Genomic DNA, 458,764 nt, shown 5'->3' on the forward strand with positions numbered 1-458,764 from the left:
GAAAGAGCTGTTATGATCAGCGCGGTGGAACACGGCAAGATCGGTAATGATCATATCAACGACATTGGCGCCGGTTAACGGCAGTGTGCATTCCGGGATGAACTTGGGACTGCCATCCTTGGCGCAATGATCCATTACCACGATGATTTTCTTCACACCTGCGACAAGATCCATCGCACCGCCCATGCCCTTGATCATTTTTCCCGGGATCATCCAGTTAGCGATATCGCCATTTTGGGCAACTTCCATGGCACCCAATACGGTCAGGTCAATATGCCCTCCACGGATCATCGCAAAGCTGTCGGCGCTCCCGAAATAGCTGGAGGAGGGAAGCTCGCTAATGGTTTGTTTGCCGGCGTTGATCAAGTCGGCATCAACTCCATCCTCATAAGGAAACGGACCAATACCAAGCATCCCGTTCTCGGATTGTAGTGTGACCTCGACATCATCAGGAATATGATTGGCTACCAGCGTGGGGATGCCGATACCCAAATTGACATAATAGCCGTCTTTCAGCTCTTGCGCCGCACGCGCGGCCATCTGATTGCGGTCCCAGCTCATGATGCTGTCTCCCGTTCGCGGGTCATGCGAAACTCGATTTTCTTGTCATATGGCGAGCCGTCTATCAGGCGTTTGACATAGATGCTCGGCAAATGGATGGCGTCTGGATCGAGTTCACCAACCTCGACAATTTCCTCGACCTCTGCGACGCAAATCTTTCCGGCGGTCGCCATTGGCGCGTTGAAATTGCGGGCGGTTTTGCGAAAGACCAGATTACCTGCCTTGTCCGCTTTCCACCCTTTGATCAGGCACAAGTCGGCGTAAATGCCGCGTTCGAGGATATAGTCTTCGCCATCGAAGCTTTTCACTTCCTTGCCTTTCGCGACCTGCGTGCCGACGCCGGTTTTCGTATAGAATCCCGGTATTCCCGCCCCGCCAGCGCGGCAACGTTCGGCCAAGGTTCCTTGCGGGCAGAATTCCACCTCCAACTCGCCTGACAAAAATTGCCGCTCAAATTCCTTATTCTCCCCGACATAGGAAGAGATCATTTTTTTTACCTGTTTGGAGCGCAGAAGCTTGCCGAGGCCTTCATTGTCAATCCCGGCATTATTCGATGCAATGGTGAGATTCTTCACCCCGTCTGCTTGAAGCGCATCAATCAGGCGCTCGGGAATTCCACATAGACCAAACCCGCCAACGCACAAGTGCATGCCATCAAACAACAACCCGTCGAGTGCTGCGGCTGCATCGGAATAGATTTTCTTCATAGAAGCGCCTTTGTCCTGTTCTTTCGGCCTACTAGCCCAAGTTTCGATCTATCGTCCAGATTAGAATATATTTGCGTTCACAGATCGGTTATGGGCGCGATTGTGATCCGAATAGTCGCCTGTATCTCGTTGCTCTTTTTCCTTGTCCCAGTGACCTATGTTCACGGGCCGGTGCCGGACAAGAATGACAGTCAATTCATTGAGTTGGAGCCAATCAGTTTTGACTCGGAAGATGCGACGCGAACCAAGTCGGGCAGACTTGAGTTTTTGCGTGGTTGGAAGTTATCGAGTGACAATGCAGATTTCGGCGGTGTTTCATCAATGTTGGCACTAGCTGACGATCGCTTTTTCATGTTGAGTGATGCGGGCGTCCTGATCGGCTTTACACTTGATGAGCATAAGGGGCAGGTCAAGCGGCCGTTTATCGCGCCACTGCCTGATGGGCCGCCGGCGGAAAATGAATTTGCCAAAAAAAACTGGGACGCTGAGTCAATGGTTCATGATCCGGAGACGGGCCAGTATTGGGTCGGCTATGAACGCTATCATGGCGTGTGGCGCTATGGCCCGTCCTTTGCGCGAAAAGAGGCGGAGCATCAGGTCAAGGCGATGCAAAAATGGCCCAAGAACGGAGGCGCAGAAGCTATGTTGCGCTTGCCGGGCAATGATGACGATCCTGATCGCTTTCTGGTTTTCTCGGAATCCGCCGCTTATGGCAAAGGCGGTTATCAGGCGCTGATTTTTGACGGCGACCCGGCTGAAGCGGATCTAAAGCCCAAGCTGTTTGGATATCGCCCTCCAAGAGGATATGAGATCACGGATGCGACGTTGTTGCCTGATGGCCGCGCGCTATTGCTGCATCGTCGTTTCACACCACTGGAGGGCGTGTCAGCGATTGTGTCAATTGGCGATTTATCTGAGATCGCTGCTGGCGAGGTGTGGACATCGCAGCGGATTGCGTCGCTTAAACCGCCAATGAAAGTGGACAACATGGAGGCGTTGGCGGTCACCGTAGAGGATGATGAAACAATTATATGGATCGCATCGGATGATAATTTCAATGCTTTTCAGGAAACCCTGTTGATGAAGTTCCGGTTGCTGCCGGGTAAGCGCAAAAGGACAAGGGGCAAGGCCAATAGGCCTGCATCCGGAGCCCAAAACGAAAAAGCCGAGGCAAGCCCCGGCTTTTCATCAATTACCAATTAAATACGGTAGAACAGTATTTTAAGCAGCAGCCTGCTTTTTGGCGATTTCTTTTTTGAGGCGGCGTACGCGCAGGCTCAACTTATCGTCGGATGTTTTCAGTAGCCAGTTATCCAAACCGCCAACATGCTCAACCGAGCGAAGGCCGTGGGTTGATACACGCAGCTTCACGCCTTTGCCGAGCGCATCGGACAACAGGGTCACATTTTGCAGGTTCGGCAAAAAGGTTTTCTTGGTACGGTTTTTGGCGTGCGATACGTTATTGCCTACCAGCCGAGTCTTACCTGTCAGTTCGCAAATCCGCGACATCTTACTTGTCCAATTTCTTGTTAATGAGTGATTCCCGTGGGAAAGACAGCGCACCTAACCGCAAAAGCCCCATCCGTCAAGCATCGGCCGAGGATTATATGGCGTTGGGCGCAAAACCGGACTAACGTCTGGAGCCATGGCGATAGATAAAGCCCGTACATATATGCGCCAAGCGCTCTCACTGGCCCACGAAGCCGCTGCGGCCGGTGAGGTCCCGGTTGGCGCAGTCGTCGTTCACAATAGCCAGATTATAGCCGAAGCGCATAATCAGCCACGTGCAACCGGTGATCCTACGGCCCATGCAGAAATAGTCGCTTTACGTGCTGCCACTGCGAAACTGGGAACAGAAAAGTTGATGCAGTGCGACCTTTGGGTGACTCTGGAGCCATGCACCATGTGCGCTGGGGCTATTTCCCACGCGCGGATCAAACGGCTTTATTACGGGGCCACCGATCCAAAGGGCGGAGCGGTAGACAGCGGCGTGAATTTCTTCGCCGCTGCCACCTGTCATCACGCTCCGGAAGTCTATGCCGGCTTCGACGAGGTCGAATCGGCCAACTTGCTCAGGGATTTCTTCAAAAACCGCCGTTATTGATGGGCCATGTGGTTAATGCACGAACCGCGCTACGACATCGCGATAGCTGCGACTCACCTTGACCTGCGCGCCTGATCCCAGGATCAGGAAGCATTCGCCGTTGGTGTGCGGTTTGACCTCGCGAACCTGGCCCAGATTGACAATGGTAGACCGGTGCACCCGCTGAAAATTCCGCGGATCGAGACGCTTTTCCAGATCTTTCATCGTTTCGCGCAGGATCAGGGAATTGTCCGCAGTATAAATGCACATATAGTCGCCAGCAGCGTCAATCCGTTCAATTGTATCGACATCAACCCGGAAAATCTGACCACGATCTTTCACATTGATGAGTTTTTCATAGCGACTGGCGGCTGCTGGTTCTTCGGCATTTTCCAGATCGGCCATAGCGTTAGGTGCGACTTCGCTGAGCACGTTTTTAAGCTTCTCAATCTCTTCCGCACCGCGTTTCTCGGTGAGGCGGTTGCGAACGCGTTCCAGGGCATCGGCAAGCCTGTCGGGTTCTACCGGCTTCACCAGGTAATCGACAGCCTCCGCCTCAAAGGCACGGACCGCATGGTCAGCAAAGGCGGTTACAAAAATGAACAAAGGTGGTTCGATCTCCATGATACCCTGAACGACCGAAAAGCCATCGAAACCAGGCATCTGGATGTCGAGGAATACCAGATCAGGCTTCAGTGTCTTGATCTTGCGAATAGCTTCGCGTCCATTGCTGCAGGTATCGATAATTTCGATATCTTCAAATTTTTCGAGACGAATCTGAAGGCCCTGAATGGCCAGTTTTTCGTCATCGACTAATATCGTTTTTATCGTCATGGGTTTATATCCTTTTGGTGCGATGAAGCCACGGCGGGGGCGGTGACGAGACCCCCATGGCTTGTATCGGATGCATGCTCCCCAAATATGGCTTCGTTCCTGATTTGACCGCTCGTTATGTTATCCCGTGCGGCCTCTTTTTCAATCTGTTCCCTGGTCTCAAATGGCAGTGTGATGATCACAGAGAATCCGCCTCCTGCTGAAGATTTAATCTCGAACTGGTGTGCTTCTCCATAAGCTTGGTTTAATCGCTCCTGAATATTTCCCAAACCGACCCCGGTGGAATCTGTATTTTTGTCGATTGGTCCATTTTTTCCTGGTCCGGTGTCCGACACGATTATCCGCACTTTGTCATTCTCAAGTCGGGCAGATACAGCAATGTCCGCGCCTTCTTCCATTGGTGTTACGGCATATTTAATCGCATTTTCGACCAATGGTTGTAGCAATAGGGAGGGCAGCAAGGCATCGCGAACCGCCGGATCAATGTCGAAGTTGGGGCGCAATCGTTCCTCAAAGCGCATCTTTTCAATATCAAGATAGAGATGCAGCGTCTCGACTTCTTGTGCTAAGGTTACGCGGCTATGGACTTCATTCACCAGCGTATGGCGCAGAAACGAAGACAGGCGGGATAGCATAGCATTGGCGGGTTCGGTCTGCTTTAGCAGTACCAAGGTTGAAATGCTGTTCAATGTGTTGAACAGGAAGTGCGGATTCAGTTGATACCGCAACATGGTCAGCTGAGCGCGGGTTGCCTGGGCTTCCAACCGCAAAAGTTGGTCATTTTGCTCTTCGACCCGCAAGAAGAAATTGATCGCAAAATAGAGCGCTGACCATGCGCCGAGCAGGGTAAAGTCAACAAAGACATAGCCGACAAACAGGCTGGCAAAACCACTTTCGATCGTTGGGTTCTGGATAAGAAATACCCAGGCGTCGATAAAAGCGAACAAGGCCGCTGCCACAGACAGAACAATAATAGTTGTGACCCACGTTATGATCGGTTTTTGGTGAATCAGATTCTTGTAGATGACCGACAGAAGCAGCGAAATCGAATAGCCGGTAATCGTCGAAATGATGATCGGCAACAAAAAGCTGAGCGGCTGCCCATTGGCGATACCGGAAATCCCGCGCAGCGCCAGTGCACCGGCCCATCCTGCAGATTGCAAGTTCCAGAAAGCTCGGTTTTTATTGCCAAAAAAGGGCTGGGGGCGGATTTCCATGACGGCCATATTTCCTATCTATAGCGTGCCATTGCCGTTTGGGAAAGAATCGCATAACATCTGACCGTCAAGCGCACAGACCAAATAGGTAAAAGACAAGCGCAAGAGGAGAGCGATATGGGCGGCCCCAATGAAGTCAGAGCAAAATTCCCTTCGATGGAAGAGGGAACCAAGGAAGACTGGGACATTATTGGTGGTCATTACATGCCCTTTGCCAGCAAGGTTGCCGACCGGGTGCTCGATCATTTGCGCCTGCTGGATGGCGATTATGGCGGTTTTCCTGTCGATCGGCTGGAACACAGCCTGCAAACGGCGACCCTTGCGCATCGCGATGGGCGGCCCGATGATTATGTGGTGATGGCATTGCTGCATGATATTGGGGATACACTCGGCACTTTCAATCACCCCGATGTTGCAGCGGCGATACTGAAGCCTTTTGTCAGCGAAAAACTGCACTGGATCACCGAGAAACACGGGATTTTCCAGGGCTATTATTTTTTCCATCATCTCGGCCAGGACCGTGACATGCGCGAGGCATTTCGCGGGCATGAGCATTTTGAAGATTGCGCTGAATTTTGTGAAAAATATGATCAGTCGGCTTTTGATGCCAATTACGAAAGCGCGCCGCTGGAATTTTTTGAACCGATCGTGAAGCGCGTTATGGCGCGGCCGATTAACAGCATTTATGTGAACGAATAGGCGTCGAACCGAAAAAACATCATTTTGACGGATCGGGCCCGAAGTCACGGTTTACAATCATCCATGATCCGACAACGAGAGCACATAATTTTTCGGTTTGTCGGTTGATAAATCTGGTTTCAACAACTCCAAGTCGGCGTGAGCGATTGACGACGTGGCTCTTAACATCAATTATTTCATCTGCCTTCATGGGCCGGAAAAAGCGCGTAGCAAAATCTACAGTTGAAAATGTTTCGGGTTCTTGGCTCGTTGTCGAATAGGCAAAAGACTGACCGGTATCTGCAATAACGTTTACAATACCGCCCTGAACCATTCCGTCATAATGCGTAAGATGCTGTCCAATGGTCCATTCCATGTCAAACTCTCCGGCCGAAACACGTTTGAACTTTAGTCCGCTCAAATTCATACCTCTGACAAACGGAGGAGCCATAGACATATCTGGCTCCTGTTCGTCATTTTCAGGAGCGCTATCCATCATCATTTGAATGTTCGCGATTGGGTCAAATACTTGTTCGGTCATCACAAGGCCCTCCGTGGACTAACCTAGGCCACTCTATTCATCTCGTGCAAGAGAGTCGATTTTGGGCTAAAATGGCTCATCCGCTGAGCATGACGAGCAATCACAACTAACAGAACCAAGCCGAGGTTCCCACTATTGGTGATTTGAACTGTTGCTGATTTACTGCCGGAAATCGGAAATTTTGCCCTCAGGCGGCCGAGGGTTCGCCAATTTCCTTAAGATGGCGAACAACCATATCGCCTCTGTCGTTATCGCTGGTTGAAGCACCGGACGCATGATTGCGTAATTCTTCTTCATCAATCCAGCAAAGGTCTTCGAGACCCAATACCCGGTCATCATGGGCGCGGATAGAAATTTGGCTAATCGGTTGACGATCTTTAGCATCGGCCAATATCGGGTTTGACGGTACGCCGGTTTCCCATTTTTCGCCCCATTGGCGAATCGCTACAATGACAGACAATAGATCGGTGCCTTTGTCGGTCAGCCGATATTCAACCTTGCGCTTGTCATGATCGCAGGGCCGCCGGGACATGATGCCTGCATCAACCAGCCGGGTCAGACGGTTTGCCAATATATTCCGGGCAATACCAATCTCGCTGAGAAAATCCTCAAAATGGCGCACGCCGTTAAATGAGGCGCGCAAGATCATGAAGCACCAACGCTCGCCAATTACCTCCAGAGAAATGGGTAGCGAACAGCCTGTTCCGAGTTCCGAGAGATTTTCCGTCAATTTATCCATAAGCCAACCCTAGACCAGTTTCTGATAATCCCAAAAAAAAATATAAGTTTTTAGTTGCAACTTAAAACCTAATAAACTAGGTACTGATTCGCAACCTAAATTGCAAGCTGATTTTCCCTCACTTTTTCTCCCCGGGAATATCGGCGCAGATCAAGGGTTGAATTGATTTGAAAGGAAATAAAAATGCTTCTCTCCCAAAGCCCATTGCGCAACATTTTCATGCTGTTCGTCGCCATGCTCGTGACCACAGTGATCTTTACCGCCAGCGCCGCAGATGCGCGCAGCAAGCCGGTAGCCTATACCGCAGAGCTGCAACAACCGGTTGAGGCGTCGCGCCACATCATAAAAGGCACGGTGATGCACTGTGCAGGTACCGAATGCAAAGGAGCTAAAAGCGGTTCATCAGTGAAAACTGTCTGTGCCCGCTTGTCCCGCAAGGTCGGCCCCTTGGCCTCTTTCACCTATAAAGGGGAAGCTGTTGATGCCGAAGCCCTGGCCCAGTGCAACGGTGACAAAAAAGGTTCGAAGCAACGGATCGCGAACCGCAAGTAAAACAGTAAGTAATCACGTCTTCACGACCGGTCACTCAATCCCGTTATGGCCATGCAAATGGCTGGCCGGTCCAACTAAAGCGTTGAAGCGAATGCCTTTCACCCTCGAAGGCTTTGCTTCAGCGCTATTTTTTTGTTGCTCCTGCGCGCAAAGACAGACAGTTTACGAGGGTGTTGAGGCAATATGAACTTGTAGAGCGGGTGCGCAGCTATGACCCGGAGGCGGATGAGGATCTGATCAACCGCGCCTATGTGTTCTCCGTGCAAAAGCATGGCAGCCAAAAGCGCGCAAGCGGCGACCCATATTTCAGCCATCCGATCGAGGTGGCTGGTCTGATGACCGACCTCAAGCTTGATCAGCAGACCATTGTTACCGCCCTGCTGCATGATACGGTTGAAGACACGCTAACCACGACCGAAGAAATCCAGAAACTGTTCGGGGTCGATATTGCCCGGTTGGTCGACGGGGTGACGAAATTATCGAAGATAGAAGCGCAAACCGACAATGAACGCGCCGCTGAAAATCTGCGGAAATTCCTGCTCGCGATGTCGGACGATATCCGGGTGCTCCTGGTCAAACTGGCAGACCGGCTGCACAATATGCGCACCCTGCATTTCATCAAGAGTGAAGAGAAGCGTCGGCGTATTGCCCATGAGACCATGGATATATATGCGCCCTTGGCGGAACGCATCGGCATGTACGAATATATGCGTGAGATGCAGCTGCTTGCCTTCAGCCATCTGGAGCCAGAAGCCTATGAAACGATCACAGGGCGGCTCAATGCAATCAAGAAAGGTGATGAGGGGCAGGTCCACAAAATCGCCCGATCGCTGGAAAAGACCCTGGCGGCTGGTGGGCTGGCGGCCGAGATTAGCGGACGGGAGAAGCATCCCTATTCAATCTGGCGCAAGATGCAGGAGCGCCATGTCAGCTTCGAACAGCTGACGGATATCATGGCCTTTCGCGTGATTACCGATAACAGCGCAGAATGTTATCGCGCGTTGGGTATCATGCACCAGAAATGGAAAATGGTTCCGGGGCGGTTCAAGGATTATATCTCCACACCGAAGCGCAATGGTTACCAGTCGCTGCACACCACGATCATGCACGGCAATAATATGCGCGTGGAGATACAGATCCGCTCGGAACGGATGCACCGCGACAATGAATATGGGCTGGCGGCGCACTGGGCCTATAAACAGGGTGATGGGCCGGACGGCCAAGCGGGCTGGATTCGTGATCTTATCGAAATTCTTGACCATGCCGGTGATGCTGAAGAGTTGCTCGAAAATACCAAGCTCGCCATGTATCAGGATCGGATATTTGCTTTCACGCCCAAGGGCGCGTTGCTGCAAATGCCGCGCGGATCAACCACTGTTGATTTTGCTTATGCGGTGCATACTGACCTGGGGAATCAGGCAGTGGGGGCCAAGGTTAATGGCCGTCACGTTCCGCTGCGGACACAGCTGACAAATGGCGATGTTGTGGAAATCCTGAAATCGGATGGTCAGGAACCGCAACCTGGCTGGTTGTCCTTTGTCATTACCGGCAAAGCGCGCGCCGCCATTCGCCGGTTCGTCCGCCACAAGGAACGAGACGAGATTGTCGAGATTGGGACCAAACTTTATGACGAGATTGTCCAGCGCCTGCCCGGGAAAATTGGCAAGAAAGCAATGAAAGCCGCGCTAAAGCGGCTTGATCTCGATAGCGATGACGACTTGATGATCGCGATTGGCACGCGGGAGCTCAGCGATCGTGAAGTCATGGAAGCGTTAATGCCCGGCAGTGTCAATGACAATGACGATGATCGCGAATGGCCGGAGCAGGACCGCGCGATCTCGATTAAAGGGCTTACGCCCGGTGTTGCCTTTGATTTGGCCGAATGCTGTCATCCCGTCCCCGGTGACCGGATTGTCGGCCTGCGCCGCAGCGGCGCCAATGTGGAGGTGCACACGATTGACTGTCTGCAGCTGGCAGACGGTGTCGATGCGGACTGGGTGGATCTTAGCTGGGGTATGGAAACTGATGGTGCGGCGGCGCGGTTGATGGTCGTGCTACACAACAAGCCAGGTACTTTGGCGGAGATGGCAGGCATTTTTGGTTTCCACAATGCCAATATTCTGCGACTCAGAATGACCAATCGTGACGCGCCGTTTCACACGTTCGAAGTTGATCTGGAGGTTCACAACGTCCATCATCTGATGCGGATATTATCCGCTCTCAGGGCCTCGGAAGCAGTGGCGCAGGCAGAGCGGCTCTAGTGCAGTCCGCGCTACCCCGCCCTGACTTTTCTGCGCGACCATTGCAGATGACTTGCGAGTATGCGTTAAACGCGAAGCCGGATGAGGTTTACGCTGCCTGGACTGTCGGGCTAGACACCTGGTTTGCTCAGGCCGGTACGCTGTTTTTGGTGCCGGAGCCAGGGCGACCATATTTCTTCTACAACCGAGACGAATGGGGCAGGCATCCCCATTATGGCCGGTTCCTTGACCTGATGGAAAACCAGCTTATCGAGATGACGTGGATGACGGGTAACGGGACAGCTGAGGGAACAGAGGGGGCCGAGACTATCCTTCGCATCGAACTCGTTCCCGAAAGAGCGGCCACGAAAATCCGTTTGACCCATTCCGGTTTTGTCAATGAAAAGTCCCTTGCCGGGCACCAGGAGAACTGGCCTCTGGCCTTAAAAATATTAGACGAAGCACTCGGCGGTGGCGTCAAAGCCAACTAGTGGCAGCTTATTGGCCGGGTATGCCGGGAGGCGGGCCGCCGGGGATGCCTTGTTGCTGCATTTGTTGCTGCAGTGCCTGCATCTGTTCGGCCGAGATAAAGTCGAGCAGGGACACGTCGAAAATCAGGACCGAGTTGGCAGGAAGCTCAGGGCCGGGGGACTGTTCGCCATAGCCGAGCTCTGACGGGATCCAGATGCGATACTCGCCGCCTTTTTGCATGAGTTGCAGTGCTTCGGAGAAACCGGGAACCACGCCGCCAACGGGCATCGGAGTTTGTTCATTGGCATCAAAGACGCTGCCGTCGCGCAGCCGGCCTTCATATTTGACCAGCGCCGTGTCGGTCGCGGTTGGTGACGGACCTTCGCCAGGCTTCAACACTTTATACTGGAGGCCCGTATCGGTGGTTACAACGCCGTCCTCTTCACCATTATTGGCGAGAAATTGTTCATTGGTAGCGCCGGTTTCCACCGCATTTTGCGTGCCGGCGTAAGCCAGTACCGCAGCCACCACCAGAACCACAGCCAGTCCGATCCACAATTTGGTCAGCGACCCTTTTTTGATCGGCCGGATGGGAACAGTGGTTACGGACATATCGGACTACCTGTTGTGTGAAAGTCTGTATCGAAAGGAAACGGCTTTAGATCGTGCCGTCACGTTCCATCCGCTTGCGCTCCATTTTGCGGGCGCGTCGAACAGCGGCTGCTTTTTCGCGTGCACGCTTTTCAGAAGGCTTCTCGTAATGCCGGCGCAGTTTCATTTCGCGATAGACGCCCTCACGCTGCAATTTCTTTTTGAGCGCCCGAAGGGCCTGATCAACATTATTGTCGCGAACCATGATTTGCATAAGACTGAGTAACTCCGTTCAATATCGTCTTTGGACCGGGTATATTCATAACCGGCCGAAAATTTATTTAAGCCATAAAAAAGGGTTTGCAGATGATTCGTTCAGCTGCAGTTGGAGCGCGCCTAACAGGCTAATCCTCCGATTTCAAGCATTTCCGACTCTATATTGTGGCATTTTTGCCCCGGTTAGCCCTTGATTATCCGCCGAATTTCGCTCCTGAAAGCCTTTTGATTATCAACTGGGCCTGTGTCATATCCGTTTCAAAGCGCAATTTAAGCGAATCAGGAGACGAAAAATGGCCACCGCAATCAATGTCCAGTCAAGTTGCAGCGAAGAGGAATGGAAAGCGCGTCAGCGGCTGGCCGCCTGTTACCGGATATTTGCGCATTTCGGCTGGGATGAGCTGATTTTCAACCATGTCACGCTGAAAGTACCCGGCGAGGATGATGCATTTCTGATCAATCCCTATGGCCTGCATTTCAGTGAGGTGACAGCCTCGACATTGGTCAAGATCGATATTGACGGCAATACGCTGGATGGTTCGACTTATCCGGTCAACAAAGCCGGTTTCACGCAGCACAGCCTGTTTCACCGCGAACTGCCGGATGTTCACGCGATTATCCATACCCACACAACCGCAACCATGGCGGTGGCGTCGCTGGAGGGTGGATTGCAACCTTTGAATTTTTATGCTGCGGCTATTGTTCCGCGCCTTGCCTATCACAAGTTTGAAGGTGTTACTGTGCATGCCGACGAAGGCCCACGTTTCCTGGCGAGCCTTGGCAAAAAACGCATGATGCTGCTGGAAAATCATGGTCCTGTAGTGATGGGTAAGACGCTGGAAGAAGCTTTCCTCAACCACTGGGTCCTGCAGCGTGCCTGTGAGATCCAGATGCAGACATTGGCCATGGGCAAGCCGTTGGTGATTGGTGAAGAGGTGATCAGGAAGCATCTCGCCAACCTGTCACAGGCATCGATTGATCCCGCCATTCAGGGCGTTCCCGAATTTGATGCGATGGTGCGTTTGATCGACCGCGAAGACAAAAGCTGGCGGGAATAGAAAAAGCCGGTTAGTCAGGGAATGGTAGGAACATATCTCCCGATGGCTAATATCAAATGACCAAATTTACCGTCAATAACCGGCCCGTCGAATATCGGATGGACGAGCAAACTCCCTTATTGTGGGCTTTGCGCGATGCATCTAACCTGACCGGCACCAAATATGGTTGCGGCACCGGCGATTGTGGCGCGTGCATGGTGGAGATTGATGGGGAAGCCATTCGCAGCTGCCTTGTCACCATCGGCGAGCTGGAAGGGCGGTTCATCACCACCATCGAGGCATTGTCGCGCGACCGCAGTCATCCGGTGCAACAGGCATGGGCCGCGGAAAACGTGCCCCAATGCGGGTTTTGCCAGTCCGGCATGATCATGTCCGCGGCGGTCTTGCTCAAGAAAAATGATAACCCGTCCAATGATGATATTGACGAGGCTATTACCAATATCTGTCGCTGCGGGACCTATCCGCGCATCCGCGAAGCGATCCAGCGTGCCGCCCGTGTGGCACGGGGGGAAGATGTGCTAAGCGCTGCACCGCCGCCCGGCATTGATCCGTCGGATGCGGCAAAGGCTGTTCCCGCACTAACCCCCAAGAAATAGGAAGGCAGGCCATGGGCGCCTGGGTCTATCTCATCGCGGCGATAGCTCTCGAAATACTCGCGACAACATTTCTGAAGCTTTCAGACGGTTTTGCCAAATGGCATTGGGGTATCCTGTCGATCCTGCTCTATTCCGCCTGTTTCTGGGTACTGGCCCCGGCGCTCAAGACGCTGCCTGTGGGTGTGGTCTATGCGATATGGTCGGGTGCCGGCATTGTCGCCATCACTCTGATCGGCGTATTTTTCTTCGATGAGCGACTTGCTTTTCTGCAATTTCTTTTCATTGCGATGATATTGATCGGTGCAGTCGGATTGCAGCTTACAACACAGGCCTGAATAGGCCCTGGTTATCACGGTTCATGCTGGGCCCATCGAAGGGGTTGGGGTGGGGGTTTCGACAGGCCCAACATGATCGTCTTTGCGTCATTTTCGGAAACTGAATATGGTAACTAGGCAGCTAAAATAGGCGCAGCCATCATCATAACATGGATATTCTGTACGGACCCCAAACAGGATTCGTCAAACAGATTTTCTGTACTTGAACGGGAACCTGAGTCACCAGTCAGGTTCCCGTCCGGGGGGTTCGCCAGATCAGAATCGACCAGTGATCGAGAAACGCGCGTTCAGAGGCGCGCCCACGGTCGCCTGATGCGTGCTGTGTGAGCTCGGGAAATAGACGGTATCTGTCAGATTCTCGATATTGACCTGCAGCCGCAGATTGTCGGTGACATCGAAATGTGCCGCCGCATCAATACGGGTATAGGCCGGCAGAACGGCAGTATTGCCGTTGTTGATAAAGCTCTCGTCCTGATGGGTCAGTCCAAGTCCGAAACCAATCCGGTCTGATATCTGAATAGAATTCCAGATTGAGAACATATTTTCGGGAAGTTCACGTAGACGTAAGCCCGTAGTTGATCCGGTAGCATCGACTTGCTCGCCATCAAGAAAACTATAGCCGGCCGAAACAAACCAATTATCGGTTACCTGACCCCGAAGCTGCAGTTCGAAACCGCGAATTTTCGAGTCGATAATATCCAGTGTCGATGGATCATTGTCGTTTGGCTGTGGAGAGCTTTGCTCAATCTCGAAAACAGCTGCGGTGAAGCTAAGGCCCTGTTCGAAATCCCATTTGATTCCAGCCTCCAGATTGGTGAAGGTATTTGGATCAAGAGCATTGTTAGCGCCATTGATATTGGCAAACTGTTCTCCGCTACGCGGCAGGAAACTCTCGCTATAGCTGGCATAGAAAGAGACATTTTCCCGAGGCTTGATGATCAGGCCGGCACGCGGTGAGAATTCCTCATCCTTGCGGGTTCGGATATCGGCATTCGGAACATTGTTTACCGTGATGTCAAAGCTGTCAAAGCGACCGCCGAGCACAACATTCAGCCAGTCGGTTAGCTTAATTTCGTCTTGAATATAAAGCGAAAAGACATCGATATCGACTTGAGTGAAATCGTTGAGATCGGCAGTGAAGTCATTGGCCGTGGCAATACCAGCGGCATTCACACCAATGCCACCACGCAAGTTCAGGGGGCGTTCGATCGCGAAAACCTCATTGTCGTCCATTGTCGTGTCCCAGAACGCATTGAAACGATCCTGATCGGACGAAGTATTGATATACTCGCCACCAAAGATCAGTGTGTGGCTGAGGCCGCCGGTTTCAAACTCTCCAACCAAATTACCGGACAGGATCAGATTCTGACGCTCGGTTGTGTCGATATAGCCATCAAGAGTTACGACATTGGGCGTGTTTGCCTGATCATAGCCAGACGCGTAGAAGTTTGAGTAAACCTTGTCATAATCGCCATAAAAAGCGCTGACATTGGCTTTGAAATTGTCGGAGAATGCATGTTGCAGATTGGCACGTAGCAGATGTGCCTCCAATTCGGTAAAGTTAAGCTCCGGATCTCCGAAAACAACGTTTCTGAGGGCAGAAACCGGACGGCCGTCAGTGCCAGTTGGAATGCCGCGATCGATGAACCGCTCATGGTCGGCATATTCGTAAGACAGATCAAGTGTCGTGTCCGGGCTGATCTGGAACCGCACGGTCGGATTGAAACCGATCCGGTCACCATCATAAAAGTCGCGATGATTGTTCAGGCTCTCATAGGCCGCATTGACGCGAACGCCGATATTTTCGCCTGCTGCTATGTTGATATCGCCCTGGACGCTGAATTCGCCAAATGTGTCGATAGCAATCTGACCGCCGCCAAAGGTTTCACCGATCGTCCCTTTTTTGGTCACGCGGTTCAATATGCCGCCGGTGCCGCCCCGTCCAAACAGAAGCGCGTTTGGTCCGCGCAGGATTTCGACCTGCTCCAGGTTATAAAGGCTGCGATAATATTGCACATCGTCCCGGATACCATCGATATAGAAATCGGCAGTTGAACGGACCCCGCGGAACACAACGGCGTCACGATGGCCTTCGCCCTGCGTATTGTTCACGCCGGGTGTATAGTCCACTATCTGACCAATGCTGGTGAAGCCGCGTTGCTTGATCTCGTCGGCAGTCACGATGGAAAGGCTTTGTGGAACATCAATAATCGGCGTCGGCGTTTTAACCGCATTTATCTGGTTTGAGTAAAGCACATCACCGAGAACGACGATATCGCCGCTTGCGTCATCTGATTCTGCACTCGCTGCATGTGCCGCGGCAGGAACCATGATTGTGGTGGCCAAAAAGGCCGTGATGGCTTTCTTCTTCAACATTTGTTTTCCCGTATCCGTGGGTTTTGAGATTGATTCTCAATCCGGAGGGCGTGTTAGTGATAATGATTATCACAAGCAATGGAAAATCTGAAAAATGAAGATTTTTCTTGCAGATGGAAAATGATGATGTTTTTTGGCAACAATAGATATTTATGGAGAATGCAATGAAAGCGACAATCTGGCACAACCCCAAATGTGGAACGTCCCGCAAAACCCTTGCTCTGTTGGAAGAGGCGCCGGGTGTTGACGTTACGGTCGTTGAATATCTTAAAAATCCGCCAAGCCGTGCCAAGCTGGAACAGCTCTACAGCGATGCTGGCATCACGCCGCGAGAGGGCTTAAGGACCCGGGGTTCGCCCGCCGAAGAGATGGGGCTGACAGATGACAAGGCCACGGCTGACGAGATACTGGATGCCATGGCGACTGAGCCGATTCTTATCGAGCGACCGCTGGTAGAGACCGACAAGGGTGTCCGGCTGTGCCGACCGCAGGAACGGGTGCAGGAGATTATCTGAAGGCTTCGACTGTTCGGCGATACCGTCATGTTATCAAATCCGGATCACATTTATGGCCGTTATCGCAATCTACAGCATGAAAGGCGGTGTCGGTAAAAGCTGTGCCGCCGTTAGTCTTGCGTGGAACAGCGCCGTGAACTCGTCTCGCAAGACCCTGGTCTGGGATCTTGATCCGCAAGCAGCGGCTTCGTTCATCCTAAATGGGGACCGGCACAAAAAGGACCGTGCACAGGCGATGATCGCCGGAGATATCAAGCCATCCAAGCTAATCAAGCCGACCAGGATAGAAAATATCGACCTGTTGGCTGCGGATGTGTCGCTTCGCGGTCTCGACCGGTTCTTTTTCGATCTGAACAAGAAAAAGCATATGGGCAAAATCCTGCGAGAGCTGAAGAAAGACTATGACCGGATCATCCTGGATTGCCCGCCGGGCCTCACCGAAACCAGCGAGCAGATATTGCGCAACGCCGATCTGGTAATCGTGCCTGTCATTCCCTCGCCTTTGTCGCAGCGTGCGCTGACGGACGTACAGACGTTTCTCGATTCCCGGCGGCGTAAACACGCCCCCTTGCTGCCCGTGTTCAACATGGTTGACCGGCGCCGAACGATTCACAAGGAAACGTTGGCCAAAAAGCCCAAGTGGCCGGTTATTCCGATGTCCAGCGATGTTGAACGGATGACAAGGCTGAAAAAGCCATTGGGAGAATTTTCTCCGCGCAGTCCCGCTGCGCTGGCTTATGCCAAAATCTGGCGGGGTATTGAAAAAAAGCTGACCAAGTTATGACGGACCGATATCAGGTCCATCGTTGAACTAGGCGGCGCGGCCGCCCAATTGCGCACTGTCCGCGTTAAAGTCAGTGAACAGATCCATCGCATCATGCGGCGCCATGGGCCGACCGAAATAATAGCCCTGAATTTTACTGCAACCGAGCTTCTGGATCATCTTGACCTCTTCTTCGGTTTCCGCGCCTTCGGCTGTCGTCGCCATGCCAAGGCTGTCAGCCATTGCCACCACCGCGCGGATAATTGCCAGGCTTTCAGGTACGTTCTTCGCAGCCCCCTGCACAAAACTGCGATCAACCTTGATGGTTGAGAAACGGGTTTTGCGCAAATAGCCAAGCGAAGAATAGCCGGTGCCAAAATCGTCCAGCGAAAGATTGATACCCAAGCCGATAATCTGGTCGAGGACTTGTGTAGCGCCGGTGCCTTCGCGCATGAAGATGCTTTCGGTGACTTCTATTTCCAGCCTCTGGGCTGGCAGATCGCTGTCACTCAGGGCCGAAACCACCATATCGAGGAAATTGGGATCCGTCAGCTGATCAGCCGATACGTTCACGGCCACCTTGACGGCGGCAGGCCATTTCATTGCTTCTTTACAGGCAGTGCGCATCACCCACTCGCCAATCGGCACAATGAGCCGCGCATCTTCGGCCAACGGGACAAATTTGGCTGGTGACACGACGCCAAATTCCGGATTGGTCCAGCGCAACAATGCTTCAAAGCCGAGTACGCCTCCGGTATCTGCGCTCACCACCGGCTGATAGTTGAGAGAAAATTCGTTATTGTCCAACGCCTTGCGCAAGGCAATTTCCATCACCCGGCGTTCTTCGGCATGGACGTGCAGTTTCGGCTCATATTGATTATGCGCGCCGCCGCCCTGGTCCTTGGACCGATAGAGTGCGAGGTCGGCACTGCGCATCAGCATTTCGACAGTACGGCCATCGCGCGGTCCGATCGCGGTCCCGACACTGGCGCCAATATAGAGCGTGTGTTGATCGACTTCATAGGGGCGCGACAATGTATCAATGATCTTTTTGCCCAACATATCCATATATTGGGAATCACTGGCATCCTTGATAACAATCGCGAATTCGTCGCCACCCAGGCGTCCGCATAACTCATTGTCGGTCATGATCGAGCGCAGTCGCTCCGACACGCGGGCAAGCAAGCGGTCGCCAACCGGATGGCCCAATGTATCGTTGACCGCCTTGAACCGGTCGAGATCGATCATCATGAAGCCGCAACGGCCGTTCCACTTGTCGGAATCCTGTTGAGCTTTGCCGAGCGCTTCGGTCAGTTGCAACCGGTTGGGCAGGCCGGTGAGTGTATCAAAGCGCGCCATGTGAGATATTTTGTCAGCGGACTCGCGTTGCTCCGTTACGTCAGATCCAACGCCGCGGAAGCCGTGAAAAATCCCATTTTCATCGAGCTTAGGCGAGGCAGAGATTTCCCACCAGCGGGTCACATCGTTGATCAGCACCGGAACCAGCATATTGCTGAAACTGTCGCGGCGTTTCAGCTTTTCGGCCAGTTCGTGCAGGGCGGGCGAAAATTTTCCTGAATCCCAGGCTTGGCCGGCAACCAGTTGCAGGAAAGGGCGCCCTTCAATATCTTCCGGCGTTCGCCCCACGGCATGGGCAAAGCGGGGAGATACGTGAGTCAGGCGGCGCGAAGTGTCGGTCTGCCATAGCCAGTCGGCTCCGGTATCTTCAAATTCACGCAGAAGCAGGCTGACCACCTCCTTTTTCTCGTTCAGATTCGCTTCGGCGATTTTCCGGTTTATGAATGATCTTCCATTCATCAGGCACGACGCAATCAAAAGCATGGCAATAGCGGCCGATGCCGTTGCCATTTGATACCCGTTTATCAAATACCAGCCGACAGCCGATGACAGGCCGCAAAGCCCGATAAAGACAATGCTGGCCAATGGAACGGCGGACATCAGCATGGCCGATCCGACCATCAGGCATAGAACAAGAGCCCATATCCCGACCATAGTGCTCAGGTCGCTTGAGGGACCAAACAGGATCATGGCTGTGGACCACAACAGGCCGCCAGCTGCTGATACCAAAAGAGTGTTCATGTTTTCGCGCCGGGAAATGCTCTTGCGTTCCCAGACGGCATCCTTACGCGCCTTTATGTAGGTGTAAATGTACAAACCGAACAGGGCGAGGGTCCATGCGCCCAGCAGCCATCCGTTGACCTGGCCGATACTGAATTGAACAGCCAAGATGCCGCACGTAATCGACCCGATCATCTTCAGGAAACCATTCTGATGCATGCCTTCATACTGGAGTACGCGAATGCGTCCCCAATCTATGCCTTCAGGGTCAGCAATCCCTAGCAATACGCTCAGCGGGATTTCTTGCGGCAGGCCGGATGATGATGCTAGCTTCTTTTCCACGCTTTCCCCTTAAGAGGAAAACCTTATCGAATGGTAAGCATCCGTCTTTTTTTTCGGTTTATGGTTAACCGATTTTAACGCTTTAACCCGTTGGTTTCAGGCCGCGATGTCATAAGGCTGAATATCACCCGAGAGATAAAGGTTGCGCGCCTTTGCCCGGCTGAGTTTACCAGAACTGGTGCGCGGCAAAGTGCGCGGCGGAACCAGTTCGATAACACAGTTCATACCCGTGATCGCACGGACTTTTTCACGTATTTCGTCGCGCAGGCGTAGCCGTTCGATCTCATCAGACGTTCTGCACTGGACGAGAACTGCCGGCGTTTCATCACCGCCCGGCGTCGTGATTGCAAAGGCAGCAATATCGCCCGCCTTGAATCCGGGCAATTGTTCCACCGCCCATTCGATATCCTGTGGCCAGTGGTTCTTACCATTGATGATGATCATGTCCTTGGCACGGCCGACAATGTAAAGATAACCATCCGATAAATAACCCATATCGCCGGTATCAAGCCAGCCATCTACCAGACAGGCATCGGTCGCTTCCTGATCTCGATAATAGCAGTCCATGACTGACGGGCTTTGCATCCAGACCTTGCCGACAGCTTTTTCCGGGAGCAGGCTGCCATCTTCCTCACGGATTTGCAGAAGTGTATCGCGCACCGGCTTGCCGCAATTGACGATCGCGCGATAGCGTTTGGGACGGCTGCCATCGGCCTGTTTCTCGCCGGCCAATTCAGTTTCTTCAACCAACTCTACTTCCATGCCTTCGCCTGGCGGCATGATCGTTACAGCCAAAGTTGCCTCGGCAAGACCATAGCTTGGCAAAAAGGCCTTGGCATCAAATTTTGCCGGTGCAAAGGCGTCGGTAAAGCGCTGCATCACATCGGGCCGGATCATATCGGCACCATTGCCTGCCAAACGCCAGCGCGACAGGTCAAATCGCTCGGCTACGTTTGACTGGCTACCGATACGGCGTGCGCAGATTTCGTATCCGAACGTCGGGGAGAAACTGCATGATGTGCCTTTGTTGCGGGAAATCAGGTCCAGCCATGACAGCGGCCTGCGCGCAAAATCCGATGTTTTCAGATAATCGGTGGATACCTGATTGCAGACCATCGAAATGAAACAGCCAACCAGACCCATATCATGATAAAAAGGTAGCCAGGATACACAGCGGTCATCTTCGCCCACGTTCATGCCATAAGAATGGGATCCGACATTGTGGAGCAGTGCTTTGTGCGACACGGCAACGCCATGCGGGAAACGGGTCGATCCACTCGAATATTGCAAATAGGCAATATCGCTGCTTTGGGCTTGTGGCAGTTCACAGTCCGGTACATCGTTCTCGGCAAACTTGTCCCAGCCAAAGACAGGGATTTCCCGAGATTGGCCGGCAGCAGCGGCCAGTTCTTCAATTTCATCGGGATAAAGCAATATCGCAGGATCGCAGCTATCCAGCTGCACACCTATTTGATCAATATAACTGTCCTTGCCACCAAAAGAGGTCGGCAGCGGCAGCGGCACCGGCCAGGCGCCAGCATAGATCGCACCAAAGAATAACGCACAAAATTGCGGTTCGGTGTCGGCGATGAGAGCGATCCGGTCACCAGGCTTTACGCCAAATCCGATCAGGCGGCGCGCGGCGGCAATGGCATCATCCCGCAATTCCGTGAAGGGATAGACGCGTACCAGCGAAGCGCGTGCATCGTGAAAATTAAAACCTCTTTGCCCCTGCGCTGCATAGTCAAGCGCTTCACCTACCGTTTCGAAATCGGCGAAACGGCGTGGAAGATCATCAGCGGTTGGGGTTGGTGTCAGCTCAGTCATACAAAATCCATTTTCCAGAAGGTCCAGCCTTCTTACAAATCGTCATTTTCTTTGGGTATTCAGCCAAATTTTGAAAATTATTCAGCTGTTCGAACCCTTAACAAGCTTTAGTGATTGCAACTGTCGTTTAAATTTCGGCTCTACTGTGGCACAAAAAGGGCAGTGGTTCCGAATGAGAGACGAAGCGTTGAAAAATAGCGGTAAAGCGTTGGATGAAAATAGCTTGCAGGAGCTGGCCCTGCGCTATGTTAGCCGATATGCAACCACGCGCCACAAGCTAAAATCCTATCTTTTCCGTAAATTACGCGAACGGCACTGGTCGGGTGACCGGTCAGGATCGGTTGAGGAAATAGTCGAAACAATGGTCGAGCGCTTTTCGGAGCTTGGTTATATTGATGACGCGTTGTTTGCCAAGAACCGGGCGGCCGCGTTGACCAATAGGGGCTATGGGAAAAGACGGGTTACGCAGGCCCTCTATCAGGCGGGTATAGAAGAAGGAGACGACCGGCAGGCGCTTGATCTCAGCGATGCCAGGCAATGGGACGCCGCCAGGACTTATGCGCGCAAGAAGTCCATTGGTCCTTTTGCACAAGAACCGGCCGATCAGGACAGATGCCGGAAACAATTACAGGCGTTTTTAAGAGCCGGTCATAGTTTTGATATTGCCTCTCGGTTTGTCTTTGCGAAGCCTGGCGAAGAAATTGACGCAGACGTTTAAACGGACTCTTTTGTTGTTCTAAAACACCTTATGACAAGAAGAATCGCCAGTTTACAATATATATGCTATGCTGTTCGCATCCGATTCTTTTGGTTAAATTACCTCCATTTCGGATGATGTGTTCGGAGATTTGTTGTGGCAAGTTTATATGCGGAACCTGCGAGAAGCGAAGAGGGTACGGCTAGCGATCATTCGATCAGCGACCGACCAAATGCTCAAGGAACCGATAGGTCTGCAAATGACGGGATATTGGGAAAAGAAGACGAACAGTCCGCGAAGGTTTTGAAAACGACGGGCTATGTCAAATGGTTCGACTCTCATCGCGGTTTCGGATTCATTATTCCTGACAAGGAAGCAAACGGCAATGATGTGCTGGAGCGTGGTCAGGACATTCTGGTTCACTGGACAGTATTGGAACCCCTGAACCGCAGGGATTTGCCCGAAATGGCGCTGGTTACATGTGAATATGTTGACGCTGCCAAAGGTTTGCAGGCGACAAAAATTCTCGATATTGATGAGTCCAATTGTGAACAGATGGTTCACCAGCCCACCCCTGAAGTAAAACGCAAGGCCATCCATGTCGTGGAAGATGAGTCGGCTTTTGTCGAAGCGGAAGTCAAATGGTTTAACCGTGCCAAGGGCTACGGTTTTCTGATCGTTAATGGCTTTGAAGGCGACATTTTTATCCACATGGAAACGCTGCGCAATGCAGGCATCGGTGAAATTATGCCGGGCCAGCATGTTCTGGCACGTATAGATACCGGTGATCGCGGATATATGGCGGTACAGGTCAGTGTCTTGCCGGTTTCCCAGTAACGGGTTTTCTAACATGAACGGATTTTTCAGGCAGGCGATACTGCCCGTCGTGCTGTTGTCGTGCACTGGCATGGTCGGAGGATGTTCCGCTCAGGCGGGACAAGCCGAGAGCAAGCAAAAGCAACTAGAGCCACAGCAAAATGATAAACTTTCCGAAGCCGGCCTACGTTTGATCCCGCTGACTATCTCGACTGATGGCGAGCGCCATGATTTTACGGTCGAGCTTGCTGGTACCGCGGCGGAACAGGCGCGCGGTCTGATGTTCCGCACGGAACTGGGGCCAGACAAGGGGATGCTCTTCCCCTTCGACCGGGTGCGCATGGCCAGTTTCTGGATGAAAAACACGGTGATCCCCCTCGACATTATTTTTGTCCGCAGTGACGGAACGATCGAATCCATTGCCGCCAACACAATTCCCTATTCCCTTGATCCGGTAGAATCTGGTGAACCGGTTGCAGCCGTGCTGGAATTGGCCGGCGGACGGGCAGCGGAATTGAAAATCGGTCCCGGTGATAAGGTAGAATGGCAGCAATAAACGCACGTTCAGGCCGAAAGCTGTGCTTTCCACGCATTTTTTAATTGCGAACCCCCACCTCGTGGCGCTAAGCGGACGGGCATGGGAATATTAGGCAAAATCTTTACCTGGTGGGACGGTGCAACCATTGGCACTGCATTGTTCAGCGCGCGCAAAGGCAAAGCCGTTGGCGAGGATATTTTCGGTAACAAATATTATCAGTCCAGGAATATCGCCAAAGACGGCGATCAACGCTGGGTTATCTATTCCGGAGCCAATGACGCTAGCCGGGTACCGCCGGAATGGCATGGCTGGTTGCATAAAAGTTATGATGAAGTCCCTGAAAGCCATTTGCCGCAGCCGCGTATCTGGGAAAAAGAGCCGACCGGTAACCTGACAGGTACAGCCAATGCCTATCGCCCGGCCGGTGCGCTGGAATCCGGCGGCGTGAGAGCCGCAGCCACCGGGGACTATGAACCATGGAATCCGGCCGAAGCCGAATGATTTCTGTCTGCGGTATCTCTGCGTCTAATAGAAATCGGCTGTTACCTCTATTTGCTGGTGCATTGCTGTTGTCTGGCTGCGGTCTGTTCGGTGATGACATCGGCGACGAGAATACGGGTCAACCTGCAGAAAAGGCGGAATTGGAAGCGACCGATGATGACGAGTTGGTCCAGCCTGTTAGCGAGCAAATTGGCACACCAATGGCGGAGCGAGTCGCAACTCTTGGATTTCTGAACAAACGCAATGGTTTAACTCGTGATTTGGAGTTGAAGCCAGGGCAGTCGATCCGTATTGGCCGCGCGATGGTTCGTCTACGTGCTTGCGAACGCACCGCGCCGTGGGAACTGACCCCGGAACAGGGCGCTTTTGTGCAGCTGTTCGTTAATGACCGGCCGGCCACGCGTCAGGGCGACGACCAGTGGCAAAAGGTTTTTTCCGGTTGGTTGTTTCGCGAATCACCGTCACTGAATGTGGTGGAGCATCCCATCTACGATGTCTGGGTCAAAAGCTGTGCGATGAACTTTCCCGGCGAAGAAAACCCGCCAGAGGATTCGGCGAACCCGACCGCGCCGCGCTCATCCTCATCCAATCTTGCCAACAGCCCATCGAGCGCCGCAAATGACGGCGCCGAAACCGAAGCCGATGTTGTCGCGCCCGTGCCAACAACGCCGTCAGTGCCTGTGCCTGAGCCAGTGGAACCTGTTCCGGAGAGTGCGCCACAGCCCGTACCTGAGTCAGCTGACCCCATTGGCGATTTAATTGCCGAAAATGCTGGTGAGCAATAATCCTGCGCCGCGCGCAGCTGCTCAAGATAATCCGCCTGACTAATCTCAATTGCGCCGAATGACGCCAGGTGATCGGTCATGAACTGGCAATCGAGCAGCGTGAACCGTCCGACAATCAACCGTGCCACCAGCCAGGCGAGAGCCACTTTGGATGCATCGCGGGAGCGGGAGAACATGCTCTCCCCGCAAAAAGCACCGCCGATGACCAAGCCATATAGGCCGCCGACCAGCGAGCGATCACCATTCTCACCAACCAGCCAGCATTCCACGCTGTGGGCCTGACCGCGTCGATGCAGCGTGCAAAAGGCTTCTTCAATATCTGCGTTTATCCATGTTTCAAGTCGGTCATTTGCTGACTCGGCACAGATCGAAATCACATCTGCAAATGCCTCGTCACTGGTGATCTGAAAACGGTCAGACCGGATCGTTTTGCGCAGCGAACGCGACATGTGAAAACCATCAAGCGGCAGAACCGCACGCGTTTTCGGCTCTACCCAAAATGTCTCTGGATCATCGCGTGCATCGGCCATCGGGAAAATGCCGGACGCATAAGCCTTCAGTAACAAGTCTATGTCGATCGCCATTAATGCTCCTGAGGGACCATCTTGTTTAGCAGGATTTTTGCTTCGTCGGCAATGCGGCCCGCGACTGATAGATATTCATCGGCAAAGCCGGCGCCGCTGCGCCAGGCAATACCGATGCTGCGTGATGCTTTCCACCCGTCGACCTGAAGCAGTGCTATATCATCTCCATGTGTGATTTCAGACTGGACATAGAGTGCGGGCAATATGCCGAGGCCCAGGCCCGATGCAACCATCTGGCGGACACTGTCGAGGCTGGTGCCTTCATAATCCTGCAAAAGATGCATGCCGTGCGCATGGCATTGTTCGGTAACGTCGCGGTGCATATGGTGTCTTCGATCGATGCTGAGCACGGGCGCATTATATAGGTCCGCTTTATCGACTTTTTTCTGTCCAGCGAGCGGATGATCCGGCGGCGCGACCAGCAACAGCGGCTCGCGAAACAGCGGCTCGATGGTCAGGTTCTCGCCTTCAATCGGTAACGGGCCAAGCAACATGTCTATTGCACCTTTGACCAGTTCCATCGCCTGTAAATCTGGGATCCCCTCACGCATGTAAAAGCGCAGATCAGGCTGCGCGCGGTGTAGGGCAGCGATGACAGGCGGCATTAAATAGGGGCCGAGAGTAGGCGATACGCCGAACCGCAACGTTCCGGCCAGGCTCTCGCTCGCGCGCTCCGCCAAATCACGAATATCCTTCACCTCTACAAGTACCCGTCTGGCACGTTCGGCAATTTCACGGCCAATCGGCGATAATTCTGCGCCATGGGTACGGCGTTCTACCAGCGTGACACCAAGGCGTGATTCCAGAGCGCGTAACTGATGGCTTAAAGTCGGTTGTGAAGCACCGGCAGCTTGTGCAGCGCGGCCGAAATGTCGATGATCGGCGACAGCAACGAGATATTGGAACTGGCGTAAAGTTGGCATTTGGGGGAACCTTTTCTATGATAGATGATATCTATTGATTATCCAATTTTCATTCGATTGGAAATATCACCAACCTTTTGCAATATCAAGGTCAACCGAAGCAAAGATGATAAAAACAAGGGAAGACATGAGGCAATATTTAAACAGTCTGATCCGAAAGCATCGCAAGCTCGATAAACAAATTTCAAAAGCGAAGTGGGATGGGAATCAACTTCGTGCCATGAAAAAGCTGCGACTGACCTTAAAGGATCGCATATCGCAACTACGACAAGGTGTAATGCACCCCTCAGCTTAGGCAGCTAAACTCTTTACCCCCCCCGACCTGGGGCAGTAGCTTTCCCTCTTTCCGCTACTGCCCCGATTTTTTTGGGGCTTTTCTATAATTTCACGAAAGCATGTTTATGACTGGAAAAATGCGGACGGCATTAGCGGATTTTCTCGCGCGCGAGACCAGTGCCGGTATTGTTCTGTTTGTCGCGGCTCTGCTGGCTATGATTGCCGTGAATAGTGCGTTTAATCCGTATTATCTGGCATTTCTCAATATTCCGGTTGTGGCGCAATTCGGTGCGCTGGAAATAGCCAAGCCGCTATCTCTGTGGATCAACGATGGCCTAATGGCGATATTCTTTTTCCTTGTCGGTTTAGAGGTGAAGCGTGAGATACTCGAAGGAGAGCTGTCCAGCTTCAACAAGGCTGCCTTGCCGGCCATTGCTGCGGTTGGCGGCATGGCAATTCCGGCATTGGTATTTCTCTATTTTAACTGGAGCGTACCGGAGAATATCAACGGTTGGGCGATCCCGGCAGCGACGGACATTGCATTTGCTCTGGGCGTATTGGCCCTGCTTGGCAAACATGCGCCATTGTCACTCAAGATATTGTTACTCGCCGTTGCGATTATCGACGATATCGGTGCGATCATCATTATCGCGCTATTTTACACCGCCGATGTATCAAGCTTTTCGCTGATGCTGTCTGCGGTGGGAATTGCTGTCCTGATCCTGATGAACCGTTTGGGTGTGGTGCGCGTTGCGCCCTATATTCTGGTCGGTACATTCCTTTGGATATGCGTGCTTAAATCAGGTGTCCACGCGACACTGGCCGGCGTTATCGCTGCACTGTCCATTCCGCTCAATGCCAAAGATGGTAGTTCGCCTCTCAAACATCTGGAGCATATATTGCACCCTTGGACGGCATTCATGGTCTTGCCGATTTTTGCCTTTGCCAATGCCGGAGTCTCTCTGGCGGGCCTGCAAATCAGTGACCTTTTCGCCCCGCTTGCGCTTGGCATTGCTGCCGGTCTTGTCATCGGCAAACAGGTCGGTGTTTTCGGTTTCATGTTTATCGCGACCAAACTCGGCCTCGTCCGGCGTCCGGTGGGGGTTTCGTGGATGCAGCTTTACGGTCTCGCCTGCCTCACCGGCATTGGGTTCACGATGAGTCTGTTTATCGGCAATCTTGCCTTTGTCGATCCGGCTCAGATTGAAACGGTGAAGCTTGGGGTGATCAGCGGGTCTCTGGTTTCCGGACTTCTGGGATATTTGATCTTGCGCTTTGCCCGCCCCGCCAGACTTGAGGGGCAATGAATCACCAGATTTAACCCACGGCGGGAAATAGATTGCCGAGCGCCGCGCGATATACGATACCGCTTGCTATGACACGGCATCTCTATCTGGCTGGTGGCTTCACGGCGCTGGCACTGGGCAGCATCGGAATCGTACTGCCGCTTTTGCCGACAGTGCCTTTCGTTATTCTTGCTGCCTTTTGTTTTGCGCGCAGCAGCCCTCGGCTGGAAGCGTGGTTGCTAGACCATCATGTATTTGGCCCGCATATTCGCAATTGGCGGGACAGGCGAGCCATTACCAAGCGCGGCAAGCGGGCTGCGATTGCTGCCTTTGCTGTAAGCATAGTGATCGCGCTAATATTCCTGAAAATGCCCTGGAATCTTATTCCCGTCGCGGCCGCACTGATATGCGGTACATGGATATGGACGCGCAATGAGCCAGATCCTGCTCCGGAAATCGCCCCCGATCCGGTGGCCGAAAAAGAGTCTCAGCATAAAGAATAGTTTTTCCTGTGCCGGATGGTGATAAAAGACCGGCAAATAGGCGACAGTCCTCGCACGCGACGTGGATCGTCCGGAGGAGAGCATTATGTCACGGCAAAAATTACTCGAAATGACCCGTTCGCTGGTGAAACATGGCGAAGCGGACACGATGGAACTGGTCGATGATGTGGTTGCAGTACCTGCTTCCGATTACACGGATGAAGATCGGTTTGAGCAGGAAAAAGAACGTATTTTCAAACGCCTGCCGTTGATGGTCGCGCCGTCTTGTGAGTTGCCGGAACCGGGCTCTTACAAGGCAATGGAAATTGCCGGCATACCGGTTCTCGTAACCCGTCAGAAAGATGGCACGGCCCAAGCCTTTCTCAACAGCTGCACCCATCGCGGCAATCCGGTGGCACAGGGCAGCGGCAAGGCGTCGCGCTTTACCTGCGGCTATCATGGCTGGACGTTCAAAAATAATGGTGACCTGCTGGCAGTGGCGTCGCCCAAAGACTTTGGTACTGTCGACAAAGCGGCCTTCTGTTTGAAGAAATTCCCCACACTGGAGCGCGCGGGCCTGATCTGGGCGACGCTCGATTTGGAAAGCACTCTCGATATTGCCTCCTATCTATGCGGCTATGATGAGCTGCTGGAGCATTTCGGTTTCAAGACCTGGCACCTTTTTGAACAGCGCACGATTCCGGGGCCAAACTGGAAAACTGCCTATGATGGCTATCTCGACTTCTATCACCTGCCTGTGCTCCACAAGGACACATTCGGGGCTGATTTCTTCAACCGGGCCAATTATTTCGCCTGGGGTCCGCACCAGCGTCTCTCCTCGCCGTCAAAATTCATCCAGAAGACGGGCAGTGATGAACAGCTCGACCTTACCCAGATGGATGAAAAAGACTGGCCGATCGATGCTTTGCTTCAGGGTGTATGGACGATCTTCCCGCATATCTCGATTGCGAGTTTTTATGGCGGTGGCGGCCGCGGGGCTATGATATCGCAACTCTTCCCAGGCAAAACTGTCGGCGAAAGCTTTACGACCCAGTTTTATGTGATGGAGCATGAACCGACGGATGACGAAGTCAGGCAGGGCGCGCACGATCAATTTGCTTTTCTTGAAACCGTGGTGGCTGAGGAAGACTATAAGACCGGCAAACGGCAGCATGAAGCGTTGCAATCCGGAATGCTCGACAAGGTCTGGTTTGGCCGCAATGAAGGCGGTGGACAGGCTTTCCATCAATGGGTGGACAGACTGATCAAGGCTGACGATGGCGAGCTGGATGCCATTTTCGTACCGCAGCTGGAGGCTGCTGAATAGCTAAGCGTTGCGGAAATCCCGGCTTGGCGGCAGGGCTTCTTCCCACTTGGGACGCTCGTTGTGCAGCTTCTCGAGCATTTTTTCCCAATAAGCCTCGGTTTGGCCCTTAAACTGGATGTTGAAATCCTCCGCTGTACGAAATTCGAGTATTTCGACGCCTTTTTCACCAATTGTGTAGGTGTAAGGCGTTTCCGCAGGCAGGAAGAAACCGTCGCCCGGGCCCATTTCTTCGGTACCCATCCGGATGTCTCCAGCGATGATGTAGTAAAGGCAATCGCTGTCATGGCTGTGAAGCGGCAGTGGATAGCCGGGCTTGAACCAGAAATGATGAAGAGAGAAACCAAAGCCGCTGAACAGGCAGGTGCCTTTATAGCCATCGGCGACGCCGGCTTCGCCCATCTTGGTCAGTCCATCAAGGATGACCGGCGCATCATCGACATAGGACATGTGCCCGGCATCGCCAAAGTCCTGCGCATCTTCTTTTCGAAAGATACGCAGGACTTTTAGCGGCTCGGGTTTTACGCCTGCCTGGTTGCCTGTTTTCGTGGGGGAGGCATCTGCCATATCATTCTCCGGACCAGTTTGGAGACAGGATATAGCATCACAGGCGTGCCGTGGGAACGGGTTAGACCGGGATCGATGCGCGTGGCGGGTAGCTGGAAATATAACGGTCAAGCACAGCCGGGTTCAGCATGTCGCGAAACGCACAGCCGAGGCCGAGGTTGCTACGGTGAATAACTTCTGCTTCCAATGGAGCAAGGCCGGGCAAAGCCAACCAGCATCTGGTGCCAGGATGTGCCTGTAACAAGGCATCGCAGGCAAAGCCGGCCAGTGATATATTCGCGACTTCCGTGTCAAAACTGCTCGAACCGGAAAAGCGCATTTTTGCAGGGATCGCGACCTTGTGACGCGGCGCGCAACGGTCTTCCGTCGCTGCGAATGTATAGGGCGTCATAGCGGGCTGATTTTTTACATTTTGAGTTTGTACATGAGTCATAGGAAACTCCTTCGTAGTTACGATGGCGTATCGATACTTGGGTGTGAATCGACAGATTGCTTTTCCCATGGCCGGGTAAACCACCTCTTCTTTCGCTCGGTAAACAGGATTCGAAAAAAATTAACTATGTTTGCGATTCCGAAGGCTGCAGGGCTGCCGTTTGCAAAGGCCGCAGAATGACGCTTGCTCTTGGCGGCACATATCGCTAATGCGCGGCCATTGGTTGATTCAGACTGGGATTGACCGGCCTGTGTAGGGGTGTAGCTCAGATGGTAGAGCGTCGGTCTCCAAAACCGAAGGCCCACGGTTCGATCCCGTGCGCCCCTGCCACTTTTTTCCGATCAATTGGCGGTCCAACACTATGACGCAGTTTATTTCCGCTATTTCACTGGTGGTGCCGGATTACGATCAGGCCATTGCCTTTTATGTTGGCCTATTGGGCTTTGATCTGATTGAGGATACTGAGCTGTCCGAGGACAAGCGCTGGGTTCTGGTGGCGCCTCCGGGCAGCACGGAAACGCGGCTATTATTGGCCAAAGCCAGCAATGAAGCGCAAGAAGAAGTCATTGGCGAGCAAGCTGGTAACCGGGTATTCCTGTTTTTGGAAACCTATGATTTTGACGCGGATTTCGCTCTGATGGAGCGTGCCGGCGTCGATATTATCGAGGAACCGCGAGTCGAAAGCTATGGCAAGGTGGTCGTCTTTCGCGATCCGTTTGGCAACAAATGGGACCTGATCGAGCGGCATTAAAGGCTATCGCTCAATGTCGAGAGCGCCCGCAATCAAGCCCCAAATCTGATGCGTTAATATGGCTGGATCGGGCCGCGGTTTCATTCCCATTGCATGTATGATGCCGCTGCGCATGGCGCCGGTGATAGCCGCCCCGGCGATAGCAGGATCGATATGGCTGCCGATATCGCCGCGCTTGATGCCGGAGCCGATATTCCGCGTTGCCATTTCGATCATTTCTTCGTGGCGTGCCGATTCAACAGCTGCAACCTGATTGGTATGGGCCATTTTGCCAAGAATGATCGGAGCCATAGGATCATTGTAGAGAAATTCCACAGCCGCCATCAGCCGGTCTTTTTCCCGCACGCCCCAGTTTATATCGGGATCGATATACTGGTTCACAACGGCATTATAGCGATCATAGAAAGCATCGATAATCGCCCCCAGCATGCCGGATTTTGAACCGAAATAATGATAGGCGAGACCGACAGAAACATCAGCCTTTTCCGCCACCTGACCCATTTCCAGATCGCCTTCGCCTGCACGAAGGATCGTTTCGGCAGCGGTCAATATCTTCGCCGCGCGCATGACCTTGCGATCAGGTTTTTCTATTGCTTTTGCCTGATCTGACATTTGTTTGCGATCCTTCACCGGCCTACATGCCTAATCTACAGCATCGAATCTAAAGTAGTTTTGAATTGAATTCAATTCAATAATTCTTTATCTGCTAAAGTGAAGTTGATTCGCTGAGGAGGCCATGATGAATGTCGCGAGTACGATCGAGACGAACAATGTCGACCTGACACCCTATTTGAACGGGCGCAGCTTTGAAGACGCGTGGCAGCAGTTTCAGGAAGAAGGCTATGTCATCTTTGAAAATGTGCTGACGCCCGAAGAGTTGGAAACACAGCGGGCTGCGCTCAAACCTTGGATTGATGCAGATATTCGCGGCCGTAACAATTTCGAGGGATCACAGTCCAACCGCATCTATGGCATGCTTGCCAAAGATCCGGTTTTTGGCGATCTGATCTCCCATCCCTTGCAACTGGCCTTTGCTGAGCGGGAATTGGGCGCCAGTGTCTTGCTCTACGCCTGCCTTGCGATCAATCTGCATCCGGGTGAAACCCCGCAGCCTTGGCATTTTGATGACAGCCATTGTGGCCTCGCCCGTCCGCGTGATCCACTTTCTATGTCGACATTCTGGTCGATCACGGACACGACGGAAGATAATGGAGCCACCGAAATTATTCCCGGCAGCCACAAATGGGGCGACGAACAGCCAGATGGCGCCAATCAGGCGCACGACTTTATCACCGGCCGGATCGATGGCGGTGATGCCGGTAGCGGTGACCATTTCCAGGCGATCAAGGCAACCATGCCGGCCGGATCACTGATGATTGCCAAGGGAACGCTTTGGCATCGTGGTGGCGGCAATGATGCTGATGCGCCTCGCCTAATCGTAACACCGCAATTCTGTAAAGGTTGGTGTCGTCCGCTGGAGCAACAAACACTCGCTGTATCGCCGGAGAAAGTGGCCAAACTGCCAAAACGCGTGCAGGAACTGCTCGGTTATAATATCCATCTGCCCTTCATGGGTTATGTTGATGGCATGCATCCGTCGAAGTTGTTACAGGCTGACCGACATGCCAAGTGACCATGAACTAATCCAGAATCTCTATGCCGCTTATTGCTTTGCTGTCGATCGGGGATCGGCTGAAGATATAGCCGCCCATTTTTGGGATGATTGCTATCTGAATTTTGGTGGTAACATCCATGAAGGGGTAGGGGAAGCGCGTATCGGCTTTGCCAAATGGATTGCCAGGATGCGTGAACCGGTCGAAGGTTTGCGTCACTGTCTTTACACGCCGCTCATCGAAGTGAATGGCGACCTTGCCGAAGCCGAAGCTTATTATGATGCCGACGGACATGCTGGCCGTAAGGGCAAGCCCATACAGCTGCGCGGTCTTTATCGCAGCACTCTGAAGAAGCGCGCGAGCACCAACGGCAAATCCGAATGGCGGTTCCTGAAACATGAAGTGCAAATATGGAATTCCATCCGCGACCATGCTGCACCCGCCGAGCAGGAGGCGCAGGTTTGAACGCGCTGGAAAGTGATGCGCCGATGATTGTCTATGTCGACATCAAGAGCCCTTATGCCTTTGCTGCCATCCGGCCAACTCTCGCGCTGGAAAAATCTCTGGGCATGCGTTTCGACTGGCGCCCGTTGACGCTCGATATTCCAAGCTATCTTGGTTCCGCGCGTAAGAAAAAGGGCAAAGTCATCAAAAGCACACGCAGCGCCAACCAATGGAGCTGGGTCAAATATGCCTATCGCGATGCGCGCCGCTATGCCGAGCGGCAGGGATATATGCTGAAGGGCACCGAGAAGATCTGGGATTCATCCATTCCTAATATCGGGATTTTGTGGGTCATGCAGACGTCACGGGACCGGCTCGGCGATTATTTCGAAGCCGTCTATCCACCCTTTTGGCGGCGAGAACTGGATATTGAAGATATGGCGGTGGTCGAAGCTTGTCTGGAAAAGGCTGGAATCGAATCCAGCGGATTCTCAGAATTTGCGAAAGGCGAAGGCCGCATTCAACATGACCAACTTCAACCACAGCTGCACCCCAGCGGTATTTATGGTGTGCCGACTTATGTGATTGACGGCACCATCCTGTTCGGCCGTGAACACCTGCCTTATGTACGCTGGCACTTGCAGGGACGGGAAGGGCCTGCGCCCGATATTGCCTATGAGATTGATGACCTGGAGGTGCACTCATGCTGACTCTCTATATCGATTTCAAATCGGCTGCATCCTATCTGGCGCTTGAGCCGACATTGGAACTGGCACGCGAAACCGGCATCACCATTGATTGGCGTCCATTCTCGGTGCGCCCTTTTGTTGTTCCGGCGGAGCAGGATGAGGAAACGGTCGGTGAGCGTCATCGGCGCGTTCGCGCGGCGGCCCAGCGGGATGTTCATGTGCACTATGCGGCGGTGCAAGGGCGGGATATGCATTTTGCCGATAGGCCGAGCGGCTCTGACGCTGCGTTGGCGGCATTGGCGGTTATGGAAGGTGATCCGGTGCCCTTCATTCGTGCTGCCTTTGCAGCCTATTGGACCGAGCAGGCGGATTTGGCTGATGAAACAGTGGTTGAAACGCTGCTGCAATCCGTCGGTATGGACTGTGCGGATTGGGAATTGGCGTCCGTGAAACTGGACTCCATTCGTTCCAGAGCGGAAGAATCAGGAATTTTTGAAGCGCCCTCTTATCTGATTGCCGACCAGCTTTTTCTGGGCCGCGAACATCTGCCCTGGATACGGTCGCTTATCCCGGCCGGGCAGAGGGTGTAATTTCCCACTCTTTCCTTGCGGAATCGGGAATCACGAGCTAAAGGGCTGGTGCTTTCCAAAATCATGCATATATCCGAACCCAGTCGACAGACTGACACCCGGAGTTTATGCCGGGTTTGGGGAAATAGAAATTTAGGAATCGAACCATGGCGAAAGTCAATCCCGGCGAATTTATGCGGCAAGTCCGTGCCGAAAATAGCAAGGTGGTCTGGCCGACATGGCCCGACACGGTCCGCACCGCGATCATGGTGTTGATCATGACCACGATTTTGGCGCTGTTTTTCCTCGCCATTGATTCGGTTTTTAACGGTGTTGTTGGCTGGTTACTTGGTTTGGCCAAGGGCGGCTAAGCGGTCCGAAACACAATTTAGAACAGGTTATTTATAGATGGCACGCTGGTATATCATTCACGCTTATTCGGGCTTCGAGCACAAGGTCAAGGAAGCCATTGAGGCGGATGCCAAGCGTTTGGGCCTGACCCAGCTGGTTGAGGAAATTGAAGTCCCGACTGAAACGGTGACCGAAGTGCGCCGCGGTAAGAAAGTCCAGTCGGAGCGGAAATTCTTCCCCGGCTATGTCCTCGCGAAACTGCAGATGACCGATGATGTTTATCACCTGGTCAAGGATCAGCCAAAAGTCACCGGCTTCCTGGGCACCACTAAGCCGCAGGCGATTAGTGAAGCGGAAGCCGCGCGCATCCTCAACACCAAAGAGGAAGCGGCTAACGCACCGAAACAGCGGATCACCGTCAACTACGAAATTGGCGACCAGATCAAGGTGCTGGACGGACCGTTCGCCAGCTTCAACGGCATTGTCGAAGAACTGGATTTCGAGAAAAACCGCGTCAAGGTATCGGTATCGATCTTTGGCCGCGCGACCCCTGTCGAACTTGATTTTGAACAGGTAGAAGTCGCGAAATAAGAGATTTGGTGGTTTGCGCCACCGGATAAACCCCAGCGGCTTTGAGCCACTGGATCACCAATGCGGGAGGCTGGTCTTCGGACCTGCTGTTTGACCGCTTAATTTGATCCTCCTTCGCTCCTGACGGAGCTTTGGCGGAGATAGAATGAAAGGACAGCCAAATGGCTAAAAAAATTGATGGCTACATCAATTTGCAAGTACCTGCCGGTATTGCAAATCCATCCCCGCCAATCGGCCCAGCACTGGGTCAGCGCGGCGTTAACATCATGGAATTCTGTAAGGCGTTTAACGCGGCTACAGACAAGATGGAAAAAGGCGCCCCGATCCCGACCAAGATCACGGTCTATGCGGATCGCAGCTTCACCTTTGAAACCAAGACACCACCTGCCAGCTACATGATCAAGAAATTGACCAAGCTGAAAAAAGGTTCTCAGGAGCCTGGCAAGGAAGTGGCTGGCACGATCAAAACGTCGCAGCTGAAAGAAATTGCAGAAGCGAAAATGGCCGATCTCAATGCCAATGACATTGACCAAGCCATGAAGATCATTGCCGGTAGCGCCCGTTCGATGGGCATCGAAGTGGTGGAGGGATAAGACATGGCCAAACTCACCAAACGTGCAAAAGCTGCAAACGAAGCTGTTGATCGCGAAAAGCTCTATGGCATTGATGAAGCGATCAAGGCCATCAAGGCTTTGGCATCGAAATCAAAATTTGACGAAACGCTCGACATTGCGATCAACCTTGGTGTTGATCCGCGTCATGCTGACCAGATGGTCCGCGGCGTGATTTCTCTTCCTGCTGGTACCGGTAAAGACAGCCGGGTTGCTGTGTTCGCCAAGGACGCCAAAGCAGACGAAGCGAAAGAAGCTGGCGCAGATGTTGTTGGCGCAGAAGACCTGATGGAAGCCATGCAAGGCGGCGATCTCAACTTCGACCGTGTCATTGCAACCCCTGACATGATGGGCGTTGTTGGCCGTCTCGGTAAGGTTCTGGGTCCTAAAGGCTTGATGCCTAACCCGAAGCTCGGCACGGTCACCCCTAATGTTGCGCAAGCGGTCAAGGACGCCAAGGGCGGCCAGATCGAATATCGCGTCGAAAAAGCGGGTATCATCCATAATGGCATTGGTAAGACGAGCTTCAAGGAAGCAGATCTGCGTAAGAATTTCGATGCTCTGGTGAATGCGGTTGTCAAAGCCAAGCCAACCGGCGCGAAAGGCAAATATGTCAAGAAAATCGGTCTGAGCTCGACCATGGGCCCCGGCCTGAAGATCGATCTCAGCGAGATTGAAGGCGCGTAATTCAGCGTTTCTCTCGATGATTAAAAAAGGGCCGGGATCGCTCCCGGCCTTTTTTATTTCTGCTCTCTATTCAGAAGGCCGTATTTTCAAAATTTGGCGCGAACACCAAGACCGACACCGAAAGACTCTGTGTCATCCCGTAAATTGGCGTTGAAGCCCTCACCGCCGCCCGCCACAAAGCTGCGCGTAAAGTCGCGGCGATAGACTTTGGTATAGCGACCTTCTGCAAATATATCGAAGCGTTTGCTGGCTTTCACGGTTGCGCCAATGGCGCTGAAGGTCACCAGGCCAGTTGGGTTTCCGTCCACTTCAAAAGTCGGCGCGGTCGCGACGCCATTGTTGGGGAAATAGTTAATGTCCGCGTCAACCACGCCGATGCCAATACCGCTGCCGAAATAGGGAATAACCTTCTGATTGGGCGACCAGACAATGTCATTATAGAGCGCCGCCGTTGCCGTGAAACGGTTGACGCTGCCGCCAAATGTCTGATTGCCGCCGTTAAACGCACCGTCATCCACATCTGCTTCAGCATAGCTCGCTTCCACTTCGACGCGAGGTTTCAGAAACGGGATCAGGCCGTTTTTAAACTGATAACCGATCGCGCCTCTCAAAGCGAAGCCTGTGTCATATTCCACATTCACATTGGCGGGAGCGCCCGCGACGCCGGGAACACCGGCATCGGGGTTTTGGGTGCCCACAAAGTCACTATCGTTCAAAAATTCTGCGGCTGCGGATGCAGACAGATAAAAGCCTTCTTTTCTGTCATCTTCAGATTGGGCGTGGGCCTGAACCGAAAAAAGCAAACCGCTGGCCAGACCGGCGAAAGCGACAGAGTTGCGAAGGTTTCCATTATAATTCATGTAAATTATCTTTCTCGGTGCAATCACGCGCACCATTAGAGTTGGGGGACAGAAAGCCTTTCGCGGTGAACCGGTGTCCGGTTACACACGCGTCAAATTTTATGGAGTGAACATGCAAGACACGATATATAGAGGTTCCTGCCTCTGCGGTGCGGTGACAATTGCAGTCAAAGGAGATCTGCCCGGACCGAACGTTTGCCACTGCTCGCAATGCCGCAAGCAATCCGGTCACTATTGGGCATCCACTGACGTGCCGCGCGACAGGTTGACTGTCGAAGGCGACGAGAATCTGCGTTGGTATCAATCTTCCGAAAAAGTTCGGCGGGGTTTCTGTGAAACCTGTGGTTCCTTCCTTTTCTGGGACCCGGTGGGGCGTGAAACAATCGCCGTTTCTATGGGTACGTTTGACGGACCGACACAGACGAAGCTTTCGGGTCATATTTTTGTAGCGGACAAAGGCGACTATTACACGATTGCTGACGGTTTGCCGCAGGAAGATCAGTGAGGTGAAATAGCGGGTGCGTTTGTAAATTCTTCCAGTACTGACCACGCCAAATGAACTATATTGCACTGCAACATTGAACATCTGGCCAGAAGCTCTATGAGGCTGGCTATGTATGATTTGGCGATAATTGGTGGCGGCATAAACGGTGTTGGCATTGCGCGCGATGCAGTGGGCCGGGGATTGAAAGTCCTGCTGGTTGAGCGCGACGATCTGGCGGCGCACACATCGTCGGCGAGCACCAAACTGGTGCATGGCGGCCTGCGCTATCTGGAACATTATGAATTCAGTCTGGTGCGCAAAGCGTTGCAGGAGCGCGAAGTGCTGCTGCGCAATGCGCCGCACATCATTTGGCCGATGCGGTTTGTGTTGCCAGTGGATGAAGGCATGCGCCCGGCGTGGTTCCTGCGCCTTGGCCTGTTTCTCTATGATCATCTTGGGACGCGGTCTTTGTTGCCGGGGACAAAGAGCCTCAACTTGCTCAGGGATTTTCGTGGGGCACCGCTGCAAAAGCGATTGAAAAAGGGTTTTGCCTATTCCGATTGCTGGGTGGAGGACGCGCGGCTGGTGTCATTGACGGCCCGCGATGCCAAGGAGCGCGGCGCCGAGATTCGCATCCAGACGGAATGTGTTGGCATAGAACGAAGCACAGAGCATTGGAGCTTGCAGCTCAACGGGCAAGATGGCGAAACTACGGAGCAAGCCAAAGTGCTCATCAATGCCGCCGGGCCTTGGGTTGATCCGGTAACGGCGCTTTATGACCAGAGCACCAACGCCGCAAAACTGCGCCTCGTCAAAGGTAGTCACATCGTCATTGCGCGCAAATTTGAAGGCGATCACAGCTATATCTTCCAGAATAAGGATGGCCGGATCATCTTCGCCATTCCCTATGAAGGCGACCACACCCTGATCGGGACGACCGACCAGCCGTGGAGTTATGACGAAGGTCCGGCGAAGATCAGCGACAATGAAATCGACTATCTCTGCTCTGTGGCAAGCGAATATTTTGCCGAACCAGTGACCCGCGACGATGTACAATGGACTTATTCCGGGGTGCGGCCGTTGTTTGATGACCACAGCCAGTCCGCCTCGACCGTGACCCGCGATTATGTGTTTGACTATAATGACGACGGCGGCGCGCCTGTGCTGTCAGTCTTTGGCGGCAAGATAACCACTTACCGGGTGCTTGCGCGGCAGGCGATGAAGACGCTGAAGGCGGCCTTGCACGTTGAAACCGATGACTGGACCCGGGATGCACCACTGCCGGGCGGCGATTTCCCGGCCGATGGTTTTGACGCCCTGGTCGAGAAATACAGTCAGCGCTGGGCCTTTGTCGGCAAAGATGTGATGACCCGGCTGGTACGTGCCTATGGGACCGATGTCGCGATCATGCTGGGCGATGCCGGAGAAGAGGCTGCCCTCGGACGCCATTTCGGCGCCGGTCTCTATGAGATTGAGCTGCGCTGGCTGATGGCCCATGAATTTGCAACCACCGCGGAAGACGTGCTGTGGCGCCGGTCCAAACTTGGTTTGCATATGAACGAAGCAGAGAAAGCATCGGTAACCGAATGGTTTGCCGCACGGGCCTTGAAAACAAAAACGGCCAGAACAAAAGCCACGGGCACCGTTTCCTGATTGACGCGCCGCCATCGCGATGGCAATAGGCGCGCTTGGAAACAGGCGGGTGTAGCTCAATGGTAGAGCAGAAGCCTTCCAAGCTTACGACGAGGGTTCGATTCCCTTCACCCGCTCCAGTTGAAAAATCCGCAAAACCCGTCTCCCATCAGCATGTCTGCCTGCGCTAGACATGCCTCTCGTCTGCAGTTAGCCTGAAACAAAAATCAGGAGGCTGCCACATGTATGACATTGCGCTAACCGAATCCTATTTTCCAGCGCAGGGTGGGCCGGAGCCGTCTCCGATGACCGTTGGCGACATGCTCCGCCAGTCGGCGGCGCAGGCGCCCGATCAGCCGGCGCTCAAAGAGCTGACTTATGAGGGCGCGATTGACCGCTGCTGGACCTATGCCGAACTGTTGAATGATGCGGAGCGGCTGGGCCGGGCGCTCGCCAGCCGCCATGCGGAGGGCGCGCGGGTGGCGGTCTATGCCAATAATGTGCCCGAATGGGTGCTTCTGGAGCTGGCTTGCGGACTGGCTGGCGTGACACTGGTGACGGTTAATCCGGCCTATCAGAAGCGTGAACTGAAATATGTGCTCGAACAATCTCGTTCCGAGGCAATCTACTATGTCGCCGACTTTCGCGGGAACCCGATGCAGGAGATTGCCGACGCGGTTTGCGATGACATTCCGGCGATCAAGCACCGGATATTGCTGACTGATCATGATGCGCTTTATGCAGGGGAAGATAGCGGCACGCTGCGCGATCCGAAGCCGCAGGATGCGGTGCAGCTGCAATATACATCCGGCACGACCGGTTTCCCGAAAGGCGCAGTGCTTCATCATAACGGCCTCGTCCGCAATGGCGTTGATACGATGGCCCGGGGCGGGATGGAACAAGGCGATATCTTTGTGCACACCATGCCGCTTTTCCATACAACCGGCTGCGCTATACTGGTGCTGGGCGGGTTTGGCCGATGCGGCACCATGCTGCTTGCCCCGATGTTTGATCCTGTGATGATTGCGAATGTCATTGAAAGCGAGCAGGCCAAGTTCATCCTTGGCGTACCGACCATGCTGGTGGCCCTGATCGACGAAGTGCGCCGATCGGGCCAGGACGTTTCCTCGACACGGCGGATCATGTCCGGTGGAGCGATGGTCGCCCCGCAACTGTGCCGCGATGCCAAGGATGTGTTCGGCGCGCCGATCCAGATTGTCTACGGCCAGACCGAAACCTCGCCAGTACTGACACAGGCCTGGTATGAGGATTCGGACGAAGACCTGACCCAGACGATTGGCCAGCCCGCGGCACATACGGAAATTTCCATCCGTGATCCGCAAACCAACACCGTCCTGCCGGTCGGTGAGCAGGGCGAGATTTGCGCGCGCGCCTATAGCGTGATGCTGGGCTATAATGACAATCCCGAGGCCACGGCTGCTGCGATCGATAGCGAAGGCTGGCTACACACCGGCGATCTGGGGCGCATGGATGCGCGCGGCTATGTCAGGATTACCGGCCGGGTCAAGGAGATGATCATTCGCGGCGGCGAGAATCTGTTCCCGGCGGAAATTGAAAACGCGATGCTGGAGCATGACGCGATTGACGAGGTTGCCGTTGTCGGCATTCCGGACGACAAATGGGGTGAACAGGTTGCCTGTTTCTTCCGCAGCGGTTCCGGCCAGACATTGCACGCGGACGATCTGAAAGCCTTCATCCGTGATCGCCTGTCGCCGCAAAAGACGCCAGCCTATTGGATCAGTGTATCGGAATGGCCGCTCACCGGCTCGGGCAAGATTCAGAAATTCAAACTGGTCGAGGCGTTTGAAGCGGGTGCGTTTGATCTACTGAGCTAGCGTGGCCGTTCGCTTTGGATGACAAAACGGTCGGCTGATCGTAACCGGGCAAGCCACCCGGGTGGACTCGCATTGCGGAGCAATTAAGATGCCCTCCGTCATTCTTACCTGAAAGGAAAAGCCGATGTCTGTGAATGTAATCTACAAAACCAGCGCCACCGCCACGGGTGGGCGAGATGGATCGGCAAAGTCTGATGACGGATCCGTCGATGTGAAGTTGATCGTGCCGAAAGAAATGGGCGGACCTGGCGGTGTCGGCGCGAATCCGGAAAAGCTTTTCGCCGCCGGTTATTCGGCCTGCTTTCTTGGTGCGATGAAAGCCGTTTCGGGCAAGGAATCTGTTCAAGTCCCGGATGAAGCAACGGTAACAGCAACAATTGGCTTTGGTCCGCGTGAGGAAGGCGGTTACGGGATTACGGCCGATCTGCAGATCGCACTACCGGGTGTGGATCGGGCCGATGCCGAACGTTTGGTTCACGCAGCGCATGAGGTTTGCCCCTACTCAAACGCTACGCGCGGCAATGTCGATGTCGGTCTCACTGTCGTTTGACGCAGTGCCTGGATGGTCGCGGGAATAGCTGATCTGTGTGTCATTCCGCCTGACGAGCGGAATACCAGACTGCGCAGCCGGCAAAAAATGTCGCAATGGCTCCGCTTGCTCCGGCCAGTGGCACGGCGCCCAGTCCCATACGTACGGCAGCAATATTCAGCACAATCGCGACCAGTCCGGTAATCAGACTGACCAGACCGAGGGCCCGGCCGACGGTATCTACACCACGGAACAGCGATAGCCCGAACAATATAGCCGCGAGTCCCAGAACGACCTTGGCCAGATAGTAAAACAGAAATGATCCTGCGAGCACAGTACCCATAAGGGGTGCAAATTCTTCACCCGCCTGGCTGGCCGGTAGAAACATGGACAGTCCGATGCCCGACTGGATCATGTTCATCAATCCGGCCACCACCAGCGCCGCCCAGCCCAACTGCAGGTTTGGGGACCGGACAAGGCCAACAAGAGAGGCAATCGCTATGGCGGTGAATATGAGAAGTTCTGCGGTCCAGATTGTGGAACGGAGCGGCCAACCTTCGACAATTCCGACGCCGCTGAGCGTCGCCGTATAAACCAGCTGTGAAATAACGGTGAGTATCAGCAGGGCTGATATAAATATTGCGATAGGACGCGTCGTCTGTGGCATGATTCCTCCTTGGTCTCCCGGATATCAAATCTATTCGATCCGGCGGCGCAATTGGTTACAGCTAAGATAAAATAGATATTGGACCAGTCATGAGCTTTGAACAAGGCGCGGCCGTGAAGCACTTGGCGAGGCGTTTTTCTGCGATGCCAATGTCCGCTATGGGCGCAAAAGGAGATGGAACAAATTGGAAGCAAGTCGTTTCACTTGCGTCTACGGCCGTTCTGAGGGTTGCCACAATTCCATCTGATTACCTTCAGGGTCACGAAACCACGCAAAAGTTCCTACCCCCTCAAGCAAAAAATCTGTCCTGAGCACCTCTCCACCGTGTTTTCGTATCCTATCGATCACTCCGGCGATGTCATCTACGATAAAGTTGAACATGAATTTCCCCGGATAATGGATCGTGTCGTTCGACGATATGGACCATTGAACATACGAACCAAGCGGATACTTGCCTGGATCAAAGGAAATACCAAACGAGCCAGTGTTTGAATCACCAAAGTCATCAAGTCCAAGGGCTGCTTGATACCAGATTGCAAGCTCCTCCGGATTTGCCGACTTCATAAAAGTGCCACCAATCCCAATTGCTTGAGCCATGGTCTTTCCTCCAATAGCCATTGTCAATAACATGCCATCCCATTGAGTTACAGTAAAGGAAGCAGAAGGAGCTTTTGGGAAGTGATGTCGTTGTGTTCCGGTGGTTCATAACGAACCAAACGACAATTGTCCGCTAACGGGATAAAACAGACAGAAATCTGCTAAACTGACGCACTATTTTCTACCCTAAAAACGCCCGGACCCCGCTATTGCCAGAAAATCTAATCTACCACCTCGATAATAATGATTCCTACGCAAATCATTCAGGCTCGAGTATCTAAATCTGAACGAGATTATACAACTTCTACACAGAATCGATAAAAAATGTACAATTTGCTGCAGGCAAAGGCCTTTTGATATTGAGGGGAGAGAAAGAGCAAGCCGGAGAATCTCAAAGCGACAAGCTTTTAGGAAAGCGTCAAAAGCGGGAGCAAAGGGTGATGATAGTCCAGCCATCTCCGCAAACTTTCAGCGAAATGAACGGTTTGCCTGTCCTGATACAATTTGCGACAATTTTGTCCTGTTCTGACAAATTTACGGGACATATCACCCTTAGAAACATGTTCATGGCGGCCACCAAGAACCGCCTGCCTGAATGAGCAGATAAGGAAGAACAACATGAAAAAGACAATTTTGATTTCGAGTGCGACGGCTCTTTTGATTGCCAGCGGCGTAGCCATTGCGGCTCCCGGTGGCGGTGGAGGAAAAGGCTGGATGCGGGCTGATGCCAATAATGACAATCAGGTCACCCGTGCCGAAATGACTGCTTCTCTGGAAGAGCGCTGGGCGAAGATGGACGCCAATCAGGACGGCCAGATTTCATCGGCTGATCGTGATGCACGGAAGGCCCAGCGCTTTGCTGAAATGGACACAAATGGCGACGGCGGTGTTTCGCAGGCAGAGATGGAAGCGCATCGCGCCAACCGGAAGGCTGAACGGTTTGCCCGCGCCGATGTAGATGGCGACGGCAAATTGAGCCAAGAAGAAATGCAGAATATGCGCGGCAATCGTGGTGGCAAAGGCTGGGGCAAACGTGGCGGCAAAGGCAAGCGCGGCGGCATGATGAAGCGCGCCGACACCAATGGCGATCAGATGATCAGTAAAGCCGAGTTTCAAGCAGCAGCGATGGCACGCTTTAACAAAGCAGATGCCAATGGTGACGGCATAGTGACCGCTGAAGAACGGCAAGCGGCTCGTGAAGCGCGCCGCGGCGCAAGGAATAAAAGAGGCGGTTAATCCCTGAACCACTCTTTTATGTGAACGGGTCACCGGCATACCCTCCCGTAACAGCGCCGGTGATCCGTTCCTTTTTTATAAACCTGTGTTAGGTGAGCCAGATGTCGGGACAAACGCATATTTTATTGGTCGATGATGAGGCCACGTTGCGTGAACCGTTGGCCGAATATCTGGTAAAGCAGGGTTTTCGCGTTCAGCAGGCCGGTGATGCCAGTCAAGCGCGTTCGGTAATGAACGCATTTAACTTTGACATTGTCTTGCTTGATATCATGATGCCGGGAGAAGATGGTCTCAGCTTCTGCCGCCATGTTCGCGAAACGACGGGAACGCCGGTTATTTTCATCAGCGCGAAAGGCGAAGAACTGGAACGGATTATCGGCCTGGAACTCGGCGCCGATGATTATGTAACGAAACCCTTTAGTCCGAGAGAGTTGGTAGCGCGGATCAAAGTTGTGTTGCGGCGAACCAACGGGGGCAATGGGGTGAAGTCCGGCAGCGGCGCGATTTACCAGTTTTCCGGTTGGACGCTCAAAACCGATCAGCGCAGCCTGGTCGACAGCGAAGGCGTTGCGGTGCCGCTGTCCAGCGGTGAATATCAAATGCTTCTCGCCTTGCTTTCGCGCGCAGGCCAAGTACTCAACCGCGATCAGTTGCTCGACATTACCCAGGGCCGCGAAGCGCATGCCTTTGACCGTGCTGTTGACAATCAGATCAGCCGATTGCGCCGAAAAATAGAGGCGGACCCGAAAAAACCGGAAATTGTCAAAACCGTCTGGGGCGGCGGCTATGTTCTGGCCGGGGACGTTCGGACATTATGAAGCGATTGCTGCCCAATAGTTTGATCGGCCAGCTTTTGGCACTTGTGGCGGTCACCCTGCTGATAGCGCAGGGGATCAATGTCTTTCTATTATATCAGGGTGCGCAAAATCAGAAAATGGTTGAGGCGTCTGCTTCGGCCGTTGCGCGGATCGCCTGGGAAGCGGAAAGAATCAATGAACGCGGCTTTCGCGAGCGGCGATATCGCCGCGATGGCAGCCTGCGCATCCGGCGGAACCGTCCCAGCACTACCTCGCAAAGCGCGATTGAAGACGGGCAAACCCGATTGCCAAGTGTCGAAGAACGTGCCGCCCGTGCGTTCGACAATCTGGGAATTGCTTTATTGTCTGTTCAGGCCGTACGCGTTGATAGCCTCCCAGCCAATATGAGAAATAGCGTGATCGGATTGGGCCGCGAACGTCAAAGGATGCGGGCGATCGCCTATCGCAAAAGGCCTCACAAGATTGATGGCTTCATAATCATGTCGGCGCAAGTTGGCGAAGGACGATGGCTCAATATTGCATCGGTCATCCGAGACCGTAATCCGCGACTCATACGTACGCTGTTGTTCCAGACTGCGGTGATATATCTGATCTTGCTGATCCCGCTTATCTGGTTGGGACGCTATATATCACGCCCACTGAAAGCACTGACCAAAGGAGCGGAAGATTTCCGCCCGGGGGCAAGTGCTCCGATAGCGGAAAGCGGTCCGCCTGATACGAAGCAACTGATCGCCGCGTTTAATGAAATGAATGACCGTGTCGGCGCGATGCTCGATGAAAAAAATGTCATGCTGGGCGCGATCGGCCACGATTTGCGCACACCCCTGGCCGCTCTGCGCGTGCGGGTTGAGAGCGTGGAGGATGAGGAAGAACGCGACCGGATGATTGCCGGGATTGATGATATGGACCGGACGCTGGATGACATATTGTCACTGGCACGGCTCGGGCGGTCAAAAGAAGCGGCAGAGCCAACCGATATCAGTGCGCTGATCGAGACGGTAGCGGATGAGTTTACCGACATGGGCGCAGCGGTTTCCTTCACGCGCAGTGGGCGGACAATCGCCAATATCCGGGCGACCCTGATCCGCCGGGCACTCAGGAACCTGATCGGCAATGCCGTGAAATATGGCAAAGAAGCCGCCATCTCTGTGGACAAAGACGGGGACAAGCTGGTGATTCATGTGGATGATAATGGCCCGGGCATAGCGGAAGATCAGATCGAGGCCATGTTCGAACCCTTTGCCCGTGCCGAGATTTCCCGCAACCGGGCGACCGGCGGGTCGGGTCTTGGCCTGACACTCGCCCGCGCAATCATGCGTGATCATGGCGGTGATGTAACCTTGCAAAACCGGGCAGAAGGCGGCCTTCGGGCGTCACTCATCCTCAGTCTGGATTAGCGACCTTCTGCCACCCAAGGGTGATCGAGATCCTGCGGTTGCGGGGATCATATATATCATGCGGTGTATAAGGTTCCCGGTCCGCGACGCCCTCAATTTTGAAAAACGCGTCAGGGCCTATGCCATTTTGTTGCAGGGTTTGGCGTGTCGCCTCTGCCCTTGCGGTGGACAGCATCCAGTTGTTCATCGTGCGCCCGGATGAAAAGGGCAGGGCATCGGTATGTCCCCGCACCATTAGCGGGTTGGGTGCCGGTTTGATCGCGGCCGCGACCTCGGCCAGCAATTTGCGCGCGGGCGCGCGCAGTGTGTCGGTGGCGAGTGCAAACATCGAAAAGTCGGCCTCGTCGATCAGCTCGATCCGCAGGCCCTCCCGTGTTTCGGTAAAGCGAATGTTGTTGTCGAACCTTTTCAACTCTTCGCTACGTTCAAGCCGCTCCGTGATCCGCTGCCTGACCGCGGCAAATTCCTCACGGTCTTTCTGGTTGTGCACTGCGTTGGCGGCGGTGCTGTCTTTCGGAATGGCCAGCGATCGTTCCCCGACCTGGGCGGCGCGGCTGCGGTAATCCTCTTCGGACAGGATGGAATCACCGCCGAAGAAGCTGTCTGCCCCCGCATTATTCTCCCGCATTTCAACCAATGTCGGCGTAAAATATTCGGCCAGCGCCTTGCGTTCCTGTTCATCGGTGGAACTGAGCAGCCAAACCAGCCGGCGCAAAGCGGCCCTGCGCGTCGCGGCCGGCGCCGTTGGTGTCATGCTGATAGAGCAGGCGCAGCAGGTCATTGGCATATCTGGTCCGCTGACCCACGACCTTGCCATGATACCAGACATCCTCCTCCACGCCCTCGACGGCGCGCTGCCACGTGACTTCGCCGATGGTCGTCTCTGACCGGCGCAGCGCGAGGGCCCAGCGCTCGGCAAAGGCCGGGCTGCGCTTGCGATGGCGATAGGCGCTGTTCCAGCTGATCCCCGCCATGCGGCTGGCGTCCCTAACGCAGCGCGTCTTGGCCAGCGATTCAATAAAAATATTCTGCCGCTCCGCCGTCCAGCCATCATGGCGGACGCGATAGGGTTTTTCGCGCGGCGTTTCCGGAGGCTCCGCCTGCTCGGCGGGGACGGGCAGGTTGGCGGGAGAAGGCGTGTCATCAGACGGATTATTTGCCATGGGGGAGCGGCCCTTTCGTTCCTGATTTGTTCTTTTGATTCGGGCCGGTGTATCAAAAGCTGGGGGTTGTAGGAAAGGGGGTGATCGGACGAATTTCGCTATGCTGAGTCTGGCTCAACGCGTTTTTGGTGCATCTACGTATCGGTTATGGAGAGTAGATTGGCAGAGTTGGGTGCCTAGAGGAAGTATGATCATCAAAATTTGTCTTTTCTATACATAGACAACAGAGCTTGGGCTTTTAGAAACAATTGAGATTCTGAATTGTCAATGATTGATCTCAATCGATCGAGGGTTGGGTCTAGTTCTAAGAATGCTTCAATATTCTCTCGATTAAGGTTAGTCTGAATTTTTCCATTCACTTCTGATTCCGTGGTCAGAAGACTGAGAAACTGCAGAAATTGACTATCATCATTTCCGACCAGTTTTTCTACTTCCAACTTTTTCTCAACATTCGCTTGTTTCCATGCATATAGAATACTTATTGGTTCGGGGGTTCTCGAGAGATCATCAAGCGACATCTTTTGATATCGTTGTACCAGCAATTCGGCGACCAACGTGTATTCGTCCTCATCTAGAGTCCACTCATCCCTCGGTTTTCCGTCATCACCAAACACGCCATGAGAGAAAGTTTCTCTCCTAAAAATTCTAGTCAACCAACCAATGGCTCGCCCTCCCTCGAACATTTGTTTCAAGGTCGATAGTCTTTGGGTATTATCGATCTTTTTCAGCAAGTCCGCGAGAATGTTGCTAACTATTCTCCACCCGGGATAGCTGAACATAAACTGTTCTCGCCCCCTAAGACCGTCATCATCCATTACGTTTGAAAAGGTTACAGCAAGAGTGACGGCATGTCCGGGATTCCAGCTATCGGGATAGGAGTTTTCTAATCTGTCCAAAATTCGCACGGCTTTACTATCGCCTAAGCTATCTTTTTGTTTTCCCCAATTAAGTAACAATGCTTCTGCCGCATCATTGTTTTTTGTTAGCGCTATCTTGAGATTTACAAAGTCGCTTTCCAAAGGCGCCGCCTCGGGCTCCGTAAGTGCAAAAAACAGACGGTAGTGATCCACAGAAGCCAATCGTCGATCTTTTATCCGCTCTTGGATGACTTCATTGTGATCAGACGTAAAAATTGGCGGTTTACTGTCTGATATTGAGCCTCCGTCGAAACCAGGCAAGATATTTTGCCATTCTATAAGGGTTCTTGACAGGTTGCGGTTGTCGTCACTGATTATTTCTTTTAGTTCTTGAAAAGACTGTTTTATACCGTGTTCTGAGACTGCTACTCGACCGCTATATTTAGCGGCCATTGTATTCAGATATACTTCTATCCATTGATAGAGTTCACGATTTCCTAGCTTTATCATTTGCAACCAAACAAAGTCAGCTATATCAATCTTGTTTTTAAGAACGGGCAAGTAAGCTGATATCATATCCAAGCAACGGTTAACCGCCCTAGGTGAGTTTAGTCGCCGCCCACCTTCGCTATCGATTACGTATTCTAGTCGACCTTGTTCTTCCGAATTCAAGTCCAGTTTGAAGTCGCTAAACTTCTCTCTAAACATTCGGCGCAAGCTAAATGATTCTGGCGCTGGAACAGAAATTGGTAATTGGATGATCTTCTCAAGATATTGTGATCCATTTTGGATGCCGGTTACAGTTTCAACAGCTTGTGAAACTGCATCATGATCATAGCATATCGCATAAACGACATTTGGAAAATTAGCTACGGACTTCAATAGTCTCAATATCTCAACGATTTCGTCTGGGTCTAGCCGATCAAGATCATCGATCGTTACAACAATTCTTGTTTCAAGTTGCCAGAGCTTTTTTGAAATTGCACCTTTTTGAACAATCAATGCTTTTTCATCCTTGGGTTGCATCGCTCTTTTCAACCCAATTGAAACATACGCTCCAGAGCCGGGCACCACTAACTCGCTGAGAGCACCTGTTTCCGAAGGAACTTTCAAGTTTCTCCCAAATTCTTGGATGTCTTGCGCGAGTTCCTTGGCGATCAAAAATTGCTTTTCGACAATATTCCCTTTTTGAAACTTTAAGCCGGCTATCGTCGTCGATAGAACAGTGAAGAGTTCGGATATTAGTGACTCACGGCTTCCAACAAGCCAAGGACTGAATTCTGCCCAAGCAAGTTGGCCGTTGAGAATTTTGTCTTTGAGAGATCTTCGTGAGAAACCCAAAATGGTGCTTTTTCCCATGCCCCATTGCCCATCCAAACCTAGTACGGCACCTTTAGAAAGAGAAGGGTTTGTTAGTATTTCTCCAATTCTATTCGATAGAGAATTATAACCAAGAAAGTCTTCGCTTGTTTCTACCAAAACTTGATCATTGTGGTATTTTTCTAATTTTTTATCGCCATCATCCATGTTTTCTTTAAAGGTCATATCTGACAAGTTGTCTAGTCAAACAGTTCTAGATAATAATCATCAGCACTCCAAACTAAACTGCGCTTATTCAAATGTTGCCAATAGCGATGAATTAGTACGAGGCTTAAAAATCGGTTTCTGCCGATAGTCTGCTCCCTTGGACAACCCACTAAAGTAGATTGTCCACATTGCGGGATGATCATCCATCCGCTAAAGCGCTCCCGAACATCGATTCATTCGCTGGAATTCCTGCTCCCCTCCGCCTTCGCTGAAGCTACGGCGGACAGGTCCGCCCGGCGTAAAAATTAAAATAAGGGACGAATTATGACGACCACCGGACAAGACTCACTCGGCACGCGCGCGACGCTTAATGTTAATGGCACCAGCTATGCCTATTATTCGCTCGCCAAGGCGGCGGCGAAGCTCGGGGATATAGAGCGCTTGCCCTATACGCTGAAAGTCCTGCTCGAAAATATGCTGCGCTTTGAAGATGGCGGCCATACGGTGGCGGCTGGGGATGCGCAGGCGGTGGTCGACTGGCAGAAAGAGGCCAAAAGCAGCGCTGAAATTCAATATCGCCCCGCGCGCGTTTTGATGCAGGATTTTACCGGCGTTCCGGCGGTTGTTGACCTCGCGGCGATGCGCGACGGGATTAAGTCGCTGGACGGCGATGCGCAGAAGATCAACCCGCAGGTGCCGGTGCATCTGGTGATTGACCACTCGGTCATGGTTGACGAGTTTGGTACACCGCAAGCGTTCGAGAATAATGTGGCGCTGGAATATCAGCGCAATATGGAGCGCTATGAATTTCTGAAATGGGGATCGAAGGCGTTTGATAATTTCTCCGTTGTGCCTCCCGGAACCGGCATTTGCCACCAGGTGAATCTGGAGAATATTGCGAAGGCCGTCTGGTCGTCCCAGGATCAGAATGGCGATATGGTGGCCTATCCCGATACCTGTGTCGGCACCGACAGCCATACGACGATGATCAACGGTCTGGGCGTGCTCGGCTGGGGCGTGGGCGGGATTGAGGCGGAGGCCGCGATGCTCGGCCAGCCGGTATCGATGCTGATCCCCGAAGTGGTCGGGTTCAAGCTGACCGGCGAGCTGGCCGAGGGTATTACCGCGACCGATCTGGTGCTGACCTGTGTGCAGATGCTTCGCGAAGTGGGCGTGGTCGGGCGCTTTGTCGAATTTTATGGTCCGGGTGTTGCGGCTCTGTCGCTGGCGGATCGCGCGACGATTGCCAATATGGCGCCGGAATATGGCGCGACCTGCGGTTACTTCCCGATTGATGACAAGACGCTGGATTATCTGCGCCTGACGGGTCGCAGCGAAGCGGATATCGATCTGTGTGAAGCCTATGCCAAGGAACAGGGTTTCTGGCGCCATGATGACGAGGTTGAGGCGATCTATACCAAGACGCTGGAGCTTGACATGACCAGTGTTGTGCCATCGCTGTCGGGGCCGAAGCTGCCGCAACAGCGCGTGTCGATGGCCGATCTCGACGAGAGCTTTAACAAGGATATTACGGATGTGTTCAATTCATCCGATCCCGACAAGCGGGTGGCTGTCGATGGTGTGGACCATGATCTGGGCCATGGCGATGTGACCATTGCGGCGATTACGTCCTGCACCAACACGTCCAACCCCAGCGTGCTGATCGCCGCCGGTCTGGTCGCGCGCAAGGCGCGGGAGCGGGGCCTGCAGCGCAAGCCATGGGTGAAGAGTTCGCTGGCGCCGGGATCGCAGGTGGTGACGGATTATCTCGACAAGGCGGGGCTGAGCGAGGATCTCAACTATCTGGGCTTTAACCTGGTCGGCTATGGCTGCACGACCTGTATTGGTAACTCGGGGCCATTGCCGGCACCGATTTCCAAGGCGATTAATGACAATGATCTGGTTGCGGCGTCCGTATTGTCGGGCAACCGGAACTTTGAAGGCCGTGTGTCTCAGGATGTGCGGGCCAACTATCTCGCGTCGCCGCCGCTGGTTGTCGCCTATGCGCTGAAAGGCACGGTGTGTGAGGATATGTACGAGACGCCGATCGGGCAGGGCAGCGATGGTGCGGATGTGTACCTGCGCGATATCTGGCCGACCAATGATGAGGTCAACGCCGCGATGGGCGGGGCTGTGTCGCGCGAGATGTTCGAGAGCCGCTATGCCGATGTCTATAAAGGGGACGCGGCGTGGCAGGATATTGATGTGACCGGCGGCGATACCTATCAGTGGCGTGCGGGGTCCACTTATGTGGCCAATCCGCCCTACTTTGATGGCATGACCATGACGCCGGAGCCTGTGGGCGATATTGTCGACGCCAAGACACTGGCATTATTGGGGGATTCGATCACGACCGACCATATCTCGCCGGCCGGTGCGATCAAGGAAGACTCGCCCGCCGGAGAATATCTGCGCGACCATCAGGTGGCAAAGCAGGACTTCAACAGCTACGGCAGCCGCCGCGGAAATCACGATGTCATGATGCGCGGAACCTTCGCCAACATCCGCATCAAGAACGAAATGGCCGACGGCAAGGAAGGCGGTTACACCAAATATAATGGTGAGATCATGCCCATCTACGACGCCGCAATGCGCCACAAAGCGGACGGCAATGACCTGGTTGTTATTGGCGGAGAGCAATATGGTACCGGCTCTTCCCGCGACTGGGCCGCGAAAGGCACGAACCTGCTGGGCGTGCGGGCTGTGATCGTGGAAAGCTATGAGCGTATTCACCGCAGCAACCTGGTTGGCATGGGTGTGTTACCGCTCCAATTTGCCGAGGGTGTTGATCGCAATAGCCTGAACCTTGATGGCAGTGAGAGCTTTACCATCAAGGGTGTCGCAACGCTGGATCCGCGCCAGACGGTTGAGGTTGAAATGACCCGCGCTGATGGTTCGACAGAAACATTCGAAACGCTCTGCCGGATCGATACCGCCAACGAGATGGAATATTTCCTCAACGGCGGTATTCTGCATTACGTGCTGCGCAATCTGGCGGGCTAGCACCTTTCGTAAATATATGCATAGTCGGGGCATAGGAGAAACCCATGCCCCGACTGCGCGAAATCCCGCTTTCCGAAGTCACCGACGAATATGTGTTGGCGCTTTATAAAACGCTGTTCGGAGATCGTGATCCGGTAGCGGAGCCCGGCACTGCCACAGGGACGCCCGGCAATTGGTGGACCGTTTTTGCGCAGGTTCCCGATGCTTTCAAGCATACGACCGAGGGTTTCGGTTTTTATCGTTCGCCCCATCGCAAGCTGGATCCGAAGCTTCGTGAGCTCGGTCAAATTCGCGCGGGCTATGCCGTGGGATCGCAATTTGTCTATTCCCAACACAGCAAGGCGATGCGCTTTGAGGGCTATTCGAAGGAGCAGGTAAAGGCGATACCGAATTGGTCGGTGGCTGACTGTTTCAACGAAGTAGAACGCGCTGTACTGGCTTATACAGATTGCCTGGTATTGGAGCGAGGCCGTGTTTCGGATGGTGTTTTCGAAGCGCTGAAAAAGCATCTCGGCGAAGTCGAAATCATAGAACTGACTTATATTGCCTGCACCTACATGATGCACGCGGTGATGAGCCGGGCGCTACGGCTCGAATTTGACGATGTCGATGAGCGGGTTGTCGAAGTGCCCGCACCGGAAGGCGCTACGGCGGATGTCATGGGCATGGTCGACAAACGGAAGGACGCGAATAAATGAGCTATCACCATCTTGCTTTGGCCGCAAAAGACATGACCGCCATTCATGAATTTTATGAAGGAATTATGGGCTTTGAACTGGTGAAAGTCGAGATTGCACCGGTGATGGGCGGCGGCTGGGGCAAGCATTTTTTCTACCGAATGGACGGCGATGACAGCAGGTTTATCGCTTTCTGGGAACTCAACGATACACCGGGTCAGGACGACTATGCCTATGACCTCAACGAAGCGGCAAAAACCCCGCAAGGCACCAATCATTACAGTTTTTCGGTAGACACACCTGAAGAGCTGGCGAGTTGGCGCAAAAAATGGAACGCGGCAGGGCTCGATGTTTTGGAGATTGATCACAATTGGTGCCATTCAGTTTATACTCGCGATCCCAATGGCAACATGGTTGAATTCTGCCTGACAACAGGAAGCTTTACCGAAGCGGATCGCGAGCGGGCTCTGGCTGCACTGGACGAGCGTGAGATGAAGGCATCGCCGCCGCCAGCCAAAATGCAACAATGGCTGGCGAAAGATGCCTGACGGCCGCCTTAGAACAACTTGAACAAAGCAAAGCCCGCCGCGACACCGAGCAGCAGGATCACAAAACCACGCCATATCGGTTCCGATACACTACCGAAAAATTTCGCACCCAAATGATTGCCGCCGATCATCAACGGACAGGCCAGCGCGCTGAGTATCAGAACCTGTCCATCGATCATTCCGCGCCAGAACGCGATCACAGTTGCCATGGTGGCGGCAGCAAAGAATATTGTGATCATTGATCCCCTTGCGACAATGGGAGGCACCCCTTTTCGAACGAAATGGAGAATGACGGGAGGCCCCGGCATCGCGGCAAAGCCGTTAAGCAAGCCCGACATGCTGCCGACCAGCAGGATATGCAGCGGTGCTTCGTTGAGCTGTGGCGGACGTTTCATCATGAATGCAAGGAAACTGCCAATCGCAATGGTTGTGATCACCAGCCTGGCGATATCTGTACTTACAATATCGAGCATCCAAAGGCCGGCGGGGGTGAACAGACAGGACAGGGCTGCGATTTTTGCCACCATCGGAATATTGATGACTTTTACGGCCGGACGGATGCCGAAAGGTCCGATGACCAATTGCATCAATATCGCCATGACTACCGCGGTGACAGGTGGTGCGACCAGACTGACCAAGGGAACAGCAAGTATCGCATAGCCAAATCCGGTCAAACCCCGGAAAAAGGCTGCTCCAAAGACGATGAAGCAGACTGTTGAAAAGGACAAAAGGGATAGACCGATATGGGCGTTCAACCAGATATTGACCCAATCATTGGCAGTATCAAACATGCAGGCTCTTTGCCGATTTCACAGAATAGCGCAACAGGACATTTTTGCAGGGCGGTTTAACGCCCGGTTCCTCAGCTGGCGATATGCAATGCCGCTTTTTTGGGCGCACCTTCGGCGCGGGCTTTGAGGCCGGTCAGGATTGTATCAATCACCTGCCGTAACCGCACTTCATCGGCAAGATGGGTCATATCCATCATCAACTTGGGATTGCAAAAGGGCTGCACCATCGTGTTAACCAACGAAACAATCTCGTCCAGTTCCAGCCCTTCAAAATAGCCCTCTTCCATCGCTTCGGCGAGGATCATCGCCATATAATGGTCGGTCAGGTCAACATAGCCGCGGATAACCTCGAAATGCTGGTCGCCCAGCTCCATATAGGAGCGGAACAGGTCGGGATCTTCTTCAAAGCGCGCACGTTTTATCGCCAGTCGCCGGGCAAAAAACTCGTAAAGCTTTTGCTGTGCCGGCATGTCAGCCTCAATTAGCCCTTCGATAATAGTAATCAGTTCTGCAAACCAGCGACCGGCCATGGCCTCGGCCAATTCGTCCTTGTTCTCAAAGAAACGATATACGTTGGACTGGGACATACCGGCTTCAGCGGCCAGATCGGTGATGGTGAAATTAATCGCGCCGCGTTCGCGGATAATCACTTCCGCTGTTTGGATCAATTTTTCTCGGCCAGCTTCAATATCGGTTTCGGGGCGGGGCATCGGAAGTCTCCTGCTTGGCTTCACGTGTCTGTAATATATAGATGAGACGGTTTTATGATAAAAGGTATTTTTTTTTATTTTTCAATTACCCGCGACGTAATGAGCCTCATATCATTTCTATATTGTCGTCGCTGCTGCGGAGGGACTATAGAAAACCATGACTGAAAATTCGCAAGCAGAGGCGAACTCGCCCGCATCTGAACCGGAAAAAGAGCCCGGCCCTTTCCAACCGGTAACCGGAAGCATCCTGCTATTCCGTCGCTGGTGGAAAGTTGTTGTATGTTCCGGCGTGGATCAGCCGGCCGTTATCGCTAAGGTCAAAGAAGATAGCTATTTCAACCCGCGCTATACATTTATGACCTGTATGTCGGCCGGGATCGCGATATTGGGTCTGCTGCTGTCTTCTCCAGCAGTTGTTATCGGCGCCATGCTGCTGTCCCCGCTTATGGGACCGATTATGGGCGCTGGGTTCGCGCTGGCCATTGGTGACTATGCCTGGCTGAAGGGAAGTGCGAAGGCATTGATTCTTGGCACTTTGGTGGCAGTGCTGTTTGCTGCCCTGGTGGTCGCGCTATCACCGCTGCAGACGGTGACTACTGAAATCGCGTCTCGCACACGGCCTAACTTGTTTGACCTTGCGGTCGCATTATTTTCTGCACTGGCTGGTGCCTATGCGATGATCCGCGGGCGTATGGGCACGATTGTGGGTGTGGCGATCGCAACCGCTTTAATGCCGCCTTTGGCTGTGGTTGGCTTTGGTTTGGCGACGCTCAACATGTCGGTATTCGGTGGTTCGCTATTGCTGTTTTTCACCAACTTGATGACGATAGCCCTAACCGCTGCCGGGATGGCGCGGCTCTATGGGTTCCGTTCCAGCCTGTCCGAGCGCCAATCGCAGTTTCAGATCGGTGCTATGGTGGTCATATTTGTAGGGCTGGCTATCCCGCTTGGCTATTCGGTACAACAGATTGCATGGGAGGCGAATGTTTCGCGTCAGGCCAATGGCTATATCAAGGATCAGTTTGGCAGTCGTGCAAGAGTTTCACAGATTGATATTGACTGGGATGCCGAGCCGATTCTGGTGAGTGCATCTGTTTTTACGCCAAAAATTGTCGGTGATGCCGAGCAGCAAAGCGCCCGTGTGTTAAGCCGCACCTTCAATCGTCCGATTGACGTGGCGATTGAGCAATATCGGGTGGAAACGGGCAGCGATGCCGTAACGGCCGAGCTCACTGCTGCACGTGCCCAACAACAGGCACAGGAGGCCGAAATTCGGGTGGTCAAACTGCGCGAGAATCTGGCGTTGGTCGCTGGAGTATCGGCCGATGACGTAACAATTGACACGACAAAGCGCCGAGCCATCGTATCGGCGAAACCGCTGCAAGGGGCCACACTTGATACCTATTACGCTTTGGAAAAGCGCATCGCAGATCAGGCCAAGGATTGGGCAATCGAAATCAAGCCTCCGGCGGTGACGCTACCATCTCTGCAGGTGACAGACGGCGCAATTACCGAAAAATCAACTGCGCAGCTTCCCCTGATTGGTTGGGCCGCTGCGCGTGTCCAGTTGCCGATGGGGGCCTATGGATCATCCAATGATATCGAGGTTGCGCGAAAAACACTCTTTGATGCCCATGCAACGACCATCAGTGCCGCCGGACCAGGCGATGCGGCTGGAACCGTGCGTCTTCGCTGGTTGTCGCCTGAAGAGATGGCACAAGGCTCAGAGTAGCGTCATGCCTGCGGTTTCCGGCCGGGACATCTCGACCCGGCCTTCGGCGTGACGGTGCGGTGCGTGATTATCCTGGCTGTACAATGGCCGGAGATGTGCTGGCGTCGGTAACGCTAAAATAGGGGATTGTAATTGCGTACCCACCAAGTCCGAGCATGACAAGCAAGGTCAGGATTGTACCGACCGTCCGGCCTTTGCCAAGCTTGCCGCCATCCATGCCAAGGCCATGAGCAACGCGCCCAAGCATATATAATCCGCCGACAATCCAGAGCCAGGTAGGAGAACCGCTAGCCAGCTCTATGATAGCGATGAGGATCAATACAATGGGCAGGCTTTCACCATAGTTGGCGTGCGCACGCATGCGGCGAATGACCTTTTCATTGCCGCCGTCACCAACGCTGACTTTTTCTGACGTGCGGACCTGTCCGACCCGAATCATCAACCAGATGTTGACCAGCGCGGCCGCGCCAGCAATCGTGAGAGTTATTGGTAAAATCATGGTTTCTCCCAAGAGCTTTTCGAATTTATCCGCTGCCTATAGAAGCACAATGCTTGCAACGCACAGGAAAATCGTTATAGCCGCCCCTTCGCGTGCAATTGGCTATCGCATGAGTCGGGTGATTCTCTTTGTTTTGCAGAGGTTCGCTTGCTCAAAACGGGTATTTGGCTTATTGTACACATATAAGAAATTTGAAATTTAACGAACAGGCTTAGCAATGGCTGTCCCTAAACGAAAAACTACGCCGTCCAAGCGCGGAATGCGCCGTTCCCATGATGCTTTGAAGGTCGAAGCCTATCAGGAATGTTCCAATTGCGGCGAATTGAAGCGCCCTCACCATATGTGTGGGGCTTGCGGTCATTATAATGGCCGTGAAGTAATGGCTGTCGATCTATAGTCTTTTGAACTGTAGTCGACTAACGTCACGCCATCACACAGCTAATCAAGGGGAATAACCGGTGGGGATGAGGCCGCGAATCGCAATTGACGCGATGGGCGGCGATATCGGCGCGCGTGTTATGGTCGCCGGCGCTGCTTTGGCCCGGCATCGGCATGAAGGTTTTCAATTCCTGTTTGTCGGTGATGAAGCACAAATCAAAGAAGCGCTGAAAAGCCACCCCAATCTTAGTGCCGCTTCCGAAATATTGCATGCCGAAGATATTGTTTCCGGTGATGCAAAACCCAGCCAGGCGTTGCGTGGCTCCAAGAAAACATCAATGGGCATGGCCGTCGGTGCCGTGAAATCTGGCGAAGTAAGTGCGGCGGTCAGCGCCGGCAATACCGGCGCGCTAATGGCGATCTCGAAACTGGCGCTGCGAACTATGTCCGGCATTGATCGACCCGCTTTAGCGGCTTTGCTGCCGACTATGAAGGACAGCGATGTTGTGATGCTGGACCTCGGCGCCAATGCCGAATGCGATAGCCGCAATCTGGTGCAATTCTCCGTAATGGGCGCGGCCTATAGCCGGATCATGCACGGTTTTGAAAAACCTACTGTGAAGCTGCTCAATATCGGTACCGAAGATGGCAAGGGTACCGGAACCCTGCAAAATGCCGCAGATGCGCTGAAAAATGCCGATGGGCTGGCGATGAATTTTCAAGGCTTTACCGAGGCCGATAAAATATCGACCGGCGATGTCGATGTGATTGTTACGGACGGATTCTCTGGCAATATCGCCCTGAAGGCTCTGGAAGGGACTGCACGTTTTGTGACGGATCTTTTAAAGCGCAGCTTTTTAAGTTCCTTACGATCCAAAATCGGATTTCTGATCTCCCGGCCAGCAACAGAATTGCTGAGAGAACATCTCGACCCCAATAATCACAACGGTGCGGTTTTTCTGGGTCTGAACGGTGTGGTCGTAAAAAGCCATGGCAGTGCCGATGAAAAAGGCGTAGCCAATGCTGTGGAAGTCGCTGCCCGGCTCGTAGAGGATAGTATCTTGGAACGCATTAGCGAAGACTTGGAAAAAATCAGCACATCAGCCCCACTGGAGGCAACAGCCAAATGAGTGTTGCGACCGCCCGCCGTGCGGTCATCAAAGGGACCGGTTCCGCCTTGCCGCGGACCAGAGTGTCGAACGCGGACCTTGCAGAGAAGGTAGACACAACCGACGAATGGATCGTTGAGCGGACAGGTATAAAATTTCGTCATATTGCAGAGGACGATGAAACGACATCCAGTCTGGCGACGGAAGCTGCAAAAAAGGCCCTCGACGCGTCCGGACTATCGGCACAGGATATTGATCTTATCGTATTGGCAACAGCGACGCCGGATCAAACCTTTCCTGCAACGGCCACTATTGTGCAGCATGAACTGGGGTGCAACGGATGCGTTGCTTTTGATGTCGCGGCGGTCTGTTCCGGCTTTCTATATGCCCTGTCAGTGGCGGAAAGCATGATTCGTGCCGGCAGTGCGCAAAATGCTATCGTAATCGGCGCAGAGACTTTCAGCCGCATTCTGGATTGGGAAGACCGGGCAACATGTGTGCTTTTCGGTGATGGCGCCGGGGCGATTATCTTGTCTGGCGAAGAAACCGAAAAAGGTGTTCTGGCCACTCGGTTGCATGCGGATGGCGAACATAACCAGCTGCTTTATGTTGATGGTGGCGCCGGTACGACGGGCACGGTTGGCAAACTGCGGATGAAAGGACGTGAAGTCTTCCGCCACGCGGTCGTCAACCTGTCATCCGTCTTGAATGAAGCCTTGGATGAAGCGGGTGAAAAAATTGAGAATATCGATTGGGTTGTACCGCATCAGGCCAATGCCCGGATATTGGACGCAACAGCGAAGAAGCTGAGTCTGGCTCCTGAAAAAGTGATCAAGACCGTTGATCAGCATGCCAATACATCGGCGGCCTCTGTGCCTCTGGCGCTTGACAAGGCGGTTCGGGATGGCCGGATTAAAGTCGATGACCTGTTGGTCCTCGAAGCAATGGGCGGCGGTTTTACCTGGGGGGCAAGCGTCATTCGCTTTTGAAGCCGTCCAATTGGACCTATCTGAAGGCATCTGCTTTGCTGCATAACCGCATAGGCGATACTGAACATCACTGACATGTTCGTCGCCAATTTTACTTCTTCGTCGAAAGTGCGTTGAGCTTCGGAATACTGCAGTCCTAGCTAGCTCGATGGGGCGCTTGAATACAGATAATACCAGTGTTTCGTCACAACTGCTATTTCAGGTTTTTCGTGGCTGCCAGGAGCTGGGCGCTAGAAAGCCGGTGCTTCTGTCCGCTCTTGATTTGACTGATGCTCAGTTACGCGATCCGCGGGCGAGGTTTTCTGCGCGGGCAATTACGATCCTTTCTGAGGCAGCCGCGCGGGAGCTTGGGCGGGATGATATTTTCGCGGATATTGGCGGAGCCATGACGCCTACCGGATTTTCGGATGTTTGCTACACGGCCCTGTTTGAAGAAACAGTAGGGGATGTATTGCAAGCTGCTGCGGCAGCGATGTTAGCTGGTACCGACAAGCCGCTTCTGAGATGGGAGCAATCGAATTCGGTTTGCCGGTTGGTAGCCGATTCGAATTCCTGTGTGACCAATGAATTGATTTTCATTATTTTTTCGACCCTTTCGTACATCAGTCAAATCGTGACCGATGACGATGTTCAACCGGTCAAATCAGCCAGTTTCACGTACAGAACATCCTTTGACCGTAGCGCTTCAATGACACTGGTGAAGGAAGATGGCCCCCCGGTTCCGTGTCTCTTTAATCAGCCGGACACATATCTGGAACTCCATAAGCAAGTTCTCGACCTTCCCAATCCGTTTGCGAATCGCAATCTGGTGAATATGGGCCAACAGCAGTTGAACCGGTTTCAGGTCAACGGAGCGAAATCCGTCACTTTGGCCAGCCTTAGCTATAATTACCTGTTTTATCTGCTCGATAAATCAGGGTTAAGCCTTGATGCTGCTGCCGAAACCTTTGGTATAGCAGAACGGACCCTGCGGCGGAAACTGGTGGCGGAGGGAGCATCTTTTCGCCAGATATTGGAGCAGGTTCGTCGAGACATCTGCCAGCTATATTTTTTGGAGGGCACGCGGTCCCTGTCAGACATTGCTACAAAACTGGGTTATAGTGAATTGAGTGCTTTTACCCGCGCATACACGGCTTGGCATGGCCGCTCGCCGAGCCGTGATATGGCCGCTCAAATCGCGGTCAATTCTTCACAAAAACCAAAGTTTGCTGGAAAAATGGTGGGCGTAGAGAGAGTTGAACTCCCGACCCCTTCGATGTCAACGAAGTGCTCTACCACTGAGCTATACGCCCACGCTGCAGGCCGTCTAGCCAGCCACTTGGCGGGGTGCAAGACTTAATTGAGTTCGCCGATACTATCGGGTTCAAATAGCCGTTGCACTTCCAGAACGAGATCCTTCAGGTGGAAAGGCTTAGACAGAATCTTGGCCTTTGGAACGGACTCCCCCGCACGCAGGGTAACGCCGGAAAAACCGGTAATAAACATCACCTGCGTGTCAGGCGATACCTTGGCGCAGTGTTGAGCAAGCTCGATCCCGTCCATTTCCGGCATGACGATATCGGTCAACAGAAGATCGAATTTTTCCGATTCAAGATGGGGAAGTGCCGCGGTCCCGCGGTCCACTGCAACTACCTCGTAGTTTGATTTCTGCAGCGCACGCGTAAGGTGATCACGCATTGCCTGTTCATCTTCCGCAAGGAGAATTTTAATCATGTGCCGGGCTATTCCCTGTGTATATCGTCCAAATATAAGGCGGCTTATATGCCGGGATTCGATTATAGGCGCAAATCCCTTAACATTTTGGTTCTGTTGACCCTATTTTTGGGATATTCGATATGGAACGAATGGAATCCTATGACAGATGGCATCACTGAAAGTTTGACAGACCCGCGCCTCCATGAGTTCCATGAGGAGCCTTTTTCGTCATATAATGTTGATGATATACAATTTCCGCTGCTGATCAGCGTTCCACATGCCGGACGTGTCTACCCAAAGGAAATATTGGATAACCTGGCGGTTCCCGCCTCCCATTTGCTGCGTCTGGAAGACCGTTACGCGGATCGCCTTGCCAGCGCGGCGATAACCCGGGGATTTGCAGCCATTATCGCTCACAAACCACGAGCATGGGTCGATTTGAACCGAGGACGGTCGGAAATTGATGCTGATATTGTCGACGGTCTATCACGCTCTCAATTGCCTATGCCGAGTCGAAAGGTGCGCGGCGGACTAGGCGTCGTCCCGAGTCGCTTGCATGGGATTGGTGGCTTGTGGCGGCGAAAATGGCAGTGGGATGACATTAATGGCCGGATGGACAGCTACCACGAGCCGTATCATCGCAGCATTACCGAGATATTGGACCGTATGCGTTTAAAATTTGGTGGAGCCATCTTGCTGGATTTACACAGTATGCCGCCGTTGGATGAAGAACAGGGTCGTGTTGATGTGGTCATTGGCGACCTTTTCGGTCGCAGTGCGGGCTCTCGCTACTCAGAGCTGTCCATGTCTTTCTTGCAACAATCAGGTATTAACGCTCGGCTTAACCACCCATATTCAGGCGGATATATCCTGGATCGGCACAGTGAGGTCGAAAGGGATGTGCATGCTCTTCAACTGGAAGTTGATCGTCAATGTTACCTGGATGAAGCTCTGCGGGAACCCGGTTCACAATTGCCGATGCTGAGCGAACATGTTGCGAACCTGGCTGCAAAGCTGGCTGACCAGATAGGGAGCCAGTTTTTGCTCGCTGCTGAGTAGGTGGTAGGTTTTTCGAAAAAAACCACCTCGCCGTTATGGCGAGGTGGCCAAGGTTCAGGGAGGTGGCATTCAAAGAATGCCTGTGCTGATCCAATCGGGGGATGTGGATCTGCACTATTGTTAATGTGGTCTCTTGTGTAACGAGTTGCAAGACCCAATCGCGAAATTATTGGTCCGATTCTGATCTATTGACAGACAGGGTTATCAAAAATGCCTGTTGGTACTCCGCCAGGCAGCATCCGGCAGAAAAACCAAATTGATCCAAAAATCATGCGTTGGAAGGGAGTCTAAGTGAAATGCGGCCGGACCGATATCCGCAATCATTAGGTCTCGGTGGCCCAGTGAAGCAATATTTCTGCGTTGATATATGCTTCACTGGGCCATGATGTCTGATGTTATTTGATTGATAATTTATACAGTGGGAGCCTCTGTCACCTGAGGTACTTTGCCGGCTTCTACTTGTTTTGCGAATACTTCCCGCATGATTTGCAACGAAAATAGATGTGCATATATCAGAGGTAGCATACCATTTTGGTTGATTTTTCTTAACTCATCGCCGCGCAATTCGCGCAACTTTTCTTCGTTGACCATCTGGAATCCACGATAAACGAACGGTTTTTCGACGCCTGTTTGTTGAATGGTAACTTCGCCGTCCATCAGCAGGTCCATTTTTTTCAGTTCGTCGACAAACTGCCCCGTACGTTGACCAGCCTGTTCAAACTGCTCGCAAAATTCCAAAATGCTTTTGGTTTTTTCGGTCGGCTGGTCTTTCTCAAATAGTGGGTCGCCGTCTTTATAGTCGCCAATTGCACCAGTCGTAGGATCGAAGCAGAGTGAAAGTTCATCAACATCTGGTTGCAGCTTGGCAAGCATGAATGGATAGCGCCTCACATAAGCCGGTACATAGGCAGTTTGATTAAAATGACCATCTTCACCCATGAACGTGTTTACGCCTTCATTAAGGCCCATCAGGATTAGGGGAACAGCATTATCGCCCACCGAGAAAACAATTGGATAATTGCGGCCTGCATTGGGAAATTCATCAACCGTCAGCGGTATCGCATGCTGTTCTTGCATGAATGACGCATCGTCCAGGCCTTTGACTTTCCAGTTGGAATGTTCTTTGGAGTTCAGTGGGACAAGGTCCTTGTAGAACATGGGAAGAGCTTGAGCTTGAGGCGCACTGGCCATAGGGAATTCTCCGAAATAAAATTTTCTAAATAATAATCTGCTGCGACGGCTTTAAGAGGCTGATGTGCCGGACGCAAGAGGAACTAGCTTGCCCGGATTCATTATGTTTTTGGGATCAATCGCGCTTTTAATCGCTCGCAGCACCAATATGCGGGCATCGCCGGACAATCGCTCAAGCTCATCACGTTTGGTCTGACCAATACCATGCTCAGCAGAAATCGAACCGCCCTCCGCTACAACAAGGTCATGTACCATCCGTGATATTGTTTGAGAGGATCGTTCCATCCATTGTGATCCATCCCGTCCGGCTTTGATTTCGGTTGGCGCTTTGACATGAAAATGCACGTTACCGTCGCCCATATGGCCAAAGGCAGCCACTTTTGTACCGGTATACGCTTCTTCAATCTGCGTACCCGCGGTGGTTATGAAGTCCGCCATCCGCGCGACGGGAACGCTGATATCATGTTGCAAAGCCGGACCGCTGGCGCGTTCTGCTTCTGAAATCGAATCGCGGATCTTCCAAAAGGCCTCGGCTTGGCTTTCGTTTGAGGCAATGGCTGCATCCTGGATCAGGCCTTGTTCCAAGGCTTCAGCCAGAAGTTTCTCCACCAGTTCGCGCGGATCGGTCGCCAGTTCCTGATCGCGGACAAATTCTATGAGCACATTCCATGATGCACTATCATTTAGTGGTGGGCGGGTATCCGGTATATGTTCAAGGACTGCATCCAGGCAGGTTTTCGGGACGATTTCAAATCCTTCCAGCGACTGGCCTTCTCGAGCGTTGAGAAATTTGAACAATGCATAGGCGGCTTGGGGAGAGGCAACGCCAGCCCATGCGACACAGCGATCGATCAGGGCTGGCACGGTCTTGAGGGTTGCAGCTGTTACAATGCCAAGCGTTCCTTCTCCGCCAATCAGGAGCTGTTTCAGATCATAACCACGATTGTCCTTTTTCAGGGGCGACAAGCCGTTATAAATGCTGCCATCGGGAAGCACCGCTTCCAAACCAGCCACCAGCGAACGCATCGCGCCATGACGCAAAACCTGAGTACCCCCGGCATTGGTTGAAACCAGGCCGCCGATGGTCGCCGACCCTTTGCCACCGAGTGTCAACGGGAAGCGTTGACCATGATCGTTCAAGGCTTCGTGTAAATTTTCCAGTATCAAACCGGCGTCACAGACTGTCAGTTGACCACCAGCATCAATATCACGGATCTTGTTCATCCGGCGCAGTGAAAGCAATATGGACTGTCCTGTCTTATCCGGCGTTGCACCGCCAACCATTCCACTATTGCCCCCCTGCGGAACAAGGGCAATCGCGTGAGCATTGGCGATTTTGGCAATTGCGGAAACTTCTTCGGTTGAGGCCGGGGAGATCAATGCCAACGCCTTGCCGGTATAGCGTCCTCGCCAATCGGTTAGCCAAGGCGCCATATCATCGGAAGCGCTCGTAAAACCCTTCGACCCGACAATTTCGGCCATACTATTTAACCAATCGGGTATTTCCGACATGATGCGCTCCAAGATGATGAGAAGGGATTTCTCGGCTATAGATGCTTTGCACTCAAACACCAATATGGCAGTAGAAAAGACAGTTCATCAATTGTTCAATCGCCGTTGTTATAGCCATGGTGATGATAACTAGGGGTTTCGGGTGAGTCTTTCACTTTTTGCATCACTGCTGCTGGCGACGCCGACCGCTTCAGAGCTGCCGATTACCGATACTCCGGGGACAGCCGAGGGCGTTTTTATTGGCCCGGCCGAATACAAATTGGCGCAGGTCCGTATCGAAAAGCGGGTAATCATCCGGGTACCGCGACGACGTGCACGTAGGTCTAACCCAGTGGCAGATTTTTCGCGAAGATCTGCCCCCGTGACCTATAAGGAGCAGAAAATCGGGAAATGTCTGCCGATGGACAATATCCTTGGAGTTCAGCGGTTTGGTGAGCGTTATCTGGATCTAGTTACAAAGGACCGTCAGCAGATACGGGCCCGGCTAAAGAAAAAATGCCAGGCACGCAGTTTTTACTCGGGTTTCTACATGGAAAAATCCGGTGACGGAAAAATCTGTGTTGACCGTGACATTTTGCATTCGCGAACCGGCACGAAATGCGAGATTGATAAGTTTCGATTGCTAGTACGCGAATGATCACCATTGCTGAGCATCGTCTGACCAATTGAAAACGCTAGACAGCTTGACAAAAGCAGCGTTTCGCACCATCCCCCCGAACAGCTTTGACAGGCTTGTTGATCGTGCGTCTATGCACTGTAATTTTCCGGAAACACTATGAAATTTGCCGACCTCGGCCTCTCTGATGAATTGTTAAAAGCTGTAGCTGATGCAGGCTATGATGAGCCGACGCCCATTCAGGCACAGGCCATTCCGCCCGTCCTGATGATGAAGGACATTATCGGGATTGCACAGACCGGTACCGGTAAAACAGCAAGTTTCGTGCTTCCGATGATCGATATCTTGGCCCACGGTCGTTCCCGGGCGCGAATGCCGAGGTCGCTGATCCTCGAGCCAACCCGAGAATTGGCGGCGCAGGTTGCGGAGAATTTTGAGAAATATGGCAAGAACCACAATCTTAGCATGGCGCTGCTCATCGGCGGAGTCTCGATGGGCGATCAGGTCAAGGCTTTGGAAAAAGGTGTGGACGTCCTGATCGCCACTCCTGGTCGATTGATGGATTTGTTTGAACGCGGACGGATTTTGATGTCCGGTTGTGAATTGCTGGTCATTGATGAAGCGGACCGCATGCTCGACATGGGTTTCATTCCGGATATCGAACAAATTTGTTCGAAATTGCCATCCACGCGGCAGACAATGCTCTTTTCTGCCACGATGCCGCCACCGATCAAGAAATTGTCCGATCAGTTTCTCAATAATCCCAAGTCTGTTGAAGTGTCACGGCCTGCAACAGCCAACACGTCGATTGATCAATCGATTATCAATGTCGCGCCAAAGGCAAAGCGCAAGCTGCTCTATGGTATATTGGACAATGAAGGTGTCGATACTGCGATAATCTTTTGTAATCGCAAAACCGAAGTTCGCGATCTTTGTCAGCAGATGCGCAAAGATGGATTTGATGCCGGTCAGATACACGGCGACATGGATCAAAGTTCACGCCTTGCCGAACTGGAACGCTTCAAGTCCGGTGAAATCAACATATTATGTGCATCCGATGTTGCCGCGCGCGGCTTGGATATAAAGGGTGTCAGCCATGTAGTGAACTACGACATCCCTTGGCATCCCGATGATTATGTTCACCGGATCGGCCGAACTGGACGAGCTGGAGCCACTGGCATCGCAATCACATTTGTTACCAAGCGCGACGATGAGCATGTCGATAGCATAGAGAAGTTGACTGGAATTAAAATACCCGTGCGGGACAGTAAGTCGGTCAAGCCGGAAAAAAAGCAGAGCAGCAAGACATCATCGCCGGATAAACCAAAAGGCGACAAGCCCAAAAAACAGCATGCGGATGATAAGGCTGGAGAAGCCAAAAAGCGTCCGTCCAAATCGTCCGAAAAGTCGGCGAAACCGGCAAAAGAGCAGCCAAAGCCTGAGGCGATCGATGAGGAAGAAGATGGCTGGAACGGACCGGTTCCAGGGTTTCTGGACGCTAAGCTGAATCGTTAAACCAGCCTAAACGGCTTTTGAAAAATTCGGCTGGTTATATATCCGCTATTGCAGCGCTAGGCTGTCCAATATCTGTGTGGCAAGTGGATCAAGAGTTTCGGCACTATCAACCGGATAGCTGACGGCAGCTTGGATCATGGTACCATCAGGTTTGCGCAGGATACGCTGAGCCGTTTTGCTGCCTTCCTCGATAATGCCGGATGCGCGATATTCATTTTCATTGACATAGTCACCGGTCACGCTTTCACCGGCGTCTTCCAGCACCTTAACAGCGGCGGCCAAATCGGCATCTTCGCGATTTTCTATCCAGCCGGCGGTTACCGTCGCATTGGATGCGCTGTCCACAAACACTTGCCCATTGTCGTCACTGGCTTCTTCATCAACGGTCCAGTTTTTCGGAACCATGATGGAAAAACCGCGCAGCGCATTGGAATAGCTTGTCATTTCAGCACTATCTACAACAGGAGCGGCGCCATCTGCGTTGGCAGCGGCCTCTTCATCGCGAATGGCTTTGCTAGCCGCATCAGCCTGCTGCGCCAGTTCCTCACTGGATGGCACGTCACCGACGGCCTCCTGTTTTCCACAAGAGGACAGAAGCAAGGCCGCTGATATGGCCGCACTGATCGGAGCTAAGATTCGGTCGTTTGTCATGTTCGCTAGACTTAGGGAGTGCGGCGTTAAACATCAACTGGGAAGATCAAGTGGTTGGATCAAACAGTCAGATCAGGCCGCGTTGTCGATTCCCAGATCCGCCAGTTTGCGGTAGAGAGTAGAGCGGCCAATGCCGAGACGGCGTGCGACCTCGGTCATGCGTCCACGATAGTGACCGATAGCCAGACGAATGACATCGGCTTCGATTTCTTCCAGCGGGCGTAAATTGCCGTCTTCAGAATATAATGTAACCCCAATGCCTTCCGGGCTGCTCGGCATCGGCGGATGTGTATCACCGGAATCGGCAACAAAAGATGCAATCTGCGGAAACTCGTCGCAGGTGAGCGCATCACGATCGCACATGACGGCGGCCCGAAACAAAACACTTTGCAATTGGCGAACATTACCCGGCCATTGATAGCTGCGCAGCAAATTCAATGCTTCATCGGTAATGCCGAGGCTGCGAAGCCCGGGCTGCAGCGCCAGCCGAGTCAGAAAATGCCGTGCAAGAGCCGGGATATCCCCGGTCCGGTCCCGCAAAGGCGGGATGGTAAGCTGTACCACATTCAGTCGGTAATAGAGGTCCTCGCGGAAGCGCTCTTTCTTAACTTCCTGGTCCAGTGAACGATTGGTGGCGGCGATGACGCGAACATCAATCTGGAAACTGTTCGGGCTCCCCAGGGGCTGAATCTCGGAAGATTTGAGAAAGCGTAGAAGGCGAACCTGCGTTTCCGGAGGCAGCCGGTCAACCTCATCAAGGAAAATCGTGCCGCCTTCTCCCTGTTGCAGAAGGCCGATTTTGCGGTCAAAGGCCCCGGTAAAGGCGCCTTTTTCATGACCGAACAGAATCGAATCGAGCAGATTGCCGATGATTGCGCCGCAATTGACTTTCAAAAATGGCTGCTTGGAGCGCGGGCTTGCGGCGTGAATGGCGTCGGCAATGACTTCCTTGCCTACGCCGCCTTCGCCTTCAATCAGCACAGGTACCCGGGCACGGGCCGCTTTTGCCGCTATCGCAAGGGCCGCGCGGAAGGCCGGTGCCGCTCCGACAATTTCTTCAAATTCCAGCGGTGCCGTGATTTTTTCACTAAGCGGCTGCAACTCACCGGCTTCCTTTGAGCTTTCCACAGCGGTGGTCAAAGCCTGCAACATCTGTTCCGGAGCAACCGGCTTGATCAGATAGTCGGTCGCGCCGGCGCGAACGGCATCAACGGCTTCTGTCACCGAGCCAACGGCGGTCAGCATTAATATGGGCAGCGCAGGGCGGCGCGATTTCAGTTCGGTAATCAGCTCGGTAGCCTCTGATCCCGGTGCCCAATGGTCCAGGATAATGGCGTCCAGCATCATGCCATCTTGTGTTCCCAGTGTAGCAATTGCGGTTTCGGCGTCGCGCGCAAAGATCGTGCGATAACCCGCGCGCGATGCAAGAGCCGAAATTAGCCGGCATTGCGCCGGTTCATCATCAATTAGCATCAGCAATTTCGTGCCGTTTTGAGCCATTTTTACCCTATATGTGCCAGAATGGATCACTTCTGTAGCAACGAGGGGTAAAGACCGGATTAAGACCTGCTGATATTTTCTATCACTCTTATTAGGATAAATCGGCTTACGGGGCCTTGAGCCATACGATATATATGGTTAGAGCAGCGACAATCTTTATTCGAATATTTGGAGGAACCATGGCTTCTGATAACAATATGAAATCGGCGGAAGAAACATATGGCCGCTTTCTCTCATGGCTAAAGATCGGAACGATCATCACGACCTTGGTGACGATATTGGTCATCATTCTCATTGTCAGCTGATTGGAATAATCCTTGAAAATTGCGGTATTGAAAGAACTCGCCGACGGTGAGCAGCGGGTTAGTGCTTCCCCGGAAACGGTAAAGAAGTTTACGGGACTGGGCGCCACTATGGCGGTCGAAAAAGGGGCCGGTGTTTCCGCCTCGATTGCGGATTCGGATTATGAAGCTGCCGGTGCCAGCGTCGGCACCCGGGCAGCAGTGCTGAAAGATGCCGACATTGTTCTGGGCGTGCAGGGGCCGGATCCCAAATCGCTCAAGGGAATGAAAAAGGGCGCATGGCTGGTTGCCAGCCTCAATCCCTTTGGAGAGCGCAAACGGGTCGATGAATATGCAGGGCTGGGCATTGATGCCCTGGCAATGGAGTTCATGCCGCGGATTACCCGTGCGCAGTCGATGGATATCCTCTCTTCGCAATCAAACTTGTCTGGCTACAAGGCTGTGATTGAAGCTGCGTCCCACTATGGCCGTGCCTTTCCGATGATGATGACGGCAGCGGGCACGGTGTCTGCTGCGAAATGTTTTGTCATGGGTGTCGGCGTTGCCGGCCTGCAGGCTATTGCGACAGCGCGGCGTCTTGGCGCTCAGGTATCGGCAACGGATGTTCGGGCTGCGACCAAAGAGCAGATTCAATCACTCGGCGCTAAACCCATTTTTGTCGAAGATGTCGCCGGTATCGAAGGCGAAGGCACTGGCGGTTATGCGACCGAAATGAGCGAGGAATATCAAAAGGCGCAAGCTGAACTGGTGTCCAAGCATATCGCCAAGCAGGATATTGTAATTACCACCGCACTCATCCCCGGTCGTCCGGCACCGCGGCTGATCAGCGATGCGCAGATTGCGACGATGCGTACAGGCAGCGTGATCGTCGATCTGGCCGCTGAGCAAGGCGGCAATGTCGAAGGCGCTGTCGCGGGCAAAGTTGTAGAGAAGCATGGCGTCAAGATTTACGGCGCGAACAACATGCCATCGACTATGGCGGCGGATAGCTCCGCATTGTTTGCCCGTAACCTCTATAATTTCCTCAGTGCCTATTGGGATGAAGAGGCCAAACGGCCTGTGCTGCCCGATGATGATGAAGTGACGGTGGGCATCCGGCTGACCAAAGACGGCAAAGTTGTGAACGAGCGCCTTCTGGCGAGCTAAGGGCAGAAAAATGGACTTTATATCAATTCTCTCAATCTTCGTATTGGCCTGTTTTGTGGGCTATTATGTCGTCTGGTCGGTGACGCCGGCGCTGCATACGCCGCTGATGGCGGTGACCAATGCGATTAGCTCGGTGATCATTGTCGGCGCCCTTATTGCGGCAGCTGCGGGCTCGCAGGCTGATGGCGGTCAGACAGCGAAATGGCTTGGCCTTGTCGGTGTTGTTCTGGCCAGCGTGAACATATTTGGCGGCTTTGCCGTGACCGAGCGCATGCTCGCAATGTACAAGAAAAAGGAGCGCAAATAATGCGCGGATTATTGGGGCCAACTATCGGGGGCGCAGCGGCGCTATTCTTTGCCACGCCAGCAATGGCGGCATCCGGCGAAGCGGTTAATCCATGGGTCGCGGTGGCCTACCTTATCTCCGGTGTTTTGTTCATTCTGGCTCTGCGCGGGCTCTCATCGCCCGAATCCAGTCGGCGCGGCAATCGTTTCGGCATGATTGGTATGCTGATCGCTGTGGTCACGACTTTGGTCACGCATGATATAGCCAGCTTGCCGGAAATCGGCGTTGCCATTGCCATTGGTGGCGCGATCGGTTTCGTGATCGCCCGGCGCATTCCGATGACCGATATGCCGCAGCTTGTTGCGGCCTTTCACAGCCTTGTCGGTATGGCTGCGGTGCTGGTCGGTATTGCCGCTTATCTCAACCCGGGCGCCTTTGACATATTGGACGCGGCTGGTGAGATACTGGTCGTCAGTCGGGTCGAACTCGGTCTGGGCGTTGCCATTGGTGCGATTACCTTCTCCGGTTCGGTTATCGCTTTCCTGAAATTGAACGGGAATATGTCCGGTGCGCCAATCATGCTGCCCGGCCGCCATGTGATCAATCTCGGTGTGCTGGCCGGCATTATCGGTTTGACCGCCTATTTCGCGGTTCTGCCCACTGCCGAAACAGCTATGATCTTCTGGACTATTGTGGCGCTGGCCTTTGTCATCGGTTTCCTCCTGATCATCCCGATTGGCGGCGCGGATATGCCGGTCGTCGTGTCGATGCTCAACAGCTATTCCGGCTGGGCCGCAGCAGCCATGGGCTTTACGCTGGGCAACACCGCAATGATCATCACTGGCGCGCTCGTGGGCTCGTCCGGTGCGATCCTGTCCTACATCATGTGCAAGGCGATGAACCGCAGCTTCATAAGCGTGATAGCTGGCGGCTTTGGTGCCGACAGCGGGCCATCCGAAGGGGCCGAGAAGATTGATCGTCCGTGGAAACGCGGCAGCGCCGAAGATGCGGCGTACATGATGAAGCAGGCGGAAAATGTCATCATCGTGCCCGGTTATGGCATGGCGGTGGCGCAGGCGCAGCATGCGCTTCGCGAAATGGGTGACATGCTCAAAGAAGAGGGCGTCAGCGTCAAATATGCCATTCACCCGGTCGCAGGCCGGATGCCCGGGCATATGAACGTGCTGCTTGCCGAAGCCAACGTGCCTTATGACGAGGTGTTTGAGCTGGAAGATATTAACAGCGAATTTGCGCAGGCCGATGTCGCCTTTGTCATTGGTGCCAATGACGTGGTGAACCCGGCGGCGAAGACCGACAAGGGCTCGCCCATTTATGGCATGCCGGTTTTCGATGTTGATAAGGCGAAGACAATCTTCTTCATCAAGCGCTCCATGGGCGGGGTCGGCTATGCCGGCGTGGACAATGAGGTATTTTACATGGATCAGACCATGATGCTGTTGTCCGATGCCAAGAAAATGTGCGAAGATATCGTCAAATCGCTTTAGCAGGATATGATTCCGGCAAAGCGGACAACTTTGTCAGGGAAGATATTGATGCGTAAAATTGGTCTGATAGGCGGTATGTCCTGGGTTTCGACCGAGAGCTATTATCGCCGAATCAACAGCGAAGTGCAGCGCAAGCTGGGCGGCTTTGCCAGTGCGCATTTGTTGATTGAGAGCGTGAACTTTAATGACTATGCGCGTCTTCAGTCGGATGATGACTGGGATGCGGCCGCCGGCTTGATGACACGCTCCGCCAAGCGGCTGGAGCAATCCGGTGCGACGGCCATCCTGATCTGTTCCAACGCCATGCACAAGATATACGAACAGGTTGCGCCAGAAGTGGGCGTGCCGATCCTGCATATCGCCGATTGCGTCGGTGACCAGATGGTTGCAGATGGAGTGAAGACGGCCACTCTGCTTGGCACCCGCAACGTGATGACCGAAGGTTTTTACCGCAAACGATTGGTCGGAAAGGGCATCACCCTGACCCCGCCGGACGAGGACCGGGTCGAGGAGATTGAGCGGATCATTTACGAGGAGCTGATGTTCAGCAAGGTGAAGCGCGATTCCGAGCGGACATTGAAAACCTTCATCACCAATATCGCCAAACAGGAAGTGGAAGCGATTGTAATCGGCTGTACTGAACTGGACCTGATCATCGATACCAAGGCGAATATCCTGCCGATTTACGACAGCACCGAAATCCATGCGGATGCCGCAGTGGACTGGATTTTAGCGGAGCAATAGCGGTTCGATATTGAAAGAAAAGCTCATGTCATTAACGAAGCTCCTCGTCCCGACCTATATGCAAATGCTCAAATCACTCTCGGGCTGGTTGACGAAAGCGCAGGCACAAATGCCGGAGGCTGATGCGGAGGCCTTGCTGTCCGCGCGTCTGGCACCAGACATGTTTCCGCTTTCGACTCAGGTTCGCTTTGTCTGCGTGCAGGCGCAGGAAGGAATATACCGGCTTCGGGGAGAGGCTTTCCCGGACTCTCTTGATGATCTTGTGAACGAGGGCCGGAATGGTGTTGAACAGCCCGGCTCACTTTCGGATGCGCAGGCCCGGATTGATGAAACGCTTGCCTTGCTGGACGGCCTTTCTTCTGACGCGCTGGATGGAGACCCGGGCAGACCCGTCGCTCATGAATTGCCCAACGGTATGATCTTCGACTTGACTGCAGAGCAATATGCTCGCGACTGGGCGCTGGTTCAGTTTTATTTCCACCTGATGACCGCATATGCCATATTGCGCAGCGAGAAAGTCGAACTCGGCAAGGTGGACTACATACCGCATATGTTTGCTTATCTGCGTCCCGGGACGATGCCTGAAGGTTGATCGTTAGGCAGCTAGAGAAAAGAAAACAGCTTAGAACGGACGAGCTCTATTACTAACAGTCTTGTCAATGCTATTGGCAAGGGAATAAAATTGCGTCATTATCCCCCTTAAATGGGAGAGAAAATGATGATCCGGACGTTACTAGCCGCCACAGCTTTGTGCTGCACTATGCCAGCGCTGGCCAAAACCATTACAGTTGAGGCGGGCGCCGATGCGCAGGAACGGCTTCAGGAAGCGCTTATTCTCGCACAGCCAGGCGATGTAGTTGAGCTGGGCGCGGGGACATTTGAACTGACCGATGGTCTATCGCTCGATGTCAACAAAGTCACCGTTCGCGGTGCCGGAATGGACAAGAGTATTCTCAATTTCGCGGGGCAGCTTGGAGCGGGCGAGGGCCTGCTGGTCACTTCCGATGATGTCGTTTTGCGCGATTTCGCGGTTGAGGACAGCAAGGGTGATGGCATCAAATCCAAAGGGGCGGACCGGATCGTCTATCACGCGGTTCGCGTGGAATGGACCGGCGGTCCGAAAGCCAGCAACGGTGCTTATGGAATCTATCCGGTGGAGGCGAGTGATATCCTCGTGCAGGACAGTGTCGTGCGCGGTGCTTCTGATGCCGGCATCTATGTCGGACAATCGAAAAACATCATCGTCCGCCGCAACACCGCGATTGAAAATGTCGCCGGTATCGAGATTGAGAATAGCTTTGACGCCGAAGTCACCGAAAATCTGGTGACCGAAAATACCGGCGGTATATTGGTGTTTGACTTGCCGAATTTACCTCAAATGGGCGGGCACAATGTGCTGGTCGCGCGCAATGCAATCATCAATAACAACACCGACAATTTTGCACCCGAAGGTAATATCGTTGCCAGTGTTCCGGCCGGTACCGGCGTGATGGTAATGGCTAATCGAAATGTGCAAGTTGTTGAAAATGCCATGATTAACAATGGCACCAGCAACGTGATGGTGGTGGCCTACACGCAGGGCTTTGATGACCCCAATTATGATCCGACCCCGCGAGATGTCTATATCGCGGACAATGTCTACGGCCGGGCGGGGTTTGCGCCTGATTTCGATGGCGGTCAGCAGCTGGCGGCGGCATTTGGCGGTGCATTGCCAGGGGTTTTTTACGATGGACTCGGGAAGGGGCTTGTCGTCAATGATCCGGTGCCGGTGCTTAATCTTGGCCTGACGAAAGTTGGGCAATCGCCAACCGAGGCCAAGCCATCGCTCCACAACCAAAAAGGCGCGAGTGAAGCCGTGGCCCTGTCACCAATCGTCTTGCCGGCTTCGATGGAGGCGGCGCTCAAATAATGCGCACTTTTCTCGCTGCCACTGCTCTTTGTGTTGCCGGTTTCGCGGTCAGCGCCGCGCCGACTGCACCGGTCGCGCCAGTGGATGATGCGGTGATCACATCGGCGGGCATGCCCAAGAAACTGTCAGACTTTGGCTTTTTCAAAGATGCGGCGGGATGGCAGCCGAACAATGGCGTAGAGCTTTATCTGCTCAACAGCCCCTTGTTCACTGACTATGCCGAGAAATATCGCTATATTTATATCCCTGCAGGTGAAAAGGCAGTTGCTAGCGATGATGGTGTCGTTAAGTTTCCCGTCGGTTCCGCTTTGATCAAAAGTTTCGGCTATAAAATTGATGGCAAGGACAGGTTGCTTGAAACCCGTCTGCTGCTTCACCGTGCCGATGGCTGGATTGCTTTGCCCTATGTCTGGAATGCAGAACAGACTGAGGCTACGCTGAAAGTGGCAGGCAAGCGCATACCGGTAAGCTTCACAGACCCTTCCGGGAATAAGCGCGATATTAGCTATGCTGTACCGAACAAAAACCAGTGCAAGGAATGTCATTCTTTGTCAGGAGCGGTCGTTCCGATCGGGCCGAAAATGCGCAACTTGCCGCATGATACGTTGGACATGTTGCTCAGTAATGCGATGCTCGAAAAAACCGCTGGCGATCATCCGCCCATACCGGATTATGCCGATGACGGCATGCCATTGGAAAGTCGGGCGCGGGCCTATCTCGATATTAACTGTGCGCATTGCCACAACCGCGAGGGATCGGCGAGCAATTCGGGTTTGTTCCTGACCTATGAAGAGGAAGCACAGGTCCATCTGGGTGTTGGCAAGCGCCCGGTTGCCGCAGGGCGCGGCAGCGGTGGATTTGAATTCGCGATTGCACCGGGCGAGCCGGATCAGAGTATCATGATGCACCGGCTCAAAAGTCTGGAGCCCGGTGTGGCGATGCCGGAAGTTGGCCGGTCTTTGGTGCATGAAGAAGGCGCGGCCTTGCTTGGCGAGTGGATCGCGGCGATGGAAGAATGACGTTCGGTTTGGTTCTTTAATAACCTCAAGCGCCGGGCGCGGGCATCCGCTCGCTTGGCTACGCGCCACAAGGCGCGGCGGCCAGTCGGCCTTGCCTCGCTGCGCTCGGACGATGCTCTGAAAGTGGCACCAGCCCGACGCATAGCGTCGGCAAGCGCGACCGCGCGCCCGAGCTTATGCGAGGAAAGCCAAGGGCACGGATGTGCCCGCCCGGCGCCTGAGGTCAAAAAAAGAATCCCTATTTCGCCCGGGTCCAGTTCTGTCCCTGGCAGAAAAAGGCGATACAGCCCTTCACTTTCAGCTTTGACGGGGACCGCAGGCTCACTTCGGAGCGATAGCTTTTCCCGGTTTTGGGATCATAAATCCGCCCACGCCAGACTTTGCCGTCCAGTTTGAAACCGGATAGCACCGCTATACCCAGCAATTTACGGCTGCGCAGTTTCTTATTCGGATTGTTGATATCTTTCTGGTCCACGCCATTGGGCGGTGTGACGAGATATTTATGTAACCGTCCACAGACCGTGTTACCGCATTTACCGATCTTGACGATTGCATCGCCGTCTTGCGTTACCCAATTGCCATTTATCGAGCCAGAGGCCAGTGCTGGTGTTGTCATCAACAGTCCACCAATCAACATAGCGGCCTTTGCAATCTGAGACTGTTTCATGTGGTCCTGCCCTATATGTTTCTAAGATATCTATTCTTTCGGCGATAGTGGCTCTTTGGTTACAACTGCCTGAACACGCCGGAATAACTGCCCTTTTTCTGCCCATAAGACAAACAGAAATGAAGCGCAGCCGCAAAGGAAAAATCCGATGACCAAAGGCAATGTGGATCCGTCAAATTGAAGTCCAATGGCCGCACCAATTGCGGCCGATATCAGGGACCGTGTGAAATTCTGGAAGGACGACGCCACGCCAGCACTTTTGCCGAAGGGTTGCATCGCAATGGCACTGAAATTCGCGCCGGTAAAGCCAACCATACCCATAGAAGCGGCCAACAGAGCAACAAACAGCGGCAGGGTAAGCCATCCCGACAGCGTGACAGCCAAATGGATGATCGCCACGAAGATGAAGAACAGAAGCGCCGCTTGCGATACGCGGCGCGCGCCAAATCGCATCACGATCCGGCTATTTATGAAATTGCCGAAAGCCATGGCAATGGCGTTGATGGCAAAGATAAAAACGAAAATATCGGCTGCATCAAATGTATCGGAAAATATCTGCTGGGCTGATGCGATAAAGGCGAATAGCGGAGCCATCATAAGGCCGCTGGCCAGAACGTGACCAACAGCGTTGCGATGCAGGATCACGCTCTTCCAGGCGCTTGTTACCGACGCCATGTTGATCAGCGTTTTGTCCTCGGGTCTAAGCGTTTCTGGCAAGCGGATCAGCACCCATATCAATGCCAATGCGCCAAAGGATGACAGGACAATGAAAATCACCTGCCAGGGCGCGAAAACCAGCACGAGCTGGCCCAACATGGGCGCCATGACCGGTACCACCATGAATACCATCATGATTGTCGACATGGTTCGGGCCATTGCATCGCCCTCATAACGATCGCGAATGATGCTGTTTGCGAGAACCCCCATGGCAGAGGCGGCCAGACCCTGAACAAAGCGCGCACCAAGCAAGAGGTTATAATTCTCACTGAATGCACAGAGAATACCGAAGCCGACATAAATGGTGATAGTCCCCAAAAGTACCGGTTTTCGCCCGTAGCGATCAGCCAGTGAGCCGTAGAGGATCGATCCGATCGCCATGCCATAAATATAGGACGTGACAATCCATTGCCGGTCATTCGCGCCGGTCAGGCCAAAATCGTCCGAAATCAGGCCGAGTGCCGGCAGCATGATGTCGATAGCCAAGGCATTGAGCGACATCAGGCTGGCCATCATGATGACCAGCTCAAGGCGCCCCATTGGAAAAGGAAGAGATTTGTTACTCACTGGCGGGCTATGGCAACTATTATTCATCGTGGCTATAGGTGAAAATGCTATAGTGATTGGCCGATACGCGAACAGGGAGTTTTGGGGATCGTGAAGTACATGAAGATGTGGCTTTGGGGCATGATGATGGCTCTGCCGTTCATGACCAACCCCGCCGCCGCGCAATTGCCAATACCACCGATTCCCGGCTGCCAATATGCCTATGGCAATATCTACGGCAGCGCCGATGGCAAAGCCGCAGGCGAAGCGATGAAAACCTATGACGGCACGACAATCACTTCGCCGGAGCAGCTGGCGGACTATTCCGAGGCTGCGGGCGACAAAACCATCCTGATCGAAGGAGGCAATTTTTCGGGCTGGGATTTTACCGGTGTTGAATTGTCCAACATCTGTTTTGTGGAGAGTGACCTGCGCCGCACGGACTGGACCGGGGTGAAGGCGCCCGGCGTTGGTTTCATCAAATCAAATTTGGACGCCGCCGGAATGATCGGCGCAAATATGCAGGATATCCTGATCCGCAGCAGTATTTTTTCTCGGGTCGATGCCAAAGCGGTTGATTGGAGCAGCGGTAAACTGGATGGCGGTTGGGACGGCGATGTCGAGGGGCTCAATCTGGACGGCGCCAACCTGACCGGGTTCAAATTTGATTGCGGGATTACAGTTATCGATGGCTGCCCGATAGGACGCAACGGTATTAGTGCGCAGGTCACAAATCTCGCCTTTTCCGACTGGAGCAGCTTTGGCTTTTATGATGCTAATCTGACTGGCGTGGTATTGAACCAGACAATCATCAGCCCCCGCCAGTTCACCCAATTTCAGGATGCCCGCCTGATGGGACCAGTTTTCATATCCGGCGGCGATGAGAAGGTCATGGTGCTGCCCGAAACCTGGGCGGTGCTAATGGCTTCGGCATTGGCAGCACAGGAAAATGACGCGCCATCTTTCGATTGCCGCAGGGCAAGGACTGATGTTGAGAAGGAAATCTGCGGCGAATATAACAGCACCATGCGCTTCTATGACCGGCAAGTTGCGGCACTTTACAAAGAAGTGCTCAAACGGGATCGCAGCGTGAAAGTCAGTCAGAAAGCCTGGCTGAAACAGCGGGATGCTTGCGGACTGGAACAATATCCAACCGACTGTCTGCGCCGCACCTATGATCAGCGTGTCGGCCATTTGATCGGGCTTATGGGAGAGCAGGATTGGCTTAAGCTTGGTGAAGCAGCCTTGTTTTTGGAAGATGTTCTTCCGCTCACCGACGATATCAAACAGTCACCAAGCTACCCACAACTGACGCCGATATTGGTCGGCGAAGCACGTGCGAGCCTGTTGGTTAAACGCAGCATGGACGGCAGTCTGGAAGCTTATGGCGATGCCATTGGTGCCAATGCCCATATTTGCGGGCTCAGGGTAAAGGATCTGCGCTTTGATCCGGCGACCGGCTGGTACAGCATAAAGCAGGAAAAAGACGGTGTGACGCGCAACTTTCCGGTAATGCGCTATCATGACGGGCGCATGGAAATCTACAGAAACGGGCAGCTGCGCGGTGATGAGGATGGTCCGATGATGGACTATGTCAGCTGCGGCGCGCGGGCGAGCTTTCCGCCCATGGTCCGGATGGCAGTGCCCGCCGCGGTTATGGAGCGATACCGCGAGGCCGCCGAAACCGAACGATGACGCAACAGATCGGCATCCGGAAAATCATCCATATCGATATGGATGCGTTTTTTGCCAGCGTCGAACAGCGCGATCATCCCGAATTGCGCGGCAAACCGGTTGCGGTCGGTGGATCGGCCGCGCGCGGCGTCGTTGCGGCTGCGAGCTATGAAGCGCGGCAATTTGGTGTGCGCTCGGCCATGCCGTCCGTGACCGCGAAACGGCGCTGCCCCGACTTGATTTTCGTCAAGCATCGCTTTGATGTCTATCGCGAGGTGTCGCGGCAGATCCGCGAGATATTCCGCATGCATAGTGATCTGGTGGAGCCGCTATCGCTCGACGAGGCCTATATCGATGTGACGCAAGACAAGATGGGGATCGGCAACGCCACCCGCATCGCCGAGATGATCCGCGCCGAGATCAAGAAACAGACGCAGTTGACTGCGAGCGCGGGCGTAAGCTACAATAAGTTCATCGCCAAAATCGCGTCCGACCAGAACAAACCCGATGGTATGTGTGTCATCAAGCCGCATCAGGGCGCAGATTTCGTCGCGCAATTGCCGGTGCGGAGGTTTTTTGGCGTGGGCCCCAAAACTGCGGAACGCATGTCCAAGCTGGGCATCCTTACGGGCGCAGATTTGCGCGCCCAGTCGGAGGATTTTCTGCGCCAGCATTTTGGTAAGTCGGCCGGTTATCTGTTCCGTGCCTCTCGCGGCGTCGACCACCGTGAGGTTAAACCTAACCGCATCCGTAAATCGGTTGGCGGCGAACGCACCTATGGCAGCGATCTGGTGAGCGACACCGATCTGGAAGAAGCGATGGAGAAGATTATCGACATTGTCTGGAACAGTATCGAGAAATCCGGATCGCGCGGCCGGACGGTGACGCTAAAGGCGAAATATGCCGATTTCCGGCAGATTACCCGGTCCAAATCGCTCGACCGCAATGTCGAAGGCAAGGCGGAGTTTGCCGATATTGGCCGCGAATTGCTGGCCAGCATCATGCCGGTGGAAAATGGCGTGCGGCTATTGGGCCTAACGCTCGCGAATCTGGAAGGGGTTGATGAAGCGGAAGGCGAGCCCGCTGAGGAGGAGGGGCAGGCCGCCTTTGAGTTTTAGAGAAGAGCATGTAGCCCCATGCCCGTCATCCTGGCCGGTTCTGGCCAGCCAAGATGACGGGGCAATTGGAAGCCTGCTTAGAACTTCGTGCCTATCTCAAGACCATATATACGCGGCTGATTTACAAATGTGGTTAGATTGTTGAAATCGATGCCGCCCACAGCTGACTCATCACCGGTTATGTTCCGTACAAATCCGGCAATGTCTATCTTGCCGTTTCCTGTGCGATAGCCAACGCGCAGCCCTCCTTCGAGCAGACTGTCATCGCTAAACTCAACGGATTCGTACAGGAAGAAGTTGATCTTCGAACGGTAATACCAATCAGTAAAGGCATAAAGCTCGCCGCTGCCAAGCGGGATATTATAGCCAGCGGTCCAGTTAACCGTCCAGCGAGGCGATTGCGGCAAAGTGTTACCATCTATCGAGAAAATGCCAGGGCTGCCCGCAACGGCAGGATCCAGAACCGTACAAGGCGCGCCGCAGCCAGCTACCGCCAGATCATCGTCCTTGATCTCATTTTCATTATAGCCAACACCAACGGTGAAAGTCAGATTTTCCACCGGGCGCGCTTCCAATTCGGCTTCAAAGCCATAGCCTTCGACGTCATCAGCGTTCAGCAGAGTGGTAAAGTTTGAACCACCACCAACAGCCGTTAGCTGCAGATCTTCGGTATTGTAATAATAGCCGGTCAGGTTGAACCGGGCGCGGCCATCCAGGAAGGTCGTTTTGATGCCTGCTTCATAAGACATGGTGCGCTCGTCCGTGGCGGTCGACAGTGTGCGGCCAAAGGCCAGACGACCCTGGATTGCAGGTGCACGATAGCCGCGGGCTGCGCGGGCAAAAATATTGATGTCCGGGCTGACTTCATAGAGTGCGCTCAAATCCCAGGTCAGCAAGTTTGCATCCACGCTGGTACGCTGGAACGGAACAGGTCCGCCAAAACCAAGGAAGCCAGGCCGCGTATCCAGCGTCCGCCCAGCTACAAAATCGCGCTGATCATCGTTATAACGCAGGCCGCCTTGCAGTTTCAGACCATTGTCGAACGCGTAAAATACCGATCCGAAGATGCCGAAGGCTTCGCTGACCTGTCGCTGGCGGGCAATCGCTGCGGGAGTAACGTCCTGCGGGGCTCCGAAATCGAGCGTCGTAATGTCGAGGCGCTCGTTGAAATAAAAGCCACCAAACTGATAACCAAGACCTTCGTCATTGTTTGAAGCAACGCGGATTTCTTGTGTATATTGGTTGAGGCTGGGAACATCATCCTGCGTCTGGGCCGAGAAGGGTATGGAACCTGGCCCGCCTGGGGGGGTGAATGGCAAATCGTTGCTAAAGCCGCCATCAATATCGCCGCGGCTCTGCAAATCACCTTCCCAATAAGACGTAACCGAGGTCAGCGTAACCGGTCCGAAATCATATTCGACTGTCAGCCCGAGGTTGTAGTTATTCAGCTTCTGAAAGTTTATACCGTCCGAACGGGTTAAATCGCGTTCGAATTCTGTTCCGGGTCCACCGAGACCGATCAGGTCGTTGCTGCCAGTTGCGACGCTGTTGGCACGAAAAACGATAGCGGAACCGTCCATTGTGCGGACTTGCCCAACCAATCTTGCGGTGAGCGGGCCATCTTCATATTGCAGCTGCAGACGGGCAGCAACGTCGTCATATCCGCCCAGATCATTGCCAGGACCATTGTCGACATTGTCGATCCAGTCATCGCGATGCTGATAAAGCGCCGATAGCCGGACGGAGAAGCCATTGTCGTCAGCAACACCGGCCGCGCCCTCAACCTGATATGTACCCAAACGCGCTATACTGACCTTAGCATAGCCACCAGTTTCGCCGGGTTTCACCGTATCGAATTTCACAATGCCAGCGGGCGTATTACGACCAAATAATGTGCCTTGCGGACCACGCAATACTTCAATCCGGTCCAGATCGAATACCGGGAAACCTTTGAGGATTGGGTTTTCCAGCACGACGTCATCATAGACGAGGCTAACCGGCTGTGACGCGTTGAGATCAAAATCGGTGTTGCCGAGGCCGCGAATGAAAAAACGCGGGAAGGTCCGGCCGAAAGAGCTTTCGATGTTAAGGTTTGGAACGCGGCCAGCCAGGCTGCGAATATCGTTGCCACCAGATTGCACGGCGTTCAGGGCATCGTTGCTCAATGTAGAAACAGACAGCGGTACATCCTGAATATTCTCTTCGCGCCGCTGTGCGGTCACGACGATTGTACCGAGCTGATCATCGTCAACGCCAGCTTCATCCTGAGCAAGAACAGGTTGCGATAGACCGCCTGCGAGCAGGGCTCCAGCAAGGGCGAAACGAGAAATAGCTGATACAGATATGCGGCGCATGACGATTATCTCCGGCAATGGCGTTGGTAATGGACTCGGAGAGCTTCCCTGTTCTCCGCGCCGCAACCCCTGACCATCATGGCCGTAACGGTCAAGTTTATGGCTGTGTTAATGGACGGAATCGTAAGGAATCCAGCGCAACTGTTGCAATTGCGTTACAAAAGCGTTGTTGGAACGGGTGTTTCGACCGGCTTTAGAAACTCATCTCGTCATAAATGTGCGACAAATCGCCATTCCACTCGCCATGATAGCGATCAAGCAGTTGAGCAGCTGGTGATTTGCCCTTGGCGACCACATCGCGCAGCGGATCGAGAAAACCGCTTTCATTGTCACCGCTGGTATTCAGGCGGCCCCGTGCGGTAAGGCCGGCGGAAGCAATATCGAGAATTTCCCCGGCCAGATCGAGCAGCTTGCCGCCATTGGGCAGCGGGGCGCTCAACCCCTGTTTTGGAACCGCGTTGCGCAAGGCTTCACGTTCTTCCATGCTCCAGCCCTTGACCCGGTCCCAGGCCGCATCAAGCGCAGTCTGGTCATAGAGCAGACCGACCCAGAAAGCGGGCAGGGCACAGATACGGTTCCATGGTCCGCCATCGGCGCCGCGCATTTCGAGGAAGCTTTTCAGGCGCACTTCGGGGAAGGCCGTGGACAGATGGTCATTCCAATCAGCCATGGTCGGTTTCTCACCGGGCAGGACGGACAATTCGCCCTTCAGGAAATCGCGGAAACTGAGCCCCGCCGCATTGATATATTTGCCGTCGCGAAAGACGAAATACATCGGCACGTCGAGCATATATTCGGCATAGCGTTCATAGCCAAAGCCCTCTTCAAATACGAAGGGCAGCATGCCGGTGCGGTGCGGATCGGTGTCCGACCAGATATGGCTGCGGAAGCTTTCAAAACCATTGGGCTTGTTTTCGGTGAACGGCGAATTGGCGAACAGCGCGGTGGCGAGCGGTTGCAGGGCCAGACCGACACGGAATTTCTGCGCCATGTCGGCTTCGCTGGCATAGTCAAGATTGACCTGGATCGTGCAGGTGCGCAGCATCATGTCGAGGCCGAGATTGCCGACGGTCGGCATATGGTTCAGCATGATGCCGTAACGCCCCTTGGGCATGATCGGCAGCTCGGCGCGGGTCTTGTCCGGCCACATGCCCATGCCAAGGAAACCCTTGCCGGTTTTTTCGCCTATGGCTTTGACTTGCTGCAAATGGCGCCCGGTTTCGTTGCAGGTCTCGTGCAGATTTTCAAGCGGTGCACCGGAAAGTTCTAGCTGCCCGGCTGGCTCCAGGCTGACCGTTCCGTCGTCCCCGGCCATGGCAATGACCTTTCCGTTTTCCTCAACCGGCTTCCAGCCAAATTCCTGCAGAGCGAGCAGCAGGTCCTTGATCCCGCCAGGCTCGTCATAGCTGGGCGCGTGATGGTCGTTGGTACAATAGACGAATTTCTCATGCTCGGTACCAATGCGCCACTGGTCTTTTGGCTTCTCGCCGCCTTGCATCGGTTCGATAAGCTGGCTGAAATCCTCGATCACAGGATCGTTGCTATTTGAAACTTGTCTCGTGCTCATCATTTGCGTTTAGGCAAGTGTCCGAAATATCGCTAGAAATATTTTATTCGGGCGGGAGGAGTCTTTATTTAACCTCAGGCGCCGGGCGCGGGCATCCGCCCGCTTGGCTACGCGCCATAAGGCGCGGCGGCCGGTCGGCCTTGCCTCGCTACACTCGGACGATGCTCTTTAGGTTTAACCAGTTAAATCTGTCACCAGTCCGACGCATAGCGTCGGCAAGCGCGACCGCGCGCCCGAGCTTATGCGAGGAAAGCCAAGCGGGCGGATGCCCGCGCCCGGCGCCTGAGGCTCAAAAAAATTACAGCAGCCACTTGACCGCAACAAAGCCGCCAACGAACAATATCCCGCCGAGCGTTGTCGCCAGCGCAAAATTCTTGTCGATCCATTCTTTCATCGGTGCGCCAAACTGGGCAAGCAGAACAGCAACAAGGAAGAAGCGAGCGGATCGCGCAATAATGGCTGCAAAGATAAGGATATAGAGCGGCATGGAAGTGCTGCCCGCAGCTATAGTGATCACCTTGAACGGCAATGGCGTAAACCCGGCGAGCAGGACGACAATCCAGCCTTGCTCGTTAAAATTCTGGGCAAACAGGTCGAATTTGTCAGTCACGCCGTAAAATTCAAGGATTGCAATACCAACAGTTTCGAACAGGAAAAAGCCGATCGCATAGCCAAGCAAAGCGCCCAACACCGACGAAACGGTACAGATGAAAGCATACCAATAGGCGCGTTTCGGCTTGGCCAAACACATCGGCGCAAGCATGACATCGGGCGGAATGGGGAAGAAGCTCGACTCTGCAAAGCTGATCCCCGCAAGCCACTTGGTCGCTTGTGGATGACCGGCCTTGTCGAGCATCCATTCGTAAAGGCGTTTGAGCATTCTTATTGGCCCTCAAGCGCCGGGCGCGGGCATCCGCCCGCTTGGCTTTCCTCGCATAAGCTCGGGCGCGCAGTCGCGCTTGCCGACGCGATGCGTTGGTCCGGTGCCGAACTTAAGGTTATCCTAATCGGGTCTACCCTAGAGAGCATCGTCCGAGCATAGCGAGGCAAGGCCGACCGGCCGCCGCGCCTTGTTGGCGCGATAGCCAAGCGGGCGGATGCCCGCGCCCGGCGCTTGAGGGCCAAAAAAGAATCTCGGCGCCCGGCGCTTGAGGGAATCAAAAACCTAATGCCCCGCTGCCCCCGACACTTCCTCTTGCAGTTCCTTCGGCGTCTCGCGGCCGTGGTCGGTGCCCGCTGTCCGGTTGCCCTTGGCGAGGGCAAAGACCACGCCGGACAAGGCAAGCAGGGCTACAATATTCGGCAGCGTCATAACGGCGTTCGAAATATCGCCCAGGCGCCAGACCAGTTGCAGGGGTGCGAAGGAACCGAAGAAGATCACCACGCACCACAAGACGCGCCAGATAAAGTGCAGTTTTTTCTCACCGCTCAGGCTCGCACCGGGCAGCAGGTCGTAAAGATAGGTGATCGCGCGCTCGCCATAATAGCTCCAGGTGAGCAGGGTGGTGAACACGAACAGGATCAGCGCGACCGAGACAATCAACGTGCCGATGGGAATGCTGAACACTTCAAACGGGAAGGCTGCACCATAAGCGCCCGATGTCATGGCAAAGCCATTGAGGTCGGATTGCCAGGCATGTTCGACCACGGTTTTGACGCCATTGGCATCAGTCACGGTGAAGTCGCCGGCGACCGTCAGCATGACCAAGGCGGTCATGGTGCAAATCACGATGGTGTCGATAAACGTGCCCATCATCGCAAAACGGCCCTGTGCCGCTGGATCATTGGTCTGTGCAACAGCATGGGCAATCGGGGTGGAACCCTGACCCGCCTCGTTGGAGAACAGCCCGCGCGCAACACCGGCGCGAATGGCAATCATAATCATCGCGCCAAGGAAACCACCGGCCGCGGCGTCATAGCCAAATGCGCCTGCAAAGATGCGGGAGAAGGTTTCCGGCAGATAAGGCAGGTTGATCATCAAGGCGATGAAAGCCATCACCAGATAAGCGGCCGCCATCCAAGGAACGATCGTTTCAGCGACTTTACCGATGGATTTGATACCGCCAATAATGACCGCGAAAACCGCAACAGCAGCAACTGCACCACCAATCCATTCCTCGACACCGAACAGTTCATTGGCGCTATCCCCCAGACTATTCGCCTGAATACCATTGCCGGTAACCAGCGCGGAAAATAGCGCGCCGATACAGAAAAGCACCGCCAGCCAGGTCCATTTCGGGCCAAGACCAAGGGTAATATAGGTCATGGGTCCGCCGCGATAAGTGCCATCTTCGGCTTGTTCGCGGAAGCGGATGGCCAGCGACCCTTCGGCAAAGGCGAGCGCCATGCCGAACAGAGCGGTGATCCACATCCAGAAAATTGCACCCGGCCCGCCGAGTGTAATGGCCGTCGCAACGCCCGCGAGATTGCCGGTACCCACTTGCCCGGAAAGGGCCGTCGACAGGGCTGCGAAGGGAGAAATCTCACCCGCGCCTTTACTGTCGGATTTCTTGAAAAGGCCAGCGAGGGCCGGGAACAGGCGGCGCAGCGGATAGCCGCGCAGACCGATCATGAAATAGATACCGGCGCCCAGCAGGATGATTACCATCGGCGGAATTGGCTGACCAGCAATGGCTATAACCGCTTCGCCATTCCAGGTCCCGCCCCAGATAAAGTCCGATACATTGGTGACCGGCTGAATAGCCGCTTCAAACCCCGAAACTGGCGCTGTACTCACTCAAATTCTCCCCGTATCGCGCATTTTGGCGCTGAAAACTCCACCCTGTTCGGGCTGTAATTTAATTACAATCGCAACAGGATTAGCAGTCCCGCCGTTTTTGGCAAATGCTTTTGCCAATCGCGCGTGAAAGCCTATGATAAAGTTAGAAAATCAAAACCAATATGATGATTCTTTGACAGATGGAGCAGCCAAATGAGTGACCAGACAAGCAGCCTATGGGTGAAAAAGGCGGATCTTCCGCAAAGCGAGTGGCACGCGGGACTTTCGCCGGAGCTTGGCGAAGGTCAGGTTTTGCTGGAGATCCAGAAATATGCGCTGACTGCCAACAACATCACCTATGCAGCGGTTGGTGACGGCTTTGGTTACTGGAATTTCTTCCCGACCGGGGATGCGGACTGGGGTATTGTGCCGGTCTGGGGCTTTGCCAAAGTGGCGGCTTCGCAAAATGCCGATATTGCGATTGGCGAGCGGGTTTACGGCTATCTGCCAATGGCCAGCCACTTGGTTGTATCCCCGGGCAATGTTACCGAGGCGGGATTTGTTGATCATGCCGAACATCGTCAAGGGCTGGCGATCATCTACAATCAATATCACCGTCTCGGCATGGATGTAGGGGAGATGGAAGAGGAGCGTGCGCTCTATCAGCCGCTGTTCACGACCAGCTTTTTGATCGAAGACATGATGCGCAAAGCCGATTGGCATGGCGCGGATGCGGTGCTGCTCACCAGTGCATCTTCCAAAACGGCGCTGGGTCTTGCGGTGGTTGCCAAGAATCTCAGCCCCGATATCAAGCGCATCGGTCTGACTTCGGCCGGCAACAAGGCGTTTGTTGAAGGAACCGGGCTTTATGATGAGGTGCTGACCTATGATGATCTGTCCAGCGCCGATGCATCGCAGAATATCGTATCGGTTGACTTTGCCGGCAACAGCGCGCTGCTTACCGCGATCCACGCGCATTGGGATGCCAATCTGAAGTTCAGCTCCATGGTGGGGGCCACTCATTTTGAGGAACGCAAGGGTACAGGCGATCTGAAGGGCCCTGCGCCGGTGCTGTTTTTCGCGCCAACAGTGGCTGAAACGCTGATGAAAGAAGTTGGCCCTGCAACGTTTCGCGCGATGGTGGATGAACAATTTGCCGCTTTTGTTGCGAGTGTGGCGAACCATCTCTCGGTTGAACATCTCTCAGGGCAGGATGCCTTGCAAAGCGCCTATCTCGAAATGCTGGCCAACAAGGTTGCACCCAGTCGCGGTTTGATCTGCGCGCTGGGTTGAGAATGAATAAGCGTTGATTATCAACACAGAAGGGCAGATAACAGCCTGAACGGGGTCGCGCCTAGGGGACGACATGACTGAAACACCGGTTTCCGGACCAAATCTGGCCCGCCACGCGCTATTTGATGGCGTGTCGGAGGCGGCGCTCGATGCACTGGAATCGGTGTCCACGCTGAAGCCCGTATCAGGTGGCGAAAATCTCGTCGTGCAGGGCGATGACGCCGACGCGCTCTATTTTGTCGAATCCGGCCGGTTCCGCGTGGTGGTCAACAAGGTCCATATTGTCGCACATATCGAAGCCGGAGAAGCGGTCGGCGAGCTGGCTTTTTTCGCAGGCGGCAAGCGCACCGCCGATGTGATTGCGATGCGCGATTCGGTTGTGCTGGAAGTGTCGCGCCAAGCGTTTGACAATATCGCCCTTGATCATCCGGAACTGACCCAGGCGATGCTGAAACTGGTATCGGAGCGCCTTGCCGTCGCCACGGCGCGCACGGTATCGGTATCAACCGGAACGCCGCGTGTAATTGCCTTGCTACCAGCCGGAACCAGCCAATTGCCCGACGGTTTACTGTCGCGGTTAGCGGCTGCCTTTGAAGCGGTGTTGAAAGACGATACTCCAATCATCGCAGTGGATCAGGGGACAAATGAAGCCTCCGGCGGTGCGGCCTATCAGGCTTGGCTGGCGGAGCAGGAAGCCAAGGGTGCATATGTTCTGATTGACGGTAGCGGGTCGGAGGAATGGGGCGGTCAGGTCTGCCGCAATGCCGATGCTCTGGTCATGGTCGGCTGTCCGGGGCGGGCCGAACCCGAGCCCAATGCTATGGAACAGACGGCAATGCGCTGGATTGCTCCGCCGCAGCGGTCCCTGTTGCTGGTGCGGGAAAAGGCCGAAAAAACAATCACCAAAAGCGCCCAATGGATCGGCCCTCGCGAACCGAAACTACACCATCATGCCGCTCTTGATAGCGATGCCGATTTCACCAAGGTTGCCCGCTTCTTGACGGGTCGTGCAGTCGGCCTTGTCCTTGCTGGCGGTGGGGCGCTGGGCTGCGCGCATCTGGGTGTCGTGCAGGCGCTGAGACAGGCCGATATTCCGATCGACTTTATCGGCGGAGCCAGTGCTGGCGCGGCGATGGGCGGCGCGATTGCCCGCGGGATGACGGTCGAGGAAACGCTCGACCAGATGGAAGCGATGTTCATCAAGGCCAAGGCGATGCGGCGGTTGACGCTGCCGCTCTACTCATTGCTCGATCCCACGGTGTTCGATGCCGAGCTGCGTCAACGATACGGGACCAAGGACATTGCCGATCAACCGATTAATTTCTTTGGCGTTTCTACCAATCTGTCGACCAATGGCCTGCACGTCCACCGGCGCGGTCCGCTGTGGGAATGCGTCCGTGCTTCGGGATCGCTGCCGACCATATTGCCGCCCTTTATCGATAGCGATGGCAATATTCTTGTCGACGGCGGGGTGCTCGACAATGTGCCGGTCAAGGTGATGCATGGCCTGAAAACCGGTCCCAATATCGTGGTGTCGCTGGGCGATCCTGACGAGATCTGGCGCACCGATGTAGAATATGAAGATATCCGCGGGCGCTGGACATTGATGAAGGACGTGCTGCTACGCAAAAAACGCGAGGCGGAGTTCCCCTCGATAGTCGAGATCATGTCCCGGTCGATGGTGGTGGCCAGCCGGATGGCATCGAAAGAAATGCTCGGCGATCAGGACCTGCTGGTGAACCCCCCAATCATCCCCGACATGCAGATTCTCGATTGGCATCTGGGGCGCGAGCTGGCCGAAATGGCAGAAGAATATATCACCAGCCAGGTCATCGAAAGCGCAGGCCTGAAACATTTGTAATTGCTTGCCGCGCGCGGCAAGCTTGGTACGGGCAATCGAATAGACGCATCATGTACCTGCAAAAAAGGGGAGGATTTTGCACGGTGTCTGCATTAAACAGCGATTCCCCCGATATCAGGATGACTTATGACCCCCACCACCAATCCCCCACAAGCTCTTGAGTTTCAATGTGAATGCGGTGCCATTCATGGTGTTGTGCGCGAGTCCTTTCCGCCAAACGGCCGCCGTCTGGTTTGCCATTGCAATGATTGTCAGGCCTTTGCCCATTATCTGGACAGGGAAAAACAGATATTGGACGACCATGCCGGGACGCATGTCTACCAGATGGATTCATCGAAATTCACCATCAGCAAAGGACAGGACAAGCTTGCCTGTGTGACCGTTACCGGCGGGCCGCTGCTGCGCTGGTATTGCGCGACATGCAAAACACCGATTGCCAATACGCTTAGCTCCACGCGCTTTCCGTTTCTCTCGTTGATCCTGTCGGCCTTTGATCAGGGAAAAACCGATGCAATGCTGGGATCGGCTGTCGAACATGTTGCGATACCATCCGGTGCCGGCGATCCCGGCAAGGTCAAGACCGCTGGAATGGCGGGCATGTTGTGGCAGTTGCTGGTCCGCGTGATCAAGGCACGGTTCAACCCGGAGCTGAAAAAATCGCCGCTATTTGATGACGCCACGGGTAAACCGCTGGCTGAGCCAATCAAGCTGGAGCGTTCAGAACGGTTGGCGATTGACGAAAAGGCAGATATTTACCGCGAGGTTTTGGCAGAGGCTCAATAGGCGATTGTGTCGTCCAGCTTCAACGTCCGCTATGGATGCTAAAACGGACATTAGGAGTGCAGAACCTGCCATTCAGCAAACGACCCGATGTCCGGCATTGAACCTTCCAGTCTTAAGCTTCCGAACACGGACATATTCTGTTGACGAAGTCGGTAGATGGGAGGGTTGTCGGCTGCTCCGGATTTGTCCGCAACCAGATGTCTTCAGTATCTGAAAGTTGATCAACTTGGCCTAAGTCGTTCAATTCACTGTCATAAAACACTACTGACACAATGTTGTCAGGAGGGGTTCTGTATATCGAATTCACCGGAGGCGAATTGAACCACGCTTTGGTTGTATATGAAAGGAAAATGATATGAGTACTCTAGCTGCTTTAGTGCCCGTCGCAATCATATGGGAACTTACGGTGAATCCATCCCGGACCAAAGAGTTTACCGACATGATGGCAGACAATATTATCGCTAGCCGAACATATGACGGCAATTTGCAGTTTGATGTGTTCACCGATCCCACCCGTCTGGACAAAGTCATTCTTATCGAAAAGTGGGAGTCCGAAGAGAAGCGTCAAATATATATGCAATGGCGCATGAAAACAGGTGGTATGGACCAAATCCAACCCTATTTTCTTAAATCCCCTGTTCTCGTAAAACTTAATCAGGCTGTTGAGTGAGCTGCCCAACGGAACACCCCGTTCAAAAGTCATTCGTCCCTACAATCTCTGACTTCCGCTTTCGAGATACATTGGACGGGAAGGACAGTCTCAACTTGACTATAAAATGTTCAATCTGATCACAATTAATGTAAGCTTGCTCGATGCACCAGCTACTTACGAACTTTGTATCCATGCCTGAGTTGTTTTCTACTTACACAACTCGAAAACTTTGGAGCGACACACATATATCTACGCAAATGCTGAAGGCTCATATTGATCCATCCAGTGATCGTGCATCGAGACAAGCTGAAACCATCGCTGATTCAGTGACTTGGCTGGATGATCGCTTGAAGCTTGCGGGAAAAAAGCTCTGTGATCTTGGGTGCGGTCCGGGGCTATATGCCCGGCAGTTCCATGAACGGGGCGCTCAAACAATCGGAGTTGATATCTCTTCGAACTCCATTGAGTACGCACGCAGAAACGCTAGTGGATCGGCGCATGGGATCAAATATGAGATTTTGGACTATACTCAGGATCCGTTGCCGTCCGGTATGGATATCTTCACTTTGATATATTGCGACTTTTGTGTTCTTTCTGGCGACCAGCGCCACCATTTGCTCCGGCAGATACACAAGTATCTCAACGATGACGGTCAACTTGCATTGGATGTGTATTCACTAACCGCGTTTTCAAAGTTTCGTGAAGGCGTTTCGTTTGAACACAATTTCATGGATGGCTTTTGGTCACCAGAAGACTATGTCGGTCTGCACAAGTCGTTCAGATACGAACGCGAAAAAGCTAGCCTTGATCGATATCTAATTATCCAACCAGATAAACACTGGGAAGTCTACAACTGGCTTCAGTACTTCTCCGTAGAAAGCATCGGAATGGAACTGGAAGCCGCAGGTTTTCAGATTGATCACCTGGCCTCCTCAATGACCGGTGAAATCTATACCGATACAAGTGAGCAGATTGCTATCATCGCCTCTGCCATCTAAACTGAGTTTGTTTCTATCTTCGTCTCCCTGCTGTCCGCTTTCGAGATAAACTAGCCGCCGCTCCCCTAACTTCCAAATTCCTTTTATAACCAAATAGGTGCAAACACTTGACATCGTCACGCTGTTTTGGTACATATCAGGAACATCGAGAAATTGTGATTCGGGCCGAGCGGCTCTGAACACCGGTTTGGCCCCAACACGGGGCTGCCGGGGTTTTTCAGCGCTGGCCCTTTTTAATGCCCGCGATCCCACGCGATCCGGGCGTGAGGATAGATATGGCTGACACTCATGAAAACCACCGGCCCGGCGCCATCGCTCCGGAGCCCGGTACTGACCCGCGCGCCGACCACAAAGCGGCCAAGCAACGCGCCTTTCTGGAACATCTGGCGATCACGTCCAGCATCAAGAAATCGGCGGCGGTCGCAGGTATTGCCAATGGCACATTATATTTCTGGCGAGAGCGCGATCCCGATTTTGCCGCCGCCTGGTTAAAGGCGCTGGCCGAGGGTTATGCGCTGCTCGAAATGGAAATGCTCGAACGTGCTCGAAAAGGGGTGGAGCGCAAGATTTACTATCATGGCAAGCATATCGGCACGGTGCGCGACTATGATCACAAAACCGCCTTGCAACTGCTGCGCCTGCACAAGGAAACCGTGGCTCTGGTGCGCGCGGCGCAGGCCGAGCAGGCGGTGGAGGAGGAACCGGAAGATAGGCTGGAGGATAAGCTGAAAAAGATCAACGTGCGTTTGCGCGCCTTTCGGAAGGAGAAGCAGCGAAAACAGGCAGCGGGACAGAAACCTGATCGCGGTGAAAGGAACGGTGCTTTGCATGGAAGGTGAGGTGAGAACAGCGACCGAGATTGGCGCGCTGAAAGACGCTGAGCGTGCGTTTGTCCTTAGCGAGATGGATCGCAAAACCCGTTTGCAATATGAAGCCAGTTGGCACCACTGGGCGCGAGACGAACAATTGGCGCCCGCCGGTAACTGGATCACATGGCTGATCATGGCTGGGCGCGGTTTTGGCAAGACCCGGGCCGGGGCTGAATGGGTTCGCGAAATTGCCGAGGCCGACGGCAGCGCGCGCCTTGCTCTGGTTGGTGCGAATTTTTCCGAGACGCGGATGGTGATGGTGGAGGGTGAAAGCGGGCTATTGTCGATCGCTCCGCTAAAGAACCGCCCGCTGTGGGAGCCGTCGTTAAAGCGTCTGCGCTGTGGATTGTGATGTCCCCACCGGCTATTCCATCCGGAGCGGGTCTGCCGAGCAAATTTCGGAGGTGATGACGCGCGCGGGATTTACAGCCATGCAGCCACGCGAGCCGCTGAGGGAGGGGGATATCGCACTGGCCCGGCCCAGTCCGGTGCAATGGCATCTGATGATCAGAACCGGCGGCGGTTTCGTCCATGCCCATGCCGGCATCGGTCAGGTGGTTTTCACACCGGGTGAAGCCCCATGGCCGATCAAAACAATTTTCAGAATTTTGGAGGGTTGAATGGCAACCTTGGTTTTGACAGCCGTCGGTACTGCTGTCGGCGGTCCGGTAGGGGGAGCTCTTGGCGCGTTTCTGGGCCAGCAAGTTGACCAGAATATCCTGTTCAAACCCAAGGGACGGGAAGGTCCCCGGTTGCAGGAACTGGCCGTGCAAACCTCCAGCTATGGCACGCAGATCCCGCGTATATACGGCAAGATGCGGGTGGCCGGGACGGTGATCTGGGCCACTGATCTGAAGGAAGCAAGCGAATCAAATGGCGGCGGCAAGGGGCGCCCAAGCAGCACCACTTACAGTTATTCGGCTTGCTTGGCTGTGGCGCTGTCCAGCCGAGAAATCAAGGATATAGGTCGTATCTGGGCGGATGGTAAAATTTTCCGCGGTAGTGCGGGTGATTTTAAAACCGAAACCGGATTCCGTTTTGTCCAAGGTCATGAAGATCAAGTTGTTGATGGTTTGATTGCCAGCGCCGAAGCTGCCGGCGGAACGCCAGCCTATCGCGGCATGGCGCTGGCGGTTTTTGAAGATATGGATCTCACGGAATATGGCAACCGCATTCCCTCTCTGACCTTTGAGGTCATCGCGGATGATGGGACCGTCAGTCTTGGTACCATTATCAATGATGTTTCGGGTGACAGAGTTGATGCTTCTATAGATGAAAGCCTTCATGGTTTCGCAGCTGCCGGTCAGGATCGCCGAGAGGTACTGGCAGCGATCAGCGAGAGTTTTTCGCTATCGTTTCCAGCTGTTTCGGACACTTTGTCTGCAAAGCGGCGACAGTATGAACCGGGCGCAGAGATACACACTCAAAGGAAAGAGAATGACAATATTGGAAACACCGAGATTCGCATTGCCTTTATTGGCCGTCGGTCAAGCACATAAAGAGCTATTTCATAATGATGCGCTGCTATTACTTGATTTTCTGGCTCACCCGGTGGTGCAGGCGGTAGTTGATGATCCAACGCCCCTGTCGCCCGCAGAAGGTGACTGCTGGCTTGTCGGCTCTGCTGCGCTCGCTGAGTGGAGTGGAAGGGAAGACCATATTGCCGGTTGGTCCGCCGGCGGATGGTGCTTCGTTAAACCGCAGGAATCTATGAAAATTATCGTAGAAAGCGATCATAGTTCGGCCGTTTATGTTGATGGAGTGTGGCAATTTCTGCAACACATCAATGCACCGATTGGTGGAGTCAATATTGATTTGGAGGCGCGGACAGCGATTGATTCGATTCTTGCCCTGCTAAGAACTGCGCAAATTTTACCTCAAATCAACTAGTTTGATTATGATTTGGGTAGCAATTCGGCTTGATTGCAGCACCTTAGAGGTGATTTTTTAAGCTAAATCACGAAAATGGCGACATTTTCGCAACAGTTCTACCATTTGTCCGCTTGCACTGTTTCTGGTGAGAGGTTACAAAGCGCCGTGAATTCAGAACCTAAATGAGAAGGGGAATATAAATGCGGAAGCTTGCCATAGGATTGGCGCTTGCCTCCACGGCGCTCGCTTCACCTGCCCTGGCCCGTGATGGCCAATGGTATGTGGGCGTAGAAGGCGGCGCGATGCTTGTCGAAGATATTACATCAGATGTCGGCGGCGTTAGCAATACATCAGAAGTCGACCACGACACCGGCTATGATTTCGATGGTATCGTCGGGTATGATTTTGGCGGATTTCGTTTGGAATCAGAAGTAGCCTATAAATCTGCATCGGCTGACCGGCTGCAAATTGGTGCGCCAGGTATTCCACAGACCGCCAGCGGTGCTGGCCTGCCATTTTCAGGCACAACTGACATCAACGGTGAAGTTAACGCTCTGAGCTTTATGCTCAACGGCATGGTAGACTTTGGTGAAGATGATGGCGTCCAAGCCTTTATTGGCGGTGGTGTTGGTGTAGCTCGTACCGAGGTTACCAATATTTTCGCTGGCCCTTATCTTGATGATTCAGACACCGGGTTCGCTTGGCAGGCTATTGCGGGTATCCGCGCGCCACTGAGCGACAGCTGGGATGTTGGCGTGAAATACCGTTTCTTCAATGCTGACAGGATCGACCTTGTTGACCAAGTTGGTAACGATGTAAGCACCCGTCTGCGTACGCATTCGATTTTGGGTAGCTTGATCTACAACTTTGGCGGTGAGCCAGAGGCACCACCACCGCCTCCTCCTCCACCACCACCACCGCCTCCACCACCACCACCGCCGCCTCCACCGGCTGCTGTGTGTGCGCCTGGACCTTACATTGTATTCTTTGACTGGGATCAGTCAGACATTACACCAGAAGCTGCTACAGTTCTGGACAATGCGGTTACGGCATATGGTGATTGTGGAAATGCTCAGGTTATGTTGGCTGGTAATGCCGATAAATCTGGCTCCGCGAGCTACAATGTTGGTTTGTCCCAGCGTCGTAACGATTCTGTTCGGGCTTACCTCGAATCACGTGGCATTAGCGGCGGCGTGATCTCCAGCGAAGCCTTCGGTGAAACGCGTCCTCGCGTCGAAACCGCAGACGGCGTTCGTGAGCCACAGAACCGGAACGTGACCATTCAATATGGTCCTGGTTCAGGTAACTAAGAGCATCTAATCTTGATTTAGCGAAAAGGGCTGGTCTTCGGATCGGCCCTTTTTTATTGGGGCAGCCCCTTGAACAAAAGTAAACTGGTTGAAACCATTGTTCAAACTCACGTATCAGTATAGCATGTTCCTTTCCGACGACGGTGCGTCCAAGATGCAGCCGACTGGAGGAGGTAATGACGCGTTTTTCGATGGTAAACCGGAAAGGCGAAAATAATCACAATCCCCATTATCAACGCCATCACCTGATACCCCTGCAAGCTGCCACCATATCCGATCTTCGTGGCCCGCTGAACGAGATGACCAGTGGTGGTTTTGATTTTGATGATTTCGAGAGAAATGGGGTTTTGCTACCCTCTGATGAAAAACTAGCGCTTCAAACGGGACGTCCCTTACACAGAGGCCCTCATCCGCATTACAACGAACTTGTTATTGAGCGGCTATTTCTCATAAAACAGCTTGGCAGCCGTATTGAAAACACCGGCAAGCGCAGGGTTTTCTTCCATCTTAGAATGAGCCTTTTGCAGGCGGCATTGCGAAGGGCGCTGGTGGGTTCCGCACTGCCTGTATTTCGTCTTAATAAAAAGGATCCGGGCCTATCTTCTGCGGCATTTGCGGATTTGGATAGCTGTGTTGATCTTCTCTTCGTCGCGACCCAGTGGTCACCTCAGCAGAAATAGCTCTGTCAGGAATTGCGGTTAAGCCAGCAGGCTTTCGAAAAGTTTAAGTCCGTCTGATCCACCGTGCTTATTGTCAATAGCGCGCTCGGGATGCGGCATCATGCCGAGCACGTTACCTTTGTCATTCAGAACGCCCGCAATATTTCGCGCCGATCCGTTGACATTGGTCACATAGCGAAAGGCCACCCGGTCATCATCTTCCAATCGATCCAAAGTCTCATCATCTGCAAAATAGTTGCCGTCATGATGGGCGACCGGAATAGTGATGGCTTCGCTGTCTTTATATGCAGATGTGAATGCCGAGCGAGACTGTCCCACGGTTAATGGCACATCCTTGCAAATAAACTCGATATTCTGGTTGCGCATCAAAACGCCCGGCAACAAGCCGATTTCGGTTAATATTTGAAAGCCATTACATACGCCCAGAATTTTGATGCCTTTATCCGCGGCTTCGATCACGGAGTCGATAATATGGGACCGTGCCGCCATCGCTCCTGAACGCAGGTAGTCGCCGTAGGAAAAACCGCCCGGTATCGCGATTACATCCAGACTGTCTGGCAAGCTGTTGTGACCGTGCCAAACCATATGCGGCTTTGTACCGGTCACCGTTTCCAGCGCGACGGCCATGTCGCGATCACAATTGGAACCGGGGAAGACGAGGACGGCAGAGTTCATGTTCAGACTTCTTCTGCTGTTTGGCCGGACAGTTTCTGAATTTCAAAATTCTCGATCACTGTATTGGCGAGCAGTTTTTCGCACATTTTTTCAAGGTCGCTGTCTGTCATGCGGTCATCAACATCAAGTTCGATGAGCTTGCCAGCGCGCACGTCATTTACACCCTTGAAGTCCAGATTTTCCAGGGCGTGATGTATGGCTTTCCCCTGGGGGTCGAGGACACCGTTTTTCAGTGTCACAAAAATTCTTATCTTCATGAATCTCGCTTCTTGGTTGGCCGACATGCTGCGCTAATTCCTATAGCGCTGTCGTCAAAAGGAGCAAGAGATGGTTGTCATCCGATATGTCGGGTCATGGCAGTAGATTGATTGAAATCAGAAAAACTTCGCAAATTTGAAATTCACCCGGTGGCGGTTCATCTGGTACAGGTCATAATTGCTGTCGACGCGGGAATAATTATAGTCGATCGAGGGTGAGAAGCCGAGTACCTTGATCTGCCGGCTACCGATATAGGCTCGGGCAAAAGTTCGCCAGTCCCGGCGTTTTTCGGTTGAGTAGAAAGTGTTGGCCTCGTCAAAGGTCGACCGGCTGATGCTGGCCGAAATGCCTGCGTTCAACCCGAATGGCATTTCGCCACCAACACCCAGATTCATGCCGTAATTGAGACTAGAAAACTGATCGGAATCGAGTAGATCGCGCCGTGCAAATATGCTGGCTGATGCGATCAATGACTTACCGATCAAGTGTTCGTAAGTCGCATTGGCGCCCAGCTGCCAACCACTAAAACTGTCACTCAGTTTCGAATCAACCCGCCGGCCGTCCAGCTCGATACCGGCTCTTTGCCCCCGGCTGAGCGCTGTTTGAAAGCCCAATCGTGCTCCATACTCGCGGGTCGCCAGACGGCCACCGAACCAGCGTTGCTGACCCACAGCCTGCACGGAAACACTCGCATAGCGCGCAATCCGGAATTCCGGACCAGCTGCAATCTGCCCGACAATGTCGTCCGCTGCTTTACCCTTATAGTTGATGATTTTGCTATCAGCGTCGAACAGGAACGCGAGCTTGTCACTGGCTTTTAAACGAATCCCGCCGGAAAATCCCGCAATCTGACCAACGCCTGATCGTTGTCTGGCATTTTCATCAAGCTGCAACTCGCCTTGGGCATCGCCCAGTACAGGGAAAATGGCACCAAAATTGACATCAATCGTTTCCGCGTTTGTCGCACCATTGATGTTGGTGTCGGGCGCGAAGCCGAAATCGAAACTGAAACGCCAGACCCGCTGATCCCTTAAAATACTGCGCGTATTGCGAATCGTCCGAGCGATCTCATCCGGCAGGTTCTCGTCATTTTGCGCGAGACGAAAATGATAGTCGGCACTGGCTTCTTTGCCGCTCATCAGATAGGTGCGCGCGAGTTCCAGCCGCACGCGCGTTTGACCTGGATCCTCATCAAGGATCGAGCGAAAGGTTTTGATAGCCTTTTTTAGATCACCTGTTTCGACAGCGATGTAGCCCGCCAAAAATTGCTGCTGTATTCGAAGGTCAGGAACCTGTCCGAGAACCTCGACAAGTGGCAGTGCCCGGTCATATTGTTTTGCCTGAATGAAGGCTTCGGCCTTGGCAAGCAATTGCGCTGGAGTAACTTGAAAGCGACAGATACCAGACTCGTCGCATTTCGGCGTCGCCGCTGTAATTGCGGTTTCTGCCGCTGCTTCATCTGCAGCGATTTCTGCCGCTGCAGGAGTGATATGCAAGGATGCTGCAAGCCCTCCTGTAATCAGGAGGGCTGTTTTGGCAGTGACCGGCATTTTCATGACCGGCCCCTAGTTTCCTCTGCCGACGAAGGTCCCCAATATGTCAATCCGTTCATCCGGCGTGCCGCCAACGATACGATAACCGCCGCCAACTTCTTCGCCATTCGGTCCGTAGAAAGCTCCATCAACGCTGGAGCCGGCAATGTTCACGTCCAAGCGGGCGCCGCCGGGATTGACGAACCAGGCTTCGTTGAACTGACCGAGAAAGCCGCCCGCCGCAACCAGATCGATCTGACCCGCAGCATTGGCGCGGAATTGTGCGTTTTCTTGTACGCTAAAGCTCCCGCTGGTGCCGTCAAACAGTGGCGCGCTGACGGTGCCGTCCAAGGAGAGGGCAAAGGTATTTGCGCTGAAATCAACGGTCGTGTTTGCACGGCCGGCGATCCATTGAAAATAAGTGTCGGTGTTACCCAATGTATCAGGCTGGTCATTGAAGACCATCGAGGCCAACATTGTACCTTCGAAAGAACCCGAACCGCTCGTTGGGACCTGATTGTTTGCGCTAAGCTCGCCATAGGCCAGCGCGCCCCGTTCGAAGGTGTTTGTCTGGGTCAAGATCGTGCTGGTGCTACCATCGGGATTGTCGATATCCGACTGCACGACACCAGCGGTGTTCCGCAGGTAACCGGCAAAGGTAACATATTGTGTTTCTGTTCCCGGAGTCTGATAGAAAAAGGTCGTTACATCGTAACTACCAGCTTCTGCTGTGTTTATGAGGTCAAAAATAAACTCGCCACCAGGCCTGCGAGAGACGTTGCTGGCAGATCCTGACTCGAGATAGTTAATTCCCTGCAGTCCAAAAGCGGTCGACTCAAGATCGGGTGTACCAAATTGGGGTTCAAGCGCTCCGCCGAAGTCGGTGCGGTGAAGTGGATCCTGAAAACGGCTTGTAGCACTTGTACCAGCCAGACCATTGGAAAAGCTTACGTTAAAAATTGCATCGCGTGGACTATAATCAATGGTCAGGTTTGAATTTCTGACGGTTTTGGCGTCACCTTGGTAAAGCTGGGCACTCTGACCGGCACCGGGCGTACCGGCGTCTTGTACGGAATATTGATAGCTGTGTGTGCTACCTACAGCAGTGTAGGACTTTGGTTCGGTCGGATTGACAAATGTATGGGTTTCTCCGCTGCCGTTGGTTCCACCGGTACCCGTGCCTCCTCCTGGTGCGGCACTGCCTGCAGACTGGGGGCCGGCTCCGCCACATGCGGCAAGCATTGTTGTACTGGCTAACAAGATCAAAAGGCGCATCGGAAAAATTCCTCACATGAGTTCCACATGAGGGCGGTGCTATCAGTCCAATGGTTAAATTCGCGTAAACCATCATGGCTATTTAAGTGTGATTTGCCCGCCCCTTGATGGACAAATGCATCGAATCACCTAACAACAAGCCGAAAGACTATGGTTACTTTCCGCGCTTTTTCCGTTCACTATCCAGGTCAAGTACTTCACTTAGGCCGCCTTCTGGGAACAATCCCATACGCCGTGCAACTTCCTGATATGCCTCGGCTTCTCCCCCTAAATCACGGCGAAAACGATCCTTGTCGAGTTTTTCATTGGTCTCGATATCCCACAAACGACAGCCATCAGGACTAATTTCGTCTGCCAGAATAATCCGGGAGAAATCTCCATCAAAAAGTCGGCCAAATTCTAGTTTGAAATCGACCAATTTTATCCCGATTCCAGCAAACATTCCTGCCATGAAGTCGTTGATCCGGATCGCCATTGCAGAAATGTCCTGCATTTCCTCCTGCGTTGCCCAGCCAAAACAGGCAATATGCTCCTCCGCAACCAGCGGATCTCCCAAAGCATCATCCTTATAACAATATTCCAGCAACGTATGTGGCAACGGCGTGCCTTCCTCGATGCCCAGACGCTTGCTCAACGAACCGGCGGCTACATTGCGAACAATAACTTCGATAGGAACAATTTCGACCTGTTTTACCAGTTGCTCACGCATGTTCAGGCGGCGGATGAAGTGGCTGGGTATTCCAATATGGCTGAGCAATGTGAAAATATGCTCGCTAACACGGTTATTGATCACGCCCTTGCCGTTGATTGTGCCCTTTTTTTCCGCGTTGAAAGCAGTGGCATCATCCTTAAAATATTGAATGATCGTACCAGGCTCCGGTCCTTCATAAAGGATTTTGGCCTTGCCTTCATATATTTGGCGACGACGGGACATATCGGATTCCTACTCACAGGAAGAAGTATCAAAAACCAAGCCCCGATTGTGCGAATCAATCAGACTCGAAGCAATCGGGGCGTTGATTTCTTTCTATAAGCCAAAGGCTATGGCGGTGCAATCAATCCTCTGCCGGCACAGTTGACTCGATTTTCCGGCCCCAGAATGTACGGTCCGCGCCTTTAAAGCGTCGCCGCAAATATATTGCCAGAGCCAAGAGCAATATCCACGGCAGCAGGATGGCAACAAAAGAGATTACTGCGCCCACCGAATATCCCAGAGTTGAGGCGATATCGCCAAAAGCTTCGCGGATTGGCCGGGTGAAACCTCCGGAACCCGGAGCGCCAGACCGATAGTTTACCAGCACAGTGCTGTAAGCCACGCGCCCACGCATTTCTTTGAGCCAGCTGCGTGCCTGATCGATTTCTTCATTAACCTCGGTTACGGCGCGTTCTGCTTCCACGAGTTCGGCCACTGTGCCTTTACGGGCCCGTAGCAACTCTGTCAGGCGCTCGGACAGCAAGACACGACTGCGTAAACGCGCCTCGGTATCCACAATTTTCTTCGAAAGGTCTTCACCTGTGATCGAGGCTGCGACCTGGCTGCCGCCGCTTTCGTCAACTGCTTCGGCTAGCCTTTCGCCAAAGGCGCGGGCTTTGGGGGCGGCCACTTCGAGGTGCAGACGGCCCGTCGCATAATCACCTTCGCCACCGCTGTTGGACATATTGAGTACACGGCAACCATTGTCGGGCATCTCGTTGCACAAGGCGATATGCGCTTGTTGTGCTTTGGGAATTTCGGATGAAGGCAAGCGAAAGCCGTAGTCATAGCTATAGGCAATTTGGGGTTGGCTTACCGGGATTTCCGTAGTGTTGGTTTCGCCCTCTGCCACGCGATTTGACGGTGACGCCAAAGCAGACGGTTCCGCTTCAGCCTCTGCGACATCCGCTTCTGCCATGTCAAAAGATGTCATGTTTTCAGGCCCCTCGGCGCAGGCGGCAAGGCTGAAAATCGTGATGGTGGCGATTAAGGTATTGCGCATTCGCATGTATCTTCTCCAATGTGAGGGGCGCAGGCTTCATTTGATACAATGAACATAATCAAGGGAAAAGTACTTATTTTTAACGCTGAAACTCTGGAAGGAGCAGGTTGTGACCAAATATGCCACCATAGATGAAGTGATGGAAACGCTTTATGATTGCATATCCGGACCGCCGGGTGGGCAAGATTGGGAGCGCGATCGAGAAATCTATCATCCCAAAGCGCTGATCAATCGTACACGTATTGTTGATGGCAAGCCGGTTATCTTTTCCTTTTCCTATGATGAGTTTGTCGAGGCCACCATTCCGCTGCTGGAAGGACGGTCTTTTTACGAGATTGAAATTGGCCGCAAGACGGATCTGTTTGGCCAGATTGCCCATGTCTATTCGACCTATGAAGCCCGGGAGACCCCTGACCATCCTGAAATCCAGTTTCGTGGCGTGAATATGGTACATTTATGGAATGATGGAGCCCGCTGGTGGATCATGGCGATGATCTGGGACAATGAACGGGAAGGGGTAAACTTGCCGAAAGAATGGCTCGTCAAATAATCCCTCTCCACAAGCGGAATCGACCCTGCTATCGCATCCAGCATGAGTGATGTAACCGATGCGCCCGGCGCTGAGCCCGAAGATGAATTTGATGCCATAGTGGACGCACCGTTTGATGCGGCGCTGTCCGAGCGTTACCTGATTTACGCCATGTCGACAATCACCGCGCGGTCGCTGCCCGATCTGCGTGACGGCCTGAAACCTGTGCACCGGCGACTTCTGTGGGCGATGCGGTTGCTGAAACTGGATCCGGCACAGGGTTATAAAAAATGTGCCCGCGTCGTCGGCGATGTCATCGGTAAATATCACCCGCATGGTGACCAGTCTGTCTATGACGCGATGGTCCGTCTCGCGCAGAGTTTTGCGATGCGCTATCCACTCGTCGACGGGCAGGGAAATTTCGGCAATATCGACGGAGATAATGCGGCTGCCTATCGATATACCGAAGCGCGCCTGACCCGCACGGCGATTGAGCTGATGCATGGTCTTGACGAAGGTACCGTTGATTTTAAGCCTACCTATAATGGCGAAGATGAAGAGCCTGAGATCATGCCCGGCCTGTTCCCCAATCTGCTCGCCAATGGCGCGAGCGGCATTGCGGTCGGCATGGCGACCAGCATTCCTTCGCATAATGTGGCCGAGATTATCGATGCCGCAACATTGCTGATCGAAAGGCCGAAGGCCGAGCACGCTGAAATAATGGAGATTATCAAGGGCCCTGATCTTCCCACTGGCGGCACGCTTGTCGATCCGAAGTCGGTTATTGATGCTGCTTATGAAAGCGGCCGCGGCGCGATGCGCGTGCGGGCGAAGTGGGAGAAGGAAGACGCCGAAGGTCGAGGTGCCTGGCAGATAGTCGTAACCGAAATTCCTTATCAGGTGCAAAAGGGCAAGCTGATCGAGCAGATTGCCCAGATTATTGCCGACAAGAAGCTTCCCATTCTCGCGGACATTCGCGATGAGTCAGACGAAGACGTTCGCATCGTGCTGGAGCCAAAAAGTCGCGCCGTCGATCCTGATGATCTGATGAACGCCTTGTTCCGGATGAGCGATCTGGAGAACCGCTTTTCGCTCAACATGAATGTGCTCGACAAGGACCGCACGCCGAAGGTCATGGGTATCACCGAAGTCCTGCAACATTGGATTGTCCATCAGATCGAGGTGCTGGTGCGCCGTTCGCAGCATCGCATAGACAAAATCGATTCCCGGCTGGAGCTGCTCGAAGGCTATATTATCGCCTATCTCAATCTCGATCGCGTGATTGAGATTATCCGCAATAATGATGAGCCGAAGCCACTTCTGATGGAAGAATTCAAGCTGAACGACCGACAGGCGGAGGCGATCCTCAACATGCGGTTGCGGTCTTTGCGCAAGCTGGAGGAAATGGAGTTGCGGACCGAGCGGGACAAGCTGCTCGAAGAACGCGAGGGGCTGGCAAAATTGATCGAAAGTCCGGCACGGCAGAAGACACGTCTGAAAAAAGACCTCGCGGCGATGCGCAAACTTTATGCAGAGGATACCGAGTTGGGCGCGCGCCGGACGATGCTGGAAGAAGCGGCGCCCGCGCGTGAAATTTCGCTCGAAGCTTTTATCGAGAAAGAACCGGTTACCGTGATCATGTCCAAGCGCGGCTGGATCAAGGCGATGAAGGGTCATGCCGATCTGTCCAAGCCAGAGTCCTTCAAGTTCAAGGAAGGCGATGGTCCGAGATACGCCTTTCATGCACAAACGACGGACAAGCTGTTAATGTGCTGCGATAACGGACGATTCTACACGATAGGTGCGGACAAGCTACCCGGCGCGCGGGGTTTCGGTGAACCAGTGGCGTCGATGGTCGACATGGAGCCCGGAACCGAGCCAATTGCCATGATGGTGGCTGATCCCAAGGGCAAGCTTCTGATCGCGTCGACATGGGGGCGCGGCTTTGTCACCAACATCTCTGATGTGGTTGCCGAGACCAAAAAGGGCCGTCAGGTCGTCAACCTGAAAGGCGATGCAAAATTACTGGTTGTGCGGCCGGTTACTACGGATGCGGACCATGTTGCGGCCATTGGTGAAAACCGCAAACTGGTGGTCTTCGCACTGTCCGAAATGCCGGAAATGGCGAAGGGGCAGGGCGTCATGTTGCAACGCTATAAAGATGGCGGATTGTCAGACGCGACAGTGTTCAAACTGGAAGAAGGCCTGAGCTGGGCGATGGGCGGTGAGTCCGGCCGCACGCGGACCGAGCATGATCTGACCATGTGGCGGGTTGCCCGCGGGGCGGCGGGAAGACTGCCGCCGACAGGTTTCCCAAAGAGCAGGAAATTTGATTGAACCCGGCACCTTAAGATACCCGCTTTGGGCGAAAGAGCGGACATAAAACTGCTCTCGAATTGGCTACAGCAGATCTGATTTATTCAGCGTGACCATTCATTGTGCTAGCCGTTCGGGCCGTATTTCCAATCAAATCAAGATCAGGTGATCCCTTGGGGACGAGCCAACTACCTCCAACGCAAAGCACGTTTTTCAAGGCCAGCCAATCCACCGCATTCTTTGCGTTAATCCCACCGGTGGGACAAAACAGGCACTGGCCAAACGGTCCGCTTAGCGCTTTTAATGATGGAATCCCGCCGGACGCTTCTGCCGGAAAGAATTTGAAATGACGGAAGCCCATGTCCATGCCACGCATGATGTCACTAGCGCTGGCTATTCCGGGAAGAAATGGAATTTTTGCTGAGAGGACTGCCTTACCCAAATCTTCGGTTAATCCCGGGGATACAATAAATTCCGCGCCGGCCAAAAGTGCTGCATCGAGATTGTCGGGATTGGTGATCGTACCAGCCCCCACGATTGCACCATCTACCTTTCGCATTTCTCGAATAATGTCGAGCGCGGCTTCGGTTCTCAAAACCACTTCAAGAACTCTCAATCCATTGGCCACGAGCGTTTGTGCTATGGGTCGCGCGTCCGCGATATCATCAATGACCAATACCGGGATGACCGGCGCGGTCCGCATAAGCTTCTCAATCGGCTGCATATCACCACTCATCTCTGGCTCCATATGATTATTCAAGCAGCTTTCCTGCTTGCGGAAGTCGATGTGGCAGGCTTCCCATCGTCCGCGATGAAGAACTTGCCCAATCGGTCGACTACAGTTGTCCCCTCGGGAAAGGGGTTCGTTGCTTTTTCGGCACGGCCCAAGAAGTCCATATCGCAAGCCAAGGCGCAGTTATAATCCGTCATTGCGTCACCTACAAAAAGGCATTGATCGACAGTCAAACCGTTCGCGCGCATAATATCGTGCGCAATCACATCCTTTTTTTCCGGTGAACCTCGGGCGGTTTTGAAGAATGGGTTCAGGCCTTTGCGTTCAACAATGATCTGTAGTTCATCATGCGGGGTTCCCGATACAATATGGGCCTGAATATTGCGCCGTACCAACATTGCAAGAATATCGGCGACGTCAGGCAGCAAGGGGCTCGCCACGACCTCATCCAGCACAATCGAAGACAATTTGTTGCACCATTGCAGAACTTCATCTTCTGACAATGTTATGCCGAGCAAATCGCGATGAAAGCGCGGAATTTTGTCATATCGGGTTTCGCCGGGAACGGCGCGTTGATAATCCTCCACCGCCTGTCGGACATCTGGTCCGAACTCATCATATAGCGCTCCGAAAGCGGTTATTTTGGCATCAACGGAATCGGCGATCACTCCGTCAAAATCAAAGAGGATACAGTCATATGGCGACAGGGAAGTCGGGGTCATGGGCACTCCAGTTCACTATTGTTGAGGGATTGACGGCGTCCAGCCCGTCTTCAGCATAGACCGCGTAGAGGGCCCGGGCGATGCGATAATCCTCGATATAGTCGATATCGACACCAGCCAGCTTGGACAGCGGCTGAAGTACCGGATTATCGCCAACGAAATATTCGCGCGCCAATATTTGCTGGCGCGGTGCCATGTAGATGCTGTTGGTCACTTTGAACCAATCGGGCAATTCCTGTGAAATTGTATGATTGCGACTGGCTTCATAATTGAGGGCACCTTCGCGCGACCAGAAATATTCCTTCATCAAATTGACGCCTAGCAAGGAGTCATTCTCGCCTTGGATGACCTGATCAAGATAGGCGCGAAAAGCATCCGAATATTCCTGCGGTGCCATTAACGGACAAACCACGGTGGACCATGCGATATGGGTGTGGGGTATGTCCCGCACGATTCCGGTTATGACGTCGCGAAATGGCGCAATATGGTCCACTGCCAAATGGCGCGCACGGTGATGGCGAGAGACGCCGAAACGGTCGCCTAATTCCAAAAACGCTTCGTCTTCGCTCGACAGATAAATACGCCGTGGGTCGATTATTTTGGTCAGCTGCGCCAACTTCCATTCGATCAGCGTTTCCTGATCCCCAAAGGGAAGCAAGCATTTTTCCGCAATGCGTGAACTTCCACGTCGAACCGGCACGATTACTCCCAGATCATACATGAACAGTTTCCTTTTTGATTGCTCTCATGCAGCTTTCTCCAATGGCTGATCGAGATAGCGGGTTATGGCATGGCCCCAGCGATCTGGATCAACCGGCTGGATCATGCGAGAAACAATATCACTGGCATCAAGGGTAGGATCGGTGGGATCAAACACGCTATTGGCAAGATGGAAGGCAAACCAGCGGCGTGCCAAAGCAGGGTCTGCCCGCCTAGCCGTACCGCTAGCAATATCGGCAAGAAATGTGGGTAAATCTTTGTAAGCCTGAAGCCAGTCACCCGTCGCAAAATCGGACAGTCGCAAAATTGGTGTTCCAAGTGCGGCGCATGCAGACCAGCTTTTGGAATTACCAACAATCATACCGTCACAATGTTGACTCAAAGCCAATGTGGTATGACCGGCCTCCTCGTTACTGCGGAGCATTACGACCTGACCATGTCTGGCCGATATGGCGGCATCAACCGCACGGTTGTCGCCATATAGTTCATTTAAAGGATGGTTGGTTACGGCGAGGATAACATCATCGCCCAATACCGATGCGAGTTCCAAGATCATCTCAGCATTGTTTGAATAGCGATGGTGTTGCCCGAAGAAATTCTCTTCGTGCTCATATTCCAGTGGCAAGCCGATAATGATTTTGTCGTTTGGCAAACCCGTTTTTGTCAGAAACTCTGCACGAGTCGAAAGCGCCATATCTGCAAGCATTTGTTCCCACAAAGGTTCAGCAAGCCGGTCAAGCTCGTCGGCCTGTTCAGATGAAAAAGAGGGCATCAGGCCATGATCGAACAGCGACGGGGGCAAAGATATCCAGTTGCTTCCTGTCCGGAAAGGCGGTGCAGCGCCTTCCATAATATAGCGCACAATGCCTGGAAATCGCCTGGGTGTACCAATATCGGCGCTGCGACACAAAACAAGATCTGGATCAATGTCATCAACCAACGCAAAAAGATCATCTTCTCCGTTGGCGTCGGTGCGTAACAGGGGATGATCCGGGCCATCCAGAACATACCAGCGGACATGATCTAGATCGCCAATCAAATGGATTTGTTCTTCACCGATGCCAGTATTCTGCCATAGTGGCGACACCAGCACATGAACGTCATGATCCCGGGCAATGGCTCTGATCAAATGGACAACAATATTTTCGAACCACCATGGGGTTACGACGGGCAGGTAAAATAATATGACTTTCCTTTCCTTTGTCACCACATGTTCCAACATCGCTTTCCCTTCTCTTGAACGCTCCTGCCGAAGCAATCAGACCCAACGACCCGCCGTCTTTGTTCCGAAGGCACGCACATCGCTTGTGAAAGCAGAGCAAACTATATGCCAACCGCTTTGCAATTCTGCTTAAGTGACTGTATTTTGGGAATATCGGGATATTCGAATGTTCGCGGGTGTTGGGTCAACTTCCGAAAACGGCAAAAATTAGTTCAACCCGGCAAGATTTTGCCGGACCCAGATTGTTTTAGGGGATTACCAGGCAACCAACGTCCGCTTTCGGGATAATGCGGATACCATAAATACGCACTGTACCGTCCGGTGGAGCCGCGCCGTAATCCAACCCGCCCAATCGAGCGTCATTCCACCTTCGGCTTGCGCGCTCGCAATGCGACCAGCAGTCCGGCCATGGCAAGCAGTGCGCCGGCGGCTGGCAAAAAGGTCCAGACATAACCTTCGAACAGCGTTGAAAGGATCATCGCGACGACTGGCACCAGCACGCTGGAATAGGCCGCTTTTCCGGCTCCGATTTCGCGCAGGAGCACAAAATAGAGCGGAAAGGTGATTACCGAACCGACAATGGCGAGATAGACGATACCGCCAAGATAGGCGGCGCGCATTTCGATCACGGGCGGGCCGACAGTGATCCATGACAGTAATATATTGATCGCCGCACCCCAGAACATCGCCCATGCCAAAAGCGTCAGGATCGGATAGCTTTTCAGCCGCGGCAAGGCCTGCATCACATTGGCGACCGACGCAGATAAAATACCCCCCACAGTCAACGCTACTCCCAATATCACATCAGCCAGTGTCGCCGGCGAGCTTTTATATTCGTGCCAGAAAAGCAGCGCGATGCCGACGGCTGCGATGGCGGAGCCGGCCAAAAAAGCAGCGTTTATCCGTTGGCCCAGAAAGATCCGGCCCAATATCGCATTGGGTACCATCAACAGAGCAAACAAGACTGCAACCAGGCCGGAGGTAATGTATAGCTCGGCATTATAGACGAAGTTGAAGTTGAACGAGAATTGGGCAATGCCGATCAAGACGGCCCAGAACTGCCCCTTCATGCCCAAACGGAATGGCAAGCGTTTGAAGCCAACCAGCACGAACATCGCAGCGGCTGCGATCATGAACCGGTAGCTGACCGACCAGCTTGGCGGGACGTCGGAAATCTGGTCCTTGATCACCAGCCAGGTCGAGCCCCAGATCAGGGAAACCAGTAAAAACGGGACCAATATGCGCGGCGTAAGTAAACTGGTTTCGCCGTTATCCGACGGTGTCATAGGGCCTGGATCGCCTCGGCCAACGGGCGGATGTCCTCCGTGCTCTGGTTCCAGCTCGTGACCAGCCGGGCCTGGCCTTCGCCCCAGTCATAGAAATCAAATCCGGCGGCGCGCAGGCTTTCCGCTTCGCTGGCGGATAATCTGATGAATATCTCGTTTGCTTCGACGGGATGAATTAACCGGTTGCTGGCCGCCTCGGCAATGATCTGCGCCCCGGTATTGGCTGCGCGCGAATTATCCAGCCACAGGTCATCATTCAGCATCGCCAGTATCTGGGCGGCAAGATAACGTCCCTTGGACTGTAGATGCCCACCACGCTTGCGGCGGTAATGGGTTTCGCGGGCCAGTTCCGTGTCGAAAAAGACGAGCGCCTCTGCGCCCATGCCGCCATTTTTGACAAAGCCGAAGCTAAGCGCATCAACGCCGGCTTTCCATGTGATATCGGCCGGGTGACAGCCGAGAGTTGCAATCGCATTGGCAAAGCGCGCGCCATCCATATGCAAACCAAGTTTCCGCTGTTTGCAAACTTCCGCAACAGCTGAAACTTCGTCCGGCCTGTAAACCAGACCATATTCCGAGGCATTGGTCAGCGATACCGCGGCGGGCTGCACCTGGTGTACATCGTCGCGGATTGCGGCGCAGTGCTGATCTATGGTTTGCGCGGCAACTTTGGCACCTTCGCCATCCACCAGCATCAGCTTCGCCCCGCCAGTATAGAAACCGGGCGCCCCCGCTTCATCCTGTTCGATATGCGCTTCGCGGTGGCAGATTACCCCCTGATGGGGTTGGCACAGTGCCGCCAAAGCCAGCGAGTTGGCGGCTGTTCCCGTTGCCACCCACAAAACCTCGACGTTGGTTTCAAACAGCTTGGAAAAGGCGCCATTCAACTGCGCGCTCAAAGCATCGCCATCATAGGCGGTATCCTGATGGTTGGCTTCCGCCAAAGCTTCCATCACCTTGGGGTGAACGGAAGCAGCATTATCGGAGAAAAATCGCATAAGATGGCCATGCTGCCAACCAGCCGCCGCGTCAAGATTGTGATTGCGGGGAGCGCTAAGAATGTAACAGGCTTTACGTGGTCCCACCTACTTCAAGGGCAGATCAACCAAGCCCAGCAGATACCTTATTCGATACTGTCATATCATTGTCTGCGATGCCCCTCAAACCCACTGGCTTATCCATTCCTACTCGAATATATTCAAACAGTTGAGCTATCTTCGTCATGGCTTTGTCGGTCAGCAATATGTACGGCTCATCACCTATATGCTGTTCGTGATATAAAAACCCATCCGCGGACAGGAGATCGATGTAACGAAGCACCAGTTTTTCTGATATTTTTGCTTTTTCCGAAATTTCGGACAGTCGCAGCTTCGCGCCAGATCGCTTGGCTTCGTAGAGCTCAAGCAAAACATCCCAGATATTGCCTGTACAATATTCATCAGGAAAAACGCCAACTCGTGCTCTTCTAAGATCGATGGCAAATTGGCCAAGATCAATCTTTCCGATCGCCTGCTCCCATTGTTGGTTTTCCAGCCGCTCCAGTCTTTGCTGGATGTCTTCCAGTAACAAGATTTGATCGCGCGTTTGATCCATCACGTATCTCCGATAATGCAGGGGGGACTTTAACTTTTACCAAGTCACGTCAGCGAAAGGCCAAATAGAGACAAGGCCAAGTGATGTTGTCACGCAAACAGGGGACAAGTTGAAAAATTTTGTAAATTGGCCTAGGCTTGATGCCGAAAAGCCACAACGCAAGTAGCAGGGGCCATGGCTACGGAGAACCAGAACTTACATATCGGCGAACTTTTTCAGAGGATCGCTTCGCTATCCTCTCTCGCAGATATACTGGAGCTTGTTCGAATAGCCGTTGTAAATCTTGGTGCCAACCGGACCAGCTATCATTTTACCCCAAAATTAAAATCGCAAACAGATCATATGGTTCAACTGGCAACCTATGGCTTTTCGAGAGAATGGCTTGGGTTATATGAAGAACCAGGTTTTCGAAAACATGACCCGATTCCGGACATAGTCATGCAGCATGGCGGACCCATGTTGTGGAACGATGCCCTTGCCTTGCGGCGACTGAATGAAAATGAGGAAAGGTTCGTCAATCTACTTAAGGCACATGACCTGGATCAGGGGATAGGTATTCCCTTATATGGCCCAAAAGGGCGTCATGCTTATTCGGCGTTTACGTTTGATCCTGTTCAACTTACGTATGATGAAGCTACTATAGCGACGGTAGCTGCGATCGCCAGCGCTGCGCATGTCAGAATATGCAATATTCTGGACAAGCAATATGAACCGCAGGTGCACTTGTCACAAAGAGAAACGCAAGTCATCCGGCTGATCGCACATGGTCATTCGAATAAAGCGATAGCAGCGGACTTGGATATAGGAGGATCAACCGCTGATACATATGTCCGCCGGGTCTTTGCAAAACTGGATGCCAGCGACAGAATCAGTGCCTCCATCCGCGCCCTGGAACTTGGTATATTGCGGTTGTAGCGCTTGGATATCAGGCTTTTTTACGCTTTTGGCCCGCTGGTATCGGCGCATCAGTTGCTGGCAAATAGATTGTTTCCACATTGGGAACAAACTGATCGGTAAGACGCAGATCGGTGCATTCTTCCAAGGCTTCGGCTTTTCCGTATAAAAAGCCCTGCACCTGATCACAGCCTTCCAGTCGCAATTCCTCGACCTGATCTTCGCGCTCCACACCTTCGGCCGTGGTTGTCATGCCGAGATTCTGCGCAAGGTTGATAACGGACCGGATAATTGCCCTGCAATCTTCGCGTGTATCGATTTCACTGACAAAACAACGATCAATCTTGATCTTGTCGAACGGGAAACTGCGCAGATAATTCAGCGAGCTATATCCCGTCCCGAAGTCATCCAACGATATCCGGATGCCCAGATCACGAAGCGTATGCAAGGTACGGATATTGGCATCGCTATCTTGCATCAATATGCTCTCGGTTATCTCCAGTTCCAGCCGGCGGGGGTCGACTCCGGAATGCGCGAGGGCATTGACAATCGTTGATACCAGGTTGGCACTGCGCATTTGGGTGGGAGAGAGGTTTATTGCGATCGTCAGGTGGTCATCCCAGGCCGCAGCATCATCTAGCGCTTTGCGAATGACCCATTCCCCCAACTGCACGATCATGCCAGTTTCTTCGGCCACGGTGATGAAATCATCCGGCATGACAACGCCGCGCTCCGGATGTTCCCATCGCAGCAGCGCTTCATAGCCGGTCCTCTTTTGCGTCTTTAACTCCACCAGCGGCTGGTAGTGCAAGCGCATTTCATCACGGCCCAGTGATGCCCGCAAATCGAGCTCCAGGTTACGTCGTGCCTGAGCGGCAACATCCATACCCTCTTCAAAACTAGCAACCCGGTTTCTGCCGGCCCCTTTTGCCGAGTAAAGTGCAAGATCGGCATATTTCAAAAGCTGGTTTGCATCGTCCATATCAGAATGCCATTCGGCCACGCCGACGCTGACTCCCGATATTACATTATGGTCATCGACCATGAACGGGCACCCAATTTGCTCGACAATCTGATCCGCGACACCCCGTGCATCCTTGGCTCTTTCACCTTTCAACAGAAGAGCAAACTCGTCGCCGCCAATTCGGGCAAGCAGATCTCCTGGTCTCGACAGCTTTTCGAGCCGCCGTGAAATCATTTGCAGCAACCTGTCGCCAATCGGATGCCCCAGGGTATCATTGATCGTTTTGAAATGGTCCAAATCAAAGAAGATCAAAGCCACGTCATCGCCAGACTTGGCTCGATGGATCGTGCGATTGAGCGTTTCGGTAAACAAACGCCGGTTGGGTAAATCGGTCAGGCCGTCGAAATGCGCCATGTAACTGACTTTGGCTTCTGCATTTTTTTGGGCTGTAATGTCTTCAATAACACCTCTCATCGCGATGTTTTCAGAATCAGGAACGCCTTCGTTAGCCCGCGCACTGACGGTCCACCATTGCAGTTCACCTTCCACTTCAACCGGGACGGTCAAGTCCCGAAAGGACCGCCCATTGGCGATATGATCAGCAAGCAGTTCGCGATGCTCTTCATCGTCCAGCAGGGAAACAAGCTTCATCCCGTTCATTACCTGTTTGGGCCGACGAAAAGCCTCGGCGAAGCGGTCGCAGACGTCAACAAGCTGACCCTCTTTGTCCAGGGAGAATAACCAGTTGGAAGCCTGTTCTTCAAAGTCGTTTAGCAGCAATTTTACTGTTTCAGCCGATTGCCGGATTTCCTGACCGGCCAAAAGCTGTTTGGCAAAATTGTCGAATATATTGCCGCAATTTACATATAATACCGCTGCAAACATCGTCAGCAAAGCGATGGCAAGATAGCTCTCTATCCCACCGAGATAAAGCAGTCCGGCCGTCAGTCCAACATAGATGATCAGGGTCCATGCACGTGAGGCCTCCGGAATATGTCGATATGACACAACTGCAGTGCTCATTTTGCCAGCACCGATAATTGCCAGAAGCATCAGTTGAGCAGGTGTCGCCACCGGTAGAAGACAAGCAACCCCTGCACCCCACATATGGGCATAGCCAGCTGCGTTAAATATGATGTGCTTTTTGAGTTTCAGCATTTCACCGCGAGGCAAATCCTGAGCTTTGGCCCGCTCAGCCAGTTGCAAGCGCCTGACGGAAAGATAGGCAAACATGCCATACCACAGCAGATGCATGGCCATGGGGGCCTGATCAAAGAACAGGAACGATAAAATCGCGGCGTTTATGATGTTGGCAAACACTGTCACACGAATGGACTTGCCATGTTCGGCAAGCTGCTCGCGCAATATCAAATCCTGATCGGAATCCCCCAGGTCGCTTGTCTTGTTTTTCGTCGTCATTAAATCCCCACGTCACGCGGGGTAGCGGAAAACTGTAAATATTTTACTATTTTGCCTATTTTACATAGATTTACAGATTGTCGACTGAGCGACTAACGCTTCTTCGCTATCTTGAGCTTATCGGCTTTCGCGCGCTTTTTGATTGATTCTTCGCTGCGGGTGAGCGCCTTGGAGATTGCTTTCAGGGTCATGCCCTTTTTGGCAAAAGCATGGAGCTTTTGAATTTCTTCGCTGTTCCAAGGCTGTTTGTGACGTTCGAAACGCTCTTTCATATTGATCATTCCTATATGAATGGCGACTATGCCTGCCAGCAATCCGCCATATGATCATCAACCATCCCGATTGCCTGCATATAGGCATAAATGATTGTGCTGCCAACGAAACTCATTCCACGCTTTTTGAGATATTTGGAGATGATATCGCTAATCGGGGACGTCGCCAGCATTTCCGACATATCGACAGGCCGGTTGGTGATGGGCGAGCCATCCACATGGGCCCAAAGCCAATTGTCAAAGCTACCAAACTCCTTCTGCATATCGAGAAAGACCCGCGCATTTTTGCGGGTGGAGTAGATTTTCAGCTTGTTACGGATGATCCCTTCATCCTCTCGCAACGCCTCCAGTTCGCCGTCGGTCATGGCCGCCACACGTGCGATATCAAAGCCGTGAAAGGCGCGGCGATAACCTTCCCGTTTCCGGAGTACCGTTTCCCAGCTTAGCCCTGCTTGCGCGCCCTCCAGTATCAGGTTCTCGAACAGTTTTTGGTCATCATGCTCTGGAACGCCCCATTCCTCGTCATGATAAACCCCGTAAAATTCTTTACCTGCCTGTCCGCCAAAGCAGCGGCGTTTTCCATCGGTACCAATCACTGTCATCCGGCCAGTTTATGTCCGTATTCGGGCTTTTGAAAGCCCCAATGGTTTTTCTATTCAGCAGGCTGAATTTCCGGTTCCGGTTTGTCAGCTGATGGCCACCAGCCGACTTTCACCTTGGCCCAGTTAATAGCGCGCGGGATCGGGGCGTTGCGGTCCATCCATTCTGCATATGCCTTATAGGCGGGATCGCTGAGCAGGTGTTTTTCTTCTGTCTTCGCTCGCCAGTAATATACGCCGCTGACCACCGCAATGATGGCGGTGTTGCGCACCATATCGATGAAGCTGCCCGACGTCACCAGAAACGGCATGGTCGCCAGCCACCAATACAGGTTTTTCGCCACATAGGCGGGATGCTTGGTAAAGCGATACGGTCCATGGGTCAGTATGCCCCGATGCGTAAGGTTCGAAAAGCGCAGACCAAAGGCAACAGTCGCCCAAGCGTAGATTGCAGTCAATAGGACCAGAATTCCACCCCAGATTGCCAAAATCGTCTGATGCCCTTGCAGCCAATAAGCCCAATCCGCCGTGTTGACATGATAGTTTAGCGGACCATCCATCAATATGAACGGCGGATAGCAAATCAACGCTGCCACCCAACCGGCAAGATAGGGGTTGGCCGTCCGGATATGCGCATCCAGCGGCTTCATGGTCAGCAAATAACCGACGGTCGCAAACTGCACGTCGACGACAAACATGGCAATAATCAACCAATGGGCGATAGCGACAGGGTCATTGATAATCTGTGATAGGTCGAGGCGGACAATATCGCCAAATCCGCCTGGCACGATGGAGATCATAAAGGCCAGGAAAAAGCCTTTGACCGCCCAAGCTCGTAGATGATGATCGATCTGCTCACGGTCATATTCGCCCCGTGCCCCCATCAGAAATTGACCGAAATGCCAGGCACCATCACGGGGTTCGACAAACCTGCGGTCCATCCACATGACATAAGGAATGGACAGGCCAAGCAAAAAGGGAGCTGCCGTCTCCATCATTTCCATCGAAAACTGATACTGCCCGGTCCAATACCAGCGTCCCACGCAGTAGATAAAAGCTATAATGGCCCATGTCGCCCACAGACCGGCCAGCTTGGCGACGCTAATATCAAATGTCTGTTTGAGCGGTTTGGGGTTTTTCCAATCAATGCCGGTTGACGCGCGCAGATGTACTTTGTCGTAGAGCAACGACCAGATTACCATGGGCACGGCACAGGCTAGGCAGGCAACAAGCGCGGAATATGGGCCATCCATGCCATATTGTCGCGCTATCATAACCCACGAGAATAATCCGATCAGTCCGGCAATACCCACACCGCTGGATACCGCAGATGGCGGGCGCGGATCAGGCCTGTCTGATTTTCGTGCGAACATGGCTCAGTGCTTTAACCGGAAATGGTAAGTAACGAGTGAACGTCGGCTTTTGACGCCCGATTATTCTAGGAATTGCTATTGTAATCCGCTATATTTTCACAAAATCAGCCATAGGCAACTTACTGGATCCACATAGAAAATGATCATGGGAACAAAAATGAGAAATCTTACACTTGCAACCGGATTATCTATCGTTCTTATCGCCTGCAGCAACGGCGACGATGCACAGGCTAGTCAGGGTGGTTCAGAAGAGGCTCAAGCTTCAACTGACATCTCTCCGGTGGACCGCAAGCCTTTTGAAAAAAACGAGATCGCCAGTTTTGACGAGCCTTGGGCAATGACCTTCCTGCCCGATGGCCGGATGCTGATCACGGAGAAGAAGGGCAAGCTTTTGCTCGTAGACCAGAAGGGCGCAAAAACCGAAATCGCAAATGTGCCCGAGGTTGATTATGGCGGTCAGGGCGGTTTTGGCGATGTCATTCTCGCACCTGATTTTGAGACCAGCGGACGGGTTTATCTCAGCTGGGTTGAAGCCGGAGACGATGACACGCGCGGCGCGGTTATCGCGCACGCCCAACTTGATCTTCAGGGCACTCAACCGGATTTGAAAGAACTGAAAACAATCTGGACCCAAAACCCGAAAACCACGGGGCGAGGCCATTATTCTCACCGCATGGTGTTTTCACCCGATGGCAAATATCTGTTTATCGGGTCCGGTGAGCGGCAGAAATTTGATCCGTCGCAGGATATGACCGGCAATCTGGGCAAGATCATCCGGCTTTACCCGGATGGCAGTGTGCCAGAAGACAATCCATTTGTTGGTCAGGACGGCGCGCTGCCAGAAATCTGGTCCCTGGGTCACCGCAACATTCTCGGCATGGCTTTTGATAGTGAGGGCAGGCTGTGGAACCAGGAAATGGGGCCGAAAGATGGTGATGAGCTGAATCTGGTCCAGCCAAAAGCCAATTATGGTTATCCGATTGTTTCGGAGGGCGATCATTATGATGGGAAAAAAATCCCAAACCATGATACACGCCCCGAATTCGCTGCACCAAAAGTGGCCTGGGTCCCGACCATCGCGCCATCTGGAATGATATTCTATTCAGATGACCTTTTCCCTGCATGGAAAGGCAGTGCTTTTATCGGCGGTCTGGCAAGCGAAGCGATTATTCGCGTATCCTTTGATGGCGAAACGGCGCAGGAAGCGGAACGCTATGCCATGGACACACGTATCCGTGAAGTTGAACAGGGACCCGAAGGCGCTCTATGGGTACTGGAAGATGGCGAAGACGGGCGGTTGTTAAAGCTCACGCCGCCCCAATAGCATCGTTTCAAGAAGCAGTGGTCGTTGTGCCCGATAAATCGCTCAGGAACTGACGCACCCGTTTGGCATTGGCGCCAAGGTCATGAATGCCGACCCGTGATACCGACCGCATGTCGATAATGCTGGCCTGGCCGTTTTCTGCTGCGCGAGCACGGATGACCACGTCATCTTTGAAACGGAACAGGGAAATCGTGGCTGTCGCTTCCAAATGACCGGATGCAGGGTCGACATTGGCGACATCCCATCCACGATCTTCCGCCAAACGCTTAGCTTTTTCAATAACTTCAGCGACTGGTTGGTCGATGCGAACAGAGCGAATATCCGGATAAGCACCCTGATGCAGGGTCGCCCAGCGTTGACGGGGGTTCATCCCGCGCATGGCGCTATCATCGGCACCCGGGATATTGTCCCAATTGTCGGCGCGTAGGGTTAAGGCGGAGAATTGTGGCGGGTCCGCCAGATCGGTGGTGATGTCATGGATCGCCGGAAGAGACGCCAATGTCATCGCATAGCTGGCCAAATAGCCGATAAATCCCAGTGAAACCAAAGTTCCAATGCCGAGCAAAGGCCAGCGCGTCTTACGATCTTTCCGGCGATCAAGAATAATCCCGACGATGGCAACAAGCAGAGCAATCAAAGCCAACAGACCGGTCCATGGCAAAATTCCCAGCCCGGCTTGCCAACCCCATAGTCCAATGCCCGATCCGAACGCCGAACCAAAGAACATGATTACGGCAGCTACCGCCAATATGAACACAATCCAGCCTTTCGGATCGCTACGCAATTGTGCCAGCTTCCCGGTCGCGGCTCCACTGGTATCGACGGCCGGTTGATCGGTCTGTGGTTGCTGATCCTGTTGACTATTCACGGGCATAACTCCTTTGATTACGGTCTTTTAGACGCGGTAAAGCGATAGTGCAATCAACACTGCACAACCAGTTTGGTTTAGACCAATCTCTTGCTCGACAGCGGTGTTCAATAGCGTTAGAGGCGCATTTCTCTAAGTTTCTTCCGAAAATTGGACCGGTGATTTGACGACTATAATGCCTCTCGCTGAAATTGACCCCGCGCTGGTTGAGGATCTGCTCGATGCTGCTTTCGGCCAAAAACGCACGCAGCGAACCGCCTATAAAGTTCGGGAAGGCATGGATATGCTCGATGGGCTTAGCGTCGCTGCGGTTGATATGGCGGAGAACGAACTGCTCGGCTCGCTGCAATGCTGGCCTGTTGGACTAACCGACCCGCAAGGTAAAAAGCATCCCATGATCATGGTGGGGCCAGTAGCGGTTTATCCTGATTGCCAGCAACAGGGCGTGGGTCAGGCCCTAATGAAAGGCATGTTGAAAGAATTACAGGACAACGAGGGCCTGCCGCTCGTGATGATCGGTGACCCTGCCTATTATGACCGCTTCTTCGGTTTCTCGCCAGAGCGGACCGGCGGCTGGACATTACCTGGTCCATGGGAGCCGGAACGCTTGCTGGTGCGCGCACCCAAAGATGCCGTTTTGCCCGAGAAGGGCAAGCTAGGTCCCTGGACAAGCTGAAAATTCATAGGCGTAACGATTCTAAACGCCTTTGATTATTAGCGATACTTTACACGTCCGCTTATTCCCAATAGGCACAGCGCATGCCCTATGCACCGCCGCCTGAACTCGCCTCTCTATCGCTTAGTGACATTGCAGAGTTGGTAGAAGCGCAGAAATTGCCGCCGGTCGACCAATGGGAGCCGAAGGAAACCGGCGATAGCGAAATGCGTATTGCAGTTGATGGCACCTGGTTTCATCAAGGGTCACCGATTAATCGCCCGGCCATGGTCCGCGCCTTTTCCACCCTCTTGCGACAGGAAAAGGATGGTAGCTACGCTTTGGTCACGCCCTACCAGAAACTCCATATTCAAATAGATGACGCGCCGTTCGTTGCAGTAGAAGTTGAAAGTCAGGGGGAAGGCGTCGACCGCAAACTCGCCTTCCGGTTGAATACTGATCATCTGGTAATGGCTGATGAAATGCACAAACTCAGCTTTCCGAAAATTGCAGCAGCGGATAATTGTGCGTCTGCAGACGAGCAGGCGAGACCCTATTTGCATGTCCGCGGCGGGCTCGAGGCCGTACTGGCACGGCCCGTCTACTATGAGCTGGCTGAATATGCACTAGCCGACGATCTCGACCCTTTCGGCCTGTGGAGCAATGGTGCCTTTTCCCCGATCGACAAACCAGAATGACCGGCATCAGCGACCTCAGAACAAAGCTTTCGCAGGCCTTGCGCAGTGGTCATGCCAATGATCTAGATTATGCATTGTCCGATGAACGCGATTTCATCAAAGATTTGAATAGCCTGCGAAGCGCTGCTGTGCTGATTGCGATTACCGATCGCCCCGATCCAGGCGTCATATTGGTCCAACGTCCTGATCATATGCGTAACCATCCGGGGCAGGTCGCCTTTCCCGGCGGTAAGATTGATCCAGAAGACAAAGACGCGGTCCACGCAGCCCTTCGGGAAGCAGAAGAGGAAGTGCAGCTTGATCCCGCCAAGGTTGATATTATCGGGCCGACCGACCGCTATCATTCGGGCAGCGGCTATAACATCCAACCCATTATCGGGGTGATCCCACCGGATCTGCCACTCGTTCCCTGCCCGGATGAAGTGGATGATTGGTTCGAAGCGCCGCTCGACTTTGTCCTCGATCCGCGAAACCAGAACACCCATGTCGGAGAATGGCGCGGGGATCGCCGTCAATATTACCAAATTAACTGGCAAAACCGCCGTATATGGGGAATTACCGCGGGCATATTGGTGAACTTGTCAAAGCGGTTGGATTGGCTGTCATGAAGTTACCGGAAACCCCTTGGCATCAACGTCAGTCGCTCAAAGACCTGATTGCGGTGTTGGATGGTCATCAAGGTGCCACGCGCTATGTCGGTGGTGCGGTGCGGGACACATTGCTGTCGATCCCGGCAAAGGACATTGATCTTGCAACGACATTAAGACCCGATGCCGTAATCGCCCGGCTGAAAGACGCGGACATCACTGCTGTCCCTACCGGTATCGAACATGGTACTGTCACGGCCGTCACCGAAGACGGCCCGGTTGAAATTACCACTTTGCGCTGCGATGTATCGACCGACGGACGTAGAGCGACAGTCGCATTTAGTGATGACTGGAAAGAGGATGCCGCGCGCCGGGATTTTACTATAAATGCGCTGTTTGCCGATCCGGAAACACTGGAAGTTTATGACTATTTCGGCGGGCTCGCCGACCTCGAAAAGCGCCATATCCGCTTCATCGGCTCGGCTGAGCAAAGGATCGCTGAAGACCATCTTCGTATCATGCGTTATTTCCGCTTTCTCGCCCGGTTCGGCCAACATGATGTCGACAAGGAGACGTTTGACGCGTGCCGTAAAGCCGCGCGGGAATTGTCGAAACTATCGCGCGAGCGCGTTGCAGACGAGTTGATGAAATTGCTCGGTGCGGTCGACCCCGTCTATGCTGTACAGGAAATGATCGAGGCGGATGTTTTTGCCAATATTGTTGACGAAATCGATCCCGGAGCAGGGCCCTTGCTGGCCGTGCTCATTCTGCGCGAGGAAGCTTATGATATCCCGCCGGACCCAGTGCGGCGTTTGGTCGCCTTGCTTCCCAAAGATGCCGACAAGACAGCGGAAATTGTCACTAGCCTTCGATTTTCAAAGAAATTGCGCCGCGCTGTGGCCGATCGGTTGAGAACCTTGAAACCGGCAGTTTCAAATATCCCGGCTATCGCCTACCATTATGGTAAGGATGCGGCGCGAGACATAGCGCTTTTGTTCGTTGCAGATGGTGATCTCGATACCAGCCTTGCGAAGCTGAAAAAATGGTCAAAACCGGTCTTCCCGATTACCGGTGGTGATTTGATCGCTATGGGTCTCAAGCCCGGGCCGATTGTGGCCGAGAGCCTGAGGGCTGTCGAGACCGCATGGATTGAAGAACAATTTCCCGATGAAAACCGGGTGCGCACACTTGCCAGAGATATTGTCAAAGGCCGCTAGCCCCAACGCCGATTGCAAAAGGATAGAAATATGAAAATCGACAAAGACATGGTTAGTTTTATCACGGGTGGAGCGGCCGGCATTGGCCTTGCCATTGCGCATGCGTTTGCCGCCCGGGGCGTCAAGATCATGTTAGCGGATATTGATGAGGAGAAGCTCAATCAGGCGGCTGCTGAGCTCAGCGCGAACGGCGCTGATGTTGATACGGTCCTGTGCGATGTCGCGGATGAGGCGCAGGTTCGTGCGGCTGCTCAGGCGACAGTTGATCGGTTTGGCAAAGTCCATATCGTGGTCAACAACGCCGGCGTTGCCTTGGGTGGTGCTCCCGGCGAAATCGATATGAAAGACTGGCGCTGGATTGTGGACATCAACCTGATCGGTGTTGCGCATGGTGTGGAAATTTTCACACCACTGATCCAAAGTCATGGCGAGGGCGGTTATTTCATCAACACGGCATCCATGGCGGGTCATGGAGCGGCCCCGGGAATGGCACCCTATAACGCCACCAAATTTGCTGTTGTCGGCTATTCGGAAGCATTGAAGCAGGAGTTGGCTCCCAGCAATATCGGCGTCAGCATCCTGTGTCCGGCATGGGTCAAAACCAATATTCACCGCAGCGCCTTTGACAAGCCCACTGGTGGAGGTGACGAGAGTGATCCGCAATTCCAGGCCATGGCCGCAGTGATTGATGGCGGGCTGAATCCCGCCGATGTCGCGGAATGGACCGCGCAATGTGTCGAAGCTGATCGCCTGTATATATTCACACACCCTGAATTTGCTGGAGCGATTGACCAGCGTTATGCCATGGTCAAGGCCGACTATGACGCTTGCTCAGAATTTCCGGCGTTTCAAAAGAAAGCGTAGATATGAGACCGTGAACGCGGTTTCAGAAGGAAGGTCAGATCATGGACGTCATCCCGATTATCGCCGCAGCTACAGCTGCAAGTCAGCCGAACGTGGCAGATGTGGCAACGCTCGCTGCTATCGAGGCGACCTGTCACGACTATGTTGACGGCCAACTACAAGGAGATCCCGAGCGCGTGGCACGCTCACTGCACCCCGATCTCGCCAAGCGCGCTGTGATTGGGAAGCAGCCCTATGAAAGCTTTGGGTTGAGGCGGATGACCAAAGAGGAACTGGTTTCTCTGACCAAGCGCGGCGCTCTTAAAACACCCATCGAAAAATGGAACCGCACCTGCAAAATTCTCGATGTGACGGGCAATGCCGCTTCGGTTCGTCTCGAAACACCTTGGTTTGTCGACTATTTTCATATGGGTAATTTCGATGGGAAATGGCTGATAGTGAATGCTTTGTGGTATATGAAAAAATAGCTGAAGTGGCACAGTCTTGTAGTCGTTTGATCGCGGACCATGAAGGCCGCAGATCCAAACAGCAGTTGAACCCCATCTTCTAAATGCCGGCAAATGCGGGAAAGACGGGGTTCTGGTTGGTAGCTCGGTCCGAATTCCAAGCGTGAGCGTCGATACTAAGTGTTACCAGGTGGGTTCTGTCGTTGTCTGGTCTGCCAGTTTTCGTCGATCCAGCTCGGCGCCGACGATGGTGGGAGCAGCGGCTGTCTGAGGATAATATCTGAAGCCCTTTCGGCCACCATGATGGTCGGGGCATTGATATTTCCGTTGGTGACGGTCGGGAAAACGGATGCATCAACAACGCGCAGGCTGTCCAAGCCTATGACCCTGCAGTCGGTATCTACAACTGCCAAGGGATCATCCGGTGATCCCATTTTGCAGGTTCCACACGGGTGATAAGCACTCTCCACATTGTCTTTCACCCATGCATCTATTTGCTCGTCCGAATCTATGTCTGTGCCGGGCTGTAGCTCATCTCCGCGATAGGCATCCATGGCCGGTTGCGAGATGATTTCCCGGGTGAGGCGGATGCACTGGCGCCAGACCGACACGTCATCGGGATGCTGCATATAATTATAGAGGATGCTCGGCGCTTCTGATGGGTCGGCGGACTTTATCCGCACGCGGCCTCTGCTCTTCGGCTTGTTGGGGCCGACATGAACCTGGAATCCATGTCCTTTCAAGGACGGCGTGCCATCATATCGCATGGCGGCTGGCAGGAAATGATATTGGATGTCCGGTGATTTTCGCCCGGCGTCGGATCGGATGAACGCACAGGATTCAAAATGATTTGTTGCGCCGAGACCGGATTTGAACAGAACCCACTGGATGCCGATCATCAACTTGCTGAACCAACCCAGCTTATTGTTGAGGCTGACCGGCTCTTTGCAATGAAACTGGAAATAGACCTCCAGATGGTCCTGCAGATTTTCGCCCACGCCGGGCAGGTCGTGCACCTGCTTCACCCCGGCATCTTGAAGCACCGATTTGGCGCCGATACCAGAACGCTGGAGCAATGCTGGCGAAGCGATAGAGCCTGCGGCGAGTATGATCTCTTTCGCGGCAAAGACGGTCGTTGTGACGCCGCTGCGTTCCAGCGCCACACCGGCGGCGTGCTTGCCTTCCATGATCAGGCGATCGACGAGCGCGCCTGTCCAGACCGTCAGATTGGGTCTTTTCTTCACAGGGTCCAGATAAGCGCGCGCGGTAGATTCCCGGATGCCGCCCCGCACCGTCATATGCATCGCGCCAAAACCCTCTTGCCGGTAGCCATTATAGTCTTCGGTTTTTGGGTATCCGGCTTGAACACCAGCATCGATAAAACTCTGGTATAGCGGATTGCCGGACATATTGTTGCCACCGCCGACGCCCAACGGCCCGCTGCCGCCGCGATAGTCGTCAGCGCCACCTTGCCAGGTTTCGGAACGCTGGAAATAGGGCAGACAATCGGCATAGCCCCATCCCTTGGCACCCGATTGTTCCCATTCGTCAAAATCGCAGCTGTGTCCGCGGACATATACCATGCCGTTGATAGACGATGTCCCGCCCAACCCCTTGCCGCGCGGACAACTTATCTGCCTGCCATCCAGTGCTGGTTCGGGGTCGCTATGATAGCCCCAGTTATAGGTTTTGGACGCCATCGGATAGGACAGGGCGGTCGGCATCTGGACCAGGATATTCTTGTCGCTTCCGCCAGCCTCTAGCAGCAGCACCCTGTTTCTGCTGTCGGCGGTCAAACGGTTCGCCAGAACGCAGCCTGCCGAACCGGCGCCGATGATGATATAGTCCCAGTCAGCCTGTTTATTGTTGGACATGAATCGGTTGCCCCGTTTGCGATAATTTTTGCAGCACTTCTCGGCGCCGGTAGATCAGAAAGTAGATACAGCCGTAAAGGGCAATCACCACCATGCCGATCCATTCGATTTTCAGCGGTGTAAACTGGTAAAGCATGATCAGCCCGAAAAGCAGCCCCCAATGACCCACAATATAGAGCGGCATGCCCAGACGCGTGACGGTCAGGTTGAGGTTTTCCGAATAAAGCCGGGTCAGGGAATCCAGTGAATTCAACACGAAAATAATGCCGACAACGACCATCGAAATTTGAAGATATTCTGCCAGGACAATCTCTTCGGTATGATAGTGGAACAGAACCGAGAACCAGATGGCAATGGGAATGGACGGCAAGATCAAAAGTGCCAACAATAGCTGCAGCGGCCTAATCCCGCCGAGGAACCGTGCGACAAATTGCCCGATCATGATGCTCCAGGCAAACCACCAGAACAGGTAGAATGCGTGATAGTCGGTAAGCGGGCTTACAAATTTGTCGATATTGATGAAATAGCCACCAAGGTTTTGGCCGCTCGCAAGAAGATCGTCGGCCCCCATTCCATTCGCCGCCATGAGGCCGAGGATCAACAGCGCGAATAGCGCGAAAGACCCATAGCTCAGCCATTTGACATACCGGATATCGGTGCTGGATAACACTGCGCCGAGCACCACTGCTGCAACCAAAGAGTAGCGCGCAACCGGCGAAATATCAGCGATATAATCAGGCAGGTAACTCAGGAAAAGAAACCCCGTAAAGGCGCAGGTTGCGACGATGACAATATTGTTGGCCAGCGCCACCCACCACAGTTCAAACAGTTTGAGACGTGGCTCGATTACGCAGAAATAGAAGGTTGTGAGAAAATAAAATCCCCAGACCAGAAATGCCCAGAATCCGAATTCGATCGCCAGCGGATTGGTAAAACCGTAGGGTGTTTCGGTTGCATAAACTGGAAACTCGGTAAGCGGAAACATGATCAATCCGACGTCCAGACCTGACGTAAACAGGATCGCGGTAAAGGCCAGCAGATTGCTCGGTTCCGTGCCGTAAAGTTGGATATTCCGGTAACGCAGCGCCAGAAAAGCCGATGTTGCCAGCGTAATAAGGATAGCGGTGGTCAAGATGATATGGGCGATGGGCAACAATGCTTCCTGACGAGGGCGTAAGCGCGAAGGCTTAAAGCGGGATTCCCACAAAGTCGAACATTGAATATATATTGGCGGTCTTTTTGCAGGATCAGAAAAACTGCCCCCAAGTCATCACTAGCTTTTTTGCAACTTGCTCGCCAAACCATTGTAGCGCATCGATATTTTCAGATGGGGTCGGTTGGGTGACGAATGATCTATGGATTTTGACTTTAACACAGCGCTGCTAATTCACTTTGGCGCACTTTTTTACATCATTGCTTTTCTCATCCGGGACGAACTGAAGCTTCGTCTTATGGTGCTAGCGGGCTCGGCATTTTATCTGCTCTATTATTATTTATTCCCGGAAATTCCGTTGTGGGATGCCATCGTCACAACTTGCATATTGGTTGCCGCAAATTTGATCATTCTTTTCCGCATATTGATGGAACGCACCGTTTTTGCGCTTAAATCGGAAGAGAAAGAGTTGTTCGAGGCCTTTGACGGTTTCAGTCCCGGCCAATTTCGCCAGCTGCTCAAAATCGCGCATTGGGAGACGGCTGGATCACCTGCCATTCTGGCCGCTGCAAACGAGCCCTTGTCGGAGCTATATTTTATATTCGACGGGACCGTGGTGATCAAAAAGGGTGACAATGAATTTCAACTCACCCCGGGTAATTTTATCGGAGAAATAGCCTTTGTACTAGGCCGTCTACCAACGGCTGACGTTACTGCAGAACCGGGGGCACGTCTGATAAAGTGGGATGCATCTCAAATCATGCGGTTGATGGAAAAATCACCCGCTTTCCAAAACGCTATCATGGCGCTGCTCAGTCGTGATTTGGCTGAAAAACTCGCAAAGAGTGTTAAAGTGGAAGGTCAGATGGACGACATACCCACAATTTAACAAAGTGCATATTGGAGCATCGTCTAAAAAAAATAAGCGTAACAGCCGCCGCTATCTTACATCTGTTCCAGCGGCCCATTGCGGGAGGCCAGTCTGTAAATTCCCCGGACTCCGGCTTCGTTGACCCTCAATAGCCCTGCCTTGACGGCACATGCGACCATATGGGTCCTGTTTCTTGCGCGCAGTTTCAGCCTGACATTTTCGACATGTCGTTCAACTGTCCGGGGTGATATGTTGATTTCCAGTGCGACTTCCTTGGCGGACAGCCCGAGCGTGATATATTCCAGTATTTCCGTTTCCCGGCGAGTAAGTACCGGGTCATTGATCAATGCGAGTGGTTCCAACATTATAAACTACCTTGTTCGACAAACCCGCGCATTTGTACGCGGCTGGTTGGGGATAAAATGGGGGCTGCACTTGCGCGCAGCCCCAGGTGGCAGGAGAAAACAGCCAGGCCATTTTATCCTGCATTGAGGTCGTCAGGGTCGTGCAAAATCAAATTCAATTTTGCGGCTGTATGGCCGCGGTCAATATCGCCGTTTTTTTCTCAAGATCGCGCAATGTTTCTGTCTTGGTCGTCGCTCGAATAGATATCGCTGGGAGAACATTATTAATTCCTTCTATCTGTTTGTGAGTTGAATATTCATTCAACAAGCGTGCCTCCAATGTTACCTTTGCGTGTTAGGCAGCATGTTCATGAGCATGTCATTTCCGTTGTTTTTTGTTGCGGCGGCCTTAAATTGCGGCGTTGATCTTATTGGTCCTAGGTTTTCTAGCATTCGCCCGATGTGTCGATGATCACCACTGGCCATGAGCTTGTCGCTAGAATGACGAATTCCAACTCGGGGGCGAGTAATCGGAGTAGCCATGCCAAATCTGGAAATCGAAGTGCTTGGCGGCTTGTCCGTGCGCCGCGGAGGTCAGCCGGTAAAATTGCCAGCATCGCGCAAGGCCCGCGCAATGCTGGCGTTCCTTTTGCTTACCGGAAAGCCGCAGCATCGCGAAAGGCTGTGCGATCTGTTCTGGGAGGGGCCGGATGATCCGAGAGGTGCTCTCAGATCCGCCATCTGGAAACTGCGCCGATTGCTGAATGAACCCGAAGCAGAACGGATTGTAGCCGACCGGGAAAAGGTTCATTTTGAACCGGTGGCAGCGACAATCGACTATAAGAATTTGATTGAACGCGCGCAGCGCGATGAGGAGCTGGCCGGGCAGGATTTTGCGGATGTGCGTGCAGCGTTAGACCAACCCCTGCTTGCTGGTCTCGATCTGCCGGACCACTCCCACTATCAAGCGTGGTTGACTGCGATGCGGGAAGAGGCGGAAGCATTGCGTACACGGTTACTGCCCGATCTTGGTGCAAGAGCTGGAACGCCGCTCGACAGGCCGAGCCAGTTGCATCTGGCGCGGCAAAAAATCGGCTTTGCGGGCGCCAAAGACGGTACCCGTATTGCATGGGCCCGGATAGGATCAGGGCCGCCACTGCTGAAAGCGGCCAACTGGCTCAATCATCTTGAACTGGACTGGGACAGCGAAGTCTGGTCACCATTATTTCAAGAGCTGGCGCGCGACTACAGTCTGGTCCGCTATGACGAACGAGGCAATGGCATGTCCGATTGGGATGCAGCAGATCTTGGGTTTGACGCCTTTGTTACAGATCTGGAAACAGTGGTTGCCCAAAGCAGTGTGGAGCGTTTTCCTCTACTCGGCATATCGCAGGGCGCGGCCGTCGCTATTGAGTATGCTGCAAAAAATCCCGATCGGGTCAGTCATCTGATCCTTTGGGGCGGTTATGCGGCGGGCTGGCGCGCCGATGGCGACACCGAATCGGTTGCCGAGAGAGAAGCTTTGATCACTCTGGTTGCCAAGGGTTGGAGCCGTGATGATTCCAGCTATCGCAATCTGTTTTCCCGGGCGCTGATCCCCGGTGCGACGGAATCCGAAAGGGCGGCGTTTGACGAATTCCAGAGGAAAACCGTTTCGGCTGCCAATGCCGCCCGTTTTCTGGAAACCTTTGCGGATATCGACGTGCGGCACCGACTGGAGGCAATACAGTGCCCCACACTGGTCATGCATGCGCGCGGTGATCAGCGCGTTCCGGTCGCCAAGGGCGCGGAGCTTGCCAGTGGGATCAGCGGGGCGGAGTTCGTTACACTGCCGACCGACAACCATCTCTTGCTCGGCCGCGAGCATAGTTCTGAGCTTTTTGTTGCCCATGTGCGACAGTTTTTGTCAGACAAGGTAGACGACAGGTTCAAAACTGTCCGATAGGTCCGGTTATACGAAACCGGCCATGCCTGCCTTGTAGTCAAGATATTGCGGCTGCCAGTCCAACAGCCGCTTCGCCTTACCATTGGCGACCCGGCGGTTTTCTTCATAGAAACCCAAGGCTGATTTCGAAAGACCGGCATCTTCCAGAGAGAGCAAAGGCGGCGGCTCCATACCAATGAGCCTTGCGGCATGGGCGATAACCTCATGCTGCGGCGCGGGCAGGTCGTCGGCAATATTGTAAACCCCGGCAGGGCCATCAAAAGATGCAACCACAGCGGCCACGATATCATCGACATGGATACGGCTGAACACCTGTCCGGGAACATCGACCCTTTTTGCTTTACCTTGCTCAACCCTGGTGATCGGGTTGCGGCCCGGCCCGTAAATACCAGGCAGGCGCAGTACGCGGACATCGTCGCGCATGCCCTGCCAGCGCTGGTCAGCATCGCTACGGGACTTGCGCCGTCCAGAGCCAATCGGCGCGCTTTCATCGACCCAGGCACCTTTCGCATCGCCGTAGACTCCGGTAGAGGAGAGGTAGCCTGTCCATTCCAGCGATGCGGCTTTTATCGCTTCTCCGTAACGATCCAGCACAGGTTCAATGCCGTCGCGGGTAGGCGGAACAGAAGAGATTATGTGGGTTGCGGTTTCAATTGCCGCCAAGACTGATGTTTCGTCACCAAACGCCATTGCTTCATCCGATGCCTCTCGCCGGGTACCGGTTACTTGCCATCCCTCGCCGCGCAATCGTTCGGTCAGCCGCTTTGCCGTGTAACCCAGTCCAAAGATGAGCATATGAGGCATGGCTTGAGTTTCCCTATAGAATAGATCGGATGGGCCCGATGATAGAAGCATAAACGCAATTGCACGAGGTGCAAATGGCTCTTATGGCGGGAGTCATGCTAGATATCCAAAAGACCGATGCAGCGATGCCTGCGACCGAGCCTGCCATTATTCGCCGCGAAGATTATCGTCCGCCGGCGTGGTTCGTCCCGGCCATTGCGCTCGATTTTCAGCTGGGCCTGGATCACACGGTTGTCCGATCGACACTGGATGTGCGGCGGTCCAAATCGGCTAAATATCAGGAAGCTTTGATCTTGGATGGCGATGGTCTCATTCCGACGTCGGTCAAGGTGGACGGCGCTACGTGGACGGATTGGCAGTTGATTGACGGCAATTTGCAACTGCCGCTCACTGGCACGGCACATGAAGTAGAGATTACCGTTGAAATTGATCCCTCTACCAACACGCAGTTGATGGGGCTTTATGCTTCTCAAGGGATGCTCTGCACCCAATGTGAGGCCGAAGGTTTTCGCCGGATCACATTCTTCCCCGACAGGCCCGATATATTGAGCCGTTATTCGGTACGGATGGAGGGTGATAAAAAGACCTTCCCGATCTTGCTTTGCAATGGTGACAAGGTTGGGGAAGGCGATGGGGATAACGGTCGTCATTGGGCACAGTGGAATGATCCCTGGCCCAAGCCGAGCTATCTCTTCGCGCTGGTCGCGGGCGATCTGGTTGCAAACAGTGATAGCTTTACCACGCGGTCGGGCAAACCGGTCGAGCTGAACATCTGGGTCCGTGATGGCGATTTGCCGCGCACCGGCCACGCCATGCAGGCATTGAAGGATTCCATGCGCTGGGATGAGGACGTGTACGGGCGCGAGTATGATTTGGGGCTGTTCAACATCGTTGCTGTGAGTGATTTCAACATGGGTGCGATGGAGAATAAAGGGCTGAATATCTTCAACTCGCGCTACATATTGGCGGACCCGAAAGTCGCCACCGACGCTGATTATGATGGAATTGAGGGTGTGGTAGCCCATGAATATTTCCACAACTGGTCGGGTAACCGGGTCACCTGTCGCGACTGGTTTCAACTCAGTCTGAAAGAAGGTTTCACGGTCTATCGCGACCAGAGCTTCTCGGCGGATATGGGATCAACAGCGCTTAAGCGGATTGAAGATGTGCGCATCCTGCGTGCGGCTCAGTTCCCCGAAGACGCCGGACCGCTGGCGCATCCGATCCGCCCGGAAAGCTATCAGGAGATTTCCAACTTCTATACAGCCACTGTATATAATAAAGGCGCAGAAATTATCAGGATGATGGCGACCTTGCTGGGCGGAGAGCGCTTTCGCAAAGGCACGGACTTGTATTTTGACCGTCATGATGGTGAAGCCGCGACATGTGAGGATTTTGTTGTGGCGATGGAAGAGGGTGGCGATATCGACCTGACCCAGTTCCGCGGCTGGTACCGGACGCCCGGAACGCCCTGCGTGTCGGCGAGGCTAAGCCATGATCCGCAAACAGGCACTGCGACACTGGACCTGCAACAGATATTGGGCGCGAGCGGCGCTGCTCCGCAGCCATCGGAAATGGTCATCCCGCTCAAAATCGCGTTGCTTGATCCTGAAACCGGCAAGCATGACGGCGAACAGCTTATCACGCTTGATCAGGCGGAGCAGAGCTTCATTTTCGAAGGGCAAAAAGAGCATCCGATCCTTTCGATCAACCGCAGCTTCTCCGCGCCGATCATTTTGGAAAGCAGCCGTACGGCAGAAGAACTGGCCTTTCTATCCTCACATGATGACGATCCGTTTGCCCGGTTTGAGGCGATGCAACAGCTTATGACCAGCTATCTGGTTGCCCGGGTAACCGGGACGCCGGCGGATCGCGATATCATTCTGCAGGCCGTAGGCGCGGTGCTGGCGGATGAGAATATTGACAAGGCATTTTTGGCGGAATTGATACAGCTGCCGAGCGAAGCGTTTCTCGGGGATCAGATGGTTCAAGTCGATCCGCAGGCTATTCATGATGCGCGCGAAAAGTTGCGCGGCAAAATCGGCGTACAATTTGAACGCAAGTTCCGCCGTCTCTACAATCAATGCGTGCCGGGCGAGTTTTCGCTGGAGGCAGAAGCCCGGGCAGACCGGAAACTGCGCAACGTCACCCTTGATTACATCGCAGCATCGCAGGTTGAGGATGCAGCGGAGCTGGCATTCGACCAATATCGGGATGCCAATAACATGACGGCAATGCAGGGCGCGCTTGGTGTCCTGTCGCATATGGATGCAGATGAACGGACCTGGGTGTTTGAGGATTTCTTCAAGCGGTTTAAAGACAATGCGCTGGTGCTCGACAAATGGTTCACCATGCAGGCGCTGTCACAGCGCAGCGACACAGTGAAGCGGGTCGAGCGCCTTGCCAAGCATCCCGAATTTACCCTGTCCAATCCCAATCGGGTACGGGCACTTTATGCCGGATTTACCAGTAATGCGGTGCGGTTTCATGATCCGTCCGGTAAAGGCTATCAGATGCTTGCCGACATGGTGATCGCGCTGGATGGGCAAAATCCGCAAACAGCCGCACGCTTCATTCCGCCGCTGGGTCGTTGGCGTCGTTTCGAGCGCGGCCGATCCGACCTGATGCGGCAAGCGCTGGAAAAAATCGCGGCGACACCCGACCTTTCAAAAGATGTGTCGGAGCAAGTGAGCAAGAGTCTTGCCTGAGCAAGGTTCATCGCCAGTGGATGTTACGACGTCGCCGCTTTTGGAAGACGTAGCGCACGGTTTCCTCGGTCGTGCGGGTGGTTTGTCTAAGGGCATCTACGCAGGGTTGAATGTCGGATTGGGCAGCGATGATGACCGCGAGGCCATTCTCGAAAACCGCCAGCGGGCCAAGGCAGTGGTGCTGTCAGGCAGTCAGCTGGTTACACTGCATCAGGTCCATAGCGCCGACGTGGTCACAGTCACCGAGCCTTTCGCCCTTGATGCGCGCCCGCATGCTGATGCGATGGTAACAGGCAGCCCCGGCTTGCTCCTCGGCATATTGACCGCAGATTGTGTGCCCGTGCTGTTCCATGATCCGGTGGCACAGATCGTGGGTGCGGCGCATGCGGGATGGAAAGGCGCCATAGGCGGCGTCACGGACAATACCATCACAGCGATGGAAAAGCTCGGTGCTTCACGAGACGATATTGCATGCGCTATCGGTCCTTGTATCGCCCAGCATAGCTATGAAGTCGATGCAGGTTTCCAAAAACGCTTCGTCGGGGATGATCCTGAAAATTTTCAATATTTCGCAGCCGGACAACCGAACCACTTTCAATTCGATATCGAATCCTATGTGGCGGACCGCTTGGCTAGGGTCGGCATTGTCAAAATCGATAAACTCGGTCTGGACACCTATGCCTATGAGGATCGTTACTTCAGCTATCGGCGCAGTTGCCATCGCGGCGAAGCTGGCTATGGTCGGCAGATATCGTTGATCGGCTTGAAGGCATAATTTTACCCTTGCGCAGACAGGGGCACGAGGGGAAGAGGAAATGAATGCCCAGCGCGTTGGATTGTTTGCTGGCTTGACGGTATTTGTCGTGATGCTCCTATCTCCAGCGCCAGCGGCAATGAGTCCGGCGGCCTGGCATGTCGCTGCGCTCACAATTCTTATGGCGACCTGGTGGATGACCCAAGCGGTACCTCTCACCGCGACCGCCTTGTTGCCCTTTCTTGCCCTGCCGGTGATGGACGTTATGGATGTACGGGAAACCGCCGGCCAATATTATTCACCGATATTATTCCTTATCCTCGGCGGTGCTTTTCTTGCACTGGCGATTGAGCGGGTCGGTCTGCACCGGCGTCTCGCGCTGGCAATTGTCAGCCTGTCGGGAAAGAGTGCTTGGGGCATATTAATCGCCTTCATGCTCGCCACAGCGCTGCTCAGTATGCTCATTTCCAACACCTCATCCACCCTGATCATGATACCCATTGCCGTTGCCGTCCTGGTTGCTGGTGGGGTGAAGGATGGCGAGACAGAGGGATTTGCCGGTGCCTTGATCATGGGGGTGGCTTTTGCCGCTTCAATCGGAGGCCTTGGCACATTGGTAGGCAGTCCGACCAATGCTATTGCTGCTGGTCTGATCAATAAGACTCTGGGCATGGACATTGATTTTTTAAGCTGGCTGTTCTTCGGCCTGCCTATAGTGATCCTGGGCCTGCCGGTCTGTGCAGCCATCCTAATAACGGTCCAGAAAGTGGGCAAAGACAGTTTTGACGGTGCTGGTGCACGGGCAGCGATCGGGTCAGCTGGTCCTTGGAGCCTTCCAGAAAAACGGGTCGTGCCGGTAGTTGCCCTTGTCGTACTCGGCTGGCTGCTCTTGCCCCAGATCAAGGCGGTGCTTCCGGCTGGCGCGGTGCATGATGGCAGCATCGCGATACTGGGCGGCTTACTGTTGTTCATCCTGCCCGACGGTACCGGTCGGAAATTGCTCAACTGGGACGAAGCGGATCGTGCGCCATGGGGGGTGATCATGATGTTTGGCGGTGGCCTCGCGCTGGCGGCGGGCATTATTGAATCCGGCCTGGCCGACTGGCTTGGGCTGGCGCTGGAGCCGCTTAAAAACGTGCCGGTTATTATCATTGCTATAGCGCTGGTTGCACTGGTCATTCTGGTCACCGAATTTGCGTCCAATGTCGCCACGGCCAGCGGGATCATGCCGGTGGTGGCCAGCCTGATCCTCGCCACCGGTGTCGACCCGGTCTTGCTTGCCATGCCGGCGGCGATGGCGGCCAGCTGGGGCTTCATGCTGCCTTCCGGTACGGGGCCGAACGCGATTGCATGGTCAACCAATCATATTGAATTGCCAAAAATGCTGAAGTCAGGACTGATGCTGGACATAGCCGGGATACCGATAATCATCGGGTGCATTTGGATGGTTTCATTTGTAATCAGTTGAGTTTTGCGGCATGGGCCTTTCCAGATGATTTCCGCTGGAGAGAGAGAAAATGTCCGATCAAAATGATGATGCTGTTCCGGTAACACCGCGCCGTATGCCCAAAGCGCCGATAGAGAAAATTGGCGGACGCAAGCTCAAGCCGTCGACGCTTATGATGGGCCATGGCTATGACCCGGTCCTCTCGGAAGGTTCGCTCAAGCCACCTATTTTCCTGACCTCTACCTTTGCTTTTGAAGATGCTGCCGCGGGCAAGCGTCATTTCGAAGGTATTACCGGAAAGCGCCCTGGCGGCGCGGATGGTCTCGTTTATTCGCGCTTCAACGGTCCAAATCAGGAAATTCTTGAAGACCGGCTTAGCATTTGGGACGAAGCTGAAGATGCGCTGGTCTTTTCCAGTGGCATGTCGGCTATCGCGACGGTGCTTCTTGCCAATGTCAATCAGGGTGATGTGGTGGTGCATAGTGGACCGCTTTATGCGGCCACCGAAACGCTGATTAACAAGATACTGGGCCGTTTTGGCGTAACGTTCCTTGATTTCCCGGCTGGTGCGAGTCCTTCCAAGGTCGCGGCTCTACTAGAGCAGGCCAAGGCGCAAGCAGCACAGAATGGCGGTAAAGTAGCGATTGTCTATCTCGAAAGTCCGGCCAATCCCACCAATGCGTTGGTGGATATTGAGGGTGTGGCCGAGGCCCGCAAACAGGTTTTTGGTGATGAGGGCGCGCCGCCCATTGCCATTGACAATACTTTCCTTGGTCCCTTGTGGCAGCAGCCGCTGAAACATGGTGCGGATATCGTGATATACAGCCTGACCAAATATGTCGGTGGACATAGTGATCTGGTTGCCGGAGGCGTTCTTGGCTCGAAAGGCCATATGGACCCGATCCGCGCGATCCGGAATACTATTGGGACAATATGCGATCCCAATACGGCGTGGATGCTGATGCGTAGCCTTGAAACATTGGAATTGCGTATGACTCGTGCTGGCGAAAATGCCGAGAAAGTTTGCGCTTTTCTTCGGGACCATCCCAAAGTGGACGGGCTTGGCTATCTCGGGTTTATTTCCGATGCCTCGCAGCAGGATATTTATGATCGCCATTGCAGTGGTGCGGGGTCCACCTTCTCGGTATTCATCAAGGGCGGCGAAGCCGAAGCTTTTGCTTTCCTAGATGCCCTCAAGATTGCGAAATTGGCCGTGAGTCTTGGCGGAACCGAGACATTAGCAAGCTTGCCAGCGGCAATGACTCATTTGTCAGTGCCGGATGATCGCCGGGCCGCGCTTGGCATAACCGACAATCTGGTTCGAATTTCAATTGGTGTAGAAGATCCTGATGACCTGATCGCCGACTTTGAGCAAGCATTGGGTGTGGTTTAGGCCCAGTCCAGGATTCTCCAACCGCGTTTCTTAGCAAGATGACGTAGCTGTGCACTCGGTGTTGTCGCCACCGCCTCATCGGCAAAGTCGAGCATCGGTGCATCGCTTACATGATCGGAATAGGCCCTGATGTGGATGCTTTCGCGTTCAAGTCCTTGTTCGCCGAGAAAGGTCTTGATCCGGTCAAGTTTCGCGACATCATAGCAATTTTCGCCGATAATTTCAGGCAGTACCTGGCCCTGCTCATCGATTTTCAGCCGGGTTGCGATCACTTCATCAAAGCCCAGCCGTTTGGCTATCGCATTGACGTATAATTCGTAGGAAGCGGTGGCGAGTACCAATCTTCGGCCTTCGGCCCGATCAGCTTCGACCTGGGCAAGGGCTTTGGCGTAACTGTTCCCCTGCATGACTTTATCAGCATAGCGCTCAATATGCGGCTCCAGCTTCGCTATATTCGGTTTACCGCCTAATAACAGGCGCTGATTATAGGTTTTCAAACCCTTTCGACTGATCAGTTTCAAGCCATAACCAATGAATCCAAAGGGCAGCAGTGGCAGAAAGACCAGCCGCCAAGGTGCGCGTGCAAAAACCATGTGAAACAGGAACGGGGTATAGGTGCCTCGCACCGTAATCGTCCGATCCATATCGTAAATAGACAGCTTGGTCATCACGCCTCTTTTCCCAATAGCGACGCCATATTAGCAGCGCCGATAAAATGCACCCATTAAATGACTTGTTATAATGGCTTGAGGTTTCAATGATTTTCGGTCACCAATAGCGGCGATGACAGTGCCTGGCGATTTTGTCGAAGAAATTACCGAGGACGGAGTAACTGTACTTCGTTTTTCCGGTGATTTGTCGATCGCCGCTATCGGAGACTTGCCCGAACGATTGCGAGAATATGAAGGACAGGCAAAACAACTGAACCTTTCCAACATTGGCTATTTTGATACCGTTGGTGCTTGGCTCATCCATCGCACAGCCCGCGATATCGAAGCGGAAATTGTTGGTATGGACAATGAAGCGGAGCGGCTTATCGCTGCCATAGGCGGAGTAGCTGAGCCTGCTGAAGTGCGTCCTGATCCACCCAACCCAATCATTCGCGTGCTGGATGAAGTGGGTGAAGCAACAATGATCGCCTTGACGACCTTGGCGGGTTTGATCGGCTTTTTTGGTTCGGTGATGGTCTCTGCTGCTTCGTTGATGCGGCATCCCGGCCGGATAAGATGGAATGCGGTGATCCAGCGCTTCGACGTAGTGGGCGTGCGGGCTCTTGGTATTATTGGACTTATGAGTTTTCTCATCGGTTTGGTGATCGCGCAGCAAGGCGCGGTGCAGCTTCGGCAATTTGGTGCAGAGGTGTTCACGGTCAATCTTGTCGGACGGCTGACTTTGCGTGAGTTGGGTGTCTTGATGACGGCGATCATGGTTGCTGGTCGTTCTGGTTCGGCCTTTGCCGCACAAATTGGGACCATGAAGCTGACCGAGGAAATTGACGCGATGCGTACGATTGGCGTGTCGCCTGTAGAAGCCTTGGTCCTGCCGCGTTTTCTCGCCGCTGTCTTTATGTTGCCGCTGCTGGGATTCTACGCGTCGATTGTTGCGATTATCGGCGGCGGGTTGCTGAGCTGGGTAGAGCTGGATATTCCTCCCGCCACGTTTTTTGCGAGAATCAGGGAAGTGGTGCCGCTGACGGACGTCTATGTCGGTCTCGTCAAGGCACCGGTGTTTGGCGCGATCATCGCGATTTGTGGATGCTATCAAGGCATGCAGGTTAAAGGGAATGCCGAAGAAGTCGGCAAACGGACAACAGCCGCTGTGGTGCAAGCGATATTCCTGGTGATCGTGCTGGATGCTTTTTTTGCGGTATTCTTTACCTGGATCGGGTGGGACTGATGGTTGACGAAGATCCTATCGTTGTCGATCGCGACTTTTCCGGCCCGATAATCTGCGTCAAGGGGCTGCGCAACAGCTTCGGGGAACAAGTAGTTCACGAAGGCCTCGATCTGGATGTCCACAAGGGCGAAATTATCGGCGTGGTCGGCGGTTCCGGTACCGGAAAATCCGTCCTGATGCGTTCGATCATCGGCCTGCAGCAACCCGATGAGGGCTCGATCGAAGTTTTCGGTGAGTCGCTTTTGGGTCGATCGGACGCGGAAACCATTGACGTTCGCAAACGCTGGGGCGTGTTGTTTCAGGGCGGTGCGCTTTTTTCCACGCTGACGGTGGCAGAAAATGTAATGGTTCCGATCCGCGAGTTCTTTCCCGAGATGGACCGCGATTTCCGCCGCGAGGTTGCGAAATATAAGGTGTGCCTGTCAGGACTACCGCCGGAAGCCGCACCCAAATATCCCGCCGAGCTGTCTGGCGGTATGAAAAAGCGGGCTGGCATTGCAAGAGCGCTCGCGCTCGACCCGGAACTGTTGTTTCTCGATGAACCGACGGCGGGGCTTGATCCGATCGGGGCTGCCGCTTTTGACAATTTGACGCGCGAATTGCAGCAGACTTTGGGGCTTACCGTGTTCCTGATCACCCATGATCTCGATACGCTTCATGCGATTTGTGATCGGGTGGCCGTGCTGGCTGATCAACGGGTGATCGCCGTGGGCACGATACCGGAACTGCTTGCGATGGACCACCCTTGGATACAGGAATATTTCAACGGTCCACGCGGGCGGATGGCATCAACACAGAATGCGGCTGGAAGTTGAAAATGCGGTCTAATTACAGAGATTTGTTGCAGGTGCCGAAACGGCTGGCCATAAAGGTGAAATAATGGAGACACGGTCCAATCATATTCTTGTGGGTGTTATCACCCTGACCTTGCTCGCTTTAGTGGCTGCCTTTCTGGTCTGGATTGTCCGCTTTGGTGACGGTGCGACGAAGGAATATGATATATTTTTCGCCCAATCCGTGGGTGGTTTGGCAAAGGGAACCGGCGTGACTTTTGCGGGTGTTCCTTCTGGACAGGTGCTCGACGTGGAGCTTTGGGAAAAGGATCCCGATTTTGTGCGCGTTCGCATTGCAGTGAGCGAAGAAACTCCAATTTTGCAGGGAACAACTGCGACTATCCAGAGTATCAGCTTTACCGCCCCGCCGAATATTCAACTGGATGGCGCGGTAAAGGATGCGCCGCCGATTGAAGAATTGGGTCCGGAAGGCGTACCTGTTATTCCTACCAAACCCGGTGCTTTGGGCGAACTGCTCAACAGTGCGCCGCTGGTTGTCGAACGACTGGCGACGCTTACCGATCGGCTGACATTGCTGTTATCGGACAAGAACCAGGAATCGATCGAAGGCATTTTGAACAATACCGAGCAGCTGACTGGCAGTCTGGCGAAGCAAGCACCTAATCTTGAAGCGTTGATGGCAGAATCGGCCATCGCGATCCGCAATGCCGGGGAAACTGCGGAAAAACTCTCTGCGGTTGCAGACAATACGAACCAATTGTTGACTAACAATGGTGAACCGCTGGCGAAAAACCTCACCAAGACACTGGCCGCAGCAGAAAAGAGCATGGCAGCGTTGGGTGAGGTGCTTGAAGATGCGCGCCCCGGTGTTCGGCAGCTGGGAACCAAAACAATACCGGAAGTCGATCAACTGGTTAAGGACATGCAGGCGCTGACCAAATCTCTCACTTCTGTGACTGAACGGTTGGATCAGGGTGGCGCGGGATCGTTGCTGTCCGCGCCAACGCTGCCAGACTATGAACCAGGTAAATAAAAGAACGCCAATGGGAAAGCAGGGATCTATGACCATATTGCAAAAGACAAAATCCTTGGGCTTGTTGGCAGGTCTTAGTGTTTTGAGCGCTTGTGTCAGTTTCGGTGGTGCCGAACCGCCGCCATTTCTCTTGTCTCTGACATCAGATATGCAAGTGGACCCCGGCGCGGTTCGCGCTGGGCCACAAGCCGGTGCTTTAGTGGTTCAGTTGCCTTCTACGCCGCAAAAACTTAACAACGTGCGCGTGCCAGTCCAAACCAGCGCGACGGGTATCGCATATCTAAAAGAAGCCACGTGGATTGATAAGCCCGCACGGCTTTTTCAGGGGCTACTTACAGAAACCATTGCAGCGAAAAATAATCGGCTGGTGCTAACAGCAGTTCAGGCGCAGGGCAAAGCAGACACATATCTGTCCGGTGAGCTGGTGAATTTCGGGCTGGATGGTCCCAGCCTGACCGTCACGGTGACCTATGATGCAGTAAAAATGCGTGAAGGCGAACCGGTTGAGAAGCGGCGCTTCGAGGCCAGTGAGACCGTATTTGCCGCAGAGGCCGGTCCGGTGGGTGAGGCTTTGAACAGCGCTGCGAACAAAGTGGTATTGGAAGTCGCCGACTGGGTCGGTTGATCACAAGATCGATGAGCAGCACTCAACTTTCGCCGTAAACAAAGCCTTCTGGTTCAGGCCAGTCCATCGATGTTGCAGCCATCACCCGAAACAACCGGCCCATTTCATCAACATGAGTTAGTCTGCGATGCGCGGCGCGTATATCTTCCGCTTTGCCCGGACTGTTCTCAGCCAGTTTTCCCGCCCGTTGATCAATGCCAAGTGCCTTGAGCCATTGACCTTGTTCCACTGGTCCATGAACCGACAAAAGACGCGTTTTCGCTATATTGGCTAGGCTGTGAAAATCGACATGCGCTGTGAGGTCTGAGGTTCCCGGGCTGTCAAACGGGCTGATGGGGAGGTGATTTTTTACCGCTTGCAGAGTGCTGCCAGTACCCGGTTGATCATAGCCATAGTCGATGATTAATATAGCGCCGCCCTGCTGAGCAATGCGATGCGAAAGCTCACCTAAAATCTGCACGCTGGCAGGAGAGCTCTCCAATATAGTTCCGGCCGGCAGGCCAGCGGAGGATCTCGACATCTGCTTCTCAATGACTTGAGTGCCGGGGACAGCTATGAACTTATTGCGCTCCCGGTCGACCATTTGACGGAGCCATCCGTCGGCGGTCGACACAAATTGCTCCACTGGCAGAGCGTCGAAAAATTCATTGGCAACAATCAGTAACGGACCGTCGTCCGGCAGACTGTCGATGCTTTTGTGCCATGCGGCACTGCTATGAAGCGCAGCCTGTTTTTCCTTCAGCACCGGACTGGTTTCGACAAAGTGAATCTGCGGTTTGCACTCAAATTTCAACATTGTGCGCAGTGCATCCGCGGCTAATGTTCCTCTGCCTGGACCCAGTTCAACATAGTGAATATGACCTGGACGGCCCTTGCGCATCCACAAATCCGACAACCATATTCCGATAAGCTCACCGAACATCTGGCTGATTTCCGGGGCGGTAACAAAATCGCCGTCCTCGCCAATCGGGTCTTTCGCTGCATAGTAAGCCGCATTGGCGATGCCCATATATTCGCTAAGGTTAATCGGCCCGTCGCGGTGGATTTTTTCAGCGAGAATATGCGCGGCTGACGGACTGTCAGGCAATGCTCTTATCTCCGGCCGTCGGTTCTACGCGGACGCGGCGACCTTTCGACGTGAACACCAGATAGACACCTAGTAGCAGCATAGGCACGGTTAGCGTCTGCCCCATGGTCAGGCCCCAGCTTAAATTCTCGAGGCCTTTATCTGGCTGACGGAAGAACTCTACGGTGAATCGACTGAGGCCGTAAACCAAAAGGCCGGTGCCGACCAGCTTGCCCGGATGATAGCGCGCATCTGTTTTCCAGAAGAGCAAAGATGTTATGATGAAATAGAGTATCCCTTCCAGACCGGCTTCATAAAGTTGACTGGGATGGCGCGCGACTTCACCGCCCATCGGGAAGATGATTGCCCAGGGTACATCGGTGGCACGGCCCCAAAGTTCGCCGTTGACGAAATTGGCGAGACGGCCAAAGAGTAATCCGAACGGAATGACACAGGCGATATAGTCGCAGATGCGCAGGAAACTGAGTTTTTCCTTCCGGGATATGTACCAGATTGCGAGAACAACGCCCAAGACACCGCCATGCAGCGACATGCCGCCGTTCCAAACCTGCAAGATCTCGATCGGGTTTTGTAGGATTTCAGGTTTATAGAAAAACACATAACCAAGTCGTCCGCCGAGAATGATTCCCAGCGTCGCATAAAAGATCATGTCATCGGCGTGACGGCGCGCCAGTGGAGCGCCCGGTTCTTTGATTAGTTTCGTAAGATACCAATAACCGATCAATATACCGGCGAGATAAGCCAGCGAATACCATTTCAATTGGAAAAAACCGAGGTCAAGCGCGTTGGGAGACAGTCCCAATTCTTCAAATCGCGTAAATTGCGCTGCACTTGCAAGAATAATATCAATCAACTCTTTTCCCCGTCCGGTTTCATCGTCATATAGCAAGGGCATATAACGGGAAATTCTCCGATACCAAGAGAGAAACCCAAACTGACTTTGCGGGAGAAAATTGAAATGCCATCGCCACTAGACGCTATGATCGACGAAACCCTGGGCGTCATGACACAGCCAGGACAGCTTTTGGAGCTTTCCTCGGTCAATAAATACGGCGTCGATATGCCGGTGTTCAAAAATGCTCCGAGCAATGTTTCGGACTTTTTTGCCTTTTTCTGCATGCAGAATGCAGACAAGGAATTTCTCGTCGATGGTGATATCCGGCTGACTTTTAAGGAAACTTATGCTGCGGCACGCGTGTTGGCTGGCGGATTGGTCGCCGGACATGGGGTTAAGAAAGGCGACCGGATCGGCATTGCCGCGCGCAACTCCGCCAACTGGATTATCCTAGATATGGCAATCACCATGGCGGGCGGTGTCTCCACCAAATTAAACGGTTGGTGGCAAGGCGATGAACTGGCCGATGGTATCGAAGATGTAAGTTGCTCGATTGTTTTTGCCGATGCCCAACGTGCAGCGCGCCTGAGCGAATCGGGACGCGACCATGGCGCAGAGGTGGTTTTGTTTGACCATGATCTTCCGCCGCTCGAAGGATTAAAGGCCTGTCTGGCAAAGGGCGGCGATGCGGAAACCCCGCTGCCGCAAATGGGACCAGAGGATAATGCGACGATATTATTCACCTCCGGTTCGACCGGACGCTCGAAAGGCGCCTATGCCGAGCACCGCTCGGTGGTGCAGGGGGCGATGAGTTTTGTGGGCGCCTTTGCCGTGATGGCGCATTTGATGGAAAAAGCCGGCACATTGCCGGATATCCAGCCAACCGCTTTGGTGGCCGTACCGCTATTTCACGTTACCGCGTCGGTACCACTAGTTCTGGTGAGCTACGCGATTGGCCGCAAGCTGGTGATGCAGAAAAAATGGGACGCCGAAGAGGCAATGCGCCTGATCGAGAAGGAAAAAGTGACCTATTTCGTCGGCGTTCCGCTGATGAGTATGGAGATTTACGCGCATCCCAAGGTCAATGATTATGATCTCAGCACCTGTGTTTCCATGGCCGCTGGGGGCGCGCCGCGCCCGGTCGAGCATGTCAAAAGGATCAAGGAAGGCATGGGCAAGGGCTTTCCACTGATTGGCTACGGTCTCACCGAAACCAACGGTGTCGGCTGTTCCAACCAGAATGAAAATTATCTCGCCAAACCGGACAGCACCGGTCGCGCCACGCCGCCGATTGTTGATGTTGGCATATTGGATGATGACGGCAACAAAGTTCCGCAAGGCGAGCGCGGTGAAGTATGCATCCGTTCGTCTGCCAATTTCACCGGCTATTGGAATAACGAACAAGCGACCAAAGACGCTTTTACCGAAGACGGCTATTTCCGCACCGGCGATATCGGCTATCTCGACGAAGACGGCTATCTGTTCATTGTCGACCGCAAGAAAGAAATTATCATTCGCGGCGGCGAGAATATCAGCTGTCAGGAAGTCGAAGCGGCGATTTACAGCCACACCTCCGTGGCGGAAGCCTGCATATTTGGCGTTGAAGATGAACGGTTCGGTGAAGTTCCCGGCCTAGTTTATCATGTCAAAGATGGTGAGGCATTGTCGCAAGACGAGCTTCTGGAATTCCTGAAAGACAAGCTCGCACCGTTCAAGATGCCGGTGCATATCTGGCAATATGAAGAACCGTTGCCGAAACTGGGTACAGCGAAAATCGCAAAAATCGTGCTGGCCAAGAAGCACCGGGAAATGCTGGCTGCCACGGGATGAATGCACGCGCCAATATACCCAGGCCGGCAAGCGATCCGGGGAAACGGATTGTCCGGCAGCGGGATATTGTCGACCGTCGCAAGTTGGTTGAGGCGATAGAAGCACTTATCGCTGAGCATGGCATAACCAAAGCACGTCCACAAATATTACCTCTGCTACAAGAGGCGTTGGCAAATGGCCGGGCAGAGATCAGCCTGCGATTAATGGAGAAACCTTCTGCAGGACATGAAGCGGCAGCCGCGCAATCTTTTCTGATCGACCAGTTAGTGCGGATCATCCATGATATCGCTGTTGGTCATCAATATCCCGTGAACAATCCTTCATCGGGCGAGCGTATAGCAGTGATGGCGGTTGGCGGTTACGGGCGGGGTGAGATGGCACCGCATAGCGATGTCGATATCGCCTTTTTAACCCCGTTCAAGCAGACCAGCTGGACCGAGCAAGCGGTGGAAGCAATGCTCTACTGGCTTTGGGACTTGGGCCTGAAAGTCGGTCAGAGCAGCCGTTCTATCGACGAGATGGTGCGGATGGCGAATGAAGATCTCAGCATTCGTACCGCTTTGCTGGAAGGCCGCTATATCTGGGGTGATACCGAAGTTTATGAAGAAGCAAAGGCCCGCTTTTACGCCGATGTGGTCTCAGGCACGGATCGTACTTTCGTCTCTGAAAAGCTGGCAGAACGCGACGCCCGGCATGTCCGCATGGGTGATAGCAGGTATGTCGTCGAACCCAATGTCAAGGAAGGCAAAGGGGGGATGCGCGATCTGCAGACGCTTTATTGGATAGGCAAATATATCCACCGAGTGACCTCTGCGGAAGAGCTGGTTGATGTTGGCCTGCTGACAGCAGATGAGTTCAGGCGTTTTCGCAAGGCTGCCAATTTCCTCTGGGCGGTACGTTGTCATATGCATGATATGACGGGGCGGGCAGAGGATCGTTTAACTTTCGACCTGCAGCCCGGTGTTGCTGAGCGGATGCGCTTTGCTGACCGGCCCGGCAAGTCGGCCGTAGAGCGTTTCATGCAATATTATTTCCTGAACGCCAAAGTCGTCGGTAACCTTACTGGCGTCTTTCTCGCTCATCTCGATGAGACTCATAATGCCGGGGTAAGACGCTTCATCCCTAACATTACTCGGAGGCCAAAAAAGCTGAAGGGCTTTACACTGGACCGTGGCCGACTGGCTTTGCCAGAGGAAAATTTCTTTGAAGAAGACCCGGTCCGGTTGATCGAAATTTTCCACCTCGCGGATAAGCATGAACTGGAAATCCATCCGCTGGCGATGCGCGCTGCGCGGCGAGACGCAAAGCTGATCACCAACAAGATCCGAAAGGACCGGCGGGCAAATAAGCTGTTCCTCGACGTGCTCTGTTCGCCACGCGATCCCGAACTGGTTCTGCGGTGGATGAATGAAGCTTCTATATTCGGGCGCTTCATTCCCGATTTCGGCAGGGTTGTCGCACAGATGCAATTTGACATGTATCATCATTATACGGTGGATGAACATAGCATTCGCGCTATCGGGCTGCTCTCCAGGATTGCCAGCGGTGATCTGGTTGAAGACCACCCTAACTCGACCGAGACAATCAGGAAGCTCAAAAACCGGCGGGTGTTGTTCGTGGCGACCTTGTTGCATGATATTGCCAAAGGGCGAGGCGGTGATCACAGCATATTGGGCGCTGAAGTCGCGATGAAGTTGTGTCCGCGGCTGGGGCTTGAGCCTTATGAAACCGAACTGGTGGCGTGGCTGGTGCGGCATCATTTGCTGATGTCAGCCATGGCGTTCAAACGCGACCTGTCTGATTTCAAAACCATTCAGGATTTTGTCAGTCAGGTAAAGAGCATTGAGCGACTTCGTCTGCTGACGGTCTTGACGGTTGTTGATATTCGCGCCGTGGGACCGGGCGTTTGGAACAGTTGGAAAAGGCAGCTCCTAACGGATCTTTTTCAGGCGGCCGAGGAAATGTTGCTGCTCGGTCATAAGCAGCGTGGCCGAAAAGAACGGATCGCTGAGAAAAAGGCGGTCTTGTCCGAGGCGCTGGACATTCCCAAAATACAGTTTTCCAAACTGGCAAGACGCCTGACCGATCCTTATTGGATCGCCGAGCCGGATGATATCATCGCACATAATGCCCGGCTGATGCTGCGAGCGGGTGATGATAGTCTGGCAATTTCCGCAGATGCCTATCCAGAGCGGGGTGCTACACTGGTGACGATTTATGCGGCCGATCATCCCGGCCTGTTCTATCGCATTGCGGGCGGCATTCATGTTGCTGGCGGTAACATTATCGATGCGCGGATTCACACCACGCGGGATGGAATGGCGCTGGACAATTTTCTGGTACAGGACCAGCACAGTCAGCCGTTTGCAGAAGACACGCAGCTTACGCGCTTGAAACGGGCGGTTGAGGACGCATTGGCCAACCGGTCGAAACTGACCACAAAACTGGAGGCCAGACCACTGGCTCATAGCCGTGCCGGGGCGTTTAATATCGTTCCCAATGCGACTGTCGACAACGATGCATCCAATCGCTTTACGGTAGTGGAAGTAACGGCACAGGACCGGCCTGCTTTGCTGAACGAACTGGCTTATGCCCTCTTCGAATCCAAAGTCACGGTGCACAGCGCCCATATCGCCACCTATGGTGAGCGCGCAGTTGATACTTTTTATATTACTGATTTACTCGGCGGAAAAATTGAAGCCAAAACTCGGTTGAACAATCTGAAAAAGAGACTGGTTAAGGCGGCAGAGCAGAAAGAAGCAGAGAAATCGGCTGCCTAGCTGGGTTTATTTTCCCCAAGGCCCGCTTTGAGCGCTGCTAGCGCGCCAAAAGGACCGGCCTCTTCTTCGCTTTTGAGGCCCTTCTTCTCTGCTATGCTATTCGCATCCGGCCCTCGTGGATATGGGTCAAGCGCTAGATAAAGCGTTTGCGCAACGGCCTCTCCAAGGTCGATTTGAGCAGCCTCATATTCGATTGTGTCGCAGTCTTCGGACTCTAGTTCGATTTCCTCTTCGCCGGGCGGTGTGTCGGTTTTTTCTACGAAGATTATGTTAAACGGCTCGTCAACGTGGACGGGAAATGGCTGACCGCTGATCGCGCACGATTGATGCAGTTCGGAATGGATTGTACCAGTGAAAATGATTTTCTCTTCATTCGCCTCCAGACGATAGTCCGCTGTGATTGCTTCTATGGAAGGCAAGTCAAAGCGTTTGGCTAGTGCTCGACGCTGATTTTCGTCGGCGACAATTTGCCCTTTTATTGCCATGCCCCCGATGTCCGACAGCTTTATGATATCGGACAGTTCGGGGGGAGGCAGCGGCTGTGATCTAGTCATGGTCTGGCCTCTGCGATATCTCCGGCAATTACTTGGCTGGTCGTAGCGGCGGAAAGCCGGTTAAAAAAATGTGCGAAATTCTTGGTGGTGAATTGCAGCGCTGCCTGTTCCGGTATTTCGCCGCGATATAGGTTGCGTGTCAACGCTTCGTCGAGGCTGGCATTTTCTATCAGAGCATCCCTATAAGCCCCTAAACGCCCGCCTAGCGCGCCCATCATCTCACCCACCCGTTTACCGACTATTAAGTCGCCAATGCCGATCTGTCGCAACTGACCTTCCATATCCGTAACAAATAATTCCGTAAGCCAGGCTATTTCCTGCTTGGCTTCTTCGGTTTGGTCCAGGCGGATCAACACGGCGCACAAAATCGCAGCAATCATATCAAAGCGGCCGTCGAGCGTGTCAGGAACGCCGCCTTTTTCATACCAGTCAATACGTCGGCCCTCGGCAATAATGCTACCATATAGTGGCTGCATGACCCTGTTGGCGTTTTTTCGCCCGAGTAACGCGTTCAAGAATGACATGATTTTAAACCCCGAATTTCGTTTAAGATATACCCGGCTGGTGACCGCTTATGTTAAGACTACATACAGGGGATATTGATATTTGTACGGCGAGATGCAATGGGCCTTATGATTAGCAGGAAATAAACTGTTATAATCATCAAAGCCAACCCAAATGGCCTAGTAATCTTTGGGGCGGACGTTTTGGAGAATCGAGTTGATGCGTAGCCAATTGAAAATACACGCTGTAATGACCGGTCTGGTTGCAGGCGGGTTGTTGCTTTCCGGCTGTTCACAGGTCCGCGGTCATCAGGGTTATATTGTTGATCGGGTTATTACAGATGCAATTCAGCCTGGGATAGACAACCGGCAGTCTGTTGAGGCATCACTGGGACGTCCGACTTTTACCGGACAATTTGATGAAAATACCTGGTATTATGTCTCCCGTGAAACCAAACAACTCGCCTTTAACTCGCCGACGCCTCGGGACCAGATGGTTATGCGCGTAACTTTTGACGAAGCTGGGAACGTGACTGCAGTGGATCGCACAGGTCTGGAGCTGGTGGCGAGTATCAGTCCGGACGGCGACACGACGCCCACTCTGGGCCGCGAACGCTCTTTCTTCCAAGAGCTGTTTGGCAATATAGGAGCAGTTGGCGCACCGGGTGCGCAAGGCCGTAGTAACGACCCGACCCGACCTTAAAGATTATCCCAGCTGACATGCCAGCAGTGGCGTCGCTATTTAGCGATTCCACTTGCAGCAAGTACTGCCAGCGTCACCAGTTCTGATGCCGTCGATGCCATGGTGGCAATCTGAACCGGTTTATCAAGGCCTACCAGCATTGGTCCGATCACAGCATCCCCGCCCAGTTCGCGCAGCAATTTGGCCGACAGATTGGCCGATTGCAATCCAGGCATGACCAGCACATTGGCAGGACCGGATAGACGGTTAAACGGATAGTTCGCCATCAATTTGGGGTTCAGTGCGACATCGGGAGCCATCTCTCCCTCATATTCGAAACTGACCCGGCGGCTGTCCAATTCAGCAACCGCCTCCCGGATATTCTCCAGCCAGCGACCGGCCGGATTGCCGAAAGTCGAATAACTCAGGAAAGCAACACGTGGTTCATGACCCATTTTCCGGGCCACCGCTGCGGTTTGTTCCGCGATATCGGCCAGTTCTTCGGCCGAAGGTCGCTCGTTGACCGTGGTATCCGCCATGAAAACCGTGTGACTTTGTCCAACCATCACATGAATGCCCTGTGGTGTGCGGTCTTTTTCAATGTCGATGACCCTGGCAATATCCTTGAAGGTCTGGGAATAGGGGCGGGTTACTCCGGTAATCATCGCTTCGCCCTGATCCATGGCAAGCAGCGCAGAGCCGAAAATATTGCGATCCTGGTTGACCATCCGTTTGATGTCACGTTCCATATGGCCTTTGCGGTGCAGACGCTCATAGAGCATGTTGACCATGTCCGGGACCAGCGGGCTATTGCGTGAGTTATGGATTTCAAACCGGTCGGGATCACTAACGCCCAGTTCACTGAGCTTTTCGCGCACGCGATCATCACGGCCAACCAGTACCGGTGTCCCATAGCCGCCATCTTGAAACTGAATGGCTGCGCGCAACACAACATCTTCTTCGGCTTCTGCAAAAATAACCCGTTTAGGGGCTATGCGGCAGGCTTCATAAGCTTGCGTAAGCACTGACGTGGTTGGGTTTAGTCGTGCTTTCAGGCTCTGACGATAGGCATCCATATCGTCGATAGGTTTTTGCGCAACACCGCTGTCCATTGCGGCCTTGGCAACCGCAGCGGAAACCACGTCCATCAAGCGCGGATCAAATGGCGCCGGGATGATATAATCTACGCCGAAAGTGGGTGCTTGCCCGCCATAAGCTGCGGCTACCTCTTCGGGAACCTGTTCGCGTGCCAGTTCGGCTATGGCCGTAGCCGCCGCTACCTTCATCTCGTCGTTGATCCGGGTGGCGCGAACATCAAGAGCGCCGCGGAAAATGAATGGAAAGCCGAGGACGTTGTTGACCTGATTGGGATAATCCGACCGTCCGGTGGCGACAATTGCGTCGGGCCGGGCCGCCTTGGCATCGGGCGGGGTGATTTCCGGATCAGGATTGGCCATCGCAAAGATAATCGGCTTGTCGGCCATATCCTTGACCATTTCCGGTTTCAGCGCGCCTGCCGCCGAGAGGCCAAGAAATACATCTGCGTCCTTCAGCGCTTCGGTCAGGTCGCGGGCATCCGTATCAATCGCATGCGCCGATTTCCATTGATCGACATTGTCGCGGCCCCGATAGATGACGCCGCTGCGATCACACATGGTGAGATTGTCATGTGGAACACCCATCGCCTTGATCAGCGCTGCGCAGGCAATGGCTGCGGCGCCAGCGCCATTGACGACGACTTTGATGTCCTCGACCTTGCGATCAGTCAGCAGGCAGGCATTGATGATCCCGGCTGCCGCAATAATCGCGGTGCCGTGCTGGTCATCATGGAATACCGGAATATTCATCCGGTCGCGCAAGGTTTGCTCGATAATGAAACAGGCCGGTGCGCCAATATCTTCCAGATTAATGCCGCCAAAGCTGGGCTCCATCAGCTCGACCGCGTTGATAAAGGCTTCGGTATCTTCGGTATTCAGTTCGAGGTCGATTGAGTCGACATCGGCAAAGCGTTTGAACAGGACGGCCTTGCCCTCCATTACGGGTTTGGACGCGAGTGCGCCTAAATTGCCAAGGCCCAAAATGGCGGTGCCGTTTGAGATCACTGCAACCAAATTACCTTTGGCGGTGTAGTCATAAGCGGTCGATGGATCTTCGGCGATAGCGCGGACCGGTACTGCGACACCGGGCGAATAAGCGAGACTCAAGTCCCTCTGGGTAGCCATTGGTTTGGATGCCACAATCTCGATTTTGCCGGGACGTCCGTGAGAGTGGAATAATAATGCTTCGCGTTCAGAAAATTCTACGTTGCTCTCGTTTTTATCGGCCAAATTATCTCTCCGTGATTCAGATTTTGGCATCCCCTGCCAACGTGCTGCGCGTCCCGAAACGTGCCTACTCTGAATGATGGGCATTGGGCAAGGCCTGCTACAATGCTGATTTGGAATAATAGAATCCAATTATGGAATTGGACCTCTTTTATGTCCCGCCATAGTTCGCTATCGCTTCTGTCATGTCCACGAAAGTTCAGCCCAAAAAAGCGAAAAAGAAAGCTGATGCGCAGCCAAAGCTGACGCCGATGATGGAGCAATATTTTGCGCTGAAAGAAAAGGCACAGGATTGTTTGCTGTTCTACCGGATGGGCGATTTTTTCGAACTGTTCTTTGACGATGCCAAGCTGGCCTCAGCGGCATTGGATATTGCACTGACTTCGCGCGGGAAAAATGCTGGGGAGCAGATCCCGATGTGCGGTGTGCCGGTCCATGCGGCGGAAAGCTACCTAGCGAAACTGATCCGTGCCGGTTTCAAGGTTGCCATTGCCGAACAAACTGAAACCCCCGCGGAGGCAAAAGCACGGGGCGGTTATAAGGCTTTGGTGGCACGTGACATTATCCGCTTTGTTACGGCTGGTACGTTGACTGAAGATACGTTGCTTGATGCGCGATCGGATAACATGTTGGTGGCCGTTGCCGAAGTGCAGGGTCAAATTGGGATCGCCGCGAGCGATATTTCGACCGGCGATTTCGAACTGATGCAGATTTCCGGTGACGAGCTGACCGCCGAATTGTCACGGATAGCGCCGTCGGAGGTTATTTGCAGCCCTTCGTTGGCGGCGCGGCTGGAAGCGGCTACCGAATGGCCTAAAGAGGATTTCGACAGTCAGCAGGCGGCGCGTAAGCTCAAGGTGCTTTTCGGGGTTTCAACACTGGATGGCTTTGGCAATTTTGCGAGGAGCGAACTGGCCGCGGCTGGTGGGTTGATCGCTTATATCGAACATGCGGCCCAAGGGGATACGCCGTTTTTGAAACCCCCGGTGCAGCGCCATGCGGGCGAATATCTACTGATCGATGGGGCCACGCGGGCGAGTCTTGAAATCGAAAGAACGATGGCGGGCGAGCGCAAAGGCAGCTTGCTCGACAATATCGACCGTACAGTGACGCCGGGCGGCGCGCGCCTGCTTGGCCGCGATCTTGCTGCGCCCCTTTTTGAAGAAGCGAAGATCAACCTTCGGCTCGGCGTGGTACAATGGTTTCACGATGCGCCTGCTATCAGGGATGCTGTGCGCGATGCGCTGAAAGCGATGCCGGATATCAGCCGTGCGCTTGGCCGGATATCGGCGGGACGCGGCAGCCCGCGCGACCTCGGACAGATTCGCGATGGTCTTGGCGGCGCGCGGCTTTTACGCGAACAGCTGGCACTGGATATGGCGCTGCCGGACTTGATGAACGCTCTGCTGCCCGCACTCGATGGCCATGGCGCGATGGTCGATTTGCTGGAACGGGCCTTGGTCGAAACGCCGCCGACGGACATGACTAACGGCGGCTATGTTGCATCCCGGTATGATCCGGCGCTGGACGAATTGCGCAGTGCCGGGTCTGATGGGCGCAAGGCAATTGCTACCCTTGAAGGGCGCTACCGAGAAGCGACCGGGATAAACACGCTAAAGATCAAGCATAATGCGGTTCTCGGCTATTTTGTCGAAGTGCCAGCGCGCCATGGCGATAGCCTGATGGCCGAAGATTCCGGTTTTGCACATCGCCAGACACTTGCGGGTGTGGTGCGGTTCAATTCGACGGAACTTCACGAGGAAGCCGTGCGGGTAACACAGGCGGGAGCCCATGCGCTGGCCGCAGAAGCCGCGCATTTTGAGGAACTGGTCGACCGGGTTTTACAGCGCAAGGATGCCATCGCGATCAGCGCCGATGCTCTGGCGCGGATTGATGTCGCATCCGCTCTCGCCGAGCGCGCGGTTGAAGGGCAGTGGTGCCGTCCTGAATTTGCAGATGGCAATGTGCTCGATATCAAAGCCGGACGCCATCCTGTGGTTGAGGCGGCACTCAGTGCATCCGGCGACCCGTTTGTCGCGAATGACTGTGCTTTATCCAATGATGAACGGCTTTGGCTGGTCTCCGGCCCCAATATGGGCGGTAAATCGACCTTTCTGCGCCAGAATGCATTGATCGTTATCCTGGCGCAGGCGGGCGGTTTCGTGCCTGCTGCCTCGGCCAGCCTCAGTCTGGTCGATCGCTTGTTCAGTCGGGTCGGTGCCTCCGACAACCTCGCACAAGGCCGTTCGACATTCATGGTCGAGATGGTCGAAACCGCGACGATTCTTAGTCAGGCGACGAAAAAGAGCTTTGTCATTCTTGATGAGGTGGGACGGGGCACGTCCACCTATGACGGCCTAGCGCTGGCATGGGCTGTGGTCGAAGCCGTGCATGAAACCAATCAATGCCGCTGTCTGTTCGCAACCCATTATCACGAACTCACAAGGCTCGCCGATCGGCTTGATGCTATGTCTTTGCATCATGTCCGTGCACGCGAGTGGAAGGGGGACCTCGTATTGCTCCATGAGCTCGCTAAAGGCCCGGCGGATCGTAGCTATGGTCTGGCCGTCGCTAAGCTGGCGGGTATTCCCAAACCCGTTTTGAAACGCGCCAAGTCGGTTCTGGATAAACTCGAAGCAGGCAAGGCCGAAACAGGTGGCCTTGCCGCTGGGTTGGGCGATTTGCCATTATTTGCCGCAAGCCTTGCCGAAGAGGAGGAGCAAACCGATATGTTGAGAGAAGCATTGAAGGATTTGGATATTGATGCGTTGAGCCCGCGTGACGCGCTCGATCAGCTTTATGCTCTCAAATCCGTACTGGAACAGGAAGAATAATGAACCGTTGGATCATCATCGTCATGTCTGTGCTGCTGTTGGGTGGGGCTGCCTATGTCTATAGCTCCCGCAGTGCCAACGCAGAACCACTGGAAGTGGGAGCCGCCGCTCCTGATTTTGAAACCACTGGCGCACTGGCAGGCAAACCGTTCGAAATCAGCTTGTCGGAAAAATTGGAAAATGGACCAGTTGTACTCTATTTTTTCCCCAAAGCGTTTACACAAGGCTGCACGATTGAGGCCAATATGTTTGCAGAAGCGACCGCTGATTTTGAGGCTGCGGGTGCCACGGTCATCGGTATGTCCGGCGACGACATTGACACGCTGACGAAATTCTCGGTTGAGGAATGCCGCGACAAATTTGCCGTAGCGCGGGCTGATGAAGCCGTGATGGATGGCTATCAAGTCCGCATGGAACCTACATTGGCGCTCACCAATCGAACGAGCTATGTTATTGGTCAGGATAGTAAAATTGCGTTGGTTCATAGTGCACAGGATCCAAAGGGGCACGTGAAAATGACTCTCGATAAAGTGAAGCAACTCGCGCGCGCAAAAATCGCCGCGCCGCCTGAAAATTGATAAACATGTTGCATTTGCCATGAAGCTGGATTGAAAGACCGCATGACCGACCACCAAACCAATCACGCACCGGATCCTGCCATGCTGGCAAAGGCCGAAACACTCACCGAAGCTTTGCCTTATTTGCAGCGCTATGCCGGCAAGACTTTCGTCGTCAAATATGGCGGCCATGCGATGGGCGACCCGGCACTGGCGCGCAATTTTGCTGAGGATGTGGTGTTGTTGAAGGCTGTCGGGATTAACCCGGTAGTGGTTCACGGCGGCGGCCCGCAAATTGGCGCAATGCTGGAGCGGGTTGGGGTCGAAAGCGAATTTGTCGATGGCTTGCGGGTGACGACCAAGGAAACCGCCGAAATTGCAGAGATGGTTCTGTCCGGCGCTATTAACAAGGAACTCGTGAGCTGGATAGAAAAGGCAGGCGGCAGTGCCATCGGCATTTCTGGCAAAGACGGCGGCTTTGTCAAAGCCGCCAAGCTGCGCCGCACGGCCCGTGATCCAGATAGCAATATCGAACGGATTATTGATCTTGGTTTTGTCGGAGAGCCCAAAAAGGTAGACCGCAGCGTTGTCGATACCATATCGACCGCCGGCATGATCCCGGTCATCGCTCCAATAGGCGTGGGAGAAGATGGTCATACCTATAATATCAATGCCGATACAATGGCTGGTGCCGTCGCGGCTGCACTCAGGGCCTCTCGATTGTTTTTGCTGACCGATGTGGCAGGCGTGCTGGACAAGAAAGGTGAATTGCTAACTGATCTAAACCCTACCGACATCAAGCGTCTGCAGGGCGATGGCACGATATCGGGAGGGATGATTCCCAAGCTGGAAACTTGTGTCAATGCGGTGATGAGGGGAGTGGATGCAGCGGTGGTGCTGGATGGCCGCGTGCCCCATGCGATGTTGCTTGAAATCTTTACCAGTCAGGGGGCTGGCACATTAATCCGGGATGATTTTGAAGCGGTTGATTAATTTCCGAACTGTATTATACTGTTGATACAGTAATTTGTTGGCATAGATAGCTTGGCATTGAGCTGCACAATCGTCTAATGGCCATCATGAGATAAAAAGGTTTCGGTCCATGTTTTACGCCCTGTTTCAGATTATCAGTATTTTGCTGACTGTCGCGATCACCGTCATCATTGTGCAAGCGATTATGAGCTGGCTTCTCGCGTTTAACGTTATCAACCTGCAAAATGACATTGCCCGGGCACTCTGGACGACATTGGATGCGCTGACGGCACCGATTTACCGGCCTATCCGGCGGATCATGCCGGATTTCGGATCGATTGATCTGACCCCGATGGTTGTGATTATCGGGATCATTATCCTGCAGGATGCCATTATTCCTCCGCTTGCTGCGGCGCTCATTCCGGTTTTATGACCAAGAACGGGGCGGCGATAATCAACGGCAAGGCCTATGCCGCAAGTCTTCGCGAACGTATCAAGGCCGAAGTCCCGAAATTTCAGGAACAGACAGGGCGAGCGCCCGGACTTGCAGTAGTGCTCGTCGGCGATGACGCCGCGAGTCAAGTCTATGTCGCGTCCAAGCATAAAGCGACCATCGCCGCTGGCATGGAAAGCTTCGAACACCGCCTTCCAGCGGACACAAAACAGGAAGACCTGATCGCTCTGGTTGAAAAACTGAACGCAGACGAAGCCGTGGACGGAATATTGGTGCAATTGCCCCTGCCAGGTCACCTTGATGAAAAAGCCGTCGTCATGGCGATTGACCCTGACAAGGACGTTGATGGCCTGCATGTTATCAATGCCGGCCGGCTGGCTAATGGAGAAGAGGCGTTGACGCCCTGTACTCCGCTCGGCAGCCTGATGCTGCTCAAAGATCAGCTCGGCGATTTGTCGGGCCTGAATGCAGTGGTTGTTGGCCGGTCGATATTGGTCGGCAAGCCGATGGCGCAGCTGTTACTTCGCGAAAACTGCACCGTCACCATGGCGCATAGCCGGACCCGCGATCTGCCGGACGTGGTGCGCCGCGCCGATATTGTCGTGGCCGCGGTCGGCCGCGCCGAGATGGTCAAGGGCGATTGGCTCAAAGATGGCGCGGTGGTGATTGATGTCGGGATTAACCGGCTAGCGCCCGAGGCTGGTAAGGAAAAAGGCCGTCTGGTAGGTGATGTTGCCACAGCAGAAGCGATGGACCATGTCCGTGCAATTACGCCGGTTCCGGGCGGGGTAGGCCCGATGACCATTGCTGTGCTATTGCGCAATACATTGGTCGCTGCATCAATGCGTGCGGGCCTGGTTAAGCCTGAAGGATTTTAGTTTATGAAGCGATTGTTGGCAGCGTTCGGAATGGCATTGTTGTTGGCGAGCTGTGCCAGTAATGGTCGACCCAATGATCGCGAGCGGTTTTTGCGGGCCGCAGGCAAACCGGTCGCTAATCCCAGCGATATTGTGAAAGCCGAGTTGGCCTTTGCCCGGCTGGCCCGGGAAGAAGGACAATGGACAGCCTTTCGCGAAACCGCAGCCGCTGATGCAATCATGTTCACGCCGGAGCTTGTGAACGCGCAAGTCTGGCTAAAGGGCAAGGCGGATCCGTCGCAGGCAACAGAATGGCAGGCGCATAAAATATTCATGTCCTGTGACGGCAGCATGGGTGTAGCAACCGGTGCTTGGCAGGGCGCAAGCGGTGGTACTGGCTATTTTACGACTATCTGGCAAAAACAGGATGCCGAAAGCCGGCGTCAGCGCGGCAAGGACGTGGAATGGAAATGGATTTTCGACCATGGTGTGCCTTTGGACAAGCCCTTGGCAGAACCGGATTTCGTGACGACCAGAGTGGCCAGCTGCACCAAAGGCATGCCCACTGCCTCTGCCGCTGCACCTAGCGGTGAGAAAATAAAAAGCGGCTTTTCTGCGGACCGCACCATGTTCTGGAGCGCTGAAAGCTCAGCCGACAAATCGCGGTCTATATTGGTGCGTGTGTGGGATGGTAGCGCATGGGAAGATGTTATTTTTGACGATGTGGCGGCGCCGATCAAATGACCGAGCTATTTGTTTCTGCCCTGATCACATTTTTCGTGGCGATTGATCCGCCAGGCTGTGCCGCCATTTATGCCAGCATGACAACCGACGCGGGTCCTCGCCAACGACGTGCAATGGCATTTCGCGCGATATTTGTTGCGACGATAATATTGCTGATCTTTGGCTTTTTTGGCGAGGCTCTGCTCCATGCGATGGGTGTCAGCCTTGACAGTTTCCGGATAGCCGGCGGGATCATGCTGTTCATTATTGCGATTGAAATGGTGTTTGAAAAACGCACGGAACGCCGTGAAGGCCGGGCGCAGGAAATTATCGATACGCCAGAGATTGAGGATGTGTCGATTTTTCCGATGGCTATGCCGATGATCGCTGGCCCGGGCTCGATCGCGGCGCTGATGCTGTTCATTGGCCGCAGCGACGGTTGGAACGAGCAACTGGTCGTGCTTGCGGCCATGGGCGCCATCCTGTTGGTCATGCTGGTATCAATGCTGGCCGCCGGCCCGTTGATGAAAATATTGGGTCAGAAAGTCGAAACTGTTATTACTCGCGTGCTCGGCGTGATCTTGGCGGCGCTGGCGATCCAATTTGTGGTTGATGGTATAAAGGCCAGCTTTCTATAATTTTCGCGCTTCCTCTATCAGCATGACGGGTACGCCTTGTTTGATCGCATAAGCCATGCCTGCGGCTTCGCTGATCAATTCCTGTGCTGCTTCATCATAGACCAGCGGTGTCCGCGTCATCGGACAAACCAATATTTCCAGCAGTTTGGTATCAAATATCTCGGCCGGGACATTAGACATTATTGAAGCGTCACACGGCCTTCGTCACCATCTTGCCGTCCGAAGAACTCGAGCAACTGGATGATGAGTTCTGCACGATTCGAAAGACCATCAATTTCCAGTAAAGCCTGTTTGGATGCCGCATCGAACGGGGCAATCTGGGCGATACCGTTGACGAACGCGGTGTCATCGAGCCGTCCGATACTGTCCCAATCCACCTGATATCCCTGCAGTTCGGCAAATTTGCGCGATTCTATTTCGAGCGCAGCCCGTTCAGCGCTGGCCAGCACCTCATCCTGTTCAGCGTTTTCTTCAATCTCAGCTCGCACCTGACGAAAAGCCGTGGATGCGTCCAGCTCTTCTATAACCCGAAACCGGGAAACGCCTTCCAGTACAATATTGAACCGTCCGTCATCCATCGCTTCAATGTCGATAATCTTGCCAACACAGCCAACGTCGAACAGCTGCGGCACATCGCCATCTGTCTTTGGCTGGATCATCCCGATTTGCCGATCACGCGCCATGGCATCATTAATCAACGCGCGGTAACGTTCCTCAAAAATATGCAGCGGCAAGTGCATGCCGGGGAACAGCAGCGCGCCAGCCAAAGGAAAGATCGAGATGCGTTTGGTTTCGGTCATATCTACCCGAACAATATCGCAGACAGCTTGCGACGGGTGGCTGATACCCATTCGTCTTCCAGACCGACCACTTCAAACAATGACAGCAGTTTTGCCCGTGCGGCACCATCATTCCAGTCCTTGTCAGCCTCGATAATTGAAAGCAGATGATCCGCCGCGCCATCATGATCACCCGAAGCAATCATGGCGCTGGCCAGATCAAAGCGGGCCTGATGATCCTTTGGATTTGCAGCAACAGCAGCTTTCAGTGCATCTGCTTCACCATCATCCGGCTTGTCTTTCGCCAGCGCCAGAGCAGAGCTGGCCCGCTCAATAGCCGGATCGCTGGTCATGGCATCCGGAATACCTGCCAAGGCGGCTTCTGCTTCGGGCAAGTGGTCGGCAAGGACCAAGGCGCGAATCAATCCGCCAACGGCCTCTGCGTTGTCAGGGGCCATATCCGCTATCTGCGCAAATATTCCCGCAGCTCGCTCACCATCACCCTGTCCGAGTACGTCTTCTCCCATAGCAAGTAGCGGAACAATATCTTGTTTCGGCTCTTCACCGTTGCCCGCGCCGACGGGGAGCTGTTCCAGCAACTGGTCGAGAATCTGCCCTAATTGGCTTTCGGTGCGCGCAGAAGTCAGATCAGCGACCGGTTTCCCCTGAAATATCGCATAGACGGTGGGAATCGACTGGACCTGAAATTGCGATGCGATGAACTTGTTCTCATCAACATTCACTTTGGCGAGCATGACACCTTTGTCGGCATAACTGGCCGCGACTTTCTCAAGCACCGGCGTCAAGGCTTTGCACGGCCCACACCATTCGGCCCAGAAATCAAGAATCACCAGCTTATTCATGCTGGGCGCGACTACGGCTTGTTGAAATTCTTCAACCGCCTTCTGTTCGTCCACTGTTAATCCTGCTGTCGCCAATTTTCGTTCCCTTATAATTTTGGCCGATCCCCGTTTCAGATCCGCTGCTTTAGGACCATTTCTCAAGGGAATCGCGTGGTGATTTCTAATATAATCGCAACTTATGTGGGGTCGAACCCATCAAAGCCAAGCATATTTTTACTTTTCATAGCCATGGATTGCAAAATGGGGCTTGCCGGGCTGTATAACCCATGCTAACCGCGCGCCTCAACTGCTGATGACGATAGCATATAACCCAATGTCACAGCAGCGCCGAGCGGGCGTAGCTCAGGGGTAGAGCACAACCTTGCCAAGGTTGGGGTCGAGAGTTCGAATCTCTTCGCCCGCTCCATTTTTAGCCAAATATTGTCGATGAGGTTGATCTGTTGCCGTTTAAGGTGGGCTTGCTCATGCCAGCACATGCTTTTCGACTCGAACCGGGATACCGATCAAGGCCTCACGCTTGTCATCATAGCATCTTTGGAATTTTAGGCCGGAACGCCCTGGAGAGGCTGTTCAGCGCCGAGAATCATGGACTCCGACGTCTCCTCTACAGCACCGGTATCTTCCTTGGCTTAACGGGTTCCTAACGGATTGCAGTCTATATTCCACCTGGGGGAATTTATATGATGGGCCGGGCAGCGGCCGATTGATTTTTCAAAACCAGAACAGGTTGAAAGACGAGGGCATCTGTTAGTGATGGGCCATAATGTATCAAATATTATGCTGACCGTTGACACGGAGCTTTCTGCTGCCCTGCACCAGCAAGGATTTAGCGCTGCCGCCAATTTTGACGGCTCGATATTGGGGCGCTGTGGTGCGGGCGATTTCGGAATTGTGCATCAAATGGGCAGGCTTGACGATTATGGCCATAAAGCTGTGTTCTTCATCGACCCCATGCCTGCGCTGGTTTACGGTGAACAGATCGTCGCGGATATGGTTGGCCCGGTTGTGGAGCGTGGGCATGAAGTGCAGCTGCATATGCACACGGAATGGCTGGAATGGGCAAAGGATTCGCCGGTGGAAGATCGCTGGGGACGTAACCTAGCGGATTTCGACTTTGAGGATCAGGTACGATTGTTGAAATTTGCAACGGGTGTTCTAACAAAAGCTGGCGCGCCGACGCCCACTGCTTTTCGGGCCGGAAATTTCGGGGCAAATGACGACAGCTTGCGTGCTTTGCGTACTGCTGGACTGACCTGGGATTCAAGTTTTACGCCTTGCTCCTCCCTACGGCATTGCAAGATCAACGTGCCAAAAAACCAGATTGCACCTGTTTTGAAAAGCGGCGTGGTGGAATTGCCCGTGGCCGGAATATTGGACGGGCCAAATGCGATCAGGCCGGCCCAGATTTGCGCACTCTCGACGGCGGAAATGAAGGCGGCGATGGTTCATGCCTACATGGAACATCATCCCGTTTTTGTAACTGTAACACATAGTTTTGAATTGCTGTCCCGCGACCGGTCACGCCCCAACGGTTCGGTGGCGAAGAGGTTCGATCAAATCGCCGCCTTTATCGCCGCGCATGACGGTTTGCAGACATCCGGTTTTAACCAGTTGTCGGTCAGCAAGCTGCTTGAGCATGAGCAAAATTTTACCCGGCTTGGCCCCAAGCGATTGCGTGGTGCGATGCGAATGGCAGAGCAGCTATGGGCAACCTGGCGATATGAGCGCAGCGTGATGCCAGTCTGATGGAGGTGGTAGTCGCACGCAAATAAAAAACGGCGACGCTTTGCAGCGCCGCCGTCATTTGGATTCACTAGGTCCGACTATTGAAGTCAGAGACTAGAATTCGTAGCGAACGCCGACTTTGATAGCCCAGCGTGATGGCAGGACATCGATTTCGTTGTCACTGCCGACATTGAAGCCTGAGATCAGGTATTGGCCGGTTGTGCTGTCAACGCTACCATCAACCAAATCAAGGCGGCCATCAGATGTCTGATTGCGGCGTGCGTTACCATTCGAGTCAATAAAGTTCAGGAAATTGTCAAAAACGCCGTAGATTTCGATGCGATCGTCAACACCAAACAAAGTGCCTGGTCCCGGAATCTGCTGGGACAGGCGAATGTCGAGATCATAATACCAATCATTGTTACACGTATTACGCGGAATGGTTTGACCGCGATATTTGCTGATACATTTGTTTGCTGAAATGAAATCCTCGAGACCACTCGCTGCATCAGCTGCAGTTTGCAAAACTGCACCGGTATCGCGGTTAACCAAGTCAACAAATCTCACATTTGGGTCATTCAAACCTGTCGGGATGTATAGCAATCCGGCATCACGGCTTGACGAGATTTCGTCAAAACCTGGATTGCCGTCAAATGTAACGCTGTAGGGCAGGCCGGACTGGGCCGAGAAGAAAAAGCCCAAACCAGTTTTGTAATCATCGAAAAGAGTCTCTTCGAAATTTGCCGCAAAGGTAATGTTGTGACGGATTTCAAAGTTCGATGTTGATACACTTGGATTCTGACGATCAAATGCCGCTGTACGGGTGAAGTTTGACGTTGCGGTTGAACTGGATGAGTCCCGGCGATTATTTGAATCTGTCCAAGCATAACCGAGAGATACAAAAACATTGCCACCATCAGTGAAAAGTCCGCGGTCGAAATTTTTCGACAAAATTGCGGATACTGTGTGGCTGTTATAGGAACCAGCATTGGTGAGCTGAATTTCGTCTTCGCGCCGTGTGTTGAAACAAGCATCGGTTACATTGACAAAGCCACCGGTTGTTCCGCTACCCTGGAAGGTCGCATCACAGCCGACATTTAGTGCGTCAATCGATGAATAAAGCGGACGACCATCTATGGTGAAGCCGTTCAAGCCTTTGTTTGGATCAATTGCATAGGTGAGATCTACAAAATTGAAGGGATTCCGGTTGCGGCTAAAGATATAGTCAACATTCAGTCCCCAGTTACTAAAGAAACCGCCGTCATTCGTACCAAAGCGTGTTGCAACGCCCAAATTGGCACGCAAGACAGTTGGAATTTTCAAGTTTGGATCTGTCGATTGAACAGAAGCCCTGCCTGCTTGCGCAGCGTTGACGGCAGCATCAACCGCGCACTGCGGTATACCTGTAAAAGCCCCCCCACCGGGTGTAACGTCGACCTGTCCACCTGCAGTCAAGCCAGCACACTCTGCACTGGATAAAGTACCAATTGCTGAAGCAAAACCGTCATTTGAAAAAGCGTTAGAGAACCAGACGGTTGGATCACCGCCCGAGAAGATGCCAACGCCGCCCTTGACTTGCGTATTGCTAAAGAAGCCGTCGTTGAACATATTGTAGGTGAAGCCCAAGCGAGGCAAGATTACCGGATCAAGAGAACCAAAAGACACTGCATTTGTGAAGCCATAGCGCTGTTGGAAAAGAGGATTAGCGCGCGGTGCATCACCACTATACCAATCCAATCGGACGCCGCCAAGAAGGTTCAACTGGTCCGTGGCTTGCCATTCATCCTGCGCATAGATGGAAAAGATAGAACGCTTGAAGGAAGCAGAGGCATCATTGATATCACCCGTGCTCGACGCTGAAATCAAGAAACCGTCGGTATCTCCGTTAATCAAGTCGTCTGTGCCGAAGAAGGTGTTGAATGATCTGCCATCATTGAGCAAACCAGCCCGCAAAGCATCGACATTTGCAAAATTGAACATGCCCGTCGCATTAATGGCGAACAGGTTGAACACATCGGCGCGATTACCCTCTATGCCCAATGTGAATGTGTGATCTCCAGACTCAAGCCGTCCTTTGACCTTAAACTGATCAACAGTTTGTTGAAGATCATTAGCTGACCGGAACTGACCCGGCCCGGCTTCGAAAAAGCCTGTCTCGCAACCGGCTGCGTCAGTATCACAGCCAAATGGTGTTGTTACGCCGACCCGGATAATCGGAATTGGGTTACCATTTTGTGCTTCACCGCCATTAATCGGGTCTTGAATATCAGTGATTTCAGAGCGGGATAGACGAATCTCTGTCGAGAAATTGTCGGTCCATTGTGAGAAAAGCCGACCAGAGAAATAGTCTGACTTGGTGCCTTCGACACGAAAGCTCTGTAGGCCGGTTGCTACGCCGCTGCCCAACGAATCTTCAAACTGTTTGGCTTCATTGAGATGCTGGTATGAGAGTTCCAAACGATGGTCGTCATTGATGAACCAGTCTAGGCGGCCAAAATAACGCTCATTGCGTTCCGGGTTCGTACGAACCAGTGGACCTACTGCTATGCCGTAGGTATTTTCGATAATGCCGGCGATTTCATTAAACGTGTCTACATCGATGAATTCCTGAACATTTGGATAGCCTGCGCCAATCGGACCATCTGTTACCGGAACACCAGAGAACTCAGCTTGCTCATAGCCAACGTGGAAAAACAGCTTATCTTCGACAATCGGGCCGGACAGTGTAGCGCCCCAACGCTTGTTGTTAAAAGAAGATGGTGGGGCAGATATACCACCAGCAGTATCACCGGTCAGCCCATCATCCTGATACTCAAAAAACGCCGTGCCATGAAAATCATTGGAGCCTGATTTGGTTACAACGTTGATGGCACAACCGGTAAACTGGCCATATTCTACGTCAAATGGGGCAAGTTCGACAGATGTTTCTTTGATGGAATCGAAAGGCAACGGGAGCGAATTACGTGAAGCAAAGGGTGTACCGTTCAAGCCGAAAGTGTCGGCTTGAACGATGCCATCGACCGTAAATGTGTTAGCGCGGTCATTTGCGCCCAAGCAGGTAACGCGGTCCACTGTGCCGCCTTGTTCGCGGCTCAAACTGACGCGCGGATCAATTCGGATTACGTCACGAATGTCGCGGTTAATTGTTGGGACGCTTTCCAATACGTCTTGGTTGAACGCTTGGCTTGGGCCGATCGCGAGTTGTGTAACGTTGGCGCGTTGCGCGGATACAATAATGATGTTTTCATCGGCGCTGCTGGTCAAAGTGAAGGTCAGTGAAGTTTCACCCGACAAATTGATAAATGCGTTTTCTACGGTCTGACCTTCAAAGCCCGCAGCAGTAGTAGTTACAGAGTAGGGACCACCCGTTTGCAGGCTGCTGGCACCGAAAGAGCCGTCTGAGCTGGTCGTCAATGTCCGTTTCGCGCCTGTGCGGGTGTCGGTAATAACAACCGTCGCACCGCTTATCGGGGAACCGGTTTCATCAAGAACCGTTCCATCAAAGCCGGATGTTGTTTGCTGCGCGGCGGCTGGTGTGGCTAGCAGGCCTGCTGTGGAAAGGCTGACAACGCTGGCTGCCAAAAGATATTTCATTTTCATGTTCGATTTCCCCGTACTGGTCTTCACAGTGATAAACATCTGTCGAAGACGCCGAAGGCAATCTTCTCGGATGTCGCTGGAAGCTCCCTAGAGGCCTAAAATGACAGTTTTGTCACAACCGCAACCAATAAATTTTGCATTGCAGCAATTTATTTTTATCCACAATTTATCAAGGGGTTGGAATCTTGCCGCACAGAGCAGGCAGGATCAGCTGCGCTTTGATTTATCTTATTGAATTATATCAGTTATTGATTTTACAATTGCCGAAAAATCACTGGTAACAGCCGTTTTCGACTGTTGCGAATTTATCACGATGTCTGCATGGGTCTGTGAAGGTTCGACAAATTTATCATGCATCGGATCGACTTGATTGGCGAATGCTTCGCGCACCGAGTCGGCGGTTCGGCCACGTTCCCGGACATCCCGCTCAAGCCGCCGTTTAAATCGAACGGCGCTGTCGCAGCGCACGAATACCGACAGATCAAATAATTGCCGCAATGGTGCGTGGTGCAATATCAATATGCCGTCGACCAATATGATCGGGCGTGGTTCGGTCAGCTGTGTTTCCAGTTTAGGCATGTGGGTTGGAAAATCGTAAAGCGGGCGTTGGATGGATGCTCCCTGTTTGAGCAGGCTCAATTGCGCGCACATCTTGTCAAAATCCACGGCATCGGGATGATCGAAATTCGGACCGCCTTTCCCTTCCGGTGCATCGCCATAACCGAAGAAATAGTCGTCTTGCGGCAGGATCACACATTGCTCTGGTCCCAATGCTTCATAGATATGTGCGGCGAGAGTTGATTTACCCGAACAACTGCCCCCGCTAATCCCGACAACCTTCGGGGTCATGCCAATCCAATTTCGCGCAGGCGTTCCATCAGATAGTCATGCGCCGTAATTGGCTCCCGATAGAGATCAGAGTGCTCCTCATCCACGCATTGTGGCAAGGTTTCTATCAGATAGTCCGGTCGGAAATGCAGGAAGAAGGGCATGGAATAGCGTGAATGCCCACGCCTTTCCGGTGCAGGATTGACAACCCGGTGCGTCGTCGAGGGCAACCGGTTGTTGGTAAGCCTTTGCAGCATATCACCAATATTAACCGCAAGCTCGCCCGGCTTTGGGGTTACCGGGCGCCAGTTGCCTTGTTTGTCGAGTAGCTCAAGCCCTGCTTCTTCTGCGCCGATGAGCAAGGTGATCGTATTGATATCCTCATGCGCAGCGGCCCGTACTGCCGGGGAGTCTGCTGGTACAGGCGGATAATGAATCAGACGCAAGATACTGTTACCGTCGCGCACAGTGTCGTCGAAAAAATCAGGATCCAAATTGAGAAAGCGCGCAATCCCCTCCAATATCCGTTGCCCCGCCCGGTCAAAGGCGGCGAAGAGATCCAGATAGCAATCGCGAAAGCCATCCACTTCGTCAGGCCAGATATTTGCACTCATGAACGGTTCAAATTCGTGACCTTCCGGCAGTTGCCGGCCAATATGCCAGAACTCCTTAAGATCATGGATGTCCGAATCCTTTGCAGCCTCGGTTCCGAAAGGTGTGTAGCCGCGTGCGCCGCCACCGCCTTCTACATAATATTTCCGCTTCACATCATCCGGTAGCGCAAAAAAAGCGCGGGACATTTGTTCGGCCTTTGCGATCAAGTCATCCGGGATGCCGTGATCAGCAATAACCGCAAAACCCCAATCGGAAAAGGAATTGCCGATGCGCGCGGCAAAGGCATCCTTGTCCTGATCAGCCAAGGTGAGTGAAATAGATGATAAGGGATCATGGTTCTGCGACATAACGCTATGATGCTCCGCGAAATGGGTTTGTCAATCGCTCGAGCTTAGCCGAGCGACAATAATAAGCCGGCCAACGCTGCACTCATCAGGTTAGCCAGCGATCCCGCAGCCAGTGCTCTCAGGCCAAGACGTGCGATTACCGGGCGTTGATTGGGGGCCAATCCACCAGTGACCGCCAGCTGGATGGCGATCGACAGGAAGTTGGCAAAGCCGCACAGGGCGAATGTCACGATTGCTACTGTCGTCGGGGACAGGGTATCAGCCATGCCGCCGAGATCGCTGAATGCAACAAACTCGTTCAGGACAACCTTGGTCCCGAAAAGTCCGCCGGCTGCAAAAGCCTCTTCCCATGGCACGCCGAGTAGAAACATGATTGGACCGAATACGTAGCCAATGATTTGCTGGAAGCTCAGGCCCGGCTGGCCAAACCAGCCGCCAATGCCTCCTAATATGCCATTGGCCAAAGCGACCAGAGCGACAAAAGCCAGGACCATGGCGCCCACTGCAACGGCAATTTTTACACCGGTTTGTGCACCCATGGACGCGGCCATGATAATATTCGCGGGCTTTTCTTCTTCATAGTCAACGGCGACGACCAGTTCTTCCGGTGCCTCGGCATCGGGATTATCCGGCATGATGATTTTCGCCATCATAATACCGCCTGGTGCTGACATGAAAGCGGCGGCGAGCAGATAGTCAATGCGGATGCCCATGGACGCATAGGCAGCCAATATCGTTCCCGCCACACCGGCCATCCCGACGCTCATGACGGTAAAAAGCTGAGATTCCGTGAGCTTCGCCAGATACGGCCTGATAACAAGCGGGGATTCGGACTGGCCAACGAAGATATTCGCTGCGGCGCAGAGAGATTCGACTTTCGATATGCCGGTAACTTTCTGGATCCCGCCGCCGACCCATTTGATGATAAACTGCATCACGCCAAGATAATAGAGAATGGATATCAATGCAGAGAAGAAGATGATCACCGGCAGCGCGGCTATGGCAAAGCTGTTGCCGCCCATTTCTGGTGTCGCGAGCGGGCCAAATATGAAATTTGTACCATCCGCTGCATAGCTGAGCAGGTTGGATACACCCGTAGACATCGCCTCGATAACGTTTTTACCGGCAGGTACATAAAGCACGAGGACAGCGATGCCGGCCTGCAATGCGAATGCCGCGGCGACAACACGAAGGCGGATATTGCGCCGTCCAGTTGAAAGAGCGACGGCGAGCGAGATGATCACAGCCATGCCAGCCATGCTTGTCAAAATAGCGGTCATTTAGCGATCCATTCCCATCAGTCTTACCACGTTACTTCCCCCTGCGACCCGGTGTACGCCGATGTCAATTGATCCAATATGTCACCAATATCGTCACTTAAGATAAGTTGTTCGCGGCGAGCGGATGACATGAAGCCGTGCCCCGCGACGTTGTCCAGAAATGCAGTGAGCGAATCCCAATAGCCGTTGACGTTCAATAGCCCAATGGGTTTGCCGTGATAGCCAAGTGCTTTCCACGTCCATGCTTCAAATAGCTCGTCCAGTGTGCCTATGCCGCCCGGTATGGCCACAAATCCATCGGTGAGCTCAGTCATTTTCGCTTTGCGTTCATGCATGGATGTAACGACATGAAGCTCGGTAAGGCCGGTATGTGCAACCTCATGGTCTTTCAGCATTTCGGGTATGACACCATAAACCTTGCCTCCGCCCGCCAGGACAGAATCGGCGATGATCCCCATCAAGCCCAGGCGTCCGCCGCCAAAGACCAGGTCGATTCCACGCTCGGCCATCACTTGACCCAATTTTTTTGCTGTCTGGGCGAAAGCAGGGTCACCCCCGGCGCTTGCACCGCAATAAACCGCCAATCTTTGCACAAATTCCCCTTTTGGACCGACCAATATCCCCGCAAATGCCTCTGACTATACCATCACACAAGCACTTCCGATTCCTCCCTAGAGGAAATTGGCCGAGAGTCACGATTCCTTTTTCTGGTCGACTTTTGGTGCTTTTTTTTCGATCCGGACCGCGCTAGGCAATAAAGATGACAGCGATTTCAGAAACAAAGCACATCCCTCGGGGTCTTTTCGTCATTTGCGTTTTATACGGCGGCATGGCGAGTTTGGCGGGGATTTTGGGTAACAAGCTGGTGGCGCTTGGACCATTGGCGGTGGAAGCAGGCATATTCGCATTCATTCTGCTGGTGGTATTGGCAGGAGCAGTGGCCGAAGTTTACGGTCGGGCCACGGGCAATCGAATAGTGGTTTTTGGATTCGTGCCCATCATTGTGTCGATGATATTGATCCAGCTGGTTTTGGCCTTGCCCCCTGCATCATTCTGGGAAGAAGAAAAGCGCGTTGCCTTTGACATTATACTCAACCAGTCGACCAGGCTGATGTTCGCGGGGATCATTGCCTATGGGACATCCCAGTTGCTCAATGTTTTCATTATCACAAGGCTGAGAGGGGAAAGCGGCAAACTGCTGTGGCTCCGAAGTATGATTGCAGGCGTCGTGAGTCAGGCCGTTGATACGGTTATTTTCATTACGGTCGCCTTTTACGGCGTTGCGCCATTGATGAAAATCATGCCGGGTCAGCTGTTGGCAAAAGTCATATTATCCGCCGTCTTCGTACCGCCGCTGGTCTATGGTATCGTGCGGATGGCCAGGCGACTTGACGCGGAGTGAAGTTTTTTCGGCTTTCCTTGTTCAAATGGCTAACATTCGGCTGCATGGCCTTCATTGCCGCTTGCTCCGCACCGGCCGAACAACCCGCTCCATCCCCTGACACTAATATTGTCACCATAGTCGGAGCGATTCATGGTCAGCACCGCCGCAGCGAAGACTATTCCTTGGCGGTCTTGCGGTTGGCGATAGTCAAATTTGATCCCGACATAATCATGGTCGAATTGCCACCCGAGCGCTTCGCCACGGCATCTGTAAATTTCGAAAAATTTGGCGAAGTCCGCGAGAGCCGGGCGGATGACTTCCCCGAACTGACCGATGTTGTTTTTCCGCTGCGGCAAGAGCTCGGTTTTGAAATGGTCCCGGTTGCGGCTTGGACGCAGGAAATTGCCGATGACCGGCGTGCCGCGTTGGCGCTGCTGGAAAAGGATCCGGCCCGAGCGCAAGAGTGGGCTGCATATCAAGCCGCTATCGCATCTTATGGTCAAGCGGTCAGAGGGCGTTCCGATGATCCTCTTTTCATTCACAGCCAGGCCTATGACAGCGCCGTAAAAGAGCGGCAGCAGGTCTATGAGAAGATGTTCGGCAACGATCTGGGTCCTGGCGGCTGGCAGAATATCAACGCGGCCCATTATCAAAAAGTCTCTGCTGCGCTGGATCAGCTCAGGGGGCAGGGAAAGCGGATATTGATAGTCTATGGTGCCTGGCACAAATATTGGTTTCTGGAACAACTGGAGACACGCGACGATATCCGGTTAGTGGATGCGGCGAACCTGTTTAAAGACTAGCGGCGAATCTCTTCACGGTTTTCTATCGCCAGTATCTCGGGTGTATCAATATCGAGCAAGCTGCCTTCCGGAGCGGATACAAGATGGGCTGTCTGCAACAGTTTTCTGGCACCTTGATCTCCCCTAAGGTTCTGAAGTGCCGAAAACTGGCTGGACGGGAAGATTGCAGGAGGCATGATCTTGTCATCGTCGCCCGATCCAACGATTGCCTTGCGGTCACGATTCTCAAAGGCCTGAGACAGATTCCGGATATGCTGACGTTTGATATAAGGCATATCGGCCAAGCAGATATACAGGGCTCCGACACTGCGTTCTGCTGCCAGCCGGGCTGCGCATCGAACCGACGTGGCCTGACCCTCGGCGGCCTGATCATTGATGATTATTTCGTAGCCCATTTGGCGCCACCCGGTTGCGCAGGGGTGATCGGAATCAGATGTGATGATGATGCGGTGATCAAACGCCAAACGGGTAAGGGTGTCAGCAGCATGAAAGCCTAGCATCCTGTCATGCAGGAGCGCGGTCAGCTTGTCCTCATCACCAAATCTGCGGGACTGCCCTGCCGCGAGGACGGCGAGCATAATTCCGTTACTAGCTGTTTCGTTCAATTGGCAGATACATTTTCGAGATAAGCAATAATGGCCTCACGTCTTCCAGCATCGGTAATTGCACCGGCCATCATTGTCGTGCCTGGGACCCTGGCGGCCGGGTTGGCGATATAGGCATCCAGTTCCTCTTTGGTCCAGGTGATCCCTGAAGAGGCCAAGGCGTCAGAATAATTGAAGCCTTCAACGCTGGCCGCCGCCTGGCCGACAATGCCATAAAGATTGGGGCCAACCCGATTGGCACCGTCTTTTTCGACGACATGACAGGCGATGCATGTGTTGAATGCTGCCTTGCCGGCTGCGATCAAGCTATCATTTGCTTCTGCTGCAGGTGGGGTTGCATCGCTATCTGGAGCTTCAGCACCTGGCTCACGAACGACAATCTGCTCTGTCGGTCCGGGCGCAGGGTCCGAACCGCAGGCGGCCAGTGTAACTACCAATATGGGCGCAGCTGCGCGGAACAATACTGTCATCAATTTATCCTTTAAAGGTCAGCGCGAATGGCCTTAGGCGAAATCCACTTTGCTAAGCGGCAGTTCACGCACGCGTTTGCCCGTAGCAGCGAAGATTGCATTGGTAACGGCGGGCGCCAGTGGCGGTAATCCCGGTTCACCGGCTCCGCCCAAGCGTTTATGATCGCCGTTGATGATCCCTACTTCCACTTCCGGCATCTCGTTGATCCGCAAAATCGGATAATCATGGAAATTGCTCTGCTGAACAGCGCCGTCCTTGACCGAGATTTCGCCATAGAGCGTGGCGGTGAGGCCGTAAGCAATGCTGCTTTCCATCTGTGCCGCAAAGCCATCAGGATTGACCGCAAAGCCAGGGTCTGCCGCGACGTAGATTTTCTTCACCTTCGGTTTCGCGCCGGTCATGTCAACTTCGGCCACTTCCGCGACAATGGTGCCGAAGGATGGCACGAAAGCTATGCCCCGGCCATGGCCTTCGGGCAGTGGTTTGTCCCAACCAGCCATTTCAGCGGCCTTGTCCAGAACCGCCAGATGACGCTTCGATCCCGCAAGTAATTCGCGGCGATATGCATAGCCATCCTTGCCTGCTGCATGGGCCAGTTCGTCAACGAAGCTTTCGATGAAATAGCCATGCTGGCTATGATCCACAGACCGCCAAGGACCGAAACGCAAATGGGTCGGCACATCGATTTTGCGGATCTTGTGATTGGCAATATTATAATAAGGCACGGTGGGTGCTTCTTGCGGGTCGAACAGGTGCGTATGGATATTGCTCCAACTGACCGCCTTGCCGTCCTTGTCCAGACCGGCCCGGAACCGGCTGGTGGCCGACGGGCGATAATGATCCTGCATCGTGTCTTCTTCGCGCGACCAGATCATCTTCACCGGATAGGAAACCGCCTTGGCAATACGGGTTGCCATGATAATCGCATCATTTTCCGACCGCCGTCCGAACCCGCCGCCAAGATAGGCATTGTGGTAGGTCACGGCATCTGTATCAATGCCCAGTGTATCGGCTGCCGCCTTGCGGGCCATGAGCGGGGCCTGGTGGCCAGACCAGACATCACATTTCCCGTCCCGCACCCAGGCGGTGCAGTTCATTGGTTCCATCGTGGCATGGGCGAGGAAGGGGACCTTATATTCAGCTTCAACCTTGGTGGCTGCACCCGCAAAAGCCTCCGTGACGTCGCCTTGCTCGGTCTCGACATCGCCGCCGTCGTCGCCGGCTTCGTCCAGCACCGTTGCGTAGCGCGCAAACAGGGCATCCTGATTGAGCGTGTCGCCTTCAGTCTTGGAATATTTGGCGTCGATCGTGCCAAGCGCTTGCTGCGCCTGCCAATATCCATCGGCAACCACAGCGACAAAATCACCCATGTTCAGGATTTGCAGGACACCGGGCATGGATTTGGCGGTATCGACATTCATGGATTCGATGGTCGCACCAACCACGGGCGCGGCTTTCACCGCGGCATATTTCATGCCGGGCAGGTCCGCATCAATGCCAAATAGCGCCGTGCCATTGGATTTTTCGGGAATATCATGGCGGGCCATGGCCTTGCCCATCAGCTTATAGTCTTTGGGCGACTTCAGCTTAGGCTTGTTTGGAAGGCCTTGTTCCGCAGCGGCGGCGGCAAAGTCTGCAAACGGAGCTGATTTATTGCTCTTGTCGTGTAGGATCATACTGTTTTCTGCGCGCAATTCACCGGCGGGAACATTCCATTCCTCCGCTGCTGCGGCAATCAGCATTTCTTTCGCAGCCGCTCCGGCCACCCGCATGGCGCGTTGCCCGGTTCCGCGAACCGAGAAACTGCCACCGGTAATCTGCAAGTTCATGGCCGTAGCCAGTTGCAGGAAAGTTCCGCCAACCGTCGGTTCCAATATAGCCGGCACTTCCAGATTGGGGGCAAGGAACTCGCGGCCAATATCATGCGAAACATATTTTGCATCTGCCGGCGCTTCCAGGATCCGGACTTTGCTCCAGTCCGCATCCAGCTCGTCGGCAAGCATTTGCGCCAGCGAGGTGAAAACACCCTGACCCATTTCGACATGAGGAATGATGGCCGTGACAATATTGTCGGCATCAACCTTCACCCAGGCATTGATCAATTGCTCCCCTTTGCCCTTGGCGACCATTGGGCTTAGCCGGTCGATCGGATTACCAGGGCGAACTGCAACGCCGATGACCAGCGCGCCGCCGGCAACTACGCCAGCACCTATGAAGGCACGGCGGGTCCACTTGCCCTTTTTGGGCGCTGTTTCAGAGTTTTGTTTGTTCGCCATGATCAAGCCTCCTGCGTTTCTGAGGATGTGCCCGCAGCGGTCTTGATTGCTTTGCGTATCCTCACATAGGTTCCGCATCGACAGATATTGCCTGCCATCGCGGCATCAATCTGTTCATCAGTGGGATTGGGATTATTCTTGAGCAAGGCCGTCGCCGACATGATCTGACCCGACTGGCAATAGCCGCACTGGGCCACTTGTTGATCGACCCAAGCTTGCTGGACCTTGCTGAATGTTCCGTCTTCTTCGGCCAGACCTTCGATGGTGGTGATTGCTTTGCCATCAGCCTCTGAAACGGGGGTTGAGCAAGAACGGACAGGCTTGCCATCCAGGTGGACGGTGCAGGCTCCGCAAAGCGCAACGCCGCAGCCAAATTTGGTTCCGGTCATTTTCAGATTTTCGCGTACCACCCAAAGGATAGGTGTTGCCGGATCGACATCGACATCCTTTGCTTCGCCGTTAACATTCAGTGTAATCATCAAAGCCTCGTCCTAAAATAAATATCATTATGCAACCTATACCGCACAGCTTCGTGTTTGGCAAAGAGGTACAATAGGACAGGGTCTGTTTACGCAAATATATCTGTCAGCGAGTCGGTCAACGGCCCTTCTTTAACCGTACGAAGTTCAACATAGACAGCCGCGACGCCGGCGGCTTGAACCGCAGCGACTGCGGTTTCTGCAACCATGGTCAGAATAACCGATGCGGTAGAGTTAAAAAAGCCGATCCCCTCGGACATGCCGGACAAGGTTCCCGAGGCTATCATGAAAATAATGGCGAACAGGAACATCATGCCTTTTCATCCGGAAGCCAGCTCTGCGCTGCGTTTCAGCGAGTCCGTTATACTGAGATTTTCGACGACCATTGCCGGTACAGCCACCATCCACATCAGCATCAAAATCACGCCAGGCACAATGAACAAGATTAACCCTAATATTATCCCCAGCAGTGACAAAATCGCCAGTCCGATAAGCGACAAGAACCTTTTCATCGCTTCGGCAAAACACAAGCCGATATCAACGTCCTGCCCTCGCATATCGCGGATGGTCGCAACAATCAGCATGGCTTGAAGCAATACTGCCAGAATGAAATAGGTGATGAAAACACTGATGCCAGACACCATGAATGCCAGCCAGTAATCCTCCACGTCGGCAAATAACAGATCGACAATTGGGCCTGAAAGCTGATCGGGATTCAGCGCCAGAAACTGCATCAATCCATAAGGCAATCCTGCAACGATCAATGACAGGCCCAGAAATACAACAGGATGCCGTGCGATAACCGCGAAGGTGGCGCTCATCACGCGGCCGATGTCAAAACTCTTCATGTGATTGCCCCGTTAACAAGCAGTGATTTATTCCTGCTCTGACGGGTGCTGTCAATTGCTCAGTACCAGATGAAATGCCCTGCCATGGATCATCTTCGCCCTTGCTCCTGCTGCTAGATTCTGCAACATCGGAAAAGTGGCACGAAACGCAGTAGTACAGGGTGATAACGAGAACGCTTCTTTCGATGCCGCGTGGAGAGACGTGCGCGGTGATGAAGAGATTCAATTTAGCAACATCACGCCCAAGCCACCGGAACCGCCTCCCGAATGGTGGACCGACTTTCTGGAATGGTTGAGCGATGCTCTGGCCCCGGCTGCCGAGGGTCTGGTGGCGGCATGGCCAACCTTGCGGATCATATTAATCGTGCTGCTCGCGGCCGGGGTGCTGACTTTACTCTGGGTAATATTGTCGCCTTATTGGCAGGACTGGCGTAGCCGCAAGCCCAAAGCGGAAGAAGAATGGCTACCGGATCAAACAGCGGCGAGGCGTTTGCTCGAAGAAGCGGATGTCCTGGCGGACAAAGGGCAATTTGACGAGGCGGCCCATCTGCTGCTGTTTCGCAGCATTGAGGATATTGAGAAGCGTCGTCCCGATCTGCTTCGACCATCCAACACATCCCGCGAGATTGAACGGTTTGACAGCCTGCCCGAAACGGCGCGGGCGATGTTCGCGATTATCGCAGGACATGTCGAACGCGGGATTTTTGCCGCGACCCCGATCGGAGAAGAGGGCTGGACCGCCTCGCGCAATGCCTATGGCGAATTTGCACTGGCTGACAGTTGGCGCAAACCGAAAGCGGGCGTGAAATGAGTACGCCCTCATGAGTGTGCCATTATGAGTGTTCAGGCCAATCCGTTCAAGCGCACGACCATCATCATCATGTTCGCTATCGGCTTCGCTGCTTTTGTTGCGCTGCTTTATGGCTTGGGTGCTGGTGACAACCTGTCTTCGGGCAAAAACGGTCAGGCGCATGGCGCATCAAACAGTCTGGTCGGTTACAAGGCTCTGGCGAACCTACTGGAAAAGACCGGCCGCGAGGTAAAACTGTCCCGTTCTGCTGCCGCCATTGACGAACCCGGGCTGCTCATATTGACGCCCAATGCCTATGCCGAAGCGGAAAAGATCGCCGAAATTATTCAAGAGCGCGCTTATGCCGGGCCGACAATGATCATTCTTCCCAAATGGCAAGTGGCAACGACAAATCTGGTCGGCATGGAGTCAAAAAAAGGCTGGGCTACGCGTTTGGGTACGGTGCCCGGTGAATCCGGCGTTCGCATGTTGAGCGACATTGTTGATGTCGAGCTTCAGACAATTCGCCCCGAAGAAGATCAAAAAGCCAATGAGGGCAAAAGCAAAGCCGTGATTGCGAGCGAACGGCAATCAACGCAATCCGATTTCAACCCGTCCGAAATCGCCAATAGCGCTGTTGGCGATCCTATTCCTTTGCCTGACATTCATAACACCATGACCGGCGACTATCTTAGAAACATTGTCGAAGACCCGGAAAATGGCGAGTCTTTGATCGGCTATGTCGATGATGGCGGTATTTATGACAATCTGGAAGGTCTTGATCCTTCAGTCTTGACGGCGGATGACGAGATAGACTCGGCCTACTATCCGGTCGTCATTGTGGCCGATGCGGATTTGATGAACAACACCGGCATGGGGAATGAAAAGATTGCGCGTCATGCCTATGATCTTGTCACCGCGCTTCAGGCGCAGACAGATGGCCCGATCATATTTGACCTGACTCTCAACGGTCTTGGCTCATCCGACAATCTGTTGACGCTGGCGTTCAAACCGCCGTTTTTATCGGCAACAATCTGTTTGATCATTGCAGCATTGGCCGCCGCCTGGATGGCGTTTAATCGCTTTGGCCCGCCGGTGCGTGAGCGTCGCAGTATCGATTTTGGCAAGACCGCGCTGGTCAACAACAGTGCTGGCTTCATTCACCGGATGCGCCGCGAGCATATGGTTGCCGACCCTTATGGAAAGATGATCCGTGACGAGGCCATTCATGCCCTGGGTCTGTCTTCAGGTGCAGATCGCGAGGAGCAGAATCGCAAACTCGATATGCTGGGTGAAGTTGATGGTTACCGGTTCACGGCTCTGCTGAATAATCTCAATCAATCTCAAAACTCTCGCGAAACCGCCGATCACGCTGCGGCGCTTTATCATTGGAAAAAGGAACTCATCGGATGAATATCGGGGAATTAAAGACGCTGGCGGACAATATCCGCGCGGAAGTAGGCAAGGCGATTATCGGACAGGAAGAGATTGTCGATCATCTGCTGATCGCTCTGTTTTCCTCCGGCCATGTTCTCCTTGAAGGGGCCCCAGGAACGGCTAAAACATTCCTTGCACAATGTTTTTCAGCCACCCTCAGTCTGGATTTTGGCCGCATCCAGTTTACCCCCGATCTGATGCCCGGCGACATTGTCGGCTCCAACCTTTTCAACTTCCAGACGAGCACATTCACCCTGACGCGCGGACCGATTTTCTGTGACTTGTTGCTGGCCGATGAAATCAACCGGACACCGCCAAAAACCCAGGCGGCGATGCTGGAGGCAATGCAGGAGCGAGCCGTTACAATTGACGGAGAGACACACGATCTGTCCTCGCAGTTCATGGTGGTGGCCACGCAAAACCCGATCGAACAGCAGGGCGTCTATCCTCTGCCTGAGGCACAGCTCGATCGTTTTCTGTTTAAGCTGCTGATCGAATATCCCGATGCCGAAGAAGAAAAGAAAATCGTCTCCCAATATGGCGAGCGTATTGGCGCACCAGGGCCCAAGGATTTTGGGATCAGCGCTCAAGTGGATGAGAAAACCCTGATCGCGGCGGCAGAAGTCGTGAAATCGGTCAAACTGGTTGAAGACGTCACCGATTATATCGTCCGACTGGTTCGTGCGACCCGTGAAACCGCTGATCTGGAAAACGGCGCCAGTCCAAGGGCTGCGATTATGCTTGCGACCGCGGCGCGAGCAAGGGCGGCGATTTCGGGCCGCGACTATGTCGTGCCGGATGATGTGAAAGCGCTTGCTCCATCTGTCTTGCGGCATCGCACTCTGTTGTCTCCCGCTGCGGAAATTGAAGGCCGCCTTGTCGACACCATTATCGAAGCCTTGGTAGAACGCACGGAAGCGCCGCGTTGATCTACCCCACCGCCCGGGCTGTTTTCCTGATCGCTATTGGCGCGCCGGTTGCGGCGTTGCTTGCTGCGCTGATGCCGAACCTCTGGGCGGTTGGCATAGCCTGGGCGGCTATGTTGGTCTTGCTGCTTGTCGTCGATGGCCTGATGGCTGCAAAGGCTGGCAATGTCCGGCTTGCCGTTCCCAATAGCACCGAAATAGGCGCACCGCTGGAGCTCGATCTGCAAGCCGAGTTTGCCGGTTTGATGACCCCTCGGCAAGTGAGTGGCAATCTGGGTGTGGATGACCGGCTTTCTGATTCCGGCCGTATGGAATTTACGCTTGATCGTTCTGAACCGGGAGAGTCGACCTATCGCGGCGCGACAACGACCATACCGAACCGCAGGGGAACAGGGGATATCGGAAAGCTCTGGTTGCGCTGGAAAGGTCCTCTGGGTCTGGCATGGCGTCAGACCTCCAAGCAAAGTGATCAATCCATAGCGGTCATGCCCAATATTTCAGCTGTACGCAGCCCGACCGTACAGATGTTCCTGCGGGATTCCGTTTTTGGTCTGTTGGCCCGCAAATTTCGCGGCGAGGGCAGCGAGTTTGAGGCCCTGACCGAATATCAGCCGGGTATGGATCGGCGGAGTATCGACTGGAAGGGATCGGCGCGGCACAGTAAATTGCTGGCCAAGGAATATGATACGGAGCGCAACAACCAGATTGTCTTTGCGCTGGATTGCGGATCGGCCATGTGTGAACCGATTGACGGTCTGCCGCGTATCGATCGCGCGGTGTCGGCGGCTTTGCTGACAGCATATATCACCTTGAAATCCGGTGATAAAACAAGCCTGTTCAGCTTTGCAGCAAAGCCGGAATTGTCGACGCCTTTTCTGTCTGGCAGCCGTAATTTTTACCGGATGCAGCAGGATGCCGCGACGATTGACTACCGGCATCAGGAAAGCAATTACACCTTGGCCTTGTCAGCACTTTCCAGCCGTTTGCAGCGGCGCTCGCTGATTATTATTTTTACAGATTTTACCGACCCGACCAGCGCGGATTTGATGCTGGAGGCTGCTGGACGGTTGATTGACAAACATCTGGTGCTGTTCGTGGTGCTGGAAGACAAGGAATTGTTGGAATTAATTGAGAAGAAACCGGAAAATGCCGAAGATGTAGCGCGCAGCGTGACCGCCCAGAGTCTGCTCGACCAGAAAAAGCTGGTTGTAACCCGGCTTCAGCATATGGGTATTGATGTGGTTGAAGGAGCGCATGAAAATATCGGAACGCGCCTGATTAACAGCTACCTTAAAATCAAGCGGCGGGGAGCGATTTGATGGCGAGTGTGGCAACCGACTCCAACATACAGCAAGCGATTGAAACCGCTGCCCTAAAAAGCGACCGCTTTCGTCTTGAACGGGAAGCAGACTGGATACGGCTGGAAGAAATTGTCACCAAGATGGAAAAGGGCAAGACCCGGCGGTTGAGTGATGAGGATGTGCTTGCGCTCCCGACGCTTTATCGGACATTGCTGTCGAGCCTTTCTATCGCCCGCGAAAGCTCTCTTGATGCCGGGCTGATCGACTATCTCGAAGGCCTGGCGCTGCGGTCCTACTTCATGGTTTATGGTACCCAGACCAGTTTTGGCCGCTGGCTAAAGGGCTTTTTCGGCGGCGGTTGGAGCCAGGCTATCCGCGAGATCAAGCTGGATATCTGGATTGCGTTATTCGTCATGATCGCCGGGACCTTGATCGGCTATGCACTCGTCGCCGGCGATAGCGACTGGTATTATGCTCTCGTTCCTGGGAACTTTGCCGAAGTCCGGGTGCCGGGTGCCAGCGAAGAAGCTTTGCGCGGGACGCTTTTCGGTGCCGAGAAACAGGATGGCCTGGGCGTTTTCGCGGCCTATTTGTTCAGCAACAATGCGCAGGTCGCTATCCTCGCGTTCGCGCTGGGCTTTGCTTTTGGAATACCCAGCATCTTGCTGCTGATTCACAATATGGCCCTTCTAGGCGCGATGTTATGGGTGTTTGCCCAGCGCGGCTTGACGCTGGAATTTGTCGGTTGGCTATCCATTCATGGCACAACCGAACTGTTCGCGATCCTGCTGGCCGGTGCGGCCGGTATTCATGTCGGGCGCTCTATTGCCTTTCCCGGTACAAAATCCCATCTGACGGCTGCGAGTGATGCTGGCAAGCGAGCAGCTCTGGTAATGGCCGGTGTGGTAATCATGCTGATTTGCGCAGGTCTGCTGGAAGGTTTCGCGCGTCAGCTGATCAACAGTACCGCCCTGCGTTATGCGGTTGGCGGCGCAATGCTGACATTCTGGCTGGTTTATTTCTTTGTCTTTGGTCGTAACCGTGCGGAGAGCGGGTCATGAACACGACAACGACCGATCCCTGGATCAGGCGATCAACCAACCCCAAGCTGGACCGGGTGATGGTCTCTCCGGAGGGCGTTCCACTTAATGTAACCGTTGCCACTGCCGGTGCACGCGCCGGCGCCTTGACGCTGGATATCCTTATCATCTTAGGTCTCATCCTTGGTGTGACGCTGCTGGGACTGCTTGTTTTGTGGGGCTTTGAGGCTGCTTTTGGTGCAGGTGTCAGTCTGGAAACAAGCGGCCCGTTAAACGTGGTCTTTGTCCTTTGGATCATCGCCGTGTTTCTGTTCCGTAACGCCTATTTCCTCTATTTCGAATTGGGTGAACGTGCGGCCACATGGGGTAAGCGCGCCGTCGGCATTCGGGTTGCCGCGCGCGACGGCGGGCGATTGACCGCAGAGGCGGTGATTGCGCGTAACATCATCCGGGATATCGAACTGTTTCTGCCGCTTGTGTTTATAACATCCGGCGAGGCCGAGGGCACCATGAGCGACTTTACGGCGTGGGCGGGCTTCCTCTGGGTTTTGATGTTTCTGCTCTTTCCCTTGTTCAACAAGGATCGTCTGCGCTGTGGTGATCTGATTGCGGGGACGTGGGTAATCCAGAATGTGAAGCGGAATCTGGGCGGCGTTGTGGCGCCTTCGGCCGATGCGAATGGCGCGGGCGCCGGGCAGGCGTCGGCGCGCTATGAATTTTCGGACGCTGATCTGTCTGTCTATGGAGAGTTTGAGCTGCAGACGCTGGAAAGCGTCCTCAGAACCGGAACCGACGAAGCACTGGAAACAGTGACGAAATCAATCTGCGCCAAAATTGGTTGGGAGCCTGGCACCGGTGATGAACGAATATTTCTGGAAGCTTATTACACAGCGCTGAGAGCAAAACTGGAAAGCGGGATGCGTTTCGGAAAACGCCGGAAGGATAAATATTCCGCTGATATTTAATGAGTCGATTAAACGGGTTCGGCGATTCTTGAAAGTGAATGTCCACGAGAGTCGCGCTTGCCGTAGCGTCACCTGCTACGGTCTTTAGATCAGCTTGTTTTCTGCGGTTTTTGGCGTATGTTGCGGCCGAATTAATCATTGGAGAGTCGGTCATGAACCTGGAGTTCACTGCAGAAGAAAAAGCTTTTCGCGACGAAGTGCGCAGCTTTATTGAGAATAATTACCCTCAGAATATCGAACGTGCGGCGGTTCAGGACGATATGAGCCCTGAAGATATGACCGCCTGGCACAAAATTCTCGGCGAAAAAGGTTGGTCCGTTCCGGCTTGGCCTGAGCAATATGGCGGTACCGGCTGGACCCCGACGCAGCGCTATATCTGGTCAGAGGAAAATGCACGTGTGAATGCGGTTATGCCGCTGCCCTTCGGCGTCGCCATGGTTGGCCCGGTTATCTACACATTTGGCAATGAAGAGCAGAAAGCCAAGCATCTGCCGGGCATTAAAAGCGGCAATACCTGGTGGTGTCAGGGCTATTCCGAGCCCGGCGCCGGTTCAGACCTTGCGTCGCTGAAAACAACCGCGGTGCGCGATGGCGATGATTACATCATCAATGGCCAGAAGACATGGACAACATTGGCGCAGCATGCCGATTGGGGTTTCTTCCTGTGCCGCACCGATCCCAATGCGCCCAAGCCGCAACAAGGTATCAGCTTCATTCTGGTGGACATGAAAACGCCCGGTATCGAAGTCCGCCCGATCAAGCTGATCGATGGCGGCTATGAGGTCAACGAAGTCTGGCTAACCGACGTGCGCGTGCCAGTGGAAAACCTGATTGGCGAAGAGAATAAAGGCTGGACCTACGCGAAATTCCTGCTGGCGCACGAACGCTCTGGTATTGCCGGCGTGGCGCGTTCGAAACGCGGTGTCGAGCAGCTGAAAGAAATTGCCACACACGAAATGCTCGATGGCGAGCCGCTGCTTCAGGATATGGGTTTCGCCACCAAGATCAGCCAGCTGGAAATTGATCTCGCAGCTCTGGAAATTACCGAGCTACGGACGCTGGCCGGTGAACAGGCGGGTAAGGGTCCTGGTCCGGAAAGTTCCTTGTTGAAAGTGAAGGGTACGGAAATTCAGCAGCGCCTGACCGAACTGACGCTGGAAGCGGTTGGCCATTATGGCACGCCTGATTTCCGCAGCTTCCCGGCAGATGGCTCTAACGACTTTCCGATCGGACCGGACTATGCGCACAGCGCGGCACCGACCTATTTCAACATGCGAAAGACATCGATCTACGGGGGATCGAACGAGATTCAGCGTAACATCATCACCAAAATGGTCCTCGGACTTTAGATCCAACCCGCAAATATAATAAGAAAGCGAAACTATGGATTTCAATTTTTCTGACGAACAGAATATGGTTCGTGACGGTATTTCACGACTGGTTCGGGAACAATATGACTGGGATACACGCCGCGCCGTGATCACCAGTGAATCCGGCTGGCGGCCGGAATTCTGGGCACAGCTTGCCGAACTGGGCATGCTGGCGGCACCCTTCTCTGAAGAAGATGGCGGCTTTGGCGGCGGTGCAGTCGAAACCATGCTGATCATGGAAGAATTTGGCAAAGGCCTGGTGGTCGAGCCATTCATTCCCAGCGTGGTCTGTGCCGGCGGTTTCCTGAAACATGCCGGAACGGCTGCGCAGAAAGAAGAATATCTCAGCGCGATCATCGCCGGTGAGAAGGTTTTCGCCTTTGCCTATGCCGAGCCGCAGGGCCGCTATGATCTGGCCAACCTGACGACCACAGCCAAGAAAGATGGCGACGGTTACTCGCTCAACGGCCACAAAGCGGTCGTGATCGGCGCGCCTTGGGCAAGCCATTTCGTGGTGACGGCACGTACATCCGGCGGGCAGTCGGATGCAGGTGGTGTATCGGTGTTCATCGTCGCCAAGGATGCCGATGGTGTCAGCCTGCGCGACTACGCAACTGTCGACGGTCGCCGCGCTTCGGAAGTCTATTTTGAAAATGTTTCGGTTGCGGCCGATGCCCTGATCGGAGAGCTGGATAACGGCCTGCCATTGATCGAAACAGTTGTCGATGAAGCAACAGCGGCGGTTTGCGCGGAAGCCACCGGTGCGATGCAGGTGACCCACGCGATGACACTGGAATATGCAAAGCAGCGTAAGCAATTTGGCGTGCCGATCAGCAGCTTTCAAGTGCTCCAGCACCGGATGGTCGATATGTTCATGGAATATGAGCAGTCGATCTCCATGTCCTATCTGGCGACAATCAAACTGGATGAAGACGAAGCGGCGCGCAAACATGCGGTCTCATCGGCCAAGGTTCGGATCGGACAATCGGCGCGCTTTGTCGGCCAGTCTGCGGTGCAGACCCATGGCGGCATGGGCGTCACCGATGAAACGGCTGTCGGCAGCTATTTCAAGCGGCTGTCGATCATCGAAAGCGAATTTGGCAGCGTCGATCATCATATGCGGCGGCACGTTAAATTGACCGCTGCTCAGTAAGGCAGACATCATAGCCCTATCATAAAAGGGGGTGCGGCCAGACTGGCTGTGCCCCCTTTTTCGCGTTATCCCACTTCCTCCCAGGGAGGGGATTAGTATGGTTCAACAGTCTGCCACGATTCCGGGCAAAGCAACGGGCAACATATACCGCTACTATATCCTGTTTGTGATGATGTTGACCTACATGTTCAACATCACCGACCGTATGGTCATGTCGATCCTGATTGAGGATATCAAAGCGGACTTTGTCCTGACCGACACACAAATCGGTCTGTTGGCCGGAACGGCTTTTACGCTGTTCTATGTTTTGCTCGGGATACCCGCGGGCCGGCTGGCAGATCGTACCAATCGGAAAAAAATGATCTCCATAGCTGTGAGTCTATGGAGTCTGATGACTGCGCTATGCGGTGTTGCGACAGGATTTTGGACCCTGTTCCTCGCCCGCCTGGGCGTTGGTGTCGGAGAGGCCGGTGGCAATCCCCCGGCCATTTCCATCCTGACCAATTATTTCCAATCCCATGAATTATCACGCGCGATGGGCGTGTTTTCGGTCGGTGCCGTGCTCGGTCCCGTGGTTGGTTTTGTCGCAGGCGGACTGCTCGCAGAAGCCTATGGCTGGCGCTGGACGTTCATCATTCTCGGATTGCCGGGCGTCTTACTTGGTGTGCTGATCTATCTGACGGTCAAAGAACCCGACCGCAGCCAGTTCTCCGAAGCCGGCAAGGAAACGACCAAAGCGACGACGCAGGAACCCTTCACCACAACCATGGCTTCGCTCTGGCGCAACCGGATCTTCATGCGCGTGGCTCTGGCTAACGCCCTGGCGGTCACGGCTTCTTATGCTTTTGCCATCTGGCTGGCACCCATCCTGATCCGCAATTTCGAGATTCCGGTGTCGCAGGTGGGTATCTATCTGGGTATTGTCTGGATTGCGGGCGGCGTTCCCGGGATGATCATAGGCGGCTATGTGACGGACAAGCTGGCCCTCAGAAATCCGAAATGGCGGGCATGGTATTGTGCTATTGTCGTGCTGGTCGCGCTGCCACTGCTGTGCCTTTGCCTGCTGACCGACAACTTGATCCTGGCACTCATCCTCTATGCCGTTGGCTATGGCGTACATTCGTCCACGCAAGGACCGGCTATAGCGATGATGCAGTCATCCGTATCACCGACCGAGCGGGGTACAGCCTCCTCGATAGCCAGTCTGTCCGCGACTTTTCTCGGCTATTTCATCGGTCCTGCCGTGGCCGGAGCGATCAGCGATAGCTTGGCACCGGACCATGGCACGCTTTCGCTCAACTATGCGGTGATCGGGATCACGATATTGAGCCTGACCCTGGCGATAATCGCTTATCTCCATGCCGCCAGAGCCGTATCAGATACACCACCAGAAACGGGCTGATCTTTACAATAACAATCCGCCGTCCGCGATCAGCGTCTGCCCGACAACATAGCTGGCCAATGGCGAGGCCAGAAACAGCGACAGTCCCGCCATATCCTCGGGATCACCAATGCGGCCAACCGGGATATTACGGATCGTTGCGTCCCGCCGTTTCGGATTTTCAGTTGTCACCGCCGTCATCTTTGTGGCGATGAGGCCGGGTGCGATACCGTTTACTCTTATGCCATCTGGAGCCCATGCTTTGCCGAGCGTTCGCGTTAGCCCCATCGCTCCGGTTTTCGATGCATTATAGGCCGGATTGCCAACGGTCGCGTGAAAGGCAGCGGTGGAGCTAATGATGATCAGCGAACCTTTGGCCTCTTTGAGCAGATCATGAAACTGGCCAGCAAAGGTCATCAGGCTGTTGAGATTGACCTGTATCACCTTGGCAAAATTGTCGGGTTCAAATTCCTGCCGCCTATAAAGCACCATGCCTTGTGAACAGATCAGCACATCCAGACGATCGAAAGTCTGCCGATAGGCGGCAATGGCGTCGTCGTCGGCGGCATCGACCTGTGCATAATGCAGGCCTTCCAGATCAGAGCCTTCGTCTTTGGAATAGTCATCGGTCCCGGCACGGGTGCCGGTGACATGAACCTCCGCACCGCATTCCCGGAAAGCCTGTGCCGTGGCATTGCCGATTCCGCTGGAGCCGCCAATGACGGACACTATTTTACCTTTATAATCCAGAGATGCGTTGATCATGTCTATCCTCTTCCTTTGCCCCTATGCAAAGCGATATTGGCCGAGCCAATGGCGATGGTCTAGAGCCTATTGTGATAACGCATAATCCAGAGGACAAATATGGACATTCCCTTCTCACTCGCCGGTCGGACCGCTTTGATCGCCGGGGCATCCTCCGGACTAGGCGCCCATTTCGCAGAACTATTTGGCGCAGCAGGGGCCAATGTTGTGCTGGGCGCACGCCGAACGGATCGAACGGCCGAAGTAGCAGATAAAATTGTGGCAGCCGGCGGCAATGCATTGGCGGTGCCTCTCGATGTGACGGATGAGGCGTCCGTCATCAGTGCCTATGATGCAGCAGAAGAAGAATATGGCATTGTGGATTCGATTGTTGCCAATGCCGGGTTCAGCGAGCCGGGGCGGGCAACCGAATTGCCGCTGGCTGATGTGCAGCGGCTGGTGAACACAAATTTCATGGGTGTCTATGCAGCCGCACGAGAAGGGGCAAAACGTCTGATCGTCAGCGGTAGCCGAGAGAAGGAAAACGGACGTATCACCATTGTCGGTTCCATTACTTCCCGACTGACCGCCAATGGCGACAGCGCCTATGCCGCAACCAAAGCAGGTGTGACCCATTTGGGACGCAATATGGCGCGCGAATGGGTGCGACAGGGGGTGAACGTGAACACCATCCATCCCGGCTATATCGCCACCGAAATTCAGGGCGACTGGTATCAGACCGCGGGTGGCAAGGCCCAGATTGCGGGATTCCATCGCCGCCGCTTGCAGGACATGGCGTCGCTTGATGCGATGATGCTCTATTTCTCATCCGATGTATCACGGTCGGTAACAGGCTCGGATATGGTCGTGGATGACGGCCAATCTCTTTGAGGCAGTCGCTATAACGCGATATTCCCATGGGTACGGCTGAAGCGGCTGTGATAGGTTTCGATAATCTCCGTTAGCGTGGACAGCGCCAGCGTCGCTGGATCACGCGTGGACGGGATGATCCCGATGGGCGCTTTCATGCGTTTTATGTCTTCGTCGCCGACGCCAATGGCGCTGAGCAAAGCCTTGCGGGTATCGTGAGTTTTGAAACTGCCCATCGCGCCGACGTAAAAGGCTGGAGAAGCCAGCGCCTGTTTCATCAGCTCTGCCTCCCAGTCATGGTCGTGAAAATAAAAGACACAGGCGGTCCATGGATCGGCCTGATAGAGATCGGTCGTCGCCGGTGTCTTGAGCAGACTGACGGTACCGCCCTGTTCGGTGACACGCACCATTATGTCTGCATCAGGCGTCAATATTTCGCAATCGAGTCCATAGGACGCAGTGAGATTGGCGAGATTCTCCACCACCGCGCCATGGCCGAGGATCACGATTTTTGCGGGAGGGACGTGATTGACATGAACCCATGATCCCGCGCTGATAACGGCTTGACCCTGTTCGGCTGGCGTACAGCTTAGCGCCCCTGTTTCGCGGTCCATGCTGATGGTGAAGGGATGTCGTTCCACGACTGCATTATGTAGTTCTGTTGCGGCCTGCGCATCTGGCAAGGGCGTAAAAAGCAGATCGATACCGCCACCACAGGGAAGGCGAATGTCGAGATAGGGCGAACCCGCGCCAAAGCGGACCTCGCGCGGTGCACCTGCGCTGATGCAGTCCACGGCTTCCGCGATCACCGCCGTTTCGATGCAACCGCCGGAAAAGGACCCCGCGGCACTTCCATCCGCTGCGACTGCCATATGCGCGCCGGGATTGCGGGTGGAGGCGCCTGTGACCGCCGTCAGCGTCACAAGGGTGCAGTCCAGACCGGTCTCGGTCTTGTCTTTCAGAAACTGGAATATCGGAAATATATTGTTCAAGCGCGTCGCAATCTATTGTTTGATAGATGCTAGCCCAGTTTGGCAGATACCTGCAATCTTTCGTTTATCGCCCTCCGGTCACGAACAGGCACTGGCCGGTCACCCAGCTAGCCGCCGGTGAAGCCATATAGATGACGGCTGCGGCGATATCGTCTTCCGTACCATAGCGTTGCAACGGGATGCCGATATGCTTGAGCAGCTTTTCCCGGTCCTCTTCGGATTTTACTCCCATGGATTCGTCAAAATTCTCGGTCGGTATCGGACCGGGGGCTACAGCGTTGACGCGGATTTTCGGGGCAAGTTCAAGGGACAAGGTGCTGGTAAGGCTGTTCACCGCCGCCTTGGAGGCGCCATAAGGACCGTTTTTGATCTGTCCGCCAAAGGATGCGCGGGATGAGGTGTTGATGATCACGCCGCCGTCATCCTGCATATGTTTGGCGGCGACAACAGCGCCCATCCAGACGCTTTTGAGGTTGAGGTCAATCTGTGCATCCCAGTTGGCCTCTGGTGTTTTGGTCAGATAGCGGGGCGTACCATCGGGCAGGCCGCCGGCATTGCTGACCCAGATTGTCAGTTTGCCCAGCTCTTCGACGGTCCGTTCGGCCAGATGTTCGAGCGCCACCATGTCGGTGACATCGGTGGCGACGGTTATCGCCCTGCGACCCAGCGCGCGGATCTCTTCCGCCACGGCTTCCAGATCACCCGCCGTTCGTGCGGCGAGCGCAACATCTGCGCCTGCCTCTGCCAGACCTAGCGCTATCGCGCGGCCAATGCCTTTGCCAGCGCCGGTGACAACCGCAACATCACCTTCCAGTTTGAAATTGTCCAAAATGCTCATGTGTAAAGCTCTCCCTTGCCGCCGTGATGATCGGCGGCAAGGGGGAAGTCCACTAGCAGAAGGATGGGTGGCTATGCGGCGGTTTGTCCCGGTTGCACGGGCGCGGGTAGGCCGGTTTCCTCCAGACAGTTGGTGCGCAGCGTTTCGATATCCGGTCCGAAGTTAAACGGGCTGTCGGTTTCGATGATCCGGTTTGCCATATCGGCGCGCAACCTTTCCGTTGCAGCTGTGTCAACTTTCCCGTCATCGGCGATGACCACGCCATATTCGCGCGCGCCATCAACCGTGACCAGTCCTTGGCGGATTTCCAGGGCTACCAGCTCGGGGTCGCGTTCCAGCGGGCTCCCCCATCCGCCGCCGCCCCAGGTGATGAAGTGCAACTGATCACCCTCTTCCACGGCAACTTCCTCCACTTTATTCCCGATGATGGTGCTGCTGCCATCCTCTTTCTCGAGGATTTTCCGCGCACGCTTGCCCGGCTCACCACCATTCACGCCCCATGGCGGAACGAACCAGCGGTCATCATGGATAGAGATCGTGCCGGATGCGAGGAAGCGATAGGTAAGGTAGATACCGTTACCACCGCGATGCAGCCCCGCTCCGCCGCTATCCGGTGCTGTCTCGTAGCGCTCAATCCGCAGCGGGAAATAGCGCTCCAGAAACTCGTTCGGCACATTGGTAAAGCCGGGCCATAGCGAATGCCCATCCGGTCCATCACCCAGCGGCCGTCCCGGAATGCCGCCAAAGCCGATTTGGAACAGCTGAAACCAGTCGCCTTTCTTGTCATTGCCGGAATAGAACAGATGTGGTGATGATGAGAAGCCCGCAGCATTGAGGAATTCCGGTGTCTTCTGGCCCAGCAATCCGCCGAGAATATCAAAAATCCGGCCCAGTGCATGGGTGCGGCCCGACAATGCTGCCGGGAATTTCGGTTTGAGCAGCGATCCTTCCGGAATCCGTACATCAATCAGATCATAGAAACCGTCATTGAACAGGATTTGCGGGTCGAAAACCATGATCATGTAGATGCCAAAGAACATCTTGAACATATTCTCATTGAGGAAAAAGTTGATCGAAGCCCCACTTTGCGGATCGGTTCCCTCGAAGTCGAGAATAACTCTGTCACCCTCTCGCCGCATGGTGCATTTGATCTTGTAAGGACCGGCACCAATGCCATCGTCACAAATATAGTCTTCAAAACTGACCGGCTCTTCACCAATTGCCTGACCAATAAGGGTTTTCATCGCCCTGTGATTGCGCGCCAGCAACTCTTGCGTTGCAGAAACGTAGACATCGTCACCAAATCGTTCTGCCATTTCGATGACGCGCCGGGCGGCTACGCGGCAGGATGCGATAATCGCGTTGAGATCCGCCTGACACCAATCCGGCTTGCGCGTCTGGTGCATGACAAGCTTCATCAGATCTTCGTTATATTCGCCCTTTTTCCAGATTTTCACCGGCGGAATACGCACGCCTTCTTCAAAGATGGACTTGGCGTCAATCGGCATGGAGCCGACAACCTTGCCGCCAATGTCAGATTGGTGTCCAAACATCGCGGTATATGCAATCAACCGACCATCCTTGAATATCGGCAGCAAAATCAGCCAGTCGTTATTGTGGCTAACCGCACCCTCGCAGCTATAGGGATCGGACAGGAATATCATGTCACCGTCTTCCAGCGTGCCGTCAAATTGCCGCAGGAAGCCATCGATAAAGCTGCCAAACTGACCAACAATCATTTTGCCGGTGTGATCGGCGATTAGCGGGAAAGCATCGCCCTGTTCCCTGATGCCGGGAGACATGGCCGTGCGAACCAGTGTCGCGTCCATTTCAATGCGCGCATTACGCAGGGCGTTTTCGATAATGTCGAGTGTAACCGGATCAATATCGATTTTCTCAAACGGCGTGTCATTGGTTTCAATGATTGTTGCAGGCATTTTATTGTCCCTCCGCCAGATTGATAAGGATATTGCCGACCGCATCGACTTCGCCGATACAGCCTGTTTCAATGAGGGTCGTCGAGTCCATCTCCACCACGATCGCCGGCCCAGTTATGACATCACCCTGTTTGAGTTTGGCGCGATCGTAAATTGCCCCGTCCTGTTCTGCGCCATCCATCCACAATTTATGATCGCGGATTTTGGCATCCGATGGGTCGCCATTGCCCTTTGGTAACTCGGCGGCTGGTAAATTGAGTGATTGCCCCAGAGCCACGGCGCGCAGGTTCACAATCTCATGCGGTGTATCCATGTTAAATGTGAAGAGGCGGTGATGCTCTTCGTCAAAGCGGGCCAAAATGCCGTTAATCCCATCGCGATCCAGCACTTCCGGTGTGATAGTCAATGGCACCTCGAAAGCCTGCCCGGCATAGCGGACATCGACTTCGAACTCGCTGGTAATGTCTGCCTCCGCAACGCCATCAGATAGCAATTCCGCACGGGTTTGATCGGCCATTTCCTTCAGGATCGCGATCAGCTCGGATGCTTTCGTCGTGGTTGCAAGGCGAGAGAAAGAGCGCGCCGTTTCTGTACGCATCCGCGTGGTTGCGTCGCCGAGCGCACAGAGTACACCGGGAGATACCGGCGATACCGCTGGCCAGCTGCCCATCAGCTTGGCAACCGCGTTAACGTGCAGTGGTCCTGCTCCGCCAAAACCCATGAGGGCGAAGTGGCGAGGATCATAGCCTTGTTGGACCGAGATCATTCGAAGTGCGCCGAACATATTTTCGTTTACAATATCGATTATGCCACGCGCAGCTGACATTAGGTCAATGCCCAGTGCATCGGCGATTTTTTGAACCGATTTCTTAGCACCTTCGCGGTCGAGTTGGAAAGAGCCGCCGAGCAAGTTTTCCGGCAAATATCCAAGAACAACATTGGCGTCTGTAACCGTCGGTTCTTCGCCGCCTTTGCCATAGGCGACCGGTCCCGGCACCGCGCCTGCGGATTGCGGACCAACGCGCAACGCTCCAGTCAGCTCTGGCACATAAGCAATCGAACCGCCGCCAGCGCCGACTGTTTTCACATCCAATGAAGAAGCGCGCACCGACAAATGGCCGACTTCGGTTGTTCGCACCCGCCTCGGTTCCAGATTTTCGATGAGCGCCACATCGGTTGAGGTGCCCCCAACATCCAGCGTCAGGATATTTTTAAGGCCCGCATTTTTTGCTACCCAGACAGCGCCGGTGACGCCGCCTGCCGGACCGGACATCAGAATGTTGACCGGATGCTCTTCTGCCTTTTGCGAAGACATCAGACCGCCGTCCGAGCGTAATAGCGAGAAGCGTCCTGCCATTCCGGCGTCAGCGAGCTTGGATCGGAGGTTTGAGACATAGTGGCCCACGACTGGCCGCACCGCTGCATTGGCAACCGTGGTCAAGGTCCGCTCATATTCCTGCATCTCAGGAAGCACTTCATGGCTTAGCGAATAGGGGACATCCGGCATTTCAGCCGCGACCATCTCGCCAATCCGGCTTTCGTGCGCGCCATTGGTATAGGCGTTCATTAGCGACACTGTGACGGCTTCCACACCCTGATTTTTCAGATGTGTGATGGCTTCGGAAACGCTGCTTTCATCCAGCCGGCGGACTTCGTTACCATCGGCATCCATGCGTTCTTTCACGGTCACAGTATCTTCCAGCGCCGCTAGCGGCTGTGGCTTTGGCCAGATAATCCAGGCAGCAAGACCACCGGGCACAAAGCTCCGCGCAATCTGCATGATATCGCGATAGCCCTCGGTGGTTATAAGGCCGACTTTTGCGCCTTTCCCTTCAAGAACTGCATTGGTGGCGACAGTTGTCCCGTGGAGAAAATATTCGATCTCGCTGGCTTGCACATCGGCATCGGTACAAATGGCGTTCACACCGTTCAAGATGCCTTCGGAGCTATCGTGGGGGGTGGACGGTGTTTTGGTGCGCCAGAATTGTCCGGTTTCATCATTGAACAGCAATAGATCGGTAAAGGTTCCCCCGACATCAACGCCTAGTCGATACCCCATATATCATTCTCTCTCTTGTAATTTATGCATTCAGGCTTCGGCTCTTGCGACAAGCGATGGCAACGGCCGTTTCATTATTGTTTCAAACCACTGGTTGGTGGCGATGGCTTTCGTTAAATCGACGCCATGCCCGATCGCGGAACGGTCGAGCAGGTTGATCAAGTCCTCGGTCGCTATGTTGCCGGTGGCGTTAGGAGCGAACGGGCAGCCACCGAGACCGCCAAGACTGGCATCGAGCGTAGAAACACCCGACCGGACCGCCGCCCAGGCATTTGCGATTCCAGTATTGCGCGTGTCATGAAAGTGCGCGCGCATCGCGATATGGTCGGGTAAAATTTCGCTGAGACGCCCGAACAAATCCTCGACCTGTCCGGGCACACCGACCCCGATTGTGTCGGCCAGCGCAATTTCGAGCGGTTCTTCCTCGGCCATTTCACTTGCGATATTCAGTACGGTCTCAGGCGGGACATGGCCTTCAAAGGGGCACCCAAAGGCGGCAGAGATCGTAACCTGCGCCTTTAAGCCTTCCCCCTTGGCAAAGCGGATCATTTCGCGATTCTCCCTTATGCCCTGTTCAATGGTCTGGCCCTGGTTCTTCTCACCGAAAGTATCGCTTGCGACGATCACGCAGCCGGCTTCATCAATTCCGCGCTTACCGCCTTCTTTCGTCGCAAGTCCGCGCAAGACGCCACGCTTGTTGAGGCACAGGCCGATATAGGACATGTCGTCACGATCAGGCAGGCCAGCGATAACGGCCTCGGCGTCGGCCATTTGCGGGACACGCTTGGGATGGACGAAGCTTGCGACCTCCATCCGGCGAATACCGGCGTCGATCATTTGGTTGATCAGGCCTAACTTGTCTGCGGTAGATATGATATCCGGCTCGTTCTGCAGTCCGTCACGCGGGCCGACTTCGACGATATCGACAGATATGGGGTTTTCATGTGCCATAGAAATTGTATACAATCCATATTGTGCTTTGTATAGCAAAAGCATCATGCAGGAGGTTTTTTAATGGCGCAAGGGGCACTGGCCGGGCTACGATTGATTGAAATGGGGCAGCTTATTGCCGGACCATTTTGCGGTCAGCTAATGGGTGATCATGGCGCGGAAGTAATCAAGATCGAACCCCCAAAGGTCGGTGATGCAATGCGCAGCTGGGGGCAGGGGATACCGCTGTGGTTCTCGGTCGTCGGGCGAAATAAAAAGTCGATCACGCTCAACCTGCGCGAAAAAGAAGGTCAGGAGATTGTAAAAAAACTGGTCGGGAAAAGTGACTTTCTGCTGGAAAATTTCCGCCCAGGCACGATGGAAAAATGGGGCCTGGGCTATGATCAGTTAAGCGCGATCAACGAAGCGCTGATCATGATCCGCGTCTCCGGCTATGGGCAGACAGGTCCTTATGCCTCGCGCGCAGGCTATGGTTCTATCGGAGAGGCAATGGGTGGTATGCGCTATATTGCCGGCGAACCCGACCGTCCGCCAAGTCGCGCCGGTTTGTCGATCGGTGATTCTCTGGCGGCAACCTATGCCTGTCTTGGCGCAATGATGGCGCTGCACCATCGGCATGTGACTGGCAAAGGCCAAGTCGTTGATTCGGCGATTTACGAAGCAGTTTTGGCCAATATGGAATCGACCGTCGCGGAATACACAGTTGCGGGTCATATTCGTGAAAGAACCGGTTCTATTCTGCCGAAAATAGCGCCATCCAACGTGTATGAGACCAAAGACGGAAGCGTCCTGATCGGCGGTAATCAGGATAGCGTCTGGAAACGCATGTCGGCGATGATGGGGCAGCCGGAACTGGGCGATGACCCTCGTTACGCCACCCATGTTGCGAGAGGTGAAAACCAGACTGAACTGGATGACCTGATCAACGTCTGGACACGGACTTTGACCAGTCAGGAAGTGCTGGACCTGTGCGAAGTGAATGGCGTTCCGGCGGGTAATATCTTCCGTGCGCCGGAAATGCTGGCGGACCCGCATTTTGAAGCGCGGGATGCATTGGTAAAAATGGATCACCCCCAGCATGAAAATTTCGTTATGCAGAATGTTGCGCCGAAATTGTCCGATACCCCTGGCGGCGTCGAAACGATCGGCCCTGACCTGGGGGGCCATAATGAAGCGATTTATGGAGAATTGCTGGGTATGGACAGCTCCAAGATCAGCGACCTTCGGGAACGTGGTATCATTTGAAGCATCAAGATTTCGGTGTTGCGGTAACACTAAATGAATGAAACGCCCTGCGAATGTGACTCGTCATAACCGATTTTGCCCAGTCGGCATCCTTGGCCGCAAAAGCAGCGATAAGCTCGTCATGATCAATAGCTGACTGATGAAGCTGTGTTTTTGAATATTGTTGGGCGGTCCGCCGAACCACCGGCTGTTCGACCAACGCCGGCATCAGCTTGCTCAGGCGCGGCGATTGCGCGCATTCCAATATCAGATCATGAAAGCGCCGATTCGCTTCAAGAAAGGCCGTTACGTCAGGTGGTGATTTTTTAATTGCCCGTTTGAGTTCATCGTTGATGCCGCGCAATGCGTTTAATGCATCGCCGTCAATCCGCCGCGCCGCACGAGCCGCTGCATGCGCCTCCAGCATCGCCCGAAGGGTGAACATCTCGTCGACCTCGCCTTCGGACCAATCCGCTACCGAAAGGCGTTTGGATGCGCTGCGGATAACCAGCATCTCGTTTTCCAGCCTGCGGACGGCATCTCTTACCGGCGTTCGCGAGACGCCCGAGATTTCAGACAGCTTTTCCTCCGTCAGTTGCATACCAGGCACTGCCTCTCCCTGCAGGATGAAGGAGCGTATTTTTTGATAAGCAGTTTCAGATGCGCGGCTCATATCTAACACATTACCTCAAATTTGTTTGCGGACAAGATGGCCAAACAAGATTGATAGTGGAAACCAATTTCTCCTTGACGGGTATGAATTGTATACAATAGAGGTTGCTGGGAGGGAATTGTCAATCGCTATGCCTGAAACATATCGTATAAAAGTCATCGTTCCGATCCCAATGGATGAAGCCGGTGTTGCTGCCCGCGCGGAACAATTGCCTGCTGATTTCGTCCGCGACGGATTTGCACCTGAATTTGTGGCGGTACCTTGGGGTGCAGCTTTGGGCGACAGCTATCATGATACCATGTTGATGGACTGGACTGTGTTTCAGGCTGGCATCAAAGCCGAAGAAGAAGGTTATGCCGGTGTCCTGATTGATACAGTTAGTGACAGTGGCATGAGAGCCTTGCGCTCTCGTCTTTCCATACCCGTCGTCGGTCCCGGGGAGGCGGCTTTTGCGGCTGCAATGATGTTGGGCAAGAAATTTACCGTGCTGACCATGTGGCCGGAATGGTTCCCGCTCTACGAGAAGACCTTGAACGAATATGGCTGGTGGGATCGTGTGGCTTCACTGCGATCCATAGATACGCGGCCCGACGTGACCGAATTGCTTGCTGGCAAAGAAGAGGTGATCTTCGACAAACTGAAGGCCGAAGCGACGGCAGCAATGGAAGAGGATGGCGCGGATGTGATCGTACTCGGTTCAACAACCATGCACCAGTCGGCAAAATATCTTGATGACAACATGCCGATCCCCGTCCTGAACCCCGGACAGGTCGCCTATAAATTTCTCGAAACGCTGATCGAACTTGGGCTCACCCACAGCAAAAAAGCGTTTCCGGCACCCGAAGTGCCCAAAGACGATGATATCAGAAAAGGATGGTATTAATGGCTGACTGGACCCCCGGTATGGCAGGACAAGTTCCGCTACCTTATCCCTTTTACGTCGATATCGTGACCAAGCGCTATTTCGACGGTGTCGATAACAAGAATATGACACAGGTTCTTAACTGTTTTGCACCAGACGCGATTTTGCATGAAGCGACATCCAATACGATTCATGAAGGTCGCGATGCCATCAGGGCTATGTTTGAAAAGCTGTTCACGGATTTTGAGTCCATTTGGCATGGCAACTTTGTTCATACCGCTGACCCCGATACCAATACGATCTGTTCGCAATTCACGGTATTGATCACGCCCAATGGTGGTGAACAGCTGCGTTATGAGAACTGCAACCGCTTCTATTGCAAGGACCGGCTGTTCCAGCATGTTTTCGTTTATATGAGCGGCGACAATCTGCTCAAAGAGGGAGACGCCTGATGCAGTATGAACCTGGCCCTTCTCGTGCAGAACTAATCGAATTTGCGACGAAAACCTATTTTGGCAATGTCGATGCGAAAGATATGGATGCTACGCTGGCGTGCTTCCACGATGAGGCCCTATTCTGCGTCCAGACCAGCTTTACGCGTCATGCAGGTAAGGCGGAAATCAAACGTATGTTTGAGGATTTTTTTGGTGCCTATGAAACCATTATTCACCGTGATTTTACCTGCACTGTTGACGAAGCCAATGGCCGGATCGCCGCCAGTTTTGTGGCCGAGCTGACGGACGCGGACGGTAATGTCACGTTGTTAAACAACACAAATTTCTGGCGCATGCGCGACGGAAAATTTCAGGAAGTCTATGTCTATATGAGCGGGGAGAATGTCCTCGTTTAACGTCAAAATGACGGGTCAAAAGGCCTGCATCTCATTCCATTCAGGGAAGGAAAGTAAAATGCGTCGCTTCAAAACAGCTCTTTCACTATCGGCGGGTGTCGCTGCTCTCGTAAGTTTCAATCCGGCCATTGCTCAATCGACCGGCGATCAGGAAGCCGGTGAAGCAGATAGCGGCAATGTTATTATCGTTACTGCGCGGCGACAGGACGAATTGCTTGCCGAAGTACCCGCATCGATTACCGTTTTTACGGCCGAAACGCTTGAACGCACTGGCATAGAACAGGCGGACGAGTTTGTGCAGCTGACCGCCGGTGTCACTATCGTTAGCGGTACGGCCGAAGCCGGCGATACACAGATCAACATTCGCGGCATAAACGGCGCGCGGGATGCGGAAAGCTCTGTTGCTTTGGTGGTGGATGGCATCCTTAAAACCAACACCGCCCAATTGAATCAGGATCAGGGTACATTACGCCAGATTGAAATTTTGAAGGGCCCGCAAGGCGCGCTTTATGGCCGGAATGCTGCGGCTGGCGCAATTGTTATTCAAACACTGAAACCAGGCGATGAACTGGAAGGCGGCGTAAGGTTAAGTGCAGCCGAAGATAATACTTACAAAGCGTCTGCCTATATATCAGCTCCTGTTGGCGACACTGCCGGTTTCGTTTTGTCGGGTTCTTACAACACGACGGATGGCTTCTACCGGAACAGCTTCCTGAACAACCGAAAGGTGGTTGATGACCAGGAGACATGGTCGATTGATGGACGGTTTGTGGCTGAGCTGGGCCCCGACACCGAAGTTGACGTAAAGGCTCGCTATGCGGATCTGTCCGGCGCATCCATCAACTTCAACGCTGCTTTCCACTTGCCGAATTTCGCGGCGACCAATCCGGCGTTTTTTGAAGATGTGAACGATCACCCGTTTAACTATTATTCGAACATTCGTCCGACCAATGAACAGCAAACATTTGAAGCATCGGTTAAGCTGACCCATGAATTTGACTTTGCGACATTGACCGCATGGGCGCTTTATGCCGATGTGGATCAGGCGTTGACGGCCGATGGTACGTCTGCTGATTTTGCGCGTTATACTTTCCCGGGAGCCACTCCAGCTTCGGTTGATGCCTCTAACAATTGTTTTGGTTCTACTGCAGCGCTGACCGGATTTCCCGTTAACCAGCCGGGTTTTGTGGGCAACAACCCTATCCCGTTTATCTTTGATCCGGTTAATGGATCGACCTTCGGACCCTATAGTCCAACAACCTGTGACGGCACGCAGTTCCAGATCCGTGAACAGACCGATATTAGCGCAGAAGTCCGGTTAGCTTCCAATGGTGATGGCCCGCTCGGTTGGCAGGTCGGCGGCTATTTCCTGAATATCGATCGTGATGTAGGCGTGAGCTTGGGAGCTGATTTGGGGCAGGGCGTTATCCGTCAATTGTTCAATGGACCGGACAGCGCCAATCCGACGTCACAGCTCTTCGCCGATAATTTCAACACCAACGTCTATGCCGTATTCGGATCGCTGGACTATGAAGTGGCGGATAATTTTGATGTTGGTTTGGCTCTGCGTTATGACGTGGAGGATCGCGAAGTATCAAGCCAAGTACCCTTGGCAACTGACCCTATCACAGGAACGCCGATTAATCCGGGTCAGGCCTTTGGCGCGATTCCAGATCAGTCGGAAACGTTCAAGCAGCTGCAACCAAAATTGTCGCTGCGCTATGGGTTGTCGGACGACATTAACTTCTATGCCAACTGGGGCATCGGCTTCAAATCCGGTGGTTTCAACAACCAGGGTTCTGCCGCGATTGTGGATCAGAATTTCAACCAGTTTATTGGCACAAATGTCTTGATCAACGATATTTTCCGCAAGGAAAAATCCAGCGCTTTTGAGGCGGGTTTCAAAGGCTCTCTTGCCAATGGCCGGATCACCTTCGATCTTGCCGGCTATTATACCGATGTCGATGACATGCAGTTTTTCGAGTTTTTCGTCGGCGGTTTCGGTCTTTTGCGGGTGGTTTCCAATATCGATGAAGTTGAACTTTACGGTTTGGAATTCAACGCAAATGCCGAAATCGTGGAAGGCTGGGACATTTTTGGCGCGGTCAACGTGACCGAGAGCGAAATCAAGGCCAATGCTTCGCGGCCCAACACGGTTGGGAATAAATCACCTTACACGGCTGACTATACGATCAATATCGGTACGCAGGTTGTTGCGCCAATTGCTAACGATTTTGATCTAGTGATGCGGGCAGACTACCGGATTACCGGACCCACCTGGTTCCACTCTGTTCAGGATGATACCAGTCCGACCTTGTTCAGCGGTTTGCTGCCGTTACCGGCAGATGCAAATTCACCAAACAAACTGGTTTTACCAGCCTTTGTTGGTGATGCGGACTATTCGATTACCGAGCGGGAAGCCTTTGGCGTACTCGACCTGCGCTTTGGTCTGGAAGGGGATAACTGGAATGTCACCGCTTTTGCTGACAATCTGCTCAACCGCAAATATCTCAACGAGGTTATTCCGGCGATTGAATTTGGCGGATCATTTATCTCACCGGGTCAGCTCCGGCGCTTTGGTGTCGAGGTCGGGTATAAGTTCTGATCTCTGGCAATTACTGATTATCGGGCACCTGCCATTCGGATCGCAAGAGCCGGATCGGTTGGATCGCTCCAGTCCTGTCGCGCCGCCCATTCGGCAAGTGGCGTCGGCCGAGTTTTAAAATATTTGGCCATTTCCACTATATCTGCGATGAGCGGTGATATCGGCTGTTCATTATAGAAGCTGTAGAAGCTTGCCATACCGCTATAGATCGATTGGGGTTCGACAGTCGCCGATCCGGTGACCAATAAGCTCATCGCGGATGCGAATTCATTTGGTGTCATGCTTTTGAATGTGATGGGTTTCCCGGCAGCCTCGCTGAGGATCGAAGCAACCTCATCCCCAACCAGAGCTTGCGGTCCGCCAACAGCATAACGTCCACTCGGCAGATCATCATTTTGCAGCGCCTCGACCATGAAGGCAGCGACATCATCAAGGCAGATCCATGATATTTTCAGATCCGGTTTGGCAGGATAGGCAAATATCGAACTGTTGACGATGGAGGGTTTGTTCCAGCTGCGGATCATATTGTCCATGAAGACCTTGGTTTCAAAAATCGCATAGCTGACACCGCTATCGATAATCGCCTTTTCAATCGCCCGGCGGCCGTCATGCGCAGGATTGCCGTTATCTTCATCGGCCACATAACAGCTCGTGTTGAACACGATTTTTCGAACGCTGCTGGCTTTGGCTGCAGCTGCGATGTTACGACCGAGCTCGGTCGCTTTTTCAAGATCAAATACAAAGGGCAGGTGCATGGCAATGGCATCCATGCCCTGCGCCGCCGCGACCATGGATTGCTCGTCATATAGATCGGCTTCTACGGTCTCGACATTTGCAAAGGGCGTATTGGCCAGTGCGGCTGTATTGCGCAGCGCTGCCACCGGATGCAGGCCTGCCGCAAGCAAACGTTCTAGCAAAGGATGGCCTTGGTCGCCGGTTGCGCCGATGGTCAATATTCTGATGGTTCTATCCTCTTCTCAAATTTCGTTGATTTTCTTTAGCTATTGATGCGCCGTGCGACAGACCGGCCAGCGATATATCCGAAGGTCAGGGCAGGGCCGAGTGTTCCGCCTGCACCCGCATAGACCCCGCCGGTTGGACAGCTGATAACATTGCCTGCCGCGAACAGGCCTGGAATCGGCTCTCCTTGATGGTCAAGCACCTGTGCTGAACCATCGGTTTTTGCGCCGCCATTGGTGCCGAGTGTTCCCATGTGGATTTCCACCGCATAGAATGGGCCATTGGTGATTGGTCCTAATGTCGCCGATGCGCCTTCACGTGAACGGTCGCCGTAGAAGCGGTCATATGCGCTCTCGCCGCGGCCAAAATCTGGATCATGACCCTTGATTGCATGGGCGTTGAAATGGGCGACCGTTTCTTCCAGCCGCTCGCCATCAATATCTATTGCATCGCCAAGACTTCCCAGATCATCTGCACTGGTTATCCAGTCTGGCACTGCATCCCCAGGCATGACCGAAGCCAGCGGGTAACGGGACATATATTGCGAATCGAAAATCAGATAGGCGGGCAAATTTGGATAAGAATAGGTCGCCGGATCAAATTGGTGAAAAGCCCCGGCTAGTGCAGAATAATTATTGGCCTCGTTGCAAAAGCGCTTCCCCGCTCCGTTGACCAATATAGTGTGCGGAAGCGTTCTTTCGATCAGTACCGGCATGGAGCGCTGCTCGCCGCCCTCCCATTTTACTTCGGGGATTGAGAGGGTCGGTACCCACCAGGCACTGGTCATATTGCCAAGGCTTGCTCCGGCGGCCATGGCCATTTTCAGACCATCGCCCTGGTTGCCCGGCGGCGAGGCGGGGGCATCCAGCGGGCCGCGCAAAAAGGCCTGTTTCAGCTCTTCATTCCATTCAAAACCGCCGGTTGCCAGTATTACACCTTGTGATGCGTTGATGGTCAAATCGGCGTCGTCGCGGCGGACCTTGGCCCCGGCTACGCGGCCATTCTCGACAATCAAGCGGTGGCCATCAACATCCAGCAAGGGTTCAATCCCGCGATCAAGGCAGGCCTTTAACAGGCGCCCGATCAAAGCCTGTCCCCAGCCGCGTAGATCTTCGCTTTCGCGGCGGGCCATTTCGGCTGGATCAACTTGTCCGGTGCCGCCGCCCAAAGGCGTTTCCCGCAGCATCATGCGCGGCGCGGGACCATGTTCAAAGACCTTGTCGGCCCAATCGCCCAGTGCGGAGAAGTCGAACAGATCATTATCGAGAGCGCGGCCGCCATCCGGTTTAGCTCCCGGCCGGTCGAGATAATAATCAGGATAGCCTTCCAGCAGGCTGAGTCTCGCCGCATCCAGATTTTCGAGAAAGCCTAGCGCTTGTGGACCTTCCTCGACAAAGGCGGACAATATAGTGTCATCGATATCGCCCTGATCGAGAGAGCGGAAATAGGCGAGGGCGTCTTCGCGGCTATCTTCGATACCATGCACCTGCATCTGCCGGTTACCGGGTATCCAGACAATGCCACCCGATATTGCAGCGGTGCCGCCCAGTTTCGGCTGCTTTTCGATGACTGTGACGCTCGAACCGGCCTCATGCGCTGCCAGAGCAGCGCTCAGTCCAGCTGCGCCGGCTCCGATGATCAGGACATCTGTGTTCATGGCGATGACTCTCCCTTGTTGATGAACAGGATAAGGGAGATTGTTCGGGCGGGACCACTGTTACTTTTGGGCCGGAATATATTGGCCCGGGAACATGCTAGTCCACAGTGCCGACGTCCCGCAGAGCTTTTATTTGTCCCGGGCTCAAGCCGAGTTCCTCCAAAATCGCCTCGCTATGCTGACCTATGGTCGAAAGATTGGCGGATGCAGATGGCCGCGCCCCGTCCATTTCAATCGGCAGCGATGGCAGCTTGGTTTGCTGGCCATTGGCTAGTGTGACGGGTTCGAGACCGCCACTGGCATTGAGATGCGGATCGTCGAACATGTCCTCAGGGCGTGCGATTGGGGCGAAGGGCAAACCGGTGCCTTCAAGCTTCGCGATCAACTCATCTCGGCCAAAGCCAGCGATCAATTCCCGAATTTGCGGCATGATCCGGTCGCGTGCGGCAACCCGGTTGTTATTCTCACGGATGCTTTCATCTGCCCACAGATCGTCAAGCGCAAACAGCTTGCAGAATTTCTCCCATAGAGCATCGGTGACCACACCAATGAAAATCGGTTCGTCCTTGGTCTGGAAAACATCATAAATAGCCCAGGCGGATATGCGGGCAGGCATGGGGTCAGCGGCTTTACCGGTCACGGCCATTTGCGCCATATGCTGGCCGATCAGATATACGGTGGTTTCAAAGAGCGAGCTTTGTACCTTTTGCCCTTTGCCAGTGCGGTGCCGTTCCTCAACTGCTGCCAATATTGCAATCACGCCGAACATGCCGCCTGTAACATCGATCACGCTGGAACCAGCACGCAATGGCTGTCCGGGCGGACCAGTCATATAGGCAAGTCCCCCCATCATTTGGGCCACTTCATCGAGGGCGGTTCGGTTTTCATAGGGTCCGGGGAGGAATCCTTTTTCCGAGGCGTAGATCAACCGTTCATTGGACTGGGCGAGCTCTTCATAGCCAAGTCCCAAGCGATCCATTGCGCCGGGACGGTAGTTTTCAACCAATATATCTGCGCCTTTAACAAGCTGGCGCGCTATACCAAGCCCTTCAGGGTCTTTCAGGTTAAGTGAGATACTCTGTTTATGGCGGTTATACATAGGGAAGTAGCCAGAACCGGAGCCTACCAGATTGCGAGTTCTATCACCGCCAATCGGTTCGACGCGGATCACTTCCGCGCCCAACGAGGCAAGAATGGCGCCCACTGCAGGTCCCATGACCATATGGGTGAACTCGATAACTTTCAGGCCTGCTAGAGGTGTTGGTGCGTTCATGCTGCGGCCCTTTCAAATCCCAGGGGAAGACCAGCATCGGGTGTAAACCCATAAAGCGGTTCTTCGGGCAGGGATGCTGCAACAATTTCCCTTACTTTCAGTAGTTTATCCAGATTAATGCCCGTATCAATACCCATAGCCTCCAGCATGAAAACCAGGTCTTCCGTAACGATGTTGCCCGAGGCGCCCGGTGCGAAGGGGCAGCCGCCCAAGCCTCCCAGCGAAGCATCAAAAGTGGTAATACCTTCCTCCAATCCTGCCATGACATTCGCCAAGCCAAGTCCGCGGGTATTGTGGAGATGCAGCGTGTTGAGCTTGTCGCTGCCGATCACACCCTTGATCTGGCGCACCATTCGTGTGACCTGCGCCGGATTGGCATAGCCGGTTGTGTCCGACAGGCCGACCTCGGCCACACCGGCCTCCATCGCCGCTTCCGCGAGGTGCGCGACCTGGTCTTCGCTGACTGACCCCTCAATGGTGCAACCAAAGGCAGTAGAGAGACCTACTTCAAAATGGGGACGCTGTCCTTCGGACTGCGCAGCGACCAGATCGGCAATCGCTTTGATTTCGGCGAGCATTGCTGGATGATCTTTGCGCACGTTCTTGATGCTATGGGTTTCGGACATGGAAAAGGGGATCGACATTTTGTCGACGCCTGCTGCTATGGCTCTCTCCGCGCCTTTCAGATTGGGTATGAGCGTGACAACATCCAGATTGGGCAGGGTCTTCGCATAGGCCACAATTTCTGCGGTATCCGCCATTTGCGGTAGCAGGGATGGCGGTACGAAGCTTCCTACTTCAATCTCGCTGACACCCGCCTCGGCCTCCGCCTTGATCCAGGCCTTTTTGGCTTCGGTCGGCATCACGGCATCAATGCTTTGCAGGCCGTCGCGTGGTCCCACTTCGCTGATGGTTACAGACTTTGTCATTGGGTGGCTCCTAGGTAAATCCATGGCCGCGTTGCGCGGTCGGCCGTTTGCCATGCGGCAATGTCTTTGGCCATTTTCAAACTGAGGTCGATAGCATCCAATCCCTCCAGCAACATCGCTTTGGCTTCATCATCAATCGGGAAAGACCAGCTCTGGTCTTTGCCAATGGTGATTTTTTGTGCGGCCAAGTTGATGGTAATAGGACAATCCACTTCTTCGATTATGGCTATCGCATCAGCATCCAAAACGGCTGGCAAGATACCGTTACGAACGCAGTTACCGGCAAAAATCGGTGCGAAGCTCGGGGCAATAACAGCCCGAAAACCATATTCGGCCAATGCCCATACAGCATGCTCGCGGCTCGACCCGCAACCGAAATTCGCGCCGCCCAGGATGATCTGGCTGTCGGCATAACAAGGATCGTTGAGTATAAAACTTGGATCAGGATCGCGGCCACCGATCGCGGTATAACGCCATCCGGCGAATAGCCCGTCAGCAAATCCGGTCTTGCCGGTGCTTTTCATCTCGCGTGAGGGGATGATCTGGTCGGTGTCGACATTATCGCGGATCAGAGGCATGGGCCGGGAAGTCAGCATGGAAAATGGTTCAGCCATCACAGCAACTCCCGGACATCGGCAATGGCACCTGCCAGCGCACTGGCGACAACCGTTTCGGGACTGGCAATATGGGTTTTGACGCCCGGTCCCTGACGGCTTTCAAAATTACGGTTGGTGGTAGAGATAACCCGTGCACCTGATTGAAAACTCTCACCTCCTGCATAGAAGCACATCGAACAGCCACTTTCCCGCCATTCAAACCCGGCTTCGCGAAAAATTGCATCAATCCCTTCTGATTCAGCTTTGCGTTTGACGCGGGAGGAGCCGGGGACGCAAATGGCTTGGACATGGTCAGCAATTCTCTTGCCCTTTAGTAGGGCGCTGGCCCGGCGCAGGTCGGATAAACGGCTATTGGTACAGCTGCCGATGAAGGCGGCATCTATCGGCGTTCCTTTAAGGCTCTGTCCTTTTTGTAACGCCATATATTCAAGCGAGCGCTCGTCGGCATTTTCGGGTACGGTACCGCCAATACCAACACTATGTTCCGGACTGGTACCCCAACTGACCGTTGGTGTAATCGCGCTAGCGTCAATTTCAATTTCAGTATCAAAAGTAGCGTCTGCATCGCTGATCAGTTTTCCCCAGCTTTCAACGGCTTGGTCCCACTGAGCTTCTTTGGGCGCGTAACGACGCCCCTCCAGATATGTGATAGTTTTCTCATCGGGAGCGATAAACCCAGACATGGCGGAAAATTCCGTCGCCATGTTGCAGAGGGTCATCCGCCCTTCCATGTCGAGCGCGCGAACCGCGTCTCCGGCAAATTCCACAGCGTGTCCTTTGCCACCGGCCGCGCCATGGCTAGCGATCAATGTCATGATCATGTCCTTGGGCGTGACGCTTTTTGATAACGACCCGGAAAAACAGACCCGCATGGATTTGGGCTTGTTCAGCCGCAATGTTCCCGTCGCCATCGCATGTTCCGCCTCCGATGATCCGATGCCCCAGGCTAGTGCGCCGAAAGCGCCCTGTGTGCAGGTATGACTGTCAGGTGCCACCAAGGTACATCCCGGTAGCACGATACCCAGTTCCGGCGATATTACATGGACAATCCCCTGATCGGGATCGTTGACATCAAACAGGGTTATGCCAGCGGCTTTGGCAGCAGCTCTCGTTTCGGTGATGAAAGCCTGCCCGCCAGGCATCAGGGTCTGGTCTGTTCGGCCCGGCCGGGTGTCCACAATATGGTCTGTGACGGCAAAGACGCGTGCCGGATCGACCACGGCGCGTCCGGCCTCAGCCAATGAATTGAGCGCGGACGCACCGGTGCGCTCGTGCAGAAAAACACGGTCAATAGCCATCAATGCGCCACCACCTGGCAAGGTGCCGACGACATGGCTATCCCATAACTTATCAAAGAGTGTCGATGGTTCAGGCAGGAACAACCTCCATTTCGGCATCAATAGAACGCCAGTCCTTGGTCACGAAAGTCTCCTGTATCGCGGTCCGCGTTTCCAGCAATCCGTTTCTAATCCAGTGCCACGTCCGACAACGGTTCTGGCCATCGTCGGAAATCTGAATCTGTTCATAAAGATAAAGTGATGGATCACCTTGCCGCTGCCAATACAACATCACGGTGCGGTTATATTCGTCCAGCGGCACTTCGGCGGCCCAACCTTTGATCAGCTCATTGTCCCACCAGACGCGTTTGTCGCCATATTCGGCCGGAAACTCGCGTATCTCGGTTTTACCATCAGCCCATGTATAGTGGTTGGTCTGATGATAAGGCACATCGCCTTCGTCCGGGAATCGGCAAAGCAGACGGGATGCATGCTCATCAATTTTCTCGTTCTGCGCGTTGAAATAGGTGTAGGTGCCGTCCCAAACGCCTTCGTGTCGGGCCAAAAGCGGCATGTCTTCTCTGATTCCCATTAATCTTCCTTTTGTCGTTGTTGGAGGGCGATATGATATTGCTTGGCGCTATGTCCGTTGATCAGGGCAAGATGCTCTACGGCAAGATTCGCGGGCCCGAGATTCTTTTCGTCGAAAGCAAGGGCGTGATCTGCATCGACTGTGTACCAGGGCGCAAACATATGACGGGCGCGAACAATCTGCCAAGCCATATTGAGATAATTACCAAAACGGTCGGGCGACAAATCCGGATAGAGTCGATCCGGTTCACCATTGGGCAGGGAAGGATATAGGATTGTTTTAGTGTCGAGCGCATCAGCAATCGCATTTACAACGTCCTGCCACACAGCCCAGCTGACAGGGACTGCGGCATCCCAATTGTCCGATAGGCCATGGCCGGGTAGATCAATGGCGATCTGACCCGCGGGTTGATTGCCGGTCGCGGCATAGGAGGGGGCATGAAGAGCAAGTCTGTCCGCACGCCGATCGCCTCGCCAGTGGATTAGGCCGTGAAAATCATCTGTTCGAACTTCCACAAAACCTTCATCACCGGCATCAGGTAAGTTGTCGATCGTCACCGTATCTGCAGCCAGCAAATGGGACAGGCTGACCGCCTGATGTTCCTCTGGCGTCGTCACTTTTTGTGCTGCCCAACTGGCGGGCATATCACCCAACCGGTCGATATGCTCTTGCAGCGGATCGCCATCATAAGCGCTGATCAGGCAGGGTGGGACGTCTGCGTCAATGGCTGGAATATCACGAGGCGCGCGCAGCACCGCGCCATAGCCTGCCTGATAGGCATTACCGGCGTCGAGCATCTCACGAACAATCGCATCGACCCGCGCAGGATCATCATTTGCAACCGAAAGCCGGTGAGCATCATCGGTCGCAAACCATGGAAAAAACCAGCTTTGTTCGAGGATACGGTTCCACAACCAGGTCAGATGTTCGCCATAATCGGATGGATGGAATTCAGGCAGATAGCGATCACTGAACAACGCCATTTCTTCGGGCGACCAGATCGCATAGCCCCCGACGGCTAGTGTTGTGATTCGAGTCGGATGGCGTTTGACCGCCGTGACCAAGATGATTCCACCGGAATGAAAGCCATAGGCGGCGCATCTTTCGATACCCAGTGCATCAAGAAATTCGATAGTCGCGTCTGCATATTCGGTGATTTCAGGATGGCCTGGCAGTGGATCAGACTGCCCAAAACCCGGCGTATCTGGCGCGATGCACGTGAAATGCTCCGACCATTTTTCCATCAATGCTTCATATTCTTTGGAGCTGCGCGGGCTTTGATGCACCATCAGCAACGGCGGACCTTTGCCCGCCTTGCGGTAATGGACGCGGCGTCTGTTGCTGCCGGTTGAAACATCGATAAAGTGTCGTGTGATCATAAGAATCTTTATTTGTCCGGACAAATTTGTCTCGACAAGTCTTTTTTGCAGATTATTGTCTTTTTATCGAATCCGGAGAGAAAAACCCAATGACATTAATTGGCACGAAAATGGTCCAGGATGGCCGTACTGCGCGCGAGATTTTTGAAGAAGTGATCGGCAATCCCGCTCGAAAGAAATTTGGCTTTGGTGAAAAACTCGCCATCGTCAATGTCGATGTGCAGCAGGCCTATACGCGGACAGACATGTTCAAGACAGCCTATGAAACCGATCCAAAGCAGATCGATTATATCAATCAGATTTCTGCTGTTGCACGAGCGAAAGACATGCCGGTCATCTGGAGCCGGGTAGCTTATAAGGACGACGCCGGAGATGCCGGAGTCTGGGGCACTCGAACCGATACCGAAGATTCGCTGCAGAATATCAAATATGACAGCGAGCGCCATTTGCTGGATCCGCGCTGTGATGTGGATGCCGACGATCTGCAATATACCAAACGTATGCCGAGCGCCTTTTTCGAAACGCCGCTGGCGAGCTATCTGACATGGCACAAAGTCGATACGGTGGTGGTGACCGGCGGCTCTACATCTGGTTGCGTGCGTGCCACGGCGGTAGACGCCCTAAGTCATGGATATCGTACAATCGTGCCGATCGAAACCTGTGCCGATAAACATGAAAGCTATCATTTTGCCAACCTTACTGACTTGCAGTTGAAATATGCAGATGTCGAACCGGTACAGGCCGTGATTGACTGGCTGGAGGCGCGCTAGTGTCTGAAGCACAAAAATCCGATCCGGGATTATATGATTATCTGCCTTATCGCAGTCGTCCGAAAATCGAATGGCCAGAGGGCAAGACCTGCGCGGTCTGGATAGCGCCCAATCTGGAGTTTTATGAACTGGACCCTGCGGTAAATCCCCATCGCAAAAGCTGGCCAAAGCCACATCCCGATGTGGTCGGGTACAGCCACCGTGATCATGCAAACCGAGTGTCGCACTGGCGCATGGCGGAGATGATGACGAAGCACGGCTTTCCGGGATCGGTGAGCTTGTCGGTAGCGCTGTGCGACCATATTCCCGAAGTGGTGGAGGATGCCGACCAACGAGGCTGGGAGTTTTTCAGCCATGGCATTTACAACACGCGCTACTCCTATGGAATGGATGAGGCGCAGGAACGAGCGATTATTGAGGATTCCATTATGACCGTGGAGAGCGCCACGGGTCAAAGGATCAGAGGTTGGCTAGCGCCGGCGCTAACCCATACATCGCGCACGCTCGACCTGCTCGCGGAATATGGCATGGATTATACCTGCGATCTTTATCAGGATGATCAGCCGACGGATGTGAAGGTGAAGTCCGGGCAGCTAACAGCAATACCTTATAGCCTTGAGGTCAACGATCACTACGGCTTCTTCATCTATAACATGTCACCGCGGGAATATGCCGATACATTGATCCGGCAATATGACAGGCTGGCGGAAGAAGGCGCGCAATCGGGGACGGTGATGTGCATACCGTTGCACAGCTATCTGATTGGCCAGCCCCACCGGATTGGTCCGTTTGAGGCCGTGCTCGAACATATTGCCGCTGATGGCCGGGCATGGATCACCAAGGCTGGTGATATTGTTGATGCCTTCCGCAACCAGACGGGAGGCGCATCATGAGCCTCGATCCCGGCTATCTGGAATATCCGAAGCGTGGTCGCGGGATGGACCATGAACATTACCCCTATAGCAGCTTGTTTGATCGCAAACCGGTGCAATGGCCCGATGACAAAAAACTCCTTATCTGGCCGGTTATCAGCCTCGAATATTTCCCGATGGTGCCGAAGGATGACCCTTTTCGTGCGCCAGGCCATATGCAGACCGCTTACCCCGATTATCGCCACTACACGGCGCGGGAATATGGCACCCGGATCGGGATTTACCGGTTGCTTGGCGCGTTTGAAAAGGTGGGAATAAAAGTCTCAGTAGCGACTAACGGCGTAGTAGCCGAACGCTATCCACAGCTGGTTGAGGATATTGTCTCCGGTGGTCACGAAATCATAGCGCATAGCACGGACATGAACGGCACTATTGCAAGTGGTATGGCCCAAGCGGAAGAAAAAGCGCTGATAGAAACGGCGCTGTCCGTGTTGGAAAAGGCAACCGGAAAGCGGCCACGCGGGTGGCTGTCGATAGCGCGCTCACAGAGCTTCAATACCGCAAAGCTCCTTGCCGATGCGGGCGTTGAATATATGTGTGACTGGGTGAATGACGAAATGCCCTATGCGTTTCAAACTGACGCGGGGCCGATTACCAATATCCCGCTCAATCATGAACTTTCGGATCGCCAGATTATCAATGTCCAGCAGCACTCGGTCGACAGTTATGCTCAGCAGATGCGCGATGCTGCAGACTGGTTGCTGGCAGAAGCCAACCAATATGGCGGTCGGATGCTCCCGATGCATTTGACGCCCTATATCATGGGTTTACCCTATCGGATCGGCAGCTTTGAAGGGCTAATTGCGGATTTGGCCAAGCGCGAGGATGTCAGGTTTGCAAGAGGCGATGTGATACTCGACAGCTGGAAGGCACAGCTATGAAGATACGCAATCCCCGCACGGGCGAAGCGGATTACGAAATCGCTCCTTTAAGCCGTAACGCGGTTGTGGATGAGACCAGGCGGCTGCGCGATGGGCAGGTTGCCTGGGCCACTAAAACACCGGACGAGCGCGGTGCAGTCTTGCTACAATGGGCCGATGCGATAGAAGCTGATCTCGGTGCCATCATCCCGGCGCTTACAGACGATACGGGACGTGGAGGTATCTCCAAGATCGAAGCAGCCGGCGTACCGGGCCAGATCAGGCGATGGGCCGAGATGGCGCCTCAGCTCATTGTCGAGGGGCAGTTGACCGATCAACCAACCTCAGTACCCACAATCACCACTTCGACACGCTTGGTACCTTATCAGCTTGTCGGCGTTATCAGCCCATGGAATTTCCCCATGACGCTCGCGTTGATCGACGCCATTCCGGCTTTGATGGCGGGGTCAGCGGTGCTGGTAAAACCGTCGGAAGTGACCCCGCGATTCATCAAGCCGCTGATGGAAACCGTTGGGGAAATCCCGGAGCTGGCTGGGGTGCTGTCTATCATCGAAGGCGATGGTGCGACCGGGGCGGCGATGGTTGATCAGGTTGATTACATCTGTTTCACCGGATCGGTGGCGACGGGGCGGAAAGTTGGCGAAGGTGCCGCGCAGGCGTTTATTCCGGCTAGTCTGGAACTGGGCGGGAAGGACCCGATGATCGTGCTGGCGAGCGCAGACCCGGAGACCGCGGCGGCAACGGCGCTGAGGGCGAGTATCGTCAATACCGGGCAGGCCTGCCAGTCGATCGAGCGGGTCTATGTGGCCCGGGACATTGCCGAGCCGTTCCTCGCCAGTTTGACGACACAGGCAGAGGCGGTGGAGCTCAATTATCCCGATATCAACCACGGCCATATCGGGCCTTTTATCTTTGAAAAACAAGCAGAAATTGCCCAAAATCAGATTGACGATGCGGTTAGCAAAGGCGCCATACTGCTCACCGGCGGCACAGTCGAAAATCTCGGCGGCGGGCTCTATCTCAGACCCACGATACTCACCGATGTCCCGCCTGAATCAGACATTATCCGCGAAGAAAATTTCGGACCCGTCATCCCGGTTATGATCTATGATCAGATTGAAGAGGCGATTGCACAGGCGAATGATAGTATCTTCGGGTTGTCCGCCGCGGTTGTTGGCGGATCGGTTACGGAAGCGGAGCAGATTGGTACCAGATTGAAGGCGGGAGCGGTGTCTATCAATGACGGCTCGCTGACGTCGATGGTCTGGGAAGCGGAAAAGTCGAGCTTTGGCTATTCCGGGCTAGGCGCATCGCGGATGGGCACAAGCGGCCTGATGCGCTTTTTCCGCAAACAGGCGCTGATCCGGCAATCGGGTGACGCGGCGCGAATAGAGGCATTTGCAGAGGAGAATTTCTGATGGGCGTGGAATTACAGCATCCGATGAAACCCGAACTGACAGCGGAAGAGGCGGCGCGCGGGCGCTTTGTGTCCGGTATCCGGGCATTCATCCTCAATGATCTCGCCGGTGATATGCGCACCGCCTATGACAAGCGAGCCGCTCCGGCCTTTGCTCGGGAGACAGGCCGGGCTCCGGAAACCAGCAACGAAGCGCATCAGGCGCTGCGCGGTGATCCGGCGTTTAATATCTATTCGGCCATGCGGGTGCAGGCGCAAAAAATGGTCTGGCAGGCATCGGGCGCTGTCGTTGCGCGTGATCTCGAACGGCTGGAAACGGAGGCGGCGAAAGTTGCCGACCAGCCCGGCTCGGTAAAATTGGATCCCGATCTTGATATCCCGCGCAATGTCGATGCGATTGAAGTGCATCTGATGCCCGGCAGCTATACGCGCGGCGGAGAGTCGCTCGAAGCCGGAGCGGTCTATGATCAGGGGCTGGCGGTATTTTCCATGGGGCTAATGGGGGCCAATCTCGACGATATCGGCCTGTCCATGGCCGCTTATGTAAAAGGCAAGTTTCCGGACTTTCAGCCTCAGAGCATTCTCGATACGGGTTGCACCATCGGCCACAACACGCTGCCATGGAAACAGACCTATCCCAAAGCCAAGGTAGAAGCGATTGACGCAGCGGCTGGCGGCTTGCGCTATGCATCGGCTCGCGCCAAGATGCAGGGGCAGGAGGTCAGTTTCGCGCAAATGTCCGCCGATGCTCTGGATTATCCCGACGCCAGTTTCGACCTCGTCTTTTCCTCCATGTTCCTGCATGAGCTGTCAAAAAAAGCGCGCGCGGCGGCATTCAAAGAAGCCTATCGGGTTCTGAAACCCGGCGGTCTGCTGCTCCATATGGAATTACCGCCCAATGACCAGATGAATGCCTTTGACGGCTTTTATCTCGACTGGGACAGCTGGTATAATTCAGAACCTTTCTACAAAGGCTATCGCGACGAAAGCCCGCCGGAATTGTGCAAGGCCGGCGGCTTTGATGCAGGTGATTATTTCCAGTTTGTCGTGCCCAGTATTGGCATCTACGGCGAGGAAGCCGTGGCGCAGGCGATTGCGGACGAGAATGCCAATGCCGTCGATAGCGAAACCACCGGACGACTGGCCGAGGGTATCATGTGGTTCGGTTTCGGAGCCTGGAAGCGGTGAGCTCTGAAACTGACAACCCGGGCCCGGTTTTCAAACCGGATGACACGCCGAAAGATATTTACGGACCCGACGGCAAGCCACAATTTTTCGACGATCCCGGCATGGACCGCTTTGTCGCTGTCGTCATGAACATGGCGCAGGAAATGTGGGTGCAGGAAGAGCGGCTGATGGCGCTTGAAGGGCTGGAAGCCTCTGACGCGGAGCGTGAAGCAAAGCTGAAAATATTTATCGACCGTATTTTTGCGCCGCTGCGCGAACAAGGGAGTGACGACATATGAAGGCATGGCAAATCGGATCGAGGACCGGCATTGGCGGATTGCAGCTGGCCGATCATCCCGAGCCAGAGCCGGGGGCAGACGAGATTCTGGTCAAGGTTTCGGCGGCAGGTCTCAACTATCGCGATCTGATGGTGTTGCGCGGAGACTATGGCACGGATTTGCCCGAAGATCGCGTGCCTCTGTCTGACGGCGTCGGCGTGATTGAAGCCGTTGGTGCTGATGTTACCGGACTGGACGTGGGGACACGCGTCATGGCCCCGCATTTTGCGACCTGGCTCGATGGCGCCTACAGCTTTGCCGTCTTTGCCAGAGACCTTGGTGTGACCGTTAATGGCTGGCTCGCTGAAAAGATCATTCTTCCCGCAAATGCTGCCGTCACCGTACCTGAAAATGTGAGCGACAACAGCGCGGCCACTTTTTCGGTCGTTGGCAGCACGGTCTGGCATGCGATGATGGCCTTTGGCGAGGCCAAGCCGGGTGACCTTGTGTTGGCTCAGGGAACCGGGGGTGTGTCGATATTCGCGCTACAACTGGCCAAGGCCATGGGAATGGATTTCGCGATCACCTCGTCCAGCGATGAAAAACTCGCGCGCGCCAGGGAAATGGGCGCGGATTACGGCATCAATTATCGCGACCGGCCGGATTGGGGCGCTGCCTTGCTGGAAGCGACAGGCGGCCGGGGTGCCGATGTCGTTGTCGATACCTTGGGTTTTCCGGCCATGGGCGAGACTGTGGCGGCCTGCGCCGTCAATGCGCGCATCGGATCTCTGGGGGCGCTGTCCGGAACGCCGCAGGATCAATCCAGCGCCAGCCAGGGCGCTTTGATTGGCAAGAATATCGCAATCAAGGGCATCGCGTCCGGCAATCGAGAGATGCTGCAACAGGCGCTGGATGTGGTCGCGAAAAACGATATCGAACTGTTGGTCGAAAGCGTTTTCGACTTTAACGATGCACCTGCGGCTTACACGCATCTCGAAAGCGGCAGCCATATGGGCAAGATAATGATTACCGTTTAAGTTCGACCAGCTCGTACCAGGTCATCATATAACCGCCGACGCCGCCCTGTACGAATATGCCGTCGTCATCATCGGTAATCCACACGTCATAGGCAGGATGCTCGCCCGCCATGCCGCCGGTTCCCGGTACAATGCTGGCATCGTCGACAAATTGCAGATGTTTGCACTGAAAGGTGCCGGCCGGCACGGTAACTTCTTCTGTGCCGATATAGATGGCGCCGATTTTAACCTGTGCAATTTGCGGCGGGGTTGCACCACGATGATCGGGGGAGGGCAGATAGCAATTGAGCAGGCGCTTTGTTTCCTTATCCCAATCCTTGGTCGACAGCATATAGCCGTCCGAGACAATCGGGTGCGTGCCGAAACCGTCGAGCGGCAATTCCGCTTCAACCCTTTGAGAGAGCCTCCCGATCGAGGGGCCATAGGATTCCATTTCAACATGGGTTCCGTCAAAACGCATCCAGCCTGAACCCATAAATTCATCACCGACAGTCAGCCGGACATGGCAGTCCATCGGCTGCTTATGCTCGTCCATCGCGTAGATGATATCGCGCATCACCGTGGGTTCGGGTTCGTAAATTTCGCAATGTGCGCGCATCGTCACTTTGCCATCGCTATGATGGGTGAACATGAAAGTTTCGAACCCGCGGTTCTGACCCTCCATTTCCGGTTTGCGTGATGTATATTCCAGACGGCCTTCGATAATGCGGTGCTTCATCCCATTCTCCTTGTCTTTCTTCATGCCAGTGCATTTTTCTCTTGCCAAGAGGAATTTGTCCGGACAAATTGCAGATAGCTATTTACACGGTCTGGGAGGACGTTGGTAATGGAATTTCTCACAACGAATGAATTGAGCATATTGCGCTGGATCCACATCCTGGCGATGGTTTACTGGCTGGGCGGCGAATGGGGTGTTTTCCAGACCAGCTATAATGTCACGAACCGCAACCTGTCGCTGGAAGAACGGCGGCGGCATATGGAAACGGCCTACCGGATCGACATATTGGCGCGTACCGGCATTGTCCTGCTGCTGCCGCTGGGTCTGCACATGGGTAAGATTTATGGTTTTGTGCCCTTTCTTGACGGTGCCGGGATCTGGTGGATGTGGCTGTTTTTTGCGATCTGGCTGGCGATGACCTGGACTGCTTTTATCAAGCGGGAGACCGATATCGGCGTCAAGGTGACCAAAACCGAAGAGATGCTCCGCTATCCCCTTATCGTGGTCTTGTTCATTGTCGCCTTCATGGCTCTGGACGGCTCCGGTCCGATTGTCTCGGGCGAGGGCAATCACTGGTATCCGGCCAAAATTGGGCTCTATGCCTTTGCGTTATGTATCGGCCTGTTCCTGCGGGTCGTCATGCGCCGCTGGACGGTGCGGTTCCGTAAGCTGGCCGAAGGGCCGGATGCGGCCGAAGAAGCCGCGCTCGAACGGGAAATCGGGCAAGCGCGTATTGCAGCCTATATCTACTGGATCACCATCTCCGGCGTGTGTTTCCTGGGAGCGGTCAAACCGTTCTGATCATTGGTTTGGAGGGCACCTTCGTGCGCAAATACCATAAATTCTTTATATCGTTGATCGCGGCGTTTTTGGTTCTCGCTTCACCCGCTCAAGCGGAAAAGTCGGGTACTGCTCGATTTGATCGGGCTTCGCTGATCGTCAAGGATATAGAGCAATCACTCGGATTTTGGCGCGACGTCATGCAATTTGAACTGCTGTTCGAGCCGCGACGGTTGCCGCCGCTCGAGAATGAATATTTGGGTTGGACAAAAGACACCGTGCTGACATTTGCTCGCCTGCAATCGCCGGACGGCGCGGGTATCGGTCTAATGGAAATCAAGCAACCTGGTTTTCCCGATCTGGAACTGGAAAAATACCCCAATGCCCATGGCAGTGTGATTTTCGTGCATGTCGCGCAAGATATTGAAGCACTACACAGGCGCGCACTTGCTGCAGGGGCTGTACTGAAACCATTGGGTTTGTCCCGCTCGGGAAGATCCAGGCAAATGTACCTGCGATCCCCAAGCGGTCATGTGCTGGAAATTTATGAACTGCTGCCGACGGAGCAAACGCAGAACTAGATTTCCTTCAGCTCCTTGCTGACCTCTTCCACCGGCGGTTCGGCCCGCTGCAATTCTTCGACCATCTGATGCGGCCCGCGCATCACCCGGTAGATATATTCGCGGATCATCGCGCCACGCTCATAGGCCGCCTCTTTGTCGGGCGTGTAGCTTTCGATATCGTCGCGGCTGATCGTCCCTTTGGCATCGAGCAGTCGTTCGACCGTATCCATACGTTCACGCAGCACCGACACCTCGCCGACCACTGCCATCAGAATGGACAGCATCCGTTCGTCCTCGGGATCGTCAAAATATTCCGGGCGCTTGCCTTTGGCCTTTTTATTGGCCGCGGCCATCCAGTCAAAAGGGGTATCGGTCATTCGGCTGCCTCCTGCATCTGATCAGCATTTTTCCAGGCACCATAAGCATGCCAGAAAGCGGCCCGGCCATGGTCCTCGTCCTCGCCAGTTGGTGCTTCGGGGAAAATCTCTCGATCAACAACGGCGCGGACCCCGGTTTCGAACAGCTCGTCACGGTCAAAGCCGGCTTTGACCATCTCGTCTTTCATATCCAGCGCATGCATGGAGGACCAGAAAGGCTCATTATTGTTGAACGCATCCCAGTCGCGCAGGAATTGCTCAAATAGCGGCATGGCGTCGGAATATTCCGGCTGTTCGAGATGCAGCATCAGGCCATTGTCAGCGAGGACGCGGTATCCTTCGGCGATGATTTTGGGCAGCGCCTTGCCGCTGGTTTCATGCAGGAACATCGTGGTTTGGACCCAGTCAAACGTGCCGTCGTCCCAGCGGGAGAGATCTTCGGCATTGGCCTGAATAAACTTGATATTGGTCGCGCCGAGCGATTGCGCGCGGGCATGGGCATAGCGCAAAATTGGGGCCGCCGTGTCGATTGCGATAAATTCACAATCGGGAAAAGCCAGCGCCAGCGGGACGATATTGTGGCCAACGGTGGTGCCGATATCGAGTACCCGGCGGGGTTCCCAGCCAGGGCGCTCTTTCTTGATCCAATCGACAAGCGCCTGTCCACCGCCGTCGGTCAGGGCGCCCAGACCGCCTCCGGTCGTCGCAAAAATGCCGCAGTCATAATTGGCTCCAGCCGATACATCTCCGGGCAGTTCCTCGCCATGATAGCTGCCCGGCATGCAATGAATGTCCACGGCCGACTGATAGCGCGGTACTGCGATTGCGGGGTTCAGTTCCAGCGTGCTTTTAACACCTTGGGCTCCCTCATTATATTGCCGGGCCTTGGCGTTCAACTCATCAATCTGGCGTAGCACAATGGCACGACCATTTTGCTGGCGCATTTCCATCGAGTTGCGTTTTAGCGCGGACCAGAATTTGTGGAACGGGTCCTTGTTCATTGCATGGCGAATCTCGAAACGATCCTGCGGTTCCCGGCCATGTTCTTTCAAAAAAGCCGGCAGGACGCGCTTGTCATAAGCCAGCTTGTTGCCGGGGCTTAACGTGCTCGCCATGAACTTGTTGAAATTGGCGAGGAAATCAAATCGCGCGATTTCATCGTGGGACGGCTGCGGAGATACGCCATGCCGGGCCACTGCGTTATAGGGCGGTGCGACGTCCAGTTTCTGGTCGTTCGGGACTGTTTTGCTCATATCAAGCCCTCCTTTATCATGCGCTCTATCGTTTCTTCCTGAGTGCGCAGGAAATAATCGCGATCCGGGGTCTTCACTTCATTGACCTCGATCAAACCATCGGCTTTTTGTACGGACAAATTACCATAAGTGGCGGCAAAAAGCTCCAGTCGCTGGCGTGCCAGGAAATTTGTCATTGCCGGCTTGCGCCGTGCGGCGCGTAATGCGCCCAAATCGATATCGGCAAAGGCTGTGAAAGTCTCACCGCTGTTCGACTCGGCCATTACCCGGCCCTTGTAATCCACCACCATGCTGTTGCCGTCGGCGGAGGCCAGCGGCAGGGTCGTATTTTCTATGCCTGCCGTATTGGCCGAGACGACATAGGCCATATTTTCCTGCGCCCGCGCCCGCTTGCCAATATCTTTGAGCGTGTCGAGCGGGGAGCCGATTTCCGAAGAACTGTGCACGAAAACTTCCGCCCCGCGCAGCGCATGGGCGCGGGTTATTTCGGGATAGAGTATCTCTTCCGAGGCGATCGCGGCCAGATTGCCGATCTCGGTTCTCGCCACCGGGAATACACCGTCGAGGCCATAGATATCAAGATATTTGGTCCAGACATCATGCGGCGTCGGTGCGAACATCGAATTGAGCCGGCGATAGCGCAGCACAACCTCACCCGACGGCGCGACCACGAAGCTGGTCTGGAAATAGATACCGGGAAAATTAGCATCCACTTCATAGGCATTGCCGGCGATGAACATTTTTAGCCGCTGCGCCATTGCACCCAGCGCCTCATATTCCGGGCCATCGACTTCCAGCGCAGCTTTGTCGGCAAAATCGGGGATGGAAATGCGCCCCGGATAGCTGGTCAGCAGATATTCGGGCAGCACCGCCAGCTTGGCCGGACTGCCAGCATATTGCTGAATGAAAATCGTCGCGGAGCGGATCTTGGTCTCTATCTCGCCGATCATCACCAGCATTTGCGCGCGGGCAGACGCCTTGTCCGGCGTTTTTTCAATCGAACGGGCAGCCAGTTGCATCGCGACGGCGGCGTAATTTTTCGTTTCGGTCATAATGCTGTCTTTATCATATTTTCCGGTCGAGGCTAAAACAGGTGTTGTGACGGTGGCACAAAGTGCCGCGGCCATCATCTGTCTGCGGTCAAAGTCCATCTCGTTCTATAGGCCGAGCGATCCCGGATTCATAAGCCCCTTTGGATCAACGGTTTTTTTCAAATCTTGCAGCAGGCCATCGGCGGCCGAGTCAAGGCTGTCGCGGTAGCGATAGGTTCTCCCGATCTGCAAATGCGCCGCGCCCTGATCATGGAACAGGTCGACAAGCGCCTGTTTCAGTTTCTGGGTCAGCTCCCATGCTTCGCTGTTGCTTTCCAATGTCGGCAGCTTTGCGAAATGTGAAGATTCTATAGTCGCCTGATGGACAGGGTTTGAAGCATCTGGCCAGTAGAGGCAGGGCTCGATAATCGCGCCTGAACCGCTGACGGCCGATACCAGTATACCGGTGAAGATGCCGTGCCGGTCCATCTCTGCGCGATGATCTTCGAACAACCTCAGGATCGCATCGTAACAGGCAACTGCCCGGCTATGCGGCAGCAAACCGTGAACCGGTGCCCAGCGTTCGCCTTGCGGGCCGAGCATGCTGTTGAGCGGCCCGAACGGATTGGCGCGGATTATCTTGGGAATGGTGTTCTCGGTCTCGGTGGCCCCATTATCCAAAGCCATTTTTCGTGCCCGTTCCAGGTCATCATCCGCCGCCGCCTGAATACGCGCCTCGGTCAGTACATGGAGCGAGAATTTCGCCTCGTCCATAAAGTCGCGGCCCGCGGCAACAACTTTTGCCCCTTCTTTGATCGCGCCCCAGACACTGCCCTGTTTTTTCATCATCTGACCTAATGCCTTGGCGTCGCTGCCAAGGCTGTCGCGTTGCATGCGAATGGCGTTCAGACTGGGGTCAAAACCGAAACATTCGGTCGAAACACCGGAACGTTCGATGGCGCCCATTGCCGAGAGAATGTCCTCGTGCTTTTCGAAGGTGAAGCTGGCATAGCCATGAGCCTCAGCTTCAGGGATCAAGCGCAGCGTAATCGTTGCTTTCATACCAAGTGCACCGGTGTCGGCCAGGAAAAGCCCGGTCAGGTCGGGACCATAAGGCCGAGTGAAATCCGCACCGGTTTTCAGGATCGTGCCATCCGCGAGTACAACTTCCATGGCGATACAGCTTTGTGCCGCGGTGCCATAGCGACCGGAACCCCAGAACAGGCAGTTCTGGCTCATCCCGCCACCAATCGATGCCTTCAGCCCGGAAAGGGTTCCCCAGAACGGCGTGCGTAAACCGTTCGGCGCAAGCGTTTCATATAATTTCGCCCAGGTGCAGCCCGCCTCGACCGTGACCGTCATATCGGTCTCGTTAATCTCCAGTATCCGGTCCATCGCAGCGAGGTCGAACAATACAGCGCCAGCCTTCTCCGTCGTATAGCCGCCTGTATAGCTCATCCCGCCACCGCGCGGGACGACCGGGATATTCTGAGTCGTGGTGGCAGCAATTGCTGCCGACAGTTCATTCTTGTCTTTGGGCCGGACCACCGCAAGCAGATCCGCACCGCGTTGATAGACATCATGGGCATAGAAGTTGAGCGTTTCTGAATCGGTCAGGACTTCCGCGCCCGTATCGGCGATAAATTCTATGGCTGTGGGATTGGCTTTCGTGGCCATCAGCTTGGCTCCATGGCTAGTTTTTCTGTGGGGGAGGAATCAGTTTCAGGGAAGCTCTCCGGATAACGGCCGAGGAACAACAACAGCCCGCCGCCAATTACGAAGGCAAAAATGGCGACACTCAATATGGGGTCATAGCTGCCCATATTGTCGCGTACGCTGGCGTAGATGATCGGCGACAGGGCCGAGAAAAAACCGAAAGGCATATAGAGCATGCCATAGATTTTACCATAATTGGCCATGCCGAAATAGCGCCCGGTCAGATAGGCGATCAGATCGCTTTCTGCCCCTGCTGCGAAGCCCAGGAGGAAACCCGCAATTGCAGCCATCGAAAAGCTAATGTTGTCGCCTAGCAGGACATAGCATGAGATGGCCGGCAAGCAGAGCAACGGAAAGGCAACAAAACCCTGCCAGAACCGGTCGAGCAGCGCGCCGGTAATGATCCGCCCGGACAATATGCCGATGCCCAGAACTCCCATGACGGATGCTGCGGTTTGGGCGTCCAGTCCGCGGTCGCCAAGCATTGTCGGCAGATTGATAAATGCACCGCCGAAGGCTGTGGCGATGACCGCGATAGACAACCAGATCAACCAGAAACGATAGTCTTTCAGGGCCACACGCAATGTGACGCCGGTCAGGTTGCCGCTATCGCTTAAAATTGCCTTGGGACGTTCTTCCGGCCGCGGTTCGCGGAACAGGAAATAACCAAGTGGCAGAGCAACGAACAGCGGCAGAGCAGCGACGATGGCAAACATCGCCCGCCAGCCATAGTTTTCGATACCCCAAACCGCGAGCTTGGGAACGGTGATAGCGGCAAGACTGGTGCCAAGCAGCAATATACCGAGCGCCAGTCCGCGATTTTTGTAGAACCACAGATTGATTGCGCGGCTCCAGCTGACCGGCGTCGAACCAATGCCAATCAAGCCGACAAGTACCCACAAGGCATAGTAGATATAGAGGGTCGATGTGACCTGTGCCGTCGGGGTCAATGAAATAGCTGCGAAAGACAGGCCAAAGGCTAGCAGCGAATAGAGCGCGACTTTCCGCACACCATATTTGTCCGCCAGCGAACCAAAAAATGGGGCCAGCAGAGATGCGATAATGCCGAAGATCGTTATCGGAAAGAGTATCTGGGTTCGGGTCCAGCCGAATTCTTCAATGAGCGGTTCGACGGTAAAACCGATGACATTAAAGGGTATTGGTGATGCGCCGCAGGCTACACCTAGGACGCCGGCGAGCAAGACCTTCCAGCCCATGGCAAATTCGCTTCGCTCGGGTTCGGTCACTGATGTTTCTGATATATTCATTGTGCGCTTGTGCCTCTCCGATGGATGACAGGCAAGATATGATTAGTCCGGACATCTGCGTCGACACGATCGGTGTGTCTAGCGTCCGGCCTGTCGCCTGAAATCAAATGTTCCGCTGGCTCCGGGGATGAGCCTGGAGCCAACGGAAAGCGATATTTTCGGCCTTGCTTCCTTTGTCGTTAAAAATCAAAACGTCCCTTGATCAGGAAGGTCCGTGGTGGGTTCAGATAGCTGAAATTGGCCAATGTGGATTCCACTGATTCCTCATCGAAGCAGTTTTTGCATTCTGCTGTGATCGACCAGCCTGCATCGCTCTTTAGCGCCAGTCCGGCATTGACGATCCACCGGTCTTCCGAAAAGCTCCCGGTTATGACATCGCCATTGCCGAGCGTGTTTGAAGGGAAAACCGTTCCGGACGGGCCCGTTATCGGCTGATCAAACAGCGTGACTTCGCTGGTACCGGTTTCGCTGTCGCTGCGCCAGTTGGCATTGATCGAAGGAACAAGCGACAAACCATCGCCAAATTCCGCAGTATAGCTTGCGCCAATTGCAATGGTGAAATCAGGTGTTCTGACAGGTTCTGCTATACTGCCGTCCGGCGCAACAATGCCCACACCACAAGATGCTGCCGTATCTGCTCCGGCTACATTGGGGATCAATCCACCAGCGAGCTGGGCCTGACAGGCTGCTTGCTGGGCATTGACGGACTGCACGCCAAAGGCATCGAGCGGCGCTGCATTGCGATCAATGCGGTAATTATCGTCCTGATAGCCCAGAGATGCGAAGATATTTAGCCCATCATAAAGTGCCGTGTTCAGCTCAACTTCAAGCCCGCGGTTCCGGTAATCGGCAAAATTCCGGGTGATGAAAGCCAGGGATCCATCAGGACGGATAAAGGCGGAAGGGGTTTGCAAGCCATCAATATCAAGCTGGAAGGCGGTAACATTCAACCGGACACGGCGATCGAAAAATTCCGATTTGAAGCCGGCTTCATAGCTCCATGCCTTTTCAGGACCGAAGGGCAGAAGCTCCCCGGGCGATGTTCCACGCGCATTCCAGCCGCCCGATTTGAAGCCGCGGGTGGCGGAGGCGAACAGCAGAATGTCATCCGACACATCATAGTTTATCGCAAAGCGCGGGGTCCAGATTTTGACATTCTGTTCCTGCGGAATGGCCGCTCCGTTATTTGCAACCAGATTGGCGCTGTCGATACAGGTGCTTGGAGCGAACTGAAACGGGCCGAAACAGGTATTTTGTCCCAGGGCATTGGTTCCGACAATTGGCCGATTGTCGCGCACCGCAAAGGTCTTTTCCTCATCCGTATAGCGGATACCGGCGGTCAGTTTCAGTGCGTCGGTGATATTGACATCGGCTTGCAAATAGCCGGCCCAAGCCGTGGTTTCATTGCGGATCTCCCTGTCCGCGAGAACCAGCGGGAAGCCAGCCGGAAGCGGCGGAAAGGCGAGGGAGAATATGTCACCAAAGTCAGTCCGGTTATTTTCCTCGAAATAATAAACGCCACCGACAAAATCGATCAGGCCATCGCCTAGCGAGCCGGTAATCTTGATTTCTTGTGTGAACTGGTCATGTTCGCCCTGATTGGCGATGGTAAAGCCGCCGCTGGTGAAACCGATGACCGGCGGTATTGGCGTTGAAGTGCTTGGCAAGCCGCGACCATCGGCAAAGTCGAGCCCGAAATCCTGGCTTAAATCAATGAAGCCGGTAATCAGATTGACCGTGATATCACCCAAACCAATTTCGAGATTGGAAGAGACAAAATCCATCTCGACTTCGTTGCCCAGCCCGAAATCGCTCTTAGGACCCGTTAAAATACCGTTGAAATTACTGTCCTTGGTCAGGCCCGTTGTGACAAATCGTCCAGAGCAGTTGGTCGGATCTGCCGGATCGCAATCAAAGTTCAGGATGTTTCCGGCATCGGCATAGGTATGCATGTAAGAGCCGGTCCAGCGAACGGAGTCAGACAATTCTCCACGGAACCCCAAGCGGACACCCCAGCCATCGGTTTCATTGGTGCGCTCTCCGGTAGTCGTGTTCTGGGCATAGCCCTCGTCGTCCTGAAAATAGCCGGAGACTTTGACGGCGAAGCTGTCTGCCAAAGGCACATCCACCGATGCGCGTACAAGATAGCGTTCATAGCTGCCATATCCCGCTTCCACATAGCCAGCAAATTCATCTCCGGGTTCTTTCAGGATCACATTGATCGCGCCGCCGGTTGTATTCCGGCCAAATAATGTACCCTGGGGACCGCGAAGTACCTCCAGGCGTTCGACATCGAAAAAGGACAGGTTATTGGCATTTTGCCGCGACATGTAGATATCGTCGACATAGGTGCCAATGGGTGGGTCAAATGTGGCAATGGATTCCGTATTGCCGATCCCGCGCAGGAAATAGGAGTTGGCGGTGCCGAGGCCGGTATTGTTTAGTCCAACGAGATTGGGGACAAATTGTGCTACCTCCAAAGCATTGGATACGCCGCGGGTTTCGAGTTCCTCGGCAGAAAAGGCGCTGATCGCGATGGGGATGTCCTGAACGCTCTCTTCTCTGCGCTGTGCAGTCACCACAATGACATTCAGTCCACCTTCTTCAGACGCTTCCTGCTCTGTTGATGATTGTGCATGGGTCGGCGCACCCGCTAGCGCCGTTAGTGCCAATCCAAAAATGGCAGTATTTCGATAGATTGCTTTGCGCGTTGTCATTTTCGTCTCCCTGGTTCCGGACATGAACAGAATGCTTGATGTGCATCCAAGTTGTCCAGACAAATTTTAGGAGTCTTCGCTAATCTTCTTGATAGGGTCAGTGCTAACAACCAATTGGGCGTTATCTACAACCAACTGGATTTTCGCGACTCTTATGGCCTTTCCGCCACAGTCATCCCGTGCAACTGATTGATGCCGACAATAGATCGGCAGGCGGCGACCAGTTCGTTTTTCAGGCTCTGGGCTGCTGGCTGCAGCAAGGAATTGCGGCGAATCGCAAAATAGGCGGTACGTGCCACCGGAAACTCTGTCCCCTCAATGATGTGATATTGGGCGCGCTCCTCTTCCGTTGCGATCAGTTCCTTGGCAAGCAGCATGACTGCGTCGCTTTGCAACAGGGTTGATTTGGCAAGAATAACCGAATCCATATCGACATATTTGGCCGGCGGGGAAAGACCGGCGGCAAGAAACACGTTGCAGATACGCTGCCATTGCATCTGGAGCTGCATGGATACCAGCCATGTCTGGGAAGATAAGTCTTCCAGCGTAATGTCGGTTTTCGATGCGAGCGGATGATCGCGCCGCATCATGATAACATCGCGGTCCTCAAACATCTCGGTCGTGTCGATGGCATTGTCGATTTCGAGATCGGAGGGCGGAGCACTGGCGACAAATTCAACCTCCCCGCGCAGCAGCTTCTCGTAAAGCGTTTTGGTGTCGCCTGAGGTGATGCTCAGTGTCACGCCCGGCTGCTTCTCGCTGAAACGATTGATCACCATGGGGGCTATGCGGGTGAGGAAGGACCAGCCGAGGCCGATGCGGACATAACCGCGATCTGCACCGCGCATGGCACTGATCTCTGCGGCTGCGAGTCGGCTTTCCGCGGTAATGACTTTGGCGCGGCGGGCCAGGGCATGGCCGAACTGCGTGGGTTCAGCGCCAAATGCGCCTCGTTCGAACAGCCGCACACTGAGTGTCTCTTCCAGCTTTGCAACACTTTTGGAAACGGCCTGCTGGCTGACATCATTATTGCTGGCGGCGCGGGAAAAACTGCCTGTGTCATAGACGGACAGAAAATGCTGCAATTTCTGCGGATCCATCGATGGCTTGATGAAGCGTTGGCGCAAGTCGGGTTCGGTCATCAATATTCCTCTCCAGATATGATACAATCAATAGCTGTACAAAAGCCAATGATGGTTGTTAGCAGGCGAGTATCACGTCGCCTAACGAATGCAAAATGTTATGCAACAGGGGCGGATGACCGTGACAGCGCAGACCAAAGCGATACTGACCGATCTCATGCCAGGTATGATGAAGCATGAAGGCGTTTGGACAGGTATTTACCGTCATGTCGACACGGAAAATCAACTGGTCGATCGGCACAAGGCGCGCGTTGAATGCATTTTTCCACATGACGGTCCCTACGCCTATATCCAGAAAAACCTGTTCCGGTGGGATGACGGCCGCGAATATCGATCGACCCTCAACGGTGTGTTGCGCGATGGCAAGCTGTGGTGGGACAATGATAATTTCGATGGTTGCGGATGGGAAACGGACTTTGGACTCGTCCTGCTCAACCTGAACCGCAAGGATGATCCTGGTGCGAATTTCTATGAGATTATCTGCCTCGGCGACGATGGCAACCACCGGGCGCGGACGTGGCACTGGTTCAAGGACGGACAATTGTTCAAGCGAACGCTGTGCGACGAACACCGGATCATGGACTAACCAATCTGTTGGGATTTCCGGATGGGCATTGCAATTTGTCCGGACATATATGATCATGAGATGATCAGGTAACAGACGGGGGCCGGTGCGATGATAGAACTTTTCAACTTTTCCTTTTATCAGCTGCTGGTCTTTGTCCACATCCTGCTGTTTGTCCTGTGGCTCGGTGCCGATGTCGGCGTCTTCATGCTCGGCCAGCATTTTCGCAAGCGGGAGAAATATGATCTGCCGCAACGTTTGATTCTGCTGCAACTGCTCGTCAATCTTGACATGACGCCACGCACCGCCTGGGCCTTGATGGTGCCACTTACGATAACGATGGTCGATGCCGGGGGCTGGTGGGACGTGCCGGTCTGGGGTGTGGCGCTCTCCTGGGTCGTCGGGGCTGTCTGGCTGTGGCTGGTCTGGGATGCGCATATCCATGACCAGACCGAGCGCGCTGCACGGGATCGGAAAATCGAGTTTGTACTGAAAATCGGCCTAACCGCTTTTTACCTTGGCCTCGGCACCCTTTCGTTGGTGCAAGGCGAGCCGCTTATGCCGGTATGGCTCGCGACCAAGGCGCTCATGTTTGGCCTGATTTTCGCTGCGGCCATCATGATCGATGTTGCGTTCAAGCCGGTTGGGCCACAGCTTGGCAAACTGATTGCGGAAGGATCATCGGATGAAACCGAAATTCCGTTGCGTAAGACAATGGACACCACTCGCATCTGGGTCTGGATCGTCTATCTGTTGCTGCTTGCCACGGCGTTTCTCGGCAATATCAAGCCGTTTTAGGGCAAAAAAAGAGGCCGACCATATTGGCCGACCCCCAGGGAGAAACTCTGACGCGAAGCCTTATTTCTTGTCCGCTTCGGCTGCCCGCTCCGCATCAATCATTTTCTTGAACACGGTCCAGGTCGTTTCATTCTTGCGCGGATCATCGCCAGGAGGCGGTGCGGTATACTCGGGATAATTGAGCGCAATCTCATCCTTGATCACGTCCGGTAGCTCATCATAGCTCTTCAGCTTCGCGCCCATGGCGTTAAAGACCATCTGTCCTTGCCGTCCGCGCATCTTCATCCACGGCATCCAGTCTGAAATCCGTACCCAGCTGATTGATGGATAAGCGGTTGGGTTTTTCGTATCCAGCATCTCGTCAGCCAGCATGGTGAAGTCGAAAATTTCCATTGCGTGATATTTGTTGCCGACATAATCCTGATAATCGCCCGCCAGCACATTGTGGTAAAAGAGCGGCACTTCGATCGGCATGAACATCCAGTTGCCCTGTGTGCGGATATTGGGCAGCGTGTAAGGCGTGCCATCGGCGCGATAAGGATAATTCGGCCGGCTGTTCACCGGATCATTGGCGATCTGCATGACCTTGACCGTCTCTCCCGTCCAGGGATTATCCCATGTGCGCAGTACCTCGTTGGTCTTGGGATCAAGGTAGAACATCACTTCGCGGCTGACTTGCCGGTAACCGACACCGCGTTTGGGATCTTCGATCCGTACACATTGCCGGATATTCATGCCTTCACCATTATAAAGATGCCGATCAGGTTCACCCTGTACGCGGGAATAGACTTTTCCCGACCAGTGATAAACAGCCGGTACGCCATCAGCGGTCCCGCATTGTGTTCGCTTCATGATCTCCAAGGCATCTTCCGGTTTTTCCGGGTCAAGCATCCGCGCTGCAGAAGGGCTGGCCAAAGCAAAAGATGCTACCATCGTCGCCAGAGCTGTTTGCCTAAAAAATCGATTCATTTCACGCTTCTCCCTAAAAATCATGTCGAGTGATCATGCAATTAATTTCACTTTCTGGTTGACTTTAGATTTGTCCGGACAAATTGTGAAGAGGTAATATTGATCGAACATGATAATGGACCCTATGACCGGTTTTACCAACTTCCTTTTTGTGCCTGCCAATCGGCCCGAACGCTTTGAAAAAGCAGCGAATAGCGGTGCAGATCTGATTTGTATCGACCTTGAGGATTCGGTCCCTGCAGATCAAAAAGACAGCGCCCGCGAATCTGTCTTGGATGGCTTGAAAACGCTCGACCGGTCAAAAACCGCGGTGCGAATCAATGGTATAAAGACTGCTTCGGGTCTGGCCGATCTGCTTGCGTTATCGGCCGCTGATCATCTTCCCTCCCTGCTTTTCCTGCCGATGGTGGAAAGTGCTGCCGAGGTTGAAATTGCCCATTGTATCTTGGGCGACCGGGTTGATGGTCTGGTGCCGCTGATCGAAACGGTCAAAGGCTTGCGTGCTGGCGACGAGATTGCCGCCAGCGATGGCGTCACTGCTATGATGTTCGGTGGCGGTGATTTTTCTGCGGAGCTTGGTACGAAACTGGAATGGGAGCCGCTTCTGGCTGCACGCGGTGCGTTTATCCTCTGCTGCGCTTCGGCGGCGATCGCCGCGATTGATGTTCCCTATATCGATATGGGAAATGAGGCCGGGCTGGAAGAAGAATCCGCCAAGGCAAAAGCAATGGGCTTTCATGCAAAGGCTGCAATCCATCCAAAACAGATTGCTGCCATTGCCAAGGCGATGAAACCGACGGAGGCTGAAGTGGCTGAAGCGATAGACGCAATAAATGCATTTGATGCAGCTGGCGGCAAAGCGATTAGCCATAATGGGCGTATGCTGGAGGCTCCGGTTATGCAACGATACAGGCATATCGCGGCAGCAGCCGGATAAAACAGAAGAACAGAATGTTTAATCAACAAGGACAAATATATGCGTGATGGAGTTATAGAAGTCAGCCCGGGCCGTTTCCGCGAAACATTTGGACGCTACTTTGAGGATTTTGAAGTCGGTCATATTTACGAGCATCGTCCCGGCCGGACAATCACCGATACCGACAATGTGCACTTCACCTTGCTGACGATGAACACGCATCCCGCGCATTTCGACTATGAATTCGCCAAGAAAACCGAATTTGAAAAACCGCTGGTCTGCTCTCCGCTGACCGTAGCGTTGATGGTCGGGATGAGCGTTTCGGATACCAGCCAGAAAGCAGTAGCCAATCTTGGCTGGGACAAAATCCGCCTCACTCACCCGCTATTTCCCGGCGATACACTTTATGCGGAAAGTGAAGTGCTGGAAAAGCGGGAATCATCGTCACGTCCGGAACAGGGCATTGTGACAATCAAGACGATTGGCAAGAACCAGGACGATAAAGTCGTGTGCACTTTCGAACGCACCATGCTGATCTGGAAACGCGGCTTTGGCGGTGCGGACGATTAAATAAGAGGGGGAGGGAACCCCGAATTTAAGACATCAGGAGCGACAAAAATGGCAACGGCAATTGATAATGCACAGCATATGATTGATCCGGAAGAAGAACAGGCTTTCATGGATGCAATCCAGAAATGGATCGACCGTTCGGTGAAACCTGTCGTCATGGAACATGACCACGAAGATAAATGGCCGGAGCAGCTGGTTGGCGAAATGGCTGACATGGGGCTGTTTGGTGCAACCATCGGCGAGGAATATGGCGGCCTCGGCCTCCCGGCTACCAGCTATGCGAAAATCGTTGCCGAAATAGCCTCGCACTGGATGGCGATAACCGGGATATTCAATTCACACTTGATCATGGCCTGTGCGGTTGAGCGTTTTGGTACGGCAGAGCAGAAAGCCAAATGGTTGCCCAAATTTGCGAGCGGTGAAATTCGTGGTGGGCTGGCGCTGACCGAGCCCAATGCCGGCACGGATTTGCAAGCGATCCGTACGACGGCTGTCCGTGATGGTGATGAATATGTGATCAACGGGACCAAGACTTGGATTTCCAACGGAATTAACGGCAGTTGCTTTGCGCTGCTGGTGAAAACCGACCCCAAAGCGGACCCGCGCTACAAAGGTATGAGCCTGATGATCGCGCCCAAAGGTGAAGGCTTTACGGTTGGTAAGAAGTTCAAGAAATTGGGCTATAACAGCATCGACAGCGCGGAGCTGGTATTTGATAACTATCGCATTCCGGCAGAAAATCTGATTGGCGGTGTCGAGGGACAAGGATTCTTCCAAGCCACTGGCGGCTTGGAACTGGGGCGCATCAATGTCGCGGCGCGGGGTGTTGGTCTCGCCGAGGGTTCGCTCAGGCTAGCAACGGAATATGCGCAGCTGCGTGAGACAATGGGCAAGCCGATATCCGAGCATCAGGCGATCCAGTTGAAACTTGGCGAAATGGTGACCCGCGCCAGAGCGGCACGTTTGCTGACTCTTGATGCGGCTGAAGCCTATGATCGCGGCGAGCGCTGTGATCTGGAAGCGGGCATGGCGAAATATTTTGCTTCTGAAGCAGCGGTGCGGAATTCAGAAGAATCCATGCGTGTTCATGGCGGCTATGCCTATTCCAAGGAATATGAGATTGAACGCTATTATCGCGATTCTTTGCTGATGTGTATTGGAGAGGGGACCAATGAAATGCAGCGGATGATTATTTCCAAACAATGGGTGAAAAGGAACCCTGCGTGAGCGAGGCCAGGCAACCGCTGAAAGGCTTTCGTGTCCTTTCTGCCGAGCAATATGGGGCCGGTCCTTACGGCACTATGTTTCTGGCGCAGATGGGTGCCGATGTAATCAAGATCGAACCGCCAAAAGGCGGCGACACAGCGCGCCATGTCGGGCCGCATTGGCTACGCGAACAGGAAAGCCTCTATTTCCAGAGTTTCAACCTGAACAAGCGCTCGCTGACCCTCGATCTGCGTACCGAAGAAGGACAGCAGGTGCTTCATACACTCGCCAAAGACGCGCATGTCGTGGCGAATAATCTGCGCGGAGATGTGCCGGACAAGGTCGGCCTTAACTATGACGCTTTGAAAGCGGTCAATCCAGCGATCGTCTGTGCGCATATATCGGCTTATGGACGAAGCAATGAGCGGTCGAAATGGCCGGGCTATGATTATCTGATGCAGGCCGAGGCGGGTTTCTGCGCGCTGACCGGTGATCCTGACGGGCCGCCAGTGCGCTTTGGCCTGTCGATGGTTGATTTCATGACCGGCACAATGGCAGCCGTTGGTTTGCTTGCGGCCTTACTGGATGCGCAGCGTTCCGGCGAAGGCTGTGATGTCGATGTCGACCTCTTGTCCGCCGCTGTTCACCAGACCAGCTATCCGGCGCTCTGGTATATGAATGAGGATGATGTCACAGGACGTGCGCCTTTTGGCGCGCACCCGTCCGCGACGCCGAGCCAGATGTTCAAGGCCGCCGATGGCTGGATGTTTGTCATGGCGCAGCTGCCAAAATTTTGGGCCATATTATGCGAGCGTATTGGTCACGAGGAACTAACTACAGATCCGCGCTTTGATACACCGGCCAATCGTCTGACCAATCGGGAAGCCTTGTCGGACGTTTTGAGCGAGATATTCGCTGCGCAACCGGTCGCGTACTGGCTCGACCTGCTTCAGGGTCTGATGCCGGTTGCGCCGGTCTATGACCTCGATCAGGCACTGGATAGCCCATGGCTGCAAACCATTGGCATGCGGGACACGGTCAGCCATCCCGACCGTGCGGACATGAATGTCTTGTCCAGCCCGATCAAGCTGAATGGCGAGCGATTGCCAAACCGGGCAGGGCCCCTGCTTGGGGCGGACAGTGACGCTGTGCTGGCCGAGGCGGGCTATGATGCTGATGCGATTGCTGATCTGCGCGCAAAGGGGATAGTCTGATACGCTTATGGCCAAACTAACCGGCATCAAGGTCGTTGACCTCTCGCTTTTTCTGCCGGGCCCGATGCTCAGTATGATGATGGCTGACCATGGCGCAGAGGTGATCAAGGTCGAACCACCGACCGGAGACCCGGCACGGGAAATGGAACCGATGGAGGCGGGCCAGTCGGTCTGGTTCCGCAATCTCAATCGCGGCAAACAGGCGCTGGCGCTCGACCTGAAATCAGACGAAGGGCGGGAGCAGCTTTGGGAACTGCTGGCCGATGCCGACGTGATGATCGAAGGCTTTCGGCCCGGCGTGATGAAACGGCTGGGTTTTGACTATGACACTGTGTCAGGGCGTTTCCCGCGCATCGTCTATTGTTCGATTTCCGCCTTTGGGCAGGAAGGCGAAATGGCGCATCATCCTGCGCATGATTTGGCCGTGCAGGCCTTGTCAGGGTTTCTGTCCGTCAATGACGGTGCTGATGGCACACCCGTCGTGCCCGGTGTGCCGTCGGCGGATATGGCCGCGGGGCTCAACGGATTATCGGCGGTATTGATGGCGTTGATCGGGCGCGATAGTTCAGGCGAGGGCGATTATATCGACATCGCGATGTTTGACTCGATGCTGCCCTGGAGCGCCCATATTGCCGGATCGGCCATTGCCGGTGGTGCTTCTCCCCGATCCCAATCGCAACGGTCATTGGGCGGCGCGGCATTTTACAATGTCTATAAGACCGCAGATGAGCGGCATGTCGTCTTGGGCGCGCGTGAAGTCAAATTTGCACGTAATCTTTTGACCGCGCTGGACCGGCTGGACCTGCTGCCACTTGCCGAAGCGGAGCCGGGTGACGGGCAAGCACCATTGGTTGCGTTCCTGAGGGAGGTTTTCGCGACCAAAACGCGTGATCAATGGGTTGAGTGGTTTGCTGACAAGGACGTCGCTTTCTCCCCCGTTCTCGATTTTCGCGAAGCGCTTGATCAGGATTTTCTGCGTGAACGCGGCCTGCTGATCGAGGCACATGGCAGCCACCAGATCGGCCTCTCTTTCCGCTTTGCGTCGGAAACTGACTGGCAGCCGGAAGACGCACCGACCTTGGACAAGCAGCAATGACGCCGGCTTTAGTCCACCTCGATATGCATCGAATAGGCAAAGCGTTCGCCGGGATGATAGCTCGCCGAAATTTCGAACATCCGGTCGCTTTCGTCAAAATAGCAGCGCAGGATGCGCAGCACCGGATCACCCTTTTCCAGGCCAAGCTCCGAGAGAATGTCTTTGGTGCCCTTGATTGCCTGGATATCCTGCGTCACCCGGGCCACACTGACTTCGCCGAGCGTTTCAATCTGCCCAAACAAGGTTGTAGCGTTGACATCAATCTGCGCGACAGCATCGGCCAATTCGGGGTGAACCCAGGCTTCGGTCACCGCAATGGGACGCTTGCGCCCAGGCTTCATCCGCTTGCCGCGAAAGGCGAACCAGTCGCCATCAGCCTTGGCGCCAATCTGTTCCACAACATCTTTGGGAATGGCGCCCGCTTTTTTCTTTTCAAAAGCAATGGTGGTATCGCGCGCATATTGCAAAATCTCGCCAACATTACTCAGCGGCTGGTGCAGCGCACCGGCGCGGGCCGTCGCCGGTTGAACAACCGTGCCGGAACCCCGCTTGCGCGTAATCAGGCCCTCGGCGGTGAGTTTCCGCAAAGCTTCTCGGACCGTAAAGCGGCTGACATCATATTTTTTGCACAAGACGGATTCGGTCGGAAAATCACCGGGATCGGGATAGTCACCGCGCAGCACCGCTTCGCGCAGTTCGTCGGCCAGTTCCAGATAGCGCGGCTTTTTCTTGGACGAGCTTTTGGATTTAGCGGGTGCTTTCGCAGCCAATTTTTCTCTACCGGACATGGGGCCGTCTTAGGACGGGCGCCGCAATGACGCAAGAGAGCCTGACCGAGAAATTGGCGACTCATTTGATGCGCCCTGTTGATGAGGCGACCCGGCAACAGGCGCGGCTGCATTTGCTCGACTGGTTGGGCTGTGTGGCCGGTGCGCTCACCAGCGACGTGGGCAGTTTACCAAGAAAGATTTCGGGAGTGCCGGGCTATCATGGATCTTGGTTAGGTAATGTTCTTGAGATGGATGACATTCACCGGTCATCCATTTTACATCCTGGCCCGGTGGTCTGGGGAAATATATTTGGTCAATTGGCTGCCGATTTTGACGAAATGTTGGATGCTGCCATTCGAGGCTATGAAGCCGTGATCGCTATTGGTTCGACTTTTGACGACCGTCATTATTCGTACTGGCACAATACCTCAACGGCTGGAATATTTGGCGCTGCAGTATCGGCGTCTTTCTCCTTTGAACAAAAGCCATCCTTGGAAAATGTGGTCGATGCCATGGGGCTGGCTGGATCAGTGTCAGGCGGATTTTGGCAGATGCGTCATGAGGATACAATTGCGAAGCAGTGGCATATTTTCCATGCTGCAGAAACCGGTTGGCATGCTGCCGAGGCCTCCATGGAGGGCGCTACCGGCCCCCGCTTCATCCTCGAAGGCCCGCAAGGTCTCTATGCTGCCACTTGCAAAAACCCGAAACCGATGACCTTTCCGGATCAATGGCGTATCCATGAAGTCAGCTTCAAGCCATGGGGCGCTTGCCGCCATGCCCATCCGGCTATCGATGCGGCATTGGAACTCAAGGCCAAGCTGGGGGCGCTTGACGGTGATATCCATGTAGAGACTTATGCCGACGCTATCAGTTTCTGTGATCGCCCGGATCCGAAAACCGTGATCGACGCGAAATTCTCGCTTCAGCATGCGGTTGCCGTGGTGGCTGAGCGCGACGTGCCGCAGCTTAGCGACTTTGAACCAGATGCGATTGTCGCGCTGTCGGAAAAGCGCGCCGGCGTGACGGCTGGCGAAGCCGGCGATATAACCGCTCGCTATCCCGAACATTATGGTGCCCGGGTCACTTGCGGCGGAGAGAGTGTCGAGCTGGTTGATACGCTTGGCGATCCAGAACGGCCTTTGTCCAAAGAAGGCATTATAGGCAAAGCACGGGCGTTGATCGCATGGGGCGGGCTGCAATCAAAAGAAGCTGATCGTGCAGTTGATCTTGCCCTGAACGGGGATGCTGCTGCATCGATCCATGAAATGCTATCAGAGTGGTTGTCATGAGTGCGACGCAGAAAATAGTTGATTTCGCGGCTGCCGACCATGACCTGCCGGATAGCACGAAGGCTGCAGCGCTTCGCCTGTTAGGCGACACATTGGCTGGCGGCGCGGCGGGAGCGGCATCTGAGGAAGCGCAATCCATGCTGGCCGCCGTGCGTAACTGGGGCGCCGGTGATGAGGCGCGGTTGCTTGGCTTGGCAGATAGCCTTCCCACACCGTCGGCGGCCTGGTTTAACGGCTTTGCGATCCATTGTCTCGAATGGGATGCGGTGCATGAACCCGCAGTGGTCCATGCCATGTCAGTCGTGACCGCAGCGTTGCTGGCCAGCGTGGATCGGATCGGTGGATGCGAAACGGAACAGTTTCTCACGGCCTTGGCAGTCGGTGTGGATATCGCGAGCGGTATCGGTGTTGCGGCGACCGGCGCGATGCAGTTTTTCCGCCCGGCGGCAGCTGGCATTATTGGTGCGGCTCTGGCCGTGGCACGGCTCGAAAGCATGCCAAACGAGAAATTTGCCGATGTCCTGGGCTTGGCCTATTCTCAAGCCGCAGGCACCATGCAGGCCCATGTCGAGGCGTCTATTGCACTCCCTTTACAGATCGCCAACGCCTCCCGCGCGGCAATCACCGCCGTTGATCTGGCAAAGACCGGCATGGATGGTCCGCATGATGCACTTGAGGGACCCTTTGGCTATTTCAAGCTTTTCGAACCGGGTGATCTGACACGCTATACCGATAGCATTGGTGGCGGATGGTTGATTGAGCAGGTCAGCATAAAGCCCTTTCCATCCGGTCGGGCCAGTCACGGTATACTAGGCGCCATCGATGATATGATCCGTGACGGATCACTGGATCCGAAGATGGTAGAGTCAGTTGATGTAGCCGCACCGCCTTTGATCCACCGGCTGGTCGGGCGGCCCTATAAATCCGATATGACACCCAGCTATGCACGGCTCTGCTTGGCCTTTCTGGTGCCATTGATGCTGCGCGACCGGATCATTGATCCCCGCTGTTTCCATGCGCAGGAATTTGCCAATACCGATTTGGTGACGCTCGGCAAGCAAGTAACCGTCCGTATTGATGACAATCCCGATCACAATGCCTTGGCCCCGCAAATGCTTAGCATTACCCTTGCGGATGGTAGCACAGTTGAACGCATGATCACCGACAATCTCGGCAGCCCGACGGCGCCAATGTCGGAAGCCCAGACACAATCCAAGCGCAATCTCGCCCGTTCGCTCGCGAGTGAAAATTGCGACCCCAGAATATTTGATGAACCCCTAGCTTATGCCACGGAGCCCCAATGACTTTTCCGACCTATTTCGAAGCCTTTGATGCCAAGCAGATGCTCGCCGACTATCCCGTGGGTGATGCCTTCACTGCGCGCTACATTGGCATGTCCCGTGACCAGCTTTTTGCGATCCAGAACAAGCAATTCTTGAAGCTGATGCAGCGCGGATGGGAGATACCCTTTTATCAGCGCTTATGGGGTAATCAGGGTATAGAAGTGGGAGATATCGGGGGCTTGGAAGATATCACCAAGCTGCCGGTTTATGACAAGAGTGACCTGATGGCCTCGGTCAACGACTATCCGCCTTATGGTGATTTTGACGGGCGCGGAGAAACACCAGTGGTGTTCCACACGACATCGGGAACAACGGGCCGTCCGCAGCCGTTGATGTTTGGTCCAAAGGGCCGAGAGATCACCAATTTGCTGGTCGGACGGATGTATCGCTGGATGGGGCTCGGGCGCGATGATGTGGTGCAGTCCGTCTATGGTCATGGCATGATCAATGGCGGGCATTATATTCGCGAGGCGGTGACGCATTTCACCAATGCCCTGTTCCTTAGCGCTGGCACCGGAATTGAAACCCGGTCGATCAATCAGGTCAATCTGATGGCGGATTTCAATGTCAGCTGCATGGTCGGCTTTGTCGATTATATCCGTAAGCTGGCTGATGTCGCTGCCGCAGAGGAACTGTTTGACCGGATCAATCTGAAGATGATTATCGGTCATCTGGGGACCGAAGATCGCGCCTCGACCGAAGCGGCCTGGCAGGGGGCCAAGGCCTATGACTGGTATGGTGTCGGCGATACCGGCAGCATTGCGGGCGAAGGCCCCGAACGTGACGGCATGTATGTGTGGGAAGATGCACAATATCTCGAACTGCTTGATGTTGATACCGGTGCGCCCGTGCCAGCTGGCGAAACCGGCGACATGGTCGTGACCTGCCTGTTCAAGGATGACATCGCGCCCTGTATCCGGTTCAACACTCATGATATTACCGAGGAGCGCACCGACAGCAATGCCACCGGCATGGTGTTCAAGCGGATTACCGGGTTCAAGGGGCGCAGCGACAATATGGTCAAGCTGCGCGGTATCAACATATTCCCGCATGCCATTGGTGCCATCATCGAAGGACGCAATGACCTGACCGGTGAATATGTCTGTCGCGTCACGCGCGATGATACAGGGCGAGACGAGATGCATGTGACGCTGGAGAGCAAAGGCAGTAGCAGCCAGACGGAACTTGCGGAACTGTTGCGCAAGGGCATTGGTATTGAAGTCGGCGTGGCATTGGTTGATGCCGGAGGGACGGCAAAGGATACGCAAATTGATACACGCCAGAAACCCATTCGCCTGATTGATGAGCGAGCTTTGTGATTGATTGGGATGCCTTGGAAACGGCCAACAGGCCGTTAAATGCCTTTACCGATTTTGATCGGACCGCGACGGGCGGTGCCGGACCTCTGGCCGGGGTCACCATCGGCGTGAAGGGCAATATCGCGGTTAGAGGCATGCCCTGGACTGCCGGCTGCGAACTCTATCGTGATCGCGTTGCCAGCGAAGATGCTGCGGTGGTTGCAGCGCTTCGGGCGGCTGGTGGCGTTATGATAGGAATGCTGAATATGGAGGAGGCCGCGCTGGGCGCAAAGACCGACAATCCATGGTTCGGCAAAACATATAATCCGCACAAGAAAGATTATACGCCCGGCGGCTCATCTGGCGGAAGCGGGGCCGCGGTTGCGGCTGGTCTATGCGATGTCGCATTAGGCACGGACACAATGGGGTCTGTGCGGATACCGGCCGCTTATTGCGGGGTATACGGATTTAAACCCGCACAATCGGCGATCGGCCAGGATGGTCTGGAACTGGCGGAACAATCGCTGGACTGCATCGGGCCGCTGGCCCGGAATTTGGCCCTGTTGGAAAAGGTCGCACGGGTCATTAGCGATTTTGGTGAGGACAAGGCCGCAACTGGATCACTGGCGACATTGGTCGAAACGGGTGTTGATTGCGAACTGGAAGTCATCGAGAATTTCCGCGATATCATGCGCTGGGCGGGGGAAACCATCGCCGTGGCTCAGCTCAAACATAAATTGTCACGCATTCGGTTTGCCGGGTTTATCAAGACAACGAAAGCCATGGCGGCCCATTTTGCGGACGAGGATCAAAGCAAGCTTTCCGGCAATTTGAAAAAACTGATCGCATATGGCCCGAAACGCAGCGCTGCCGATTGGGATGAGGATCAGGCGATTCTCAAGCAGACCTCTGAAACAATGCAGATGCTGGTTTTAAAACACGGTTTTTGTATCTTGCCAACCGCCCCGCAAGGTGCCTTTCCGCATAGCGAAGATGCACCGGCCAATCAGGCTGATTATACCTGTCTTGCCAATATTGCAGACCTTCCCGCGATTACCATTCCGTCCGGTTTTAACGACAATGGCATGCCTTTGGGGCTTCAGATTTTAGCGCCAAAAGGATGCGAGGCGGATCTGTTTGCTCTGGCGCGAAAGCTGGACGAGAAGTTACGCGGTTACCGTCGCCCCGAAACCTATCTGGAAATCACATAAGAGGAGAGAAACCATGCGCATCATTGTATTGTTCAATCTGAAAGAAGGCGTTGATATTGCTGAATATGAGGAATGGGCGAAAGCACGGGATATCCCGACGGCCAGCGCGCTGAGCTCGGTCACATCATTCACCGTCCACAAGGCCACCGGCCTGTTCGGTTCGGATGATTCGCCCCCTTACGAATATTTCGAGATTATCGACATTACCGGCATGGATGAATTTGTCGCCGATGTATCTGATCCCGAATTTCAGGCCATGGCCGCACCGTTTCAGGATTATGCCGATGGTCCACAATTCATACTGACAGAAGACCTCTGATGTCTGGCCGGTTTGCAGGAAAAACCATTGTCGTCACCGGTTCCGGAAAGAAAAAAGGGCTGGGGCAGGGCATATTGCAGCGCTTCGCCGATGAAGGTGCCAATTGTGTGGTTTCGGACCTCACAATCGGTGATCAGGAAGAAGGCGTGGCCGAAGAGTTGCGCGGGCGCGGGGCCAAAGTGGCGACCATCGCCTGTGATGTCAGTGACGCGGCGCAATGCCAGGCTCTGGTCGATCAAAGTGTGGAAGCCTTTGGTGCAGTTGATATTTTCGTCAATAATGCCGGGATCGGGTTCATGATGAAGCCGCTTCTGGAGGTCGACACGGCGAAGGAATGGGATCAAGTGCTTGCGGTCAATCTGTCAGGTGCCTTTTACTGCACGCAGGCTGCTGCCAAAGCGATGGTTGCAGCTGGCAAAGGTGGACGTATCATCAACATCGCATCGCAGGCCGCGAAAACCGGCTTTCCGCATCTGCCCGCCTATGTCAGCTCCAAACATGGCATGGTAGGCCTTACTCGAGCGAGCGCTGTTGAACTCGGCGCACATGGAATAACGGTGAACGCAGTTTGTCCCAATCATGTGACGACCGGTCTGGGTGCCCAGCAGAATGAATATTTTTCCAAACTGCTGGGCTTTGACAGTGTCGAGGCCTATCTCGCCAATATGAGCAAGAGCAACCCGATGGGGCGGCCCGGCCTGCCATCCGATACCGCCGCCGCCTGTGCGTGGCTGGCCAGCGATGACGCCTTTTATGTCACCGGAGAGGCGCTCAACGTCTCTGGCGGAGAGGAAATGCACTGATGCACTATGCCGGGGCCTGTCATTGCGGTGCACTCACGCTGGATTTTCGCAGCGAAAAATCGCCGGCGGAACTTGGCGCAAGAACCTGCCAGTGTTCTTTTTGCCAGATGCATGGCGCTTCATGGACATCCGATCCTGAAGGCAATGTCGATATCACATTGGCGGGCCCGGTTTCCCGATACCGCTTTGGAACCAAAACCGCTGACTTTCTGGTCTGCGCCAACTGTGGTGTTGTCCCGGTAGTCGTCAGTGAATTTGAAGGACAATTGCGCGGCGTGATCCGGGTCAACTGCCTAGAAGAAAGCGCGGCCTTTCTCGCGCAGGCAGCCCTGATGGACCTCGATGGAGAAATACTGGATTCACGCCTGGACCGACGGGCGAAGGGCTGGACACCGGCCATGATCAAGGACAAAAACTGATATGCAAGAAGAACATATGGACTGGCCCGATGGCGCGAAAATGGCGCTGAGCATTGTTGTCAATGTTGAGGAAGGCAGTGAAATGACCGTGGCTCGCGGCGACCGTGGGATGGAGCCGGTTGATGAGCTCGGCATCCATATAAAATCGCCAATCCGTAATTATGGCAATGAAAGCAATTATCTTTACGGCATCAAGGCAGGCGCGCCGCGCATCGTCAGGCTGCTCAAGGAATATGAGATCATGGCAAGCTGGACCGTGGCCGCCATGAGCCTTGAAAACCATCCCGAAATCGGCGCGGCGATAGCGGACATGGGTCATGAGCCGGTGAGCCATGGCTATCGCTGGGTGCATCAGTTCAAGATGGACGAGGAAAAAGAGCGGGATTTCATCCGCAAGGCCGTCACATCGATTGAAAAGACCACCGGTACGCGCCCCTATGGCTGGCTGTCGCGCTATTTCCATACCGATAATACCCGGCGTCTGCTGATCGAGGAAGGTTTTGCTTATCATATGGACGACTATTCCGGTGACATTCCGTTCTGGGACAAGGAAACGGTGCCGGAAAAACCGATTGCGATTGTGCCCTATCAGCTTGACAGCAACGATATGAAAATGTGGACCGACCCGGCGATGACACCGCAGCAATGGCTGGATTATGCAAAGTGCAATTTTGATCAGGTCTACCGTGAAGGCGAAGAGGGCAATCCGAAAATGATGTCGCTTGGCTTGCATTTGCGGATCATTGGCCGACCCGGACGCATCTGGGCGTTTGAAGAATTTCTGAAACATGTGCGGTCGAAGAAAGATGTCTGGGTGACCACCCGCCATCAGATTGCCCAGCATCTGGCGAAAGTTGATCCTCTATGACCCTGCGGCTTGAGAAAGAGGGCAAGGTCGCGCATCTGCTTGTTGACCGGCCAGACAAGCGCAATGCGTTTAATCAGGCGATGTGGGAACTGCTGCCCGAATTGCTGGCCGATGCGATGATGGACGATGCGATCCGTGTTTTGATGCTGCATGCCAGCCGCAAGGATAGCGCTTTTTGTGCCGGGGCCGATATTGGCGAATTTGCGACCGGTTCCACTGATCCGGAATGGCGCGCACGCAATCAGGCAGCGATAGGCCGGGTCCAGCATGAGCTGGCACAGGCACCAAAGCCAACCATTGCGATTGTTGATGGCGATTGCGTGGGTGGCGGCTGCGGTATCGCGCTGGCCTGTGACATGCGGGTGGCCGGACCGAAGGCGCGTTTTGGGATTACGCCTTCGAAACTGGGGTTGGTCTATCCGCTGCACGACACCAAATTGCTGGTTGACCTGGTTGGGCCTTCGCAAGCCAAGCGGATATTGTTTACCGGCCAATTGCTGTCGGCGCAGCAAGCGCTCGATATCGGTTTGATCACTATCCTAGCTGACGATCCCTATGCCGAGGCGGACACGCTGGCGGCCACGATGGCATCGGTCTCTTTGCACAGCCAGACGATGAGCAAGTCGATCATAAAGCGCATACTGGACGGGCAGGCCGATGATGATGCGGAGACATCTGCTTTGTTCGACGCTGCCTTTGAAAGCGATGATTTCAAGGAAGGTGTCAGCGCGTTCATGGAAAAGAGAAAGCCGGAATTTTGATATGACACATGCCTTGCAACATGGCTCGATACTGGGCGGCGTAGCGACGGTGCCCGATTTGGAAGCGGCGCTGAAAGACTATCGCGATATGCTGGGCATGCAGGTCGTGGAAAACGGTCCGCTGGCCGATGATTTGGCGCAAGGTTGGAATTGTCCGGGTAGCGTCGGCGCACCCATGGCTGTGCTGCAACCGGCTAGCGGGGCCGATTGTTTCATCCGTCTGGTTGAACAGCCGGACCATCCGGATTTCAAGCCGACGACCACCTATGGCTGGGCGGCCTATGAGCTGACTGTACAGGATGTATTCGGCTGGCCGGACCGGCTGCAAGGTAGCGGTTTTGATATTATCGGACCGCCGAAAGAGCTGGAAGGTCTGCCATTTTTCGTGCCGATGCAGGTGCTCGGCACCGGCCGCGAAATGGTCTATCTCAATGAAGTGCGCGAAGATACGCCTTCGACTGATTTGCCGAAGGCGCAGTCGCTGACCGATCATATTTTCATTGTGATATTGGCGACACCGGATCGTGCAGGGACAGTGGACTGGTATCGTGACCAGCTGCATCTGACGGTGGGCGATACCTATACGCTGGAATATAGCATGATCAACGAGGCGTTCGGGAAGCCTGCGGGGACGGTATCTGATCTCACCATGGTCCAGAATGACCGATTGCCGATTGTCGAGGTGGATGATTATCCGGAAGAGGCGACGCAGCGGCCACGGCATGACGGCATGTTGCCACCGGGCAATGCACTTGTGACGCTGGCGGTTGATTATCTGGACGCGATCGCAATTGACTGGATCGCATCGCCACAGGTACGGGAAGGCGCGCTCTATCGGGATCGCCGAACTGCGACGGCACTTGGCCCGGCTGGGGAATTGCTGGAATTGATCGAGATCGGTTAACTGCTGACCGATGGTTTAGCGGCGATGCTGTCCCGCCTGCCATTGATCAGGCGAATAGAGCGTGCTCGCAGAATCAAACGGCTTGCCCTCAAGTTTCGTTGCAAGGCTGTCATTCCACCGGTTGAGAAAACCGAACATGCTAATCACGGCCATAATCTCGGTTTTCTGGCGTTCGTCATAATAGGTGTCAAGCGCGGCGAAATGCGCGTCGGTTGCCGCATTGGGCACCTGTCCGGCGGCAAAGGCTAGGTCCAGCGCCGCCCGTTCGGCTGCGCTGAACAGGTCACTGGACTGATAGTCCCAGACCGCTTTCACCTTCTCCTCATCCACGCCGACATCCCGGGCGCCCAATGTCGTATGCGCCTTGCAATATTGGCATCCAGCCGCCGCGCTGACCACCGCTCCGATCAGGCGTTTCAAGCCATTATCGATTGCGCTGTCGCCATAGATCACGCTTACCAGTCCGCGAAATGCGCCTAGCAGTTCCGGCCAATGCGCCATTGTCATCACCGAATTGGGAACATAACCCATCAGGTTTTCAGAAAATTTGAGAGCCGCCTGCGTCTCGTCGGGCAGTTCATCCATGGTCAAGGGCGTGATGCGGGTCATTTTCTGATCTCCTCAAGAAATATGGAAGCCTACCATATCTTGCCGCCAATCCAGTCGCCAGCGGCGGCGGTAAATTCCGTTATCCGGATATCAGCCCAGATATCTGCGTGAAAATAAGGATCGGCTTCCAGCTGCGCACGGGCATATTCTGCTGTTTCGGCCTTGACAATCAACAGCGATCCTACGGTATCGCCCTGCGCGTTTTTAAGAGGTCCTGCGACAAACAGATTATCAATGGTCTTTTCAATATGGGCAAAATGCCCAGCGCGCGCTTCGAGACGCTTTTGTTCGGTGCCCGGTTTGTCGGTGCAATAAATGGCAAAGGCCTTCATGATCCTGTCCTGTCCAGAAATTTCAAAATCTCATCTGCTGTCTTTTCCGCTGCTTCGTCAAGGACGGCGCGCTTGATGTCCAGCCGTTCGACCAAAATGGCGCTGGGCATGATGCTAGCCGCATGACGGGTCGCGTCCAGCAGGCCCGATTGCGAGGCCAATATCATAGTCTCGTGCATGATCATCGGTAATTTTGCATCGACATCATAGCTGAACGCAGCATGGAAAGCCTTGTTCATCAACCGACCCGGGCGCAACTGTTCGGTAAACATCTCAAAGCTGCGCTCCGGTGTCTGGCTTTCGATACGTTTGGTCATCCCGCGCTCCCATGGTCCTTCAAGGCAGGAGAGTTCGGGTGTGATTGCGAACGTTTTGGCGCTGGCGTTGAGAAATTTGGCGCTCGTTTCGGCATCAAAGGCCGGCACATCTACCATCGCCAGAAGTCGGATTTTTTCGGGCGCGGTCAGCGCCATTTCAGCCGCAACAAGATTGCCGGTGTGAAAGCCCATCAGGTCGACCCGTCCGCTACCCGACTGTTCCTCGACCACCGCCATCATCGCCGCGGCATATTCCTCTATGACCGGTTCTTCCTTGAAAGCGTCGGAGCCACCATGGCCGGGAAAATCCGGCGCAAAGACACGGCGTTCCTGCGCGAGATGCGGCATGATGGTCGTAAAGGCGAGGCCGCTGAACGGGGCGGGGTGCAGGCAATAAAGGTCTGGCTTCGTAGGAGGTCCTTCTGGTGCCAGCAACCGCCAGTGCACCTGACCGAAGGGGCCGTGACTGTAGCCCTTGCGGATCATTCGCTGGCCGCGCCCAAACGCACCATCTGCTCGCGGTATAGCCGCCGCGTCAAAGGCATCATCAAAAACGGCACCAGGCCAAAGATGAGCGGCACGGCTGCCACGGCATAGCGGAGATTATCTTCGCCAAATACACTGCTCGACAGTTCGCCAACTGCAATCGGGCCCAGCGAACCGAACCAGCTGATCGCCAGATAATAGAGCGCGACCACCTGTCCACGGATTTGCGCAGGCGTGATGACGAGCAAGGATGTCACGCCGATGGCAGACACAATCCCAATACCGACCGTATTGATACACAATATTGCAAAGGCCAGTTCTGCGCTAGGCATGAACAAAGGAATGGCGGCGGTCGGCACCATGATGAAAAAGCCGATATAAAGGATGCGCAAGGATGCATCCTGCACGCCCTTCTTCGTCCACCAGTCGGAGATGGTGCCCATGATCATCATGTTGGCCGGGCCGATGATGAGTAGTGCAACACCGTTGACGAAAGCATATTTCTGCGCCGACCACCCCCAGGTCCGTTCAAACGTCGGGGCCAGAAAGCCCTGACTATAGGCGATGGTCGTCATAGTGCAGATGATCAGCACGAAGCCGATATAGAGCGTCTTGTTGCGCCAGATATATTTGAGTGCATCGAAAAAGCCGCTGCCGCTGATCACCTCTTCCGACGCCGCTACCGGACGCCGTGCCGGTTCTTTCATAAACAGGAAGAAGAGCGCAAAGATCATCCCGGGAAGGCCCACAATAATCAGCGTGAAACGCCAAGGTGACAGTTCACCGAAAAACGGCAAGGACTGGCTGCCGCTCGCCGCGGTCCAGGCGATGATCGCGCCGCTCAACAGGGAGGCCAGGCCTGCGCCAATGGGAAGAGCGGAGGAGTAAAAGGCGATCGGTTTGCCGCGTTTCTCGGTCGGGAAACTGTCGCCAATCATGGAAAAAGTCGCCGGACTAAGCGTCGCTTCGCCGACGCCAACACCCATGCGGGCGGCGAAAAGTTGGAAGAAATTTTTCGCCATGCCGGTGGCGACGGTTGCCGCAGACCATAAGGCAACCCCGATCGACACAATCCAGATGCGCTTGCCGCGGTCAATCAGCCAGCCCATGAAGATGCCGACAAAGCCATAGACCAATGTGAATGCGCTGAGCAGCCAGCCAATTTGCCGGTCGGACAGATCGAACTCCGCCTTGATCGGTTCGATCAACAGACCGAGGATGTAGCGATCCACAAAACTGAAAATATAGGCGATCGTCAGCATGACCACCAGAAACCAACCCGCCGCGGCGCTGGGATACGGCTTGGCCGGAGCAGCGGCTGCGTCTGTCTGGGATTGATCGGTTTGACTGGCCATTATTGCGCATCCGGGATGAGATAGATGACCACCAGATTATCATCAAAATCGACAATGCCTATTTCACGACCGATCCGCCCGTCATGGGTTTCAAGCCGTCCTTCTTCATAGACCTGCAAGCCCAGTTTTCGCGCGCCTTCCATCACTGCGTCGGGATCGGCGACATCCAGTACAATCGCACCGCGCCGCGGATGGGGGACAGGTTCCAGAGGAACGTTCTTGACCTCGGACAGAGCCATGACCCGCGGCTGGCCGGGGAGCGAAAGGATCGAAAAACCAATTTCCGCCTCTTTAGGGATTTCAAACACCGGGAAGGAATAGCTGTCGGGATTATGTCCTTTGCGAAAGGTTTCCTCGAACCCCAGCACATCGCGATAGAAAGTCAGCGCCCGGTCGATATCGGCCACGACAAAGTTGCCGCGCTGAAACCGTGTCTGTTGTTTCTCACCCACTAATATTCTCCCTCAAATCCATGTCTCTGGTTCGCCGCGAACCGAACAGCATTGTATCCCGACATTCTGGCCATAATAGAGGTTCGCCAGCGCCCTGGGCATGTGCTGAAAGCCCTGTTCGACATCCTGCACGGGCTTCAGTTTGCCGTCATGAATCCATCCTGCCAGATCATCCATGACTGCATCCCATCGGTCCAGATGATTATAAACAAAAAAGCCCTGCATCCGCGTTTCCGTGGCGCGTAGCCGGGTGTAGTTGGACAGCTTGAACGGCTCGTCCCGCGTATATTCACTGATCGATCCGCAGAGCACCACCCGGCTGTGCAGGCGCAGCCGTTCCAGACAGGCCTCCAGCGTTTCCCCGCCGACATTGTCAAAATACAGGTCGATGCCATTGGGGCGCAGCTCGTCCAGCCGCGCTTCGATATTCTCGGATTTATAGTCAATCGCATGGGAGCATCCATGATCGAGAATGAACGCACATTTTTCCGCTCCGCCCGCCATGCCGACAACATCACAGCCGACCACATTGGCCGCCATTTGACTCACCATTGATCCGACCCCGCCGGCGGCTCCGGAGAGAACCATGCGGTCGCCTTCTCTCGGATCGCCACAGGCCAAAAGCCCGGCATGGGCGGAAAGGCCGGTCATACCCAGCACGCCGGACCCCAGCGCGGCGGGCAAGCCGTTGGCAGGCATCCGGAAAAACTTCTCCTGCGCCGTCATTTTGGATGTCTTGTAGGTCTGCCAGCCCATCTGACCCTGTACCATTTCGCCTTCACGCCAGTCGGGGTGGCGGGACTTGACGACTTGCGCGACGCCGCGGCCATGGATGACATCACCGGGCTCCAGAACTCGTTCTCCGGCAGCGCCCGTGCCCTGCATATAGAAGCGCATGACAGGAGCGAGGCCGAGATAGTGGGTCTTGAGCAGTACTTCGCCTTCGCCGGGTTCTGGTATGTCGGTGACCGCCCATTCAAAATCTGACGGGACAACATTACCAACGGGCCGAGCCGCAACGCGCCATTGATAATTGGCGTCATCGTCAATCTGCTTGCCCGCAGACAGCATATCAAAGTCGGAAAGAGAGGAACCGGCGCCGGTCACTCAGTCATGAACCTTCACGACCTGGTTCACTTCAAAGAAATAGCCATCCAGATCCCAGAAGGAGCAGCCGATCATATCCTTTTGCTTGCCATCAGCACCGGTCACGCTCCATTCGCGTGGTTCGCTATGGATGGTGGAGCTCAGAGCGCGGGCCCGTTCCACCGCGCCTTTTGCATCTTCCGATGCGACGACAAAAACCGGTGCGCCAAACTTGATTTCGGTGGGCAGCTCTTCCGGTGCATCCTGTTTGGGGTCGAGCCATTCGAGCAGGCCGATCATGCCGATCATGTCATGCTCGCATTTCAGGATGATCAGGCGGGTCTTGTCACCCTTTTTACCAGCAGCCAGTTGCGTGCCTGACAGGGTAAAAGGGGTGTCCATCCATTTGGTCATGCCAAAGACGGTTTCATACCAGTTCGACGCGGCATCCCCGTCACGAACCATAAGGGTCGTACGTTTGATAATATCAGTCATGCGATTTTGGGACTTTCTATAACAAGGACCTGGCAATCGGCGATATCAGCGCGCAACTTCTTGGCTTCCTGATATTCCGGACTGTTCCAGAATTTATGAACGGCGGCTTTGTCGGGCCATTCTGAAATCACCATCGACGCGCCGTCGCCAAAATCGCCTTCCAGAAGCTCTGCTCCCGGGCCGCGCAAGACATAGCGTCCGCCGAACTTCTCAACCAGAGCACCGGCAGCAGCGCCATAGCCCTTGATGAATTTGTCGCGATCTGAAATTTTCGCAGTAACGATCATATAGGCAGGCATGGGTGAGTCCCCTTCAAAAGTTGTCCGGACAAATTACGCAAGAGGCGGCTGATTGCAACCGCTATTTTACACTATTTCGGCCACCTTGCCTTGTCGCGTAAATAGCGCCCGGAATCCCGTGTGTCCTTGGGTTGATATTCGGCAAAAAGATTGGGACCATAGCGGGATCGATACTGCTCGAACACCGGCATGAACAGCTCGCTATGAACAATCGGCTGGCGGTTACGCGCCCTGAAATTGGCGATCGGGATGCGCGCAGAAACCAGTGTTTCAAAAGCGGTCTCGGCGATATTCATGACATCGCCATCGGGCGCGTAAATGGCCGATCCACCACCGCCGGCATCAGCAAAATAGTAGGGGTTTTCCGGCGATGCGGCATTGTTCGCCACCGCTGTATAGACGCCATTGTAGAGGCTGGTTGCTTGCATATCGATGGGGTTGAAACCGCCCGTCGCGGTGCGCAGGATAATCTCTGCGCCTTTCATCGCAAAGGCCCGGAAGAGTTCCGGTTCGCGCTGTACCGAGCTAGTCGCAATATTACCGATCGGCGTACGTGTGACAGGGAGAACCGCGTCGGCTCCGTACATTTCGACATAGCGGTCCAGCACATCATAAATGGTGGTGGTAAACAGTTCGAAATCGCCCCCGAAAAAGCCCTTTATGTTGCGGGCCTTCCAGTGCTTGTCGACAATCTCACCTTTGCCATTCATGATTGTGGTGATGGACAGCAGGCTTTCCGGCCAGTCCCGATCGCGCACATAGGAGCCGAAAACGAGCCAGCAACCATATTCGCGGGCCTTGCTGGCGAGCATTTCCGTCTCTTCACCAGGTATCTCGATGGCCGCCTTTCGCGCGTCCTGGATATTCCACTTATGATAATAGCCGGTAATCGGAAATTCGTGAAAGAAGATCAGATCTTTCGGACCGGAAAAACCATTTGCAGCGTCGATCAGGTCCATCATATGCTGCACATTGGCGCGGCGGGTCTGCTTCAGGTTGCTGAGCTCGACCGGTACGACCCGCGCCTGGGCGACACCTAGCGAAATGATATCCTTGGCCAATGGCGCCGTTTCATAACGGCCATCTGGCGTGATGCTGATCTTGTCCGGTCCGCCTTTCTTGGCGGCATGGGCGAAATCAGTCCAGCTTAATGCAGCTCCAGCCGCCAGACCCGCGCCCGCTGAAAAGAGGCTGCGCCGTGAAACACCATCCTTTTGGTCCATGATAAAATTCCTCTCATTTCTCGCTCATATTGGGGGGATCATTGTCCAGGAACGGACGGATGACCGTGACATATTTTTGCGATGCGAGATCAAAGCCGCCCAAGGTGACGCCGTTGATATGTATTAGCGTGGCTTGCGGGAACAAGGGCAAGGCTGCCTCTGTCTCTTGTTTGAGGCTACCGTCATTGGTGATCAGCAGGACAGGCTGCTCGACGTTCGGGAAACGCTCTTCGGCAGGATAGGTGAAGACGCCGTGATAGGCTTCCCAACAATGCGGATAACATTGCATCATGTCACCGAAATGCTCCTGCGCGCGCTCCAGGGACAGACCAGCTTTGGTCGCTGCTTTGGCAAAATCCCATTTTTTGGCGAGATGAGAGCCGTCGGACGCAACTTGTTCGGGCTTGGCGTTGGCTTGATAGGCCTTTTTGCGCTCAGCGCCGGTGAAGAAGGGCAGGCCGGGTAGGACCAGCCTGCGGACGAGGCCAGGATGCTGGATGGCAAGCTCTGCCGCGATCAGGGTGCCTGTGTGATAACCGAGTAGATCAACCGGCTGTCCCTTTTTGCCGCCATATCCCATCGCCTTGAGGACGGTCGCTGCAGATCCGGCATAGCCATTAATGGATTGCAACTCCTTTGGCCGATCCGAATCGCCATAGCCGGGTGTATCAATGGCGATGACTGTTCGATCGCTTGCCATGCGCCGCATGAACTTGAGGAAATAATCACTGGAATAAGGTGTGGGGTGGAATAGCACTAGCGGGGGTTTTGGGGATTCGGTCTCGGGGCGTGCGATGCGCACATGGACCTGGCCGAACGGTCCAGCGATAAAGTCGCGTTCGATTTTTGCTGTGGAGATTTCTGCCTTGGCGGGCGGTTGCGACGCGGCGATGCCCTGAGTTGCAGCAAAAAAAAGCACGGATATCATAACGCAGACCAGAAAAACGCAAGTTTGATAGAGCCGCATGAAAGACCTCCTTCCCGATTATTTTAGCATAGATGGTCAGAATGCAAGCAAAATGTCCGGACAAATTATATCCACAGAAAATGACTGAAATCTAACATATTTTGAGCATTTCAGACTTAAGAGTGATATTTTTGCGACAGTTTTTGCATACAGTTCGCATTATTATAAAATTTGTCTGGACAAATTTGACTGACAGTGGAAACTAACGATTGGAGATAATTGTCCGGACAATTGGACATCAGGGAGAAGCTATAATGAAAACCGTACTTAAAGGCCTTTTGCTGGCTGCTACAGCGGCAACCCCGACACATGTACTTGCGCAGGACGTCGGACAGCAAGATGCCGTAGAATCCGATAATGTTATCGTGGTTACTGCTCGTAAGAGAGAAGAAAGCCTGCAAACGATCCCTGTTGCAGTTAGCGTTTTTGGTGAAGATCTGATCGATGATGCAAATATTTCTGGATTGGAGCAAATCTCTGACTTCACTCCTGGCTTTCAGTTGCAATCTGCATTTGGTCGCGACGCTGATCGCCCCGTCATTCGTGGCACATCGAACATTTTGATTTCTGAAGGCAAGGTCGGTTTCTTTATTGATGGCGTGCCATTTGTAGGTGCCTCGACTGCGCTCGACCTGGAAAATTATCGCCGGGTAGAAGTGATCAAAGGTCCGCAAAGTGCGGTCTTTGGTCGCGGTACGCTCTCTGGCGCCATAAACTATGTGTCCAAGCAGCCCGATGATGAGCTGACCGTTGATTTTGAGCTAACTGCTGCGACCCATGATGACTATGACATTTTTGGCCGTGTCGCCGGGCCCATTGGTGACGGATTGAGTGGCTTTGTGTCCGGAAAATATAACAGCTTCGGTGGCGACTATACCAATTCTGTCACTGGCAACAGTCTGGGTCAGGAAACTCTCACAATTTCTGCGGGACTCAACTACCAAAGCGAAGGTTTTGAGGCCAGTGTCATATATCTTCGGACTGAAGACGATGATGATCATTATGCAATCGGACTTCAGGACTCCAGCTTCAACAATGTCTTTACCGCAGGCAGTCGGGGATATTTTCAAGGTGAAGTGGAGTTAAGAGAACCCATTGGTCTGAACACAGATGAATTGATTGAACCAGGATTAAACAGGAAGGCAAATCGCTTCATTGCAACGGCAACAGCGGAGCTGGGCGATTCTGGTTACACGGCGACAGCCTTGTTCGGTTATACGGATATTACCGAGCGAACCGGTACTGACCAGACATTCAACGATCAGACAGCCCTATTCATCAGCTCGCCATTTGTTTGCGCGAATTTCATACCGGATTGTGCTTTTGGTGTGTCGCCCTTTAATACTGATTCCGAGATCGAGCGTACTGCAATTTCGGCGGAGCTGCGATTTGCCTCGCCCCAGGACAAGGCGATCCGTGTCGAAATTGGCGGCTTCTTTTTTGACGATAAGACCAATGGCACCGATTACGGCCGTAAGCAGACTGAATTTGGTTTTGATTCTATCTCGGAAACAGATGTTACGACGAACCTGGCGGCATTTGGTTCCATCGAGTTTGACGTTACGGACCGTTTAACGATCGGCGGCGAGCTCCGCATTGCAAGAGAAGAAATCGGCACGCGGCCTGGAGCTTCCTATCGGCTCGGCGATTTGTTCGCAGGTGTTGCAGATCCTGATCGGATCATTGCAGGGGACGGCGCTGTCCGGAATGCAACGTTCAAGTCTGTTCTTCCCCGGATTACCGTAGATTATCAAGCTAATGACAATTTGTTGGTTTATGCCAAATATTCGGAAGGTAACTCTCCGGGCGGTTTCAACTCCACTGACGCGCCTACGACTACTTTTGGGGAGGAAAGCCTGAAAAACTACGAGGTTGGCATCAAGTCCGAACCTTTGGACGGCCTGCGCATAAACTTGGCGGGCTTCTTTATTGACTATAGCGATCAGGTGCTGACGAGCACGTTCACGACCGGAGCTGGCGGAGTGAATTCCTTCAGCGACAATATCGGAGACACAGAAATTTACGGCTTGGAGTTGGATGCCTCGTGGCGAGTAACCGATTTTCTTACGCTGTCAGGAACATACGCCTATATTGATGCTGAAGTTACAAATGGTGTCAGCACCGACCAGGCTATTTTGCTGGGCGGGACAACGGGCACAGGAACGGTCGCTGATCCTAATAATCCTGGTGCAACTCTGGTAACAACAGATGGCTGCACCAATCCAGCGGCGATTCTGGATGCCGGGCAAGTTCTTGGCGACGGCACTCTGACGACGGGCCCAACGCCTTGTGCCACTTTTGCCGATGTATCCGGTCAAGCTCCTCCATTGGTATCCAAACATCAAGCCACGTTCAGCGCAGCTTTGGATGTTCCTGTTGGAGACAGTGGCTGGGACGTTTTTGCGCGCGGCGATCTAATCTATCGATCTTCCTTCTTTGCACAAATTCATAATCTGGCGGAAACGGGAGACTCTACCAAAGCCAATTTTTCTCTGGGTGTTCGGAAGGATAATCTGTCTCTCAGGTTTTGGGTCAAGAATGCTTTCCAAGATAAAACACCACGCGGCATTTTGCGTTATGTCGATTTTTCCGCTCCGACGCTCAATGGTGTTCGGCAACGTGCCTTTGCAATTACCCCGCCTGAGAGACGGCAGTTCGGCGTGACTCTAAGCGGGTCTTTCTGATTGCATGTTTGTCTAATGCGAGTGGATGGAAAATACTTATAATTTTTGGTCAAAAAAACCGGACGATGATGCAGAAATTATGGTCCAGACAAATAAATCAAGGGGAGATGTGGGGATGCGATTAATATTAAAGGCTGCGCTATTATCGGCGACGATTTTAGGCAGTTCACCCGTTTACGCACAAGATACGGCTGATGAAGGTGTTGATGATAATTCCAATGTGATCATCGTTACGGCGCGTAAGAAAGAAGAGACACTGTTGGACGCGCCTTTGGCGGTTACCGTAATCGGTGAAACGGAGCTTGAAGGCGCTGGTTTCCAGGATATTACAGAAGTCACCAAGGCGGCACCGGGCGCTTTTGTTGAACCCTTTGGTGATAATACCAACGGCACGGCGCGCATTAACTCAACGCCACGGTTTCGCGGCATTACGTTGATCAGCGGCAACCGCTTGCAACAGACAGCAACGGTATTTCTGGATGGCGTATTCCTCAGCGGCGGTGCGCAGACCATTGGTATCAATGAATTGCAACGCGTGGAAATTATCAAAGGTCCGCAATCGGCTTTGTTTGGCCGCAACACTTTTGCTGGTGCGATCAACTATGTGACCAAGGATCCCAGCGACGAGTTCCAGGTTGATCTGAGCGTCACGGCGGCCACCCGGGATGAATATAATTTCGCGGCAGGGGTAGAAGGTCCGATTACAGACGGCCTGTCTTTCCGCTTGAGCGGTAATTATGATACGAAAGACGGCCATTTTGACAATATTGCTGTTCCTGGCCAACGCCTGGGTGACGAATCACAATGGTCGATCGCCGGCACGTTGCTGATCGAACCAAGCGATGGCATCCGCCTCAAATTGAGAGGGTCCTATCAGGAAATTGATGATGGCCCTGCCGCTTCTGTTTTGTACTTTGGTACCAGTCAGCATAATTTCGGGGGTTTTCAGTTCGTCAATGGCATTGCCGATCAAACGGACTCGGTCGTGCCTTCACCGGGCGGTGGTCGCGGCGAATCGGTCTTCCGCGGACGGATTACGGAACCTCCTGCTGATCGCATCGGACTGAACACAGCTCCGGAAAACCTTCAGGCATTTCTCGGTTTTTTGAATGATGGGCGTTCCGATCCCAGTGACGCGATATTTGATTTCAAATATAATCCGACGACGGTGGATGATTTCGGTTTGAACCTTGATTCATTGCGTCTGAGCGCAATTGGATCTGCGGACCTGACTGACAATATCGAGTTCAGTTTTCTGGCGGGATATAACAAGGAAAGATTTGGTTTTTACACAGATTTTGATTCAACTCCCGACAATAGTTTCACGAGCTTTACCGCACGTGAAACAGAAGATGTGACGGTTGAAGGGCGCCTGTCGGCATCTTTGTTTGATGATAGCTTGAATCTCTCTGCCGGAGCGAGCTACGTCAAAATCGATATTGATGAGCTGGGCGGAACGGCGAGTTTTTTTGGTCCGTCGATCTTCTTTGGTGACATTTTCCGGTCTGATCCCTTTGTGTCGGGTGCTGAAACTCTGGGCTTTTTTGGTTCGCTAGATTACCAAATTACGGACCAGATATCGATCACGCTCGAGGGCCGTTTCCAGAAAGACGAATTCAGCAATCCCGAGGTAAATGACGGTCTGGCGACGCCCATCTCGCCTGGGGAAATTAACAGCTTCCTGCCGCGCGGAACGTTGCGATATCAGCCGTCAAATTACACGACATTCTATGCAACCTACAGCGAAGGCAACTTGCCAGGCGGCTTCAATCCACAGATCGCTGGACTGGATGCACAGCAACTGGCCGAACTGGCCGCTTTGGCACCCGATGCCAGGGTGCTTTTTGGCGAAGAACAGCTGACCAACTATGAATTCGGATGGAAGCAACAACATCCTAGCGGTATCTTTGCTTTCAACCTTGCCGCCTTTTACATGAAACGGAGCGACGAAATTTTCAGCTCCATTGAGGTGATAACCGACACGGATCCGGGAGCGCCCAATCCGGTTCGTACGGTCAACTTCACGTCGAACGGGGCGAGCACCAATATCTACGGTGTCGAGTTTGATGCGACAGTGAACGTCAGTGAAAACCTGTCCATGCAGGGCTCTTTTGCCTATATTGATGCGAAGATTTCATCCTTTCCTGCCGACGGTGGAACCGGAGATTTTGGTGATATCTTTGGCCCCAATGCAGATATTTCCGGACAACGGGCACCGCGCTTCCCACCTTTGACGCTCTCATTGGGCGCAACCTATGAGGATGATTTCAATGGTTTTGGCGGCTTTTTCGATAGCTGGTATTTGCGCAGCGACCTTTATTTTACGGGCGACTATTTTGACAGCAATGCCAATGTCGCCGAGGTCGAGGAAGCAACGGATGTCAATCTTCGCCTGGGCCTGACGGGCCAGAATGCGGGTATCGAATTTTTCGTCACCAATCTTCTGAACGAAGACGCCCCGACAACGGCCTTCAACTTTGCGGATACAAGCTTTGGTACCCGTGCACTTCCCGGCGGGTTCTTCAACTTTGGCCGCGAAGGCGACCGTGTTGGCCTGCGTGACAAGCGGCAATTTGGCATCAAGTTGAAATATACGTTCAACTAGACTGGCAACGTCCATAGATAAAAAAGGCGTCTCTCAGGAGGCGCCTTTTTTTGATATTTGCGGTGCGGATAGAATATAGCGCGCTTCCCTTACCCGGTTAAAATTGCCACGAGTTCGTTGGGTGCCGTGATCATAGCGTCATGGCCAGTGGCCAGCGCATGATAGGTCCAGCTTGGGTCTGTTTGGGCCTGCGCGGCATGATAGGGAAAGCTGCTATTGGGCAGGACCGGCGCGGTGCAATGGATATAGTTGCGTTTCAGTCCCAGCGATCCGCCATTTTCAAGCTGGATCGGGTCCAGCCATGTTTTGAGCGGATGGGGTGTCAGTTTCCGTGCAACCCAATCATAGCCAGAGTGATGTTTTGGAATGCCCAGAAATTCGGGCGGGAAGGCTGCCATGGCAATTCCGTCGGGGGCGAAGCCTTCCAACGCCTTGCGGGTTTGTTCGATGACTGCCGGGCTGCGTTCTGGTCCTTGCGTAATCATTGTTTCGCCGTCATTTGGCAGGGCGGCATCGAGATAGATAATCTCGCTGATCCGATCCTTCATCGCGTCGGCAACACCGGTAATCACCATCCCGCCATAGCTGTGACCGACCAACACAATGTCGGTCAGGTCATAATAGTCGATCAGCGATGTGATATCTTTGATATGCGTGTCCAGCCCGACATCCGCTGACAACAGATGCGCACGTTCCGCAAGCCCGGTCAGTGTTGGCGTGAACACACGGTGCCCCAGTGCTTCCAGCTGCGACCGGACATCGCGCCAGCACCACCCGCCATGCCAGGCACCATGGATCAGAACGAAAGTCTGGGCGGTCTTCGTGGACCTTCGCTCTTGATGACTGGCACGCGATTTGGCCTTACCTGTCACCGAAGTCGCAAGACCTGTCGCTGTCACCGCAGCAATAAATGCGCGGCGACTGGTCAGGATTTTGGAGCTGTCACTCATGTCTTCCTATTTCTCCGCTAGACAAGGGCTAGCACTCTGCTTGCGGCCCTTTCAGCGGTTTCAAGCGCACCTTCCATACCGGGCCAGTTTTGCGTCATATGTTCGCCGGCAAAATGAAGCCGCTCGCCCTGATGCTGGACGGTGCTGGCAAGGGCAGCGCCGAGGCCCGTCCCAATATGGTGATAGATACCGCGTGCAAAAGGCTCCTTTTGCCAGCTGAACATGTCAAGATAAGACAATTTCCCCTTTGCCGATGGCCTGATCTTCTCAATGCGTGTGATTATTTCGGCGGCAGCCTGTTGCGGTTCCATCTTGTCGAGAGCTTCTGCAGCGGGGCCGTTGACCCATATCTTGAGCAATGGCGGGTCGCTGTTCAGCGTGAAGACCCGGCCGATTAGCGGGTCATCACTCCAGATATATTCCGGTAGGTCATCCTCTTTCCAGAAGGCATCGGACGCGCGCAGGAAAACAAAACTGGCCTTTGTATAGGGCAGTTGCTGGATGGTATCGCGCAGGTCTGCCGATAGGGCGGCGTCGATTTTCATATTTCTGACGGTGCTGAAAGGGGCTGTGCAAATTACCTGACGCGCTCCATATTTGCGTCCGTCGGTCAGGCTGACTTCCACGCCATCACCCTTGTCCTCGATTGCCGACACCGGGGCGCTTAATATGATATCCGAATTTATGGCATTGGTCATGGCATCGGTCATACGCTGCGAACCGCCGCGGATAAATTTGGTCGGTCCGGGATTTGCCTTGCGCGCAGTGCTGAACATGGAAAGCGTCCGCTGCATGTGGAGCATCGACATTTCTTCAAGCGTACGACCGTTCAGATTGGCGTTCATGAAGCGCATCGCTTCACCTGATGCACCTTGCGCCTTTAACCAGCTGGCAAGGGAGATATCCTTCGCGGTGATTGCAGGAGACATCCAGTCGGTGGTCGTTTCGAGCGCCGGCAGTTTGCGCATATAGGAGAAAAAAAGTGCATCCGGGCTCGTCTCCTTCTCATCATCCGCCAGCATATTTTGCGGCAGGTCCGGCCACTGATCCTTCAGGAAATTCTGCCCCCGGACATTATAAAGATAGCCGCCTTGACCGCTTTCGGGCAGATAGCGCTCAACGCCCAGTCGATCGGCAATGGTGTTGAAGCGCTTATAGGCGGCCCCAATCTGGACACCGCCGGCGTCGGGCGTTCCGGGCAGGTTGTCCAGCGTATATAGCCGTCCGCCAGTCCGATTATTGCCTTCCAGCAACATGACTTTCAATCCGGCCTGTTCCAGCTGCCAGGTTGCGTGCAATCCCGCCAGTCCGGCGCCGATCACAATCACATCTGCGGTAGTTTTGCCCCATGCCATGCGCGGTGCGACACAGGCGACAAGAGACGCGCTGGCACCACCGATAAAGGCGCGCCTACTGATTGCCCGCCCATTTATCGAATATCTACCGTCTTGCGTCATGTTCATATGTTGACAGAAACCACAGGTACAAGGCAAGGTAAATTTGTCCGGACAAATAAGAAAGAGCGGTCAGGTGAACAGATATCTAAACTATTTGATAGTGACGGTCTTGGCGATAATGGCGGTTCCCGTGGGAGCGGCGGATGAGCCGCTGGAGGGCGCCGGGATACTGGCGATGGCCCGGGAAGCGGCGGGTGGTGATGATTGGGCCAATGCCCGGACTTTGACCTTGTCCGGTCACGCCGTTTTCTATGGACCCAAAGGCCACGAACCGCGCACCAGAGCCAGCAGTTACCGAATGTGGCGCGTCTTTGATCCCGATCGTACTGTTGCCCATGGCGCGGATGGCAAGGTCCGCATCATCGCCAAAGATGCGGACAAGCTGATTTTCGAAGTGGGCTATGACGGAGAAACCACTTGGACGGAACGCGGGATCACGCCCAAGGCAGACGCGGACAAGTTCTGGGCGAGCAATTTTGGTTTCGGGATTATCCGTCAGGCTGACAAGCCCGGCTTTGTCGCCACCCGCTTGCCAGATGACGACGTCGGCGGCCATGCGCTCTACATGGTCGAGCTAACCGATCCAAAGGGCGGCAAAACCCTTTTCGGCATTGACCAGCAAAGCTATGCTATCCGTACCATGGGCTTTCGCACGCCAAGGGGTTGGCATTTGCGGGTCTATGATGATTTCGTGCGTCTCGAAGACCCGCGCTGGCTGCAGGCGCGTCATGTCACGCTTTACTATGATGGGCGCAAATCCAATGAGGTCTTCTGGACAGAGACCAAGGTGAATGCGGAAATTGATCCGGCGCTGTTTGCACCACCGCCCCAATGATCAGCCGCGGAAATTTTGGCTCGTCACATCCGAAGCTCTCTCGGCACCTTTAATCGTGCAACTGGCCTGCATCCAACGCAGGTTTAGGCCCACACGGCTGGCATTGATATCGGCCCAGCTATAGCTGACGGCGCTATCCGGCTTTTCGGGCTTGTGGACATAAAGAACCATGCTCGGCCGGTTGGTGCTGGGTTTCGGCCAATAAACGGCGCGCATGCGCAAGATTAACGGTTCTGCTCCGCTCTCTCCCCCGCCGACCATGACCCGTCCGCCCTGATCATGCAGGTTTAGTTTTTGGACGAACAACCAGTCCGGGCTGCCATCTGCCTTGGGTTCAGTCTTCTTCGCTGCGGCCCAGCATTCGACAGGGCGGGCGCGTTTCAATTGGGTTTCGGTGCCATCGGCAAAGCGCAGTTTTAATCCATCGGCATTCACGCCGGTAATCTGATAATCCTGATTACAAAGTTTTCTGTTTTGCAGCTTGCTATAGGCCCAACCCGCATCTGTGCGATCAAAATTGCGGGTACACCCACCCAATGTCAGGCTGTCTCGCTCTACACCTATGGCTGCATATCCCTTTAAAGGTGCCGCAACCGCTTTGCCGAACGCATCTGTCCGGGTGACGATCAGATCATCGCCTTGCTTTTCAATTTTCAGTGCAATCCACGGTGGTGGAGTCCGGCCCGCATCCTTTTCAAAATAGGCTTGCTCTTCATTTGTATAAACACCAAGCAATTGCTGATCCAGCATCGCACTATTTTGTGATCCGGCAGTGAGCGCAAGAGCGGAGAGGCTGGTGAGAAACATAGGGGTGGTCCTTTGCAAATTTGTCCGGACAATTTAACAGCAATTGCGCAGGACGCAACAGCGTTAGGCCATTGAGGCTGCACCTCGCTTGGCAGCCAGTTCGAACAGACCGCGATCACCCATTTCCCATGTCACGTTGAGTTGGGTCTTGTGGATCAGCCAGCCACTACCGTTTCGCTCCAGTTCGTGCACATAATAGCCGCCGATACTATGCATTTGCCGGTCGTCATTAACAACAAGATGGTGATGGGCGGCCATATAACAGGTACAGGTGGCGCTATCGCCCTCGAGGGTGATGATAAAATTTGTCAGCACATGCTGAGTGGCATCAAACGGCTCCAGCGTCGCTCGAACACCTGCGACCCAATTATCGGCTGGCATGGTACTGGCTGGATCGCCCGACCAGCTGGAGAAATCCAATCTGACCTCATCCGCGAAGATGGAGCGGTAGAGATCCCATTGGTGCCGGTCGATACCCGTGGCATATTTCAGCACATGGTCGGTAATGGTCGCCCGGTCGATCAAGTCATCATGTGTCATTCTCGTCTCCAATCACGCAAGCAACGCCTTGCTTGCTGATATTGCTTCAAACGCCCATTGTTCTGCGTCAAAATGTTGTCCGGGCGCATAATGGGGTACTTCAATGTCAAGATCGACATGATCTCCCAGAAGATCAATTAGTGCGCTGAGCGGGAACATGCCCTCGCCGGGGATCATCCGGTTCATCGCTTCCTCAACATAGTCATCGGATTGTCGAAAATGCGGGCCGTCGCATATCTGGGCATAGCCGATGATCCGGGGATCAACGGCGTTGAGTTGTTCCAACGTTCCACCTGTCCGGAACATATGAAGGGCGTCGATGGCGATTCTCAGATTGGCTTGGTTCATCGCCTCATGCAGTTTCACTGCTTTTTCAAGACTGTCGCAGCCTTTCGCAAAGCCGGTAAACTCCAGACCAATTTCCAATCCCAAACCGCGCACCGTTTCGCAAAGCGCGCCCAGTTGATCAGCGATGCGGGTAGTATCTGTTTCATGGATATGTGTGACGGCACGTTTGGCGCCCAATTCCGCGGCCAGCTCCAACGCGCCGGTATATTCGATGACATCAATCTCTGGCATGACCGGGAAATATTCGGCGTTGACGATAGAAACACCATGATCGGTGAGCAGAGATTGAAATTCTTCTCGATCACCGGCTGCCACAACCGGAAACATATTCTCACCGGCCTCTGTTTTAGGAGAGCTGGTAAATAGACAGATTTTCTTCAGACCCGCTTTTGCCGCGAACAGGACAAGCCCCGCCGGGCCACCTTGTGTCATTGTAATTTGATGGAGAGCCAAGTCGCGCATGGTTCAAATTTAGCCCAATCCACCATTATTGCACCTATGAATTTGGTGCACGGTCACTCATCGGGCTAGTCAATATGCTAGGCTGTCTCCACGGCTGTCGCGATTAGATAGAGAGAGAAGAATCGACCATAAGAAGGTCGCTAGAGACAGGACAGGACCATGCTGAAAGAAGATATTGTTACTATCGCGGACGTGATCCGGCAACAGGCCAAGGATCAGGGCGACGGGCTGGTGTTCACCTTTGAAGGGGACGAGATGACCTATGTCCAACTGGACGCTGGTAGCAGCCGGGCCGCCAACGGGCTCGCTTCACTGGGCGTCAAGAAGGGCGACCGGATCGCCTATATGGGCAAAAACTCGCATCTCTATTTCGAGATTCTTCTGGGTGCGGCCAAGATCGGTGCGGTGATGACGCCGGTCAACTGGCGGCTGGCTGGTCCGGAAGTCACTTATATTGTCAACAATTGTCAGGCCAAAATCTTGTTCATTGGCCCGGAATTTGTCGATCTGGTGAAGCAGATCAAACCGCAGTTTGAATATGTTGAGACCATCTTCTGCTCTGAAGAGGCGACTGAAGAATTTGCCGGCTATCCGGAGTGGCGTGACGGGTTTTCGGATGTCGACCCGATGGTGCCTTGCGCGCCAGATGACGACGCGCTGCAGCTTTATACATCGGGAACAACCGGCCACCCCAAGGGGGCGATCATGACCGGTTATTCGATTTTCGGGGCGCGCTCCAAGCTTACGGATGACGATCTGGCCGACTGGCAGAAATCGCAACCGGGTGAGACTATGCTGCTCGCCATGCCCTGTTTTCACATCGGCGGTACCGGGTCCGGGCTCGGCAATATGTATAGCGGCGGTCATGCCATTGTGGTGCGGGAATATGATCCGGCGCAGGCGCTCGATTTCATAGAGCAATATGGGATCAGCAAGATATTCATGGTGCCGGCCGCGATCCAGATATTGCTCAATCATCCGCGTGTGGGAGAGGTGGATTTCTCTAAACTCAAATATATCACCTATGGTGCTTCGCCCATTCCACTCGAAATGATGAAGCAGAGCATAGATATGTTCGGCTGCGAATTTGTGCAGATGTATGGAATGACAGAGACATCGGGAACAATTGTCGCGCTCCCGCCAGAGGATCATGATCCAAACGGCAACGACAAGATGCGTTCGGTCGGAAAGCCGCTTCAGGGTGTCGAAGTGAAGATCATCGATGATGATGGCAACACATTGGCTGCACGCGAAGTGGGCGAAATTGCCACGCGCTCGTCGTTTAACATGAAAGGCTATTGGAATATGGCCGAAGCGACAGCCGCGACAATCGACAGCGACGGCTGGCTGCGCACCGGTGATGCAGGCTATTTTGACGAGGACGGCTATCTCTACATCCACGACCGGGTGAAGGACATGATCATCTCCGGTGGGGAGAATATCTATCCAGCCGAGGTTGAAAATGCGATCTATGGCCATCCGGCCATTGCAGACGTAGCGGTCATTGGCGTGCCAGATGAAAAATGGGGCGAGGCTGTGAAAGCCTGTGTCGTATTGAAAGATGGCGCAGAGATGGATGAGGCTGATCTGATTGCCCATGCGCGGACCAATATTGCCGGTTTCAAATGCCCCAAGTCCGTGGACTTCATCCCGGAGCTACCGCGCAACCCGTCGGGTAAGATCCTGCGCCGTGAGTTGCGCGCACCCTATTGGGATGGCAAAGACCGGGCCGTTAACTAGATACTGACGGCCAAGGAGGATTTGCTTTGACGGATTGTGTATTACGGGAAGACCATGACGGATGGTCGATGCTGACGCTCAACAGGCCTGACAAGCTTAATGCGCTGACTGTCGAGATGTTTCGCGAATTGCGAAGCCACGTTGCGGACCTTCGCAAAGACGATGCGATTGGCTGTGTTGTCGTTCGCGGAACAGGCAAATGTTTTTCCGCCGGACATGATCTGAGCGATATCGCGGAGGGTGAAGAAGTGCCTTCGCGCGGCTGGCATTCCGAAACCCTTCGTTTGCTGGAAAAGCTTCCCAAACCGGTGATCGCGGCGGTGCATGGTCATTGCTATACTGGTGCACTGGAAGTGGCGTTGGCGGCCGATTTCATTCTGGCCGCTGATAGCGCGCGCTTTGGTGACACCCATGCGAAATGGGCATTGACTCCGGTCTGGGGCATGAGCCAGCGCCTGCCGCGCCGTGTCGGTATCGCAACGGCCAAGCGCCTGATGTTTACGGCGGATATGATAGATGCTGAGGAGGCTGTACGTATCGGTCTGGCGGAATATACCGTGCCAATCGCGCAATTTGATGACGAGATTGTGCAGCTGGCCGAGAAAATTGTCTCTAACTCCGGCTTCTCTCATGCCGCAAACAAGCGGCTTTTAGAGGCAACCGATGGCGATCCGCTCGATGCGGGCTTGCAATGGGAAGTGATGGAATCGGAAGGCCATGGTCCCGATATGCATGACCGGATTTCGGCTTTTACAAAGAAATAGTGGTTGGGGAGGGGGTGAGAGGTCCTAACAAACCTCCACCCCTCTCCAACTCGACTATGGCAGCAAGCTGCCAAGTCTGCGTTTCCTCTCCCTCAAGGGGAGAGGAGTGTAGCTTAGAATTGAACGCGCTTGGTAAAGCCGCCATCAATCACCAGATGCGCGCCGGTGGTATAGCTTGATGCCGGGCTGGCGAGGAAGACCACGCTGCGGGCGACATCATCGGCTTCACCGAAATCACCGAGGGCAAAGCCTGCTTTGGTCATCTCATAAAATTCTGGCATACCCGCTTCGATTTGCGACCAGTTGCCGCCCGGGAATTTGATCGGCCCCGGGGATACCATGTTGACGCGAATGCCTTTGGGGCCAAGCGCCTGGCTGAGCTGGCTGCCATAGGTGATCAGCGCCGCTTTCATGGCGTTAAACGCTTGCGGTGCAACAAATGTTTCAAACGCAGCGGTCGATGACATAAAGATCACCGAACCGTCATCTGATTTCTCGAGATGCGGTTCGAGCACTTCAAGAGCCTTCACAGCACCGATAATATCGGTATTGAAAGTGACTTCCCAATCACCAGTCGCGCCCGCACCGGAAGAGCTGACATTGTGGATGAAGATATCACAGCCACCGAGTTCACCGGCTGCCTTTTCAAGCCATTTGGGATAACCCTCGGCATCGGTCATATCGAAAGCTTCGGCAAAAACTTTCCCGCCATGGGCTTCCAGTTCGCTTTTGGCTGCGGCCACTTGCTCGGCATTGCGCGAGAAAAACGCGACATCCGCGCCTTCTTTCGCGAAATGCTCTAGCGCAGCGCGCCCTAGTCCGCGGCTACCGCCGGTGAGAATAACTTTTTTGCCCTTCAGTCCTAAATCCATTTTGCTCTCCTTTTAAAAGTCTTGGGGTTTGTTTTGCGTCTAGAATTCTGTGCCTAAAATTTCGCAATTGCGGGCTGACAGCACCATTTGATGCCACGGCGCAACAGGTCATAGATGATCGGCTGCTGCCAACCGGAACGGTCTACTTCTGGCCACCAGTCGAGGACCGGATCCATGTCATAATGGCCGCGGCAATGCCCCATGGTCAGATAGAGCACGGCGCCTTCACCCATCTTGCGAATATAGAAAACCGGATGACGGCTTTTTTTTATATCGCTGTGGACGAAGCCACTAATATCATCCTCGCCATTATATTCTGTATCGAGCAGGACATCGATTTCCGCGCGGGTCTCGACCAGATATTGCTCATCCGTGGTTTCAAAACTCGGGATGCCCTTGACCAGCGGATGATCCGGCTGAGCATTGTCGACGGTGAACGGGATGATCGGCGGATGGGACAGAAACCGGCTGCCCAATGTGTCGACAAAGGTCGGCATGTCATCGGGCGCGTCGACCCGGCCGTCTTCAAGAAACTTCAAGACGCTGTTGGTGCCATGGAGCGCAAAATATTGCCCGCCGCCTTTGACGAAGTCCTGAATGTTTTTCTGTGCCGCTTCGCTGGGCAGCAGATCACAGGTATAGCTGATCAGGATATCGGCGTTCTTAATCGCTTCGAGATTTTCATAATCTTCGAAGACCCGCACTCGGATACGGTCATCCTCGGCCAGCAGCTTTAATATTTCGAGCCGGGCAAAATCAATATCGTGATATTTGCCAGCGGCGACCAATACGCATCTGATCGGTTTCTGGTCGGGCCTGCGTTCGGGTGGAGTTTCGCTCATATTCTATTCTTTTCCTATTACCGGATTGCTCACGCCATCCCAATCGAGATGGGCTTGTCGCATGGCCGCAAAGCCATCGAGGCCCGCTTGCGGGATTTGGAGATATTCGATGATCGTGCCGGGGCCGCCGCCATAGTCGGCATAGAAAGCCCCGCCGACACCGCCGGGTAGACTGACTTCCTGAATGACGTCGCCGCCTTTGCTTTCGGTTATCTGCCGAGCTTCGCTCAAATCATCGACGATGATGCAGAGATGCTGGACACCCTGCAGGCCCTTGGCGCGCCAGTCCTTGAACATCGAGGGCGCATCATTATCAGGACGGATCAGTTCGACCTGCACATCACCCCAATAGCCGATCGCCATGGAAAACTGGATGTCAGACGGCGCGCCGCGATATTTGACATTCTCGACCTGCACGCCCTCGGTGTGGAAAAACGGGCCCGCGCCCATTTTCTGCGTCCAGTAATCCAGTGCCGCGTCATAATCGTCGGGCACATAGCTGATTTGCATGATCGTGCCGAGTTTGGCCAAAGTGGCGGGAGAAGCGCTCATTCTTCGCCGCGCCAGATTTCGGCAGAGGGGCGTTCTTCCATCTTGGCTGCAAAGCGTGCCAGATTGTCCGTCCCTTCGGGCAAGGTCCATCCGACCGTGCCGCCAAATTTGATGAAGCAGAAGGCGACAAGATCGGCCAGCGTCAGCTTGCCGTGGCAAATATGGTCTTTGTCACCCAATTGTCCGTCCAGCCAAATCCAGTGCTTGTCGGACATGGCGGACAATTCAGCGGCGGCCTCTGTGCTAACAACGTTCATACGTGGTTCGAACATGGGCCGGCCTCCGCCGCCACGAAAACCCAGTGTCATCGGAACCGCAATTTCCTGATCGATACGCCGGGCCCAGCGCCGGGTTTCCGCACGCTCTTCAGGGGTTGATCCGATCAGTACGGGATCCGGTTTTGTCTCCTCGAGATACTCGCAGATCACTGTCGATTCACTCAGCAATGTCCCATCATCCAGTTCCAGCGTCGGGGTGGTCTGCATGACATTCTTCTGGGCATAATCGTCGCTCCGGTTTTCGCCGGTGATGATATCGAGATGGATTCGTTCCACCTCAATGCCCTTTTCAACCAGGAACATTCGGACGAGCCGAGGATTGGGACCAAGGCTGGAATAGAGTTTCACGGGTTTGCTCTCCTTTTTTCGGCAGACTCAAAACCTGCTTCTTGCAGGGCAGGATACACAGGTAAGCGGACCGAACGGTCCTCTCAAAAGCACTAGGTTATATCGCAAGTTTCGCCTTGCAAAATACGCAACTCGACACGCCCATGGCTGCCAGATTCACTAGTGGAGTTTGCCAGCTCTTGCGGTAGTCTGCCCGCAAATAAGTTTAGTTTTCAGGAGAAGATAATGGTCGAGACGTTAACGGGTCACAATCGGTCAAACGGTATTTCCTACACGGAGTTGCTAGAAGGCGACAAAGTGCGTGCTCCCGAAGTATATTTTGAAGAATCTCCGATGGAGCCCGGCCTGACAGAAGTGGAGGTCAGCCGGTACTGGACGAAAGAAGAGCATGACCGCGAGGTGGAAATGCTCTGGAAACGCGTCTGGCAAATGGCTTGTCACAAAGATGATATCAAGGATGTTGGTGATACCCATGTCTATGATATTGCAGGATTGTCTTTCATCGTGGTGCGTGTTTCTGAAGACGAAATAAAGGCCTATCCCAACAGCTGTATGCACCGTGGCCGTGCGATTTGTGACAATCATAAAAAGGGCCAGAAAGCCTTGCGTTGTCCATTCCATGGCTGGTCATGGGAACTGGACGGCAAACTGAAAGAAGTGCCATGCCAGTGGGATTTCCCGAGCGTCAGCGAAGAAACCCATAGTTTAAAGGAAGTGCGCGTTGGCGAATGGGGTGGATTTGTTTTCATCAACCCCGATCCCAATTGCGAGCCATTGGAGGACTTTCTGGGCGATCTCGACCGGCATTTCCAGATCCCGTTTGAGCGTCGGTATAAAGCGGCGCATATGATCAAGCGGCTTCCGTGCAACTGGAAAATTGCGCAGGAAGCTTTCATGGAATCCTATCATGTGGTCGGTACGCATCCCGAATTGATGCCGGCCTTTGCCGATGCAAACAGCAAATATGACGTTTGGAACAATGTGTCGCGCGCAATGTCCGCGCACGGTGCGCCAAGCCCGCATACGGATCTTGAAAACCCTGATCCGACGGCTTTTCCGGATCAGAAGGCATTTCAAAGCTTTATCCACCCGATCAGCAAGCACACATTCAAGCGGCTGGAAGAAAACCGTGTCGAGGTGTCTTTGCCCAATGGCAAAAGCGGTATTTTCGACATGGAAGCCAACTATGTTGAAGGCGATCTGAAATCGGCAGATCCCCATATGTGCAACTGGGTTGGTGGAAAAATCGCTCCCGAAGAAGAAGACATGCCGATGGTTTTTACTGACGTGTCTGCCCATATGATGCGGGATGAGGCTGCACAGGCCCGGCGCGAAGAAATGCGTCCGACCTGGGGTGATGACGTCGACAAGATCAGTGACGCCGATCTCACAGACGCCATCTTCTACAGTGTGTTTCCGAATATGAGCCCTTGGGCGGATTTCAATCCGATCTTTTATCGCTTCCGCCCCGATGGTGATAATCCTGAGCAATCATTGCATGAGGTCATGTTCATGGTGGCCTTGCCCGAAGGCGCTGAACGCCCTGAGCCGGCAAAATGCACGTTCCTTGATTTGCACGATGACTATACGGAAGCGACCGAGTTTGGCAGCTATTTGAACAAGGTATTCAATCAGGATTATATCAATCACAAGGCTATGCAGAAGGGCGTAAAAAATCAGCCGCACGGCGTTTCTATCTTTGCCCAATATCAGGAAAGCAAGATTCGTCATTTCCATGAAACACTGGAAAAATGGCTGACGAGCAAGGAACCACCCAAAAGTCCCAAGCTCGAGGCGGCTGAATAGCGCCTTGGAGTCTGTACCGGAAGGATTTGTGCCGGCGACATTTTCCAGCGGTTTTCTGGATGTTGCCGGTCCATATTTCACCCGCAAAGAGGCAGATCACATCGCCGTTGGTATCCGGATATCGGAAGGGCATTTGAACGGTATCCAGGTTGCGCATGGCGGTGTCCTGACAACTTTGGCCGATGTGGCTCTTAGCTACCAATTATTCGTTAGCGAAAAACCGCGGCTGCCCATCGCCACAATCAACCTCAATACAAATTTCCTGAGCGGCGCAAAGCTCGACGATTGGGTCGTGGCCCATGCGCATATCGACCGCAAGGGCAAGCGGACCGCCTATTGCCATGGCGAAATTGTTGCCGGTGAGCGATTGTTAATGACGATGACCGGGGTGTTTGCATTGTTACGGAAGTAAATTCCCAACGTAACCGTCATCCTGAACTTGTTTCAGGATCTCTTATGTCATGCGCTCCTTTGAGGAGATCCTGAAACAAGTTCAGGATGACGAACCAATAGCAGGTTAGTCGGTCGCCCCGAGATAGCCGAGCTGGCCAGCCTTGAAAATCGTCTGGCCCCGATTGACGCTGTTCAATTTCTGCCCGGCACGATTAACGTGATAGCGGATCGTTGCATGGCTGAGCGACAGGATCATGCTGATCTCTTTGTCGGTTTTGCCGATGGCGGCCCAATGCAGGCATTCCGCTTCGCGTTTGGACAGGATGCAATTGGTCGGCATCCGGTGTTTCTTGCGCATCGCCAGCACATAGCCGGTGACAAAGCGGCTGGTGACGATGGATAGAAAATCCGAGTATATTCGATAAGGTTCACTCAGATCAGTGACGCTATAATCTATTGGTGTAAAGCTGACCGCAGCGATCTGACCGAATGGCAGGTGAACCGGAATCAGGATAGCGGATTTGGCGGTCGCACCGGTTTCGTAAAAATCCTTAAGGTCAATCTCGTCCAGATATTCGTTTTGCCAATGGCCATGAAAGCCATCGGCATTGCACCAGATTGGCTCGCTTTCATAACGGCAGGCGCGGGGCAGGGGCGAACTGAGTGCCAGCCTGGTATCTTCCCACCAGCGCTCGCCTTCGGCGACCCAGCCAAAAATATCCTTGTTGATAAGTTCGCCTTCAGCATCGACCAAATGGGCTTTTGAGGAGATGTCCGCGCTCACGGCAATGCGAAAGCCATAGGATTGTGCGATCTTGTGGATTGCTTCTGCAGCAGATCTGATTTCCGCCGCGCTGGTGATAGTAACACTGTCCACATTCCGGCGAAATGTAGCCTTTGAAACATCAGGTATTTCTGCGACGAAATTCTCAGCCATAGTAACGCTCGTCCTCCCAGGAGCCCTTATTTGGACTCTCGATTTGCGTCACTTGTCGCGTTGTTTGGTTTTGCAGTCAACCAAACATTACTATTAATATTGGTAGGGCTTTGGCCAGCCGTCTTTGTGGATGCTTATTCAATCGTACCGATTAGTTCGCCAACCGGATATTCTTCCCCTGTTGTATCGATCAGGATTTTGAGTTTTCCGGTGGCAGGAGATTCGACTTCCTGCGTCGATTTATCATTTTCCAGGGCATAGATTTCCTGCCCCTCGGTCACGTCGGAACCATCAGGTACAAGCCATTCTGCCAGCGTCCCGACTTCCATGCTGAAACCCAGTTTAGGTATGCGTATTTCAGTAGCCATTTTTACCCCAATATTTTGCGAATTTCGCGTTCGATATCATCTTCGCTGAACATCCATGCTTTCTCGATGGCGGGAGAGAAGGGCACTGGCGCATAGCCAGATCCGACCCGGCCGACAGGCGCTTTGAGTTCAGAGAATAATTCTTCGTGAATGCGTGAAGAGATTTCCGCGCCGGTGCCGAAATTCTTCACGGCTTCATGGACGACCACGGCAGCCTTGGTCTTGGCGACACTTTTCAACACAGTTTCTTCGTCAAATGGTGCGATAGTGCGTAAGTCGACGACTTCACAGGAAATTCCTTCGCCTGCGAGCTTTTCGGCCACCGCGTGAGATGCGCCGACACCGCGGCCATAGGTGATCAGGCTGATGTCGGTTCCTTCGCGCGGAACAGACGCTTTGCCCAATGGGACAACATGGTCGGGTGCAGGAGCGGGCCCCTTGGTGAAATATGTCGGTGTATTCTCGATAAAGATTACCGGATTGGGGTCCATGATCGACGAATAGAGCAAACCATAGGCATCTGCCGGATTGGAGGCCGCAACCACCTTCAGGCCGGGTACGTGAGCTAACCAGGCTTCGAGCATATCGCTATGCTGGCCGCCCAGGCCTGTACCTGCGCCGGTCGTGGTCCGAATGGTCAGCGGCACGCTTGTCTGGCCGCCCGACATGAAGCGTAATTTTGCGGCGTGATTGACAATCTGATCCATAGCCACAGTGATGAAGTTCATCAGCATGATTTCCGCGACCGGTTTGTAACCTACCAATGCCGAACCAACGGCGGCGCCGACAATTGCCTGCTCCGAAATCGGCGTCGAGCGGACCCGGTCTGTTCCATATTGAGCAGACAGGCCAGCCGTGACTTTGAACACTCCGCCGCCCTGTTCGTCCGCAATATCTTCGCCGAGCAGAATGACTTTGTCGTCATCTGCCATGGCCTTGTTCATCGCCATGTTACAGGCTTGGGCGAACATGATTTCTGCTGGTTTCTCACTCATGCTGCAATCTCCACGTCGAGAACATCGATGCGATATTCATCGCCTGGAGGATATGGCGCGTCGAGCGCAAATTGGGCGGCTTCTTCAATCGTTGCCGCATTTTTCGCTTCAATAGCTGCGATGTCTGTCTCGCTAATCTGCATGTCGAGCAGCTGCTGGCGCAATATCGGCATTGGATCGTCTTTCAGTGCCTGCTCCATTTCGTCTTCGGGGATATAGTGGCTGGTATCTCCCAGCAGGTGCCCGTGAAAGCGGAATGTCATTGCCTCGATCAATGTCGGTCCGTTTCCGGCGCGCGCATATTCGACAGCCTCTTTTGCTGCGGCATACATTTCGCTGGCGTCATTGCCATTGACCCGCACAGACCGCAGGCCAAGGCCATCGCCGCGCTGCTTGATGGTTTCGGATCCCGTGGTGTCGCGCATATGGGTATGCTCACCATAATGATTGTTCTGGCACAGGAATATTACCGGCAGTTTCCAGATCTGCGCCATGTTCAGGCCTTCGTGGAATGCACCGATATTGGAGGCGCCATCGCCAAAGCAGCAGACCGTCACCTTGCCATCTTTTTCCAGCTGACTGGCCAGACCCAGACCATTGGCAATCGGAATGCCCGATCCGACAATGCCGGTCGTCACCATCACCCCGGTTTCGGGATGAGTGATATGCATCGGCCCGCCCTTGCCCTTGCAGGTTCCTGCCATCTTGCCAGCAAATTCGGCCCAGAGGTCTTTCGAAGGAATGCCCTTGGCGAGCTGATCGTGGAGGCCGCGATAGATTGTGACGAGATAATCTTCCTGATTGACCGCCGCCATCATTGCGGCAGAGACCACTTCCTGTCCGCGGACAGGATAATAGACGATCTGCAACTGTCCGGCGCCGATCATTTTGCGGAATTTGATGTCCGACTGCATGATCAGGTCGGCTCGGGTAAAGATGTCAATCAGCACATCTTTGTCTGCCATCTGTGTATCGCTCAAGGCTTCGCTCCTTTAATGATTACCCTCTGCCGGGGAATTTGCTCTCAATTCTTCATAGCGCAGGCAGGGGCGCTCGCCACTATTGTTATAGGGAGTAGGGCCTTTTTCAGATTGCTTCAGGGCCGCCCAGATCGAGAGCTTGCGCCTGCGGAATAGTGGCCCAGAAATCCGGGTCATGCCCATAGAAAATTCGCGCTCCGTTTCGCCTTAGTTGCGAGAGTTTCTCGAGCGATCCGCGATACTGATCCACATTATAGCAATGATCGGGCAGGTGCATCTCATCGAGGGACCGCCGCATATTACAGCAATCGGCAGCAAGCACGGCTTCGCCGGTCGCCGTCTTCACCCGAACCGATTGATGGCCGGGTGTGTGGCCTGCTGTTGGAAAAATAACGATAGTGCCGTCACCAAACAGGTCATGGTCTCCGGCGATGCGCTTGACCGGCTGGCCGGTGTCAAAATCTTGCAGGTCATAAGCGGTGTCTTCACCGGTCATGCCAAAATCCCATTCCGGACCCTGTACGATGATGGTGGCGTCGGGAATCAGGGCGTTGCCGCCGGCATGGTCGATATGGAGATGCGAGTTGATGACATAGTCGATCTGTGCCGGATCAATGTCGAGCGCACGCAATCGATCGGCAATGCTTTCGCCCTGTGGCATATCAACAATCTTGCCGAGTCCTTTTTCCAGGCCAATGAACCGGTCGCTGAAGCCGGTATCGAAGAGCACCAGACCGCCGGGATGATCGATCAGGAAGACGCAGGCCGGGACTTTGGCCTTGCCCGGTTCGCCATCCAGAAAGAAGCTCATCGGCAGGGTGATATAGCCGCAGGTAAAGGCGTAGAGCAGGACGCCTTCATCATTGCTGGTCCTCATGTTCGTTCTCCTCTCCGCTGAATACTATCAGATTCTCATGCTTCTGGTTTTATCGCCAGTGTCTGAGCCGTACCGGTTACGGAATAGATGGTTTCCATTCCCGGTCGCGCACCGCCGCCAACGATTGTAATACCACCCGATATTTCGCGATCGCTGACCGCGAAGCCATGGCGGGGCTGACCAAGAGGCTCTCCGGAAGACCATTGCCTGGTTTCAAGATTCAATATGTGATGATCAGCAAGGACCTTTCCGGCACTGAGCGACTCGCCTCCAAATATATGAAGTCGGTTGCCATCGACAAAGGCGCCATGGCCGCCGCGCCCGATGGGCATGTCTGGCAAACTCTCCCAACGGTCTTCGGTTAAATGATAGACGTCTACCTGCGTCATCTCGGTGCCAAATTCGGCGCTGCGTCCGCCGGTGATATATAGCAGCGGCCCGGAACGGGCGATGGCATGGGAATGGCGCGCCATCGGTATCGGCTGCATGGCTGACCATGTGTCGGCCGCGATTTCATAGCGCCACATTGTGTCGAGATCTTTCCCGTCATTCTGCCCGCCAGCCAGGTAGAGCGCGTCGGCAAAATGGGTCATCGCATGCTGGCCGATTGGATGTGGCAACTTACTGATTTCAGTCCAGGTGCCGGTTGCAGGATCATGGCGAAAAAGGCCGGCCTCCTGATCCGCTTCAAACGGCAACGCGACATATCCCCCCGAGGCATAAACATACCGGTTATCGGCAGCCATCGCCACATGGTGCAGCGCTCGTGGCAGTTTGCCGCAGGACGACCAGCTGCCCGATTTCAAATCCAGCGTTTCGCAACTGTCGAGCACCCGGAACAATCCAATACCGCCCGCAACACAGAGCCTGTCGTCGAGCGTGGTCGCATGAATTTCCGAACGGGCTTCGTTCATTCCGTCGTTCCAGCCGAGAAAAGTGCGAGCCAGAAAACCGGCTCCGATAAGCAGAAGGATCAGCAAGACCGTGAAGGCGAGAAATTTCTTCATGTACGCGATATGCCACAGTATCGGAAAATCGCTACCCCCGGGCGGCTATCAAAGCTGCCAGTTATATCATGGACCTTCCGTGATCTATCAGGCTGCAATATTGCGAAACGGGAGAAGATAATGACCGACAACAGACAGTGGCTGATCAACGGACGTCCCAAAGGCCGCGGGCTGGTGGATGATGATTTCAAGAAAGTCGTTACCCCGGTGCCAGAAGTTGCGGAAGGTCATGTGCTGGTCAAGAACGAGATTCTCGGCTTCGATCCTGCGCAAAAAGGCTGGATGGAAAATATCGGTGGCTATGTTGCTCCGACCGAAATTGGTGAAGTCATGCGCGGCAGCGGTGTCGGCACTGTGGTCGAGTCGCGCGATGAGAAATTTGCGGTTGGAGACAAGGTCATGGGCATGCTGCGCTGGCAGGATTATGCCATGCTTCCCGGCAGTGAATTGAACAAGGTTCCTGATGATGAATTGCTGGGCGCGAATCTCGGCGCGCTGGGAACGACCGGTATGACGGCCTATTTCGGCTTGCTCAAGCACGGCCGACCACAACCGGGTGACACATTGGTTGTCTCCGGTGCGGCAGGTGCAACCGGATCGATGGTCGGACAGATAGGCAAAATTGCCGGATGCCGGACTATTGGTATCGCAGGTGGTAAGGAAAAATGTGACTGGCTGACCCAGGATGTGGGCTATGATCATGCGATTGATTATAAAAACGAAGATGTTCGCGCAAAGCTGAAAGAGCTTTGCAACCAGTCTATCAACGTCTTTTACGACAATGTTGGCGGCAGCATATTAAACGACGCGCTTTCCCATATCGCCATGCACGCCCGAGTTGTGATTTGCGGTGGTATTTCCCGCTATGAAAAAGGCGATATGCCGGCCGGTCCGGAAAATTATTTCAACCTGATCTTCAAGCGCGGGACGATGTCCGGCTTTATCGTGCTCGATTATATGAGCGAATATCCCGAAGCGCAAAAACGGATGCGTCAGTGGATCAAGGAAGGAAAAATCACCTTCAAGGAAGACATTCAGGAAGGTTTCGACAATATTCCCAATACGCTGAAGCGGCTGTTTGCGGGCCAGAATTTCGGTAAGCAAATGTTGCGGCTCGACTAACGCGCTACTGGGCTGGTTCTTCCTTCGGGCTAACTATTTGCGCAGTGCCAGCCTTTCGCAGTCTGCAATATGACGGTTTGATTACGAGAGGGAAATTATGAGCGATTTGGAACAGTTCCGCGCGGAAACACGGGCTTGGCTGGCAGAAAACTGCCCGGAAGAAATGCGTGACGGTGACATTACAGCAGAGAATCAATGCTGGGGTGGTCGTCAATGGGAGTTCCAGTCCGAGGCCCAGAAACGCTGGTTCGAGGCCGCTTTGGCCAAGGGCTATACGGTTCCGACCTGGCCCAAGGAATATGGTGGCGCCGGATTGTCAGCCGACGAAGCGAAGATTCTTACCGAAGAGCGCGACCGGATCAACGCGCGCAAGCCGCTCAGCAACTTTGGCATATCCATGCTCGGCCCCGCTTTGCTGGCCTTTGGCACGCACGAACAGAAACTGATGCACCTGGGAGCGATTGCGCGCGGTGAAATCCGCTGGTGTCAGGGCTATTCGGAGCCGGGTGCGGGTTCTGACCTCGCTTCGCTCAAAACCAAATGTGAGGACAAGGGCGATCACTGGCTGATCAACGGCCAGAAAATCTGGACGTCCAATGCCGATATCTCTGACTGGATATTCTGCCTGGTCCGTACCGATTTTGACGCGCCGAAACATAAGGGTATTACTTTCATCCTGATGGATATGGCCAGTGAGGGGATTAGCGTGAAGCCAATTATCCTCATCTCCGGCCATTCGCCCTTTTGCGAAACTTTCTTTGATGATGTGAAAGTTCCGAAAGCTTATGGCGACGATAACTTATCGGTCGTTGGCGAGGTTAATCGCGGCTGGGATGTCGCGAAAAACCTGTTGGTGCACGAACGCGGCATGCTGGGTACAATGTCGCCACTGCGCGGCGCGACGGGACCGGAAAATCTGGGTGGCTATGCCGCAGGAGAAATTGGCGTGGATGCAACCGGGCGTTTGGATGATCCGTCTTTGCGTCAAAAAATCGCCCAGGCCGAAATTGATGACTGGGCCTATAACCTGACGGTTGAGCGGCTGAATGACGAGGCCAATGCCGGAAACGGGCTGGGCGCAAAATCGTCCATGCTGAAATATGCGGCGTCTGAACTGACCAAGAAAGGCAGCCAACTACGCATGGACATTGGCGGAACCGACGCTGCGACCATTGGCCCTGACGGTATTGAATATGGCAGCCTGGCGAACACGTGGCTCTACAATCGCGCCTATTCCATCCTTGGCGGCACGACCGAGGTTCAACTCAACATCATTTCCAAGCGCGTCTTGGAACTACCCAGCGCGTAAGAAGGCGAGATAGCTATGTCCCTAATTCTCACCGAAGAACAGGAAATGTTGCAAGATGCAGCCAATGGGTTTTTGACCGAAAATGCCCCAGTTGCGGCGTTTCGTGAGGTTAGGGATAGCAAAAATCCGGACGGTTTTTGCCGGGACTTGTGGAAAGAAATGGCCGACATGGGCTGGGCCGGTATCATTGTTGAAGAGGAATTTGGTGGCAGCGAATTCGGCTATGTCGGCGCCGGTGTTCTGGCTGAACAAATGGGCCGGAACCTTACCGCTTCGCCGTTTTTCTCGACTTCTGTCTTGGGCGCAACCGCTGTTCAGCGTTACGGCACGACCAAGCAGAAAGAAGAGCATCTGGGCTCGATTTGTGATGGTTCGACCCTGTTCGCGCTGGCCGTTGATGAAGGACCGCGGCACCGCCCGGAACATGTCGAGTTTGCCGCTACGCCGCATGGCAATGGCTATAAACTATCTGGCGCAAAGACCTTTGTCGCGGACGGCCATGTTGCCGACAAATTGATAATCGCGGCCCGCACTTCGGGTGAAGCTAATGATCCATCGGGCATCACATTATTTCTGGTTGATGCGGATGCAGAAGAGATTGATCGCACGCACACGCCGATGATCGACAGTCGCAATGCAGCGAATATCAAGGTCGATGGCCTTGAGGTTACGGGCGATGATATATTGGGTGAAGTCGACAAGGGTTATGAAGCCCTGGAAGGCATTTTGTCCGCCGGCCGTGCGGTATTGGGCGCCGAAATGTCCGGATCGTCACAACAGGCCTTTGCGATTACCACTGATTATCTGAAAGAACGCGAGCAATTTGGCCAGAAAATAGGCTCGTTCCAGGGGCTGCAGCACCGCGCCGCGCATCTCGCGACCGAGATAGAGATGACCAAATCAGCAGTGCTCAAATCCCTGCAATTGCTTGACGATGATTTTGAAAGCGCATCCGCTACCTGTTCCATGGCGAAAGCCAAATCGGGCATGACCGCGCAACTATCCACCCAGGAAGCAATCCAGATGCATGGCGGCATTGGAGTGACCGACGAATATGATGTCGGCCTTTATTTCAAACGAGTCCATGTCGCCCAGCAGATGTTTGGCGATGCCGGTTTCCATGCAGATCGGTTGGCGAAGCGCTCCGGCTATTGACCCTTTGAAAGACGGCTCAACCTTCGCTCATCGTTATGTTTGCAGGGCCGAAATGCGCCGTCATTTTCTCAACTTTACCCACCTCGTCAAATTCAAAGATATCAATCACTTCGACGATCAACACCTTGCCATCCCCTTGACCAATCTCTGCACGAAACGGGAAGGCCGCAGTCTTTGCGCTTATTCTGATGCTGTCGGTCAATTCAACTTTGGCGCCGCCGGAAAACGCATTTTGATAAAATGTCAGAATCTCGGATCCCGTTTTCGGCTCGGTACCGGCAGGATCTTCGACAGCGGCATTGTCGGCATAAATTTCCATCACCGCTTGCATATCGCCGGCATTAATCGCTGCCAGATAGCTATTGACGATCTCGGTCATATGTTCGGGCGTTGGCATGAGGCTTCCTTTCTGAAGAACGGCATGAATAATAGAGGCGCAGGGTAGAAACCGGCGTCTCCCTAAATTGATAGGGACTTGAGGAGAGATGATATGACAGGGCGGTTGCAAGGAAAAGCGGCGATTATTACCGGCGGCGCATCTGGTATTGGCGCCGCGATGGTGAAGCGCTTTGCCGAAGAGGGCGCGCAAGTGCTTTCCACCGATGTTCAGGTGAAGCTTGGTCAAAAGGTCGCCGATGAAGCCGGTGCGCTTTTCATGGAACAGGATGTTTCAGGCGAGGAGCGCTGGCAGGCGGTGGTAGCCAAAGCGCAATCGGAATTTGGCCGTCTCGATATTCTCGTCAACAATGCCGGTATTGTGGCAGCCAAATCGATTGAGGATATTGATCTGGAAAGCTGGCACCATTTGCTCGGCATCAATCTGACCGGTGTGATGCTCGGGTGTCAGAATGCGATTAAGGCGATGAAGCAGAATCCCGGCGGATCATCGGGGTCGATTATAAACATCGCCTCGACATCAGCATTTGCAGCGCTTCCCGGCGACGTGACCTATACCGCTTCCAAAAGCGCCGTGCGTATGTTGACTCGGTCCGTTGCAGTACATTGCGCGCAATCCGGCTTCAACATTCGCTGCAACAATATCGTGCCGGGCGGCACGCATACCGGGATTATCGATGCGGCAAAAGAGGTTGTACCGGACATTTATGACCGGGTTGCCGCCATGTCGCCGATGAATCGCATGGGTGAGGGGGCGGATATGGCCGGCGCGGCAGTCTATCTGGCCAGCGATGATGCGGCTTTCGTGACCGGCAGCGACCTGTTGGTCGACGGCGGGATGCTCGCCGTTCATCCCGGTTACTGAAGGCTTAGCCTAGCCGTTTTGGCAGTTATTGGGCATCATGCTTTGCCCTAATGTCCCCAGCAATAAAGGAGAGGGCGAATGAACGCGCAGCCAATTGCAGATAATCTGTTCACCGACGACAATATGACCGCTCTGGTTGGCGCGCGAAACAAGCAGACGGGCCATATATCTTTCCCGCTGCCGTTGACGCCCAATGACGATATCGAGCCGATAGCGCTGGCTTCGCGGGGCACCGTGTGGACCTATACCGTGCAGCGCTTCCCGCCCAAAACGCCTTATGCGGGTCCGGCTGATCCTGAGAATTTCAAACCCTATATCGTCGCCTATGTTTCGCTGCCGGGCCAGACGATGGTGGAATCGCGGCTGACGGGTGTTGAACCGGAAGATGTTAAAATCGGAATGGAAGTGGAACTGACTGCCATCCCGCTGGACCCGGATGCGCCGGCCAGCGAGCAAAAAATGATCCACGCTTTCCAGCCTGTTTGAGGAGAAATTGCAATGAGCGACGTATGCATAGTGGGCGCGGGTATCCATCCCTTTGGCCGGACCGAAGGCCGTGATGGCATGGATCAGGGCGTCTATGCCGTTAGACAAGCGCTGGCTGATACTGGCATCGCCTGGGAAGATGTTGAATTTGCATTTGGTGGCTCGGCTGCCTCCGGTGCTGCTGATACCATGGTGTCGAAACTAGGGTTGACCGGAATTCAGTTTATCAATGTCTCCAATGGTTGCGCAACGGGAGGCTCAGCACTGAACGCTGCGGCGAGCGCGATCAAGTCGGGCGAATATGAGATTGGCATGGCCGTCGGATTCGACAAGCACCCCCGAGGTGCGTTTAACGCGGACCCGGGCGCTTATGGGCTACCCAATTGGTATGGCGAAGCTGGCTATATGCTGACCACGCAGTTTTTCGGCGCGAAGATCATGCGCTATCTGCATGAGAACGGCTTGAGCAGAGAGGCACTCGGGCGGGTTTCGGAGAAAGCCTTTCGCAATGGCGCCAAGACCGATCATGCCTGGCGGCGCAGTGAAGTCGATCTGGAAACGATCATGAACGCGCCGATGATCAGCGACCCGCTCAACAAATATATGTTCTGTTCGCCTGCTGAAGGCGCGGTGGCTCTGATCCTTGCGAGCGAGAAAAAGGCGAAGGAACTGGGCGGTCCGATGATCCGTCTGAAGACCTCCGTCATGCGGACGCGGCCACCGGGATCGTTCGAGGTTTTTGCCGCCTCCATCGACAATGAGCGCGGCGGGACGGCGACCGAGATCGCAGCCAAGGCAGCCTTTGAACAGGCAGGCATGGGACCGGAAGATATTGATGTCGCACAGCTTCAGGATACCGAGTCCGGCGCAGAGATTATGCACATGGCGGAAAATGGCTTCTGTCCGCATGGCGATCAGGAAAAATGGCTGATCGAGGGCCGGACCGAGATAAACGGGGCCTTGCCCGTGAACACCGATGGTGGCTGTCTGGCTTGCGGAGAGCCAATTGGTGCTTCCGGCTTGCGGCAGGTTTACGAAAATGTCGTGCAGCTGCGCGGGACCGCTGGCGAACGGCAGGTTCCGGGTGATCCGAAAACCGCCTACACGCAGGTCTATGGCGCACCGGGTGTGTCCGCCGTGACGATATTGCAGCGTTGAGGTTTTGCTGTATTCCTGAAGAGCTTGTGCTCCGCACTTGATGCGGAGCCCAGGTAAGATGGGCGTAACAGCCATCCTAGGCTCCGCATCAAGTGCGGAGCACGTTGCTAGAATATTTAAGGAACAATAATTGAACCACGAAATCAGCGCCGAAGCCCGGACCATTGCCGACAACGTAGAAACCTTTGTCCGCGACAAAATCTTCGCTTATGAAAAAGACCCGCGCTGCGAGGATCACGGACCGACCGATGAACTGGTGCAGGAGATGCGGGCCTTGGCGAGAGAAGCCGGTGTCCTGACGCCGCATATTCGACAAGACGGCAGCCATTTGACGCATTTGGAAACTGCGTTGGTGTTGCGCAAATCAGGACTTTCGCCACTCGGCCCGCTGGCCGTCAACACCTTCGCGCCGGATGAAGGGAATATGTACCTCCTCGGCAAATGCGCATCGCCGGAGCAGAAAGAGCATTTCCTCAAACCGCTGGTCGAAGGTACCACCCGCTCAGCCTTCTTCATGACCGAACCGGCTAGCGAAAATGGGGCCGGTTCTGATCCGATGATGATGCAGACCACCGCCAAACCGGACGGCAATCACTGGGTTATCAATGGCCGCAAGACCTTCATCACCGGGGCCAAGGGCGCGACCGTAGGGATCGTTATGGCGAAGTCCGATGACGGCGCCTGCATGTTCCTCGTCGATCTACCCGATCCGGCAATCACCATTGAGCGTGTTCTCGACACGATCGACAGCTCCATGCCCGGTAGCCATTCGGTTGTGAACATCGACAATTTGCGGGTGCCCGCTGACCAGATGCTTGGCGAAAGTGGTGAGGGCTTCAAATATGCGCAGGTCCGGCTGGCACCGGCACGGCTTACCCATTGTATGCGCTGGCTCGGCTGCTGTGACCGGGCGCAGGAAATTGCCACCGACTATGCCTGCAAGCGGATGGCCTTTGGCAAACCGCTGGTCGATCATGAAGGCGTCGGCTTCATGCTGGCGGAAAACCAGATTGACCTGAAGCAAGCGGAGTTGATGATCGACTGGTGCGCGCGGGTGCTCGACACCGGTGATATCGGCACAACCGAAAGTTCGATGGCGAAAGTCGCGGTGTCCGAAGCCTTATTCCGCATTGCCGACAAATGCGTGCAGGTCATGGGCGGCACCGGTCTGAGCCAGGACACGGTCGTTGAGCAGGTCTTCCGCGAAGTCCGCGCTTTCCGTGTTTATGACGGCCCGACCGAAGTCCACAAATGGTCACTGGCTAAAAAAATCAAGAAATCCCATAAGGTTTAAGAAGAGAAACGATCATGACCAAAAACCGCAAATTCACCCTCGTCAGCCGCCCCGACGGTGAACCTAAGCCCAGTGATTTCGCTCTTGTGGAAGAAGATCTGCCGGAACTGGCTGAAGGATCGTTCCTTGTGCGCAATCATTATATCTCACTCGATCCCGCCCAGCGCGGCTGGATGAGTGACGCAGAAAGTTACATGCCGCCAATCCCCTTGGGCGATGCCGTGCGCGCCAGCGCCGTGGGCCGCGTCCATGCTTCCAAAAATCCCGACTTTCCGGTCGGCCAGTGGGTTGTCGGTCTGGCCGCGATGGAAGAATATTCGGTGGTTGAGGCGGGTGGCTTCACTTCACCCGTTGACGCATCACTCGTGCCATCGCCGACCAATTTCCTGTCGGTACTCGGTGCAGTCGGTATGACCGCCTATTTCGGGATGATCGACGACGGCAAGCCGAAGGAAGGTGAAACCCTATTGGTCACTGGCGCGGCTGGTGCGGTCGGATCACTTGTGGGACAGATTGGCAAGATCAAAGGTTGCCGGGTCGTTGGTATCGCTGGCGGTGCCGACAAATGCGCAAAGCTGGTGGATGACTATGGTTTTGATGCAGCAATTGATTATCGCGGCAAAAGCCAGGCTGAACTGGAAGCTGAAATTGCAGCTGCCGCGCCCGATGGGGTCGATATCATCTGGGAGAATGTCGGCGGCATCATCATGGATGCGGGCATTGCTTCGATTAACGAATATGGCCGGATGGTGCTGTGCGGTCTGATCAGCGAGTACAACAGTCCGGAGCCTGTGGGCACGCGTAACCTGTGGTATCTGATCTCGCGTCAGGCGACGATCAAGGGTTTCCTCGTGCGCGATTATCCGCCGCGCTTTCCTGAGGGCATTGCGCAGATGGGGCAATGGCTGGCCGAGGGTAAAATCAAGCATGACGAGGATATCGAAAAAGGTATCGAGAACAGCTATGATGCTTTCATGAAGCTGTTCTCCGGCGGCAATCAGGGCAAGATGATCCTGGACGTTTCACCCGAGGAATAAGGAGTTTCGCGATGTCAAATGCTGCCGAACAAATCGTCGTCGACTTTATCGAAAGCTGGAACCGGATGGACTATGACTCCATCTACGCGGCGATGGCGGATGATATTTTCTACCACAATATCCCGATGGAACCCTGCGAAGGGATTGACGCGGTGCGCGCCTTTTTCGAAGGCTCCGGCATGGGATCGGATGGGGCGGAATGGATAACCCATCATATTGCAACCAACGGGAATGTCGTGCTGACGGAACGGACCGACAAGTTCCGGATTGACGGGCAGTGGATTGCAATCCGGGTGATGGGGACGTTTGAAATTGAAGACGGCAAGATCGCTAAATGGCGTGACTATTTCGATCTCGGTCAGTTTCAGGGCGAAATGGCGCGCGTGATGGGTGCGGGCAACGCATGACCGTTCAGCTTGGCTGATACAACGTGCCGTTATCCACCGGATATTCTCCTGCCGTCATAAAGCGCGACGCATCGCTGGCCAGATAGACGCATAGTTCGGCTACATCATTGGGGTGGCCCAATCCGCCGAGCGGGATCATCCCTGTTTCAGGTGTCGGATCGCCTTCTGCTCCTACAGCAGCCTGCCGGACCATCGGGGTGTCGATGCCAGCGGGGTGCAGGCTGTTGCAGCGGATCGGATAATTTTGTTCCTTGCAATGCAGCGCCACCGATTTGGTCAGCGATCGCACACCGCCCTTTGCTGCTGCATAGGCCAGAAACGGAGAGTAGCCCTGCAGTGCTGCCATCGAACTCAGGTTGATGATCGAGCTTGGTTGATCATTGTCTTTCATCGCACGAACAGCCGTCTGGCAACCGAGAAAAACGCCTTCCAGCATGACCGAATTGGTGAGACGAAACTGTTCCAGGGTACAGTCTTCAATAGTGGCGGGTATAACCAAACCGGCATTGTTGACCAATATATGGGGCGTTCCGAAGGCTTTGCCGGTCTCGTCAAATATCTCCGCCCAACGCCGCTGATCTGCAACATCCTGATGCAAGGCAAGCGCATCTGGGCCAATATCCGCAGCCACTGCCTTAACATTTTCGGTGTTAACATCGGTCACCACAACCTTGGCGCCTTCATGAGCGAATGTTTCGCTGATAGCTTTGCCAAGCCCAGAACCGGCACCTGTGACAATCGCGATTTTACCTTCCAAACGACCCATATTAACCTCTCCCAAACCTGCATTTTGGATAGTATAGGCGGTGATGATCCCAATCATGGCAATACCCATTATCGCTAGTATCCGTAGCGGATTCCGGATGGGCATTGCTCATAATGTTGCGCGAATATCACAGTTTGGCATATTTGCTATCAAATTGGCTAGCAGAGCGTCTGTAAACTCCTGCTTAAGATGATCCCATAATTAGCGCGGAAAAACCGCCAGTTATTTTGGATGAGACTCTGGTCCGCGACCGGGGAATTTGGGAGAGAGCGATGACTAAACAATCACAACACCACAAAACTATCTTTTCAGGCAAATCAGTACGGGGATTGCTGATGGGCTCTGCAGCAAGTCTGGCTTTCGCCGGCGTTGCTGCCCCGGCCTATGCGCAGGATGAAGTTGCAGAAGATGACAGTAACGTCATTACGGTCATCGCCCGTAAGCAGACGGAAACACTGCAGGAAGTGCCCGTAACGGTGACAGCCATTGGCGGCGATACGCTGGAAAACTTTCAGGTTAATGAAATTGCCGATGTGGTAAGCCGTGTTCCCGCATTGAATGTTCAGGTGGGTGGCTCCGGTTCGGGTGGCCAGATCAGTCTGCGCGGCGTCGGTTCATCCAATATTTCGGCTTCCTTTGACTCTGCCGTGGCCTTTGACTTCGATGGCGTGCAGATCAGCACCATGCGCCTTGTTCAAGCAGGCTTTTTCGATGTCGAACAAATTGATGTGCTCAAAGGTCCGCAGTCATTGTTCTTTGGTAAAAGTGCTTCGGCTGGTGTGTTTTCCGTTCGTTCCGCTAATCCAACGCCGGATTGGGAAGTGGGCGTCAAGGTTTCTCAGGAATTTGAGGAAAATGGCACGACCATTGGCGGTTATATTTCCGGGCCTATTTCAGATACGTTTGGCGTCAGATTGGCGGCGCAGTTCAACAATATCGAAGATTATGTGGACTTGGCACCCGGCACACCGGCATTTAATCCCAATGGTTCAGTCCGGACAAGTCGCGGCTTGGAAAACTTCGTCAGTCGTCTGACTTTCCAATGGGACCCTTCTGACAATTTCAACGCCAATCTGAAATTGAACTATATCAAGAATGAAAATGACGGTGCGATTGCGCATTCCGATATTAACTGCGGACCAAATGGCGTGGCGGATCCAGTATTCTTGCTACAAGGTGGACTCGTCATTCCTTCCAATGCAGATTGTAACGATCGTGATGGTCTCTACCATCATGTCGACGCTGCTGCTGCTTTGTCCGGGCGTTTACCAGATGGTTCTGCCGGTCAGGGCAGGTTTGAAAATGGTATTCCCTACGGCGAGACCGACATTTTCTTCGGTCGGCTGAAATGGGATCTTGATGTGTCGGACACACTGACGATTTCTTCGGTTTCCGGCTATCTTGGTATGGATGCTGTCGATACTGATTGTTATGCTTATGTCGGGACTTTTGGACCAGGCGTGCCTGCGGGCTCCGGGTGTAGTGACCCCGAAAATAAAATTGAACAATTTACCCAGGAGTTCAGGCTTGCCAGTGATTATGATGGCATCTTCAACTTTATGATCGGCGCTTTTTATGAAAGCCGTGAAATAGACTTCAACACATCGCAGCAAGCCGTGAACATCTCTTTCGCAGCAGCCGATCCTACGCTTCCTATTTTTACGATCCCCGACCCCACACAGCCGGTGTCGGCGGTCAATGCTCCGGTTTTCCAAGGACTTGTAAACGGAACCGGTACAACATATGACTGGCTCAAGCAGCACAAAACAAAAACAGAAGCTCTCTCTTTCTTCGGTAGCATCACACTGGATTTGACAGATCAGTTGCAGATTTCCGGCGGTATTCGCTGGACCGACGAGAAAAAGGTGAACACAATACGTGTGCCATATCTTCACAATCTGCTGGAGTTTACTGGCAATGATCCAGTAACAGGTGATCCACTACCAGCTGGTGTTTTTGTGGATAGTCCGGGGTTTGTAACTGAAGGTTTCTTCTCTGGGCCAATCAACTTTTCGGACTCGAACTTTTCGCCTGAGGTCTCGATAAGGTATCAAGCAACGCCAGATATCAATATTTATGCTGCATTTAAGACAGGTTTTAAATCGGGCGGTATTGACAACAGTGCGTTGCCATCAAATTCACTGCAAGCCGCAGCTGCAGCCGGCAGTTTCGACTCCTTGATCTATGATTCGGAAACCGGTCTTGGCGGTGAAGTTGGCGTTAAGGCGCAATTTGCTGATCGCAGCGTCACCCTGAATACATCGGTATTCTACTATGTGTTCGATGATCTGCAGGTACAGAATTTCGATGCGACGACTATTCAATTCCAAACCTTCAACGCCAGTCAGCTGACGAGCCAAGGTGTCGATGTGGAATGGGCATGGCGGACACCGGTCGACGGTCTGAACCTTTCCGGTTCACTGGCTTACACGGATGCTGAGTTTACCGCACCCTTCGTAACCACATCGGGTGAGGATATCAACGGTCGGGCAGCGGCGCGTGCACCGAAATTTGCTGCGAATGCCGCGTTTGACTGGTCCATTCCCATGAGCGACGCCTTTGAGTTGGGATTGAACGGCAATCTGCAATATAGCGGGTCCTATTTCACCAACGAAGACTCACTGACCGATCTTAAGCAAGATAGCTACGTGTCGATTGATGGTTCCATTTCAGTGGGTGATCCTGACGGCGCATGGAAATTGTCACTGGTCGGTGTGAACCTGACCGATGAAATCTGGATCAACACTAGCGGTGGCCGTCCATTCCTTGAGCCCGGTGTTGGTGATGATCTTGTCGTCACCCAAAACCGTGGCCGCCAGGTCTTTGTGGAGGCCAGCTTCAAGTTCTGATCAACTCTCCCGTTGATCAAAGCGGGCCGGGACAGCGGGGGGCTGTTCCCGGCCCTTTTTTGTGCATCACAAAGGTTGGACGATAGCCATATTGAGAGTGGTTTCCGGCTGATGATCATCTAGTTTGAAAGACATATTCAGGAATTGAGGAGCAGATTATGGGACGTCTTGAAGGTAAAAAGGCTGTTGTGCTGGGTGCGGCTGGCCCGGGCAATATGGGGCAGGTGATTGCCAAGCGTTTGCGAGATGAGGGTGCGGATGTTCTGGTTGCCGGCCGCAAGGAAGACGAGCTGAAGGGTTTTGCCGAAGAATTGGGCGGCCATTATGCGCTATGTGACTTAACGAACGAAGCGGAAATCAATGCCCTCGCGGAAACGGCTACCAGCAAAATGGGTGGCTTGGATATTGCGGTAAACGCCACTGGTCTGGGTTTTCTGAAACCGTTTCTGGAGAATACCAAGGAAGAATTGGAGATGATGTCGGCGCTACAGCTGGTCGGTCCGTTCCAGTTTTATCAGGCGATGATCAAGGCAATGAAAGATGGCGGTTCGATTATCCAGATCAGCTCGGCTACCGCAACGATCATGCTCAACGACCATGCGGCCTATATGGGTACCAAGGCAGCGACCGATCACATCATCCGCTGTATTGCACATGAATTTGGTGATCGCGGCATCAGAGCCAACAGCATTTCGCCTGGCCTCACCCGCACACCGATGACGGCCGGCGTCGATCAGGTTCCGGGATTGGTGGAATCGTTTGAAGCGCGCTATCCGCTCGGCCGTATCGGCACCAGCGAGGATATTGCCGCTGCCGCTGTTTTCCTCGCCAGTGACGAATGTTTCATGACCGGCGAGAATCTTCAGGTCAACGGCGGACTATGCCTGCGCGGAAATCCGACCCGAAAGGATCAGGAGTTGATGATGGGGGCTGTCGCGGCGGCTAACAACTGAAGGCATAAATCCCTGTTGGCGATGTGATAAATTTCCGCCATGGTGATGCACTATTGCTTCGCCACGGGAAATTTAATCATTGCTTGATATAGTGAGCCAGTTTCAGGGCTTGATCGGGATTGCCTTCATCCTGACCCTTGCCTGGACATTGTCGGAAAATCGTGGCGACAGACCAAGCTGGCGCTGGATTGCCGGAGCCATTGCGGTTCAGTTCATTCTTGCCGTCTCAATTGTCCGTATCCCGTTTATCTGGGATATTATAAGCCTTGCCAATCAAGGGGTGCAGGCGATTGAACAGGCGACGCTGGCGGGTTCAAGCTATATGTTTGGCTATGTTGGCGGTGCGGAATTGCCCTTTGTGCTCAAGGAAGGCGCGGCCCCGCCATTGATTATCGCTTTCCAGATATTGCCGCTTGTAATCGTTTTCTCGGCGCTAGCGGCCTTGCTATGGCATTGGCGGGTTTTGCAGATGATTGTCAGGGGTCTGTCCTGGGCCTTGCAAAAAACACTGGGTGTCAGCGGTGTTGTCGGTCTGAGCGGCGGCGCCAATATCTTCCTCGGCGTCGTGGAATCGCCGCTGGTGGTGCGCGCCTATTTTGAAAAGATGAGCCGGGCCGAGTTGTTCGCGATCATGGTGCTGGCCATGTCGACCATTTCCGGTGCGATATTGGTGCTCTATGCAACCACGCTGGAAAAGACGGTGCCGAATGCGGTTGGGCATATGATCTCGGCTTCGCTAATATCTCTGCCAGCAGCCATTCTGCTCGCAAGGTTGATGGTGCCGGGGCTGTCGGATACAAAGGTAAACCGGGAAGAACCGGGCCTTAAATATGAGGGCAGCTTTGACGCGATCATCAAGGGCACGATGGACGGCGTGCAGCTGTTTCTGACTGTGATTGCGGTGATTATCGTGATCTTCGCCTTTGTCGCGCTGATTGACCAGATATTGTCGGTTCTGCCTTTGATTGGCGGCGAGGCGTTGACGCTCAAGCGCATATTCGGGTGGATATTCGCACCGCTCATGTGGATGATCGGGGTGCCGTGGGAGGAGGCCGCAGCGGCGGGATCGTTGATGGGGACCAAAGCGATACTCAATGAATATGTCGCCTATCTGGAACTCGCGGCGTTGCCCATCGATACATTCAGCGCGAAGGGGCAATTGATCGTCACCTATGCGCTATGCGGTGTGGCAAATCTTGCCAGTGTCGGCCTGATCATCTCGACCATAGGTACGCTGTGCCCGGAGCGCCGCGGAGAAGTAGCAGGATTAGGTATGAAAAGCTGGTTCGCTGGCAATTGCGCCACCGCGATGACCGGCGCGGTAATCGGTATCATCACATGGGGTTGAGGGCTTTTCGCAATGTTTGACGCCAAGATTCGGCCACTGATCGATCCGCCGCTGAACGCGGCTGGTCGTGGTCTGGCGCGGGTTGGCTTCACTGCAAACGGTGTCACGTTGCTCGGCTTGGGATTTGGTTTGGGAGCCGCCTATGCCATTACGATTCAGCATTTTGGTTGGGCGTTGGCACTGATCGCAATCAGCCGGATATTGGACGGTCTTGATGGCGCCGTGGCGCGGGCAACGGAGAAGACAGCCTTTGGCGGCTATCTCGATATCGTCTGCGATTTCATCTTCTATGTGTCCATCCCGCTGGCCTTCGGGATTACCGATCCCTCCAATTTACTGCCTGCACTGGCGCTGGTCGCGGCCTTCACCATCACCGGGGTCAGCTTCCTTGCTTTTGCGGTGACAGCGGCAGAGCAGGGCGCTGAAACGAGCGCTCATGGCGAGAAGAGCTTCTTTTACAGCACTGGGCTGGCCGAAGGCGGTGAGACGATCGCCTTCTTCCTGATCATGTGCCTGTTGCCGATGCATTTTGTGGGGCTAGCTTATGTTTTCGCCGGACTGTGCGTGGTGACGGTGTTGCAACGGACGGTGCTGGCATGGCTTAGTTTTCGGCGTTGAGCCTAACTCCGGGCCCAGTTAAAATAACGCTCCAGCCATTTCAGTGCCCATTCCGGCTTGTGCTTCTTGCGCCATTCGCCAGCAGCAAATTTATTCGCCTCCGCCATGGTCGGATAGGTATGGATCGTACCGAGAATCTTGCCGAGGCCAAGGCCGTGTTTCATTGCCAGCACATATTCGGTAAGCAGCTCACCGGCATTCTGACCCACTATGGTCACGCCCAAAATCCTGTCCTTACCCGGCGGTGTCAGCACTTTGACAAAGCCTTCGGTCGCGCTTTCGGCAATGGCGCGGTCGAGATCATCAAGACCATATTTGGTGACCTCATATTCGATGCCCTCTTTTTCAGCCTCTTGCTCATTGAGGCCAACATGCGCGATTTCGGGATCGAGGAACGTCGTCCACGGTAGAAATTCATAACCTGGCTTGAACTTCTTATACCGCCCGAACAGCGCATTTACCGTGGCGAACCATGCCTGATGAGAGGCATTATGGGTCAGTTGATAGGGACCTGCAACGTCGCCTGCAGCATAGATATGTGGGAAAGTCGCCTGAAGATGGTCATTGGTGACCAGCGTCCGGTCGGTTTCAACGCCAAGCTCTTCAAGACCGAATCCTTCAAGCCGCGCCGCGCGGCCAACAGCGATCAGCAGATCGTTAAAGGGCAGGGCCTGTTCGCCGCTGTCATTCTCGACAATGATCATTTTGGTGCCGTTCTGTATCTCTGTGCGTAGAGCCTTGTGATTGCAGAGCAACGTAACACCGGAGTCTTTCAGTGCCTTGGCTGCGATCTCGGAAACATCCTCATCCTCGATACCCATTACCCGATCGGCCATTTCGATCAGTGTGACATTGCTGCCGAGGCGCGCAAAGGACTGCGACAGTTCACAACCAATCGGGCCGCCGCCCAGCACCACCATTTTTTCCGGTACAGTATCGCGTTTGGCCATTTCCTCCCACAACGTATCGCTGGTCAGATAGCCGGTCTCATCGAGGCCGGGCAGGGGCGGAACGAACGGTCGTGCACCAGTCGCGAGCACAATCGCCTTGCCGGTCAGCGTTTGGGTACCGCCGTCATTGCGTTCAATCTCGACGGTCCAGGGATCAGTCAACCGGGCATAGCCCTGCACCACATCCACGCCGAGGCCTTCAAACCGTTCGACGCTGTCATGCGGCTCAATGGTTTTGATGATGTCTTCGACCCGGGTGATCACATTTTTAAAATTGATGATCGGCTTGGTGGCGGTCAGGCCATAGCGATCGGCATGCTGCATCTGATCGGCAATTTTGGCACTCTTGATGAGCGCTTTCGATGGGACACAGCCATAGTTGAGGCAGTCTCCACCCATCTTGCCTGACTCGATAAGTGTGACCTTGGCATTGATCGTCGCAGCGATCAGTGAGGATACGAGCCCGCCGGAACCCGCACCAATGACGATGAGGTTACGGTCGAATTTCTTCGGTCTGTTCCAGCCTTTGTAGATTTTCCGGTTGTTGATAAAGCCGATAATGCCTTTGGCGATCCAGGGGAATATCGCCAGCAGGACAAAGGAGCCGATGACCGAGAGGGAGAAGACCCCGCCAACCGAGTCGACTTGCGACAGCTGCGTACCCGCGTTCACATAAACGATCGTGCCGGCGAGCATGCCAATCTGGCTGGCGATAAAATATTTCCACACCCGCATTTTGGTGAGACCCATGAGCAGGTTCACAACAAAAAACGGAAAGGCCGGGACCAGCCTGATCGAGATCAGGTAGAAAACGCCGTCGCGCTTGATGCCTTCGTTGATGTTTTTGAGTCGTTGGCCGAATTTATTCTCGACCCAGTCGCCGAGCAGGTAGCGTGAGGTGAGGAAAGCAATGGTCGCACCGATGGTAGACGCAAAGGACACGACAATAGTACCGACGACAACGCCAAATAATGCACCGGCGGCCAGTGTCATCACCGCGGCACCAGGAATCGACAGGGCAGTGACGGCAACATAGATCAGGAAAAACACGCCGATGATGATGAGCGGATTGGCTCTGTACTGCGCATCAATCGCGTCCTGCTGTGCTTTCAGGTTTTCTAGCGTGAGCTGCGAACCGAGATCATAGTAAAAAAATGCAAATATCGCCGCGACGATAACGGCCAGAACCAGTAATTTCTTCCACATGCGTTTTTCCCCTAACCTTTGAACAGGACGCTTTTCATAGTTCTCCTTGGTTCGTGCCAAGGCCTTAACGGGTTACAGGAACGCCGTCGATCTCGTTTTTTGCTATAAAAGCGTTGGAATTGCAGCAAAAAAACAGAAAATTCTCCGCCAATTGCCAAATCGCAACAAGCGAAAAAGCGAATCGGCATAACAAGGGGATGTCGCATGAAGCGGCACATAACAGGGCCTCTTTACCCCCTTCCTTGTTCGTTCAGGGAAAGATGAGAAGCCTTAGACCCTAAGGAGAATACCGATGAAAATGACTAAAGTATTGGCGGCATCCGCTGCAGCAGCTGCTTTGGCCGTTGGCGCACCTGCCATGGCTCAGCTCAATCAAAATAACGATGTCACCGACACAGACAATGGTGCTGTCGTTGTTAACGATCTGCTTGATGTATATCTGGCAGCAGATGCCAGCACAACAAATACGCTGGACGACATCAACAGCAATAACAACAACAACAACGACCTTGTTATTGCTACGCAAACGCTGACGGCATACAACACCAACTCTCAGATGGATGAACTCATCGATCTTGATGGTGAAGATGGTACACCGGCTCCCGTCGGTTATAACAGCGGCGACAACTATGTTCGCGGCAGTGCCTTCGCAGCTTTTGCGGGTATCTTGAACCAATCATGGAATACCGGCGTAAACAACAACAACCAGGCTGCAACCAACATTGCGGCACAGGGCTCCATCAACTTCGGTGATGGCGCTGGTGAAGCAGCTGGCGGCGGCGCTGGCGGCGGCGATTAATCGCCCAAGCGACAAGGACGGGCCGGTTTCAGCCGATGGAGCCGGCCCCTCCATCCTCCACATCCGCATCCCCAATCGGGAGTAAAGACGATGAAAAAGCATTTTTGGCTTCTTATGACAGCCCCTCTGGCCATGACCGCCTCCCACGCGAGCGCTCAGGTAGCAGATCAGAATGCTGCGCCTCAGGCACCCGCGACTACCGAGCAGCAATCTGCGTCCCCGCTAATGTCGTTGGAAGAGCTCGACGAGCTCCGTGGCGGCACACAAATAGCGATTAACGAACAGACCTTTAACTCGGATAATACCGGCAACACGATCAATGGCGATTTTACCGCCGGCGATGTCAATCTGTCGGACAATTCACTGTCCAGCTTTAACGGTCTTGGTAATATTGTGATCAACACCGGCGCACAGTCGGCACTCCAGGCAGGCCTGGCGGTGACGATCAACATTACCGATTGAGTAAGGTGTAGGCCATGACCCCCTCTTCCCCCATCCCGAATGGCCTATCCCACGCCTCTCCGCCCTTTAAGAACCGCTTGAAAGCCATCTTGAAGGGCGGACTGCTGGCTCTTGCCGGCACCTCCCTGTTTTGCAGTTCCATAGCCCAGGCCGAAGTCCGCTTGGGGCGGGAATCTATCGGCGGAGACTATTATGTCGGCGTGATGACCTGGTGGGATATCCCGTTCCGTTCGGTCATTCGCCAGAAATATGATTTCAGCTGCGGCTCCGCGGCGGTCGCGACGTTGCTGACCTATCACTATGATCGCCCCACCAGTGAACGCACCCCGTTTAAGGCAATGTGGGACCTGGGCGATAAGGAAGCGATTAAAGAGGTCGGTTTCTCGATGCTCGACATGCGCCGGTATCTGCAATCTATCGGTTATCGTGCCGAAGGCTTCAAGCTGACAATGGATCAGCTCAGCCAGGTAAAACGCCCGGTTATCGTGTTGCTCGACCTTGATGGTTTCAAGCATTTCGTTGTGGTCAAGGGGCAGACAAAAGACCAGGTGCTGGTCGGCGACTCTGTTCTGGGTATCAGCAAATATTCGACCGAGGATTTTACGAAATACTGGAACGGCGTCGCGCTGGCGATTGTTGACGGGCCGATAAAAAGCCTGCCCAAATATAATCTTGCCGGTGACTGGAACCGCTGGTCCACTGCACCAACCGACCAGGTTTCGGCAACAGCCACGATCGGCAATCTAACCAACCACCTTCCCCCCCTGTACCAGATATCGCCAGAGCTATTGCTCGATGTGCGGGTTGGTACGATCAGATGAGAGACGAGTCATGACCTATAGACAAAAAGTTTTCGCCACGGTCGCCTGCATCGCGTCTTCTACCGCGATGCTATTGCCCCAAACCGCCAACGCTGAACCCGCAGCGGCGGTTGGTCTGCCCGCACTTGTTCCTGACGAAGATCTGGACAAGTTGCGTGGCGGGTTTGTGGTCAACGGGTTGGGCGTCAATTTCGGAGCTGATATACGCACATACGTCAATGGTGAGTTGCTGTTGCAAACCGTGCTGACCATGAATGACGATGGTGCGCACACCTCCCAGACAGCTGCGGCAGGGCTAAGCCCGGTTGATGTCTCGACACTGGAAAATGGCGTGTTGTCAAATGGCAATATACGTATGAAAGTCGGCGACACACCCGTCTATCTGCTCAACAACGGCCAGACCGCGATTGCGCATGAGACCGCCAATGGCGTTCAGAACATGCTGATCAATACCGCCAGCGGCTTTGAAGCTGTCCAGGAAGTGGACGCCACCCTGTCTCTATCCGGATATGAGAGCTTCAATAGCGACCTGATGATGGATCGGATCGGCAACGCACTGAATGACGTTGTGGGGCAAGCCGGAATTGGGGCGCTTAGAAACTAAGGCCAAACCGAGGAGGATTGACCGGTTGCCAATCCAGCCGGTCCAGACTGAAAGCACCATGAACCATAGAGGGGGTTTGTGGTGCTTTTTTTGATGACCAGCCTTTTGATCGACCAACATCTTCCGCCGCCACGAGATTGATAGCCACAACCGCAAGACCCTGCGCCGTGTTTATCCAACGAAGGAGCCGGGTGGAGTTCCAGCGAGACTTTCCTGCATCGCCAAGTCCGGGTAACTTCCACTCGGTTCTTTCTCAACTTTATATAAGCGGCCTATAAAAGGGTGTGTGATCTGTGTGAACTTTGGCACAGATCACTCGGTCAGACAGGCCAAAGGAGCTTGCAAACATTGTAAACTTCGCCGGCAGCTCCGCTGGTACCCTCAAACCCTGGATGGTCTAAAAGCGAAAGGGTATCCGGGCGACGATACTGACATCCGGGGCATCTTCAGTCACACCGAACTGGAAACCCAGATTCAGTGACTGTTTTTGGCTAAGCCGATAGGACATTCCAAAATTGAGTGCCCCGACCTGAATGTCGTTGCTCTCCTGCAGCGTGTCGCCGAGCTGGCTCTTGGTAGAGAAAATATAGTTGTGGCGATAGCCTAGCGAAAAGGAAAAACGCGGGTTGAGCGCAAAGCCAAAGCCAACGCTGGCGTTAATTGCGTCACCGGGATCGACCTTGCCGACAAATACATCGCCAACGACCCGGTCGATATTGCGTTCGATATTCCATAAATAACCGGTGCCGCCATAGATTACGACGGGGTCAGAAGGCAGCAAAAAGCTGATACTTGGCTGCACACCCCAAAAGCCCGATCCGGTGGCAAGTCCGGTTGCAACACCAAATTCGTCAAACGGAATCTCGTAGGGACTGGTGCCTGTGTCGGTTTTGACACGTAGGCCAGCAACCCAAATAGGATTTTGTGGCTTGGGCCGGTTGAGCTGATAACGCAGAGAAATTTCCGCGTCACCTATTCCGGTTTCCTCCAAACCGACTTCTCGGGTAATCTGTTCTTCGCGTTGCTGGACGACCTGAATTCTGTCCTTGCGATAGAGCAGAGGAACGCGGCCCTCAATTTCGAGCCGGTTGGTCAAACCATAGCGCATGGCAAAAGTTCCGATAACGGTATCGCGGTCTGCATCGCTGGCTTCGATCGCCCCGATCTGGATGCCGGGAATAAGTTCGATGCCGCGGAAAACCAGTCGATTGGTTGACGAGCGTGTATATTCGATCGAGGGATCCAGCACGAATTGGCCGCGCGGTGTGAGCACGCCTTGGCCTTCCGGCACAGCCTCAACTTTTTGCTCGATATTATTGGCGGCCGGTGGTGCTTCGCCAACGGGGCCTTCCGGCATGGTCAGTTCGTCATCCGGGGTCGTCCCGATCTGTACCGCAGCCGTCTCTACCTGGCTTCGCTGAATGCCAGCGCCGCGCATTTGTGACAGGGCAAAAGGCGTTTCCACCGGCGCTGCTGCACGTACTAGCTGATTGTGCAACTCGAGTTGCTTGATCTTGTCATTTTGTGACTGGATGAGTGCATTCTGGCTCGCGATCAGTTGCTTCTGCTCCGCCAACTCCGATTGAATGGCCTGCAAGGCAGCGGTGATATTTGTCGTGTCCTTTGCGATTTGTGACTTCTTGGGGACAGGTCGCGACTCCTTGGAAGCAGGTTGCGATTTTTGTGGAACTGGTTGGGGCTTTGCCTCGACAATCGCTAGTTTGACGGTTGGTTTCTCCGGCTCGGCGGCCTGTTGAACCGCGGGTGATTGAACTTCCCGTAGCCGCGCAATGATGCGGGCGGTTTCCGCTTCCGCTTCGGCGGCGGTCAGTCTCGGCTCCTGGCTCATGTGGTTCGGCTCGGGGGTCTCGGAGGTTTCGGAGGTCGCGGCCATTGCCGATCCTCCGGCAAAAGTGGCAACGGGAAAGGCGATAATGGCTTTAAAGGGGGTGAAGCGATTGCTGGTCATGATGTTTCTCCGGACATGCTTGCGCACGTCAAATTTTATGCGGCGGACAACTCGCCGAGGCAAAGGTCAGCTGCGGGATGGATATCGGCTGCCGGTTCTGCGGTCAGGCTTTCCTGATACTCGCCGGCTAGGCGGCACAGCCCCGCATTATCTGTGATGATGACAGAGTCCCGGCCATTGATCCTGATCAGGCCGCGGCGCGCCAAGTCGGTAAACGTCCGGCTGACGGTATGAACTGTTAGGCCCAGGAAGTCGGCTATGTCGCTTCTCGACATCGGAACAAATATGTTGGGATCATCGTTGGCCTGTTGTTTCAGGCACAGCAGGAAGGCTGCCAGCTTTTCGGTTGCAGTCCGGTGACCCATTATGAACAGGTAGCGCTGAGCGGTCGACATTGCGCGAAACAATATCGAAACAGCCTCGTCCAGTTGCGGCTTTGGCGTTGAATCCTGCGTGATATCTCCGACCCGGTAACAGCGCACGACAACATCGGTCACTGCCTCGGCTGCCGTTCCATAGGTTCCGTAATCGGCTCCGAAGACGTCGCCGCTAAAGAAAAAGCCGGTGAGATGCCGGTGCCCATCCATATGAAAACGGCATGTGCGAACAGTGCCCTGCACCACCTCGTACCAGCGTGTAGCTTTCTGTCCTTCGTCAAAGATTAATTGCCCTGCACGAAACCGCAAAGTGGTCGAGCGCAAGTTTGAATGAAGCCCCTGCATCATCGCGGGGGCGGATAGTAGCGATTGCATCCGTGCTGTCTCCTCTGGACCCTCAGCACGACCCTTTTCGTTTGTTCCGCACCCATATTCTTTAGAATATTGAACACGGCCTCAGATGCGACCTTCTGTTGTTTTGTGGCGATTATGTACGGCAAAAGCACCGAAATGGTCTATCCAGCGATTCGCGTGTTTTGAATCCCAAGCGAATCTGCGTGCTGGTTTTTACTAGGTAATTTTACCTATGGAATTTCCATAACATGTAAATTACTGTAAATTCAAAGAGTTGGCATGGACGTTTTTGTCCTATCGCGATTCTATGGTATGAGAGTAAAAGATTAACCATCGCAGGACAGCAATGATCCAGCGATTCAAAATTTGCGACGATTTGTTGGGGAGGGAACCACCAACAGTCTAATTGGTCGGTCCTTTGAGACCGTACTATGTTGCGAGCACCGCTCAGCTGCAGCGATCGATGTCGCTCGCGGTATAGCGGCCGAGACAAATGGGGGCATTTGTTAGTCGGCAAGCTTCACGGCTTGTTCGATATTATAGAAGGTATTCCTCGTGATGTTACAGCAAAAGAGTTTGACCAACGGTCCAGTGCTCACGCTGAGAGAGCATGAGATATTGGAGTTTATTGCGCAGGGGCTTTCGACCAAGGAAGTGGCGCAACATATCGATATTGCGCCGCGTACAGTGGATCGACATGTGGAGAATGTACGGCTGAAGTTAAGAGCAAAAAACCGCACGCATATGGTGGCTTGTGCCGTGATGGAAGGTCTTTTGCAGGTCAAGGTGGACAGGGAAGAGCATTCCTCTCCCAGCGCGTTCCCGCAGATGGATATGTCAGAACATGATGATTAAGGTCTTTTTGAACGATATCATCGTCTGACTACATGACGCCTTTCCAATTTTTCCCAAATTCAGAATTGTTGTTTCCCCCTGCCGTACTGTAGGCAGGTGTCATGCGTTTGGATATTAAAGATATATTGCAACCCGAGCTGACGGATATCAACCGTTTGCCGTCGCGGGCGTCCTATACGCCCTTCACTACCGGTGAAGAGGCACTTCAGCAGAATTCGTCGTCTTCTTTATGCCGTTCACTGGACGGAGAATGGGAATTCCTGTTGGCTGACCGGCCCGGTGATGCGCCTGCAGGATGGGAAGGTCCGTCCCATGATACCGGCGGCTGGCGCTCCATCGTGGTGCCGGGCAGCTGGACGTGCCAGGGTACCAGCGATCTGCCGCAATATACCAATGTGCAGATGCCTTTTTCCTACAAAGCCGCACCTGAAATACCGGATGAGAACCCGACGGGCCTCTATCGTACGTCCTTTGATTTGCCTGCTGATTGGAAAAACCGGAAAACAATCCTGCATGTCGGGGGTTTTGAAAGTGTCGCCTTGCTCTGGTGCAATGGTAAATTTGTCGGAATGGGCAAGGATTCCCGGTTGCCGAGCGAGTTTGATCTGTCACCTCATCTGGTCGAAGGGTCCAATCTTGTCGCAATCATGGTGATCAAATGGTCCGATGCTACATGGATCGAAGATCAGGACCACTGGTATCATGGTGGGCTTCATCGCTCCGTATATCTTCAATCGCGTGGCGCTACCCATATTGCCGATCTGAGCGTGACCGCTGATTTTGATCCTGAAACGGGTTCCGGCAAGCTGCACCATATAGTCAAAATCGATGGTGCGTCCGCAGGATGGAAAGTGCGCGGCCAGCTATTGGGACCAGATGACAGTCTGATTGCCAAACTGGACGATAGTCCGGTGATCCAGTTTCCCGATGGCAGTGTGTTCGAGCAATATACCGCCGCCTACAGTTTTGTTGATAACCGGGCGGAACTGAACGCGGAAATAGAGGATGTCCAGCCTTGGTCATCGGAAACGCCCGTGCTGTACAAGCTGGTGACCGAACTGGTCGATGATAAAGGCAATGTAACCGAAGCCAACGTTACATCCGTCGGCTTTCGCAGGATCGAGGTCAGGGATCGCCAGCTCCTGATCAATGGCAAACCGATAGTCATCATTGGCGTTAACCGGCATGATCATCATCCTGAGACAGGCAAGACATCGACCGTTGAAGAGATGCGGGAAGAACTGCTGTTGATGCGTCGGCATAACATCAATGCCATCCGCACGGCTCATTATCCCAATGATCACCGCTTGCTTGATCTGTGCGATGAGCTGGGATTCTATGTCATTGATGAAGCCAACGTGGAATGCCACGCCCGCTGGCAGGCGGTATCCAACGACCTGCGATACCAAAAAACGATTGTCGAACGAGTGATGCGAATGGTCTACCGGGACCGCAACCACGCAAGCGTCATTGGTTGGTCTTTGGGCAATGAATCCGGTCTTGGTCCAGCACATGATGCGGCCGCTGCCATGGTCCGGCGGATCGACAACACGCGCTTTCTGCACTACGAAGGCGCGATATTCCACCGGTTCCAGACCCTTATGGGGGATCCGACGGAAAGCTCTCGCAATGCGCCCGATATGCGCGAACGGATGACCACCGATTTGATTTGCCCAATGTATCCTTCCATCGACTTCATTGTTGGTTGGGCACGCTGGGCAGAGGAAACCAAACTAGATGACCGGCCGATGATCCTGTGCGAGTTTTCTCATGCCATGGGTAACTCCAACGGCTCCATTGCGGATTATGTCGATGCTTTTTTTGCAGAACCAGCGCTCGGAGGCGGCTTTGTATGGGAGTGGCGGGATCACGGGTTTGCGATGACCGATGATGAGGGCCGGTTCTTCTGGGCCTATGGTGGGCATTTTGGCGATGACCCCAATGATGTGAATTTCTGTTGCGACGGTCTGGTCGGCCCGGATTTGACGCCGCATCCCGGACTGCGCGAATATCAATGGGCTGCGCGACCGGTCCGCGGAGAATGGATCGGTCCGGGGGAAGTGCGCTTCACCAATCGTCGGGCTTTTACGGGAACGGATGACCTTGAATTGACATGGACACTCCAGAAAAACGGGGTGGCAGTGGAAAGTGGCACGTTTCGACCCGATATTCCGGCGGGGCAAAGCGCGGTGGTGGCTATTGATCACGGTGCACCAACTGACAACGATGCCGAATGGCATTTGCTGACACAGTGGGCTTTGCGAAGAGCGACGCCCTGGGCGAAAGCAGGTCATATGGTCGGATGGGACCAGTTTGACCTGACCGCGAAACAGCATTCGCCTGCACCTGCGGAACAGGACTTTCGCTTGGCAGGATCACAACGGGTGACAGGCAATATTTCGGTCGGGCCGGTCAAGCTGGGTTTTGACGAAGAAGGTCGGATCGCATCGGTGGATGTGAATGGCCGGCGGATTGTTGATGGCGATATCACCGCCACACTCTGGCGTGCACCGATGGACAATGACGGTGGGAAGATCGGCTGGCGTGAGGAACGCCCCAGCAAACGGATGGAATGGGTGAACCATGGTCTGGACAAGCTCAAGATCAAGGCTTCTCCGGCACAATTTGTCGAACAGGACGGAAGAGCGTTGCTCGATTTCGAACGATCTTTGATGGGCGCTAACGGGGAGCAGGCGGCGCACAGATCACGCTGGACACTGGACGCCAATGGTGCACGGGTTGATGAAGAAATTATCGTACCGGAAGCGTGGATTGATCTGCCCAGGGTTGGCATCCGGTTTACGGTTCCGGCGGGGTTGGAAGAACTGGCATGGCTCGGTCTGGGGCCGGACGAGTCCTATCCTGATCGCATAGGTGCCCAAACCGTTGGTCTCTGGACTTCAAGGGTGACAGATCAGTATCATCCCTATGTTCTGCCACAGGAGCATGGCGCGCATGAACAGACCCGGTCGTTCACCCTGAAAGACCAAGCAGAACAGGGTTTTGAAATTGGGCTGCCTAGTCTCAGTTTTTCGGCCCGGCACCACCATGATGCGGATATCAGCAAGGCGACGACGATTGCCGATGTGATCCGGCGAGACAGTGTCGAAGTGCATATCAGTGCGGCCATGCGCGGGGTCGGCACAGGCGCCTGCGGGCCTGATGCCCTGCCAGCTTATCGTGTTGGCCCGGGCAAATATACCTTTCACTGGTTTATCAGACCGCTTTGACATTTTTTCGATTTCAGGAGCCTTTTTCATATGACAGCAAATATTGACGGTACGACCTCAGCGAAATTCACGAGTATCAAAGATGAATTTGCCCGTAATTTTGCTGAGCGCGGAGAGGTTGGTGCATCCGTCTGTATCAGTGTGAACGGCGAAACGATCGTTGATCTTTGGGGCGGCATTGCTGATCCGGCAACCGATACACCCTGGGAAAGGGATACGATTTCGATTGTTTTTTCCTGTACCAAGGCTGCCACAGCGTTATGCGCGCACATCCTGGTGGACCGCGGTCTGCTGAAATTGCACGCGCCGGTATCGGAATATTGGCCGGAATTTGCCAAAAACGGTAAAGAGACAACAACCGTGCAGATGATGCTCAATCACGAAAGCGCGGTCCCGGCCTTTCGCGACCCGGTGAAGCCTGGCGGCTTTCTGGACTGGGACTATATGATCAAACGTCTCGAAGATGAGGAGGCTTTCTGGGAGCCTGGCACCCGCAACGGCTATCATATGGTCAATTTCGGCTGGACGGTTGGTGAGCTTGTCCGCCGGGTGTCGGGTAAATCTCTGGGCCAGTTTTTTCAGGATGAAGTTGCGGGGCCGTTGGGAGCAGATTTCTGGATCGGACTGCCAGAAGATGTGTCCCGACCGATCGCACCGATCATTGTCGCTACACCAGACCCAAAGGCGGAACTCAGCCCTTTCACGAAAAAACTCCTGACTGATCCCGATTCAATACAGGCGCTATCGTTTCTAAATAATGGCGGTTGGAACCAGAACGACCCGGAGGCGCACAAGGCCGAAATTGGCGGGGCGGGCGGCCTCGCAAACGCACGCGGTCAAGTGGCTATGTATGAACCACTGGCGCTGGGTGGTTCGCACAAGGGGGTCACGCTGGTATCGCCAGAGCGGCTGGCATCGATGGCGCAGGTCTCAACGGCGACGCAGATTGATGCCACTTTGCTTGCACCGACCCGCTTTGCTTCGGGTTTCATGAAATCGATGGACAACCGGGCCTATCCGGGCGGTGATCAGATGTCAGCTGTCCTGGGCAATTCCGCTTTTGGCCATGTTGGTGCCGGTGGTTCGATCGGCTTTGCCGACCCGGACTATGGTCTGGCCTTCAGCTACACGATGAACCAGATGGGCATGGGGCTCCTGCTCAATGATCGCGGCCAAAACCTGATCGATGAAACCTACAGGCTTTTGCGTGCTTAAGCCTAGGCGCGTTTGTCAGTCGGAGAACCCAGACAGATATGCGAGGTAATACTGCTGACCTGCGGCAGCGTTCCCAGCACGTCGGCATGAAAAGCTTTATAAGCGGCCAGGTCCGACACCTCGACGCGCAGCAGATATTCCACGGACCCCGTGATATTGTGGCACTCTCGGACCTCTGAAGCCTTGGCGACCGCTCGCTCGAAAGCCTGCGCATCTTTCTTCAAATGTTCGGACAGCCCGACCATCACAAAAATCGTTATGGCGGCACCACGAACGACAGGATCAACAACCGCACGATAGCCCTTGATCAGGCCGGTGCGTTCCAATTCCTGCACCCGCCGCAAACAAGCGGATGCGGATAGCCCCACTTTTTGAGCCAGGTCAGTATTACTGATTCGTCCGTCTCGTTCTAGCTGGTGCAATATTTTGCGGCTAATGGCATCCAAATTTGTCATATGTTGCATATGATGGAATTTCGGCCGTCATAAGGCAAGCACATTGCGGCTTTTATAAGATAATATTGTGCATTCTAATTTTTCTACACGGAGTACAGGATGGCCGCCTTCAATCTTGCCAATTATGATGTGACCGCAGAGCGCGGTTTTCTCTCTTCATTCAACCCGGACAAGGTTACGCTGCCATCAGAACTGCACCCGGTGCAGGATGCCGCCATGAGCTTACCGCGCACGCTCGTCTCTGGCGAACCCCGCCGGCATATCGAAAGGCTGGCTCCCCTTGATCTGACCGACTTTTGTGCCACCGCGACCCTGGCCGAGCGGCGCGTAGCGATGGTTCATTATTCGTTTTTGGTGCAAGCCTACGTCTGGGGCGAACCGGGTGCACCGAAAAAGCTTCCCCAATGCCTGGCTCTGCCGATCTGGCAATTGGGTGCATCCATAGAGCAACCACCGCTGCTTACCTATTCCAGCTATGTGCTCGACAATTGGGGCTTAATTGATGAGGCAGGCCCGATTGATTTGGCCAATACCTACATGATCCAGCCGTTTCTAGGTGGGCAGGATGAAGCATGGTTTGTCCTGATCCATGTTGCGATTGAAGCAAGGGCGGGGGAGATGCTGGCGTCCATACCTGCGCTTGTCGAAGCTTGCCGGAGTGGAGATACCGACGCGCTGGAGAACGGACTATCGGCGATGTCCGCGGTGTGGGATGATATGAATGACATTTTCGGCCGTATGCCGGAACGTTGCGACCCCTATGTCTATTTCCACCGCGTGCGGCCTTGGATTCATGGCTGGAAGGATAATCCGGCTCTCGCAGGCGGATTGATTTACGAAGGCGTTGAGGAGACAGGCGGCAAACCGCAGGTGTTTCGCGGTCAAACCGGATCGCAATCGTCCATTGTCCCGTCCATGGATGCGTTTCTAGGCATAGATCATGCGGGTGATCCGTTGCGCGAATATCTCGATCAACTTCATATTTACCGGCCGCCCGAGCATCGCCAGTTTATAGACGATATTCGCGCGAACAGCGTTTTGCGATCTTTCGTCCAGTCAGCCGGTTCACCGATATTGAACCAACTTTATAACGACTGCGTACAAAACCTGACCCGCTTCCGGACGCGGCATCTGGAATATGCGGCAAGCTATATCAACAAACAGTCCAAAGGCGGCGCTGGCAATACGTCAGATGTCGGAACAGGCGGGACACCTTTCATGAAATATCTGAAAAAGCATCGGGACGAAGCATCTGCCCATATGCTTTAGACGGGCCAGGAAAAGGTAAGGTTGGTTTCGCCTGTCGATTGAGCCGAAGGGGAATAACGTCGCTCGATAATCATTCCTGCGCCTTGATCATCAATGACCACCACGGTGCTGCAACGGGTGCCATAAACAGGATTGCAAATAAAAACGCCGGAATATTCGGGTTCCAGTGCCGATTGACCAACGGTATCCACTGGTCTTGCGGGAGGAAAGGTCGTCTGGTCGGTGAGCGCATTCAGCAATATTGCCGGATCATCGGATCCCTTTTCCATCCAGTTTGCCAATACCTGGTTGAGGTGCCCGGACTTTGGCCAGGGTCTGTCCAGCGGACCATTGGACAATCCATGGATTCCCGGTGTGAGAATCCCGCTTGTAGAACCCGGGCGGTTGGAATGTGCCAGCGCTTCTTCCCCATCAACCGTGATCAGATTGAACGGATTAAAATCGGAAAAATCTGTGCTGGAGAGGTCTGAATAGAGGCCATCGCCAGACAAATAATCCTTTAAAAGATCACCGCGCGATGCCAGATCGGCATCCGGTGTTCCTTGTCCGCTAAGGTTGGTGACGACGGCGAAGCGGCCTTGCTCGGACACACCAAGCCAGGTGCCACCGGCCTTTGTATCCCGGCCAGCCAGTAAATGACGGACACCGTCCCACCGGGTCAGCGGTTCCGCGGGCCGGGCATGCATTTCATCCCGGTTGCCTATGGCGATGAGTTTCCAGCGCGGATGGGCTTGCCAGGCAAAAGCGACGATACACATTCATTCTCTATTGCCGAATGAAACAGGTTTGGCGATCAGATTCTGGTTGTCGGGAGGCCGGAAGAAATCGGCAAGTTGAACACCATGTCTGGCAAGCATAAGGGCATACGGCTGAAAAGAGGTATCGGCATCAGGGTTTGAAAGGCTAACAGATAGAATAATAGCGTGATCGCGAACTGGCGTTAAAAGGTGTGATTATGAAATATCCTCGACTGCTCGAGCCCCTCGATCTGGGCTTCACCACCATCAGAAACCGCTCGATCATGGGCTCCATGCACACTGGTCTTGAAGAAATGGATGGCGGTTTTGAACGCATGGCCGCCTATTTCGCTGAACGTGCGGCGAATAATATCGGCATGATCATTACTGGCGGGATTGCTCCCAACGAAGAATCATCCAGCGGTGGCGCAATGATGTCCAGCGACGAGGAAGCGGAAAAGCACCGATTGGTGACGGACGCGGTTCACCAGGCCGATCCAGATGTGAAAATCTGCATGCAGATTCTTCACCCCGGGCCGCTGGCTTATAGCAAGAACGCGGTAGCGCCATCAGCGGTGAAATCACGGATTGCTCCCTTTGTTCCGAACGAGCTCGACAAGGCTGGTATCCAGAAGCAAATTAATGACCACGTGCAATGTGCCGTGATGGCCCAAAAGGCCGGCTATGACGGGGTCGAAATCATAGGGTCTGCCGGTTATCTGATTTCCACCTTTCTGGTGCAGAAAACGAATCTGCGCGAAGATGAATATGGCGGTTCTTATGAGAACAGGATGCGCTTCGCTCTGGAGATTGTGGAGCAGACTCGGGCCGCAGTTGGTGAAAACTTCATCCTCATTTTCCGTATCGCCGCCATGGATATGCTTGAAGGCGGGATGAGCTGGGAAGAGATTATTACCCTCGGCAAAGCGCTTGAAAAAGCGGGCGTGACGATCATCTCAACGCACTTCACTTGGCATGAAAGTGCAGTACCTACTATTGCAACCATGGTGCCACGCGCGGCCTTTACATCGGTCACAGGCCGTTTGCGCAAAGAGGTCAACGTGCCGGTCATTACATCCAACCGGATAAACATGCCGGATGTTGCCGAAGAAGTGCTTGCCCGCGGCGATGCCGATCTGGTGTCTATGGCGCGGCCACTTTTGGCGGATAGCGCGTTCATGCGCAAAGCGGTTGAAGGGCGCGAGGATGAAATCAACACCTGCATCGCCTGTAATCAGGCATGTCTGGATCATACATTCTCCGGTAAATTGACCACTTGCCTGGTCAATCCACGGGCCTGTCATGAGACAATCCTGAACTATGAGCCTGCAACGGAGGCAAAGCGCATCGCCGTTGTCGGTGCTGGCCCTGCGGGCCTGGCTTATGCCACTGTCGCTGCGGAACGCGGCCACAAGGTTTCATTGTTCGAGGCGTCTTCGGAAATTGGCGGCCAGTTTAATCTGGCAAAAACCATCCCCGGCAAAGAGGAATTCTACGAAACCCTGCGCTATTATAACCGGATGATCGAGGTCCATGACATCGATCTCAGGCTGAATACAAGAGCGGATGCAGAGACGCTGAAGTCAGAAGGCTTTGATCAGGTCATTGTCTCGACCGGTATCAAGCCGCGCACACCCGATATTGAGGGTATTAATCATCCCAAGGTTGTCAGCTATATTGATGTGATAACCGGCAAGAAACCGGTTGGGCGGAAGGTCGCGATTATCGGCGCTGGCGGGATTGGTTTCGATGTCTGTGAGCTGATCAGCCATGCCGGACCATCCGGAGCTGTGGACCGCGATGTGTTTGCAGCCGAATGGGGTGTTGATTTTGAAAACCATCCACGCGGCGGTGTTACCGGTGTTGAACCGAAAGTTGCAAAATCGGATCGCGAAATTACCTTGCTGCAACGTAAAGAAAGCCGCGTTGGTGCAGGCCTGGGCAAAACAACGGGCTGGACACACCGCCTTACACTTGCGCGCCGGGGTGTCGGCATGATGAACGGTGTCGAATATGTGAAGATTGATGATGATGGCTTGCACATTCTGCAAAATGACCAGCCGCAGATTATCGAGGCCGACACCATCATCATTTGCGCCGGGCAGGACCCCTTGCGTGATCTTTACAATGATTTAGAGGCGCAAGGCCTGTCTGCTGAATTGATTGGCGGTGCCTATGAGGCGAAGGAACTGGATGCGAAGGCCGCGATCAATCAGGCCAGCTATATGGCGGCAGCTGTTTGAAGCGTTCCCGTTTTCTATAGCTCTATTTAATCGGTTGCCTCTGCTGCATCCGTCCGCATAACCTTTCCATAAATCCAGCCGATACCGATCAAGGCGATACCGAGGCCGAGGAAAGACAAGATACGCAAAATACCCTCAAGCTGAGCGGCGTCGATCAGGAATACCTTGAACGTCACCAAAGTCAGCAAGAGAAGCCCCGCGATCCGCAGCAAGGCGTTGGTGGTCTGGATACCGCGCGCCAGCCATGCAATAGCGAGCACCAGCAATCCGGCGCTATAGAGATAGGTCTCGGTCGAAGTGAAGGGCGGGGTAGCGATATCTGTGCCATGGACGGCTTGACGGACAGTGACCATCACTGCGGCAATGGCTGCCAGCAGGCTGGCAATTTCCAGAGACCGGACCAACCGGGGCAAGGCAGCCGCGATCGTTTCTGTCCGCGCGTAAAACCACAGCCATAAGGTCATAGCGACAAAGTGCAGCGTGCCCAGATTGGCTATCGGCGCCGGGCCCATGGCCTGTTTGACGTTGGTCGGGCTGAGTAGCAAAATATCGAAATAGACGAAGCGGGCAAGGGCCAGACCAGCCAGAGCAAGGCCCAATGATTTGAGCGGTGTTGCAAGCTTCTCGGACCATGTCTTTCTCAGCAACAACCAGCCGCCTAGTGCCAGCAAATGCGTGAACACAGCGCGCTCGGCAAAACCATAGGCAACGAAATCCTCAATCGGCCCGATGGCGAGCGGCTGTTTCAGCAGCAAATAGATAAAGCCGCCGGTGGTGATCAGGCCGATGCCGGCGATGATTTTAGAAAGCACCTTGCCGAAATTGTCGCGGAAGACGTAAGCGATGGCGACAATTGCGATAGCTGGAACCAACAGTTCGATGGCTGTCGAACCAACGCTTGGCAGATAGCGATAGAGATCTGTCTCGCCTCCGAGAGACCCGAACAGAGCTTCCAGCAAACCCTCTGCATTGAACAGCATGATGAAACCGCCAAGACCGATGGCCAGAGCCGATTGCACGATAATCGACTTGCGCTGAGTAAATCCGGCCCAGGCAGCAAGACTGCCGGCCACCGCGATCGCGACCAGAGCGGCGAGGCTGTCTGGCGTCCATATCCAGAGGGCGATGGCGATTAGGATCGCGGTAACCGCACTGGCCGCTGGCTGCACAAACGGCTCGCTGGCAGCACGTATGCGCCAGGCCATGAGACCGGTGGTAAGAGCCGTAGCGACACAGATGCCGGCCCAGATATTTTCACTCCAATCAAAGCCGCCAAGCGCCGCAGTGATCAACAGCATTGCGGTAGGCGCTGAAAGGCCGATGAGGGACCACATCCAACCGCTTTTTTCGCGCAAGGTAAAAATATGACCAGCGCCGCCGAACAGAACCGTCAGGCCAATCGCCGCGAACAGTGTCATCCGGTCTGCATATATGTTGTAAAAGGCGGTTGCGACCATGGCCAGAGACAGGCCAAGCGCGCCGGCAACAGCCGGTGTCATCGCTTCATCACGCCAAGCGAGAGCGATAGCAAAAATGGCCAGGACGCCAAAGAACAGCCAGCTCATCAGAGAAAATTCGATTAACGGGGCTAGCAGCATCAGCTGCAACAGACCGACGCCGAGCGGTATCGCCTGCATAACAACTTTGGGAATGCCAAAGCTGGTGCCGGTGCGAGTGATGGTGAGCACGCCGCCAATGGCGAGCAGTACAATAAATGCGCCGACAAACGGCACATCGCCGCTGAGGTCCATGAACAACAAGGCGGTTGTCCAGATAACACTGCCGCCCGTTGCGAGAAGCGCCAACCAAGCCCAGCCGCGATGGATTGCGAGGCCGAAAAGGCCTGCGGTGAATACCCCGAGGTAGATGAGCAAAGGCGCGACTGATTCTGGACCAAGGCCAGCAACATAAGGTGCGGCAAAGCCGCCCAGCAGACCCATGATCGCCGTTGGCGGGCCGTGCCGCTGCGACAGCACGAAAGCCAATATGGTGACCGCTACGACGCCGCCGAGAGCAGTATAAAGGCCCAGCAACTGGTATAGTTCACTGGCCATGTAGAGTGTGGCGTAGAGCACGGCGATTCCAGCGCCGGCGATGCTGTGACCGATGCGCACATCATCTGTGAAGATCTTGCCGAATTTGGGAATCCTGTAGCCAAATTCGCTCAGGCCGATGAGCAGCAGTCCGAACAAAGCGGCGGTGATACAGCGCGCTGTTGGTCCGAATAGCCCTGCCTCGATTGAAAAGCGGACTAGGAAGAAACCGGCGAAAATCAGCGCTATACCGCCAATCCAGATGGGAAGCTTGCCGCCAATCAGGTCTTCAAATCGTTTCGCCGCGCTGGGGGGGGGGTGTTTCGGTTCCTCGTTGGCTGGCGGTGGTGGAGGAGAAGTCGGCTGATAAACGCGCCGGGATACCGGTTCTGGCGCTGGTGTAGCGACGCGCTCGGGCTTGACTGTCTCCTTGGCTGCGCGTTTCACCGGCTCGACTGGCTCTGGTTTTGGTTTCGGCTCGGCTGGTGCGGTGGGTTCTGTGGCAACGGCTTGGCTGGTTTCAACCGCAGTTTGATCCGCCCGGTCTTCGAGTATCGCTATCCGGTTGCGCAGCGAGGCAATGGTGCTGCGGGAATCGAATACCAGCACCGTGAGGACAATAATTCCGACAAAGACCAGGAATTCCATTCACTTATCCCCGTTCAGCAGATATTCTTGCCAGAATAGAAGTGATGCCCAGAACTGGTAGTCTGCATTGGCTTTCTTGCGAAAACCATGACCTTCGTTTTTGGCAAGCAGATGCCAAGCAGGCCGGTCATTGGCGCGAACTGCCTCGACAATCTGGTCCGCTTCGCTGGCCGGCACGCGCGGGTCGTTGGCGCCGGTCACCACCATCAACGGGATATCAATTTCACTTGCGCGCCGCAGGGGACTGATTTCTTCCAGTTTAGCGCGCTGTTCGGGTATGCGTTCGTCGCCATATTCAACCCGGCGCAGATCGCGGCGATAGGGCTGCGTATTTTCCAGGAAAGTGACGAAGTTGGATATGCCGACAATTTCCAGTCCGGCCTTTAACTTGTCGCCATAGCGGAGCATCGAGGCCAGCGTCATATAGCCGCCATAACTGCCGCCGGTGACCGCGATGCGGCGCTTGTTGATGCGCTTGTCCTTTCGCAAATGAGAAAGGAAAGCACCGATGTCCTTCACGCTGTCTTCCCGCCGGAACGGACCGTTGTCGAGGGCGACAAACCGTTTGCCGAAACCGGTGGACCCGCGCACATTGGGATAGAAGATTGCGATACCCAGCTCGTTGATCAGATAATTGTTTCGGCCTAGAAACCGCGGCGTGGCCTGTCCTTCCGGCCCGCCATGAATATTGATGATCAGCGGACGTCTGCCCTTATGCTTTTCGGGATCGGGCCTGTACAGAAAGCCGGACATTTTCTCGCCATCGAAACTGGTAATTTCCACCAGTTCCGGCGCGACGTTATTGGCGGCATCCAGCCCGCCGGTTTCGCTTCTTGTCCAGCGTGTGATGGCCAGTGTTTTGGGGTTGAGGCTGTAACTGTCACTACCAGTCTGGTTAGCGTTAAGCGTGAAACCAAGCTCTCCCCATGGTGCGAATTTAATCCCGCCAATCACGCCCGCCGGCAGATCAGTCACCGTACGAACCGCACCGCTTTGCACATCATAGATTTTCAACACGGAACGGCCTGCCTGATTGACTTCATAGGCGATCCAGCGGCCATCCTTGCTAATATCAAAGTCGGAAATATCCCAGATTTTCTCGTCAATAACCGGTTCAAACATGGCTGTTTCCAGATTGACGGTACCGAGCCGCTGGACATCGCTGCCATCATCCGACGCCGCCCAAAGGCGACCGTCCGGCGCAAATTGCAGACCGTTATAGGCAACCGGATTGCTGCTGTTGGTCAGCTTGCGCGATGTGCCATTGGCGATATCGATAAGATGAAGCTGGTTATCGGTGACCGATACATAGTTGAAAACCAGCAGGTGCTTGTCATCGGGCGAAAAGTCGATCGGAAACCAGCCGCCACCGGAAGACGCGACCAGCATGACGGCGCTATCGGGCTTTGCCGGGTTCATCAGGTAGATGTCGTTATAAAGCCCGGTGCGCTTGTTGGACCCGAATGCCAGCAAATTGCCCTTGCTGGACCAGGGACCAAGACTGTTGCGACTCTTGCCATCAGTCAGCATTTTCGGGACGCCGTCTTTCAGCGCAAAAATCTGGTTCACCTCATTGCCGCCAATGTCCTTCTGGAACAACAAGGCGGATCCGTCCGGTGCGTAACTGGCTGACCGCGCGGGCTCGTCTCCAAAGGTCAGTTGCTCGCGCGCGCTGAGCGGCTGGGCAATTTTGTGTAGCTGGCTGGTGTCGGCAAAACGGGTGCGAACCAGCATCGCTCTGGTCACGGGATCCCAATCGACAAAACGTGCGGTCCGGAACTCCATGTAGGGGCGGGTTTTTTCCACCACGGACATTGGAATGTCAGGGACCTGGTCGGTCACGAGTGCAGCCGGTTTGGGGGCGATGACATCTGCAGGTTCTTCCGCTGCAAGTGCGGCCGGGGCAAAAATTTGCAATGATACAGCAACCAGCGCGCCGATAGATATAATGCGCATTCAGCGCTTCTCCCTGCTGAGTTTAGTTTATGCTTATGGACTAACAGCATAAAAAGCAATTAGGGGAGGAGAATGATCTGCGACACCAGCCCTTTCATATTGCTCGATGACGCGCGGGATGGCGGTGAAGCTGTGCCAGCCCGGCTGTACAGAGATCCGCTCGAGATACTGCAGGCCCACACGCCGGCAGAGCTGAGCGCGGTGCTGGACCAACTGGGAGAAGCGAAAAAACGCGGGCTCCATGCAGCGGGTTACATGTCCTATGAAGCAGGCCTCGCCATGGAAGGACGGTTGGTTAAATATCTGCCCGACGAGCGGGCTTGCCCGCTGGCATGGTTTGGGTTGTTCAAGGATTACAGCCTGTTGGAGCCAGATTCTGTATTGAGGCAGCTTCCCGACGCGAAAGGCGCATGGTTGGGCAGCCTGAAGCCCGGACTTACTAGGCAGGACTATTACCACGCTTTCCAAAGGGTGCAGGATTATATTCTCGCTGGTGACATCTATCAGGCCAATCTCACTTTTCGGGCTTATGCAGCCTATGCTGGCCACCCCCTCGCTCTTTATGCGGCGATCCGGGACCGGGCGAAGGCAGGCTATGGCGGCGCCATATTTGATGGTAAAAATTGGATGCTGTCCTTTTCGCCGGAACTGTTTTTCGCAATGAAAGACGGCCGGATTACGGCAAAACCAATGAAAGGAACAGCGGCGCGCGTGTCTGACGCCACCGCCGACGCAGCGGTTCGGGCGGAGCTACAGAGCGATCCCAAACAGCGCGCTGAAAATCTGATGATTGTTGATCTGTTGCGCAATGATCTGTCCCGGGTCGCGGAACCCGGCAGTGTGGAGGTGCCTGAGCTTTTCCATGTGGAAAGCTATCCAACGATCCATCAGATGACCTCGACCGTAACCGCCTGGCTGGCCGATAATTATGGTGCCGTTGACCTGTTGCGCCAAATATATCCCTGCGGGTCGATCACCGGTGCGCCCAAAATCAGGGCCATGGAGATTATCGATGAACTGGAAAAGGACCAGCGCGGCATTTATTGCGGTTCCATCGGGCGGATTGATGCCCGCGGCGATGCAGCATTTAATGTCGCCATCCGGACATTCTTTCTGACGGAGGGCCAAGAAAGTCTTTCCATCGGGCTTGGCTCTGGCATAGTGGCAGACTCTGTCGGGGGTGACGAATGGCGGGAATGCCTTGCCAAAGGGAGATTTGCAGCTTTGGATGATCGCGGTGAACAGGTGTCAGGCGATAGAATTCCCGTCGATTTGATCGAGACAATGGCCTTCGATCCCGAACTTGGCATCCTTCGTCTCGAAGCACATCTGGAACGGATGAAGGCCAGCGCCGCCGCGCTAGAATTTGAATTTGACCGCCATGCCGCGCGCAACACGATACAGGCCATCACCTTTCATCAGGACAAACCGGCCAAGGTGCGATTGATGCTGTCTCGGTCGGGAGCGATTGCAATAGAACTGCAGCCGATGCCGGAACCACTTAATGAGCCGGTGGTAGTCAAACTCGCACCCATGCAAGCAAATGCCCAAGATTACCGCCTGCATCACAAGACCAGTGACCGCAGTGTTTATGATGCTCCGGACGTGAAAGGCGATGCGCATCCGATATTTTACGATTCAGACGGCTATCTCACTGAAGGTGCCATCTGGAACATATTTGTGGAGCGCGATGGCAAGCTGGTGACACCGCCTCTTTCACGAGGCCTGTTGCCGGGAATATTGCGCCGGGAATTGCTGGAAAGCGGCGAGGCGATGGAGGCAGATTTGCAGGCTGGGGATTTAGACAGCGGTTTCTATGTAGGAAATAGTTTACGAGGTCTGGTGAAGGCCGAACTCGCCTAAATAAATCTACTCGCTTTTGATGGAGATATTTATGACTGATCATCTGGAAACCATGGCCGTGCATGCCGGAACCGAACCGGACCCGGCGACCAACGCTCGGATCACACCGATCTATCAGACCGCCTCTTATGTGTTCGATGATGTCGATCATGCAGCGGACCTGTTCAATCTCGACACTGTGGGCAATATTTATACCCGCATCATGAACCCGACCAACGGCGCGCTGGAGGGCAAGATTGCGGCGATGGAAGGCGGCGCGGCAGCGCTGGCGGTGGCTTCTGGCCATGCGGCCCAATTGCTGATTTTCCATGTGCTGATGGATCCCGGCGCACATATTGTTGCGGCGAAAAAGCTTTACGGCGGTTCGCTCAACCAGCTTGGGTATAGTGTCAAGAAATTCGGCTGGAACGTGACTTTCGTAGATGCTGACATCCTGGATGAAGTTAAAGGCGCGATTACCGATGATACGCGCTGTGTCTTCATCGAAAGCCTCGCTAATCCGGGCGGTGTCGTACAGGATATTGCGGGCATTGCCGATATTGCCCATGCGGCAGGCATCCCCTTGATTGTTGACAACACCATGGCTTCGCCAGCGCTTTGCCGTCCTATCGAACATGGCGCAGATATCGTGGTGGAAAGCGGCACCAAATTTCTCGGTGGTCATGGCAACAGCATTGCTGGCCTGATCGTGGACAGCGGTAAGTTTGACTGGACCAAAAGCGAGAAATTCGCCTTTTTGAACCAGCCCAATCCATCCTACCATGGGAAGATATTTACCGAGGCCTTTGGTCCGGTTGCCTTCATATTGGCTGCACGTGCGCTTTCGTTGCGCGACCTTGGTCCTGCTCTGGCGCCGATGAACGCTTTTAACATCCTGACCGGTATGGAAACATTGACGCTGAGGATGGAGCGGCATTGCGACAATGCGCTGGCACTCGCGAAATGGCTGCAGGGCCGTGACGAGGTGAGCTGGGTATCCTATGCTGGTTTGCCCGACAGCGAATATCACGCGCTGGCTCGGAAATATCTTGATGGCAAAGGCGGCGCGGTATTCACCTTTGGTTTGAAAGGCGGATATGATGCGGGTACCAAACTGGTCTCCGCGGTGAAGATGTTCAGTCATCTTGCCAATATCGGTGACACCCGTTCGCTGATCATTCACCCGGCCTCGACCACCCATAGCCAGTTGTCGGGTGACGAGCTGGTCGCCGCTGGCGCTGGTCCGGATGTCGTGCGCGTCTCAGTTGGTATCGAGCATATTGATGATATTATAGCGGATATGGCCCAAGCGCTTGAATCCCTGTGATGAGTGAAGGCGACGGGGCAGACGCTAAAGCGCGGCACGTTGATCAAATCCATTCGCCTGACTGGCGATGCGCAGGAAATTGATTGCAAGCGTGAGGGGATAAAAGGCCTCGTCCTGCGGGCCAAATTTGTAAAAAAGCGCAGCTGATTCCTAACCGATCATGAAACGCCTGTTAAAAGACCATGAAAACAGTCGACAGCGATCTCCTGCACTTTTAGGTCAGCGATATTCCCGTTCGAACAACTGATTGTTACAAAATTCCTGCTTGTTTTGTCATGATCCTATTGCGCGATAGCACAGACAGGATTATGCGCTGTTTTTAACGTCTTGAAACAGGACTCTCCCCATGACTCAATCACCACTCAAACTTTCCCAAGCTCTTGGCAGAATTCAACCCTCCGCAACCATGGCCATGTCTGGCCGGGTGACCGAGCTCAAAGCACAGGGCATTGATATTATTGGCCTTTCTGCCGGTGAACCGGATTTTGATACGCCGGATTTTGTCAAGGAAGCGGCCATCAAGGCGATCCAGGATGGCGACACCAACTATACGACAGTTGATGGTACGATAGCGGTGAAAGAGGCGGTGGCCGCCAAATTCCTGCGCGACAATGACCTGACCTATGCGCCGTCCCAAATTTCGGTGAATAATGGCGGCAAACATACGTTGTTCAATGCTTTGGTGGCGACACTCGACGCAGGTGATGAGGTTATTATTCCGGCGCCCTATTGGGTAAGCTATCCCGACATAGTGAATTTTGCTGGCGGTACGCCGGTGATCATCAAGGCGGGCGCGGACCAGAATTACAAGATTACGCCGGAGCAGCTGACGGCCGCGATCACGCCTAAAACCAAATGGCTGATCCTCAACTCGCCATCCAACCCAACCGGGGCCGCCTATAGCGGCGAGGAACTGAAAGCTCTCGGCGAGGCGCTGTTGCCGCATCAACAGGTGATGGTGATGACCGACGATATGTATGAACATATCTGGTATGCCGATTTTCCGTTCACCACGATCGCCCAGGTCTGTCCTGATCTTTATGATCGCACCCTGACGGTCAGTGGTTGTTCCAAGGCCTATGCGATGACAGGCTGGCGGATCGGTTTTTCCGGTGGTCCGGAATGGCTGATCGGTGCTATGCGCAAGCTGCAGTCACAGTCTACATCCAACCCAAGCTCCATCTCGCAGGCGGCTGCAGTTGCGGCGCTAAACGGTCCGCAGGATTTTCTGGCAGAACGGAACGCCGCTTTCCTGAAACGCAGAGATCTGGTGGTATCGATGATGAATGATACGCCAGGCCTCCATTGTCCGACACCAGAGGGCGCCTTTTATGTCTATCCCGACGCAAGCGAACTGATGGGCAAGACGACACCGAAGGGCAAAATAATCGAGAATGATCAGGACCTGATCGGCTATTTTCTTGATGAGGCGCAAGTGGCAGCAGTCCATGGCGGCGCTTTTGGTCTCTCGCCAGCTTTTCGTATCAGCTATGCGACGTCGGAAGATATATTGCGGGAAGCGTGCACCAGAATACAGCGGGCCTGCGCGGCGTTAACTTAATTCCCTCAGGCGCCGGGCGCGGGAGTTTTCTGTTTAACCTCAGGCGCCGGTCGGCCTTGCCTCGTTACGCTCGGACGACGCTCTAGGGCGTTGCGCAGACGGTCGCGCTGATCCGACGCATCGCGTTGGCAAGCGCGACTGCGCGCCCGAGCTTATGCGAGGAAAGCCAAGCGGGCGGATGCCCGCGCCCGGCGCTTGAGGTTAATCAATAAAGATTCCCTTCACCCGCTGAAACTGAATGTCGTCCTGTGATGGCGTTCACAACGTGGCAAGCAATCCTATATTATCAGTGTAACCAATTCAGGGGTCGCTCCGAACAGAGGGTAACCACAAGGAAAACAAAATGCCCAGTTTTTTGAAATCAGATTTAACCTATAGCCTGAGCGGCGGCTTCATCCTGGGGGCGCTAGCCCTGTTCTTCATGCAACCCTCCGAGGATCAGCAGGAGTTTAGCGAGAACCTCGCTCCAACGATGAGTGTTGCTACCCAGGTAGTGAGTTAAATCCAGCAAGAATACGGGGCGCCTGATATGAACAGAATTTTGCCAAAACTAGCGATTGCCGGTATCAGTGTTGCGGCCTTTGGTGGACTTTGGGCCACCGTTAGCACAACTGACCCAAGCAGTCAGAGCGCTCCCAGCCTGTTTACCAGTGAAGCCCATGCGGCTGAAAAAGCCACGATCATTCCTGCTCCTCGAATCAATGCCTCGGAAAAAGGCAAACGCGCTGTTGCGATATTTGCCGGCGGTTGTTTTTGGGGTGTCGAAGGCGTGTTTGAACATACCAAAGGTGTGATCAGCGCAGCATCAGGCTACCATGGAGGCACCAAACGCAGTGCGAATTACAAGCTGGTCAGCGCGGGCATGACCAATCATGCCGAAGCGGTGCGCGTCGTTTATGACCCGAGCGTCGTTAGTTATGGCAAGCTGATGCAGGTTTTCTTTTCGGTGGTAGCCGATCCGACAACTTTGAACGCGCAGGGCCCCGATCGCGGCAAACATTATCGTAGCGCGTTGATCCCAACCAACAATGCACAGGCTAAGGCGGCCCGCGCTTATCTGGCGCAGCTTGGCAAAGGCAAATATTGGAAACGGCCCATCGTGACCAAGATTGAAGCCTATAAAGCGTTCTATCCCGCCGAAAGCTATCATCAGGATTTCATGCAGAAAAACCCGCGTCAGGGTTATATTGTACGCTGGGACAAACCCAAGATCGCTAATCTGAAGCGTCATTTCCCCAAACAATATCGTGCAAAACCCGTAACCTAGGCACGGTTTTTAAAAGTCGCGCAAAAAGTTACGCCCATTTAACCGGGTGTTAGTTTTGCCGTATTATACATGGCAGGATCGTATCACAGAACGGACAAGTCCATGGTATCGCAAAATTTCGAATTTGCTATCGCGCTGACGTCCATAGTTGTGGGTATGGCTTTTATTTGGGTTGCACATAAACACCCCAATTAATCGCCACTACCGCCTCATTTGGGACAGAGCACCATCAGCATCTGACGGCCTTCCAGCTTTGGATAGGCTTCAACCTTGGCGGTTTCCTTCATGTCTTCCTGCACTCGCTGCAATAATTGCATACCAAGTTGCTGATGTGACATTTCACGACCGCGAAAGCGCAGCGTGACCTTCACCTTGTCACCGTTGTCGATGAACTTGTTAACATTGCGCATCTTCACCTGGTAATCATGATCGTCGATATTGGGACGCATCTTGATTTCCTTGACGTCCTGTACCTTTTGGGTTTTGCGCGCCGCATTGGCCTTTTTCTGGGCCTCATATTTAAATTTTCCAACGTCCAGAAATTTTGCGACCGGCGGAGAAGCGTTAGGCGAAACCTCTACGAGGTCCAGGCCAACATCCTTGGCTCGCTCGATCGCTTCGCCAGTGTTCATGACGCCGAGGTTTTCGCCCCTGTCGTCGATGACCCGCACAGTGTCGGAAATGATCAGATTGTTGAAACGTGGACCGCCTTTTACGGGCGGCGTGGGACGGCGTGGTGGTGCAGCTATGTTAAATACTCCTAAAAAATCAAATGAAAGCGGCCAATAGCGGGAAATCGCTAGGGTCGCAAATTGTATATATACTTAATGGCTGGGAACCCCAGGATCAATGGTTGGTGTGATCCTGTGAATCTGAACCCGCAGGTATTTTTTTGACCGGCACGGCATCATGCTTTTCCAGCCATTCACGCATCTGCGCGATTTCTTTGGTCTGGCTTTCGATAATCGTTTCGGCCAGCGCCCTGGTTTCAGGGTCTTTTCCATATTCCAAAACGATTTCCGCCATATCCACGGCGCCCTGATGGTGCGGGATCATCCCCTGCATGAAGGCGATATCCGGATCCGGATCGATGACACCCATGCCCTCGTGCATCCTTGCGTTGGCTTGTTCATAAGCTATTTCGGCTGCACTTTTGTCTGTGGCACCGCCGCGCACAATTTCCATATCCGGCTCGTTTGCAGTGTTTTCAGGGCTGCAGCTGGTCAGAAACAGACCAGAAGCAACAAGTGCAGTTACGCCAATTTTCATATCAATCTCCTGTCAGATCCGGTGCCAATGCTTCTTCCTTGAGCATCGCAACAGCCTCATCAAGCGTCAGGAACATCTGTTCCTTTTGCCCCAGTTTTCGCAGGGCCACTTTGCCTTCTTCGGCCTCACGCATGCCAACGACGAGGATATTTGGCACTTTCGCCAGTGAATGCTCGCGCACCTTATAGTTGATCTTCTCGTTGCGGAGGTCGGCCTCGACCCGGATACCGGCGGCTTTCAACTTCTCCGTCACCTTTTTCGCATAGTCATTGGCATCCGTGACAATCGTTGCAACAACCGCCTGTGTGGGCGCGAGCCATAACGGCATTTTTCCGGAATAATGCTCAATCAATATGCCGATAAATCGTTCATAGGAACCGAAGATCGCACGGTGAAGCATGATCGGGCGGTGCCGCGCGCCATCCTCGGCAATATAGCTTGCATCCAGACGTTCGGGCAAAACCCTATCAGACTGGATCGTGCCAACCTGCCACGTGCGGCCAATCGCATCGGTGAGGTGCCATTCCAGCTTGGGCGCATAAAAGGCGCCTTCCCCGGGCAATTCTTCCCAGCCATATTCTTCTGTGGCCATGCCCGCAGCATGAACGGCGTCGCGCAACTCGGCCTCTGCCTGATCCCATATTTCATCGGAGCCGAAACGCTCGTCAGGGCGAAGCGCGAGCTTGATGGCATAGCCTTCAAAACCCATTTCTTTGTAGACTTGGTCCGCCAGTTCGCAGAATTTCTTGACCTCATCAACAATCTGATCTTCACGGCAGAATATATGGGCATCATCCTGCGTGAATTGCCGGACCCGCATCAGGCCGTGAAGCGCACCATGCGGTTCGTTGCGGTGGCAGCAGCCATTCTCGTAAATTCGCAGCGGCAGATCGCGATAGCTCTTGATGCCCTGTTTGAAGATCAGGACATGGGCCGGGCAATTCATCGGCTTGATCGCCATCATGTCGGCGTCCGAGGATACCAGCGGCGCATCATCGTCGACGCTGGGAATCTCGTCAGGCACAACGAACATATTCTCGCGATATTTGCCCCAATGGCCGGACTGTTCCCATTGACGCGCATCCATGATTTGCGGCGTTTTTACTTCGTTATAGCCAGCATCATCAACAGCACGGCGCATATAGGCTTCCAGCTCGCGCCAAATCATATAGCCCTTGGGATGCCAGAATATGCTCCCCATGGCTTCGGCCTGAATATGGAACAGGTCCATTTCCTGGCCCAGTTTGCGGTGATCGCGCTTGGCGGCTTGTTCGAGCCGTACGAGATGTGCATTAAGCTGTTTCTTGTTGAGCCAGCCGGTGCCGTAAATACGCGATAATTGCGGATTACGCTGGTCGCCGCGCCAATAGGCACCGGAAACGCGCATCAGTTTAAACGCCTTGGGATCAAGCTTGCCGGTGGAGGGCAGATGCGGACCGCGGCACATGTCCATCCAGTCATCACCAGACCAATAGACGCTGATTTCGTCGCCTTCGGGCAGCTCGGCGGCCCACTCGGCCTTGAACTTTTCGCCGTCTTTTTCCCACAATGCGATCAGATCGTTACGCTCCCACACTTCGCGGCGCAGCGGTTTGTCTGCGTTGATGATCCGCCGCATTTCTTCTTCAATCTTGGGGAGATCGTCATCGGTGAACGGGTCGCCCGCAGGCGCGAAGTCATAGTAAAAACCATCATCCGTCGATGGACCAAAGGTAATCTGCGTACCTGGATAAAGCTTCTGCACCGCCTCTGCGAGCACATGGGCAAAATCGTGGCGCGCCAGTTCCAGCGCGTCTTCCTCATCCCTTGAAGTGATCAGGGCAAGCTCGGTATCCTCTTCCAGCGGCCGCATGATGTCACGAACTTCGCCGTCAATACGCGCGGCCAAAGCCGCCTTGGCGAGGCCCGGACCGATATCCGCCGCAATTTGTGCCGGTGTGGTACCCGATGCCACTTCACGCGCGCTGCCGTCGGGAAGGGTGATTTTGATCATCTTGGTCATCGGGTTTTCAATCTTTAAAGTTCACACAGTTCTCACCAAAGAACGCCAGAAAACGGCGATCCATAGATTTTCATTGCCTTAGTCCATGGTCCGGCCAAGTCAACCGCCGTCCGCCTTTCAGACAACAAGCCTTTTTGATATGGTGATTGAAGACGTTTTTCTGAAGTACAGAAGCGGCGCGCAGGAAAGTAAGGATGCAAATGAAGATCTGGTTTTTTCTAGGACTTGCAACGGTGCTGTTATTATCGGCTTGCACCACCACGAAATCTGCCAAGCCGTTGGTTTCGACGGCTGCGCGAGGTGAGCGGATCGATTTGCCGAACGGAGCTCAATTGCTGGGTGGTAGGCATTTTACTGTCCTGGTTGAAGGAAAGGGCCGTGATGTCGTCCTGATTCCCGGTCTTTCAACACCCCGCACTGTGTGGGAAGCGACACGTGCCAAACTCAAAGGCCGTTATCGGCTCCATGTCATCCAGATGCGGGGTTTTGGCGATGCGCCAATGTCTGATCGAGACGGACCATTACTGGAGCCGTTTATCCGCGAGCTGACCGATTATATCGACGATGAAATTGTCGATCGCAATAATCGCCAAAAAGCGCTGTTAATTGGCCATTCGCTTGGCGGTCTGGCGACGATGAGTTTGGCGGCGCGCTATCCTCAGGGCGTCGAAAAAGCGATGATCATAGACAGCCTGCCATTTTTCGGTTTGCTATTTGGCCCGGACACCACAGTTGAAACGCTTCAGCCTCAGGCAGCTGCAATGCGGGACGCGTTGATAGCGAAAGGCAGTAGCCAAGTAGATGAGCGGACCCTGCAAACCATGTCGCGAACAGAGGCGGGGCGGGAGCAAATTGCTGCATGGGCGCGCGCAGCCGACACCGGTACAATGGCGCAGCTGACCTACGATCTGATGACGACCGATGTCCGGCCTTTGCTGCCTGGGATCACCATACCGGTCACTATGCTCTATCCGGTCGATACCAGTGTGATGGCTGAGCCACGGATTAGCAAGATGTATAAAGAGGCTTTTGCAGGGGCCAAGACCGTCACATTCGAAAAAATCGACGACAGCCGGCATTTCATTATGTTGGACAATCCTGAAGCCTATGCCGCAGCGGTGGAAAGGTTTTTGCAAGGAAATGATGGTAAGAGTGAGTAAGCTGCTATATTTTATGGATTAATCCGTTATGAGCAACAATTACTCCGTCTGGCACCGCGACGGTAAAGGTGCACGCAAACGATCGATCCGGATCGAGACTATTGGAAACACGTTCCTGTTTTTCGAAAACCAGTGGCGCAGTGAAGCCTATCATTTCGGTGATCTGGTTTATCGCGGTCTAACGGGTGGTTCGCATGTTTTTGGACTGGATGACGGGATTAAAGCCCGCCCGCATTGGCAGCTTGGTTTTACCGGTGATCCGCCGGCCGAACTGACCGGATTGCTACCCAAATATAAGCGGCCCATGCTAAGCGGTGTGGGCATGCTGATTATCGCATTTTTGTGCCTTGGAATTGTTTATTTCGGTTCTTCCCACGTTTAAGTTGATTGGCCGCGTACCTCTGCGTAGGCACAAGCACAAACGATTAGCGGAAGACTAAATGGAAGAAGATATCCTCTACATGCAGCGTCCGGGTGGTGCCAATCTCGCCTATTGTTATCGCGCAGCCAAGTCGGGTGTCAAAGGCAGCACCCTGGTGTTTCTGCCCGGCTATATGTCGGATATGGAAGGTGGCAAGGCTCTGGCGCTTGATGCATGGGCCAAGGATCAAGGGCGCGCCATGCTGCGCCTTGACTATGCCGGATGCGGGGCCAGCGGCGGGGAGTTTGAGGACCAGAGTCTGATCAACTGGCGCGATGACGTGCTGTTTTTGATCGAGAAAGTGACAGCCGGTTCCATTACTCTGGTGGGTTCGTCCATGGGTGGCTGGTTGATGCTGCTGGTTGCGCTTGCCCGGCCGATGCGGGTGAAAGCGCTGGTCGGTATTGCTGCGGCTCCCGATTTTACCGACTGGGGGTTCACGCAGGAACAGAAAATGACGATTCTGCGGGAAGGCAAGCTGGAAGAGCATAGCGAATATAGCGAAGACCCCTATGTCACGACCAATATTTTCTGGCAGTCGGGCGAGGCTAATCGCCTTTTGCACAAGGAAATCGCATTTGATGGAGCGGTGCGGTTACTGCACGGACAGGAGGATGCTGACGTGCCTTGGGCCTATACTCTGGAGATCGCCAAGAAAATGCGTTCAGCGAACGTGCAGATGCATTTGGTAAAGGACGGAGATCACCGCCTGTCACGCGATCAGGATATTGAGCTTTTGATCGACGTGGTTTCGCGGCTGGATTGAATGTAACTGAAAGAAAGCCGTTAGTGGTGAGCTTGTCGAACCACATTTATCGACTATCGCAAAACACCCTTTGACAGACTCGGGGCCGATGGAATTTTATTCATGTTCATTTCCGCATTCCTTATCCTTGCCCAATCGACTTCACCTTTTGGATCACCGGTTCCGCAGACAATTAACCCCTCTGCGCCGATGACGATGACCGAAGTCCGGTTCAACGAATGTGTCGATCTGGCGGTCGACGATCCGGCAAGCGGCGTTGTGGAGGCCAATAAGTGGCGCATAGAAGGCGGGGGATTTCTGGCGCGTCACTGCCTCGGCTTTGCCTATGCGGAACAGTTTAACTGGATAGCGGCGACAAGAACCTTTGCCGAAGCCGCCAGAGAGGCGGAGGTTGCCAAATATCCCCGCGTTGCCAATTTTTGGGCACAGGCAGGTAACGCGGCACTGGCCGGAAACGAAGCGCAAAAGGCGCTGGAATATCTTAATGCCGCGCTGGTGCAGGGCAGTTTGATCGGGTTGGAGAAGGGCGAAGTTCATCTCGATCGAGCCCGGGCGCATGTCGCTTTAAATGACTATGAGGCGGCCAAAAAAGAATTCGTGATGGTGCACAAGCTGGCTCCGCAAGACCCGCTCGGCTGGCTGCTATCTGCAACACTGGCAAGACGGATGGGAGACCTTGCGATCGCCAAGGCCGATATCGCAGTTGCTGCCAAACTGGCAGAACGCGACCCGGCTATTGCTCTGGAAGCGGGCAATATTGCTTATGCCGGCGGCGACGCTGAACAGGCCAAGATTAACTGGGAAAAGGCGGTTGAAATCGATGCCGAAAGCCGTTCGGCCAAAGCGGCACAGAAATATCTTGCACAGCTTGTAGCAACCGTCGCCGAATAGGATTTACATCGCCAGGCTTTTCAATCCTTTTGACGGGCGATACAAGCCTCGCACAGCAACAAAAGAAAGCCTCATTGCCATGACCAACAAATATCTTTTACCACTTTTGTCGGCTCCTCTCATGCTGGCAGCTTGTGGCAGTGGTGGAGATGGCAGTCCAACAGAAGGCGAGTATAAACAGACGGTCAAAATTACCGAGCTGGACTTTCCGGGCATATCGGCGGACGTTAAAGAGCGAACTATCGCGCAAATGGAACAGGCGGCTGGCGGCGGCACTGGTGGTCTTTTTTGTATGAAAGGCGGCGACAATGGTCAGCAATGGAAAGAGGCGGCCAAGCAAATGTCCGGAGCTTTGGGCGGTCAATGCGAAACCATCAAGGACGAGGGGTCGGCGACTTCACTTGATCTGGAAATGACCTGCAAAGGCACAGCCAAAGGCGATATCAATATTGTCATGACCGGACAGGCTAACCCTGACGGTTATGACAGCACTATGTCATTCGACATAAAAGATCCGGACAGCGGCGAAACTGCCAAACTGGCCATGAATATCGGTGCAGAGCGTCAGGGCGATTGTCCAAGCTAAGCCATCAACTTTCCGTAGGCTCCAGCCAGCCGTGATAATGGACCATCAGTCCGACGACCGGTAAAATAATCGGCACATCGAAGTGGAACTTTCCATCGCCGTCCCATTCGCTTGCCGGTGATTGGGGGGCGAGGAAGAGTGGCAGCGGAACAAACCAGAATTTCCAGCCAGTCATTTCCATCCGAAGGCCATTATCTGTGCTCGGCAAAGCAAACAGAAACTGAAAAGGTCCGAAGCGCTCGGTTAGATGATCGCCGGTTTTTTGCAGGCGACTGGAAAAAGCATTTCCCGAAAAGCGGCGTGTCCAGGTTTCACCTGTCTCATCAACTGCAATGTGAACGTTGAGATCATGTACGCCGGCTGACGGAAATCCGAAAATTTTCGCAGCCAGTTTGGCAAAGGGGTTTGTGCCATTCGCAACCTGTGCTTTGCCCCGAAAGCCGCCATCGCGAACAACGCTGTGCAGTTTTTGCAAGCTGGACGGCAGCTTGGTGAATTCGGAGCCCATGACCCGCTGGTAAAGCGATGGTCCCGGGTCGACGGCCCGGGTCTGATGAGAAATGGCATAGCCGTCAAACAGCGGCTGAAATTCTGCCACCGTGAGAAGTTTGCTGGCATCATATGCACCGGATTCTAGCTGCCCCTGCAGTATTTTTTCAGTCAGGATCACGGCAGCAAATGTCGGGATTTGCGGGCCATCGCCTTTTCGGGCAATCAAGGTCCAGCTTTTCTGGCAGGGCTGATCATCCTTGTGGCCGAACAGGTCTACTTTCATTGCGGATATGTCAGAACCCATAGCACGGGTCATGTTTTGCAATCTGAGCAGAGCCTTCGCCATTGGTTTTAGCGACCCGATCCAGCCCCAGCGCACAGGCCAGCTTGCAAGCCATAATGCCCGATTCTGAAATCCCAGCTCCGTACCTGCACGAAAATGAACAGCAGGCTGGTTGGCAAACTGTCGGGGCACAAGATCCAAGTCGGGAACGTCTGCCAGTCCGACCAGGCGATTATCAATCACCGGTGAGCCATGCAGAGCAAAACTGACATGACCCATGTCTTGCCAACCATAACCGGTTTGCCATTGTCCTCCGCGCCGTATCGTTATCGGCTTTCCAACATAGCTGAGAATGGCTTTGCTGACCGATGGTCCTGCGGCGGCCTTGTTGGAAGCGCTGATCGCTATCTCGATTGCCTGGATCCGAAAAGGCTCTGATGCCAAATGGCGGATCACTGCTCCCGACAGGGCAGGTACGCTGGATGCGCCGGAAATGACCGGAACTCCGGCGTTGGTAGCGATATTGTTCAGCCTGTCGATGCCGCACACAAAATCCCGGCTATCGGCCAGATCGAGATACGGGACGGCGGCTTTAATGCACTGTTCTACAAGCTGATAGCTGCTGCCTTGAAACGGACCCGCAGCGTCGATGACAATATCCGGTTCGTGCCGCGCAAGGATGGTCGCAATATCTCCATTACGGTCTGCCTGCACAGGTTCGGCATTTTGGATTGCCTGACAGAATTGCCTGGCTTTTTCGAGATTGCGTCCGGCCGCCAGGACATGGTGACCACGCGCCGCAAGTAACTGAGACAAACGCCCTCCAAAGCCGCCATAGCCTCCGAAGATCAGGATGGTCTTCACAGCATGCGGTCTTGAAATTCCGGCTGTGGAAGCCAGCAGGTGTCGCGTTTCCCGAATATGCGATATCGGTTGCGCGCCACAAACAAATAGACCGGGTCACGCAAAAATTTCGGCAGGAAGCTCAGCGCAGAGACGGCTCTCCATGGCCAGCCAAGTCTCGCATAAATCGCCAACACTGCATCGCTGTTGCGCAGCAACCTGTTATCTTGGACAACAATCAGGGTCTCGGGATTGGCGGGATCAATATCATATTCCCGGTAAAGCGCGCTGCCAAAGTCACCTTGCATCGACGCCAGCAGAAAACGTCGCTTGTGATCATGGCGCAATATGAACTGCGCATTGGCCGAACATAAAATGCACTCCGCATCAAAAACCACAATGGCTTTTCCGGCTGTTTGCGGATGTTCGACATTACCCTGCATCGTCCCCTTATATCGCTGGAACGCAGGAAGATATCAACGGGCGGTTGTTATGATTTGCCGTTAACCGACATATAATAAAATTCAACGTTCGTTACGCCAGATTGGAAATATGGCGCGCTGGCTTTATAATCTTCGGTCTGTTGCACTCTTGCGAAGCCATTGGGAGCATCCCACTCCACAAACGTCAATTGACTAGGCGCGTTTAGCGACGTCGCATGAGCCTCCATCTTGGGATTTTTCATCTTGTAGATGAATCGCCCGCCTGCTTCATGTACGGCCTTTTCAATACCGGCCAGATAGCGCTGATAGTCTTCCGGCTTGTCCGGATTGGTCCGTGCGACGACCAGGCTGTAATATTTGTCAGGGTCAAAGGTCAGATCAAGATCATTTTCAACAGCCGCGCTGTAGATCCTGAGTTCATTCCAGGCCCCGGGCCGCAGGGCCTTAATCGCGGGCCATTGGGGCTGGTTCGCCAACTGATTTTCAGAGGCCTGATCCGGATAAGAGAAAAATATCAGTCCAGCGGGTTTGTAGTCGCTGATCACTCGATTATCGATCTTCAGCTGAACCTCTCGTTTCAGGCCGAACTTCTGACCCAGCGGCAGCGCCTGGCGATAATAGGATTGGCGGGCTGCATCAGAATCCGACTTTGCTTCTGGCATGATGATGGAGAGATACTGGCCTTTGGCAACGGTTAATCGGGAGTTTGCGGCTGTAGATTCCGGTGAAGACGATGATTGCGCCAAAAGGGCGGAAGATGGCATGGCCATTGCGACGGCAAGGGTTGAAGCCAGGTTCAGGGCAGTACGGTGGATCGTCATGGGTAGAAGCCTTTTTTGATGATTGAAATGCCTTTGAGCTATTTCGCGTTGCGATATCGCACCTTATTAGAACCGTTTTTGTTGAAATAGTGGATGTATTTTCCTTCTTTGTGGTGCAATAATGCACCAATGGAAAATTGGGATGATTATCGATTCATACTTGCGCTTGATCGGTCAGGCACGGTCCGGGCGGCAGCATTGCTGTTAGGCGTTACGCACAGCACGGTGTCGCGGCGGTTGGCGGTGATTAACGAGCGTTATGGCAAACCTGTTTTTGAACGCACAGCTGGCGGGTACCGGAAAACCGAACTGGGCGCGGAACTGGTCGAGGCTGCACAGCGGATTGAGGAGATCAGCTTTTCCGCTGATCGTCGGCGCAAGGCAAGTGAAACAGAATTATCCGGACCGATTACACTGTCCATTCCAGACGTATTGGGGCAATATCTGTTGCTCGATTATCTTGCCGATTTTTGCCGGCAATATCCGGACATAAAACTGTCACTGCTCAGCAGCTATCGTTTTGCCGACCTTGATCGATCAGAGGCAGATGTCGTGATCAGGGGTGTGGCGAAACCGCCGGATCATCTGGTGGGTCGCCGTCTTTTTCCATATGCGTTGAGCTATTATTGCCGCCGTGATTATCTTGAGAAAACCGGGCCAGCGGATCGGCGGTGGATTGTGGCCGTGACCCCTTCAGGGGCACCACGCTGGATTGCCGATAGTCCGTTTCCCGATGCGCCGGTCAGTATGATGAGTGATGACATCACTTTGCGTCACAAGGCTGCACTTAACGGCCATGGGATGATAAGGGGCGCATGTTACATGAGTGATCCAGAGCCTGACCTTATGCGCTTGCCGCAATCACTGGCGCCCTTTCCAGTAGCCGATTTCTGGGTGCTCACCCATCCCGATCTCAAGAATACGCCGCGCATAAAGTTGCTGATGCGCTTTCTAGCAGCGGCGCTTCTTGAGAATCAGGATTTGATTGAAGGGCGACATGGTTCAACATGAACAGCCGGACCGTGTCGTCTCGCTCTAATCGAGATAGAAGTTAACAGTCGTTACAACACGCACTTTCTTATATGGTGTGTCTGTCACTCCATAGCCGCCGCTATCACCGTCCCGCGAGTTGATCGAGAAATATCCCTGGGTCGCGGACTTGATCCCGCCGACATCGGTTCCGCTATCCTCGGCAAATTGCTCAGCTGATTTACGGGCGTCCTTCGTCGCCTCGGCAACCATTTCCGGTTTGATTTCATCAAGCTTGGTGAACGTATAGCTCATGCCCGAACCGTCCTCTAGGACAACACCGCGGCGGACTAGGTCAAATTGTCGGGCGACGGCCGCTTGGGCTTTCTCGATATCATCGGTGCGCAGAGACAGTCGCTGACGGATAGTGTAACGGGGGATGCCGTTACTGGTATATTGGTTCACATTGGCACCTGTGGGTTTCAATGCATCTCCTTCAAAACCCAGTTCGGTAAAAAATTTGCCGATTGCCGCAGTATCGCGATCCATATCGGCTTGTGCCTCGGCCAGATTGGTGCTTTGTGCACTGTAAGCGATCGTCCAGGTCGCGAGGTCGGCCGTAACTTCACGTTCAGCAAGTCCGCGCACAGTTACGCTGCGGTCCGCCATTTTCGAGCGAAGCAACCCATCTCCCAATAAATAGCCGCCGGCGATCAGGCCGATGGTCAGTAATCCCGCGCTAACCAGTAATACGTTATTCTTTTTATCCAGAAATTTGCTGCCTTCAACATTATCAGTCATTGCTCTTTCCCTTTCGTTCCAAGCCTTTTAAACTGTTTGTAAGATCGCAGTCTGGCTTTGCGGTTACTGCGATGAACTGTTTCTGAACAGCGACGAATGGAGTTTTTCGACGATGCCGATTCAATATTTGCATACAATGCTGCGGGTTACGGAGCCGGATGCTACGGTAAAGTTCTTTAATCTTCTGGGTCTTGAAGAAGTGCGTCGCTACGATAGTGAACAGGGGCGTTTCTCGCTAATCTTCCTCGCCGCGCCGGGGCAAAAAGACGTTGCAGAGGTTGAGCTGACTTATAATTGGCCAGCGGAAGATGGCAGCAGCGAAGATTATGACGGCGGCCGGAATTTCGGTCATCTCGCCTATCGCGTCGATAATATCTACGAGCTTTGTCAGATATTGATGGACGCTGGCGTTACGATCAACCGGCCGCCGCGCGACGGGCATATGGCTTTTGTCCGGACACCCGACAATATCTCGGTTGAACTGTTACAGGCGGGTGATAATCTGCCGGTTCAGGAACCATGGGCGAGCATGGAGAATATAGGGGAATGGTAGGGCTTCTCTGCCCGCTAACCAACCGCCACGCTTGATCCCGGTCTTGGGTCAAGGTTGGAAAGGTCAAAGCTGACGACCTGGTTGCGGCCATTATTCTTGGCATCATAGAGGCGTTTGTCAGCGGTTGACATCACCGCCCGCAAGGACGTTCGTTTTGGTATCGCGGTTATGCCAACGGAAAATGTGACGGGCTGTTTGATTTCACGAACATTCTCATAGACTGCTCGAATGAGCACCTCGCAAATCCTGGTCATTTCCGCGGCAGGATTACTTTTGCGGCTGCCGCGCTCGTCGGGTTTCATCAGCAGGGCAAATTCCTCGCCGCCAATCCGCGCGGTGAAATGACGCGTTTGACCCAGTTCCCTGCCGACTACGCGGAGCACTTCGTCCCCGGTCTCGTGGCCATATTGATCGTTGACCTGCTTGAAAAAGTCGATGTCCAAAATCGCCAAATGGCTATATTTCCGATCGACCATGTTTCGCGTGAACGCTTTTTCCAGGGCGCGGCGGTTGCTGATCGCTGTCAGGCCGTCTGTATCGGCGAGCAGGGTCAGTTCAACCTGTTCCTTCAGCGTATGCTCATGCCTGCGACGCAGTCTCATGATCCGGTTGGCGACACCGAAAGCCAATATGATAGTTTCCAATACCAATACGAAATAGAGCCCATAATCAAGCTCGTGGATCCCGATATAGAGATCCATACCGCGGGCAATGCGGTCGAAACTGAACCCGATAATCGGTGTCCATGCTGCAATCTGAAACCAGATAGCCTTGCTGCCGCGCCGCAGGGCATGAACCATCGTATAAAGGACGACGAGCAAATATGGGATGAAAGAGGCATGATAGAAATTGCGAGTCTGGGTTTCATATCCGTCGGTAGTTTGGAAAACATAGGCGGTTACAAAAACCGGTAGAACGGCCGTCGACAGAAGGATCGGGCGAAGCCATCCCGCAATTTTCCCGGGCTCCACAAACCGATCGAGGAAAAACCCGCTGGCGGCGATTGCAATTGCCAGGGTCCAATAGTTCAGCAGAAACTTCATCGTCAGGCTTGTTTCGGGGAAAGCCAGGAAGATTAAGCCGGAAGAACTGAACGTATAAACCACCGTTCCCAGTATCATGACACTGTGCCAAAGCATGAAGCTATGTCTCAGGGCACCATAGAAAAAGACATTGTAGAAAAAAGGCATGATCGCCATGCCGCACAGAAGAGCAAACATGGTCGATAGTGGCAGTTTGAGATCGTCCCATCGTTTTTTCGACGCAAGCTGTATCAATGTTATTGAACTGGCTACGCGCGGATTATCGAGCGAAAGATACACCGTTTCGATCTGGCTGCGCGTTGCGGCATCCTCAGATCCCGGTATTGGCAGGCCATAATGACCCTTGGGACGCCAACTGTCGATCACTTGCTGTTCCGAAAAATAGGCGGACTTGATTGTGCCGTCGGTCAATATGGAATGCACCGCCATAGCGCTTAAACCATTATTGTCGCCTTGTACTTCGATAGCACCTGCAGGGAGTGAACCTGCCTGGAACGGGACTTTGACCCATAATCTTGACCCGGCGAAGTCATATTTGTTGTCGGAGCAGTCAAATTGGTCGCTTTTTGCGACAACTTCGGAAATCTTGCCATCGAGGCCGGTGCCGAAAGTGCACAGCTCATCGGCGAGGGAAACATTTGCGCTCGCGGGAGCGCACAGGCTTATAAATGCCAGAAATATAACCCAAATACGCAACTGGCTTCCTCTCCGAAAACACCGGTAATCAGGTTGCGGGCCTTAGTGTAAAAGGGTTAGCGGCCAGTTAACTATCGACAAGATTGGGGAAAAAAGGTAATTTGCTACCTATGCTTGAAATCATCCGTATTCCCGTTTTGTCCGACAATTATGTCTGGCTGGTCCATGAGCCACAGTCCAAGGAAACCATGGTAGTCGACCCGGCGGTCGCCGGGCCTGTTCTTGCTGAAGCAGATGCGCGTGGCTGGAAAATCACCCAGATATGGAACACCCACTGGCACCCGGACCATACCGGCGGCAACACCGAGATAAAGGAAGCGACTGGTTGCCACATTACCGGTCCGGAAGCGGAAAAAGACCGCATTCCAACCCTGGATAGGATGGTGAAAGAGGGTGATCAGGTTCGTTTGGGCAGTGTCGTGGCGGATGTCATCGACGTTCCAGCTCATACGGCAGGTCACATAGCTTTTCATGTTGCCGACGAGAAAGTCGTTTTTGTCGGGGATACGCTGTTTGCGATGGGATGCGGACGATTGTTCGAAGGAACGGCCGCTCAAATGTTTGATAATATGCAGAGACTGTCGAAATTGCCGGGTGATACACAGGTCTATTGTGCGCATGAATATACGCAGGCCAATGGTGAATATGCCCTGGTGGCAGAACCGGATAATCAGGCACTGAAAGAGCGTATGGATTCAGTGTTGGCTGCCCGTGCAAAAGGCGAAGCCACTGTCCCGACGACGATCGCATTGGAAGCGGCCACCAATCCATTCATGCGTGCGGTTTCGGTGGAGCAATTGGCGGATCGGCGCACCGCCAAGGACAATTTCTGAATAGGAAATTTTACGGATTTCAGAATCCCGGCAATGTATGATACACTATTTCATCGATGGGGGACATCGAAGGAGAATAGTTATGCGTAAAATGATCTTCACATTACCTCTGGCGATAATGCTCGCGGCGCCGGCGGCACATAGTGGTACCTCTGAAATCAAGCTCAGCGAAAAAGATCAGACCAAATTTGACAAGATCGTCGCCGGGAGAACGGCCGGCAAGCCGGTAAGCTGTATTAGCCGGATCGACCAGGATAATCTGCGGGTCGTCGGTGATAAGTATCTTGTCTACAGCCGGTCGCGGAACGCCAAGACCTTGTATGTAAACGAACCTCATGGCGGATGCCGCGATGTTGATCGCAACACGCTGGTCACACGCAAGTTTTCCAGCAACTTATGTCGCGGTGAAATCGCTCAGGTCAAAGATCTGGTAACCGGGACATTTGTGGACAGCTGTTCTTTCGGTTCGTTCGTACCTTATACCAAGACTGAAAGCTGATTTCTTAGAGCAACTGACGCACTTATTTTTTGTAAAGCGCGTTTAATCGCTCTTGATAGCGTTCCCGAATGATATGGCGCCGGATCTTCATACTCGGCGTCAGTTCTTCGTTTTCGATTGCAAAAGGTTCATCGGCAAACTCGAAACGGCGGACCTTTTCGGTCACCGTCAGGTTTTTGTTCACCCGGTCAACCGCTTTGCTCACCGCTGATTTGAAGGCTGGATTGGCCTGTAGTTTGAGGAAGTCATAAGCCATGCCTTCCTTGCGGGACCATTCCAGTGCCCATTCCGGATCAGGTACAATGAGCCCGACCATGTAGGGCCGCTTGTCACCAATGATCATCGCCTGTAATATTTCCGGTTGCAGGGTCAGCATGCCCTCAAGCTTCTGCGGAGCGACATTTTCACCCTTGTCATTGACGATCAGGTCCTTCTTGCGATCGGTTATCGCAACCCGCCCTGCTTCGTCGATCAATCCAATGTCGCCGGTGTGCAGCCATCCATCGATAATGACGCGGTCAGTTTCGGCCTGATTGCGCCAATAGCCCTTCATGACCAGTTCGCCGCGAACCAATATTTCGCCGTCATCGGCAATCCTGACTTCCGTATCGATCATCGGTGGGCCGACCGTATCCATTTTCAGGCCGGTGCGTGGCCGGTTACAGGAAATAATCGGGCCAGATTCGGTCTGGCCATAGCCTTGCAACAAGGTCAGCCCCAATGACTGAAAAAACACCCCTATATCTGGGTTAAGTGGCGCCCCGCCTGATACCATCGCCTTGATCCGCCCGCCAAAGCGTTTCTGGACCTTTGGACGGAGTGTCTTGTTCAGGAAAATATCCATCGGCTTGTCACGCTTGCGTTTTTTGCCGCTGGCCACCCGTTCGCCCATAGCCAATGCCTTGCCGAGTAGATAATTCGGCATCTTGCCCTGTTTTTCGACCGTTTTTATGAGCCGTTGGCGCAAAACCTCGAACAGGCGCGGAACCACGACCATTATGGTTGGCCGGACTTCCTCAATGTTGGAGGCAAGCTTTTCGAGCCCCTCGGAATAATAGATTTCCGCGCCCAGGCCGATTGGGAAAAACTGTCCGGCGCTGTGTTCATAGGCATGGCTTAGGGGAAGGAATGACAGGAATACCTCGTCATCCCATCCAAAATCATTTTCGATGACTTCTGCCGGCCCTTTGACATTGTGCAGGATTGCACCGTGCGGCTGCATCACGCCGCGGGGCTTGCCGCCTGTGCCGCTCGTATAGATGATACAGGCAACATCATCCCGTTTTATGTCGGCGGCATCAGCGCTTATTTCAGCAACATCCTCGTCCGTGCCTTCAATCAGTTTGTTCCACTGATGAATGGAAAAATCACCCGACTGGCCGATGCGCAGGTCTGACATGCCGATTACAATATCGGCATCTGCAGATTTTATGACCGGAGGTATCAGGTTTTGCGCCAGTTTCTGATCGGAGACAATCACCGCTTTCGCACCGCTATTGTCCAATATATGCTGGTGATCGTTTGGCGTGTTGGTCGTGTAGGTCGGGACGGTAATACATTTTGCCGCCATGATCGCCAGATCGGCAATGCACCATTGCGGGCAATTATCGGCCACCAGCATGATGCGGTCGCCTGGTTTCAAACCGAGTTTCTGGAATGATTTGGCCAGTGCCGCCACTTGCCTCGCCGCTTCCGCCCAACTTATTGCGCGCCATTCCCCGTCTATTTTCGCGCTTAAGAACGGCTTGTCACCACCTTCGCTGGCGCGCTGAAAAAACATGGAAACAAGGTTGGAAAACCCGTCAAATTCAAGATAGCGGTTGCTCGCTTTTTTTGCCGACACTCTATTCACCCTCTCGCGCGGCCAATCCCAATAACGGGCAGCCCCCAATTATGGCTATAGGCTAGCGTGGATAAAAGTTTCGGGCAATGGTTTCCAACATAGAGACGGGAATTGTCTCCCTCAAGGCAACTCGCTAACCGCTTCACCGGTGCTACGCGGATCAACTGCGCCGACCCAGCCCTTGTCAGTTTTCTGCGCGCCAGCAAGCTTTGAAGGCAGGTTGTTGGTGACTACCGTGTGACCGAGGCGAGCCAAGTCATTTCGCAAGGCAATCAGATCACTGTCATTTTCAATCAGCAGTCCCGAGCCGCCGAAATAGATATTGGGCATCGCCATGGCATCTTTCAGCGGCAATCCGTAATCCAACACGCCGATCAAGGTTTTGGTAACATGCATGATGATGCGCTTCCCGCCCGCCGAACCCAAGGCGAGAATCGGTTGTCCTTTGGCATCATAAACAATTGTCGGCGACATTGAGGAAAGGGGGCGTTTGCCTGCCTGCACCCTGTTTGCAACAGGTGCTCCATCTTTTTCCGGTGCGAATGTGAAGTCCGTGAGTTCGTTGTTGAGCACCATTCCGCGGGCCAGCAATTGGCTGCCAAACGGCCCTTCGACTGTGGATGTCATGTTGGCAATATTGCCTTCACCATCGACGGCAGTGAAATGGGTTGTTCCAGCAACTTCCGATGAAATAGCGGCCGTACGAGGCGAAGCGCCAGGTGGATTTCCTGCAGGATAGGTTTCTATCCCCGGAAATTGCGGCCGTGTGCGCTGCAATGCGATCATCTTTGAACGTTTTGCCAAATAATTCTTGTCAATCAAGCCAGCGACCGGAACCGACACAAAATCCTGATCCGCCAGATATTTTTCGCGATCCGCATAAGCGAGCCGCATCGCTTCGCCGATGACATGCCATGCGCGCGCTGGTTCTTTTTCATAGAGCGCGCCCATGTCAAATCGCTCGATGGAGCCTAAAATCTGAAGAACTGTTGTCGCTCCCGAGGATGGCGGGCCCATGCCGCAAATCCGATATTCGCGATAGGTGGAGCAGACTGGTTGTCTTAAAATTGCGCTGTAATTATCAAAATCCTGCTGTGTCAGCACCGACGAGTTTTGCGTTGCATTGCCAACTGCCGCCGAAATCGCGGCCACTGTCTCACCTGAATAAAAAGCCTCGGCTCCGCCGGCCTGAAGTTCACGGAGCAATTGACCGAGCTCAGGATTTTTAATGATCGTCCCGCGCGGAGCAGGGGCACCATCACGCCAGTACAGCTTTTGCATGTCGGGGAATTTCACCCAGAGTTTTTCGAGCCGCTTCATCCAGTCATATTGCGGCGCGCTCACTGCATAGCCCTCTTCGGCAAGCCTGATTGCAGGGTCAAACAGTTTTTCCCAGGGTAGTTTACCCCATTTTTTATGCGCCATCTCCATCAGCCGCATGTTACCGGGCACGCCTACGGATTTCCCGCCCGGCGTTGCGTCGCGCCATCCCAGCGGCTTACCATCTTCGCCGAGAAAGCGATCCGGGGCAACAGCGGCAGGAGCCATTTCGCGCCCGTCGATCGTTTCCATCCAGCCGCTTTTGCCATCATGGTGCAGCAAAAAGCCACCGCCGCCAATGCCGCTCGATTGCGGTTCGACAACAGTGAGCGCCAGCATCATTGCCATGGCGGCATCGGTTGCGGAGCCGCCAGCTTGCAACATCTCAAACCCGGCTTTGGTGGCTTCGGGATGGGCTGATGCGGCAGTACCGGCATTTTGCGCACTGGCCGGAACGGCGAGCGGAGTGATCAGGAAAAAAGCGAGCAAAGTCAGGAGTTTTTTCATGGTGCCAAGTTTTATGGATGGCTTGTCTGTTTGGCAAATCATTTGTCGTCAGCTCCCACGGCATCTGAAACGGATATAAATCCGTCGCGCTTTAACCGTTTAGCCAGTCCACAGCTCATCGCACGCGCCATGGTTGGGCCCTCATATATCATCGCGGTGTAAAGCTGGATAAGCGAAGCGCCCGCACGAATACGTTCATAAGCATCCTCTGCATTGGCGATGCCACCTACGCCGATGAGCGGAATCTCACCGCCACTCGCCTTGCGAAAATCCTTAAGGCGTTGCAGCGCTAGGTCTTTCAATGGCGCGCCAGACAGGCCGCCGGTTTCATCCTGATTGCCCGATTGCAGACTGGGTCGCGTTATCGTTGTATTTGAAACGATAAGCGCATCAATCTTCTGCTTCATGGTGACATCGACAATGTCATCGATATCGGCTGGTTCCAGATCGGGAGCTACTTTGAGGAACACCGGCACTTTGTGATCACCGCGCGCTTGCATGACCGCTGCCAGTAATTCTTCCAGTGCGCCCTTGTCCTGTAAAGCGCGCAGGCCGGGCGTATTGGGAGAGGAAATATTGACGGTCAGGTAATCTGCCAGTGGCGCCATATTCTCGACGCCGATGACATAGTCGGCAATACGGTCCTCACTGTCCTTGTTCGCGCCAATATTGATGCCGAGGACGCCTTTGCCCATCCGATTACGCATCCGCTTGAGACGGGGTGCAGCTTTTTCCTGACCCTCATTGTTAAATCCCAACCGGTTGATGACCGCCTTATCCTCTGGCAATCGGAATATTCGCGGCTTGGGATTGCCCGGCTGCGCACGGGGCGTGAGCGTGCCAACCTCTGCATAGCCAAAGCCCATGCGGATCAGCGCGTCCGGCACTTCGCCATTTTTGTCAAAGCCGGGCGCCATGCCGATGGGATTGGTAAAATCCAGTCCCGCGACGGTTGTGGCTAAAACCCGGTCGGATTTGGGCGCAGGTCCCAAGGGCAGGGTCTTTAGCCCGGCAATGGTGAGGCCGTGGGCTTTTTCCGCTTCGAGCGCGAAAATAAATGGGCGGGCAAGATCATAGAGCATGGCCGGGCCTATGGCATTGCTGAGCGAGATCGGCAATCCTCTGCGCACCACATTCCGCCGTAAAATTTTGCTGCAAATTTTGGTCGCAGTAGCAACCAAATATGATATGCGCGTCCCAGAAAGTTGAGGACGATATGATTGCTACCCCTGATTTTGATTTCCAGCTCGGTGAAATGGCGGATCAAATTCGCGATACGACACGGCGCTTTGCCGATGAGAAGATCAGTCCGCTCGCCCAGAAAATGGACCGGGACGACTGGTTCCCGCGCGAGCTTTGGGAACAGATGGGCGAGCTTGGCCTGCATGGTGTAACCGTAGAGGAAGAAGATGGCGGGTTGGGTCTGGGATATCTGGAGCACGCCATAGCGGTTGAAGAAGTAAGCCGCGGAAGTGCCGCGCTCGGACTATCCTATGGTGCGCATAGCAATCTGTGCGTCAATCAGATCCGCCGGTGGGCATCGCCAGAGCAGAAAGCGAAATATCTGCCAAAACTGATTTCCGGAGAACATGTCGGTTCACTCGCCATGTCGGAAGCCGGTGCGGGCTCGGACGTGGTTTCGATGAAACTCAAGGCCGACGCGGTGCAGGGCGGTTATATATTGAATGGCACCAAGTTCTGGATCACAAACTCAACCGATGCGGATACATTGGTGGTTTATGGCAAGACCCGACCCGATGCGGGGTCTGGTGGTATTACCGCTTTCCTCATTGAAAAGGGCATGAAGGGCTTTTCCATCGGCCAGAAAATCGAGAAAGTCGGGATGAAGGGTAGCCCGACAGCGGAGCTTGTATTTGACGATTGCGAAGTGCCGGAAGAAAATGTCATGGGGCCGATTAATGGCGGTGTTGGCGTACTGATGTCCGGTCTCGATTATGAGCGCGCGGTGCTGGCCGCGATCCCCTTGGGACTGATGCAAGCGTGCCTCGATACCGTCATCCCCTATGTTCGTGAGCGCAAGCAATTTGGTAAACCCATTGGCACGTTCCAGCTGATGCAGGGCAAGATTGCCGATATGTATGTCCGGCTGAACAGTGCGCGGGCCTATGTCTATGCTGTGAACAAGGCGTGTGACGCAAATCAGACAACGCGGTTCGATGCCGCTGGGGCTGTCATGTACGCGTCAGAAAGCAGTGTCCGTGTCGCCGAAGAATCGGTGCAGGCACTGGGCGGTGCCGGTTACACCACCGATTGGCCAGTAGAGCGCTATTGGCGCGATTCCAAGTTGCTCGACATCGGCGCAGGGACCAATGAAATTCGCCGGATGTTGATCGGTCGTGAACTGATCGGTGGCGCCTGATGAAACTGCTGCTCACCGGCTCATCGGGTTGGTTGGGCAGGTTTCTCGCACCCAGGCTTGAGGCCATCGGTCACAAAGTGGTCGGTCTGGACATTGCTACCGGGGATAATACAGACATCGTTGGCTCGGTGGCCGACCGTCCCTTGATCGACAAGACTTTCAGCGACCATGGCATTGAAGCGGTGATCCATGCGGGTGCGCTGCATAAACCTGATATTGTCCGATACCCGAACAGCGCCTTTGTCGATGTTAATGTGACGGGAACGCTGAACCTCTTGGAAGCGGCGGTGCAGGCTGGTCATGATCGGTTTATTTTTACGTCAACAACATCTCTGATGATTTCCGAGAACGTGCGTGCTGGCCGTGCGGGCGGGGCCGAAGAGGCCTTTTGGCTGGATGAAGAATTCGGACCGCTCAAACCGCGTAATATTTATGGCGTGACAAAGATATCGGCGGAGCATTTGTGCCGCCTCTATCACAAGCTGCACGGCATCAATATTGCGGTTTTGCGCACCGGCCGATTTTTCCCGGAGGATGATGACACGCTTGAAGTGCCAAGTGGCCCCAATCTGAAAGCCAATGAATTTTTAAATCGGCGATTGACTGTTGAGGACGCCGCTCAGGCGCATATAGCGGCACTGGATGCCATTACTGACCTGGGGTTCGAGACGTTCATATTATCAGCCCCGACGCCATTTGCCCGGGAAGATTGCAGGCAGCTGATCGAAGATGCACCGTCCGTTATCGCGCGCTATTTTCCCGAAGCCAAAGCCTTGTACAAGAAAAATGGCTGGGTGTTACCGGACCATATTGACCGTATTTATGATCCGGGTAAAGCAGAGCGGCTTCTTGGATTTAGAGGAAAGACTGATTTCGCCAGCATATTGAGGGCTCTGGCAGAAGGCCGCGGGATGCCGTTTCATCATGACCCTGGCTATGTCAGCCCGAAGGAAATTTTATGAGTTACACGCTGATCACCGCAAACCGCAATTATTCAAGCTGGTCTCTGCGCCCGTGGATCTTGATGAAGGCGCTGGATATCCCGTTCAAAGACGACATTATCTATTTTGAACCGGACAATTACGAGCGCTTTCGGACCTTTGCTCCCAATGCGCAGGTCCCCTGTCTGAAGGATGGTGACCGCACGATTTGGGATTCACTCGCTATCATGGAATATCTCGCCGAACGGCATGATGGTGTCTGGCCGGTGGACGAAAAAGCGCGAACTTGGGCCCGTTGTGCGACGGCCGAAATGCATGGCGGTTTCGCACCACTGCGCAATATTTGCCCGATGAATGTCGGTGTACGGGCCAGGTTACATGATGTTGATGCGCCGCTGCAGCGCAATGTCGATCGGATTGGCGAGCTATTTGCCGAAGGTCTGGACAGCTTTGGCGGACCATGGCTGGCCGGGGACAGTTTTTCCGCTGTTGATGCTTTTTATGCGCCGGTTGCCTATCGTGTGCGGACTTATGACCTTGATATTGGGACAAAAGGCCGGGCATGGGTGGATCACATCATATCCCATCCTGCGATGGAGGCCTGGGAGACCGAGGCTCTTGCTGAAACGCAGCGCGAAATCCAGCATGAAGAGGAAATTGCAGCAGTAGCCACGGTGACGGAAGACTTTCGCATAGCCGTTTGATCTGAAACGGATGCAAAGAGTGGCGCTTCGCTTGACGGTGGCAGGCCAATAGGCCATGGCCGCGCCTGATGATGTTGCGTTGCAGCATTTTAATCTGACATTTCAATCGGTGGGGACCGAATCATGGCAATACACAGCGATTTCAAGCGCGACTGGCTATCCAATCCGAAAACCGAGTTTTTGGCCGGTCTGGTGGTGGCTCTTGCCTTGATTCCGGAAGCTATTGGCTTTGCGATTATCGCCGGTGTCGACCCGCGTGTTGGCCTTTACGCCAGTTTCTCCATCGCGGTGATAATCTCGATGATCGGCGGCCGGCCGGGGATGATTAGCGCTGCGACAGCGGCAGTGGCGGTGTTGGTCGTACCTTTGGTGCGCGATCATGGGGTCGAATATCTGTTCGCTGCGACTATCTTGATGGGTATTTTCCAAGCCATAGCGGCTTTGCTGCGGCTGGACCTGTTGATGCGTTTTGTCTCGCGGTCGGTGATTACCGGCTTTGTAAACGCGCTGGCGATCCTGATTTTCATGGCCCAATTGCCGCAACTGACCGGTGAAGCGTTTACGTGGCAAACCTATGCGATGGTCGCTGCAGGCCTCGCCATCATCTATGGTTTGCCAAAACTGACCAGCTGGGTGCCCTCACCATTGGCGGCAATCATCGTGCTGGCAGCGGTCAGCATATATTTCAGGGTGGATGTCTCGACTGTAGGCGACATGGGTGAGTTGCCCGATAGCCTGCCATGGATCCACATTCCGCAAATCCCGATAACCTGGGAAACACTGCAAATCATTGCGCCTTATTCGCTGGCGATGGCAGCGGTTGGCCTCTTGGAATCCTTGCTCACCGCATCAATCGTTGATGACATGACAGAGACCCGCAGTGACAAGAAGCGCGAAACCTATGGTCAGGGCATTGCCAATTTTGTGACTGGCTGGATCGGTGGCATGGGTGGCTGTGCGATGATTGGCCAGTCGGTGATCAACATCAAATCAGGCGGTCGCCGCCGTCTTTCGACTTTTGTGGCTGGCGTGATGCTGCTGGTGCTGATCGTGGGCCTTGGCCCGCTCGTGGCGCAGATCCCGATGCCGGCGCTGGTGGCGGTGATGATCTTTGTGTCCATCAGCACCTTCCGCTGGAAAAGCTTCACCGAGATCACCCATCATCCGTGGCCTTCCAATGTTGTAATGATTGCGACCGTCGTAATGGTGGTTGCGACCCATGACCTGTCTATCGGTGTGCTTACCGGCGTTCTGCTCTCCGGTATCTTCTTCGCCTGGAAAGTACGTCAGCTGGTGACCATTCAGGATTTTGTCGAGGTGACAACGCACCGCTATGTCTTTGGCGGCCAGATATTCTTCGGCTCGGTCGATATGCTTTATGAAGCGATGGAGTTTAACGAAGAAGGCATTGATACGGTGATTATCGATGTTCATGATGCGCATTTTTGGGATATCTCGGCGACTGGCATGCTCGACAAAATTGTCGAGCGCCTGCAGAACGAAGGCAAGACGGTCGAACTGATCGGTCTGAATGAAGCCAGTGCGACCTTGGTCGAGAAATATAGCGACAATGACAGGCCCTTTGAAAGTCTGGGTGTGGTGGGACACTAGATGCCTGGCTGAGACGGCGTTGCGCGCAGACACAGCGCGCTCAGACATTGTTTTTGTTGTTTGTGCTTTTGACAGCCCCTAGGCTTTGGCATAGCGAAACTGTTCAAACCCCACAGGAGCCTCAGCCATGATCACATTGCACCATCTGGAATATAGCCGTTCAACCCGTATCATCTGGCTGCTGGAAGAGCTCGGGCTGGAATATGAAATGGTGCGGCATCAGAGGCATCCCGAAACCATGCGTGCGCAAGCCGATCTGGCCGCTATCCATCCACTGGCCAAGGCACCGACGGTGATTATCGATGGCCATCTGATGATGGAATCGGGGGCGGTGATTGAGTATATTCTGGAGCAATATGGCGATGGCAAGCTGGCGCCAGCACCGGGTTCCAAAGACCGGGCCGAGTATCTAGAATGGCTGCATTTCGCCGAGGGCACATTGGCCAACCCTGTGATCGTGCAAATGCTCGCACCGCGTTTCGGCGGACTGGGCGAAGGCTATGCACCCTTCGTCGAGGGCGAGGTGGTCAAACTGCTCGACTATGTTGAGCACCATATCGACAATCGTGAATTCCTGGTTGGCGACGGCTTCACCGGTGCTGATATCAATATCATGTATGTTGTCGAGCTCGCCATGGCGGCGGGTATGCTCGCCAATCGCCCGGCAACGATGGATTATGGCAAGCGGATGATGGCACGGGCAGGCTATAAAAAGGCGATTGAACTGGGCGGACCGGTTGTACCTACGCTTGCCGGTTAGTGGCTGCTGCTGATCAGTCGTCGGACCATATTGGCGGGCGATGGCTAACCGCGCTTTTACTAGTTCTGACGCTGTGTGCCTTTGCCGGTAACAGTTTGTTGAATCGCGCGGCACTTGCCGAAAACACCATCGACTGGGCTAGCTTTACTGCCATCCGCCTAGTATCCGGTGCGATCCTGTTGGGGCTGCTATTTGGTTTTCGTCATCGCAGTGCGGTTCTGCCGCGGCGCGATACGATTGTTCCGGCGGTTGCACTTTTTGTTTATGCGGTCAGTTTCTCCTTTGCCTATGTGTCCCTGGATGCCGCCATTGGGGCGTTGATCCTGTTTCCGGCCGGACAATTGAGCCTGCAGATGATCGGCATATTTCGCGGCATCTATCCGACGGCTATTCAATGGGCCGGCTTGTTGCTGGCCATTGCCGGATTAGCTGTCTTTCTGGCACCAGGAGATACTGCGCCACCACTGGTTGGCGGATTGATCATGGCGCTCGCGGGAATTTCTTGGGGTTTCTATAGCTGGGCCGGCAAGGGCGCGGCGCGGCCTGCTCTTGCGACAGCGCGGAATTTTGTCGGCGCGGCGGTGCTGTGCTTGCTCCTGATCCCGTTGCTCGGCAGCGGTGAACAGGTCCAACCAACTGGCATCCTGTTGGCGATAATCTCGGGCACCATCACATCAGGGCTGGGCTATATTACCTGGTATGCTGTCCTGCCGAGATTGTCCGTCAGTACGGCCGCCGCCTCTCAGCTTTCGGTGCCGGCCATTGCCGCGCTGGGCGGAGTGTTGCTGCTGGGTGAAACGCTGACCACGCGGTTTTTCGTCGGCAGCGCGATGATCTTTGCCGGGATCGGTCTTACGATGTTCAAATGGAACGGGTTCAGGTCGCGCCAGCGGAATCTCTGACGACCGCTTTTCCAGTCTCGCGCTGTACCTTTAACTCCGCCTTCAACTTAGCCGGGTCACGGGCAAATACAAAACCAAAGCTCACGCCGCCTTCCTTGCCAATGGTTGCGTGATGCAGCTTGTGGGCTTGCACGAGCCGCTTGGCATAACCGCTTTTTGGTACATATTTAAAGTATCGCTGATGCACCAGACCATCATGGATCAGGGTGTAGATAATGCCATAAAGCAATATTCCGAGCCCTATCCAGGTGCCGGGTTCCCAAGCGGTGCTGCCCATGATCATGGGGCTACCGATAGCAAACATGGAAATACTCATCACCGCGCCGACAATGCCATAAAGATCGTTTTTCTCCAGCACGTTATCATGGGGCTCGTGATGGTCCCGGTGCCAGTTCCAGCCGAAACCGTGCATGATATATTTGTGCGCGCCCCATGCGACAAATTCCATCACCACCACGGAGGCCAGGACAATAGCTATGATTGCAAAAAAGCTCATCTGCTGAAGATACGCCTTTCTGATCGGCTTTTGAAGTCACTTCTGACTTGCGCAGACAATTGATCTGGGTAAACGAAGCACCATATTGAAAAAGAGGATGGTACAAACTCCCGATGACTGAAGCAAAGACCCTGTACGAGAAAATCTGGGATGCCCATGTCGTGGATCAACGCGATGATGGCACGGCGCTGATTTATATCGACCGCCATCTGGTCCATGAAGTGACAAGCCCGCAGGCTTTTGAGGGGTTGCGGAAAGCGGGGCGCCAGGTCCGTCGGCCAGACCTGACGCTGGCCGTTCCCGATCATAATCTGCCGACGACGGCGCGCGTTGATGCGAATGGCAACAAGATACCTATTGCCGACCCGCAAAGCGCCGCGCAGCTGGAAGCACTGGAAACCAATGCGCCGGCCTTTGGCATCAAATATATCGGCGCCAGCGACAGGGAGCAGGGCATTGTCCATGTGATCGGCCCTGAGCAGGGTTTTACGCTGCCAGGCACCACACTGGTTTGCGGTGACAGCCACACGGCGGCCCATGGCGCGCTTGGTGCGCTCGCATTTGGTATCGGAACCAGTGAAGTCGAACATGTCCTCGCAACCCAGACATTGCAGCTATCGCGTTCCAAATCGATGGAAATACGGGTCGAGGGATTGCTTGGCCCCGGTATCAGTCCGAAAGATCTGATTCTGCACATCATTGGTGTGATCGGTGCGGCCGGTGGAACCGGTCATGTCATTGAATATCGCGGCGAAGTCTTCGAGCAAATGTCGATCGAAGGCCGGTTGACCGTGTCCAACATGTCGATTGAGGCAGGTGCGCGCGCCGGATTGATCGCGCCGGATGACAAGACTTTTGCCTATTTGAAAGGCCGTCCGATGGCTCCGAAAGGCGCTGACTGGGATGCCGCCGTCGCTTATTGGAAAACGCTGCGGTCCGATGATGGCGCGCAGTTTGACAAAAGCGTTACGGTCAACGCCGCCGACGTTGCGCCGACCGTTACCTGGGGGACCAGTCCGGAAGATGTGATACCGGTGACCGGTCATATTCCAGCCCCGGAGAGCTTTGCCGATCCGTCGAAGCAGGATGCAGCGCGCAAGTCGCTGGACTATATGGGGCTGGCTTCCGGGCAGGCCCTTAGCGATGTGGCGGTAGAAAATATCTTCATCGGTAGCTGCACCAACAGCCGGATCGAGGATCTGCGTGCGGCCGCAAAAGTACTGGAGGGGCGCAGGAAAGCCGAGGGTGTGAAATGGGCAATTGTGGTTCCCGGATCAGGCCTGGTTAAAGCGCAAGCAGAAGCCGAAGGATTGGACAAGATTTTTACCGCCTCCGGCTTTGAATGGCGCGAACCGGGCTGCTCGGCCTGTCTGGGTATGAACCCTGACAAAGTGCCTGCTGGTGAACGCTGCGCCTCAACGTCCAATCGCAATTTCGTTGGGCGCCAGGGGCCGGGTGCCAGAACCCATCTCATGTCCCCTGCGATGGCCGCTGCGGCAGCGGTTACCGGGAAACTTACTGACGTGCGTGAATTAATGGGCGTGAACTGATAGGATAAGGTTTTAGATATGGCAGACGACAAGAAAAAGCCTGAAGATGACGGCAATGATGAAAAGAAGAGCAAATGGTCCACCGGCGCCAAAGTGGGTGCCGCTGTCGGTTCGGCGGCGGTCGCCGCAGCTCTGATATATGCGGGCCGGCACAAGATGCGCAAACTGGACGAGTTTAAGGCCGGCAAACCGAAACCGGGCATACGTTATGAGAACGAACCTGTCGATGATGCCGACGACACGGGTGAAGAATGAAGCCCGTTCGCAAAGTTGAAGGTCGCGCCATTCCCTTTGGCCGGAAAAATGTCGACACCGATGTCATCATTTCCGCGAAATGGCTGAAAACCATATCGCGTGACGGATTGGGTGAGGGCGCGTTTGAATCGGTTCGTGCGCAAGAAGGGAATGTTTTTGACGATCCGGAATATTCCGGGGCGCCGATTCTAATTGCTGGGGATAATTTTGGTTGCGGATCGAGCCGCGAACATGCCGCTTGGGCACTTGACGACATGGGCGTGAAGGCAATTATCGCGCCGAGTTTTTCTGATATTTTTTCCAGTAACGCGTTCAAGAACGGCCTGCTGGCAATCCCTTTGCCGCAGGAAGCAATTGATCGTTTGATGGAGGTGGCCAAAACCGATCCCATTACCGTCGACATGGAAAGCATGAGCGTAACCACGCCCTTTCAGGATCGCTTCACATTCGAGATGGATCCTTTCCGGCAGCAATGCCTGATGGACGGGCTTGATGAAATAGACCTGACAATGGCAAAATCCGATGCCATAGAAGCGCATGAAACGCGTGTCGATTCTGCGCAGTCCTGGCACAAGCCGGTGATGGCATAGGGCGCCAAAAATAGATTTGGGAAAGAGGAAAAGAGTATGAAAGCATTAATGTCCACAAAAGTTGGTGGTCCGGAAAGCCTGGAAATGTTGGATGTTGATGATCCGGTTGCCGGCAAGGGTCAGGTGGTCATTGATGTAAAGGCTTGCTCTATCAACTATCCCGATGTCCTGATTATTCAGGATATGTATCAGTTTAAACCACCCCGCCCCTTCGCGCCGGGCGGAGAAGTATCCGGTGTCATTTCCGAAGTTGGTGAGGGCGTGACTGGTCTGAAAGTGGGCGACAGGGTCGCGTCAACCACCGGTCATGGCGGCCTGGTTGAGAAAGTCGCTGTCGATCATAACAGCGTGTTCAAAATTCCGGATACCGTGAGCTTCGAAGATGCATCGGCGCTGATCCTTACATACGGTACATCTATTCATGCACTTGTCGATCGCGGTCACATCAAGGAAGGCGATACGCTTTTGGTACTGGGCGCTTCCGGCGGTGTCGGTATTGCCGCTGTTGAGCTGGGCAAAGCTTTCGGCGCGCGTGTGGTTGCCGCCGTGTCTTCCGAAGCAAAGGCAGCCTTTGCCAAAGAGGCAGGCGCTGATGAAACGGTAATTTACGAGCGAGCACCTTTTGACAAGGACCAGTCGAAAGCACTGGCAGCGCAGTTCAAGGCAGCGGTCGGCCCCAATGGCGCGGATGTCGTTTATGATGCGGTTGGCGGTGACTATAGTGAGCCAGCGGTTCGGTCCATCGCCTGGGAAGGCCGGTTCCTGGTGGTCGGCTTCCCTGCAGGTATCGCCAAATTACCGCTTAATCTGACTTTGCTCAAATCCTGCGATGTTTGCGGTGTGTTCTGGGGCGCTTATGCGATGCGTGATCCGGCCGGTAACCGGTCTCATATCAATCGCCTGTTCAAGCTTTGGGGACAGGGGATGATTCAACCGCGTGTTTCGGAAGTCTTTGACTTTGCCGATGCTGGAAAAGCGATCAAAAAAATGGCCGATCGCGGCGCGATTGGCAAGCTGGTTGTGAAAGTTTCAGACTGAACAACCCCGGCCTCTTGTCGCTGATGCGACGAGTGCCTATTTTATCTAGAATGTTCCAGAGATGGATAATGCCAGTAAGGGAAGATTATGACCGGTTTTGAAGATCGCGAAAAAGCATTTGAGACAAAGTTCGCGCGCGATGAGGAAATGCAATTCAAGATTACTGCCCGGCGCAACCGGTTGCTTGGCGAATGGGCTGCGGAAAAAATGAACCTGACGGCAGAGGAAACAGACGCTTATGCCAAAGCAGTCGTTCAAGCCGATTTTGAAGAAGCGGGTGACGAAGACGTCATTCGCAAGCTGCTGGGCGATCTGACTTCGGCAGGCGTGGACATTGACGATGCCGGTATCCGCACTGTGCTGACTGACAAGATGGTGGAGGCGCGCCGCCAGTTTATTGAAGAAGCTGAGTAGGACGATCTGCAATGCCTATGGCGAGCGACGATATTAAGGCAATGATCCTTGAAGCCTTTCCAGATGCGATTGTCGAAATTCAGGATCTGGCCGGCGATGGTGACCATTATGCGGCCAAAGTATTGGCGCCAGCATTTGCCGATATGAACCGGGTCAAGCAGCATCAGGCCGTCTATGCGGCATTGAAAGGTAAAATGGGCGGAGAGCTGCACGCATTGCAGCTGACCACCGGAGTACCGGAATAAGCGCGGGTCCCGAACGGAACCTCGCAAAGGAGAATGAATATGAGCGACGCAGTAAACGCAAAAATTGACGCGATGGTGACATCCAATGATGTCGTGCTTTTCATGAAAGGCACACCGTTGTTTCCGCAATGCGGGTTTTCCAGCAAAGCGGTTGCGATTCTTGAGCATCTTGGTGTCGGCTTTGAGTCCGTCGATGTGCTCCAAGACATGGAAGTACGCCAGGGCATCAAGGAATTTTCCGACTGGCCAACCATCCCGCAGCTTTATGTCAAAGGCGAATTTATTGGCGGTAGCGACATCATGATGGAAATGTATGAAGCCGGCGAATTGGGCGAGTTGATGGCCGAAAAAAAGGTCGCGCCTGCAGCCAGCTAGTCGGCATCTGATGGACAATCGCCAGGCGGCGATTTGCATCAGTGGAATCAAGAACGGCCCGGATTAGGAGATCCGGGCCGTTTCTATTTGGGTATAGTGGGTTGTTTAAATAATTTAATGAGAGGGGACGGCGGAGACCAGTACGCTGTCCCCCTCATTTGCGTTTCATGGGTGTGAAACATAGGAACACCCGTAACCTTGCACCGGGCGTGCCAGTTTTGGCACTATGTTACTTTGCAAGCACTTAGATGGTAAATGCCGCCTTAACTTATTGGCTGTTGTAAATTTTCCCGACAATCGGGCCATCGGTTCAGCCTTATGGCCAGAACAGGGTTCGCCAACCATTCGTCGCAAATGTAAAATTTTACATTTACATCTGTGGTCGGAATAACTACAGATGTAGTCAGTAGCGAATCTTGTCTATCTACATTTGGCAATTTCATTTGGGAGAAATTGGATATGGTCGAACGTATCAGTGATGCCGAACATGAGATTATGGAGGTGCTTTGGGAAAAGGCACCGCTGACCGCTACTGAAGTGGCTGACCGGGTTGCCGATGCCAAAGGCTGGTCGCTGCAAACCGTCAAAACCCTGCTGTCCCGTCTTGCTGCCAAGGCCGTTATCGGTACAGAGCGCGATGGCCGCAGGTTCCAATATTCACCACTGGTTGAGCGGGATACTTATCTGGCTGGTGTTTCACGTAAATTTGTTGACCGTCTTTTCGGAGGGAAAGTCACACCGTTGGTTGCCCATTTGGCCGAGGCTGATGAGCTGAGCGATGACGATATAAGGGAAATCGAAGAGCTTTTGAGGGAGTTGAAGGGATGACCAACTGGATGATGGACACGATGGTGTCGATGACATTGCTCATGGCGCTAGTGCTGATAATCCGTAAGCCGGTGAGCCAATTTTTTGGACCACATATCGCTTATCTTCTTTGGGCCTTGCCACTTGCGCGCCTGTTTATGCCCACTCTCACCCTGAAAGCGCCAGCACCGGTTGAAACGGGGGAAGCGGCGGTCGTTGGGCCGTTGCTTTCGGAAATCGCAATGGTTGCTCCCGCCGAAACGGCGGCGGTCGGCACTCTGGCCTCCATCGATTGGATGATGATCGCCCTCGTTGTCTGGCTGGGCGGGGCCGGCATGCTGTTCATCAGCAAACTGGCTGCCTATTTTCAGTTTCGTGAGGATATTGTTTCGGACGGTCGGCTCGTCGGACGCCATGGACGGATCAAAATTCTGGAAACCGCTGCAGTCGGCGGTCCGCTGGCATTCGGATTGTTTGAAAAATATATCGCCGTTCCAACCAATTTCTTCCGCGACTATGCGCCGCGCGAACGTGAGCTGGCACTGGAACATGAAATCGCCCATCATGAATCAGGCGATCTGGCGGCCAATTTCATCGGTCTGGTCATTTTGTCGCTGCACTGGTTCAATCCGGTGGCCTGGCTTGCCTGGATTGCGTTCCGGCAGGATCAGGAAACGGCCTGCGATGCGCGCATCTTGCAAAATGGCGGCCGTAATCTGCGTGCCGTCTATGGCCGGACAATTGCCAAATCCGTGTCCGGACACAAGCTTGGCCTCGCCAGTCCATTGAACCAGAAGAACAAGATCAAAGACCGGCTGAAAATGCTGGGACAGAAAGAAAAGTCGAAGTTTCGTAAACGTGCAGGAGCCTTGTTGGTTGGTGCAGGCACGGTGATTGCCCTGCCGCTCACGGCCACTGTCACCTATGCCGTGGAGACTGAGGTAAGTCCGCATGACGAACTTATCGACAGCGAAAAACTTGCCGTCGATGAGGGCTCTAAGAGAACGGGGATCAAGATCAGCACGAACGCCATTGGCGTTGATGCAAATTCCGATAGCGCTGTGGTCACCGAAAAAACTGCGGATGGCTATAAATATATCGTGGAAAACGAAGAGGGCAGGGTCGAATTTCAGTCAAAGAGCAAGTTGACGGATAGGCAAATTGCCAACAAGCTTCGGAAGATTAGCGCTTCGAAGAAAAAGACAGAAACGTCCTGGGCCCCCAAGGCTCCGGTTCCACCCGTGCGACCAGTACCGCCGGCTGCACCATCGGACCTGGAATTTACAGCGTGGGAGAAATCCAATGGTACGATCAATATCACCATGCTCAATGGTGAAAAGGATTGGGCCAAAGTGCGCGCCAGTGGGAATGAACATGTCCACAAGATCAAATATAATGGCCGCACAGTTGTGCTTCGGACCAACAAGCCTCTGACCAAACAAGAGATCAAGGAAATGGTTCGTGAGGCCGAGGAATCGCGCCGTGAAGCAGAAGAAGCCGCGCGTGAGGCGAGACTTGATCGTGAGGAGATGCAACGCGAACTTGCCGAAGCTGCACGTGAACTCAGGGAAGCGGAGCGGGAGTGGAAACGCGAGTGGGAGCAGGAACGCAAAGAGGCATCTCAGATGGAGCGCGAAGCCCAACGGGACGTTGAGCGTTCGTTGCGGGAAGCACAGAGGGAAGTTCGCCAAGCGCAACGCGAAGCAGCAAGAGAGTTGCGGGAAGCGGAAAGAGAAGCCCGCGAAGCGGAGCGTGAAGCCGAGCAAGAGGTACGCGAGGCAAAAAGCGTGGCGACAAGGATCTGGGACGTTACGCAGATAGCGTTCAAACCCAATTTCAGGTCAGCTGCAAGCAGTTCAAGCCGTTCGCGCGGTTCTTATAGCGCCAGTGGCTCGAACGCAGACTGCGCTGCCATGAACAAGAAAATTGCCTTTGCCGGACAAGGCGTCATGAATGATCAGGCATGGGCCAGTGTTGTTGGCTGTTCCGACAAGAGTCGGAAAATCACATTGCAGGTGGCATTGAAAAAGCTTGAGAAAAAGCGCGCCAAGGCGGCGGAGTGCAGCAGTAAGGACTCCCGGCAAAAGCTGAAAGCGTTTGATCGAGACATCAAGGATCTGAAGGCTCAGCTTTCCGTCACCTGAAACCCCTTAAAACCCATCGTCACAAGATTGGGAGCGGACCCTTTTGCGGTTCGCTCCCGATTTTGTGATGATATTCATGGTTGTTTTATGGCCTGAATATGCCACATCTTGATCATGAATGCAGATTTTGACCCGAGCAAATTTCCGACCGGCCTTGCGGAGCAGCTGGAACCGCTGGTCGTGCGCGTGCTGGCGGGTAACCCCAGCCCGTATACTTATACCGGCACCCAGACCTATGTAGTAGGCAACAAAAGCGATCGAGCGGTTATTGATCCCGGCCCTGCAATTGACGACCATATTGACGCGATAATGGCAGCTGTTGGCGATGCTCGGATCAGCGCGATCATGTGTACGCATACGCACCGCGACCATAGTCCGGCGGCAAAACCACTCGCAGCGCACACCGGTGCACCGATCATAGGCTGTGCACCGCTGGTTCTGGATGATGATGGCCCGCGGGCCGACGAGAGTTTTGACAAGACTTACAATCCCGACCGGGTGCTGGTGGACGGTGAAGCACTATCCGGTGACGGCTGGACCATCGAAGCGGTGGCGACACCGGGTCATACATCCAATCACCTTTGCCTCGCGGTACAGGAATCCGGCGCATTGTTCACCGGCGATCATGTCATGGCTTGGTCGACCAGCGTCATTGTGCCGCCCGATGGCGACATGGCGGACTATATGGCCAGCCTGCAAAAGCTCTATGAACGTGATGACAAAGTCTATTACCCGGCTCACGGCAAAAAAGTCGATAAACCCCGGCAACTCGTCCGCGGTATGATGGGGCATCGGAAACAGCGCGAACGGCAGATTCTCAAGATACTGGAAAACGGTCCATCGGCTATTCCTGATATGGTGACGCAAATGTATAAAGGGCTTGATCCGCGCCTGAAGGGCGCTGCTGGTCAATCGGTACGCGCGCATCTGATCGACCTACAGAACCGACAGATTGCGGCCGTGGATGATGATATCTGGAAAATGTCCCGGTGAAGCGCCGTTACGCCCTTCCCTTGGCGATCATGGCTGGTGTGTTGGTGATCATCGGCGCCTTGTCCTGGTTGTTGTTGTCCAGGTTTGAAAGCAGCTTCACGCCCGATCCGGTGTCGATTGCCAGCGCGAGCCTTGACGGTTTGCGCGAACAGAACCGGCTGACAGTTTTTTCGGCCAGCTATAACGCGACAGTGACAACCACAGTGAGTCGCATCGGTCTGTCGGCCCGCAAGACCCTGATCATGCCGGGATCGGTGCGCTATGAGGTTGATCTGGCCAAACTGGATGCTGAAAATGTCCGCTGGGATGAAACGACCAAAACCCTGTCGGTGGAAATGCCGCCGATCGAGATTGCGCGGCCAGAGGTGCGGATTGACCGTATCCAAAGCTACGACGATGGCGGCATATTGATGGCGTTGACCGATGCGGAAAAAACGCTGGATGACGCCAATCGGAAGAAAGGCGTCGCAGAACTGGCAAAACAGGCCAAAAATCCGTTGCAGATGCGATTGGCGCGGGACGCCGCAAGGAGAGCGGTGGAGAGCAGTTTTGTCCTGCCGCTGCGCGCTGCCGGACTGGATGCCAATGTCGATGCCTTTTTTGCATTCGAGAGAAGTGCGGCTAATACGGATCGTTGGGATGTATCCCGATCGATCAAGGATGTACTGGCCGACAAGGAAAAGCAGGGAGCAGAGTGATGAAATTCTGGAGCAAGGCCGCCATTGTGGGCATGGTCATGATCGTAAGCGCCTGCGGGCAGGAACCCGAAAGACAAGGGCCTGAACAGCCGGTTTCATCGACGGCCGGGTTCGAACTGCCGATCCCGATGACCAACAATGCGGTGGCGCTCGCCGAGGGGCCTGACGGGCCAACGCTCTACAGCTTCAACGGACTGAAGTCGGGCAAAGGCTGGAAAGATGCCAGCAATGCTGCTTTCGCCTGTATCATCAGCATCAAAGACTGTGAGGAAATTGCCTCTGTGCCGGTGAATGAAGGACGCCTGGCCAGCGCCGCGGTCACGGTGGCGGGCAAAATCTACCTTTTTGGCGGCTATACTGTTGCGGAAAATGGCGATGAAGTATCGACGCCGGAAGTCTTCGCTTTTGACCCCAAAAACAGCGATTATTCGCGTCTTGCCGATATGCCGACGCCGGTCGATGACATGGTCGCTTTGCCCTATCGCGACCGCTATATCTATCTGGTGTCCGGATGGCATGATGAAGGCAATGTCAGCCTTGTCCAGCTCTATGATACACAGGCCGATAGCTGGAGCATGGCGACGGAATTCCCTGGTAATCCGGTCTTCGGCCACGCGGGCGGCTTGGCGAATGATAGCATGATTATCACCGATGGTGTGGCTGTTGCTGGCTTGGTCGATGGCAAACGCAAATTTGCCGCGGCTCCGTTTGCGTGGCGCGGTGATATTGATCCTACTGATCCTGAGCAGATTACGTGGCGCGCGGTGGAGGCGCATCCCGGCGGACCGCAATATCGCATGGCAGCCATGGGCGACAATGATCGCGGCATGATCCTTTTTGCCGGCGGAGGCGACAATCCGTATAATTATGACGGAATCGGCTATGATGGAGAGCCCGCGAAACCAACGGACCGGATATTTGGTTATGATCTAAATACCGATGAGTGGGCAGAGTTGGGCCAGCTGGCCGCGCCCAGCATGGATCATCGCGCTCTCGTAAAGTCGGGAGATGATCACTATATCATGGGTGGAATGGATGCGGATCAGGCCGTGACAGCGCGGATCATGAAATTCCGCATCGATGATTGATCTTCGCCGCTGCATCGTGGCATAGCAGCGGTAAGTTACTTAAAGGAAAAGACAATGGACGCACGTGGCGGAATTGGCGGCAGCTTGGCCGGAGTAGATGTGATCGAGGAAATTCATCGCCTGCGCAAAGAGCGCAATGCGATCATCTTGGCCCATTATTACCAGAAACCGGAAATTCAGGATATTGCCGATTTTGTCGGCGATAGTCTGGAGCTTTCCCGCAAGGCTGCGGAAACCGATGCCGACGTCATCGCCTTTTGCGGGGTGAAATTCATGGCGGAAACGGCGAAAATCCTGTCTCCAGAGAAGATTGTCGTGTTGCCGGACATGGACGCCGGGTGCAGTCTCGAAGACAGTTGTCCGCCAGACAAGTTCAAGGCATTTCGCGATGAACATCCCGACCATATCGCGCTGACCTATATTAACTGCTCGGCCGAGGTGAAGGCGCTGTCCGATATTATCGTGACCAGTTCTTCCGCGGAACATATTCTCTCGCAAATTCCGAAGGATCAGAAGATCATCTTTGGCCCGGACAAGCATCTGGGCGGCTATATCGCCAAGAAAACCGGCCGCGACATGCTGCTGTGGCCCGGCGTCTGCATTGTCCATGAGGCGTTTAGCGAGACAGAACTTCTCAAGTTGCAAACCCAGCATCCCGATGCGCCGGTGGCGGCCCATCCCGAATGCCCGGCCTATATTTTGGATCATGCCGATATGGTCGGTTCGACGAGCGCGATTTTGAAATATGCCAAGGAATTTGAAGGCGATACAATCATCATCGCGACCGAACCGCATATCATCCACCAGATGGAAAAAGCGGTGCCGGAAAAGAATTTCATCGGCGCGCCCGGTGCGGATGGCAACTGCAATTGTAATATCTGTCCCTATATGGCGCTCAACACGATGGAAAAACTCTATGTCGCACTGCGCGATCTGGAACCACGCATCGAGATGGACGAGGAGCTGCGCCTGCAGGCCCGCAAGTCGATCGACAAGATGATGGAAATGGCCAGCGCCACCGTGGGGCAGGGTGATTTGGGACCGGCTGATTTAGCGCATGAGGGGTAGCGGTTAACTGCCAATCACCTGTTCAGGGAGGGACAGCATGATAGTGCGAAAACCGATCAAGACTGTTTTGGCGGCCTTTGTAGCCGCAGGTCTTTGTCTGCCTTCTGTTACTCTTGCGATGGATGATGAAAATGTCCCGTCCTCGGCGACTTGTGAAGAGATATTAAAATCACCCGATCAGTCGGAAATTCCAAGAGCGGAGCCTGTCGCTATTCCGGGGGAATATCGCGATATTGCCAGTTCCACTATATCTACGATGAAAATCAATATGTTAAGTGGCGGAGTTACATGCTTCGATGTCAGGGACTGGAGTGTGGTCGAACAGTTTTGGATTAGCGGGGACGGACGCTTCTTTGGCTTCCATACATTTGGTTTGGAAGCAGACGGGCACTACGTGATTGATCGTATAGCGCCCGACATAATATTGGAAACAGGTCTCAGGCCGGTATTCTCGGATGACGCGACAATGTTCGCTGCTGCCCAGAGAACCGGAGCTGGCTGGGGGAATCTGGAAGGGCTTGGCGTTTGGCGCGTGGGGCCAGATGGCACGGAATCTGTATATAAGTTCAACAATGGATTGCTCGACGGGCTGGATTGGCGGGTGGACAGCTGGATCGGGAATGATGAAGTGCGCCTATCGACCGTTCATGAGTTTGCATTGGGTGAGGACGGAGACTCTTTTGAAGAGATTCTGGCACAATCCAAGCGTTATGACTATCGGTTGATAGAACGCGGAGCAGATTGGGAATTGGAAGATATTGATGAGCCATAGTTTATGACCTTCACTCTGGACCGTTTCGACCTCGAGGCCTTTGTGGCTTCTACCCTCGCTGAAGACCTCGGCCCCACCGGCCGCGATGTCACGTCTGAAGCCGTGATCCCGGAGGATGCCATCTTTACCGGCGTGATGGATAGCCGCCATGACGCGGTTATCGCCGGTCTGCCGATAGCCGAGGCGTTTTTCCGGTCTCTTGATCCTGATGTCGAAATAGAAATCCTCGCAGCGGAAGGCGAAGCGGTTGAGGCGGGCACCGATATCATGCGGCTGAAAGGCAAAGGTCGCGCGATGCTGACGGCCGAGCGCGGCGCGCTGAATACGGTGCAGCATCTCACCGGCATTGCCAGCATAACCAACGAATATGTCCGCAAGATTGTCGGCACCGGTTGTACCCTGCTCGACACGCGCAAGACTATACCCGGCCTGCGCGTGCTGGAGAAATATGCGACCCGCATGGGCGGGGCGGAGAATCATCGCATGGGTCTGTGGGACGCGGCGATGATCAAGGACAATCATGTCGCCGTCGCTGGCGATATCAGCGAAGCGGTGAAGCGCGCCGTAGATGCCGGGATTGAACGGATCATCGTCGAAGTGGACCGGGTTGATCAGATCGAACCGGCGCTGGCGGCAGGCGCGACGCATCTCTTACTCGACAATATGGAGCCGGCCACTTTGCGAGGGGCGGTAACCCTGATCGGCGGCCGCGTGGTCACGGAAGCATCCGGCGGCGTAACGCTCGAAACCATCTTCGACAAGGCAGACACGGGTGTGGACTTTATATCAGTCGGCCGTCTCACGCAGTCGGCGCCGGCAGCTGATATCGGGCTGGACTTTGCGCAAGTGTAAGTTAGGTTCGGGGCTTCTTTGGCAAGGGAGACCATCATGCGGCCAACATCAATCATACGGTTTGAACGCTTTTATCTGGGAGCCTTGGCTCTGGGTCTGGTAGGCAATGTCTTTAACTGGAATAATGCGATCTCAATGCTTGAAACTGATCCAAGCACGGCCGCTATGGGGCCTGGTTTTCTGGTTTTTTCAATTGCATTTGGCCTCGTTATTTCGCTTTTGTTATGGTTTCTCGCGGCACGCAAGGCGGTGGGTGTAGCCAAATGGATTATCACGGTTTTCTTTGGGTTCGGCCTGATCTCTGTTCCTTTTTCATTTAATCAGTTAAGCGGGCTGGCGATCGCAACATCGATGGTCACCATAGCGTTGCAAGCCATAGCAGTTTACATGCTGTTCCGGCCCGATGCGAAAAAATGGTTCGCCGGGGAAAAGACGGTGGATCTGGAAAAAACCTTTGAATGAGGCGGTTCACAGGGCGTCTTATCGTCTGCCGGATGTGTTCGAATGAAAGCCATATTCGCGCTGATTTTTCTTGTTTTACCGACTTTGGTCCAAGCACAATCCTATCAATGCCGCGCTCCGTCGCTGACTGATCCTGCCGCGCCAGCGCGCAAACCTGCTGCTGAACTGCGACGGGTTAGGCCGGTTTCCGGTTATACGCTGGCGATGAGCTGGTCGCCGGAATTTTGCCGCCTTCGCAAGGATGATCGTCGCCACAAAAGCCAATGCAGCGGTGATGATGGCAGTTTCGGTTTCATTCTGCACGGGCTGTGGCCGGATGCGCAGGGGGCCAGCTATCCGCAATGGTGCCGTGCGACCAAAGCATTGCCACCCGCAATTGTGAAGCGCAATTACTGCATGATGCCATCGCCCCGTCTGATGGCACGGCAATGGAGCAAGCATGGCACCTGTATGGCTAATCGGCCGGAAACTTACTTCCGGATTTCGCGGATCATGTTTGGAGCGGTGGAGTTTCCCAATATGGACCGGCTGTCGCGCAAACCACTGACCGCCGGTGCGTTGCGTGATGCGTTCGCGGCGGCCAATGATGGGCTGAAAGCCGATATGATACGGCTGAAAGTCAATCGGCGGGGGTGGCTGGAAGAAGTGCGAATATGCCTTGGCAAGAGCTTTCGGCCCCAGCGCTGCCCAAGAAGCATGCGAGGTTTAAAGGATAACAGATCGATTAAAATCTGGCGGGGAACCTAAGCCTGCGAGTCATCAAGTTGACTAGTCCACTTGCGGGACCAATTGTCGAGTTCTGTCATTTGTGCACCAAGCTCTGCACCAAGCGCGGTATAGCTATAGCCGCCGGTATCATGACTGATAATTTCAAAATCTCTTAACTCGCGCAAACGGCTGTTGAGCGTAGTGGGAGAGATGTCGCCGCATTGTTTTTGCAAGTCCCTAAAGGTCAGGGGGCGATCTCTTAACTCCCACATGATGCGCAATGTCCAGCGCTTGCCGAGCATGTCGAGCAATATCATGATCGGCCGACCGGTGGTGGAACCTCTTGCCTTATCTATGTTTTTAACGGGCATCAAAGGCCTTTCTTGACGCTACAAAATATGTAGCGTATCTATACTACATTATTTGTAGCACGGAGATACGCGATGAGCAATGTTCTGAAACCCCTGACACCACCATATGATCCGGAAATCGCAGCGGTTCTCGCCGGTTATCCGCAGCAGGATGGCTATATTCTCAGCCTGTTCCGGACCTTTGCCAACAGCATGCGGTTTTTGAGAAAGGCCGTACCCAATCTGCTCGATAAGGATAGTGCGCTGCCGCTGCGCGAGCGAGAGATTGTCATTTTACGAACGACGGCCAAGCTGGATTGCGAATATGAGTGGGGCGTCCATGTTGCGATTTTTGCCAAGGCGGCAGGATTGAGTGACGCACAGGTCGCAGCGACCCGAAACGGTGCGGTGAATGAGGTAGTCTGGAGTGAATCAGAAAGCTTGCTGATTCGTTGTGTCGATAATCTATGTGATCGAGGAAGCGTCGCGGATGCCCAGTTGGCGGATTTCCAAAAGATGTGGTCATTGGATGCACAGCTCGAAATTATGGCCCTGTGCGGGACGTATCATACGGTCAGTTTTGTCGCCAATAGTGCGCGTCTGGACAATGAGGATTTCGGTACACTGTTCCCGGGATGCTAGCCTTCCAGAGTGCGTGTGCCCGGATGATGTTTGTCGAGATGTTTGCGGACTATCCGTAAATTCCGGGTGTTGGAGCGCCAGAGAAAATCGAAAACGTCGCCTGCCAGTGGAATTGCCCCAAGCGCCGTATCAATGCCGACATTGGCGGCCATACGGGACAATTGCCATTTGGACATGCCCAGATTGCGGGCTTCCCAGACGATATAGGCACCCATCACGGCGGTGACAATATCGCCAACTACGGGGATCAGTCCGACCAGTGAATCAAGTCCGATAGGCTTGTTTATGCCGGGGATAACAAAAGCCCTTTCGAGAACCTTTTCCATGGCTTCGACGCGGTTGCGAACGGCTTGCGGATCACGGCTGACATCCGGTAATTGTTCGGCCAAGCGTTTCAACTGTTCTTCCGAAATCGCCATGCGCCCTCCCGCTATGTTACTGCTATTCATGTTTAAGATATAGGAATGCCAACCAGCGGATTCAATGGATGCCAGCCACGGGGGTTGACCGCAAAGCCGCGCTGGCCGGGTCGACTGATCGACCAGCGAACCGGCACGGCCAGGGGAATATAGTTGTAATGCTGAACGAGAAGGACTTCGGCTTCGGCGTAGAGCCTGGCCTTGATTTCCAAATTTGTTGCGGCATTGGCCTCGGCAATTTTCGCATCGGCGTCATTCAGGCAAACCGGTGTTTCGGCGCATGTCAGACGAGATAGAAACCAATGCGCACTGTCATAGGGGGCAATTTCATCGATCAGGCTGACATCAGCGTCTTCGCCCAGGGCAACCTTGCGGGCATCCAGGCCGACACGCCGCAAATCTGATTGAATGCGCAGGAACAGTATGTCCGCGCCCGCGGCATCGGGGATGGCGACGGCTAAGGGAAGAACGGGCCCTTCCAGCGCCTCCCATCGCCGTATATGCTCGCGCACGAATGCCTGTCGGTCTTGCATGGACATATCTGCCCATTCCGGCCGTGCGTTGATGCCGGTGGCATTTAATGCATCCGGAATGATCTTTTGACGGCTTTGCCAAGCGGTCACCTTGGGGAAAGATGTCAACAGAGCCGGGCGATCAATGGCCATGGACAACACTTCCCGATTGTCGGGTAAAGACCAAAATCCGTTCATCCTCAGAAATTTGAGGCCGAACAGGCCGGCAACGGGATTAAGCCGCATGTCATTGCTGCTCACACCTGCTTCATCCACCAGCGGTAGATGATGAAATTGCCCGTTCAGGACCAAATCCGTGTAGCCTGCAGTATAGCGGGCGAGGGCCTTTGCGGCACTTTCGCTGCGCAGCGAAACTCGCCGTGGGTCGTCAGAGGGCTCGTTTTCCTGCGTTTCCTCATTCCCTTCCTCTCCGTCTTCATCTGACGCGACCTGGTTGAATATCCCCAATGTGTACGCACGATTACTGTCCAGCTCACTCATCGGCCCGGCGCCATGGCCCGAGCGAAACAAACCCATTTCCGGTTGCGCCATAAGCTGAAGAAAGTTCGGGCTGGGAGAATTGAGCCTAATCTCTATTACGCGGCCGGTCATAGATATAATCTCGTCAATGACCTGGAGGTCTTTGCCCAATCTACTCGGCTGGAGTTCGGTGACACGCTCGCGGAGCAGCGTCGCAATCCGTTCGGAGGTAACCTGACGGCCATCGTCCCATTTCGCTTCGTTGAGGCGGAAAATATAACTGAGGCCATCATCTGTAACGATCCAGCGGGCAGCGAGAGCCGGCACAACCCGGCCCTGTTCATCAAAAGTGACCAAGCCTCTTGCGATTGCAGCACGCGCCGTCGCAGATGCATAATTCAGCCTGATCCCGACGGGTTTGATGACGGGCTCACCGTCCTCGATCACCGTAACCCGCGCGCGGTCTTCATCTCCCGCGACGCTGCAGGATGCGAGAGCGAGCGATCCCGCCACGAGAGCGGCAAAGACTTTGAACCAAGAGTACCGATTATGACTCATTTTTTTCTTATACGCAGAGTCCGGCTGGGATGCACATTGGAAATATTATCCTGCCATCCCTCAATCCGTTCGCTGACAAGAGAGCGGGTCACGTAAAAATAGAGCGGTAATATCGGCATATCCTTGATCAAAATTTCGTCCGCTCGGCGCATAAGTGCGTTTCTCTCGTCCGGATTGGCCGTTCTGATCGCGCGCGCTACAATCGCATCATAAGCCGGGTTGTCATATCCCGAATAATTACCGGAACCGTTGGCGGCTTGATGTACTGTCAGGAAATTTTCGGCAATTGGCAAATCAGCGATCCAGCCAGACCGGGCGAGCGTAAAATCATGGTTCCTAAGCGCAGCGAAATGGAGCGCTGCCTCGCTGTTGAAGAGGCTGGCTTGTACATTCAGGGGTTTCCACATCGCAGCCAGCGCCACTGAAACACGGCGATGTTCGGCGGAACTGTTAAACCGGATTTCAAATTTTAGCGGATTGGTAGAATTGTAGCCGGACGCTTCCAGCAACTGACGCGCAGTGGCTAACCGCCTTTCGCGAGGCCACTCGGCCCACACGGGCTTTGCACTGACGCTTCCGGTCAGATCAGCTGGCAACAGATTCCACGCCGGTACATTGCCAATGCCAATCACTTTGTCGGCGATCCATGCTCTTTCCACTGCCATCGACAGGGCAGTTCGAACACGGCTGTCATCAAAGGGTGCCTTGCGGGTGTTAAATGCAAAATAGTAGCTGCCGAGATAGGGTATGCTGCGCGCCAGACCGGGATGGTGTTCGTTCAGCCATTGATGTCGGCTCGCCGGATAATCGGCAGCGATATCGGCACCGCCTGCCAGGATGAGCCGCATAGCGGACAGGCTGTCATCCATCGGTTTCCATATGATGCTTGGCGTGGGTGCCGGCTCGTCATGCCATTCAGGATTGCGTATCATGCGCGCATGATCGTTCAATTTCCAGGTTGCCAGCTGGTATGGACCGCTGGTGACCAAGGGACGCTCGCTGGTCCATTTATCACCTTTCTGTTCCACAAGGTGCAGTGGCAAGGCGGCTATTGCCGGATGCGCCAACAGAACCGGCAGAGAAGGGGCGGGTGCGCGCAGTGTCACTATAACCGTGGAATCGCCATCCGCTGCAACGGCTGTGATATTTTCAAACAGAGCTTTCGTGGGCGACGCAGTCTCGGGAGCCTGCAGGCGATCCCATATCCGGCTGAAAAGGGCCGCATCAAAGCCGGTACGGTCGGAAAAGCGCAGGCCGCCGCGAAGTTGGAAGCTCCACCGCAATCCGTCCTCTGAAACAGTCCAGCTTTCCGCCAGTCCCGGTTCTGCACCACCGGTGGCGTTCAGCCGTGTCAGCCCTTCAAACTGGTCGGCTGCTATGCGCAGCGATGACAGGTCAGAGATTTTCTGTGGATCGAGGCCTTTTATCTCTGAATCGGACAACCGGACAATTTGATCTGGTCCAGGCATGATATCCGCATTGTCCCGGCTGCCGCATCCGGCCAAAAAAAGGATAAACCCCAAAAAAGCGAGTAAGCGCATTCCACTACCAGTAAATGTTTTTACTGGATGGACAAATAGTAACTCTTATGGTCACGCTAGTTTTTTGGAGATTCTCAGATGGCCGGTTTACAATATGATATCAGCGGAATTGGCGGCGACACCGGCGCGGCATTGTTATCGCTTCTGCCGGAAATCGCGGATCGGGCGGCGGAAACCGAAGAAGCGCGCCGTCTTCCGGCTGATCTGGCACAGAAAATGGCTGCTGCTGGTGCGTTTAATCTCTCCAAGCCGTCAACACTGGGCGGTTTGCAACTGCCGCCGCTGGAATTCATGCAGTTGATCGAAACGATTGCGGAAGCCGACGCCAGCGCGGGCTGGTGCACGATGATTGCGGTTACCTCGACTCTCGGCGCAGCTTATCTGGACGACACACCCGCAAAAGACATTTTTGGGCCGGATGATGTCATTACCGGCGGTGTCTTTGCTCCGATGGGTAAGGCAGAAGATATGGGCGATCATTATCTGCTTTCCGGTCAGTGGCAATGGGGTTCCGGTTCGGCCAACTGCAGCTGGCTTGGCGGCGGCGCAATGATCACCAGGGACGGCGAGCTGCAGAAATTCGACAATGGAGCGCCATATCATCGCATGCTGTTCTTTCCGGTCAGTGAAGTGACCTTCATCGACAGCTGGCATGTCGCCGGCATGAAAGGGACCGGCTCCGGTGATTTCAGTGTGGACAATATCAAGGTGCCCAAGGACCGCTCCGTTTCCTTCATAGCCGATCGTCCACGCGACAGCGGCGCGCTCTACAAATTTCCCTTATTCGGTTTGCTGGCATTGGGCGTTTCCTCCGTGGCCCTCGGCAATGCACGTGCTGCCCTGGAAGAAATACGGTTGCTGGCGATTAACAAGAAAACACCAGGCGGTGGTCGCAGCATGGCACAGCGGGCTACCGTTCAGGCTGATATTGCCCGCGCTGCGGCACAGTTGGGCGGCGCATTCAGTTTTCTGGAAGATGCCGTCGGAAAATCCTGGAAAGAAGCGCAGGGTAATGGGGATATTTCAGCCGAAGCCCGGGCGAATTTGCGGTTGGCCTGTGCTCATGCGACGGAGACATCAGCCGAGGTCTGCAAAGTCGCCTACACATTGGGCGGCGGCGGTGCAGTCTATTCCACTAGCAGTCTTCAACGCCGCTTCCGCGATGCTCATGTGGCCACCCAGCATATTGCCACGGCGCCCGCCGTGTTCGAGCTCGCCGGGCGTGTTTTGCTGGATCAGCCTGTTGATATGGCGATGTTATGATGCCGGTCTGAGATCAGCTTTCCATTTGGATCGCCTTTGCGACCTTAGACATCGTCCGCAGAAATCATTTCCTCGACATCGATCTCGCCGGTCATCACGGCCACCGTTGTCGCGATGGCTGCATCGCCTGATACATTGGTTGTCGTGCGCATCATGTCCATGATCCGGTCAACGCCGGCGACAAAAGCGATGGTTTCGAGCGGAACGCCGACACTACCGAACACGAGCGCCATCATGATCAGGCCGGCACCAGGAATGCCCGCTGCACCGATTGCGCCGAGTGTAGAGGTGATGGCGATGAGCACATAGTCGCCGAAGCTGAGGTCCACGCCGAAAATCTGTGCCCCGAACAAGGTCGCCAACCCCAGATACATGGCGGTGCCGTTCATGTTGATCGTCGCGCCCAGCGAAACGACAAAACTGGCCACGGAGTTGCTGACACCCAGATTGCGTTCCACGCAGCGCAAGGTCACCGGCAGGGTCGCGTTGGACGAGGCCGTCGAATAGCTGACCGCAATTGCATCAATAATACCACGGAAGAAATCGATCACCGGTAGCTTGGCAACAAATTTGATCATTGCAGAATACATGACACCAATGATCAGCAAACAGCCGAGATAGTTGAGGCCGACAAGCTGCGCGAGCGAGATAAGAGCATCGGGACCCAGTGTACCGGCGACCCATGCCATCAGGGCAAAGACGCCAAAGGGCGTCAGTTCCATGACGATCATCGTGACTTTTTGCATGACAATGGCGCCACTGTCGAAAATCTTGGCAAGCGGTTTGCCATCTTCCTTGGCCATTAAAATGCCGATACCGATTAGCAGCGCGAATACGATCAACGGTAAAACCCGCACATCGGCCATGACTTGTACCGGACTGTCTGGAACGATCGAGAGGATCATATCCACAGCGGTGGTTTCATTGGGAGCCGGCGTTTCGCCTTTCTGGATAGCCGTGGTGTCGACACCTTTGCCGGGCGCAAAAAACGTGCCCAATGCCAGACCAAGCCATGCCGCAATCTGACCGGTTATGATGAATAATATCATGGCGCGGCCGCCAACACTGCCCAGTTTTCTGAGGTCACCAAGCGCGGCGACACCTGCGACAAGTGAGAAGAAGATCAGGGGAACGACCAGCATCTTGATCGCCTTGATGAAGAAATCGCCGATCCACTTAATGGTTTCTGATTCCGGTCCCCAGATCAAACCGGTGATAACACCAAGAATCAGAGCCGCGATAACCCGCTGCCAAAGCGGTATTTTGAACCAGAATGACAGCATGTCACCACCCCTATTTGTATTTTGTATCAACCTATCGTCGCAACCCGGCTACGGCAAGCGATTAGCGGCAAGTTGTCACATCGTGAAACTGATCGCCAGACAAGTGGCCAGCCCGACCCCAAAGGTGAGCGGGATGCCGGCCTTGAAGAAGTCTGTGAACCGGTAGTTGCCTGCTGCATAGACCAAAGTGTTGGTTTGATAACCAATTGGCGTTGCGAAGCTGGCGGAGGCAGCGAACATCACTGCGATTACCAGCGGCCTTGGGTCCACGCCCAGATCCTGACCGAGCGCTATCACTATCGGTGTGATGATAATCGCAACGGCATTGTTCGTGACAATTTCTGTCATGAATACTGACAATACATAGATCGCAAAGACCAACGCCCATGGCGGTAGATCGCGCAGCCAAGGTGTAAGCTGATTGACGATTAAATCGACGCTGCCAGCCTGTTGCAGGCCAAGGCCGACCGCCAGCATCCCGAAAATCAGTACCAGTACATTGCCGTCAATCGACCCCCATGCTTCCTCTGCATCAATACAGCGTGCCAGCAGGATCGCGCCCACGGCCAATATGGCAGCTACCGCGAGAGGAATGATGTTAAGCGCGGCGAGGGCAACCACAGCGACCAAAGCGCCAATCGCAATCGGGGCCCGATCCCTGCGAAAGGCGCGGATTTTGGTCTGACCCACACCAAAGAGATTGGGGTTTTCATACATCCGCTGAATATCCTTGCTGGACCCTGTCACAAGCAGGCGGTCAGCGGCGTGGATGCGGGCGTTGGTAAGGTCCGATCGCGGCAAATTACGGTAGCGGGTCATGCCCAATATGCGGACGTTCAGCTGCCCAAGAAACGGAATGTCGAACAGGCGGTTGCCGATGCTGGGATGACCCGGCGCAACTGTTGCTTCCACCAGTTCCTCACCCAGTGGCCCAACATCACCAGACCGTACAATGCCGATTTTAAAGTCCTCTGAAGACCGCAGTGATATGAGTTCGGCGAGATCGAGCCGGACGACTATGCGATCACCGGCGCGCAATTCATGATGTTCCAGATCATGGCGAATATAGCTGCTAAGACGTTTCACTGCGGAAACATTCACACTGGTCCGGCGAATAATCGGAACTTCCGAGAGCATTTTGCCAATCGCTGTTGATCGATTGCGGACAGTCAATTCGGTGAGAAAATCACTCTCATCGCTGCTCGAAAATTCCCCGCTTGCTTCTCCTTTTGGAAGCAGCCAGCTGCTGAACAAAACCATCATGATGGTGCCGGCAACCGCGGCAATCAGGCCATAAGGCGTAATTTCAAAAATGCCGAATCCATCCATTCCGGTGTCACGGGCAACGGCGTCAACGATCAGGTTGGTGGAAGTACCGATAAGGGTAGTCGTCCCACCCAATATGCAAATGAAGCTCAAAGGGATGAGCAGTTTTTTGGAGGATATGCCGGTGGCGCGGGACAGGCGAATGATAATGGGGATCAGTACCAGCACAACCGGCGTATTATTCATGAAGGCAGAAGCGACAAATGCACCGAGGAACATCTCGACAACCGCCAGTTTGGGATGCTTTTTGGCGCGTTCGATAATGAAACCAGCGATCGCGTCAATCGTGCCCGTTCTCAGCAGCGCGCCAGAGAGAATGAACATGGCGGCTATGGTGATCGGTGCGGTGTTCGAAAAGACCGAGAATAGACCGTCTGAATCGATGATACCCAGAAAGAGAAAGGTGCAGGCGCCCAGTACAGCAACCACCGCCGCGGGAAAACGTTCCATGATGAAGCCAGCGAAAAGAAAGCCTAATATGACAAGACCGATAATCGCCTTATGCGCTTGAATATAGTCATCAATGACATGAAGGACGAGATCGATCATCTGATCAGGGCATCCACATTACGTCGGGCCGCATTGCGCGCGATGCAAAAGCTTTTGATCTGCGAGCACCAGCGCCATCATCGCCTCTACCACCGGCACGCCGCGTATGCCCACGCACGGGTCGTGGCGGCCTTTGGTGGTAATCTCGGTCGCTTCACCATCGCGGGTGATCGTATCCACTGGTGTCAGGATAGAGCTGGTCGGTTTGAAAGCCACGCGGCAGAAAACCGGTTGTCCGGTGGAAATGCCGCCAGCGGTCCCGCCTGCATGGTTGGATTCGAATCGCGGTCCTTCATTTCCCGGGCGCATGGCATCGGCATTATCTTCGCCGCGTAGGCGTGCAGCTGCAAAGCCGTCGCCAATCTCCACACCTTTTGTGGCGTTTATGGTCATCATCGCGGCGGCGATTTCGCTATCGAGCTTTGCATAGACGGGTGCGCCCCATCCGGCAGGAACACCGGTTGCCTCACAAGCGATGATCGCGCCAAGGCTGCTGCCATCCTTGCGTGCGCCATCGACCAGAGCTTCCCAGCGTTTGGCGGCGGCGGCATCGGGACAGAAAAACGGGTTATTGCCTATTTCTTGCGTCTCAAAATTCGCCATATCAATTGCATCGCCGCCAATTTCGGCAACCCATGCGCGAACCGATACTTCCGGAATGGCAAGACGGGCGACTGCGCCAGCGGCCACACGCGCAGCTGTTTCGCGCGCGCTTGACCGGCCTCCGCCGCGATAATCACGAAAGCCATATTTGGCATCATAGGCATAATCGGCATGGCCGGGGCGATAGGCTTTGGCGACTTCGCTATAATCCTTGGACCGCTGGTCGATATTTTCGATCATCAGCGAAATAGGCGTGCCGGTGGTTTTGCCTTCGAATACGCCGGACAGGATTTTCACCTGATCGGGTTCCTGCCGCTGCGTGGTATATTTGGATTGACCTGGCCGCCGGGCATCCAGAAACGGTTGGATGTCCGCTTCGCTTAGCGTCAAGCCGGGAGGGCAGCCATCAACGACCGCGCCCAGCGCAGGCCCATGACTTTCCCCCCAGGTGGAAAAGCGAAATACGCGGCCGAAACTGTTAAAACTCATATACCCTCATCTATTGGCCCACTTTTTTGTTTTTACAGGCGACCAAAGGCGGGCGCATATTCTGCTCGCCCTGACTGCGGCTTTTGGGCCGTCTCGTCAAGCCAGAGTGCTTGAAAATACGGACCGGCAAAAGGCGAGGCAAATGGCTTCGCATCCTCGACAGAAAAGCCGAAGCGTGAATAGTAGCGGGGGTTTCCAAGCAATATGATCAACTGCCAGTCCTGCGATTGCGCCCAACGGATAGCGGCTTGGACAAGCTGTGATCCTACACCTTCATGCTGACGATTTGGCGCGACAGCAACCGGCCCAAGACCTAGCGCCTTCACTGGCCGGTCGTCGGCTGTGGTATCCATGGGACTAAGCGCTATATGGCCGATTATAGTGCCATCCTCCTCAGCTACCTGAGAGAAGTATAGATCACCATCTTCCCGCAGCATATCGACAAGCCGTGCTTCAGCATCAGTTGCAAAAGCCGCCTTATTTACCGCAAAGATTGGCTGCTGATCATCAGTTCCCTCTGTTCGCAGCTTCATTTTATCGTGCCCGCGTTATTTGGGATTTTTCCGTACTCGCTTAACCGTTACGGTATCGTGATACTCTCGCCACTCGACAAATACCTTATCGCATTCTTCTTTGTCTCCATCACAGCGCATAGCAAATTGGCCAGATATGCTGCCATCATCTGACTTGATTCGTCGGGTGCAAACCGCCGCCATTGGGAGTGAACTTTTTGGCATTGTAAAGGCCCAAACCGTCAGTTCATCATCTGAAATCACAGCGTAATAGTCGTCATTTTGGTTCAGTAGTGAATAGGAGCCACTATCCCTAACCGCTATTGGAAAATCTCGGGCGCCGGCGGCGGTTATGTCGCAAACCGTTGAGGGGCCTTTGGCATCCGAATGGAAATCGTCCGCAGTTTGCGATGTCAACAGAGCCGCGAAAATGCCAATAGAATATAAAGACAACATGGTTTTTCCTTAATCCAGCGCGATATCCGGCGCATCTTCCTGTTTCATTCCGATCGTGTGATAGCCTGCATCAACATGATGCGTCTCACCGGTCACTCCCGAAGACAGATCGGACAGGAAATAGAGCGCAGAAGACCCCACATCATCAATCGTGACATTGCGGCGCATAGGGGAGTTTAGCTCATTCCATTTCAGGATATAGCGAAAATCCCCGATGCCGGATGCGGCAAGGGTCTTGATCGGCCCCGCAGAAATCGCATTCACCCGGATACCATCTGGGCCAACATCATTGGCGAGATATTGCACCGATGTTTCCAGTGCCGCTTTGGCCACGCCCATGACGTTATAGTGCGGAATAACCTTTTCCGCGCCGTAGTAGGATAACGTGAGCATTGATCCACCGGGATTCATCATCGCAGCGGCGCGCTTGGCAACGGCGGTGAAACTGTAGACGCTGATATTCATCGTCATCAGGAAATCGTCGAGGGTCACGTCAAAATATTTGCCGCGCAGGGCCTCTTTGTTGGTGAAGCCGATGGCGTGAACGACAAAGTCAATCGTGGGCCATTTTTCGGCCAGTTCAACGAAAGTCTTGTCGAGCTGATCCATATCAGACACATCACAATCCAACAGGAAATCACAGCCCAGTTCTTCGGCCAGCGGTTTGACACGCTTGGCCATGACTTCACCCTGATAGCTGATCGCCAGTTCGGCGCCGGCTTCGGAGAGCTTTTTTGCAATGCCCCAGGCGAGCGATTTGTTATTCGCCAGACCCATGATCAGGCCGCGTTTGCCTTTCATCAGTTCATTCATTGCCAGTCCTTTTTGCATGTAAAATTTGATCCTCAATAGCGCTCATGCCGCTGATATTCCAGAAAATCATCATCCGGCGCTTACAAGTCTGGTTCTTCATGCTGCGGCCGGTCGGCCAGAGCGGCATTGAGTTCGGAACCGATCACCATTCCCAGCCCGATGAGGTAAAAGAAAATCAGCGTGATCATAACACCGGCAAGGCTGCCGTAGGTGAGTTGATAATTGGCAGCATATTTCAGAAAGAGCGGCAAAAAGCCGGTAATGAGCAGCCACCAGCCGCTGATGAACACCGCACCCGGCCACTTCGGATAGGCACGCGGGCGATATTGGCGGGGCGTAAGAAGTCGGAACAACAGATAGAGCGTGATAAACAGCACCAGAAAGGGGAGAGCGTTGGACAGCGAAAACCACGTCGTACTTTCGGCCAGATCAGGGAAATATCCACCAAGAAACTCGCTGATCCCTGCCACAACAAATTGCGCACTGAGCGCAAGCATCGCGAAAAACACTGACAGGATGATAAGACCGATGGAGGTCAGACGATACTCCCAGAAGGCCCGCTGGGCCGTTACACCATAGGCGCGGTGCAGGATTTCGCGGATGGTTTCGATCAGGCTGGCGGTAGTCCAAAGACCAACTGCGGCACTGAACCACAATAAAGGCCCGGTTCGTGCGCCCATCGCATCCTGAATGGGGTCGTGTAGTGCGCTGGCCACAGAAGGCGGAACGGTCCTTAGAAACGCTTCGACAAAATCAATGCCGATAGCGGTCTGACCAATGCTGCCAGCAATGGCGGCTGCGACGATGAAGAAGGAAAATACCGCCAGTAGCGCAAGATAGGCGAAATTCCCGGCAAAGGTGAAGCCGTCAGTATAGACACCCACGGCCGTTCGTTCGACGACCGAAATGATCCTTCGCAGTAAATGGCCTTCTGCCAGTGTCTTGGCTGCTTTCTCACTTTTCCGCCCGGGCCGCGATGGCTTCTCACGCCGTGCTTCTGGGGAAAGAGGCGACGGGTCAGACATGAAAATATTCAGTCAAAATCACACACCCATATCTGCGCGCGGGTTTTCGCCATTTTCCCAGTCTTTCACAAACTCCGCCAGCTTTGAATCATCTTTCGGCAATGTGATCATCAATGTCACCAGATGGTCACCGCGACCACCGGATTTCTTGTGAAAACCTTTGTTCTTTAGACGCAGCGTCTTGCCGGAGTCAGAGCCAGCGGGAATGGAAAGCATGACCGGACCATCTACGGTTGGCACTTTGATTTTGGCCCCTTCAACCGCTTCCTTCAGACTGATCGGCAGCTCCAGTTTCACATTGTCGCCATCACGCTCGTAAAAGGGGTGGCTGTTGATATGGATGGTCACAATGGCATCGCCATTGCCACCCGCCCCTTGCCGTCCCTTGCCGCCAAGCCGCATTTGCGTGCCTTCCTCAACGCCTTTTGGCAGGCTGAGGTCAATCGTCTTGCCATCTTCCAGAGTTATCCGCTGTTTTTCAAGCGTTGCGGCTGCAATGAACTCGACTTTCAATCGATAGGAAACATTGGCCCCTTTTGGTGGCGGCGCGCTGCGTTGCCGAGAGCTGAATGGGCTGGAACTGCGTCCGCCACCGCCAAACAACCCTTCAAATATGTCACCGAAATCTGCACCGCCATTGCCGAAATCAAATTGCTGCCCCCCGGCGCCGCGTGAATAGGTGCCGCCGGGCCCGCCGCCGAAGCCAAAACCCGCAGGATTGCCATCAGCATCAATCTCTCCGCGATCAAATTGCGCGCGTTTGTCCTTGTCCAGCAGCAGATCATAAGCCTTGGTGACATCGGAAAACCTTTCCGTAGCCTTGGGATTGTCCTTGTTGCGGTCAGGATGCAGCTCTTTGGCAAGCTTGCGATAGGCGCTCTTAATCTCCTTCTCGCTTGCGCCCTTGGCCACGCCCAATGCCTGATACGGATCTGCCATTACTTACCCTTTTCAATTCCTTATCTCTATCAAGATTGGAACCATATGCTGCTATTTCAACTTCAGTGTCTTATTGAGGTACTACGGCATCCGCAACTCTATTGTGACGCGAGAAACGCAGCAAAAGATAGAGGACTAGCCCCAAAGGCCCCAACATCAATACGAAAAACAATATGGGAACCTGAATCCAGCGGGCAAATCCGTATTTATCCGCGTTGCGCGCCACCCACATGCCGACAAACAGATCGAAGGCAAGAAAATGGATCCAGCCAATGGTGGCGCCGCCATCGCTGGATAACAGGGCTTGCACACCGGCCAGACTGCTGGAATTTCCTTCACTGCTGCCGCCTTCTATCATACCGGTCATCAGCGGGATAATAATTACCGCATAAGTGAGCGCGAGCAAGCCGACGCCGCCATAAAATATGCCCTTCATCGCCATGTCTCGGCGCGGCGCCAAGGCCAGTATCAGCCACATCAGCAAAGCCCAGCTATTGGTGACGGTGAATATGAGTTCCCAGTTCATGATGTATGTCCCTCCTGTTCCGTTGGGGAGGGATTAGCATAAAACTGGCGCCAGGCAGGTTTTTTCTAAGGCGCCAAAACCGTATCTACCGCTTCCGGCAGCAAATCGGAATAGTCGGTAATGTAGTGCAGGCCGCGGCTTTCCTTGCGCGCGAGCGCGGATTTGACAATCAGGTCCGCGACCTCGATCAGGTTGCGTAGCTCGATCAAATCCTGGGTGACCCGGAAATGGCCGTAATATTCCTCGACTTCACCGCGCAGCAGATCAATGCGGTGCTGGGCGCGCTCCAGACGCTTGGTGGTGCGCACGATGCCGACATAATTCCACATGAAGCGGCGGATTTCCGTCCATGTCTGCTTGATGACAACTTCTTCATCACTGTCCGTAACGCGGCTTTCATCCCACGGACGGATTGCTGGCGGTTCGGGCATGTCATTCCAATGCGCCGCGATATCGCGGGCGGCGGCGTCGCCGAAGACGAAACATTCAAGCAAGCTGTTGGAAGCGAGGCGATTGGCGCCATGGAGCCCGCTTTCACTGGCTTCACCGGCGGCATAGAGGCCGGGCAAATCAGTGCGGCCGTTGAGGTCAATCAATATCCCGCCGCAGGTATAATGCTGCGCAGGGACGACCGGGATCGGTCCGGTGGTCATATCGATGCCCAACCCGATCAGCTTGTCATAGATATTGGGGAAATGGCCTTTCACAAAGTCTGGGGTTTCGTGACTGATATCCAGATGGACATAATCGAGGCCAAATTGCTTGATCTCGGCATCATTGGCGCGGGCGACAATGTCCCGGGGTGCCAGCTCCATCCGTTTGCTGTCATAAAACTCCATGAACCGCTTGCCGGTGCGTGGATTGAGCAGGTGCCCGCCTTCGCCGCGCACAGCCTCGGTAATCAGGAAATTCTTGACTTCGAGATTATATAGGCAGGTGGGGTGAAACTGCATCATCTCCATATTGGAAACCCGCGCACCGGCCCGCCATGCCATGGCGATGCCGTCGCCGGTTGCGCCGCGCGGTGCGGTGGAGAAGAGATAGGTGCGGCCTGCGCCGCCGCTCGCCATGATCGTGGCCCGCGATGTCAGCGTTTCCACGCGGCCGGTTGCATTGTTCAGCGCATAAACGCCCCAGACGTTTTTTGCGCCCGTCTGCGTCACGGCGTGCCGGTCGGCAATCAGGTCAATCGCCACCATATTTGGTTGCATGGTGATATTGGGATGGGCGGCCGCCGTTTTTTGCAGCGCATCCTGTACTGCCCAGCCGGTGGCGTCATCGACATGGACGATCCGGCGGTGGCTATGGCCGCCTTCGCGGGTCAGGTGCAGGACTTCCGCTTCCTTGTTGAACGGAACGCCCATTTCTTCCAACCGTTCGATCGCGGCGGGCGCATTTTCAACAACAAACTCAACCGTTTCCCGGCGGTTTAACCCCGCACCGGCGACCATCGTGTCATCGATATGATTTTCAAACGTATCGCCGGCATCAAGTACAGCGGCAATACCGCCCTGCGCCCAGGCCGTTGAGCCACCGGCGAGATCACCCTTGGCCAGCACGAGCACTTTATGCGTCCGCGCCAATGTGATCGCGGCGCTCAGTCCTGCTGCGCCGGAGCCGACGATGATAACGTCGAAATTGCTCATGCGGCTTTGCGCGTCAAGTTCAGGAACACGTCTTCCAGATCCGCTTCCCGCGTCGTGACATCGACAATCTGATAGCCGCGTTTCTGCACGGCCTGCATCACGCCGCCGGCATTGGTGCGATCCTTGTTATACGTCACGGCAACCGTGCGTGGGCCGATAATATCGGCTTTCAGGAACTGATCATCGGCAAAGGTAACCGCATCGGATTCTTCGGAAATATCTCGATCCAGGGTCAGTTCGACCAGCTTTTCCCGGGCCATGTCCACTAGTTCCGGTGTTGTTTTGAGCGCAATCAGCTTGCCATGATTGATAATCGCAATCCGGTCACAGAGATTTTCCGCCTCTTCCAGATAGTGGGTGGTCAGAACGATGGTCACGCCGGATGCATTGAGCTGCTCGACATATTCCCAAAGCTGTTGACGCAATTCGATATCCACGCCGGCTGTGGGTTCGTCCAGAACCAGTATCGGCGGAGAATGGACCATCGCTTTGGCCACCAGCAGGCGGCGCTTCATGCCGCCGGATAATGTGCGCGAATAGGCATGGGCCTTGTCTTCAAGATGGACGGCGCGCAGCAATTCCATCGTCCGGCGTTCGGATTTCTTGATCCCGTAAAGTCCGGCCACAACCTCCAGCGATTCCGCTGGCGTGAAGAACGGATCGAACATGATCTCCTGCGGGACGATACCGATGGATGCTTTGGCATTGCGATGGTCTGCATCAATATCAAAGCCCCAGATATTGGCCGTGCCACCGCTTTTGCTGACCATACCGGACAAGATGTTGATTAGCGTGGATTTTCCCGCGCCATTTGGGCCCAAAAGCCCGAAAATTTCTCCTCGTTTTACGTCAAAAGTGACGTCATCCAGCGCTTTTTTGCCGCCGGCATAGGTTTTGGAGAGATGTTGGATGGAGATAGCAGCTTCAGTCATGGCAACCGCATAACCATCTTGCCCCCCACAATCAAAGGCTTTGCATCGATCAGGATACAGAATGTGACAGCATTTAACGAAAAATTAGGCATGATATTAAACAAAATTTTGTGCTGTTGCCGCTAGTTGAGGCAATGTGGAACAAATGAGGGACCAGAAACGGGCGTTTAAGCCTGTACTTGCGCGCGGGGCATTCATGCTGTCTGCGCTTGTGTGCATTGGTCTAACGCAACCTGTCCGGGCGCAGTCTGCTAGCGGTAATGCAACCGTTGCCGTCAACCAGGGCGTCAACATGGTCAAAAATTCCGATCTGCACTTTGGCGATTTTATTGCGGGCACGATCCGATCAGTATTCCGGATGAACCCGACAACCAGTGCGCTTAATCAACGCAACGGTAATGCAATATCTATCGGCGGGGCACCAACGGCTGCTTCCTTTACAGCTTCCGGGACGCCACTGACCAGTGTCCGGATCACTGTGGCGGAAAATCGTATTGATATTGTCCGCGATGGCGGGAGCGAAACGATGCGGGTGAACCGGTTTCGTTTTGACGGGCCGCGCAACCGGCCGCTCGATGCCAGTGGAGAGGCAACCTATCAGATTGGCGGTCAATTGCGGGTGGGTGCCAATCAAGTCGGCGGCACTTATCGCGGGACGTTTAATGTGACGATTGATTATCAGTAAATGAAGTAAGCGGCGTACAAGCTGATGGGGATCAGCCGGTACGCATAGAAAATGTTTAGAATTTGTGGGTAGTGAGTAAAAATGATGACCAGAGACCAGATTATTTCACGGCTGATTGGCTGCCTGTTGACCGTGCTTGTCGGGATAACAAGCGCGCCAGCGGCGCTTGCTCAGACGGCTGATGCCGACGCGAGAGCGGTTACAATTGGCCCGCTCTCTGTTGTAAATATTGCCGACCTGGAATTTGGCAGGATCATTCCATCCCCTGCCGCCGGTACCGTGTTTATGGATACGCGTAATGGCAACCGCACAAGCAACGGCGGTGTTACACTTGCCGGAGGCCCTTCAGGACGCGGTAATTTCATTATCTATGGCGGGCCGAACCAGATCGTTGAAGTGTCCATTCCCGGAACCATGACAGTGACACATACCAACGGCTCCGACAATATGAACATTGACCAGATGGCAATTGGTAACGGGAACCGGAATTTCGGTACCTTTGTTCGCGGCTTTCTCGGCACACTCGGTATATATCAGCTGACTGTTGGCGGGCGTCTTAATGTCGATGCTGATCAGGAAGCGGGCGTCTACACCGGTACATTCACGATGACGGTCGATTATCTCTAGATTATCGGGTCGAAAGACTGCGGTAATATATTGCGCCAGCGAGTGACTGTTGCTAATCGCGCGACATGAACGACGCACCTGAAATTGTCCGCACGTCCAAAAAACGCAATGCCTGTGACGGCGCATCGGATATCCCCGGTGGCGCGGCGCTGGGCCATCCCCGCGTCTGGCTGGAAATAGATGAAAAAGGCTATGTCGATTGCGGCTATTGTGATCGTCGGTTCATTTTGATCGGCGGGCCGGCTGATGTTTCTGCAGAAGCGCCTTAAGGCGAATAATCTGACCTAAGGGGGTGCGCAGCCCCGATTTCGTTTCTATATAGTAGAAATGATGAAAAATTTGGACCCTCGCTCGTTTCTTTATCGCCCGGACGGATTGGACCCGGAACGGGCCAAGGCCCTTGTATCGGGTAGTCTTTCGGCCTGTGATGACGGAGAACTTTACCTGCAATATAGCGCGGTGGAGAGTTTCGGTTTTGACGATGGCCGCCTGAAAACCGCTGACTATAGTACCGACAGCGGGTTTGGCCTGCGCGGTGTATCTGGCGAAATGACCGGGTTCTCCCATAGTAACGAGATTAGCGAAGCGGCCATCAAGCGCGCGGCTCAAACCCTGCAATTGCTGGACCCGGCCAAGGGTGATCCGGCCCCGCCGCCACGCGGTTCCAACCAACATCTTTATGGTGAAGCGAATCCGCTGGAAGCCATTCCGTTCGCGAAGAAAGTGGCCTTGTGTCAAGAAATTGACGCTGCGGCGCGCGCTCGTGATCCGCGCGTTGCGCAGGTATCTGTTGGTCTGTCCGGCAGCTGGAGCGTGGTCGAAATTGTTCGTCCCGATGGCTTTGTGGCAACCGATGTGCGGCCGCTGGTGCGGCTAAATGTCTCTATTGTCGCCGAACAAAATGGCCGCCGCGAAACCGGCAGCTTTGGCATGGGTGGGCGTTATCTCTATGACCAGCTGTTTGAGGAAGCGCGCTGGAACCGTGCCGTTGATGAGGCATTGAACCAAGCGCTGATCAATCTTGAAAGCGTTGATGCTCCTGCAGGTGAACAGACGGTTCTGCTTGGCCCGGGCTGGCCTGGCATCATCTTGCATGAAGCTATTGGGCATGGCCTGGAAGGCGATTTCAACCGCAAGGGTACGAGCGCCTTTTCCGGTCGGATCGGTGAGCGGGTGGCTGCGCCGGGCGTCACTGTTGTGGACGATGGCTCGATCAATGAGCGGCGCGGATCGCTGAGCATTGATGACGAAGGCACGCCAACGCAGGAAAATGTCCTGATCGAGGATGGCATATTGAAATGTTACATGCAGGACCGGCTAAACGCGCGCCTCATGGGCGTTCCCGCAACCGGCAATGGTCGCCGCGAAAGCTATGCCCATGCGCCGATGCCGCGGATGACCAACACGTTTATGCGGGGCGGCAAGGATGATCCCGATGAGCTGATGGGCCGCGTGAAAAACGGCATCTACGCCAAGAGCTTCGGCGGCGGGCAGGTGGATATCGTCTCCGGCAAATTCGTCTTCTCCTGCACCGAAGCCTACAAGATCGAAAATGGCAAACTGGGCGCGCCGATAAAAGGGGCGACGCTGATCGGTGATGGTCCGACCGCGCTGACCAAGGTGACTGGTATCGGCAATGATATGGCCCTGGACGAAGGCATTGGCGTGTGCGGCAAAGGCGGGCAGTCAGTACCAGCGGGTGTCGGGCAGCCAACGTTGCTGGTCGATGGCCTGACGGTTGGGGGCACGGCCGCTTGAACATCTCCAAATGTTATCATCCTGAACTTGCTTCAGGATCTGAAGCTGCGTGCGCTCTGTCAAGAGATCCTGAAACAAGTTCAGGATGACGAAAGCGGGGTGGATATGTGATGGATGACTGGACCTCTAAAATCTTCCATTTCTGGTTCAACAAACTGACTCCCGATGACTGGTTCGGTTCCAGCGCGGATGTCGACGAGCAGATTACAGAACGCTTTGCCGAGCTGTGGGAAGAACAAAAAACCAGGGTCGCGACAGATTTTCTGGCAACCTCAGAAGCAGCCCTTGCTGCGATAATATTGTTCGACCAGTTTCCGCGAAACATGTTTCGGGACAGCGCCGAGGCCTTTGCCACCGACCATCTGGCGTTGCAAATCGCCAAACAGGCGGTTGATCGCGAGCTGGATCATCAGCTGACCGAAGACCAAAGGATGTTCGTATATATGCCCTTCATGCACAGTGAGGATCTCGATGACCAGACTCGCTCACTGGGTCTGTTTACGGCATTAGGGATTGAGAATAATATCAAATTTGCCAAGGCGCATCGTGACGTTATCGTCAAATTTGGCCGCTTTCCGCATCGCAATGCAGTGCTCGGCCGTGAAACCCGGCCCGAGGAGCAGGTTGCGCTAGATGAAGGCGCAGGCTGGTAGGTCGTGAAGATAGAGTTTCAGCAAACATGGGCTGCGCTCAAGGCATGGCCTGAGGCCAAACAATGGATCGCGGCGGTGCGCCTCGCTGTTCCGTCTCTTGCTGTGATTGCCCTGCTCGGTTTTCTCGCGGAATGGCTGGTCTGGAATCCGGTCACCGACATGACATCCTTGCTGGTTACCGCCATTGTGCTGTTTTTTGTGCCGGCCTTTTTTGAAGAACTGGTGTTTCGTGGTGTGCTGCTATCGTGGCTGACTCAGCTCACTCCGCGATGGGGGGCTTGGCTCTCGACATTATTGTTTGTCGCGTGGCATCCGTTGCAGGCATTGACCATGGGGCCGCCTTGGGCAGACCTGTTTTTGCGTCCGTCATTCTGGATCGTCACGTTGATATTGGGTATCATATTGTCCCATATACGGATCAGGTCGCAATCGCTCTGGCCCGTGATTTTGATACACTGGTTTGCTGTTCTGATCTGGAAATCTCTGTTAGGAGCGCCTTTCTATTGAACAGGAATATTGACCATGGCCGAATTTTTTGATGCACTGAATGATGATCACACCGCTTTTATCGCAAAGCAGCCGGTATTCTTTGTAGCGACGGCAGCGCCTGATGCCCGGATCAACCTGTCGCCCAAAGGCTATGATGCTTTTCGTGTGCTGGGCCCGAAGCGGGTTGCCTATCTGGACCTTGCAGGGTCGGGCAACGAAACCCATGCGCATCTGATTGCTGATGGCCGGGTGACGATCATGTTCAACAATTTTGCCAACCCTGCACTGATCATGCGGCTTTATGGCACCGGTAAACCCGTGCTGCCACAAGATGATGGCTGGGATGAACTGGCGGCGCATTTCGAGATTTTGCCGGGCACCCGCCAGATATTCGATATCACCGTGGACAATGTGCAAACCAGCTGCGGCTGGGGCGTGCCGCAGATGGAATTGAAGGCCGAGCGCGAGACGCTGATCAAATATCATCGTCAGTCTGATCCGGAAAAATGGATGGAGAAGACAGCAGGCCGGGTACAGAGCATTGACGGCCTGCCAACCCGTGCGACCGACCGTTATCTCAGCGGGAATGGCTGAGACTATGAGCCTCGTCGAACTGTCCCGCCATATGCATGGTTATGAAGCGGAGATTATCCGTGGTCGGCTGGAGGCCGCCGGCATTGGCGCAGTCTGTTTCGATAGCGGTGTGAATATTGTCGAAGGCGCGGGGATTGCGCTACCTGCCCGCGTAATGGTGCTCAAGGAAGATTTGGACGAAGCCAAAGCGGTGCTGGCAGAGGACGTCTCGCTATGAAACTGTCCCTTGCCTTGGGCGGCGGCGCAGGTTTGGGCTGGACCCATATCGGTGTGCTGCGCGCGATTGAGGATTCACCTTTGGAGATAGCGGCCATATCCGGCACGTCCATCGGCGCAATTACCGGTGCCAGCTTTGCTGCCGGAAAGCTCGATTATCTCGAAGAAACTGCGCGCACCGCAAATTTGCGAACATTGATCCGCTTCATGGACCCGCATTTCAAACGCGGCGCGGTCATGGGCGCGCGGATGATCGAGAAAGAGCTGGAAGAACAGCTTGGCAGCCTTACCTTTTCCGACTTGTCCATTCCGGTGGCTGCCGTCGCGGCGGACCTTAGAACTGGCGATACCATCATCATGAACAGCGGTAAGCTGGTCCCGGCCATCCGTGCCTCAATGTCTTTGCCGGGAATTTTCAAGCCGGTGGAATATGACGGCCGCCTGCTTGTCGATGGCGGTGCGGCGCTGCCCGTGCCTGTTTCCCCGGCGCGCGATATGGCGCCTGATGCCCTGTGCCTGTCCGTCAACTTGCAGGATGACTTCATCAACCGCGCGGAAATGGCGGGGATCAGCCGGGATGATGGCAAATATCCCAATAGCATTGCCATTGTGAAAGCCTCTATCGGTCTGTCTCTGCGCAATCTGGGGCGCTATTCGCTGGCGCTTGACCCGCCGGATTTTTCACTATCCCCGCCTGTCGGCCATATCGACATGCAGAATTTCACCAAGGCTGAAGAGTTGATCGAAATCGGCCACCGGGAGACCGCAGCGATCATTCCCGACATATTGGCGAGAATGGAAAAAGGCGCTGCCTAAAATTTAGGGCACTGTATACTTGACAAAGCAGGTGCTATACGCCATTAAAATTGCATGGAAAACGCAATCGACATTTTCGCACCTCGCTTCACCGATGAAGACAAAGCCCGTGAGCATTTGGAAGCTATTCATTGGCCTGACGGTCCTACTTGCCCTCATTGCGGGTCGCTCAATGCGAAGCGGCTGCCACCACAGAAGCGCAAGCCTACCAAAGCGCATCCCGGCGGGACGGTTCGTAAAGGCGTTGTCCAGTGCAATGATTGCCGCCAGCAATATACTGTGACCGTTGGGACCGTGTTTGAACGTTCCAAAGTTCCTTTGAATAAATGGTTGCTGGTCAATCATCTGCTTTGCTCATCCAAAAAGGGTATGAGCGCGCATCAGATTGCCCGTATGATTGGTGTTTCCTATAAAACGGCTTGGTTCATGATGCACCGCATCCGTGAAGCCATGAAGGATGCCGATCAAGAGCCTCTAGGCGGCTATGGTGTGACCGTAGAAGCTGATGAGACTTATGTTGGCGGTAAAGACAAGAACCGTCATGCCAAAGACCGTAAAGGCTCTGGCTTTGGTATTCATGTTAAAATGCCAGTTGTTTCCCTTGTAGAACGTGGTGGTCGTGTTCGTAGTCAACATATGGCGCGTGTTACCGGACCTAACCTGCGCCATGCTCTCGTTACCAATGCAGATCGCGGTAGCTGGCTTATGACCGATGACCACAATGGCTACAAAGCCGTTGGCAAAGAATATACTGGTCATGGTGTCGTTAAACACAGCCTTGGCGAGTATGTTCGCAAGGGTGTCTTTCACACCAATACTGTCGAAAGCTATTTCGCGATCCTTAAGCGCGGTATCATTGGTGTTTATCACTCAGTCAGTGAAGCGCATCTAAATCGCTATCTGGGTGAGTTCGATTTTCGCTACAATACTCGGAAGCTGAATGACTTTGAACGTTCCACAGAAGCCCTAAAGGGCGCTCGTGGCAAGCGGCTGACATATCGGCGGACTGGCGAAACCAGTTACGCTTAAACAGCATGCAAAGCGTTTAAAACGTCACCGTGAACGAAAACGGAACGGTTAGCTTTGGTTCGCCGTCATATGACTCGAAATATAGTTAATTTTGTGTTACTTAAACGAATCAGGCCCCATCCCTAGGGACAAGGCCTGATAGTTGAAGTTGGCAGTGTTTTCGAGAACGGTCCGCCAGCTCCAAAAGTGGAATTTTCATTCCGGCGTGAGAACTGGAATAATACATTTAATTTTCGCTTTTGCAAGGGCTGTTCTCACCACTCTATGGTGAAAGAACCAAACTATGAAACGTAAAAGCAGTAAACCAGTAACCTCCGAAATGGCGGCTCATGTCCGCTACCTCATAAAAACCAAAGGCCTATACCAGCATCAAGTCGCCGCGCTTTTTGGCGTCAATCAAGGTCGCGTTAGCGAGATCATGCAGGGGAAACGCTTCCCTGATGTACCGCCAGCGCAGGGGTCATTTCCCTTTTAACTTTTCGGGAGCAGGCACCAGCTTGCTCCCTTTTTTCTCTTTATGAGGCTTAGGCGGTGTTTTCAGCATCCGCTTTAGAACCTCATCCTCTTTTTTCTTTTGATCGGTGTTTGTCATGTCACTACCCTCAAACGCATCGGCAAAGCTAGCCCGAGCGCGTCAACACATCAACGACCTTAACGGGAAAATTGCCGAATATCTCCAGAAAAATCCTTTCAAAATCGTCAGACGCTTTGATCCAAGCACTGGCAAGCTGACCCTGTCCATCAAAACCGAGATACCCGTCCCAAGAGATATTCCGCTTGTTTTGGGCGACGCTATCCATTGCCTCCGCTCCGCCCTTGACCACGTTTATTGGTCCATCATGGAGCCTTTGGTCGCTCGCAAACAAGATATCCAATTCCCTATCTACACTCTTCAAAACAAACAATCGGTGTTGGGTCGTAGACATATAAAGAGGGCTCCCAAAAACGTCGCGATCGAGATTGAAAAGTCTGAGCCGCATCCTAACGGGAAGCACGGTATCTACGAAATCAACACCTTGGATGTTCGTGACAAACACCAACTCCTCATTCTCGCAGGTAGGACAGTTACACTCAATCCCGCAATCATTAGCCTTGCGTTTCCCGAGATTGGCCAAAGATTTACCGGCCCTGGTTCTATAAGATTCACAGGCCAAGGAGATGATATATTCATCGCGACACTCGGCCCCATGCACACAACTGCAAGAAAGGGGGCTTTTGAGGACGATTTGAACTTCTCCATACCTATCGAACTGGTCTTCGCCGAGCCCCCCTTCCAGAATATTGAGGTCGTGAAGAAATTGATTAATCTCACTAATTCTATCGAAGAGCGGTGCGGGGCCATTTGGGCCGCCAACCAGTAATTCAAAGGAAGAGTTACTCACGCTGCTAAACCCCTGCTTTGTCAAGTATACAGTGCCCAAAATTTAGGCAGCGCTGCTGCGCTGCACAATATTTACACTTTCTTCAGAGTTCGAGAATCAGTTTTCTGTTTGAATCCAGTGGTTTGTGATTCTGGCACGCGCTTTGCGATTATGACCTCCGTAACAAAAAAGGGGGCATAATGAAATTTATCGTTGCCATAATAAAGCCATTCAAACTCGATGATGTGCGGGATGCGCTAACGGAAGTCGGCGTCGCGGGCATGACTGTGTCTGAAGTAAAGGGCTTTGGCCGTCAAAAAGGACAGACCGAGGTTTATCGCGGGGCTGAATATACCACCAACATGGTTCCGAAAGTGAAGCTGGAAATTGCTTGCGGCAGCGACGTAGCCGCGCAGGCGATAGAAGCCATCCAGAGCGCAGCGGGCACTGAATCCATCGGTGATGGAAAGATATTCGTGATGGGGCTGGAAAATGCCGTTCGTATTCGCACCGGCGAAACCGGCGATACCGCGATTTAAACAGGCCAGATTTAGACAGGCCAGATTTAGACAGGCCAGATTTAGACAGGGAAGCGTATATAATGAGAAAAATTCTAACACTATCTGCGGGATTGGTAGCCATGGGGATGGCATCGCCCGCGTTGGCACAGGAAGCAGCCGAAGTGGCTGATCCGAGCGCCAATGTCGCCTATATTTTCAACACGCTGCTCTTTTTGATCGGCGGTTTTCTGGTCATGTGGATGGCCGCAGGCTTTGCGATGCTTGAGGCCGGGCTGGTGCGCTCGAAAAATGTCTCCATGCAGTGCCTGAAAAATATCAGTTTGTATTCGCTTGCCGGGATCATGTTCTGGGTCACAGGTTATAACCTGATGTACACGGATGTGACGAGCTGGATCGGCACTTTCGGCCCTTATGGCATGCAAGCCGTGGGCGAGGCCGATGTCGAAACGGGTTACTCCGTCGCATCGGACTGGTTCTTCCAGATGGTATTCTGCGCGACAACAGCCTCGATCGTTTCGGGCACCATTGCAGAACGCGTAAAATTCTGGCCCTTCATGATCTTTGTCTTGATACTGACCGGCTTTATCTATCCGATCACCGGTAGCTGGGAATGGGGTACAGGCTGGCTTGATCAGCGCGGTTTCAGTGACTTTGCCGGATCAACGCTGGTCCACTCTGTCGGCGGCTGGGCGGCCTTGGCTGGTGCGCTTATCATCGGTCCTCGTCTGGGACGCTATGTGAATGGTAAGCTCACGGTGATGCCGGGTTCCAATATTCCGCTTGCTACACTGGGTACTTTCATCCTGTGGCTCGGCTGGTTTGGTTTCAACGGTGCGTCACAGCTTGCCATGGGCACTGTTGGCGATGTCAGTGATGTGTCCAAGATTTTCGTGAACACCAACATGGCTGCTGCTGGCGGCGTGGTGACTGCGATTATCCTGACGCAGATCCTCTACAAGAAGATTGATGTCACCATGGCGCTGAACGGCGCGCTGGCTGGCCTGGTCTCGATTACGGCGGAGCCACTGACCCCGTCGGTTCCAGCTTCGATCCTTATCGGTAGTGTTGGCGGCCTGATTGTAGTGTTCGCAGTGCCACTGCTCGACAAGCTGAAAATTGACGATGTCGTGGGCGCTATTCCTGTCCACCTCCTGGCCGGTATCTGGGGCACGTTGATCGTTGCCTGGAACACCCAGTCAGAAGTTGACGGTGTTACGCTGAGCGTAGGCGAGCAACTGGGCGTACAGGCTCTGGGCGTGGTGTCGATCGGTGCCTTCACCTTCGTGCTTAGCGCCATCGTCTGGACTATTTTGAAATTCACCATTGGTGTTCGTCCTTCAGAAGAAGACGAGCGACTGGGTATGGATATCGCAGAAGTCGGTGTCGAAGCTTACCCGGAATTCGCCAAAGGTTAAACAGTTTGGTGCCGACCATCTCCTCCCAAAACTGAGGTCGGCACCTCCACTTGTTCCTCCTGAGAACAACAACTTTATGGCCGGTGATGTGAAAACATCCCGGCCCTTTTTTTTGTCCAGATCGGATGAATAGGTCCGATATGTGACCTATTCGACACAGAAAAACACCCCCTGTCAAAAATACTAGTGAAAACGCGAGTTTGGCCTTCACTTAATGTAAAATCGCATTTTAAAGCGGTTGTAGGCCACAGAGCCTCGGTTGTGAATTTGACCATAATGGTCATCGCAGCAGAACATATTGAGAGGGTTTAGCTATGAAATCAGTAAAATTTGCAAGTCTGTCCGCGTTGGCTTTTGCCATGGCATCACAGCCTGCATTGGCTCAAGATGCTGAGGAAGCGGCAGAGGCGGATGACAATATTATCATTGTCACGGCGACAAAACGCGACGCCAATCTTCAAGATATTCCGTTCTCGATAAACGCGCAGACAGCGGCGGACATTCAAAAGAGCGGGGCGACCACGCTGGAGGATATTTCCCGTAACGTTGCGGGGCTTTCCATCCAAAATCTCGGCCCCGGCCAAAGCCAGGTCGCCATTCGCGGAGTATCGGCGGGACAGATTGTCCGCGACCAGCCGGGCGTGAAAGAGCAGGTCGGTGTATATCTGGATGAGTCGGTCATCTCACTGTCCCTGTTTACGCCTGACCTCGATCTGTTCGATCTCAATCGGCTTGAGACGCTTCGCGGACCGCAAGGAACGCTGTTTGGCTCTGGATCTATCGGCGGCACTATTCGTTATATAACCAATCAACCCAATCTGAATGAGGTTGAGGGGCTTGTAGAAGGAGACGTCCAGCTAGTCGATGGTGATGATCTTGGTTACAGTCTCAAGGGTGCAGTGAATGTTCCCTTATCCCAAGACAAGGCGGCCATTCGCGCTGTTGGTTATTATACGCAGTTTGGCGGTTTCATTGATGCATTGGGCGAAGGCGGCGCGGTAACCGAGGATGTCAATAGCGGGGAACGCTATGGCGGACGTTTAGCGCTGACATTGAAGCCATTGGAAAACTTAACCATCACACCAAGGATCGTGTATCAGGAGATCAAGGCTGACGGCTTCAATCGTCAGGAAAGATTTAGCATCTTTGCCAACCCCTTCACTACAACCCGGCCGGCGATTACCTTGGGGGAGCGCCAGCAATATTTGCTGCAACGGGAAGAATTTCGTGATGAAACCTTGATTGCGGATCTCGTCATCAACGCCGAGTTTGGAGGCGTGACGCTGACATCCGTATCCAGTTACAGTGATCGATCAATATTGGTCAGCCGGGATGCCAGCGCACTCACAGGATCGGTTTCGGTCGATCTGGCGCTGGGTGATGCGGCGGTGTTGATCCCATCCAATCTTCGCGACAACACGGAACTGGAGACCTTTACACAGGAAGTTCGGTTGGCTTCCAATAATGACAGTCCTTTTCAATGGGTCTTTGGCGGCTTCTATTCGGATATCAGTCGCGTTTATGCTCAGCGTCTTCCGACGCCGGGTTATGATGCCGCGCTTGATGCCGTTTTGGGCGCTGGAACATCTGCTGCGGTGGCGAATGGTTTTGGCGCAGATTCACCGTTTAACTCTGACCTTGCCTTTGACTTTGAGCAATATGCGCTATTCGGTGAAGCAAGCTTTGATTTGACGGACCAGCTTACACTTACAGCCGGTGGTCGCTATTACGACTTTTCAGAAGATCGCGTGATTACTAGTGGCGGTTTTTTTGCCAACGGTGACACTAATGCTGCGGCGAACACCTCGTCCAGTGGATTTACCCCCCGCTTTCTACTGAGCTATGAAGTTGCAGACGATGTGACGCTCAATGCGCAAGCATCCCGGGGGTTCCGTCTGGGAGGGGTGAACGACCCACTCAATGTTGGTATCTGTAATGCTACCGATATAGCGACATTTAGCCCGTTCCAGGAATTTGAAGATGAGAAATCTTGGAACTATGAAGCAGGCGTGAAGGCGCAGTTTGGCAGTTTCACTTTCAATGCTGCCGGTTTCTACACCGACATCAGCAATCTTCAAGCCAATCTTGACGCAGGATCGTGTTCGTCTCGCGTTACCGTAAATGCTGATGCCCATACGCTTGGTCTGGAATTTGAACTTTCCGGCGAAGTGGTTGAGGGACTGGACATTGGCATATCGGGTTCCGTTCTGGAATCAGAGTTTGACGAGACGCTTCTGGATACAACAGGCGCGGTGGTTCAGGGTGTTCGTGATGGAAATCGTCTGCCTACGGTTCCCAAATTCCAGATTTCGGGCGATGCCACCTATTCTTGGCCGATCAGTATCGGTGAAGCGTTTGTAACAGGCACATTCCAGCATGTTGGCAACCGGATTACACAGCCCGGTGACCAAGAGCTGGGCGTCGGTATAGCCACGACTTCCGGTTTGCCATTTGGCGGCGCAACCGGAAATGAACCATTGAGCACTGATTTGATTTTGCCGTCCTATCAGCTGGTTAATTTCAGCGCGGGTGTAAAGTTGGAAAACCAACTGGACATCACCCTCTATGTTCGCAATGTGTTCGACGTAAACGCATTGCAATCCTTCGACCGGGAACGTGGCGGGCGGGCTCGCACTGGCTTCCGGGTTGGTCAGCCCAGAACATTTGGTTTGACCGTTCGTAAGGGGTTCTAAAGCGCTCAATATTTCAAAAAAGGGCCGGGGATAGAGATATTTCCGGCCTTTTTGTTTCCATCGTCGCTAGGAGGGCGGATGGCTGTCCTGCATGTCTCGGTTCATGATAGCGTTCGAAGCTGTTCTTGGATTGGGAGTCGACTTCATATGTTTGATGAATCGGCGTAGAAAATTTTGTGATTTCGTCAGAATCCAACTTACCGCAAATACCCATAGGGATCTGTGCACTTTGTAAACTTCGTGACTTTTGGCAGAAAACCAGGAAATATTTTGTTCATAAAACTAACCTTCAACCTGAACAACTGCTGACAATAAGGTTCAGTCTCCACTCAACCGCTATCTCCTAACAAGGCTCTGCAAGCTCGGAAAAAGGTTCTCGAGTAGTTTGGAAGGAAAGTGGAGATGAATACTCTTAAAACAGCAATCGTCGGAACCGCTGCCGCAACTGCGATGGCCGTTTCAGCGACCCCGGCGATGGCGAAAGACTATGATCGGGATGGGATTAGCGCCGGAGAAGTAATTGCAGGCGCTGTCGTGCTTGGCGGACTGGCGGCGATTTTATCGTCGGGCAAGAAGGATAAATATAGCAACAGCTACTATGACGATGACTATCGCGACCGTCGCTATCGTGACCGCCGTTATCGTGATGGCCGTTATGGTTATGGTGATCGCAAGCGGATCAGACCGCGCCGGGCCGTGAACAAATGTGTTCGGGCTGCCGAGCGTAAGGCGAGCTATTACGGCCGGGCTGATGTGACCCAAATCCGTGATGTGAAGCGGACCCGCTACGGCTATAAAATCAAGGGCCGGCTCGTGGTGAAAGACGGTTATCGCGGATATCGCCGGAGTTACGACCGCGGCAAGTTTACCTGCTACGTTGAAGGCCGCCGGGTGTCCGGAGTGCGTCTGAAAGACCTTAGGCATCGCTACTAAGGTTACTGGATATAAGAATATGGTTCAGCCTGGCGACAGGCTGGACCAACTATTTGTGGTATATGACTGGAGTCTGGGGCACAGAATCTGGTAAAACTTTGGGGGTATGAGTTATGCGTTTTCATAAGAAAGTTTCCGCCGCCGTCGCATCGACGGCCTTGGTATTCACCGGATTTGCGCCTGCGATGGCAGCACCGGTCAATCCTGCACCGGCACCCGCTACTCTTATAGATATGGATAGACTTGGGTGGACAGCCGACAGCGACAAGGCTGAAGGCTGGCGCGGATATCGCGGTTACCGTGGGTATCGCGGCTATGGCTATGGCCGGGGTTATCGACGGCATCGGAACCGGGTGGATGCCGGGGATGTTCTCGCAGGTGTTTTGATCATCGGCGGCATTGCGGCAATTGCCAGTGCGGCCTCGAAGAACAAGCGGGATCGCCGTTATGAGGATCGCGACTATCGTTATGATCGGCGCAACGACGACCGGCGCTATGATGATCGCCGCGACGATCGACGCTCAGACAGTCGGAGAGATGGCAGCAGAGATCGTGGGACGGGTTCGATGGATACTGCCATCAACGTCTGCTCCAACGCTGCCGAGCGTCAGGCAGGGGACGATGCCCGTGTTTCTCAAATTCAATCGGTTGCCCGCGATGGTGCCGGCTGGCGCGTCGAAGGCAATCTGTCCGGCAAAGCGCAAACAACTTTCCTGTGTGGGACAACAAATGGCCGCGTGGACTTTGTCCAGCTGGGTGATGGTGAACTGGCTTTTGCGAACTAGGCGCTAAACCGCAGTACGGCCAAATTCCTGACGGGTGACCGGGTGCGAAGCGCTCAGCCCCCCGTCCACGGCAATCGCCTGGCCATTGACATAGGATGACCGGTCAGATGCCAGGAACAGGGCAACTTCGGCCATCTCGATCGGATTGGCTCCGCGGCGCAGCGGATTGAGGTAACCAAGCCGGTCCTCTTTGCCTTTTTCCCGCGCTTTATCATAGATGAACTGGGTCATACCGGTCTCTGTAATACCGGGGCAAATGGCATTGCAGCGGACATTGGCAGTAGCAAATTGTTGCGCGGCAACTTTGACAAGATTGATAACACCCGCCTTGGACGCCGAGTAAGCTGGGCCGCCCGCTCCAGACCGGATACCTGCGACACTGGCGGTGCAGATGATGGAACCGCCATGCCCACTGTCGGCAATGACCTTTCCGGCATATTTCGCCGCCAGAAACGGTCCAATCAGATTGACACGCAGCACCTCTTGCCATTCGGCGACACTGCTGTCGAAAATGCCTTCAAAACCGCCGCCTATGCCAGCATTGGCGAAAAAGACGTGCAGGTCACCAAATTTCTGCTCCGCCGCATCGACAAGCATTTCAATATCGCCTTCCGATCCAGCGTCGGCCTTGATGGCAATGATATCACCATTCGAGCCCTTGGCAGTTTCTTCCACCGCATCTGTCACGTCACTGGCGATCACTTTTGCACCATGCTCGGCAAATAGCAGCGCCGAGGCCCTGCCAATACCGCTGCCTGCGCCGGTTATGATGGCCACTTTATCCTGGAGATCCGCCATGTTCGTGCTCCTGTTAGCTTGTTTTTAGGCGCCAGCGCGTTTTGCCGCTTCCCATCCGGCTTGGGCCAGGGGTGTTACGCGGTCAGACATCTCGGCCGCGGCAGCACTGTTCGCCGTACCATCTACTACACGCTTCTGGATGCCTTGCAAAATTGCAGCAATCCGGAACAGGTTATAAGCGAGATACCAGTCCATTGGCGGCAGATCCTCGATACCGGATTTCTCACAATAACGGGCGATGGCTTCTTCCCGCGACGGGATACCAAGGGCTTCCAGATCAACGCCCTTCAAACCGCTGCGACCCTCAGGCTCCATTTCATAAGCCATCAGCCAGTAAGCAAAATCGGCAATCGGATCGCCTAGCGTGGATAACTCCCAATCAAGCACTGCTATAACTTTCGGTTCGTCATGAGCAAAGATCATATTGTCGAGACGGTAATCGCCATGGACAATGCCAAAGCTCTTCTGCTCCGGTATGGTCTTCGTCAGCCATTCGATAAGCTGATCCATCTCCGGAATGGTTTCGAGCTCGGATAATTTATACTGCTGTGTCCACCGAGAAATCTGACGTTCACAGTAATTTCCGGGCTTGCCATGTTTTTCCAAGCCCAGATTGGCAGGATCATAGCTGTGGAGTAAGGCGAGCGTATCGATCATCTCATGATAAATCGCCCGTCGCTCATCTGGCTCCATGCCTGGCAGTGTGCCATCCCAAAGTGTCCGGCCGTCAGCCATGCCCATGATATAGAACATCGTGCCAATGACATCGTCATCTTCGCAAAGGCCATAGGGTTTTGCGACGGGAAAGCCCGCCGGGTGAAGTCCGGCAATAACTCTGAACTCGCGGTCAACGGCGTGAGCCGATGGCAATAACTTGCCAAATGGCTTCTTGCGCAAGACATAGTCGGTGCCGGGAGTTTCAATTTTGTAGGTTGGATTAGACTGGCCGCCCTTGAACTTTGTAATCGTCATGGGACCAATAAAGCCTTCGACATTAGCTTCCATCCATTTGGCCAGGCTTGCCTCGTCGAGCTTGTCCTTATCCGGCACTGCCATTGTACCGGTCATGTCTTCTTGTGGATTCATGGAAGTTCCCTCTTCCTATTTAGCTGAAAGTAATGACGGAGCGCGCCGCATCACCCTTTTTCATTTTTTCAAAACCGCCATTGATCTGCTCAAGCGGAATCGTCTCCGCAACGATACTATCCAAATCCAGCAAGCCGCGCAGGTAGAAATCGACCAAGCGCGGAATATCCACCGGAAACCGGTTTCCGCCCATGAGCACGCCCTGCAATTTCTTGCCAGATAGCAAGTCCATGGCGCTGAGGCCTACTTGATGATCCAGGGGCATCATGCCGAGTATTGTTGCGGTGCCGCCTCGTTTTAGCGAGCCAACTGCGAGTTCGCCGGATGCCGGACGCCCGACTGCCTCGATTGCATGATCGACGCCTCCCTTGGTAAGGTCCAAAATTTGTTCTGCAGCGTCATCAGCCATGGCGTCAACAGTATCAGTCGCTCCGAGCTTCATTGCGAGGTCCCGTTTTTCCGGAACAGGGTCGGCCGCAATGATACGACCTGCTCCAGCAATTTTGGCTGCGTTAATCGTTGCCAATCCGACACCGCCGCAGCCGACTACTGCAACAGTTTCTCCGGGTGTGACAGCGCAGGCATTAAATATGGTTCCTGCTCCGGTCGTAACCGCGCAACCAATAACCGCGGCACGATCAAGCGGCATGTCGGGATCAATCCGCGTACAGGCATGCTCATGTATCAGCATCTGCTCGGCAAAAGCTGATAGATTGAGCATTTGCGCAACTGTTGAACCATCAGGGCGTGTAATACGCGGCGCTTCGCCTTCCGCTCGCCGTGTATCGGCCCCAAGGCAGAGTGACATGCGGCCAGAAACACAGAATTCGCAATGGCCGCAAAAAGCAGACAAGCAGGAAACCACGGCATCGCCGACCGCAACGGTTCTCACTTCACTGCCAATTGCTTCGACAATACCAGCCGCTTCATGACCCGGTATGGCGGGCAGAGGATGCGGGTAGTTGCCATCAATGAAATGAAGATCCGAATGGCACAACCCGCAGGCGGCCGTTCGGATCAGCACTTCGTGCGGTCCCGGCTTGGAGATGGTTACATCTTCGATTTCGAGCGGTTTTCCCGCTTCAACCAGGACTGCTGCTTTCATCTAATCGGTCCTCTCTTATCGCGTGACGGCAAGGTCGCCGGATGATATTTCTTCCTTCATTTTGCTGCCATCAGCGGTTTCGGCATATTTGCCATATTCCATTTTCGCGATCGTCCGGTTGTGAACTTCATCGGGGCCGTCCGCAAGACGCAGGGTGCGTTGATGCGCATAAGCACTGGCCAATCCGAAGTCATTGCTGACACCGCCTCCGCCATGCGCCTGAATGGCATCATCAATGATTTTCAACGCCATCGTTGGGGCTTGAACCTTGATCATTGCGATCTCCGCTTTTGCGTATTTGTTACCGACCTTGTCCATCATATCTGCAGCTTTCAGGCAAAGAAGACGGCTCATATCAATATCGATACGTGCCCGAGCAACGCGTTCATCCCAAACGCTGTGCTCGGAAATACGTTTGCCGAAGGCGATACGCGATTGCAGACGCTTAACCATTTTCTCAAGTGCTTCTTCCGCAACACCGATGGTGCGCATGCAGTGATGAATACGACCAGGTCCAAGGCGGCCCTGCGCAATCTCAAAGCCGCGTCCTTCGCCCAGAATGATATTGGACGCTGGAACACGCACATCTTTCATCTCGACTTCCATATGGCCATGCGGCGCATCGTCATAACCGAAGACGGGCAGATGGCGGATGATATTCACGCCTGGCGCGTCGGTTGGCATCAGGATCTGGGATTGTTGCGTATAACGGCTGCCTTCAAAACTGGTCTTGCCCATCACAATCGCGATTTTGCAGCGCGGATCACCAAGGCCGGAAGACCACCATTTGCGGCCGTTGATGACATATTCGTCGCCGTCTCGGACGATCGCCGTTTCAATATTGGTTGCATCCGATGATGCCACAGCCGGTTCTGTCATCAAAAAGGCTGAACGAATCTCACCATTCATCAACGGACGAAGATACTGCTCTTTCTGTTCCAGCGTGCCATAGCGATGGAATACTTCCATATTGCCGGTATCCGGTGCAGAGCAGTTAAATACTTCGGATGAAAAACCGACGCGGCCCATTTCTTCAGCGCACAGCGCATATTCGAGGTTTGTCAGGCCAGGACCTTCAAATTCAAACGTATCGTCAATATGCGGTAGGTTCGGATTGGAGGGCGGCATAAATAGGTTCCAAATGCCCTTTTCTTTCGCTTTGGCTTTTTCTTCTTCCACGACTTGAAGGACTTTCCAGCGATCTCCGGATTCGTCTTCAGCCTGATAATCAGCAACGCGGGGACGCACATGATTCTCGATATGCTCACGCACCTGATTGCGCCAATATTCCTGCTTCTCCGTGAGATCAAAATCCATGCTCATGTCCTTTTTTGAAAGATTTTCGATTTAACTATGCAATTAACTTATCAGAGCCGCGACGGCTTTGCCACAGGGAAACGTGTCCGAATTCGGAAAAATTCTACTCCGCCGCGCGGGCAGACATCCGTTCTTCATGATCCTTTTCGCCCAGCGGAAACAATGTGTAGGCCCAAGCCCCGATCAACGCGATCACTGTGGCAAGAACCACATAGAAAAGTGCCAGATTGTCGACGATTTCTGGATCGACCGTGCCACTCGCGGCACCCTGTGGCAGGCCGACGAGAGCGATGATCAATCCAGATAGCAGGATGCCTAGTCCGTTGACGACTTTTTGCATGAAAAACATGCCGGAAGAGAACAGTCCCTCGGTCCGCTTTCCGGTATCATGCTCATATTGGTCCGAAACATCGGCGATCATCGACATGGTCAAAATCATCGCCGAGATTCCGGCAGCAGTCGAACTGATCAGGAAAGCGAATAGCATAGGCACCATCACTGGATCCTCGGGTTCCGGAAACAGGCCGACAAAACGCAGCCAGTAGGGGAGCGTACCGAGCATGAGAGTTACGAGCGCCAGCCAGGCGGCGGCATGTGCCTTGCCGAGCTTTTTCGAAATCGGGGTGACCATGACAAAGGCCACGATAGCAGCGACAAGCAGCAAGACCGAATAGGCGGTGAAATTGGCTTGGGTAAACTCCCAAACATGGGTGAACAGATAGATAGAGAGCGCGAAGATCAACCACTGGTTGGTAAAGGCAAAAACGCCTGCGAACATCAGGAGCAGAAAAGGTCGGTAGCGGAAAGCCTGCAGGATCTCTCCGAAGCTCTCGGCAGATTGCGGATATTCGGTGGCTTGCCGATACTGGCCGACAACCCTCTTGTGGGTGCCAATGGCGGATGACAGCGCGGCAATGATCATGATGCACGCTCCGAAAAGTGCATAAATACTGTACCCGTCCGGATTGAGCTGTCCATCTGCATATGCCGCGGTGGGAGTGAGGAAAAAGGCATAAGCCAGGAACATCACGAAAATGCCACCGCCCCAGCCAAAAAGAAATCGGTATCGCATGATGGCAGTCCGGTCATGATAATCCCGGCTCAATTCGGGCAACAGTGCCAGCGCTGGCACTTCATAGGTCGAAAACGCCATGCGGACGGCCATGGCGATGACAAATAAATAGGCAAATGTACCCCATTCGCTGAGTTCCGGGGGGTGCCAGAGGGCGATCCAGATGAGGGCGATGGGAATGACCGCGCCGTATAGCCATGGGTGGCGTCGGCCAATCTTGGTCCGGGTGCGATCACTCATCTGTCCCACCGCCGGATCGATAAAGGCGTCGGCAATAAGAGCGAGCGCGATGGCCAGGCTGACGAGATCGGCGCGCAGTCCGACAACCTGATTATAGTAGAACAGTAAGAAGGTGGCGAAGCCGTTGTCCTTGATGCCATAGGCAACGGATCCGAAGCCGTATGCGAGTTTCGATTTCAGTGGCAATGTTTCCGAAGCGGCGTTCATGGACGTTTGTCCGTAAAATGACGAACAGTGCGCTGTATCAGCAGACAAACTGATTCGGGATTCGTTTCCCAATTCCGGTCATTTTCACGCATCCAGTCCTGCTCCCTTTTTGTCTCTTGCATAGGCTTCACATAAAAAGTTCGTCAATCGATTCCGTGACGCCTTCCTGTTGACGTTACGGAATCCGGTGCCGGGTTTGGCCGGAAAAATTTCTGTCCGGAAATGCGAGGCGATCGTTGAACCTTGGGGCTGTCCTATGTTAGTTTGATCTTAATCAATCAATTAAAGGAACACAATCATGTCCGATCTTGAAAGCTTCCGCGCAGAGACAGCTGCTTGGCTCGAAGCCAATTGTCCGCCAGAAATGCGCCAGCCAGTTGTCGACGAAAGCGACATTTGCTGGGGTGGGAAAAATCCGACCTTCAAACCCGGTCAGAAAGAATGGATGGACAAAATGGCGGCCAAGGGTTGGACCGTTCCTGATTGGCCGAAGGAATATGGTGGTGGGGGGTTGTCTCGCGCTGAAACCAAAATCTTGCTTCAGGAAATGGGTCGGCTGAAAATTCGTTCGCCATTGTCGAGCTTTGGGATCTGGATGCTTGGCCCCGCATTGCTGCATTTTGGTACCGAAGAACAGAAGTTGCATTTCCTGCCGCCGATCGCTCGCGGTGAAGTACGCTGGTGTCAGGGGTATTCGGAGCCCGGATCCGGCTCAGACTTGGCCTCGTTGCAAACTTCCGCCGAAGACAAAGGCGATCATTACCTGATCAATGGACAGAAGATCTGGACGAGTTACGCTGACAAAGCAGACTGGATTTTCTGCCTGACCCGGACCGACAAATCGACCAAGCATAAAGGCATTAGCTTCATGCTGTTCGATATGACGAACCAAGGCGTAGAGACGAAACCCATCGTCTTGATCTCTGGCCAGTCGGCATTTTGCGAGACATTTTTTACAGACGTGGAAGTACCGAAGACTTATGGTGATGACGTTTCATCCGTGGTGGGTGAAGTAAACCGCGGCTGGGATGTTGCCAAATATCTGCTGGGGCATGAGCGCAGTATGATTTCCGGTGACGGCTCCTCCGGGGCAACGTCGCTCGGCTCTAAATTTGCCGATCAATATGGCCGTGATGAAATGGGCCGGCTGGATGATCCAATGCTTCGCGCCCAGATGGCGGAGATGGACATCGATGTGCTGGCCTTCCGTGCGATGGCAGAACGATTTGGCGACACTTTCAAGGCCAATCTTTGCCATCCAGCACAGCCGAATATGATGAAATATGCTGGTACTGAGATCAACAAGCGCCGCCACGAATTGATTATGTCTGCTGGCGGCAGTGAGGTGCTGGAATGGGAAAGTGACGCCTCCAATGGCGGGCTCACCGCACGTGGCTGGCTCAGGACCAAGGCCAACAGCATTGAAGGCGGAACCAGCGAAGTCATGCTGAACGTCGTTTCCAAACAGATATTGCAATTGCCCAACGCCTAATCGCGCAGGCAGTTAAACAACCATATTAGAAGGATGAAAGCGATGCCGCTTTACTTGAATGACGACCAGAAAATGCTGCAGGACAGCGCAGCTGACTTTATGAAGGGCGAAGGCAATGTCACTCATTTCCGTGAGTTCCGTGACAAGAACTGCAAGGATGGTTTTTCCCATGCACTGTGGAAACAGTTCGCCGAAATGGGTTTCACGGGGATATTGGTTTCTGAAGGCGAAGGCGGATTGGGCCTTGGTCACACTGAGGCTGGTGTTGTTCTGGAAGAGATCGGCCGCAATCTCACGCCCTCACCCTTTCTTACGACCGCGGTTGCCGGTGTAGAGGCGCTGAATGCTGGCGGTAAGGCACTACGCGATAAATATTTCCCAGGGATATTGTCAGGTGATAGCGTTTTGGCGCTCGCAATCGACGAAGGTCCGAAACACCGGCCGGATCAGATAGCCATGGCCGCGACCCGTGAAGGCAATGGCTTTAAGCTTGATGGCAAGAAGCAATTTGTTGTCCAGGGTGGCTCGGCCGATACGCTTGTCGTGGTAGCACGGACAAGCGGCAGTGCTGGCGAAGATAAAGGCCTGACTCTTTTCGCGGTTGATACCAATGCCAATGGATTGTCGAGAGACAGTGTGCGTCTGGTTGACAGTGCAATGGCAGCGCATGTCGAATTTGACGGCGTAGTTGTCGACGCTGATGCGGTTATCGGTGAAGTGGATGAAGGCAGCGCAGTGCTTCAACGGATGCTGAATGCAGGTCGGGCAGGTTCGGCTGCAGAGACGTTGGGTGTTGGAGCTGGCGCGATGGATATCACCGTTGAGTATATCAAGGGTCGCAAGCAGTTTGACACGATCATTGGAACATTTCAGGCGCTACAACACCGCGCAGCGCATTTATATAGCGAGATGGAGATCGCCCGCGCCACAGTGTTGAAAGCACAACAGATGCTCGATGAAGGTTCATCGAAAGCTGAGATGATGGTTTCTGTCGCCAAGGCCAAGGCCAGCAAAGCGACGTCGCTCTCGGTCAAAGAGGGCGTGCAAATGCATGGCGGTGTTGGGATGACCGATGAATATGATATCGGTCTTTACATGAAGCGCGATCGAGCGCTGGCGGAATTTATGGGTGACGCCAATTATCACACCAATCTCGTTGCGGAAATGCACGGTTACTAAAAGGATTTCATGATGGATTTTAACAAGCTATTCTCGCTTGAAGGCCGGGTTGCGCTGGTAACCGGCGGGCATCGGGGCATTGGTCGGATGATCTCGGAAGGTTTTCTGGCTCAAGGTGCCAAGGTTTACATTTCCGGGCGCAAGGCCGAGGCATGTGATGCCGCGGCCGCTGAAATGGGTGATAACTGTACATCTGTGCCCGGTGATGTCAGCACGGTCGAGGGTTGTAAGGCCCTTGCTGCAGAGCTTGCAAAGCACGAGGAAAAACTCGACATATTGATCAACAATGCCGGCGTTGCTTGGGGCGAGGAATATCTCAGCTTTCCCGAAGCAGGCTGGGACAAGGTCATGGATACCAATGTCAAAGGGCTGTTCTTCCTCACCCAGGCACTGCATCCGCAATTGAAAGCGGCGGCCAGCTTTGATCGCCCGGCCAAGGTCGTGAATATTGCTTCGATCGATGGCTTCAAGGTCAACCCCTGGGAGACCTACAGCTATCAGGCATCGAAAGCGGCTGTGGTTCACTTGACCCGCAAGATGGCATCCAAGCTGGTTTCCGACGACATCATCATGTCCGGCATTGCACCGGGTGCTTTTGCATCCAACATGAATAAAGCGGCGCGCGATCATGAAGGCGCGGTCGAAAAAGGTATCCCGGCAAAACGCATCGGCCGACCTGAGGATATGGCAGCTGCGGCGATATATCTGTCGAGCAGCGCAGGCGACTATGTCGTGGGTACGACCCTCATCGTTGACGGGGGTGTCGTCAATGCGGCTAATCCCGGCGCAACCATAGAGCCTTAAACCTCTACCTTGACCTGATGGCTCCATACTGTATTATTACAACAATACAGTATGGAGAATCCCGATGACCAACAAATATCTTGTCGCGCTTGCAGCCGTTCCGTTGATCTTGACTGCCTGTTCTGGCGGCGGCGAGAGTGAGCAGGGCGACGGCTTTGAAATGTCAATCGAAACCGATGGTGAGGGAACCGGTGGATCGGACAAAGTGTCAATCGGCGGTAAAGACGGCGACAGCAAATTCTCGATCAAGACAGACGGTTTTTCCATGGACGTCGACCTGCCTCAGATATCGCTCGACAGCGATGATTTCGATCTGAACAATGTCTCCCTTTACCCGGGTTCGAAAGTGACGGGCCTGAATGTCGAAGACAAGGACGGACAGGGCGGCAAGGTCATTTTAAGTTTCGACGCGCCGACCAACACCGATGATCTCGTATCCTGGTTCGAACAGAAAATGACTGACGAGAATTTCGTTGTGCAAAAGGACGGTAACAAGCTTTCGGGGCAAACCGATGAAGGGGATCCGTTTCTGCTCGAACTGACCGAGAAGGGTGCAGAGGAAAGCAGTGGCAAGCTTGAATTCTCCGAAAATAAATAGCCCGCAGTTACTGATCCATCGCGGTACAACTATTTACACAATTTGGTGAAGCTGTTCAGCTTCCCGGCAAAATGCTATGCTATTGTCATCTGACATAACATAGCAGGAGCGGGATAATGCGGAACACAGCCAAGAAATTGAAACTGACGGTAGCAGCGGCCATGTTCGCAGCCCCACTATCCATGACCCCGCTATTTTCGGCCCCGGCCTATGCACAATCTACCGGTGTCAAAAGCCTGCTCGGCGATGCCTCTGATGGGGCGCTCGATAAACTGTCTCAGCCGGGCGCCTTTTATGCAGACAAAGCGGTGCGGGTGTTATTGCCCGGGCCGTTGAAGAACGCCACCAAGATATTGCGCTTCACCAGCAAGGCGGGCCTGACCAAGGATATTACCAAAAGCCTCAATGATGCGGCGGGCAAGGCGGCACTCGAAGCCAAGCCGATATTCCGCTCTGCCATAGATAATCTGACGGTGACTGACGGTGTCGGCATCGTGACCGGTGGCGGCACTGGTGGTACTGACTATCTGCGCAAAACGTCGGGCGAGGAGCTGGCTGTGAAAATCCGGCCGTTGGTTGAAAAGGCTCTGGGTGAGGTTGGTGCCTACAAACAGGTAGAAAGCCTTGGCTCGCTATCGGCCCTTTCGTCAATTGGTGGCTTGGACCTCTCTCGCGACGGATTAACCGATAGTGTTACCGAGCAAGCGATGGACGGCATCTTCTCCTATATCGGTGCGGAAGAAACCAAATTTCGCGAAAACCCCTTGAAAAAGGGCAAAAAACTCCTTGATGGTATCTTCTAGGAGCCATCATTCGGTTGCAAAATATGCAACTAATCAATCTCCGTTTTCAATTGAAACTTAACCGTTTGAGGACCATTTCCTGACTATCAGTTAGACAGGAAAAGTGATGTTTGATCGGCGTTTTTAACAAAACAGGAGTTTGTCCCATGAAAACGCTTTTCAATATAGTAGCCGCCCTGACCGTTAGCAGCATCATCATGATGACTACCGTTCAGGTTTAATCGCTACAGTTTTTTCAGTCCCGGTTGCCGCTAATCCTCCTCCCGATAGGCACCGGGATTGTACCGACGGTCCGGCCCTTTCAGAATATCCCCCTCCCGAAAGGCCGGACCAACGGTTTTTTTTGCTTCTGGACCGCTATTCAAGACTGAGAAATAGCCAATAAAGAAATATCACATTACATCCTTATTAGGAAAGCGGCTTCTTTCTGCCCTTGTCCACAATCCGGCAACTGTTTTTCCACAAGAAAGATCGACATCTGTGGATAACTGGACCGGATCCATTTGGAGCGACTCGCAAACCCGTGTCATATACAATTCATCGGACGGAGTTTGAATGGAACCGGCGACCAGTCAGCAATGACCCGCTGGAACGATCTGAAACCTGAAGATAGTCGAAACGAGCATATTGTTTTTCGCAAGAAAGATAGAATGATCTTTCGATTGATGATTGGAAAAAACCCGCGAAGCGGAGGCGCAAGCCAAAGCGGAGCAGATGGACAACAATCATCGGGTGACTGGACCAATATCGGGTTTGAAACCGAAGCATGATCGCGCAAGCGGAAATGCGGACAACCGACAACCGCTAACGATATTGGCCCGGAAACCGGACGCCGGAAAAGCGGACATTGAAATCGCAAGAGGACAATGACCCAGATCAGGCGCAGTGGGAGCCGAAATCCGAACTTGTTCGGAGATCGACTCCCATTTTTTTGCCTGCTATCTTCGCAATTTCTCTCATCCCTGCCGTTATTGGGCCGACAGGCAATATCCGGGCAGGCCATGCTTTATTGCGCCGTTCATTCTGTCGCCCCCATATGATCATCAATCATCGTCTCAACATCCTCGACCGAGGTGCAGCGTTTGGCGAAATCGTCGCACATGGCGACAAACGCATCTTCATCAACCTGCCGCCGCTGCCAGAGGGCAAGTTCCGGCCTCTCAAGCTGCTCGCCGACTGCCATCGCGCTTTGATCCAGACTATAGACTTCCGCCGCGACAGTTTCGGCCAGCTCAGCATCATAATCCGGGGCAATGTCCCAGCGCGGGCCGGCATAATAGACCGCCGCGTACATGATCCTTGCCTTTGCGCCGCTTACCTTCGATGCACGCATGGCTTCGTAAAACATCCGGTGCGTCGCTTTCCATTCGCGGGTCCTGATATCGCAATACCAGTCATGCACGACCGATGCCTTGCGATAGCGACCGACAAAGGGGCTGCCGAGGATCGACCAGGCAAATTTGGGTATTGATGCACCGTCCACCTGCACCATTGCTGGCACGCTCCACACCAGCCGTGCATCATCGACAAAGGCAAAACGGTTGAGCAGGGTCATGATCCGGCCATCCTCATCCCATTCAAATCGCGGTCGTCCGGTATAATGCGCCATGATTGTCCTTTCCGCCGCGTTTTCAATACTCTCGCGGCCTGTATCGGGGTCTATCATAACATATTTGCCCTTTTCTTTGCCGACCAGTGACCGTCATCACAAAAGGTTATGGAATCAGCCGCTACTACAATGAAGCGATGCCGCTAATTCACAAAAAATTGTGGGGGGCGGCGGTGTCGCACCCCCACAGGAGCTTCGGCCTCGTGGTGGTTCTTCCCTTTTGGGAGCGCCCCAGTAACTGGGCATTCCTCTGGAAGTCCGATGGTATTGCGACCCGGCCATCGGGCTTCCTAGGGAAAGTGCCGTAACATCCTGAAATTTTTTAAGTATTCTGTCATATTTTACCCAGAAACATTGCGATTTCTCCATGATTGTGGCGCTGGTCACACTTAATTCATCGGCGTCGTCTATATTACGACTCTCGGCACCTTAAGCTTTGAGCTGTAATGCCGTAGATTTAATGGAAGTCCGGTGGTTGGCGACCCGGCCGCCGGGCTTCTTTTTGATTCCCTCAGGCGCCGGGCGCGGGCATCCGCCCGCTTGGCTATCCTCGCATAAGCTCGGGCACGCGGTCGCGCTTGCCGACGCTAAGCGTCGGATCAATGCGACCTTTTACGCAGCGTCGGTGAGCATCGTCGGTGCGTAGCGAGGCGAGGGCGTCAAAATCAAATGGGATCCGCCGCGCCTTATGGCGCTCTTCATCGGGTAGAGAATGGTGGAATTTTCGAGGAGTGCCCGCTCTACAGGCTAACCTTACCGGTTGATACGCCCGCCAACACTGCCCCGATCTTGTTATGGACGCCAAATTTCGCGTAGATACGCCGCGTATAGCTGTCGATGGTCGTGGGCTGTACGCCCAATATGGTGGAAATGTCCGTAATGCTTTTGCCGAAGGCAAGCCATTGCAGTACCTCTGTTTCCCGTTTTGAAAGTTCAATCCGCTCCATCTTGTCCGCAAAGCAAGCCACGATTTTGATGTGCGAGACGCTGGCGAGAGCCTCCAGCTGGCAAGTAATACCCGGCTCCAGAGAATGGATGTCCCGTTCAAACCCGAAACACATGCAACCTTCGATTTTATACGGTCCATATACGGGAATGATATATTCATCGACAATCCCGTTGCTTGCCACCCTCGTTTGAATTTTTTCTGCAAAACTTTTGTTTATGATGCTTTCTCCCGCCATGAGCGAAAGATAGTTGGAGGGCGTCCCTAGTGATATTATCAGATCGTGGATATTCTCGATCTGCTTTTGTAGCCCTATATTTTGCGAAGCGGTTTTATTGGGCCAGGCATTGCTGAATAACAGCCGTGGTATTTTGGTTGTCGGTGAATGCACGGACGGCGCGATATGATAGGTAAAGGATACGGATCCCAGGGATTGCGAAACTCTCAGGATGCGTTTTACCATACTGAATGGAGAACGGGCAGATTTTGTCGTCGCGATTTTGGGTTCGAACTTCATCGCCCGACTGTCCTCCCTGATTATACACCATCACACATTCAATATACTGATTATGATTTTTGCCGCTGTCACGCGAATGCGCGACAGGGTTAATTTTTACAAAGGGATATATGTCCAAGCAGCGCAAAACTCGCTTGTGGATCAACAATAATCCCACCAGAAACGATATTGTTACGACTCCGTTCCACGAACCCTTTGCCATCACCCAATCATTGGTGATACAAAGAGGAGAATCCCAACGAAAGGTGAGTTATGAATACCCCCATGAAATTGCTTCTAGCGACCGCTGCATTGGCAACTGTCACCGCCTGTTCCTCTGAAATGAGTGAGGACGAACAAGCCATTTATGATGCACGGTTGGAAGAAGAAGCCAAGAAACCAACTAATCTTACTGCCATTGTTCAGGGCAATCCCGACCTTTCCACGGCCAGCACCATGGTCGCAATATCGGGCATTGCCGTCGATCTTAAAGATGACGGGCCATTCACGGTATTTATCGCCAATAATGATGCGTTCAACAAGATGGATCCGGAAGAACTTAACGGTCTGATGACGGCTGAAGACAAGACCGAACTCGCCAGCATGGCAAGATTTGGTCTGGTCGAAGGCGACCTGAAGAGCGCCGATATCGCAAAGGCGATCACCGAAGGCGGAGGGACAGCCAGCCTGACCACTTTGCAAGGTGGAGCCATCAAGGTGAGCCTGGATGGTGAAAAACTAGTTCTCGAAGATGCCGCCGGCAACAAGGTCAATGTGGTTGAAGCTGATATTGATTCAAGCAACGGCACCGTTCACATCATCGACACCGTGTTGAGACCAAAATAGTCGATATCTATCTGATTTGAAATTTGTACTTTTTGAACGGGTGCCCCTTTTCCGGACGCCCGTTCAAAGAAACACTTGTCGGCCAGCCATAGCTGAACAGGCATGTTGCTGCGTGCCATAAGCAATTTTTCGGAAACGGGTCTCGCGAACCAATTGTCGACCACTGCCAGATGGACGATCTGCATCATATTCCGGATAGTTTGTGCAGTTTTTCGCAATTGATGGCGGGAATGCAAAACTGTAGGCTTGTTTCATGGATATCCTCAACGACATTCTCGACACGCTCGATCTGAACGGCGCCCTGTATTTCCGTACCGATTTTTCAGGCCCCTGGTCGGTAACGGTACCGGTGCTTGAGGGCGCGGCTCGTTTTCACCTTGTGGTTCAAGGACAGTGTACGGTCACTTTGCCCGGCAATCGGGTGATGACGCTTAATCCGGGTGACCTGATCCTGATCCCGCGCGGACAGACGCATATGTTATCGGACAGGCCGGTAGAAAACGCGCCTCCGCTCGAAACGGTGCTTGAGCAAGCCGAATATGATGGCGAAGGCGTACTTGTTGTCGGCGATGGTGATCAGGTTGCCAATACCCAGTTAATCTGTGGCCATTTCACATTTCGCAAGAATGCCGACCATCCAATGCTTCGTGCATTGCCAGACTATCTGCTGACTACCTCTTCCATGCGGGCGCAAAACCCCTGGCTTGATGAAATTCTGCGTCTGATTTCGCGGCAGATGTTTTCCGAACATGTCGGCTCCGATGCCTCGGTGCGGCGGCTGTCCGAGGTCATGTTTATCGAATTGCTTAGGATGGGCATCGAGGAACAGGAACAGATGGAGCCTTTGCTCTCGGGTTTTCGCGATCCTCATGTCGGTCAGGCGCTGGAGCTTCTGCACAAACAGCCGTCGTCCCCCTGGACCGTTCAAAGTCTGGCCCGTGAAGTGGGAATGTCGCGGAGCAGTTTTGCCGGCCGCTTTGCCGAGCTTATTGGGCAAGGTCCCATGTCCTATCTTTCCGACTGGAGGCTTCAAAAAGCGCTCTCCCTGCTGGATGAAAGCAGCATCACCGTTCAGCAGGTTGCCGCTCAAACCGGATATCAATCTCCCGCGGCTTTCACACGCGCCTTTGCGGGAAAATTCGGTGTTGCACCTACAAAATATCGACAGGAATTGATATAAAATTTGCATATCGTCCAGACAGCTTTGCAGAAAGTCGCTATATAACCTAGTCATATTGCTATATCATCCGAAACGCATATTCATTGCTCCCACGGTAAATTTGTCAAAGGAGCAAACATGCAACGTATCAATATCATCGACCCTTCTGTCACCTCTGCTGAAACAGCAGAGGTATTGGCGGGTGTAAAATCCGGCATGGGGATGATCCCCAACATCATCGCCACGATGGCCAATTCAAAGACTTTGCTGAAAGGCTATCTTGATCTCTCCGGCACGCTGGCTGGCGGAAGATTGTCCAATGGCCTGACGGAACAAATTGCACTTGCTGTCGCGGGTGCAAATCAATGTGACTATTGCGCCTCGGCGCATACAGCGCTGGGTTCAATGGCCGGCATCGATGAAGAAGAGCTGGCTGACAATCTTCGCGGTGGCTCCAGCGATCCCAAAACCAAACTGGTTCTGGATTTTGCCAATGAAGTGATGCGCACCAAAGGCCGGGTCAGCGATACCAGCCTGGTGCTCATGCACAGTAATGGTTTCTCCGACGAGGAGATACTCGAGATATTTGGTCATGTGATGCTGAATATCTTCACCAACTATTTCAACCATCTGGTTGGAACAGAAATCGACTTCCCAGTCGTGAATTCCCGGGACGCTTTGGCGGCCTGACTCCCTAAAATACTAAACTCAAAGGAAATATTTATGTTTAAACAAATCACTCTTGCATCTGTTGTTGCTCTGGCTGTTCTGGCCACTCCCGCAATGGCTGCTGATGAATATAACGTCTCATCAGGCCTGACCGCAGCCAGTGCCCCACTTGCTTTGCATGGCGTTGACACCGTTGCCTTCATCAATACCGGCAACCGTATTCAGGGCACCGCAAAATTCACTGCGGTCCATGACGGCGTCGCTTATTATTTCTCTACTCAGGAAAATCTGGATGCTTTCAAGGCTGCTCCTGCGCGGTACCTGCCTCAAAATGGCGGTTTCTGCACCTTTGGCGTTTCGGTCGGCAAAAAATTTGACGGCGACCCGCGCTGGGCTGATGTTCGCAATGGCAAGCTCTATGTCTTCCTGAGTGAGGCTATTTTCAACGCCTACCAGAAAGACCCTGAAGGCGCGATCGCGAAAGCCGACGCCAACTGGAAAACTATCCGGCACACCGCTGCGACGGAACTTTAATGCTTGTGGGGGCGGAGCATGTGCTCCGTTCCCCATTATCCTGACAAAAAGAGGAAATCATGGAAACCGCATATCATTATCTTGCCCTGAGCGGCATTCTCACCGTCCTGTTGTGGACACCCTATATTGCCGGTCGATTGTTTGTCTGGGGTCTGCCGACATTCCTGACCAACTATCCGGAAGGCTTTCCTAAACAGGAACCGGAAACCCCGCTTTGGATGGACCGCGCAAAACGCGCGCATCTCAACATGGTGGAAACCATGCCGGCTTTTATCGCAGTGGTCGTTGCCGCTGGCCTGCTGGGTGATGGCAGTAATGGCGCTACTGTGGCGCAATGGGCCCAGATATTCTTCTTTGCCCGGATCGTGCACGCCATTGTCTATATCCTTGCCATTCCGGCTTTGCGGACGCCGGTATATCTTGTTTCATGGGCAGCAATACTCGTTATCGGAGCGCAAGTCGTTTTGTAACAATCCGTCTGTGAAACCACCAGTTGAGGTTCGCAAAGCCGCCCGACACGCCTTCATCGGGATCGGCCTTGCGAACCTCATTCCGTTTTTCACTCGCCGTTAAGCCAATTGTTGTTCGGGGGAGCGGTATCGAACACCTTTGCATCTTCGGGAAATATAAACCAATTCTGGGCGCTGCGGGCAAAGATGTGATGGGTCGGTTTCAGCCAGCTGGTATCGTCCAGCGTTCCGGGCTTGAGGCTGAGATGATCGGGGTTGGCGCTGGCATGATGATGAATGCGTGTACCGCAATTTGCACAGAATGAATTGGTGAAAACCTGCCCGCTCTCCGCCCGTCTGGTAAAGCTTTGTAATTGTCCCGACGATATCTGGAAGTCCTCGGCGTGAAAGCGCATGGCCAGACCAAAAGCGCTTCCCGATTGTGACTGGCAGATGGTACAATGACATGCAAATGTGACAATCGGCTCGCCGGTAATGGCATATCGGATATCGCCGCACTGGCAGCCGCCGTGATGTGGTTGGCTCATGTCATCTCCCGATTTGCCGAACCCGGATGTGTCCGGATTTTCGCATATCTCTATATCATATCTGCAATTGTTGCAGAGAACGTGCCTGTGTTACGCCTTGCGACCTTAGCTTATCCGGTCTGGCGTCACCGGAGCAATAGGGGAGTTGTAAGTGTTTAGTATCAGCCGTGATTTCGGATATATCAAGCGATGAATAGTCTCAGCGAACTGGGTTCGCTTGTTGGATTGTCAGAGCCCGTTTTGCCGCCGGAAAGTCTTTCGCTCAAAAGAGCAGATGGTGGTCATCTCCATGCGCAGCGATGGAGCAGGGCCGGGCCACCGGTGCTCCTTTTACATGGTGGCGGGCAATCGAGCCAGACCTGGACGCTTTGTGCCATGCTTCTGAAAGACGATTATCAATGCGTGGCCGTTGATTTGCGCGGACATGGCGACAGCGACTGGGCTGATGATTATTCGATTCAGGCTCATGTCGAGGATATTGGCCGCGCTATGACGCAGCTTGGTTGGTCGAGGACACATCTGGTCGGCATGTCGCTCGGCGGTGTGGTTGCGGCGCATTATGTCCTATCCAATAAAAAACCGGCAGCCAAGTCGCTTGCACTGGTAGATATTGCGCCTGATGTGTCCTTCTCGGACATTAGCAAGCTGCGCGAATTTATGGGCGCGGACACGGTGACACAGGGTGTCGATGCGCTGGTTGCCGAGGCACGGCGGCTTGGTGCCCACCAGTCTGATGCAGAGCTCCACTATCGCTATGCATCGTTGACGCTAAGGACCAAAAGCGGAGCATGGCGCTGGAAAAGGGACGAGCGGAAACGGGTCGATTATGCCCATATCCTGAATCATATTGAGCTGCTGCGCGAGAAGGCATCAAGTTTTCATTGCCCCTGTCTGATAGCGCGCGGCGGTCGCAGCAGAGTCCTCAGCGATCAGGCAGCAACGGAATTTGCCGATCTTTGCCCAAGGGCGTCAGTCGTTACAATTGAGCGTGCAGGGCATTCGGTGCAGGAGGATAACCCGATCCGTCTGACCCACGAGTTGCGAAGGTTCTGGAAAGAACTGGACGAGTGACAACAGGGCTGAACCACAGCTCGCGCCTGAAGCAGTCTGACCGGTTACCACCATCCGGTAAGTTCCATCCCCAGCACCACAAATGCATAGCCCAGCGCCCCGTATATCAGAGTGCGAAACACCGGATAGGGGATGCGCGCCTTTTCGGGATGGCCTTCGGGGTAGATAATTTCGATGATTTCGCCAATGACCGGCTTTGGGAAGGGCATGTAGACGGAGTCGCGAACCTCGATAAAGGTGCCGCGTTCATCGGCGAAGCGAAAGACCGGCTGATAGACGGGTGCGCCGTCTTCATAGCGCCGGTCGTGGCGGACAATTTTGGCGGATGTACGGCGGACCGGATTGCGCAGAAACGGCAGATCGCTGCGCAGGGCCAGCGCCAGTCCTGTTCCCGCCAGGGCCAGGCAAATCGAGAGAATGAAGGTTTCGATCGCGCGGGGCTAGCATTGTTTTTCGGGCTTGTTAAGATGTCCGGTATCAAGGTCTCCATCGGTTGGGGAGATGGGGCCAAGGGGAGGAAACAACATGACCGCATTTCGTATTGTAGTAATGATATTTGCCTGTATTCCGCTGCTGTTCGGGGTCGTCGGTATTTTCGCTGGCGCGGCGGGGGCAGTGCCGGAGCCAGAGCTATACGAGCTGCCGGAGATAACGGCGCTCGACAACCAGTTTCGCTATCTCTCCGGCGTCTATATCGGCATCGCGTTGATGCTGTTTTATTCTGCTGGTGACGTTGTAGGGCGCGCTTTGGTGTTTCGTATGGCGATATTGGCGGTATTCATTGGCGGCCTTGGGCGGGTCGTATCCTATCTCATGGTGGGTGAGCCGCCGGTGCAGATGGTTGCCGGCATGGTGTTGGAGCTGATCGCACCCGTCGCTATTCTGTGGCAGAGGAAGGTGATTAAAGACGCCTGATTTGACGGGGGCGATCGAAAGGCGCATTCTCGCTACTGCCGCTGCAACAGGGCATGGAAGCAGGGCGGCATTTTCCAAAGGGGGCATAACCCGAAGGAGAGTGTAATGGCTGTAGCAAGAGTGACCGAAATTATTTCATCGTCAACCAGTTCGATTGAGGACGCGGTGAACGAAGGCGTTGCCCGCGCCTCGCAGACGCTGACCAACGTCCAGTCCGCGTGGGTCAAGGATATCAAGACCGTCGTAACTGATGGCAAGGTGACCGAATGGCGCACGACGCTGGCGGTGACTTTCTTGTTGGAAGAGTAGTCGGATCTGCCGATGGGCGGCGCTATCCGACGATCCCGTTCTGATAGACCGTTCGGCGCCTACCATTGCGGACGACGCGCTTGGCGGTCAGTTCCTGATTGCGATAGGGTTCACGGTAAGACACGTGAACCCAGCCGCTGGCCGGTACGCCGCGCTTGTAAAATTCCAGGATCAGCTGGTCATAGTTGAGCCGCCGTTCCATCCACTGACAGATGCGCAGATTGTCGATACCGGCAATCTCAAAATCCGCTGCTTCACCCTTGGCATGTTGTGACGTCCGCGATCCGCGGATGGCGCGATTGACTGCCGGCGAGCGATAGCCGGAGGAGATTAGCACCGGACGACCGTAATTTTCGCGCACCGGCTCCAGCACTTTCTCACAGAGCAGTTTTAGCGCCGCGATCTCCTTTGTCCCGGGCGTATTGTCGAGCATCAACCGCGTGGCCGTCTGCGATTGCGTGAACTCGCTGAGGTGGAAATTGGGGCTCAGTTTCATGGGAACGAATGTGCGGGCGGAGAGAGGGCGGTGTCAAGGGGATGACCCATAGACGGTGTCAAAGTGCTGCCCACAAGACTCGTCATTCTGAACTTGTTTCAGAATCTACTTGAGGCTTGGCGGCTCCCCAGATCCTGAAACAAGTTCAGGATGACGATGGAGTTCAGGATGACCAATCTATGGCTATTCGGGCTGTGTGCAAGCCACCCTCCAATGAGAGCTTGGCCTATTTCGCCAGCATATCCTTCAGATATTGTCCGGTGAAACTGCCCTTGACCTTGGCCACGTCTTCCGGCGTGCCCTCGGCGACAATATTGCCGCCGCGCACGCCGCCTTCGGGGCCGAGGTCGAGAATATGGTCAGCTGTCTTGATGACGTCGAGATTATGCTCGATCACCACCACGCTATTGCCCTGTTCCACCAGCTGATGGAGGACCTGCAGCAATTTGCGGACATCCTCGAAATGCAGGCCGGTGGTTGGTTCATCCAATATGTAGAGCGTCTGTCCCGTCGAACGTTTGGACAGTTCCTTGGCCAGTTTTACACGCTGCGCCTCGCCGCCGGACAAAGTCGTTGCCTGCTGGCCGACCTTGATATAGCCGAGGCCCACCTCGTACAGCATCGCCATCTTGTCGCGGATCGGCGGCACCGCCTTGAAGAAGCTCACCGCGTCCTCGACCGTCATGTCGAGGATGTCGGCAATGGACTTGCCCTTGAACTTCACTTCCAGCGTCTCGCGGTTATAGCGCTTGCCGCCGCATTCCTCGCAAGTCACATAGACATCGGGCAGGAAGTGCATCTCGATCTTGATCAGCCCGTCACCGCGACAAACCTCACAGCGTCCGCCCTTGACGTTGAAGCTGAACCGCCCGGGCTTATAACCGCGCGCTTCGGCTTCGGGCAGACCCGCGAACCAGTCACGGATATTGGTGAAGGCACCGGTATAGGTTGCAGGGTTCGAGCGCGGTGTGCGGCCAATGGGTGATTGGTCAATGTCGATGACCTTGTCGCAATATTGCAGGCCTGTGATCTTGTCATGCTTGCCCGCAATCACTCGCGCGCCGTTAAGCGTCCGGGCGGCCGAGGCATAAAGCGTATCGATGGTCAGCGACGATTTACCGGAACCCGACAGGCCGGTAATGCAGGTAAATGTGCCCAGCGGAATAGATGCAGTGACATTCTGCAGGTTGTTCGCGGTCGCGCCATGCACGGTCAGCTTCTTGCCATTGCCCTTGCGGCGCTCGGCAGGCACCTCTATCTCTCGCGAACCATTTAGGTACGCTGCCGTGAGTGACTTTTTCGACTTCAGGATCTGCTTGAGCGTTCCTGCGGCGACAACATCACCGCCATGGACGCCGGCGCCCGGTCCCATATCAACGACATGATCCGCTGTACGTATTGCATCTTCGTCATGTTCGACCACAATTACGGTATTGCCAAGATCGCGCAGGCGTTTGAGCGTGGTCAGCAGGCGGTCATTGTCGCGTTGATGCAAGCCGATGCTCGGTTCGTCCAATACGTAAAGAACACCGCTCAATCCTGAACCTATTTGGCTCGCCAGACGGATGCGCTGGCTCTCGCCGCCGGATAATGTACCGCTGGTCCGGTCAAGATTGAGATAGTCGAGGCCGACATTGTTCAAAAAACCCAGCCGTTCGATAATTTCTTTCAGGATCGGTTCGGCAATCTGGCGCTGGGTCTTGTCGAGCTGATCAGCCAGACCATTGAAAAAGTCGAGCGCATCGCCGACACTGCGGCGGGTCGGGATGCTGATATCTTCACCGGCAATCTTGACGGCCAGTGCCTCCGGCTTGAGCCGGGCGCCGTGACAGACTTCGCAAGGGGCTGCCGCCTGAAATTTGGCGAGCTCTTCGCGCATCCACGTGCTTTCGGTTTGCAGCATCCGGCGGGTCAGATTGCCGACCACGCCCTCAAACGGCTTTTTCACTTCATAGCTTTTGCGGCCGTCCTGAAAGCGCAGGGTCACGGGCAGGCCCTGTGTACCGTTCAGGATGATGTCGCGATGATGCTCCGACAGATCCTGCCACGGCGTATCCAGCGAAAATTCGAAATGCTTCGCCAGACTGCCGAGCACCTGCATATAATAAGGACTTGGCGGATTGGACTTGGCCCAGGGTACGACCGCGCCTTTTTTGATCGACAGTTCCGGATTGGGCACGACCAATTGTGTATCGAAATGCAGCTTCTCGCCCAGGCCGTCACAGGCGGGGCAGGCCCCTTGCGGTGCGTTGAACGAAAAGAGCCGCGGCGCGATCTCCTCAATCGTGAAGCCGCTGACCGGACAGGCAAAACGTTCGGAGAAAACAATACGATTGTCGGGCAGGCCGGTGCCCTTCATCTTCGTGCCGGTCGCCGCTTCTTCGCGGCCCGGGACAACACCCTCGGCCAGATCAACAAAGGCCAGTCCGTCGGCCAGCCGCAAAGCCGTTTCGAAACTGTCCGCCAGCCGGGTTTCCATACCGTCCCGCACTACCAGCCGGTCGATGACCACCTCAATGTCATGTTTGAGTTTCTTGTCGAGCTTTGGTGTTTCCTCGATATCGTAAAATTCGCCGTCCACGCGTACGCGGGTAAAGCCGGCTTTCTGCCATTCGGCGAGTTCCTTGCGATACTCGCCCTTACGCCCGCGCACGACCGGCGCGAGCAGATAGAAACGCGTTTTTTCCGGCAGTGTCATGACCCGATCAACCATTTGGCTGACAGTCTGCGCGGTAATCGGTTCCCCGGTTGCAGGCGAGTAAGGCACGCCCGCACGGGCCCATAACAGCCGCATGTAATCGTAAATCTCGGTCACTGTCGCGACGGTCGATCGCGGGTTGCGTGAGGTCGTCTTCTGCTCGATCGAGATGGCAGGGGACAGGCCTTCAATATGCTCAACATCCGGCTTTTGCATCATCTCCAGAAACTGGCGCGCATAGGCAGAAAGGGACTCGACATAGCGCCGCTGTCCCTCGGCATAGATGGTGTCGAACGCGAGGCTCGACTTACCGCTGCCGGAAAGGCCGGTAATGACGATCAACTTGTCGCGGGGAAGGTCGATATCGACGCCTTTGAGATTATGCTCCCGGGCGCCTTTGACTTTAATATGGGTAAGACTCATGCGCGTGCTTTGCCGAAGATGTTGAAGAGAGTCCAGCGGGTCATAAGGCCGTACTATGTTCTATATATGTTCTTTTTGCAAGCGGGTTTTCGATGGACATTTTTCAGACAGGAACGGGAGAAAAAATCCGCTATCACCGTAGTTTACCGTAATTGTATGGAGCAGTGCCAGCTTTTATCCGATGCGAAGGCAATCTATGAAGTGGATCAACGCGGGTGGGGATCCATGGATTAACTCAAAGGAATCGGATTCATGCGTCAATTGTCCCCGGGAATTTTTCTTTCGCTTTTGGCAATCGGATGCACGACAATGCCCGCCGAGCAGACTGCATCGGACAATGAAAGCCGCAATATTGTCGCAGCTGAAGATGGTAGGGTGAAGCAGGGATTGGCATTTGCCGAGGCGCATTGTGCCGCCTGTCATAATGTCGCGGATGGACAGGCATCTTCAAATCAGCAAGCGCCGCCGTTTATTGCAATAGCCAACACCCGCGGATTGACAGATGGAACGCTGACCAATTGGCTCAGCGACTCCCATAATTATCCCGAGCTGATGGATTTCGAGATTGAAAGCGCGGATATTGACGAGCTTGCCGCCTATATTCTGACGCTGCAAAGCGCTGACTATAAACCGCCCATTCAATAAACGGATATCTTTGGTCACCGGTCTTGCCAGCGCGATATCGCCGTTGCACTTCTTCAGTATTGCTGTATTAATATGGCAATACAATATCGGGAGTTGAGCGTGAAACATATTCTATCATTTGGTCCTGCACTATGCGCAATGGCGATAATATCGGGGCCGGCGATAGCAGGAACGGGTCAGGAAGACCCTGCTTCCCAAGCCCAGCCCGCAATTACGAAACAGGATGACGGCGCAACTGTTCTAAAAAACAAAATCATTACCAAACTCCCGAACTGGCTCGCAGAATATGACGTTCCAAGCGCGGCCATTGCCTATATCTCCGATGGCCAAGTGGCATGGACCCATGTCGCGGGTGAGGCGGAGCCTGGCAAGGCCGCGACGGCGGATACGCTTTACAATATCGCATCCATGACCAAGCCCTTGGTGGCGGAAACCGTCGTGCGACTGGTGAAGGGCGGGTCCTTTACGCTGGATGAGAGTATGGCCGGCAGCTGGGTTGATCCGGATATCAAATCCGACCCGCGTCACAAGCTTCTGACGCCGCGCATGGCGCTGGTGCATCGCACCGGTTTTCCCAATTGGCGCTATCAAACCAACGATGTGCTGACCTTTAAGGACGATCCGGATACCAAATTCGGATATTCGGGCGAAGGCTTTCAATACATGGCCCGCTTCGCCGAAAAGAAGATGAACATGGCTCTGGAAAACTTGGTGGCCCAACAGATATTTGAACCGGCGGGCATGACCCGGACCAGTTTTACCGAAAAACCCTGGTTTGCCGGCCGGATCGCAATGTCACGCAATGGCAAGGGTGAGCATGCTCATGCCACGGTGCGCAAGGACTGGAATGCAGCGGACGATGTCTGGTCCACCATTGGCGACTATGCGCGTTTTCTGACCTGGATGATGGTCAATCCGGTGAGCGATCAGCCAGCAAAGAACTATTGGACCGCCGAGGAAAATCTCGGCGGACAGATTTGCGGCGAGGGGCGGCTGGCGGCAGAGGTTTGTCCGAAAATCCTTGGCTTTGTTGGTGGCTGGAATGTTTATCATACTGCCGATAATGTGATCGTCATGCATGGCGGCGGGGATGTCGGCGAGAGGACTTTGGGCTTTTTTGATCCGGTGAATAAAACCGGTGCAGTGATCTTCACCAATGGTGCCAAGGGTCAGAAAGTCATCCGCGACACTGTGAAAATTTTATATCCTGACCCCAGTTTGGTGGCGTTTATGAACTTGCAGACGGGACGATAGGCGTAAGCTTATCCGTTCGCCAGCAATCCCCACAAACCCAGCAGGGTGATGGGCGCAAATAACCAGCCTTGCGGCGCTTTGCGATGGCTCTGGCCGATAGCAGAAACCAGGCCGACACCTGTGAGTGTGAAGCCTGCTGCCAAAGTGGTTCCAGCGACAGCATAGGGTTGCTGCCCCAAAAAATAGGCGAGGAAAAAGAATAACGACATCGCGGCGATGGAAACGGTCGTGAAATGCCAGCAGAGATACTGGACATCGCGTACAAGCGGATCGAGTTCAACCGATTGCCGCAACGGGCGTGCTATTTCGCGTCCACCAATAAGCAGGTGGACGGCAAACCAGATCGCGGAGATTATCGCTGCCAGAGGATAAAGATAACTGGTCACGTCCATTCTCCTGTCAGTTTTTGCAATAATGCTCAGGCCCGGCTTTTTTGGAGCTGCAATGATTTAGCCGGCTTTTAGCGGCCTGGGAAGTGTTCGCCGCTCCGCACATCAATCGTTCCACCATCTTTTACAGGCACCACACCGCGGCCGAACCAGACAAACCGGGCAGTTGGCATTGTCAGGATATTGTCGTAACTTTCGGTCGCATAAGCCGCTTCATAGCCCATCAGGGCAAGGCTGGTCGGGAACAGCTGGCTTAGACTGCGGTAGCCAGGCCCGGCGAACCCATGGTCGTTATGCATCCGGTCAGGCAGAAAGGCGATGAGCGGAACCGAAAACTCGGCTCTTACCGGGTCTCCGCTGCAATGGGGTGTGATGCCGTCCTGGATATTCTGGCCATGATCGGACGTATAAAAAATCGCGACCCTCGAGCGGTCAATGCCATCGAGCAGCGCGTCGAAAAACCCGGCTTTGGAATAGGATATCGCCTTGTCATATTGCGCCTGTGTGCTGCTGCCATCGGGCAAGGCGCCCTTGGGGTAATGGTCGCGATACTGGAAATGCACGCCCCGCAGTAACGCATAGGTAAACTGTTTGCCCTTGCTTTTCATCTCTAAGTTGAGGGTACGGGCGATGGCGAGATCGGTTTTCTGACCGTTGTCGACATTGCGATAGCTGTCGATCAGTGCCCGTTCCGGTGCCAGCAACAGGTTTTGCGGCGGACCGGTGACCTGCCCGTCGATCATCTTCGTGACATAGCCAGCTTTGGCAGCATAGCCCCAGATGGATGCTGTGCGGCGCAAGTCAGTGGTGGCATTGACGTGGCGGACATTGACCCCGGAGCGTAACGCGACATTGGAAGGCGTGCTGCAATGGCCCATGGATGCCGCTTCGCCAAAATCAATGTGCCGGATACCTGCAATTTCCGGCGCGATAATCCGGTTGAAACCGTCATGGGAAACGCTTTCGTCGATCAGCCAGATGATCTTGTCAATCTCTGTATCTTGTCCGGGGACGGCCGACACTTCAGAGCGGGCCGGAGGCGGATCGGCGGTGGCGATGGCTGCGGCAAAATTATAGATATTGCGCTCTGCGGCAAGCGGGTAGAGGCCAAGCGGCGGCCATAAAAGTGAAGGAGCGATGAGCAGGGCGATCAACGCTGCGGCAGTTTTTCCTCCGGCAAACCGGTTCGCGGTCAGCTGACGCACCGGATCGCGCAGCGCTCTTCTGGCACCGATCATCAGGATGATGGAGATGAGCAATTTGCCCAGCGCCAGTCCCAATGGAGCGGCAAACTCACCGGCCGCCGCGCCGGCCTGCCGCGTCTCTGTAAGCAACCAGCCGCTTTTTTGCAGATCAAGCGTATCGCCTACAATCTGGCTGTAAATGCTATTGATACTGGCGGATATGCCGACAAAGGCAATGCAGACTAAAAACCATTTGCGCGGCAACAGGATGGTGGCGGCGAACAGCAGCAAGGCCTGCGCTGCGAAGGATAGCAATGCCCAGCTGGCATTGACATAGTCATAGGCGGCCGCCCGATACAGGACCGAATGTGTCAGCAAGACCTGGTTGATCACCGCATAGGCTCCGCAGAACAGCAGAAAACCGGCCAGAATCCGGACAACAGGCCATTTGGCACTGGAATCGCCGCCAGACAGACTATCGGAAAGGCCATTGTTCACGTGCTGCTTCTCACATCAAAAAAGCTGGTAATCGTCAGATTTACTATGGCGCAAAGCCCTTAAGAATAGGTGACCTTGAGCCATTTCCTGATATTTTGGCGGTTTCTGTCAGGGCCGGGTAAACGATTGTCGAAGCCTGTTCTCTTTTCGTCGAAAGCGGCTGCCTTGCCGAACTGCGTTGACATATTACGGACGAGAGCCACAATGTGATCCTGTTTGGTTACGCATCGGGATCGCCACGGCTTGAACACAGGGGGATGGTGCCACATGATAAAAGTGGTTCGTAATTTGGTATTTCGGGAATTCATGCCCTCCGCATGGGCAAGCTCCTTTTCCCGTCCTGGTATCCCCGGATCCGATACCCGAAGCGCCCAACCCCTATTCTGCGCTTTGTTTGCGACTTTATTGGCATCATCCCCTATTTTCTCGTCGTCTGCTATTGCGCAATCGACCCCTTCCACAGCACCGACGGCAAAAACACCGCCGCCACCTTGTGCCAGTGCCGATCATCGCGCCTTCGATTTCTGGATCGGAATCTGGGATGTCACGCCGGCTGGCAAGGATGCACCGACAGCAATTAACAGTATCAGTGCCCAACATGGCGGTTGTGTCATTCGCGAAGAATATCAGACACAAGGCGGTTACACCGGAATGAGCATGAGCTTTTATGATGCGGCTCGCAAAAACTGGCACCAGACCTGGATGGGGGCGGACGGCACGGCCCTGTTCATCGCAGGCGGTCTGAATGACCGGGGTGAAATGGTGCTTAGCAACACCAACTGGCCAGGTTATGTCAAAGGCTCACCGGTCAACCGGGTGACCTGGACCCCGAACCGCAAGGACGGGACTATCGAAAGCGTGCGCCAGCATTGGCAAAGTTCGGCCGATGGCGGTCAGAACTGGACGACGGTTTTTGACGGACTTTACATCAAGCGGACTGAAAACTGACCAAAGACTAACCGCGCTCTTGCGCAACCAGATCCCGGACAAAGCCGATCAGTCCCGTTTGCCGTGACCGGCGCATCCGTTCCGTGGCGAGTATTTGTTTGACCTTTGCGAAACAGGCGTCGAGATCGTCGTTGATCAGGACATAGTCATAGCCGTCCCAATGGCTGATCTCACTGGCTGCACGCTGCATTCGGCTGTCGATAATTTCATTGCTGTCGGTGGCTCTGGCTTCCAACCGCTCACGCAATTCGGCGAGAGAGGGGGGCAGGATGAAGATACGGACAACATCTTCGCCGCCGCGTTGATACAGTTGCTGTGTACCCTGCCAGTCAATGTCGAAAAGAACGTCTTGCCCGTCTTCGAGATTTTTCTGCACTGGTGCAGCAGGGGTTGCATAGCGGTTGCCAAAAACCGTGGCATATTCCAGAAAGGCATGATCGGCGACCATTTCTTCAAACTCGTCACCACTGACGAAATAATAGTCCTTGCCATGTTCTTCGCCGGGGCGTTGCGGCCGGGTGGTGACAGACACCGACATGGCAATCTGGTCATCTGCTTCGAGCAGCATGCGCGCGAGTGTCGATTTGCCAGCACCAGAGGGCGAAGAGAGAACAAACAGAAGGCCGCGGCGGCTCAGTTCGTCATGCGGAAGGGAAGAAATATCGTCGGCCATAGCGGCTATTGGCCGAGAAGGGGGCATGCCGTCAAGATACTAGTCGCGATTGCTGGCAGATGTTACAGGACTGGCTGTCGCACTGATCGGATGACAGGTCGGAATTTTATGTTTATCAAGCGGTTGCAAGAGCTTTCGTCCGCTAAAAAAATGGTGATCTAGAATAATGTTTCAGGGCCGCGTCAGCACGATATTCTTCTCGGTCGGCATAACGATCATGATCGGCTGGCTGTTCTATGTCGGCAAGGATATCATCCTGCCGATCGTGACCGCGATCATCTTGCTTCAGATACTCTATTCCGCCAGCGCTGCGGTTGCCCGTATTCCCGGATTGGGCCGGTCACCCATGTGGCTGCGAGCTACGCTCGCTTTGTTCGGGGTGGTCTTGCTTCTATTCGCGATGACCCGGATGCTGGTGGCGTCACTGCAGACTTTGGTGCCGTCACTGCCGACCTATCAGAGCAATCTGGAAAACCTGTTCGCGGCCTGGTTCCCCGCACCGCAAGAGACCGCAGCCGTTAAAACCGACATGGGTGAGATGATGGCATCGCCTGGCCTGATGATTGATCGCGGCAGCGAAGCCGTGGTGAAAGCGGTCAGCGAGTTTGCCACCAGGTTGCTGACTGAGGTTGATATTGCGGCCATAGCGCAATCGGTATTATCTTCGCTGACGAGCTTTGGCGGATTTGTCTTTATTACAATTCTCTATGCCTCTTTCATGCTCAGCGAAATTACCGGTTTTCCTGCAAAAGTGCAGCGGGCCTTTGGCAATGCAAGCGATTCCAAAGACACGATGAATATGATTGCACGGATCAACCACGATATTGGTAGCTATCTGGCGACCAAGACGCTGATCAACATCATGCTGGGCGTGATTTGCTGGGTCATCATGGTGGCGCTCGGTATTGAATATGCGGCGCTTTGGGCGATCATTATCGGCTTGCTCAACTATATCCCCTATATCGGTTCGATTGTCGGCGTCGCTTTTCCGGCGCTGTTCGCGGTTGCCCAGTTCGGTACGCTGACCGTGCCCTTGATCGCTACCGGCCTGATGACGGCAGCACAGGTCATCATCGGCAATGTGGTGGAGCCGCGCATGCTCAGCAAATCGGTCAATTTGAGCCCAATGGTCGTACTCGTGGCGCTTTCTGTATGGAGCACGCTCTGGGGTATTCCCGGCGCGATATTAGCGGTGCCGTTTACGACCATCTTGATGATCATATTGGCAGGCCGCAAGGGCACTAAACCTATTGCGGCGCTGCTGTCCAGCGACGGTAAAGTTTAAGCCCCTTCGTCTGCTGTTTTATGCTTGGGCGGCGTCAGGCAGATAGCCGAGATGAGCGACAGGCCCAGCAGTATCGAGCCGATCAAAAATGCCAGATCATAGCTGCCATATATATCGAAAATGTAACCCGCGCCTGCCGGTGCCGTCGCCACGAACGGCAACAACAGTGGGGCAAATACTGAGTTGATTTTCGCAAAGCTCTCCTGACCGAAAAAATTACTGGTGAGGGCGGGGGAGAGCGCAAAAAACCCGCCATAGCACAGCCCCAGAAGGAAGGCCGCAAAGCCAAGACCCATAAGGCTGGCCATGGTCCAAAGCATGATGAAGGCTAATAGCATAGCCGCCATCATGGCCGCCATCAGCCAGCGCAACTCGAAGCGGTCGCCGAGCCACCCCGCCGGCATTCGGCCGAGCCCGCTGCCGATGATGAAGATGCTGACGATGGAAGCCGTCTGGATTTTCGAGATGCCGATATCGGACAGGTATAGCGAACCATGGGTGAGCAGGAACGTGCCAATGGACAGATAGGTCACGTTGATGATCATGATGAAATATACCGCACGGGTGTGAAAAACCTCTCTGACAGTCCAGTTTTGCTCGCTGCGATAGGTGCGCGGTTTGGGCGCAGGCTTTTGTGTGTCCGCACGGGCCGCGAGTGGATCAAAATTGTCCGGATGCTGCCCAATATCTTTGGGCCGGTTGACGATAAACTGGGTCAGCAGCAGCGCGCCGACAACGGCAGCCGCGCTCACCAGCCAGCCGGACTGCCAGGTCCCGAAGGTTTCCATGACCCGAATGAGAATCGGCTGGGCAAAAAAGCCGCCCAGCGCATTGCCGGTGAGGATGATGCCAAGCACTGTTGCGCGTTTGGCGTTGAACCAGTTGATGACGACGGTTTGCCCGCACAAGGGACCCGCCAGCGCATTGGCGGCACCCATCACAAAACCCCAGATCAGGGTCCAGTGCCAGATTTCGGTCACAAAAAAGACGGTCATCAAAAGACTGATGAGCATCAATATCAAACCGACTGTCAAAGTGAACCGGACACCCCGTTTCCCGATCATCCAGGCGGTTAACGGATAGCTGAGCCCCAAGACCAGAAAGCTGAGACTATGGGCAATCGAGGCATCACCGCGGTTCCAGTTCATATCCTCGACCATTGCCGGGAATATCGCGGCATAGGCAAAATAGACGAAGCCGGAGGCGGCAAACTGGATGAAAAACAGCAATGCGGCATTGTTCCAGCCGTAAAATTTGCGAGCGGACTTTGCGTCAGACGACGCGCGCTCTTTCTCGCTGGCTGGTGTCGCTGCCAAAGCCTTTTCCTGCGCCATCTCTTCTCCTGACACTGGTGTTAGCAGGACAAATGGTTTCTAGGAAAGAGCTTTGTGCAGCGGGCGTTGATAGATCGGTTTTAGAAGAGGGATTGGCTGTGTCAGGTCGCATTGGCCGATGTTGATATTGAATGCGGTTGTCTTGGCTTGAGGGTCCGCTATGGGCGCAAAAGCGGCCATTGGAAATTACCCATTTATGCCAATCATAGGGTTACCGGCTTGTTCAATAAATATCCCGTGGCCGTTACCAACACCTAGAGACTCTGTTTCATAAGGTTCGATGGGAGGGAATGTTTCGGTCATATCGGTCCTTTCTGTGCGCGTTTATAAGTCCAACTTGTGTGCCTAAACGGTCGCCATTCGTGCTCCTGCAAGTAAAAGGGCACCGCCAGCGACGCGATTGATCAGGCGCACGATCCATTCTTTGACGCGGCCACTCGTCAACCGATCACCAGTGTAGGCATATAAACTGTAAGAGATCAGATCGAGCACAACGGTGGTGCCACCCATAAGAAGGATTTGAGACAATATGGGTTTTGAAGCATCCAGAAATTGCGGGAGAATTGCTGCGAAATACAGAAGTGCTTTTGGATTGGCAAATTCGACTATGAATCCCTTTCCAAACAAAGAAATGGCGGATTGCAGTTTGCCCGTGGGAAACTGAATGCCACCGGTTTTGCTAAAGATGGCTGTTAAACCAAGATAGACCAGATATGCGACACCAACCCATTTGATCACGGCAAAAATAGTCGCCGATGCGATCAGTAGTGAGGCAATACCCGTGGCGGACAAAATGAAGTAGACCGCGTTAGCGGCTGCTACGCCAAATACTCCAAAGGTTGCACGTTTGTGACCATTGCCAGCCCCCTGGGCTGCGATGGCGATTGCAGCAGGGCCTGGGACAAAAATCACAACGGCGGTGGTAAACAAGAAGATGAAGTAAATTCCCAATTCCATAGATAATTCCCATTGCTGAATATCGTTTAGCAATATATAGATATTGCTGAACAATGTTCTGCTTCAAGGAAATTATGGCTTATGGATCAAGATACGAATAGCATTCAGCAAAAACGCGCTACGGAACTGATTATCGATGATACTGACCGAAAGCTGTTAACCGCGCTAGCCGAAGATTCATCGCAATCCTATTCCGGTCTGGGTGCAAAAGTGCATCTTTCGGCACCCGCGGTGCACGAACGGGTCAAGAAGATGAAGACCGCGGGCGTAATTAAAAAAAGCACCATCAATTTAGACGGCACGAAAATAGGACGCCCGTTTCTCGCCTTCATTCATGTGAACTATACCGGCACCAAAGCCCGAGACAATTTTGCCAGATTACATGAAGATGCTGATGTTGAAGAAATTCATAGCGTGGCCGGAGATTCCTGCCTTTTAATAAAGGCCAGATGCAAAGATGCTAATGGCCTCGACAAACTTTTGATCCGGATGCGTGAATTTGGTGATGTTACCAACACAAGGAGCCATATTGTTTTGACGACCTTGTTAGAGCGTGGACCGCAAGCAGAATTGGATTGAGTCAGTTCTAAGCTAACGTCCGCTTAGGGCACGAAAGCGGACATTAGACAACCGGTGATCAGTCTTTCTGCTAACGACCCCTAAACAGTCATAATGGCGCTTTGAAATTAACACTGCAGCATGGCTGGCGGCCAGGCATCTGGCGAGAAACTGGCCAATAAGAGCCTCCCACTCCAACTGCCAACGCGCAGGACACTGAAAGTTGCAATCTAATCGCCAATCCAACTGCCATGAAAACCGGCAGGTACACGCGCCTGCAAATGTATTCGCGCGATTGGCTCATCAGACATTTCCACCGCGTTGAGGATGACCAACTCGCTCAGATGTTCGGTGGTATCGAAAACAAAGGCCATCAGATACCCGTCATCCTCGCTACCTGGATTGTCGGCAGGGACGAAGATGGCCTCGCTTCCTAACCGCCCGTCTTTGAGACGATGGCAAGTGCGCGCTCCTGTCTCCATATCATACTTGTGAAAACCAAGGATATTAGGGGCGCCGCCAGTATCAAACTCTGCAGCATATCCATGTTTGTGTGGCTGGCCGACCAGCAGCGGCGAAGTCACCGGAAAGTCAACACCCAAGTCATCCAGTTGCTCTTCTTTAATCGAGCCTTGATCAAGGTCTATTGTCCACCGATGAAGCTTTGGTACCGGCGGATTTTTCATCCCTACCGAGGTGTAGCCAACCATTCGCGGCGCATGAAAAACGACCCGCGAGCCGCACTCATGGGCATTCATTGTGTGGTAGACATAGCAAGGGTCAATTTCGAACCACTTTACGTCTTGGCTTTTGCCGGTGCGCGGCATGACGCCGAGCCGCGCACCATAGCTTTCATCATAGCTGATCGGGATTCCCGGTTTACCCAATTTCTCTAAATCCCAAAGCATGGGCAGGTCCATAAAAAGAACGAAATTTTCCGTGATTGCAAAGTCATGAACCATCGTCGCTGCTTTGACATCAATGATTTCGGATTGGACCAATTCACCGCTGGGCGAGACACGGTAATAAGTCAAAAACGGAGGCATTATCCCATAGCCAAAAAACAGCATTTCTCCAGTTTTGGGGCAAATTTTGGGGTGAGCCGTCATATTGCCTGCCAATTTTCCGTCAAAATCATATGGACCGATGGTTTCCAAATCATCAGACATTTCGATGGGAATCTGCGTTTCTTGAAGCGCCAATATCTTGTCCGCATGTCCCACGATATGGGTGTTTGCGAGCGAGTTTCCTCTTACAAGTCTGTTCTCATTGGTGATCTTTTCGAAATCCAAAAGGGGCGTTTGGACATAGCGATTGCGATACCAATGGGCTTCGCCGTCACTGATTTTGACGCCGTGGATCATCCCCTCGCCCAGGAACCAGTCGGCGCTTGGGTGCGCACGCGGATTCGGTCCGTTGCGCAGATATCTTCCGTTCAGCTCTTTTGGGATTTCGCCGGTTATCTGCAGATTGACTGTCTTGACAGTTTCTTCGACCGGCGCAAAGTTCCCTGCCATCCAAAAAGGTGCATCGGAATGTTCTCTTGTCAAAATTTTGCTCCTCTCTCGCACTGAATTTGCCTGCCATTCACTGCGGCAGATCACATTGTCCTGCATGCCATATTATCAATTCAAACGGTCATAACAATTGTGAGAGTATCTTTTGAAAACGGGATTATTAGCTTCTCATTCAGGATTGCGGCGAAATCCAACATTTGATGTTCGCCGGTTTAAATCGCGTAACAGATGCAAAAAAGCATCGTCGTGGAGGGGAGAAACAAGATGTCATTCAAGAAGAGATTGTGCCTGCGAACGGCAAGCGTTGCTATTTCTACAACTCTGGCGATAGGCATGGCCAACCCGGCAATCGCTCAGGTTCAGGACGAGGTTGTGCAGGACGATGAGTCCAATAGCAATCTCATCATCGTGACTGCTCGGAAACAGGAAGAAACCCTGCAGGATGTTCCTGTCGCAGTTGCCGTTATCAGTGGTGACACGCTTGATGACTTCCGCATTGATGAAGCTGCTGATCTGGTTAGCCGCGTGCCTGCTCTTTCAGTACAGGTCGGTGGTTCGGGCGCCGGTGCGCAGATTGGTATCCGCGGCATCAACTCTTCCAACATTTCGAACGCATTTGATTCCGCAGTGGCGATCAATATCGATGGTATAGCCGTGAGCACGCAAAGGATCTTGCAATCAGCGTTTTTCGATCTGGAGCAGGTGGAAGTCTTGAAGGGGCCTCAGCCGTTATTCTTCGGCAAGTCGACTTCAGCAGGTGTTTTGACTCTGCGCAGCGCGAACCCAACGCCAGACTGGGAAGTATCCGGGACGGTCTCTTATGAATTCGAAGAAGAGGGATATACCGTAGGCGGCTACATCTCCGGGCCGATAACGGATACTTTGGGCATCCGCGTCGCTGCCGAATATCAAGGCATTGACAAGTTCGTGGAGCTGCAGGACAATGTGCCCGCGCTCGATCGCGATAAGGGATTGACCAATTTTATCGGCCGTCTGACGCTCGCTTTTGAGCCTTCGGACAGGTTCGATGCAACCCTCAAAGTCAATTATAACAGGCAGCGTTCGGAGACATTGAACGGCTTCACGGACATGTTTTGTGGCGGCAACGGGCAACCGGAGCCATCATTCCTGGCGGTGTTTGGCTTGTCATTTGCGCCCACCCATAACTGTAATATTTCCGACAATCTGTTCCCCGGACCTGATGGTGATGCCAGGATTAACGTTGCCCCGGATGGACTGGACCTCGGCGGACGTGATGTCACTCAGGCATTCAATGACACCGACCTGTTCTTTGCGAGTTTAGAGGCCAACATCGGATTGACCGAAAATCTCACTCTGACACTGCTTTCAGGTTATGTTGAGCTGGACAATATTTACAACGACACTTTCAACACAACTGGCCAAAACGCAGATGGAACCGCCGCCGGATTTTCGGCACCGTTCATCAACACTCTAGAGCAATACACTCAGGAATTTCGTCTCTCAAGTGATTTTACAGGCCCGTTCAATTTCCAACTCGGTGGCTTCTGGGAAAGTCGTGATAGCGGGCTGCTAACGGCTCAGAACGCGTTTCTGCCATCGATCCTGCTGGGGCCGGACGCCGCCACTGGCTTCACTTTTGATTGGTTGGCGGATCGCCCTCTCTCAGCCGAGGCAATCTCGTTCTATGCGAGCGGGTCGCTCGACCTGACCGACACAATCAACCTGTCCGGAGGTGTTCGCTGGACCGATGAACAAAAGAGCACAACGATTGCCTTTCCGTATGTTCATTCGTTCATCTCTGGTCCATTGGGTGCGGTCCCGTCAGGCTTTTTTGCTGGCCCGATCAAATTCAGTGACAGCAATTTCTCTCCCGAGGTGGTGTTGAAATACTCGCCAACCGATGATTTCAATGTCTATGCCGCGTTCAAGACTGGCTTCAAATCAGGTGGCGTCGATAACAACACTTTGCCAACAGGCGCGGTACTGTTATTGAACGATCCCGATCCGGCAGTTGCTGAAGCAGCTGCTGACTCTCTTCGGTTCGATTCAGAGACTTCAACCGGTGGTGAAATTGGTGTTCGTTCGCAATTGGCCAACGGGTCTTTGACACTCAACGCAACCGCATTTTACTATGTGTTTTCTGATCAGCAGATTCAGAATTTTGATGTCAATATTTTCAACTTCTCGACATTCAACGCTGGTGAAACCACAACGCAAGGTATCGACGTTGATTGGCGCTGGTCTACGCCAGTCGATGGACTTACCATAAGCGGTGCTCTCGCTTATCTGGATGCGGCCTTCAGCGACACCTTTGTCTCGGTGAATGGTTTGGATTTGGATGGCCGCGCTGCTGCTCGAGCACCTGAATGGTCCGGCAATGTTGCTATCGATTGGGATATTCCCCTTGGCGATTCGCTGGAGCTTGGGCTCAATTCGGTGATCAGTTATACAGATGAATACTTCACGACGACCACCAGCCCAACCGAACTTGATCTGGCAACGAACATCGGCGACATCGTCCAGGATGGGTTCTTTACAATCGACGGTTCGATATCGATCGGTGATCCGGACGGGAAATGGACGCTGTCGTTGATTGGTACAAATCTCACAGACGAAATTTTCATCAACACCTCCGCTCCGCCCCCATTTGGCGCGCCTGGAACTGATGACCGGTTGGTAACCCTGAACCGAGGCCGGCAAGTGTTTGTCGAGGTTGGCTTTAAATTTTAGTTGGCGTTCTCTTCCGACTAATTCCTTGGGTGGGTGCTGGAAATTAAGATGGCACCCACCTTTTCCCCTGGTTGCAGTTAGGTGGTTGTCTTGCGATCGACAGTCGTTGCATTGTAATGTGGGTCGGAAGCGGGGCAAGACCAATGTCCTGTTATCATCGCCACCGCCCTTTCTTGCAAAAGCCAAAAGTGAGACCTGATGCAAACCAAAATGGAATACACGACAAAGTCAAAATTGCTGCAAGCTGGGATCAAGGTGTTTAGCAACCATGGTTATGCTGGAGGTTCAATTCGTCAAATCGTTGATTTGGCTGGCACCAATATCGCAAGCGTAACCTATCACTACGGGTCAAAGAAACAGCTTTGGCAGGCTGTTTTCACTCATCTGCAAGACAATTTGATTGAAGCCATTTTCGTCGATTCAGACAAGTGGCGGGACATGACGCCATATGACAGGGTGAAGAGTACAACCCGCAATTACGTGCGATTTTGTGCTCGCTATCCCGAGCTGCATCGCATCTCAATGTTTGAAACCATCCAAGGTGGCGAGATGCTCGACTGGATGAACGAGCGGAAATTTTCTCTCTTCTCAATGAAATCAATGGAGTGGGTCTCGCTGGCTCAGGACGAAGGTGTCTATTCTTCAGATGTCTCTGCCATCCACCTGCATTTCATTGTGACGCACGCGTCTAACTCCATCTTTCTTTTGGCGCCTCATATCAAAGCAACATTTGGTATTGATGTCTTCGAAGAAGAGCAGATTGAGAAGTTCACGGACGCCATCATCTCTCTCTTCTTGAACAGCGAACCTGTTACTAGCCTAGGCAAATTGGGTACTCAGTCGCCCACCGCAACAGCTCAAGATAGCGAGAATTTCGATGAAGTGCAGAATGCGCTCCAAAATCAATTTTTTCCGGATTTTAAGAATTCATGACAGACGATCCGGTTGAAATTGCGATGCAAAATTTGCTTGGCGCACTGGACGTTGCCAGCGGAGATCTACCCGTTGACGATCCGTCTACGGGAGAAATTATCGCTCGGGTGCGCGCATATGGCCTCGATGAGATTTCTCAGATAATCGGTGGCGCGGATGACGCCCGACATGCTTGGGCGGCTCGGACTGCGAAAGAGCGCGGGGCCATTCTAATAAAATGGTTCAATTTGGTCATGGCTCATCAATCGGAGTTGGCACATTTGGTCACTGCGGAATGCGGCAAGCCGTTGACGGAAGCGATGGTTGAGGTATCCTATGGCGCTGCGTTCATTGAATGGTTCGCCGAAGAAGGGAAGCGCGCTTACGGCGAAACCATTCCCAGCTTTGCTGTAGGCAAACGGGTCCTTACCATAAAGCAACCGGTTGGAACCTGTGCAGCAATAACGCCGTGGAACTTTCCTATCGCGATGGTGACGCGCAAAGTCGCACCTGCACTCGCAGCAGGCTGTTCAATCGTTTTGAAGCCAGCGGAGGCGACTCCGCTTTCCGCGCTTGCGCTGGAAAAATTGGCGATAGAAGCGGGCGTTCCCAAAGAGGTTTTCAAGATCATTCCGGTCATTGATCCTGCACCCGTGGGTGAACTTTTTTGCAGCGATGAACGGATCCGCAAATTGAGCTTCACGGGTTCTACGCCGGTCGGAAAAATTCTGATGAGGCAGGCGGCGAAAAATGTCACCAAAGTGAGTCTTGAACTGGGCGGAAACGCGCCTTTCATAGTCTTTGACGATGCAGATATTGATGCCGCTGTTGAAGGATCAATAGCCTCCAAATTCCGAAATGCTGGCCAGACCTGCGTATGTGCGAACCGATTTTTGATCCAGGAAGGCGTGGCAGAGGAATTTACCGAGAAGCTTACCGCCAGAATTGATGGACTTAAAGTTGCGCCGGGTCTGGAACAAGGAGCCGAGATTGGTCCGCTGATAAACGATGCAGGCCATTCGAAGGTCAGCACCTTGGTCGAAAGCGCGATCGCTGCGGGAGCAGTTGCGCGTCTCGGCGGCAGATCAAGCGATAGGGGTGGAAATTTCTACGAGCCGACCGTCTTGGCCGGCGTCACGAGGGATATGGATATTGCGAATGCAGAGATCTTTGGCCCGGTTGCTCCAATCATGACCTTTGCAGATGAGAAGGAGGCAATTCGCATCGCCAATGATACGCCATTTGGCCTGGCAGCGTATTTTTACGCACGTGACCTGGGGCGTGTATGGCGGGTAATGGAAGCGCTCGAATACGGAATGATCGGCATTAACGATGGCATCGTCTCATCTGAAGTCGCACCTTTTGGCGGGATAAAACAATCCGGGCTTGGGCGAGAGGGCTCAAAGCACGGGCTCGATGAATATATGGAACTGAAATACGCTTTGATAGGCGGCATTTCCTGATCAATCCGATTCTTACACAGGCACAATTTCTTAAACGGAGAATGATATCATGGCACAACCCTTTTCCGATCACCCTTATCTTACAGGCCACCATCAGCCGATGCGGTTCGAAGCACATGCGCCCGATTTGATTGTCGAAGGCGAGCTGCCAGATGATCTGCACGGGGTATTCTATCGCACAGGTTCAGAGCCGCTCTACGATCCGCCAGAAGGCTATCACTGGTTTGATGGAGATGGGATGGTTTACGGCTTTTTCTTCGAGGATGGCCGTGTTTCGATGCGCAACAAATGGGTGCGCACTGAAAAATTTGACGCTGAACTGACAGCAGGCAAACGTTTGTTTGGGGTTTTTGGCGATCCTGCAACCAGTGACCCGAGCGTGCAGGGCGTCCGCTACAACACTGGCAATACAAATATCATTCTCCACAATGGTAAATTGATGGCCGTTATGGAGGGGTGTCCTGCTATCGAAATGGATCCGCGCAGCCTCGAAACGCGCGACTATCTTGATTATGGCGGGACGATCACCGGGCCATTTTCTGCGCATCCCACCGTCGATCTTACCACCGGCGACATGATGAGCTATGGGTGGATGATAAACGGACCGCAGGGCAAACCGGAAATCCGCTATGAAGTAATCGACAAGAACGGCCAGATCACAAACCAATTCACGTTTGAAGCGCCATATATGAGCATGGTTCACACCGCACTTGTTACCGAAAACTGGGTCTTGGTGCCGTTCAACCCGCTTGAGGTTAGCCTTGAACGCGCGATGAAGGGTGGCCCGATGCAGGCATGGGTCAAGGGGCGCAATTCGCGCTTTGCCCTGTTCCCGAGGCATGGAAGCGCCAGTGATATTCGCTGGCTGGAAATGCCGGGCCGGCACATGTTCCATGAGCTCAACGCTTGGGAAGAAGATGGCAAGTTGATCGCAGATGTCGCGGCCGCCAATGGCACTGCACTTTTCCCGAACGATGATGGCTCGCAAAGTACACATGGCGACACGGCATTGGAATTGCGGCGTTGGACGATTGATCTAACCGGCAAGACCAATGACATCAAAGAAGAAACCCTCAACGATCGCGACATCCAGTTCCCGCGCCCGGATGACCGTATGATGACGCGCAAGACGCGCCACGGCTATGCCAACCTCAATCTCAATTCGGTCGATGGACGCGTGGATGGAATGGATGGCGTAATCCACTTCGATACGAAGTCCGGCAAAGAGGATATTTACCACTTTGGCAATGGCGCAGGCTGCGGTGAATTGGTCTTCGCGCCAAAGACCGGGTCAACTGAAGAAGCCGACGGCTATGCAATGAGCTTGATCCATCCAGCCAATTCCAACACGACTGAATTGGCAATCTTCCAGGCACAAGACGTTGCTGCAGGTCCCGTAGCTAGGGTCATCATCCCCTATCGCATCCCGAGCGGCTTCCACTGCAATTATTACAGCGCGGACGGCTCTCTAGCTGAACCGATTTTTGCGTAACGAAAAGTCAGTCAGCGGGCCCAATCTATGGCTTGCTCAAAATCCGAAAGTTGAATGCTATGTCTAGGCCAGATCGATCATTGGTTCGAAGCATTAATGTCCGCTTTTTGGGCTCAAAGCGGACATTGGTACTTCTCAAACATAGCCTCACAATTATCTTGCCAATGCTCGATGGGATGTCCTGCAGTTTAGCAAATGGACCTCATCGGAAAGAGCGGTCTCGATCGATGTAAAAGCAGCTTGGTCGCCTTTTATGTGGAAACTGGCAAGGTCAGTGGCATAGCGCACACCGCTACCGCTTTGGGATAAGGGCAGGAGTAGTGTCCGGCTTTTTTGAGGGCTTCGACGGGACGGAAGCGTGATGGAAATAAGCTGGTTGGCATCAATGGACATCCATGAGACCTGAAGGCGGAAACTGTCGTCACATAAATATGTTGTGGGGCTCCGGTCCGTGCGGAAGGCCGGAGCCAGGCTGTCCTTCGATTGGGCAGACAGAGGGCTCGCAAAACTAGCCAGCATGATCGCTAATCCCCCGATAGTTTGTTTCAAAAGTGGCATTAGATCACTCCTTCGATGAGACTAAATGTCTTCAGGGATGCTCTCAATCTAACCGATCTCTGCTAGCTGCCAAATGGTGTGATTGCACTATTCCGCGGTGGCTCAAGCAGCCCTAGAACTAGCGGCACATCAATTCAGGAGACCCAATATGCGACCGCAAACCCTGTTGTTAATTGCCGCCACGAGTATGACCCTTTCCGCCTGTCTGGGTGGCGGGTCTGTCAGGAGTAACCTGTCGCAGTTCCATACGCTCGAATCTGTTCCGGCATCGGCTACATTCTCTGTGGTCTCCTGGCGACCGGAACTGGACAGTTCGCTCGAATTTCACAGCTATGCGCAGCGCTTGACTGCGATCATGCGGGAAGCTGGGTTGAGAGTCGTCGAACCCGGTCAGCCGGCAGATTATATCGCCTATCTGGATTACGGCATCGATGATGGCCGTCCCGTTACCTACACATACAATGTTCCGCAATGGGGTACGACTTATAACAGTCAGACCACTTCGACCGTAGTGGATGATCGCAATCCCGGACAGCAGGTTATCAACAGCACGGTGAGGGGCACGGATCCGACATACGGCATTACCGGATATACGCAGGAGGTAAGGAACAGGACCGTCTATTCCCGGTTTGTGCATATCGATATCCTGCCAAAGAACGCGACCTCCAAGACCACTCCGGTATATGAGTTACGTCTTAAGAGCAGTGGATCATGTGGCAGCATTCCATCATTAATGCCGCGTTTCATGCGAGCTATCGACAAACGGTTTGACCGCAAGTCCGGATATTCGGGCAAGGTGAAAACCGGTGGTGTAGACTGCTAAGCATCTGGTTCATGAACTCTGGAAGATGACAAGCACAAGCCGCTGTATAGGAGTAGTTTTTTCAAAAAACCAATGAACTTAAGATGAACGATTTTCCGCGAATATAGTGTGATTCCACTATGGGCTTTTGGGCCGCTTTTCCACATGATTTTTCCATCGCCAGACACGGGGAGAACGAGCATGAGACAGATCAGATTGCATTCCGGATTGTCACTGACAGCATTAGCGTTAGCGGTGCTTACCTTTGTGGGGGGTCAGCCAGCGCTGGCGCAGGCAGAAGGTTTTAACGCGCTGTTCGAAAAGAATAGCAGCGAAACGCGCAAATTGGAACGGCGCGGCAATCAGGCGCGAGACCGGAGACGGGATGCCCGGCGGACTGCCGACCCAGATTTCAATGGTCCGGATTATCGCCGGCATGTCGGTGACCTGGCGGCCAACAGCGACCTTCAGGAGCTCGAGCAGCGGGGCCATAATGCCCGTCGTGCTCGGCCGGGACAGCAGATTAATGATGTGAATGACCTTACGCCGACCGAGCGACAGCAATTGGATCGTCGGGGCCGCAATGCACAAGTCGCACGCGGCGCGAGACAGGGGTATCAGAATAACGGTCATCCTTCTGCACAGCGCAGCACTACACGCCACCAGCGTGGCCAGGCACGCACGCCGCGCGGCACGGATTTCCAGGGTGCAGCTTATCGCGAGCATGTTGGCCGACTGGCCGGAACCGGCAATCTGCAGGAAGTGGAACAGCGCGGCTATGATGCCCGTCGGGATCGGTCGGGACATCAAATTCGGGACGAATACGATTTAACACCAAACGAGCGTCGGGATTTGCAGCAGCGCGGACGTCAGGCACAGGTTACGCGTGGACAGCGCAATGGTTTCCGTCCAGTGGCGACGGGAACAACCGGTGGCACCCGCCACTACCAACCGCGTGCAGGCTATCGTAACAATGGCTATCCGGGTGTGGGCAGAGCGCCAGTCCGCGGTCAGGGCGCGCGCAATATGAGCAGGACAAGCCGGATAAAATCCACCGCCAGAACCGGTTACGCCGCGACATCTCTGTCGAACAAAGTTTCGGCCATCGATATGGGTACAGAGGCCTTTGGTGGGCACAGCACCGGAATTGGCGAATATGGCGTCGACATGACTTTCGGTCAGGCGCAAACCTTTGCCAATGGCGGTGACCCTGTCATAGCCGCTGGGCGAGCGACAGAGCGGTTCGGACAGAATCTCTATGGCGCAACACGCGGTGTTGGCGAGTCCATCCGCGACCCGCGAAAAATCCCGCGCAACGTGAATCGCGCCGTGACAGGTGTTGCCCGAACCGGCGTTGGCGCGGTGCAATATGTCGGTGAAACCGCTGTGAAAACTACGCGAGATGGCGCCCGGTTCATGACTGATCCCAAATATGCCGCCAAGCAGGTCAATCATGGCACAAAACAGGTCGGAAAGACTGTGAGCAATATCGGTAAGTCGACCTGCAAGGGTTTTTCCACGCTCTTCGGGCTCAACAAGCGGAAGTGCAAATAGGAGCGCTTATCCGGGCCGATCTGCTGAGGGAGAATGAACATGACCAGCATTATCAAAACCGTTTCCGCTGCAACCCTTCTGATAGCCCCGATGATGGCATCCGTCCGGAGCGCTCCGGCACAAGCCAGTGGAGCCACGCCCCAGTATCGCGCCTATTGCGAAGCCAAATATCGGACGGGCGCATTGAAAGGGGTCAAACCGCGTTGGAGCTTCGGCTACAACAGTCGCACAAAGCGGATGGAATGTCGGGAAGCGGACTCCATGGGGTTCAATACATCGGTCAAAGGCCGGACTTTCTGGATCAACCTGAATGAGCTGTGTCACTTCACGACGGGCCGGGCAGACTTTCACTGGCATGGAGAGGGTCGCGTTGCCTGCGGTCGGAATGACCACAGATGATTGTTTTGTTTCTCCGCCAAACTGCGCTGGTCGCGTTAAGTTTTTCCGCTTGCCTTGCGCTGTCCGGGATATTGCTTCCTGAGCCGGCACAGGCTGGAGGATCATCGATCAATCTTTCGAAATTCTGTGATGGCAAATACCGCACCGGTTTGCTGCGGGGGTTGCAGACCAAAATTGTTGCCAAGTGGGACTCCAAGCGCAAGAAATGGGGCTGCTACATTCCCCAGAAGATGGGATATGGCACTATTACTCCAGCCCATTACAAACCTCTTGGCTATGCTGAGGCCTGTCGCAAGTTCCGTGGAACTATGCAATACCACCTGCATGGAAGAACGCTGCATTGTGGCCGGGATACAGCACAGCGCAAACAGCCACCTCGCCAACCTCCACCACCTCCACCGTCAGCCGGAAACGGGAGAGGGGAAGCCCAGTATACTGCACTGAGCATGTGCAACCGATCACGCACTGATACCATCTACGCGGCTTGGGTGTGGCACGACTGGGGCGAGAACCGGCGACGCAAGAACTGGCGTGCACAAGGCTGGATCCGCCTGCCTCGCGGTCGCTGCGAACGGATAGAGTTTCCGCACTATCGCAATGGTGATCCCTATGAGGATACGGTTTACCTCCATGCAACGTCGGACCGGGTGAACTGGGGCAAGGGTGACTATGCCTTCTGCATGCATCCATCAGACTTTGACCATCTGGCTGCCGACAAAATGGCGTGCAAAGGGCCAGATCAGTGGTTGGCGGAGACGTTTGAATTCCAGTTAAATCCGGGAGCAGAAAATACGTTCAACTTCAACTAGACGGATTCGATTGGCCAGAGGGATGACTGAAAATCAAGTCTGTTTCGCGCTGTCCAGCAACCCTTCGCGCAAAGCCAGCGCCAGCAATTCAGCGACGGAATGGGCTCCCAGCTTCCGCATGATGTTCGACCGGTGGTTGTCGACCGTATTCGCGCTGATACCGAGTCTTTCAGCAATCGTCCCGTTGGTTTCACCGCGCGCAATGGCGAAGAGGATTTGGGATTCCCGCTGGGTCAGTTTTTCCTGTTCTTTCTCTTCGGTCAGCAGATCGGCGACTTCCGGGGGCAGTCGCCGATTGCCTTCGCAAACCAGTTTAAGTTCGTGGGCAAGATTTCCGGAATTTGATGTTTTCAGAAAAATTCCATCCACACCATTGTCCCAGGCTTGGGCCAACAGCTTGCGCGATGTCAGGCCCGTGAGTATGGCAATTCGCGTGTCCGGACACCATCGACGCACTTCCTCCAGTATCTCGATACCCGTCACGTCGGGCATGGAGATATCGAGAAGGACAATATCTGGAGAAAGTTGTTTCGCTCTCTCCAGGCCCGCACCTCCATCTGCGCACTCAGCGACGACAACGAAGCTACCGTGATTTTCGAGAAGCATCTTGATTCCCTGACGGACCACGTCATGGTCGTCCACGAGGATGATTGAATATGCTTTTTGCCCCATGTCCCATCCCTGACCCGAACCGCCGGCAAGCTTTTCCTGTTGCGCTCAAGATTCTTGCCCTCTGCCTTCTTTCCATCTTTTTTGCCGGAAAACCAGCATTTGCCGTAAATAGTGAGGATGCGTCCGATTTTGTCGAATTGCGTCAGGATGATCCAAATCGTGAAATTGCAAGCTATATCAGTTATTTGCTCGACCCCGAACAGAAGTTGACGCTTTCGCAGCTTCAACAGGACCAGGGAGAATTTCGCTTTCGGCAGGTCGCAAAATCGGAACCCAATTTCGGATTCCAGAAAGGAGCGATCTGGCTGCGGCTGAAGTTGGGCAACACCGGCAATGAGGAATTGTCCCGTATCCTGGCCATCGAGACAAATTTTGTCAGCGAGATCGAAGTCTTTCAACAGGTCGGGGCTTCGACCCAAAGACTGATGAGGCAAAACACCGAGATGCCCTTTCGAACGCGCCCGATTGATTACCATCAACTGGCCGTGCCATTCTCAGTTGAAGCAGGTCAGCAGTCCGTCTTGTGGGTCCGGTATCGCACAAGCGGACTGACCGCTTTGCCCATGTCGATTGAAACGCTGAACAGTTTCAACTCAAGATCTAACCGGGAGATGGCTTTAAATTTCGGGTTTTACGGCATCATCGGCATGTTCCTGATCGCCAGCATAGCGGCGGCCATTTTTGCTCCGGCGCGTATCTTTATATATTATTTCTTCTATGCCGCTGCCGTCCTGATATATATTTTCCATCGCGATGGATATGCGTTCCAATTCCTGTGGCCAGACTGGCCGCGCTGGAATGCTTTTGCTTCCCTTCCGCTGGCGGCGGCACTGACGGCTTTTGCCTCCCAGTTCACGCGCAGCTATCTGAACACCCGGGACGATTTTCCCGTTTATGACCGAATTTTGCTGGGGATCATCCTGCTGCAAGTTCTGATGGTTCTTGTGACGGTCTTTGTTGATAGTGAACTGATCAAGCAGCTGATGACGATCAGCATTACCCTGTGCGCGATGCTGTTTCTGACTGCGGGATTGTCCGCCTTGCGGACAAAGGGTCGAAGGGTACTCTTTTTCGTGATCGGCTGGTCAGGTATTGTCGTAGCGTCTTTGACTACCTTTACCGCTCATTGGCTTGATATTGAAGTGACCCGGTCGGCAACCCTGGATACCATGCGGACATCAATGATCTTTGATGCCTTCATGATGGGCGTTGCTTGCGTCAGCGTTGTGTCGGAATTGCGCAAGGAGCGCGAACAACTGATGGTTCAGCGGGCTGCATCGGCGGAACGCAATTTCGAGCTTGCCGGAAGACTGGCCGGGCTCGAGCAGAAATATGAATTGGCACAGGCGATGGTTGAAAATTCCAACCGGATGGTCGCTAACACCACGCATGATCTTCGCCAGCCGCTGCATTCTCTGCGGTCCGTGATACACAATCTGTCGGACAAAAAGACAACCGATAAAAGTGAAATCGACCATATTGAACAGTCGCTCCAATATATGGAATCGCTGGTCGAAGAGAATTTGAACCAGGCCAGCGAGGACCGCCGCCAGGTACCGGAAGCGCCGAACCGGCTGATGAGCGCATCACATATCCTTCAGGCTATAGCTACGATTTTTGCAAAAGAGGCGGAAGCCGCTGACATAAAACTGAAAGTCGTTCCGTCTTCCGCTCAAATGACGGCAAACTCTGTTGCGGTGTTGCGGATACTCAGCAACCTGGTCGCCAACGCCATTGCCTATGCACCCGGTGCGCGTATAGTTGTGGGCATTCGTCGCCGGAACACGCAGTTGATATTTGAAGTTCACGACACAGGTCCCGGAATGACGGCCGAACAGTTGAAAACGGCGAAAACGCGCAGTCAGCGGGGCGAGGAAATTTCTGCCGGCAATCCCGATGGCAAGGGCCTGGGCCTGTCGATTGTGAGTGATTTGACGGAACAAATCGGGAGTGTCTGGAAACTCAGTAGCGTTCCGGGAAAAGGCACCGTCGCACAATTATTCCTGGATTCGCAATAGTTCGCGGGGATGAGGGCTAGCAGGCCGAAGATAATGGTGTGTTCACACCATGTAGGCCGGATGTCAAAGGGCCTATGATGCACATCTGTCAGGAGGTGTAACATGTGTATTTTTGTCGGAAGAAACTTAGCGGGCGCAATCATCAGTGCAGCTTTCCTGTTCGCACCTGCCCCGACTCTGGCCCAAAGCCTTCCGACTACAGAGAACGGCTTCTACATGATGCGGACGAATGCAGATGACCTTTCCGAATATGGATCAGTCGACAGCATGTGCATCGGCGAAAATCATGATGATCTGATGGCCTTCAAGAATACTGGTGATGGTACGCTTGACTTTTTTGAGCTGAGAGAGGGGGAGCAGATTGCTCCAACCAAATTGAAACTGAGCGAACCGGATGCCGGGGTCAGCCAGATACGTTACAGGCTGATTGAACCGGAAAGTGATGAGGCTGTTGCTGAACTGCATTTCATAAATCCGGGCGCCTTGGGCGATCCGGCCCAAATATCCATGGTAACATTATCCAGCGTGCATGTTCCGCGGTATAATTTCACAAATCTCGACTGCCTGATGGGCAAGGATATTTTATATGCCGGTATCGATCAAAATTACAGGTTGACGGTGATGGTCGACGCAGAAGGCAACCTTTTTTTCCTGCTGAGCTCGATAACAGAACCCGGGGTGGCGATGAATTTGACCGGCGGGTTCTGGTCCTCTGGCAAGCGGGGAGAAATCATCTTTACCTTTATCGAGGGTAGCGCAGTGACAAGCATCAAGGCCGCCCCCCACCAGCGCATTGAATATCCGGCATGGCGAACCGCCAACCCGGATGGGCGTCAATATTCGGCAAGCCCTAAAGGATTTTTCGTGGCCGATATGGCAAAACTGGGCAACAAGTCGAACCGATTGCCCTATGGGCTCGTCCTGCATTTTGAACGGCTTGAAATTTGCCGTCATCTTGCTGGTGAAGCCAGCGGCAACGCGGAACGCAACAAGCAGGTAGCCGATAGCTGGAAAAAAGCAGGATGTGATCAAGCAAAGGTTCAACATGCCGGATATGTGAAGCAATTTTCCGGCAACAACGCGGTGTCAGAAATATTGAGAACGCATGGTACCGATTTCTAGGATATGGTCATACACAACAGAAGCGAGGGAAAAATGGGCAACAAAAGCTATGTCATCGGGGGGCTCGTTGCAGCCGCTCTTCTCACCATTTCTATCCTTATGCCGACAGCTGCATCGGACAGCAGAGCACATGCGTCGCCTGCTATTCCCGCCATGTTACTTCAAACAGTTGGAGAGGCCGAGAACCAATGCCGCATTGCTCGGCAAAGTTGCGAAATTGACTCCAATCGTTGCAAAGCAAATGAGCGATATGAGCAAAACCGGACGGACCAGTGCAGGGCCAATATCGTTGGAAGATATGAAAACTGCAAGAACCGCCGACTGAGCACTTTGCCGGGACTTCGGGGCAATCTTAACAATGGCGGCCGCCCCAGCGCGAGTGAGGTTCAAAGATATAGAGATAGAGCTGTAATCAAAGCATGCGGGCGCAAGCCAACGCGCATTAGTATGCAGAGCAGTTGTCCGGCAAAAACAGGCGGATGCTACTCGCGCGGCTATTGTACCCAGCAATATCAACGTTGTTCATCAAATGCCTCTCTGCAGGACCAGTCAAACAACCAGCGTCAATCACCCGAACCCCTGCGACCCCCACAACAGACAGAAACTTACGTGCCGGCACCCCAAAATAGAACAGTTCCGCGAAAGCAATCCAAACCCTGGCGCAGCAAATATTCCTACAGAGTCACCAACACCTGTACGTCGCCGGTAAGAGCTGTGTTTGCAAGGACCGGCCGAAACAGGAATTCGGGCATTACGGTATGGGGATGGCATAAAATTTCCGCACGAGCCGACATGATTGTTGAATTGAACGGCTACGACCTGAAAGATTTTTACGCCTATGTTGACAATGGCAAGATACAAGGCTGGAAACGCAAGTCTGACATTTACTTGTCGGACAAAGCGGAGTTCCGCTGGTTGTTTAATCCGGGACAAGCTCCCAGAGATTTTGACATTAAGAGCGGCAAGCTAAGGAAAGTGCCGTTCACCTTTGTAGGAAACAGGCAATATATCGAAAGCAAGACCGGCGGCCCAAGCGTCCCTGAAATCAAAATCAAAAACTGTAAGAAAAAGAAATAGGTACAAGCCCGGACATGCTTGCTTTTGACCGGGGCGTAACCATCAGGCGGTTGAGGCCATCTAAAGGTCTCGCTCCGTTGCTGCCGGTAAAGCGGTAGCTCAGACAGAATTTAGATCGGCCATCTGCGATGGCGAACAAGCCAGAATGCAGCACCTGCTGCAGCACCAATTGGACCAAGCGTGGCATAATCCTCGATGGCACGCATCACCGTTATCTGGTCACCGCGGAACAGGACCGGGATCCCGGCTGCAGCTCCGGTAAAGAGAAAATACCACAGCCTTGTGATCTTGCGGATTTCAGAAACAAGTATCGCGACCAGAGCGACAGGGGCGGCAAGAATCCCTGCCATGGCAGCGAATACAGGTAGATAGCCTGCCTGGTTCGCGATATCCTCACCCCAGGTCACGCCTTCCATGAGTGGTTGCCCGATCGCCATGATGCTGGAAATCAAAAATATCCCGAGCGAGGCAGCGAGGCAGGCGGCAAAATAGGCGAATGCAATGCGGATTAGTACCTTTATGCTTGTCATAATGGCGGCCAAAGCAGGTTCCTCTCTTCACGGGTTCTTCGCACTAGCATAGCCCGGTCTTGACCGGCGGCGAATGGTGTAAAGACACCATTGTCGGCTAAGGAATGGAGGTCGCGAGCAGTTCAACTCCATCCCAATACTGAATGCCTATGCATCATACAGTTTGGTGGATAACCAGTATTCCGTCTTTTTTGACTGGGTCTAACGTTCGCTTTTGGGACAAAGCAGCCGCACCCCTAATATCCGCTTTGTGCGCAAAAGCGGAGGTTCGACACCGCAAGTCAAATCATCTAGATTATCGGATCACAGTAGCATTATCAGCGAGATAAGGCATGGCGTCCAACAAGGAAATCGTCAGAGAGTTTATCGAGGCATGGTCTCGGCTGGATGCTGATGCGCTAGTGGAATATTTCACAGTCGACGGTGTCTATCACAACATGGCCGCAACCCCGGTTTCGGGTCCTGACAGCCTGAAGCCGTTTATAGCGGGGTTTATCAGTAATTGGACAAGGACCGACTGGGATATTCTTAATCTGGTGGAGGACGGTGATATCGTCATCGCCGAACGTCTCGACCGCACAATGGTTGGCGATATCGCGGTAGACTTGCCTTGCTGCGGCGTGTTTGAGATGGAGAATGGGAAGATCAAAGTCTGGCGGGATTATTTTGATATGGCGACCTACATAAAGCCGCTTTCCGTATAGGATTGCCTTATCAATCGCCGTGCTTTCTGCACCATTGCTCTTTGGAAATTTCCCAGACCAGTGATGCACGCGTCGTGCCATCGTCGCGTTGACTCAGCGTTTCGCCCATCCGCTTAAAGCCTAGCCCATCCAGAAGGCGCGCGGTTCGATGATTGTTCAGGGAGGCTGTTTCGCAGATCAAATCCAGGCCCAAAATATTAAACATCCAGTCAAAGCCCAGCTTTGCGCCCTCAATCCCCTTCCTTTTGCCTTGCCGGTCAGGATGTACGGCACCACCCAGTTCTCCCGCAGCCCATCGCGGCCAGATGCAAATATCCTGATAACCTCCAATCTCACCCTCAGAGTTGAAGTTCAGAAACAGCAGGCCTTCGCCCTTGCTCTGTTCCTCAGCATGTTTCGCTATAAAATGTTCTAACGCGTCAACAGTCAAGGGACGTGGCAGCGTATAAATCGGAGCGCTGATTTGTGGATCGCTTAAGAATTCGTGGAACAGTTCCGCATCCTCTTTCACGGCAATACGAGACATCGCATTGTCTGTGGGCAGGGATTCCGCTCCCCGGACGGCAGAGCGGATTCTCTGTTCCTTTTCAGTCGAAATCCCGTTTCGCGTAAAAGGTATCTCTTTTGAAACGGTCATTATCTCCCCATCTTCGTATAAGAACTGTGCTGGTAAAATGGATCGAATTCTTATCCGACGCACATAAGCGAAATCAAATTTCACTTACCTTTTTTCCGATATCTGATTTGGCCTTGCAAGGATTCCCATATAGTCGATGCGGTCCCAATTCGAAAATAATGACTTCGCTCCGTTCTTGATATAAATCAATTTCAACTACCCAAACTCTCGCTAGTTGGAAATTCCCAATTTCTCCGGGAGGAATATCATGGTTCAAGTTTCCAAATATTCGGTTCTGCTTTTAGCCGTAGTGGTTATGCTCATTTTTCCGCAGCCAGTTCTGGCAGAAACAGGAGAAGACGAAACGCAGGTGATTGAACAGCTGAAGCCTTATGCGGATTTGCGATATCGTCTTGAAACCGTCGATCAGGACGGGCTCCCACGTAATGCAACGGCGTCGACCGTGCGGATAAAGGCCGGTATTGAAACAATTGAATGGCAAGGCCTCAGCGCCAAGCTGGAAATGGAAGCGATTTCCAATGTCGGAGCGGAGAAGTTCAACGATACGCTGAACGGGAAGACACAATTTCCCGTGGTGGCTGATCCGGAGGATGTCGTGCTTAACCAGGCCTATATCCGCTGGCGGCATGGCGGGATCGTCGATGCCAAGGCGGGGCGGCAAGCCATCAATCTCGACAACCAGCGCTGGGTTGGTTCGGTCGGCTGGCGGCAAAATGACCAGACTATGGATGCGGCGTTGGTGACCGTGACGCCTGCCAAGGGTTTTTCTGCGACCTATGGATATAGCTGGCGGGTCCAACGGATATTTGGGCCGGACTCACCGAGCGGAACGTTTCGGAACAATGATATCCATCTCATCCGGGTAAACTACCAGGCACCGGTCATCGGTAATGTTACCGCCTATGCCTATCTGCTGGATATCCCTGATGCGCGGGGTGCATCGTCGCAAACATATGGTGTACGCCTGGCCGGCAAGCAGGATTTGGGCGGTGCAAAATTGCTCTACACCGCGGAATATGCCCGACAGTCCGACTATGGACCCAATCCAGCCAATTTCCGGCATGATTATCTGTTGTTGGAGCCGGGAATTGCTGCTGGCCCGGTGACCGTGAAAGTCGGACTGGAAAGGCTGGAAGGTGACGGGGCCACCGCACTGCAAACACCACTGGCCACGCTGCACAAATTTAATGGCTGGGCCGATAAATTTCTCAATACCCCGGCAAATGGCTTACGCGATCTCTATGGTGACGTTATTCTCAAACCCGGTGGCCCTTCGTGGCTGAAAGGAACGACCTTCCGCGCGCTCTACCATGATTATAAATCAACGCGCGGTAATCTGGACTATGGCACGGAATGGAATTTCCTGATTGCGCGTAGCTTTGGCAAGCATGTTTCCGTGTCATTAAAATATGCCGACTATGACAGCGATGGATTCGCGACCGATACGCAGAAATTCTGGTTCACTACCCAGCTTAAATTCTGATGGCTGAAACAGAGCAAAGCCTCGGCGACAAGCGGGGGGCATATTCTGAACCTGCCTTTTTTAGCCATGGCTTTCGGCCTTTTTTCTTTTCCGCCGCGCTGTTCGCCGGGCTGGCCGTACCGCTTTGGATGGCGGCCTTCACGCATGGATATCGGATCGGGGCAGATGGCAATGCACTGGGCTGGCACGCGCATGAGATGGTCTTCGGTTATGTCGGCGCCGTGGTCACGGGATTTATCATGACGGCAATCCCCAACTGGACCGGCCGATTGCCGGTCATGGGCACGCCACTGGCTTTGCTGTTCATGCTCTGGTTGACTGGCCGCGTCGTGATGTTTGTTGGTGGCAATGCTTTGGTGATTGCTTTCGTTGATTGCCTTTTCCTGTTTGCCGTTGCCGGTCTGGCCTGGCGTGAAGTTATCGTTGGCCAGAACTGGCGAAACCTGCCCATTTGTGCGCTGATCACCCTGTTGGCGGTCAGCAATATTGTCTGGCATGCGGAGCCAGCACTGAATCTGCCTTACCAGACCGGGCAGCGGTCGGCACTGGTGGTGATCACAATATTGATGCTGCTGATCGGTGGCCGCATCATCCCCTCCTTCACAACCAACTGGATGAAGAAGCAAGGCATGTTGCCGTTGCCGACACCATTCAATCTGTTCGATAAAATGGCCTTGCTGATTTCCGCTCTGGTCATGACCTGTTGGATCATGGCTCCCACATCCATTGTCACGGGTTGGGGCTTTTTGATTATCGCGGCTTTGCATCTGGTTCGTCTTGTCCGATGGCGTGGATGGGCGGTAGTGCGCGACCCGCTCGTGTTGGTTTTGCATATCGCCTATATCTGGATTCCGGTATCTTTTGGCATGATCGGGTTCGCCATTTTGCAGCCTGAAATTTTAACTGCGGCTCATGCCTTGCATGCCCTGACAACAGGGGCGATAGGGCAGCTCACCATGGCGGTGATGACGAGAGCCAGCTTGGGTCATTGTGGGCGGGAATTGCGCGCCGGGACCGGAACGGTGGCGATTTACATATTGATATTCATTGGCGCACTTCTGCGTATCATTTTGCCATTTGGCGATATGGGTTACGCCCTGGCGATGTCGATTGCAGCTATGGTCTGGGCATCGGGCTTTCTGCTTTTCGTGATGCTATACGGACCAATGCTATTCGCGCCGCGGCGTTAGCGTACCCCCAGGCCGATTTCAGGATCGTCGATCAGCGGATTGGGGCAGGAAAATTTTTCGAGCGCCTGTTGGTCGTCAATATGCACGGTCGCCCCCTGCACCCCGACGCCATGCTTATTTAATGCACCGAAAGACCGGGACAGGTTTTCAGGGGTCATGCTTAAAAGGGCAGCAATTGTTCTCTTGTCTGCCGGCAAGGCAAAACTGGAAGCGCCGTCATTCTCTTGCGCCAGACGCAGCAGATAGTTTGCAAGTCGTTCAAAAGCGGGCCGCAACTTGGTTTCCTTGTGCATTTTGACCATCTGACGATAGGCTTTTGACAATTCGGACGCGATCGCAACGGCAAATATCTTGTCTCCGGCAAAATGGCGCCGGATATGCTCGGCCGGGATCATCAGCAATCGCGATGCAGTCAGTGTTCTGGCTGACATCAGGCAAACGGCATCAATCAACACCGCAGCGAGAATGAATGCTGAAGTGGGCTTCACGATCGCCATGCTGGTTTCACGTCCGTCATTGCGGGCGAAGAGTTCAGCCGATCCCTCAACCAATATGTAAAGGAAATCAGCGCTGTCCCCCTCACGGATCAAATCGACCTGCGCCGGGAAATTCTGAAGAAAAGCGACCGATACCAGGTCTTCGAAATTTTCATCTGCCATGCCGAAAAACATCGGCAGATCGCGCACCGCGGAAATATCTTGTGAACGCATCAATTTTCATTCCCCGATTCGCTATTGCAAAGCTTCTTGGAGTCGATTGATTTATATCAAGTACTGATTTGAAAGAAACTAAAATCGATATGGAAATCGGATAAATCACCAAGCGACATTTTTCCTTATTTTCAGCAGTTTTGCATTCTTTGATGCAGATCAAAGCCGCAAAACTGGTGTCCACTGAAACCAATGCCAAATCAGAGGGCAAGCGGTCTTCTGACATTGATGGGGACATGTCATGCAAGATATCGCCAGCGTAACATCAAGACAGCAACATAAAGCGTTGGGGATGAGCACCTTCGCTTTCACCATCTGTTTTGCGGTTTGGACCATATTCTCGATTATCGGAATCCAGATCAAAGAAGATCTGGGGCTATCTGATACCCAGTTTGGCTTGCTTGTCGGCACACCGATTCTGACCGGATCACTTTCCCGTATATTCCTCGGCATCTGGACCGATCAATATGGCGGTCGGCTGGTATTTTCATTGACTATGTTGGCTGCGGCCCTCGCGACTTTTCTGCTCTCTTGGGCGGATAGTTATATCGTGATGCTCATCGCCGCATTGGGCGTCGGCCTCGCCGGCGGCAGTTTTGCGGTTGGCATTGCCTATGTCTCCAAATGGTATTCGCAAAAAAAACAAGGAACTGCGCTCGGTATTTTTGGTGCTGGCAATGTTGGTGCGGCAGTTACCAAGCTTTTGGCACCTCTTGTGCTGGTCGCTTACGGCTGGACTGCGGTGGCGCAGGTCTGGGCAGCGGTGCTGGCTGCAACAGCAATCTTTTTCTGGTTCACGACCGAAGACGATCCGGAAATACAATCTCGCAAACAGAGCGGCGAAAAACCGCGTTCGGCGTTGATGCAGCTGGAGCCGCTGAGGAATCAACAGGTTTGGCGTTTTGCCCTTTACTATTTCTTCGTGTTCGGTGCCTTTGTCGCGCTAGCGCTTTGGTTACCACATTATCTGATTGATGTTTACGGACTAGACATCAAGACGGCCGGTTTGCTTGCGGCTGCCTATTCCATACCGGCGAGCCTGTTTCGTGCCTATGGCGGCTATTTATCGGATCGCTATGGCGCACGCAAAGTGATGTACGCTACTTTCGGCGTGTCGCTGATTTGCCTTTTCATGCTGAGCTATCCGGAGACGGATTATATCATTCACGGCATCCGGGGGGAGATTAAATTCTCGACTTCCATGGGGCTGGTTCCCTTTGTCGTGACGATTTTTGTTCTCGGTTTTTTCATGTCGCTGGGCAAGGCGGCGGTCTACAAGCATATTCCGGTCTATTATCCGGAAAATGTCGGAAGCGTCGGCGGCCTTGTCGGCATGATCGGCGGGCTGGGCGGCTTCATTTTGCCTATCGCCTTTGGGGCCATGAATGATCTCACCGGTATCTGGACGAGCTGCTACATGCTACTCTTCGCGCTGGTTGGTATCGCGCTGGCGTGGATGCACTTCTCGGTGCGTCAGATGGAACATAGAGCCATCGGCGAACACATATCTGAACTGCCCGAATTCCCCGAAATGGAAAATGTCCAGAGCGCATCAGTACACAAAAAGACCCACGCCACTGGCAAAGTGCTGGAGGAATGGGAGCCGGAGGACGAAGAATTCTGGGTGGATAGGGGAGCGAAAATTGCTCAGCGCAACCTGTGGATTTCCATTCCCTGCCTGTTGCTCGCTTTCTCCGTCTGGCTGGTCTGGTCGGTGGTGGTCGCCAAGCTGCCGTCCATTGGTTTCAACTATACGACCGACCAGCTCTTCTGGCTGGCGGCCTTGCCGGGTCTTTCCGGCGCAACGCTGCGCATATTCTACAGTTTCATGGTACCAATATTCGGCGGCAGGCTTTGGACTACGCTAACCACGTTGTCATTGATGATACCGGCATTTGGTATCGGCTATGCGGTACAAAATCCGGAAACACCCTATTTCATCTTCCTGACACTGGCGCTGCTCTGCGGTCTTGGTGGTGGTAGTTTCGCTTCCTCCATGGCCAATATCAGCTTCTTCTTCCCGAAGCGGCAGAAAGGAAACGCGCTGGCGCTCAATGCCGGTCTGGGCAATGCCGGTGTATCCGTCATGCAATTTGTGGTGCCGATTGTCATCACCGCTGGCGTTTTTGGCGCCATGGGCGGCGAGCCTCAGGCGCTGGAAGGTGGCGGTCAGCTGTGGATGCAAAATGCCGGGTTCATCTGGATCCCATTCATTCTGATCAGTTCTGTGCTTGCGTGGTTCGGCATGAACGACATCGCTTCTGCAAAAGCGACCTTCTCTGATCAGGCCGTGATCTTCCAGCGCAAGCATAACTGGATCATGTGTTTCCTCTACACAGGGACATTTGGGTCATTTATCGGCTATTCTGCTGGTTTCCCACTATTGTCAAAAATTGCCTTCCCCGATGTGGACTCGCTGCAATATGTGTTCCTTGGGCCATTGGTTGGTGCGGTTTCGCGCGCGGCAACCGGCTGGATTGCGGACAAATGGGGCGGTGGACGAGTCACCTTCTGGACATTCCTGCTCATGATCGCGGCGGTAGCTGGTGTGCTCTATTTCCTTGGTATCAAGGAACAGGAAGGTGCATTCTGGGGCTTCTTCGCGATGTTCATGTTGCTGTTTTTCGCAACCGGCATTGGCAACGCATCAACCTTCCAGATGATTCCAATCATCATGCGTAAGGAAGTCGGACGGTTGATGCCTGAGCTGCCTGCCAATGAGCAGCTTCGCAATGCAGAGAAGGAATCGGCAGCGATTATCGGGTTCACGTCCGCCATCGCTGCTTACGGGGCGTTCTTCATCCCGAAAGCCTATGGTAGCTCGATTGCGATGACCGGCACGCCCAACGCGGCGCTCTGGGGCTTCCTGATCTTCTATGCTGCCTGCGCCTTCGTCACGTGGAATTATTACACCCGGCGGGGCAGCCTGCTTCACGACATCGAGCGGGGCAGAGAAGCCGCCGCACCTATCCCGGCTACCGCCTGAACGAGGATCCGAAATGAGCCATCTTCTCGACCGATTAAATTTTTTCAGCAAAACCAAAGCGCCCTATGCCAATGGCCATGGTGTCACGACCAGTGAGGACCGGCGCTGGGAGGATGGCTATCGCAAGCGGTGGCAGCATGACAAGATTGTCCGCTCCACCCACGGCGTCAATTGCACTGGCTCCTGTTCATGGAAAGTCTATGTGAAGGGCGGGATTGTTACCTGGGAGACGCAGCAGACGGATTATCCCCGGACGCGGCCAGATATCCCCAATCACGAACCGCGCGGTTGTTCACGCGGTGCGAGTTATAGCTGGTATATCTACTCCGCCAACCGGGTGAAATATCCGTTGATCCGCTCGCGGCTGATGCGGCTATGGCGCGAAGCACGCAAAACAATGGAACCGGTGGCGGCTTGGGCATCGATTGTCGACGATAAGGCAAAACGCGACAGCTACACCAAAATTCGCGGCCATGGCGGCTTCATCCGTGCCAAATGGGATGAGGTTACGGAAATCATAGCGGCGGCCAATGCTTATACGGCGAAGAAGTACGGCCCGGACCGGGTGATCGGATTCTCGCCTATTCCGGCAATGTCGATGGTCTCGTATGCCGCAGGTTCGCGCTATATGTCACTGCTCGGTGGCACATGCATGTCCTTTTACGACTGGTATTGCGATTTGCCGCCCGCCTCTCCGATGACCTGGGGCGAGCAGACCGATGTTCCGGAAAGCGCCGACTGGTATAATAGCGGATTTCTGATGCTCTGGGGCTCGAACGTTCCGCAGACGCGCACGCCAGATGCGCATTTCTATACCGAGGCCCGCTATAAGGGCGCGAAATCGGTTGTTGTTTCCCCCGACTATTCGGAAGCCGCCAAATTTTCCGACATGTGGCTACACCCGAAACAAGGAACTGATGCCGCCCTGGCAATGGCCATGGGTCATGTCATCCTACGCGAATATCATCTCGACCGGCAGGCAGAATATTTTGAAGAATATGCCCGCAAATATTCCGACATGCCGATGCTGGTCCGGTTGGTCGAAAAGGATGGTCACTTCATTCCCGAGAGGTTGCTGCGTGCATCGGAGTTCAAGGATGCGCTGGGCGAGACAGAAAATGCTGAGTGGAAAACCGTTGCCCATGACGAACTGAGTGGAAAAATTGTCGTTCCAAACGGCACTGTCGGTTCGCGCTGGAGCGAAAAAGGTAAATGGAATCTTGAGGAGAAGGAAAGCGGGGGCAAGGAAACCAAGCTCAAGCTGACCAATATTCTTGAGGATGATCATGACACGGTTGTCGATGTAGCCTTCCCCTATTTCGGCAATCGTGATCATGATTATTTTAAAGGGACGGATCATCCCGACAAGCTGATCCGGCGCATTCCGGCAAAGCGTGTGGAATTGGCTGAAGGCGATACATTGGTAGCGTCTGTCTATGACCTCTTCATGGCCAATTACGGGCTCGATCGCGGTCTGGGCGGCGAGAATATTGCCAAAACCTTCGCCGAGAACGAACCATATACTCCGGTCTGGGCCGAAGAAATTACCGGCGTTCCGGCGGACAATATCATCACCGTTGCCCGCGAATTTGCAACCAATGCAGAAAAGACCCGCGGCAAGTCGATGGTCATTCTCGGTGCCGGTCTCAACCACTGGTATCATATGGATATGAACTATCGGGGGATTATCAATCTCTTGGTTATGTGCGGCTGCATCGGGCAATCTGGCGGCGGCTGGTCGCATTATGTGGGACAAGAAAAATTGCGTCCACAGACCGGTTGGCAACCACTGGCCTTCGCGCTTGATTGGGCGCGGCCACCACGGCACCAAAATTCGACCAGCTTCTTTTATGCGCATAGCGATCAGTGGCGTTATGAGACGCTAGGTGTAGATGAAATCCTGTCGCCTACAGCGCCGGAAGGCGAGATGAGCGGTTCGCTAATCGACTTTAATATCCGCGCCGAACGCATGGGGTGGCTGCCGTCGGCACCACAGCTCAAAACCAATCCTCTGGAAGTCGCCAAAGCGGCTCGGGCCGTGGGTAAAGAGCCCAAGGATTATGTCGTCGATGGCCTAAAATCGGGCGAACTGGAATTGAGCTGCCAAGATCCTGACGATCCAGCCAACTGGCCGCGCAACCTGTTTGTCTGGCGCTCCAACCTGCTTGGTTCTTCCGGCAAGGGTCATGAATATATGCTCAAGCATCTGCTTGGTACTGAACATGGTGTGCAGGGCAAAGACCTTGGCGAAATGGGGCATGAGAAACCCGAGGATGTCAAATGGCATGACGATGCGCCCAAGGGAAAACTCGATCTGGTCGTGACATTGGATTTCCGCATGTCCACGACTTGCGTTTATTCGGATATCGTGCTGCCGACCGCGACCTGGTATGAGAAAAACGATCTCAACACCTCGGATATGCACCCATTCATTCACCCGCTCTCAGCGGCGGTAGACCCGGTCTGGGAGTCCAAGTCTGACTGGGAAATTTACAAAGCGATTGCCAAGAAATTCTCTGAAATTGCGCCCGAAGTTCTGGGTGAGGAAGAAGACGTCGTGATGACGCCCATCCTGCACGACACGCCGGGCGAAATCGCCCAGCCGATGGATGTGAAGGACTGGACGAAGGGTGAGGTTGACCCCATTCCTGGCAAGACCATGCCGCAGGTGACAGTGGTCGAACGCGATTATCCCAATCTCTACAAACGTTTTACCGCGCTTGGCCCGTTGATGGACAAGGTGGGCAATGGCGGCAAAGGCATTGCCTGGCAGACGGCGCATGAGGTTCAACATCTGAGAGACCTCAATGGCGTTGTTACCGAAGAAGGTCCGACCAAGGGCATGGCCAAGATCGAGTCCGACATTGACGCGACCGAGGTCATATTGATGCTTGCACCGGAAACCAATGGCGAGGTTGCGGTCAAGGCATGGGAAGCACTGGAAGAATTTACCGGGCGCGATCACAAGCATCTGGCGCTCCCGAAAGAGGACGAGAAAATCCGCTATCGTGATGTCGTGGCGCAGCCGCGCAAGATCATCTCTTCGCCGACATGGTCTGGCATAGAAAGCGAGAAGGTTTGCTATAATGCTGGCTATACCAATGTTCATGAGTTGATCCCGTGGCGGACATTGACCGGGCGGCAGCAACTCTATCAGGATCATTTGTGGATGCGCGCCTTTGGCGAAGGCTTTTGCGTCTATCGTCCGCCGATTGATACCAAAGCGGTGCAGCCGATGCTCGAACGGGCGGAGGGGCAAAAACATGTCGTGCTCAACTTTATCACGCCGCACCAGAAATGGGGTATCCACTCGACCTATACCGACAATCTGTTGATGCTGACGCTATCGCGCGGGGGACCTATTGTCTGGATGTCGGAAGTGGATGCCGAAAAAGCCGGGTTAGTCGACAATGACTGGGTTGAAGCTTTTAACAGTAACGGTGCCCTATGTGCCCGTGTCGTTGTGTCACAGCGGATGAAAGAGGGAACCCTCTTCATGTATCACGCGCAGGAAAAAATCGTGAATGTGCCGGGATCCCAGATTACAGGCCAGCGCGGCGGTATACATAACAGCGTGACCCGTGCCGTGCTGAAACCGACGCATATGATCGGTGGCTATGCACAGCAAAGTTACGGCTTCAACTACTACGGCACGGTCGGTTCGAACCGCGATGAATTCGTAATCGTGCGCAAGATGACCGATGTTGATTGGCTGGATGGAGAAAAAGACCGGCTACCCCCTGATACAATGGAGGCGGCGGAATGAAGGTACGTGCACAAATAGGCAAGGTCCTGAACCTTGATAAATGTATCGGCTGTCACACTTGCTCGGTCACCTGCAAGAATGTTTGGACCAGCCGCGAAGGCATGGAATATGTCTGGTTCAATAATGTCGAGACCAAGCCCGGTATCGGCTATCCCAAGGACTGGGAAAACCAAAAACAGTGGAATGGCGGCTGGGAACGACAGCGCAACGGTCGGATACGCCCCAAAATGGGTGGTAAATGGCGGCTGCTGGCGAAGATTTTCGCCAATCCGGATATGCCGGAAATTGACGATTATTATGAGCCATTTACCTTCGATTACGAGCATCTGCAAAATGCGCCGGAGATGAAGGCGATGCCCACGGCGCGTCCGCGGTCGCTGGTGTCGGGAGAGCGGATGGAAAAAATCAACTGGGGACCAAATTGGGAAGAAATTCTTGGTGGGGAATTTTCCAAACGCTCTGAGGACTATAATTTCAAAGGCGTCGAGAAAGAGATTTACGGCGAATTTGAAAATACCTTTATGATGTATCTGCCGCGTCTGTGCGAGCATTGCCTCAACCCGACCTGCGTGGCGGCTTGCCCATCCGGTTCTATCTACAAGCGCGAGGAAGATGGCATTGTCCTCATAGATCAAGAGAAATGCCGCGGCTGGCGGATGTGTGTGTCGGGCTGTCCATACAAGAAAATCTATTATAACTGGAACAGCGGCAAGTCAGAAAAATGCACTTTCTGCTATCCCCGTATCGAGGTGGGCCAGCCGACGGTCTGTTCGGAAACCTGTGTTGGTCGCATCCGTTATCTCGGTGTGATGCTCTATGATGCAGATCGCATTGAAGAAGCGGCATCGGCCGAAGACGAGCAAGATCTCTATCAGGCGCAGCTTGATATTTTTCTCGATCCCAATGATCCCGAAGTGATTGAACAGGCGCGTAAGGACGGTGTCCCGGAGGCATGGCTGGAATCCGCGCGCAAGTCGCCGGTCTATAAGATGGCGATGGAATGGAAGGTCGCTTTCCCGCTACACCCGGAATACCGTACTCTTCCAATGGTCTGGTATGTGCCGCCGCTCTCACCGATCAACTCGGCGGCGGAAGCGGGCAAGATCGCGGTTAGTGATGATATGCCTGATGTCCGATCACTGCGTATCCCCTTGCGCTATCTCGCCAATCTCCTGACCGCTGGAGAGGAAGAACCGGTTGCACTATGTCTGGA

The 458,764-nt window shown here is 53.9% G+C and carries 448 protein-coding genes, 4 tRNA genes and 4 pseudogenes (2 of these 456 only partly in view); 267 read left to right on the top strand and 189 right to left on the bottom strand.

Annotated elements, in window-relative coordinates; translation table 11 throughout:
- Both DK507_RS03625 and DK507_RS03630 read right to left on the bottom strand, forming a co-directional pair.
- Positions 1-561, bottom strand: partial view of a CoA transferase subunit B gene (locus DK507_RS03625; protein ID WP_109354937.1) — the 5' portion only. 75 nt of this gene lie to the left of the window's left edge; 561 of the gene's 636 nt are visible here — the first part of the coding sequence; it begins with the start codon at positions 559-561; the stop codon falls past the left edge of the window.
- Positions 558-1,268, bottom strand: a complete 711-nt coding sequence (locus DK507_RS03630) for a CoA transferase subunit A (protein ID WP_109354938.1) — start codon at positions 1,266-1,268, stop codon at positions 558-560. Before DK507_RS03630 ends, DK507_RS03625 begins: the two co-directional genes overlap by 4 nt.
- A gap of 90 nt (positions 1,269-1,358) precedes the next feature.
- Between DK507_RS03630 and DK507_RS03635 the strand changes: the two genes are divergently transcribed.
- Positions 1,359-2,471 (top strand): esterase-like activity of phytase family protein, encoded by a 1,113-nt coding sequence (locus DK507_RS03635; protein ID WP_109354940.1) that lies wholly within the window; start codon positions 1,359-1,361, stop codon positions 2,469-2,471.
- 18 nt (positions 2,472-2,489) lie between these two features.
- Here DK507_RS03635 and rpmB read toward each other — a convergent pair whose 3' ends face one another.
- The gene (gene rpmB, locus DK507_RS03640) at positions 2,490-2,777 is read right to left on the bottom strand and encodes a 50S ribosomal protein L28 (protein WP_109354941.1); all 288 of its coding nucleotides are present in this window, start codon (positions 2,775-2,777) and stop codon (positions 2,490-2,492) included.
- 136 nt (positions 2,778-2,913) lie between these two features.
- Here rpmB and tadA point away from each other — a divergent pair, with 136 nt between their 5' ends.
- On the top strand, positions 2,914-3,372 hold the full coding sequence (gene tadA, locus DK507_RS03645) for a tRNA adenosine(34) deaminase TadA (RefSeq protein ID WP_109354942.1): 459 nt from the start codon (positions 2,914-2,916) through the stop codon (positions 3,370-3,372).
- 12 nt (positions 3,373-3,384) lie between these two features.
- Here the strand turns inward: tadA and DK507_RS03650 are convergent, their stop codons facing one another.
- Complete coding sequence (locus tag DK507_RS03650) at positions 3,385-4,185, bottom strand: LytTR family DNA-binding domain-containing protein (RefSeq protein WP_109354943.1); 801 nt, start codon at positions 4,183-4,185, stop codon at positions 3,385-3,387.
- Entirely contained in the window at positions 4,182-5,411 is a 1,230-nt protein-coding gene (locus DK507_RS03655) for a sensor histidine kinase (protein ID WP_109354944.1), read from the bottom strand. Before DK507_RS03655 ends, DK507_RS03650 begins: the two co-directional genes overlap by 4 nt.
- Positions 5,412-5,519: 108 nt before the next feature.
- On the opposite strand from DK507_RS03655, the gene DK507_RS03660 reads away from it, so the two are divergent.
- Positions 5,520-6,101: an HD domain-containing protein gene (locus DK507_RS03660; RefSeq protein ID WP_109354947.1), complete on the top strand. Its 582-nt coding sequence runs from the start codon at positions 5,520-5,522 to the stop codon at positions 6,099-6,101.
- Between the two features lie 19 nt (positions 6,102-6,120).
- Here DK507_RS03660 and DK507_RS03665 read toward each other — a convergent pair whose 3' ends face one another.
- Positions 6,121-6,621: a PaaI family thioesterase gene (locus DK507_RS03665; RefSeq protein WP_109354951.1), complete on the bottom strand. Its 501-nt coding sequence runs from the start codon at positions 6,619-6,621 to the stop codon at positions 6,121-6,123.
- 187 nt (positions 6,622-6,808) lie between these two features.
- Entirely contained in the window at positions 6,809-7,360 is a 552-nt protein-coding gene (locus DK507_RS03670) for a helix-turn-helix domain-containing protein (RefSeq protein ID WP_109354952.1), read from the bottom strand.
- A 183-nt stretch (positions 7,361-7,543) separates the two neighbouring features.
- On the opposite strand from DK507_RS03670, the gene DK507_RS03675 reads away from it, so the two are divergent.
- From DK507_RS03675 to DK507_RS03685, 3 genes are all read left to right on the top strand, one after another.
- Entirely contained in the window at positions 7,544-7,912 is a 369-nt protein-coding gene (locus DK507_RS03675) for a hypothetical protein (protein WP_109354953.1), read from the top strand.
- A 170-nt stretch (positions 7,913-8,082) separates the two neighbouring features.
- Positions 8,083-10,173 (top strand): bifunctional (p)ppGpp synthetase/guanosine-3',5'-bis(diphosphate) 3'-pyrophosphohydrolase, encoded by a 2,091-nt coding sequence (locus tag DK507_RS03680; protein WP_109355505.1) that lies wholly within the window; start codon positions 8,083-8,085, stop codon positions 10,171-10,173.
- Positions 10,174-10,220: 47 nt separating this feature from the next.
- Positions 10,221-10,643: an SRPBCC domain-containing protein gene (locus tag DK507_RS03685; RefSeq protein WP_162558879.1), complete on the top strand. Its 423-nt coding sequence runs from the start codon at positions 10,221-10,223 to the stop codon at positions 10,641-10,643.
- A gap of 7 nt (positions 10,644-10,650) precedes the next feature.
- Here DK507_RS03685 and DK507_RS03690 read toward each other — a convergent pair whose 3' ends face one another.
- Positions 10,651-11,235, bottom strand: a complete 585-nt coding sequence (locus DK507_RS03690) for an FKBP-type peptidyl-prolyl cis-trans isomerase (protein ID WP_109354955.1) — start codon at positions 11,233-11,235, stop codon at positions 10,651-10,653.
- Between the two features lie 46 nt (positions 11,236-11,281).
- A complete protein-coding gene (gene rpsU, locus DK507_RS03695; protein ID WP_074204042.1) occupies positions 11,282-11,488 on the bottom strand; it encodes a 30S ribosomal protein S21 in 207 nt (68 codons plus the stop codon).
- Positions 11,489-11,783: 295 nt separating this feature from the next.
- On the opposite strand from rpsU, the gene DK507_RS03700 reads away from it, so the two are divergent.
- The 3 genes from DK507_RS03700 to DK507_RS03710 are packed head-to-tail and all read left to right on the top strand — an operon-like array spanning position 11,784 to position 13,479.
- Positions 11,784-12,548, top strand: coding sequence for a class II aldolase/adducin family protein (locus tag DK507_RS03700; RefSeq protein ID WP_109354957.1), 765 nt, complete (start codon positions 11,784-11,786; stop codon positions 12,546-12,548).
- Between the two features lie 56 nt (positions 12,549-12,604).
- Positions 12,605-13,144, top strand: a complete 540-nt coding sequence (locus tag DK507_RS03705; protein ID WP_109354958.1) for a (2Fe-2S)-binding protein — start codon at positions 12,605-12,607, stop codon at positions 13,142-13,144.
- A gap of 11 nt (positions 13,145-13,155) precedes the next feature.
- Complete coding sequence (locus DK507_RS03710) at positions 13,156-13,479, top strand: multidrug efflux SMR transporter (RefSeq protein WP_109354960.1); 324 nt, start codon at positions 13,156-13,158, stop codon at positions 13,477-13,479.
- 255 nt (positions 13,480-13,734) lie between these two features.
- Here the strand turns inward: DK507_RS03710 and DK507_RS03715 are convergent, their stop codons facing one another.
- Complete coding sequence (locus DK507_RS03715; RefSeq protein WP_216822329.1) at positions 13,735-15,855, bottom strand: TonB-dependent siderophore receptor; 2,121 nt, start codon at positions 15,853-15,855, stop codon at positions 13,735-13,737.
- A gap of 164 nt (positions 15,856-16,019) precedes the next feature.
- Here DK507_RS03715 and arsC point away from each other — a divergent pair, with 164 nt between their 5' ends.
- Complete coding sequence (arsC, locus tag DK507_RS03720; RefSeq protein ID WP_109354962.1) at positions 16,020-16,370, top strand: arsenate reductase (glutaredoxin); 351 nt, start codon at positions 16,020-16,022, stop codon at positions 16,368-16,370.
- 52 nt (positions 16,371-16,422) lie between these two features.
- Complete coding sequence (locus DK507_RS03725) at positions 16,423-17,154, top strand: ParA family protein (protein WP_109354965.1); 732 nt, start codon at positions 16,423-16,425, stop codon at positions 17,152-17,154.
- Between the two features lie 27 nt (positions 17,155-17,181).
- On the opposite strand, the gene DK507_RS03730 is transcribed toward DK507_RS03725, so the two are convergent.
- Together DK507_RS03730 and DK507_RS03735 are read right to left on the bottom strand one after the other, a co-directional pair.
- Entirely contained in the window at positions 17,182-19,554 is a 2,373-nt protein-coding gene (locus DK507_RS03730) for a bifunctional diguanylate cyclase/phosphodiesterase (RefSeq protein WP_254054249.1), read from the bottom strand.
- Positions 19,555-19,650: 96 nt separating this feature from the next.
- Positions 19,651-21,381, bottom strand: coding sequence for a fatty acyl-AMP ligase (locus DK507_RS03735; protein WP_109354966.1), 1,731 nt, complete (start codon positions 21,379-21,381; stop codon positions 19,651-19,653).
- Between the two features lie 172 nt (positions 21,382-21,553).
- Here DK507_RS03735 and DK507_RS03740 point away from each other — a divergent pair, with 172 nt between their 5' ends.
- From DK507_RS03740 to DK507_RS18020, 5 genes and pseudogenes are all read left to right on the top strand, one after another.
- Positions 21,554-22,099, top strand: a complete 546-nt coding sequence (locus DK507_RS03740) for a regulatory protein RecX (protein ID WP_109354967.1) — start codon at positions 21,554-21,556, stop codon at positions 22,097-22,099.
- 135 nt (positions 22,100-22,234) lie between these two features.
- Positions 22,235-22,915, top strand: coding sequence for a cold-shock protein (locus DK507_RS03745; protein ID WP_109354970.1), 681 nt, complete (start codon positions 22,235-22,237; stop codon positions 22,913-22,915).
- 13 nt (positions 22,916-22,928) lie between these two features.
- Positions 22,929-23,450: a DUF192 domain-containing protein gene (locus DK507_RS03750; RefSeq protein ID WP_109354977.1), complete on the top strand. Its 522-nt coding sequence runs from the start codon at positions 22,929-22,931 to the stop codon at positions 23,448-23,450.
- Between the two features lie 81 nt (positions 23,451-23,531).
- Complete coding sequence (locus DK507_RS03755) at positions 23,532-23,933, top strand: NADH:ubiquinone oxidoreductase subunit NDUFA12 (protein WP_109354978.1); 402 nt, start codon at positions 23,532-23,534, stop codon at positions 23,931-23,933.
- Between the two features lie 200 nt (positions 23,934-24,133).
- A pseudogene (locus DK507_RS18020) lies at positions 24,134-24,385 on the top strand (DUF2155 domain-containing protein); the annotation flags it as partial.
- A gap of 35 nt (positions 24,386-24,420) precedes the next feature.
- On the opposite strand, the gene aat reads toward DK507_RS18020, so the two are convergent.
- Both aat and DK507_RS03770 read right to left on the bottom strand, forming a co-directional pair.
- Entirely contained in the window at positions 24,421-25,302 is an 882-nt protein-coding gene (aat, locus tag DK507_RS03765; protein ID WP_109354982.1) for a leucyl/phenylalanyl-tRNA--protein transferase, read from the bottom strand.
- Complete coding sequence (locus tag DK507_RS03770) at positions 25,302-26,225, bottom strand: hydrogen peroxide-inducible genes activator (protein WP_109354983.1); 924 nt, start codon at positions 26,223-26,225, stop codon at positions 25,302-25,304. The genes aat and DK507_RS03770 overlap by 1 nt, the downstream gene beginning before the upstream one ends.
- 413 nt (positions 26,226-26,638) lie before the next feature.
- Here DK507_RS03770 and nhaA point away from each other — a divergent pair, with 413 nt between their 5' ends.
- From nhaA to DK507_RS03790, 3 genes and pseudogenes are all read left to right on the top strand, one after another.
- Positions 26,639-27,808, top strand: coding sequence for a Na+/H+ antiporter NhaA (nhaA, locus tag DK507_RS03780; RefSeq protein WP_254054250.1), 1,170 nt, complete (start codon positions 26,639-26,641; stop codon positions 27,806-27,808).
- Positions 27,809-27,876: 68 nt separating this feature from the next.
- Positions 27,877-28,224: pseudogene (locus DK507_RS03785) on the top strand (YbaN family protein); the annotation flags it as partial.
- Positions 28,225-28,375: 151 nt separating this feature from the next.
- Complete coding sequence (locus DK507_RS03790) at positions 28,376-29,596, top strand: aromatic ring-hydroxylating dioxygenase subunit alpha (protein ID WP_109354985.1); 1,221 nt, start codon at positions 28,376-28,378, stop codon at positions 29,594-29,596.
- On the opposite strand, the gene DK507_RS03795 is transcribed toward DK507_RS03790, so the two are convergent.
- Together DK507_RS03795 and DK507_RS03800 are read right to left on the bottom strand one after the other, a co-directional pair.
- Positions 29,597-30,160: a cupin domain-containing protein gene (locus DK507_RS03795; RefSeq protein ID WP_109354986.1), complete on the bottom strand. Its 564-nt coding sequence runs from the start codon at positions 30,158-30,160 to the stop codon at positions 29,597-29,599. It abuts the gene before it with no gap.
- A gap of 61 nt (positions 30,161-30,221) precedes the next feature.
- Positions 30,222-30,593, bottom strand: coding sequence for a PilZ domain-containing protein (locus DK507_RS03800; protein WP_254054251.1), 372 nt, complete (start codon positions 30,591-30,593; stop codon positions 30,222-30,224).
- Positions 30,594-30,847: 254 nt separating this feature from the next.
- Here DK507_RS03800 and DK507_RS03805 point away from each other — a divergent pair.
- Positions 30,848-30,923, top strand: a tRNA-Trp gene (locus DK507_RS03805).
- Between the two features lie 31 nt (positions 30,924-30,954).
- Entirely contained in the window at positions 30,955-31,344 is a 390-nt protein-coding gene (locus tag DK507_RS03810) for a VOC family protein (protein ID WP_109354987.1), read from the top strand.
- Positions 31,345-31,347: 3 nt separating this feature from the next.
- Here DK507_RS03810 and DK507_RS03815 read toward each other — a convergent pair whose 3' ends face one another.
- On the bottom strand, positions 31,348-31,956 hold the full coding sequence (locus DK507_RS03815; protein ID WP_162558881.1) for a TetR/AcrR family transcriptional regulator: 609 nt from the start codon (positions 31,954-31,956) through the stop codon (positions 31,348-31,350).
- A gap of 124 nt (positions 31,957-32,080) precedes the next feature.
- Between DK507_RS03815 and DK507_RS03820 the strand changes: the two genes are divergently transcribed.
- From DK507_RS03820 to rplA, 8 genes are all read left to right on the top strand, one after another.
- Positions 32,081-32,977: a phytanoyl-CoA dioxygenase family protein gene (locus tag DK507_RS03820; protein ID WP_109354989.1), complete on the top strand. Its 897-nt coding sequence runs from the start codon at positions 32,081-32,083 to the stop codon at positions 32,975-32,977.
- On the top strand, positions 32,967-33,422 hold the full coding sequence (locus DK507_RS03825; protein WP_162558882.1) for a nuclear transport factor 2 family protein: 456 nt from the start codon (positions 32,967-32,969) through the stop codon (positions 33,420-33,422). Before DK507_RS03820 ends, DK507_RS03825 begins: the two co-directional genes overlap by 11 nt.
- Complete coding sequence (locus DK507_RS03830; protein WP_109354994.1) at positions 33,419-34,111, top strand: DsbA family protein; 693 nt, start codon at positions 33,419-33,421, stop codon at positions 34,109-34,111. The genes DK507_RS03825 and DK507_RS03830 overlap by 4 nt, the downstream gene beginning before the upstream one ends.
- Positions 34,105-34,680, top strand: coding sequence for a DsbA family protein (locus DK507_RS03835; RefSeq protein WP_109354995.1), 576 nt, complete (start codon positions 34,105-34,107; stop codon positions 34,678-34,680). The genes DK507_RS03830 and DK507_RS03835 overlap by 7 nt, the downstream gene beginning before the upstream one ends.
- 146 nt (positions 34,681-34,826) lie before the next feature.
- The gene (gene secE / locus DK507_RS03840) at positions 34,827-35,030 is read left to right on the top strand and encodes a preprotein translocase subunit SecE (protein ID WP_109354996.1); all 204 of its coding nucleotides are present in this window, start codon (positions 34,827-34,829) and stop codon (positions 35,028-35,030) included.
- Positions 35,031-35,067: 37 nt separating this feature from the next.
- Positions 35,068-35,601, top strand: a complete 534-nt coding sequence (gene nusG, locus DK507_RS03845; RefSeq protein WP_109354997.1) for a transcription termination/antitermination protein NusG — start codon at positions 35,068-35,070, stop codon at positions 35,599-35,601.
- A gap of 161 nt (positions 35,602-35,762) precedes the next feature.
- A complete protein-coding gene (gene rplK, locus DK507_RS03850; RefSeq protein ID WP_108811608.1) occupies positions 35,763-36,194 on the top strand; it encodes a 50S ribosomal protein L11 in 432 nt (143 codons plus the stop codon).
- A gap of 3 nt (positions 36,195-36,197) precedes the next feature.
- Complete coding sequence (gene rplA / locus DK507_RS03855; protein WP_109354998.1) at positions 36,198-36,899, top strand: 50S ribosomal protein L1; 702 nt, start codon at positions 36,198-36,200, stop codon at positions 36,897-36,899.
- An 86-nt stretch (positions 36,900-36,985) separates the two neighbouring features.
- Here rplA and DK507_RS03860 read toward each other — a convergent pair whose 3' ends face one another.
- Entirely contained in the window at positions 36,986-37,759 is a 774-nt protein-coding gene (locus DK507_RS03860) for a hypothetical protein (RefSeq protein ID WP_162558883.1), read from the bottom strand.
- Between the two features lie 112 nt (positions 37,760-37,871).
- Here DK507_RS03860 and DK507_RS03865 point away from each other — a divergent pair, with 112 nt between their 5' ends.
- The 5 genes from DK507_RS03865 to DK507_RS03885 all read left to right on the top strand — a co-directional run bounded on the left by DK507_RS03865 (position 37,872) and on the right by DK507_RS03885 (position 42,281).
- The gene (locus tag DK507_RS03865; RefSeq protein ID WP_254054252.1) at positions 37,872-38,264 is read left to right on the top strand and encodes a GFA family protein; all 393 of its coding nucleotides are present in this window, start codon (positions 37,872-37,874) and stop codon (positions 38,262-38,264) included.
- Positions 38,265-38,360: 96 nt separating this feature from the next.
- Positions 38,361-39,896: a glycerol-3-phosphate dehydrogenase gene (gene glpD, locus DK507_RS03870; protein WP_109355000.1), complete on the top strand. Its 1,536-nt coding sequence runs from the start codon at positions 38,361-38,363 to the stop codon at positions 39,894-39,896.
- Positions 39,897-39,941: 45 nt separating this feature from the next.
- Positions 39,942-40,015, top strand: a tRNA-Gly gene (locus DK507_RS03875).
- Positions 40,016-40,117: 102 nt separating this feature from the next.
- The gene (locus tag DK507_RS03880; protein ID WP_109355001.1) at positions 40,118-41,731 is read left to right on the top strand and encodes a class I adenylate-forming enzyme family protein; all 1,614 of its coding nucleotides are present in this window, start codon (positions 40,118-40,120) and stop codon (positions 41,729-41,731) included.
- Positions 41,732-41,855: 124 nt separating this feature from the next.
- A complete protein-coding gene (locus DK507_RS03885; protein ID WP_109355002.1) occupies positions 41,856-42,281 on the top strand; it encodes an organic hydroperoxide resistance protein in 426 nt (141 codons plus the stop codon).
- Between the two features lie 40 nt (positions 42,282-42,321).
- On the opposite strand, the gene DK507_RS03890 is transcribed toward DK507_RS03885, so the two are convergent.
- Positions 42,322-42,927, bottom strand: coding sequence for a hypothetical protein (locus DK507_RS03890; protein ID WP_109355005.1), 606 nt, complete (start codon positions 42,925-42,927; stop codon positions 42,322-42,324).
- A 210-nt stretch (positions 42,928-43,137) separates the two neighbouring features.
- Positions 43,138-43,524: a VOC family protein gene (locus tag DK507_RS03895; RefSeq protein ID WP_109355007.1), complete on the bottom strand. Its 387-nt coding sequence runs from the start codon at positions 43,522-43,524 to the stop codon at positions 43,138-43,140.
- Between the two features lie 618 nt (positions 43,525-44,142).
- On the opposite strand from DK507_RS03895, the gene DK507_RS03905 reads away from it, so the two are divergent.
- From DK507_RS03905 to DK507_RS03915, 3 genes are all read left to right on the top strand, one after another.
- On the top strand, positions 44,143-44,760 hold the full coding sequence (locus DK507_RS03905; RefSeq protein WP_109355009.1) for an EF-hand domain-containing protein: 618 nt from the start codon (positions 44,143-44,145) through the stop codon (positions 44,758-44,760).
- A gap of 101 nt (positions 44,761-44,861) precedes the next feature.
- Positions 44,862-45,578, top strand: a complete 717-nt coding sequence (locus DK507_RS03910; RefSeq protein WP_109355010.1) for a response regulator — start codon at positions 44,862-44,864, stop codon at positions 45,576-45,578.
- Positions 45,575-46,975: an ATP-binding protein gene (locus tag DK507_RS03915; protein ID WP_109355012.1), complete on the top strand. Its 1,401-nt coding sequence runs from the start codon at positions 45,575-45,577 to the stop codon at positions 46,973-46,975. The genes DK507_RS03910 and DK507_RS03915 overlap by 4 nt, the downstream gene beginning before the upstream one ends.
- Here the strand turns inward: DK507_RS03915 and DK507_RS17765 are convergent.
- The 3 genes from DK507_RS17765 to DK507_RS03925 form a co-directional block, all read right to left on the bottom strand.
- Positions 46,962-47,690, bottom strand: coding sequence for an OmpA family protein (locus tag DK507_RS17765; protein ID WP_162558884.1), 729 nt, complete (start codon positions 47,688-47,690; stop codon positions 46,962-46,964). The genes DK507_RS03915 and DK507_RS17765 overlap by 14 nt on opposite strands.
- Positions 47,653-48,138 carry a hypothetical protein gene (locus tag DK507_RS17770; RefSeq protein WP_162558885.1) on the bottom strand — a complete coding sequence of 162 codons (486 nt, stop codon included), beginning with the start codon at positions 48,136-48,138 and terminating at the stop codon, positions 47,653-47,655. The genes DK507_RS17765 and DK507_RS17770 overlap by 38 nt, the downstream gene beginning before the upstream one ends.
- Positions 48,139-48,332: 194 nt before the next feature.
- Positions 48,333-50,540, bottom strand: coding sequence for a P-loop NTPase fold protein (locus tag DK507_RS03925; protein ID WP_109355016.1), 2,208 nt, complete (start codon positions 50,538-50,540; stop codon positions 48,333-48,335).
- 306 nt (positions 50,541-50,846) lie between these two features.
- Between DK507_RS03925 and acnA the strand changes: the two genes are divergently transcribed.
- Genes acnA through DK507_RS03940 form a run of 3 tightly spaced genes read left to right on the top strand, consistent with a single transcriptional unit; the run spans position 50,847 to position 54,750 of the window.
- Positions 50,847-53,525, top strand: a complete 2,679-nt coding sequence (acnA, locus tag DK507_RS03930) for an aconitate hydratase AcnA (protein WP_109355017.1) — start codon at positions 50,847-50,849, stop codon at positions 53,523-53,525.
- Between the two features lie 44 nt (positions 53,526-53,569).
- Positions 53,570-54,223, top strand: coding sequence for a carboxymuconolactone decarboxylase family protein (locus DK507_RS03935; protein ID WP_109355018.1), 654 nt, complete (start codon positions 53,570-53,572; stop codon positions 54,221-54,223).
- Entirely contained in the window at positions 54,220-54,750 is a 531-nt protein-coding gene (locus DK507_RS03940; RefSeq protein WP_109355019.1) for a VOC family protein, read from the top strand. Before DK507_RS03935 ends, DK507_RS03940 begins: the two co-directional genes overlap by 4 nt.
- Positions 54,751-54,758: 8 nt before the next feature.
- On the opposite strand, the gene DK507_RS03945 is transcribed toward DK507_RS03940, so the two are convergent.
- Together DK507_RS03945 and DK507_RS03950 are read right to left on the bottom strand one after the other, a co-directional pair.
- Positions 54,759-55,541 (bottom strand): sulfite exporter TauE/SafE family protein, encoded by a 783-nt coding sequence (locus tag DK507_RS03945; RefSeq protein WP_109355020.1) that lies wholly within the window; start codon positions 55,539-55,541, stop codon positions 54,759-54,761.
- Positions 55,542-55,612: 71 nt separating this feature from the next.
- Positions 55,613-56,251 carry a TetR family transcriptional regulator gene (locus tag DK507_RS03950; protein ID WP_109355021.1) on the bottom strand — a complete coding sequence of 213 codons (639 nt, stop codon included), beginning with the start codon at positions 56,249-56,251 and terminating at the stop codon, positions 55,613-55,615.
- A gap of 157 nt (positions 56,252-56,408) precedes the next feature.
- Between DK507_RS03950 and DK507_RS03955 the strand changes: the two genes are divergently transcribed.
- Positions 56,409-57,983 carry a DUF389 domain-containing protein gene (locus tag DK507_RS03955; protein WP_109355022.1) on the top strand — a complete coding sequence of 525 codons (1,575 nt, stop codon included), beginning with the start codon at positions 56,409-56,411 and terminating at the stop codon, positions 57,981-57,983.
- A 67-nt stretch (positions 57,984-58,050) separates the two neighbouring features.
- Here DK507_RS03955 and DK507_RS03960 read toward each other — a convergent pair whose 3' ends face one another.
- The gene (locus DK507_RS03960) at positions 58,051-58,482 is read right to left on the bottom strand and encodes an MAPEG family protein (protein ID WP_109355023.1); all 432 of its coding nucleotides are present in this window, start codon (positions 58,480-58,482) and stop codon (positions 58,051-58,053) included.
- 217 nt (positions 58,483-58,699) lie between these two features.
- Here DK507_RS03960 and rpmF point away from each other — a divergent pair, with 217 nt between their 5' ends.
- The 4 genes and pseudogenes from rpmF to DK507_RS18200 form a co-directional block, all read left to right on the top strand.
- Complete coding sequence (gene rpmF, locus DK507_RS03965) at positions 58,700-58,879, top strand: 50S ribosomal protein L32 (protein WP_109355024.1); 180 nt, start codon at positions 58,700-58,702, stop codon at positions 58,877-58,879.
- A gap of 67 nt (positions 58,880-58,946) precedes the next feature.
- On the top strand, positions 58,947-59,990 hold the full coding sequence (plsX, locus tag DK507_RS03970) for a phosphate acyltransferase PlsX (protein ID WP_109355026.1): 1,044 nt from the start codon (positions 58,947-58,949) through the stop codon (positions 59,988-59,990).
- The gene (locus DK507_RS03975; RefSeq protein WP_109355028.1) at positions 59,987-60,958 is read left to right on the top strand and encodes a beta-ketoacyl-ACP synthase III; all 972 of its coding nucleotides are present in this window, start codon (positions 59,987-59,989) and stop codon (positions 60,956-60,958) included. Before plsX ends, DK507_RS03975 begins: the two co-directional genes overlap by 4 nt.
- A 148-nt stretch (positions 60,959-61,106) precedes the next feature.
- Positions 61,107-62,105: pseudogene (locus DK507_RS18200) on the top strand (AraC family transcriptional regulator ligand-binding domain-containing protein); the annotation flags it as partial.
- Between the two features lie 70 nt (positions 62,106-62,175).
- Here DK507_RS18200 and DK507_RS03985 read toward each other — a convergent pair.
- Together DK507_RS03985 and DK507_RS03990 are read right to left on the bottom strand one after the other, a co-directional pair.
- A tRNA-Val gene (locus DK507_RS03985) sits at positions 62,176-62,250 on the bottom strand.
- A gap of 43 nt (positions 62,251-62,293) precedes the next feature.
- Complete coding sequence (locus tag DK507_RS03990) at positions 62,294-62,671, bottom strand: response regulator (RefSeq protein WP_109355029.1); 378 nt, start codon at positions 62,669-62,671, stop codon at positions 62,294-62,296.
- A 141-nt stretch (positions 62,672-62,812) separates the two neighbouring features.
- Between DK507_RS03990 and DK507_RS03995 the strand changes: the two genes are divergently transcribed.
- Positions 62,813-63,712, top strand: coding sequence for an N-formylglutamate amidohydrolase (locus tag DK507_RS03995; RefSeq protein WP_162558886.1), 900 nt, complete (start codon positions 62,813-62,815; stop codon positions 63,710-63,712).
- A 411-nt stretch (positions 63,713-64,123) separates the two neighbouring features.
- On the opposite strand, the gene DK507_RS04000 is transcribed toward DK507_RS03995, so the two are convergent.
- On the bottom strand, positions 64,124-64,903 hold the full coding sequence (locus tag DK507_RS04000) for a SapC family protein (protein ID WP_109355032.1): 780 nt from the start codon (positions 64,901-64,903) through the stop codon (positions 64,124-64,126).
- 51 nt (positions 64,904-64,954) lie between these two features.
- Positions 64,955-66,415 carry an FAD-binding oxidoreductase gene (locus DK507_RS04005; protein ID WP_109355033.1) on the bottom strand — a complete coding sequence of 487 codons (1,461 nt, stop codon included), beginning with the start codon at positions 66,413-66,415 and terminating at the stop codon, positions 64,955-64,957.
- 142 nt (positions 66,416-66,557) lie between these two features.
- Between DK507_RS04005 and DK507_RS04010 the strand changes: the two genes are divergently transcribed.
- Positions 66,558-67,052: a hypothetical protein gene (locus DK507_RS04010; protein WP_109355034.1), complete on the top strand. Its 495-nt coding sequence runs from the start codon at positions 66,558-66,560 to the stop codon at positions 67,050-67,052.
- Between the two features lie 138 nt (positions 67,053-67,190).
- Positions 67,191-68,546, top strand: coding sequence for a DEAD/DEAH box helicase (locus DK507_RS04015; protein ID WP_109355035.1), 1,356 nt, complete (start codon positions 67,191-67,193; stop codon positions 68,544-68,546).
- 45 nt (positions 68,547-68,591) lie between these two features.
- Here the strand turns inward: DK507_RS04015 and DK507_RS04020 are convergent, their stop codons facing one another.
- Positions 68,592-69,197 carry a hypothetical protein gene (locus tag DK507_RS04020; RefSeq protein WP_109355036.1) on the bottom strand — a complete coding sequence of 202 codons (606 nt, stop codon included), beginning with the start codon at positions 69,195-69,197 and terminating at the stop codon, positions 68,592-68,594.
- 72 nt (positions 69,198-69,269) lie between these two features.
- Positions 69,270-70,697, bottom strand: coding sequence for a sigma-54 dependent transcriptional regulator (locus tag DK507_RS04025; RefSeq protein ID WP_109355037.1), 1,428 nt, complete (start codon positions 70,695-70,697; stop codon positions 69,270-69,272).
- 179 nt (positions 70,698-70,876) lie between these two features.
- On the opposite strand from DK507_RS04025, the gene DK507_RS04030 reads away from it, so the two are divergent.
- The 8 genes from DK507_RS04030 to DK507_RS04065 all read left to right on the top strand — a co-directional run bounded on the left by DK507_RS04030 (position 70,877) and on the right by DK507_RS04065 (position 77,608).
- Positions 70,877-71,002 (top strand): aa3-type cytochrome c oxidase subunit IV, encoded by a 126-nt coding sequence (locus DK507_RS04030; RefSeq protein WP_109355038.1) that lies wholly within the window; start codon positions 70,877-70,879, stop codon positions 71,000-71,002.
- Positions 71,003-71,014: 12 nt separating this feature from the next.
- The gene (locus DK507_RS04035; protein WP_109355039.1) at positions 71,015-72,145 is read left to right on the top strand and encodes a Re/Si-specific NAD(P)(+) transhydrogenase subunit alpha; all 1,131 of its coding nucleotides are present in this window, start codon (positions 71,015-71,017) and stop codon (positions 72,143-72,145) included.
- Between the two features lie 10 nt (positions 72,146-72,155).
- Positions 72,156-72,452: an NAD(P) transhydrogenase subunit alpha gene (locus DK507_RS04040; protein WP_109355040.1), complete on the top strand. Its 297-nt coding sequence runs from the start codon at positions 72,156-72,158 to the stop codon at positions 72,450-72,452.
- A 62-nt stretch (positions 72,453-72,514) separates the two neighbouring features.
- Positions 72,515-73,936: an NAD(P)(+) transhydrogenase (Re/Si-specific) subunit beta gene (locus tag DK507_RS04045; RefSeq protein WP_109355512.1), complete on the top strand. Its 1,422-nt coding sequence runs from the start codon at positions 72,515-72,517 to the stop codon at positions 73,934-73,936.
- A 48-nt stretch (positions 73,937-73,984) separates the two neighbouring features.
- Positions 73,985-74,680, top strand: a complete 696-nt coding sequence (locus DK507_RS04050; protein ID WP_109355041.1) for an aspartate/glutamate racemase family protein — start codon at positions 73,985-73,987, stop codon at positions 74,678-74,680.
- Positions 74,681-74,705: 25 nt separating this feature from the next.
- Positions 74,706-75,272 (top strand): DUF1993 family protein, encoded by a 567-nt coding sequence (locus DK507_RS04055; protein ID WP_109355042.1) that lies wholly within the window; start codon positions 74,706-74,708, stop codon positions 75,270-75,272.
- Between the two features lie 123 nt (positions 75,273-75,395).
- Complete coding sequence (locus DK507_RS04060; protein WP_367889546.1) at positions 75,396-76,589, top strand: parallel beta-helix domain-containing protein; 1,194 nt, start codon at positions 75,396-75,398, stop codon at positions 76,587-76,589.
- The gene (locus DK507_RS04065) at positions 76,589-77,608 is read left to right on the top strand and encodes an SO2930 family diheme c-type cytochrome (protein ID WP_109355043.1); all 1,020 of its coding nucleotides are present in this window, start codon (positions 76,589-76,591) and stop codon (positions 77,606-77,608) included. The genes DK507_RS04060 and DK507_RS04065 overlap by 1 nt, the downstream gene beginning before the upstream one ends.
- 238 nt (positions 77,609-77,846) lie before the next feature.
- Here DK507_RS04065 and DK507_RS04070 read toward each other — a convergent pair whose 3' ends face one another.
- Positions 77,847-78,275: a DUF2147 domain-containing protein gene (locus DK507_RS04070; protein ID WP_109355044.1), complete on the bottom strand. Its 429-nt coding sequence runs from the start codon at positions 78,273-78,275 to the stop codon at positions 77,847-77,849.
- A gap of 30 nt (positions 78,276-78,305) precedes the next feature.
- Positions 78,306-79,559 carry a multidrug effflux MFS transporter gene (locus tag DK507_RS04075; protein WP_254054253.1) on the bottom strand — a complete coding sequence of 418 codons (1,254 nt, stop codon included), beginning with the start codon at positions 79,557-79,559 and terminating at the stop codon, positions 78,306-78,308.
- A gap of 99 nt (positions 79,560-79,658) precedes the next feature.
- On the opposite strand from DK507_RS04075, the gene DK507_RS04080 reads away from it, so the two are divergent.
- Positions 79,659-81,233 carry a hypothetical protein gene (locus tag DK507_RS04080; protein WP_109355048.1) on the top strand — a complete coding sequence of 525 codons (1,575 nt, stop codon included), beginning with the start codon at positions 79,659-79,661 and terminating at the stop codon, positions 81,231-81,233.
- On the top strand, positions 81,230-82,330 hold the full coding sequence (gene dinB / locus DK507_RS04085; RefSeq protein ID WP_109355050.1) for a DNA polymerase IV: 1,101 nt from the start codon (positions 81,230-81,232) through the stop codon (positions 82,328-82,330). The genes DK507_RS04080 and dinB overlap by 4 nt, the downstream gene beginning before the upstream one ends.
- Before the next feature lie 77 nt (positions 82,331-82,407).
- On the opposite strand, the gene DK507_RS04090 is transcribed toward dinB, so the two are convergent.
- The 4 genes from DK507_RS04090 to DK507_RS04105 all read right to left on the bottom strand — a co-directional run bounded on the left by DK507_RS04090 (position 82,408) and on the right by DK507_RS04105 (position 88,988).
- The gene (locus DK507_RS04090) at positions 82,408-84,684 is read right to left on the bottom strand and encodes a TonB-dependent receptor (protein WP_109355051.1); all 2,277 of its coding nucleotides are present in this window, start codon (positions 84,682-84,684) and stop codon (positions 82,408-82,410) included.
- Positions 84,685-84,877: 193 nt separating this feature from the next.
- Positions 84,878-86,251, bottom strand: a complete 1,374-nt coding sequence (locus tag DK507_RS04095; RefSeq protein WP_109355052.1) for a glutamate--cysteine ligase — start codon at positions 86,249-86,251, stop codon at positions 84,878-84,880.
- Between the two features lie 298 nt (positions 86,252-86,549).
- The gene (locus tag DK507_RS04100) at positions 86,550-87,131 is read right to left on the bottom strand and encodes a YqaA family protein (protein WP_109355060.1); all 582 of its coding nucleotides are present in this window, start codon (positions 87,129-87,131) and stop codon (positions 86,550-86,552) included.
- Between the two features lie 285 nt (positions 87,132-87,416).
- Entirely contained in the window at positions 87,417-88,988 is a 1,572-nt protein-coding gene (locus DK507_RS04105; RefSeq protein WP_109355061.1) for a sodium:alanine symporter family protein, read from the bottom strand.
- Positions 88,989-89,183: 195 nt separating this feature from the next.
- On the opposite strand from DK507_RS04105, the gene DK507_RS04110 reads away from it, so the two are divergent.
- The 12 genes and pseudogenes from DK507_RS04110 to DK507_RS04165 all read left to right on the top strand — a co-directional run bounded on the left by DK507_RS04110 (position 89,184) and on the right by DK507_RS04165 (position 99,288).
- The gene (locus DK507_RS04110; RefSeq protein WP_109355062.1) at positions 89,184-90,263 is read left to right on the top strand and encodes a DUF2855 family protein; all 1,080 of its coding nucleotides are present in this window, start codon (positions 89,184-89,186) and stop codon (positions 90,261-90,263) included.
- A gap of 73 nt (positions 90,264-90,336) precedes the next feature.
- Positions 90,337-92,124, top strand: coding sequence for a patatin-like phospholipase family protein (locus tag DK507_RS04115; protein WP_109355063.1), 1,788 nt, complete (start codon positions 90,337-90,339; stop codon positions 92,122-92,124).
- Positions 92,125-92,250: 126 nt separating this feature from the next.
- Complete coding sequence (locus tag DK507_RS04120; RefSeq protein WP_109355064.1) at positions 92,251-92,907, top strand: DUF6151 family protein; 657 nt, start codon at positions 92,251-92,253, stop codon at positions 92,905-92,907.
- 355 nt (positions 92,908-93,262) lie between these two features.
- Positions 93,263-93,577, top strand: coding sequence for a putative quinol monooxygenase (locus tag DK507_RS04125; RefSeq protein WP_109355065.1), 315 nt, complete (start codon positions 93,263-93,265; stop codon positions 93,575-93,577).
- A gap of 173 nt (positions 93,578-93,750) precedes the next feature.
- Positions 93,751-94,557 (top strand): bifunctional 2-polyprenyl-6-hydroxyphenol methylase/3-demethylubiquinol 3-O-methyltransferase UbiG, encoded by an 807-nt coding sequence (locus tag DK507_RS04130; RefSeq protein ID WP_162558888.1) that lies wholly within the window; start codon positions 93,751-93,753, stop codon positions 94,555-94,557.
- A gap of 275 nt (positions 94,558-94,832) precedes the next feature.
- On the top strand, positions 94,833-95,396 hold the full coding sequence (locus DK507_RS04135) for a hypothetical protein (RefSeq protein WP_109355067.1): 564 nt from the start codon (positions 94,833-94,835) through the stop codon (positions 95,394-95,396).
- Positions 95,386-95,763, top strand: a pseudogene (locus tag DK507_RS04140) (terminase family protein); the annotation flags it as partial. The gene DK507_RS04135 and the pseudogene DK507_RS04140, both read left to right, overlap by 11 nt.
- A 70-nt stretch (positions 95,764-95,833) precedes the next feature.
- Entirely contained in the window at positions 95,834-96,046 is a 213-nt protein-coding gene (locus tag DK507_RS04145; RefSeq protein WP_162558889.1) for a hypothetical protein, read from the top strand.
- Entirely contained in the window at positions 96,047-96,925 is an 879-nt protein-coding gene (locus tag DK507_RS04150) for a hypothetical protein (protein ID WP_109355069.1), read from the top strand.
- Positions 96,864-97,316, top strand: coding sequence for a DUF2793 domain-containing protein (locus DK507_RS04155; protein ID WP_109355070.1), 453 nt, complete (start codon positions 96,864-96,866; stop codon positions 97,314-97,316). The genes DK507_RS04150 and DK507_RS04155 overlap by 62 nt, the downstream gene beginning before the upstream one ends.
- A gap of 182 nt (positions 97,317-97,498) precedes the next feature.
- Positions 97,499-98,608, top strand: a complete 1,110-nt coding sequence (locus tag DK507_RS04160) for an OmpA family protein (RefSeq protein WP_109355071.1) — start codon at positions 97,499-97,501, stop codon at positions 98,606-98,608.
- Positions 98,609-98,784: 176 nt separating this feature from the next.
- Positions 98,785-99,288 (top strand): AHH domain-containing protein, encoded by a 504-nt coding sequence (locus DK507_RS04165; RefSeq protein WP_109355072.1) that lies wholly within the window; start codon positions 98,785-98,787, stop codon positions 99,286-99,288.
- An 18-nt stretch (positions 99,289-99,306) separates the two neighbouring features.
- Here DK507_RS04165 and purQ read toward each other — a convergent pair whose 3' ends face one another.
- From purQ to DK507_RS04195, 6 genes are all read right to left on the bottom strand, one after another.
- A complete protein-coding gene (gene purQ, locus DK507_RS04170) occupies positions 99,307-99,963 on the bottom strand; it encodes a phosphoribosylformylglycinamidine synthase subunit PurQ (RefSeq protein ID WP_109355073.1) in 657 nt (218 codons plus the stop codon).
- A 2-nt stretch (positions 99,964-99,965) separates the two neighbouring features.
- Positions 99,966-100,220 carry a phosphoribosylformylglycinamidine synthase subunit PurS gene (gene purS, locus DK507_RS04175; protein WP_109355514.1) on the bottom strand — a complete coding sequence of 85 codons (255 nt, stop codon included), beginning with the start codon at positions 100,218-100,220 and terminating at the stop codon, positions 99,966-99,968.
- 117 nt (positions 100,221-100,337) lie between these two features.
- Positions 100,338-101,777, bottom strand: coding sequence for a surface lipoprotein assembly modifier (locus tag DK507_RS04180; protein ID WP_109355074.1), 1,440 nt, complete (start codon positions 101,775-101,777; stop codon positions 100,338-100,340).
- Positions 101,778-101,786: 9 nt separating this feature from the next.
- On the bottom strand, positions 101,787-103,028 hold the full coding sequence (locus DK507_RS04185; RefSeq protein WP_109355075.1) for a transferrin-binding protein-like solute binding protein: 1,242 nt from the start codon (positions 103,026-103,028) through the stop codon (positions 101,787-101,789).
- Between the two features lie 154 nt (positions 103,029-103,182).
- The gene (gene purC / locus DK507_RS04190; RefSeq protein ID WP_109355076.1) at positions 103,183-103,962 is read right to left on the bottom strand and encodes a phosphoribosylaminoimidazolesuccinocarboxamide synthase; all 780 of its coding nucleotides are present in this window, start codon (positions 103,960-103,962) and stop codon (positions 103,183-103,185) included.
- Positions 103,963-104,083: 121 nt separating this feature from the next.
- Positions 104,084-105,004 carry a DUF4349 domain-containing protein gene (locus DK507_RS04195; protein ID WP_162558890.1) on the bottom strand — a complete coding sequence of 307 codons (921 nt, stop codon included), beginning with the start codon at positions 105,002-105,004 and terminating at the stop codon, positions 104,084-104,086.
- A 109-nt stretch (positions 105,005-105,113) separates the two neighbouring features.
- On the opposite strand from DK507_RS04195, the gene DK507_RS04200 reads away from it, so the two are divergent.
- Positions 105,114-105,554 (top strand): hypothetical protein, encoded by a 441-nt coding sequence (locus DK507_RS04200; protein ID WP_109355079.1) that lies wholly within the window; start codon positions 105,114-105,116, stop codon positions 105,552-105,554.
- 42 nt (positions 105,555-105,596) lie between these two features.
- The gene (gene parC, locus DK507_RS04205) at positions 105,597-107,870 is read left to right on the top strand and encodes a DNA topoisomerase IV subunit A (RefSeq protein ID WP_109355080.1); all 2,274 of its coding nucleotides are present in this window, start codon (positions 105,597-105,599) and stop codon (positions 107,868-107,870) included.
- 79 nt (positions 107,871-107,949) lie between these two features.
- On the opposite strand, the gene eda is transcribed toward parC, so the two are convergent.
- The 7 genes from eda to DK507_RS04240 form a co-directional block, all read right to left on the bottom strand.
- Positions 107,950-108,573, bottom strand: coding sequence for a bifunctional 4-hydroxy-2-oxoglutarate aldolase/2-dehydro-3-deoxy-phosphogluconate aldolase (eda, locus tag DK507_RS04210; RefSeq protein WP_109355515.1), 624 nt, complete (start codon positions 108,571-108,573; stop codon positions 107,950-107,952).
- 32 nt (positions 108,574-108,605) lie between these two features.
- The gene (locus DK507_RS04215; protein ID WP_109355081.1) at positions 108,606-109,304 is read right to left on the bottom strand and encodes an HAD family hydrolase; all 699 of its coding nucleotides are present in this window, start codon (positions 109,302-109,304) and stop codon (positions 108,606-108,608) included.
- Entirely contained in the window at positions 109,276-110,025 is a 750-nt protein-coding gene (locus DK507_RS04220; RefSeq protein WP_109355082.1) for an acylneuraminate cytidylyltransferase, read from the bottom strand. The genes DK507_RS04215 and DK507_RS04220 overlap by 29 nt, the downstream gene beginning before the upstream one ends.
- Positions 110,026-110,049: 24 nt before the next feature.
- Positions 110,050-111,246, bottom strand: a complete 1,197-nt coding sequence (locus DK507_RS04225; RefSeq protein ID WP_109355086.1) for a hypothetical protein — start codon at positions 111,244-111,246, stop codon at positions 110,050-110,052.
- A gap of 359 nt (positions 111,247-111,605) precedes the next feature.
- The gene (locus tag DK507_RS04230; RefSeq protein ID WP_109355087.1) at positions 111,606-112,532 is read right to left on the bottom strand and encodes a DMT family transporter; all 927 of its coding nucleotides are present in this window, start codon (positions 112,530-112,532) and stop codon (positions 111,606-111,608) included.
- Positions 112,529-113,530 (bottom strand): low specificity L-threonine aldolase, encoded by a 1,002-nt coding sequence (locus DK507_RS04235; RefSeq protein WP_109355088.1) that lies wholly within the window; start codon positions 113,528-113,530, stop codon positions 112,529-112,531. The genes DK507_RS04230 and DK507_RS04235 overlap by 4 nt, the downstream gene beginning before the upstream one ends.
- Positions 113,531-113,633: 103 nt before the next feature.
- Positions 113,634-114,125, bottom strand: a complete 492-nt coding sequence (locus DK507_RS04240; protein ID WP_109355089.1) for a hypothetical protein — start codon at positions 114,123-114,125, stop codon at positions 113,634-113,636.
- A 174-nt stretch (positions 114,126-114,299) separates the two neighbouring features.
- On the opposite strand from DK507_RS04240, the gene DK507_RS04245 reads away from it, so the two are divergent.
- Entirely contained in the window at positions 114,300-115,040 is a 741-nt protein-coding gene (locus tag DK507_RS04245; protein WP_109355091.1) for an autoinducer binding domain-containing protein, read from the top strand.
- Positions 115,041-115,050: 10 nt separating this feature from the next.
- Here DK507_RS04245 and DK507_RS04250 read toward each other — a convergent pair whose 3' ends face one another.
- From DK507_RS04250 to DK507_RS04265, 4 genes are all read right to left on the bottom strand, one after another.
- Entirely contained in the window at positions 115,051-117,402 is a 2,352-nt protein-coding gene (locus tag DK507_RS04250; protein ID WP_109355092.1) for a bifunctional diguanylate cyclase/phosphodiesterase, read from the bottom strand.
- 92 nt (positions 117,403-117,494) lie between these two features.
- Entirely contained in the window at positions 117,495-117,674 is a 180-nt protein-coding gene (locus DK507_RS04255) for a hypothetical protein (protein WP_109355097.1), read from the bottom strand.
- 26 nt (positions 117,675-117,700) lie between these two features.
- Positions 117,701-118,276, bottom strand: coding sequence for a DNA-3-methyladenine glycosylase I (locus tag DK507_RS04260; RefSeq protein WP_109355098.1), 576 nt, complete (start codon positions 118,274-118,276; stop codon positions 117,701-117,703).
- Between the two features lie 50 nt (positions 118,277-118,326).
- Positions 118,327-119,646 (bottom strand): isoprenylcysteine carboxylmethyltransferase family protein, encoded by a 1,320-nt coding sequence (locus tag DK507_RS04265; RefSeq protein WP_109355100.1) that lies wholly within the window; start codon positions 119,644-119,646, stop codon positions 118,327-118,329.
- 157 nt (positions 119,647-119,803) lie between these two features.
- On the opposite strand from DK507_RS04265, the gene DK507_RS04270 reads away from it, so the two are divergent.
- Complete coding sequence (locus DK507_RS04270) at positions 119,804-120,970, top strand: PQQ-dependent sugar dehydrogenase (protein WP_109355516.1); 1,167 nt, start codon at positions 119,804-119,806, stop codon at positions 120,968-120,970.
- Positions 120,971-120,977: 7 nt separating this feature from the next.
- Here the strand turns inward: DK507_RS04270 and DK507_RS04275 are convergent, their stop codons facing one another.
- Entirely contained in the window at positions 120,978-121,838 is an 861-nt protein-coding gene (locus DK507_RS04275; RefSeq protein WP_162558892.1) for a DUF1499 domain-containing protein, read from the bottom strand.
- Between the two features lie 163 nt (positions 121,839-122,001).
- On the opposite strand from DK507_RS04275, the gene DK507_RS04280 reads away from it, so the two are divergent.
- From DK507_RS04280 to DK507_RS04305, 6 genes are all read left to right on the top strand, one after another.
- The gene (locus tag DK507_RS04280; protein ID WP_109355102.1) at positions 122,002-122,514 is read left to right on the top strand and encodes a GNAT family N-acetyltransferase; all 513 of its coding nucleotides are present in this window, start codon (positions 122,002-122,004) and stop codon (positions 122,512-122,514) included.
- 83 nt (positions 122,515-122,597) lie between these two features.
- Positions 122,598-123,191: a DUF1285 domain-containing protein gene (locus tag DK507_RS04285; protein WP_109355103.1), complete on the top strand. Its 594-nt coding sequence runs from the start codon at positions 122,598-122,600 to the stop codon at positions 123,189-123,191.
- On the top strand, positions 123,188-123,799 hold the full coding sequence (locus DK507_RS04290; protein WP_109355104.1) for a CoA pyrophosphatase: 612 nt from the start codon (positions 123,188-123,190) through the stop codon (positions 123,797-123,799). Before DK507_RS04285 ends, DK507_RS04290 begins: the two co-directional genes overlap by 4 nt.
- The gene (locus tag DK507_RS04295) at positions 123,796-124,995 is read left to right on the top strand and encodes a CCA tRNA nucleotidyltransferase (protein ID WP_109355106.1); all 1,200 of its coding nucleotides are present in this window, start codon (positions 123,796-123,798) and stop codon (positions 124,993-124,995) included. The genes DK507_RS04290 and DK507_RS04295 overlap by 4 nt, the downstream gene beginning before the upstream one ends.
- A gap of 30 nt (positions 124,996-125,025) precedes the next feature.
- Positions 125,026-125,859, top strand: coding sequence for an SDR family NAD(P)-dependent oxidoreductase (locus tag DK507_RS04300; protein WP_109355109.1), 834 nt, complete (start codon positions 125,026-125,028; stop codon positions 125,857-125,859).
- 41 nt (positions 125,860-125,900) lie between these two features.
- Positions 125,901-126,326 carry a nuclear transport factor 2 family protein gene (locus DK507_RS04305; protein WP_109355111.1) on the top strand — a complete coding sequence of 142 codons (426 nt, stop codon included), beginning with the start codon at positions 125,901-125,903 and terminating at the stop codon, positions 126,324-126,326.
- A 155-nt stretch (positions 126,327-126,481) separates the two neighbouring features.
- On the opposite strand, the gene betA is transcribed toward DK507_RS04305, so the two are convergent.
- Both betA and DK507_RS04315 read right to left on the bottom strand, forming a co-directional pair.
- Positions 126,482-128,179: a choline dehydrogenase gene (gene betA, locus DK507_RS04310; RefSeq protein WP_109355113.1), complete on the bottom strand. Its 1,698-nt coding sequence runs from the start codon at positions 128,177-128,179 to the stop codon at positions 126,482-126,484.
- Positions 128,166-129,332 carry a BCCT family transporter gene (locus tag DK507_RS04315; RefSeq protein ID WP_216822330.1) on the bottom strand — a complete coding sequence of 389 codons (1,167 nt, stop codon included), beginning with the start codon at positions 129,330-129,332 and terminating at the stop codon, positions 128,166-128,168. Before DK507_RS04315 ends, betA begins: the two co-directional genes overlap by 14 nt.
- A gap of 202 nt (positions 129,333-129,534) precedes the next feature.
- On the opposite strand from DK507_RS04315, the gene DK507_RS04320 reads away from it, so the two are divergent.
- Positions 129,535-130,221 (top strand): Crp/Fnr family transcriptional regulator, encoded by a 687-nt coding sequence (locus DK507_RS04320; RefSeq protein WP_109355114.1) that lies wholly within the window; start codon positions 129,535-129,537, stop codon positions 130,219-130,221.
- Between the two features lie 56 nt (positions 130,222-130,277).
- Here DK507_RS04320 and DK507_RS04325 read toward each other — a convergent pair whose 3' ends face one another.
- Complete coding sequence (locus DK507_RS04325) at positions 130,278-130,568, bottom strand: response regulator transcription factor (RefSeq protein WP_109355115.1); 291 nt, start codon at positions 130,566-130,568, stop codon at positions 130,278-130,280.
- Between the two features lie 520 nt (positions 130,569-131,088).
- Here DK507_RS04325 and DK507_RS04330 point away from each other — a divergent pair.
- The gene (locus DK507_RS04330) at positions 131,089-132,492 is read left to right on the top strand and encodes an alpha/beta hydrolase (RefSeq protein ID WP_216822331.1); all 1,404 of its coding nucleotides are present in this window, start codon (positions 131,089-131,091) and stop codon (positions 132,490-132,492) included.
- Positions 132,493-132,498: 6 nt separating this feature from the next.
- On the opposite strand, the gene DK507_RS04335 is transcribed toward DK507_RS04330, so the two are convergent.
- Positions 132,499-133,296 (bottom strand): SDR family oxidoreductase, encoded by a 798-nt coding sequence (locus tag DK507_RS04335; protein ID WP_109355120.1) that lies wholly within the window; start codon positions 133,294-133,296, stop codon positions 132,499-132,501.
- Positions 133,297-133,391: 95 nt separating this feature from the next.
- Between DK507_RS04335 and pepN the strand changes: the two genes are divergently transcribed.
- Genes pepN through DK507_RS04355 form a run of 4 tightly spaced genes read left to right on the top strand, consistent with a single transcriptional unit; the run spans position 133,392 to position 139,598 of the window.
- On the top strand, positions 133,392-136,004 hold the full coding sequence (gene pepN, locus DK507_RS04340; RefSeq protein ID WP_109355519.1) for an aminopeptidase N: 2,613 nt from the start codon (positions 133,392-133,394) through the stop codon (positions 136,002-136,004).
- Entirely contained in the window at positions 135,997-136,779 is a 783-nt protein-coding gene (pgeF, locus tag DK507_RS04345; RefSeq protein ID WP_109355122.1) for a peptidoglycan editing factor PgeF, read from the top strand. The genes pepN and pgeF overlap by 8 nt, the downstream gene beginning before the upstream one ends.
- 40 nt (positions 136,780-136,819) lie before the next feature.
- Positions 136,820-138,226: a DASS family sodium-coupled anion symporter gene (locus tag DK507_RS04350; protein ID WP_109355123.1), complete on the top strand. Its 1,407-nt coding sequence runs from the start codon at positions 136,820-136,822 to the stop codon at positions 138,224-138,226.
- Positions 138,227-138,275: 49 nt separating this feature from the next.
- Entirely contained in the window at positions 138,276-139,598 is a 1,323-nt protein-coding gene (locus tag DK507_RS04355) for a cystathionine gamma-synthase family protein (protein WP_109355125.1), read from the top strand.
- Here DK507_RS04355 and DK507_RS04360 read toward each other — a convergent pair.
- Positions 139,595-140,266 (bottom strand): HAD family phosphatase, encoded by a 672-nt coding sequence (locus tag DK507_RS04360; protein WP_174209016.1) that lies wholly within the window; start codon positions 140,264-140,266, stop codon positions 139,595-139,597. The two genes, DK507_RS04355 and DK507_RS04360, sit on opposite strands and share 4 nt — an antisense overlap.
- 115 nt (positions 140,267-140,381) lie before the next feature.
- On the opposite strand from DK507_RS04360, the gene DK507_RS04365 reads away from it, so the two are divergent.
- The 4 genes from DK507_RS04365 (at position 140,382) to DK507_RS04380 (ending at position 143,946) form a co-directional block, all read left to right on the top strand.
- Complete coding sequence (locus DK507_RS04365; protein WP_109355126.1) at positions 140,382-141,494, top strand: ABC transporter permease; 1,113 nt, start codon at positions 140,382-140,384, stop codon at positions 141,492-141,494.
- Entirely contained in the window at positions 141,494-142,309 is an 816-nt protein-coding gene (locus DK507_RS04370; protein WP_109355127.1) for an ABC transporter ATP-binding protein, read from the top strand. The genes DK507_RS04365 and DK507_RS04370 overlap by 1 nt, the downstream gene beginning before the upstream one ends.
- A 64-nt stretch (positions 142,310-142,373) precedes the next feature.
- Positions 142,374-143,321: an MlaD family protein gene (locus DK507_RS04375; RefSeq protein ID WP_109355128.1), complete on the top strand. Its 948-nt coding sequence runs from the start codon at positions 142,374-142,376 to the stop codon at positions 143,319-143,321.
- A gap of 28 nt (positions 143,322-143,349) precedes the next feature.
- The gene (locus DK507_RS04380) at positions 143,350-143,946 is read left to right on the top strand and encodes an ABC-type transport auxiliary lipoprotein family protein (RefSeq protein WP_162558893.1); all 597 of its coding nucleotides are present in this window, start codon (positions 143,350-143,352) and stop codon (positions 143,944-143,946) included.
- Positions 143,947-143,968: 22 nt separating this feature from the next.
- Here DK507_RS04380 and DK507_RS04385 read toward each other — a convergent pair whose 3' ends face one another.
- A complete protein-coding gene (locus DK507_RS04385) occupies positions 143,969-145,033 on the bottom strand; it encodes a class I SAM-dependent methyltransferase (RefSeq protein WP_254054254.1) in 1,065 nt (354 codons plus the stop codon).
- Positions 145,026-145,928 carry a prolipoprotein diacylglyceryl transferase gene (gene lgt, locus DK507_RS04390; RefSeq protein WP_174209017.1) on the bottom strand — a complete coding sequence of 301 codons (903 nt, stop codon included), beginning with the start codon at positions 145,926-145,928 and terminating at the stop codon, positions 145,026-145,028. Before lgt ends, DK507_RS04385 begins: the two co-directional genes overlap by 8 nt.
- A 63-nt stretch (positions 145,929-145,991) precedes the next feature.
- On the opposite strand from lgt, the gene DK507_RS04395 reads away from it, so the two are divergent.
- The gene (locus tag DK507_RS04395; protein ID WP_109355131.1) at positions 145,992-147,698 is read left to right on the top strand and encodes a class I adenylate-forming enzyme family protein; all 1,707 of its coding nucleotides are present in this window, start codon (positions 145,992-145,994) and stop codon (positions 147,696-147,698) included.
- The gene (locus DK507_RS04400) at positions 147,695-150,478 is read left to right on the top strand and encodes a [protein-PII] uridylyltransferase (RefSeq protein ID WP_109355135.1); all 2,784 of its coding nucleotides are present in this window, start codon (positions 147,695-147,697) and stop codon (positions 150,476-150,478) included. Before DK507_RS04395 ends, DK507_RS04400 begins: the two co-directional genes overlap by 4 nt.
- Here the strand turns inward: DK507_RS04400 and DK507_RS04405 are convergent.
- Together DK507_RS04405 and DK507_RS04410 are read right to left on the bottom strand one after the other, a co-directional pair.
- A complete protein-coding gene (locus DK507_RS04405; protein ID WP_109355138.1) occupies positions 150,475-151,032 on the bottom strand; it encodes a DUF177 domain-containing protein in 558 nt (185 codons plus the stop codon). The two genes, DK507_RS04400 and DK507_RS04405, sit on opposite strands and share 4 nt — an antisense overlap.
- Positions 151,029-151,556, bottom strand: coding sequence for a ubiquinol-cytochrome C chaperone family protein (locus DK507_RS04410; RefSeq protein WP_109355139.1), 528 nt, complete (start codon positions 151,554-151,556; stop codon positions 151,029-151,031). The genes DK507_RS04405 and DK507_RS04410 overlap by 4 nt, the downstream gene beginning before the upstream one ends.
- Positions 151,557-151,755: 199 nt before the next feature.
- On the opposite strand from DK507_RS04410, the gene DK507_RS04415 reads away from it, so the two are divergent.
- Positions 151,756-152,238, top strand: coding sequence for an outer membrane protein assembly factor BamE (locus DK507_RS04415; RefSeq protein WP_109355140.1), 483 nt, complete (start codon positions 151,756-151,758; stop codon positions 152,236-152,238).
- 35 nt (positions 152,239-152,273) lie between these two features.
- Here the strand turns inward: DK507_RS04415 and DK507_RS04420 are convergent, their stop codons facing one another.
- A complete protein-coding gene (locus tag DK507_RS04420; protein ID WP_109355141.1) occupies positions 152,274-154,574 on the bottom strand; it encodes an NADP-dependent malic enzyme in 2,301 nt (766 codons plus the stop codon).
- Between the two features lie 218 nt (positions 154,575-154,792).
- Between DK507_RS04420 and mutS the strand changes: the two genes are divergently transcribed.
- The 7 genes from mutS (at position 154,793) to DK507_RS04455 (ending at position 161,576) form a co-directional block, all read left to right on the top strand.
- Positions 154,793-157,375 carry a DNA mismatch repair protein MutS gene (mutS, locus tag DK507_RS04425; protein ID WP_109355523.1) on the top strand — a complete coding sequence of 861 codons (2,583 nt, stop codon included), beginning with the start codon at positions 154,793-154,795 and terminating at the stop codon, positions 157,373-157,375.
- Positions 157,375-157,953 (top strand): peroxiredoxin, encoded by a 579-nt coding sequence (locus DK507_RS04430; protein WP_254054255.1) that lies wholly within the window; start codon positions 157,375-157,377, stop codon positions 157,951-157,953. The genes mutS and DK507_RS04430 overlap by 1 nt, the downstream gene beginning before the upstream one ends.
- Positions 157,954-157,995: 42 nt before the next feature.
- Complete coding sequence (argB, locus tag DK507_RS04435; protein ID WP_109355143.1) at positions 157,996-158,925, top strand: acetylglutamate kinase; 930 nt, start codon at positions 157,996-157,998, stop codon at positions 158,923-158,925.
- A 109-nt stretch (positions 158,926-159,034) separates the two neighbouring features.
- Complete coding sequence (locus DK507_RS04440) at positions 159,035-159,337, top strand: YggT family protein (protein ID WP_109355144.1); 303 nt, start codon at positions 159,035-159,037, stop codon at positions 159,335-159,337.
- Positions 159,334-160,236: a bifunctional methylenetetrahydrofolate dehydrogenase/methenyltetrahydrofolate cyclohydrolase FolD gene (gene folD / locus DK507_RS04445; protein ID WP_109355146.1), complete on the top strand. Its 903-nt coding sequence runs from the start codon at positions 159,334-159,336 to the stop codon at positions 160,234-160,236. Before DK507_RS04440 ends, folD begins: the two co-directional genes overlap by 4 nt.
- A 3-nt stretch (positions 160,237-160,239) precedes the next feature.
- On the top strand, positions 160,240-160,959 hold the full coding sequence (locus DK507_RS04450) for a hypothetical protein (RefSeq protein ID WP_109355147.1): 720 nt from the start codon (positions 160,240-160,242) through the stop codon (positions 160,957-160,959).
- Positions 160,956-161,576, top strand: a complete 621-nt coding sequence (locus DK507_RS04455) for a MarC family protein (protein WP_109355148.1) — start codon at positions 160,956-160,958, stop codon at positions 161,574-161,576. The genes DK507_RS04450 and DK507_RS04455 overlap by 4 nt, the downstream gene beginning before the upstream one ends.
- Here the strand turns inward: DK507_RS04455 and DK507_RS04460 are convergent.
- From DK507_RS04460 to DK507_RS04470, 3 genes are read right to left on the bottom strand one after another with little or no spacing between them, the layout of a single operon-like run.
- The gene (locus DK507_RS04460) at positions 161,571-161,756 is read right to left on the bottom strand and encodes a Trm112 family protein (protein ID WP_109355150.1); all 186 of its coding nucleotides are present in this window, start codon (positions 161,754-161,756) and stop codon (positions 161,571-161,573) included. The genes DK507_RS04455 and DK507_RS04460 overlap by 6 nt on opposite strands.
- Positions 161,756-162,376, bottom strand: a complete 621-nt coding sequence (locus DK507_RS04465) for an LON peptidase substrate-binding domain-containing protein (RefSeq protein ID WP_109355151.1) — start codon at positions 162,374-162,376, stop codon at positions 161,756-161,758. Before DK507_RS04465 ends, DK507_RS04460 begins: the two co-directional genes overlap by 1 nt.
- Before the next feature lie 2 nt (positions 162,377-162,378).
- Positions 162,379-163,293, bottom strand: a complete 915-nt coding sequence (locus tag DK507_RS04470) for a tetratricopeptide repeat protein (RefSeq protein ID WP_109355152.1) — start codon at positions 163,291-163,293, stop codon at positions 162,379-162,381.
- Between the two features lie 256 nt (positions 163,294-163,549).
- On the opposite strand from DK507_RS04470, the gene DK507_RS04475 reads away from it, so the two are divergent.
- Both DK507_RS04475 and DK507_RS04480 read left to right on the top strand, forming a co-directional pair.
- Positions 163,550-163,624, top strand: a tRNA-Gly gene (locus DK507_RS04475).
- 347 nt (positions 163,625-163,971) lie between these two features.
- Positions 163,972-164,964, top strand: coding sequence for a hypothetical protein (locus DK507_RS04480; RefSeq protein WP_109355153.1), 993 nt, complete (start codon positions 163,972-163,974; stop codon positions 164,962-164,964).
- 93 nt (positions 164,965-165,057) lie between these two features.
- Here DK507_RS04480 and DK507_RS04485 read toward each other — a convergent pair whose 3' ends face one another.
- The 5 genes from DK507_RS04485 to DK507_RS04505 form a co-directional block, all read right to left on the bottom strand.
- Complete coding sequence (locus DK507_RS04485; protein WP_109355155.1) at positions 165,058-168,543, bottom strand: TonB-dependent receptor; 3,486 nt, start codon at positions 168,541-168,543, stop codon at positions 165,058-165,060.
- Positions 168,544-168,771: 228 nt separating this feature from the next.
- The gene (gene udk / locus DK507_RS04490; RefSeq protein WP_109355158.1) at positions 168,772-169,392 is read right to left on the bottom strand and encodes a uridine kinase; all 621 of its coding nucleotides are present in this window, start codon (positions 169,390-169,392) and stop codon (positions 168,772-168,774) included.
- Positions 169,389-170,333: an isopenicillin N synthase family oxygenase gene (locus tag DK507_RS04495; protein ID WP_109355159.1), complete on the bottom strand. Its 945-nt coding sequence runs from the start codon at positions 170,331-170,333 to the stop codon at positions 169,389-169,391. Before DK507_RS04495 ends, udk begins: the two co-directional genes overlap by 4 nt.
- 44 nt (positions 170,334-170,377) lie before the next feature.
- Positions 170,378-171,613, bottom strand: a complete 1,236-nt coding sequence (locus DK507_RS04500; protein WP_109355160.1) for a NupC/NupG family nucleoside CNT transporter — start codon at positions 171,611-171,613, stop codon at positions 170,378-170,380.
- A 23-nt stretch (positions 171,614-171,636) separates the two neighbouring features.
- Positions 171,637-172,206 carry a TIGR00730 family Rossman fold protein gene (locus DK507_RS04505; protein ID WP_109355525.1) on the bottom strand — a complete coding sequence of 190 codons (570 nt, stop codon included), beginning with the start codon at positions 172,204-172,206 and terminating at the stop codon, positions 171,637-171,639.
- Positions 172,207-172,373: 167 nt separating this feature from the next.
- On the opposite strand from DK507_RS04505, the gene DK507_RS04510 reads away from it, so the two are divergent.
- Both DK507_RS04510 and DK507_RS04515 read left to right on the top strand, forming a co-directional pair.
- Positions 172,374-173,015 (top strand): queuosine precursor transporter, encoded by a 642-nt coding sequence (locus tag DK507_RS04510; RefSeq protein WP_109355161.1) that lies wholly within the window; start codon positions 172,374-172,376, stop codon positions 173,013-173,015.
- A complete protein-coding gene (locus DK507_RS04515; RefSeq protein ID WP_109355162.1) occupies positions 173,012-173,800 on the top strand; it encodes a hypothetical protein in 789 nt (262 codons plus the stop codon). The genes DK507_RS04510 and DK507_RS04515 overlap by 4 nt, the downstream gene beginning before the upstream one ends.
- Here DK507_RS04515 and DK507_RS04520 read toward each other — a convergent pair.
- The 6 genes from DK507_RS04520 to DK507_RS04545 all read right to left on the bottom strand — a co-directional run bounded on the left by DK507_RS04520 (position 173,797) and on the right by DK507_RS04545 (position 178,479).
- Positions 173,797-174,378, bottom strand: a complete 582-nt coding sequence (locus DK507_RS04520; RefSeq protein WP_109355164.1) for a nucleotidyltransferase family protein — start codon at positions 174,376-174,378, stop codon at positions 173,797-173,799. The two genes, DK507_RS04515 and DK507_RS04520, sit on opposite strands and share 4 nt — an antisense overlap.
- 23 nt (positions 174,379-174,401) lie before the next feature.
- Positions 174,402-174,875: a cytochrome c family protein gene (locus tag DK507_RS04525; protein WP_109355168.1), complete on the bottom strand. Its 474-nt coding sequence runs from the start codon at positions 174,873-174,875 to the stop codon at positions 174,402-174,404.
- A gap of 33 nt (positions 174,876-174,908) precedes the next feature.
- Positions 174,909-177,152 carry a xanthine dehydrogenase family protein molybdopterin-binding subunit gene (locus DK507_RS04530; protein WP_109355169.1) on the bottom strand — a complete coding sequence of 748 codons (2,244 nt, stop codon included), beginning with the start codon at positions 177,150-177,152 and terminating at the stop codon, positions 174,909-174,911.
- Between the two features lie 2 nt (positions 177,153-177,154).
- Positions 177,155-177,634: a (2Fe-2S)-binding protein gene (locus tag DK507_RS04535; protein ID WP_301950663.1), complete on the bottom strand. Its 480-nt coding sequence runs from the start codon at positions 177,632-177,634 to the stop codon at positions 177,155-177,157.
- Positions 177,635-177,720: 86 nt separating this feature from the next.
- Positions 177,721-177,945 (bottom strand): hypothetical protein, encoded by a 225-nt coding sequence (locus DK507_RS04540; protein WP_109355171.1) that lies wholly within the window; start codon positions 177,943-177,945, stop codon positions 177,721-177,723.
- Positions 177,946-177,951: 6 nt separating this feature from the next.
- Positions 177,952-178,479: a hypothetical protein gene (locus DK507_RS04545; RefSeq protein ID WP_109355172.1), complete on the bottom strand. Its 528-nt coding sequence runs from the start codon at positions 178,477-178,479 to the stop codon at positions 177,952-177,954.
- 136 nt (positions 178,480-178,615) lie between these two features.
- On the opposite strand from DK507_RS04545, the gene DK507_RS04550 reads away from it, so the two are divergent.
- From DK507_RS04550 to DK507_RS04590, 9 genes are all read left to right on the top strand, one after another.
- Positions 178,616-179,290: a hypothetical protein gene (locus DK507_RS04550; RefSeq protein WP_162558894.1), complete on the top strand. Its 675-nt coding sequence runs from the start codon at positions 178,616-178,618 to the stop codon at positions 179,288-179,290.
- Positions 179,291-179,314: 24 nt separating this feature from the next.
- Positions 179,315-180,682 (top strand): DUF4350 domain-containing protein, encoded by a 1,368-nt coding sequence (locus tag DK507_RS04555; protein ID WP_109355179.1) that lies wholly within the window; start codon positions 179,315-179,317, stop codon positions 180,680-180,682.
- Positions 180,679-181,635, top strand: a complete 957-nt coding sequence (locus DK507_RS04560; protein WP_109355181.1) for a MoxR family ATPase — start codon at positions 180,679-180,681, stop codon at positions 181,633-181,635. Before DK507_RS04555 ends, DK507_RS04560 begins: the two co-directional genes overlap by 4 nt.
- Positions 181,632-182,951: a DUF58 domain-containing protein gene (locus DK507_RS04565; RefSeq protein WP_254054256.1), complete on the top strand. Its 1,320-nt coding sequence runs from the start codon at positions 181,632-181,634 to the stop codon at positions 182,949-182,951. The genes DK507_RS04560 and DK507_RS04565 overlap by 4 nt, the downstream gene beginning before the upstream one ends.
- Entirely contained in the window at positions 182,951-183,994 is a 1,044-nt protein-coding gene (locus DK507_RS04570) for a stage II sporulation protein M (RefSeq protein WP_109355182.1), read from the top strand. Before DK507_RS04565 ends, DK507_RS04570 begins: the two co-directional genes overlap by 1 nt.
- On the top strand, positions 183,991-184,938 hold the full coding sequence (locus tag DK507_RS04575) for an RDD family protein (RefSeq protein WP_109355183.1): 948 nt from the start codon (positions 183,991-183,993) through the stop codon (positions 184,936-184,938). Before DK507_RS04570 ends, DK507_RS04575 begins: the two co-directional genes overlap by 4 nt.
- A gap of 152 nt (positions 184,939-185,090) precedes the next feature.
- Positions 185,091-186,287, top strand: coding sequence for an acyl-CoA dehydrogenase family protein (locus tag DK507_RS04580; RefSeq protein WP_109355184.1), 1,197 nt, complete (start codon positions 185,091-185,093; stop codon positions 186,285-186,287).
- A 34-nt stretch (positions 186,288-186,321) separates the two neighbouring features.
- A complete protein-coding gene (locus DK507_RS04585; RefSeq protein WP_109355185.1) occupies positions 186,322-187,461 on the top strand; it encodes an acyl-CoA dehydrogenase family protein in 1,140 nt (379 codons plus the stop codon).
- 97 nt (positions 187,462-187,558) lie between these two features.
- The gene (locus DK507_RS04590) at positions 187,559-188,863 is read left to right on the top strand and encodes an MFS transporter (protein ID WP_109355186.1); all 1,305 of its coding nucleotides are present in this window, start codon (positions 187,559-187,561) and stop codon (positions 188,861-188,863) included.
- A gap of 3 nt (positions 188,864-188,866) precedes the next feature.
- Here DK507_RS04590 and DK507_RS04595 read toward each other — a convergent pair whose 3' ends face one another.
- On the bottom strand, positions 188,867-189,604 hold the full coding sequence (locus DK507_RS04595) for an SDR family NAD(P)-dependent oxidoreductase (RefSeq protein WP_216822344.1): 738 nt from the start codon (positions 189,602-189,604) through the stop codon (positions 188,867-188,869).
- A 102-nt stretch (positions 189,605-189,706) separates the two neighbouring features.
- Here DK507_RS04595 and DK507_RS04600 point away from each other — a divergent pair, with 102 nt between their 5' ends.
- A complete protein-coding gene (locus DK507_RS04600; RefSeq protein ID WP_109355189.1) occupies positions 189,707-190,477 on the top strand; it encodes an SDR family NAD(P)-dependent oxidoreductase in 771 nt (256 codons plus the stop codon).
- An 8-nt stretch (positions 190,478-190,485) separates the two neighbouring features.
- Here the strand turns inward: DK507_RS04600 and DK507_RS04605 are convergent, their stop codons facing one another.
- From DK507_RS04605 to DK507_RS04625, 5 genes are all read right to left on the bottom strand, one after another.
- The gene (locus DK507_RS04605) at positions 190,486-191,448 is read right to left on the bottom strand and encodes an XdhC family protein (protein WP_254054257.1); all 963 of its coding nucleotides are present in this window, start codon (positions 191,446-191,448) and stop codon (positions 190,486-190,488) included.
- A gap of 64 nt (positions 191,449-191,512) precedes the next feature.
- Entirely contained in the window at positions 191,513-192,286 is a 774-nt protein-coding gene (locus DK507_RS04610; protein WP_109355190.1) for an SDR family NAD(P)-dependent oxidoreductase, read from the bottom strand.
- A 71-nt stretch (positions 192,287-192,357) separates the two neighbouring features.
- Positions 192,358-194,223, bottom strand: a complete 1,866-nt coding sequence (locus tag DK507_RS04615; protein WP_109355193.1) for a hydantoinase B/oxoprolinase family protein — start codon at positions 194,221-194,223, stop codon at positions 192,358-192,360.
- Between the two features lies 1 nt (position 194,224).
- On the bottom strand, positions 194,225-196,282 hold the full coding sequence (locus tag DK507_RS04620; RefSeq protein ID WP_109355197.1) for a hydantoinase/oxoprolinase family protein: 2,058 nt from the start codon (positions 196,280-196,282) through the stop codon (positions 194,225-194,227).
- Between the two features lie 30 nt (positions 196,283-196,312).
- Positions 196,313-197,233: a hydroxymethylglutaryl-CoA lyase gene (locus DK507_RS04625; protein ID WP_109355198.1), complete on the bottom strand. Its 921-nt coding sequence runs from the start codon at positions 197,231-197,233 to the stop codon at positions 196,313-196,315.
- A 63-nt stretch (positions 197,234-197,296) separates the two neighbouring features.
- Between DK507_RS04625 and DK507_RS04630 the strand changes: the two genes are divergently transcribed.
- On the top strand, positions 197,297-198,478 hold the full coding sequence (locus tag DK507_RS04630) for a CaiB/BaiF CoA-transferase family protein (protein ID WP_109355205.1): 1,182 nt from the start codon (positions 197,297-197,299) through the stop codon (positions 198,476-198,478).
- Between the two features lie 4 nt (positions 198,479-198,482).
- Here the strand turns inward: DK507_RS04630 and DK507_RS04635 are convergent, their stop codons facing one another.
- Positions 198,483-199,130: a GntR family transcriptional regulator gene (locus DK507_RS04635; protein ID WP_109355206.1), complete on the bottom strand. Its 648-nt coding sequence runs from the start codon at positions 199,128-199,130 to the stop codon at positions 198,483-198,485.
- 130 nt (positions 199,131-199,260) lie between these two features.
- Here DK507_RS04635 and DK507_RS04640 point away from each other — a divergent pair, with 130 nt between their 5' ends.
- Genes DK507_RS04640 through DK507_RS04655 form a run of 4 tightly spaced genes read left to right on the top strand, consistent with a single transcriptional unit; the run spans position 199,261 to position 203,447 of the window.
- Positions 199,261-200,013: an aspartate/glutamate racemase family protein gene (locus DK507_RS04640; RefSeq protein WP_109355207.1), complete on the top strand. Its 753-nt coding sequence runs from the start codon at positions 199,261-199,263 to the stop codon at positions 200,011-200,013.
- A complete protein-coding gene (locus DK507_RS04645; RefSeq protein WP_109355208.1) occupies positions 200,013-200,444 on the top strand; it encodes a nuclear transport factor 2 family protein in 432 nt (143 codons plus the stop codon). Before DK507_RS04640 ends, DK507_RS04645 begins: the two co-directional genes overlap by 1 nt.
- Positions 200,444-200,842, top strand: a complete 399-nt coding sequence (locus tag DK507_RS04650) for a nuclear transport factor 2 family protein (RefSeq protein ID WP_109355209.1) — start codon at positions 200,444-200,446, stop codon at positions 200,840-200,842. The genes DK507_RS04645 and DK507_RS04650 overlap by 1 nt, the downstream gene beginning before the upstream one ends.
- 58 nt (positions 200,843-200,900) lie before the next feature.
- Positions 200,901-203,447 carry a TonB-dependent receptor gene (locus DK507_RS04655; RefSeq protein ID WP_109355210.1) on the top strand — a complete coding sequence of 849 codons (2,547 nt, stop codon included), beginning with the start codon at positions 200,901-200,903 and terminating at the stop codon, positions 203,445-203,447.
- Positions 203,448-203,464: 17 nt separating this feature from the next.
- On the opposite strand, the gene DK507_RS04660 is transcribed toward DK507_RS04655, so the two are convergent.
- The 8 genes from DK507_RS04660 to DK507_RS04695 form a co-directional block, all read right to left on the bottom strand.
- The gene (locus DK507_RS04660; RefSeq protein ID WP_162558895.1) at positions 203,465-204,400 is read right to left on the bottom strand and encodes an SDR family oxidoreductase; all 936 of its coding nucleotides are present in this window, start codon (positions 204,398-204,400) and stop codon (positions 203,465-203,467) included.
- Between the two features lie 44 nt (positions 204,401-204,444).
- Positions 204,445-206,064 carry an FAD-dependent oxidoreductase gene (locus DK507_RS04665; RefSeq protein ID WP_109355212.1) on the bottom strand — a complete coding sequence of 540 codons (1,620 nt, stop codon included), beginning with the start codon at positions 206,062-206,064 and terminating at the stop codon, positions 204,445-204,447.
- 97 nt (positions 206,065-206,161) lie between these two features.
- Positions 206,162-207,337, bottom strand: a complete 1,176-nt coding sequence (locus DK507_RS04670; RefSeq protein ID WP_109355213.1) for a CaiB/BaiF CoA-transferase family protein — start codon at positions 207,335-207,337, stop codon at positions 206,162-206,164.
- Positions 207,334-208,266, bottom strand: a complete 933-nt coding sequence (locus tag DK507_RS04675) for a hydroxymethylglutaryl-CoA lyase (RefSeq protein ID WP_109355214.1) — start codon at positions 208,264-208,266, stop codon at positions 207,334-207,336. Before DK507_RS04675 ends, DK507_RS04670 begins: the two co-directional genes overlap by 4 nt.
- Complete coding sequence (gene leuD, locus DK507_RS04680; RefSeq protein ID WP_109355215.1) at positions 208,263-208,880, bottom strand: 3-isopropylmalate dehydratase small subunit; 618 nt, start codon at positions 208,878-208,880, stop codon at positions 208,263-208,265. Before leuD (DK507_RS04680) ends, DK507_RS04675 begins: the two co-directional genes overlap by 4 nt.
- Positions 208,880-210,280: a 3-isopropylmalate dehydratase large subunit gene (locus tag DK507_RS04685; RefSeq protein ID WP_109355216.1), complete on the bottom strand. Its 1,401-nt coding sequence runs from the start codon at positions 210,278-210,280 to the stop codon at positions 208,880-208,882. The genes leuD (DK507_RS04680) and DK507_RS04685 overlap by 1 nt, the downstream gene beginning before the upstream one ends.
- Complete coding sequence (locus DK507_RS04690; RefSeq protein ID WP_109355217.1) at positions 210,252-210,752, bottom strand: DUF3598 domain-containing protein; 501 nt, start codon at positions 210,750-210,752, stop codon at positions 210,252-210,254. Before DK507_RS04690 ends, DK507_RS04685 begins: the two co-directional genes overlap by 29 nt.
- The gene (locus DK507_RS04695) at positions 210,752-212,131 is read right to left on the bottom strand and encodes an alpha/beta hydrolase (protein ID WP_254054258.1); all 1,380 of its coding nucleotides are present in this window, start codon (positions 212,129-212,131) and stop codon (positions 210,752-210,754) included. Before DK507_RS04695 ends, DK507_RS04690 begins: the two co-directional genes overlap by 1 nt.
- An 89-nt stretch (positions 212,132-212,220) precedes the next feature.
- On the opposite strand from DK507_RS04695, the gene DK507_RS04700 reads away from it, so the two are divergent.
- Genes DK507_RS04700 through DK507_RS04730 form a run of 7 tightly spaced genes read left to right on the top strand, consistent with a single transcriptional unit; the run spans position 212,221 to position 218,613 of the window.
- On the top strand, positions 212,221-212,901 hold the full coding sequence (locus DK507_RS04700; protein ID WP_109355218.1) for an isochorismatase family protein: 681 nt from the start codon (positions 212,221-212,223) through the stop codon (positions 212,899-212,901).
- Positions 212,901-213,794: a polysaccharide deacetylase family protein gene (locus tag DK507_RS04705; protein ID WP_109355219.1), complete on the top strand. Its 894-nt coding sequence runs from the start codon at positions 212,901-212,903 to the stop codon at positions 213,792-213,794. The genes DK507_RS04700 and DK507_RS04705 overlap by 1 nt, the downstream gene beginning before the upstream one ends.
- Positions 213,791-214,714 (top strand): polysaccharide deacetylase family protein, encoded by a 924-nt coding sequence (locus tag DK507_RS04710; protein ID WP_109355220.1) that lies wholly within the window; start codon positions 213,791-213,793, stop codon positions 214,712-214,714. The genes DK507_RS04705 and DK507_RS04710 overlap by 4 nt, the downstream gene beginning before the upstream one ends.
- On the top strand, positions 214,711-216,132 hold the full coding sequence (locus DK507_RS04715) for an aldehyde dehydrogenase family protein (RefSeq protein WP_109355221.1): 1,422 nt from the start codon (positions 214,711-214,713) through the stop codon (positions 216,130-216,132). Before DK507_RS04710 ends, DK507_RS04715 begins: the two co-directional genes overlap by 4 nt.
- The gene (locus tag DK507_RS04720; protein WP_109355222.1) at positions 216,132-217,319 is read left to right on the top strand and encodes a class I SAM-dependent methyltransferase; all 1,188 of its coding nucleotides are present in this window, start codon (positions 216,132-216,134) and stop codon (positions 217,317-217,319) included. Before DK507_RS04715 ends, DK507_RS04720 begins: the two co-directional genes overlap by 1 nt.
- A complete protein-coding gene (locus DK507_RS04725) occupies positions 217,316-217,597 on the top strand; it encodes a hypothetical protein (protein ID WP_109355223.1) in 282 nt (93 codons plus the stop codon). The genes DK507_RS04720 and DK507_RS04725 overlap by 4 nt, the downstream gene beginning before the upstream one ends.
- Positions 217,594-218,613 (top strand): NAD(P)-dependent alcohol dehydrogenase, encoded by a 1,020-nt coding sequence (locus DK507_RS04730; protein ID WP_109355224.1) that lies wholly within the window; start codon positions 217,594-217,596, stop codon positions 218,611-218,613. Before DK507_RS04725 ends, DK507_RS04730 begins: the two co-directional genes overlap by 4 nt.
- On the opposite strand, the gene DK507_RS04735 is transcribed toward DK507_RS04730, so the two are convergent.
- A complete protein-coding gene (locus DK507_RS04735) occupies positions 218,603-219,331 on the bottom strand; it encodes a hypothetical protein (protein ID WP_109355225.1) in 729 nt (242 codons plus the stop codon). The genes DK507_RS04730 and DK507_RS04735 overlap by 11 nt on opposite strands.
- A 108-nt stretch (positions 219,332-219,439) precedes the next feature.
- Here DK507_RS04735 and DK507_RS04740 point away from each other — a divergent pair, with 108 nt between their 5' ends.
- Positions 219,440-220,132, top strand: a complete 693-nt coding sequence (locus DK507_RS04740; protein WP_109355226.1) for a hypothetical protein — start codon at positions 219,440-219,442, stop codon at positions 220,130-220,132.
- Positions 220,133-220,155: 23 nt separating this feature from the next.
- Positions 220,156-220,692, top strand: a complete 537-nt coding sequence (locus DK507_RS04745; protein ID WP_162558896.1) for a VOC family protein — start codon at positions 220,156-220,158, stop codon at positions 220,690-220,692.
- Here DK507_RS04745 and DK507_RS04750 read toward each other — a convergent pair.
- From DK507_RS04750 to DK507_RS04780, 7 genes are all read right to left on the bottom strand, one after another.
- Positions 220,689-221,051 carry a hypothetical protein gene (locus DK507_RS04750; protein WP_109355228.1) on the bottom strand — a complete coding sequence of 121 codons (363 nt, stop codon included), beginning with the start codon at positions 221,049-221,051 and terminating at the stop codon, positions 220,689-220,691. The two genes, DK507_RS04745 and DK507_RS04750, sit on opposite strands and share 4 nt — an antisense overlap.
- Complete coding sequence (locus DK507_RS04755; protein ID WP_109355229.1) at positions 221,048-222,304, bottom strand: class I SAM-dependent methyltransferase; 1,257 nt, start codon at positions 222,302-222,304, stop codon at positions 221,048-221,050. Before DK507_RS04755 ends, DK507_RS04750 begins: the two co-directional genes overlap by 4 nt.
- A complete protein-coding gene (locus DK507_RS04760) occupies positions 222,301-223,356 on the bottom strand; it encodes a nitrilase-related carbon-nitrogen hydrolase (protein WP_254054259.1) in 1,056 nt (351 codons plus the stop codon). Before DK507_RS04760 ends, DK507_RS04755 begins: the two co-directional genes overlap by 4 nt.
- Positions 223,357-223,461: 105 nt before the next feature.
- On the bottom strand, positions 223,462-225,012 hold the full coding sequence (locus DK507_RS04765) for an FAD-binding oxidoreductase (RefSeq protein WP_109355231.1): 1,551 nt from the start codon (positions 225,010-225,012) through the stop codon (positions 223,462-223,464).
- Positions 225,012-226,319, bottom strand: a complete 1,308-nt coding sequence (locus DK507_RS04770) for an MFS transporter (protein ID WP_109355232.1) — start codon at positions 226,317-226,319, stop codon at positions 225,012-225,014. The genes DK507_RS04765 and DK507_RS04770 overlap by 1 nt, the downstream gene beginning before the upstream one ends.
- Positions 226,320-226,498: 179 nt before the next feature.
- Complete coding sequence (locus DK507_RS04775; RefSeq protein WP_109355233.1) at positions 226,499-229,036, bottom strand: TonB-dependent receptor; 2,538 nt, start codon at positions 229,034-229,036, stop codon at positions 226,499-226,501.
- 152 nt (positions 229,037-229,188) lie between these two features.
- Positions 229,189-230,178 carry a LysR family transcriptional regulator gene (locus DK507_RS04780; RefSeq protein WP_109355234.1) on the bottom strand — a complete coding sequence of 330 codons (990 nt, stop codon included), beginning with the start codon at positions 230,176-230,178 and terminating at the stop codon, positions 229,189-229,191.
- 115 nt (positions 230,179-230,293) lie between these two features.
- Here DK507_RS04780 and DK507_RS04785 point away from each other — a divergent pair, with 115 nt between their 5' ends.
- Both DK507_RS04785 and DK507_RS04790 read left to right on the top strand, forming a co-directional pair.
- Positions 230,294-230,764, top strand: coding sequence for a hypothetical protein (locus DK507_RS04785; RefSeq protein WP_109355528.1), 471 nt, complete (start codon positions 230,294-230,296; stop codon positions 230,762-230,764).
- Between the two features lie 90 nt (positions 230,765-230,854).
- Positions 230,855-231,541: a hypothetical protein gene (locus DK507_RS04790; protein ID WP_109355235.1), complete on the top strand. Its 687-nt coding sequence runs from the start codon at positions 230,855-230,857 to the stop codon at positions 231,539-231,541.
- A gap of 60 nt (positions 231,542-231,601) precedes the next feature.
- Here the strand turns inward: DK507_RS04790 and DK507_RS04795 are convergent, their stop codons facing one another.
- Positions 231,602-232,510 carry a DUF1838 family protein gene (locus DK507_RS04795; protein WP_162558897.1) on the bottom strand — a complete coding sequence of 303 codons (909 nt, stop codon included), beginning with the start codon at positions 232,508-232,510 and terminating at the stop codon, positions 231,602-231,604.
- Between the two features lie 124 nt (positions 232,511-232,634).
- Here DK507_RS04795 and DK507_RS04800 point away from each other — a divergent pair, with 124 nt between their 5' ends.
- The 5 genes from DK507_RS04800 to DK507_RS04820 are packed head-to-tail and all read left to right on the top strand — an operon-like array spanning position 232,635 to position 237,512.
- Positions 232,635-233,447, top strand: coding sequence for a CoA ester lyase (locus tag DK507_RS04800; protein WP_109355529.1), 813 nt, complete (start codon positions 232,635-232,637; stop codon positions 233,445-233,447).
- Between the two features lie 39 nt (positions 233,448-233,486).
- Positions 233,487-233,996 (top strand): MaoC family dehydratase, encoded by a 510-nt coding sequence (locus DK507_RS04805; RefSeq protein ID WP_109355237.1) that lies wholly within the window; start codon positions 233,487-233,489, stop codon positions 233,994-233,996.
- A 48-nt stretch (positions 233,997-234,044) separates the two neighbouring features.
- Positions 234,045-235,223 (top strand): acyl-CoA dehydrogenase family protein, encoded by a 1,179-nt coding sequence (locus DK507_RS04810; RefSeq protein WP_174209019.1) that lies wholly within the window; start codon positions 234,045-234,047, stop codon positions 235,221-235,223.
- A complete protein-coding gene (locus tag DK507_RS04815) occupies positions 235,220-236,416 on the top strand; it encodes a CaiB/BaiF CoA-transferase family protein (protein WP_254054260.1) in 1,197 nt (398 codons plus the stop codon). Before DK507_RS04810 ends, DK507_RS04815 begins: the two co-directional genes overlap by 4 nt.
- Positions 236,417-236,423: 7 nt before the next feature.
- Positions 236,424-237,512, top strand: coding sequence for a CaiB/BaiF CoA-transferase family protein (locus tag DK507_RS04820; RefSeq protein WP_109355239.1), 1,089 nt, complete (start codon positions 236,424-236,426; stop codon positions 237,510-237,512).
- Between the two features lie 8 nt (positions 237,513-237,520).
- Here the strand turns inward: DK507_RS04820 and DK507_RS04825 are convergent, their stop codons facing one another.
- Positions 237,521-238,300, bottom strand: a complete 780-nt coding sequence (locus DK507_RS04825; protein WP_109355240.1) for a GntR family transcriptional regulator — start codon at positions 238,298-238,300, stop codon at positions 237,521-237,523.
- Positions 238,301-238,326: 26 nt separating this feature from the next.
- Between DK507_RS04825 and DK507_RS04830 the strand changes: the two genes are divergently transcribed.
- From DK507_RS04830 to DK507_RS04875, 10 genes are read left to right on the top strand one after another with little or no spacing between them, the layout of a single operon-like run.
- Positions 238,327-239,574 carry an MmgE/PrpD family protein gene (locus tag DK507_RS04830; protein WP_109355241.1) on the top strand — a complete coding sequence of 416 codons (1,248 nt, stop codon included), beginning with the start codon at positions 238,327-238,329 and terminating at the stop codon, positions 239,572-239,574.
- A complete protein-coding gene (locus tag DK507_RS04835) occupies positions 239,571-240,878 on the top strand; it encodes an MmgE/PrpD family protein (protein WP_109355242.1) in 1,308 nt (435 codons plus the stop codon). The genes DK507_RS04830 and DK507_RS04835 overlap by 4 nt, the downstream gene beginning before the upstream one ends.
- The gene (locus DK507_RS04840; RefSeq protein ID WP_109355243.1) at positions 240,875-242,236 is read left to right on the top strand and encodes a phenylacetate--CoA ligase family protein; all 1,362 of its coding nucleotides are present in this window, start codon (positions 240,875-240,877) and stop codon (positions 242,234-242,236) included. Before DK507_RS04835 ends, DK507_RS04840 begins: the two co-directional genes overlap by 4 nt.
- A complete protein-coding gene (locus tag DK507_RS17775) occupies positions 242,233-243,426 on the top strand; it encodes an amidase (protein ID WP_162558898.1) in 1,194 nt (397 codons plus the stop codon). Before DK507_RS04840 ends, DK507_RS17775 begins: the two co-directional genes overlap by 4 nt.
- A 13-nt stretch (positions 243,427-243,439) precedes the next feature.
- Entirely contained in the window at positions 243,440-243,745 is a 306-nt protein-coding gene (locus tag DK507_RS04850; RefSeq protein ID WP_109355244.1) for an REDY-like protein HapK, read from the top strand.
- A complete protein-coding gene (locus DK507_RS04855; RefSeq protein WP_109355245.1) occupies positions 243,745-244,548 on the top strand; it encodes an SDR family NAD(P)-dependent oxidoreductase in 804 nt (267 codons plus the stop codon). Before DK507_RS04850 ends, DK507_RS04855 begins: the two co-directional genes overlap by 1 nt.
- The gene (locus tag DK507_RS04860; RefSeq protein WP_109355246.1) at positions 244,548-244,967 is read left to right on the top strand and encodes a GFA family protein; all 420 of its coding nucleotides are present in this window, start codon (positions 244,548-244,550) and stop codon (positions 244,965-244,967) included. Before DK507_RS04855 ends, DK507_RS04860 begins: the two co-directional genes overlap by 1 nt.
- Position 244,968: 1 nt before the next feature.
- Positions 244,969-245,835, top strand: a complete 867-nt coding sequence (locus DK507_RS04865) for a polysaccharide deacetylase family protein (protein WP_109355247.1) — start codon at positions 244,969-244,971, stop codon at positions 245,833-245,835.
- On the top strand, positions 245,832-246,596 hold the full coding sequence (locus DK507_RS04870; protein ID WP_109355248.1) for an enoyl-CoA hydratase/isomerase family protein: 765 nt from the start codon (positions 245,832-245,834) through the stop codon (positions 246,594-246,596). The genes DK507_RS04865 and DK507_RS04870 overlap by 4 nt, the downstream gene beginning before the upstream one ends.
- Position 246,597: 1 nt before the next feature.
- Entirely contained in the window at positions 246,598-247,500 is a 903-nt protein-coding gene (locus tag DK507_RS04875) for a VOC family protein (protein ID WP_109355249.1), read from the top strand.
- Positions 247,501-247,515: 15 nt separating this feature from the next.
- Here the strand turns inward: DK507_RS04875 and DK507_RS04880 are convergent, their stop codons facing one another.
- The 10 genes from DK507_RS04880 to DK507_RS04925 all read right to left on the bottom strand — a co-directional run bounded on the left by DK507_RS04880 (position 247,516) and on the right by DK507_RS04925 (position 255,121).
- Positions 247,516-248,109: a carboxymuconolactone decarboxylase family protein gene (locus DK507_RS04880; RefSeq protein WP_109355250.1), complete on the bottom strand. Its 594-nt coding sequence runs from the start codon at positions 248,107-248,109 to the stop codon at positions 247,516-247,518.
- A 29-nt stretch (positions 248,110-248,138) separates the two neighbouring features.
- Complete coding sequence (locus DK507_RS04885; protein ID WP_109355251.1) at positions 248,139-248,441, bottom strand: YciI family protein; 303 nt, start codon at positions 248,439-248,441, stop codon at positions 248,139-248,141.
- Complete coding sequence (locus tag DK507_RS04890) at positions 248,438-249,244, bottom strand: alpha/beta fold hydrolase (protein WP_109355252.1); 807 nt, start codon at positions 249,242-249,244, stop codon at positions 248,438-248,440. The genes DK507_RS04885 and DK507_RS04890 overlap by 4 nt, the downstream gene beginning before the upstream one ends.
- Positions 249,241-250,599: an MFS transporter gene (locus tag DK507_RS04895; RefSeq protein ID WP_109355253.1), complete on the bottom strand. Its 1,359-nt coding sequence runs from the start codon at positions 250,597-250,599 to the stop codon at positions 249,241-249,243. Before DK507_RS04895 ends, DK507_RS04890 begins: the two co-directional genes overlap by 4 nt.
- Positions 250,599-251,051, bottom strand: a complete 453-nt coding sequence (locus DK507_RS04900) for a glyoxalase/bleomycin resistance/extradiol dioxygenase family protein (RefSeq protein WP_162558899.1) — start codon at positions 251,049-251,051, stop codon at positions 250,599-250,601. Before DK507_RS04900 ends, DK507_RS04895 begins: the two co-directional genes overlap by 1 nt.
- A 12-nt stretch (positions 251,052-251,063) precedes the next feature.
- The gene (locus DK507_RS04905; RefSeq protein ID WP_109355255.1) at positions 251,064-252,158 is read right to left on the bottom strand and encodes an NADP-dependent oxidoreductase; all 1,095 of its coding nucleotides are present in this window, start codon (positions 252,156-252,158) and stop codon (positions 251,064-251,066) included.
- Complete coding sequence (locus DK507_RS18025) at positions 252,159-252,632, bottom strand: VOC family protein (RefSeq protein WP_254054261.1); 474 nt, start codon at positions 252,630-252,632, stop codon at positions 252,159-252,161. It abuts the gene before it with no gap.
- The gene (locus DK507_RS04915) at positions 252,629-252,931 is read right to left on the bottom strand and encodes a DUF1330 domain-containing protein (RefSeq protein ID WP_109355256.1); all 303 of its coding nucleotides are present in this window, start codon (positions 252,929-252,931) and stop codon (positions 252,629-252,631) included. Before DK507_RS04915 ends, DK507_RS18025 begins: the two co-directional genes overlap by 4 nt.
- Positions 252,932-253,002: 71 nt before the next feature.
- On the bottom strand, positions 253,003-254,154 hold the full coding sequence (locus tag DK507_RS04920) for a nitrilase-related carbon-nitrogen hydrolase (protein ID WP_109355257.1): 1,152 nt from the start codon (positions 254,152-254,154) through the stop codon (positions 253,003-253,005).
- A 13-nt stretch (positions 254,155-254,167) separates the two neighbouring features.
- Complete coding sequence (locus DK507_RS04925; protein WP_109355258.1) at positions 254,168-255,121, bottom strand: alpha/beta fold hydrolase; 954 nt, start codon at positions 255,119-255,121, stop codon at positions 254,168-254,170.
- Positions 255,122-255,375: 254 nt separating this feature from the next.
- Here DK507_RS04925 and DK507_RS04930 point away from each other — a divergent pair, with 254 nt between their 5' ends.
- Both DK507_RS04930 and DK507_RS04935 read left to right on the top strand, forming a co-directional pair.
- Entirely contained in the window at positions 255,376-257,805 is a 2,430-nt protein-coding gene (locus tag DK507_RS04930) for a TonB-dependent receptor (RefSeq protein WP_109355259.1), read from the top strand.
- Positions 257,806-257,920: 115 nt separating this feature from the next.
- A complete protein-coding gene (locus tag DK507_RS04935; protein WP_162558900.1) occupies positions 257,921-260,410 on the top strand; it encodes a TonB-dependent receptor in 2,490 nt (829 codons plus the stop codon).
- Between the two features lie 89 nt (positions 260,411-260,499).
- Here the strand turns inward: DK507_RS04935 and DK507_RS04940 are convergent, their stop codons facing one another.
- Both DK507_RS04940 and DK507_RS04945 read right to left on the bottom strand, forming a co-directional pair.
- Entirely contained in the window at positions 260,500-261,360 is an 861-nt protein-coding gene (locus DK507_RS04940) for an alpha/beta hydrolase (protein WP_109355261.1), read from the bottom strand.
- Between the two features lie 17 nt (positions 261,361-261,377).
- Positions 261,378-262,817 (bottom strand): NAD(P)/FAD-dependent oxidoreductase, encoded by a 1,440-nt coding sequence (locus DK507_RS04945; protein ID WP_162558901.1) that lies wholly within the window; start codon positions 262,815-262,817, stop codon positions 261,378-261,380.
- A 73-nt stretch (positions 262,818-262,890) separates the two neighbouring features.
- Between DK507_RS04945 and DK507_RS04950 the strand changes: the two genes are divergently transcribed.
- Positions 262,891-263,652 carry a hypothetical protein gene (locus DK507_RS04950; RefSeq protein ID WP_162558902.1) on the top strand — a complete coding sequence of 254 codons (762 nt, stop codon included), beginning with the start codon at positions 262,891-262,893 and terminating at the stop codon, positions 263,650-263,652.
- Here DK507_RS04950 and DK507_RS04955 read toward each other — a convergent pair whose 3' ends face one another.
- The 3 genes from DK507_RS04955 to DK507_RS04965 all read right to left on the bottom strand — a co-directional run bounded on the left by DK507_RS04955 (position 263,653) and on the right by DK507_RS04965 (position 265,779).
- Entirely contained in the window at positions 263,653-264,459 is an 807-nt protein-coding gene (locus DK507_RS04955) for a hypothetical protein (RefSeq protein WP_109355264.1), read from the bottom strand. It abuts the gene before it with no gap.
- Between the two features lie 63 nt (positions 264,460-264,522).
- On the bottom strand, positions 264,523-264,999 hold the full coding sequence (locus tag DK507_RS04960) for a nuclear transport factor 2 family protein (RefSeq protein ID WP_109355265.1): 477 nt from the start codon (positions 264,997-264,999) through the stop codon (positions 264,523-264,525).
- Between the two features lie 12 nt (positions 265,000-265,011).
- Positions 265,012-265,779, bottom strand: a complete 768-nt coding sequence (locus DK507_RS04965) for a sugar phosphate isomerase/epimerase (RefSeq protein WP_216822332.1) — start codon at positions 265,777-265,779, stop codon at positions 265,012-265,014.
- Positions 265,780-265,968: 189 nt separating this feature from the next.
- On the opposite strand from DK507_RS04965, the gene DK507_RS04970 reads away from it, so the two are divergent.
- Both DK507_RS04970 and DK507_RS04975 read left to right on the top strand, forming a co-directional pair.
- The gene (locus tag DK507_RS04970; RefSeq protein WP_109355267.1) at positions 265,969-267,549 is read left to right on the top strand and encodes a fatty acid--CoA ligase; all 1,581 of its coding nucleotides are present in this window, start codon (positions 265,969-265,971) and stop codon (positions 267,547-267,549) included.
- A 26-nt stretch (positions 267,550-267,575) separates the two neighbouring features.
- Positions 267,576-268,313: an enoyl-CoA hydratase/isomerase family protein gene (locus DK507_RS04975; RefSeq protein ID WP_109355268.1), complete on the top strand. Its 738-nt coding sequence runs from the start codon at positions 267,576-267,578 to the stop codon at positions 268,311-268,313.
- A gap of 113 nt (positions 268,314-268,426) precedes the next feature.
- Here DK507_RS04975 and DK507_RS04980 read toward each other — a convergent pair whose 3' ends face one another.
- From DK507_RS04980 to DK507_RS04995, 4 genes are read right to left on the bottom strand one after another with little or no spacing between them, the layout of a single operon-like run.
- Entirely contained in the window at positions 268,427-269,185 is a 759-nt protein-coding gene (locus DK507_RS04980; protein WP_109355269.1) for an SDR family NAD(P)-dependent oxidoreductase, read from the bottom strand.
- Positions 269,186-269,238: 53 nt separating this feature from the next.
- Positions 269,239-270,027 carry a ThuA domain-containing protein gene (locus DK507_RS04985; protein ID WP_109355270.1) on the bottom strand — a complete coding sequence of 263 codons (789 nt, stop codon included), beginning with the start codon at positions 270,025-270,027 and terminating at the stop codon, positions 269,239-269,241.
- A 3-nt stretch (positions 270,028-270,030) separates the two neighbouring features.
- Positions 270,031-270,579 carry a VOC family protein gene (locus tag DK507_RS04990; protein WP_109355271.1) on the bottom strand — a complete coding sequence of 183 codons (549 nt, stop codon included), beginning with the start codon at positions 270,577-270,579 and terminating at the stop codon, positions 270,031-270,033.
- Positions 270,576-271,205, bottom strand: coding sequence for a glutathione S-transferase family protein (locus tag DK507_RS04995; protein WP_109355272.1), 630 nt, complete (start codon positions 271,203-271,205; stop codon positions 270,576-270,578). Before DK507_RS04995 ends, DK507_RS04990 begins: the two co-directional genes overlap by 4 nt.
- A gap of 225 nt (positions 271,206-271,430) precedes the next feature.
- On the opposite strand from DK507_RS04995, the gene DK507_RS05000 reads away from it, so the two are divergent.
- Together DK507_RS05000 and DK507_RS05005 are read left to right on the top strand one after the other, a co-directional pair.
- A complete protein-coding gene (locus tag DK507_RS05000; protein ID WP_109355273.1) occupies positions 271,431-273,011 on the top strand; it encodes an SRPBCC family protein in 1,581 nt (526 codons plus the stop codon).
- 28 nt (positions 273,012-273,039) lie between these two features.
- A complete protein-coding gene (locus DK507_RS05005) occupies positions 273,040-273,423 on the top strand; it encodes a PaaI family thioesterase (protein ID WP_162558903.1) in 384 nt (127 codons plus the stop codon).
- Between the two features lie 105 nt (positions 273,424-273,528).
- Here DK507_RS05005 and DK507_RS05010 read toward each other — a convergent pair whose 3' ends face one another.
- From DK507_RS05010 to DK507_RS05035, 6 genes are all read right to left on the bottom strand, one after another.
- A complete protein-coding gene (locus DK507_RS05010; RefSeq protein ID WP_109355275.1) occupies positions 273,529-274,341 on the bottom strand; it encodes a helix-turn-helix transcriptional regulator in 813 nt (270 codons plus the stop codon).
- Positions 274,342-274,475: 134 nt separating this feature from the next.
- Entirely contained in the window at positions 274,476-274,709 is a 234-nt protein-coding gene (locus DK507_RS05015; RefSeq protein ID WP_109355276.1) for a biotin/lipoyl-containing protein, read from the bottom strand.
- 2 nt (positions 274,710-274,711) lie between these two features.
- Positions 274,712-275,704: an alpha-ketoacid dehydrogenase subunit beta gene (locus DK507_RS05020; RefSeq protein WP_109355277.1), complete on the bottom strand. Its 993-nt coding sequence runs from the start codon at positions 275,702-275,704 to the stop codon at positions 274,712-274,714.
- A complete protein-coding gene (locus tag DK507_RS05025) occupies positions 275,701-276,684 on the bottom strand; it encodes a thiamine pyrophosphate-dependent dehydrogenase E1 component subunit alpha (protein ID WP_254054262.1) in 984 nt (327 codons plus the stop codon). The genes DK507_RS05020 and DK507_RS05025 overlap by 4 nt, the downstream gene beginning before the upstream one ends.
- Positions 276,685-276,790: 106 nt before the next feature.
- Positions 276,791-277,561 carry an N-acyl homoserine lactonase family protein gene (locus DK507_RS05030; RefSeq protein ID WP_109355278.1) on the bottom strand — a complete coding sequence of 257 codons (771 nt, stop codon included), beginning with the start codon at positions 277,559-277,561 and terminating at the stop codon, positions 276,791-276,793.
- A 35-nt stretch (positions 277,562-277,596) separates the two neighbouring features.
- The gene (locus tag DK507_RS05035) at positions 277,597-278,568 is read right to left on the bottom strand and encodes a kelch repeat-containing protein (RefSeq protein ID WP_109355279.1); all 972 of its coding nucleotides are present in this window, start codon (positions 278,566-278,568) and stop codon (positions 277,597-277,599) included.
- Between the two features lie 120 nt (positions 278,569-278,688).
- Here DK507_RS05035 and DK507_RS05040 point away from each other — a divergent pair, with 120 nt between their 5' ends.
- The 3 genes from DK507_RS05040 to DK507_RS05050 all read left to right on the top strand — a co-directional run bounded on the left by DK507_RS05040 (position 278,689) and on the right by DK507_RS05050 (position 282,154).
- Positions 278,689-279,690 carry an NADP-dependent oxidoreductase gene (locus tag DK507_RS05040; RefSeq protein ID WP_109355280.1) on the top strand — a complete coding sequence of 334 codons (1,002 nt, stop codon included), beginning with the start codon at positions 278,689-278,691 and terminating at the stop codon, positions 279,688-279,690.
- 97 nt (positions 279,691-279,787) lie between these two features.
- Positions 279,788-280,999 (top strand): acyl-CoA dehydrogenase family protein, encoded by a 1,212-nt coding sequence (locus DK507_RS05045; RefSeq protein ID WP_109355281.1) that lies wholly within the window; start codon positions 279,788-279,790, stop codon positions 280,997-280,999.
- 15 nt (positions 281,000-281,014) lie between these two features.
- Complete coding sequence (locus DK507_RS05050; protein WP_109355282.1) at positions 281,015-282,154, top strand: acyl-CoA dehydrogenase family protein; 1,140 nt, start codon at positions 281,015-281,017, stop codon at positions 282,152-282,154.
- Positions 282,155-282,170: 16 nt separating this feature from the next.
- Here the strand turns inward: DK507_RS05050 and DK507_RS05055 are convergent, their stop codons facing one another.
- A complete protein-coding gene (locus DK507_RS05055) occupies positions 282,171-282,551 on the bottom strand; it encodes a nuclear transport factor 2 family protein (protein WP_109355283.1) in 381 nt (126 codons plus the stop codon).
- Positions 282,552-282,644: 93 nt separating this feature from the next.
- On the opposite strand from DK507_RS05055, the gene DK507_RS05060 reads away from it, so the two are divergent.
- The 6 genes from DK507_RS05060 (at position 282,645) to DK507_RS05085 (ending at position 287,797) form a co-directional block, all read left to right on the top strand.
- The gene (locus DK507_RS05060; RefSeq protein WP_109355284.1) at positions 282,645-283,415 is read left to right on the top strand and encodes an SDR family NAD(P)-dependent oxidoreductase; all 771 of its coding nucleotides are present in this window, start codon (positions 282,645-282,647) and stop codon (positions 283,413-283,415) included.
- A 78-nt stretch (positions 283,416-283,493) separates the two neighbouring features.
- The gene (locus DK507_RS05065) at positions 283,494-283,901 is read left to right on the top strand and encodes a Zn-ribbon domain-containing OB-fold protein (RefSeq protein WP_109355285.1); all 408 of its coding nucleotides are present in this window, start codon (positions 283,494-283,496) and stop codon (positions 283,899-283,901) included.
- Between the two features lie 12 nt (positions 283,902-283,913).
- Positions 283,914-285,059 carry a thiolase family protein gene (locus DK507_RS05070; protein ID WP_109355286.1) on the top strand — a complete coding sequence of 382 codons (1,146 nt, stop codon included), beginning with the start codon at positions 283,914-283,916 and terminating at the stop codon, positions 285,057-285,059.
- Between the two features lie 130 nt (positions 285,060-285,189).
- Positions 285,190-286,353, top strand: a complete 1,164-nt coding sequence (locus DK507_RS05075; RefSeq protein WP_174209020.1) for an acyl-CoA dehydrogenase family protein — start codon at positions 285,190-285,192, stop codon at positions 286,351-286,353.
- Positions 286,354-286,367: 14 nt separating this feature from the next.
- Positions 286,368-287,390: an NADP-dependent oxidoreductase gene (locus DK507_RS05080; RefSeq protein WP_109355287.1), complete on the top strand. Its 1,023-nt coding sequence runs from the start codon at positions 286,368-286,370 to the stop codon at positions 287,388-287,390.
- Between the two features lie 11 nt (positions 287,391-287,401).
- Entirely contained in the window at positions 287,402-287,797 is a 396-nt protein-coding gene (locus tag DK507_RS05085) for a limonene-1,2-epoxide hydrolase family protein (RefSeq protein ID WP_109355288.1), read from the top strand.
- A 4-nt stretch (positions 287,798-287,801) separates the two neighbouring features.
- Here the strand turns inward: DK507_RS05085 and DK507_RS05090 are convergent, their stop codons facing one another.
- Positions 287,802-288,632: an SDR family oxidoreductase gene (locus DK507_RS05090; protein WP_254054263.1), complete on the bottom strand. Its 831-nt coding sequence runs from the start codon at positions 288,630-288,632 to the stop codon at positions 287,802-287,804.
- 203 nt (positions 288,633-288,835) lie between these two features.
- On the opposite strand from DK507_RS05090, the gene DK507_RS05095 reads away from it, so the two are divergent.
- From DK507_RS05095 to DK507_RS05110, 4 genes are all read left to right on the top strand, one after another.
- On the top strand, positions 288,836-291,412 hold the full coding sequence (locus tag DK507_RS05095) for a TonB-dependent receptor (RefSeq protein ID WP_109355289.1): 2,577 nt from the start codon (positions 288,836-288,838) through the stop codon (positions 291,410-291,412).
- Positions 291,413-291,570: 158 nt separating this feature from the next.
- Positions 291,571-292,365: an SDR family oxidoreductase gene (locus DK507_RS05100; protein WP_109355290.1), complete on the top strand. Its 795-nt coding sequence runs from the start codon at positions 291,571-291,573 to the stop codon at positions 292,363-292,365.
- Positions 292,366-292,444: 79 nt separating this feature from the next.
- A complete protein-coding gene (locus DK507_RS05105; RefSeq protein ID WP_109355291.1) occupies positions 292,445-293,713 on the top strand; it encodes a NupC/NupG family nucleoside CNT transporter in 1,269 nt (422 codons plus the stop codon).
- A 12-nt stretch (positions 293,714-293,725) separates the two neighbouring features.
- On the top strand, positions 293,726-294,331 hold the full coding sequence (locus tag DK507_RS05110) for a CDP-alcohol phosphatidyltransferase family protein (protein ID WP_109355292.1): 606 nt from the start codon (positions 293,726-293,728) through the stop codon (positions 294,329-294,331).
- Between the two features lie 2 nt (positions 294,332-294,333).
- Here the strand turns inward: DK507_RS05110 and DK507_RS05115 are convergent, their stop codons facing one another.
- Entirely contained in the window at positions 294,334-296,487 is a 2,154-nt protein-coding gene (locus DK507_RS05115) for an FAD-dependent oxidoreductase (protein ID WP_109355293.1), read from the bottom strand.
- 292 nt (positions 296,488-296,779) lie between these two features.
- On the opposite strand from DK507_RS05115, the gene DK507_RS05120 reads away from it, so the two are divergent.
- The 4 genes from DK507_RS05120 (at position 296,780) to DK507_RS05135 (ending at position 299,173) form a co-directional block, all read left to right on the top strand.
- Entirely contained in the window at positions 296,780-297,286 is a 507-nt protein-coding gene (locus DK507_RS05120) for a hypothetical protein (protein ID WP_109355294.1), read from the top strand.
- A gap of 90 nt (positions 297,287-297,376) precedes the next feature.
- Positions 297,377-297,748 carry a hypothetical protein gene (locus DK507_RS05125; RefSeq protein WP_109355295.1) on the top strand — a complete coding sequence of 124 codons (372 nt, stop codon included), beginning with the start codon at positions 297,377-297,379 and terminating at the stop codon, positions 297,746-297,748.
- 14 nt (positions 297,749-297,762) lie between these two features.
- Entirely contained in the window at positions 297,763-298,569 is an 807-nt protein-coding gene (locus DK507_RS05130) for a C39 family peptidase (protein ID WP_109355296.1), read from the top strand.
- Positions 298,570-298,579: 10 nt separating this feature from the next.
- Complete coding sequence (locus DK507_RS05135) at positions 298,580-299,173, top strand: hypothetical protein (RefSeq protein ID WP_109355297.1); 594 nt, start codon at positions 298,580-298,582, stop codon at positions 299,171-299,173.
- A gap of 397 nt (positions 299,174-299,570) precedes the next feature.
- Here the strand turns inward: DK507_RS05135 and DK507_RS05140 are convergent, their stop codons facing one another.
- Both DK507_RS05140 and DK507_RS05145 read right to left on the bottom strand, forming a co-directional pair.
- Entirely contained in the window at positions 299,571-301,142 is a 1,572-nt protein-coding gene (locus DK507_RS05140; protein ID WP_216822333.1) for a transporter, read from the bottom strand.
- A gap of 35 nt (positions 301,143-301,177) precedes the next feature.
- The gene (locus DK507_RS05145; RefSeq protein ID WP_109355298.1) at positions 301,178-301,894 is read right to left on the bottom strand and encodes a helix-turn-helix domain-containing protein; all 717 of its coding nucleotides are present in this window, start codon (positions 301,892-301,894) and stop codon (positions 301,178-301,180) included.
- 555 nt (positions 301,895-302,449) lie between these two features.
- Between DK507_RS05145 and DK507_RS05150 the strand changes: the two genes are divergently transcribed.
- From DK507_RS05150 to DK507_RS05160, 3 genes are all read left to right on the top strand, one after another.
- Positions 302,450-302,728, top strand: a complete 279-nt coding sequence (locus tag DK507_RS05150; protein WP_254054264.1) for a helix-turn-helix transcriptional regulator — start codon at positions 302,450-302,452, stop codon at positions 302,726-302,728.
- Between the two features lie 101 nt (positions 302,729-302,829).
- Positions 302,830-305,958, top strand: coding sequence for a glycoside hydrolase family 2 TIM barrel-domain containing protein (locus DK507_RS05155; protein WP_109355300.1), 3,129 nt, complete (start codon positions 302,830-302,832; stop codon positions 305,956-305,958).
- 30 nt (positions 305,959-305,988) lie between these two features.
- The gene (locus DK507_RS05160; protein ID WP_109355301.1) at positions 305,989-307,173 is read left to right on the top strand and encodes a serine hydrolase; all 1,185 of its coding nucleotides are present in this window, start codon (positions 305,989-305,991) and stop codon (positions 307,171-307,173) included.
- A 2-nt stretch (positions 307,174-307,175) separates the two neighbouring features.
- Here the strand turns inward: DK507_RS05160 and DK507_RS18155 are convergent, their stop codons facing one another.
- Positions 307,176-307,628, bottom strand: a complete 453-nt coding sequence (locus DK507_RS18155) for an Lrp/AsnC family transcriptional regulator (RefSeq protein ID WP_109355302.1) — start codon at positions 307,626-307,628, stop codon at positions 307,176-307,178.
- Between the two features lie 99 nt (positions 307,629-307,727).
- On the opposite strand from DK507_RS18155, the gene DK507_RS05170 reads away from it, so the two are divergent.
- Complete coding sequence (locus DK507_RS05170) at positions 307,728-308,897, top strand: indoleamine 2,3-dioxygenase (RefSeq protein WP_109355303.1); 1,170 nt, start codon at positions 307,728-307,730, stop codon at positions 308,895-308,897.
- Here DK507_RS05170 and DK507_RS05175 read toward each other — a convergent pair.
- On the bottom strand, positions 308,894-309,655 hold the full coding sequence (locus DK507_RS05175) for an NRDE family protein (RefSeq protein WP_109355304.1): 762 nt from the start codon (positions 309,653-309,655) through the stop codon (positions 308,894-308,896). The genes DK507_RS05170 and DK507_RS05175 overlap by 4 nt on opposite strands.
- 194 nt (positions 309,656-309,849) lie before the next feature.
- Here DK507_RS05175 and DK507_RS05180 point away from each other — a divergent pair, with 194 nt between their 5' ends.
- Positions 309,850-311,877: an FAD-dependent oxidoreductase gene (locus tag DK507_RS05180; protein WP_367889548.1), complete on the top strand. Its 2,028-nt coding sequence runs from the start codon at positions 309,850-309,852 to the stop codon at positions 311,875-311,877.
- 26 nt (positions 311,878-311,903) lie between these two features.
- Here the strand turns inward: DK507_RS05180 and DK507_RS05185 are convergent, their stop codons facing one another.
- Positions 311,904-314,558: a DUF2339 domain-containing protein gene (locus tag DK507_RS05185; RefSeq protein ID WP_109355306.1), complete on the bottom strand. Its 2,655-nt coding sequence runs from the start codon at positions 314,556-314,558 to the stop codon at positions 311,904-311,906.
- Positions 314,559-316,514, bottom strand: a complete 1,956-nt coding sequence (locus tag DK507_RS05190; RefSeq protein ID WP_109355307.1) for a prolyl oligopeptidase family serine peptidase — start codon at positions 316,512-316,514, stop codon at positions 314,559-314,561. It abuts the gene before it with no gap.
- Between the two features lie 72 nt (positions 316,515-316,586).
- Here DK507_RS05190 and pabB point away from each other — a divergent pair, with 72 nt between their 5' ends.
- From pabB to msrA, 6 genes are all read left to right on the top strand, one after another.
- The gene (gene pabB, locus DK507_RS05195; protein WP_109355308.1) at positions 316,587-318,377 is read left to right on the top strand and encodes an aminodeoxychorismate synthase component I; all 1,791 of its coding nucleotides are present in this window, start codon (positions 316,587-316,589) and stop codon (positions 318,375-318,377) included.
- 31 nt (positions 318,378-318,408) lie between these two features.
- The gene (locus DK507_RS05200; protein WP_109355309.1) at positions 318,409-319,683 is read left to right on the top strand and encodes an O-acetylhomoserine aminocarboxypropyltransferase; all 1,275 of its coding nucleotides are present in this window, start codon (positions 318,409-318,411) and stop codon (positions 319,681-319,683) included.
- A 3-nt stretch (positions 319,684-319,686) separates the two neighbouring features.
- Complete coding sequence (locus tag DK507_RS05205; RefSeq protein WP_109355310.1) at positions 319,687-319,830, top strand: PhnA domain-containing protein; 144 nt, start codon at positions 319,687-319,689, stop codon at positions 319,828-319,830.
- A 199-nt stretch (positions 319,831-320,029) separates the two neighbouring features.
- A complete protein-coding gene (locus DK507_RS05210) occupies positions 320,030-321,244 on the top strand; it encodes a pyridoxal phosphate-dependent aminotransferase (RefSeq protein WP_109355311.1) in 1,215 nt (404 codons plus the stop codon).
- Positions 321,245-321,587: 343 nt separating this feature from the next.
- Positions 321,588-321,746: a hypothetical protein gene (locus DK507_RS17780; protein ID WP_162558872.1), complete on the top strand. Its 159-nt coding sequence runs from the start codon at positions 321,588-321,590 to the stop codon at positions 321,744-321,746.
- A gap of 27 nt (positions 321,747-321,773) precedes the next feature.
- Positions 321,774-322,511: a peptide-methionine (S)-S-oxide reductase MsrA gene (gene msrA, locus DK507_RS05215; protein ID WP_109355312.1), complete on the top strand. Its 738-nt coding sequence runs from the start codon at positions 321,774-321,776 to the stop codon at positions 322,509-322,511.
- Positions 322,512-322,720: 209 nt separating this feature from the next.
- Here msrA and infC read toward each other — a convergent pair whose 3' ends face one another.
- From infC to thrS, 3 genes are all read right to left on the bottom strand, one after another.
- A complete protein-coding gene (gene infC / locus DK507_RS05220; RefSeq protein ID WP_109355313.1) occupies positions 322,721-323,260 on the bottom strand; it encodes a translation initiation factor IF-3 in 540 nt (179 codons plus the stop codon).
- A gap of 97 nt (positions 323,261-323,357) precedes the next feature.
- Entirely contained in the window at positions 323,358-323,780 is a 423-nt protein-coding gene (locus DK507_RS05225) for a DUF305 domain-containing protein (RefSeq protein ID WP_174209021.1), read from the bottom strand.
- Position 323,781: 1 nt separating this feature from the next.
- Positions 323,782-325,782, bottom strand: coding sequence for a threonine--tRNA ligase (gene thrS / locus DK507_RS05230; protein WP_109355314.1), 2,001 nt, complete (start codon positions 325,780-325,782; stop codon positions 323,782-323,784).
- Positions 325,783-325,976: 194 nt separating this feature from the next.
- On the opposite strand from thrS, the gene DK507_RS05235 reads away from it, so the two are divergent.
- From DK507_RS05235 to DK507_RS05255, 5 genes are all read left to right on the top strand, one after another.
- Entirely contained in the window at positions 325,977-326,942 is a 966-nt protein-coding gene (locus DK507_RS05235; RefSeq protein ID WP_109355315.1) for an alpha/beta fold hydrolase, read from the top strand.
- Positions 326,943-326,970: 28 nt separating this feature from the next.
- Positions 326,971-327,324: a hypothetical protein gene (locus DK507_RS05240; RefSeq protein WP_109355316.1), complete on the top strand. Its 354-nt coding sequence runs from the start codon at positions 326,971-326,973 to the stop codon at positions 327,322-327,324.
- 58 nt (positions 327,325-327,382) lie between these two features.
- Positions 327,383-328,129 carry a carboxylesterase gene (locus DK507_RS05245; protein ID WP_174209022.1) on the top strand — a complete coding sequence of 249 codons (747 nt, stop codon included), beginning with the start codon at positions 327,383-327,385 and terminating at the stop codon, positions 328,127-328,129.
- Positions 328,130-328,231: 102 nt separating this feature from the next.
- Positions 328,232-329,020, top strand: a complete 789-nt coding sequence (locus DK507_RS05250) for a hypothetical protein (RefSeq protein WP_109355317.1) — start codon at positions 328,232-328,234, stop codon at positions 329,018-329,020.
- 79 nt (positions 329,021-329,099) lie between these two features.
- Entirely contained in the window at positions 329,100-329,606 is a 507-nt protein-coding gene (locus DK507_RS05255) for a DUF3617 family protein (RefSeq protein WP_109355318.1), read from the top strand.
- Positions 329,607-329,610: 4 nt separating this feature from the next.
- Here the strand turns inward: DK507_RS05255 and DK507_RS05260 are convergent, their stop codons facing one another.
- Genes DK507_RS05260 through DK507_RS05270 form a run of 3 tightly spaced genes read right to left on the bottom strand, consistent with a single transcriptional unit; the run spans position 329,611 to position 332,488 of the window.
- Entirely contained in the window at positions 329,611-331,245 is a 1,635-nt protein-coding gene (locus DK507_RS05260) for an SDR family oxidoreductase (RefSeq protein WP_216822334.1), read from the bottom strand.
- A complete protein-coding gene (locus DK507_RS05265) occupies positions 331,242-331,667 on the bottom strand; it encodes a thiol-disulfide oxidoreductase DCC family protein (RefSeq protein ID WP_109355319.1) in 426 nt (141 codons plus the stop codon). Before DK507_RS05265 ends, DK507_RS05260 begins: the two co-directional genes overlap by 4 nt.
- 47 nt (positions 331,668-331,714) lie before the next feature.
- The gene (locus DK507_RS05270; RefSeq protein WP_162558904.1) at positions 331,715-332,488 is read right to left on the bottom strand and encodes a hypothetical protein; all 774 of its coding nucleotides are present in this window, start codon (positions 332,486-332,488) and stop codon (positions 331,715-331,717) included.
- Positions 332,489-332,617: 129 nt separating this feature from the next.
- Between DK507_RS05270 and DK507_RS05280 the strand changes: the two genes are divergently transcribed.
- Entirely contained in the window at positions 332,618-333,499 is an 882-nt protein-coding gene (locus DK507_RS05280; protein ID WP_162558905.1) for a LysR family transcriptional regulator, read from the top strand.
- A 24-nt stretch (positions 333,500-333,523) separates the two neighbouring features.
- Here the strand turns inward: DK507_RS05280 and DK507_RS05285 are convergent, their stop codons facing one another.
- The gene (locus DK507_RS05285) at positions 333,524-334,258 is read right to left on the bottom strand and encodes an SIMPL domain-containing protein (protein WP_109355323.1); all 735 of its coding nucleotides are present in this window, start codon (positions 334,256-334,258) and stop codon (positions 333,524-333,526) included.
- Positions 334,259-334,370: 112 nt separating this feature from the next.
- Here DK507_RS05285 and DK507_RS05290 point away from each other — a divergent pair, with 112 nt between their 5' ends.
- On the top strand, positions 334,371-334,811 hold the full coding sequence (locus DK507_RS05290) for a VOC family protein (RefSeq protein WP_109355324.1): 441 nt from the start codon (positions 334,371-334,373) through the stop codon (positions 334,809-334,811).
- Between the two features lie 14 nt (positions 334,812-334,825).
- Here DK507_RS05290 and DK507_RS05295 read toward each other — a convergent pair whose 3' ends face one another.
- Positions 334,826-336,550, bottom strand: coding sequence for a diguanylate cyclase (locus DK507_RS05295; protein ID WP_109355325.1), 1,725 nt, complete (start codon positions 336,548-336,550; stop codon positions 334,826-334,828).
- 110 nt (positions 336,551-336,660) lie between these two features.
- Here DK507_RS05295 and gloB point away from each other — a divergent pair, with 110 nt between their 5' ends.
- Positions 336,661-337,383 carry a hydroxyacylglutathione hydrolase gene (gloB, locus tag DK507_RS05300; protein WP_109355326.1) on the top strand — a complete coding sequence of 241 codons (723 nt, stop codon included), beginning with the start codon at positions 336,661-336,663 and terminating at the stop codon, positions 337,381-337,383.
- Positions 337,384-337,465: 82 nt separating this feature from the next.
- On the top strand, positions 337,466-337,882 hold the full coding sequence (locus tag DK507_RS05305; protein WP_109355327.1) for a hypothetical protein: 417 nt from the start codon (positions 337,466-337,468) through the stop codon (positions 337,880-337,882).
- A gap of 22 nt (positions 337,883-337,904) precedes the next feature.
- Here DK507_RS05305 and DK507_RS05310 read toward each other — a convergent pair whose 3' ends face one another.
- The 3 genes from DK507_RS05310 to DK507_RS05320 form a co-directional block, all read right to left on the bottom strand.
- A complete protein-coding gene (locus DK507_RS05310) occupies positions 337,905-339,662 on the bottom strand; it encodes a long-chain fatty acid--CoA ligase (RefSeq protein WP_109355538.1) in 1,758 nt (585 codons plus the stop codon).
- 183 nt (positions 339,663-339,845) lie between these two features.
- Positions 339,846-341,552 (bottom strand): gamma-glutamyltransferase, encoded by a 1,707-nt coding sequence (ggt, locus tag DK507_RS05315; RefSeq protein WP_109355539.1) that lies wholly within the window; start codon positions 341,550-341,552, stop codon positions 339,846-339,848.
- Positions 341,553-341,590: 38 nt separating this feature from the next.
- The gene (locus tag DK507_RS05320) at positions 341,591-342,634 is read right to left on the bottom strand and encodes a quinone-dependent dihydroorotate dehydrogenase (RefSeq protein ID WP_109355540.1); all 1,044 of its coding nucleotides are present in this window, start codon (positions 342,632-342,634) and stop codon (positions 341,591-341,593) included.
- A 134-nt stretch (positions 342,635-342,768) separates the two neighbouring features.
- Here DK507_RS05320 and DK507_RS05325 point away from each other — a divergent pair, with 134 nt between their 5' ends.
- The 6 genes from DK507_RS05325 to DK507_RS05350 all read left to right on the top strand — a co-directional run bounded on the left by DK507_RS05325 (position 342,769) and on the right by DK507_RS05350 (position 348,850).
- Positions 342,769-343,932 carry an isovaleryl-CoA dehydrogenase gene (locus tag DK507_RS05325; RefSeq protein ID WP_109355541.1) on the top strand — a complete coding sequence of 388 codons (1,164 nt, stop codon included), beginning with the start codon at positions 342,769-342,771 and terminating at the stop codon, positions 343,930-343,932.
- Positions 343,932-344,894 carry an NAD(P)-dependent oxidoreductase gene (locus DK507_RS05330; RefSeq protein WP_109355328.1) on the top strand — a complete coding sequence of 321 codons (963 nt, stop codon included), beginning with the start codon at positions 343,932-343,934 and terminating at the stop codon, positions 344,892-344,894. The genes DK507_RS05325 and DK507_RS05330 overlap by 1 nt, the downstream gene beginning before the upstream one ends.
- Positions 344,891-345,577 (top strand): glutathione S-transferase family protein, encoded by a 687-nt coding sequence (locus DK507_RS05335; RefSeq protein WP_109355329.1) that lies wholly within the window; start codon positions 344,891-344,893, stop codon positions 345,575-345,577. The genes DK507_RS05330 and DK507_RS05335 overlap by 4 nt, the downstream gene beginning before the upstream one ends.
- A 123-nt stretch (positions 345,578-345,700) precedes the next feature.
- The gene (locus tag DK507_RS05340; protein WP_109355330.1) at positions 345,701-347,188 is read left to right on the top strand and encodes a SulP family inorganic anion transporter; all 1,488 of its coding nucleotides are present in this window, start codon (positions 345,701-345,703) and stop codon (positions 347,186-347,188) included.
- Between the two features lie 127 nt (positions 347,189-347,315).
- Positions 347,316-347,948, top strand: a complete 633-nt coding sequence (locus DK507_RS05345; RefSeq protein WP_109355331.1) for a glutathione S-transferase family protein — start codon at positions 347,316-347,318, stop codon at positions 347,946-347,948.
- Positions 347,948-348,850 carry a DMT family transporter gene (locus DK507_RS05350; protein ID WP_216822335.1) on the top strand — a complete coding sequence of 301 codons (903 nt, stop codon included), beginning with the start codon at positions 347,948-347,950 and terminating at the stop codon, positions 348,848-348,850. The genes DK507_RS05345 and DK507_RS05350 overlap by 1 nt, the downstream gene beginning before the upstream one ends.
- Here the strand turns inward: DK507_RS05350 and DK507_RS05355 are convergent.
- Entirely contained in the window at positions 348,825-349,346 is a 522-nt protein-coding gene (locus DK507_RS05355) for a sterol desaturase family protein (RefSeq protein WP_109355332.1), read from the bottom strand. The two genes, DK507_RS05350 and DK507_RS05355, sit on opposite strands and share 26 nt — an antisense overlap.
- Before the next feature lie 113 nt (positions 349,347-349,459).
- On the opposite strand from DK507_RS05355, the gene leuC reads away from it, so the two are divergent.
- From leuC to DK507_RS05440, 17 genes are all read left to right on the top strand, one after another.
- A complete protein-coding gene (leuC, locus tag DK507_RS05360; protein WP_109355333.1) occupies positions 349,460-350,896 on the top strand; it encodes a 3-isopropylmalate dehydratase large subunit in 1,437 nt (478 codons plus the stop codon).
- A gap of 18 nt (positions 350,897-350,914) precedes the next feature.
- On the top strand, positions 350,915-351,151 hold the full coding sequence (locus tag DK507_RS05365; protein ID WP_109355334.1) for a hypothetical protein: 237 nt from the start codon (positions 350,915-350,917) through the stop codon (positions 351,149-351,151).
- Complete coding sequence (gene leuD, locus DK507_RS05370) at positions 351,148-351,741, top strand: 3-isopropylmalate dehydratase small subunit (protein ID WP_109355335.1); 594 nt, start codon at positions 351,148-351,150, stop codon at positions 351,739-351,741. Before DK507_RS05365 ends, leuD (DK507_RS05370) begins: the two co-directional genes overlap by 4 nt.
- 36 nt (positions 351,742-351,777) lie before the next feature.
- Complete coding sequence (locus DK507_RS05375; RefSeq protein ID WP_109355336.1) at positions 351,778-352,779, top strand: NADPH:quinone oxidoreductase family protein; 1,002 nt, start codon at positions 351,778-351,780, stop codon at positions 352,777-352,779.
- 87 nt (positions 352,780-352,866) lie between these two features.
- Positions 352,867-353,193 carry a DUF1476 domain-containing protein gene (locus DK507_RS05380; protein WP_109355337.1) on the top strand — a complete coding sequence of 109 codons (327 nt, stop codon included), beginning with the start codon at positions 352,867-352,869 and terminating at the stop codon, positions 353,191-353,193.
- An 11-nt stretch (positions 353,194-353,204) separates the two neighbouring features.
- On the top strand, positions 353,205-353,438 hold the full coding sequence (locus tag DK507_RS05385; RefSeq protein WP_109355338.1) for a BolA/IbaG family iron-sulfur metabolism protein: 234 nt from the start codon (positions 353,205-353,207) through the stop codon (positions 353,436-353,438).
- A gap of 39 nt (positions 353,439-353,477) precedes the next feature.
- Positions 353,478-353,813, top strand: a complete 336-nt coding sequence (grxD, locus tag DK507_RS05390; protein WP_109355339.1) for a Grx4 family monothiol glutaredoxin — start codon at positions 353,478-353,480, stop codon at positions 353,811-353,813.
- 459 nt (positions 353,814-354,272) lie between these two features.
- Positions 354,273-354,641, top strand: a complete 369-nt coding sequence (locus DK507_RS05395) for a BlaI/MecI/CopY family transcriptional regulator (RefSeq protein WP_109355340.1) — start codon at positions 354,273-354,275, stop codon at positions 354,639-354,641.
- Positions 354,638-356,764 (top strand): M56 family metallopeptidase, encoded by a 2,127-nt coding sequence (locus DK507_RS05400; protein WP_109355341.1) that lies wholly within the window; start codon positions 354,638-354,640, stop codon positions 356,762-356,764. The genes DK507_RS05395 and DK507_RS05400 overlap by 4 nt, the downstream gene beginning before the upstream one ends.
- A 114-nt stretch (positions 356,765-356,878) precedes the next feature.
- Positions 356,879-357,757, top strand: coding sequence for an MBL fold metallo-hydrolase (locus DK507_RS05405; RefSeq protein ID WP_109355342.1), 879 nt, complete (start codon positions 356,879-356,881; stop codon positions 357,755-357,757).
- Entirely contained in the window at positions 357,754-358,455 is a 702-nt protein-coding gene (locus tag DK507_RS05410) for a DUF4230 domain-containing protein (protein WP_109355343.1), read from the top strand. The genes DK507_RS05405 and DK507_RS05410 overlap by 4 nt, the downstream gene beginning before the upstream one ends.
- The gene (locus DK507_RS05415) at positions 358,455-359,543 is read left to right on the top strand and encodes a galactose oxidase (RefSeq protein ID WP_109355344.1); all 1,089 of its coding nucleotides are present in this window, start codon (positions 358,455-358,457) and stop codon (positions 359,541-359,543) included. Before DK507_RS05410 ends, DK507_RS05415 begins: the two co-directional genes overlap by 1 nt.
- A 54-nt stretch (positions 359,544-359,597) precedes the next feature.
- Complete coding sequence (gene nadA / locus DK507_RS05420) at positions 359,598-360,611, top strand: quinolinate synthase NadA (RefSeq protein WP_109355345.1); 1,014 nt, start codon at positions 359,598-359,600, stop codon at positions 360,609-360,611.
- A gap of 37 nt (positions 360,612-360,648) precedes the next feature.
- Entirely contained in the window at positions 360,649-361,383 is a 735-nt protein-coding gene (locus tag DK507_RS05425; protein ID WP_109355346.1) for a hypothetical protein, read from the top strand.
- A gap of 3 nt (positions 361,384-361,386) precedes the next feature.
- Positions 361,387-362,235, top strand: coding sequence for a carboxylating nicotinate-nucleotide diphosphorylase (gene nadC / locus DK507_RS05430; RefSeq protein WP_109355347.1), 849 nt, complete (start codon positions 361,387-361,389; stop codon positions 362,233-362,235).
- A 36-nt stretch (positions 362,236-362,271) separates the two neighbouring features.
- Complete coding sequence (locus DK507_RS05435) at positions 362,272-362,697, top strand: hypothetical protein (RefSeq protein ID WP_109355348.1); 426 nt, start codon at positions 362,272-362,274, stop codon at positions 362,695-362,697.
- A gap of 42 nt (positions 362,698-362,739) precedes the next feature.
- Complete coding sequence (locus DK507_RS05440) at positions 362,740-363,444, top strand: ribonuclease T (RefSeq protein WP_109355349.1); 705 nt, start codon at positions 362,740-362,742, stop codon at positions 363,442-363,444.
- Here the strand turns inward: DK507_RS05440 and DK507_RS05445 are convergent.
- On the bottom strand, positions 363,441-363,776 hold the full coding sequence (locus tag DK507_RS05445) for a helix-turn-helix domain-containing protein (RefSeq protein WP_109355350.1): 336 nt from the start codon (positions 363,774-363,776) through the stop codon (positions 363,441-363,443). The two genes, DK507_RS05440 and DK507_RS05445, sit on opposite strands and share 4 nt — an antisense overlap.
- A 72-nt stretch (positions 363,777-363,848) precedes the next feature.
- On the opposite strand from DK507_RS05445, the gene DK507_RS05450 reads away from it, so the two are divergent.
- Positions 363,849-364,397 (top strand): carboxymuconolactone decarboxylase family protein, encoded by a 549-nt coding sequence (locus tag DK507_RS05450; RefSeq protein WP_109355351.1) that lies wholly within the window; start codon positions 363,849-363,851, stop codon positions 364,395-364,397.
- On the opposite strand, the gene DK507_RS05455 is transcribed toward DK507_RS05450, so the two are convergent.
- From DK507_RS05455 to DK507_RS05465, 3 genes are read right to left on the bottom strand one after another with little or no spacing between them, the layout of a single operon-like run.
- Positions 364,394-364,816 carry a DUF4112 domain-containing protein gene (locus DK507_RS05455; RefSeq protein WP_109355352.1) on the bottom strand — a complete coding sequence of 141 codons (423 nt, stop codon included), beginning with the start codon at positions 364,814-364,816 and terminating at the stop codon, positions 364,394-364,396. The genes DK507_RS05450 and DK507_RS05455 overlap by 4 nt on opposite strands.
- A gap of 32 nt (positions 364,817-364,848) precedes the next feature.
- Positions 364,849-366,366, bottom strand: a complete 1,518-nt coding sequence (locus DK507_RS05460) for an ABC transporter substrate-binding protein (protein ID WP_109355353.1) — start codon at positions 366,364-366,366, stop codon at positions 364,849-364,851.
- Entirely contained in the window at positions 366,363-367,835 is a 1,473-nt protein-coding gene (locus DK507_RS05465) for an ABC transporter substrate-binding protein (protein ID WP_254054265.1), read from the bottom strand. The genes DK507_RS05460 and DK507_RS05465 overlap by 4 nt, the downstream gene beginning before the upstream one ends.
- A gap of 150 nt (positions 367,836-367,985) precedes the next feature.
- Here DK507_RS05465 and DK507_RS05470 point away from each other — a divergent pair, with 150 nt between their 5' ends.
- Complete coding sequence (locus DK507_RS05470; RefSeq protein WP_109355355.1) at positions 367,986-369,170, top strand: acyl-CoA dehydrogenase family protein; 1,185 nt, start codon at positions 367,986-367,988, stop codon at positions 369,168-369,170.
- Between the two features lie 44 nt (positions 369,171-369,214).
- Here the strand turns inward: DK507_RS05470 and DK507_RS05475 are convergent, their stop codons facing one another.
- The 11 genes from DK507_RS05475 to DK507_RS05525 form a co-directional block, all read right to left on the bottom strand.
- Positions 369,215-370,453: a dicarboxylate/amino acid:cation symporter gene (locus tag DK507_RS05475; protein ID WP_109355356.1), complete on the bottom strand. Its 1,239-nt coding sequence runs from the start codon at positions 370,451-370,453 to the stop codon at positions 369,215-369,217.
- A gap of 75 nt (positions 370,454-370,528) precedes the next feature.
- A complete protein-coding gene (locus DK507_RS05480) occupies positions 370,529-372,328 on the bottom strand; it encodes an SLC13 family permease (RefSeq protein ID WP_109355357.1) in 1,800 nt (599 codons plus the stop codon).
- Between the two features lie 18 nt (positions 372,329-372,346).
- Complete coding sequence (aroC, locus tag DK507_RS05485; RefSeq protein WP_109355358.1) at positions 372,347-373,420, bottom strand: chorismate synthase; 1,074 nt, start codon at positions 373,418-373,420, stop codon at positions 372,347-372,349.
- A 32-nt stretch (positions 373,421-373,452) separates the two neighbouring features.
- Positions 373,453-373,953 carry a GNAT family N-acetyltransferase gene (locus tag DK507_RS05490; protein ID WP_109355359.1) on the bottom strand — a complete coding sequence of 167 codons (501 nt, stop codon included), beginning with the start codon at positions 373,951-373,953 and terminating at the stop codon, positions 373,453-373,455.
- Between the two features lie 15 nt (positions 373,954-373,968).
- Positions 373,969-374,388, bottom strand: a complete 420-nt coding sequence (locus DK507_RS05495; RefSeq protein ID WP_109355360.1) for a hypothetical protein — start codon at positions 374,386-374,388, stop codon at positions 373,969-373,971.
- Between the two features lie 9 nt (positions 374,389-374,397).
- Entirely contained in the window at positions 374,398-375,201 is an 804-nt protein-coding gene (gene fabI, locus DK507_RS05500) for an enoyl-ACP reductase FabI (protein WP_109355543.1), read from the bottom strand.
- Positions 375,202-375,281: 80 nt separating this feature from the next.
- Complete coding sequence (locus tag DK507_RS05505; RefSeq protein WP_109355361.1) at positions 375,282-376,226, bottom strand: YihY/virulence factor BrkB family protein; 945 nt, start codon at positions 376,224-376,226, stop codon at positions 375,282-375,284.
- Between the two features lie 18 nt (positions 376,227-376,244).
- Positions 376,245-377,165: a DnaJ C-terminal domain-containing protein gene (locus tag DK507_RS05510; RefSeq protein ID WP_109355362.1), complete on the bottom strand. Its 921-nt coding sequence runs from the start codon at positions 377,163-377,165 to the stop codon at positions 376,245-376,247.
- A 70-nt stretch (positions 377,166-377,235) separates the two neighbouring features.
- Entirely contained in the window at positions 377,236-377,691 is a 456-nt protein-coding gene (locus DK507_RS05515) for an abscisic acid-deficient protein Aba4 family protein (protein ID WP_109355363.1), read from the bottom strand.
- A 65-nt stretch (positions 377,692-377,756) separates the two neighbouring features.
- Complete coding sequence (gene nadB, locus DK507_RS05520; protein WP_109355364.1) at positions 377,757-379,337, bottom strand: L-aspartate oxidase; 1,581 nt, start codon at positions 379,335-379,337, stop codon at positions 377,757-377,759.
- The gene (locus DK507_RS05525) at positions 379,334-380,269 is read right to left on the bottom strand and encodes an ABC transporter ATP-binding protein (RefSeq protein WP_109355365.1); all 936 of its coding nucleotides are present in this window, start codon (positions 380,267-380,269) and stop codon (positions 379,334-379,336) included. The genes nadB and DK507_RS05525 overlap by 4 nt, the downstream gene beginning before the upstream one ends.
- Positions 380,270-380,414: 145 nt before the next feature.
- Here DK507_RS05525 and DK507_RS05530 point away from each other — a divergent pair, with 145 nt between their 5' ends.
- The 11 genes from DK507_RS05530 (at position 380,415) to DK507_RS17785 (ending at position 387,611) form a co-directional block, all read left to right on the top strand.
- Positions 380,415-380,954 (top strand): DUF4402 domain-containing protein, encoded by a 540-nt coding sequence (locus DK507_RS05530; protein ID WP_109355366.1) that lies wholly within the window; start codon positions 380,415-380,417, stop codon positions 380,952-380,954.
- 81 nt (positions 380,955-381,035) lie between these two features.
- On the top strand, positions 381,036-381,581 hold the full coding sequence (locus tag DK507_RS05535; protein WP_109355367.1) for a DUF4402 domain-containing protein: 546 nt from the start codon (positions 381,036-381,038) through the stop codon (positions 381,579-381,581).
- 65 nt (positions 381,582-381,646) lie between these two features.
- The gene (locus DK507_RS05540) at positions 381,647-381,850 is read left to right on the top strand and encodes a zinc-finger domain-containing protein (protein WP_109355368.1); all 204 of its coding nucleotides are present in this window, start codon (positions 381,647-381,649) and stop codon (positions 381,848-381,850) included.
- A gap of 58 nt (positions 381,851-381,908) precedes the next feature.
- A complete protein-coding gene (gene tldD / locus DK507_RS05545) occupies positions 381,909-383,339 on the top strand; it encodes a metalloprotease TldD (RefSeq protein WP_109355369.1) in 1,431 nt (476 codons plus the stop codon).
- Positions 383,340-383,449: 110 nt separating this feature from the next.
- Entirely contained in the window at positions 383,450-383,992 is a 543-nt protein-coding gene (locus tag DK507_RS05550; protein ID WP_109355370.1) for a DUF924 family protein, read from the top strand.
- Between the two features lie 3 nt (positions 383,993-383,995).
- Entirely contained in the window at positions 383,996-384,499 is a 504-nt protein-coding gene (locus tag DK507_RS05555) for a CPBP family glutamic-type intramembrane protease (protein WP_109355371.1), read from the top strand.
- A 15-nt stretch (positions 384,500-384,514) separates the two neighbouring features.
- Complete coding sequence (locus DK507_RS05560) at positions 384,515-385,075, top strand: pyridoxamine 5'-phosphate oxidase family protein (protein ID WP_109355372.1); 561 nt, start codon at positions 384,515-384,517, stop codon at positions 385,073-385,075.
- Positions 385,068-385,292, top strand: a complete 225-nt coding sequence (locus tag DK507_RS05565; RefSeq protein WP_254054266.1) for a DUF2007 domain-containing protein — start codon at positions 385,068-385,070, stop codon at positions 385,290-385,292. The genes DK507_RS05560 and DK507_RS05565 overlap by 8 nt, the downstream gene beginning before the upstream one ends.
- Positions 385,289-386,107 carry a patatin-like phospholipase family protein gene (locus DK507_RS05570; RefSeq protein ID WP_109355373.1) on the top strand — a complete coding sequence of 273 codons (819 nt, stop codon included), beginning with the start codon at positions 385,289-385,291 and terminating at the stop codon, positions 386,105-386,107. Before DK507_RS05565 ends, DK507_RS05570 begins: the two co-directional genes overlap by 4 nt.
- A gap of 54 nt (positions 386,108-386,161) precedes the next feature.
- Positions 386,162-387,136, top strand: coding sequence for an IS1595 family transposase (locus tag DK507_RS05575; RefSeq protein WP_174209023.1), 975 nt, complete (start codon positions 386,162-386,164; stop codon positions 387,134-387,136).
- A gap of 283 nt (positions 387,137-387,419) precedes the next feature.
- Positions 387,420-387,611, top strand: a complete 192-nt coding sequence (locus DK507_RS17785) for an XRE family transcriptional regulator (protein ID WP_162558906.1) — start codon at positions 387,420-387,422, stop codon at positions 387,609-387,611.
- Here DK507_RS17785 and DK507_RS18160 read toward each other — a convergent pair.
- Complete coding sequence (locus tag DK507_RS18160; protein ID WP_301950664.1) at positions 387,597-387,728, bottom strand: hypothetical protein; 132 nt, start codon at positions 387,726-387,728, stop codon at positions 387,597-387,599. The genes DK507_RS17785 and DK507_RS18160 overlap by 15 nt on opposite strands.
- On the opposite strand from DK507_RS18160, the gene DK507_RS05585 reads away from it, so the two are divergent.
- The 6 genes from DK507_RS05585 (at position 387,727) to DK507_RS17945 (ending at position 394,844) form a co-directional block, all read left to right on the top strand.
- Positions 387,727-388,497: a hypothetical protein gene (locus tag DK507_RS05585; protein WP_162558907.1), complete on the top strand. Its 771-nt coding sequence runs from the start codon at positions 387,727-387,729 to the stop codon at positions 388,495-388,497. The two genes, DK507_RS18160 and DK507_RS05585, sit on opposite strands and share 2 nt — an antisense overlap.
- Positions 388,498-388,697: 200 nt before the next feature.
- Entirely contained in the window at positions 388,698-389,036 is a 339-nt protein-coding gene (locus DK507_RS05590) for a P-II family nitrogen regulator (protein WP_109355376.1), read from the top strand.
- 62 nt (positions 389,037-389,098) lie between these two features.
- Positions 389,099-390,433: an ammonium transporter gene (locus DK507_RS05595; RefSeq protein ID WP_109355377.1), complete on the top strand. Its 1,335-nt coding sequence runs from the start codon at positions 389,099-389,101 to the stop codon at positions 390,431-390,433.
- Positions 390,434-390,747: 314 nt separating this feature from the next.
- Positions 390,748-393,126 carry a TonB-dependent receptor gene (locus DK507_RS05600; RefSeq protein ID WP_109355378.1) on the top strand — a complete coding sequence of 793 codons (2,379 nt, stop codon included), beginning with the start codon at positions 390,748-390,750 and terminating at the stop codon, positions 393,124-393,126.
- A 402-nt stretch (positions 393,127-393,528) separates the two neighbouring features.
- Positions 393,529-394,059, top strand: a complete 531-nt coding sequence (locus DK507_RS05605) for a hypothetical protein (protein ID WP_109355379.1) — start codon at positions 393,529-393,531, stop codon at positions 394,057-394,059.
- A 113-nt stretch (positions 394,060-394,172) separates the two neighbouring features.
- Complete coding sequence (locus DK507_RS17945) at positions 394,173-394,844, top strand: hypothetical protein (protein WP_216822336.1); 672 nt, start codon at positions 394,173-394,175, stop codon at positions 394,842-394,844.
- A gap of 3 nt (positions 394,845-394,847) precedes the next feature.
- On the opposite strand, the gene DK507_RS05615 is transcribed toward DK507_RS17945, so the two are convergent.
- The 5 genes from DK507_RS05615 to DK507_RS05635 form a co-directional block, all read right to left on the bottom strand.
- Positions 394,848-395,642 (bottom strand): SDR family NAD(P)-dependent oxidoreductase, encoded by a 795-nt coding sequence (locus tag DK507_RS05615; RefSeq protein ID WP_109355380.1) that lies wholly within the window; start codon positions 395,640-395,642, stop codon positions 394,848-394,850.
- Positions 395,643-395,666: 24 nt separating this feature from the next.
- Positions 395,667-396,728: a phosphotransferase family protein gene (locus tag DK507_RS05620; protein WP_254054267.1), complete on the bottom strand. Its 1,062-nt coding sequence runs from the start codon at positions 396,726-396,728 to the stop codon at positions 395,667-395,669.
- A gap of 19 nt (positions 396,729-396,747) precedes the next feature.
- Positions 396,748-397,833, bottom strand: a complete 1,086-nt coding sequence (locus DK507_RS05625; RefSeq protein ID WP_109355381.1) for a Zn-dependent alcohol dehydrogenase — start codon at positions 397,831-397,833, stop codon at positions 396,748-396,750.
- A gap of 15 nt (positions 397,834-397,848) precedes the next feature.
- Positions 397,849-399,150 (bottom strand): acyl-CoA dehydrogenase family protein, encoded by a 1,302-nt coding sequence (locus tag DK507_RS05630; protein WP_109355382.1) that lies wholly within the window; start codon positions 399,148-399,150, stop codon positions 397,849-397,851.
- Between the two features lie 103 nt (positions 399,151-399,253).
- On the bottom strand, positions 399,254-400,669 hold the full coding sequence (locus DK507_RS05635; protein ID WP_109355383.1) for an MFS transporter: 1,416 nt from the start codon (positions 400,667-400,669) through the stop codon (positions 399,254-399,256).
- 298 nt (positions 400,670-400,967) lie between these two features.
- Between DK507_RS05635 and DK507_RS05640 the strand changes: the two genes are divergently transcribed.
- From DK507_RS05640 to DK507_RS17790, 6 genes are all read left to right on the top strand, one after another.
- Positions 400,968-402,161, top strand: a complete 1,194-nt coding sequence (locus DK507_RS05640) for an acyl-CoA dehydrogenase family protein (protein WP_109355384.1) — start codon at positions 400,968-400,970, stop codon at positions 402,159-402,161.
- 42 nt (positions 402,162-402,203) lie between these two features.
- Positions 402,204-403,340, top strand: a complete 1,137-nt coding sequence (locus DK507_RS05645) for an acyl-CoA dehydrogenase family protein (RefSeq protein WP_109355546.1) — start codon at positions 402,204-402,206, stop codon at positions 403,338-403,340.
- A 12-nt stretch (positions 403,341-403,352) separates the two neighbouring features.
- Positions 403,353-404,144: an SDR family oxidoreductase gene (locus DK507_RS05650; RefSeq protein WP_109355547.1), complete on the top strand. Its 792-nt coding sequence runs from the start codon at positions 403,353-403,355 to the stop codon at positions 404,142-404,144.
- Positions 404,145-404,208: 64 nt separating this feature from the next.
- On the top strand, positions 404,209-404,742 hold the full coding sequence (locus DK507_RS05655) for a hypothetical protein (RefSeq protein ID WP_109355385.1): 534 nt from the start codon (positions 404,209-404,211) through the stop codon (positions 404,740-404,742).
- A 116-nt stretch (positions 404,743-404,858) separates the two neighbouring features.
- On the top strand, positions 404,859-405,545 hold the full coding sequence (locus tag DK507_RS05660; protein WP_254054268.1) for a DUF4197 domain-containing protein: 687 nt from the start codon (positions 404,859-404,861) through the stop codon (positions 405,543-405,545).
- A gap of 578 nt (positions 405,546-406,123) precedes the next feature.
- The gene (locus DK507_RS17790; protein ID WP_162558908.1) at positions 406,124-406,315 is read left to right on the top strand and encodes a hypothetical protein; all 192 of its coding nucleotides are present in this window, start codon (positions 406,124-406,126) and stop codon (positions 406,313-406,315) included.
- A gap of 248 nt (positions 406,316-406,563) precedes the next feature.
- Here the strand turns inward: DK507_RS17790 and DK507_RS05670 are convergent, their stop codons facing one another.
- Positions 406,564-407,211 (bottom strand): DUF1353 domain-containing protein, encoded by a 648-nt coding sequence (locus tag DK507_RS05670; protein WP_109355387.1) that lies wholly within the window; start codon positions 407,209-407,211, stop codon positions 406,564-406,566.
- A 683-nt stretch (positions 407,212-407,894) separates the two neighbouring features.
- Entirely contained in the window at positions 407,895-408,617 is a 723-nt protein-coding gene (locus DK507_RS05680; RefSeq protein ID WP_109355389.1) for a response regulator transcription factor, read from the bottom strand.
- 264 nt (positions 408,618-408,881) lie between these two features.
- On the opposite strand from DK507_RS05680, the gene DK507_RS05685 reads away from it, so the two are divergent.
- A complete protein-coding gene (locus DK507_RS05685; protein ID WP_162558909.1) occupies positions 408,882-409,442 on the top strand; it encodes a fasciclin domain-containing protein in 561 nt (186 codons plus the stop codon).
- A 63-nt stretch (positions 409,443-409,505) separates the two neighbouring features.
- Here the strand turns inward: DK507_RS05685 and DK507_RS05690 are convergent, their stop codons facing one another.
- The gene (locus tag DK507_RS05690; RefSeq protein ID WP_109355391.1) at positions 409,506-409,697 is read right to left on the bottom strand and encodes a hypothetical protein; all 192 of its coding nucleotides are present in this window, start codon (positions 409,695-409,697) and stop codon (positions 409,506-409,508) included.
- On the opposite strand from DK507_RS05690, the gene DK507_RS05695 reads away from it, so the two are divergent.
- The 4 genes from DK507_RS05695 to DK507_RS05710 all read left to right on the top strand — a co-directional run bounded on the left by DK507_RS05695 (position 409,696) and on the right by DK507_RS05710 (position 412,274).
- Positions 409,696-410,622 (top strand): AraC family transcriptional regulator, encoded by a 927-nt coding sequence (locus DK507_RS05695; protein ID WP_109355392.1) that lies wholly within the window; start codon positions 409,696-409,698, stop codon positions 410,620-410,622. The two genes, DK507_RS05690 and DK507_RS05695, sit on opposite strands and share 2 nt — an antisense overlap.
- Positions 410,623-410,739: 117 nt before the next feature.
- Positions 410,740-411,291, top strand: coding sequence for a carboxymuconolactone decarboxylase family protein (locus DK507_RS05700; protein WP_109355393.1), 552 nt, complete (start codon positions 410,740-410,742; stop codon positions 411,289-411,291).
- Positions 411,292-411,324: 33 nt separating this feature from the next.
- Positions 411,325-411,804, top strand: coding sequence for a YHS domain-containing (seleno)protein (locus DK507_RS05705; protein WP_109355394.1), 480 nt, complete (start codon positions 411,325-411,327; stop codon positions 411,802-411,804).
- A 59-nt stretch (positions 411,805-411,863) separates the two neighbouring features.
- Positions 411,864-412,274, top strand: coding sequence for an MAPEG family protein (locus DK507_RS05710; protein WP_109355395.1), 411 nt, complete (start codon positions 411,864-411,866; stop codon positions 412,272-412,274).
- Positions 412,275-412,363: 89 nt separating this feature from the next.
- Here DK507_RS05710 and DK507_RS05715 read toward each other — a convergent pair whose 3' ends face one another.
- Complete coding sequence (locus DK507_RS05715; protein WP_109355396.1) at positions 412,364-412,801, bottom strand: GFA family protein; 438 nt, start codon at positions 412,799-412,801, stop codon at positions 412,364-412,366.
- Positions 412,802-412,990: 189 nt separating this feature from the next.
- On the opposite strand from DK507_RS05715, the gene DK507_RS05720 reads away from it, so the two are divergent.
- A complete protein-coding gene (locus tag DK507_RS05720; RefSeq protein WP_109355397.1) occupies positions 412,991-413,872 on the top strand; it encodes an alpha/beta fold hydrolase in 882 nt (293 codons plus the stop codon).
- A gap of 44 nt (positions 413,873-413,916) precedes the next feature.
- On the opposite strand, the gene DK507_RS18205 is transcribed toward DK507_RS05720, so the two are convergent.
- On the bottom strand, positions 413,917-414,303 hold the full coding sequence (locus DK507_RS18205; RefSeq protein WP_367889549.1) for a DUF3592 domain-containing protein: 387 nt from the start codon (positions 414,301-414,303) through the stop codon (positions 413,917-413,919).
- Between the two features lie 94 nt (positions 414,304-414,397).
- On the opposite strand from DK507_RS18205, the gene DK507_RS05725 reads away from it, so the two are divergent.
- Together DK507_RS05725 and DK507_RS05730 are read left to right on the top strand one after the other, a co-directional pair.
- Positions 414,398-414,787 (top strand): DUF4345 domain-containing protein, encoded by a 390-nt coding sequence (locus tag DK507_RS05725; RefSeq protein WP_162558911.1) that lies wholly within the window; start codon positions 414,398-414,400, stop codon positions 414,785-414,787.
- A gap of 105 nt (positions 414,788-414,892) precedes the next feature.
- Positions 414,893-415,096, top strand: coding sequence for a dodecin family protein (locus DK507_RS05730; RefSeq protein ID WP_109355399.1), 204 nt, complete (start codon positions 414,893-414,895; stop codon positions 415,094-415,096).
- 22 nt (positions 415,097-415,118) lie between these two features.
- Here DK507_RS05730 and DK507_RS05735 read toward each other — a convergent pair whose 3' ends face one another.
- Together DK507_RS05735 and uvrA are read right to left on the bottom strand one after the other, a co-directional pair.
- On the bottom strand, positions 415,119-415,592 hold the full coding sequence (locus DK507_RS05735) for a D-Ala-D-Ala carboxypeptidase family metallohydrolase (RefSeq protein WP_109355400.1): 474 nt from the start codon (positions 415,590-415,592) through the stop codon (positions 415,119-415,121).
- Positions 415,593-415,818: 226 nt separating this feature from the next.
- On the bottom strand, positions 415,819-418,713 hold the full coding sequence (uvrA, locus tag DK507_RS05740; protein ID WP_109355401.1) for an excinuclease ABC subunit UvrA: 2,895 nt from the start codon (positions 418,711-418,713) through the stop codon (positions 415,819-415,821).
- A 252-nt stretch (positions 418,714-418,965) separates the two neighbouring features.
- Between uvrA and DK507_RS05750 the strand changes: the two genes are divergently transcribed.
- Positions 418,966-419,358, top strand: a complete 393-nt coding sequence (locus tag DK507_RS05750; protein ID WP_109355403.1) for a cytochrome c — start codon at positions 418,966-418,968, stop codon at positions 419,356-419,358.
- 99 nt (positions 419,359-419,457) lie between these two features.
- Positions 419,458-420,612, top strand: coding sequence for a serine hydrolase (locus tag DK507_RS05755; protein WP_162558912.1), 1,155 nt, complete (start codon positions 419,458-419,460; stop codon positions 420,610-420,612).
- Positions 420,613-420,620: 8 nt separating this feature from the next.
- Here the strand turns inward: DK507_RS05755 and DK507_RS05760 are convergent, their stop codons facing one another.
- Positions 420,621-420,998: a hypothetical protein gene (locus tag DK507_RS05760; protein WP_162558913.1), complete on the bottom strand. Its 378-nt coding sequence runs from the start codon at positions 420,996-420,998 to the stop codon at positions 420,621-420,623.
- Positions 420,999-421,072: 74 nt separating this feature from the next.
- Positions 421,073-422,683: a sulfatase-like hydrolase/transferase gene (locus DK507_RS05765; protein WP_109355406.1), complete on the bottom strand. Its 1,611-nt coding sequence runs from the start codon at positions 422,681-422,683 to the stop codon at positions 421,073-421,075.
- A 405-nt stretch (positions 422,684-423,088) separates the two neighbouring features.
- On the opposite strand from DK507_RS05765, the gene DK507_RS05770 reads away from it, so the two are divergent.
- Positions 423,089-423,631 (top strand): hypothetical protein, encoded by a 543-nt coding sequence (locus DK507_RS05770; protein ID WP_162558914.1) that lies wholly within the window; start codon positions 423,089-423,091, stop codon positions 423,629-423,631.
- Between the two features lie 7 nt (positions 423,632-423,638).
- Here the strand turns inward: DK507_RS05770 and gmk are convergent, their stop codons facing one another.
- Positions 423,639-424,304: a guanylate kinase gene (gmk, locus tag DK507_RS05775; protein ID WP_109355408.1), complete on the bottom strand. Its 666-nt coding sequence runs from the start codon at positions 424,302-424,304 to the stop codon at positions 423,639-423,641.
- A 166-nt stretch (positions 424,305-424,470) separates the two neighbouring features.
- Here gmk and DK507_RS05780 point away from each other — a divergent pair, with 166 nt between their 5' ends.
- Positions 424,471-425,589: an AI-2E family transporter gene (locus DK507_RS05780; RefSeq protein ID WP_109355409.1), complete on the top strand. Its 1,119-nt coding sequence runs from the start codon at positions 424,471-424,473 to the stop codon at positions 425,587-425,589.
- On the opposite strand, the gene DK507_RS05785 is transcribed toward DK507_RS05780, so the two are convergent.
- Positions 425,586-426,923, bottom strand: coding sequence for an MFS transporter (locus DK507_RS05785; RefSeq protein ID WP_109355410.1), 1,338 nt, complete (start codon positions 426,921-426,923; stop codon positions 425,586-425,588). The two genes, DK507_RS05780 and DK507_RS05785, sit on opposite strands and share 4 nt — an antisense overlap.
- A gap of 345 nt (positions 426,924-427,268) precedes the next feature.
- Positions 427,269-427,880, bottom strand: coding sequence for a LysE family translocator (locus DK507_RS05790; protein WP_109355411.1), 612 nt, complete (start codon positions 427,878-427,880; stop codon positions 427,269-427,271).
- Positions 427,881-427,961: 81 nt separating this feature from the next.
- On the opposite strand from DK507_RS05790, the gene DK507_RS05795 reads away from it, so the two are divergent.
- A complete protein-coding gene (locus DK507_RS05795) occupies positions 427,962-428,459 on the top strand; it encodes an Lrp/AsnC family transcriptional regulator (RefSeq protein WP_109355412.1) in 498 nt (165 codons plus the stop codon).
- Between the two features lie 209 nt (positions 428,460-428,668).
- On the opposite strand, the gene DK507_RS05800 is transcribed toward DK507_RS05795, so the two are convergent.
- Entirely contained in the window at positions 428,669-429,988 is a 1,320-nt protein-coding gene (locus DK507_RS05800; RefSeq protein WP_216822337.1) for a carotenoid oxygenase family protein, read from the bottom strand.
- 300 nt (positions 429,989-430,288) lie between these two features.
- Between DK507_RS05800 and DK507_RS05805 the strand changes: the two genes are divergently transcribed.
- The 8 genes from DK507_RS05805 to DK507_RS05845 all read left to right on the top strand — a co-directional run bounded on the left by DK507_RS05805 (position 430,289) and on the right by DK507_RS05845 (position 440,656).
- Positions 430,289-432,667, top strand: coding sequence for a TonB-dependent receptor (locus tag DK507_RS05805; RefSeq protein ID WP_162558915.1), 2,379 nt, complete (start codon positions 430,289-430,291; stop codon positions 432,665-432,667).
- A 198-nt stretch (positions 432,668-432,865) separates the two neighbouring features.
- A complete protein-coding gene (locus DK507_RS05810) occupies positions 432,866-433,600 on the top strand; it encodes a TetR/AcrR family transcriptional regulator (protein WP_109355414.1) in 735 nt (244 codons plus the stop codon).
- A complete protein-coding gene (locus DK507_RS05815) occupies positions 433,597-435,042 on the top strand; it encodes an NAD-dependent succinate-semialdehyde dehydrogenase (RefSeq protein WP_216822338.1) in 1,446 nt (481 codons plus the stop codon). Before DK507_RS05810 ends, DK507_RS05815 begins: the two co-directional genes overlap by 4 nt.
- A gap of 49 nt (positions 435,043-435,091) precedes the next feature.
- Entirely contained in the window at positions 435,092-436,534 is a 1,443-nt protein-coding gene (locus tag DK507_RS05820) for a carotenoid oxygenase family protein (RefSeq protein WP_109355415.1), read from the top strand.
- 706 nt (positions 436,535-437,240) lie between these two features.
- Positions 437,241-437,915, top strand: coding sequence for a hypothetical protein (locus DK507_RS05830; protein WP_109355417.1), 675 nt, complete (start codon positions 437,241-437,243; stop codon positions 437,913-437,915).
- Between the two features lie 180 nt (positions 437,916-438,095).
- Positions 438,096-439,448, top strand: a complete 1,353-nt coding sequence (locus DK507_RS05835; RefSeq protein WP_109355418.1) for a hypothetical protein — start codon at positions 438,096-438,098, stop codon at positions 439,446-439,448.
- A 39-nt stretch (positions 439,449-439,487) separates the two neighbouring features.
- Positions 439,488-439,847 carry a hypothetical protein gene (locus DK507_RS05840; RefSeq protein ID WP_109355419.1) on the top strand — a complete coding sequence of 120 codons (360 nt, stop codon included), beginning with the start codon at positions 439,488-439,490 and terminating at the stop codon, positions 439,845-439,847.
- Positions 439,844-440,656, top strand: a complete 813-nt coding sequence (locus DK507_RS05845; protein WP_109355420.1) for a DUF1036 domain-containing protein — start codon at positions 439,844-439,846, stop codon at positions 440,654-440,656. Before DK507_RS05840 ends, DK507_RS05845 begins: the two co-directional genes overlap by 4 nt.
- A 33-nt stretch (positions 440,657-440,689) precedes the next feature.
- Here the strand turns inward: DK507_RS05845 and DK507_RS05850 are convergent, their stop codons facing one another.
- Positions 440,690-441,328, bottom strand: coding sequence for a response regulator transcription factor (locus DK507_RS05850; protein WP_109355421.1), 639 nt, complete (start codon positions 441,326-441,328; stop codon positions 440,690-440,692).
- Between DK507_RS05850 and DK507_RS05855 the strand changes: the two genes are divergently transcribed.
- From DK507_RS05855 to DK507_RS17800, 3 genes are all read left to right on the top strand, one after another.
- Complete coding sequence (locus DK507_RS05855; protein WP_109355422.1) at positions 441,313-443,346, top strand: sensor histidine kinase; 2,034 nt, start codon at positions 441,313-441,315, stop codon at positions 443,344-443,346. The genes DK507_RS05850 and DK507_RS05855 overlap by 16 nt on opposite strands.
- Positions 443,347-443,448: 102 nt before the next feature.
- Positions 443,449-444,468 (top strand): hypothetical protein, encoded by a 1,020-nt coding sequence (locus tag DK507_RS05860; RefSeq protein ID WP_109355423.1) that lies wholly within the window; start codon positions 443,449-443,451, stop codon positions 444,466-444,468.
- 33 nt (positions 444,469-444,501) lie between these two features.
- Positions 444,502-445,545, top strand: coding sequence for a hypothetical protein (locus tag DK507_RS17800; protein WP_162558916.1), 1,044 nt, complete (start codon positions 444,502-444,504; stop codon positions 445,543-445,545).
- A gap of 110 nt (positions 445,546-445,655) precedes the next feature.
- On the opposite strand, the gene DK507_RS05875 is transcribed toward DK507_RS17800, so the two are convergent.
- The gene (locus tag DK507_RS05875) at positions 445,656-446,075 is read right to left on the bottom strand and encodes a hypothetical protein (protein ID WP_162558917.1); all 420 of its coding nucleotides are present in this window, start codon (positions 446,073-446,075) and stop codon (positions 445,656-445,658) included.
- Between the two features lie 332 nt (positions 446,076-446,407).
- Between DK507_RS05875 and DK507_RS05880 the strand changes: the two genes are divergently transcribed.
- Complete coding sequence (locus tag DK507_RS05880; protein WP_109355427.1) at positions 446,408-446,779, top strand: limonene-1,2-epoxide hydrolase family protein; 372 nt, start codon at positions 446,408-446,410, stop codon at positions 446,777-446,779.
- Between the two features lie 10 nt (positions 446,780-446,789).
- Here the strand turns inward: DK507_RS05880 and DK507_RS05885 are convergent, their stop codons facing one another.
- Positions 446,790-447,500, bottom strand: a complete 711-nt coding sequence (locus DK507_RS05885; RefSeq protein WP_162558918.1) for a GNAT family N-acetyltransferase — start codon at positions 447,498-447,500, stop codon at positions 446,790-446,792.
- Between the two features lie 163 nt (positions 447,501-447,663).
- Between DK507_RS05885 and DK507_RS05890 the strand changes: the two genes are divergently transcribed.
- Both DK507_RS05890 and DK507_RS05895 read left to right on the top strand, forming a co-directional pair.
- The gene (locus tag DK507_RS05890) at positions 447,664-448,899 is read left to right on the top strand and encodes an alginate export family protein (protein ID WP_109355429.1); all 1,236 of its coding nucleotides are present in this window, start codon (positions 447,664-447,666) and stop codon (positions 448,897-448,899) included.
- The gene (locus DK507_RS05895) at positions 448,899-450,089 is read left to right on the top strand and encodes an NnrS family protein (RefSeq protein ID WP_109355430.1); all 1,191 of its coding nucleotides are present in this window, start codon (positions 448,899-448,901) and stop codon (positions 450,087-450,089) included. The genes DK507_RS05890 and DK507_RS05895 overlap by 1 nt, the downstream gene beginning before the upstream one ends.
- Here DK507_RS05895 and DK507_RS05900 read toward each other — a convergent pair.
- Complete coding sequence (locus tag DK507_RS05900) at positions 450,086-450,799, bottom strand: cyclic nucleotide-binding domain-containing protein (protein ID WP_109355431.1); 714 nt, start codon at positions 450,797-450,799, stop codon at positions 450,086-450,088. The genes DK507_RS05895 and DK507_RS05900 overlap by 4 nt on opposite strands.
- Positions 450,800-451,091: 292 nt before the next feature.
- Between DK507_RS05900 and DK507_RS05905 the strand changes: the two genes are divergently transcribed.
- The 3 genes in view from DK507_RS05905 to narH are tightly spaced (at most 13 nt apart) and all read left to right on the top strand, a layout consistent with a single transcriptional unit that may run on beyond the window.
- The gene (locus tag DK507_RS05905; protein WP_216822339.1) at positions 451,092-453,785 is read left to right on the top strand and encodes an MFS transporter; all 2,694 of its coding nucleotides are present in this window, start codon (positions 451,092-451,094) and stop codon (positions 453,783-453,785) included.
- A 13-nt stretch (positions 453,786-453,798) separates the two neighbouring features.
- The gene (locus tag DK507_RS05910; protein ID WP_109355433.1) at positions 453,799-457,551 is read left to right on the top strand and encodes a nitrate reductase subunit alpha; all 3,753 of its coding nucleotides are present in this window, start codon (positions 453,799-453,801) and stop codon (positions 457,549-457,551) included.
- Positions 457,548-458,764: the 5' portion of a nitrate reductase subunit beta gene (gene narH, locus DK507_RS05915; protein WP_109355434.1), read on the top strand. 328 nt of this gene lie beyond the right edge of the window; the window shows 1,217 of its 1,545 coding nt (coding positions 1-1,217); the start codon lies at positions 457,548-457,550; its stop codon lies off the right edge, out of view. Before DK507_RS05910 ends, narH begins: the two co-directional genes overlap by 4 nt.

It is taken from the genome of Sphingorhabdus sp. EL138 (assembly GCF_900258045.1).
Taxonomy (GTDB): domain Bacteria; phylum Pseudomonadota; class Alphaproteobacteria; order Sphingomonadales; family Sphingomonadaceae; genus Parasphingorhabdus.

Excerpts from the sequence above, each read along its gene's own strand:
- DK507_RS04195 (WP_162558890.1), bottom strand. The coding sequence starts at position 105,004 with ATGCGCAATACCTTAATCGCCACCATCACGATTTTCAGCCTTGCCGCC.
- eda (WP_109355515.1), bottom strand. The coding sequence starts at position 108,573 with ATGCAGCCGATTGAGAAGCTTATGCGGACCGCGCCGGTCATCCCGGTA.
- DK507_RS04610 (WP_109355190.1), bottom strand. The coding sequence starts at position 192,286 with ATGAGCATTTTGGACAATTTCAAACTGGAAGGTGATGTTGCGGTTGTC.
- DK507_RS04540 (WP_109355171.1), bottom strand. The coding sequence starts at position 177,945 with ATGATGTTCCTGTTCGCCATTATTTTCATGATAGCCTCGGGAACCTTG.
- DK507_RS03935 (WP_109355018.1), top strand. The coding sequence starts at position 53,570 with ATGCCCCGACTGCGCGAAATCCCGCTTTCCGAAGTCACCGACGAATAT.
- DK507_RS05200 (WP_109355309.1), top strand. The coding sequence starts at position 318,409 with ATGACTGATCATCTGGAAACCATGGCCGTGCATGCCGGAACCGAACCG.
- DK507_RS04350 (WP_109355123.1), top strand. The coding sequence starts at position 136,820 with ATGAATGCCCAGCGCGTTGGATTGTTTGCTGGCTTGACGGTATTTGTC.
- DK507_RS05585 (WP_162558907.1), top strand. The coding sequence starts at position 387,727 with ATGTCACTACCCTCAAACGCATCGGCAAAGCTAGCCCGAGCGCGTCAA.
- DK507_RS04455 (WP_109355148.1), top strand. The coding sequence starts at position 160,956 with ATGACCGAGCTATTTGTTTCTGCCCTGATCACATTTTTCGTGGCGATT.
- DK507_RS04740 (WP_109355226.1), top strand. The coding sequence starts at position 219,440 with ATGGAATTTCTCACAACGAATGAATTGAGCATATTGCGCTGGATCCAC.
- DK507_RS05805 (WP_162558915.1), top strand. The coding sequence starts at position 430,289 with ATGGCCAACCCGGCAATCGCTCAGGTTCAGGACGAGGTTGTGCAGGAC.
- DK507_RS04765 (WP_109355231.1), bottom strand. The coding sequence starts at position 225,012 with ATGGCCACGAAAGCCAATCCCACAGCCATAGAATTTATCGCCGATACG.
- pabB (WP_109355308.1), top strand. The coding sequence starts at position 316,587 with ATGATCTGCGACACCAGCCCTTTCATATTGCTCGATGACGCGCGGGAT.
- DK507_RS04945 (WP_162558901.1), bottom strand. The coding sequence starts at position 262,817 with ATGACGCAAGACGGTAGATATTCGATAAATGGGCGGGCAATCAGTAGG.
- DK507_RS04135 (WP_109355067.1), top strand. The coding sequence starts at position 94,833 with ATGGCTGACACTCATGAAAACCACCGGCCCGGCGCCATCGCTCCGGAG.
- DK507_RS05250 (WP_109355317.1), top strand. The coding sequence starts at position 328,232 with ATGTTCATTTCCGCATTCCTTATCCTTGCCCAATCGACTTCACCTTTT.
- DK507_RS05475 (WP_109355356.1), bottom strand. The coding sequence starts at position 370,453 with ATGCTGTCATTCTGGTTCAAAATACCGCTTTGGCAGCGGGTTATCGCG.
- DK507_RS04865 (WP_109355247.1), top strand. The coding sequence starts at position 244,969 with ATGCAAGAAGAACATATGGACTGGCCCGATGGCGCGAAAATGGCGCTG.
- DK507_RS04885 (WP_109355251.1), bottom strand. The coding sequence starts at position 248,441 with ATGAAGGCCTTTGCCATTTATTGCACCGACAAACCGGGCACCGAACAA.
- DK507_RS05460 (WP_109355353.1), bottom strand. The coding sequence starts at position 366,366 with ATGAGTCATAATCGGTACTCTTGGTTCAAAGTCTTTGCCGCTCTCGTG.
- DK507_RS04870 (WP_109355248.1), top strand. The coding sequence starts at position 245,832 with ATGACCCTGCGGCTTGAGAAAGAGGGCAAGGTCGCGCATCTGCTTGTT.
- udk (WP_109355158.1), bottom strand. The coding sequence starts at position 169,392 with ATGACCCCGAAGGTTGTCGGGATTAGCGGGGGCAGTTGTTCGGGTAAA.
- DK507_RS04100 (WP_109355060.1), bottom strand. The coding sequence starts at position 87,131 with ATGCTCAAACGCCTTTACGAATGGATGCTCGACAAGGCCGGTCATCCA.
- DK507_RS05135 (WP_109355297.1), top strand. The coding sequence starts at position 298,580 with ATGACCTATAGACAAAAAGTTTTCGCCACGGTCGCCTGCATCGCGTCT.
- DK507_RS04665 (WP_109355212.1), bottom strand. The coding sequence starts at position 206,064 with ATGAACACAGATGTCCTGATCATCGGAGCCGGCGCAGCTGGACTGAGC.
- DK507_RS04395 (WP_109355131.1), top strand. The coding sequence starts at position 145,992 with ATGCCATCGCCACTAGACGCTATGATCGACGAAACCCTGGGCGTCATG.
- DK507_RS04655 (WP_109355210.1), top strand. The coding sequence starts at position 200,901 with ATGCGTCGCTTCAAAACAGCTCTTTCACTATCGGCGGGTGTCGCTGCT.
- DK507_RS17770 (WP_162558885.1), bottom strand. The coding sequence starts at position 48,138 with ATGGCAAATAATCCGTCTGATGACACGCCTTCTCCCGCCAACCTGCCC.
- DK507_RS05120 (WP_109355294.1), top strand. The coding sequence starts at position 296,780 with ATGAAAATGACTAAAGTATTGGCGGCATCCGCTGCAGCAGCTGCTTTG.
- DK507_RS05875 (WP_162558917.1), bottom strand. The coding sequence starts at position 446,075 with ATGACAAGCATAAAGGTACTAATCCGCATTGCATTCGCCTATTTTGCC.
- DK507_RS05185 (WP_109355306.1), bottom strand. The coding sequence starts at position 314,558 with ATGGAATTCCTGGTCTTTGTCGGAATTATTGTCCTCACGGTGCTGGTA.
- DK507_RS04625 (WP_109355198.1), bottom strand. The coding sequence starts at position 197,233 with ATGGCACATGAAAACCCCATATCTGTCGATATCGTCGAAGTCGGCCCG.
- DK507_RS05795 (WP_109355412.1), top strand. The coding sequence starts at position 427,962 with ATGGATCAAGATACGAATAGCATTCAGCAAAAACGCGCTACGGAACTG.
- DK507_RS04720 (WP_109355222.1), top strand. The coding sequence starts at position 216,132 with ATGGGCGTGGAATTACAGCATCCGATGAAACCCGAACTGACAGCGGAA.
- DK507_RS04795 (WP_162558897.1), bottom strand. The coding sequence starts at position 232,510 with ATGAATCGATTTTTTAGGCAAACAGCTCTGGCGACGATGGTAGCATCT.
- DK507_RS05855 (WP_109355422.1), top strand. The coding sequence starts at position 441,313 with ATGCTTTTTGCCCCATGTCCCATCCCTGACCCGAACCGCCGGCAAGCT.
- DK507_RS05880 (WP_109355427.1), top strand. The coding sequence starts at position 446,408 with ATGGCGTCCAACAAGGAAATCGTCAGAGAGTTTATCGAGGCATGGTCT.
- nusG (WP_109354997.1), top strand. The coding sequence starts at position 35,068 with ATGGCACGCTGGTATATCATTCACGCTTATTCGGGCTTCGAGCACAAG.
- DK507_RS05210 (WP_109355311.1), top strand. The coding sequence starts at position 320,030 with ATGACTCAATCACCACTCAAACTTTCCCAAGCTCTTGGCAGAATTCAA.
- DK507_RS04530 (WP_109355169.1), bottom strand. The coding sequence starts at position 177,152 with ATGGCGAACAAACAAAACTCTGAAACAGCGCCCAAAAAGGGCAAGTGG.
- DK507_RS04295 (WP_109355106.1), top strand. The coding sequence starts at position 123,796 with ATGAAGTTACCGGAAACCCCTTGGCATCAACGTCAGTCGCTCAAAGAC.
- DK507_RS05440 (WP_109355349.1), top strand. The coding sequence starts at position 362,740 with ATGAAAGCCATATTCGCGCTGATTTTTCTTGTTTTACCGACTTTGGTC.
- tadA (WP_109354942.1), top strand. The coding sequence starts at position 2,914 with ATGGCGATAGATAAAGCCCGTACATATATGCGCCAAGCGCTCTCACTG.
- DK507_RS04250 (WP_109355092.1), bottom strand. The coding sequence starts at position 117,402 with ATGACGACGAAAAACAAGACAAGCGACCTGGGGGATTCCGATCAGGAT.
- rpmB (WP_109354941.1), bottom strand. The coding sequence starts at position 2,777 with ATGTCGCGGATTTGCGAACTGACAGGTAAGACTCGGCTGGTAGGCAAT.
- DK507_RS05515 (WP_109355363.1), bottom strand. The coding sequence starts at position 377,691 with ATGAACTGGGAACTCATATTCACCGTCACCAATAGCTGGGCTTTGCTG.
- DK507_RS03690 (WP_109354955.1), bottom strand. The coding sequence starts at position 11,235 with ATGTCCGTAACCACTGTTCCCATCCGGCCGATCAAAAAAGGGTCGCTG.
- DK507_RS03825 (WP_162558882.1), top strand. The coding sequence starts at position 32,967 with ATGCCAAGTGACCATGAACTAATCCAGAATCTCTATGCCGCTTATTGC.
- DK507_RS03710 (WP_109354960.1), top strand. The coding sequence starts at position 13,156 with ATGGGCGCCTGGGTCTATCTCATCGCGGCGATAGCTCTCGAAATACTC.
- DK507_RS04080 (WP_109355048.1), top strand. The coding sequence starts at position 79,659 with ATGAAGATGTGGCTTTGGGGCATGATGATGGCTCTGCCGTTCATGACC.
- DK507_RS05070 (WP_109355286.1), top strand. The coding sequence starts at position 283,914 with ATGAGCGACGTATGCATAGTGGGCGCGGGTATCCATCCCTTTGGCCGG.
- DK507_RS05780 (WP_109355409.1), top strand. The coding sequence starts at position 424,471 with ATGTTTCAGGGCCGCGTCAGCACGATATTCTTCTCGGTCGGCATAACG.
- DK507_RS04650 (WP_109355209.1), top strand. The coding sequence starts at position 200,444 with ATGCAGTATGAACCTGGCCCTTCTCGTGCAGAACTAATCGAATTTGCG.
- DK507_RS04020 (WP_109355036.1), bottom strand. The coding sequence starts at position 69,197 with ATGACAAACGACCGAATCTTAGCTCCGATCAGTGCGGCCATATCAGCG.
- DK507_RS05355 (WP_109355332.1), bottom strand. The coding sequence starts at position 349,346 with ATGAGCTTTTTTGCAATCATAGCTATTGTCCTGGCCTCCGTGGTGGTG.
- leuD (WP_109355215.1), bottom strand. The coding sequence starts at position 208,880 with ATGGCTGAACCATTTTCCATGCTGACTTCCCGGCCCATGCCTCTGATC.
- DK507_RS03960 (WP_109355023.1), bottom strand. The coding sequence starts at position 58,482 with ATGATTTTACCAATAACTCTCACGATTGCTGGCGCGGCCGCGCTGGTC.
- DK507_RS05615 (WP_109355380.1), bottom strand. The coding sequence starts at position 395,642 with ATGGCGGATCTCCAGGATAAAGTGGCCATCATAACCGGCGCAGGCAGC.
- DK507_RS04520 (WP_109355164.1), bottom strand. The coding sequence starts at position 174,378 with ATGCTCGCCGTCCTCGCGGCAGGGCAGTCCCGCAGATTTGGTGATGAG.
- DK507_RS05730 (WP_109355399.1), top strand. The coding sequence starts at position 414,893 with ATGGCTGTAGCAAGAGTGACCGAAATTATTTCATCGTCAACCAGTTCG.
- DK507_RS04120 (WP_109355064.1), top strand. The coding sequence starts at position 92,251 with ATGACCCCCACCACCAATCCCCCACAAGCTCTTGAGTTTCAATGTGAA.
- DK507_RS05095 (WP_109355289.1), top strand. The coding sequence starts at position 288,836 with ATGACTAAACAATCACAACACCACAAAACTATCTTTTCAGGCAAATCA.
- DK507_RS04260 (WP_109355098.1), bottom strand. The coding sequence starts at position 118,276 with ATGACAGTGATTGGTACCGATGGAAAACGCCGCTGCTTTGGCGGACAG.
- DK507_RS04125 (WP_109355065.1), top strand. The coding sequence starts at position 93,263 with ATGAGTACTCTAGCTGCTTTAGTGCCCGTCGCAATCATATGGGAACTT.
- DK507_RS05190 (WP_109355307.1), bottom strand. The coding sequence starts at position 316,514 with ATGCGCATTATATCTATCGGCGCGCTGGTTGCTGTATCATTGCAAATT.
- DK507_RS04230 (WP_109355087.1), bottom strand. The coding sequence starts at position 112,532 with ATGACACCGTCGGATAACGGCGAAACCAGTTTACTTACGCCGCGCATA.
- DK507_RS04640 (WP_109355207.1), top strand. The coding sequence starts at position 199,261 with ATGCCTGAAACATATCGTATAAAAGTCATCGTTCCGATCCCAATGGAT.
- DK507_RS04130 (WP_162558888.1), top strand. The coding sequence starts at position 93,751 with ATGCCTGAGTTGTTTTCTACTTACACAACTCGAAAACTTTGGAGCGAC.
- DK507_RS05225 (WP_174209021.1), bottom strand. The coding sequence starts at position 323,780 with ATGAAAATTGGCGTAACTGCACTTGTTGCTTCTGGTCTGTTTCTGACC.
- DK507_RS04545 (WP_109355172.1), bottom strand. The coding sequence starts at position 178,479 with ATGAAGAGTTTTGACATCGGCCGCGTGATGAGCGCCACCTTCGCGGTT.
- DK507_RS04015 (WP_109355035.1), top strand. The coding sequence starts at position 67,191 with ATGAAATTTGCCGACCTCGGCCTCTCTGATGAATTGTTAAAAGCTGTA.
- DK507_RS05630 (WP_109355382.1), bottom strand. The coding sequence starts at position 399,150 with ATGGATTTTGATCTCACGGAGAAGCAGGAATATTGGCGCAATCAGGTG.
- DK507_RS05560 (WP_109355372.1), top strand. The coding sequence starts at position 384,515 with ATGGCCGAATTTTTTGATGCACTGAATGATGATCACACCGCTTTTATC.
- DK507_RS05030 (WP_109355278.1), bottom strand. The coding sequence starts at position 277,561 with ATGAGGACCAGCAATGATGAAGGCGTCCTGCTCTACGCCTTTACCTGC.
- DK507_RS04090 (WP_109355051.1), bottom strand. The coding sequence starts at position 84,684 with ATGCGCCGCATATCTGTATCAGCTATTTCTCGTTTCGCCCTTGCTGGA.
- DK507_RS04620 (WP_109355197.1), bottom strand. The coding sequence starts at position 196,282 with ATGGGGTATCGACTAGGCGTTGATGTCGGGGGAACCTTTACCGATCTA.
- DK507_RS05530 (WP_109355366.1), top strand. The coding sequence starts at position 380,415 with ATGAGGGACCAGAAACGGGCGTTTAAGCCTGTACTTGCGCGCGGGGCA.
- DK507_RS04940 (WP_109355261.1), bottom strand. The coding sequence starts at position 261,360 with ATGAGTGACAGCTCCAAAATCCTGACCAGTCGCCGCGCATTTATTGCT.
- DK507_RS05450 (WP_109355351.1), top strand. The coding sequence starts at position 363,849 with ATGAGCAATGTTCTGAAACCCCTGACACCACCATATGATCCGGAAATC.
- DK507_RS05650 (WP_109355547.1), top strand. The coding sequence starts at position 403,353 with ATGGATTTTAACAAGCTATTCTCGCTTGAAGGCCGGGTTGCGCTGGTA.
- DK507_RS03685 (WP_162558879.1), top strand. The coding sequence starts at position 10,221 with ATGACTTGCGAGTATGCGTTAAACGCGAAGCCGGATGAGGTTTACGCT.
- purQ (WP_109355073.1), bottom strand. The coding sequence starts at position 99,963 with ATGAACTCTGCCGTCCTCGTCTTCCCCGGTTCCAATTGTGATCGCGAC.
- DK507_RS03660 (WP_109354947.1), top strand. The coding sequence starts at position 5,520 with ATGGGCGGCCCCAATGAAGTCAGAGCAAAATTCCCTTCGATGGAAGAG.
- DK507_RS04990 (WP_109355271.1), bottom strand. The coding sequence starts at position 270,579 with ATGAGCGCTTCTCCCGCCACTTTGGCCAAACTCGGCACGATCATGCAA.
- DK507_RS05710 (WP_109355395.1), top strand. The coding sequence starts at position 411,864 with ATGGAAACCGCATATCATTATCTTGCCCTGAGCGGCATTCTCACCGTC.
- DK507_RS05495 (WP_109355360.1), bottom strand. The coding sequence starts at position 374,388 with ATGTTGTCTTTATATTCTATTGGCATTTTCGCGGCTCTGTTGACATCG.
- DK507_RS04750 (WP_109355228.1), bottom strand. The coding sequence starts at position 221,051 with ATGACCGATACCCCTTTTGACTGGATGGCCGCGGCCAATAAAAAGGCC.
- DK507_RS04025 (WP_109355037.1), bottom strand. The coding sequence starts at position 70,697 with ATGGCTCAAAACGGCACGAAATTGCTGATGCTAATTGATGATGAACCG.
- DK507_RS03945 (WP_109355020.1), bottom strand. The coding sequence starts at position 55,541 with ATGTTTGATACTGCCAATGATTGGGTCAATATCTGGTTGAACGCCCAT.
- DK507_RS05015 (WP_109355276.1), bottom strand. The coding sequence starts at position 274,709 with ATGGCTACTGAAATACGCATACCTAAACTGGGTTTCAGCATGGAAGTC.
- DK507_RS04955 (WP_109355264.1), bottom strand. The coding sequence starts at position 264,459 with ATGTTTCTCACCAGCCTCTCCGCTCTTGCGCTCACTGCCGGATCACAA.
- DK507_RS04320 (WP_109355114.1), top strand. The coding sequence starts at position 129,535 with ATGGATTTTGACTTTAACACAGCGCTGCTAATTCACTTTGGCGCACTT.
- DK507_RS05550 (WP_109355370.1), top strand. The coding sequence starts at position 383,450 with ATGGATGACTGGACCTCTAAAATCTTCCATTTCTGGTTCAACAAACTG.
- DK507_RS04380 (WP_162558893.1), top strand. The coding sequence starts at position 143,350 with ATGACCATATTGCAAAAGACAAAATCCTTGGGCTTGTTGGCAGGTCTT.
- DK507_RS04255 (WP_109355097.1), bottom strand. The coding sequence starts at position 117,674 with ATGAAAGAGCGTTTCGAACGTCACAAACAGCCTTGGAACAGCGAAGAA.
- DK507_RS05565 (WP_254054266.1), top strand. The coding sequence starts at position 385,068 with ATGGCTGAGACTATGAGCCTCGTCGAACTGTCCCGCCATATGCATGGT.
- nhaA (WP_254054250.1), top strand. The coding sequence starts at position 26,639 with ATGCGGACGGCATTAGCGGATTTTCTCGCGCGCGAGACCAGTGCCGGT.
- DK507_RS05345 (WP_109355331.1), top strand. The coding sequence starts at position 347,316 with ATGATCACATTGCACCATCTGGAATATAGCCGTTCAACCCGTATCATC.
- DK507_RS03990 (WP_109355029.1), bottom strand. The coding sequence starts at position 62,671 with ATGATTAAAATTCTCCTTGCGGAAGATGAACAGGCAATGCGTGATCAC.
- DK507_RS04325 (WP_109355115.1), bottom strand. The coding sequence starts at position 130,568 with ATGTTGGAACCACTCGCATTGATCAATGACCCGGTACTTACTCGCCGG.
- DK507_RS04360 (WP_174209016.1), bottom strand. The coding sequence starts at position 140,266 with ATGACCAAGCTGTCTATTTACGATATGGATCGGACGATTACGGTGCGA.
- DK507_RS04820 (WP_109355239.1), top strand. The coding sequence starts at position 236,424 with ATGGCCAAACTAACCGGCATCAAGGTCGTTGACCTCTCGCTTTTTCTG.
- DK507_RS03940 (WP_109355019.1), top strand. The coding sequence starts at position 54,220 with ATGAGCTATCACCATCTTGCTTTGGCCGCAAAAGACATGACCGCCATT.
- DK507_RS04165 (WP_109355072.1), top strand. The coding sequence starts at position 98,785 with ATGACGCGTTTTTCGATGGTAAACCGGAAAGGCGAAAATAATCACAAT.
- DK507_RS04780 (WP_109355234.1), bottom strand. The coding sequence starts at position 230,178 with ATGACCGAACCCGACTTGCGCCAACGCTTCATCAAGCCATCGATGGAT.
- DK507_RS03890 (WP_109355005.1), bottom strand. The coding sequence starts at position 42,927 with ATGCCACAGACGACGCGTCCTATCGCAATATTTATATCAGCCCTGCTG.
- DK507_RS04495 (WP_109355159.1), bottom strand. The coding sequence starts at position 170,333 with ATGTCGCAGAACCATGATCCCTTATCATCTATTTCACTCACCTTGGCT.
- DK507_RS05320 (WP_109355540.1), bottom strand. The coding sequence starts at position 342,634 with ATGCTCTATGATCTTGCCCGCCCATTTATTTTCGCGCTCGAAGCGGAA.
- DK507_RS03810 (WP_109354987.1), top strand. The coding sequence starts at position 30,955 with ATGACGCAGTTTATTTCCGCTATTTCACTGGTGGTGCCGGATTACGAT.
- DK507_RS04005 (WP_109355033.1), bottom strand. The coding sequence starts at position 66,415 with ATGTCGGAAATACCCGATTGGTTAAATAGTATGGCCGAAATTGTCGGG.
- DK507_RS04430 (WP_254054255.1), top strand. The coding sequence starts at position 157,375 with ATGAACCGTTGGATCATCATCGTCATGTCTGTGCTGCTGTTGGGTGGG.
- DK507_RS04095 (WP_109355052.1), bottom strand. The coding sequence starts at position 86,251 with ATGAGCACGAGACAAGTTTCAAATAGCAACGATCCTGTGATCGAGGAT.
- DK507_RS03795 (WP_109354986.1), bottom strand. The coding sequence starts at position 30,160 with ATGGCAGATGCCTCCCCCACGAAAACAGGCAACCAGGCAGGCGTAAAA.
- DK507_RS04285 (WP_109355103.1), top strand. The coding sequence starts at position 122,598 with ATGCCCTATGCACCGCCGCCTGAACTCGCCTCTCTATCGCTTAGTGAC.
- DK507_RS05040 (WP_109355280.1), top strand. The coding sequence starts at position 278,689 with ATGACCGACAACAGACAGTGGCTGATCAACGGACGTCCCAAAGGCCGC.
- DK507_RS04710 (WP_109355220.1), top strand. The coding sequence starts at position 213,791 with ATGAGCCTCGATCCCGGCTATCTGGAATATCCGAAGCGTGGTCGCGGG.
- DK507_RS03700 (WP_109354957.1), top strand. The coding sequence starts at position 11,784 with ATGGCCACCGCAATCAATGTCCAGTCAAGTTGCAGCGAAGAGGAATGG.
- DK507_RS04585 (WP_109355185.1), top strand. The coding sequence starts at position 186,322 with ATGGATTTCAATTTTTCTGACGAACAGAATATGGTTCGTGACGGTATT.
- DK507_RS17780 (WP_162558872.1), top strand. The coding sequence starts at position 321,588 with ATGCCCAGTTTTTTGAAATCAGATTTAACCTATAGCCTGAGCGGCGGC.
- DK507_RS05035 (WP_109355279.1), bottom strand. The coding sequence starts at position 278,568 with ATGAAGAAATTTCTCGCCTTCACGGTCTTGCTGATCCTTCTGCTTATC.
- DK507_RS04810 (WP_174209019.1), top strand. The coding sequence starts at position 234,045 with ATGGCAACGGCAATTGATAATGCACAGCATATGATTGATCCGGAAGAA.
- DK507_RS05790 (WP_109355411.1), bottom strand. The coding sequence starts at position 427,880 with ATGGAATTGGGAATTTACTTCATCTTCTTGTTTACCACCGCCGTTGTG.
- DK507_RS04240 (WP_109355089.1), bottom strand. The coding sequence starts at position 114,125 with ATGGATCAAACGCGCGATCAAATCTTGTTACTGGAAGACATCCAGCAA.
- DK507_RS05395 (WP_109355340.1), top strand. The coding sequence starts at position 354,273 with ATGGTCGAACGTATCAGTGATGCCGAACATGAGATTATGGAGGTGCTT.
- DK507_RS05240 (WP_109355316.1), top strand. The coding sequence starts at position 326,971 with ATGAGCAACAATTACTCCGTCTGGCACCGCGACGGTAAAGGTGCACGC.
- DK507_RS04675 (WP_109355214.1), bottom strand. The coding sequence starts at position 208,266 with ATGACAAAGTCTGTAACCATCAGCGAAGTGGGACCACGCGACGGCCTG.
- DK507_RS05600 (WP_109355378.1), top strand. The coding sequence starts at position 390,748 with ATGAAATCAGTAAAATTTGCAAGTCTGTCCGCGTTGGCTTTTGCCATG.
- ggt (WP_109355539.1), bottom strand. The coding sequence starts at position 341,552 with ATGAAAAAACTCCTGACTTTGCTCGCTTTTTTCCTGATCACTCCGCTC.
- DK507_RS05060 (WP_109355284.1), top strand. The coding sequence starts at position 282,645 with ATGACAGGGCGGTTGCAAGGAAAAGCGGCGATTATTACCGGCGGCGCA.
- DK507_RS05620 (WP_254054267.1), bottom strand. The coding sequence starts at position 396,728 with ATGAATCCACAAGAAGACATGACCGGTACAATGGCAGTGCCGGATAAG.
- DK507_RS05290 (WP_109355324.1), top strand. The coding sequence starts at position 334,371 with ATGCCGATTCAATATTTGCATACAATGCTGCGGGTTACGGAGCCGGAT.
- DK507_RS05525 (WP_109355365.1), bottom strand. The coding sequence starts at position 380,269 with ATGACTGAAGCTGCTATCTCCATCCAACATCTCTCCAAAACCTATGCC.
- DK507_RS04630 (WP_109355205.1), top strand. The coding sequence starts at position 197,297 with ATGGCGCAAGGGGCACTGGCCGGGCTACGATTGATTGAAATGGGGCAG.
- DK507_RS05750 (WP_109355403.1), top strand. The coding sequence starts at position 418,966 with ATGCGTCAATTGTCCCCGGGAATTTTTCTTTCGCTTTTGGCAATCGGA.
- DK507_RS05900 (WP_109355431.1), bottom strand. The coding sequence starts at position 450,799 with ATGCGTTCACAAGATATTTCCGCGGTGCGCGATCTGCCGATGTTTTTC.
- DK507_RS04180 (WP_109355074.1), bottom strand. The coding sequence starts at position 101,777 with ATGAAAATGCCGGTCACTGCCAAAACAGCCCTCCTGATTACAGGAGGG.
- DK507_RS03880 (WP_109355001.1), top strand. The coding sequence starts at position 40,118 with ATGTATGACATTGCGCTAACCGAATCCTATTTTCCAGCGCAGGGTGGG.
- leuC (WP_109355333.1), top strand. The coding sequence starts at position 349,460 with ATGACTGAAGCAAAGACCCTGTACGAGAAAATCTGGGATGCCCATGTC.
- nadC (WP_109355347.1), top strand. The coding sequence starts at position 361,387 with ATGACCTTCACTCTGGACCGTTTCGACCTCGAGGCCTTTGTGGCTTCT.
- DK507_RS04970 (WP_109355267.1), top strand. The coding sequence starts at position 265,969 with ATGCTGAAAGAAGATATTGTTACTATCGCGGACGTGATCCGGCAACAG.
- DK507_RS05085 (WP_109355288.1), top strand. The coding sequence starts at position 287,402 with ATGTCAAATGCTGCCGAACAAATCGTCGTCGACTTTATCGAAAGCTGG.
- DK507_RS05385 (WP_109355338.1), top strand. The coding sequence starts at position 353,205 with ATGCCTATGGCGAGCGACGATATTAAGGCAATGATCCTTGAAGCCTTT.
- lgt (WP_174209017.1), bottom strand. The coding sequence starts at position 145,928 with ATGCCCTTGCTATATGACGATGAAACCGGACGGGGAAAAGAGTTGATT.
- purC (WP_109355076.1), bottom strand. The coding sequence starts at position 103,962 with ATGTCCCGTCGTCGCCAAATATATGAAGGCAAGGCCAAAATCCTTTAT.
- DK507_RS05490 (WP_109355359.1), bottom strand. The coding sequence starts at position 373,953 with ATGAAGCTGCGAACAGAGGGAACTGATGATCAGCAGCCAATCTTTGCG.
- DK507_RS04635 (WP_109355206.1), bottom strand. The coding sequence starts at position 199,130 with ATGAGCCGCGCATCTGAAACTGCTTATCAAAAAATACGCTCCTTCATC.
- tldD (WP_109355369.1), top strand. The coding sequence starts at position 381,909 with ATGATGAAAAATTTGGACCCTCGCTCGTTTCTTTATCGCCCGGACGGA.
- DK507_RS04890 (WP_109355252.1), bottom strand. The coding sequence starts at position 249,244 with ATGATCCGCAAGGGCTACAGTCACGGCCCCTTCGGTCAGGTGCACTGG.
- DK507_RS05175 (WP_109355304.1), bottom strand. The coding sequence starts at position 309,655 with ATGTGTATCGTCGCTTTTGCCTGGCAAGCCCATCCGCGCTGGAAACTC.
- DK507_RS05145 (WP_109355298.1), bottom strand. The coding sequence starts at position 301,894 with ATGCAATCGCTACTATCCGCCCCCGCGATGATGCAGGGGCTTCATTCA.
- DK507_RS03835 (WP_109354995.1), top strand. The coding sequence starts at position 34,105 with ATGCTGACTCTCTATATCGATTTCAAATCGGCTGCATCCTATCTGGCG.
- DK507_RS04000 (WP_109355032.1), bottom strand. The coding sequence starts at position 64,903 with ATGGCCAGTGCGCCTCAAGCTCAAGCTCTTCCCATGTTCTACAAGGAC.
- DK507_RS05130 (WP_109355296.1), top strand. The coding sequence starts at position 297,763 with ATGACCCCCTCTTCCCCCATCCCGAATGGCCTATCCCACGCCTCTCCG.
- DK507_RS03955 (WP_109355022.1), top strand. The coding sequence starts at position 56,409 with ATGACTGAAAATTCGCAAGCAGAGGCGAACTCGCCCGCATCTGAACCG.
- DK507_RS04685 (WP_109355216.1), bottom strand. The coding sequence starts at position 210,280 with ATGCCGAAATGGAGGTTGTTCCTGCCTGAACCATCGACACTCTTTGAT.
- gmk (WP_109355408.1), bottom strand. The coding sequence starts at position 424,304 with ATGGCCGACGATATTTCTTCCCTTCCGCATGACGAACTGAGCCGCCGC.
- DK507_RS04410 (WP_109355139.1), bottom strand. The coding sequence starts at position 151,556 with ATGTCATTCTTGAACGCGTTACTCGGGCGAAAAAACGCCAACAGGGTC.
- DK507_RS05055 (WP_109355283.1), bottom strand. The coding sequence starts at position 282,551 with ATGCCAACGCCCGAACATATGACCGAGATCGTCAATAGCTATCTGGCA.
- DK507_RS05845 (WP_109355420.1), top strand. The coding sequence starts at position 439,844 with ATGATTGTTTTGTTTCTCCGCCAAACTGCGCTGGTCGCGTTAAGTTTT.
- DK507_RS17800 (WP_162558916.1), top strand. The coding sequence starts at position 444,502 with ATGGGCAACAAAAGCTATGTCATCGGGGGGCTCGTTGCAGCCGCTCTT.
- DK507_RS03915 (WP_109355012.1), top strand. The coding sequence starts at position 45,575 with ATGAAGCGATTGCTGCCCAATAGTTTGATCGGCCAGCTTTTGGCACTT.
- DK507_RS04330 (WP_216822331.1), top strand. The coding sequence starts at position 131,089 with ATGCCAAATCTGGAAATCGAAGTGCTTGGCGGCTTGTCCGTGCGCCGC.
- DK507_RS05170 (WP_109355303.1), top strand. The coding sequence starts at position 307,728 with ATGGCCGCCTTCAATCTTGCCAATTATGATGTGACCGCAGAGCGCGGT.
- DK507_RS04580 (WP_109355184.1), top strand. The coding sequence starts at position 185,091 with ATGAACCTGGAGTTCACTGCAGAAGAAAAAGCTTTTCGCGACGAAGTG.
- DK507_RS05505 (WP_109355361.1), bottom strand. The coding sequence starts at position 376,226 with ATGTCTGACCCGTCGCCTCTTTCCCCAGAAGCACGGCGTGAGAAGCCA.
- DK507_RS04510 (WP_109355161.1), top strand. The coding sequence starts at position 172,374 with ATGACAGCGATTTCAGAAACAAAGCACATCCCTCGGGGTCTTTTCGTC.
- DK507_RS04785 (WP_109355528.1), top strand. The coding sequence starts at position 230,294 with ATGACCGTGACAGCGCAGACCAAAGCGATACTGACCGATCTCATGCCA.
- DK507_RS03910 (WP_109355010.1), top strand. The coding sequence starts at position 44,862 with ATGTCGGGACAAACGCATATTTTATTGGTCGATGATGAGGCCACGTTG.
- DK507_RS04935 (WP_162558900.1), top strand. The coding sequence starts at position 257,921 with ATGCGATTAATATTAAAGGCTGCGCTATTATCGGCGACGATTTTAGGC.
- DK507_RS04615 (WP_109355193.1), bottom strand. The coding sequence starts at position 194,223 with ATGCCTGCAACAATCATTGAAACCAATGACACGCCGTTTGAGAAAATC.
- DK507_RS03770 (WP_109354983.1), bottom strand. The coding sequence starts at position 26,225 with ATGCCAACTTTACGCCAGTTCCAATATCTCGTTGCTGTCGCCGATCAT.
- DK507_RS04245 (WP_109355091.1), top strand. The coding sequence starts at position 114,300 with ATGGCTACGGAGAACCAGAACTTACATATCGGCGAACTTTTTCAGAGG.
- DK507_RS04365 (WP_109355126.1), top strand. The coding sequence starts at position 140,382 with ATGACAGTGCCTGGCGATTTTGTCGAAGAAATTACCGAGGACGGAGTA.
- DK507_RS04700 (WP_109355218.1), top strand. The coding sequence starts at position 212,221 with ATGACATTAATTGGCACGAAAATGGTCCAGGATGGCCGTACTGCGCGC.
- parC (WP_109355080.1), top strand. The coding sequence starts at position 105,597 with ATGAGTGATGTAACCGATGCGCCCGGCGCTGAGCCCGAAGATGAATTT.
- DK507_RS04045 (WP_109355512.1), top strand. The coding sequence starts at position 72,515 with ATGGCGGCATCCGGCGAAGCGGTTAATCCATGGGTCGCGGTGGCCTAC.
- DK507_RS03675 (WP_109354953.1), top strand. The coding sequence starts at position 7,544 with ATGCTTCTCTCCCAAAGCCCATTGCGCAACATTTTCATGCTGTTCGTC.
- DK507_RS05830 (WP_109355417.1), top strand. The coding sequence starts at position 437,241 with ATGCGACCGCAAACCCTGTTGTTAATTGCCGCCACGAGTATGACCCTT.
- DK507_RS05535 (WP_109355367.1), top strand. The coding sequence starts at position 381,036 with ATGATGACCAGAGACCAGATTATTTCACGGCTGATTGGCTGCCTGTTG.
- DK507_RS03715 (WP_216822329.1), bottom strand. The coding sequence starts at position 15,855 with ATGTTGAAGAAGAAAGCCATCACGGCCTTTTTGGCCACCACAATCATG.
- leuD (WP_109355335.1), top strand. The coding sequence starts at position 351,148 with ATGAAGCCCGTTCGCAAAGTTGAAGGTCGCGCCATTCCCTTTGGCCGG.
- DK507_RS03950 (WP_109355021.1), bottom strand. The coding sequence starts at position 56,251 with ATGCCCCGCCCCGAAACCGATATTGAAGCTGGCCGAGAAAAATTGATC.
- DK507_RS04415 (WP_109355140.1), top strand. The coding sequence starts at position 151,756 with ATGCGTAGCCAATTGAAAATACACGCTGTAATGACCGGTCTGGTTGCA.
- DK507_RS05340 (WP_109355330.1), top strand. The coding sequence starts at position 345,701 with ATGGCAATACACAGCGATTTCAAGCGCGACTGGCTATCCAATCCGAAA.
- DK507_RS05305 (WP_109355327.1), top strand. The coding sequence starts at position 337,466 with ATGCGTAAAATGATCTTCACATTACCTCTGGCGATAATGCTCGCGGCG.
- DK507_RS03755 (WP_109354978.1), top strand. The coding sequence starts at position 23,532 with ATGGGAATATTAGGCAAAATCTTTACCTGGTGGGACGGTGCAACCATT.
- DK507_RS05080 (WP_109355287.1), top strand. The coding sequence starts at position 286,368 with ATGACCAAAAACCGCAAATTCACCCTCGTCAGCCGCCCCGACGGTGAA.
- msrA (WP_109355312.1), top strand. The coding sequence starts at position 321,774 with ATGAACAGAATTTTGCCAAAACTAGCGATTGCCGGTATCAGTGTTGCG.
- DK507_RS03895 (WP_109355007.1), bottom strand. The coding sequence starts at position 43,524 with ATGGCTCAAGCAATTGGGATTGGTGGCACTTTTATGAAGTCGGCAAAT.
- DK507_RS03735 (WP_109354966.1), bottom strand. The coding sequence starts at position 21,381 with ATGACTGAGCTGACACCAACCCCAACCGCTGATGATCTTCCACGCCGT.
- acnA (WP_109355017.1), top strand. The coding sequence starts at position 50,847 with ATGACGACCACCGGACAAGACTCACTCGGCACGCGCGCGACGCTTAAT.
- DK507_RS04965 (WP_216822332.1), bottom strand. The coding sequence starts at position 265,779 with ATGACACAAGGTGGCCCGGCGGGGCTTGTCCTGTTCGCGGCAAAAGCG.
- DK507_RS04850 (WP_109355244.1), top strand. The coding sequence starts at position 243,440 with ATGCGCATCATTGTATTGTTCAATCTGAAAGAAGGCGTTGATATTGCT.
- DK507_RS04790 (WP_109355235.1), top strand. The coding sequence starts at position 230,855 with ATGATAGAACTTTTCAACTTTTCCTTTTATCAGCTGCTGGTCTTTGTC.
- DK507_RS04465 (WP_109355151.1), bottom strand. The coding sequence starts at position 162,376 with ATGACCGAAACCAAACGCATCTCGATCTTTCCTTTGGCTGGCGCGCTG.
- DK507_RS05590 (WP_109355376.1), top strand. The coding sequence starts at position 388,698 with ATGAAATTTATCGTTGCCATAATAAAGCCATTCAAACTCGATGATGTG.
- DK507_RS04060 (WP_367889546.1), top strand. The coding sequence starts at position 75,396 with ATGATGATCCGGACGTTACTAGCCGCCACAGCTTTGTGCTGCACTATG.
- DK507_RS04155 (WP_109355070.1), top strand. The coding sequence starts at position 96,864 with ATGACAATATTGGAAACACCGAGATTCGCATTGCCTTTATTGGCCGTC.
- DK507_RS05670 (WP_109355387.1), bottom strand. The coding sequence starts at position 407,211 with ATGATAGACCCCGATACAGGCCGCGAGAGTATTGAAAACGCGGCGGAA.
- DK507_RS05850 (WP_109355421.1), bottom strand. The coding sequence starts at position 441,328 with ATGGGGCAAAAAGCATATTCAATCATCCTCGTGGACGACCATGACGTG.
- DK507_RS03635 (WP_109354940.1), top strand. The coding sequence starts at position 1,359 with ATGGGCGCGATTGTGATCCGAATAGTCGCCTGTATCTCGTTGCTCTTT.
- DK507_RS04555 (WP_109355179.1), top strand. The coding sequence starts at position 179,315 with ATGAGTGTTCAGGCCAATCCGTTCAAGCGCACGACCATCATCATCATG.
- DK507_RS05715 (WP_109355396.1), bottom strand. The coding sequence starts at position 412,801 with ATGAGCCAACCACATCACGGCGGCTGCCAGTGCGGCGATATCCGATAT.
- grxD (WP_109355339.1), top strand. The coding sequence starts at position 353,478 with ATGAGCGACGCAGTAAACGCAAAAATTGACGCGATGGTGACATCCAAT.
- gloB (WP_109355326.1), top strand. The coding sequence starts at position 336,661 with ATGCTTGAAATCATCCGTATTCCCGTTTTGTCCGACAATTATGTCTGG.
- DK507_RS05605 (WP_109355379.1), top strand. The coding sequence starts at position 393,529 with ATGAATACTCTTAAAACAGCAATCGTCGGAACCGCTGCCGCAACTGCG.
- secE (WP_109354996.1), top strand. The coding sequence starts at position 34,827 with ATGGCGAAAGTCAATCCCGGCGAATTTATGCGGCAAGTCCGTGCCGAA.
- dinB (WP_109355050.1), top strand. The coding sequence starts at position 81,230 with ATGACGCAACAGATCGGCATCCGGAAAATCATCCATATCGATATGGAT.
- DK507_RS04050 (WP_109355041.1), top strand. The coding sequence starts at position 73,985 with ATGCGTAAAATTGGTCTGATAGGCGGTATGTCCTGGGTTTCGACCGAG.
- DK507_RS05050 (WP_109355282.1), top strand. The coding sequence starts at position 281,015 with ATGTCCCTAATTCTCACCGAAGAACAGGAAATGTTGCAAGATGCAGCC.
- DK507_RS03665 (WP_109354951.1), bottom strand. The coding sequence starts at position 6,621 with ATGACCGAACAAGTATTTGACCCAATCGCGAACATTCAAATGATGATG.
- DK507_RS04875 (WP_109355249.1), top strand. The coding sequence starts at position 246,598 with ATGACACATGCCTTGCAACATGGCTCGATACTGGGCGGCGTAGCGACG.
- DK507_RS04450 (WP_109355147.1), top strand. The coding sequence starts at position 160,240 with ATGAAGCGATTGTTGGCAGCGTTCGGAATGGCATTGTTGTTGGCGAGC.
- DK507_RS04855 (WP_109355245.1), top strand. The coding sequence starts at position 243,745 with ATGTCTGGCCGGTTTGCAGGAAAAACCATTGTCGTCACCGGTTCCGGA.
- DK507_RS04290 (WP_109355104.1), top strand. The coding sequence starts at position 123,188 with ATGACCGGCATCAGCGACCTCAGAACAAAGCTTTCGCAGGCCTTGCGC.
- DK507_RS05810 (WP_109355414.1), top strand. The coding sequence starts at position 432,866 with ATGCAAACCAAAATGGAATACACGACAAAGTCAAAATTGCTGCAAGCT.
- DK507_RS05635 (WP_109355383.1), bottom strand. The coding sequence starts at position 400,669 with ATGAACGCCGCTTCGGAAACATTGCCACTGAAATCGAAACTCGCATAC.
- DK507_RS05065 (WP_109355285.1), top strand. The coding sequence starts at position 283,494 with ATGAACGCGCAGCCAATTGCAGATAATCTGTTCACCGACGACAATATG.
- DK507_RS05115 (WP_109355293.1), bottom strand. The coding sequence starts at position 296,487 with ATGTGGAAGAAATTACTGGTTCTGGCCGTTATCGTCGCGGCGATATTT.
- DK507_RS04915 (WP_109355256.1), bottom strand. The coding sequence starts at position 252,931 with ATGCCTGCCTATATGATCGTTACTGCGAAAATTTCAGATCGCGACAAA.
- DK507_RS05405 (WP_109355342.1), top strand. The coding sequence starts at position 356,879 with ATGAATGCAGATTTTGACCCGAGCAAATTTCCGACCGGCCTTGCGGAG.
- DK507_RS05890 (WP_109355429.1), top strand. The coding sequence starts at position 447,664 with ATGGTTCAAGTTTCCAAATATTCGGTTCTGCTTTTAGCCGTAGTGGTT.
- DK507_RS05110 (WP_109355292.1), top strand. The coding sequence starts at position 293,726 with ATGTTTGACGCCAAGATTCGGCCACTGATCGATCCGCCGCTGAACGCG.
- DK507_RS05310 (WP_109355538.1), bottom strand. The coding sequence starts at position 339,662 with ATGTTTTTTCAGCGCGCCAGCGAAGGTGGTGACAAGCCGTTCTTAAGC.
- DK507_RS05335 (WP_109355329.1), top strand. The coding sequence starts at position 344,891 with ATGAGTTACACGCTGATCACCGCAAACCGCAATTATTCAAGCTGGTCT.
- DK507_RS05785 (WP_109355410.1), bottom strand. The coding sequence starts at position 426,923 with ATGGCGCAGGAAAAGGCTTTGGCAGCGACACCAGCCAGCGAGAAAGAG.
- DK507_RS04110 (WP_109355062.1), top strand. The coding sequence starts at position 89,184 with ATGAGTGACCAGACAAGCAGCCTATGGGTGAAAAAGGCGGATCTTCCG.
- DK507_RS05400 (WP_109355341.1), top strand. The coding sequence starts at position 354,638 with ATGACCAACTGGATGATGGACACGATGGTGTCGATGACATTGCTCATG.
- DK507_RS18160 (WP_301950664.1), bottom strand. The coding sequence starts at position 387,728 with ATGACAAACACCGATCAAAAGAAAAAAGAGGATGAGGTTCTAAAGCGG.
- DK507_RS03995 (WP_162558886.1), top strand. The coding sequence starts at position 62,813 with ATGACAGATGGCATCACTGAAAGTTTGACAGACCCGCGCCTCCATGAG.
- DK507_RS18025 (WP_254054261.1), bottom strand. The coding sequence starts at position 252,632 with ATGACTGATATTATCAAACGTACGACCCTTATGGTTCGTGACGGGGAT.
- DK507_RS04835 (WP_109355242.1), top strand. The coding sequence starts at position 239,571 with ATGAGTGCGACGCAGAAAATAGTTGATTTCGCGGCTGCCGACCATGAC.
- DK507_RS04355 (WP_109355125.1), top strand. The coding sequence starts at position 138,276 with ATGTCCGATCAAAATGATGATGCTGTTCCGGTAACACCGCGCCGTATG.
- DK507_RS03670 (WP_109354952.1), bottom strand. The coding sequence starts at position 7,360 with ATGGATAAATTGACGGAAAATCTCTCGGAACTCGGAACAGGCTGTTCG.
- DK507_RS04440 (WP_109355144.1), top strand. The coding sequence starts at position 159,035 with ATGTTTTACGCCCTGTTTCAGATTATCAGTATTTTGCTGACTGTCGCG.
- DK507_RS04830 (WP_109355241.1), top strand. The coding sequence starts at position 238,327 with ATGACGCAAGAGAGCCTGACCGAGAAATTGGCGACTCATTTGATGCGC.
- DK507_RS03655 (WP_109354944.1), bottom strand. The coding sequence starts at position 5,411 with ATGGCCGTCATGGAAATCCGCCCCCAGCCCTTTTTTGGCAATAAAAAC.
- aat (WP_109354982.1), bottom strand. The coding sequence starts at position 25,302 with ATGGCGATCGACATAGACTTGTTACTGAAGGCTTATGCGTCCGGCATT.
- DK507_RS04185 (WP_109355075.1), bottom strand. The coding sequence starts at position 103,028 with ATGCGCCTTTTGATCTTGTTAGCCAGTACAACAATGCTTGCCGCATGT.
- DK507_RS05090 (WP_254054263.1), bottom strand. The coding sequence starts at position 288,632 with ATGGGTATTGCCATGATTGGGATCATCACCGCCTATACTATCCAAAAT.
- DK507_RS05465 (WP_254054265.1), bottom strand. The coding sequence starts at position 367,835 with ATGCCTGGACCAGATCAAATTGTCCGGTTGTCCGATTCAGAGATAAAA.
- DK507_RS03725 (WP_109354965.1), top strand. The coding sequence starts at position 16,423 with ATGGCCGTTATCGCAATCTACAGCATGAAAGGCGGTGTCGGTAAAAGC.
- DK507_RS04755 (WP_109355229.1), bottom strand. The coding sequence starts at position 222,304 with ATGAGCAAAACAGTCCCGAACGACCAGAAACTGGACGTCGCACCGCCC.
- DK507_RS03630 (WP_109354938.1), bottom strand. The coding sequence starts at position 1,268 with ATGAAGAAAATCTATTCCGATGCAGCCGCAGCACTCGACGGGTTGTTG.
- DK507_RS04575 (WP_109355183.1), top strand. The coding sequence starts at position 183,991 with ATGAACACGACAACGACCGATCCCTGGATCAGGCGATCAACCAACCCC.
- pepN (WP_109355519.1), top strand. The coding sequence starts at position 133,392 with ATGCTAGATATCCAAAAGACCGATGCAGCGATGCCTGCGACCGAGCCT.
- DK507_RS04375 (WP_109355128.1), top strand. The coding sequence starts at position 142,374 with ATGGAGACACGGTCCAATCATATTCTTGTGGGTGTTATCACCCTGACC.
- DK507_RS04840 (WP_109355243.1), top strand. The coding sequence starts at position 240,875 with ATGACTTTTCCGACCTATTTCGAAGCCTTTGATGCCAAGCAGATGCTC.
- DK507_RS04880 (WP_109355250.1), bottom strand. The coding sequence starts at position 248,109 with ATGACCCGCATCACGCCCTTGACCATGGATGAACTGCCCGACGAGACG.
- aroC (WP_109355358.1), bottom strand. The coding sequence starts at position 373,420 with ATGAGTTTTAACAGTTTCGGCCGCGTATTTCGCTTTTCCACCTGGGGG.
- DK507_RS05640 (WP_109355384.1), top strand. The coding sequence starts at position 400,968 with ATGTCCGATCTTGAAAGCTTCCGCGCAGAGACAGCTGCTTGGCTCGAA.
- DK507_RS04300 (WP_109355109.1), top strand. The coding sequence starts at position 125,026 with ATGAAAATCGACAAAGACATGGTTAGTTTTATCACGGGTGGAGCGGCC.
- DK507_RS04570 (WP_109355182.1), top strand. The coding sequence starts at position 182,951 with ATGGCGAGTGTGGCAACCGACTCCAACATACAGCAAGCGATTGAAACC.
- DK507_RS04405 (WP_109355138.1), bottom strand. The coding sequence starts at position 151,032 with ATGACTAGATCACAGCCGCTGCCTCCCCCCGAACTGTCCGATATCATA.
- DK507_RS05125 (WP_109355295.1), top strand. The coding sequence starts at position 297,377 with ATGAAAAAGCATTTTTGGCTTCTTATGACAGCCCCTCTGGCCATGACC.
- DK507_RS04980 (WP_109355269.1), bottom strand. The coding sequence starts at position 269,185 with ATGGATTTAGGACTGAAGGGCAAAAAAGTTATTCTCACCGGCGGTAGC.
- DK507_RS04670 (WP_109355213.1), bottom strand. The coding sequence starts at position 207,337 with ATGAACGCACCAACACCTCTAGCAGGCCTGAAAGTTATCGAGTTCACC.
- DK507_RS04730 (WP_109355224.1), top strand. The coding sequence starts at position 217,594 with ATGAAGGCATGGCAAATCGGATCGAGGACCGGCATTGGCGGATTGCAG.
- DK507_RS05895 (WP_109355430.1), top strand. The coding sequence starts at position 448,899 with ATGGCTGAAACAGAGCAAAGCCTCGGCGACAAGCGGGGGGCATATTCT.
- DK507_RS05255 (WP_109355318.1), top strand. The coding sequence starts at position 329,100 with ATGACCAACAAATATCTTTTACCACTTTTGTCGGCTCCTCTCATGCTG.
- DK507_RS05680 (WP_109355389.1), bottom strand. The coding sequence starts at position 408,617 with ATGAAGTTCGAACCCAAAATCGCGACGACAAAATCTGCCCGTTCTCCA.
- DK507_RS04480 (WP_109355153.1), top strand. The coding sequence starts at position 163,972 with ATGGGCCATAATGTATCAAATATTATGCTGACCGTTGACACGGAGCTT.
- DK507_RS05280 (WP_162558905.1), top strand. The coding sequence starts at position 332,618 with ATGGAAAATTGGGATGATTATCGATTCATACTTGCGCTTGATCGGTCA.
- DK507_RS04065 (WP_109355043.1), top strand. The coding sequence starts at position 76,589 with ATGCGCACTTTTCTCGCTGCCACTGCTCTTTGTGTTGCCGGTTTCGCG.
- DK507_RS05270 (WP_162558904.1), bottom strand. The coding sequence starts at position 332,488 with ATGACGATCCACCGTACTGCCCTGAACCTGGCTTCAACCCTTGCCGTC.
- DK507_RS04800 (WP_109355529.1), top strand. The coding sequence starts at position 232,635 with ATGACCGGTTTTACCAACTTCCTTTTTGTGCCTGCCAATCGGCCCGAA.
- DK507_RS05735 (WP_109355400.1), bottom strand. The coding sequence starts at position 415,592 with ATGAAACTGAGCCCCAATTTCCACCTCAGCGAGTTCACGCAATCGCAG.
- DK507_RS05445 (WP_109355350.1), bottom strand. The coding sequence starts at position 363,776 with ATGCCCGTTAAAAACATAGATAAGGCAAGAGGTTCCACCACCGGTCGG.
- DK507_RS05415 (WP_109355344.1), top strand. The coding sequence starts at position 358,455 with ATGAAATTCTGGAGCAAGGCCGCCATTGTGGGCATGGTCATGATCGTA.
- DK507_RS05815 (WP_216822338.1), top strand. The coding sequence starts at position 433,597 with ATGACAGACGATCCGGTTGAAATTGCGATGCAAAATTTGCTTGGCGCA.
- DK507_RS05685 (WP_162558909.1), top strand. The coding sequence starts at position 408,882 with ATGAAATTGCTTCTAGCGACCGCTGCATTGGCAACTGTCACCGCCTGT.
- DK507_RS03750 (WP_109354977.1), top strand. The coding sequence starts at position 22,929 with ATGAACGGATTTTTCAGGCAGGCGATACTGCCCGTCGTGCTGTTGTCG.
- DK507_RS04925 (WP_109355258.1), bottom strand. The coding sequence starts at position 255,121 with ATGCGGCTCTATCAAACTTGCGTTTTTCTGGTCTGCGTTATGATATCC.
- betA (WP_109355113.1), bottom strand. The coding sequence starts at position 128,179 with ATGTCCAACAATAAACAGGCTGACTGGGACTATATCATCATCGGCGCC.
- DK507_RS05645 (WP_109355546.1), top strand. The coding sequence starts at position 402,204 with ATGCCGCTTTACTTGAATGACGACCAGAAAATGCTGCAGGACAGCGCA.
- DK507_RS03885 (WP_109355002.1), top strand. The coding sequence starts at position 41,856 with ATGTCTGTGAATGTAATCTACAAAACCAGCGCCACCGCCACGGGTGGG.
- DK507_RS05660 (WP_254054268.1), top strand. The coding sequence starts at position 404,859 with ATGCGGAACACAGCCAAGAAATTGAAACTGACGGTAGCAGCGGCCATG.
- fabI (WP_109355543.1), bottom strand. The coding sequence starts at position 375,201 with ATGAATGAACTGATGAAAGGCAAACGCGGCCTGATCATGGGTCTGGCG.
- DK507_RS03820 (WP_109354989.1), top strand. The coding sequence starts at position 32,081 with ATGATGAATGTCGCGAGTACGATCGAGACGAACAATGTCGACCTGACA.
- DK507_RS04030 (WP_109355038.1), top strand. The coding sequence starts at position 70,877 with ATGGCTTCTGATAACAATATGAAATCGGCGGAAGAAACATATGGCCGC.
- DK507_RS05820 (WP_109355415.1), top strand. The coding sequence starts at position 435,092 with ATGGCACAACCCTTTTCCGATCACCCTTATCTTACAGGCCACCATCAG.
- DK507_RS05245 (WP_174209022.1), top strand. The coding sequence starts at position 327,383 with ATGGAAGAAGATATCCTCTACATGCAGCGTCCGGGTGGTGCCAATCTC.
- DK507_RS04115 (WP_109355063.1), top strand. The coding sequence starts at position 90,337 with ATGACTGAAACACCGGTTTCCGGACCAAATCTGGCCCGCCACGCGCTA.
- DK507_RS04985 (WP_109355270.1), bottom strand. The coding sequence starts at position 270,027 with ATGAGCGAAACTCCACCCGAACGCAGGCCCGACCAGAAACCGATCAGA.
- DK507_RS05100 (WP_109355290.1), top strand. The coding sequence starts at position 291,571 with ATGGGACGTCTTGAAGGTAAAAAGGCTGTTGTGCTGGGTGCGGCTGGC.
- DK507_RS05905 (WP_216822339.1), top strand. The coding sequence starts at position 451,092 with ATGAGCACCTTCGCTTTCACCATCTGTTTTGCGGTTTGGACCATATTC.
- DK507_RS05265 (WP_109355319.1), bottom strand. The coding sequence starts at position 331,667 with ATGCAGGGTAATGTCGAACATCCGCAAACAGCCGGAAAAGCCATTGTG.
- DK507_RS05510 (WP_109355362.1), bottom strand. The coding sequence starts at position 377,165 with ATGGCAGATCCGTATCAGGCATTGGGCGTGGCCAAGGGCGCAAGCGAG.
- mutS (WP_109355523.1), top strand. The coding sequence starts at position 154,793 with ATGATGGAGCAATATTTTGCGCTGAAAGAAAAGGCACAGGATTGTTTG.
- DK507_RS03925 (WP_109355016.1), bottom strand. The coding sequence starts at position 50,540 with ATGACCTTTAAAGAAAACATGGATGATGGCGATAAAAAATTAGAAAAA.
- DK507_RS04775 (WP_109355233.1), bottom strand. The coding sequence starts at position 229,036 with ATGACAACGCGCAAAGCAATCTATCGAAATACTGCCATTTTTGGATTG.
- DK507_RS18155 (WP_109355302.1), bottom strand. The coding sequence starts at position 307,628 with ATGACAAATTTGGATGCCATTAGCCGCAAAATATTGCACCAGCTAGAA.
- DK507_RS04220 (WP_109355082.1), bottom strand. The coding sequence starts at position 110,025 with ATGTATGATCTGGGAGTAATCGTGCCGGTTCGACGTGGAAGTTCACGC.
- rplK (WP_108811608.1), top strand. The coding sequence starts at position 35,763 with ATGGCTAAAAAAATTGATGGCTACATCAATTTGCAAGTACCTGCCGGT.
- DK507_RS03815 (WP_162558881.1), bottom strand. The coding sequence starts at position 31,956 with ATGTCAGATCAGGCAAAAGCAATAGAAAAACCTGATCGCAAGGTCATG.
- DK507_RS04600 (WP_109355189.1), top strand. The coding sequence starts at position 189,707 with ATGGACATTCCCTTCTCACTCGCCGGTCGGACCGCTTTGATCGCCGGG.
- rpsU (WP_074204042.1), bottom strand. The coding sequence starts at position 11,488 with ATGCAAATCATGGTTCGCGACAATAATGTTGATCAGGCCCTTCGGGCG.
- nadA (WP_109355345.1), top strand. The coding sequence starts at position 359,598 with ATGGACGCACGTGGCGGAATTGGCGGCAGCTTGGCCGGAGTAGATGTG.
- DK507_RS05155 (WP_109355300.1), top strand. The coding sequence starts at position 302,830 with ATGCGTTTGGATATTAAAGATATATTGCAACCCGAGCTGACGGATATC.
- DK507_RS05470 (WP_109355355.1), top strand. The coding sequence starts at position 367,986 with ATGGCCGGTTTACAATATGATATCAGCGGAATTGGCGGCGACACCGGC.
- DK507_RS05700 (WP_109355393.1), top strand. The coding sequence starts at position 410,740 with ATGCAACGTATCAATATCATCGACCCTTCTGTCACCTCTGCTGAAACA.
- DK507_RS04335 (WP_109355120.1), bottom strand. The coding sequence starts at position 133,296 with ATGCCTCATATGCTCATCTTTGGACTGGGTTACACGGCAAAGCGGCTG.
- DK507_RS05695 (WP_109355392.1), top strand. The coding sequence starts at position 409,696 with ATGGATATCCTCAACGACATTCTCGACACGCTCGATCTGAACGGCGCC.
- DK507_RS03740 (WP_109354967.1), top strand. The coding sequence starts at position 21,554 with ATGAGAGACGAAGCGTTGAAAAATAGCGGTAAAGCGTTGGATGAAAAT.
- DK507_RS03800 (WP_254054251.1), bottom strand. The coding sequence starts at position 30,593 with ATGACTCATGTACAAACTCAAAATGTAAAAAATCAGCCCGCTATGACG.
- DK507_RS04960 (WP_109355265.1), bottom strand. The coding sequence starts at position 264,999 with ATGACACATGATGACTTGATCGACCGGGCGACCATTACCGACCATGTG.
- DK507_RS05010 (WP_109355275.1), bottom strand. The coding sequence starts at position 274,341 with ATGGCTGAGAATTTCGTCGCAGAAATACCTGATGTTTCAAAGGCTACA.
- DK507_RS04715 (WP_109355221.1), top strand. The coding sequence starts at position 214,711 with ATGAAGATACGCAATCCCCGCACGGGCGAAGCGGATTACGAAATCGCT.
- DK507_RS04145 (WP_162558889.1), top strand. The coding sequence starts at position 95,834 with ATGACGCGCGCGGGATTTACAGCCATGCAGCCACGCGAGCCGCTGAGG.
- DK507_RS05725 (WP_162558911.1), top strand. The coding sequence starts at position 414,398 with ATGACCGCATTTCGTATTGTAGTAATGATATTTGCCTGTATTCCGCTG.
- DK507_RS05655 (WP_109355385.1), top strand. The coding sequence starts at position 404,209 with ATGACCAACAAATATCTTGTCGCGCTTGCAGCCGTTCCGTTGATCTTG.
- DK507_RS04400 (WP_109355135.1), top strand. The coding sequence starts at position 147,695 with ATGAATGCACGCGCCAATATACCCAGGCCGGCAAGCGATCCGGGGAAA.
- thrS (WP_109355314.1), bottom strand. The coding sequence starts at position 325,782 with ATGACCAAGATGATCAAAATCACCCTTCCCGACGGCAGCGCGCGTGAA.
- folD (WP_109355146.1), top strand. The coding sequence starts at position 159,334 with ATGACCAAGAACGGGGCGGCGATAATCAACGGCAAGGCCTATGCCGCA.
- DK507_RS04500 (WP_109355160.1), bottom strand. The coding sequence starts at position 171,613 with ATGACCGCTATTTTGACAAGCATGGCTGGCATGGCTGTGATCATCTCG.
- plsX (WP_109355026.1), top strand. The coding sequence starts at position 58,947 with ATGAGGCCGCGAATCGCAATTGACGCGATGGGCGGCGATATCGGCGCG.
- DK507_RS05595 (WP_109355377.1), top strand. The coding sequence starts at position 389,099 with ATGAGAAAAATTCTAACACTATCTGCGGGATTGGTAGCCATGGGGATG.
- DK507_RS05425 (WP_109355346.1), top strand. The coding sequence starts at position 360,649 with ATGATAGTGCGAAAACCGATCAAGACTGTTTTGGCGGCCTTTGTAGCC.
- glpD (WP_109355000.1), top strand. The coding sequence starts at position 38,361 with ATGAGGCTGGCTATGTATGATTTGGCGATAATTGGTGGCGGCATAAAC.
- DK507_RS04560 (WP_109355181.1), top strand. The coding sequence starts at position 180,679 with ATGAATATCGGGGAATTAAAGACGCTGGCGGACAATATCCGCGCGGAA.
- DK507_RS05380 (WP_109355337.1), top strand. The coding sequence starts at position 352,867 with ATGACCGGTTTTGAAGATCGCGAAAAAGCATTTGAGACAAAGTTCGCG.
- DK507_RS04735 (WP_109355225.1), bottom strand. The coding sequence starts at position 219,331 with ATGAAGCACCGCATTATCGAAGGCCGTCTGGAATATACATCACGCAAA.
- DK507_RS05000 (WP_109355273.1), top strand. The coding sequence starts at position 271,431 with ATGGTCGAGACGTTAACGGGTCACAATCGGTCAAACGGTATTTCCTAC.
- DK507_RS04645 (WP_109355208.1), top strand. The coding sequence starts at position 200,013 with ATGGCTGACTGGACCCCCGGTATGGCAGGACAAGTTCCGCTACCTTAT.
- argB (WP_109355143.1), top strand. The coding sequence starts at position 157,996 with ATGACCGACCACCAAACCAATCACGCACCGGATCCTGCCATGCTGGCA.
- DK507_RS04930 (WP_109355259.1), top strand. The coding sequence starts at position 255,376 with ATGAAAACCGTACTTAAAGGCCTTTTGCTGGCTGCTACAGCGGCAACC.
- DK507_RS04460 (WP_109355150.1), bottom strand. The coding sequence starts at position 161,756 with ATGTCTAATGTCCCGGCCGAGATATTTGATACCAAACTGCTGGAAATA.
- DK507_RS05435 (WP_109355348.1), top strand. The coding sequence starts at position 362,272 with ATGCGGCCAACATCAATCATACGGTTTGAACGCTTTTATCTGGGAGCC.
- DK507_RS05705 (WP_109355394.1), top strand. The coding sequence starts at position 411,325 with ATGTTTAAACAAATCACTCTTGCATCTGTTGTTGCTCTGGCTGTTCTG.
- DK507_RS04860 (WP_109355246.1), top strand. The coding sequence starts at position 244,548 with ATGCACTATGCCGGGGCCTGTCATTGCGGTGCACTCACGCTGGATTTT.
- DK507_RS17945 (WP_216822336.1), top strand. The coding sequence starts at position 394,173 with ATGCGTTTTCATAAGAAAGTTTCCGCCGCCGTCGCATCGACGGCCTTG.
- DK507_RS04305 (WP_109355111.1), top strand. The coding sequence starts at position 125,901 with ATGGACGTCATCCCGATTATCGCCGCAGCTACAGCTGCAAGTCAGCCG.
- DK507_RS04695 (WP_254054258.1), bottom strand. The coding sequence starts at position 212,131 with ATGATCACACGACACTTTATCGATGTTTCAACCGGCAGCAACAGACGC.
- DK507_RS03860 (WP_162558883.1), bottom strand. The coding sequence starts at position 37,759 with ATGAATTATAATGGAAACCTTCGCAACTCTGTCGCTTTCGCCGGTCTG.
- DK507_RS04825 (WP_109355240.1), bottom strand. The coding sequence starts at position 238,300 with ATGTCCGGTAGAGAAAAATTGGCTGCGAAAGCACCCGCTAAATCCAAA.
- DK507_RS05140 (WP_216822333.1), bottom strand. The coding sequence starts at position 301,142 with ATGACCAGCAATCGCTTCACCCCCTTTAAAGCCATTATCGCCTTTCCC.
- DK507_RS05330 (WP_109355328.1), top strand. The coding sequence starts at position 343,932 with ATGAAACTGCTGCTCACCGGCTCATCGGGTTGGTTGGGCAGGTTTCTC.
- DK507_RS04370 (WP_109355127.1), top strand. The coding sequence starts at position 141,494 with ATGGTTGACGAAGATCCTATCGTTGTCGATCGCGACTTTTCCGGCCCG.
- DK507_RS05720 (WP_109355397.1), top strand. The coding sequence starts at position 412,991 with ATGAATAGTCTCAGCGAACTGGGTTCGCTTGTTGGATTGTCAGAGCCC.
- DK507_RS03650 (WP_109354943.1), bottom strand. The coding sequence starts at position 4,185 with ATGACGATAAAAACGATATTAGTCGATGACGAAAAACTGGCCATTCAG.
- DK507_RS05840 (WP_109355419.1), top strand. The coding sequence starts at position 439,488 with ATGACCAGCATTATCAAAACCGTTTCCGCTGCAACCCTTCTGATAGCC.
- DK507_RS05480 (WP_109355357.1), bottom strand. The coding sequence starts at position 372,328 with ATGATCGATCTCGTCCTTCATGTCATTGATGACTATATTCAAGCGCAT.
- DK507_RS04525 (WP_109355168.1), bottom strand. The coding sequence starts at position 174,875 with ATGACAGTATTGTTCCGCGCAGCTGCGCCCATATTGGTAGTTACACTG.
- DK507_RS05375 (WP_109355336.1), top strand. The coding sequence starts at position 351,778 with ATGAAAGCATTAATGTCCACAAAAGTTGGTGGTCCGGAAAGCCTGGAA.
- DK507_RS05020 (WP_109355277.1), bottom strand. The coding sequence starts at position 275,704 with ATGAGTGAGAAACCAGCAGAAATCATGTTCGCCCAAGCCTGTAACATG.
- DK507_RS05540 (WP_109355368.1), top strand. The coding sequence starts at position 381,647 with ATGAACGACGCACCTGAAATTGTCCGCACGTCCAAAAAACGCAATGCC.
- DK507_RS05575 (WP_174209023.1), top strand. The coding sequence starts at position 386,162 with ATGGAAAACGCAATCGACATTTTCGCACCTCGCTTCACCGATGAAGAC.
- DK507_RS04485 (WP_109355155.1), bottom strand. The coding sequence starts at position 168,543 with ATGAAAATGAAATATCTTTTGGCAGCCAGCGTTGTCAGCCTTTCCACA.
- DK507_RS03705 (WP_109354958.1), top strand. The coding sequence starts at position 12,605 with ATGACCAAATTTACCGTCAATAACCGGCCCGTCGAATATCGGATGGAC.
- DK507_RS05285 (WP_109355323.1), bottom strand. The coding sequence starts at position 334,258 with ATGACTGATAATGTTGAAGGCAGCAAATTTCTGGATAAAAAGAATAAC.
- DK507_RS05910 (WP_109355433.1), top strand. The coding sequence starts at position 453,799 with ATGAGCCATCTTCTCGACCGATTAAATTTTTTCAGCAAAACCAAAGCG.
- DK507_RS17785 (WP_162558906.1), top strand. The coding sequence starts at position 387,420 with ATGAAACGTAAAAGCAGTAAACCAGTAACCTCCGAAATGGCGGCTCAT.
- nadB (WP_109355364.1), bottom strand. The coding sequence starts at position 379,337 with ATGAGCAATTTCGACGTTATCATCGTCGGCTCCGGCGCAGCAGGACTG.
- DK507_RS03975 (WP_109355028.1), top strand. The coding sequence starts at position 59,987 with ATGAGTGTTGCGACCGCCCGCCGTGCGGTCATCAAAGGGACCGGTTCC.
- DK507_RS05455 (WP_109355352.1), bottom strand. The coding sequence starts at position 364,816 with ATGGCGATTTCGGAAGAACAGTTGAAACGCTTGGCCGAACAATTACCG.
- DK507_RS04265 (WP_109355100.1), bottom strand. The coding sequence starts at position 119,646 with ATGTTCGCACGAAAATCAGACAGGCCTGATCCGCGCCCGCCATCTGCG.
- DK507_RS04590 (WP_109355186.1), top strand. The coding sequence starts at position 187,559 with ATGGTTCAACAGTCTGCCACGATTCCGGGCAAAGCAACGGGCAACATA.
- arsC (WP_109354962.1), top strand. The coding sequence starts at position 16,020 with ATGAAAGCGACAATCTGGCACAACCCCAAATGTGGAACGTCCCGCAAA.
- DK507_RS04070 (WP_109355044.1), bottom strand. The coding sequence starts at position 78,275 with ATGAAACAGTCTCAGATTGCAAAGGCCGCTATGTTGATTGGTGGACTG.
- DK507_RS05835 (WP_109355418.1), top strand. The coding sequence starts at position 438,096 with ATGAGACAGATCAGATTGCATTCCGGATTGTCACTGACAGCATTAGCG.
- DK507_RS05235 (WP_109355315.1), top strand. The coding sequence starts at position 325,977 with ATGCAAATGAAGATCTGGTTTTTTCTAGGACTTGCAACGGTGCTGTTA.
- DK507_RS05625 (WP_109355381.1), bottom strand. The coding sequence starts at position 397,833 with ATGAAAGCAGCAGTCCTGGTTGAAGCGGGAAAACCGCTCGAAATCGAA.
- DK507_RS04770 (WP_109355232.1), bottom strand. The coding sequence starts at position 226,319 with ATGAATATATCAGAAACATCAGTGACCGAACCCGAGCGAAGCGAATTT.
- DK507_RS05325 (WP_109355541.1), top strand. The coding sequence starts at position 342,769 with ATGATTGCTACCCCTGATTTTGATTTCCAGCTCGGTGAAATGGCGGAT.
- DK507_RS04895 (WP_109355253.1), bottom strand. The coding sequence starts at position 250,599 with ATGGCCAGTCAAACCGATCAATCCCAGACAGACGCAGCCGCTGCTCCG.
- DK507_RS17790 (WP_162558908.1), top strand. The coding sequence starts at position 406,124 with ATGACCCGCTGGAACGATCTGAAACCTGAAGATAGTCGAAACGAGCAT.
- purS (WP_109355514.1), bottom strand. The coding sequence starts at position 100,220 with ATGAAGATAAGAATTTTTGTGACACTGAAAAACGGTGTCCTCGACCCC.
- DK507_RS04225 (WP_109355086.1), bottom strand. The coding sequence starts at position 111,246 with ATGTTGGAACATGTGGTGACAAAGGAAAGGAAAGTCATATTATTTTAC.
- DK507_RS05690 (WP_109355391.1), bottom strand. The coding sequence starts at position 409,697 with ATGAAACAAGCCTACAGTTTTGCATTCCCGCCATCAATTGCGAAAAAC.
- DK507_RS05570 (WP_109355373.1), top strand. The coding sequence starts at position 385,289 with ATGAAACTGTCCCTTGCCTTGGGCGGCGGCGCAGGTTTGGGCTGGACC.
- DK507_RS03905 (WP_109355009.1), top strand. The coding sequence starts at position 44,143 with ATGAAAAAGACAATTTTGATTTCGAGTGCGACGGCTCTTTTGATTGCC.
- DK507_RS05160 (WP_109355301.1), top strand. The coding sequence starts at position 305,989 with ATGACAGCAAATATTGACGGTACGACCTCAGCGAAATTCACGAGTATC.
- DK507_RS03790 (WP_109354985.1), top strand. The coding sequence starts at position 28,376 with ATGTCACGGCAAAAATTACTCGAAATGACCCGTTCGCTGGTGAAACAT.
- DK507_RS03865 (WP_254054252.1), top strand. The coding sequence starts at position 37,872 with ATGCAAGACACGATATATAGAGGTTCCTGCCTCTGCGGTGCGGTGACA.
- DK507_RS04150 (WP_109355069.1), top strand. The coding sequence starts at position 96,047 with ATGGCAACCTTGGTTTTGACAGCCGTCGGTACTGCTGTCGGCGGTCCG.
- DK507_RS05860 (WP_109355423.1), top strand. The coding sequence starts at position 443,449 with ATGTGTATTTTTGTCGGAAGAAACTTAGCGGGCGCAATCATCAGTGCA.
- DK507_RS04760 (WP_254054259.1), bottom strand. The coding sequence starts at position 223,356 with ATGACCGAAACGAAAAATTACGCCGCCGTCGCGATGCAACTGGCTGCC.
- DK507_RS04160 (WP_109355071.1), top strand. The coding sequence starts at position 97,499 with ATGCGGAAGCTTGCCATAGGATTGGCGCTTGCCTCCACGGCGCTCGCT.
- DK507_RS04805 (WP_109355237.1), top strand. The coding sequence starts at position 233,487 with ATGCGTGATGGAGTTATAGAAGTCAGCCCGGGCCGTTTCCGCGAAACA.
- rpmF (WP_109355024.1), top strand. The coding sequence starts at position 58,700 with ATGGCTGTCCCTAAACGAAAAACTACGCCGTCCAAGCGCGGAATGCGC.
- DK507_RS04055 (WP_109355042.1), top strand. The coding sequence starts at position 74,706 with ATGTCATTAACGAAGCTCCTCGTCCCGACCTATATGCAAATGCTCAAA.
- uvrA (WP_109355401.1), bottom strand. The coding sequence starts at position 418,713 with ATGAGTCTTACCCATATTAAAGTCAAAGGCGCCCGGGAGCATAATCTC.
- DK507_RS04215 (WP_109355081.1), bottom strand. The coding sequence starts at position 109,304 with ATGACCCCGACTTCCCTGTCGCCATATGACTGTATCCTCTTTGATTTT.
- DK507_RS04920 (WP_109355257.1), bottom strand. The coding sequence starts at position 254,154 with ATGGACCAAAAGGATGGTGTTTCACGGCGCAGCCTCTTTTCAGCGGGC.
- DK507_RS04420 (WP_109355141.1), bottom strand. The coding sequence starts at position 154,574 with ATGCCAAAATCTGAATCACGGAGAGATAATTTGGCCGATAAAAACGAG.
- DK507_RS04040 (WP_109355040.1), top strand. The coding sequence starts at position 72,156 with ATGGACTTTATATCAATTCTCTCAATCTTCGTATTGGCCTGTTTTGTG.
- DK507_RS05365 (WP_109355334.1), top strand. The coding sequence starts at position 350,915 with ATGGCAGACGACAAGAAAAAGCCTGAAGATGACGGCAATGATGAAAAG.
- DK507_RS04235 (WP_109355088.1), bottom strand. The coding sequence starts at position 113,530 with ATGCGATTTTTCTCCGATAATGCTGCTTCCGTTCACCCCAAGGTGATG.
- DK507_RS05045 (WP_109355281.1), top strand. The coding sequence starts at position 279,788 with ATGAGCGATTTGGAACAGTTCCGCGCGGAAACACGGGCTTGGCTGGCA.
- DK507_RS04690 (WP_109355217.1), bottom strand. The coding sequence starts at position 210,752 with ATGGGAATCAGAGAAGACATGCCGCTTTTGGCCCGACACGAAGGCGTT.
- DK507_RS04270 (WP_109355516.1), top strand. The coding sequence starts at position 119,804 with ATGAGAAATCTTACACTTGCAACCGGATTATCTATCGTTCTTATCGCC.
- rplA (WP_109354998.1), top strand. The coding sequence starts at position 36,198 with ATGGCCAAACTCACCAAACGTGCAAAAGCTGCAAACGAAGCTGTTGAT.